Source organism: Paenibacillus sp. J31R30 (assembly GCF_059692115.1).
Genome location: NZ_JCAUAV010000001.1, coordinates 922,745 through 1,384,117, shown reverse-complemented (window position 1 = coordinate 1,384,117; position 461,373 = coordinate 922,745). Strand labels below are relative to the sequence as shown.

Genomic DNA, 461,373 nt, shown 5'->3' with positions numbered 1-461,373 from the left:
CGTAATGACGGTGAACGATCCTCTGTGCATCGCGAAGTGGATGTCAGCGATACCTCTACCCGTATCCGGGTAGGTGTAGCTGAGCCCGTTCACTTCCAAGCGCTCCAGCGGTGGCGCAACCACGTTGTCATTCGCTTGATCTGGGGCTTTATCTTCCTTCCGATCAACTGAATCAACCTTCCTCACCCGCTCCTTCTTCAAATACAACGGCTTCACCATCGTCAATACCTTCGCCGACGCGCCTTGCAGCAAGAAGGTCAACCGCTCCAGTGAAACACTCATCTGCTTAAAGTACGTGATAAACTTCCCTACATTCGTAATAAACTGTGTCACGAAAGTCAAATAGTAAACGAACAACGCTAGATCACCAACGGTGAACGTTCCGGCTCTCATTTTCGTCCCAGCTAGAAGAAGCAATAATCCTGTTCCCAAATTGACTGAATTCGAGAATACGGAGTCAAGTAATTCACTCATTAGGCGATCTTTGAGCATGGCTTTTCGACGAGCATCACCGAAGCTGCGGAACCGTTCGATCACTCGCTTTTCAGCGCCAGCCACTTGAATGGCCTGCACGTTGCCGAACATTTCGCTGATTTCACCGGTTACTTTCGAGGTAGATTCCCGGCTCGCTGCACGATATTTCTGCAAACGTACGGTTGCGAGCTGAGCCGCTGTAATCACGATCACGATGGGCATGAACACAAGCAATGTCATTTGTGCATCAATACGAATCAATATGTACCCTGACACGAGGGCAAAACATGTCATCCCAAACACATCAACCGACCAGCTCGCCGCTTCTTCCGATTGATCTACATCGTCACGGAAATGGCTAATCGCTTCCCCTGGCGAGACAGGAATCGCTTGTGCACCTGGTTGCTTGAGAACATGCTCTAGTAAATTACGGCGAAGCAGCATCCCCATGCGAAAGCGGAAATGCACATCCGTTATGAATCCAAAGACGATCAGCAGGATTCGTCCTAAAGCCGCTCCTATCAGCAATGCGATTAAGCCCCACACGCCAAAGCTTAGCTTGGCATTCCCTGTCAGCGTGTCGAAAAATTCTTTTGTAATGAGACCCGGTGCGATCGGCGCCAAATAAATGACCGTCCATGCAAAGGCATTAATGAAATACCGGAAAGGCTTATACATAATAAGTCCTTTTAAATATTGAAACGTCGTCATGCCAACACCTCCTCTAACCCTGTCGCGAGTAATTGGCTGAATCGGGAATTCGGGTCAGCGGCAAGAACCTCTCTGCGACCTGATTCCAGCACACGCCCTCCATCCAAAATGACGATATGATCCGCACGCTGAACGGTAGCTAATCGATGGGCGATCATGATGCAGGAGCGATCATTTAACAATCTGGATACAGCCTTCTCCATCCGCTGCTCTGTGAGTGGATCCAATCGCGATGAGGCTTCATCCATAATGACCAGTCCCGGATTCGTTAAGAACACACGTGCGAAAGCCAACAATTGCGCCTCTCCCGCAGACAAACTGCTTCCGCCCGAAGCAAGCCCTGTATCCAGTCCCTCTGGCATCGCTTCATACCAAGCGCCTAAGCCAAGCTCATGAAGTACCTCAATAATCTGTTCATCCCGAATCTTCGCATTATAAAAGGTTAAATTATCACGAATGGTCCCTTGAATGATTTCAATGTTTTGTGTCACGAGAGCGACACGCTTCCGCAGCTCTGCTAACTTACAATCGCGAATATCAGTTCCGCTGAGAGCAATCACACCACTTTGCGGATCATAGAAACGCAATAATAACCTAGCAATCGTTGACTTCCCACTCCCGGTGCGACCTAGTAAACCTAGCACCTCGCCAGGCTTCAGCGTCATCGTCAAGTGATCAATCGTCGGCTGATCCTCGTCATAGCTAAATACAACATCTTTGAAATCAACCCCAAGCGGTCCTTCCGGGAGCTGAGCCCCTGGTCCATCTTGGATCTTGGACTGAATCGCGAATAGCTCTCGAATTCGGGAAATACTTGCGTCTGCTTTTTGCAAATCTTCCATTTGCGTCCGGATCTTTTCTATGGGTTTAGCCAGTAATTCCGTATAGAAGAATATTAAATACACGGTTCCTAGCGTAATGTGATGGCCATGCCATAAGTAGGCACTGATCCCGAATGCCATCGCATTGCCTAACGCGAACACGAAGATAGACATGTTCCACATCGCACAGAAGCCGAGGAATGCTTTCACGCGCAGTGGCAGCATTTTTCGGAGCATCGTATAGAAACGATTCATCACGAAGCTCACGGCACCATTGGCGCGAATGTCCTCCGTCCCTTCCAAATGCTCACCGATAAAACCATAAAACTCCGCATTCGCCTGCCGCCACCCCGCCCAAACGGGCACAGCAAATTGACGAATCCACCCAATCATATAAATCGCAACAACAACGAAAACTGCCATTCCAACGCCAATTAACCAATTTTCACAGAATAAGAGCACAAGAATTCCTGCCATCAACAGCACATTGCCAAATAAATGAATGATCATGCTGGAGAAGAAATTAGCAAGCGCATTCACATCGCCATCCACTCGCTCAATCAACGAGCCGGATGTATGGCTTTTATGAAAAGACATATCCAATGACAGACAATGTGCGGCTAAATCAACGCGCAGCTTATTCGTTGTTTTCCAACCGACATTTTCACTAAAATAAGTCGCAATAACGGATACAAGCTGCTGGACCAACGCAAAGCCAATAAATAGGAGCGCAGCTGTAAAAAGAGGCTGCATCGACCCCTGCGACTGCGCGGTATCAATAAAATAGCGGATAATTTGCGGATTGATCAGCTGCAGTCCAATGGATGCGAACAATAGCAAGGTCAGTCCAATCAGCGTCCCCTTCTGAGGAAACAAATAGCGGCCTAGCAGCTCGCGATATTGCCCCATGGAGTTACTGTTTTTGCGGTTTTTCTTCATTGTAATAGAGTCCTCCGTATTCCTCTTGACGTACACTCCATCATACTAAATTGATGGGATCACGACAACGGACTCTTTGGCTATAATGAAAAAAACCGCCGTAGCGGCGGTTGGCGTTATTCCGAATTGCCATTAACCTGAGGGGGCAAATGCTGTAACGGTGTTTTCACCCTTACAGCAATCCTCCCCCTCAGCCACGCTCAAAAATACCGCGAAGTCATCATCTTCTTCTTCGTGTAAAATTCGACCCCGTCCTTGCCATTGGCATGCAGATCGCCATAGAACGAATCCTTCCAGCCTGAGAAGGGGAAGAAGGCCATCGGCGCGGGTACGCCAACATTAACACCCAGCATCCCCGCTTCTACCTCCTCGCGGAATTGACGCACAGCCTTCGCATTCTCTGTGTAAATAACCGCTGAATTCCCGAAGCGTGATTGATTCACTAACTCCAATGCGCTGCTCAGATCCGCCGCACGAAATAACGATAGCACAGGCCCGAAAATCTCCTCTCTGGCAATCGTCATCTCAGGCTTCACATGATCAAAGATCGTCGCCCCGAGGAAAAACCCCTCGCCTTCACACGCGTCCACCTTTCTCCCATCGATCAGCAGCTTGGCGCCTTCTGCGATGCCTTTCTCAATATAGCCCGCAATTCGCGTCCGCTGCTCTTCTCGAATAATCGGTGTCAGCGTCACCTGCTCCTCCATTCCACTGCCCAGCACCAACTGTGCAGCAGCCTCCTGCAGACCCCTCACAAATGACTCACCATCCCCCACAACCACGACAGCTGAACACGCCATACAGCGTTCACCCGCAGAGCCGAACGACGACATGACGATATTCTCAATTGTTTTCTCCTGATGCGCATCAGGCATGACGATGTGATAATTTTTAGCGCCTGCTAAGGCTTGCACTCTTTTACCCGCAGCTGATGCTCTTTCATATACATACTTGGCCACAGGCTGCGAGCCAACGAAGGATACGGCTTTGACAGCAGGTAACGTCGTCAACGCATTGACTACATCATGCGCCCCATGCACGACATTGAGCACACCATCAGGGAGTCCCGCCTCTTGCATCAACGAAGCTAATTTCATGGCTGTCAGCGGGGTGCGTTCCGATGGCTTCAGCACAAAGGTGTTCCCACAGGCAATCGCAAGGGGAAACATCCAACATGGCACCATCATCGGGAAATTAAACGGAGTAATACCCCCTACAACACCAAGCGGCACACGAAATAACTCGGAATCCATTTCCGCAGAAATGTTTGCGAGCGTAGCTCCCATCATATGTGATGGTGCACCGGCAGCAAATTCTACACATTCGATGCCGCGCAGAACTTCACCTAAAGCCTCCTTGTAACTCTTCCCGTTCTCTTTCGTGATCAACTCAGCGAGCTCTTGCTCATGAGACTGCAGTAGCTGCCAATAATGAAACAAGACTCGTGCACGTTTTGGAACAGGTGTTCTACTCCATGCTTCATAGGCATGTTGAGCAGCGTCCACAGCATGCTCCACATCCTCTGCCGTCGATAATGGCACGCGCGCGATCACTTTACCTGTTGCAGGATTGATGACATCACTCATTTCACCGCTTACTGAATCCACCCAAACGCCATTGATCAAATTTTGCAGGTTCGTCATCGTCGTTCATCTCCTGGGGCTAGAAATTTTCACCACAAGTCATTGGACACATTGTATAATAAAGTTCATTCCTTCATTGTGCATGAATACGTCAACTTACCTTCCATGGAAGTGGTGATTCGGTTTGGTACAGACACTTTTACAATTAACTGTGCATGATATTTTGCAGCGTCCACTCTTTCATAAGGCTGAGGCTATTGCAACAGAGGAAGCTTTAGCCCGTAAAGTTCGCTGGGTTCACATCATGGAAGTTACGCAAGTTGGTCACCTTTTGAATGGGAATGAACTTATACTAAGCACGGGGATTGGTTGGCAGGACAATGAGGAAACGAGTCTTTCCTTCCTACAGCAATTGATTGACAGCGGAGCTTCAGGACTTTGTATCGAGTTGGGTACCTATACAAAGCAGCCGCTTGAGAGTATGAAGACGCTTGCCCTTCAAGCCAATTTTCCGCTCATTTTTTTCCACGAGGAAGTTCGTTATATTGATATCACGCAGGATTTACATACGCATTTCATTCATCAGCATCACAAAATGGTCTCCGATCTAGAATCGCTTTCCACAAAGCTGAATCAACTGCTTTTATCAGGCAAAGGCTTACAGCCGCTGCTCAAGCTGCTGCAAGAAACGACACACGCGCAGGTAGCCTTCTTCCCTTTCGATACAGAGGCGGTTTTCGTCCCTTCACTTCCGAAAGATGAGGGTGCTGCTTTTTATGAGAAATGGATTTTTGGCGAAATTTTTCACTTATCCGATGTCAAAAACAAGCTAGCCCATCGCCCTATTCTCGCGTTAGAACATTTGTTCGCCGACCTGCTTTTATATGCCGAACAGGAGCTCAGTGAGTTTCAAATACTCGCATTGGATCGCTGTGCGACCGCTATTGCGCAAGAAATGATGCGCACCACTTATATCGAGGAGAAAACTCGCTACAAACAGGACCTCTGGGTGACCGATTGGTTAAGCGGTAAACATTCTCTACAAGATATTCGTGAGTATGTCATGTCCGTCAAGCCTGCGGTGAAACTGGGTCCAATCATCGTTTGCGTATTCGATAAGGCAGCAGGAACCGAGAGCTTCAAATCGCAAGAAACGCTTCTTTTTCAGAAACAAATGATCGCCCGCTCCCTGTTTGAAAGAGAAGGCTTATATTTGTTGCCTACGGTGTATGATCAGCGTATCGTCTTCATCCTTTTAGATCAAACGCCGTCTACTACAAGTCATGAGAGAATCCTGCGAACGATCCAGCGCTTGCAAAAAACGCAAGAATCCCAACTATTTCCGATACTATTAGGCATTGGCAAGGCAGTCAGTGACCCGCTTCACATTCACAACAGCTATGAATCCGCCTTAGAGACGGTAGAGATCCAGAAGGATATCGGCGTGCTTCCGAAGCCCTTCTATCACGAACTCCACGTCTACAAGGTGATCTTGCTTATGAAGCAAGCCGATCAACTGACCGCGTTCATTGAAGCGTATCTTGGTGGTATTGTAGCGTATGACTGCGAGAAAAATGGTCAGCTTCTGAAAACGTTGCACATGTATCTAACGCTGTCCGGCTCGAAACAAGAAACAGCGAAGGAGCTGTTCATTGTTCGGCAAACGTTATACCATCGGCTGGACAAAATCGCCGCGATTCTTGGCGACGATTTCATGCAGCCACAGAAGCGAATCGCGTTGGAGCTCGCCTTGCATGGGTATGAATATCTGAACGGAGCTATCCGTTAAGCTTTGGATTTGCCTTGCGACAACAACACGTTGACGTAATACTTTCTGGCATTGGCCGTCGTCAAATGCAGCCTAGCCGTTTCCCCGCCGGGGTGCTCGAGATCCAGCCATGCCCCTTCCAGATCTTCGAGCACGCCGACTATTTTGTATTTCTGTGCGACAAAGCCGTCAAGTTTTTGCTTTTCTGCTTGATAGAGCTCAAATTCAGACATTGGGGGCACCTCCCTGGACCGTTTCTTTCTTCACTGCGTTTACCGCTGACGATGACGAAACATACGTTCCCCTCTTGATGTATTGACCATTTCCTGCCTCTCCAACGAATTGTTTATCCTGAATGACGAACTCGCCACGAGAGAGAACCGTCACTGGCTCCCCTGTGATTTCAAGCCCTTCAAACGGATTATAATCCACATTCATGTGGTGGGTTTCGGCGGAAATCGTGCGCTTCGCAATCGGATCAAAAATAACAATATCCGCGTCACCGCCCACCGCAATCGTCCCCTTTTTCGGAAACAAGCCAAATAACTTCGCACTTCGCGTAGACACAATATCTACGAACTGATTCAATGTGATCCGCCCTTTCCCTACCCCTTCAGAGAACAGAATAGAGAAGCGGTCCTCAATGCAAGGCCCACCGTTGGGAATTTTACTAAAGTCCCCGAGCCCTAAGTCCTTTTGACCGTTAAAATTGAACGAACATTGGTCCGAGCCTAATGTCTGCAGCTGGCCCGTTTTCAGCGCATTCCACAGCACGTCTTGGTGAAACTTTGGCCGAAGCGGCGGGGACCAGACATATTTCGCGCCTTCAAAATCAGGCTTTTCCAGGTATGTTTGATCGAGCATCAAATATTGCGGACATGTTTCGCCCCAAATATCGACCCCGCGATTACGTGCTTCCGTAATTTGCTGGACAGCTTCTTCACACGTGACATGAACCACATAGAGCTGAGAGTTAGCTAACGCCGTGAGCTTGGCTGCGCGCCCCGTAGCTTCTCCTTCAATCAGGGATGGCCGAGTCAGCGCATGATAAATCGGATCCGTATGTCCGGCTTCGAGCGCTTCTTTGATTAAATACTCAATCACATCGCCATTCTCCGCATGTACCATAACGAGTGCGCCGTGCTTTTTCGCTTCCAGTAAAGTCCGATACAGTGTGCCGTCGTCCGCTTGGAAGACGTTCTTATACGCCATGAAAACCTTCAGTGAAGTGATGCCTTCGTCATGAATCATGCTCGGCAGCTCAGCAAGCACCTCATCGTTGATTTCGGCAATCATCAAATGGAAACCATAATCAATGACGGCTTTGCCTTTCGCTTTCTGATGCCATGTCTGAACAGACTGACTTAGCGGTTTCCCTTTATTCGTCAAACAAAAATCAATTACCGTGGTCGTTCCTCCGAATGCCGCTGCCATCGTGCCTGTCTCGAAATCATCCGCTGTCACCGTCCCGCCAAAAGGCATATCCAGATGGGTGTGCGGATCAATTCCGCCAGGAAATACATATTTTCCCGTGGCGTCCACAATCTCGGCGTCTTTTCGCGTGAGGTTAAGACCGATCCCAGTAATGATGCCGTTCTCTATGAGAATATCCCCTCGATACTGATCCGTTGCAGTGACAATTGTTCCATTCTTAATGAGCTTGGCCATGGCTACACAGCCTCCTTCTTATCGGCATCTTTTCCCGCTGACAGCTTGGCAACGGCCTCTTGACGCTCGTTCCACGTCATTGGCTCCTCTGTCCCTTTCACCTCAACCATGGAGATCACGCCATCTACCGGACACACAATCGCACATAAATTACACCCTACACAATCCTCTTCCCGCACCTGCAAAAAGGATTTCCCTTGATCGTCAGTATGTCTCTCAATACACTGATGCGAGGTATCCTCGCAGGCAATATGGCACTTATTGCAGTTAATACATGTTTCCGTGTCGATCTTGGCAACTACTGCATAATTCAAATCCAAGTTCCCCCAATCGGAGTAGCGAGGAACGGACTTTCCAATAAGCTCGGAGACGCTGGCAAGGCCTTTCTCATCCAAATAGTTATTCAATCCGTCGATCATATCTTCCACGATTCGGAAGCCATGATGCATGGCGGCTGTACACACCTGTACACCTGTTGCACCCATTAGCATAAATTCAACCGCATCGCGCCAATTGGAAATGCCGCCAATGCCAGAAATCGGGATATTCACCCCTGGATTGCGCGCACAATCCGCGACCATGTGAAGCGCGATTGGCTTCACTGCAGGACCACAATAGCCGCCATGCGAGCCTTTGCCGCCGACATGTGGAATAGTGTTCCACGAGTCTATGTCTACACCAGCTAGCGAATTAATCGTGTTGATGAGCGAAATCGCATCCGCTCCGCCTCGAACCGCCGCTAAAGCGGTGCTCGTGATATCCGTGATGTTCGGCGTCAGTTTCACAATTACAGGTGTCTGTGCGGCTTCTTTCGCCCACATGGTCTGCGCCTCGACGAGGTCTGGCTGTTGGCCAGAAGCCGAGCCCATGCCACGCTCAGCCATCCCGTGCGGACAGCCGAAGTTCAGTTCAAGTCCGTCTACGCCGACGGCTTCGACTTTTTTGACGATCTCGTGCCATTTCTCCCGTTTAGGCTCAACCATCAGGGACACGACCAACGCATGATTAGGGAAGCGCTTCTTCGTTTCATAGATTTCCTTGAGATTAACTTCTAGAGGACGATCGGTGATCAGCTCGATATTGTTGAAGCCCGCCACACGCTGCCCGTTGAAATGAACAGCTGCGAAACGCGAGGATGTGTTAATAATCGGATCGCCGAGCGTCTTCCACACTGCGCCACCCCACCCCGCCTCAAAAGCCCGCTGAACCTGATATCCCGTGTTCGTAGGTGGAGCTGATGCCAACCAGAAAGGGTTGGGTGACGAAATTCCAGCTAGATTCGTTCGTAAATCAGCCATGCTGAATCCCTCCTGATTCTGTAGTATTCCTACCTCAAGCCGACGCCTCTTGCCCCTTTACTAGCTGCTTATAAATGGCATATGCCGTCATCTTCCCTTGCTGGGCTGCCGATACGACCATCGCTTCGCCCTGTCCATCGCCGAAGATAACATCGCCTGCCGCGTAGATCTTTGGATTCGAAGTCATCCCGCTGCCCGCATCCAGCAAGGTCACAGTCCCCCTTGAATGCGCGAGTCCGAACTGTTCGATCAGCGAGATATGCTTTGTCTGGCCGATGGCTTTGATCACGGCATCCACTTCGATGACAAATTCGGAATCTGCTACGGGTATCGGACGTTTGCGCCCCCCATCAGCATCCACTAACTCCATTCGTACACATTCGATGCCAACGACGTTCCCTTGCTCATCACCTAGGATCCGCTGTGGAGCAGTAAGCCACTGAAACGCAACGCCATCGAGCTTAGCAAACTCGTATTCAAAATCATACGCTGTCATTTCCTCTTGTGTACGGCGGTATACGATTTGTACATGTTCTGCGCCTAGCCTTACGGAACACGTAGCCGCATCAATCGCGGTATTCCCCGCGCCAATCACGGCTACCCGCTTTCCAACGAGGGACCCATCAAGATCAGGAGCGATTTTCGTCGATTCTACGAAATCAATGGCGTCATAGACACCCGTCAATTCTTCCCCATCAATGCCTAGCATTGGCACCTTAGACATCCCAACGGCTAATACAACAGCATCGTAATCGTTTAATAGCTCCGTAGGGGCTACCTCAACCCCTACACGTGTGTTCATACGAAACTCGACACCGAGCTGCCGCACTTGCTCAACCTCCCATAGTGAAACTTCCTGTGGTAGTCGAAACGATACGATGCCGAAGGTATCCAGGCCACCTGCCTGCTCCTTCGCTTCGAACACTGTCACCTTAAAACCAAAGCGGGCAAGCTCGCGAGCTGCCGAAAGTCCCGCAGGACCGCCTCCAACAATCGCCACTGATTTACCGTTACTAGCACCCGCTTTAAATAAAATCTGTTCATTCTTGATTGCCCAATCCGTCGCGTATCGCTGTAATTGACCGATCAGAATAGGCTTGGACGAATGATTGAGTACGCAAGCCCCTTCGCATAATTCTTCTGTGGGACATACCCTCGAACAGGATGCGCCAACCGGATTGGCCTCCATAATCGTTCTGGCGGAGCCTTTTAGATTGCCCGAGGCAATCTTTTTAATAAAAGAAGGGATATCAATGCCTGTTGGACAGGCGTGCTGGCAAGGAGCGTCATAACAGAACAAGCAGCGGTTGGATTCTTCGATCGCCTCTTTGGGCTTCATACCTGCCTTCACTTCGGCAAAATTACGCCTCAAATCCGTTAAAGAAATAAATGTCGTACTCATCTTCGCTCCTCCTCCCTCATTTACAATTGCGTGATTTGATCATAGGTTTCAGGTCTGCGATCTCGATAAAACTGCCAAACATTGCGTACCTCACGAATCAACGATTTATCCATATCCCCAATAATGACCTCGTCTTGATCCCGGTTACCTATAGCCACGATAGATCCACGCGGATCCACCAAGTACGACTGTCCGTAAAATTCCCCCATGTTCCACGGCGCTTCCACCCCGACGCGATTAATAGCAGCAACATAATACCCATTGGCTACTGCATGCGCTGGCTGTTCCAGCTTCCATAGATATTCTGACGTACCTGCAACGGTTGCGGAGGGATTAAACACAATTTCTGCACCGCCGAGCCCCAATGCTCTAGCTCCTTCCGGAAAGTGACGATCATAGCAAATGTAGACACCTACCTTGGCAAAAACGGTATCAAATACGGGATATCCGAGATTGCCCGGTTTAAAATAATACTTTTCCCAGAACCCGCATGACCCGCCACCTGCTGCAACGTGTGGAATGTGATGCTTCCGGTATTTGCCTAAATAAGCACCATCAGCATCGATGACTGCCGCTGTGTTGTAGTAGGAGGCAATTCCATCACGCTCGTAGATCGGTAGAATGATCACAATGCCTAGTTCCCTCGCCACATCTTGAAAAAGCTTCGTCGTCGGTCCATTCGGAATTTCTTCAGCTGCATCGTACCATTTCGTTGTTTGCTCAGCGCAGAAATAAGGACCGTAGAAGATTTCTTGCAAGCAGACGATTTGCGCTCCCTGCGCAGCCGCACTGCGCACCAAGCCGAGATGCTTCTGGATGGCGAGCTCCTTATGCTTTGCGATCGGTTCATCTCCATGCACGTCATGTGAAGCTTGGATCAAACCGATTCTGACAAGACTCATGCTTGGAAGCCCCCTTTGTCTACAACAATCTGGTGGGCCGTACGATAGAGTAGCTCCGTTCCCAGTGCAATATCCTCAGGACTAGCATATTCTTTCGGATTGTGACTAATGCCCTCGAGGCAGCGCACGAAAATCATGCCGTAGTCGCACACGTAGGACATCGTCAGCGAATCATGGAATGGGCCGCTCATCAGCTCCGGCGGCTTCATCCCCATCAACCCCGCTTCCTTGTGAAGCGTATGCTTGATCCAATTCGCACAGTAGCGAGGCTCACTGTTCGTATCCTCTCGAATCGTATAGGTGAGGCCATGCTCACAGGCTACGTTCTCGATGACACTAAGCAGCTCAGCTTCAAGCGCGTTTCGGCGACAAATATCAATGTCACGTAGATCAATCGTGAAGCTGACTTTCTCTGGAATGATGTTCCTGGAATCCGGAAACACCGAGAGCGAGCCAACCGTCCCGACTGTAGGTGCACCTGGTTCTCGGCATACAAGTTCGTTCAGTGCGACGATGATTTTGGCACTGCCGAGCATTGCATCGTGACGCATCGACATGGGAACGGAGCCAGCATGGCCAGCGAAGCCAGTCATTTCCACTGTGAGCCATAATGGACCGGAGATGCCACTTACGATACCAATCGGCTCATTCATGGACTCCAGCACCGGTCCTTGCTCGATATGAAGTTCCAGAAAAGCCCCGATACGGCCCTCTTGGAACGTATATCCTTCGAAATTCGCTGGATCACAGCCGAATTCCAATAACGCTTCACGGCGGGTGACGCCGTTTTTGTCCGTCCGTTCCAACTCATCCGCTTCGAGCTTACCGGTCATTCCCCTAACTCCGAACAACCCTTTATTGAAGCGGCTTCCTTCTTCGTCACAGAAAGCGACAACTTCGATATTACAAGCGGGTTTCACGCCTTCCTCCACCATCGTTTGCACCGCTTCTATTGCGCCAAGCACGCCGATTGCACCATCGAACCGCCCTCCATAGGGCTGCGAATCGACATGTGAACCGAGCATAAGAACAGGTGCCTGCGTATCGCTCCCGTGCCACACGCCGATCAGATTAGCGAAGGGGTCGATATACGTTTCCATCCCTGCTTCCTCCATCCAGGATTTCACCAGCTCCACGCCTGCTCGATCTTCCTTGGAAAGCGCGAGTCTGCAAACGCCTGTTTCGCCTATTTTCCCAATTTGCGCGAGATCATGAATGTGCTGACCAAGACGTTCTGCGTTGATTTGGATAAGTGGCATTGTCGACAAGTCCGATCATCCTTTCTCTTTCTCTTGCTCGATTCCAAACACGGCTAGTAAGGTTTCAATAATAAAATCCACATCTTCGTCTGTTGAGGATAATGGAGGACTAAGTGTCACAATATTGGCGTAACCAGGAACAGTGTCCCCATTCTTACCGACGAGCAGTCCTTTGCTTTTGCAGGCTAGGATGATACTCGTTACCCTTTCGACTGAAGCGGGAATCTTCGATTCTCGGTCCTCTACCAGCTCAATGCCCATCGCCGAGCCGAAAATACGAATATCACCGACGTGCGGATGCTGCTGTAATGGCTCCAATCTCGCTCTGAAGGCTTTCCCTATGTCAGCTGAACGTTCAACCAATCCTTCCCTCTCGATAATCTCGAGATTCGTCAATGCGACCTTACAGGAAACGGGATTCCCGCCAAACGTATTGATATGTCTAAAATGGCTCGTCGCCTCTTTCTCTTTGAAAGAGTCGTATAGCTCAGCTGAAACAGCCGTCGCTGAAAGCGGTGAATAGGCGCTTGTTAACCCTTTGGCCATCGTGACGATGTCGGGTCTCACCTCATAATTCATATGACCGAAGGGCTTGCCCGACCGTCCAAATCCGCAAATGACTTCATCTACGATCAGCAAAACATCATGCTTATCACAAATGCTTCTAACCATCGGTAAATAATCATCAGGTGGAACGATCATACCGCCGCCAGTAATCGTTGGCTCCAGGATCACACCTGCAACGGAATCCGCGCCTTCCCAAACGATGGCATTTTCGATTGCTTTCGCACACTGTAAGCTGCAGGTCTCTTTCGTCTGTCCAAAAGGACACCGATAACAATAAGGCGGCGGTACATGCTGGAAACCGACACCAAGCGGCTCGTATTTCAACTTCCGCTGAGCTTGGCCCGTTGCGCCCAAGGCGCCCATGGAATTCCCATGATAGGCACGATGACGCGAAATGAATTTATGCTTGCTTGGCTTTCCATTTTGATGATGATATTGTCTGGCAATTTTGAACGCAACTTCATTGGCATCTGACCCTGAATTTGAGTAAAAAATGCGATACTCTCCATCGAGCCACTCATTCAATTTTTCCGCTAACTCAATAGCCGGAATGTGGGACTGTACCAGCGTGGCATAAGCGATCTTCATCATTTGCTCAGCGGCTGCTTCAGCAATTTCCTTTCTGCCATGACCAACATTCACGCACCATAACCCGGACATGCCATCCAAATAGCGATTGCCATCGATATCTGTCACCCAACTGCCCTCGCCAGAGGCAATGATCATCGGATTCTCATTATGCGCCGTCATATGATGCCACACATATTTGCGATCTTTCTCGAGCAGCTCCTCTTTTACCAATAATGGATCAACATCGCCCTGAGCACGCATAAGCAGTCCCCTCCTGTTGTTAAAGCAAGGTTCACAAAACCAGATATCATCTACGATCCACGGATATACCTGTTCGTCTTATATCTGTTGTCTCTTACTATATTTCTATGTCTGAAAAGAGGTTGTCATCCCTAGCTTTTACTATTATTTTCATCTGGTAGAGTTACTCTGAGGGTTCATTACCCTCGTAAACACACTTTTGAACAGCAACGGTTAATTCATGAAATAGTGGGGACTCACGCGTTTGCAAAGTACGATCACCTAATGGGACTTGGTGGATGGCATGCACACGACCTGGATTTGCGGATAATACGATGATCCGATTAGAGAGGAATACGGCTTCTGTAATGCTGCGGGTGACGTAAACGATGGTTTTGTTCATCTTTTTCTTAATGTCTAGTAAATCAAGCTGCAGTTTGTCTTTTGTAAATGTATCTAATGCTGAGAAGGGTTCATCCAAGAAGAGAATGGGAGGATCGAGGGATAACGCACGAGCCATGGCTACTCTCATCTGCATACCGCCACTGAGCTGCCACGGGTAATAATCTTTGAACTTTGCTAAGCCAACGGTGTCAAGCAGCTGGTCCACACGTTCCTGAAAGGAATTGCGATTCAGCCCCATAACTTCAAGTGGTAACTCGATATTCTCTCGTACCGTCCGCCATTCAAACAGGTTGGGTGTCCGAAAAATAATGCCGAATTTTCTACGCAACCGTACCTCTTGGGGGTGTTCCTTCTGAATCGTAATCTGACCGCAGGAGGGCTGAAGCAGATCAGCCATCAGTCGAAGTAGCGTTGATTTGCCACAGCCTGAAGGCCCTAGTATGGAGACGAGTTCATTCTGACCGACATCGAAGGTGATTTCCTGAAGAACAGTCACTTGCCTCCCTTTCTTACCGAACACCATACCGACGCCTTCTAAGGAAATTTCCACTTTCTGACGGGAAAAGTCTGAATACATCGGGTTCCTCCTTATTTACGCTTGCGAGTGCGTTACGTATCTGTGAGTATAAATAACCCTATATGTTATATTATATAACGAATTTTTGAATTTTCATTATACATTGTGTTCCTGAATTAGAATTGTCATTTGACACAGTGTAAAATCGGAGGTCGATCGTGCGATCGTGCGACTTTACAAACGTTTTGAGTGTTACATAACTAATATTATGTAAACAAATTATTCCCATTAGTTTCGATATCCATATTTTGCTCATATTCTCTATTTCTTCAATTTGATAGAATGTGAAAGTAAACACATTAGACATCTAGGAGGAACACGATGAGAAAGCTCATTCTTACAACCGTAGTCGCCACAAGTCTTATGTTCGGGGGAATCGCGAATGCCGCACCTGCCAATTCATACGTCGCTACTGATTCTGACACTTTCTGGTCCATTTCACAGAAGTTTAATGTGCCACTTAACGAACTAATCGCTAGCAATCCGAAAGTTAATGCGAATAATATTTATGAAGGCGTTATCATTACGATTCCTGTAAAGACTGTTCAAAAAGCAAGCTGGGAACTAAAAGCAGATGCCATCATAGCAACAGGGATGAAGCAGCTTGGCGTCCCTTATGTCTTTGGCGGGAGCACACCTAATGTTGCTTTTGATTGTTCAGGCTTTGTGCAATATGCGTTTAACCAACATGGTTTTAATCTTCTTCATTCCGCAGCTTTGCAAAGTCAATTAGGAACGCCTGTAGAGAAGAGTAATCTTCGTAAGGGGGACCTAGTTTTTCTACAAGGAACCTATACCACGGGTGTTTCCCATGTTGGGATCTATTTAGGCAATAACCAAATTCTTCAAGCAGGCACAATGGGAACGAGAGAAGTTAAAATAAGCACTCTTTTCGGAACTCCCTACTACGATGAGCATTATTGGGGAGCACGTCGTTTAATAAACTAGAATAAAAATAGCCGCGGTTACAGCCGACGGCTATTTCTTTTTTTGGGTTAAACTTACGTATGCTGCACTAGCTTGAAACAGTTGGCTCAACTACAGTAAGTCTATTCGAATACGTATCGAGGTCGACCATAGCTCCGATGGGAATCGCAGCTTTATATAAGCCATGAGCTGTGCTCAAATTGGTCAGCAGTGGCTTTCCTAATGGTGCAATCAGCCCGACAATTAGGTCATTGTACGTGGTAAAGTACGAATTGGAACAATTCGTACATTGCCCCATCACGATCCCAGCGCAATCACGGAACTTCCCCGCCATAATCAATTGCGTCAGATACCGATAAATCGTATTTGTTGGCTCATGCGTCTCTTCAATGAGGATTATTTTCCCCTTCGTATTCACTTCGAATGACGTTCCAAGTGTACCAACAAATGAAGTAAGGTTACCGCCTACCATGGCTCCTCTTACATTCCCTTTTACAAGGCTGCTCAGTTGCATGCCGGGTGGATTCTGAATCGTTCTTGGACTCACCAGTGTTGATGTTGCAGCATAGAATTGATCGAAGTTATAAGATGGTGTATGCGAATCAAAATCAATTAACAAAAGACTTTGAAATGTAATTAGATTGGCAAATTGGTAGAGGATATTTAATAAAATCGTAATATCACTGTATCCCGTTACGATCTTAGGATGGCTGTTAATAATCCTATAATCCAGAAGGGGCAGAATATCCTTGACCCCTGTTCCACCTCTTGTGGGCAGTATCATTTTCACATTCGGATTTAAAAACATATTCATGAGATCCTCTGCTCGCTGCTGAGCGGTGGCTGCCACGATCCCCCCGTATGCATACGCATATTTACCCACGACGACATTAAATCCCATATTCTCAAGTGTCTGAATCCTTGCATCAATTGTGCTTGCATCAAGTGGACTTCCTAACGTAACAATACCTACCGTATCTCCACTTTGTAATATGGGGGGCCGTATTGCCATCATTCTGCCTCCTACCCAAGACATCATAGTGAACTAGATACTCTCTGTTGCCTTATATGCAGAAAATTTACATATTAGTACACTTAGAATCCCATGCCAGTAGGAATAAACGCTGAAACGCGATTCATCGCATCTTGCTTTTGTTTATCTCCTACATGTGTATAAATTTGCGTTGTTTGAATGCTCGCATGACCAAGCAACTCTTGCAGCGTCCGGATATCCGTGCCAGCAAGCACCTGCATCGTAGCGAACGTATGCCGCAGCTTATGGCTGGAAAACGACTTGCCTTGCAGCTCGATGTACTTACCTTTCAAATGACCGAAATGCTTCTCGGCAATCGTTTGAATCATTCGGATGCTTATCCGCCGACCGAATTGGGAGACAAAGAATGGCTGCTCCGCACCACTTCTCGCTTCCATGCGCTCTTCAAGCGCGCGTTCAAGCACTTGAACGATTTCGCCCGGAAGCGGGATCACACGCCACTTGCGGCCTTTGCCGAGGACCATCAAAGAATTCGTACCCCGATTGAAATCGGAGATGTTCAATCGGTGAAGCTCACTGACGCGCAAGCCGGCATAGCTCATCAATAGAAACATCGCCACATTGCGAATCTGGTATTTCCCCTCAATGGATTGCAAAAAAACAGAGAGCAGCTCCTCACTCAGAAAGGTTGGAACTGGATTCTTCTCCACCTTCGATTTTTTGACAGTGATCGAAGGATTATGTACAACAATCTGCAGCTCCACGAGCGCTGCAAAAAAAGTGCGGATCGACGAGAGATACCGATTCCTCGCCGCATCCCCTGCCCCACTTTGACGCATCCTCGTCAAGAATCGCATAATATCAATCGCCTCGATTGTAGGCAAAGCTTTCTCTCCCAGGCTCGCTAGAAATAAACGAACATCGCCTAGGTAGGCTTGCTGTGTTCGTTTCGTGAACCCCTGGTCCTTCATCCAGGAGTCAAAAAGCTCCAAATACTCGTCATCATACGCTAAACTAGTGTCCATGCTGTTAATCTCCGTCCGTTAAAAGCTAAATTGCGTTAAATATAGATTTAGTGCAATTTTAAATTATAAATAATTGCTTATACTACTTCGAAAACTACCTAATACTAAAATTTCTCCTCATAATCCAGGTCTTCTTCAACTTGTTCGTATCTTATCCAACTCATTGCATTTATCCCTAAAATTTCTTTAAATTCATCTACAATATTAAAGATATTATCATGGTGTCTGAAATAGTTCGAGTTCAGAACTACACGTAATTTGTCGATTTGATTATCTGTTACATGAAATTGCTTAAAAGCTGCAACATTGCATTTTTCAAATAATTCATTATACGCCTTTTCCTTCAATCCATTCTCTTTAATATATGTATTAATTTCTTTATGATAGTCAGTGGTAAATAGTTCAATGATTTCACGATCAGGATAACGTTCTTCAAAAATCTTCATTGTAAGTTCTTCATCGAACTCATATGAAATTCTAAAACTAGCAATTTCATTTCCCTCTGAAAAAACTCGATAGCCCCAATAGTGATCTCCACAATTACAAAAATAAAGCACTGGAGCGTCCACTGATAATTGAGTTATATACGCTGGAGCTTCACTAAAATTAATACAAAAATCTTTACGGGTTAAATAAGCGACCCACTTTTCATCAATTACCTTAAGTAACGAATTTGGAATGGCATGTTTTCTAATTGCTTCTTTATGTGAGGCCAATAATAAAAGTCCTGAAGTAAATTCACTCATTGTATCTCTTCCTTTAATTTGAATTGGTTTTGGTTTTCAATGATAACACCTTTTCATTCTATCACTTGTTCAAAATATTGGAAATTAAAAAAAGAAAGGTTGCAAAGTCTCTATGACCTTACAACCTCCCAATTTTTGGTGTAACTAAGTTATTTCATTTCCATGCACACATCTTAATCCCGCGGATACTCCACCTTCATAATATCCATAAAAGGCACCTTTTCCAGCTCACCTTTACAATCCATATGTACTCTGCCCGTACGTGAATCCATCGTCGCGATCGTGCCGCGCACCGTTGCTTCACGTCCCCAAACGGTCAGCACAATCTCGGAATTTTCCATCTTCGCCTCCGACAACTGGTTCCCGATTTCTTCGAGTACGAATTCATCTCGCGTAGGCCGTTTCGCTACTTTTGTTTTTGCCATCCTCTATTCCCCTCCATGATCCGTCAGTTGGACGGCGTTATAATTTCCTTCACGCGGCCTACCTGGCCATCCGTGAGTCTTACTTTTATACCATGGGGATGTGTAGGTGAATTCGTCAATAAATCCTTCACGATCCCGCGTGTAAGTTTCCCGCTTCGCTGGTCTTGCTTCAACACGATGTTCACTTCTTTGCCGGGCACAACATCTTTCCGATTTTGTCCATTCATGCTGCGTATGTCGCCTGCTTTCATGCCATAGTGTGATTTATTATACCATAGTTTCCCCATCTACCCCATCTCAAGAGATATTTTATCCACGAAAATATAATTATTGTCATTAATTATTTATTATATTAATTAAATTCTCACGCATATAAAAAAACGGGAATCCTAAGATTCCACGCCATTTATAACAGTCTTCTCAGCAGAGTCATCGCTCTTTTTCGAAAAATATGGGATTAACAACGCGCTTGAGAAACTAAAGATCATCACAGCCTTGAATACGAAACCATCGAAGTCATGTATACCGAGGATTAACGCCAACAAGAACATTCGTGAAATAACAAGGATGAGTTCCCGCCAAACCAGCACTCTGGTTTGATGAATGGGTTCTAATTGATAGGTCGCAAGGAATTGTCTCGAGCTCCAAATCGTAGCGAAGAAAAACAATCCGATCGTCGTTAATATGTTGGATAGAATGAGAATCAAAGGTGTAGGGAATAACGCTAACAAGAACCCTGCTGCCGCGGCCCCCATGCCAAAGGTTAACCATCTGTTATCACTAATCTGACGAGTACGACTAAAGCGGCGATAGATGAATACACACGCAATCGTGAACGATGTGTACATGATTTGCAGCAAAGCAATGTTGAGCTTATCTTGTGTTACCGAAAAGGTAAAGATCAGCGAGAAAATACCCTGAAACTGAATGAAAAATCCACCAGCAACAAGCGAAGGAATCATCCATTTCAATTGTGGTGTTGAGAATACTTGACCCAAGCGGAACTTGCGAAACACGGGTTCATTTGCTTCTTTTAATGAGATGGGTGGAACGAAATACGATGTAAAAATCATAAGTGCGATGAAGATGAACATAATGAAGAAGGATGCTGTAAACCCCAGCCACTTAATAATAGCCGCGAAAAGCAAAGGATTAAGGAAAGAAATCAACTGACCAATCACACTAATAGCGGAGAAGAAAGCGGTAAACTCCTTCCCTTTTCCGAAAAGAGAGATCCCCATATTTTGCGCAGAACCATATAGACCATTCGTAAGCCCAACTGGGACAGCGATCAAAGTAATATACAAGATTTTAGGCTCAAAATGCACCCAAGAAAGAAGGACGAAGGTGATCCCTGCACCTATCGCAGCGACCCGCATGACAGAGCCAATCGTGTACTTGGATAAGAGATTCGCACCGAACATAAAAGCTAAGCCCCATACTAGAAACATGATCAGGTTGAACCATGCGATGTCAAAGATTGAATTTCCCTTCTCCCATATGAAAAGGTTAATGAAAATACCCATATAGTTAAAAATAATGCCAGAACTCACACTCATCAGTAATAATCGTTTTAGGGCGGTTGTCATGTTGTTCTCACTTTCTGAACGAAATTTTGGTAAACTGGGTTACGAAGGCATGGAATCTCATTTATAATGAAAACACACGAAAGTTAATGCGTTTTAACTTTCAATATCATATCACGGAGTAAGCTCGGAAGGAATGTATGTTATGCCTAGGTTCATGGACGATACGATAAGTCCCTATCCACTTCGAATCATTACTTTACCCATCGATGCCAGTAAATTAAAACTGCAATCCTTACGTATTCTCTATGTTGGACATTTGCCTGGTCGGATTATGTTCCGGAGCCATGCCAAGTTCGATAGCTTCGCTATTGTATATATCGCAGGAGGACAAGGCACCTTCCAAGTAAATGATGGACCTGTACAAAAGGTTGAAAGCGGCAGCCTCTTCTTCTTCCTTCCGAATAATGTGTACTCCTATGGTCCTGATCCAAGCGGATTCTGGGACGAGTACTATTTCACCCTCGAAGGCAGCCGCGTGAAGGAATGGCAGAATAGCTGGCTCACGGAACTAGATCAAGTGAAACAGGTTGGGTATGAAGATGCTGCACAGCACAATCGGATTGAACGCATTTTCATTGGGATGGAAAGTGGCATTCCCGCCAATATTGATCGGGCAGCGTTGCTCGTGGAGTCATTACTTTTTGAATTTATTCAACGGGCAGAAGCCACAATTGAAACGACGAAGACACAGCAATATATTAATCTCATCGATGAACTCAGCGATTCGTTATATCAGCCATTTGATGCGCAAAGTATCGCCAAACGCCATCATATCTCACTTTCTACCCTTCGCAGAATCGTCAGCGAATATTCCGGATATCCATTAAATACGTACATGCATAGAATGAAAATGGCCGAAGCCAAAAATATTTTACTGAACACGACGAATTCCGTGAAAGAAATCGCCGATTCACTAGGATATAAGGATGTGTTTTACTTTTCACGTATTTTCAAGAAATATGTAGGTGTGTCCCCTCTCATTTTTCGAAACACGATGCATACCTAACCGCAAAAATTTCCGACTACTTAGCACGACTTGTCACATTGCTGCATATGATAGATTGAAAGCAAATCATCGTATGTGGAGGTGAATCAGACATGGCACTTACACTATCGGGTTTAATGCTTTATGCAATGTGGCTTGTCTTAGGGGTCATGGGTCTTAGCTTTGTAGTAGATTTGTTCAAATCGTTTGCAGCAGGAACTTTCTCCGGCTCTACGGTTACATCTTACTTGAAAGACCTTTTGTACTTTGTTTTCCCTTTATTCTTAATTTCCAACATGATGCCGCTAGATCATACCGATTTCATTCTAAAAATCGCGTACTATCTCGGTGCACTTGGTGTAGTCTACCATTATGTCGGAGGCTATTTTAAAAAATAATGTGCAAACGCATTCAAAGCTGCTGAGTCCACTCAGCAGCTTTTTTTAATGCCGAAAAAGCTGCTTACCCCAAAACATAGGTAAGCAGCTTATAAGCCAAACCAGTTAAAACCGTGGTAAATTCGATAGATTATTGCTCGGATCTCCATCGGGATACGAACGCAAGGTTTTCTCCCCTTTTCGATTCACACCCGTATTCGCATCTTCGATTAAATCAGCTTCCGTCATCTCAATTGCAGTCTGAACATCCACCACTTGCCCATTTTGAAATTGAACAGCTTGGATACTTCCGTCTTCATAATGCACCGATTGGATCATCGCTTTATTCGGATCAATGGTATGTGGTCCACTTTTACGTCGCGGCATAAAGATTTCCTCCATTTCTATTGCGCATTAGAATAACCCCACGAATGTGGGGCTCAGCTCTATGACTGCGTAGACTCACTCTGCGTTTTCATTTCTTGTTTGAGATCTTCCGTCTTCTGCTGCGCTTGCTTGATTTGAGTTTGTAGATCCTCCAACTGCTGCTCAGCCTCAGTGAGAGCGGCAGCCGTAGCTTGCGAATAGATTTGCTGTGCAACTTGCAGCGTCTGTTCTGCTGCTTGCTCTGCCTTTTGGGCAACATCCTTAATTTGCGCTAAGCCAAGTTCCTTTTGTTGCGGCATGGTAATACCCCCAGCTGATGTTTTGCATACCCAATTAATGTAGGCAACAATGTCCCATTTTATTCGGGGGAAAGATAAGCATGCGTACTTAACAGCTCATTTAGGAGGTTAGTCGGTATGATGAACTCAGGTCCACCCATATAACCAGGCGTAACCTCATATTTCTGAAACACGATAACAAGCTTGCCATCCTTATTAATGTAGAAGCTTTGATCTTTTTTGATCATTTTAAACGCAAAATTCACCTCATTCGCTACCCCTTCCACCCAATAAACCTTTGAAGGGTCGTCTTTCATCCGTTGTTTCATTTGTTCCTTAATATTGTTACTGATGACTTGCATATATCCCTCATCCTTAAACAAGCTTGGCAATGTGATGAGCAGTTGATTCTTTTTATCAATCGTATCGTATTGGAAAGTTGTCGACGAAGAACCCACTGTATTGACCACATACCTGCCTATAGAGAAAATCTTATCATTGTCCGTTTTGACGATATAGCCACTATCAACACCCAGATGTCCCTCTAAGCCACTTGCTTTCATTTCCTCAACATCCACCATGAAGTCTGTGTAGAGCTTTTTACTTTCCTCCAAATACTTCGCATTTAGGGATTCCTCTAACGCTTTATTTTCCATATTTGTAATGATAGGGACCTCTATTTGTGCTTCACGCGCGCCATCATCATATTTAAACTCTCGAAAAGTCAGGACTTTCATCCATTTGCCGACGACTGGCATCTCAGATAAGGTTTGGGCCAACGCTGGGCTCGTATTCAGACCCGCAACCAGGACAATTGCTGCTGCCGCGACAGCAGTCATCCACTTCAGATTAGTTCTCGGCTTTTTTCTATGTTGTTTAATGGCTTGATTAACAATGAAATCGAGTTCCGCAGGGATTGGAATGTCCATATAATTTTGTTTCATTTGCTCTAATTTCTCGTCCATGGTTAGTTTACCTCCACTAGCTTATCATCGTTCATTTTTATCCGTAAAAGCTTAAGTGCTTGGTAGAGCCGCGTCTTGATCGTACTCGTATTTTCCTTCAAGACCTCAGCGATTTCATCGATCTTCAAGTCTTCAAAATACCGAAGCGTAATGACACTGCGATACATCATCGGCAAGTCATCCAGCGCTCTTTCTAAATCAATATTCGGATAGGCATCTTCACTGCCAGGCGTGATTGCCTCCATCGTTACATCATCCATTACAGTAAGCTTCTTATGCTTTCGAAGGAAATCCAAGGAGGTGTTAACGACAATTCGGTAAAACCAGCTTTTGATCGATGCATTGTTTTTCAAGGAGTCTGATGCTGCAAAAGCCTTCTGAATCGCCTCTTGCACAATGTCGAGTGCATCCTCCTGATTTTTCACATAACTGTACGCAAGTCGATATACGTTCTCTTTGTGCTCCGTTATGCAGGTAATTAACTCAGTTTCTAGCTTTCTATTCATACTCATGTGGGTGATGACGCTCCTTTTACCGCGCGGTTTTGAGAACTAATTCTTGTTGTAGCTAAGACGTATCAAGGCGCTGAATAGTTTGATGGGCATGCCTACCAATTTCGTAATTCCACTGGTATACTAACAGCAAGACGCTTATGAGGTGAACTGCTATGAATATTATTAAAGTCAAAGATCGTCATGAGTTAGATCGACGCGTTCCTTCCATGCCGTGGTATATTGAGAAATTTATTAATTATAAGCTCCCAGACCTCTCACCGTCATCGCTTCTTGAATATGTACGTGATTATGAGATCTTCTTGTCTTGGCTGCTCGCAGAGGGCTTAAGTACAGCGAATGTCATGAATCAGGTTCCTCTTGAAGATTTAGAGAAGCTGCATATGGACAGCATTAATAATTTTCGCATGTTCCTTGCCACCCGTAAAGTACAAGCAAATGGTAAAACAACGATTAATCGTAAGCTTTCCGCGCTTCGTTCCTTATTTCATTATTTGAGTCAAATTGCTGAAGATGATAACTTCTACCCGCTCCTGAAGCGCAATGTGATGGCTAAAGTGGAAATTAAGCGATCACACAAGGCCAAGGACAGCGCGGCGAAACTCGAAGGGAAGCTGCTGCAAGAGGAAGAAATCGTGGAGTTTATTGCTTATGTGAAGGAAGGCTATGAGCATGATGTTGCGAAGAATAAACAGGCGCTCTACGCCTACGAGTTAAATAAGGTTAGGGACGCTTGCATCGTTACACTCATCCTTAATTCAGGGTTGCGTGTTTCCGAGGTGTTCAACCTGAATGTCGATGATATTGATTTGAAAATGAAGCTCGCCCATGTGTATCGAAAAGGTAAAAACGACGATACGTTCAAAACGCCGGTATATTTTCGTCTCGATGCCATCCAAGCCCTCACGGACTACCTGGCTATTCGCTCCTCGCGATACAAGCCAGCCAAAAAAGAAAAAGCCCTCTTCATTGCCATGGCTAATGGCAAAAAAGAAGGCGAACGAATGACGAAAAGAGCAATACAAGAACTTGTGATCAAATATGCCAAACGCTTTGGCAAGCCGTACCTATCCGTACATAAACTGCGACATTCCTTCGCCACCGATTATTACTTGCAGAACGACTTGTACAAAACACAAGAACAGCTCGGCCATGCCTCACCGGAGACGACGCAAATCTATGCGCATCTTACGGATCGAACGATGTCCGAGGCCATTGATAAGCGTCTGGAATCCTGATGCTAAACGAGTTTGGCTGGTTCAAATGTTTTGACGACTTCGTTCATAGCGGGTTCAAACGTAGCAATCGTCATGGCTTCCTGTAGATACGGAAGAGGATTAGGGTCTTTTCGCATTGCCTAATAATCTTCCGCACTTCTCCAATGCGCACACATGGTAACTTTTGTGCTATCTAGACTTCGATGGAGACTACAAGAAATAGTACACGACAACTTTATTTACCATTAATGAATGATTAATTAGCCATATTATTGATAGAATCTACCGTATCAAAGACAGAAATATGATCTACTCTTCCAGTGGATTTAGGTATAATAAATTTAAGTTGAAATACTTGTGAGGCTTGATAGATATAAATCGTATCATCACCATTTACTTTGGTGTCAGACGGTTTGCCTAAGGCTTGTTCAATCTGACTTAACGTCAACGCATGCAACTGTGGATCATTGGAGCGAATATCGATGATTTGACTTCCCTTGTTAAAGCCAATAACCGCATTTTTCTTCGTGTACGTAGCGTAAATGCCACTACCCGCTGATTCTTTCTTATCTGCCTTCCCCCACAATTTCTCGACGTCATCGATAAGCCCTGTCTTTGCTGCAAACGCAATGCCGCTGACTTTACCTGATTTGGCAAGTTCCAGCATATCTTTAATTTGCTTCGATACCGTACTAGCATTAGTAGATGACGATGGCGCGGGTGTTGTAGGCTTCACAGAAGGACTCGCAGATGGAACTGCAGATGGACTCGTTGTAGGAGTTGCCGATGGGATCGGTGAGATACTCGGACTTGGAGTCGACGTATTCGGTGACTGTTCTTGTGTTGAAGAACAAGCCGTTACCAAGAACATAGTCGACAAAAGCAAGGTAAATATCGTTGTTTTTCTATTATTTTTTTTCATGTCAGTCACCTCAATCTATTTTAGTTACAGTTTACTAACGATGCATTCACAAGAAATGTTGCTGCTCACTTACGTGACTTTTGTTGATCTAAATAAAACAAACCATAAGGGAATAATCCTCCATGGTTTATTTGGCTTCTCACAATTCAATTATCTCACTAATTTGTTCCAAACATACATAACATACCTAGGAATCCTAAATATTACTTCAGGATTTTTCCGATTGCAGCTAGCTCTTCCGGAGCAAACTCGAGGTTTTTCAATGCGGCCACGTTTTCCTCGATTTGCGAAACTCGGCTTGCACCAATTAAAGCGGATGTTACGCGTTCGCCGCGAAGCACCCAAGCAAGTGACATTTGCGCTAAGCTTTGACCACGGGAACTAGCCAACTCGTTCAGTTGAATAATTTGGTTCAATTTTTCTTCCGTAATGTCTTTTTCTTTCAAGAATTGGCTTTTACCACCTGCTCTTGAATCTGCCGGAATGCCGTTCAAGTATTTATTCGTTAACAAGCCTTGCGCAAGCGGACAGAACGCGATACTGCCTGCGCCGAAATCATCCAGTACATCCTGCAATCCTTCCTCGATCCACCGATTCATCATGCTGTAGGCTGGTTGGTGAATAAGTAACGGCGTACCTAAGCCTTTGAGAATCGAAGCCGCTTCTTTCGTTTGCTCAGCTGTGTAGTTGGAAAGTCCAACGTAGAGAGCTTTACCTTGACGAACGATTAGATCCAAAGTCGCCATTGTTTCTTCGAACGGTGTGTTCGGATCTGGTCTGTGGGAGTAGAAAATATCAACATAATCTAGACCCATTCTTTTTAAGCTTTGATCTAAGCTGGACACCATGTTTTTCTTGGAGCCCCACTCGCCGTAAGGACCTTCCCACATATGGTAGCCCGATTTTGTCGAGATGATAAGCTCATCGCGATAAGCACCTAGGTCACTCTTGAGTACACGCCCCATCAATTCCTCTGCGGAGCCCGGTGGCGGTCCATAGTTGTTAGCTAAATCAAAGTGCGTAATCCCTAAATCAAAGGAACGAAGAAGCATGGCTCTACCGTTCTCATGTAGATCCAGACCTCCGAAATTGTGCCACATGCCTAACGATATCGCTGGGAGCTTAAGCCCCGATTTCCCTGTACGATTATATTTCATTTCTGCATAGCGAGTTGAACTTGCTTGATAGACCATGATTGTCCTCCTTCATATTTCCAAGAAAATCTTTTTAGGAAAGTCACTTATGTATTCACTAAAGTTTTCACAAGTATCTTGTATCCTATGTACTAGTATAGTGTAAGCCCAGCAACAAAAAAAGAACTGAAAAAAACGTGTCTTACTTACCAAAAGGTTAGTAGGACACGTTAAATGGACTAAATGTGTTCAAAACGAAGCCATGCATTGTGCTCTTGCAGCCATTTCGTTTTCTCATAGGTATTACGAATAATGTCTACCAGTACGCCTTGAGGATCCACACCATCTAAGTAACGGCCAAGAAAATGAATAAAGACATCTAATCGGCGCAGCTCGATCAACAACGGTAAAATATTAATTTCTTCCTCTGACAATCGAACAAACTGACGATACCCTTCATAAAATGCTCTGCTTTTCGCATTGAGTTTCTCTACCGCTACGGTTGGGTCAACTAAATCCGACAAACAGACGGCGATCTCCATGACACGCGCATCCATCGTTACAAATTCAAAATCGAGAATAGCTGCTATACGCCCTTCGTCATCCACCAGCATATTGGAGCCATTAATATCGCCATGAACGAGCTGATGCGGCAGCTGCCTTATCGTTGGAATCGCGGCATATATGGCCATATAGCGATTAAATATATAGGCAAGTTCATCCTGTTGAGCCATGAAGGGTTCCGGCGGCTGCAGTGCAAACATGCGAATCGCTTCCGGATTACAGCTAGGATGAATATGTTCAATTTCATAATAAGGAGCATATTGCGGCTTATCTCCAATCGTAATCTTAGCTAAGCTCGCAGATAATTGTCCTACCGCTTTCCCCATGTCTTGCAGCTGAAGATAACCTAATTCAATTGGATTATGACCCTCCGTATACGTAAATAAGGCCGCAAGCTTGCCACTATCATCCCCCAGCATCACCATCGTTCCTCCAGTTGGCAGCTCTAGAGGCATAGGTATTTCGAAAGGAAGCTCCTCTTTCATTTCAGCTATCCGAAGCAAGACGTTATGCTCAAAACTTATTTTGTTCCGGTCACGATGCGTTTCATATAAGCGTAGAACATAAGTACGATCCTCTACTTCAACGAATCGTGTTGTATTATTCATCCCACCTGCACCAACACGAAGCGTCCACGTTTGAGAAGGAAACCAATTGGCGGGAAGTAACGCTAATTGTTCCTCTTGTTCAATGACTCGCATAATGCCTTGACTCAGCTCCTCATCTTATACTTGATTATCGCCTTCTACCGCGAACTCAAAATCCTCCACATCGAATGCTTCAACGGGTATTGAAAACTCCACTAATCGCTCAATAAAATCAAACTGATCTGTTAGTAAAACGGATTGCTCCTTGATCGCAGTCAATATTAACTCCGTTTCGATCGGGTCAAATTGATCCCCATAGGCCTCATTATCAATCGCATACACGATCTTCAGCGTCACATGCTCATTAATCGGTAATGGAGGGCTTTTACCCCATGGTATGGACAATGCTTTTTCTATTTTTTTCTTATTAAAAGATTCCTCAAAGAACGCAATGAGCTCACCAATCATTTGTTTGACAAAACCATCATCCTCATGCTCTAACATAATGGGTTCAGGGCTGCTGTGAAGTTCATATAGCTCTTGTATAGTCGTATAAGGAATAATATAAGTCACAGGCTTTGATGGCAGCATGAGCTGGCCATGCACGGCTAACATCACGGCTTCGATAATAAACGTTTTGCTCATGGAATTCCCCCCTTATGCTACAATCATCATTCAGCAATACTTCGCTAGAAAGATCGGAAATCCTTTTTTCGAGGAAGGTATGTATAATAACACGCCAATTTAAAATAAAACCGTTAGCTCCCTAGATCTCTTGACCAGTCGAGCTAACGGTTCTTTATGATGCTTATAAACTGCCATCCAACACCTCGTTGTCCTCGTACAGGGGTCGAAATGGCTTCTTGGAGTAGCGATTCGCATACGCGGATGCGACATAACAATCAGGTTTAATAACCGGAACCATTCCGACTGATTCGACTCGTCGTACCATCTCCTGGACGAATTTTGCCGTCCGATTTCTATTCTCGTCATCTCCCGCATCAATATGAATGAACATATCGAAAGTGGCTCCTTGATACAGATGAGGAAGAACAATATTTTCCATATCTAATCGCTTGTTTTCGTCAAAATACATCGCTATCTCTTCACTTAATGAGGTTTCCATGGAAAGTTTTTCTTTGATTGAGTGAAGGGCTCTTGGTACGATCACTTGACGATAACATGCCCACGCTCCTTTCCCTAGCCGCTGGATCACTACGCCGGTAATGAATTTCGTATGACCTGTGTGCACCTGACAATCCGTACCTATTATGAATTTATAGGTGGCCACAGGATCAAGACGCATGAAATGAAGAATACGCTCGTGCACGGTATCCAGGTTAAGTCCTCTTTCCGATGTGTTCCTAAATTCCAGTGGTTGGTTCGTCGTCGAAGGTTTCAAAGATAAGGCTCTCCCTTTCTCCATAATCTATAGAAAAAGGCGGATGCTCAAGGCAGCACCCGCCTCTTCTATAGTATATGGCAAACCTTGCCTGTTCGAACCATCAACTTATTTTATAACTGGTCCTCCGTACAAAAATCGATTCTCCCACTGCTTGCCATCAATGGTATCCACACGAACGCCGCCTGATTCAATGGAATACGTATGCAGCATTTGACCGTTGCCTAAGTATAAACCAACATGAGTAATCGGTTCTGTTAATACGTTGATACCATCATAATCAGAAGGTTTGGAACCTTTATAACTGCTGAAAAATAGTAGATCCCCGCGCTTCAACTTCGTCCAATCCTTCACAATCGGTCCTAAGGATCTCACATAGCTGCCTTGAGCAGCTGAATCACTTGGCAGTGAAAGGCGTAGTGCATCCCAGTACATCGTTTGTACAAAGTCAGAGCAATCGAATGTGGAAGGATCGTTACGTACGGAACCAAATTCGTAGGGAGTCCCGAGGTACTTTTCTCCCGCGTCAATCACCGCTTCGATCTCATCTGCTACGGGCATGCTAGGCTTGATCACGGAGAAATCCGCTGTTATGTATTTACTGCTGCTGCTCATATATCCACTAACGCCATTAGCATCTTTCACTTTATACCAGCTATCATTTACTTTATCGGTGACAAGAACTTCTTCCCCTTTGCTCAGAATCCGAATCACCTTCGAACCTGAACTTGCCTCTGATGACGGCAGTGTACGGAAGTTAACGCCATAATTGATTTGAGCATTACTGACAATCGTTATGTATTTACTGTTTGTTGAAACGTATCCGTTCACACCTTGCGCATCCTTAATTTGAAACCAATTCACAGTTGTATAGTCTGTCACGGTTACAAGTTCATTCGCTTTCAGCATGCGAAGTACTTTACTTGAGGTTGTTGGTTGATCTCGAAAGCTTACACCAGCAACGATCTCCGCTTTTGTCGTGACTTCTTCTTCAGCTTGCGTTTGTTTGGGTAGTATAGTTGTCAATGCCACCATCATTACCGCAATAACCATTGTCCACTTTCTCATTGTCTTTCCACCCACCCATTTGATGTTAAATTCTTCAATCGTATCCTTATTATAGATTGAGGGGGTCGAGCACGAATATAGGTGAATGGTAGGGTTTATTGCCAAATGGTGTATGGCGATTAGCCTATTGACGCCATGGTTTAAATTTCCAATTTGCGAGCTTCAGCCTTTCTTGTTAGTACAGACCAAAATAACTGCATATAAGAGGCATTCTTAAGCTTAACATTCCCTATTTTCATCTCATTTTCTTCCAGTTCGATAATGACCCATTCGCTTGGATGACTTACTGACTGTGATTCCAAAAAAAGCAATGCCTGCTCATTCGCTTCATCTAGCTCTAGCCAAAACTTCACGCCATAATAGGCGAGACCATAGTGATTAACTAGCGTACACGTATAGATTTGTTCGGTTTCTTTGTTCTGCAGAACATAGGGCATTTCCCTCTACCTCCAATGCGAAAGGCACATTCACCACGAGGGGGAATGTGCCTTCGTTTGTTATGCGTGCTGGCTCTACTTACAAATACGCATTCTCATGTTTGGCTTTCAGCATATTCCAACGACGTTCCACTTCCGTCTCGAAAGATTTCAGCGATCCCTCATATTCTGGTTTCGTGAGATGCTTCGTTTTACCCATCGTTTTCAGCCAGTCGGATAACGGAATCTTCTTACTCTTATCCTCCGGATTGTATGTGATCGTCGTGACACCATGCTCTACCTCATAGAGAGGGAAGAAACAAGAATCAACCGCAGCCCCAACAATGTTAGAACCCTCTTGATCATCAGACAGCCAGTTCAATGGACAAGCAATGAGGATTTTGCCGTAAACTAACCCCTCATGCTGCGCATACCACTGTGCTTTTGCCGCTTTCTTCACCAGATCCTGCGGGTACGCTTCTGAACCGGTAAATACATACGGAATATGAGTCGCAGCCATAATTTGCGCTGTATCCTTGTGATGGAATACTTTACCACCTTGATGCTTCCCAACATTGGACGTGGATGTCCGATGTCCCATCGGCGTTGAATAAGACAATTGAGCGCCTGTGTTCATGTAACCTTCGTTATCGTACTCAAGAATAATCATTTTATGATTCCGCAAGGCAGCCCCAATGGCAGGACCCATCCCGATATCCATACCGCCATCGCCCGTAATCATGACGAAAGTGAAATCATCTTTCAATCCCAGATGATCAAGTTCCCCGCGACGCTTACGCTCCCAGAACATCTCTACAACGCCTGACAGCGTTGCTGCGCCGTTCTGGAATAGATTATGGATATACGTCGCTTTATGCGCTGAATACGGATACCCCGTCGTTACAACCATCGCACAGCCTGTGTGGAAGATCGAAACAATGTCGCCTTCTATCCCCTTGAAGAACAGCTCAAGCCCAGAGAAAATACCGCAGCCAGGGCAAGCGCCATGTCCCGGAGCAATCCGCTTTGGCTTCTTCGTTAAGGAACGGAGTGGCGGAATGCGTACATTCAGCTTCCCTGTATTCTCGTCCGGTGTGACCGTGATAAGCCCCGTATTCAAATCCTCATACTTCATCGGTGTCAGAACCCGCTTCGGTGCTTTCGAAGGATCCCCCGGCGTGTGGCCGTAGTAATCGAAAGGCACGTCTACCTTGCCGCTCTCCATCGCGTCAATGGCGAATTGGAACAGATTATGCCCATCCTCGGCATAAAAGTCTTTGCCACCTAAGCCATAGATCCGGCTTATGACAAGCGTATCTCTGTTCCCGTTCGTGAACAGCGCCGCTTTAATTTCGTTGACCATGTTGCCGCCATGCCCGCCATAGGAATCTGCGCGATCGCCTACGGTGATCGCTTTGACATTCTTCAGCGCCTCTGCAATTTGCTTCGCTGGGAAAGGACGGATCAGGTTCGGCGCGATCGAGCCTGCCTTAATGCCCTTCGCGCGGAGCTGGTCGACGACATCCTTGATGATTTCGGAAGCCGAATTCATCAGGAATACCGCGACTTCCGCGTCCTCCATCCGATATAGCTCAAGAATCGGATAGTCTCGGCCCGTCAAATCGGCATATTCCTGCCGAATGCGATCATACACACCCTCAGCGTTATACATGGCTACTGACTGCTGATAGCAGTTATTAATATAATCCGGTTCATTCATATACGGTCCAACCGTTATCGGATTATTGCGATCTAAGGTGTCTGGGAAGCCCTGTGGCTTCTCACCTACGAATGCTTGCACATCAGCCCGATGTGCGAAGGTTTGCACTCTACGCTTTTGGTGAGAGGTGAAATAGCCATCTGAAGCGACCATCACTGGCAAACGCACCTCAGGATCCTCGGCTAATTTGAGCGCCATAATATTCATATCGTACACGGCTTGCGGATCACGACACATCACAATCGGCCATCCGGTATTCAAAGCATAGTATAAATCCGAGTGATCGCCGTGAATATTGAGCGGTCCGGATACGGAACGACAAACCAAGTTCATAACCATAGGGAAACGCGTTCCGGATTGTACCGGCATTTGTTCCAACATGTACAAATAACCGTTGGCGCTCGTCGCGTTAAATACGCGGCCGCCAGCAGTTGAAGCGCCATAGCATATACCTGCTGATCCATGTTCACCGTCGGCAGGGATTAAAACAATGTCATGTTGTCCATTGGACTTCATGAGATCTAGAAACTGAGCTACCTCCGTTGATGGTGATATCGGAAAGTATCCCATGATATGATAATTAATTTGATGCGCCGCATAAGCTGCCATCTCATTCCCTGATTCATACACGATGCGCTGTTCGACTTTGGCTTGGCCTAATTCCTGCTTGATATCAATGGACATGCGTGTAGTTCCACCCTTCTCCCATAAATACTCTCTAAGAGTTTATAGCTAGATTGAATCGATGCGGCATGCGATTTAGATCTGCATAACCATCTTCTTCACGCTCACTGGAGAGCGCATCGGTTGGACAAGCCTGTACACATTTAAGACAACCTTTACAGTACTGATAGTCTATGCCTTGCAGGAACATTTGGGGACGGCCTTTTTTGTCAGGGAGCTCATCCCATACAAAACAAAAGTCAGGACATACATTATCGCAAGAAGCGCAGTGAATACATTTATCTTCATGAAAATGCGGCATCATCCCTGCTCGGGAAATGCTCAAATCTTTGAGAATACTATTGCCGGGATTCGTGACGACACCCCCTATTGGCTGCGTAGCAAAGCCCAGAACAGGTGTATCATACCGTACGAAATCTGGCATGGATTCCCCTTCTGGAAGCGCATACGTTTGGAAAACAACTTCGTTATAGCCGCGATCAAATGTACGTAACGCTGGGGCAACAGCAAGCGGGTACTTCTTCTCTAACGATTTCCGAATGACACCTCGCATGACATCTGGATCCAGAAAATCACACAATCGGAACATCGCTCCAAGCATCGCCATATTCACGCGATTCTTCTCTTCGAGTGAAATACCGATGGCATCAATAACTGCGATCGTTCCCCCTCTGAGCTTCATCTTCTCCTTCAGCTCATCAGGCGTTTTCGTTGAATTTACTAACACTGTACTATCCTCGTAGATGCCACTGATAACGTTTACAGTTTTGGAAAGCGATTCATGAAAAACACCAACAACATGCGGTCGTTCAACGGGCGATGTATCCCGAATCTTCGTATCCATGTCACAAAATCGAATATGTGCTTTTACTGCTGATCCTTTCTTCTCAGACCCATAGGAAGAGAAACTGACACCGTTCAAACCAACGCCAACGACTCCTGCTTCTGCCAGCATCTTACCTGCTAGATTCGCGCCTAGACCGCCGATGGATTCCAGTCTTATCTCGAAAAAGCCGAGATCGTTCAATTTAGGTAAAGTTACCATGCTTGGTCTCCTTTCAAAAATGAACTGCATAAAGAGTGAATAGCGTGAATAGTAAATCTACTATTATTGTAACAAGAAATGGCTGGTAATCAACCTTTTTTTGAATCAGCCATTTAAAGCAAATAATCAATGATTAGACCGCACTTCCCCAGATAAAAACATAAAGATTCTGGTTCGGCTTCAACATCCCTCTTCCATGCCTCACAATCCTCACACACGTCTACATAAACGTCTTCAATCGGATTAAACACTACACCGCAAACCTGTGAGCACGTCCGCATTCACATCTCTCCTCGGCTTCAAATCCCCCAAAATTGTAAACGTTTGCAAATCATGTTTTCTTTATTATACAGTGGTTTATATGCTTATGACCATAAGTCTTTATGAAATCTTTAGCATTCGAATAAGCCTATTTCTCTTGATTCAAATCGCTTTTGTGAGATAATGTAGAAATAATTACCAAATTGTCGATTTATGGAAAGGATGCTTAGGATTGCTTCATTTCATCATTGCCAATGAGCTGCATAATCTTTTCTACATTATGAGTGCTTCCTTGCTTCACCTTATTATTGCTCCGCATTTCATGCATAAAGCTCAGCATTTGAATCTCTTATTCTCCATGATTTTAGGTGTCTTCTTACTCTTTTACTGGAACTTTGCGGACATCGACCCTTTGATTTACTCGCTTCAATTAGTTCCTGTCTGTTTACTATTCGTGACCTTATGCATTGGCATTGTGCCATCCATCCTGACTTGGCTTATTTTCAATTTCGGTTGTATGTTCGTTCTGAACTATTACTGGGAACCAGCCCTGCTAAGCAGCACTTTATTGCTTATCCTCGGCTTTCTAATTCGAAATCGCGTAACTCTAGCTCCTCTGGTGATAAAACTTGCTTATGCAACCGGCATACTCATCGTATATGAACTATTGTATGCGCCGCTTGCCCCTTATGTCTTATCACCAATTTCCCTATATACAGGGTACGTTGTAGGCTTTGCCTTCATTTCACTATGGATCATGATTTCCATACTTTATTTTATTAACAAATATGAAATACAGAGAACGCAAATTGCTCAATTAGAGAAAAATCATATGCTGGCTGAAATGTCGGCCACGATCTCACATGAGATCCGAAATCCGCTTACCACAACACGTGGTTTTCTACAATTACTGTTGAAATCCGATTTGTCGAGTTCGGATCGTAGACGATATGTTGATCTTGCCTTATCCGGTGTAGACCAATCAATAACGATGCTGACTGATTTCCTAAACTATGCGAAGCCATCATTGGACTTAAAAGAACAGCTTGATATTAAGGAGGAATTAGATCATACCGTTCGCTTTATTACTCCGTATGCCTTGGATTTTCAAGTTGAAATCGATATCTCACATGAAAGTGAAACTCCCCTCTATATTCTTGGCGAATCCCAAAAACTGCGCCAATGCTTACTAAATCTGATCAAAAATGCAATTGAATCTATGCCTAAAGGTGGAAAGTTATCCTTACGCACCTGGAAGCATCCTAGTGCGGTTCAGATCTCGATTACGGACACAGGTGTAGGAATGACGAATAAACAGCTGAATGCCTTGGGTAAACCCTTCTATACAACCAAAGAACATGGCACTGGGCTGGGACTTGTTGTTGTGATGAGCCTAATTAAGAAAATGAACGGCAAAATTACATTTTCAAGCAGTCTCAATCGCGGCACGCAATGCTCTATCCTTTTCCAACAAAAGTAAACATGACAAAAAAGCAAGCTAGACAAGAGACGACTCTTATCTAACTTGCTTTTTTCAATTTCAAACATCCTATGTAGCTAAATTTTCCTTCTCAACGATAAATGAGAGCAACCGGCTGCAGCTTTCCTCAACCATCTCAAACACTTCTTGAAACTTCCCCGTATAATACGGATCAGGCACGTCGGTATGCTCCTGATTACTTGAGAAATCCAACAATTTATGTATCGAGGCTCTCTTCTCATCTCCCGCTAATTCAGGAGCAAATGAGGCGAGATTCACAACATTACTTTCATCCATTGCAATGATATAAGTAAATTGCGTGAAATCATCGGGCTTTACTTGTCTGGCCTTTAGACCTTCATAGCTAATTTCATAAAGGTCCAGAATAGTCCTTGTACCTTGATGAGGTGGATGTCCGATATGCCAATCCCCAGTGCCTGCCGAATCAATGGCAATGACACCTTCGAGACCCGCTTCCTTGACTTGATGGCGAAATACAGCTTCCGCCATGGGCGAACGGCAAATATTACCTAAGCAGACGAATAAGACCCTAATCATATTTGACCAAAAACAAGCATTTTTTCGTTTAAAGTAAGCGGTCGAGCAGGAATATCCAATACGATTCGGCCTTCCGACACACCCCAAATGCGTGTTGCGAAACGCTCCGCTAGTTCAACCTTATGCAGCGTTGCAATGACACTCATATTGCGTTCTTTACACAAGGATTTCAAATCTTGCAGAATGTACTCAGTAGACTTAGGATCAAGGCCAGAAACAGGCTCATCTGCGACGAGTACCTTAGGTCCAAGAATCAATGCTTTGGCAATCGCGACACGTTGCTGTTCGCCACCGCTTAGCTGGCCAACCTTTTTATCTCCTTTATCCAAAAGGCCAACCTTTTCTAAAAAGTCCATGCTATCGATTTTCTCATTTCTCGACGACAAACCTGTAATCATTCGAAGTGGGGCTTGATACACCCTGCCCATCAACACGTTTTTGACAGCGCTTTTATTCCGATTTAGAAATGGCTTCTCTTCCAAGTATGCGAAATCTTTCCCTAGTTTAAAACGATCCCAGGGACCTGGCTTCGTAATATCATTCGAGTTATAAATGAGCTGACCGCTTGTCCATTTCTCTTGATGACTAATACACTTAAGCAGCGTAGTTTTCCCGCTTCCACTGCTGCCGATCACCGCGATAAACTCTCCTGCATCTACCTGAAAGCTAATTTGCGATAGAACCTGATTGTCTGGAGGAAATACTTTACTTAAATTTCGAACTGTCAGCATGACAACTCTCCTTCACGTAAGTCCATAGTAAATCATATATTTCGGAAAAAATCGCCGCTCAAATCAAGCCTACTCTGCTCGTTGAGGGCGATTTCCTTCTCTTTACAAGTTAAGCTTAATCGCAAGAAGTCGGTGCTTCTGCCGCGCCTGCTTCAACATTAATTTTTTCCGAAATCGTATCTCTGACTACCGACATCACTAGTTGCAGCAAATAGTTAATATCTTCTTGCGTTTGCTTGAACTCGTTAACGATCGGAATGCCATCTAATTCATCCTGAAGAACTTCGATTTCATTCTCAATTTTTTCCACCATTTTCTTGTTTTGGAACGTTTCAAAAGCAACAATCTCTTTTTGCTTTTTCTTAATTGCACTAATTAGAGTTTGAATATCGGGATTCGTTGCAATTTGTTTCTCAGCTTTTTGATAGAACTGAACTTCATTGGAAGTGGTTAGCAAATTAGCTAACTCCTTCGCTTTCGACAAAATATCTTCACGAACGATCATTTCTGTATTCGTAAATTCCTCTACTTTGAATGCATGAGGCTGGTTATCATCATGTGCATGATCACATTGGGACATTTCTTAACACGCTCCTATTTATTCTGTTCATCAATTATTTATACAGACATCTGAAGAGGCTTTTGGACGATCTCGCCTTTCAGAATCCACGTTTGCGCATGTGTGACTTTTACATGAACCATTTGGCCAATTAAGGATGAGTCTCCTGTGAAATGGATAAGTTTATTCGTCCGCGTACGGCCGGCAAGCACATCCGTATTGTTCTTACTTTCACCTTCAACCAACACTTCGACGGTTTGATGCAACAAGCGCTCATTGCTGTCCTTGCTAAGCTTATTAACCAGCTCATTCAGGCGATATAAACGTTGCTTCTTCACTTCCATCGGAACGTTATCTTCCATCTCCGCAGCAGGCGTACCTACTCTTGGTGAATAAATGAAGGTAAAAGCAAAATCAAATCCAACTTCTTCGTACAGCGTCATCGTATCCTCGAATTGCTCATCCGTCTCGCCTGGGAAACCAACGATAATATCCGTTGTCAACACCACGTCAGGCATTGTCGCCTTGATTTTACCCGCTAGCTGCAAGTAATGATCTCTAGAATACTTTCGGCTCATCCGTTTCAAGACTTCTGTATTACCTGCTTGCACAGGCAAATGAATGTGCTCAACGAGATTGCCACGTTTACCTAATACCTCGATCAAGCGGTCATCGAAATCTCGTGGATGCGAGGTTGTGAATCGAATACGAGGAACATCAATTTTACGTATGTCGTCCATCAAATCAGCGAACGTGTACGTTATATCTTCAAAGTCTTTGCCATAGGCATTGACATTCTGTCCAAGTAGCGTAATTTCCTGAAAGCCTTGACGAGCCAAATCTCTGACTTCAGCCAAAACGTCCTGCGGTCTACGGCTTCGCTCTTTCCCACGTGTATAAGGAACAATACAGTAGGTACAGAACTTATCGCAGCCGTACATAATATTAACCCAAGCACGGATACCTTCCCGTTTTTTGGGGAGATTTTCTACGATATCGCCTTCCTTTGACCATACCTCCACAACCATTTCTTTGTTGAAAAAGGCATCCTTCAAAAGGCTTGGCAAGCGGTGAATATTGTGCGTTCCGAAAATCATATCGACAAACGCATGCTTTTGCATAATACGATTGACAACGGACTCTTCCTGCGACATACATCCGCACACACCAAGAATAAGTCCTGGCTTTTGCGATTTCAAGGTTTTCAAATGACCCAGCTCACCGAACACTTTATCTTCGGCATTCTCACGGATTGCACACGTATTCAGCAAAATGACATCTGCGATCTGCTTGTCATCTGTGGCTGTATAGCCCATCTGCTCGAAAAGGCCCTTCATAACTTCGGTATCATGCTCGTTCATTTGACAACCATACGTTGTGATTAAATAATGTTTGTCCTTACCAAATTGCTGCATATCTTCAGGAATGGCAAAATCGTAATGAACCTGAATGTCCTCTTTACCACGTTGCTTTTCATCCTTATAGTTGGGTGCAGAATTGATTTGGATATTCCTACCTTTAATTCGATAAGTCGTTTTGCCCTCTTCTTGGCTTAACACTTTCGCATCCGAGAAGTCAAAGTATTTGGAGTAATCCTTAACCTTGTCGGATTTTAAGTCCGATGTATTTTGGTTCTCCTTCGACATGATGAATTCACTTCCCTTTATCTATAAATATAGCTCTAACTTGTATTAACCCAATATCAAATTATAGCACAAATGATACCTATATATCCATATTAGCTCTTCAACACCATGAAGACAAAAAAACCTTCTCCGTAGAGAAGGCTTAGAAATCACTATTAACCATACGTATATTGTCGTTTGATAAGACCCGTCATTTCTTTCGCAGGAATTGGGCGGCTAAACAAGTAGCCCTGTGCTTCATTACATTCCTTTTGTAATAAGAATTGAAGCTGTTCCTCCGTCTCCACGCCTTCTGCAATAACCTTCAAATCCAAATTATGTGCCATAGAAATAATCGTATGTACAAGTGCAGCATCCTTGGCATCCTCAAACATATTGCGAGTAAAAGATTGATCAATTTTCAGACTGTCGATAGGAAACAGCTTCAAATAATTCAAAGATGAGTAGCCTGTTCCAAAATCGTCGATCGATAAAAAGATACCCATCGTTTTGAGCAAATGCATCGTCTCAATCGCGTGCTTCGAATCTTGGATAATACTTTCCGTTAACTCAAGTTCAAGGTATTGAGGATCTAGTCCGGACTCATTTAATGCATGACTAACTGTTTCTAATAGATTGCTCTGCTTAAATTGTCTTGATGAAATATTAACTGCCATTCGCAAGGGCTCATAGCCTTGATTCTGCCATTCTTTATTTTGACGACATGCTTCATTCAGAACCCATTCACCAATAGGGATGATTAAGCCTGTTTCTTCGGCTAAAGGGATAAATTCAGCAGGTGGAATTTGCCCCCATTCAGGGTGATGCCAACGAATTAGTGCTTCTACTCCGATTACCTTACCTGAATTCACATCGATCTGCGGCTGATAGTAAACTTTAAATTCATCTCGTTCCAAAGCTTTACGCAGTCCAATTTCCATCTGCATCTTCTTGGTTACCGCTTCGTTCATCTCTGGTGTATAAAACTGAAAGTTATTCTTGCCATGTTCTTTCACACGATACATCGCTGTGTCGGCATTCTTAATTAATGTCTCAATATCTCCACCGTCGGATGGATAAAGACTGATTCCAATCGAAGGTGTCACGAATAGCTCGTGCTCCAGAATGATAAATGACTGTGAGAATATACGAACAATTTTTTGAGCGTTTTTTATCATTTCATCTGCGTTGGTATGCGTCCATATTACAATAAACTCATCGCCGCCTTGCCGAGAAACTGTGTCGCCTTTTCCGATGCTAGCTTCGAATCGACTCGCAACTTCTATTAATAGCTTATCGCCCATCGCATGACCAAGCGTGTCATTAATATATTTAAAACGATCCAGATCAATAAACATGATACCGATGCTCTGTTGGTTTTCACGGGCTTGATCAAGTGCGAGTTCGAGACGATCATTTAATAACAGCCTATTCGGTAAACCTGTTAACGGATCACGATACACCATCTGATTGATTTTTTCTTCAGCCCGCTTACGATCTGAGATATCCCGTATGATGCAGCTAAAATATGTGCTTCCCTCTTCTTTCCAAACAGCGATCGAAAGCTCGACAGGTACTTCGGTTTGATCTTTTCTTAAGGCTTGTAATTCAACCGTTTTGCCTAGTTCATTCGTTTCCTCAGTAGAAAGAAGTACCTCCAATCGCTCTTGATGCGTTGCTATATAGCGATCCGGGAAAATAATACGTAATTTTTCACCAATCAACTCTTGTTCTTCATATCCAAAAATAAGCTGAGCACCTTTATTCCAAGTGATGATAGTCCCTTTGTTATCAGCCAAAATAATGGCATCATGTGCTGATTCGACGACGGATCGAAATCTTTTCTCTGACATCAACATTTGCGTTTCAAAACGTCTATCGATAAACGTACTGATGAAGGCTAATCCTAAAATGAATAACACACCAAAACCTATCAAGTATCCTAATAACGAGGTGTCAAATGTATGATCTGAAACCATGTTTACGTGATCATGCTTAAAGGTTGCTGCTACCATCCCCGTATAATGCATCCCACAGATGGCAACTCCCATAATCAACGAGCTGACTAGTTTCCTCAACAAAATGCGAGGGGAAGTTGCATTCTGTTTTATCGAGAATAACAGCAGGAGTGCTACCAAAGAAACAACATAGGCAATAATGGCAGAAAGAGCCCATAGAAAAGGGTTATAGACAATTGTTGCCCCCATCACCATCGCTTCCATCCCGATGTAGTGCATGGAAACAATCCCAGTGGCAATAAATGTAGCTCCAATAAATACATGCGGCTTCTTCATAACAGGTCGACTGATAATATGTAAGGCTAACCACGATGCCAGCAACGCTGGAATTATTGAGTAGAACACTGTAGACAATTGGTAAGTTACGGATATGTTTAAGTGAAAGGCCAGCATAGCGACAAAGTGCATCGACCAGATGCCCATCCCCATGGCAAATGCGCCACCACCTAACCAAGCTTGCCTAGCTGATCCTTTAGCCTTATGAATACGAATACCAAGATCCAATGCTGCAAAGGAAGCAATGATGGCAATGAGGATTGAAAATCCGACGAGTGGGAGGTGATAAGAACTTGAGATAGTTTCCACAATGATGTCTCCTAACTTTAGGCATTGATAGTTACAAACCAAAGGAGTCACTGGTTTAGATATTTGCCTATCCATACATGTAAATATGTATCTATTGAGAACTATCTTACCATGATTTACATGTAGCCTCTATATGTTTATGTCGAATGTACTCGAAAATTTGCAAAAGTTACATCTTCACGTAATTTTCATGCAAAAGATGCAAATAAAAACATCCTTTACATGTCCGAGTAAAGGATGTTTTTATTTGTGCAATTAGCCAGTTAAATAATTAATGGCATTAACTTTATAACAGGACTTCCGCTTCGTCTCCCGTTTTAACACCTGCTGCATTGCCTTCATCCGTATCAATATGCATATCCAATGCATATTGATCGGATACTCGCGCAATCACATCTTCAAAAATTAATGGGCGTTCCCCACGTAATTGCACGCGAAGCCGTTGTTTATCTTGTATCCCCCATTGATTTGCATCCGTGGTATGGAAATGAATATGTCTTGCTGCAACGATTACGCCTTTTACTAAGGCAACTTCCCCTTTAGGGCCAATTACACGTAATCCAGGAGTATCTTGAATTTGACCTGATTCACGTACGGGTGGATGGATCCCTAATGAAAAGGCATCTGTGCGCGAAACCTCAATTTGTGTTTGTGGTCGTACCGGACCTAAAATCCGTACTTTTTCAAATTGACCTTTAGGCCCAACTATGGCAACAGTCTCCTGTGCCGCGAATTGACCTGGCTGTGATAGGTCTTTGAAGATCGAAAGCACATATCCTTCACCGAATAAAGCTACCAGATCAGACTGGGAAAGGTGGATATGTCTTGCTGAAACACCGATTGGAACCATGGGCATGGTGGAAATCTTCCTCTCATATAGATCATAATTGTCAGTATTACCGCTCATGAAAAAAGGCATACGGAATTTCACCGTATGCCTTCGAAGGAAATTGTTTATTTAAACTCTGTAAGCAATTTGCTGAAGTCAGCCTCGGAAAGCTTAAGATCTTGCTTAGTAAGACCTTCTTTAGCAAAGCTAGGAATGGAATCTTCATAGCTCTTTTTATCTTTGTTTTGGTAGATGATACCCGTCAACATGGAATTTGTTTCCATGATCTTCGTCATCGCCATCACACGGTTTGTGTAATCGTAGTCTGGAATTTCATCCAAATCTACGATATTCTCTTTGAACCAGTCATATGTGTTTACTTTATTGAAAGTTACACATGGGCTGAATACGTTGATTAAGGAGAAGCCTTTGTGGTTCAAACCAGCTTCAATGACAGCTGTTAACTGTTTCAAGTTACTGGAGAAGGATTGTGCTACGAAAGAAGCGCCAGCAGCCATAGCAATTTCTAATGGTGAAATCGCGGACTCAATTGTTCCTGATGGAACGCTTTTCGTCTTGAAGCCTTCCGCACTACGTGGGGATGCTTGACCTTTTGTCAAACCGTAGATTTGGTTATCCATTACAATGTAAGTAACATCAATGTTACGACGAATAGCATGAACAGTGTGCCCCATACCAATTGCAAAGCCGTCTCCGTCTCCGCCAGAAGCGATAACTGTCAAATCGCGGTTAGCCATTTTCACGCCTTGTGCGATTGGCAAGGATCTTCCGTGAATACCGTGGAACCCGTATGCATTGATGTATCCGGAGATACGACCAGAACATCCAATACCTGAAACGATAGCTAAGTTTTCAGGTTCCAATCCAACGTTAGCTGAAGCGCGTTGAATCGCTGCTTGTACGGAGAAATCTCCGCATCCTGGACACCAGTTAGGCTTTACATTGTTACGAAAGTCTTTTAATGTTGCCATGCTAAAGTCAACTCCTTACATTTTTGTTCGATTTCTGCAGGTAAGAACGGGTTACCGTTGTATTTAAGTACATTTTTGATTTTGTCTGCATGACCAACATGAAGCTTGATTTGATCTGCTAATTGACCAGTTGCGTTGTTTTCAACAACGATAACTGTTTTCGCTTTTTCAACAAGCGGTCTTAGTTGATCTGCTGGGAACGGATGAATCAAACGAACGGTAGCATGGTTCGTTTTGATGCCTTCCAATTCAACACGACGTCTAGCTTCGTCAATTGTTCCACCCGTTGAACCCATACCGATAATAAGAAGGTCTGGATTTTCGTGAGGAGAATCGAATTTGATTGCATCTGTCACTTGAATGTGTTTCAACTTCTCAAGACGTTTATCCATCATGCGTTGACGGTTTTCAGTGCTTTCCGAAGGACGACCCGTTTGGTCATGCTCTACACCAGTTACATGGTGAATACCATGCTTAACGCCTGGAATAACACGTGGTGAAACACCGTTTTCAGTGAACTCATAACGTTTGAACAATTGATTAGCTTCTTGTTCAGGAGCTTCTGAAACGAGTGCGCCGCGGTCAATCACGATACGGTTGTAATCCAACATTTCTGCGGATTGTTTACCAAGGGAAAGCTGAAGATCTGTCATAAGAATGACTGGTACTTGATATTTCTCAGCAAGGTTGAAAGCTTCAATTGTATCGTAGAAGCACTCTTCAATCGTGCTTGGGGATAGTACGATTTTCGGGATTTCACCGTGAGTTCCGTAAACCATTGCGTTCAAATCGGATTGCTCTTGCTTCGTTGGAAGTCCTGTACTTGGACCACCACGTTGCGTATCAACGATAACAACTGGCGTCTCAGTCATACCTGCAAGACCGATTGCTTCCATCATCAAGGACAAACCAGGACCTGCAGAAGCTGTAAGAGCACGAGCACCAGCGTAGTTAGCGCCGATTGCCATTGTACATGCTGCAATTTCATCTTCCGTTTGAATAACAGTTCCACCCATTTTAGGAAGTACTTTTTGCAAATATTCCATAACTTCAGATGCTGGTGTAATTGGATAAGCAGGCATGAAGCGGCAACCTGCAGCAACAGCTCCAAGAGCGATTGCATCATTACCGATCATGAACAACTTTTGTTGTCCGTCTGCAGGCTCAAGTTGGAAGTCAGCGATAGGTCCACCAGCTAGCTCAAGTACGGACTCCGCACCTTTACGAACTGCTTCAATGTTCTTCTCAACGACTGCTGCGCCTTTACGACCAAATTCTTCTTCAACAGCTTTATTAAACACGTCAATAGGCAGGCCAAGTAGAGCCCATGAAGCACCTGACGCGGCCATGTTCTTAAATAGGGAAGTTCCTAATTCCTCAGCGATCGCAGTGATCGGTACTGGGAATAATCTAGCTTTAATGCCTTCTGGTAAAACAGGGTTAAATTTAGCATCCGCAACGATAACACCATTGTCGCGAAGTTCGTGTGCGTTGAAATCGATACTTTCTTGGTCAAAAGCAACAAGAATATCTAAGTCGTCTGAAATTGCGCGAATCGGCTTGGTGCTGATGCGAATCTTGTTATTTGTATGCCCCCCCTTAATCCGTGAAGAGAAATGACGGTACCCATACAAATAGTAACCGAGACGGTTCAATGCAGTAGAGAAAATGCGGTCTGTACTTTCGACCCCTTCACCCTGCTGACCTCCGATTTTCCAAGATAACTGACTAATCACCGTACGTCCACTCCTTTTGATTGTAGCTGCATGAAGAAAATTTGAAAAGCATATTGTTTAGTAATTAAGATGATGCAATAAAAAAAATCTTTCACTTGTCATCCAAATTCTATGCCTTTACAGAGTAAATTGCAAGTGGTTTCACCGTTTCTAAAAGATAGAGTTTTTAGATTGTATCCATATCAATATTAGATTGATTCCTTTCTATCATTGCGGAAGGTTAGCCAACATGAAATTGCGCCAGTTCCCATACAAAAAAGCCTCTACTTGCGACTCCGTATAGTTTTTACACAAAGCTTCTATAATATTTCCGTATTGTCCAACATGTCTTAAATCTTTCACCCAATGCTCGATCCCATCAAAATCCGAACCAAAACCAATATGAGACTCTCCACCTAATGCACAGATATGATCTATGTGTTTCAAGATCGATGAAATCTGAACCGTTGTATTAGAGTTATCTAGAAAGTAAGGAACAAAAGTAATTCCCATCAATCCATTACATCGTATGATAGCTTTAATTTGATCGTCTGATAAATTTCTTGGATGGGGACAGATGTGATATGCATTAGAGTGCGATGCTATGAATGGTTTATTGTAAACTTCAACGAGTTCCCAGAAGGCTGCTACGGAAAGATGGGACACATCGACTATTATACCCATAGTTTCGATTTCTTTTACCATCAGCTTCCCTTTTTTTGTAAACCCGCCTTTTCTGGGCTCCATAACGCCGTCAGCAGCCCAATTCGCGTAATTCCAAGTCAGTCCAGCACAGCGTACACCTAAATGTTCGAGAATCCGTAAATGTGTTAAATTTCCCGCAAGCGCATCCAAGCCTTCTAACGTCAAAACAGCCCCAACCTGTTGAGTCTGCTCCAAAGCTAGCCAGTCTGAAGCCGTTTGAATAAATCTCATTTGTGGATGACTTGTTATTTTCCGATGAAACACATCAACCATTTGCAAAATATGATCAAAGCTTGGATTAGAAATGGAATCAGAAAGATAGATCGCAAAATATTGTACCTTAACCCCTGCTTGCCGAAGTTTAGGAAAGCTTACATCGAGTTCTGACACGTCCTGATTGAAATCCAATTTATCATTCAAATACAGTTTTGTTAAAGCGTCACAATGACCGTCTACAATTTTCATCTCATAACCGCCTCTCGACATCGAATTTAGGTGTCTAAACAGCACAAAAACCTCTATACAGAGGTTTCTTAGGCAATGTGATAACATTTCGTTTTAGTTTACCGACAGTTGTGAAAGTCAACGCTTATACTTTGCTTTGTCTTGCCTTTCTACCGAGGCTCGACAATCAATTTAATAGCTGTCCGGTCCTCCCCATCAATAACGATATCCGTGAAGGCTGGTACACATATTAAGTCGACTCCACTAGGCGCCACAAATCCTCTTGCGATAGCTACTGCTTTGATGGCTTGGTTCAACGCACCTGCACCTATCGCTTGAAGCTCAGCGGCTCCACGCTCACGCAATACGCCTGCCAATGCACCTGCTACGGAGTTTGGATTGGATTTTGCTGAAACTTTTAACACATCCATGAATAGTACCTCCTCGGAAATGATGGATAGCTTCCAATACCCATCATATTCACATGGTTGACTAAACATGCTTACTCATCCCATTATTACTGATTACTCCAGTTTTATCACATCTAATCCATGAATACCTGATCTTCATCATACCTAATCAAGTTAATGCCCTTAGCGAAGCCTGTCTGATCATTTAACTCAATGACAACCGCATGGAAATGCCATTTGCCCTCATCCGTAATGAAACGAACTGGAAGCTGTGTTTTGAACTTCTGAAGCACGGCGTTACGTTCTACCCCTAGTATGCCGTCACGAGGCCCTACCATGCCTACATCTGTCACATACGCTGTCCCTTGAGGCAATACGCGGTTATCATTCGTTTGTACATGTGTATGTGTGCCAACCACAGCAGAGACCCTGCCATCCAAATGCCAACCCATCGCGATTTTCTCTGAAGTTGCTTCCGCGTGAAAATCGACAAAAACAAATTTATGTTTTTTCTTATCACCTTCCAAAATTTCATCCACTTTACGGAATGGACAATCAATCGGCGGCAAGAATGTTCTTCCCTGCAAATTAATGATTAGAAGTTCTTGATCCTTCACTTTAATAACGGTATGGCCTCTTCCAGGAGTCCCTGGCGGGAAGTTCGCGGGACGTACCATTTTATCATCACGATCAATGAAATCGAAGATTTCCTTCTGATCCCATGTGTGATTTCCCATCGTAATCGCCTGAACGCCCATTTCATAAATTTCTTTCGCGATGGCTGATGTAATCCCCTTGCCTGCCGCCGCGTTCTCTCCATTAGCAATGAACACAGCATGTGGATGCAATTGCTTTAGTCTAGGCATGATATTCTTCAATGCTTTTCTTCCTACAGAACCTACGATGTCACCGATAAATACAATTTTCATAACGTAAAACTAGCTCCTTTATGACCGAAATTCTAGTTAGTAGCACTTGTAGTTTGCATTCGGCCTTGAAAATAAGGAAAAGTGGCTATGATAGCCACTTTTCGCAATTGGTTCTTATTTAGCGTATTCAACTGCTCTTGTTTCACGAATGACCGTAACCTTAATATGTCCTGGATAATCGAGTTCTCCCTCGATTTTCTTCGTAATATCACGGGCTAAACGGAACGCTTCAGTGTCATCCACTTTCTCTGGCTGCACCATAACGCGAACTTCACGACCGGCTTGAATGGCGTATGATTTCTCAACACCTTCAAACGACTCTGAAATCTCTTCCAGTTTCTCAAGACGTTTGATATACGTTTCTAGCGTTTCTCTACGAGCACCTGGTCTCGCTGCTGACAATGCGTCTGCAGCACCGACTAGCATAGCAATAACAGAAGTTGCTTCCACGTCACCGTGATGTGAAGCAATACTATTAATAACGATTGGATGCTCTTTGTATTTCTTACCTATCTCAACACCGATTTCAACGTGAGACCCTTCAACTTCATGGTCTAACGCTTTACCAATGTCATGAAGCAGCCCGGCACGTTTCGCCAAAGTTACGTCTACCCCGAGCTCCCCGGCCATTAAACCAGCCAGATACGCTACTTCCATGGAATGTTTCAACACGTTTTGTCCGTAACTTGTTCTGAACTTTAGGCGCCCCAAAATTTTGATCAAGTCAGGATGCAATCCGTGTACCCCAACTTCAAACGTCGCTTGCTCCCCATATTCGCGGATACGTTCGTCCACTTCTTTGCGGGACTTCTCAACCATCTCTTCGATACGTGCGGGATGAATACGTCCATCCGCCACAAGTTTCTCAAGTGATGTGCGAGCAATTTCACGACGGATTGGGTCAAAACCTGATAAGATTACTGCTTCAGGCGTATCATCAATAATGAGGTCAATACCTGTCAATGTTTCCAATGCACGGATATTTCTACCTTCACGACCAATAATGCGGCCCTTCATTTCTTCATTTGGCAACGAGACAACTGAAACCGTGGTCTCAGCTACGTGATCTGCCGCACATCGCTGAATAGCAAGTGTGATGATCTCACGCGCTTTCTTATCGCCTTCTTCTTTGGCTTGTTGTTCAATCTCTTTAATAAGCTGCGCAGTTTCATGGCGAACTTCTTGTTCTACATTAGTAAGGATGATGCTCTTAGCTTCTTCCATAGTAAGACCAGAAATTCGTTCCAATTCGGAAACTTGGCTCTTATAAAGCTGATCAATCTGTGTTTGTGTATCTTCGATACGCTTCTCTTTGTTGGCTACTAACTCTTCTTTACGCTCGAGAGACTCTAATTTTTTATCCAGCGATTCCTCTTTTTGCAACAATCGTCTTTCTTGTCGTTGAATTTCATTCCGACGCTCACGAATGTCTTTTTCAGCTTCGGACCTCAGCTTGTGCACTTCGTCCTTTGCTTCCAGAACCGTTTCTTTTTTCAGTGCTTCTGCTTCCTTTTTGGCAGATTCTCTTATCTGCTCAGCGGCTGTTTCAGCACTGGAAATCTTCGCTTCTGCAAGAGATTTACGGATAAAATAACCAATCCCTAAGCATGCAGCTCCAACAACGAGAATGATCGCGATCCAGATGGCAGTCATCTTGTTCACCTCCTCGTTGGTTTCTCCAAGGTGTTAGCCTGGGGTACCTTCGGTTTTTTAATCCGATTTAATTGTTTGACTAGTCATACATACCCTCAACAATGTAGAGTATGGCTTTTAAATGAATGCGCACAGTGCGTTAGGGCACTATAGTGCTAATAATCCATAATCAACAGCGTAAAAATTGGCGGTTTTTACATCTGCCCTCTCAAAATCAAAGAAATTAGTATGATTTTGAATACATTATGAAAATATACACTGTTATTTTATCTTTTGTCGAAGAAGCTTGTCAAGCGAATGTCCAAGAGATGATTAATAAGGCCCAATAATTACTAGAATATAATTAATGTCATTAAGTAATATTGAGATTAATTAATGGCATTAAATATCATCGAATCCATCTTCAATAAATTCCATTTCCTCATCATCGGTTTCATTGCTGACCAACCCCAAGACCTTAGTAACAGTGGCTCCCGTATAACCTCTTCGCATTAGAAATGCCGCAGTCTTGCGCTTTCTATCCATCAGCTTTCCTGACGTTTGCTTCCATTTCGTTCTCGCTATTTTTAGCGCTCCCGTATACTCATCTTCAGGATCAATGGATTCCATGGTACTTTTAACCACATCTTGATGAATCCCTTTTTGTTGAAGTTCCTGTCGAATGAGATTGCGACCTTTGCGTTGAGAATTCACTCGATTGTCCGACCACATCTTCGCGAATTCTTCATCATTGATGTACTTGTTTTCAATCAGCTTTTCACTCACCCAATCTATGATTGGGGCTTCAAATCCCTTCTCTTTCAGTTTACGTTTCACCTCTGATAGAGAGTGGGGACGTCTTCCAACCATATGCAGTGCTTTCACATAGGCCAAATTCCTCTCTTCATCCAAGATGATTGCTTCAATCGCTTGTTGATATAAAGATTCCCCTTTGTTTAGGCGATGCTTGATCAGAATATCCTCATGTACAGAAAAAGCATACTCCTCGTTTAGATAAATGTTATAGCGATGTCTGCCTTGTTTTTGTTTTTCAACCTTGGTTATTACCTGTAACTGTTCCTCTTCGTGATTCATTCCTACAAACCCCCAATAATGGAGAAAAAGCACCCCAACACAAGGTTAAGGTGCTTCTTTCATCCTATCTTACAAGCCTATTCGAAAGCTGTTTCCAACTCATCTTCCTCATCATCCGTGTTTGGACCAACAACTTTAATTAAATTGCTGTTTTCTCTAATTCTCAATTCAATCGTTTCCGAGATCGCTTTGTTATCTTTCAAGAATTGTTTTGCGTTCTCACGACCTTGACCAAGACGTTCACCTTCATAGGAATACCAAGCGCCGCTCTTATTTACGATATCCAGCTCAGTTCCGATATCAATAATGCTACCTTCACGTGAGATACCTTCACCATACATAATATCGACTTCAGCCTGTTTAAATGGAGGTGCTACTTTATTCTTAACGACCTTAATTCTCGTACGGTTACCAACCATGTCATTGCCTTGTTTGATGGTTTCAATACGACGAACATCCAAACGAACAGAGGAGTAGAATTTCAATGCACGACCACCCGGAGTTGTCTCTGGATTACCGAACATAACGCCAACTTTTTCACGCAATTGGTTAATGAAAATTGCGATAACTTTGGATTTGTTAATTGCACCAGAAAGCTTACGAAGAGCCTGTGACATCAAACGTGCTTGAAGACCTACGTGAGAATCCCCCATGTCGCCTTCAATTTCCGCTTTAGGTACTAGGGCTGCAACGGAGTCAATTACAATAATATCTACCGCGCCACTACGAACAAGTGCTTCCGCGATCTCAAGCGCTTGCTCCCCTGTATCTGGTTGGGAAAGTAGTAATTCATCTATATTAATACCAAGCTTACTTGCATAGGAAGGATCCAATGCATGTTCTGCATCGATAAAGGCTGCTTGTCCACCTACTTTTTGTACTTCAGCAATTGCGTGTAGTGCTACAGTTGTTTTACCTGATGACTCTGGTCCGTATACTTCAATAATTCTTCCGCGTGGGAATCCGCCTATTCCAAGTGCGATATCTAGGGCAAGAGCACCCGAAGAGATCGTTTCAACTTGCATATGTGTAGATTCTCCCAGCTTCATTATGGAGCCTTTTCCGAACTGTTTCTCAATTTGACGTAATGCGTTATCAAGTGCGGCACGACGATCTGACAAAACGACCACTTCCTTCTATCATTATAGGTATATGATAACTTGTTTTGGCATGTTTGCCAAGCATTTTTTCGAACATACATTCGTTTTTCTGCGAACAAACAAAAAACCGTAACAAAGTTATCGCTTTGCTACGGTTCTTCCGTTAACTAATTCTGATTATAGAGGATATCTAGTTTTCTTTCAACTGTTTCCACAATTGATAGAGTGCACGCTTAGCGGCTCTTTGTTTGATAAACTCTCTATTGCCTGATAGCTGGAGAGTAAATACCTCTGTATTCGCATGCTTTTGTGCCAATCCAACATAGACAAGCCCCACAGGCTTCCCTTCAGACGGGCTTGGACCCGCCACTCCGGTCACCGAGATGCCAAAGTCACTACCAGTCCTTACTAGCAGCTGTTCAGCTAAAATGACGGCTGTTTCGCTGCTTACAGCACCTGGGGCCCCTTCTCCCTCTAAAACGTCCATCGGAACGCCGAGAAGTTTATGTTTTAAAGCGTTGGAGTACACGATAATCCCGCCAAGGAAAGATGCTGAACTGCCTGGCACTGCTGTTATTAAATCACTGAGCAAGCCCCCTGTACAGCTCTCAGCCACAGTAAGTGTCTTCTTGCTGGCTGCAAGCAACTGCAAAACGATCGTCTCAATGGGGACGTCTCGATCGGCGTAGAGATACTCCCCTAACCGGTTCGAAATTTCAGTTTCCGTAGCTAGTAACTTCTGTTCGCCTTCAAAAGCCGAATGTGCACGCGTAGTTAAACGAATGGTTACTTCACCTTCATTTGCGTATGGGGCAATTGTCGGGTCAGACTGCGTTTGGATCAAATCCAGCAATTGATGCTCCAAATTGGACTCTCCAATGCCCGCAAACTTCAGCATTTTTGAATAGAGCGGCACTTCTGTTGTCATTAATGATTTAAGCCAAGGCACAGCATAATTGGTGAACATCGGCTTCATTTCCTTCGGGGGACCTGGTAAAAGAACGAAATGTGTTCCCTCGTATGTAAGTGCATTACCGACTGCCAAACCAGTATCATTCTGCAACGGATCGCTACCTTCAAGCATGAGAGCTTGCCGTCGATTGCTTTCCACCATATGAATCCCTCTTGAAGCAAACAATGATGTAATAGCCTCCATAGAAGGCTCGTGGAGTACCAATTGTCGGCCCGTAAACGCCGCTAATACATCTTTGGTCAAATCATCTTGTGTGGGCCCTAGCCCTCCTGTACAAATGATAACATCAGCTCGTGATGCAGCTAATTTAAGGCTGTCTAACAGGCGCTGCTCGTTATCTCCGACCACGGTCTGAAAGTAAATATCAATTCCATGTGCAGCACATTCCCTCGATAAAAATTGCGCATTCGTATTCACTATCTGACCAAGCAACAATTCTGTTCCTACAGCGATGATTTCAGCTTTCATCTACTAACCCCTCCTTAAATGAGAAAACCTCTAACGTGATCGCTCAATGATGATCGACCGCGTTTAGAGGTAGGTTGCACCTTATTAAGATTTTTCCGAAAAATCGATGACATGCTTATTTTTGACGAAATACTCCACACCTGAATAAACAGTGATAATTGCTGCTGCCCAACTAGCTATTACATCAAAGGGAAAGTCTAGAAACGTAAATGGAAAATTATTAATTAACAGTGCAATGATGGCTGTAATCTGAGCCGCCGTCTTCGCTTTACCCCATTTGCTGGCCGCCATAACCGTACCCTCTAAGAGAGCAATTTGACGAAGTCCAGTAACTGCCCACTCTCTGCTAATAATGACAATAACGATCCATGCATCAACTTTATCCATTTCTACTAGTGAAACAAGTACAGCGGTAACAAGCAGCTTGTCTGCCAAAGGATCCAATAACTTGCCCAAATTCGTGACAAGATTACGTTTCCTTGCAATGTAACCATCTAAGCTATCTGTACTCGCAGCAATAATAAAAATTAAAGCAGCAATAATTTGATTATACGTTATGCTAAACTCCTCTATCCGTATTTGAGGAAATTTTACCTTAATCAACAAAAAGAACATGATGATAGGTACTAATAAAATTCTCGCTACGGTGATGCGGTTAGCTAAGTTCATGCAATTACCTCCCCGGATAAGTCAAACTCATAGGAGTGGGTAATACGAACTTTGGCTAGCTCTCCAATATTCAATTTCGCATTCGAAACGAACACTTCACCATCAATTTCAGGTGCGTCGAATTGGGAACGACCGATATAAACATCGCTTCTGCCATCGTATCTTTCAATAAGCACGTCAATTTCTTGTCCAATACGGCGACCACCGCGGATGTTCGAAATTTCACGTTGAATTTCCATAATGGCATTCGCGCGGTATTCTTTGACATCATCTGGCACTTGGTCCGGCAATCTTGCTGCTGGCGTATCATCTTCCTTGGAATATGCAAATACACCAAGACGATCAAATTGAACATCTCGTACAAATTGTTTCAAATTCTCAAAATCTTGTTCAGTTTCACCTGGGAAACCAACAATAAGTGACGTACGAAGGGCAACATCCGGAATGGATTCGCGAATTTTACGAACGAGCTCGCGGGTATCCTTTTGGCGTCCTGGTCTACGCATACGTTTAAGAATAGAATCTTCACTATGCTGCAACGGCATATCAATGTACTTGCACACTTTAGGATTCGTTGCCATCACTTCAATCAGTTCATCGCTGAAGAAGCCTGGGTAGGCATAGTGCAGACGCACCCACTCAATGCCTTCAACTTCACTTACTTTGTTCAACAAAGTAGGTAGCATGAAGCTGTCATAGAGATCCGTACCGTAGTTCGTAGAATCCTGCGCGATTAAGCTGATTTCTTTAACCCCTTGTGCAGCAAGGTTGGCTACTTCCGCTACAATAGATTCAATACTTCTACTTTTGAAGCTGCCGCGCATAATTGGAATCGAGCAGAATGTACATGCGTTATCACAGCCTTCAGCAATTTTCACATAGGCCGTGTAACGGGGTGTTGTCATCAATCTAGGCAAGTCTGCGTCATAGTTAAATACCGGATTCCCTACTAGGACCGGTTTCTTTCCTCTGAGCGCTTCATCAACAATATGATTAATTTTATCAAAATCGCCCGTACCGACAATGCCATCAATCTCTGGCATTTCATCCATCAACTGCTTCTTGTATCGTTGTGTTAAACAGCCCGAAACGATAAGCGCCTTGAGATTCGCCGTCTGCTTCAGCTCTGCCATATCCAAAATTGTATTTACGGATTCTTCTTTTGCAGCATCAATGAACCCGCAAGTGTTCACGATAATGACTGTGGCATCTTCCTTGTTCTCTACAAGTTGAAAACCACGGCCATGAATTAAGCCTGACATAATCTCGGAATCGACCAAATTCTTCTCACATCCGAGAGTAACTACTTTAACCTTTTCTGTCATGAACGAAACAACCTCCAATAGTCCTAAAAAACACTCCCTACCAGTATAATACAAGCCTAATGGGGTGTCAAAATGTAAAAACCCCCTGCTTCCAGGGGGTTTTCCTTACTGTAACCTTATTTTCCTGATTATTTCATATTAACAAACTGTAAATCCAATGGAATATCTGCTTTCCGAAGCAGAGCAATAACGGCTTGTAAATCGTCACGACTCTTCCCAGTTACACGAATTTGATCCCCTTGAATTTGTGTTTTTACCTTCAGCTTTGAGTCACGAATCAATATATTAATTTTCTTGGAATTGTCTTGATCGACGCCTTGCTTCATACTAATTTTCTGTCTAACCGTGGAACCAGCGGCTGGCTCTACTTTGGAATATTCGAGATTCTTAATCGAGATTCCGCGCTTCGTCATTTTGGCATGCATAATATCAAGGACATTTTGAAGCTTAAACTCATCATCCGAAGTGACAACGAGTTGATCCTTATCCAATTTAATGCTGCTTTTACTTCCTTTAAAATCAAAACGGGTCAAAATTTCTTTCTCCGCTTGTTGAATCGCATTATTTAGTTCCTGCATATCCACTTTAGATACAATATCAAATGAACTCTCTGTACTCATCTACATCCCAACATCCCTTCCATCAAATTACATTAGCATTATAGCAAGAACGCCAAAAAAAAGAAATATCCTACCCCCAAAGGGCTTCGAATATTTCCTAATAAGCTATTTTTAATTACCCGGGAAAGCGCAGGAACTGCCAAATTGCTAGCTTTTCTGCAAATTGAGTTGTACCCGCTTCGGATTCGGCGTATCTCCAACAGGAACGAGTGTGCCATTGACCATGAGCTGCAATGCACTAGCTGCGCCAACATTCAAGAATGCTGAGGTTGCTAGATCAAACGTATCCGTTTCACCGGCATTATACAATTTCTGTCTTAGCAATGCTCCCTTGTCACCCTCTGGAGTTAAAGCATTCACAGCAATCCAACAAGAACCGGTTATTTTGAATTGAATATTTAAATTCGCAGTTCCTGTAATGATGTAATTGTCTACACCTTTTTCATTGGAGCTGAATTTAACCTGAACCGCTGGCGGCGTTGGTGTCGGAGCTGGTGTAGGGGTCGGCGTTGCAAGAGCTGTAGCTTTACCATCCCCCGTAGCATTAACAGATGAGCTAGGTGACGGATTCGTGGAATCCGTGATCCGCGGCGATTGCGTTTGCGTTGGCTTCTCATCTGCAGGCGTTCCCTTATAATTCTTATATGTATAGTAGTATACGATCCCAAATATAAGCAAAATAAAACAGACAAACATAAGGCTGGATGCCCAGCGGCTCATCTTTTCTGTGTTGCGAACACTTGATCTATTCTTGCGAATCGCTTCAACAACAGGCTTCTCTATCGTTGGGGCAGGAAGCGTTGACTGATACATATTCAGAACTTCATTCGGATCAAGCCCCAAGGCTTCCGCATAACTTTTAATAAAAGCCCTCACGTAGAAACTTCCCGGCAGAACCTTGTAGTTTCCTTCTTCAATGGCTTCTAGATAGCGCTTGCGAATCTTTGTTACTTCCTGAAGATCATCCAGCGATATCTTTTTTTCCTGTCGTGTTTTGCGCAAAATATAGCCTAAGTCAGACATATGGTCACCTCCCCGAAGGAATTATGAATCCTGTTATTGACGTTTGAAATCTCAAAAAGGTTCGGACGTATACGTAAATGAATCATAATTAATTTCTTCATCCGGGCTGTTCCGAAGCTCAATGATATAATCAAAGTGATTATAGGTGTATTCCGATTCACGAATAAAAATGTCTGGATGCTCGATAACCTTTGTTGAAGGCAGTCCCATAATATCTTGTAACAAGCTGTAATGCTTCTCATTGGAACGTATGGTAGAAACAATTCCGTCAATGATGTAGACATTGTTTGGAGCCATTTCATCCTCGGAAAGCTGGCTGCGAACCGTTTGTCTCAATAAAGTTGAAGAAACGAAAGTCCAACGTTTATTCGCACATACGCTGCCGGCGATGATTGACTCTGTTTTACCAACTCGCGGCATACCCCGTAGTCCAACGACTTGATTTCCCTCTCGCTTGAAAATTTCACCAAGAAAATCAACTAACAAGCCTAGCTCGTCTCGCGTAAAACGAAATGTTTTGCGATCGTCAGAATCACGTTCAATATACCTGCCGTGACGAACAGCCAGAATATCAACTAATTTAGGGGGTCTCAAAGCAGTAATAGTAATATTATCTACTTTTCTCAACATTTTACCCATTAAATCAATTTTTTCTTCATCATTCGTTTGAAGCAGCATACCGCGGGTACGATCTTCAACCCCATTAATCGTCACGATGTTAATATCCAGCATCCCCATCAAAGAAGCTATATCACCTAATAAACCGGGACGGTTCTTGTGAATTTTGTATTCCATATACCATTCTTTAACGTCCAATTCTTCCACCTCATCATCATCTCTGTCACACATGTCTGTAAATGAACTAGAATGTTCATGTCCATTTAATTAATTTCTACAAATTCCGCCATTTTCCTTCTCTAAAACCAAGTCCAACTGACATTATTTCATCTTTAGTTCTTTTAGCTCTTGCGGATTGTAATTTTGAATCCCTTTTTGCCAAGCATGCGTTTTCATCATGGCTAACCGGTTATCAAAAATTTGTGTCCAATTGAGATCAGCGGTTAATGCACCCGTAAAGTCCATGACTGACACACCTAACGATTTCACTTTCTGAAGTTGTGCTTCTTCCACAGGACTATAGAAAATTACCCATGCTGCGTGATGTTGATGGATTTGAAATGTCAGCTGCTGAAGCCACTGGCTATTGTTCAGCAAGACAATGTGATCAGCTTCTTCTGAAGGTGCCCAAGCGGAGGGAATTGGTCGATCGCTTTGAGTAACCCATTCAATGATCGCATTTTGAAATAAAAGATCCTGAACCGCTTTGGTTCTCATGGTTTCCATCTGTTGCGTATCCAATTGGAGCAAGGCTGCTTGTTCATTAACAGCAACTGAACCGCCCTCTGCGAAAGGCTGGCTTTGTAAAAATGTCCATTTACCTGATGAAAGTCCTAACGCAATCGTCTCATTGGCTGAAGCGAACAGTTCATTGCCGACAACGTATATGTAATCATATGATTTCGTTTTCAGTTTCGAAACCACGTTCTCATCCAATGCATGTAAATCTTTAACCCAGTCGTATGCAATCGAGTTTCCATTGCGCCAACCTTTTAGTGTTTGTTCTAGCGCTTCTTTCGCTGATGCCGTTAATCCCGCACTCGAGATCATCAAAACAGACATTTTCTGATTAAGAACTTCTTGTTTAATGACAGGAATTCCACGATTTTCACAGCCAGCAAGTAAAGATATTAATAGGATTAAAATAAGTAATAATCGATTCTTTTGCATACAATTATAATTCCTTTCCAGCTTATAAAGCATGCAAAAGCCTCCGAAAGAGGAGGCTTTCACATCATACCCTATTGAATTGTAAAACGGTTATTAGCCTTTGTCTACTAATTTTACCATCAGGCGGGCAAGTGTATGCTTTTCCTGATCATTGCCAGCGTCCCACAACTCTTTGAGTACTCTTTCTTGCTCATTTTGAGGATCGACTTTGTCTGCCAAAAACTCCCCAATTTGAAAAGCGAGCTTGGAGATGGTTTCATCATTCATCCCTGCTTGTCCCGCCTGACTCACGCGTTCAGCCAAAAACTCTTTCCATTTGTCGAACACCTTAAGTACAGTAGCCATTGTAAGAAGCCTCCTTCGAGTTATGAGAAATGGTCACTACATACGTAATATGCGCTTCCCAAAACAGAATTATGCGTGGGCTTCATTGCCAAGAGGACTGTCCTACGTTAACCAGCCGCCATTCGGTGAAATGATTTGACCCGTAATGTAGCCAGATTCAGGCAATGCGAGAAAATAGACAAGTGATGCAACCTCGTGTGGAGACGCTAGTCGACCAACAGGTATTTCGTTCGTAATGGCGTCGATTTCTTCTGACTGAAAACCAGCCATCATATCGGTCTGAACGGCTCCAGGTGCCACGGCATTCACCGTAACACCTGAAGGCGCTAGTTCTTTGGCCAAGGCTTTCGTAAAGGCATTTAAGCCACCTTTGGCCGTTGAATATAAAACTTCACAAGAAGCACCGGATATCCCCCAAATTGAGGATACGTTGATAATACGCCCATATTTTTGCCTAACCATGGCCGACATGAATGCTTGTGTACAGAGGAAAGAGCCCTTCAGATTGACATTCATGACACGATCCCAATCTTCTTCCGTCACATCAGAAAGCATCCCATAGTGTGAGATACCTGCATTATTAACGACGATATCTGGGATCATATTCATCTGCTCCAGCTTTTCGCGCATTTTGAGAATCTGCTCGTGGGATTGAATATCTGCAGATACCGTCAAAACCGTCGCCCCTTGCTTCATGCAAGAACGGGCTATTTCATTAGCTGCTTCATGTGAATCGCGATAATGAATCACAATCTGCATCCCTACCGCGGCGAATCGTTGTGCGATGGCAGCTCCAATTCCTCTGCTAGCTCCCGTAATAAGCACGGTCTGATCTTTAAATGGCTTTACATCATTCACGACTTCTCACGACTCTGTACGATGGAAACAGCGAGCTTACTCCAATCAAAGTGCTCACGGAATCGACGATTAACATCTTCTAGAGTCAACTGTTCATACACGGGCAAAATATCGAAGAGATCAATCCCTTTGAAACGATATTTCGTATATTCATTGGCAATCGACTCAGGTGAATTCATCATTCGAAGGAAGCTTCCGATCTTCTTCTTCCGGCTGCGTTCGAATGTAACCTCATCGAGTCCATTCTCTTTTCTTTTTTCAACCTCTTCACGAATCCTTGCAATCAATTGGTCCGGATCCTTGGTATCCCCTCCAACAATGGAGAAGGCATAGCCGTCACTGCAATTATATTCATGACCGAAATTATCAGAGATCAGCTGATCGTCATAAAGTGTTTGATAAATATCCGAGCTCGAGCTAAACAAGATATCTAACATTAATTTGGTCGTCAATTCTCTAACTAATAAGGGTTTGCCTGTAATAGCAGGTGCTGTTTCCTTGAAGCCCATTAAACATTTCGGCAACGAAACTGGAAGTAAAATTAGCCTGCGCGCTTCCTTGACATCAACGGGCTCATCAGGGAAAAACCTTTGGATTTCCCCTTGCGGTGGAAAGGTTTTGGCTGCTTGATTTTCTTTGACTAGAGAAATAACCTCTTGCGGATTCACGCCGCCAACAACGAATAAGCTCATGTTGCTCGGATGATAAAAAGTGTTGTAACACTCGTACAACGTCTCTTTGGTAATTTCCGCAATAGACGCTACAGTCCCTGCAATATCAATATGAATCGGATGTTTCGCATATAGAGATTCGATCAAACCATAATAACTGCGCCAGTCTGCGTTATCCTCGTACATTTTAATTTCTTGCCCAATAATCCCTTTTTCCTTTTCTACATTCTCATCTGTAAAATAAGGATTTTGCACGAAATTAATTAATGTCGTTAAGTTTTCCAAGTACCGATCGGTTGATGAAAATAAATAAGCCGTTCGATCAAAGCTTGTAAAGGCATTTGCCGATGCACCATTCGTAGCAAACGTCGCGAAGATGTCACCTTCCGGTTCCTCGAACATTTTGTGCTCTAAGAAATGCGCAATACCATCCGGTACTCGCACAGCTTCTTTTCCTTGAACCTGGAAATAGTTATCGATGGAGCCATATTGGGTTGTAAAGGTGGCATACGTTTTCTGGAAACCTTCTTTGGGTAACACAAACACATGCAGCCCATTATCAAGCTTTTCATGATAAATGGTTTCACCGAGATGTGGATATGGAATACTCTGCATGGTCTACTCCCCCTTCTGATCCCGTAAAAAGTATATCGTGTCCAATTGAACCTTTTTCGCTGCTTCGGCGATGGCTGGAATATCCACTTGCTCAACAGATGAAATCAAGCCCGCAACTGTCCGCTCTTTCCCTGACAAAATGGCATTAAAATCAAAGGAAATCAACTCAAAGGCAGAGTCCTGGATTTCTCGTAACTGATTGGAAATCATAGCTCTTGTTTGACTCCATTCAATATCCGTAATTTCACCTTGTTCCATCGCTTTCAGTTGTTTACGAATGATATCAACGGCTTTCTCATAGTTGGCCATCTCAATACCAGACTGTATCGTTAGAATGCCTTTATGTCCATCAAAACGAGAAGAGGCATAGTACGCTAGACTCGCTTTCTCCCGAACATTGGTAAATAATTTGGAATGCGGATATCCGCCTAGTACGCCATTGTACATGAGTGCAACCGGGTATTGATCATCGCTATACGAAATATTCGTACGGAGACCCATATTCAACTTGCCTTGGTTAACATCCAACCGTTCTACGATCGTTTTCACATCGCCTGTTACACCACGCGGCGCCGAAGTGACATAGCTTACGTCAGCATTACGCTCGATAGCGAACGATTGCTTCACGATTTCTTCTACCTCACTAAGTGTTGTGTTGCCTACGACATAAATGTCCATTGGTGAAGTTTGGAGCCATTCTTTATACTGTTCGTAAAGCTTCTCCGCATTCATTCCGTCGAGATCTTCTATTTTACCTAAAGGATGAAGTCGGTAAGGTTCCCCGCTGCACATCTCTTCCATACAGCGCTCTGCCGCATAGCGGATTTTATCATTGATGACGGATTCAATTCGTTTACGAAGTGTTTGCTTTTCTGCATCCACATATTTCGTGCGGAAGTGCTGATCTTCTAGCGCTGGTCGAGTTAACGTTTCACCTACAAATTCAAGGCCCTGCTTCAGTAAGGAGTCCGCTGATTTCACGAAACGATCATTAATAATGTCCATTCGTAACTGAACGATTTGGTAGTCGCCGCGCTTATAAATATCGAACCCAAACCCAGCCCCGTATAAATCATCTAAATACTCACGGAACTGCTTGGTCTCAGGCCGCAACTCTGTACCTCTACGGAGAATAAATGGTGTTACCGCGGTGCTTGTGACCGTCTCCTCATCTAACTGACGGCCTATGTAGACGGAAATGGCAAAAGTTTTGAAACGATCTGTCGGCAGAACATGCATTCGGATATGCTTCCAGCTGCTGCGCTCAAATTGATTAGGCTTCAAAGGTCAGTCTCCCTTCTATGTCCGTGTAATAAATCCATTATATTCCTATACGAAGAGGAGAAGCAACCAATGCTGGTTCCTTCTCCTTGTCCATCTCTAAATTACACACAGAAAATGTGTTTACCGATTTTTTTAATCTGTTTTCTAGTCCAAATCCATTTGGACGTTGCCGTTTCGGGATTGAAGTAATAAATACAACCACCTGTTGGATCCAAACCATTCAAAGCATCCCGAACGGCTTTTTTGGATGATTCATTCGGTGTTAACCATATTTGACCATCGGCTACGGCTGTGAAAGCACCTGGTTGGAAAATAACACCGGAAACTGTATTCGGAAAACTCGGGGATTTTACTCGGTTAATGATGACTGCCGCTACAGCAACTTGTCCAATGAACGGCTCCCCGCGCGCTTCACCATTCACGGCATTCGCCATCAAATTGATATCTTGCTCTGAATAACCGAGATTGTTGGAAGGAGTTAAATTAGCAGGCTTAGAATCTGTTCCAGTACCTTTATTGGCAGCACCCTGATTATTAGATGCTGTTTCTGGCGCTGAAGGTTTCCAGCTTTTTGTAGCTTCCCAGAGCTTCAGCTTGGTTTTCGCGCCAACAATGCCGTCAACCTTCATGCCAAACTCACCTTGGAATCGCTTCACTGCTGTTAATGTCTTGTAGCCATAGTCGCCGTCTATGCCGCCGTTATAAAAGCCAATGAATTTCAATCTGCCCTGCAGCTCATACACATCGGAACCAGTGGCACCATATCGAACTTCATTTTTGCTAAACGTTTCTTCCGTCGGCGGGGTAAACCTTCCCTTCAATTGAAAAGAAACTACCAAGACAAAAACGATACAAAATGTAATGACAATTAGTCGTTTATTCATTCCCCTACTCAACCTCACTTTTCAAATTACAGCCTTTTCTTGCTTATTATGAGAAAGCGAGTCAATGATTATGCAAATAAAAACACTCTCCATTGGAGAGTGTTAATCTGACACGGATTAGGAACTAATCCGATTATGATGATATTGTTCAAGCGAGAGGAGTACTTCACGCGGCTTACTGCCTTCATAGGGGCCAACAACGCCTTTGGCCTCCATGGCGTCTACAAGTCTAGCTGCACGTGTGTAGCCGACTCTCATTCGCCGTTGAAGCAGTGAAACGGATGCTTGCTTCGCTTCCAACACAATTTGAACAGCTTGATCGTAGAGCTCGTCCTCAAATTCATTCTGCTGCTCTGGCATTTCCTCAACCTGTGGAACTAGCTCCTCGCGATAGTTGGCTTGTTCTTGCGTACGTACGAAGCCGACTACCTGCTCAACCTCACCATCGGAGAGGAATGCCCCTTGAACACGTACTGGTTTGGATGCACCTACAGGCAAATAAAGCATATCTCCACGACCTAACAGCTTCTCAGCTCCTACCATATCCAGAATGGTCCGGGAATCCACTTGTGACGATACACCAAATGCAATACGGGAAGGGATATTGGCCTTGATAACACCGGTAATAACATCAACAGATGGTCGTTGTGTGGCAATAATTAAGTGAATGCCGGCTGCCCGAGCCATCTGAGCAAGTCGACAGATCGAATCCTCGACATCATTAGCCGCAACCATCATAAGATCTGCCAACTCATCTACGATGACGACATAATAAGGCAGCGGCGCTGACGTACCGCTCTCCGTCAACAGGGCATTATAGCCTTCAATATTCCGTGTTCCGCTTTTGGAGAATAACTCATAGCGTTTCTCCATTTCGACAACGATTTTCTTCAGCGCTAAGGATGCACGCCGCGGATCCGTAACTACAGGTGCTAATAAATGTGGGATACCATTATACACGTTCAACTCAACCATCTTCGGATCGATCATTAAGAATTTCACTTCATTTGGTTTCGCTTTATACAAAATACTCGTAATAATCCCATTAATACAGACGGATTTACCTGATCCGGTAGCACCGGCAACAAGTAAATGCGGCATTCTTGCAAGATTGCCTACAATCGGTTGACCAGAAATATCTCGTCCAAGCACGACAGATAAACGTGAGCTAGACTCCTGAAAAGCGGAGGTTTCCATTACTTCACGCATCGTGACTATGGAAACTTCCAAATTTGGTACTTCGATACCAATCGCTGATTTTCCAGGGATCGGAGCTTCCATTCGGATATCCTTCGCTGCAAGAGCAAGCGCGATATCATCCGTCAACGAAACAATTCGACTGACTTTCACACCAACATCAGGTTGAATTTCATATCGTGTAACCGCAGGACCTCTAACTACCTCCAGGACCTTAGCTCGAACACCAAAGCTTTCTAGTGTCGCTTCTAGCTTTCTTGCATTCGCCTTATAATCCGCCATCTCACTACCCTTGCCTAAAGCAGGTCTTGCTAATAAATCAAGTGAAGGGATCTCATACGGACGTGACACAATAACGGGTGTATCCTGAAATTCAAGTGTGACAGGTTCATTCTCATTGTCATTTTCATTCCCAGTCGTAGCCGTTGTCGGTACATTCGTTGCCAATGGCGTAGGCACTGCTGAAGGTCTAACCACTTGCTGCGCTTCTTGGATAACCTGTTCTTGAAAATCACGAATAATGGGTGCACCAGGCTGATCACCTGAAGTATGTATAGATTCATCCGTTGTTACTACCGGACTCGAGTAAACGACTTCCTCTTGGACAACATCATCTTCAGCAGCTGACAGGTTGTCCTCGATATCATCTCGATCTCTAGCAGCTGACTTCTTGCGACTCTCCTTAATTGGACGAAGAAGCTCCATGAATAATGGAGATTTCTTTGCCCTCTTCACCGGCTGGAAAACCTCTTCATCGAACTCATCATCGACAGGTACATAAGCTGGCTTTTTCACTTTAGTCGTCGGTGCAGTCCCAGCTGAAGCAGTCTGCGGCCCACGACCTTCTCGATCCTGCAGCCATTCCTTCATTCTATCTTTGAAATTCTGTCCCACATTGCTGAAACGGCCCTTCACGATGTTACCAATATCCACATAGGAAACGCCTGTTGCTAGAATAAAACCCATCACAAAAAGCATATATTGGATTAATCTCGCACCAAGGTAATCAAACAAGAAATAGAGTATGCTGTATAAAAATGCACCTACCATTCCTCCGCCAATTCCGTGCTCTAGTGAAGCCTTACCAGCTTCTGTTGGGTGCAACCCCTCTAACATGGCTGACCAGGTCGAAGAAATCACTTTACCTGATGTAAAATCATTGTTTGGGTATAGCTGAGCGAATAAATCAATATGATTCTTGATTAATAATCCAAGAATGAATAACAAAATGCCCGCTTTCTTAGGAGTTACCATTTGCGGCCATGCTCGTTTGATCATCGCATACAGTGCCACATAAATGAATATGAGTGGTATGAGTGAATACCAAGTTCCCACGAAAAAACGAAACAAATAAATCAATGAATTCCCTACATGTCCTTGATGAGCAAGAGCAATGACAGAGAAAATCAAGATGAGGATTCCATACAACTCGAATAATAAGCTGGTTTTTACAGCCTTCGTCTTTTTCCTGCGTTTCGCCAAAATTGTCACCCCCAAGTCCACATTATACCATAATTGACTTGAGGGATGATAGCGAACACGACCTACCGCGATGAAATCGTTTCGATCTGAGGAGTGTAGGAAATAATGTTTCCTGGGGCATATTGTTCATTCAAATAGTCCTGTGGATTGCAGCTGTACAGCCTTACAATACGCGCCTGATAGCCGCTTAGAGGCTCAATTTGCATCATGAAGCCATCCTGCTCGATATCTACGTATTGAGGAGCAAATGAATCGAATCCTTCAAAAATGATTTCCATTGGAATCACTGAATAATGGATCATTGAACAAGCCCTCCTGAATTCGTCGCTTTCTTCGCTTCTATTCGGCTGTTCAGCTCCTTGATGGCATCTCCTATACCTCCAACTTGATTGATTAATCCATATTTAACTGCGTCGATACCGATTACCGTTGTGCCGATATCTCGCGTAAGTTCACCGGTTTTAAACATCAGCTCTTTAAACTTCTCTTCGGTAACGTTGGAATGCTTTGTTACAAAACGTACGACGCGCTCTTGCATTTTATCTAAATATTCAAAGGTTTGCGGCACGCCAATGACCAAACCATTCATACGAATCGGATGAATCGTCATCGTTGCTGTTTCCGCAATAATCGAATAGTCGGCTGAGACCGCAATCGGAACTCCAATGCTATGTCCTCCTCCTAGAACTAACGCAATTGTTGGTTTCGATAATGTAGCGATCATTTCTGCAATCGCAAGCCCTGCCTCCACATCGCCGCCAACTGTGTTTAATATAATCATAACCCCTTCAATCTTGGAATTCTGCTCAGCTGCGACGAGTTGTGGAATTAAGTGTTCATATTTGGTTGTTTTATTCTGAGGAGGCAGTACGATATGACCCTCTATCTGCCCGATTATCGTTAGACAAAAAATATTCGATTCGCCAGAAACTGTGTTGGTTTGGCCTAATTGTTGAATATTCTCTAGAACGGCATTTTTCTTGGTTTCCTCTGTTCCCTGTTCTTGTTCCTTCGAGCCTGGTTCTGATGCCACTCCAAAATCCCCTTTCAAATTATGCTACAAAGACAAAGGTGTTCAATATCTCCCATAGTATGAATAAAATTGGTTATTTTCATGCATACTTCACTTTGCAGCAACAAGAAAAAGCTCCCTCCAATAGGAGAGAGCTTTACTATTTGCATAGGCTCAAGTGACTTGTTCGAGTACCTAAACTTCCATAATGATAGGAAGAATCATTGGTCTTCTTCTGGTTTGTTCATATAAAAAGCGTCCGAGAACATCTTTCACATTTGTTTTTAAAGATGCCCATTCATTTACATTTTCATTCATAAGTTTAGTTAACGTATTTGTTACGATACGATTGGCTTCTTCAAGAAGTCCTTCGGATTCACGAACATAAACAAATCCGCGTGAAATAATATCTGGGCCTGACAAAATTTTGCCATCTTGTTTACTTAGTGTAACCACGACAACGAGAATTCCATCTTGCGACAGCAATTTACGGTCACGCAATACGATATTGCCTACATCCCCAACACCTAGTCCATCAATTAGGATGTTGCCGCTTTGAACTTTTGATCCTTTGCGAGCAGCACCATTTTGAATTTCAACCGTGTCCCCAATATCGCACATAAAAATATCTTCTTTAGGAATGCCGACAGACTCGGCAAGAATGGCATGTTGACGCAGCATACGGTATTCGCCATGAATCGGAATAAAGTATTTCGGCTTCATTAGGTTCAGCATCAGCTTTAATTCTTCCTGACTACCGTGACCTGAAACGTGAACACCTGTTACTGATCCTGGCCCGTAGATCACGTGGGCACCGATACGCATAAGCTCATCGACCGTTCTCCCTACGTAACGCTCATTTCCTGGAATCGGAGTTGCCGCAATAATGACCGTATCTCCTGGTAAAATATCAATTTTACGATGAGTGGAACGCGCCATTCTTGTAAGAGCAGACATCGGCTCGCCTTGGCTACCCGTGGAAAGAATAACTACACGATCGGCTGCAAGCTTATTAACTTCCTCTGGCTCAATCAACATGCCATCTGGAATGTGCAGGTAGCCTAATTCGCTAGCAATCGAAACAACGTTCACCATACTGCGACCAATAACCGTTACTTTGCGATTCGTTGCTGCCGCTGCATCAAACACCTGTTGAACACGGTGAATATTCGATGCAAAAGTAGCAATGACAACTCTTTGCTTCGCTTTACGGAACACTTCTTCAATCTCAATACCTACACCACGCTCTGATCCTGTGTAGCCTGGACGTTCTGCATTCGTACTGTCTGAAAGCAAGGCAAGAACGCCTTTCTTTCCGATCTCAGCCATACGATGCAAATCTGCATATTGTTCATTAACTGGAGTTTGATCAAACTTAAAGTCTCCCGTATGAACAACTACGCCTTCTGGCGTATCAAGAGCGACACCCACAGAATCCGGAATACTATGATTGGTTTTAAAGAATGTTGCCGTAAGTACGCCCAGGGGAAGAACAGATTCCGAATTGATTAGAATTCGGTTCGTCGTTCCGAGCAAGTTCGCTTCTTTCAACTTAGCTTCGATGAGTCCCATCGTTAACTTCGTTGCATAGAGGGGTACATTAAGGTGCTTCAGCACGTAAGGTAAGCCACCAATGTGATCTTCATGGCCGTGAGTAATGATAATTCCGCGTACTTTATCCCGATTCTCCGTTAGGTACCCAATATCTGGGATGACAATGTCAATTCCGAGCATGTCCTCCTCTGGAAATTTCAAACCACTGTCAATGACGATAATATCGTTCGCATACTGAACGCAATACATATTTTTTCCGATTTCGCCCACGCCGCCAAGAGCGAAGATCAAAAGTTTATCAATATTTTTTTTGGACAAGAATATACCTCCTTCATAGATTGGACGACGAATTTTAAATGAAAAAACCGAACTAGTCACTTGCAACCATTATACATGAAAAAAAACAGCAAATACAAGTTAATACTGAATACGTCTAGATTTCCCCAAAAAAGAAAACCGATGCCGGAAGCACCGATTCATTAGGCCTGATCATACAAAAAGTGATTGAATGAATTGTCCTTCTTGCTCGGATACACGAACTAATGGAAGTCGAACGCCGCCTGTTTCAATGCCCTTGAGAGCCAGAGCATGCTTAATTGGCGCAGGGCTCGGTGCACAAAAAATACCAGTGAATACAGGATGAAGCTTACGATGAAGCTCTGCAGCTTGCTGAATGTTGCCTTCTAAATAATACTTTATCATAGTTTGCATTTCTTTTCCAATCACATGACTCGCAACACTGATAATTCCTTCGCAACCAATAGCTAGAGCTGGCAATGTATTACTATCATCTCCACTATAGACGAGGAAATTAGGAGCAGCATGCGTCAAGATACGCGTCATCTGATCCGTATTCGAGCAATCTTTGGTTGCTACGATGTTCGGGATCTGAGAAAGACGAATCGTTGTGTCGGCATCCAAATTAACTCCTGCTCGACCTGGTACATTATAGAGCACTACTGGTACTTCAACAGCCTCAGCAATCGCTTTAAAATGCTGGTACAACCCTTCCTGTGAAGGACGATTGTAATAAGGTGCTACAAGCAGCAATGCGTCAACACCAAGTTGCTCAACTTTACGCGAAAATGCGATTGTATGAACAGTGTCATTACTTCCAGTACCTGCAATGATCTTGCAACGACCAGCCGCAACACGAACGGAAAGCTCAATAAGTCTCAGCTTTTCATCCTCTGATAATGTCGGCGACTCCCCTGTCGTCCCACAAATCACGAGACCGTCCGAATGCTGCTCTTCAATTAAATAATTAATTAGGGGCTCAACTTGATCCCAATTGACCTGTAACTGCTCGTCAAATGGTGTAACCATTGCTGTGACTACTCTTCCAAAACTCACTGGTACGCCTCCTGATTTACACATTTTTATTTATATAAATTGAATTTTCGATGAAGTGCTCGAACGGACTTGATCATATCCACACCTTGTACAAGCACCCAAATGGTTGTATTGGAATCCGCAGATTGCAGAATTCGAATATCTTCCACGGTCAACGCTTCCACAATGTGCGCCATAATACCAGGTACACCATTCATTCCGCCACCAATCACGGAAACCTTCGCACAGCCACTCGTGAACTTGGGCTCGTAGCCCTGCGCCTTGAGTAATTGAACTGCACGTTCTGCTTCATGATCAAAGACAGTATATACAACGCCTGAAGGGTTCACGTTAATAAAATCTACACTGATCTGATGTTGTGCCATCGTTTTGAAAACACGTAACTGAAGATCGAATTCTCCATCAACGGCAGCGACCTGGATCTGTGTAATATTCGTAAAATGAGCAATCCCTGTAACAAAGCGATCTTTAACATGGTTAACTTCTGAAAGCATGTTGTCGGAAGCCGTGACTAGTGTTCCTTCTTCTTTGGTGAAGGTTGACCTCACACGAATCGGGATATTCGCTTGCATGGCTACTTCGACAGCTCGTGGATGAATAACTTTGGCTCCGTTATGGGCCATATTGCATATCTCACTGAAACTCACACGCTGTAATGGTTTAGCGTCTTCAACGATTCTTGGATCCGCTGTCAAAATACCATTGACATCTGTGAAGATATCCACTATTTCTGCTTTGACTGCTGCGCCAAGGGCAGTTGCCGATGTATCGCTGCCACCGCGGCCCAGCGTTGTCAACTCATCAGAACTCGTTTTCCCTTGAAAACCTGTAACAATGACAACTTGGTCCTGTTCTAACAATTCAAGGATACGACCCGGCTTCATGGCAATGATCTGAGCATTACCATGATTCTCATTCGTGATCAGACCAGCTTGCCCACCCGTCAAAACTGTAGCTCGAATCCCTGATTTGTGAAGTAAACTGCACAAAAGTACTGCAGATATTAACTCTCCGCAGCCCATTAACATATCGAGTTCCCGCGCCGGCAGCCCTTCCCCGTTCTTACGAACTAGGTCGATAAGCGTGTCAGTCGCATAAGGTTCCCCTTTTCTTCCCATCGCAGATACGACAACAACTAGTTTATAATGTTGGATTAGTGCATCTTGGATATGTCCAATAACGTGTTCTCTAGCTTGTGCGGTGGAAAGCGAAGTACCTCCGAATTTTTGTACAAGAATTCGCATGAGTTTCCTCCATTTTCACTGCTACAAATAAGCAGTATGCTAATTATTGCTCTAAAGCAATATATTCAGCAATTTGCACTGCATTCCAAGCAGCACCTTTTAACAAATTATCTGAAACAATCCACATGTTAAGCGCTTTAGGGTTACTCAAATCGCGACGTACACGCCCAACGAATGTTTCGAGTTTACCTGCAGCATCTGTAGCAAGTGGGTACTGTTGTTCTGCCGGGTTATCAACAAGAACTATACCAGGCGCATTTGCAAGCAAAGTTTTCACTTCTTCGATTTCAAAATCTTCTTTCAATTCTACATAAACAGATTCCGAGTGTCCGTAAACAACAGGAATACGCACGCATGTAGCCGTAACTTCAATGGACTCATCGCCCATAATTTTCTTTGTTTCAAGAATCATTTTCATTTCTTCATTCGTAAATCCATTGTCAAGGAATTTATCGATTTGCGGAATCGCATTGAAAGCGATTTGGTGCTTAACTGGCAAGGAACCGACCGGTAGAATTTCCGGGTTCACCTCATTACCTGCTAGTACTTCTTTGGACTGTCTAAGCATTTCATTAATCGCTTTAGCGCCAGCACCCGAAACGGCCTGGTACGTTGAAACAATAATGCGTGAAATACCATAACGGTCATATAGCGGCTTAAGCGCTGCAACCATTTGAATCGTGGAACAGTTCGGGTTTGCGATAATCCCTTTATGTTCATTGATTTTCTCTACATTTACTTCTGGAACAACAAGTGGAGTTTCTGGGTCCATCCGATACGCACTTGTATTGTCAATACAAATTGCACCTGCTTCTACCGCATGCGGAGCCAATGCTTTCGTAACATCGCCACCAGCACTGAATAGAGCAATTTCAACTCCTTGAAAGCTTTCAGGAGTTGCTTCTTGCACGACAACTTCTTGACCTTTAAATGAAAGCTTAACACCTGCAGAGCGAGCGGAAGACAGTAATTTCAATTCCTTGATGGGGAAATTCCGTTCTTCTAGTAGACGGATGATTTGTTCGCCAACGGCGCCTGTAGCGCCTACAACTGCAACGTTAAATAGCTTCTGGTTGGACATATGCTGGTCTCTCCCCCTCAAGTTGTTATCTATACATTAGTATTGAAATCTCTCAATAATCATGGGCTGCAATTGTTTACCTTCAAGGGCAGCTTCACAAGCTTCCATAATCAAGTCCATCCGAGCCACCAACGAATTTGGTTTAGCTCCTGGCGCATCTTGACCATAGGGTACAAAATAAATATTTTTCGTTATTAACAGCTTTGCAATATTCATTGCGTTTAAGCCCAAACCGTCATTCGTTGAAATCGCTAATACAAGCGGTCTCAAGTTTCTCATTTGTGCTTTAGCTGCCATAAGTACGGGACTTTCCGTCATTGCATTTGCTAGTTTACTAGTTGTATTACCCGTACAAGGAGCAATAACCATCACATCCAATAGCTTCGATGGACCTAGCGGTTCTGCATCTACAATTGTAGAAATAATCTCATTTCCCGTAATATCCTTCAGCATTTGCTGCCAATCGGCTGACTTACCGAAACGTGTGTCGGTCGTCATAATTGTATTCGATACAATTGGAATAACCCGAGCACCCGCATCTACGAATCTCTTAATCTGAGGCATGACCTCTTCAAGTGTACAGTGAGAACCGGTTAATGCATAACCGACTGTTTTCCCTTGCCAATTCATTCCACATCGCTCCTGTCTTTGAAGTCTTCCTCGATCAGCTGACTTAACGTGTTAGCCATAATTCGGCCAGCTGTTTTGGGGGCGACGATTCCAGGTAAACCGGGCGCTAGCATCGCTTTTATGCCTCTCTTCTCGGCAAATCGAAAGTCTGTTCCGCCGGGTTTCGAAGCTAAATCGATAATAAGCGCGCGATGTGGGATATTGGTAATAACTTGCGCTGTGACTATCATAGTCGGAATTGTGTTAAAAAGCAAGTCAATATTCCCCACTTCCGGGTACAGATCCTTCGTATAAAAAGGCTGAAAACCCATCTCCCACGCCCTTGCATAATGCTCCGGTTTCCTGACGCCAACCTTGACGGTTGCCCCTAATCCTTGTAAGGTTTTAGCCATTGTAAACCCTGTTCGGCCAAAACCCAAAACCATACAAACGGATCCATGAATTGTAATATCGGTGTTCTGGATGGCCATCATAAGCGCACCCTCTGCAGTTGGAATCGAATTATAAATGGCAATATCATCACGATCTAGCAGCTCTACAAGCTCAATCCCATGTGCCAAAACGAGCTTCTTCAAATAGCTTTTGGCCATACCGGTATATACCTTGGCATGCTTCGGCAATGAAGATATGTGCTCATCCGTCAGAATCATTTCTTCGCTTGAGAAAATCGATTCCACTTGTCCTGTCTCATCCGTACCTACAACTGGCAAAATAAGTGCATCCACATGTTGAAACAATTCCGGTTCTAGCTTCACATTCGTTACACCGTGAAATTGCCTCCCGAGATTGTCAAATCCGAGTAATATAACGGTAGCGTCTAGCTCAGTAAATTTCTGAATTACTTCAAGTTGCCGGGCGTCTCCCCCCATAATAGCAACCGAAATCCCAGTAAGCATTCTTGCTTACACCCCTTCCTCGGTCCGTTTCGATACGTTATACTATGCGTTCGCCTAAGGATGGGTGACTTCCGACTTTGCATCCTCGAAAACAAGAAAGAACCCCTTCCTAAGAAGAGGCTCTTTCTTGTAACTGCTATATTACCGTCAGACTTACCGTCCTGTATGACCAAAACCACCAGATCCACGCACAGTTTCTGACAGCTCACTAACTACGTTCAATTGTATCTGTGGAACACGTTGGAAAACCATCTGAGCGATCCGTTCATTACGCTGAATGACGAATGGCTCTTGACCGTGATTAATCAATAATACTTTAACCTCTCCGCGGTAATCAGCATCGATGGTTCCTGGTGAATTAAGCGTTGTGATGCCATGTTTATAAGCCAGCCCGCTTCTTGGGCGAATCTGTGCTTCAAGTTCAGGCGGCATGCTAAGCGCAAAGCCTGTAGGAATCAATTGACGCTCACCAGGCGCGAGCACAATTGGTTCATTTACTGCAGCATGCAAATCATACCCGCTAGCTGCTTCGGACATTTTCTGCGGTAAAAGGATGTCTTCCTGACCCGCCATTCGTTTCATTTGAACTTCAAAATCAAAGCGAGACAAGCTGATCCCTCCTGAAGCCGCTAATCACATCATCCGCGTTTCCAACCATAGACAAAGCAAAAGGTGTCGAGAACAACGTTTTGGTCAATTGCCGAATATGATCCATGTTCACACTTTCAATGCGTGCGATCATTTCGTCCAGACTATAATGCTTACCAGTCATCAATTCATTTTTCCCAAAACGGTTCATCCGGCTGCTTGTGCTTTCTAAACTAAGAATAAGGCTGCCTTTCAGCTGCTCTTTCCCCTTCTTAAGTTCATTATCTGTCATGCCATTAACTGCAATGTCATGAAGCAGCTCCATCGTCACTTTCAGCACTTCTTCCGTCTGTTTAGGTGCTGTTCCCGTGTAGATCGTAAACATCCCGCTATCAATATGAGAAGAATGATAGGAGTAAACCGAATAGGCTAATCCGCGCTTCTCCCGAATCTCTTGGAACAGTCTAGAACTCATGCCTCCACCAATAGCATTATTCAACAAGACCATCGGGTACAAATTCTCTTCTTGAAGCGACAACCCAGGCAACGACAAACAAATATGATTTTGCTCTGTTTTCTTTGCATGGAAAATCAACTCGCTAAGGAAATCTGGCGCATCGTAGCTTGTTTCAACACCGGACTGTGAAAACTCGCCGAAATGTTTTTCAATCAATTCTTTCACACTATCATCAATATTCCCAGCAATACTAAGTACAGTATTCTCTGTATTATAATTTTGCTTCAAGTAAGAACGTAGATCATCGGATTTCATTTTGGACAAATTATCTTGCGTTCCTAGAATCGTGTACCCCAGTGCATGAGTGCCATAAGATGCTTTCGCTAATAAGTCATGAACAAGATCATCTGGCGTATCTTCATACATTGAAATTTCTTCGTAAATGACGTTCTTCTCTTTTTCTAACTCACCTTCATCAAAGGTCGAATTGAAGAACATATCCGATAATACATCCATCGCTAAAGGCAAATGCTCATCGAGCACTTTCGCGTAATAGCAGGTGTATTCTTTCGAAGTGAAGGCATTTACATTCCCGCCAATACCATCAAAAATTTCTGCAATATCTTTCGCTGAATGACGCTCTGTGCCTTTGAACAACATATGCTCAATGAAATGTGAAATACCATTATCCGTCTGCGACTCATTACGCGAGCCTGTTTTTACCCAAATCCCGAATGTTACCGATCGAAATGTGGGGATTTGTTCCATGACGACTCTCAAGCCATTATGTAAGCGATATTTGATCACCAAGGTTCCTCCTCGAAATGGTACACCTAAAAGTCCAATTCTCCTATTATACTTACTCAGTCTAACAAAAATGTGCCTAGGACTCAAATTGGCGGCAGAAATTCATGACTAATTCGTGATTTTCCCCTGCCCAGTGACTCTTTTAGAGGAAAGAAGGTCGGAAACGGTGCCAAGCACGAGACCTTTTTTCTTTATCAGACTGATCATCCCTGGCAGCGCATCACGAGACGAAACCGTTGGATGCATTAAGATGAGAGTACCGGGTTCAACATTGCTTGATAAGCGTTCAAGAATACGACTTGCGCCTGGATTTTTCCAATCGATCGTATCAAATGTCCACAGCACCGTTTGCAACTTGAATTCCGAGGCCACCTGAATCGTTTCTTGATTGAAATAACCTGAAGGAGGCGCGAACAATGTATTTTTTACACCAAGTAGTTTAAGTAAATCCTCAGTTTTCGAAATTTCCTCAACTGCTTTGCTCCGCGAAATACTTCGCATGTCTTTATGCGAGTACGCGTGGTTCGATATTTCGTGACCTTCGCTCTGAATTTGTTTGGCCATATCCGTATTTTTCTTCAACCAAGAGCCATCAAAGAAGAATGTAGCATGGACATTCTCTTTACGAAGCGTTTCTAACATACTAGGCAAAAATTCATTGCCCCATGCGACATTAATCATAAAAGAAACCATTGGCTTCTTTGGATTGCCTTTATATACAGGATTAGGTCCAAGATCATTTAATTGAATACTTGGCTCTACTTCCTTCATCACATAATTAATTTTGTTAGGTGTTAATTGGTGCTCTGCTAGCTTCAACGTCTCCTCAATATCTACCTCTAATCCATTGTAGCCAGGGATCGCTTTCCAAACAGAATCTACTTTGGCATTAATAGGTGCTATCTTACGTTTCTCTGCTTCTTTGGTTATCGTCTCTAATAGTATAGATTGCTTAGCAGACGCAAAAACAGGACGAGCCTCTTCCCTTGTCCAATCTTTCTCATCGACGAATAGAGCATGATCGTATTTCACACTTTGTATATAGGTTTCTATACTTGGGATCGAGTTCACTGTTAGTAGAACCATAGCAAAAAAACTCCCAAACAGAATCCATTTTTTATGGCGCATACACAGGTCCCCTTTCTTTATCTCCTGATTTTATGAAAGTTGGGACAAGAGTAGAACCTGTGCATGTCCTTACATGCTGAGAATAGCAAAAAAGAGACAGATAGATCTGACTCTTTATCCTAAAACTATGAATGAAACGACTTCACGAATTGAATCTCTAGCCTTGGGAAGAGACTTGTGAAGTTAACGTTGCTTTGCGTGAAAGATTAACTCTTCCTTGTTGATCAATTTCCGTAACTTTAACTGTAATCTGATCGCCAACGTTCACAACATCTTCTACTTTTGCTACACGCTCTGTAGAAATTTGTGAAATATGAACGAGACCTTCTTTACCAGGTAAAATTTCAACAAATGCGCCAAATTTCTCAACGCGTTTAACTGTACCAAGGTAAGTTTCACCTACGATAACTTCACGCACGATGCCTTCAATAATGGAACGAGCTTTCTCGTTCATTTCTTGATTCGACGATGCAATGAATACGCGGCCGTCTTGCTCGATGTCGATCTTCACGCCAGTTTCCTCAATGATTTTATTGATAATTTTACCGCCTGCACCAATAACATCACGGATTTTGTCCGGATTGATGTTCATCGTAAGAATCTTAGGCGCATATTGCGATAGATTTTTGTTTGGTGTGGAAATACGGGATACCATTTTGCTCAAAATGTGCAAACGGCCTTCTTTGGCTTGCTGCAAAGATTGCTGCAAGATACTGCGATCGATACCATCAATTTTGATATCCATTTGTAAAGCCGTGATCCCCTCAGCTGTACCAGCAACCTTGAAATCCATATCACCAAGGTGATCTTCCATACCTTGAATATCTGACAGGATGGAGAAATGATCGCCGTCTTTGATAAGACCCATTGCAATACCTGCAACTGGAGCTTTAATGGGTACACCAGCATCCATAAGCGCTAGAATACTTGCACATATACTTGCTTGGGATGTTGAACCGTTCGATTCCAACACTTCAGACACAAGACGAATTGTGTAAGGGAACTCAACTTCGTTCGGGATGATCGGCTCAATCGCTCGCTCACCTAACGCACCATGTCCAATCTCACGACGGCCTGGTGGACGCAATGGTCTTGCTTCCCCAACACTGAACGGCGGGAAGTTATAGTGATGCATGAAACGTTTAGTTTCCGTCAGATCTAATCCATCCAAGATTTGAACATCACCCAACGCACCTAACGTACAAATGCTTAGTGCTTGTGTTTGTCCACGTGTGAATAAGCCAGAGCCGTGTGTACGCGGCAACAAGTTGACATCACATTCAATCGGGCGAATTTCATCAGGTTTACGTCCGTCTGGTCTTACTTTATCATGTGTGATCAAGCGACGAACTTCTTCTTTCACGATATCATAAAGCGTTTCTTTCACGTCACCTAGAAGGCCTGGAGTTTCTACGTACAACGTAGTGAAATGTGCTACAGCATCTGCATTCACAACATCGATTGCTTCTTGTCTTGCATGCTTTTCAGGGATTTTAATTGCATCAACTAATCTAGCTTGAGCAAATTCACGAACCGCGCTATTTACTTCAGCATCAACCGCATGGAGTTTTACTTCCATTTTCGGCTTACCAACCTGCTCAACCAGTTCTTCAATTGTTGCAACGATCTTACGAATTTCATCATGACCGAACATGATCGCTTCAAGGACAACTTCCTCAGAAACTTCTTTCGCGCCAGCTTCAACCATCATAATCGCGTCTTTGGTACCAGCAACTGTCAGATGAAGGTCACTCTTCTCCGCTACTTCACCAGTTGGGTTAATGACGAATTGACCATCTACACGACCAACAATTACGCCACCTACAGGTCCGTTAAAAGGAACATCAGAAATCGCAAGTGCCGCGGACGTACCGATCATTGCTGCCATTTCTGGCGGACATTCTTGGTCTACGCTCATGACGATAGACACAATTTGAACATCATTCCGGAAGCCTTCTGGAAAAAGCGGACGAATCGGACGATCCGTTAAACGGCTCGCAAGGATCGCTTTCTCACTTGGACGTCCTTCACGTTTAATAAATCCACCAGGGATTTTACCAACTGCATATAATCTTTCTTCGTAGTTCACTGTTAACGGAAAGAAATCTAAATCTTTCGGTCCGCTGGAAGCCGTTACTGTGCTAAGCACAACCGTGTCGCCATAACGAACAGTTACTGCTGCATTGGCTTGTTTGGCTAGTCGGCCTGTTTCAAGAATGAACGGCTTACCGCCAAGTTCCATTTGTACCCTTGTCTCCATAAAATCCTCCTAAGGCATGGTTTGAATTTCAAAATATGTGTTTGATTAACATGTACAGAAATCAAATGATCCAGAGACCAATCCGAATCTACTCCGTATGTATGCAAAAAGGGCTAGCTGTGGAGTTATCCTCTATTTCTGCGTTATGTCTAGTATTTCCTTCTTTTCCCGTTTTAAAAATACAAGAAAAAGCAACCTTTTGCTGCTCTCTGCCAGAGCTTTATCAAGCCTAGCAAAGGAGCAACAGGTTGCTTCTCATTGTCGGTTTTATCGACGCAAACCAAGCTTTGCAATCAAAGCACTATAGCGGCTTACATCTTTGTTTTTAACATATGCTAGCAACTTACGACGTTGTCCAACCATTTTAAGCAAACCACGACGGGAGTGGTGATCTTTCTTGTGCGTACGAAGGTGGTCTGTAAGGTTAACAATGTTTTCTGTAAGGATTGCTACTTGTACCTCAGGTGAACCTGTGTCGGTATCGTGTACCTTGTGAGTTTGAATCAGTTGTGTTTTGCGCTCTTGCGTAATTGCCATAATCGTTCATCTCCTAAATTCTATTAGTATCCCCGCTAGCCTAGAAAGCGCCGATGAAAACGTCAATCCAAGCTAAGGTTCATGTCAAACGAACAAGTCCATTTGACAACGTTATTCAGTATATCACAAATGACTAGTAGAAGTAAATGTATGATTACGACTCTAGGTTCAATTTATGCTTAGCTTCTTCTGAGTCACGCTTAATTTGAGTAACTAATTCATCTAACGAAGAAAATTTACGCTCTGGTCGAAGGAAAGAAATAAGTTCAACCATCACGGTTTCTCCATAAATTTGCTCAGAAAATTCGAATAAATGCGCTTCAAACGAAGGTTTTAATTCCCCTGTCTCGAACGTTGGCTTCACACCAATATTCATGACACCTTGATAAACTTCCCCGCGAACTGTTGCTTTAATCGCATAAACACCGTTAGTTGGACTGACATAAGGCTCGTCCAATTGGAGATTTGCGGTAGGAAAACCAAGCGTTCTACCTCGCTTCGCACCATCAACCACTGTGCCGCTTAAGCTGTAAGGACGTCCTAGCAGCCTAGTCACAGTTTCCACTTCACCTTGCAGCAAAGCTTCTCGAATTCGCGTACTACTTACTTTTTCACCATTCATATGAAAAGGTCTCACCACTTCAACAGAGAATTTCCCGTGACTCAACTCGCAGAGAGAATCCGGAGTACCTTTACCTTGAAAGCCAAAGGTAAAATCAAAACCGCAAATGACGCTATCAACGCCAAGTCGATCAAGGACTTGATCCACGAATTGTTCAGGAGATAATCGCATTAGTGAAGCATCAAACGTTACAATGTACGTATGATTCACACCCATGCTCTCAAAAATCTCCATCTTCTTCTTCGTTGGCGTCAGAAGATCCACGTATTTATCTTGCCCCATTACTGCCCTAGGATGTGGATAGAAGGTCATAATGGCCGACTTCAGACCAAGCGACTTAGCCGTATGCAAGGCCCGCCCAATAACCTCTTGGTGTCCTAAATGAACGCCATCAAAGTCACCAATGGCCACCACTTGTTTGCCAACAAACTGGGCTAGCTGATCCAGATCCATCGGATATGATATTGGTATTATTTTCATATAAGTTCGTTCACCTACCCATTTCAACCCGTCCCGCGACGTTATGATTAAAGGAAAACTTTGGCCGGGACCAAGACGTGGCTAGTGCTTTTCCATTCAAACAGACCAAGAAATCGTTCATCAGGTGCATAGGCCCGAAATATGGTTTGTGAAGCATCTGCATGAGCCACCCGATTCGCAGCTAGAGCTATTTTCTTACCTTGTAATGAATGTACAGCTTCTTGATCAGTTAGTGATATTGAAGGAATATGCGAGATGGCAATGTCCATAGGAATCATATGTTGCTCTAGTGTACCTGCTTCTTTCATTTGAACAATTTGCTCAAACGTTAAACATTGCTCTTCGCGAATATTCCCTGTTGACGTACGAATCAAACTTACCATGACGGCAGGATATCCAAGTGCTTTCCCAATATCTACACATAATGTTCTGATATAGGTACCCTTCGAGCATTTCGCACGGAAACGAATTTCGGGATGTTTCTGATCCAAGTTCAGCTCGAGAATTTCTAGTTCAAAGATCGTTGCTTTCCGTGATTTCCGCTCAACCTCTTTACCTTCTCTAGCCAATTCATAAAGACGTCTGCCATCTATTTTGACAGCTGAGAACATAGGAGGAATCTGCTCGATGTCCCCGATGAAAGATGCAAGAACTTCACGCACTTGACCTTCCTCGAGTGAAACATGCGACACTTCGTCCAAAACGGTCCCCGTCATATCTTCGGTATCCGTCGATAAGCCAATTCGCAGAACAGCTTCATATTCCTTCGGAAGTTCTTGAATGTATTCAACCATCCGAGTTGCCCGACCGATGCAAAGTGGCAGAACGCCTGTCACTTGCGGATCTAGTGTACCGGTATGACCAATTCTTTTAATACTCAAAATCCTTCTAACTTTGGCGACAACATCATGTGATGTAAAGCCCGCTGGTTTCCAAACAGGCAAAATGCCTTCTAGCGTCATTTCAGCTTGTCCCCTACTTCCTTAACCATTCTAGCAATAGCTTCTTCTAGCGTACCATGGATTGTACATCCTGACGCCCGAACATGCCCTCCACCGCCTAGCGATTGAGCAATAGCAGCAACATCAACTAGTCCAGAGGAGCGAAGACTTACCTTAATGATACCAGCTGCCTTCTCCTTAATCAGCATCCCCACTTCGACACCTTCAACATTGCGCGGATAATTGACCAGTCCATCCAAATCATCACTCGACGCACCTGTTATCTCTAAGTCAGCTAATGAGACAGCTAGCCAAGCCAGCCTTCGGTCATATGCAAAGGACAGTGTGGATAGCGCTTTTTGGAGAAGTACGATTTGCGAGTACGTCATTCGTTCAAGAACGTGTTCCGCGATTTCGGCACCTTTGACACCTAACTCCAACATCGAAGCGCCGATTTTCATGACCTCTGATGTAGTATTCGAGTATCGAAAGCCGCCTGTATCCGTCAGCAATCCGGTATAAATACATTCACCAAACGTAATGTCGGGCTGCAGCTTCATATGTATCGCCAAATCGAACAAAATTTGAACCGTTGCCGCGGCGTCATGCTTAATTAAATGGCAGGAACCAAAATGATCATTCGTTGGATGATGGTCAATATTGAGTAACCGTGCCTGCTCATCAAAAAGAGTGCTGATCCTACCCATTCTGGAGAAATCAGCACAATCTACACTTATGATGGTTTGGTAAAGTCGATTCGGTGCCGATTCACTATAATCAATGGTTTGTTTACTTCCTTCTAAATAGGAAAATTTAGAGGGCATAGCGCCCTCATTGATCATGGTGAACGACTTTCCAAGTTGACTTAGAATCCAACCCGTTGCATACGTTGAACTGGCTGCATCTCCATCCGGTTGGATGTGAGATACGACCAGGAAATCATCATGCTGCTCGATAAATGCAGCTGCTGCTGCCAGCTGCTGACAGTATTCGGTGGCATGGATCATTCCGTTATTCATACGTTTGTATTTCCTTCCTGATTGAGCTTATACAACAATTGGTCGATATGAGACCCATAGTCGATCGAAGCATCAAATTTAAACTGAAGCTCTGGAATTTTGCGCAAACGAATTCGTTTGCCTAACTCTGAGCGAATATATCCTGAAGCAACAGAAAGCGCCTTAAGGGTGGCAGCTTTCTCTTCTTCAGTTCCCATTACACTTAGATACACACGAGCCAGGGATAAATCATTCGTCACTTCGACTCCTGTAACGGTCATGAAACCAATACGAGGATCTTTTAGCTCAGCTTGAATAATTTGACTTAACTCTTTCTTAATTTGTTCACCAACTCGACCTACACGAACTCTAGCCATTTATAATCACCTCTCAACGGACTCCATGATAAAGGCTTCGATGATGTCGCCCTCTTTAATATCATGATAACGCTCAAGAGATATACCACATTCGTAGCCTTGTGCAACTTCTTTTTGATCATCCTTGAATCGTTTCAAGGAATCAATTTTGCCTTCATGAACAACGATTCCGCTACGAACTAAGCGGGTTTGCGCATTACGAGCAATTTTGCCTGAAGTTACATAACAACCAGCAATCGTTCCTGAACCCGTAATTTTGAAAACGTTACGAACTTCAGCTTGACCAAGAACAACTTCTTTGAAGATTGGATCCAGCATGCCTTTCATCGCTTGCTCGATTTCTTCAATGACATTGTAAATGATGTTATGCAGGCGGATATCAACTTTCTCTTGATCAGCTGTTGCTTTCGCAGCAGGCTCAGGACGAACGTTAAATCCAATAATAATCGCATTTGATGCAGAAGCCAGAATAATATCAGACTCTGTTACTGCGCCAACGCCATTGTGAAGAATTTTAACGCGAACACCCTCAACTTCAATCTTCTCAAGAGAGCTTTTCAGTGCTTCAACAGAACCTTGAACGTCACCTTTGATAATAACATTCAGATCTTTCACTTCGCCATCTTTAATATGTTTAAAGAGGTCTTCAAGTGTAACACGTGAATTAGCTGTCATCTCGGATTGACGAAGTGCAATCGCACGGCGGTCAGCAATATCTCTTGCTTTACGCTCATCTTCATATGCCAAGAACGGATCCCCTGCTTGTGGAACCTCGGTTAGACCAGTGATTTCAACTGGTGTTGAAGGACCTGCTTCTTTCAATCGTTTACCTTTATCGTTCACGATCGCACGAACACGACCGAAGCATACGCCGGCAACGAAGCTATCTCCTACTTTCAAAGTACCATGCTGGATAAGGATTCTAGCCACTGGGCCTCTTCCTTTATCCAATTCAGCTTCAATGACAGTCGCTCTAGCACGCTTGTTCGGATTAGCTTTGTACTCTTGTACTTCAGCTACTAGCAAGATCATTTCAAGCAAGTTTTCGAGACCAATCCGTTGTTTAGCGGAAATTTCGCAGAAAATCGTATCGCCGCCCCACTCTTCCGGAACTAACTCGTAAGCCGTAAGAGCTTGCTTGATTTGATCAGGATTAGCGCCTTCTTTATCAATCTTGTTCACAGCTACAATGATTGGTACACCAGCCGCTTTAGCATGACTAATCGCTTCTACAGTTTGTGGCATTACGCCGTCATCGGCTGCTACAACGATAATTGTAATATCCGTAACTTGAGCACCGCGGGCACGCATTGTTGTAAACGCTTCGTGACCTGGTGTATCCAAGAACGTAATTTTCTTATGATTAACTTCGACTTGATAAGCACCGATGTGCTGCGTGATTCCACCTGCTTCGCCTTCTGTTACACTCGTTTTACGAATGGCATCAAGCAAGGTTGTTTTACCATGATCGACGTGACCCATGATCGTAACAACTGGTGGACGCTCGAGCAAATCAGCCTCGTCATCGATCTCTTCGAAAGTTTCGAAGTTATCTTCTTCGACTTTGATCTTAATTTCAACTTCAACGCCAAATTCAGTCGCAATCAATTGAATGGTTTCCAAATCTAGCTCTTGGTTGATAGTTGCCATTGTTCCTAGGAACAAGAGCTTTTTAATCACTTCAGAAGCATCTTTGTGAAGCAATTTCGCTGTTTCACCAACAGTCATATTGCCACGAACAATGATTTTCTTAGGTGTGTTATCCACTTTTTCTTTCTTAACCATATCTTGTTGGTAACGACCTCTGTTGTTGCCGCGTTGGTTGCCTCTGTTGTTGCCGCCAGGACCGCGATTGCCGCCAGATCTGTTATCATCAAAACGTTTTGGCGTTGGCTTGGATTTCTTCGTTGTGATAATACCAGCTTTTGCTGCTGCATCGTCCAACTCAGCTGCTGTTGCACCAACATGGAATTGTGGTTTCGCTTCTTGAACAACCGGTCTTCCGCTTTGGTTATTGTTACGATTTTCAAATGGCTTGGACTGACGGTTAGGACCAGCACTACGGTTCGGACTGGATTGAGGACGTCCGCTATTCGCGCTTTGACCACTACCACCTGCTCCAGGGCCTCCAGTACCTTGACTAGGACGAGAACCAGCATAGTTACTGTTCGTGCGTGGCGCTCCGCCTTGTCCTTGCCCTTGACTTTGGCTATAGCCTTGACTAGCTGGACGGCTGCTGTTGTAGCCACCACTGCTTCCGCCTGCTGGACGTTGTCCACCTGGGTTGGAACCTTGGTAACCTGTACGTTGTCCACCTTGGCTGGATCCTTGACCTGCTGGACGTTGTCCACCCGGATTGGAACCTTGGTAACCTGTACGTTGTCCGCCTTGGCTGGATCCTTGACCACTAGGACGACCATTCGGATTGGAACCTTGATAGCCCGTACGTTGTCCGCCTTGGCTACTAGGACGATTACCGCCTTGATAATTGCTGCTTTGACCACTTGGACGTGACTGTGGTGGGCGACTTGATGTGTTTTGTGTTGATTGACTTGGCTGAGGAGTTACTGCACCCGTTGTTGGTTGCGTAGTCGATTGTTCTGTAACTGCTGACGGCTTAGCCGCAGGAGTTACTGCACCTTTATTCTCTTGTGCTGGAGCCTGCGATGCAGGATTCTGATTCGTCGTAGATGAACTCACATTTCCTCCGTCCGTAGCTGCTCGTTTGGCAGCCGCATTAGCTTTAATATCTCTAAAAAACTTTTCCACACTGCTAACCGCGTCATTCTCCATTACACTCATATGGTTGTTAACAGGTATATTTAATCGTTTGAGAATGGTAATAATTTCTTTGCTGCTCATATTGAGCTGCTTCGCGTATTCGTACACGCGTGTCTTATCTTTATTATCTTGTTTATTGGTCAATATGTTTCACCTCCGCAGGATTTTCTTGACTCTTCTGCAGCATCTGCGCGAAGCCTCCGTCCAATACACCTATGGTGACACGCATCTCTTTCCCAATGCTGCGGCCCAATTCATACTTCGTACCGATTTCCATGAGCTTAACCCCATAAAATTGGCATTTATCTTGAAATTTCTTACGTGTATTAGCTGAAGCGTCCTCCGCCATGATAACAAGCTTGGCTTCACCCGCGCGAATTGCTTTGAAAACACCTTCATCACCCGTTACAAGCTTTCCGGCTCTCATTGCCAATCCTAATTGATTAAAAAATTTAGGATTCATCTTCCGATTCCTCCTCTTTCGAAGAAAGGAATTCATCTTCCACACGAATGAAATCTTGTTCCAGTTGGTCATAAATATCTGCGCCTACGGCATGCTTCAGAGCTCTATCCAGGGCTTTGCTTTTCTTTGCCAATTTAAAACAAGAAACTTTACCGCACAGGTAGGCACCGCGCCCAGACTTCTTCCCCTTGAGATCAATGAGAATGTCATCCTCAGGCGTTTTGACGACGCGGATCAAGTCCCTCTTCGGCATCATTTCCTGGCAGGCAACGCATTTTCTCAGAGGGATTTTTCTCTGCTTCATTCCGATCACCCCTTGTTCCTAACAAAAACTTAATCGATGCTAATCGAATCCTGATGCATCTCTTCCGAATAAGTTTTTACTCTTCCATATTCTTGTTCTGCTTGTGTTTCACTCTTGATATCAATCTTCCAGCCAGTTAACTTGGCAGCTAACCGTGCATTCTGACCTTTAATCCCAATTGCCAAAGAAAGCTGATAATCAGGCACAATGACGCGCGCCATTTTTTCATTTTCATGAATCTGAACTTCAAGCACTTTAGAAGGGCTAAGGGCATTCGCCACGTACTCTTCCACGCTCTCCATCCAGCGAACGATATCAATTTTCTCACCGCGCAGCTCAGTAACGATCGTTTGAACACGCAATCCTTTAGGACCTACACAAGAACCTACTGGATCAACCTCTGGGTTGCGAGAATGAACAGCAATCTTTGAACGGAAGCCTGCTTCACGTGCAACGGAACGAATCTCAACTACGCCATCAAAAATCTCAGGCACTTCAAGCTCAAATAGACGCTTTAACAAACCTGGATGTGTTCTTGATAAAATAATTTGAGGACCCTTGGTCGTATTCTCGACTTTCGTGATATACGCTTTAATACGATCTCCCTGTTTGAACTTATCCGTAGGCATTAGCTCCGTAAGAGGAAGAACAGCTTCTACTTTACCTAGGTCAACATAAATATTACGTTGATCTTGGCGCTGCAGGATACCAGTTACAATATCTTCTTCTTTATCGATAAAAGCATTATAAATTAAGCCACGCTCGGCTTCGCGGATTCGTTGCGTTACGACCTGTTTAGCGGTTTGTGCTGCAATACGTCCAAAATCACGAGGCGTCACTTCAATTTCAACAATATCATCCAATTGGTAATTTGGATTAATTTCACGCGAAGCATGCACAGAAATTTCCAATCTCGGATCCAATACTTCCTCTGTAACGGTCTTTCGTGCATATACCTTGATAAGACCCGTATGTCGATTGATATCCACACGCACGTTCTGTGCCGTGTTGAAATTACGTTTATAACTTGAAATCATCGCCGCTTCAATAGCATCAATGAGTAGCTCCTTGGAGATACCCTTCTCTCGTTCAATTTCCGACAGCGCTTCAATAAAATCCGTGTTCATTTGAACTGAGTCCCCCCCTTCAATAAGTAACGATCACTAAAATACGATAGCAAGACGTGCGCTTGCGATTTTAGCCACCGATATGCTAATTTTCTTTTTACCAATCTCAATCACGAGAACTTCCTCGTCATAAGACAGCAACAATCCTTCAAATTCCTTAGAACCATCGATCGGCTCATACGTGGTAACAAATACGTGACTGTTCACGGCTTTATAAAAATCTTGTGTTTTCTTGAGCGGACGTTCTGCCCCTGGTGAAGAAACTTCCAAGAAATAAGCATCAGTAATCGGATCTTTCTCATCCAATTGAACACTTAAGTATTCACTGATGCGGCCGCAATCATCTATATCAATTCCGCCTTCTTTGTCAGCATAGACACGAAGGAACCAATTGCTGCCCTCTTTGACATATTCAATATCAACGATTTCAAACCCATTTTGTTCAACAAAATCCTTCAGCATGTCCGCAATGATGGATTTGATTTGCTCTTGTGTAGCCACGGATATGTGTACCTCCTAAATTGACTTCTCCTCGTCGTAGCCGAAAAAGTCCTATATCAAAATGTAAAGAGTGGGTTTCCCCACTCTTTAATCACAAGATGATATCCTCATTATTGCCAATAAAAATTATACCATAACCATTCTTTGCATTACAATAGCAAACTTGTTAATCATTTTCACTTGACAGCTAAAAGTTTTTCGTAGAAAAACTGGCTTCGGAAGCAATTCCCTACTAGAACAATGAGAGTTGATTGGATTCTGGCAAGCCGCGGAAGCAGCCCATTTGACTTAACAATTCAATCACCGTCTTGGACGCTTTGGAACGATTCTGGAAATCCTCAATCGATAAGAAATCCCCGTCATCCTTCGCAGCTGCAATATTTTTCGCAGCACTTTCACCTATCCCCGACATCGCAGCAAAAGGAGGAATTAAAGAGGTGCCATCGATGATAAACTTCGTTGCGTCAGAACGATAAATATCAATTGGCTTGAAGCTAAACCCGCGTGATGTCATTTCTAATGACATTTCAAGAATGGAAACCATCGCTTTCTCTTTCGGAAGCGCTTGGAATCCTTTCGCTTCAATCTCAACTAATTGTCTGAGAATCGCTTCATACCCCTGACATAAAAGTTCAAGATCAAAGTCCGCTGCACGAACACTAAAGTAAGTAGCATAGTAAGCGATTGGGTGATATACCTTGAAGTAGGCCGTTCGAACAGCAGAGATAACGTAAGCAGCAGCATGAGCTTTTGGAAACATATACTCAATCCGTTCACAGGATTCAATATACCACGCAGGGACATTACAGCGTTTCATCTCATCTTTCCACTCGTCGGTTAAACCCTTGCCTTTACGAACGCTCTCCGTGATTTTAAAAGCAAGACCTGCATCCATGCCCGCTTTATAGATCAAATAGAGCATGATATCATCCCGACAGCCGATAACTGTTTTAATGTTACATATTCCTTTTTTAATGAGTTCTTGTGCGTTCCCTAACCAAACACCTGTTCCATGAGACAATCCTGAAATTTGCAATAAATCGGCAAAAGAGGATGGTTGTGTCTCCTGAAGCATTTGACGAACGAATTTGGTACCCATTTCAGGAACACCGTACGTTGCCACAGGGGAACGAATCTGATCAGGTCTTACTCCAAGAGCATCCGTAGAATTGAAAATACTCATGGCTTTCGCATCATTCATCGGAATGGTAGTTGGATCGATACCAGTCAAATCCTGAAGCATCCTCATCATCGTCGGATCGTCGTGTCCAAGAATATCTAATTTAAGCAAGTTCGCATCGAAGGCATGATAGTCAAAATGAGTCGTCATCCACTCCGAGTTTTTGTCATCGGCTGGAAATTGAACCGGCGTAATATCATCGACCTCAATATAATCCGGAACTACAACAATCCCGCCTGGATGCTGCCCTGTGCTTCTTTTTACCCCTGTACAACCTGAGGCCAATCGAGCAATTTCCGCTCCGCGCCATTTCTGGCCTTGTTCTTCCTCATACTTCTTAACGAATCCGAACGCGGTTTTCTCAGCGACAGTACCAATAGTCCCGGCTCGGAATACATTCTTAGGTCCAAAAATCTCCTTCGTGAAGTTATGAGCAACGGGCTGATAAACACCGGAGAAGTTCAAATCGATATCGGGAACTTTATCCCCTTTAAAGCCTAGGAACGTTTCGAAAGGAATGTCATGACCATCCCCTTTTAAATTCCCGCCGCACGAAGGACAGACTTTATTAGGTAAGTCGAAACCACTCGGAACGCTACCGTCTAAGAACCACTCACTATGCCTGCAAGTAAGACAAATATAGTGTGGAGGCAATGGATTAACCTCGGAAATGCCCAACATCATCGCAACGACAGAAGATCCAACAGATCCCCGGGAACCTACGAGATATCCGTCCGCATTCGATTTTTTCACTAGTCGTTCCGAAATCAAATAGTTGGCAGAGAATCCAAATTTAATAATCGGTACAAGCTCTTTCTCTAATCGAGCAATAATCACTTCTGGCAGTTCTTCGCCATACATGCTTTTCGCAGTATTATAGCAAGTCGAACGAATCTCTTCGTCAGCACCTTCGATAATAGGAGTGAAGAGCTTGTCCGGGAAGAGTTCGATGGATTCAAAACGATCTGCAAGATCATTCGTACTTCGAATGACGACCTCAATGGCCTTCTCTTGACCTAAAAACTTGAACTCTTCCAGCATCTCCTTGGTAGTGCGGAAATGCGCATCCGGCTTCTTCATCGCTTTCAATGGACTAAAACCTGTTATCCCATTAATCGTGATGTCACGGCATACTTTTTCCCGCGGATTGAGATAATGAACATTACCTGTCGCAATGACGGGTTTCCCGGTTTTATAACCAATTTCACATACGCGACGAACGGCATTCTCAAGATCTTCGACAGAACCTACAAGACCCTTTTCAACGAGATGCATGTTATAACTGACTGGTTGAATTTCTAAGATGTCATAAAACTCCGAAACTTGCTCGGCTTCTTCAATTGATTTATTAAGTACAGCTTCGAAAAACTCCCCTTTTTCACAACCAGAGGTAATCAAGAGTCCCTCTCTATGCTCAACTAAGACACTCTTCGGAATCGTAGCAGCTCGCTGCAGGTAAGTAGTATGAGACAATGAGATCAGTTTAAAGAGATTTTTCTTCCCTACCGGGTTCAAAGCATAAATACAGCAATGGAATGGTCGTTGATTCGACAAATCTTTACCTACATAGTCATTTAGTTTCGCTAGACTCGTAATCTGTCGATCATTAGCCTCATTAATTAAATGATAAAGCACATAACCAAGCGCAATCGAGTCATCAATCGCTCGGTGATGATTATCTAGACCTACCTTGAATTTATCAGACAACGTGTTTAAGCGATGATTCTTCATGGATGGGAAAAGAAATCTCGCAAGCTCCAGCGTATCAAGAACCGGATTCGTAACCTCCGGCAAGTTCATTCGCTTTAAATTCGACTGGAGAAAGCCCATATCAAATCGGGCATTATGCGCAACGAGCACGCAATCCCCAATAAACTCAACAAACTTAGGAAGCTCGTCCTCAATATCCGGAGCATCCTTTACCATATCATCATTGATATTCGTTAATTGCTGGATGTTATAAGGGATTTTCTCATGTGGATTAATGAATGTGGCGAACCGATCGATTTCTTTGCCATCCTGCATTTTCACACCGGCTAGCTCAATGATGCGATTATTGGTTACCGAAAGACCCGTCGTCTCCACGTCGAAAATTACATAAGTCGCTTGTTTCAAATCGATATCTCGACCATTCATAACAATCGGTACGGAATCATTAACAACATTTGCTTCAACACCATAAATCACTTTGATGCCATGCTTTTTGGCCGCTTTACCCGCATCAGGAAAACATTGAATATTACTATGATCTGTCACTGCGATCGCTTTATGTCCCCATTTGGCCGCCATCTTCACATAGTGATCTATCGGTGTCAACGCGTCCATCGTACTCATCGTCGTGTGCAAATGGAACTCAACACGCTTCTCCGCAGCATCATCCATACGATCCCTTGGCGCCATTACTTCGTAGAGATCATTCGGGATCATCACAAGCTCAGGAATAGGCATGAAACGATCGTACTCGACTTTCCCTCTAGCTCGAATCCAAGTGCCATTAGCAAGAAGGCTCATGATTTTCACGTCATCTTTGGTCTTGGCAAAAACCTTCATCGCAAGTGAATCGCTGAAATCCGTAATGTTAAACGTAAATAGCGTGTTTCCATTTCGTAATTCCTTCACATCTAATCCAAATACGGTACCTTGTACCGCAATTTTCTTCTCTTCTTCTTGAATATCCTTCAGCGGAGTTGGAACTTCCTTTATATCAATACCCATAACAAGTTTCAAATCGCCCTCTGGCAAAGAGGACTCTTCTTCCTCCATGTCGATGGACATCATGATTTCTTGGGTGTATGATTTTTCACCTTGCTCACGTTGCTTCGCAAATTTCTCATACTCCGCAACGATTTCAGTCGAATCACTCATTGCATATTTGACGGATAATTCCGTTTGGAAAAAATTATGGAAAAAGTTCCGAATAAACATATCGATATTTTTTTTCTTCGCAAGCTCAAGTCCAATGGCATCCAACATAACCAACGAAAGTGCATGCCCCTGCACCTCGAACTTTGCTTTCGACATCCAGCCATTCACAGAGGGTACTTCCCGCTGCAACCATTCCATAAATAAACTCCAGTACTCTTCAACAAGCTCGGCCGGTTCAGCCTGCTCGTACTTCCATATAAAGCGGATTTTCGCGATTTGCGCGAATTTCTCTTGAATCATTTTACAAAATGAACGATAAATGTTCAGAGGCACAAGGTCATTTTTAACCAAATAGAACGTCCAGTCGCGATTTTTTCGACTAATTTCTACTTGATCTATGTACCCTTCTGCAAAATATGACCGTACAACATCGGCTGGAATCTCGGCTTGCTGCATCAAAAGCTCAAAGCGATTCCGTTTATCAGCCAAATTACTCATGAACAGCCTCCCCATAAACATACCAAGGGCAATGGAGTTAGACCTCCATATGCCCTTGATTGTAATTAATAGCTTCGACCAAAGACCACCGTATGCTTAGCAGCGTCGCCGCAAACAACACAAGTCGATTTGGTTTCGGATGGTGTGAACGGGATATTACGGCTTGTTGCTCCTGTTTCTTCCTTCACTTGCGCTTCGCAAGCATCAGATCCACACCAGCCAGCCAAGGCAAATCCGCGTTTCGTCTCCAAAAATGTTTTAAATTCATCGATCGTATCTACCGCAATGTAATGCTCGTCACGGAATTGCTTCGCTTTATCATACATCTGCTGATGAATCTCAGCAAGTAAATTTTGAACTTCTTGCACGAAGTCAGCTTGTTGAACAATTTTCTTCTCTCCGCTTACGCGAGAAACAAGTACAACCACGCCATTTTCCATGTCACGAGGACCGAGTTCTACACGAATTGGAACGCCGCGCATCTCATACTCGTTGAATTTCCAACCAGGACTTTGATCTGATCGATCATCGACTTTGACACGAACGCCAGCTTTTTTCAACTCGGCATACAGCTCGTCAACGCGTCCAATAACCTGTTCACGAGTCTTAGGAGGTCCGATTGGAATCATGATGACTTGTGTAGGCGCAACCTTCGGTGGCAGAACTAAACCGCGATCATCACCGTGAACCATGATAAGAGCACCGATTAATCGCGTACTAACTCCCCATGATGTTGTATGCGCAAATTGATGCTGATTTTCACGATCCAAGAATTTGATATCGAAAGCAACAGCGAATTTGGTACCTAGATAATGGGAAGTTCCTGCTTGAACGGCTTTACCGTCTTTCATCATAGCTTCAATAGAGAATGTATCAATCGCACCAGCAAATCTCTCAGATGGTGTCTTTTGACCGACGATAACTGGAATAGCAAGGAAATCCTCTGCAAATTGGCGATACACATCCAGCATTTGCATCGTTTCGCGGCGAGCGTCCTGCTCGTCCTCATGAGCCGTATGCCCTTCCTGCCATAAGAACTCAGTTGTCCGAAGGAAAGGCAGTGTCCGCTTCTCCCAACGAACGACGTTCGCCCATTGGTTGATGAGTAACGGAAGATCGCGATAGGAATTAATCCACTCGGCATACATGTGACCGATCATCGTTTCGGAGGTTGGACGAATAGCCAAACGCTCTTCTAACTTCTCTCCACCTGCTTCAGTTACCCAAGGCAGCTCTGGATTAAAGCCCTCGACGTGCTCTTTTTCCTTTTGGAAAAAGCTCTCCGGGATAAATAACGGGAAGTACGCATTGCGATGTCCCGTTTCTTTGAACTTGCTATCCAGCTCACGCTGAATATTTTCCCAAATCTCATAACCATCCGGTTTAAATACGATACAACCACGTACCGGAGAATAACTCATCAAATCTGCTTTTTTAATAACATCTATGTACCAGCGGGAGAAATCTTCTCCTTGTGGTGTAATTTCTTTGACAAATTGCTTATCGTTTGACATAAACCCTCCCACAGATTAGGACTAACCCTTAATCAATCGTAAAATATCATTGTACGTAACAGCTACCATTAGCAGCATAAGCAATGCAAACCCGACAAAGTGAACCATACTCTCTCGATTCGGATCAATCGGTTTACCTCTTAATGCTTCTAAGCCCATAAAGAGCAGACGACTTCCGTCTAGCGCTGGGATTGGCAATAAATTGAAAATTCCAAGATACAAGCTTAATGTAGCTGCCCAAGAAATTAAGTAGGTCAGTCCCATTTTGGCAAATTCAGCGGATACTTGAGCTGTTCGAACAGGACCGCCGAGATCATCAAGTTTGAACTGCAGCATGACTAGCTTTTGCAAGCCCGTTACAATGCCTATGGTTGTACCTACAACTTGGTCATACGTCCCTGTAAATACTTCACCAAGCGTTGCACTTCTGCGGTCGCCGCTAATGACAACGCCAAGCTTGCCTGCTCCTGCTTCCATCTCAGGTGTTACTTGGAGAGTAATTGGATTGCCAGCACGATCAATGACCCATGTCATGGGCTTCCCTGCAGAGGATTGTATCGCAGTAACGAGTTTCTCGCGATCATCCCCGATAGGCTGCTTATCAATAGACATGATAACGTCGCCCTTCTGCAGACCAGACTTCTCACCTGCTTTGCCAGCAAGTACGGAATCCAGCTTTACATTCGTGAAAACGCCTGACATAATCACAACAATGAAAAACAGGACGATAGCCAATATAAAGTTCATCACAGGTCCCATGACGATTGCTATCGCACGTTTCCCTACCGATTTGGAGCCAAATTGACGATCGTAAGGCGCGATTTGCGTTTCGGTACCTTTCGTAACCATCATCGCTTGCGGATCAATCGGGTAGGTCACTTTCTCACCGTCGACATCAAGGGATAAGCGAAGTGCTCTCTCTAAATCAATTTGTTCCACAACGCCAATGATGACATTCGAACGTCGATCTAATTGATCCAGATATAAGAACGTGACTTGATTAAGTTTATTTAATTTAATAGCAACCGTCTGTCCAGGATTTACTTGAACAATTTCCGGGTCTTCTCCCGCCATACGAACAAAGCCACCAATCGGTAAGATTCGCAACGTATATCGGGTCTCCCCTTTTTTATATGAAAAAATTTTGGGACCGAAGCCAATTGCAAATTCACGAACCAAAATACCTGCCCGTTTTGCAAAGTAAAAATGACCCCATTCATGAATCGTAACAAGAACGAAAAACAACAAAATAACCTTTAACCCAACTTCAATGGCCGACAAGTCGTATTTCCTCCTTCGGGTTTTCTTCAGAAAACTATCCTATGTACCAATGACCAGATGCTTTCAGTTAAAACTAACTTCTAAACATCAACTTAAGATCAGCTGTTCTTGTTCTTAGATTACCACTATTGAACTGCTGAATACAAGCTATGCCCGCTCAGGTCAGTATACGATATCAGAGAAATAATTAGACTTCACTTACCCGCCTAGGTGTGGAAAATTGAAAAAAGAGCTGAGCCACGTAACTGACCTTAGCTCTTACTAGCAATTAGAAGCGAATTGATGCAGCAAATGATCGAGCCCATTGATCTTGCTCGTGAATGAACTCAAGTGTAGGATTCGCAAAGAACTCATGTTTTTGTAACGCTGCTTCAATAATATCTTCAATTTGTAAAAAGGAAATATCTCCATTAAGAAAACGAGCCACCGCAATCTCATTGGCAGCATTATAAATAGTAGGTGTTATTCCACCCTGTTTACCACTCTCAAATGCCATACGCAAGCAAGGGAAACGCGCATAATCCATTTCACGGAAATGAAGTTTACCGATCGTTGCAAGGTCCAGTTTTGAGGTTGGCGTGGGAAACCGATCCGGATAGGTTAAAGCATATTGAATCGGAACCCTCATATCAGGATTACCTAACTGTGCAATGACACTATTATCCACAAATTCAACATAAGAATGAATGACGCTTTCTGGATGAAGGATGACCTTGATATCTCCATACGACAACCCGAAAAGCCAATGTGCTTCGATTACTTCAAGCCCTTTGTTTACCATCGTAGCGGAATCAATTGTAATTTTGGCACCCATAGACCAGTTCGGATGTTTAAGCGCAGCATCCACCGTTACTCCCACTAATTGTTCCCGAGTACGATCTCGGAAAGAGCCGCCAGACGCTGTGATGGTAATCTGAGCGATTTGGGAACGTTTTTCACCATTTAAACACTGAAAAATAGCAGAATGCTCACTATCAATGGGCAGCAAAGCAACACCTTTACGAGCCACCGCTTCTGTTACGATATGACCTGCACTTACTAATGTCTCTTTGTTGGCAAGTCCAATATCTTTACCTGCTTCAATCGCGGCTAACGTAGGTTTCAAACCTTGACTACCAACGAGTGCACTCACAAGCATATCTGCATCTGTTGACGCAGCGACTTCTAATAGTCCTTCTTCACCATAAAGAACCTTGATACCCGAAGGTAGTTGACTTGCAACATCATCTGCCAATTCCTTTGTAGCAACTGACACAAGTTTGGGACGAAATTGTTTGGCCTGCTCAATAACGAGATCACGGTTATAACCAGCTGATATCGCTTCGACTTGAAACTTTTCAGGCGAATGTTGCACAATATCTAAGGTTTGAGTCCCAATGGATCCTGTCGAACCCAAGATGGAAATTTTCTTCATTTGTTTCAACCCCGCTCATAAGAATTAGTTAGGAATCAAGTTGAGCAGATAAATAAAAGGAAATACGATTAGCCAGCTATCCATCCGGTCAAGTACACCACCATGTCCTGGCAGTAGAGTTCCCGTGTCTTTAATTCCTTTAACCCGCTTATAAGCAGATTGAATTAAATCACCAACTTGTCCTACAACCGCAATGACAAATCCTAGCAAAAGAGCTTTCCCAACACTCAGAAGATCAGGCGAGTACCAGGCGAACCCTACTGCCAAAATCATCGCGATGACGACACCGCCAAGTGCACCTTCAATAGACTTCTTAGGGCTAATTTGAGGCCACAGAGGGTGCTTACCAATCTTGGAACCGACAAAATACGCACCAGCATCTGATGCCCAAATACAAACGAATACCATAATCGTCCAAAATAAGCCATTTTCCGCCAATCGCGCCTCAATCATATAGTTAAAACCAAATCCAATGTAAACGACACCAAGTAAAATCACAGATACTTGATCAATCGTAATTTTGTTTTTGGAGGCAACCGTGATAAAGAGGAGTAAAAACATGGCAAACCATAGAACTGCGGTAAACGAAAATGTAAAGGTAATGCCTAACAAACCCCATGGGATCGTTAAACATAGCAGTGCTAAGAGCCCCACAACAGCAGTAAGTTTATACGGCATATACCCATTCATTTGTAGATACTCGCGATATCCAATAATCGAAACCAGTACAATTAATCCTGCATACCACAAATCGCCGAGCACTAGAAGTGTAATAAATGCAAGACCGGCAATAACGCCTGTGATGATCCTTTGTTTCAAGTTGAATCCCCCTAGATGAACAACGTTTATCTCTAAGTCATCCTTTTTTAGTGACAAAACGATTACACAATCAGATGTTAAATACCACCGTATCTTCTCCCGCGGCGCTGATATTCAGCAATGGCTTGCATAAATAAGTCCTCTGTGAATTCTGGCCAATAGGCATCAGTGAACCATAATTCCGAATAAGCTAATTGCCACAACAAAAAATTACTTAAACGCAATTCCCCACTCGTTCTAATTAACAAATCTGGGTCTGGTAAATCCGACGTTAACATGTAGGAAGAAAAGAGTTCTTCGTCCAATTCATCCGGCTTCAAGTTTCCGCTTTGCAGGTCTTTCATCATATCCTGAACACCTGCCATGATTTCCTTACGTCCGCCATAATTTAAAGCAAAATTCAAAATGAGACCCGTGTTATCCTTCGTCCGCTCGATCGCACCTTCTATCGCTTTCAACGTATAGTCAGGTAAACCTTCCTTCCAGCCGGTCATCCGAATACGCACATTATTCTGAATTAACTCTTCTATTTCCAATGGGAAAAATTCTTGTGGCAGCTTCATCAGAAACTCTACTTCATCTTTCGGTCGCTTCCAATTTTCCGTGGAGAACGCATACATCGTCAATACTTTGACACCAATGTCATTGGCTGCCATCGTAATTTTCTTTACATTTTTCATACCCGAATGATGACCAGCAACGCGAGGCAAACCACGCTGTTTGGCCCATCGACCATTACCATCCATAATAATTGCAACATGTGCCGGCACTTTGTCCAACTCTATCTCAAGAGCTGCCGCAGTTACAGGCTTACGCGTTTGTTTTAACCATTTCTTAAATAGCTTGAGCACATTCGTTCCTCCCAACTAGGGAAAGATGAAAAACCCCCAGCGAATGAATACCCGGGGGCATATCTATCTTATACTTCCATGATTTCTTTTTCTTTAGCAGCCAAAACTTTCTCAACTTCAGCTACGAATTTATCAGTAAATTTCTGAATATCCTCTTGATGCTTACGAGATTCATCTTCAGAAATACCTGCTTTCTCAAGCTTTTTAATTTCGTCGTTCGCGTCACGGCGAATGTTACGAATAGCAATTTTGGCTTCTTCGCCAAACTTCTTCGTCATTTTTACCAAGTCATTACGACGTTCTTCTGTTAAAGCAGGAATAACAATACGAATAACGATACCGTCATTCGATGGTGTTAAACCTAGGTCAGACTTCATAATTGCCTTCTCGATCGAAGACATTGAGCTTTTATCCCATGGCTGAATGAGAAGTGTACGTGAATCTGGTGTAGTCAAATTAGCTAGTTGATTAACAGGCGTCATCGCACCATAGTATTCCACTTGAATGCGATCCAATAATGATGGCGTAGCACGTCCCGCACGAAGGGAAGTTAAATCTCTTCTAAGCGCTCCAATCGCTTTGTCCATCCGATCTTCTGCGTTCTTCTTCACTGATTGCGGCATGGTTTATACACTCCCTTTAACTGTAGTCCCAATTTTATCGCCAAGGACCACTCGTTTGATATTCCCTTTTTCCGTGATGTTAAACACAACCAACGGAATGTTGTTATCCATACAAAGGGAAGAAGCGGTGGAGTCCATGACACCAAGGTTGTTACTAATAACTTCCATATAGGTTAACGTTTCGAATTTCTTCGCTGTTGGATCTTTGAATGGATCAGCTGAATAGACGCCATCCACTTTATTCTTGGCCATAAGAATGACTTCAGCTTCAATCTCTGCAGCTCTTAAGGCAGCTGTTGTATCCGTGGAGAAGTAAGGGTTACCCGTTCCCGCGGCAAAAATAACAACTCTACCCTTTTCAAGATGGCGCATAGCTCTCCTGCGTATGTAAGGTTCAGCAACTTGTTGCATAGTAATGGAGGACTGGACTCTTGTGGGTACCTCAATGTTTTCCAACGCATCCTGCAAAGCCAGTGAATTCATGACAGTTGCAAGCATCCCCATGTAATCCGCTGTTGCACGATCCATTCCTTTCTCACTACCTGCGATTCCGCGCCAAATATTCCCGCCGCCAACAACGATAGCAACCTCAACGTTTAATTCTACAACGTCTTTGACTTGTTGAGCAATGGAGGTGATTACTTCTGAATCAATGCCATAACCCTGCTGTCCTGCTAAAGCTTCGCCGCTCAATTTAAGCACTATTCTTTTATAAAAAGGTTGACCCAACTTGTATGACCTCCGTTTCCATGCATAACTCCATGTCTTTAAGGGCTAAAAAAGAAGGAACACCAAGTGTTCCATCTTTTTGAATACCTATTATAGTTTAACTTGGGACATAACTTCTTCCGCAAAGTTCTCTTGTTTTTTCTCAAGACCTTCACCAAGACCGAAACGAACGAAACGACGGATCGAGATGTTCTCGCCGATAGCAGCGATTTTCTCATTCAACAATTGGTCGATTGTTTTGTCTGGATCTTTAACGAATTGTTGCTCCATCAAGCAGAACTCTTCGTAGTATTTACCAATACGGCCTTCAACCATTTTGTCGATGATTTTCTCTGGTTTGCCTTCATTCAAAGCTTGGTTACGAAGAATTTCTTTTTCTTTTTCCAAAGCTTCTGTTGGTACTTCTTCACGACGAACGTAAGTTGGGTTTGCTGCTGCAATGTGCATAGCAATATCTTTACAGAACGTTCTGAATTGCTCTGTTTTACCAACGAAGTCAGTTTCACAGTTGATTTCTACAAGAACGCCCACTTTACCGCCAGCGTGGATGTAAGATTCAACAGCGCCTTCAGTAGCAATACGTCCAGCTTTATTAGCTGCTGCAGAAAGACCTTTCTCACGAAGAATCTCACCAGCTTTGGTGATATCGCCGTTTGCTTCTTCAAGTGCTTTCTTGCAATCTAACATACCTGCACCTGTTTTTTCACGTAATTCTTTTACTTGTGCTGCTGTAACTGCCATTGTAAGAAACCTCCTGTTAAATTGTTATTGTCTATATGTAACACCAGTGTATTCTCTAAAAAAAGGGTGGTGACAGGCTGTTACACCTTCCAACCACCCTTTTCACATTACTATAATTTAAGCTGTTGTTTGCTCGCCTTGGTGTGCTTCGATAACTGCATCAGCAATTTTCGCTGTTAACAATTTAACTGCGCGGATTGCATCATCGTTACCTGGAATCACGTAATCGATTTCGTCTGGATCGCAGTTTGTATCTACGATACCAACGATTGGAATACCCAATTTACGAGCTTCTGCTACAGCAATACGCTCTTTACGAGGATCGATAATGAATAGTGCACTTGGCAAACCTTTCATGTTCTTGATTCCGCCTAGGAATTTCTCAAGACGCTCTTTCTCTTTGCGAAGAATGATAACTTCTTTCTTCGGAAGAACTTCGAAAGTGCCGTCCTCTTCCCATCTTTCAAGAGTTTTCAAGCGATCGATACGTTTTTGAATCGTTTGGAAGTTAGTCAATGTACCACCCAACCAACGTTGGTTGATGAAGTACATGCCACAACGTTCTGCTTCTTCAGCAACGGAATCTTGGGCTTGTTTTTTAGTTCCTACGAAAAGAATTGTACCATTGTCTTCAGATACGGATTTAACAAAGTTGTAAGCTTCTTCAACTTTTTTAACCGTTTTTTGAAGATCGATGATGTAAATACCGTTTCTTTCAGTAAAGATATACTTGTCCATTTTCGGGTTCCAACGACGTGTTTGGTGACCGAAATGTACGCCAGCTTCTAAAAGCTGTTTCATGGAGATAACTGCCATCCCCAATCCCTCCTCTAAGTGGTTTATTTGGTATCCGCCGCCCCTCGCATCTTTGCATAAAACCTACCGAAGTAAGCACCATTATGCAAATTGACGGGCGTGAGTTTTTAACACCGTGAATAAATATACCACAACTGAAAACAAGGCGCAACCTTTTATCCTGAATGTCATTCTGCCCATGAATTGGATTGTTTATGTATATGGAAACAAAAAAAGATCTCTGTAAAGAAGATCCTTTTGGTCGACGAACTATTGATTTTTAATCAAATTCGCTACAATGGTTTGCACATCCATATTACCAACAAACTCATGATAGCCAACTTGAATTTTGGTGTTACCACCCTGTTTGTCAAGCTCAGTAACGAATGCTTTCCGATCTGTAATCACTCCTGAATTAACAAGGAGTTCCGCAACAGTCGTTGCATCAAGGTTTGGCTGCACATAAATAACGATCTTTGTTGGCGCCGCTGGCGAAGTCGCTTTTGGTTGATCTTGTGGCTTAGTCGCTGTTAACTTATCTGCTTCCTCTTTAAGCTTCTTCTGGACGGCAGCATCTAATTCCGCTTGTGTATATACCTTTACATTTTTCTCTAAAACCTGATAGTACTTTGATGCTTCTACTTTTAGCTTCTGTGGATCCATTTCTTCTAACGATATACCTGATGGAGTCGGAGTAGTAGGTCGAATAAGCATCACTTGTAGTAGGATTGCACCCACAATTATTCCTATACCAATACCCAAAACTAAAGCTCTATTTTTAAACACGCGTCCGTTCCTCCTGTCTTGAAAGCTGAAGGATCAAACTGACCTCGCCTTTATTCATACTGAGCTTTTTGGCAATAGCCTCGACACTTTTCCCTTGATCGTGCAACGCAAATAATTCGGTATATCTGCTTTTCATACTTAAGCCTACATAGACCGGCTCCTCTACTACTGGTTCAGGAACAATCGGATCTACAAGTGTAGACGTAAGAATTGCTTGTTGATTCTGCAAATGCAAAGCACTAGCTATCTCGCTTAAGGGGGTGGTTGGATGCTGGTTGACATGAATGGTCGTGAGTTCTTTTGAAAGCTCATGCTTTTGTCTCTCCAAGGTCTCCAAACGTCCAGCTAACTTGGCGAGCTCCACTTCATAATCTTGCTTAGTTTTTGAAAATAGATCAAGCATCGCTTGATTTTGTTCATCCATTTCAGCTGCGAAGTGTTCAATCGTATCTTCGATTTCTTGCACAACTGTAGCTTTAGCGGATGAAGCCGTCGTTAGATCCTTCGGTATAAATCTTGCATAGACTATCAATACAAGACCAAGCAGGATGACGTATAACACCGGCTGCATAACCATGTGGTTCACCTTTTTCTATAGCAAGTTAGAGAGATAAGTCGATATGATGACCTTTATAGGGATGTTCCGGCTGGTGTTCAGTGTCCGTTGAAGCACTCTCTCCTGGCCCTATAGTCTTACTTTTCCCTAATTGCGATTTCTTCTGTTCACGACGATCTAAGATATCTGCACGCCCACTCTCTTCGAGTTTGCTAGTCCGTCCCCGATCTCGCTCCGTTGATTGAGTGGCTTGATTTTCTAAAATGATGCCATCCTGCCGCGGTTTCTGCATCAACTGATTTTGCTTAATACCCGCCTCATCGTTCTTGTGTACAGCGAATTGTAAATCGATGGCTTTGAAACTCATCGTTTACTTCCTCCTCACTTACACGTTTGCACTCATAATAATATCGCCGTCACTTAACCGGAAGGTCATACGGTTCGTTGGATCTTTGATGAATTTCGTGTAACGGCCAATAACAATTTTCGTTCCACCATAGATCGTAGAAACAACTTGAACCTTGGCATTCTCCGAATCTTCCAGAGATTTCTCGATTTCCAGAATACGTTCCTTAATCGAGACTTGTTCGTCTATATTTTGTTTCTTGGTATTATTGAGTTTAATACGCATAGCGAGCTTATCAGGACTTAACTGACCCGTGGCAGCCAATTGATCTAATAAAGAAAGCGCTTTACTCGACTTCTCCATATTCTCTATCAGTGACTTTAGATGATTACGAAGTTGAATCATTTCATTACGCAGCTCAGGCAGCACGCCTACTTCAATAACCGTTGTCGTTGACATCGAATTTCCAATGGTTCTAGCCGTAACACGTTCTCCAGCTTGAATAGTCCCACCTACGATTAGTCCTTTTGCCCCTACACAATTGACATTTTTACCTGCTCTTACTGTAGAGTGCATGATACTTTGTGAAACGGTAAGTTCACTTGCAGCCTCAATCGTTGCATCTTGAATAAAGGAGCTCTTCACATTTTTACCTGCTTTTATGAAAGCTTTGTTCTGTCCTACAATACCAGCAGATATTTCAATCGAACCCTCAGCCTCAAGCTCCGCGGCTTCTACGCCGCCTGTTACACGAATGTCACCAGCTGCTTTAATTTTGAAACCTGGGAGAACATTGCCTCTAATGACAACCGTTCCGATAAAATCAATATTCCCTACATTATAATCAACATCTCCATTTATCTCATAAACGGGGAATACATTGATTTTGTCTCGATCCGTTCGAACCACCATGCCATCAATGGTAGCATATAGCCCCATTTGCTCAGCATCCGTAACGACATTTTTACCTAATTTGAATCTAGCTTCCTTGCCTGCTTTTGTAAAAAGCGTCTCACCAGTAACTGCACGACCTGGAGTACCAGCTGTAGCTAAAAATCGTTGGCCGATTAATTGCCCTTTTCTAACGTTATGAAGTGATACGACTTCTTTATAATTGACCCGGCCGTCTTCCAGCTCCAAAGGTTTTTTTTCATTATCATCAAAGTCAAAAGATAATTTGATATACCCATTTTGACCTTCTACCGATTTAGTTCCCGTCGCAATTACTGTCTTTTTCAGAGAAAAAGATCTTGGGTTTGCTGCTATTTCTGCAAGAACAACTTGATTTACACCATGAATAATCCGGTTTTTTTGGACCAAATCCATTAATTGCCCAATTGAGACTTTAAACGTATCATCTGTATTACTAATCAGTAAATGAGCAGATAATTTGTCATCTGACACAGTAATACTAATGAAGTAATCCAAAGGCATGTTCCCCTCACTCACGGACATACCACCTTTCCATACTTTCAGAATAAGTTTAATTATCTTGAAAAAGTTGATTTTTAAAGCGTCCGAGTACACCTTTTAGTCGTAAGATCGCTTTGGAATGAAGCTGTGAAATGCGTGATGGAGATAAACACATGACTTCTGCAATTTCACTTAAGGATAATTCTTCGAAATAAAATAAGGAAACAACCGTTCGCTCTTTTTCAGTCAATCGGTCTATCGCTTTCGCTAACGATTCTTTGAGATAAAATTCATTCACTTGCGCTTCTGGATTTTTGGCTTTCTCATCTACAATAAGTGAAAGTCTTGTTTCTGATTCTTCTTCTCGAATTGGATCATCAATCGAACATATCGTTGTTATAGAAATATCTTGTAGCATATGCTGAAAATCCTGCTCACTGATTTGCAGATAAGAACTGATCTCTATATCCGTCACAGATCGAAGATGTTGCTGTTCCAGCTTTTGATAGGCTTCTTCTACCTTTTTGGCTTTTTCCCTCACGGATCTTGGTACCCAATCCCCTTGGCGTAAGCCATCAATAATGGCGCCGCGAATTCTCCATGAAGCATAAGTTTCAAATTGTAAGCCACGTGCATAATCAAACTTCTCGATGGCATCAATTAATCCCATGACCCCAAAGCTCGATAAGTCGTCTTTAGAAACACTTTTGGGGAGTCCAATAGCTAATCTACCTGAGACATACTCCACTAATGGCAAATAGTTCTCGATTAGTGTTTGTCTAGCTGCAATTATGCCCTGTTCCTTCCATTGTTTCCACAAATCAATATTCGCAAGTTGAACTTGCTTTTGATCAATCATGATTTAAGATTCACCATCCTTAATCTTCAGACATTCGCCTCAAGGCACCCGCCAGTTGTTCAGGGTCCAAATTATTCTTGGTGACTAGCTTAGGTGGATTCAATGGTGAAAATTGCATTTCGTTTGAATGTGCATCTTTCGTATTATACGTATGGTTCGTTTTCATCATTTCCCGCGTTACTTCATCCTCATCGGGCGTGCTCAAATCTAGGTTCTGACCAACCGCGGATGAGGAATTCTCTTGTGGTGAATCCTCTAATGAAGTAACAGGTCCAATTAATAATCCTAATACCCATCTAAAACCAAATGTGATTACGAAAATAATGAGAAAGCTGTATCCACTTTTGATGCAGGATGATAAGAATAAATTATTACCAATTGACAATGCAAATGTGAAGATACCTGCTAATAGAGCAACGATGAGATTTATTCGTATAGTTCCAATCATCATTAAATTTCCTTTACTCCCAATTGAACACTACGGATCAGTAAGATTCCTGTCGCACTATAAAATTCAATCGTACGACCATAATTAGCTCCTGTATCCTCAGCTAGAATTGGAATCTTGTAACGATTCAACATTTCCTTACAAGATTCTACATTCCTCGGTCCGATTCTCATCGTATCATTATTTCCTGCAAATGCAAACATTTGAGCACCGCCAGCAAGCTTAGCTTCTAATCTGCTAATACTTGCTCCTAGCTTTTCCATTCTGGAAATAAGTTCAGGAATCGCCGTATCTGCATACTTGGCTATGTTCAAAGAGCCTTCACGAGCTATTTCAGATGAAGGCAGCATGACATGTGCCATTCCAGCTACTTTTGACCGGCTATCGTAGAGCGTAACCCCTACACATGAGCCCAATCCTGTTGTCTTCAATACACCGACTTGATGAGCAACATTTAAGTCAGCCATACCTACTTTAATTAAGTTTTCTTGCGTCATGGAGAGACTACCCCTAATGCCGAAAAGATTTTACCAAACGATTCCGGATCAGGGATTAGGAAAAAGTGACCTTGCACCTCGTTCTCCCCTTCCAAAAATTTAGTATCGATGAGGAGAGCCTGATCTCCCATCTGACCAAATTGCAATAAACCATAGCTTAAAATTGCACCAGCCATGTCGATCGCTAGCGCTGGAACCGTCGGCTGCATATTTAAATTCGTGAAATCAGCGAGTGAGGATAAATAAGACCCGGCAAGTATATTGCCAATTTCATTCAGTGCAGATAATTCAAGCTCTGAATATTCTTCTTGATCAGGAAGTGATAAACCAACCAAATCACGAAGCATATTTTTGGCTGCATCCAAGTCAAGGATGAAAAACATATTCCCTGGCGCATCCCCATCTACCCGCAAGAAGATGGCCAAGACCACTGTCTCAGCACCGCCAACACTTTCGCAAATTTCTTCGAAAGGCAGCATTCTTACTTTTGGCACAAGCATATCAATTGGCTTGTCCAGTAAGGTAGAAAGCGCAGTTGCAGCATGCCCCGCGCCAATGTTCCCTACTTCTTTTAGTACATCTAATTGAAAATCCTCTAATTGACTAAAAACGTCCACAGCTATTCCTCGAATCTTTCAAGTTGCTGAATTTCACTACGATTCAAGACTTGCTCTAGGTTAAGCAGTACCAACAATCGATTGTCGCCGACACGCGCAATACCGTCCAAGTACTTGGCTTTAATGCCACCAACAACTTCAGGCGGAGTATTAATATTATCCGTATCGACATCAATAACATCATTAGCAGAATCAACAATCAGACCTACTTCAAAATCAGCAGCAGAAACAATAATAATACGAGTCGCATCTGTGCTTGTTACTTCTTCAAGACCAAATCTAGCACGTAGATCAATAATTGGAATAACAACACCACGCAAATTAATAACACCTTTAATAAATTCCGGCGCTTTTGGCACACGTGTCATTGGCTGCATTCTTTCAATCGTTCTAACCTTTTCTACCTCAACACCATACTCTTCCGATCCAAGTGCGAAGACAATTACTTTTTTTTCTTCTCCCATTTTGAAATCCTCCTTAATGAATATGGTTTTATTTAATCAATGCGTTCGGGTCAATGATCAAAGCAACTTGTCCATCCCCGAGAATGGTGGCTCCTGAAATTGCGAAAATGCCTGTTAAGTATTTGCCTAACGTTTTTAACACGATTTCTTGCTGACCAATAAATTCATCCACCATGAGCGCTACTTGTTTATCGCCTTTGCGAACGACAACGATTTCTGTTTCTTCTTCCAAATCCTCATTGAAATCAGGAACCTGGAATAGGGTACTAACAGAAACTAACGGGATGACTGTTTTCCGATAATCAATCATTTTCGTTCCTTGGATGTTACGGATCTGAGACTTCTGAATAGCAGATGTTTCAACAATTGAAGACAAAGGAATCGCATATTTCTCACTACCCAGACGCACTAGCATTGCAGAAATAATTGAGAGAGTCAGCGGTAACTGTACAGAAAATTTACTTCCGAAGCCAGGTTTCGAATCAACTTGTACATGTCCACCTAACATTTGAATCTTCGTCTTAACTACGTCTAATCCAACTCCGCGACCTGAAATGTCAGAAATCTTCTCAGCCGTACTAAAACCTGAAGCAAATAGCAAGTTGTAAACTTCGTGATCTGTTAATTTTGCAGCTTGCTCGGCCGTCACAAGTCCATTCTTCAAAGCAGTTTTCAAAACCTTCTCACGGTAGATACCTTTGCCATCTTCCTCAATCTCAATAAAGACATGGTTTCCACTGTGGAAAGCACGAAGCTGAATTGTTCCTTGCTCTGGTTTGCCTACTGCCACACGCTCACTGATCGACTCAATTCCGTGATCAACCGCATTTCGTAATAAATGGACTAGCGGATCACCGATTTCATCAATTACCGTACGGTCTAACTCCGTATCAGCGCCTGTGATCACAAGATCTACTTTCTTGTCCAAGGATTTCGCTAAGTCTCTGATCATCCGAGGGAATCTATTGAATACCGAATCTACTGGAACCATGCGAAGCTTCAAAACGATATTTTGCAGATCGCTGCTAACACGCGACATGTGTTCAACGGTTTCCGTCAAATCATTGCGTTTCACTTCACTTGCTAATTGCTCTAACCGAACGCGATCAATCAATAGCTCGCTGAATAAATTCATAAGCGTGTCTAAACGCTCAATATCTACACGAATGGTGCGACTCGCAACTGGTGCTCCGCCTGCAGCTGGTTTAGCCGCAGAGACTACTGCATCGGCAGCTTTGGATACTTCTACATCAGGAGTCATCACAGGTGCCGCAACAGCCGCTGCAACTTCTTTGCGTGCTGTTTCAATCTCTGTATTTGGTCGTGATAATTCTGCAAGAGATTCTGTATCTACGGTAATAATAACAGCTGATGCAATCTCCGAAACATTTAAAATCTCTTTCTCCAATGTTGCTTGATCTACTTTTGAAATAAAGTATAGTGAGAACGAACGGTCAAATTTCTCTTGCTCAATTTCTTGGACAGAAGGCGTAGACTTAATGATCTCGCCCATTCGTTCCATGGCATCGAACACCATGTAAGCACGTGCAGCTTTCAACACACAGTTTTCATTGACACTGACTTCGATATAGAAAACAAGAAATCCTGAATCGATTGATTGCTGAAGAATGGAGTACTGAAACTCATCGACTTCAATGCCTTTAGCTGGTTCAGTTATAGCAATAGCAGAGGTAGGGGCCTGTGTCTTTTTATAGTCACCTGTCACGATGGATCTCAGTGATGTGACAATCGGACTAACGTCAGCTTTACCTGTACCGCCTTGAATAATATCTTCTACCATGGATTCTAAGGAATCCAAACTTTTGAATATACAATCGAATATGTAGGAGTCCATCTCAATTTTACTATTACGTACAAGGTCAAGCACATTTTCCATATCATGGGTAAGTGCAGCGATGTCTTCAAATCCCATCGTCGCGGACATCCCTTTTAACGTATGAGCTGAACGAAAAATATTATGTACAATACTTATGTCTTTAGGATTACTTTCTAAATTAAGAAGATTTTCATTCAATGATTGCAAGTGCTCTTTTGATTCATCGATAAACATCGACAGATATTGACTAAGTTCCACTACCACACACCTCCAATAGAATCATCCAGTCCTAAGTTTGCTTCAGTTCACTTCGTTCACGACACACCTAGATAATCGAACTGCAATATCCTGTTGGGGTAAAACATGCATCGCAGCTTGGTTTTCTACAGCGGCTCTTGGCATCCCATATACGACACAGGTTTCTTCCGCCTCGGCAATAGTTGTAGTTGCACCTGATTGCCTAAGAGAAAGCATTCCTTTGGCTCCATCACTTCCCATTCCAGTCATCAAAACGACATGTCGCTTCAATTCATTCATGCCCAGTAAGGAGTCAAACATCACATCAACAGATGGCCGATGACCAGAAACAGGTTCATCTTTGGTTAGTCGAATTTTGTACGTACGGTTCGGATCTTTGTAGATAACCATATGCCATCCTCCAGGAGCCACATATGCTGTAGCTGTTTGAAGGACTTCGCCATCCGCCGCTTCAACAACCCTAATTTGAGAAATATCATTCAAACGCTGGGCTAGTGATTTGGTAAAATTGGGTGGCATATGCTGCACAATTAAGATTGGTGCTGGAAAACCTGCAGGAATATTGGAAATAACCTGATGTAAAGCTCGTGGACCACCGGTAGATGTACCAATCGCAACTACATGATTAAAATTTGTAGTAGCTTGGGTAACCGGAACATTCGCGTCAGAGTGTTTCAGTGTTTCTTTCATCATCTTTGATCGTAATGATAATGGATTAACTTTCGGCATTGGTGTTGGAACGCGGGAAGGTTGAATTACATTCATTTTCGAACGAACTGCCATTAGCAGTTTCTCATGCAGTAATAGTTTAACTTTAAACAGATCCAGAGAGATGGAACCCGAAGGCTTTCGAATAAAGTCTACTGCTCCCAACTCCAACGCTCTAATCGTCTCAGCAGCTCCCTCCTGAGTTAGAGAGCTAAGCATGATGACAGGGGTTGGTTGCTCATCCATGATGTGTTTAAGCGCATCCAATCCATTCATGACAGGCATTTCGATATCCATCGTAACAGCATCTGGTCGAAGCAGCTTAACTAGTTCAACTGCTTCTTGGCCATTTTTGGCAGTGCCAACAACCTTGAATTGTTGATTTTCAGAAATTAAATCACTAACTATTTTTCGCATAAAGACGGAGTCATCTACGACAAGAATGTTATATATTGCCAAGCTGCTTCCCTCCTCTATCTGCTTATTCGACACAATTTTCAAAAATCCTATTTCAAAAGCTTCAACATTTTATTTAAAAAGCTCTTGACACCTGTAGAAGGTGTTTCAATAACTCGATATCCTTTTATATAATTATCCGTAAGCGTTTTGATGCTCTTCGTTGCTGTGGAATATGGAAATGCGATAGAGAAAGGAATTTGCCTCTTCACTGCTTTCGAAACAACCGGATCATCATCAACAAACCCTAAGGTTGGGATATGAATATCCAAGAATTGTTTGGCTACTAACGATATTTTGTCAGCCGTCTGCTTTCCTTCTCTTGCATCTGTTACGCGATTAATAACTAGTTTAAAGGATACATCGTGACCCATTGAATTCACCATCTTGATAATCGCATAAGCATCAGTAATCGATGTTGGTTCAGGGGTTGTAACGACAATCGCCTCTTCAGCTGCGAGAATGAACTTTAACGTCTCCTTGGATAAGCCTGCTCCTGTATCGAAAATGATAAAATCCACATATCCGTTAAGTTGCATTACTTGTTCCGCAAAATAATCTAACTCTTCTTCGCTTAATCGTAGTAAGTCATTAAAACCAGAACCACCAGCGATAAACTCTAAATCATTGGATCCCTTTTGGATGATTTCCCAGATCGTTTTGTCCTTCTTTAACAGATGATAAAGACTGTAGGTCGACGATACGCCCATTAAAACGTCAATGTTCGCTAGCCCAATATCTGCATCAAAGACAAGTACCTTATAACCGAGAGCCTGCAGTGATAAAGCGAAGTTTAGCGTAAAATTGGATTTACCTACCCCACCTTTTCCACTGGTCACGGTAATGATCCTGGTTGTTCTTGTGCCTTTATCACCCTGCGTCTGAACCAGATTCCGTAACCCTTCTGCTTGATCCTTCATGTTCTAGGCTCCTCCAATAACAAATCAATGATTTGCCACTCGTTCATTTCCGCAATATCATCGGGGACACTCTGCCCAGTTGTCACATATGAAAGTTTGAGAGAAAACTCATGAACAACATTCAAAATGGCGCCATAAGAATCTGTTTCATCCATTTTGGTAAAGAGTACTTTATCCAGCTTGAATTTGCTAAAGTTATTCGTTATCGCCCGTAAATCACGATATTTGGTCGTTAAGCTTAGTACGAGAATTGTTTCACTGTTTCCTTGGGTCTTCAACAATGAGTTCAATTCTGACACATACATTTCGTTCCTGAAATTACGCCCAGCTGTATCCATGAAAATGATGTCGCATTCTGCTAAATTCTGAAATGCTTTCGTCAAATCTTGCGGAGAAAACACGACTTCGAGCGGTACATTTAAAATAGTGGCATACGTTTTTAACTGCTCAATTGCAGCAATTCGATAGGTGTCCGAGGTAATAAAACCAACTTTACGGTGATATTTCAATACTTGCTCCGCAGCTAGCTTGGCAATCGTTGTCGTTTTACCAACTCCGGTTGGACCAACAAAATGAACTACACGAGTTTGTGTAGAAATATGTTTACTATGATCCGTTTGAAAAATTTGACCAAGCTTTGAACGAACAAGTTGGTGAGCTGACTCCTCGGTAACGGGTTCATCCGCAAGTTGAAAATCCGCCATGACCTCATCCATGATTTGACGAACGAGTGTAGGATTTACTTCTTGGTCGTATAGTCGCTGTTCCAGCTTTTGCAAAGCTTCAGGAAGCTTCCCCTCATCAGTCACTTGTGTAAGCTTCTTCATCATTTCTTTCATTTGTTTGAGTTCTTCCATTAATTGGTCATCTTTAACTGAAGACTTAGTTGATGTTTGAACAGATGAAGGTGCATAAGCTTGATGCTGTGCCGAATTCATGATGATCTTTTCAGATGATGGAACAGTAGTTGACGCAACCGGCTCGCTCTTCCTTGCCGCAGGTAAGATTACATCAGGCACATCAGGAAAGTCAGATTGGTGATTGTTATTCTTAAGCTGAGTAACCGGGCTGCTAATTTTGGGCTGAGGCGCCAGTTGCGCGGATACCCGTTGCGGTGTTGGAGCTGGTTTTGAATTTGCACCATCAATCGCTGCAATGACTTCAATCTTTTTCTTCCCAAACATGCCAAGAAAACCGCCTGTGCGAATTTCCTTTGTATTCAGGATCACAGCATCCTTGCCAAGATCCGAACGAATTTTTTGCAAAGCGTCAGGCATGGAATCAACAACATATCTTTTTACTCTCATAAATTGACTACCCCCATGCTTTGGATTTCAACGCTAGGCTCTAATTCACTGTATGATAGGACGGGGATATCTTGAAGCGTTCTCTCTAATAGCTGTCTAACATACATCCGAATCGTTGGTGATGTTAATATGACGGGTTGTTGCCCGGATTGAATTAATTTAGTTACTTGTTCAGTTACACGATGATAAATAATTTGTGAAGATGAAGGATCCAGCGCCAGATAGCTTCCTTGATCTGATTGTTGCACGGAATCTGCAATTTTCTTCTCTACTGACGGGCCTACTGTAATTACTTTCAGCGAATCACCTTGAGAAGTAAATTGCTGTGTGATTTGTCGAGATAATGACTGTCTCACGTACTCTGTTAAGATCTCAGGATCCTTCGTATAAGTGCCATAATCAGCTAATGTTTCTAAAATTGTGACCAGGTCACGAACAGATATTTTTTCGCGTAGAAGTTTGGATAGAACTTTCTGAATATCTCCAACAGCTAATACGGAAGGGATTAAATCATCAACAAGCGCAGGATACGATTCCCTTACATTTTCGATAAGCGCCTTTGTTTCTTGACGACCCAGCAGCTCATGAATATGTTTCTTAATAATTTCAGTTAAATGCGTCGCGACAACAGATGGTGGATCTACAACAGTATAACCAGATAGCTCTGCTCGCTCTTTGTTCATTTCATCGATCCAAATAGCTGGTAACCCGAAAGCAGGTTCTGTTGTCTCAATTCCTGATATTGAATCATCATCAAATCCAGGACTCATTGCCAGATAATGATTAAGGAGTAGTTCGCCGCGCGCAACTGTATTGCCTTTAATTTTAATGATATACTCATTCGGTCTTAATTGGATATTGTCTCGGATACGTATGACGGGCACTACAACACCGAGCTCCAAAGCACATTGACGTCTGATCAAAATAATACGATCTAATAAATCGCCGCCTTGCTGTGTATCCGCTAGAGGGATAAGCCCATAACCAAATTCGAATTCAATCGGGTCCACTTGTAGTAAGGAAATAACACTTTCAGGGCTTCGTACTTCTTCAATCTGTTTCTCTTCAACCAATTGCTCTTCTTTAATCGCTTCGCGGTCCAAATTCTTTTGCATTTTAAAAGCAGCATATACTAAAAGACCAGCGATCGGATAAGTTGTAAACCAGTGGATCGGTGTAAACGTGCCTAAAACAACTAACGTTCCTGCAACGATGTATAACAACTTAGGTTGAGCCGTTAATTGTTTTGTTATATCATTACCTAAATTACCTTCAGACGAAGCTCGAGTTACGATGATACCGGCTGCAGTTGAAATTAGTAGTGCAGGGATTTGGCTTACCAAACCATCACCGATTGTTAGGATCGAGAAGGTTTGTAATGCCTCTTGAAAATCCATCCCTTTCATTGTCATCCCAATAATAAATCCGCCGATTAAATTGATAACTAGGATGATAATCCCGGCAATCGCATCACCTTTTACAAACTTACTGGCACCATCCATGGCACCATAGAAATCAGCTTCACGTTCAATCTTTTGTCTTCGTTCTCTTGCTTGAATCTCATTGATCAAACCCGCATTCAAATCAGCGTCAATACTCATTTGCTTACCTGGCATCGCGTCCAAAGTAAATCTAGCTGCAACTTCGGCAACGCGCTCAGAACCTTTGGTAATAACAATAAACTGAACCAAGACAAGGATGAGAAACACGACGAATCCCACAACGATATTGCCTTGCGCTACGAATGAACCAAAAGTTCTGACCACGTCGCCTGCTTCAGCATGCGCTAAAATATTACGAGTTGTCGATACGTTTAAAGCTAATCGAAAGAGCGTGGTAATCAGTAGCAAGGAAGGAAAAATTGAAAATTGGAGTGCTTCTTGCGTATTCATTGCAACCAAGATAATCATTAAGGCTATCGAAATATTAATAATTAGTAAAAAGTCCAGCAAAGGGATAGGAATAGGTACAATCATCATCAACACGATGCCAATAATACCGACTAGAACTAATAAATCTTTGATTTTCATCAGATTGCACCTCCCTCTACGTTAATTCGTCTTACCCTTCATTTTATATACATACGCTAGTACTTCTGCCACAGCCTGGAATAGGTCCGCTGGTATCGCTTCACCAATTTCCACCTGCGCAAAAATCGCTCGAGCAAGCGGCTTATTTTCCATGGTCATAACGCCATTTTGTTTGGCGACTTCTTTAATTTTTAAGGCTACATAGTCTGCCCCTTTTGCTATTACAGTAGGAGCCTGCATATTTTTCGAATCATATTTAAGTGCAACTGCAAAGTGAGTTGGGTTTGTAATGATGACATCGGCCTTAGGAACTTCCTGCATCATACGTTGCATGGCCATTTGGCGTTGTTTGGCACGGATCTTCCCTTTAATAAGAGGATCGCCTTCGCTTTTCTTATACTCATCTTTGATATCCTGTTTGGACATCTTAAGGCTTTTCTCGTGTTCATACTTTTGATAAATGTAATCAAAAATGGCTAAAACAATTAAAATTGCACCTATTTTAATCCCTAAGTTCAATGTAACCGAAGCAATAAACGAAAATGTATTCTCTAAGGGGGCGTGTCCTAACCCAAGAAGTCTGTCCTTCTGCGCAATTAAAGTCGTATATACGGCATAACCGATAATCAACATTTTCATAGTTGACTTTAAAAAGTCCATCACTGTTCGCATGGAAAAGATTTTCTTGAAACCAGCAATTGGATTAATCTTGTCAAACTTCATCATTAACGGTTCACCGATAAACATAAAACCAATTTGTGCGTAATTGGCGATAAAGGCGATGAGGACGACCAAAAGAAAGATTGGCGCCATAATAATTAACCCTTGTTGAGTTAAATCCATGAATAACACTTGCACATTCCCTATTGTAATGTCCATTCCCAGTTGATTTTCGTATACATTACGAAAGATATGAATGAGCTTACCTTTCATGAAGGAACCAAACATTAGAAAAGCTACGAACGAAAAAAGTAAAATGGAAGCCGCGGGCAAGTCCATACTTTTTGCAACTTGACCCTTTTTCCTGGCATCCTGTCTTTTCTTCGCTGTAGCAGGCTCCGTCTTCTCCCCAGCAAACCATTGTAAATCTAGCTGTATACGAAGTTGTTGGGACACGGTAATCCTCCTACTTAGGTGAAGTCTGTGGTGCTCCAGCAATCAATTGAAGCATTTTCTCCATGTACTCAAAAATGATACCGAATAATTGTTGGAATTGTGAGATTAACTCTGGGAATACGATAACAAGTAGAAAAAAACCAAGAATCATTTTAAGCGGGGCACCTATTACAAAAATATTGAATTGCGGTGCAACCCTTGTCAAAAGGCCTAAACCTAAATCTGTTAAAAATAACGCTGCTACGATCGGTGCTGCCAGTTGGAAGGACAGATAAAACATTTTGGAAAGCGAACGAAATAAAAAATCTGATATTTGTCCGTCATAAATGCGGCTAAATAAATCGTTATCGATCGGCACCCATTTGTAACTTTCAATAATTGCCCTAAGCAAGTAATGATGTCCGTCAAAAGACAGAAATAACAAAACAGCAATCATATATTTCAGATTTCCTAGCATCGGCGTTGAAGCACCAGTTAAGGGATCAATGACACTCGCCATACTAAATCCAATTTGCATATCCATAAATGAACCAGCTGTTTGAACAACTGTGAAAAATAAATATGCGAGAAATCCTAATAATACACCGATTAGCATTTCACGAATAATCAAAAGAACGTAAACGCCATCAATCGCTATGGACTTCTCCATGCCCATCGTAGCGAAAATGATTAAAGAAATAAAAACGGAAAGTCCCACCTTGAACATCATGGGAATATTTCTGGAAGAAAGTATAGGAACCACGACAAAAAATGATGTAATTCGACAAAAAATAAGCAGAAAGATAGGGATCGCTTGAATAAATATTGGCATTTCACTCACTACCTAACCAACGAATTTGTAAAGATTGTTGAGTAGATTAAAGGTAAAATCAACCAAAGTATTCATAATCCACGAACCGAAAATGAGGATGGAAAGCAGAACAGCAACAATTTTCGGAACAAAGGCTAATGTTTGCTCTTGAATCTGAGTGGTTGCTTGAAAAATACTTATGGCAAGACCAACGATTAACCCTATAAGAAGCATTGGCGCACTAGCTTTAAGAACGGTGTAAACAGCTTCGCCAGCAATTCGTATTACAAATTCCGAACCCATCTAGATTCCCTCCGATATCTTGGTCATTAACCGTAGCTTAAGAGTAACGATCTCACCACAAGATACCAACCATCTACAAGAATAAAAAGAAGGATTTTAAATGGGAGTGAAATCATTACGGGCGGGAGCATCATCATTCCCATAGCCATCAACGTACTGGATACAACCATATCTATTACCAAAAACGGAATAAATATCATGAATCCCATTTGAAATGCTGATTTTAATTCACTGATCGCATAGGCAGGCACTAATGAAGTAATTGGTATGTCTTCAACTCCAGTAGGCGCTTTAGCTTTGGAATAGTCAAGAAACAGCTTCAAATCCTTCTGGCGCGTGTGCTTAAACATAAACTTCTTCATGGGTAGTGACGCAGTCTGAAAGGCCTGCGTTTGGTTGATTTCACCCTTCAAATATGGCTGAAGTGCTGTTTGATTAACTTCCCCTAAAGTTGGAGACATAATAAAAAAGGTTAAAAACAGAGCGAGTCCGATTAGAACCTGGTTAGGTGGCATTTGTTGTGTTCCTAATGACGTTCGAACAAAACCAAGCACAATAACAATTCTTGTGAAGCTTGTCATTAAAATTAGAAACGAAGGAGCTAAACTTAACACAGTAAGCAATAAAAGGAGAGTTACTGTATTCGATGATCCCCCTGTTGCCGTACTCGTACCGATATTGACATTCAAACCTGGAATCGGATTCGTAACATCCGTTTCGGCTGCAGAAGCAGTTAAAGATAATAGGAAAATGGATATCACGACAAGCAGCAGTACACCAACTAGTTTATTTCTTTTCATTCTTCATTCAACCGATCTGTTTGTTTTTGATCAGACAACCATTCTTCTACATTCTTATTGCGATCCGTTACTCGCCGTAATTTATCATGGAACACTTGTTGAAAAGAAGTTGTCAGTTCTACTTCCTCTTCCACGTCATTCTTTTTGAGAGGAAGCTTATTGAACCATTTGCGAATTGTACTGAACCCCATTCGATCATCTTGAGACGAGTTTAGAAGTTCTGTGATATAGGCTACTTCATCGGCGTCAATGATTTTATCCAATAATTGAATGTTCTCACCAACGCCAACTACGAAGAGCGAATGCCCAATTTCTACAATCTGAATCGATTTGTTTTGTCCAAGGGGAACTCCACCTAAAGATCGAATCGAGTTCCCAAACAATGTACCTTTATTTTTCTTCGCCACATACCTCATCAATACATAAAAGAGAATAATAATGAATATAAGGACTAAAATAACCTTCGCAACCATAAACAATGAGTCTGATGAGCCCATTGAACCCGGATAGTCTGAGATTGGAATCTCTTGATTCGGTTCAGTTTCAGCATATACAGCATGGCTTGTAAATAACAAAGCGATCAAACTAACGAGATATAAGTAGGCTTTATTCGATTGACGTCTTTTCATAAGAACAACCCTTTCGGTTTATGTAAGACTCAACCGAATTCGAACGGTTTAACCTAGAGTCTTTTTGATAGCTTCGATAACGCGGTCAGCTTGGAATGGTTTAACGATGAAGTCTTTCGCCCCAGCTTGAATCGCATCAATAACCATGGCTTGTTGTCCCATTGCAGAACACATAATAACTTTCGCGTTTGGTTCAATCTTCTTGATTTCTTTAAGAGCTTGAATCCCATCCATTTCAGGCATTGTGATATCCATAGTAATGAGATCGGGCTTTAACTCTTTATATTTTTCGATAGCTTGCGCTCCATCATTCGCCTCGCCACATACTTCATACCCATTTTTAGATAAAATATCACGAATCATCATTCTCATAAAAGCTGCATCATCCACAATTAGAATACGGTTAGCCATTGAAAATATCCCCCTAAAATTAAATTATTGTAATTTTTGAATTCGTTCCCATTGATTAACAATGTCAGTTACACGAACCCCAAAATTCTCATCGATGACTACAACTTCACCTTTGGCAATCAACTTATTATTCACCAATATGTCTACTGGTTCACCAGCAAGCTTGTCTAATTCAATGATTGAACCCTGAGACAGCTCTAAGATGTCTTTGATCACCTTGTTTGTTCTGCCCAACTCTACGGTTACCTTAAGAGGTATATCGAGAAGTAAATTCAGATTCGTATCATCCGCTTGCGCATATGCACCTGATTGCAAATTACCAAACTGTACAGGCTGAACATTCACATTACGATTAGGCATGCCACCAAACGCAGCTGGAGGTTGCTGATACATCGGCTGCTGCGGTGGATACATCGGTTGTTGTGGCGGATACATCGGCTGCCCCATCGGAGGCTGTTGATACATCGGCTGTTCATACATCGGTTGTTGGTATACAGGCTGCTCATACACTGGTGTTGGCTGCGGTTTAGGAGTTTCTTGCACTGGCGCAGCAGCTACTGGTGGTGCTTGCGCAGCCGGTGCAGCTTCCATTGCTGATTCAGTATCACCACCACCCATAAGAATCGATACCATTTCTTTGGCGAAAGGAACAGGCAATAACTGCATGATGTTGGAATCAATAAGATCGCCAATGGCAAGTCGGAACGATATCTTTATAAATACGTCCTCGTCAGGCAGTTTTCCTTCTCCTTTCGACAAATTTAATATGTCGATTCCTGGTGGAGAGATATTGACAAATCGATTAAATATGGTAGACATGGATGTTGCGGATGAACCCATCATCTGATTCATCGCTTCTTGCACCGCGCTGATATGTATTTCGCTTAGATTTTCATCACCGCCAGTACCGTCACCACCCATCATAAGATCAGCGATTACTTGTGCATCCCGCGTTTGAATGACTAGCAAGTTAATGCCATCAAAGCCATCAACATAATTAACATGAACAGCAACATGAGGTCTTGGAAACTGTTCTTCCAATTCTTCTTTGCCAATCACGGACACCTTAGGAGTCGTAATATCAACTTTCTTGCCTAACAGTGTCGATAACGCTGTCGCCGCGCTTCCGAACGTAATATTGCCAATTTCCCCTAATGCATCCTGTTCGAGCGGGGATAAAAAATCTTCAACTTGCGGAGGCCCATGAAAAGAAGACACAGAGCTTTCTTCAGATGATTGTCTCAATAAAGCATCGATCTCTTCCTGCGACAAATAATCTCTGTTATTCATCATATTCTTCTTCTCCTTCATTCACGATTTCTGTAATTTGTACAGCCATCTTCCCTTTTACGGTACCAGGGCTTCCGAGATATTTCAGCTTCTCGCCCACTTTGACTTGAAGCGAATCTTCGACGGATTTATGCAGCGGGATTACATCGCCTATAGTTAATCCTAAGAAATCTCGGATTGAAATTTCAGACGAACCCAACTCTGCAATGAGAGGTAACTTGGTTTTCTCCAAGCGGGATTGAAGTGCTTCCACTTCTTCAGGAGCTCTCGTCTTCTTCTGGGAAACAAACCAGTGATGTACAGAAAGTCGAGGCATAATTGGTTCAATAACAACATGAGGAATACATAAGTTGATCATTCCTGTTGTGTCCCCGATTTTGGTGCTCAACGATATTAATGCAATCGTTTCATTGGGAGAAACAATTTGCATAAACTGCGGATTCGTTTCTAACGCCTCTAAGCGAGGTTGTATATCGATTACGGTCTTCCATGCTTCCTGCAAGCTATCGAATGCTCTGCTGAAAATTCGTTCCATAACAATTGTTTCAATCTCAGTTAATGCATTAATTTTGGTTGGCGTTGTACCTGCTCCGCCAAGTAGTCGATCCAACATGGCAAAAGCAACATTGGGATGAACCTCAAGCACCATCCGACCCTCTAAAGGCTCTGCTTCAAAGATGTTCAAAATGGTCATTTTCGGGATCGAACGAATAAATTCATCATAAGGCAATTGTTCAACCTGGACTACACTAATTTGAACGAACGTACGCAGCTGAGCTGAGAAATAAGTCGTCAAAAATCGCGCAAAATTTTCATGAATCCGGGTTAAGCTACGAATATGATCTTTAGAGAAACGCACTGCTCTCTTAAAATCATAAGCCCTTACCTTCTTCTGAGTATCCTCCTTCTTAAGCTCATCTGCATCCATTTCGCCAGAAGACAAAGCAGCCAATAAGGCATCGATCTCATTTTGCGATAAAACATCAACCATTCGAGTCACCTCCTTTAAGCAAAATCATTGTCGAGTTACTGCAGTACTTTATCAGTTATCCATATTTGTTTGATTTTACCTTCGTGCAGCAATGGGTTTAGTTTGTTCATTATTGTTGAAGTTAAACTATCTGAACCTTTGCTTCCTTCGATTTGTTCCTTCGTCATATCCCCTAAAATCTGGACAATCGTTCCTTTTACAGCAGAATCAAGTAAACTATCAAATTCAGCCTTTGCTTTTGAGTTTTCCATTTCAAATGCGAAGCTGATTTTAATGAAATTCTGGCTACCTGATAGATTTGTTAAAATATCCTTAATGATCGATGTGTTTGCCTTAACCGTTTCAGCTGATGGCGCTTTCGTCGGTTTCACGCTTGCTACAGCATCCTGAGCCTGTACAGCAGGATCTTTGGATTGATTGTTTTTCTCCATAAAATTCCACAACACAAACGCTGCAGTGAGTATGAGTGTGATTGCAATAAGTATGGAAACAATGAGTATAAATATCTTGTTCTTAAACACTTACGAACCCTCCGTATCCCTGGACTGTATTGTCGCTCGTACGGATCCAATGTCTTGCATGTAGGTCCGAACTAAGCTTACCACAACCTCTGCCTTTTCGAGAACTGTGATTTTCTTGCCTGTCGTCAACGTAATCATCGTATCCGGAGTTTCTTCGATAAGCTCAATCAGAATTGCATTCAAGATAAGCGGTTTACCATTTAAACGAGTGAGAGAAATCATCTTTCTCCTCCTGAATCAGGGTAAGGGGAGCTGAGCCCCCCTTCTTATCATTCAATTACTTATTATTGCTTAAGATTTACAACCTCTTGAAGGATTTGATCTGAAGTTGTAATAATTCTGGAGTTCGCTTGGAATCCACGTTGCGCGATAATCATTTCTGTGAATTCTCCAGTTAAGTCTACATTAGACATTTCCAATTGGCCGGAGATAATGGTACCAGTTCCTGCTTCTGGATCACCAGCGAAGCCAACTTCAATTCCTTCTCCCACTGGATTAGCATTGGCGGTCATTTGATACAAATTTCCACCGATTTTCTCAAGACCCGCTGGGTTCGTAACTTTCACAATACCAACTTTTTGTCCTGTATTGATCGTCTCACCATCGGCATTAACGCCAATGATGTCACCATTTTGAGCGATGGAGAAAGAAACAATATCTTCTGGAATCACGATTGGACCTGCTCCCTCAGCGCCCATGACATGAAGCCCTTCCGAATTAACAAGATTTCGATTGGCATCTACTGTAAAGTTACCCGCTCTTGTCAAAAATGGAGCATCCAATTGCTCAGCTGTTCCAACTGCGAAGAATCCATCACCATTCACGCGCAAATCGGTTACAACATTCGTCGTCATCGCACTACCAGCCGTGTGAACGGTATCAATAGCAGCGATACTAACACCTAAACCAACTTGCTGTGCATTCACACCACCGCGGTTATCATCGGCAGCACTCACACCAGACACAGTCTGGCTAAGAATGTCTTTAAACATAACACGACCACCTTTAAAACCGATCGTATTAACGTTCGCAATATTATTACCAATAACATCTAACTTCGTTTGAAAGCCACGCATACCTGAAACACCTGAGTACAAAGATCTTAACATGAAATTGGCCTCCTAAATCGGATGTAAGTAGTAAAAAATTGAGTTGCTTCATTCGTTCCACAACTCCAAGGCTTCCTAATCGGTCGAGCCCTATACTTATGAAATTATCATTGCGCTATCGATCTGAGTAAACACATGCTCATTCATAGCCTGGCCATCAAGCGCTGTCACAACGGTTCGGTTAGGTACATTCACGATATACCCATTCCCTGCTAAAATCAGCAACGTATCCTTGGCACCTTTAGAAGCTGCTTTATCAATGGCTTTGTTCATCTTCTCAATTTGTTCAGGTTTTAGCTGAATGCCACGCTCTTTTAACCTTACCTCAGCATGATGACTAAACCGAACGAATTGATCTTGAAAAATTTTCTGAAAGGTAGGATTTCCTGCAGACGATACTTGCTGCTGCTGCGATGTTGTTCGTTTTGCTGGACTAGGAGAAACCGCGCTAGGATAAAGTTGACCTATGGATATTCTCTCTGTCATTGTTTTTCTCCAACATTCTCAATTTTCTTTAATTTATCGAGTGCAACTTCCACACCATTCACACTGGCAAATTGATTTCCTTCTTTAAAGGTTATGGAATCTACGACACCAGACATATCTGTTGGAACACCTGCGGAATCGGTACCTGTCCATGAGATAGATTTGCCAATCAATCCTGACACGAAGCCAAGTGACTGCCTCATGAGTTTCATTTCACCCGCCATATTCGTCAATTGCTCAACGGAGGTAAATTGTGCCATTTGTGCAATAAACTCTTTATCTTGCAAAGGCTGCGTTGGATCTTGATTCTGAAGCTGTGTTATCAAGATTTTCAGGAAATCATCTTTACCTAGAGTAGCACTCTCTTTTTCCTTCGTTTTCGCTTTGGTCCCTGCGTTGATCAGATCAGAAACATTACCTACAATGGGGTTTGTAGCCATACTTTCACCTCCAACAACTTCATTCATTAAACAATTTAGGCTGTTACATCAAAGGAATTACCATTTGACTTGTTGCGAATCTCTGCCATCTGATCCATGTCTTCTTTAAAATCAAGCGCATCCACTTCAATCTCATTGGATTGATTCTTAGGTTGACGATTTGATTGATTAAAGCTTTGCGGTTGACGTTGTTCTTGGAACATGCTCGATGACATATTTTGACTTTGTGTAACCTCTAGCTTCTCAACTTGAAAGCCTTGTGTAAGCAAAGCTTGACGTAATTGTGGAAGCTGGCTCTCCAGCATTTGCTTGCCTGCTAAAGAATCCGCTGCGAATTGTGCGAATAGTTGACCTTCGTGCATTGAGATTTTCACGTCTACATGTCCTAAATTCTTTGGAAACAAAGAAAGCTTAGCCTCAGAGAAGCCTTCGGACATCGTAATCTTCATGTTCTTCAATACATGAGAAGTCATCTCATCAGCGAAATTAGCCGCCGATAACACTGGCGCTGGTGCCTTCTCAGCCGGAATCGTTACTTGCTGCGCTTTCTGTAAATCACCAATAGTTACAATCGGGCTCGAACTCGCATTGGCCTCAATTGGAAGATCAACAAGCGGTCGAGTTGGTGTTTCAGAAATGCTAGTAGATTGTTCAATAACTGCTGCCGGAATATGCTTAACAGCAAATTTTTCTTGTTTTGGCTGAACCTTTTGTAGTTGATCAGAAAGACTGTTCACTACGTATTGGTCAGTTTCCCCATTATTTATGTACTTACTTGAAGAGATTCGCCCAGTAGATGTCGTTAGATCCTTCGCTCCAATAGTAGGCACATTTGTCAACTTACTAACGTTGGATAATCCATTGAGAATCTCTGGAAGTATCGGTTGAATCGTACTCGTGAGTTCTGAGTTCAAGTAGTTGAGAATCGGATTGTCAGGCTGTTGCTTAGTTAAAGCTGACAACGTTAACAACGTGTTCTGCGCTTTCAAACTCATAGATTCACTGGTTGGCTGCTGCCAAGAAACAAGTAGTCCAGCAGTTGTCGCGCTTGGTGTGTTACTAAGAGCATCTAGCATTGCATCAGCGTTTTCGAACCACTTTTTCACTTTAGGATCTTGCAATAATTGGTCAGCAAGAGCAAAATTCGTATTCATCGCTTCTAGAAGTAATTCTGGAAGTGTATGATCTTCCGAACTCACATTCGCTTCTAGATTTACTGTTGTTTGAATCGGCATTACCAAGGTTTGTAGCATTTGAAGCATCATGTTCATTGAAAGCTCAGTCTCAGACGGTTCATCAACCATAGGTACATTCTCTTGAGCGGTTTGATCCGAGAGTACTGCTGAGAAGGTATCCGTTGAAGCAGTTCCTTTGGTCGTCCCTTTTCCTGCAACTGTTGAATTTACTGTTCCTGATTGCGACACTGGTGCTGAAGTCATTTGTACGTCCATTTTTTTCACCTCCCTTCATAGAATCAAAGTTTATTACGGTACAAGTTTTGCAGTAATGGAAGCTGCGATTTCTTTATTGGCATCCGAGAGAGCGGACATCACCTTAGAGCGAGAAGCATTATCCATTCCGCTTAAAATATTTAAAACCTTTATCTGATTTGTTTTATTCATCTCAAGCAAAACATTAGCGGCACTTTTTGGGGTCATATTCGCAAATGTTTGACCAAGATCCGAGGAACTAACTGTGCTTGTTGCCGCTTTAGCATCCTTCGTGTTATTCGTTGCTAATCGTTCTTGCAACGCAGCAATTTCTTTATCTCGAACAGGTACGAGATCTTTCAACCCCATAGATGCAGCAGCTGCCTTGGCAGCGTCCATTTTTTCAAGTATGGCTCCTCGGTTATCTGGTTTCATCTTAGAAAATACAAGGACCATTTCATTTGGAGTCAATGCCTCAATAATTGGTGCAACTTTACTTGGCGTCATTTTGGCGTACATATTTGCAAGTTGTGTGATTTGATTCGTGTACTCTTCTTCCGATTGTGTTTTATCTTTCAACTTCTCCTCAAGTTCAGCAACTTTCGCTACAGCTTCCTTTAGAGAATGATCTTTCTGCTCTGTCGTCGAGTCTGCCTTTTGAAGCGCTGTTGTTAGCTCATTTACTTTGGCATTCAGCTTCGCAATCTCATCCTCTTTCAATTTAACACTTTGCTCGGAAGTAGTTGCTTTACCCTCAGCTGTCACCGGAGCACTTTCTTTGGGTGCTGGAACAATTAATCCAATGACAGGTGTATTGTGCAATGCTTTTTGTATACTGCTTTTGATATCATAATCAAAAATTGAAAGCAGCACGAAGAGTAGAACCGCCGTAAACACAAAGGGGATGACAAACCAAATTAAAAATCGCTCCAGTGCACTATAAGATGCACCCTCTACGCTTGTATCGGCCATCTCTTCGTCCCTCCTTTTCTACCTTAATACGAAAGTCGCTTGAAACGATTCGTTGCCATTTCATCAAGAGCATCCTGCTCTTTTTTGGCGACCATGATTCGGAATTGGTTATGCGCTTTCTCTCTAGCCTTCGTCCAAACCTTTTCATCGATCATTTTCTCTGATAAATGTTCCTGCTTCTCAGTCACGATATGTCTAGCATGTTTCACGTCTTGATGCTTACGAGCAATTTGTTTATCCACATGATTCATGTAACTTTGCATCATGAGCATGTTTGAAATCGTAACGGAATGGCTACTCGCTTGTACCATTTCATTATGTAAGCTTTCTTTTTTCTCAAACAATCCATGTAAGCTCGTTTCTTCATTCCTTAATTGACCCATTGCCTCAGATAAAATCCATTCTGCTTGCGTTCGTTCATTATTTTTCAAGTCGACAATTTGCTGGAAAGAATATCGAAAACTCATCTAGGACCCTCATCCCTTATAAAATTCTTGGATTAAACGTGCTTGAGCTTCTTCATATGTTAGTTTTTCACTTGTTTTTTGTTTCGTAAAATCCCAAATGGCTTCAATATTTTCCATCGCAATATCAATATTTGGATTTGAGCCTTTCTGGTACGCCCCTATATTAATAAGGTCTTCCGAATCTTTATATATAGAGAGAAGACGCTTGAGTTGATCGGCAGCTTCCATATGTTCTGAAGGAACAATTTCTTTCATAACGCGACTTACACTGGATAATACATCAATTGCTGGATAGTGACCTTTGTTCGCAATATTACGATTAAGGACGATATGACCATCCAAGATTCCCCTTACGGCATCAGCAATTGGCTCATTCATATCATCACCGTCAACTAGCACAGTGTAAAATGCAGTTATTGAGCCCTTCGCTCCGGTACCCGAGCGCTCCAAAAGCCTTGGCAGCATGGCAAATACAGATGGTGTATAACCACGTGTAGCTGGCGGCTCACCTACAGCTAGTCCAACCTCACGCTGTGCCATGGCGAACCGCGTGACTGAATCCATCATCATCATGACATTTAAGCCGCGATCTCTAAAATATTCAGCAATACTCGTTGCTATCATAGCGCCTTTAATCCGAATCAGCGCAGGTTGGTCAGATGTTGCCACAATGACAACAGATCTCGCCAAACCCTCTGGTCCCAAATCTCGCTCAATGAAATCCAGTACCTCTCTGCCACGCTCACCAATGAGTGCAATGACATTGACATCGGCCGATGTATTTCGAGCAATCATACCCATTAATGTACTTTTCCCAACACCGGAGCCTGCGAAAATACCAACGCGTTGACCCTTGCCAATTGTTAATAATCCATCAATACAACGAACTCCAACTGAAATGGGGTTGAGAACACGCGGACGTGTCAAAGGATTACTGGGTGCATTATTTGTGGAATACTGTGCCATCCTAGACGGTAGAAATGAACCATCTAACGGCTGACCCAGCCCATCAAGAACCTTGCCTAGTAATTCATGCCCAACTTGGACTGTTAACGGCTTACCCGTGCCTACAACATCACAGCCAGGCCCAATCGAGTCGAGATCACCTAGCGGCATCAAAATAACTTTATTGCTTCGGAAACCAACCACTTCAGCTTTTAAAGGTTTGTTCGACTTATGCGGATAGATGTAGCAAAGATCACCAATACTGACATCGGGGCCCTCGGACTCCACAGTAAGTCCTATTACTTGAGTTACTTTTCCATTCACCCTAATCGGATCAATGGTTTGTAATACTTCTTTGTACTTATCCGCCTTCGGTATGGATGTCCGTGTCATTAGGATTCCTCGCTTTGTATAGCCAATTGCTGTAGCGCTGATTTGATTTCTTTCAGCTGTGTATCAATTCTGGCATCAATACTTCCGTATGAGGATCGAATCACACATCCTTGATCCTGTACGGATGAGTCAGGGATTATTTCAAGTTCTGCCTGTGAATCAATTGAAGTAATTAATTCTTCTCTCGCATCCTGGATATACGCAAATTGGGATGGTGCCACACATAATGTGATAATTCCCTTTTCACGTCTACGTGCGAGAACTTTTTGAATGAGTTCTATTACCCAGCCCGGTTCCAAAGATAATTGTCTTACAACAATTTTCTCTGCGATGGACGTGCTTAATTCAATGAGAAAAGGCTCCGATTCTTGAATGATTTGCTGCTTCAACTTGTATGATTGTTCGAGAATGGAACTAGCTTCGGCAAGCATATCATTATATTCTTTGCGAAGTGTATTCTCCGCTTGGGTAACACCTTGTCGATAGCCTTCCTCGAAACCTGCTTGCTTAGATTGGTTGACAAGCCCTTCATCCTCAGCTCGCCTGCTTTCCCACCAACTCGCAATATCTGCTTCCGTTTGTTGGCGGATTAGCGCACATTCTCGCTTAGCTTGTTCAATCTGATCACTGGCGAAAGCTTCAGCATCTTCTATTATTTGGTTCTTTAAAGTAGTAGCATCATTGATCTCAATTCGCATTTCCTCTGTGAGACCATCATCAGGAGCAGCATCAGGTTGCAAATCCACTACTGCCTCGGTACTAGGTGATAGCTTATCAATAATTTTTTTGGCTTCAAGGGGATAATAAGCGAATGATTTAATGACATTAGACAATAATATCATCTCCTCCACCACGTGCGATGATGATTTCACCCGACTCTTCTAAACGACGAATTGTTGCAACGATGCGAGTTTGAGCTTCTTCCACATCACGTAAACGAACTGGCCCCATAAATTCCATTTCTTCTTTGAAAGTCTCCGCCATACGCTTGGACATGTTCTTGAACAACACATCGCGGACTTCTTCACTGGCAACTTTGAGAGCCAATTGTAAATCAGCATTTTCAATGTCACGAATAATTCGTTGAATGGAACGATTATCAATATTAACAATATCCTCAAATACGAACATCCGTTTCTTGATTTCTTCAGCCAGTTCCGGATCTTGTATTTCTAAGGAATCGAGAATTGTACGTTCAGTACCACGGTCAACACCATTCAAAATTTGAACGATAGATGCGATACCACCTGCATTTGTATAATCCTGTGTAACGGTTGAGGAAAGCTTCTGTTCTAGTACGCGTTCAACCTGTGAAATAACCTCAGGAGACGTACTATCCATAAGTGCAATCCGCTTTGCAACATCAGCTTGTTTCTCCTGTGGGAGTGATGACAAAATGATGGATGCTTGTTCAGCTTGCAAATAGGACAAAACGAGAGCTATCGTCTGAGAATTCTCATTTTGAATGAAGTTGAGAATTTGTGCTGGATCTGCTTTTCTAGCAAAGTCAAACGGTCTAACCTGTAGTGTGGCAGTCAGTCGATTAATAATATCAAGCGCTTTTTGAGAACCAAGTGCCTTCTCCAAAATATCTTTGGCGTACGCAATACCACCTTGAGAAATAAATTCCTGTGCTAAACAGATCTGATGGAATTCTGCTAGTATGGAATCCTTTTCAAGCGTATCGACTTTTCGCACATTCGCAATCTCAAGTGTTAATTGTTCAATTTCTTCTTCGCGTAAATGTTTGAAAATTTGTGCAGAAACCTCAGGGCCTAAACTGATCAAAAGAATGGCTGCCTTTTGTCGTCCGGTCAACCCTTGTAGAGCGGCTCTGGCCATACAAGTGCACCTCTATTCATCTACTAACCAAGTACGCAGCAGGTTGACGAATTCTTCTGGCCGCTTTCTAGCGAGCGTTTCGAGCTGCTTACGTACTTGATTGTCATTCGTTACATTTTCGATATCGATCGTTGGAAGCTCTGCCTTCTGAGATGCAATGTTCATTTCTTGATCAATTAGTTGTTGTGAAGCTGCTTTCTTGCGTCTTCTGATTGCCAAACCAATAAATGCTCCGATGGCTAGTGCCGCCAGCGCTAATGCTCCGTAAGTCAAGTACGTTGACGTCTTAGTTGCATTGGCATCCGATGATCTAGCAAAAGAATGGGCAAAAACTGTAACTTTTTTCTGTAATTCATCGTCAGTATAAGTAGTTTTATTATCAGCAAGTGCCGTTCTAACAATATTCACCAAAGCGTTCTGAATAGCTGTTTTCGTTTCTGCCGTTAACGAGTTCGGATCATCTCTAACAGGTGGCTCAATGCCGACATTAATACTTACATCCTTTACTACAAAAGGTGTTGAGATAATATCATTTGTTATACGATCCACTTCATAATTGACGGTTTTGCTGTTTTTCTCAGATGTGGAATTCCCCGAGTTGGATGCTCCCGGATAACCAGGAACGTCCGTTTCGCCTGTACCAGGCACACCGCCATTATCCGTCCCTTTATTTTGGTAGGATTCATTGGCTTCCTGCAAGGAGATTTCGATCCCTTTTTGATCCGCTTGATTTGGTGCTCGGACAAGCTGCTCCTTGGTTTTCTTTTGATCAAAATTCATTGTTGTAAACACGCTAACACTAACTTTATCACGTCCAAACATCGTGCCCAGCATAGAGTTAATATTCTTCTGTAAATCATTACGGAACTTAGTATTGATATCGTCATTCCCCAGCCGTGCGTTTGCAGAACCGTCATTAAACTTATACGAAACTAAGTTTTGATCCGAAATGGTGATATTCTCAATCGGGAGATTCTTTATGCTATGTGAGACTAAATTGTAAATCGTATCCACTTTGGGTTGATCCAACGAATAACCCTGCTTGATTTGCAGAACAACAGATGCCGTCGCTTTCTCAGCCTGTTGCTGTAAGAAAGGACCTTCTTCTGGAAGAGAGATGTTAACCTTGGAACTTGAAATGGCTTGGTTCGAATTAATAAGTTGTTGAAGCTCTCCTTGAATGGCACTCAAGTATTTCACTTTGAATTCATTATCTGTGATCCCGAATGAACTGCTGCCACTAAAAACTTCAAAGCCTAAGGAACCGTTCTTATTCAATCCTTGTGACTCTACAGCAAGCTTCACATTAGCGACTTCAGTTGTCGGTACTTCTATACTTTTGCCGTCCGCACTCAAATGATAAGGTATTTTTGCAGTATCAAGATATGATTTTATATTTGCAGCATCACTTGGCTGTAGTTCTGTGTACGCCAATGAATAGTCTGTCTTCGACAAATTAACACTTATAATTGCAGCAGTTAGAATTAGTAAGAATACGGTTGCTATAAAAATAATTTTCGTCGTTCGATTATAACGATTCCAGTATTGCTTCACCTTTTCCCAGTACTGGAGCAGGTTCTCGTTCACTCTGTCACCTCATTGACCCAAATTTAGCAGCATCTCTATACTTACAGCTGCATTCTCATAACTTCTTGGTATGCCTCGATCACTTTATTTCTGACTTGAACAGTAAGTTGAAGTCCTAATGAAGCTTTCTCAGAGGCAATTGTCAATTGATGGACATCGGAAAGTTCCCCTTTAATGAAGCTTTCGTTCAACTGATCAACTTGCTTTTGTTGTGCGCTCAAATTATTCATTGCATCATTGAGGAAAGAACCGAATTTCTTGCCAAGATCATCAGCTCCCTCTCCCGAGTTATCCTTAGGTTGAATGGAACTCATTATATTTGTCGGATTGTAGCTAATTTTGTCGATCATCCCGCAACCTCCTATATTTTCTATCTACCAATTTCCAAGGCTTTTGTAATCAACGCTTTGCTAGCATTTAAAGCGGTCACATTGGCTTCATATGATCTAGTTGCTGAAATCATATCTACCATTTCTTTGGTAATATCAACGTTCGGCATATAAACAAACCCATTAGAATCTGCATCTGGATGAGATGGATTATATACTTGCTTCAAAGGAGACTTATCTTCGAATATTTTGTTTACTCGTACGCCCTCGCCAGTTCCATCAGCCATCGCTGTGTTCAGCGATTGTGCGAAGCTTGGTTGTGACTTCGTTTCGAATGAAACCAATTTTCGCGTGTAGGGCATCCATTTTCCGTCAACAAATTTTGCTCTTGTCGTATCCGCATTGGCAATGTTAGAGGAAACAACATCCATACGTAGTCTTTGTGCAGTTAATGCCGAGGAACTGATGTCAAATCCATTAGTAAGTCTCATTATGTATTACCTACCCTCTATGACAGTCCGCATTTTTTTGAAATCGCTGTTCATTTGTTGAATCATTGTATTGTATTTAAGTTGGTTTTTGGCCATTAATGACATTTCGTAGTCCATATCTACATTGTTCAAGTTACTGTTAATTGCTGTCGAATTATCTAATTTAACTTCAGAATTGGGCAGCTTAGTAGACTTACCAATCACAAAGTGCCTTGGGTCTGTTCGAAAGCCATCTATGGAAGGTGTATTCGCATTCAATTGTCCTTGTAAAAGCTCTTCAAATGCAACTTCGGAACGTTTAAAGTTAGGAGTATCCACATTGGCAATGTTATTCGCTACCACTTTCTGTCTTAGCGTCGATGCGTCCAGCGATCGCTCCATCATATTCCAACTAGGTTTGTCTATTAAAGACATAAACGATTCCCCTTCACTCCAATTAATATTCTACTACTACTTCAACATCGGGATAATTGATTCCTTCTTGTTTCGACATTATTCTCGATTTCCGATACGAATTAGTTCTATATGTAGAATTATGTAAACCTTTGACTTATACTCTTTATCATCTAAGATATTACGTTAAGTTACAATAAGAAAAAAGCCCTATCTTTTTACCAGATAGGGCTTTACCATTTAATAGTTACAATTTCGACTTCATCTGCTCAATGCTCTGCATTAATTGTTCGTTTAATATACGGATATAAGTGCCTTTCATACCTAGAGACCGAGTTTCAATCACACCAGCACTTTCCAGTTTACGTAGGGCATTTACAATCACTGAACGTGTTATGCCCACACGATCAGCAATTTTACTCGCGACAAGCAATCCTTCTTTGCCATCCAGCTCCTCAAAAATATGTTCGACAGCTTCCATCTCACTGAATGATAAAGAGCCTATTGCTACTTGAACGACTGCTTTGCTGCGGGCTTCCTCTTCAATTTCTTCCGCACGTTCTCTTAATATTTCCATCGCGATTACGGTCGAACCATATTCCGCAAGAACCAAATCATCATCGATAAAGTGACCTTCACTTCGACTTAGGATCAAGGTTCCGAGACGATCACCACCGCCAATAATTGGCACTAGAGTCGTATGCGTTGAAGGAAACATATCTTTCATTTGATCCGTGTAATAAAAATACGGACTGTCTGGCTCCGATGTTGACGAAGTTTCCTCAATTTTTAACAGTAAATTATTTGACTCAATAGGGAACCTGCGTTCAATGAGAATGGTTTGATTCATTTCAGGCGATACAGGATCATTCGTAACCGCATAGCCTAAAATCTTACCTTTACGGCTGACTACATAAATATTAGCGATTACAACATCTCTCAGTACTTCTGCCATATCCATAAAGCTAACCGCATTACCCGCTTCTTTTTGGAGTAACCGATTCAGCCTTCTTGTTTTATTTAATAAACTCATGTAACTGCCTCCTACTAACTGCAACCTGCATGTTTCTTATAAGATATACTGACTTAAATCTCGATTTTGAACAATACTGCTAAGCTTCTCGCGTACATAAGCTGGGTTAATCACAATAGACTCTAAAGTGATTTCTGGCGCTTCATATGATAAATCTTCCAGCAATTTTTCTAAAATCGTATGTAAACGACGAGCTCCGATATTTTCCGTTTGTTGATTGACTTCAACTGCAATGCGAGCAATTTCATGAATAGCTTCCTCCGCAAACTCAACAGTTATACCTTCTGTTTGCAATAAGGCTGTATATTGTTTGGTCAAAGCATTCTTGGGTTCTGTTAAAATGGATACAAAATCCTCTAATGTTAAATCACTTAATTCAACGCGAATCGGAAATCGGCCCTGCAGCTCTGGAATGAGATCAGATGGCTTGGCAATATGGAATGCCCCAGCCCCAATGAATAGCACATAATCCGTTTTAACTGGTCCGTACTTGGTCACAACCGTCGAACCCTCAACAATAGGCAGAATATCTCTTTGTACACCTTCGCGCGAAATATCCGGTCCGCTGCCGCCGCGGTTACTACTTGCTATTTTATCAATTTCATCTATAAAAATAATGCCGCTTTGCTCCGCACGGTTAATCGATTCCTGAATAACATCATCCATATCAATTAATTTCTGTGCTTCTTCCTGTGTTAGAACTTTCCTTGCTTCTTTCACAAGCAATTTCCGTTTTTTCGTCTTTTTCGGCAGGAGACTCCCAAACATTTCTTGCATATTCATTCCGGCTTGCTCATTGCCTTGGCCACCAAGCATATCCAGCATAGAAGGCGCCGTGTCTTCTACCTCAATTTCAACGTGATCATTCTCTAATTTACCATTGGATAATTGTTCAGCAACTTGAATTCGCTTCGAAGCCAGATTAGGATCGGGCGTCGCCTCTTCTTGCTCATCTTTATTTTGCCCGCCAAACAGCATCTCGAGCGGGTTACGCTGTGTTTTGGCACGCGTAGGACTCGGTGCAAGCAAAGAGACTAATCGCTCATTAGCAAGCTTCTCTGCGCGATCCTTGACCTTTTCCATGCGCTCTGCTTTGACCATGCGTACAGCAGTCTCGACCAAGTCACGCACCATAGATTCCACGTCACGGCCAACATAACCGACTTCTGTGAATTTGGTGGCTTCTACTTTAATAAAAGGTGCGCCAACCAACTTCGCTAGTCTACGCGCAATCTCCGTTTTCCCTACTCCTGTAGGTCCAATCATGAGAATGTTTTTCGGCACAATCTCATCTCTCATGCTTTCATCGACAAGATTTCTACGATATCGATTCCGCAGAGCGATGGCAACGGATTTCTTAGCTTTTTTCTGTCCCACAATGTATCGGTCAAGTTCATGCACGATTTGTTTAGGCGTAAGAGAGCTGTTTGTCATATGTGATACCCTCCTTAAATTTAGGCTAAAGCCAATTGATCAATTGAGAGCGTGTGCGATTGGGATTACAGAAACATACGTTCTAGACTATTCAATCTCTTCAACAATAATATTATGGTTGGTAAACACACATATTTCAGCTGCAGTCGTCAACGCCGCGTGAGCGATTTCCTTTGCACTAAGCTGAGGCGCATGTCGATGAAGCGCTCTGCCCGCCGAAAGCGCGAAGCTCCCGCCAGAACCGATTGCCAATATGCCATCATCCGGCTCAATGACTTCCCCATTCCCTGAGAGCAACAGAAGACCCGAGGCATCCATCACAATCATCATGGCTTCCAGTCTGCGTAGCACACGATCTTGGCGCCAATCCTTTGTTAGCTCAACCGCTGCACGCTGAAGGTTGCCATGGTGTTCTTCCAGCTTCCCTTCAAACTTCTCAAAGAGCGTTATCGCATCAGCGACAGAACCGGCGAAACCAGCAATGACTTTACCTCTATGTAAACGCCGTACTTTTTTGGCCGTGCTTTTCATGATCATACTGTTGCCAAATGTCACTTGACCATCGCCAGCAATAGCTCCTTTGCCTTGGTGACGGATCGCAAAAATCGTTGTCGCATGAAACGTTGCTTGATTGGGTTCCATTTCGATTCACCCCTCTATAAGAATCATATCCGTTAAAGAGATCTCACTTTGCATATGAGTCGCAAAAATGAGAGAAACCTCTAGCGAGGTCCTTAAAGTTGAGAAGACCGCATCTAGAGGTAAATGTATGATCAAACGAATGAAAAATGCAATAAAACATTAATTTATAGTAACACAGTGGATCATCCTATGACAACTTATTCAGCAACTGTTTTCACAAAATTCTGAATACTCTCTAGTGCGCGGTTAGCCAGCTTTTCATATTTTTCTTTTTTGTTACGAATACGCTCTGGCAGCGCTGGCAGAAGACCAAAATTGGCATTCATCGGTTGGAAATGCTTGAAGTCTGCTGTCGTTATGTATTGTGCCATACTGCCCAATGTAGTTTCAGCGGGTAAAACCACGCATTCTTGGCCTTTCGCCATACGACCTGCATTAAGACCAGCAATCAACCCTGAAGCGGCAGATTCGACATATCCCTCAACGCCAGTCATTTGACCTGCAAAGAATAGATTCTCGCGGCGCTTGTATTGATAAGTAGGCTCAAGCAATTTAGGTGAGTTGATAAACGTATTGCGATGCATAACGCCATAACGGACGAATTCCGCTTGCTCAAGCCCAGGAATTAGCTGCAGTACGCGCTTCTGCTCTCCCCATTTCAAATGCGTTTGGAACCCTACTAAATTGTACAAAGTACCTGCGGCATTATCTTGACGAAGCTGTACGACTGCATGTGGCATTTTACCGGTATGTGGATTAATTAAGCCAACAGGCTTCATAGGTCCGAATAACACCGTTTGTTTACCACGCTTAGCCATAACTTCAAGCGGCATACAGCCTTCAAAATAAATTTCTTTCTCGAATTCCTTTAATTCGGCTACCTCAGCTGTAATGAGCGCCTCATAGAATACGTTAAACTCTTCTTCTGTCATCGGACAATTCAGGTAAGCCGCCTCACCCTTATCGTAACGTGAAGCTAAGTAAACCTTGTTCATATCGATGGAGTCTTTCTCAACAATTGGCGCAGCCGCATCGTAGAAATATAGATATTCTTCGCCCATCAAAGATTTTAACTCCGCTGCTAGATCTGGTGAAGTTAAAGGACCAGTAGCAACTACAACAATTCCCTCTGGCAGCTGCTGAATCTCTTCATTCCGCACCTCGATTAACGGGTGATTCCGCAGCGTATTCGTCACCGCTTGAGAGAATCCGTCGCGGTCAACCGCCAAAGCTCCTCCAGCAGGTACAGCATGCTCGTCAGCGCAAGAAAGGATAAGTGAGTCCATGCGTCTCATCTCTTCTTTCAGTACACCAACGGCATTCATGAGACCATTGGAACGTAGCGAATTGCTACATACAAGTTCAGCGAACTGGTCCGTTATATGGGCAGGAGTTTTCCTTACATTACGCATTTCATATAAAGTAACAGGAACGCCTTGACGGGCAATTTGCCACGCGGCTTCACTACCTGCCAATCCTGCGCCGATGACTGTTACTCTTTGATTTTCTGGCAAAATCAGACACCTCTAATCTTTCATATCATTCTGTGTTTTCGGAATCATCAACTGCTTCTTCCTTAAAATCACATTGTGTACACTGTATCATTACGCCATTTTTGCTGCGTTTCTCAATCATCATCGAGCTGCAAGCTGGGCATGGCTTATTGACTGGTTTATCCCATGAGACGAAATCACAGGTTGGATATTGATCACATCCATAGAAGACACGACCTTTTTTACTTCTGCGTTCTACAATTTTACCCGCATGACAAGTCGGACACGTCACACCAATATCCTTGATAATTGGTTTCGTATTCCGGCAGTCTGGGAAACCTGAGCACGCTAGGAACTTACCGAAACGCCCCATTTTGTAGACCAGATGCTTCCCGCACTTCTCACAGATCTCATCCGAAACTTCATCTTGGATCTCAATTTCTTTCATTTCCTCTTCAGCAAACTCTAAGCGCTTTTCAAAGGAAGTATAGAAGGTATCCAGTACTCGGACCCAATCCTCTTTCCCCTCTTCGACAAAGTCCAACTCTTCTTCCATATGAGCTGTAAACTCGATGTCCAGAATTTCCGGGAAAAATTCTTGCATTAATTGGATGACCAGCTCGCCTAGCTCCGTTGGCACGAACTTCTTCTCTTCAATGGCCACATAGCCACGCTTCTGAATCGTTTCTAATGTAGGGGCATACGTACTTGGTCGCCCAATCCCCATCTCCTCAAGCGCACGGACTAAACGTGCTTCTGTGTATCGTGGAGGCGGTTGCGTAAAATGCTGCTTCGGTTCGACACTCTGCTTAGGCAATGAATCGCCCTTCGATAGAGGCGGCAGTAACTTATCCTCTTCTGTCGTGCCGTCATCATTACTTTCAACATACACCTTCATAAATCCAGCAAACTTCATTTTAGAGCCATTTGCTCTAAAAATCGTTTCACCTGCATGTAAATCAATCGTCATTGTGTCAAGGATGGCAGATGCCATTTGACTCGCAATAAATCGATCCCAAATCAGCTTGTACAACCGGAACTGATCTTTACTTAGGAATTCCTTCATTTGATCCGGTTCACGAAGGACAGAAGTAGGTCTGATCCCTTCATGCGCATCCTGTGCATTCGCATTCTTCTTCAGATACTGACGTGGCGTCTCCGGATAGAAGGTCGGGCCGTATTTCGTCATAATTAACTCTCTTGCTTCTTCTTGGGCAATAGGAGAAATCCGCGTAGAGTCCGTACGCATATACGTAATTAAACCGACGGTACCTTCTTTTCCTAAATCGATACCTTCATATAATTGCTGCGCCACAGACATAGTTTTGGATGCACGGAAATTTAACTTTCTCGCTGCTTCCTGTTGCAAGGAGCTTGTAATAAAAGGAGGGGAAGGATTACGTTGACGCTCTTTCTCTTTCACTTCTTTCACAATAAACGCTTCGTTACCCATTGCAGCAAGAATCAAATCGACATCTTCTTGTGAATGCAGTTCTTTTTTCTCACCATTGTGGCTATGATACTTGGCTTCAAATACAGTTTTACCCGCATCAAGAACGGCAGTAATGGACCAGTACTCTTCTGGTTCAAACGCTTTAATCTCATTTTCACGATCTTGTATTAATTTCACCGCAACGGATTGAACGCGGCCTGCTGATAGCCCTTTCTTCACTTTTTTCCAAAGCAAAGGACTAATTTTGTAACCAACAAGTCGATCCAAAATCCTACGCGCCTGTTGTGCATTCACTAAATCTTGATTGATGCGCCGGGGCGTCTTAAAAGCATCCTTAACCGCTTCTTTCGTAATCTCGTTAAAGACTACACGACAAAGCTCTTCAGGACCTACAGCCAAATAGTGAGCTAAATGCCAGGCGATTGCTTCACCTTCACGATCCGGATCCGCCGCCAGATATATTTTTTTCACTTTTTTGCTTGCGTCTTTGAGTTCTTTAAGGATAGAACCCTTTCCACGAATCGTTATGTATTTAGGCTCAAAGTTATTATCGACTTCTACGCCAATTTGGCTTTTCGGAAGGTCGCGAATATGACCCATCGAAGCTTTTACGATGTATTTACTGCCTAAATATTTGCCGATGGTTTTGGCTTTTGCTGGTGACTCAACAATGACTAACGAATCTGCCATGGTTCGTCCTTCCTCCCCTCTTGGTTTCAAGGTAAGTTTACTTGGCGAGAAGCAAAACTTCGTGATTAGCCTATGCTCGAATGTAAGTTGAACCCGGAAGCTGTTTAATCGCCTTTTTCAATACCAAAGATAACAGAACTGCATGCAAATGTCCAAACGTAAATTGACTGTCTTCTAATATAGTATCTATAGAGATCGGTGTATCTGACATCTTTCGAACAATTTCGACCTCATCTTCAGTAAGTGAATAAGACGGTTCGCGCTTTAAAGCAAGTCGCATTTCATCCATATTAATGATGTGTTTATAATCTTCGACAATTTCCTCGACGCTGGTGACTAATTTCGCACCATCCTTCAACAGCTTGTGAACACCGCTGCTTTGGCGAGAGTTAATTGGACCCGGAACAGCGAATACATCACGCGAGGCGTCTAGAGCAAACTCAACAGTGATGAGTGATCCACTATCGTCCGCTGCCTCCACAACCGTAACACCTAAAGATAATCCAGCAATGATTCGATTCCTCTGCGGAAACATACCAGGGTGCATGCGAGTGCCAATCGGGTATTCTGAAACAATGACGCCTTCTTGTTCAATGTTTCGATATAACAGGGCATTCTCGCGTGGATAGATCGAGTTGATCGCACATCCAAGCACAGCCGCTGTCTTCGCCTTCCCTTGCAGTGCTCCAATATGAGCTTTGCTATCTATCCCTCTTGCCAGCCCGCTGACAATCCCAAACCCTGCTCGAGAAAGCGCAGCCGCCCACTCTTCAGCAATTTTCTTTCCGTATAGCGTTGGAGTTCGCGTGCCTACGATGCCAAGTAAGTGCCCTTTTAGAAACAAAGGATCACCTTTCACATACAGCACCCACGGAGGCTGCGCGATTTCCTTCAGAATTGCTGGATAACCCTCGTCGAGCCGAGTCAAAATCTGAATGCTGTGTCTTCTATATAGTTGTAATTTCTGCTCAATGAAAGCAGGGGTAAATCGTGTAGCTATTGTCTCTGCAATGGATGCTCGAATTCCACAAGAGGCGATCTCACCTGCTGTCAAATCCATTAAAACGCTCAGCTCAGGGAAACGGCTTATCAGCTGATATATCGTTTTCCATCCTACACCCTCAAGTTCATGCAGCCCAATTAAACAATAACGATTATCCATTAGTATATACACTCCTTTCGTGAATGACAAATTTATGCATCAATAAGAATAAAAAAAACCTCCCAAATCCCAATTAAGGGAAATGGAAGGTTGCTTACCTTCGTGAAACGAAGCTTATTTTTTTGTGATAACTTTATCTAGCATACCTTTTTCTTCAAGTACGCTAACGAGTGTTGAACCCATTTCGGATGGTGTAGCCGCGACACGGATACCGCATCTTTCCATCGTTGCAACTTTCTCAGCAGCTGTACCTTTACCACCAGAAATAATGGCACCAGCATGGCCCATACGTTTTCCTGGAGGCGCTGTTTTACCGCCGATGAAGCCAACGACAGGTTTCGTCATGTTTGCCGCAACCCACTCTGCTGCTTCTTCTTCAGCCGTTCCGCCGATTTCACCGATCATGATAACAGCGTACGTATCTGGATCTTCGTTAAAACGTTTAAGGATGTCGATAAACTCGGATCCTTTAACTGGGTCTCCACCGATACCAACTGCGGAGGATTGTCCAATTCCACGAGTTGTTAATTGGTGTACAGCCTCGTAAGTCAATGTTCCGGAACGCGAAACAACACCTACATGACCTGGTGTATGAATGTATCCTGGCATAATACCGATTTTACACTCGCCTGGTGTAATCACACCTGGGCAGTTTGGTCCGATAAGAACGGTATTTTTACCTTCTAGGTAACGCTTAACGCGTACCATGTCAAGAACAGGAATACCTTCAGTAATACAGATAACCAATTCAAGTTCTGCTTCAATCGCTTCGATGATGGATTCTGCTGCGAATGCTGGTGGTACATAAATAACGGATGCTGTTGCACCTGTTGCATTTTTAGCTTCTACAACGGAGTTGAAAACTGGCAGCTTAACAAGCTCACCATTCTCTAAAGTAATATCTACTGTCGTGCCGCCTTTACCAGGAGTTACGCCACCCACCATTTGCGTGCCATAATCCAGACCGCCTTTGGTATGAAACAAACCCGTAGCGCCGGTAATCCCTTGAGTAATGACTTTAGTATCTTTATTGACCAAAATACTCATGATCGATTGTTCACATCCCTTATATATTTTTCAAACCGCTCAGGTTTGATTACTTAACAAGTGCAACGATTTTTTGTGCGCCATCCGCCATGGAATCAGCAGCAACAATGTTCAATCCGGATTCGTTAAGAAGCTTTTTACCAAGCTCCACGTTAGTTCCTTCAAGACGAACTACGAGTGGACGGGAAAGTCCTAGCTCTCTAGCAGCAGCTACAACACCTTCAGCGATGACATCACAACGCATGATACCACCGAAAATGTTAACGAAAATCCCTTTAACTTGCTCATCAGACAAGATGATTTTGAAAGCTTCAGTAACTTTCTCTTTTGTAGCGCCGCCCCCTACGTCTAGGAAGTTAGCAGGGTCTCCGCCGTAGTGCTTGATAATGTCCATAGTGGCCATAGCAAGTCCAGCGCCGTTAACCATACAACCGATGTTTCCATCAAGTGCGATGTAGCTAAGGTCATATTTGGAAGCTTGGATTTCTTTCGCATCTTCTTCTTCAAGGTCACGAAGCTCAACGATGTCTTTGTGACGGAAAAGAGCGTTAGAATCGAAGTTTAATTTCGCATCAAGTGCCATAACATCGCCAGAACCAGTTACAACCAATGGGTTGATTTCAGCAATGGAAGCGTCTTTCTCAACGAATGCTTTGTACAATGCAAGCATAAATTTAACGGCTTTGTTAACAAGCTCGTTAGGAATGTTGATTGCATAAGCAAGTCTACGTGCTTGGAAGGATTGAAGACCGATTGCTGGGTCAACAACTTCTTTGAAAATTTTCTCAGGAGAGTGCTCAGCTACTTCTTCAATCTCCGTACCGCCCTCTTCAGAAGCCATCAAAACGACGCTGCCTGTCGCACGGTCAACAACAACACCTACGTAATATTCTTTCTTAATGTCACAGCCCTCTTCGATCAAAAGGCGTTTAACTTCTTTACCTTCTGGACCTGTTTGGTGAGTGACAAGTACTTTACCTAGAATTTCGCTAGCATATGTACGAACTTCCTCGAGGCTTTTAGCTACTTTAACGCCGCCTGCTTTACCGCGACCACCGGCATGAATTTGTGCCTTTACTACAACAACGGATGTTCCAAGTTCTTTTGCTGCTTCAACTGCCTCATCAACAGTAAAAGCAACCTTTCCGTTAGGAACGCTGACTCCGTACTGTCTCAGGACTTCTTTGCCTTGATACTCATGGATATTCATTTCCTAAATCCTCCTATCAGTATGGACTTTCTATACGTGCTATACAGGGAAAAGTGTAATTTCCAATTGACGTTGTGCACGAGAAACTATCTTGCTACCGGAATTAGTATCACACTTCTTCGCAAGCCCTAACCATTGTATCACATTATTTTCGACAGTTTCTTTATTTTTTTCGTGAATCCATTCAATTTTTCCTTTCACACTGAAAAAATTTAACTATCACGTCACAAATAAAAAAACGTATTTCTCATGTACTGAAAAATACGTCGTGCTTCAACTTGATTAAAAGAACGAAGTTGGTGTTGAATTTACCCGAGGTTCGCGCTCTGCTTGCTTAATAAAGCGCATTTCATTCGCTGAAAAGTTACAGATCAAGCACTGAATCGTGGGCTCAGGCTCGGGAATGACGCCAGGATCATGGAATTCGGTAATATTCCCGGAAAGCGCATCCTTTAGAAAAGACTGCGAATAGCTCGTGATTACATTAAATTTAATACGATTTGAACGACAATTGGGACAAAAATATGGTTTTTCCTGCATATCATCACCTCATCTTCCAGTATGTGCATGTCGCACATTTTTAAAACCTGAAAGTTCATCGACAATATTTGCGTAATTTTACCAATTGCGATTATAATTAAAATCATATATCGGATCAATAAGGAAGCACCTTTTATCCAATTCGAACTCAGTTCTAGTAACTGTGAATTCTATGGAGAAGAAGGTGTTTTTTATGTATGGCAAAGTCATGAGTGCCTGTTTACAAGGAATTGAAGGGCGACCCATTGAAGTAGAGGTCGATATTTCGAGCGGGTTACCTCAAATAAATCTGGTTGGACTCCCAGACTCAGCGATTCGAGAATCCGTTGAACGCGTTCGTTCATCGATTAAAAACGGTGGTTTCACATTCCCTATGGACCGTATTACGGTTAATCTTGCTCCTGCTGATTTGCGGAAGGAAGGCTCATCATTCGATCTCGCCATTGCCGTTGGCATTCTCATTACCACAGGTCAGGTGCATGTAGAAGGGTTCGCCACCACATTATTTCTTGGAGAACTTGCATTAGACGGATCTCTACGTCCCATCCCAGGGGTACTGTCGATGGTCCACGCCGCCAAAAAGATGGGTATTAAACGAGTTTGCTTATCAACAGCTAACGCGCCTGAAGCCGCATTAATCGAAGGTGTTGAAGTATATGTAATTTCGAATCTTGCCGACCTCAAGAAATGGAACAAAAGTTCGTATCGTGAATTTATGTATCAGATTGCTGATCGAGAACGAAACGAGCCCTCCACTACACTAAATCAACATGCTAGTTATGCGGAAGATTACGCCGATGTTAATGGGCAGCATCAGGTTAAACGCGCCATGATGATTGCAGCCGCTGGCATGCATAATTTACTCCTCCTTGGTCCTCCAGGAACTGGAAAAACGATGCTAATTAAGCGTCTGTCTTCCATCCTTCCACCTTTGACAGACCGCGAAGCACTAGAGGTTACGAAGATATATAGTGCTTCAGGAAAGCTGAGTGATCGGTCCACACTGATGCGCGCAAGAACGTTTCGTGCCCCGCATCACTCTATTTCAGCTGCTGGTCTCGTCGGTGGAGGAACCATCCCCAAGCCTGGTGAAGTCAGTCTATCTCATCGAGGTATTCTTTTCCTAGACGAACTGCCGGAATTCACACGCAATGCACTTGAAGTACTCAGGCAGCCTCTTGAGGATCGATATGTGATGATTGCCAGAGCAAGAGCTGTGTACACATTCCCTTCTCATTTTATTTTAGCTGCTGCTATGAATCCATGTCCCTGCGGCTATTACGGTGCTGAAACGGAGGCTAACGCTTGCATCTGCAGTCCGGCAAAAATTGTTCAATATCGCTCCAAAATTTCAGGTCCTCTTCTCGACCGAATCGATCTTCATGTAGAAGTCCCTAAACCAAGCTATGCCCAATTAAAAGACACTGCTACTAACCTATCTTCCAATGAAATGAGAGCCAAGGTCATGCAAGCCCATTTGCGACAACAGAAACGTTACGCCGGGACAGACATTCAGCATAATAATGAATTAAGTGGAAGATTAATTAGGGAAATTTGCCAGTTAACGCCCGAAGGTGATCAACTTTTGCGGATTTCTTTCGAGGCATTGGGATTAAGTGCGCGTGCGCATGATCGGATTTTACGGCTAGCACTCACAATTGCGGACCTAGACGGTTATGATTCTATTCTTCCCTCTCATCTAGCGGAAGCCATTCAATATCGGAATCTGGATAAAAACCAACGTGTGGAAGAGATTGAGATTTAACCAAATATCAATGATGGGGTCATGCTTGAAAATAAAAGCCTTCTGACTCGTCATTAGGATAAATGACTGTCAAAAGGCTCCCTGTATATGTACAATCTTCGGTTCTGCGTTAAGGTCGGTCATTTCAACTGCTATGACATCGAATTGTATGGATTGCTCGTATTTCTGATAGCGATGCATATAAAATTGTGCAATATCCCGTACCTTCGCCTGTTTGCGATAATCTACGGATTCTTTGGCAGTACCAAATCGGCTGGAAGGACGTCTCGTTCGAACTTCAACGAAAATAAGTTTATCGGCTTTCCCAGCTATGATATCGATTTCACCTGAACGACATCGCCAGTTTCGCTCGATTATCTGGTACTCTTGATCAACAAGGTATGCGAACGCCAGCTCTTCCCCTTGTCTTCCCAACAGTTTACGATCATCTTTTGGCAGTTTATTCATCTAATCGTGCCTCGAAGTTCTCATCCGCCCATCGGACCGATATATAAAACTAAGTACCTCAGCTACCAATTGATAAAGCTCCGGAGGAATTTCTTGATCCAGGTCAAGTTTAGATAATACCTCAACTAACGATTTATCTTCTTGAATGGGAATGCCATTTTCCTTCGCTTTTTGTAAAATCGCTTCAGCCATATGCCCTTTCCCTTTGGCAATGAGGGTTGGGGCTTTCTGTACTTCTGGTGAATAGCGAAGAGCTACCGCCTTCTTAATCGGGGTTAGCTGCGATTCTTCAGGTGCTTTTTTGGAAGGACTCATGCGCGAACATCAACCCCTTTATAGGTTCTAGGTCGATAAAGTTCACTTAAATCTACCCTTCCATCCAACGATCCTATTTTACCAGCCTCTTCCTTCCCTTCCTGAACTTCAAGCGGCTTCGGATATGGCGAACATTTTAATGAAATGAACTGATAGCCGACACTGTTCATGGCAGCTACAATTTCTTCTTTAGAAGATTCCATCAATCCCGCTAAAGCTGGATGATCATTATGAATGTTTAACGAAACAATTTTGTTAACGACTTGAACATCTAGCAATGTATTGCCCATGACTTTCATTTGAAGATCAAACAAAAGCCGACAGTTGCTGGCATCTACCTCGCCACGGCTACCTTTGCGGGATTGTATATGAATAGCTGCCGTTTGCTGTCCGGAACTGTCCAAGAATGGGACAAACATCGTCATTTGAGTAAACATCGCATTCTTGTCATTCGTTAGCATGAGCTGCTGCCCCGTAATTTGGCTGACAGCTTGCTGCGCGGCTTCTTTTAGTGGGGCTGGAGTATCCTCTGACGCTGTGAGCTGAAGCAGTAGACTCTTAAGCGTTTCCGTTACTGCTGGCTTCACGGTATCGCCTTGTTGATTTTCCGAAGCGTTGGTGCTAAAAAGCGAAAATGAGTTATCTGTCGCTTGTTGGCGCACCGGCGTTGAATTGCCGCGCTCGTCCAGCTTTGCGGCGACACTTACTGCAACATGGGATTCGTGCTCAACGCCGACGGCTTTGAGCATCTTGCTGATCCAGTTGGTTTCTGGATCAGCCTGCGGCTCGATCGGAGGCGCTGCGCTGGCTCGCGCCTCTCTGGTTGCAAGAGCCCCCTCCTGCTTCGCAAGGGGCTCTTGCGCGGGCAAGGGCGCTAGCGAACCCGCTTGCAGCGGTTCGCCTTGCCGCACAGGCTCAGCGCTGCGCGCCTGAGCCTGGTCGGCCGCCGGCTTCGCCGTGGCGGCCAGCGATGCCGCGCCAGCTGCCGGCGCGGGAGGTGCTTCGCCCGCTGCTGGCACGGCGGGCGGGGCTGTACCGGCAGCGGCCGCAGGCTCGCTGCCACGCGGCGCAGCCGCGGTACTGCCACCAGCCTGCGCAGCAGCTGGTACTGATGACCCTGCCTGCGGCGGCACAGCCGCAGGCTCGTCCGCGGCGGAGGCTGGCGCAGCCGGCTCCGCAGGACGCACAGCTGCGGCCGTCGCGCGCAGCTCCTTCAGCAGCGACACAACCTGCTTGGCGGTATCCGCCGCAGGATGTGTCGGGTCTTGCTCAAGCAGCGCGACCGCCTGCTGCTCGAGCTGTTCTAACACCCGGCCCGCCGAAGGGCCGGTCGTCACTTGCTTTAAAGCTTCCACAGTCGTAGGTGTAAGCGGCAATCCCTTCTTCGAGGCTAGCACAGCCGCTTGCAGCCATTCCTCTTTATTAGCTCCCTGTGGCATCTCTCGCATGACAGACTCGAATGCCTTCACATTATCCTTGGACACAGGAACGCCTTGCTGCTGCAATTGCTGAACCATTTGACGATTGCCTGCCGTATCCTTGACTTCAAAAGCTTTGAGAAGCTCACCGAGCGAGTCATCCGCAATCTGCACATCCGAAGCGACAAGCGGCTTTAATAGAATTTGACCGCCCTTGGATTCAGGTTGAACCTGCAGCATGGTCACATCACCTTGCTTTAGAGGCGTTTCCAGCTTTGCACGAACTAACGTACCACCTATATTCACTAGTGCTTCCTGTTCACTTAGGAGTTGAAGCACAACGCCTTTGACGATTTGTCCTACCTTTAATTCGAGCGTCTTCGGATCAGCCGCTGTTAAATCCCCAACCAGGTTACGAATTAAACTACTAATATTCATAAAGCTCACCTCGAATCTGATTCCACGTATGTATATTATCGGTGTCTGATGCCATTTTCGTTACACTAGATTGATTTAGATGAAATCAAATAAGAGCTGTTCGCTTTTCACTTCGTTCTCTAGCTTTTCATTCTCTTGGGCTTCGAGCTGCGCCATAATATTGCGAATAAATAATTTCCGGTGTAAAGGCGTAGGACCATACCTAAGCAACATCTCTCTATGGTGTTTCGTTGCATAACCCTTATGTACTGCAATTCCGTACTCTGGATACTGCTCGTCCCACTCCGCACACATGCGATCTCTCGTCACTTTGGCGATGATGGAAGCAGCTGCGATGGATTGACTTAATGCATCCCCATGTATAATCGCTGATTGAGGCAGGTCAATTTCTACCTTTTCAGCATCAACAAGTAAATAGTCCGGTACAATATGTAGCTTCTCTACAGCTTGTTTCATAGCTAATCTGGATGCTTGCTTGATATTCAATGCCTCTATACCCTCGACATCTACTATGCCAATGCCTACTGAAATGGCCTCATCCATGATCTGATCAAAAAGCAGCTCGCGTTTCTTTTCCGAAAGCTTTTTGGAATCATTGACCCCTTCAAGCACATATCCCTTTGGAAGAATAACTGCTGCAGCCACAACATCCCCAAACAAACACCCGCGACCAACCTCATCAATTCCAGCAATTGCCGTGAAGCCTTGTTCCCATATCTCTATCTCATGTTCTAGCACACTATCCGCCCCTTTCCATCATTTCATTATAAAGGAACGGCGCTTCGTCAAGCCAGACCCATTTTTTTCTACGTCCTCTCGGTACAAAAAGAAAAACCCAAGGCTTGCGCCCCAGGTTCTTCCTGTTTCGTTCATTAAAATGGTCTTTCCAAGGAAATACGGCCCATTTTCCCTGCTCTAAGATCACGAATAATAATGAGAGAAGCTTTGTCCAAATCGACCTTGCCCCCGCTCACAATAGCGCCGCGCTTACGCCCGATCGCCTCCATGACCTTCACCATCTCCTGAATATTATCCATATCCTCTGGCAACTCCTGAACCCCGAAGCGCTCTTGGATACCAGCTCCATAATGCTGAACCATATATTTAATGGTAAACAATGCTACGTCATCTAAATGCAGCAGTTCTTCCTTGATGGCCCCTGTTGCAGCCAACCGCATGCCAACCATCTGGTCTTCGAATTTAGGCCACAAAATCCCCGGTGTATCCAACAGATCCATTTCAGTACCGACTTTGATCCATTGCTGCCCTTTGGTCACACCTGGCTTATCTCCGGTTGCAGCAATTTTCTTACCTGCTAACTGATTAATCAGTGTGGACTTACCGACATTCGGAATCCCAACAATGAGCGCTCTAATCGCACGAGGATTAATCCCTTTGCGCAGCATCGTCTCAATTTTGTGGGCCCAAAGCTGTTTGACTCTAGGCAAAATCTCCTTGACATGCGTTCCGTTCGCAGCGTCAATCGGCAAGGCAGGTAAGCCTTGGTCCGCAAAGTATTTCACCCATTCGGCCGTCACTTGCGGGTCGGCAAGGTCATTCTTGTTAAGCAATACGAGACGGGGCTTGCCTTTTAAAATCTCATCAACCATCGGGTTCCGGCTGGAAAGCGGGATGCGGGCATCCAAGAGCTCAATCACGACGTCAATCAGTTTAAGCTTTTCCTCGATCTGTCTGCGAGCCTTGGTCATGTGACCGGGAAACCATTGAATGGTCATTTCTCTTCACCTCAAAAATGTATGAAACTTATTTTGTTCACCGGCCAGAAAATCACTTCTGCGCGGCCTACGATTTTATTGTAAGGCACAAACCCAACACTTTTGGTTCTGCTATCCTTGGAATTCGGTCTGTTATCACCCATAGCGAAGATCTCGCCTTCAGGAACTTTCGTTTCAGGGAAATCCAGTAACGTATTATACGGATGTCCTTCTTTCACTGCTTGATCAATCGCTTCCTGAATATAAGGTTGAGCGAGCTCTTGACCGTTAATGTACACCTTGTCCCCTGTTACTTTGACGGTCTCTCCAGGGAGTGCGATGACACGCTTGATATAATCTTTGCCTTCAGGTGCATGGAAGACGATGACTTCGCCGCGCTTCGGATCACGAATATCGTACACTATTTTATTGACGATCAATCGCTCACCCGTAAAGAAATTCGGATGCATCGAATCTCCATCAACAATAAATGGGGAGAAGAGGAACCAACGAATAATAATAACAAGTACTCCTGCAATTACTAGCGCTTTAATCCATTCCCACGTTTCACTTTTTGTTTGCACGGTCTTTGCTGGTGTAGCACTGATCGGCTGATTAGGTTGCATTTGATCGTTATGTTCCATCACTGACGGCCTCTCTTCCAGTTTTGGTATGATCTCTATTATGTCCTATTATGTACAGAAAAAATGAAAAGGAGACTTGACTGAACAAGCCCCCCATTTTACTATCGAATTTCTTTAATTCTTGCTGCTTTACCACGAAGACCACGCAGATAATAAAGTTTCGCACGACGAACTTTACCACGGCGAGCCACTTCAATCTTGTCAATCTTCGGAGAATGGAATGGGAAAGTTCTTTCCACACCCACACCGTAAGAAATTTTACGAACTGTAAACGTTTCGCTGATTCCACCGCCGTGGCGTTTAATAACAACACCTTCGAACAGCTGAATACGCTCACGTGTACCCTCGATAACTTTTACGTGTACTTTAAGTGTGTCTCCTGGACGGAAATTAGGAATATCCGTACGGAGTTGCTCTTTCGTAATCTCTTGAATAAGATTCATAGTTGACTCCCTCCTTCCACACAGGTGTTCATTCCGCTAATAGTTAGTACATCTAAGTTGTTATGCGTAGAGGACCACCAGACTCGAACTGTTGAAAAAATCACAACAGAATATATAATATCATAGTCCAAGGATAAATTCAATAGAGAAGATTCCGAGGACTTATATATCTTGCGCTTGCTCCTGCTTCTGTTTTTTCCATTCGGCTACCCAAATCTTCTCTTCTTTGGACAAAGCTCGACCCTCAAGTAAATCTGGCCGACGCTCCAACGTACGGATGAGTGATTCTTTAAGCCGCCATTTTTTCACATTGGCATGGTGACCTGATAACAGCATCTCTGGAACTTCCCAGTCTCTGAACTTCGCAGGTCTCGTATAATGAGGATACTCCAGAAGTCCTGTCGAGAAGGAATCCGTCACAGCGGACATTTCATTACCGAGCACCCCGGGTAATAGCCTCACTACGCTGTCTATAATGACCATAGCGGGTATTTCACCACCGGTTAGTACATAATCACCGACTGACAGCTCGTCCGTCACCAGATACTGTCTGATCCGTTCGTCATACCCCTCATAGTGACCGCAAATAAATACAAGATGCTCCTCACCGGCTAGTTCTTCCGCTTTCTTCTGCGTGAAGGTCTCACCTTGCGGACATAACAGGATGACCCGCGGCTTTACCTCTTCTCCCTCAGCTGTCCGATGTGTTGGCAAATCTTCGACGGCTCCAAAGATCGGCTCTGGCTTTAGCACCATGCCTCCACCTCCGCCGTAGGGATAATCATCGACCGTATTATGCTTGTTCGTTGAATAATCCCGGAAATTAACCGTGTCGAGCGAAACGATCCCCTTATCACGTGCTTTCCCCAAAATACTAGAAGAAAACACGCCCTCAAACATTTCCGGGAACAAGGTTAAGACATCAACTCTCATTCCATTAACCCTTCCATCAAGTGAATCCGAATCGTTTTGTTCGGAATATCCACGTTAAGGATGACATCATCGATGACTGGCAGCAACAGCTGCTTTCCTTTTGGCAAAGAAACAACCCACACATCATTCGCACCCGGTGTGAGCACTTCAGAAATAAGACCTAATTCTTGCTCTTCTTCCGTAACGACTTTACAGCCGATGATTTCGTGGTAATAATATTCTCCCTCTTCCAGCGGCTTTTGATCCTTCGCCTCAATTTTCAGCAGGGAGCCTTTGAACTTCTCAACATCATTGATGTTAGAGAATTGGCTAAACAACACGATAAATACGTTTTTATGTAAGCGGGACGTTTTCACTGTCACCGGCGTTTGCTTATTTTGAGAGTCTACAATGATCAAAGAATTTCCCACATCAAATCGTTCAGGAAAATCCGTTTCTGGTACTATTTTTAGTTCTCCACGAATCCCATGGCTATTTACAACTTTACCAACCGTCACTAGTTTTTCCGTCATATGCGCTTGCCCAACCTCCACATTAAATTACCTACTTGTCCATATGCGAAAAAAGGCTAGGAATTAAATCCTAACCTCATTTCTTATGAAACGATTTCAACGGCTACCCGTTTCGTTTCTTTCACAGCTGCCGACGTGACTACCGTGCGGAGCGATTTCGCAATCTTGCCTTGCTTGCCAATCACTTTTCCGACATCGTCGGGATGAACAGAAAGCCTGTACTCGATCTTGTCCTCTTTCTCCACCACAGCGACACGTACCTCTTCCGGATGATCGACAAGAGCCTTAGCAATTACGGTGATAAGATCCTTCATGAACCCACCCTCCGAAAGATAACAGATTACTTCTGTAATTTCAGCTCGTGAAACTTAGTCATCAAACCTGCTTTTGAGAACAGGCTGCGAACTGTATCGGACGGTTGAGCGCCAGTTTGAAGCCATTTAAGCGCTTTTTCCTCATCAAGAACCACAGCTGCTGGTTCAGCAATTGGATTATAAGTACCGATTTCTTCGATAAAACGACCATCACGCGGGGAACGGGAATCCGAAACCACGACACGGTAGAAAGGAGCTTTATGAGCGCCTACACGTTTAAGACGAATACGTACTGCCATTGAAAAATCACCTCCTACTTAGAATAAACAACCTTATTTAAAAGGGGAATTTAAATCCCTTACCTAACTTTTTCATGCCTTTGGCGCCTTTCGGGCCCATCATGCCTGAGAACTGCTTCATCATTTTACGCATATCATCGAATTGCTTAATGAAGCGATTGACTTCCTGCACCGAATTTCCGCTTCCCGCTGCAATCCGCTTGCGACGATTCGCATTCAGAAGCTCCGGTTTACGTTTTTCTTCGGTTGTCATGGATTTCACAATGGCTTCAACGCGAGCCATTTGCTTCTCGTCAACCTTCATATCTTTCATGCCTTTAATCTTGTTCGCACCAGGCAGCATTTCAAGAATTTGGTCAAGAGGCCCCATCTTCTTCACTTGCTCCATCTGCTCAATGAAATCCTCGAAGGTGAATTCGGCGTTGCGCATTTTGCGCTCCATCTCTTTCGCCTTGTCCATATCGATACCGGCTTGCGCCTTCTCGATTAAGGAGAGCATATCGCCCATTCCGAGAATTCTTGAGGCCATACGGTCAGGGTAAAATGGCTCTAACGCATCCATTTTCTCGCCGCTGGCTACGAACTTAATCGGACAACCTGTCACCGCTTTGACGGAAAGCGCAGCACCACCGCGTGTATCTCCATCTAGTTTGGTTAACACAACGCCTGATAATTCAAGCTGTTGGTGGAAGCTTTCTGCAACATTGACAGCGTCCTGCCCCGTCATCGCGTCGACAACTAGCAAAATCTCATCAGGACTCGTTGCTTCACGGACATTTTTGAGCTCGTCCATGAGGTTCTCATCAATGTGCAAGCGACCTGCAGTATCGATAATCACATAGTCATTGCCGTTATCCTTCGCGTGTTGAAGTCCTGCTTTCGCAATCTCGACAGGGTTCACTTTATCACCTAAGGAGAAAACCGGCACCTTCAGCTGTTCGCCAAGCACCTCCAACTGCTTGATCGCCGCGGGACGATAAATGTCACACGCGACAAGAAGCGGTCTGTGATTCTGTTTCAACAACATTTTAGCTAATTTGCCTGAGGTCGTTGTTTTACCTGCCCCTTGCAAACCCGCCATCATAATAACCGTCGGTGGTCGATTCGAACGTGCAAGCTTACTCTGTGTCCCACCCATAAGGGCCGTAAGTTCTTTGTTCACGATATCGATAACAACCATGCCTGGCGTGAAAGATTTCAGAACTTCTTGTCCGATAGCTTGCTCTTTCACCTTCGCAATAAAATCTTTGACGACTTTAAAGTTAACGTCCGCTTCAAGCAGTGCCAATCGTACCTCGCGAAGCGCTTCGCCTACATCTTCTTCCGTCAGCTTACCTTTGCTTCTCAGCTTGCCGAACACATTCTGCAATCGGTTTGCTAATCCTTCAAATGCCATGCGCTTCACCTCCTGCTTCTACCAATGGTTTCAACCCATGCCTACTATTGTATCAAAAAGCTCAGTCACTTTCCTCTTTAGCACCGGATCACAATCATGCAACCCAATATCTAAGTCTTGACGCAGCTTCATGCGTTGTTCGTGTTTATGTAACAGCTGTAACTTACTCTCATATTCATGAAGTGTCACTTCGGCACGCTTAATATGTTCATACACCGCTTGGCGGCTAATTGTGAAGTTCTCCGCAATCTCCCCGAGGGAGTAATCATCATGGAAATACAGTTCAAGGAATGTTCGCTGCTTATCGGTCAACAATGGCTCATAGAAATCAAACAGCAGGTTAATGCGATTCGTTTTCTCCAACATAGGATCGACAGTCATAATCTACCTCCGTAAAGGTTGCACACTTGACAGCAGCACAACAGAACCTATCATACTGAATTCCAAGATGATTGTCAAGCATTATACCTTGTCAGTATTTTCGCCTATCCATTTGCCAAAAAGCGCATGTACAAACTGCTCGGAATCGAACGGCTGCAGATCATCCATTTTCTCACCAAGGCCTACAAATTTAACCGGTAGAGAGAGTTCTTGACGGATCGCTACGACGATTCCACCTTTAGCTGTACCATCCAATTTGGATAATACCAAGCCCGTAAGACCTGCTTTTTCCCCGAAAAGTTTCGCTTGGCTAAGCGCGTTTTGTCCTGTTGTTGCATCTAAAACGAGAATAACCTCATGGGGAGCATCCGGAACTTCACGTTGAATAACGCGATAGATTTTGTTAAGCTCCTCCATCAAATTCACTTTATTCTGCAATCGGCCCGCTGTATCGCATAAAAGGATATCCACGTTACGCGTTTTGGCTGCTTGCACAGCATCGTACATGACCGCGGCAGGATCTGCGCCGGACTGTTGTTTAATCACATCGACACCAACGCGCTCTCCCCAAGTTTCGAGCTGTTCAATGGCGCCAGCACGGAACGTATCCCCAGCGGCCATCAACACCTTTTTACCTTGAGATTTGAACATATGAGCCATTTTACCGATTGTCGTCGTCTTGCCTACGCCGTTCACTCCAACGAACAAGATAACTGTTAGGCCATTGGGATTGATATTCAATCCCGCGCCTGCATCACCTTTAAGCAACTCAATCAATTTCTCTGAAAGGATCGGCTGAAGCTCAGCAGGATCTTCGATTTTACGCTTTTTAACCTCAGCGCGAAGTTCATCAATTAATTTCAGCACTGTATTTACGCCGACGTCCGCGCCAATTAGGATTTCTTCAAGTTCTTCGTAAAAATCCTCGTCTATTTTCTTACGACGGCTAAATAAATCATCGACACGGTTCACGAACGCATCGCGCGTTTTCGTTAAACCCTCTTTAAATTTATTCGTTACCGCTTCGGCCTTACCTGAAATACTTTCTTTCAATCGTTTAAAAAAACTCATAGTTCCTCCTAAAATATATCCTTTAATTTCACTTTAAGATGCTGTCATCGTCGCTTCCTCATCCTCTAAACGGACAGATACGAGCTTAGAAACGCCGCCTTCTTGCATCGTAACGCCATATAAAACGTCAGCCTCTTCCATCGTCCCTTTACGATGTGTAACGACGATAAATTGTGTCATTTCCGAAAACTCTCGCAAATACTCGGCAAATCGAGATACGTTCGCCTCATCCAGTGCGGCTTCTACCTCATCCAGTACGCAGAACGGCACTGGTTTCACGCGAATAATGGAGAACAAAAGGGCAATCGCAGTCAGCGCGCGTTCTCCACCAGAAAGTAATTGAAGATTCTGCAGCTTTTTACCAGGCGGTTGGGCCACAATCTCAATACCTGTATCCAGCATATTCTCTGGCTCGGACAGAATCAAATCTGCGCGGCCGCCTCCGAACAACTTAGCAAATACGACGCCAAAATGGGAGCGAATCGCATCGAATGTTGTTTTAAATCGTTTGGACATTTCTTGATCCATTTCGCGAATGACCTGATACAAGGTTGTTTTTGCTTCGATCAAATCATCCTTTTGCGAGCTCAAGAACTCGAAGCGTTCTGACACGCGCGCATACTCCTCAATTGCACCTAGGTTCACATCACCTAGTGAAGCAATTTCACGTTTCAGCTCACGCACCTTACTTTGCGTACCTTGAATATCTTCAGGGACAGGGTAACGCATTTTGGCCAGCTCATAGCTAAGTTCATATTCTTCAGCAAGTTTTTTGAGCAGATTCTCAAGCTCCACATCCAGGCGCGTCACGCGCACTTCGGTTTGATGGAGATTTTCTTCAACCTGCTTCAGCTGAATCCGCTGCGTACGTGTCTCATTTTCACCTTGTTCTAGCTTTTGCAGCCAGTCAGCACGTTCAGCGCGTTTGAACTCTATACTTTCGGAGCATTGCTGCTTCTTAAGCTTCAAGTCATTTAACAGCTCGATCTGCTGCACGGTTTCCTGTTCAAGTGTTGCCATATCGCTGTCCAATTGCGCTAGCAGGTTGCGATTGACTTCAATCTCACGTTCCACTTCACTTAAATCCTGCTGCAAGCGCCTTTGTTGATCTTGAAGGGAATGCTTTTCTTGCGATGTTGATGCCACCATCACCTTCAAATCCGTCAATTGACTTTGCAGTTCTTCTTTCTCAGATTCGCTTGCCTTACGAGAGCTCTCGGCATCTCGAATCGCTTGTTGAAGTGAGGCTTCCTCTTCTTGCAGCTGAGCGAGCGCACCTTCGCTCTCGACTTTTTTGCGGCTAAATTCAGTCCGCTCTTCCAGCAGAGCACCTCTGTCTTGACTATCCAGAGTTAGCTGCTCTTCCACCGTGCGACTCTCTGATTCCAGCGGATTCAGTTCCGCGCGAATTTGTTGCTCCGTAATACGCTGCTGCTCACCCAGTTGTCGAAGCTGTTCAACTTTCAACATTTCATCAGTGATCTCACGCTTCAAGGAACTGGATTGGCTGCGCAAGCCACTAAGCTGCCCCTCTGAAGTCGCGATCTCGGCATCCAGCTCTTCGATTTGACGTTGGCGTCCCAATAAGTTCGTCGACTTCTTCTGCAAGCTCCCGCCTGTCATGGAACCGCCTGGATTGACAACATCGCCTTCCAGCGTTACAACGCGATAGCGATATTGGGCTTTCGCTGCGATATGATTGGCATCTTCTAAACTCTCTGCTATAACAACGTTCCCTAATAAGCTAGAGAAAATATTATGATAGGTAGATTCAAAGGAAACAAGATCAACGGCAATCCCGACAAAGCCCTTCGAGGCTTTCAACGTCTGACTCTCATGGTCTGAGATCGAACGCCCGCGAATAACGTTCATTGGCAGGAAAGTAGCCCGTCCCATTTGACGACGCTTCAAGAAAGCAATCGCTTCACGGCCGTCTGCTTCGGTTTCGACGACGATATTTTGTAGAGCGCCGCCTAATGCTGTTTCAATTGCCACTTCCACATTGGCAGGAACTTTGACAAGCTCTGCGACCGCACCGCGAATTCCGCGCAAATCCTTACGCGTTTTTGCTTTAAGTACTTCCTTAACCCCTTGCTGGAAGCCATCATAATCATTGGCCATTTCCTTCATCGTGTCGCGGCGGGAAATTAAAGCATCGAGCTTCTGCTCCCACTTACGTACCATAGCCTGCGCTTCATCCAACAGTCCTTGCTTACTCTTCAGTGCTTGCGTTAATTGGACATATTCTTGTCTAGCACGCTCAATATCTCCAACCGTTTCTGCCAATTTCGTTGAAAGCTCTTGCTTACGGCGCGTAATGCTTTCACGTTGATCCGCCCATTTTTGACGCTCTTCATCGAGTCTGTCCAAACGACGGCCAATGCTTTCGATTTGCTGCTCGGCGTACCGAATTTCATTGCGAGACTGCGCCATACGATTGAGCGTTTCCAGCAACTCACCTTTTAGCTGATCCTCAGGCGAAGAACTAATCCCACCGCTTACCCCTTGTAAGCGCTGCTCTTCTGCAGTCAGCTTGGCTTGGAACTCGAATAACTGCGCGCCAATCTGAATGATTTTCTCCCGTTGCTCGCTCAAGTCAGCTTCTTTATCTAATTTACGCTGCTCTTGCATAGCGATTGTTGTACTTAGCTGTTGATGATTCGTCACATAGTTCTTTTTCCGTTCTTTGAGAACCTCACCGTGACCCTCACATTTCTCAAACTCTTCACTTAGACCTAGCAAGCTTTCTTGCAGCTTCTCTAGTTCTTCTTCTAGTCTACGCGTTTCCCAACGATGCTTCTCCAAATGCGCATCATGCTGGCTCACAATCGTAGAGAGCTCCGTTTGCTCTTTCGTTAGCTTCTCTAACAGCTGTGTGGCGTCATTCCAAGCGACATAGATCTGATCGATCTGATGAACATACATGGAAATCTCACTGCTCTTGAGTGTTTCCTTCAGCTCTTTGAACCGAATCGCCTTCTCCGCCTGATCACGCAGCGGTTCAACTTGATCCTCAAGCTCAGAGACTAAATCGTGGATCCGCAGCAAATTTTGCTCGGTATCATTCAATTTCTTCTCCGCTTCGCGCTTACGCGATTTATATTTAACAATCCCCGAAGCTTCTTCAAAGATACCTCGACGATCTTCCGATTTCGTACTCAAAATTTCCTCAATACGACCTTGTCCAATAATGGAATAAGCTTCTTTCCCGATACCCGTGTCCATAAACAACTCCGTGATATCCTTCAAGCGGCAAGGCTGTTTGTTAATCAAATACTCACTATCGCCATTGCGATGAACTCTTCGTGTCACTGTAACTTCATTAAAGTCCAGTGGAAGCGATTGCGATGAATTATCTAATGTTAATGAGACTTCACCATAATTCACTGCACGACGTGCATCGCTGCCAGCAAAAATGACATCCTCCATTTTACCGCCACGCAAGGACTTCGCGCTTTGTTCCCCTAATACCCAACGGATCCCGTCGGAGATATTACTCTTTCCACTCCCGTTAGGACCTACAACCGCGGTAATGCCTCGCACAAATTCGAGTTCCGTCCGGTCCGCGAATGATTTAAATCCGGATAATTCGATCCGTTTCAAAAACAATGGTCTCACCTCAAAAATTATTGTAACATATCGCATGTCAAAATAAGAGAAAAATGCAAAAAAGGCAGCAGCTGCCGCCTCTTCTGGTTTGTCACTATCGTTGTACCGTTACGTTTAATTTGGACAGCGCACCAGCAGCAGCCTGCTGTTCCGCCTCTTTCTTAGAACGACCTGCACCCGTTCCCAATAGCTCGCTATCCATATGCACTTCAGCAACGAACTCTCGCTCATGTGCAGGACCCCGTTCGTTCACAATCCGGTATTCCAAGGATCCCATATTGTGATGCTGGGTATGCTCTTGTAATTGCGTCTTGTAATCAATCACGAGCAGCTTGCCCTCACTGGAAATTTTGGCGAATACATGCTTCTGAAGAAAAGCTTTAACGGTGTCCAAGCCTTGGTCTAAGTATAAAGCGCCGACAAAGGATTCAAACACATCTGCCAACAAGGCTGGTCGTGAACGTCCTCCCGTTAACTCTTCCCCTTTACCAAGTAAGACAAAGGCACCGAAATCCAAGTCTTCGGCAAAAGTCACGAGCGAGGGCTCACAAACAATGGAGGCCCTCAGCTTCGTTAATTCACCTTCAGAACGCCCAGGATAAGATTCATATAAAAATTCCGAAACTGTTAATTCAAGTACGGCATCTCCAAGAAACTCAAGCCGTTCGTTATCTTTATGTCCAGCAATACGGTGTTCATTCACATAGGACGAATGTGTAAAAGCTTGCTTCAGCAGCTCCGTTTTGCGAAACGAGACACCTATCTGCTTCTGTAAATCTTTAATATCACGGTTCACGCCTTACTTCACCACCCGGAGAGAATGATATTCCGTTATCTTTCGTCGCAGGCATGGTAATTATGCTTCAAACTTTTTCATGATGATCGTTGCATTATGTCCGCCGAAGCCGAAGGAGTTCGACATTGCAATTCCTACGTTTGCTTCACGAGCCTTATTAGGCACATAATCCAAATCACACTCAGGATCTTGATTGTCCAAGTTGATCGTTGGTGCAATGAGGCTATTTGCGATGGTTAATCCACAAATAACAGCTTCCACACCGCCAGCAGCGCCAAGTAAATGACCTGTCATGGATTTCGTCGAGCTGACAGCAACCTTGTAAGCATGCTCGCCTAGCGCTTTCTTGATCGCAATCGTCTCCGACTTATCTCCGACAGGTGTCGATGTACCATGAGCGTTGATGTATGAAATCGCCTCAGGCTCAATCTTGGCATCCTTAATCGCTTTCACCATACAACGTGCAGCGCCATCCGGATCTGGATCTGTCATGTGATATGCATCGCCGCTCATGCCGTAGCCGATAACCTCAGCATAGATGCGTGCGCCACGCTTCTGAGCATGCTCTAGGGACTCCAGAATAAGTACACCAGCGCCTTCACCCATAACAAAGCCATCACGACCTGTATCAAAAGGACGACTTGCCAAATGCGGCTCTTCATTGCGAGTTGACATCGCGCGTAGTGCGCAGAAACCAGCTACACCAATTGGAGTAATCGTCGCCTCAGCACCGCCGCAAATCATCACGTCAGCATCGCCACGTTGAATCATTTTGAAAGAGTCACCGATGGAATGCGTACCTGTTGCACAAGCCGTTACGGCTGTGGAGTTCGGCCCCTTCGCACCCGTGACCATCGATACGTGACCAGAAGCCATATTCGCAATCATCATCGGGATGAAGAAAGGTGAAACCCGTTTAGGTCCTTTTTCCAACAAAATGCGATGCTGCTCTTCCCATGTGTTCAAACCGCCGATACCTGATCCTACTGAAACGCCTACGCGCTCTGGATCAGCATCTTCCTTCACGTTCAAGTTCGCATCCTTGAGCGCATTGATAGCGCCTGCAACCGCGAATTGAACGAAACGGTCCATACGACGAGACTCTTTGCGATCCACATAGTCCTCAATGTTGAAATCTTTGATCTCAGCCGCAATTCGTGTCGGGTATTCGCTTACATCAAAATTCTCGATCATACCCACACCGGATTTACCAGAAGTCAGGTTACCCCAGAATGTTTCCAAATCTTGACCAAGGGCAGTAACTACGCCCATACCTGTAATTACAACTCTGTTCATTTGTACCACCTTCTATGTAGTGTTTCATATTTTTTATTGGTGAGAATGGAGAGAAGTCCCGTCTTTATTAGAAACGGGACTCTGTAGACTATTACGTATGAGATTTTATGTAATTCGTAACTTCTCCTACTGTCGTAATCTTCTCAGCATCTTCATCTGAAATTTCTAAATCGAACTCATCTTCTAATTCCATTACTAATTCAACTACATCGAGAGAATCAGCACCTAGATCTTCTTTGAAAGATGCTTCGAGGGTGACTTCAGCTTCATCAACCCCTAGACGATCGACTACAATTCGTTTAACACGATCCAATACGTCGGACATCCGGTTCACCTCCTCATTTGGTATTATACGAGAATCTTTGACAGATTGCCAGTAGTCAATTTTGAGATTCTCAATTTTCCAGAAACTTACATGTACATTCCGCCATCTACATGGAGCGTTTGCCCTGTCATGTAGGAGGCATCGTCAGAAGCCAAGAAGCGAACAACCTTCGCAATTTCCTCTGGCTGCCCAAGGCGCTCCAGCGGGATTTGCTTCAGCATTTGTTCACGCATCTCAGCAGACAATTTGTCTGTCATATCGGTTTCAATAAAGCCTGGCGCAACGGCATTCACGGTGATGCCACGCGAGGATAATTCTCTCGCAGTCGCCTTCGTTAGACCGATTACACCCGCTTTTGCTGCTACATAGTTGGCTTGTCCTGGGTTACCAAGTACGCCAACTACAGAAGATATATTGATAATTCGACCGAAGCGCTGCTTCATCATCGGACGCGTAACCGCTTTGACACAATTGAACACGCCTTTGAGATTCGTAGCGATAACTTGATCGAATTCTTCTTCTTTCATTCGCATGATTAAATTGTCTCTTGTTATGCCCGCATTATTCACGAGAATATCAATTTTACCAAAAACTTCTAACGTTTGCTTCACCAAATCGTCAGATTCTTGATAGCTGCTTACGTCTGCACGCAATTTAATCGCTTTGCGGCCCATGGCTTCAATCGCTGCCACAACCTCACTAGCAGCCGCTTCGCTGCCTGCGTAGTTCACAACAACATCTGCCCCGTGCTCAGCCAAATGCAACGCAATCGCACGGCCAATGCCGCGTGAAGCTCCTGTGACAAGCGCCACTTTACCCGTTAACATGATTGTGCACCTCCTGCGTGAACTTTTCCAGTGCTTCCAGGCTGCCAATCGACACGGTTTTCACCGTTTTGTCGACTTTTTTGATCAAGCCGACAAGCACCGTTCCCGAGCCCAGCTCGATGAACGTATCCACGCCTTGGCTGATCAGGTATGTGATGGTGTCTTCCCACAGTACAGGGGAATACACTTGCTCCACCAGCAAGCCGCGAATATCGCTCGGCTGGGTCACAGGACGAGCCGTTACGTTGGCGACAACGGGTACGGCTGCATCCCTCATCTCGATGGACGCGAGCACCTCTGCGAGGCGCTCCGAGGCTGGCTTCATGAGGGAAGAGTGAAACGGCCCGCTCACTTCAAGCGGGATGGCACGCTTCGCGCCAGCCTCCTTGCAGCGTTCGACAACCGCTGCAACGCCTTCCTTACTGCCCGAGACGACAATCTGTCCCGGGCAGTTCACATTGGCGAGCTCCACGACGGAGCCGCCGCTGGTGATGGCCGCGCAAAGCTCCGCCAGCGCTTCGCGCTCGGCTCCCAGCACGGCTGCCATGGCACCCAGGCCGCCTGGGACGGCCTGCTCCATGAACTCGCCGCGGGCCCGCACGGTGCGGACCGCGTCTTCGAACGCGAGCACGCCCGCTGCGACGAGCGCGCTGTACTCGCCCAGACTATGTCCTGCGACATAGTCTGGCGTGATGCCAACAGCCTTGAACGCCTCGAGACAAGCGATGCTTGTCGTGAGCAGCGCGGGCTGCGTGTGGTACGTGATCTTCAATTGGTCCTCTGGACCTTGGAAGATCAGATCAGACAAGGAAAAGCCCAGCGCAGCGTCTGCACGGTCGAAATACGCCTTAGCTGCTGGCTGCGATGCATATAGGTCTTGTCCCATACCTACGGACTGTGAACCTTGTCCAGGAAATACAAATGCTATTTTACCCATACGAGAAAAGGATCCCCTTCCACGGTATATTCAGTCATTATTTCTCAAAAATAAGTCCATCTATCGAATTACCAAACTAATGCTGTCGCACCCCAAGTGAGTCCGCCGCCAAAGCCAACTAAGACAAGGCGATCACCTTCGCTTAATCTGCCTTGCTCGGAAGCTTCTGCTAGTGCTACTGGAATCGAGGCAGCCGACATATTGCCATACTTGTCCAAGTTAATCATACATTTATCTTCGGACAACTCCAAGCGATTCAGTGAGGATTGAATAATCCGCATATTGGCTTGGTGTGGAACAAGCAGATCGATGTCTGTTTTCTCCCAGCCCGCTTTACGCAAAGCTTCATCTGCAGCATTCCCCATAATGCGAACTGCGAACTTGAAGACCTCAGCACCGGCCATGTAGATGTAATGCAAACGCTGGTCAAGCGAGTTCTGGGAAGCTGGATTTCGGGAACCGCCGCCTTCTATTTTCAGAAGAGGACCTCCAGTACCATCTGCACCTAGTTCAAAGGACTTAAATCCTCGTTCTTCAGGCACCTCGCCAATAACAACAGCACCTGCCCCATCACCAAACAGAATGCATGTGTTGCGATCTGTGTAATCCGTGATTTTGGACAGACAATCTGCGCCGATGACGAGTGCGTATTTATATGTACCTGTAGCAATAAAATTGGCTGCATTCGCAAGTCCATACACGAACCCTGAGCAAGCCGCTGATAAGTCGAATGCTGCAGCTTTCTTCGCTCCCAATTTCTCTTGAAGAATACAGGCCGTAGACGGAAATGACATATCCGGTGTGATCGTAGCTACGATAATTAAATCAAGTTGATCCGCTGTAATGCCAGCGTTAGATAAGGCAACCAAAGAAGCTTCATAGCAAAGATCGGACGTAGCTTGTCCTTCTGCTGCTATTCTTCTTTCGCGAATGCCGGTTCGAGTTACAATCCACTCGTCATTCGTTTCAACCATTGTTTCTAGCTCTTGATTCGTTAAAATACGTTCTGGTACATATTTACCCGTTCCGAGTACCCCAACCGGTATTAAGTTCATGTTGTTATATCTCGCTTCCCGCGGCTAATTTCGGCAGATATGGTGCCAACCAAATCATTTTGTAACGCTATTCTTGCTTGACGAACGGCATTCTTAATGGCATTTGCATCTGAGGAGCCATGACTTTTGAGTACCAATCCATCGATACCCAGGAATGGGGCTGCCCCATGTTCATTATAGTCCAATTTCTTGCGGAATTGCGTCAACCCTGGCTTCAAAACGGCTGCTGCAAGTTTCGAGAAGATGGATTTCGTGAATTCTTGCTTCAATGCTGAGAAAATGGCGGACGCTGCGCCCTCCAGTGATTTCAACATAATATTTCCAGCAAAGCCGTCGCAGACGATCACATCGCATTTCGCGCGAAGCACCTGTGATGACTCCACATTGCCAACAAAATGAATCGGAGCTTGTTCCATTAAAGGATATGCTGTTTTGGTTAATTCATTCCCTTTGGTCGATTCCGTCCCTACATTCAACAAACCCACGCGAGGCTTAGTAATACCATGCACTTTGGAACGATAAATACTGCCCATAATTGCGTATTGGATCAATTGCTCTGGGGTTGCATCCATGTTCGCTCCTAAATCTAAGGCAAGTACACCATGACCGTCCATAGTAGGAATCATCGGTGCTAATGCTGGACGTTCAATACCGGGAATTCTTCCTACGATTAGCAATCCAGTCGTCATTAAGGCTCCTGTGTTGCCTGCAGAAATCATGGCTTCGGCTTCCTTCTCCCGCACCAGTCTTCCTGCCACTACCATAGAAGCGTCTTTCTTGCGACGAACTGCTTTGACAGGCTCATCCTCGGCTTCAATGACTTCTTCCGCATGACGGATCGTTAGGTTATCCGGCCTCTCTGTGAGGTGAGCTTCTATCGCGGCGCTGTTGCCGACTAGAATGATATGTACGTCCTTCCACTCTTTGGCCGCTGCGAGAGCACCCTCAACTACGATCTTAGGCGCATGATCTCCGCCCATTGCATCAATCGCGATCCGCATGGAGCTTGTCCTCCCTATCTAGATGTTGCTCTTTCTTCGAATGAAAGATGACAAAGTTGCCTCGAAACACCGTTTCTTCTCCCACATAAGTGAACACCTCAACACGTGCTTTCCCTTTGGAAACAGATCGCACATAGGCTTTGGCGACACACTTCTCTCCCAGCTTCACTGATCGTACAAATCGAATATCTGCCGAAGCTGTTAATGCGATCGGATCGTCGATGACAGCAACAGCCAACGAGTTGGCTTGTGAGAAAATATGATGGCCTCTGGCAATTTTGGTTCTGGAAAAAATATGGTCTTCTTTGATTTCAAAAATCGAAATACCGCTCTGATCCAACTGCAAATCAATGACTTCTCCAATTACTTCATCTATTGGAAGTGAACGCACAGGATCATACGTTTTGACGGCCATATGCTTCATGCGTTCCCGCAGTTCAGGAATACCGAGCTCTAATCGATCCAAGCGGACAGTTTGGATACTAACCCCAAACGTTCGCATCAATTCCTCATCCGTCATAAAAGGGTTCGCTTCAATGGCTTGCAACAGCTGCTGCTGCCTTTGTCGTTTAGGAAGGCGTTCGATGGTAAGCACCACCTTATCTCGTGAGATCTCATCTTATTACCAGATACTAAACTGTAGTATATTAAATTTACAACTAAAAAGAAAGCAAAAAAAATAGCACCTCACCTAGGATGAAGTACTATGCCCTATCTTATGCTTTTACGATCTCTCTGCTTTTGTATGTTCCGCAAGATTTACAAACGTGATGCGCAAGCTTAAGCTCAGCACATTGTTCACATTTCACCATGCCTGGAACTTCCAATTTGAAGTGAGTACGACGTTTGTCACGACGAGTTTTGGACGTTCTTCGTTGAGGTACTGCCATTTCAAAACACCTCCTTATTCGAATTTCAGCGTTGCCTTATTCTTTGTTAAAAAAGTCCGCGAGACCTGCAAGTCTAGGATCAATTCGATCCTGCTTACAGCCGCAATCACGTTCATTGCGATTCTCCCCACACACCGGACAGAGACCTTTGCACGCTTCGTCACAAAGTGGTATGTACGGTAAACCGACCACTACATTCTCTACAACGTAAGGCTCTAAATCGACTTTATCCCCAACAACCAGATGAATATCCTCGTCAAGCTCTGGATCTTCTTCTTCCGGCTTTTGCATGAAAACTTCCTTAAATGGAAGCTTAATTGTTTGGTTAGTGTGCGTTAAGCATCGAGAACAACTTAACTCCAAGTCTAGCGTTAAATTACCGTTAACTTTGACTACCCCATCTTCATATCTTGCATGAAGATCAACATTGACTGGCCCATGACCAAGAATGTCTTGACGACCCTCAAAAGGTTCCGTCAAATTCATAACTTCGCTCATGTGTACAGACTGCGATTGAAGAGATAGTTCTCTAAAACGAATTTGCATGATATATATCACCCCAAACAAACAAAGATTATTATATCCACTTTGCCTACCTCTTGTCAATTTAAAAAAATTTACTATCGCTAGATATGACTTATTTCGGAGGCAATGCTGCTAGATATTTTAGTGCATCTTCCATGGTGCCAATTTCGACGATTTTCATCTTCGTCTTGATTTGATTCGCTCTTTTGACCGCATCAGAATAATTCTCAATCTTGGTCCCGTCTTTGTAGGTTATATTTTTGGGCGCAAAGAAAATCTCGGCTTTTTCCCGATCCGCAGCAATAATCTTGTGTTGAATACCGCCAATCGGACCTACGGTGCCATTAGCTTCTATGGTTCCTGTCCCAGCAATCCGATAGCCCTTCGTAATATCCTCGGGTACAAGCTGATTGAATATCTCCAACGAGAACATCAAGCCTGCTGAAGGCCCCCCAATATCGCCAGCTTTAATCGACACTTGTTGATCTTCCTGATCGGCTTTCACCGACTGCATACCTGCTGGCACGACACCAATCCCTGCCCGCGGCACCGTTTCCCCTTCTTGAAGCGGCAGTGCCCCTAGGGTCAATGTCGTCTGCAACTCGGTCTTTTTTCTCGCATACGTAATTGAGATGGTTTCTCCTGCTTTCTTACCTGCGAGGGAGTCTAGTAGATCCTGTGCAACCCTCACTTCTTTATCCCCAGCCTTCAAAAGAACATCACCAGGTTTAAGCACTTTCTCAGCTGACAAACCAGGTACAGTTTGCAGGACCATGACACCCTCATGCTCGATATGAAAAGGAACCTTGGCCGCGGTATAGGCGGCTTGAATCGCACTTGCTTGAGAGGTTAGCATGACATATTCCTGACGCTGTGTGTATTCTTGCTCAGACTCTCCTTTTTTGAGAACTGCCGTTTTGGGCTGTATTTCTTCATAGGGATGAACGAGTCCTACCAAATAATTCACCACATTGGCATCTGCTACCCGCACAGTTGTTAGCATGAGTGTCCCTTTTTCTGTCCCGGTGCTTTTGGAAATCGACACCATCGGTTTGATCTCTTCCGCGGTACCCGGCATAAAAATAAAAAAGGGCAATCGCACAAAAAACAGCAGATATACAATGATAATACCTACTAGTGCAGATATTAGGTAGCGTCTCGTCGCTGAGCTTCTGGGATAACGATACGAATCATTCGACCACGTACGTATCGTGCTCTCTTCTTCCTTATCCATACAGGCTCCCCTTTCCTGTTGTTATCTCTTGATGTTATTGGCTAACAGTCTCATCGAAAGGCTTGGTCTAATCACCTTCCTTCTTGCGTACAATGAAGCATGTTCGAAGGACGAGGTGATGCTATGCAGCCTATGAATCATACAAGATTCCATGCTAAATTCACAACACTGGTGCTGGGAGCTTTGGCTGGGCTGGTCGTTATATCTGTCATTTTATTTCCAGATAAAGCTTTCCAGTCTTCCCTTGAGGGGTTGACTATCTGGTGGAAGCTCGTCTTTCCTGCTTTGATGCCATTCCTCATTATGACCGAGCTGTTGATCGGCTTTGGTGTCATCCAAGGGACAGGCGTGCTCTTGGAGCCGCTGATGCGCGTTATTTTCCGTCTCCCTGGTGTGAGCGGTTGGGCACTGGCCTCAGGCTTTGTTGTAGGATTTCCTGCAGGCGCTAAAATTACTGCATCCCTGCGTGAAAAAAACCTCCTCACACGTACGGAAACAGAGCGTTTAACGGCCCTCTCCCACTTGTGCAGCCCTTTATTCCTAATTATGGTTATCGGTATCGGTTTCCTTCACAATGCCAAACTAGGGATCTTACTTGCGATTATTCATTATATTTCCGCGATCGCAACAGGCTTCTTGATGCGTCATAGTAAGCAACCTGTTGTTGAGGCGCAATCTCTGACACTTCGACCAAAGGAAATGCAGCATGCTTCCATTTGGAAATCAGCCCTTATGACCATGCGCCAAGCCTATTGGGAGGATGGGCGTGCTTTCGGCAAGTTGCTTGGCGATGCCGTATCCTCCGCTGTGCAGACGCTGATGTTGATTGGCGGCTATATGATGATATTTTCCGTGTTAATCAACGTCATCTCCATCACTCATTTTGCTGATATGCTCCGCCCCATTATTCAATTTCTACTAAGCTTCATGGGTGTTTTCACGGATACAACGCCACAATGGATCAAAGGATTGATGGAAATTCACCTTGGTGCGTATGCTTTTAGCCAACAAGCTAAGGATCTCCCGCTTCTGCCACAAATGGCGCTGCTTAGCGCCTTCCTCGGCTGGGGGGGCTTGTCCGCCCATGCACAGGTCGCTGGCTTCCATCAGAAAACCGATGCGCGTTACATGTTCTTTTTGCAGTCGCGTGCTCTGCATGCCGTGCTTGCCTTATTCACAACCATTTTGCTATGGAAACCATTGCAGTTGCTTCTGTTAGATACAGAACCTAGCTTTCTTAGGTTAGATCTCGCTGATAATACGGCTGCCTCGGCACCGTTTCCTTTGAACGGCGAAACGGCATGGGGCCTGTGGGGACCAATGCTGTCGCAATTCCTTTTTCTTTTTACCTTGATGCTGCTGGTTTCGGTTGGCTTGCGCCTCTTTCATAGAAAAACAATGGATTAACTTGAAATTCCTTTAGATCTCGTTATTTGGTCTGAGGGAATTTTTTGCGTAACTCTTCTTCCACTTCCGCTGGTACGAGATCTTCGACAGGCCCATGGAATTTGGCAATCTCTTTTACAATGCTAGAGCTCAAATACGAAAACTGCGGCTTCGACGTCATAAAGAACGTTTCCACATCCGGATTCAGCTTATGATTCGTCGATGCCATTTGCAATTCATACTCAAAATCCGAAACGGCCCGAAGTCCACGAACGATTAACCTGACATTACGAGCTTTCATATAATTGACCATCAAATCCCGGAAACCGTCAATCTCCACATTAGGCAGATCCGCGGTTACTCTCCGAAGCAGTTCCATCCGTTCTTCCAGAGTGAATAACGCATTTTTGGATGTGTTATTCAGCACAGCTACAATTAGCTTATCAAATACTTTTGCTGCTCTATGTATAATATCAAGATGTCCGTAAGTAACCGGGTCAAAACTCCCTGGATATACCGCGACTGTAATTCCGTGTTCTTGCTTCATCGTGCTGTTCATCTCCTCTTGTGCTGTCTTATGTGGACGCTATTTCGCGTTTAAATATGGTAACAGCTGTATCTCCATAGTCCGCTCTGCGTAATTGCTTGAATCCACCTATGGCTTCTGACAGGATATCCTTTGCGTCGTGCTCGACGACAACCGTGGCGTCAGCTCCTACAATAGCTTGTTCCTCCATCGTCGTCATTAGCTCAGCGATCCCTTTCATCCTATACGGAGGATCCAGAAAGACCAGTTGGAATTGCTCTGCCCGCTTCGCCAATACCTTCAACGCTCTTGTCGCATCCGTGCGGTAAATTTCCACCTGATCCTTCACTCTGGCCACTTCAACATTATGTTGAATCGTGTCGATGCTTTTCTTCTCGATATCAATAAATACTGCCTTATCCATCCCACGGCTGAGCGCCTCAATCCCAAGCCCGCCAGTGCCGGCGAACAGATCAAGCACCTGCCCTCCGTCGAAATAAGGTCCGATCATACTGAAGATCGCTTCTTTCACTTTATCTGTTGTTGGTCGTGTGCTTGTACCTGGTACAGCCTTTAACGACCGGCCTTTGGCCGTGCCTGAAATCACTCTCATCGTACTTTATTCCCTTCTTGCTGGTTCATTCTTTTGCTATCGTACCACAAGCACTAATCTGACACAAAAATTTTATCCCTCTGATGTATAAATTTACCGTAAAACGGTCATGCTTGAACTATCGACATCAGAGAATGTCGTAGACAACCGCGGAGAAGGCTTACGTTTCCCCATAAGCTCTTCATCCGGTTTCTCCTCTCCCATGAGGCGGCTGCGCAAGCAGTCGCCGTTATTATTTTATAGGACAGTTTTCTGGAACCCTTATTATATAAGGGTTTATTTGACTATAACAGCAATTAAACTACATGTAGTACAGTTAGTACAATTTAATCTTGGGGACGGTTTGGGGACGAAAATTTTCAAAGTTAAAAATACTGTGATCTATTTAAACCAATTTCGCCTACCTCAGCTTTCCTGCCAGGGAACTCCCACTTACCAGCAAGTTTATCAGTTCACAGCTGAGCAATTAGAAATTCTTTTCTTTCATTAATAAAGCCGCGGCGTATCTTCTAATAAAACATCCTACTAGTCCCTGGGAATTTACCCTTGGGCTATTTAAAGTTTTTGAAGTTTAATACTTACCTATAACTCCTCAAGGAGCGCTGCCAGAAGCTCCTCGTTGGTCCGGCCACGTAAATGGCTCAGGCTTATCGTTAAGAGCTTGGCTTCCTCATCTGTTGACTCCACGATTACACAGATAAGTTCAGTTAGTCCGGCTTCTTGGGCAGCTCTCCAACGCCTCTCCCCTATAATGATTGTCATTTCACTACTGACCAAGATCGGCTGCACCACGCCATATTTTCGAATACTTCCCACCAATGACCTATAAATATGATCGTCCATTTCGTTTGGGTTCCAACCGTCTGGTTTTACATGTTCAATCTGTATAGTCTCGATTCTCAAACTAGTTCCCCCTTATATTATGTTGGATTTAGACAAAAGAAAAAAGCACCGGTTGGGTGCTTCCACAATTAATGATCTTTTCACTAATAGGTGGCTTTGGTATGACAAAATACAAATGCTTTCTGTTAAATAAAGTCCTCGATTACTTCGCTGAAAGCAAACATTTTGAGAATGTTATAATTTTTCTGAGAGATGTTAATTCCATATTCTGGTTTGCTTGTTTGCCCCGGTTTTCCATAATCTCTATCAACAAACACATCATTTTGTGATTTCCATACTTCAGACGGAATTAAAAAAATATCTGGCATACGATCTTGTTCAAAAATAAGTAAAGTTAGATATAAGTTTCGATTTTCAATACTAAATTTACTTTTCGGAACAAATACATACCCTTTCCCTCTTAAGGATTTAACCTGTATCTCGGAATACTTTCCTTGCTTATCTTTGACAATAAAATCAATTCCTCTATCATCGACTTCTGATGAAAATACCTCAAGTCCGTACGAAGCAAACTCCATCTTTGCAAAGTATTCAGCGTACTTCCCAAGCTGTAGCGGATTAAGTTTTGACCAATCTGTATTTGGCATTTAGATCCCACCCTATTTAGGAGTATTTAGATATTCTTTGTCCAGTCAACCATCTCGCGATGAACTATCTATATCTACTAAATGTTGAAATAACTTGATCAAAAGCATCTTTATTTTCATCACTGTATTTACTTTTTTCAACAAATACTTTAACCGTGAAGTATTCCTTAGAATTATTACTTTCTAAGTAAACCACCTTGGTTCGGGAATCCGGTTCTTCAAAATCAATATAAATTCCTTTTAAATCTCCTACATTCATCTCTTTAGTTGCAATAATCTTCGAATATTTCTTGATTTCTTGAGTTTTCATCGAAATAATATCCTTGAAATTTTTATCATCAATTGGTGTAGTCTCCAATAAAACACCCATATACCAGTTACTATAAATCTTCTTAACCTCTGTAATATAAGATGGTTTCCATAGCCCATCTACACTAATGCTAACTCCGCTTGTAGCTGTTAAATTAGCAAGCACAAAGGAATCCTTTTCTAGCGTTGCTGTTCTTGACTCCTCTTCCCACTTTACTTTCATCCCTGTCGCTTCTGCCACTGATCGTATTGGTAGATATGTGCTTCCATTATAGTTTATTGCCTCTAATTTATTTCCTTCTGAATCCTTTAATGCAAAGTCTGTTCCGTACAATTTTATTTTGATGCCGTGATCAAGATATGCAGAAATTGACTCTAAAACTGAGTCTGCCTTAACTCCAAGTGAACCACCTAGAATAAATGCTAATGTAATCGAGGATATGATAGTAATTTTTTTGATTTTCAAATTAATCTTCCTGTTCTAGTTTGAATTTTTAGTCCTATAATTTCCTTAATCCTTTTAGCTTCTGTCTAAATTCCTGATTTACTTTATTATTATTGTCCTTAAGATTTAGCGGAGGATTATATTGGTCTATTAATTTTTTCTCAATTTCATCTGGGATTCTCTGGAGTACAAAAATGTAAGTATAAATTTTCCTTCATCCATAAAGACAGCTTATCCTCGTCAGACTTATTAAATTTATATTTATTGTCGTCTTTTTCTTCTCTCATTTTTGTTAATAACATCAGTGAGCCTAAACTCTTTCTTAAGGTGGATCCACGTGCATTCCCGTTAAAATGATTCCGAAAATCTCTAGCTCTAAGACTCTTGTTTGTGATTCCAATATAGATAATTGGTCTGCTGCACAAATAATTAAATTCTAGTGCTTTCATGTTTTCTGGAAGACTTTCTAAGGAATTTACTGTTATTAAATACAGTCCTTTAGTGTTAGGTAATAGCTTGGGTTCATCAACTTGGGGATTGAATATGTTAAATGTTAGATCATTTATAGTATTTTGTAACATTTGGTTTTCACACTTTTCTTTTTGATGAACACTCTATTATCGTACCACATAATGGTAACTTGTTTGATTAAATTTACACAAAATACCTATCCCACGATGAATAGGCTATTCTACAAAATATCAGATTTTATTAATTTGTAAATATAACCCACCTTCTATTTTGGTGTGGCTTTTTAACTATTATTTCTCGTCGTTAGAAAATCAGTTACCGAGTCTATTTGTTTCGTCCATGCAGTGAAAGTTTGTACACATATAATATATGGAATTAGAAAAAGTTTCCATTTAAAGATGAGAGTTTGTGCACGTACGAAAAATAAGGAGGTGTTGGATTTTTGAGTAAACTTGCTCAGTTAATGAATCTGATTGAAATCGTAGGTATTTCAAATATCAAAAAAATTGAGATCAAATATTTTAATGAAACTGAATTCAAATTGAAATTTGAATTAGGCGATGGCCCCATTCAAAGAACGTCTGAACTTAATAATTTTTTAGCTCTCATTGATTGGATTCAGGTCAAGGAAATTGAAGTTGAAATGTATGATGGTGGAGAAATGAAACTCGAATTTCCTTTTATTGATCCAACTGGTCCCACGGGTGCGACGGGAGCTACTGGACCGACTGGTGCTACTGGCGTTACGGGTGCTACTGGCGCTACCGGCACGACTGGTGAAGCTGGAGTAACTGGTGCTACAGGCCCGACAGGAACTACGGGTCCAATTGGACCAACCGGTGCCACAGGAGCTACTGGAGCTACTGGAACGACGGGCGCCACTGGCATAACTGGGCCGACTGGTGCTACGGGTGCAGTTGGAGCAACAGGTGGTACAGGTCTAATTGGTCCAACGGGACCAACTGGCGCTACGGGAGAAACAGGAGCAACAGGTGTTACTGGCCCTACTGGATCTATGGGTTCTGATGGGGCTACTGGACCGACAGGTGCAGCCGGTGCGACGGGCACTACGGGCTCTGATGGAGCTACAGGCGCAACAGGAGTTACAGGACTACAAGGTGTAACAGGGAGCACGGGGGCTACCGGTGCAATGGGAGCTACAGGTGAAACAGGTGCTACAGGCAATACAGGTTCAACGGGCGCTACTGGCGTGACTGGTCCAACAGGCGCGACTGGAACAACTGGTGCTACTGGAGCTGTCGGAGCTGTTGGAGCGACTGGCGTGACTGGTCCAACAGGCGAAACTGGTGCTACTGGAACAACAGGCGCCACTGGCCATACTGGATCAACGGGTTCTGATGGCGCTACTGGAGCGACAGGTGCAACCGGTTCAGCTGGAGCCACTGGGGTAACTGGGGTAACCGGTCCTACGGGAACTCAAGGAAATCAGGGTCTTCAAGGAGCAACTGGGGTGACGGGCGCAACAGGAATAGCAGGTCCAACAGGAGCTACGGGAGCCACAGGTGAAATTGGATCAATAGGACCTACTGGAGCCACAGGAGGTACAGGCGCTGCAGGTGTGACTGGTGCTACTGGTGCGACGGGAGCGACGGGCTCTGATGGAGCTACTGGCACTACCGGTGCTACAGGAGCTACAGGAGTAACAGGTGCGACAGGTTCTACAGGAGCTACAGGTCCAGCAGGTGCTACTGGTGCTACTGGTGCTACTGGTCCAAGTTTAGTACTAGCTTATGGATCTATGTATAGTGACGGCACAACTAGAGCTGCAGTAGTTGGGAACTTTGTTGATTTTGATACTGCTGGAGTACCTGTTCAAAACACAGTTCCAGATCTAGTAAACAATCAAATATTAATTCAATTAACTGGTGATTATTTAATCACCGCTGCAGCAACTGCTTTACTTGATCCATTAGAGTCTGTGTCTTTTGGTATACACAATGGATTCGTTCCTATAGGAGGAGTATTTGAAGCTTTTAACAATTCACAAGCTCAAATATATTTTGTAACAGTTGGTAGAACTGTTCAAATTAGGCTAATTGCCGGCCAAGTTGTTAGAGTATTCATTACTGGAGCTATAGGTAACCCTTCCTATAACTCTTCTTCTTTAACAGTTAATCGAATCGGGTAAAATTTCCAGGGATCGGACCGTTAATTGCTGGTCTGCTCCCTTTAAAAAGAGAAGAGTTTGTGTATCTAGTTATTGTACTAGAATTTAAATAATAAGGAGGTGTGAGGCTTTTTGAGTAAACTAGCTCAGTTAATGAATCTAATTGCAATAGTGGGAATTATGAATATCAAAAAAATTGAAATTGAGTATTTTAATGAAACTGAATTCAAATTAAAGTTCAATAAAGGCGATGGCCCCATCCAAAGAATGTCCGAACTTAATGATTTTTTAGCAGCTATTGATTGGATTCAGGTCAAGGAAATTGAGATTGAACTGTACAATGGAGGAGAAATGAAGATCGAATTTCCTTATTTAGGTCCGACGGGCGCAACAGGATCCACTGGTGCAACTGGAGTTACGGGAGCTACTGGCGCAACAGGAGTAACCGGAGCTACGGGGGCTACGGGGGCTACGGGGGCAACCGGAGCTACAGGTGCTACTGGCGCAACAGGAACACCAGGAGTTACAGGGGCAACTGGCGTATCTGGTGCTACAGGAGCTACAGGTAATACTGGTGCTACTGGTGCAACAGGAGCTACAGGTGCTACTGGCGCAACTGGAGTAACCGGAGCTACTGGTGAAACTGGTGCTACTGGTGCTACTGGTGCTACTGGTGCTGCTGGCGCTACTGGAGCTACGGGTGCTACAGGTCCAACAGGCGATACAGGGGCTACTGGGGCTACTGGGGCTACTGGTGCTACTGGCGCTACTGGCGCTACTGGCGCTACAGGAGCTACAGGAGCTACAGGAGCTACTGGTGCTATAGGTGAAACTGGCGCTACTGGTGCTACTGGCGTTACTGGCGTTACTGGCGCTACGGGTGTTACTGGAGTAACAGGAGCTACGGGTGCAACTGGAGATACAGGCGCAACGGGTACAACTGGCGCAACCGGAGCTACAGGTGAAACTGGGGCAACTGGCGCAACCGGAGCTACAGGTGAAACTGGGGCAACTGGCGCAACCGGAGCTACAGGTGAAACTGGGGCAACTGGCGCAATCGGAGCTACAGGTGAAACTGGGGCAACTGGAATAACCGGAGCTACAGGTGCTACTGGAGTAACAGGTGCAACAGGCGATACTGGAGTAACAGGTGCGACAGGTCCAACTGGCGATACAGGCGCAACAGGTGCTACGGGAGCTACCGGTGAAACAGGTCCGACTGGAGCTACTGGAGCTACTGGAGCTACTGGCGCTTCTGGAGCTACTGGCGCTACAGGTGCCACAGGCCCAACTGGAGCTACTGGAGTAACAGGAGTAACAGGAGCGACAGGAGTAACAGGAGTAACAGGAGCGACAGGTCCAACTGGCGATACAGGCGCAACAGGTGCTACTGGAGCAACTGGGGCAACTGGGGCAACAGGCGCGCAAGGACCGGTTCCAGTATCAGCATTTAGGGCTAATAAGGATACCCAGCAAACTTTAACGGGAACCAGGATTGTGATAACCTTTGAAACTCAAGAATTTGATTTAAACAACGAATATAACCCCTTAACGTCAACGTTTACTCCTGCTCAAAATGGTATATATTTGATTATTGGATCGATATTCTTTGTAGGTCCTACAACAAACGGTTTCGTTGGAGAAATACAGATTGAAAGAAATGGTGTTATTGTTGCCGAGGACTGGGAAGGCATATCCTATCCTACTTTCACTAGAAATGCAGCTTACGTGGATGTTTCAGCTATACTAGAATTAAGTGTCGGTGATCAAATTCGCATAACGGCTTCAACGAATGCACCTGGTGTGGTAGCGCAAGGTGCCATTGGCCAACCAGAACGAAGCAATTTTCAAGCAGCAAGATTCCCCTCACCAACATAGAAAAAGATCACCAGAGCAATGGGTTTATGATGGATAGCTAAATAGAACGTTGTTGGCTTACGGAACGGTCAGAGAAAGGTGATAAGCTAGTACCGTATCCAGAACGTTGCGCGACTTGCAGGCTATGATTCAATTCAGACGACAATGCGTCATCTTATACTGTCCATGCAAGAAATAGGATATATAAGTATTCTGGCGCTACCTTTGTGGTAGCGCTTTTTGTTGTGCCACTGCTCGTCGCACAATATAAACCTATCCCACAAGGAATAGGCTTTTCTGCAAATCATCTGATATTTTCTTCTGAGCTCGCGTCACGTAAACCTCCACATTTCCTTAACACACCCCAAGCATCCCAGCAATCTCACTAAACGAAAAGCACTCACCATGCGCCAACACATAACACTCGCGTTCTCGATCGCTAAGTCTGGACAAAGCATCTTCAATCTGAAAACTCTGCCAGTCAGAAAGGTTAGCGGAACTCCCTGCTGAGCTCTGTGTGACGTATGCCTGCATACGGACCGGAACCATTAACTTCTCTCGCTGGTAGGCTGATCGACGCTCAATCCCCCGTTTATTCCCGGGGCGGCGCCCACTGTCCAGCCATTCAATCGTCCAGTCACAATCAGCAATCATCTCATTAATAATCCGCCGGTCTGCTTGCAGAACTGAAAGCTCATCAGGTTTACCAAGAATACTTTCCAAACATTTATCATTTTCTTGCTGCTCAATTTCTTTGATCTTACTACTTTTATCTGCAGCCATCTTTCTCAACATAGACGCTGTTTGCTTGTATCCATCAGATAAATCGTGGTTTCCCATTCCCTCACACCCCCGCAGTGTGTTAATATAGGTTTTGTGAACATATGTTTGATCCCCCGTGGTCTTGCTAGGAGCCGGGGGATCTTTCTATTTCTATATAGCGACTTTTAGAATTTTAGATTTCAACTCATTGTAAGTGTCAATTAGTTGTGGCTCACCACGTTCTAACAAATCGTCTTCATCTGAAGCACCGTACAAGTGGTACAACAACATAACTGCTTCTTCTGCTTGCTGCAATGCGGGTCTAATAATTTGAATAAGTTCGAAATAGCGATTAAGCGAAGCGAATATTGCAAATTTTTCAGTTGAAGTGTTTACCAATCCAACTTCGTCTTCATCCTCAAACTGGTCGGCCGGCACACCTGGAGGTCGCTCTTCTTCAATGCGTAGTGCCACACCTTGATTGTTTCGCTTAACCCACAAAAGCTTGCTTCCATTTCATATACTGTCCCTCCTTATTTTATGCAACTCCGTTCTCTACGCCTTCTATCTCACCGTATTCGTTCAAAAACAACGAATCCAGTCCTAGTCGAAGGATCAATACCTTCATACCTAGTCATGTATCGTCCTGCCTTCCTGCAACTAACGCCTCTGCGTGTTTTCTTGAGCTTAGCGATACAGTGCTCATTGTTTATAACACCTCCCCAAGTTCTTCGTTATTCAACGAAAGTTCATTGATTCGATCTGTTTAATTGCCGCCAGTATCGGATAAATCTGATACGGAACAACCGTATTTCCAAGTGCCTTTATTCGATGTCTGACCCCCCTTCGGGAAACCCCATCATCTGCTCCCAAAAAACCGGATTGCTTCGCCCTTTCCTTCCAATCAACATCATCAAATAGTTTGGGAGTTGTCCGCAGTGCGCTCTCTCTCCATTTTGCAATCTCTTTAGCGTCTTGTTGTAATCGTTCAAGCCCCTTGTATCCGATGCCGCAGAAGTTGGAAATAGTTCCGACAATATAGACTCTGTCTCTTCGGTGGGGTGCGTTGACGGCAACAGCCGGAACAACAAACGTTTCCCAGGTGTATCCTGCACCCTCCAAATCAGATAACACTTCGTCGAGGCCCAATGTGATGTGGTTAGCAACATTCTCACTAATAAACCATTTAGGCTTGATTTCTTGTAGTAATCTGCATATTTCCGGCCAGAGGTAACGGTCATCTTCCGCGCCTCTTTTTCCCCCGGCAATACTAAAAGGTTGGCAAGGGTATCCTCCGTGAATAATGTCAATTGAGCTGATTCCATCTGTTTTTAACCTCTCTTTCGTAAGCGTACATACATCATCATAGATTGGAACGTTCGGCCAATGCTTCCGAATCACCTTTTGGGGGAACGGCTCTCGTTCGCAGAAGACCAATGTTTCAATGCCGAACCATTCGCATGCCAAATCTATGCCGCCGATTCCGCTGAATAAACTAAGTGCCTTCACAGGTGAAAACCTCCTACTACTTTGTCAATAATGTCCTGGTTGATTCCGATGACCCTTAGCCTGATCCTCGACGCACCGTGGTTAAATTCTCCCTTAAATCTGGATTCTAAATATGCTCATATTCCTTTCTTATACCGCCTTTTCTTCCGTTCAACATTTAATTTAGCAGTCAACTCAAATTCAGTTATGCCAGCGTTAATCTCATCCTTTATAAGCAACCCCCCAAATTTTGCTAGGCAATCATCTTCAGTTGGCACTTTACCCGCGAACATAAATGTTGTTTAATCCATTCATAAATGCTCCATCTATTCACGCCGTTCCCCTCTTCCAAGAATTTTGGTTTTTCTTTTTATCTGGAAGTATGGAGACAGGTACCCTTTCTTCCTCTACTATCGTTTATAATTATCGGGTTCTTCGAAGTATCTTCATTAAAGCGATGGATTGGAAAGTCATTAAAGAAAACCCCATCAAAGGGGTAACCAAGCCTTAGGAGAAGTCCAAGGAAATGGAAGTTTACAATGATGACGAGGTTAGATTCGTTATAGGTGCTTTGTCTTCTGAGAAACAACTCTTCCGGACCTTAATTCTTCTTGCAATTACAACCGGCCTCCGCGTCGGTGAACTTCTTGGCCTTGAATGGAAACACATTGATTTAGAAAATGAATTTATTGAAGTAAAACAATGCATACCTATGTTCAAAGATGGACAATCCATAATAAAAGAACCTAAAACAAAAAACTCCATAAGAAAAGTTTCTGTCCCACAAATCGTTTATTGATGAACTTAGAGCTTTTCAACTACAGTGTAAGAAAGACAGACTGAAGCTTGAAGAGAAATGGGAAGGTGGAGAACGTTTTTTTGTTTTTTGCAATTGGAACGGTAAGCCCTTCTATACCAAAACGCCTGGCGATATGTGGCGACGCTTTATTAGAAAGTATCCGCAGATGAAATACATTCGATTCCACGACCTACGACACACTTCAGCTACCCTTCTCATTAACCAGGGTGTTCATGCCAAAATTATCTCCAATCGATTAGGACATTCCAATATAGGGACTACAATGAATGTTTACGGCCATGCTATAGAATCTGCAGATAAAGCCGCGGCAAGCAAATTCGACTCATTCTTTGAAGTAAAACAGCAAAAACCAGTTTAATTAAACAGGGACCAGTACAGTTTTCACGTGGTCACCAATTGGTGACCAGTTGGTGACCAACTGCTTCAAAATGCATCTGATTGACTCATTCCCTTTCCGAATAACGATGAAAAAAGCCAGTAAAATCAAGGATTTTTCAGACTATAACAGTTTATAAAAAGAGGCTTTGGTCTCTTCTCCCATGAGGCGGCTGCGCAAGCAGTCGCCGTTATATTATTTTATAGAACAGTTTCCTTAAACCCTTATTATATATGGGTTTTATTTGACTATAACAGAGCTTCAAAATTGTATAATAGCGTCGTTACCTCATTTTACGCTGGTGCAACTCAACTATGGTTTGAAAGTTCTCTTTTGCTGCGATATTAGACAAATGAAAAAGCACCGGTTAGGGTGCTTTATACTTAATTTCACTAATATTTTCCTCAAACTGTTCAACTTCTCTTAATTTAGAATAGGTTGCTTTTACGATTGGTCTAGAATTTTCATAAGATTTAAGCAAGATCGCTCTCTTGTTTTGATTAACTTCTTCTTTTAGTCTGTTCAAAACATATTGTACCTGGTCAATATCGCCCATTTCGTGGGCTCGAAAAAATGACGTATAATCAACAGTAAATAGAACTTCGCCATTAATTTCTGTATACCCATACTCTATTACAATACTATCCATAGTATCACCTCCCATCTCACACTTCGACAAAAGGTAACATTTACCCGCTATTAAATTCGACGTATTCATCCATTCACTTATTAGACTGAATGACAAAAAACAACTACTTTTCTGCGACTCTTTGGCAATTAAATTATATAATATCTAACTCAAATCTAAGGTCATCCAATCAAAATCATGAATCTTGTTTTTGAAGTCCCCAAACTCTTCTTCTGGGTTAAATAGAATCTTTACTGGAGGATCACCATATAAGCCGATAAAAGGAGGATTTGCCGTAATATCTCTTACTCCAACACATCTACTCACACTGTTTGAATTCAGTTTTATATAGTGGTGTATTGTTATTTAACAAATAGTCTCTTTAAAAGAGTTTTCTTTTCCTCTCTTATTTCTTCAATTGTTATATATTTTTGTCCATAAGTGTTTTGTATACTATGTATTCCTATCTCTAGCGACTGTAATAATACAATAGCCTCTCGACTTCCATTATTATCTTGAAGCTTAGGTAAAATGCATTTAGTGAAATTACGTTTCACGTCAGAATCTACTTGATCGTTGGTTAGGTGTTGAACTGAGTGTACAGTATTTATTACTAAGGAGGAAACTCCAGCTGCGATTATATCGAGACCATATTGAGTAAAACCAGTTTCACCTCTTGCTACAAAACCGTACAAAATATTTTTACTGTTATAGTAAAATGTCACCACAAATGGATTATATTCCTCAGTCTCATAATCAATTATAGATCTTTGAATTTCAATTTCGTTAGAAAACGCCATTCTTTCATCCCTCTTCATAATCTATCTATATTTTCCAAATGTTTATATAACTTGATACAAGGCATCTTTATTCGCATCACTGTTCTATTCCAAATATTACAAACTTGCAATTTAAAGCTATTTAGAAACTCTGATGACTCTTGTTACACTTTAATATCGTAACATATAATGGAAATAAATATGATCAAATATTAACAAAGAACCTATAACACAAAAAAAGCCCACAAACCTTGTGGGCTCTTTTGCTTTTTTCAGTTATGTTTTGGACATCGTTTTAGCATTGGAAGATTTGTCTTGCAAGAGTTCATTCTTAAGCTGTAATTGATGAATGATAGCATTCGTATTGTTCAAGTTTTTTTGTGCCATACGTGTTGCGTTAAGCAGGCTGATGCTAAATTGCTTCTCAAAGTCAGGCAATACATTTCCTGTAAGTTTAAAAGATAGTAGGTTCTTTGTTTGTTGAACAGTGTTAAATGCATCACTCTCATTCTTAATAATGGATTTCAGATCATCTGCATTACTCACTGTCTCTATAAGCTTCTGTGCCATCTGGATGGCTTCATAGTATTGTTTTGTTAAATCTTCAAAATCCACATTTAGTTGAGTCGCATACTCACTACCATTAGTTAAATTGGCATACTGCTGAAGTTGTTGCGAAAATGTCAATAAAACTGTATCTGTATCCTTTAGCCATTGGTATGCACTTTGCAAGCGTTCTAATTCTTGTTTTGCAGGATCTAAATTTGTTGTTGCCAGGGGAGATTGGGGCATAGTCACATTAACACTGTATGTGTTGGGATTCCATGTTACCAGAACCCCGAGTTGTCGCAACATGGACAAGGGAACTACTGTGTGATCTTTATAAATCATTGCGGGTAATTCATCGACTTTTAAAATTTGTCCATCAGCTGTTACATTTACAATGGGATTCCCTTCGAAATCTCCATTAATAGTTGCCGCGCCAGCTGCTCCCACGGGAATTGAGAGTACTAGTAAAAATAGAAGAAACTTTTTCATTGTTCACCTCGTTAGAAAGTTGACCACTCATTTGTTTGGCTACTGTTACATTCCACATTTACAGCGCACTCTCCTTCTGCTGGGCTTGATCCCCCCTTCCATTTTATGCTATAATCAAAACAAGAACATACATTCTCTTTATTTCACATCATCCTACAGTCAGAAAAGAAGGTCAGCCATGAAAGATCAACCTGTATTTGAGAATCTGCGTGACAAGTATGCTGATGAAGACCGCGCCAAGCTTGTGATGTTGCAGTTACGAACGTTAATGGGACAGAAGCAGAAGAAGAAATGGTATCAGAAATGGAAAACCCCAACAAAGACGAAGCCGACGAATTGGAACGACTAGCATGTCAGTCTAAGCTTATGTGCCTCTGAAAATAAAATAAAGGCTCCCCCTCGTAGATGGACTACTTGGAGAGCCTCTTCCTTTTTATCGGTTTCTTTTGCGCGAATAATATAAAACCCCTAAGTAATGCGCCCCTGTAAACAAGGTTAGTATCCCGAAGAATAACAAGAATCCGCCGTTCCGGTCACGGAAGAACAATTGCACAACGAACAACGCAAGGGAGATTTCGCTCCAGAGAAGCGTTCTTTTCTTGAGCTGAGTGAGATCAGCTGTGGATTTGCTTATTTTGCGAAGATTCATGTAAGTCAGTCCAGCGAGTACGATGACTCCAATGACGATCACGAGAATATAACTTGAATTGCCTGACATGTGACTCCCCCTAATTCTAGTAGATATTATATTTAAGATACATGGATTAGGGCGGAATGTCTATTTGAAAATGTCATTTCAAAGAGGTCTATGGCAATTGCTGTGGAACATATAGTGAAAATTGTTTCTAAACTCAGTGAGGTGCCCACATCATGTCTACCCTAACATTCAAACCATTAGAGTTGTCCGACATTCCTTTTCTAATGGATATTTACAATCATTTCGTTGTCCATACGACCTATTCTTTCCACACGGAACCTGTTGCATTACCCGAATTCACAGAAAGTGTGATCCATTCTAACCCCCGCTATCAGACTTACGTGATTCTGCTAGATGAGAAGCCGCAAGGCTATGTTCAAGTGATGCCCCATAAAAAGAAACAAGCCTATGATACGACCGGTGAGGTGACGATCTACCTTCATCCAGATTGCGTCGGCAAAGGCCTCGGCTCTGCCTCAATTCAATACGTAGAAGCGATCGCCAAAGAACGCGGCTTCCATTCCCTAATTGCGACTGTTTGTGCAGATAATGCAGCTAGCATTCACATGTTCACTCGGAATGACTACAAGCAATGCGCCCATTATCGCGAGGTCGGCTTCAAATGGGGTCAATTCCTAGATATTGTTACGTTTCAGAAAATCATTTCATGATTGGTTCACATCTTACGTGATCCTCTTACAAAGACAAATCTGTTTCCGTTATTTTCACTGGATAAGATCTCCCTCCCTAACAAAACCTAGAGCATAGTCATAATGCTCGGAGGGGATTGCCATGAACAAGCGGCTTTGGTCCTTTAGCATCGTTTGTCTGCTTGTAACCAGCTGCGGTGCGCCTTTTTCAAAGCCTTTTCAAGATCAGAGCTCAGCCCAACATGCCCATCCAGATGTCACCCAGACATCTACGGAGGCTAGTAAGGACTTCGAGGAGTCCCATATCGTTATAGATGATACAGGTTCTAAGAAGCGAATTCGTATGGTGGCACCTACGAGCACACCCTCATCTTCTGTGCAGCCACCAGTCACACGTGCACCAAGACCTGCTTTAACACCAAGTCCTTCGTTAACGCCTAGCTTGAAGCCTAAGATGAGCCCTAAAAAATCAGCTGCACAGCCGGAATCATCGAAGCGGCCTTCCTTGCCCGTCCAAAAAAATCAAGGCCAAATCCGAATTTCTCAGAAAAAGCTCACGCTCTCACAGCTAGTGGTTAAATACCCCGATACGTTCAAGCTGCGCGGCTCCAGTCAAGAGAAGAAAGTCGCGTTAACCTTTGACGACGGACCCGATACGCGATTTACGCCAAAAGTGCTGGATGCTTTGAAAGCGAATCAAGTGAAGGCTACCTTTTTTGTACTTGGTTCAATGGCTAGCACACATCCCGACATCATACGGCGAATCGTGAATGAGGGCCATGTGATTGGCAACCACTCCTACAGTCATGAGAATCTACCTAAACTCTCTGTGGATAAATTTCAAAACCAAATTCAAAGTACTGAAAGTGTGCTGCAAGGCCTTATTGGCTATGCCCCTAGGTTAATCCGCCCCCCCTATGGTGCAATTAATGAAGAACAGGTCAAATGGATCGCTAATCATCACTATTTAATTGTGAACTGGAATGTCGATTCCCTTGATTGGAAATCACTGAATTCTGATCAAGTCCTTCAGAACATCATGCAGCAGACAAAGCCTGGCTCCATTATTCTTCAGCACTCTGGAGGTGCAGACAGCCAAGATTTATCAGGAACTGTGCAAGCAATCGGACCGTTAATCAATAAGCTTAGAGCCGCTGGCTACACATTCGTCACAGTTCCTGAGCTGCTTCACGTAACCAAAGGTAAATAGCTCCGCTCACGCAAAAAAGCAGCCTAGCCAGGTTCATTCCTAGCAGACTGCTCTCTTTTTTCGTGGCGCCTGTAACAACAAGCTATTCTCCTGCTTGAGCGGTAGGGATAGCTGTTTTACAATCCGCACAATAGCCAAATATTTCAAACCGATGGCTTTGAATCTCAAAGCTCTCCGGCAAATCCTGCACAAGCTTCATCGGACAGAACTCGAACGTAACGGTCTTCTCACAGCTGACGCAGATCATGTGATGATGATGGTGTGACAAGCAGCTTGCTTTGAACTTCAAGCCATCCGCCAAATGAAATTGCTCCAGAACACCCATCTCGCTCAACAATCGGAGATTACGATACACAGTTTCGAAGCTTATGCCTGGATATTTCATTTTCATATGTTCATAAACATCCTTCGGCGATAAGTAACTCCCCGACTCTGCAAATAAGGCCGCTAAACTTCTGCGCTGCTCTGTAATACGCCAGCCCTTCTGCGACATCGCTTTTAGCATCTCGTCGATCGTATCCGTATGCGTACTCACTTGCATTACCCCTCTGTGTTGAAATGTTCTCTTATTATAGTGCAGCAAATGGACCGCTTGCGTCAAGTGTAGAACGATGACGGAATTTGCAAAGCACGGAAACAAGCAGCACTTGTGGACTTATAGAAAAAATCCTCAACCTGTGTTGAGGATTAACACTTTCCGATTAGCCGCTAGCCGATTCATCGGACATAGCTTCTAACCTTAGCAATTCTGCACGTATGACCTCTTTGTCGAAGTTCTCCCCGATAAAGACGGCAACGTCAGGCACATCGCCTTTTGGCGTTATTTTCACAAAATCCATTTCTCTGTACGCATATTGAAATAAGAACCGACTCGATGTATCCGAGAAGCTGAGAATCCCTTTGGCACGATACACTTCCTGAGGGAGTTTACTTACGAATTCCTCAAACGCGTTGCTGTCTACGGCCTGCTCAAAAAAGTGCGTATACGCCATCACATGGCGATGGGAATGGTGATGATCCCCATCCTCATGAGGATGTTCATGGCTATGCGACTGCTTCTCATCGTTCGATTGGGACTGCTCATACGCTCTGCCAGAAACTTCTGTATGAATGTCTTCGATCAGCCTGATATCGATCTGACTGAACACGGTATAATGCAATTCCGCATATGGGTTCCATTCACGTACGAGATCATGCACTTCTTGAAGCGCCGTCTCCTGCAGCAGGTCAGTCTTGTTCAGCAGGAGCAAGTTGGCACAGCGGATTTGATCCCGCATAAGCCGGTAGGTTTTGCCGCGACTTGTTCGATTTAACTCGAGCAACTGCGGTGCATCCACCACGGTGATCATGGCTGAAAGCTCTATCGGAAGTATGAGCGAAGCATCAGTTACTTCATCAATAATCTCCATCGGATTTGCAATCCCCGTCGATTCAACGAATATCAAGTCCGGCTGCTCCCCCGTCACTAAGTCGTTCAAGGCTGTGGCGAGATCACCACGACTAGAACAGCAAATACATCCGCCGAGCAGCTCAGACATCGGTACTTCATTTGCTATTAACTGTCCATCCAAATTCACTTCACCAATTTCATTCATGATCACGGCAGGCTTGCGTCCCGCTTCAGTGAAATAATCAATGGCCTTGGTGAGTAAGGTCGTTTTACCGCTCCCCAGGAATCCAGATAACACATAAACGTGAATTCGTTTGTTTGCCATTCGTGCTGCTACCTCCGTCCTCGGGCTGCTAACACCCTCTGTTACTCTGGCTTAACTTCAAATTTCGTGGCCAAGATCGGCCATTTCCCAACGATACCAGCTAAAAAAGGAAATAACTTTGCCCATAGCAAGCTCGTGGCTGGATCTGCTGGCTTCAGTGGAAGCTCTATGCGCTCGTACAGGATTTTCGCTGCTTCTTGAACAAGCTCAAATGCCAAATCAGCAGGCATCGTCTCGGCTACAGCCTGTAACCGCGGGAGATAGTTCTGTGCGATCGATTCCGATAAGTGATGCTCCGCTAAGTTCTCTGAAGCCATCACCTTGCCCATAGCCAAGCTAACTAACCGTGCTGTTTCTTCCTCAAAAGCGTGCGGAATACAATAAATTTCCAGCGCCAAAGCCGCTACATAAATATCTCTTAGCAGTTCATCTTCTTTGGCCATCGTTAAGACAGGTTGCGGTAAATAGGCGATTATAGCGGGTTTCAACGTGTCCCAACTATTCTCTATGCTCTTCATCGTAAACTGCATCATCGCTGCTGCCAGCTCTACAGGGGTAATTTGTTTCTTCTCTAGCTCTTGCATATGGGTTAATCCTCTTTTCTTTCGTTACTTGTAAAATGGATGATCAGCTCAATAATTTCGGATTGACTGCCTAAACGGATCGGCGGTCCCCATGTTCCGAAACCTGAGGACACAATCGCATGTAGGTTACCTTTGCGTAAATAACCCCAATCCAGCTCGAAAATCCGTCTGGTGAACAGATGATTTGGCGCTATTTGACCACGGTGTGTATGACCTGATAACATCACATCGGCGCCTGCAGCTGCCGCTACATCTAGCTGGTACGGTTGATGGTCCATGACGATAACCGGCTGTGCAAGGTCAATGCCCTCCATCAAGGACACTAGCGGTTTACGTCCTCCAGCGGAATGTTCCGCTGATTTATCTTTACGCCCCACGAGATATAAGCGTTCTTGGACATGAACGACTTCATCCATCAGCACGCGAATGCCGATTTGTTCCATTTGTTCCACGAAGGCTGGAATATGTCCACCATAATATTCATGGTTGCCAAGCACGGCATAAATGCCTAACGGAGCCTGTAGTTCTCGCATGGTTTGTCCCATTTGATAACGAATAAAAGGTTTAATATCATCGTCTATGACATCACCAGGCAGCAGAATCAGATCAGGCTTCATCCCATTCACATGCTTGACAAGCTTGCGCAAATGGCGGTTACCGACGACTGCTCCTAAATGAATGTCCGAGGCGACGGCTACTCGAAGTTGTTCCCAGTCCCCTGCTCGTTTGGGAATCGTAATCTCATACTTGCGGATGATCGGCGTCCGTGCTAGATACGAACCTAGTGCAAGTAGAGCTAGTAAAACAGCTGCATCAATCCAACCCAGAATCGGCACATAGGTCTCTGGCGAGATGGATGCAAAGTGGAGCACAGCGATCATTACGTCGGTCAATGGCAGAAGGAGCACGCCAAATTGGATGAGAGCAAACCAGTAGGAACCGATGATTTTAAAAAGCCGCGATACACTTGAAGGCAGCACGCGCGATCCAAACCATGCTATTAAATAAGATAAAGCAACGACCCAAAACACAGGCCAATACAACCCTGGATAAAATGAATCACCAAGTAGATGTGATAGAAAAACCTTCAGGTGCCAGCCTATATAGGCGTTAATGCCCATTACAATGGCGAGCATAAGCGTGATCCTAATTACCATACCATTTCTCATGTTTCTTGACGCTCCCATTCTCTATTACCCTCTACCTGTTACAGCAAAAGACTTATCGGCTCTATGCATAGCTCATCATCATTCCGCACATTCCCCACTCGACTAGATACAGGGTATGCCATCATTAACTCCGAGGGATATGGTCGTAAAAACGGCTTTAGTTGCTCCGCATCTTTGATGCTTCGATCTAACCACAACGCTTCCCTTTCACGTGGCAAAATGACTGGCATTCGCTCATGAATATCCTTCATCATTTCGTTCGATTCCGTCGTAATGACGGTACATGTTGAGATACGTACGCCTTCCGGGGACGTCCACGTGTCGTACAGTCCCGCCATGCTGAATAGTTCCTTACTGCGCAGCATGATGCGCATCGGCTGCTTCTGCTTGCCCGTTCCTTTCCAGTCATAGAAAGAATCTGCGGGGATCAGGCAGCGTTTGCGTTCAAAGGGTTTGCGGAAAGCAGGCTTGTCCGCTAAAGTTTCGGAGCGCGCATTGAGCATTTGATAGCCAATTTTCTCATCCTTGGCCCATTCTGGAATCAGTCCCCAACGCAGCTCACCCAGCTTATTTCGCTGCCCGTCATGAACGATCGCCATCACCTGCTGTCCTGGCGCTACATTATATTTGGGACTGTATCTCGGCATATAGGTATCGTACATATCATAACGCAGCATCAATTCCTCTAACGTTACGGTAATCGTGTAGCGTCCGCACATAGGTCAACATCCTTCTCCTTCACACGGTTATCCACTTCCCTCTCTCCATTATGGAAAAAAGATAGCCTTACGTCAATTCGTACAGCCCGAAGAAGCCTTCTTCTTCAGGCTGAGTGCGAATCGGCGCTTCGTGATATTTTGCGGCAGATTCATGATTTCTTCTTCGTTTCCGTCTCTAACACACTCACACGCGGATCCGTACCGTAAATGGTTGTGACCAGACTGTCGGCATATCGGCCGATTCTCGCGCCAATTTCAGCACGCATGTAGTCTCTCGTCATCGTAAACCGATCTTCGTGCTCTCGGCACCTATACCGGTAACGAATCATGTGATCGTCTTTCTCCTCTTCGGCAACGTGCATGTCATTCTCCAGCATATGGCGCTTTACTTTGGCTAAGTCGGCGTGCATATTTTTGGCCAGCACCTGGGCCACCTTCGAATAAAGTGTGCGCAGCATCTCGGAGGAACGCTCCACTTCGCGCGCCCTACGCAAAATAATCGTATGCATGTGCGGCAGCAGAACAGATTCTCGTATAATGCTAATGTCGTCCGCTGTCGGGCGCTTCGTAGGAACCGGTTTGTCATGACGTTGACTTTGAACGGCTTCTCGGTGCTGGGGCAGCATCATTCGGCTAGATTCCCATAAACCGTTATTCTGCAGTTTTTTGCTCATTTATAGTGGCCTCCAATTTTGAGCGAGCGCGTCTGTGCTTGACCCGCTGCCGTCAGGGAGGACGCACGAACAATTGCCGCATTGCCGAACCGATCCTTAATGCGATCCGTCACCTTCTCCAGTTCTCGCGCCTTCACTTGATCCTCAAAAAGGGTGAGCTGGTACGTCTCGTCGTCTACGAACTGACTCAGCATCACACCGGCCCGGCGAACGGGCATCGTATCCCAGAACTTATAGAAAAGCTGCTTCACAGCTTGAAAAACGGTACCTGTATGATTCGTGGGATCCGGCATCTTCATCTGACGCGAAAAGCCCGTCGGCGCATCAAACGGACTGCACATGCAACTAACCGTCACAATGGAGGCCATATAGCCTTTTCGCCGGCAGTCCCGGCACACTTCCTCGGTCAGCTCCATGAGGATCGTGTTCACTTCCGATGATTCCGCGTAATCCCTTGGCAGCGTCATCATATGGCCGATGGACTTTGGAGGCGTATCGAACGTGCCCGGCGTAACGGGGCTGTCATCCAGCCCGTTCGCGGTTCGCCACATCACCTCTGCGTGAATATCCGACTGTTTGCCGAAGCGCGCGCGGAATTTCTGCTTCAGCTGCGGCAGCGGTGTTCGTGCCACATGACCAATGGTATACATACCCAACTTGGCAAAATGGGCCGTCATCCGCGAGCCCACCCCAAACATTTTGCTGACGGGCTGCTCCCACAGGTGTTCCTCAATCGCAGAGGGGAGCAGCGTGAAAATGCCGCTCGCATTCTTTTTAGCCCAGATATCCGTCGCGATTTTCGCTAAAATTTTATTCGAGCTAATGCCTACGCGCACTTTTACACCTGTTTGTTTGAGCACCTTATACTGCAAACTCATCGCTACCTTCTCCGCATCTCCAAAGAGCGGCAAACTCCCTGTAACGTCCAGAAACTGCTCATCAATACTAAAAATTTCAACAAGATCCGTAAATTCCTTATAAATATCGGTAATCATCAACGAAACATCAATATAATGCTGCATCCGTGGCCGCATGACGATCAGCTCGGGACACTTCTTCAACGCTTCACCCAACCGTTCGGCTGTCGACACACCGTATCCTTTGGCAACAGGGCAGGCGGCTAAAATAATACCTGACCTTAACGCAGGGTCTCCTGCTACGGCAACCGGCTTATTCTCTAGACCTGGATGATCGGCCTTCTCTACACTTGCGTAGAAGCTCTGACAATCTGCCAGGAAGATCGTTCGTTCCCCACCCTTGTTCCCCTTACTCATCGCAATTCCCCCCGCATATTCATCAGCGTAGTCATAAGCTCAGCCTTGACCAAACTACGAAGCATCGTGAAATGATGGATGTAACCTCGAACTTTGTACTCTACTTGAATGCCTAGAGCATTCATTTCCGTGTGGATCACCTTAATATCTCGCTGCTTCATCTTACTTTTCAAACGTTGTAACTCTGGATAAATAGCCATCTCAACCTCTCTGAGGTAAAAAAGAATGTGATTATAAACAATTTTATCTTTATAAACCTTAAGCTCCTCCATATCTCTTGCCAGCATATCAAGCAAAATCGGCAACAGCGTGTATTCCTTAATCATTTGAACATCCTCTTCTGTCTCAACTTTGGAAGCACCACTCAATGTTCTCACCACCATATGCGAACATATATTCGTTTTTCCATATTATATACCGAACACGTATTCGTTATGCAAGTGGTTTTTTGGATATTTTTTTGCTAATAACAGGAATCATTGAAGTTAATTTCTATTAATTTTCCTATTTTCACCTATTTTTTTGAAAAAAGTGCGAATCATTATACCGTTAGTTCCTAGTCTTCATACGAAAAAAGCCACATACAGAGCATCTCTCGCTCTGCATGTGGCTTTTCAGCGTACACCTATCGAAACATGGACCATAATCGAATCAAGTGAAACGTGTTATTCGGATCAATTTTTTGCGAGAGGATGAACGTTAAAATCTGATGCGTTTGGTTCCCGCTAAGCTTCTCACCGAAAATCCCCGCGGCAAGACCGATCAATCGCGTAACCTTCGCCGTGTTTTGTAAATCTGCCTTCGTGACGCCTTGCAGGAGCATTTTGATGCGTTCCTTTACCTCAGGGTTTTTCATCTTGAACTTCACACGCTCCACGAGCGCAGGATCGATGCCATATTGCTGATAACTCATACCCGCACCTCCGATACCCGTCATGCTCCTATCCTATGAATGAAAGTAGGCAAACTTGACTGAGGTGGCCGTATATAAGAAAAACCTATATGGATGACCCTGAAGTTGGACAAAACCTTTGCAGCAGAATGACCGGTCTTGCGGGTAAAGGAGGGTTCAAGGTTCGGGGTTCGAGCTCTGTCAACAAAAAAACAGCCACCGTTTCCGGCAGCTGTCCCTTCACTCTACATATACACGGTGACTAAGATGACGCAGATGCAATTTAGCGCAATGAGCAGCGGAAAGCCAACAACAAAAGAAGTATGCTTCGTCTTATGGCGCCACAATCGCATGCCAAGCCAGCCGCCAATTCCACCGCCTAGAGCAGCGAGTAAGAATAGGCGTTTTTCCGGTACACGGCGTCCGCCTTTTTTGGCTTGCCCTTTGTCATGCCCCATCTCAATGAACGTAATGATATTCATCAGCAATAAATAAACAAGAAAATAAGTCACGGCGGTACACCTTCGTTTCCATAAAATAGTGCTACTCCTATCTTAAGAGGGAACACGCTAGGGGTCAACCTGTCTCGTAAGCTATCTACTAATCTAGCACTTCACTGTCAAAAATATGAGCCCGCTCCAAATACGCCCTCAGCGGCATAAAAGAAGCCCCCGTCCAGAAAGACGAGTCGCCTACAAGCTCGGCCGCATCATCTCGCGCCTGCTCCATGATTTCGAAATCCGCCATCATATCGGCGATGCGGAACTCCGGCAGCCCGCTCTGCTTCGTGCCGAAGAAATCCCCCGGCCCGCGCAGCTCCAGATCGCGCCGCGCAATTTCGAAGCCGTCGGTGGTCTCCGTCATCGCCTTCATGCGCTCCTTGCCGACCTCCGTCTTCGGGTCGGCGATGAGCACACAGAAGGACTGGTGCTCGCCCCGCCCGACCCTGCCACGCAGCTGATGCAGCTGCGACAGGCCGAAGCGGTCGGCGTCGTAGATCACCATCAGCGTGGCGTTCGGCACGTCCACGCCCACCTCGATCACCGTGGTCGACACCAGCGCCTCCACGGTGCCTTCCTTAAAAGCACGCATGATCGCTTCCTTCTCCTGCGCACTCATACGACCGTGCAGCAGGCCGATCCGCATCTGCGGAAAATGCTGTTGCAGTTGAATGTGGACGTCGATCGCATTCTGCACGTCCAGCTTGTCCGACTCCTCGATGAGCGGACAAATCACATACGCCTGCCGGCCTGCGGCCACCTCGCGCTGAATGAAGCCGAGCACGCGCTCAAGCATCGCATGCTGCACCGCGTACGTCTTAATCGGCTTCCGCCCCTTCGGCAGCTCACGCAGCGTCGACACGTCCATGTCGCCGAACGCTGTAATGGCCAGCGTGCGCGGGATCGGCGTCGCCGTCATCGTCAGCACGTCGGGATTCATCCCCTTGCGCCGCAGGATGCTGCGTTGGTTCACCCCGAAGCGATGCTGCTCGTCCGTTACAACCAAACCTAACTGACGGAAATACACATCCTCTTGTATAAGCGCATGCGTCCCGACCAACACGTGGATCAACCCCATCTGCAAAGAGGCCAGCAGATCCCTTCGCTGGCGGTCTGTGGAGCTTCCGGTCAGCAAAGCGACCTGCAGCCCATAAGGCTCAAACAAACTGCTGAGCGAGCGATTATGCTGCTCAGCGAGAATCTCCGTCGGCACCATCAGCGCGCCTTGGTAACCTGCCTTCACCGTCGCGTACAGCCCGATAGCCGCGACGATCGTTTTCCCCGCACCAACATCGCCTTGCAGCAGTCGGTTCATTGCGTAGGGCTCCTGCATGTCGTGCAGGAGCTCGCCAACAACCTTCTTCTGCGACTCCGTCAGCTGGAAGGGGAGCGCGCGCACGAAGGCGCGTACAGCAGGCAGATCGACCTGCTGCTTCAAACCATCCGTGCGGCTGCGCGTCACAGCCCGGTAAGCCTGGAGCTTGAGCTGGAAGAGGAACAGCTCCTCATACACCATGCGCCTGCGCGCCTGCTTGCCCTCCTCCACGCCGCTCGGCGTGTGGATGACAGCCAGCGCCTTGCTGCGCGGCATGAACCCGTACCTGCCGGTAATGCTCGCCGGCAGCACTTCACTGATCAAGGCGCTGTACTGCGTCAGCGCCTGCCCTATCACCTTACGCATCCACTTCTGCGTAATCGAGCCCGCAACCGAATAGACCGGCTGGATCGTGCCGGTATTCGAATCCCCCTGTCCGGGAAATTCCGAATCGGACACACTCATTTGGCGCCGCTTGGCGTCCCATTTGCCAGTAAGAATAATCTCCTGCTGCGGCCGCAAGCGATCCTTCAGGAAATGGCGGTTAAACCACACCGCCGTCAACAAGAAATCATCGACCATCACCTTGCAGGATAGCCGCGATTTGCCGCTGTAGCGCTGCAAGACCGGCTCCCCGATGATATAGCCCTTCACGGTGACACGGTCCCCGTCCTTAACGCTGGCTAGATCGCGAACGGTATAATCCTCATACCGGAACGGAACATATTCCAGTAAATCCATAACCGTAAAAACGCCCATGGCGTTTAGCTCAAGTGCTTTTTGAGCGCCAACTCCATGGACTTCACGTACTTCAACTTGATTTAAATCCATCTCTTACACCGTACTCACGAAGGCTGCGATGGTACCTGGTCCCGCATGTGCGCCAATAACAGGGCCTAGGGTAATATAATCCACGTGCTCCACGGCAAAACGCTGCACGATGGCCTCCCGCAGCTGCTCCGCGCCTTCCAAATTATTCGCATGAGCAATGTGCAGCGTGCGTACCGCCTTGTCAGACACATCCGCCGCTAACAGTTCAAGAATGCGTGCAATCGCTTTTTTGTTACCGCGAACCTTATCCACAACGGTCACTTCGCCCGCACTATCCAACGTAAGAATAGGCTTAATATTTAATAGGGAACCGAGCAGCGCCGACGCCTTGCCGATTCTACCGCCCTTTTGAAGAAACTCCAGTGTATCTACAAGGAAATAAATATAAAAGTTCGCTCTCATCGTCTGAACAAGCGCTACGATCTCATCGACGTTTTTACCCGCCTGAGCAGCCTCAGCAGCAGCCACAACGAGCGCCCCGATGCCATAAGAAGCCGAACAGGAATCAACAAGGTGAACCTTGCCAACATGATCGCCCTCTAACAGCGTAGAAGCCAGCTCAGCCGTCCTGTACGTTCCACTCAACACAGAAGACAGGTGAATAGAGATAACCTCCGTACCGGGATCCTCCAGCAATCCCTGGTATACCTCCAGAAACTCACCTGGTGACGGCGTTGACGTTGTTGGAAAATGGGCAGATGACGTCAGCTTCCGATAAAACTCCTCCGACTGAAGCGTCACCGTATCCAGATACTGTTCTTCGCCAAAATTAATTTTGAGCGGCACCATTTCAATGTTCAACGCTTCTCTGACAGCCAAAGGAATATCAGCCGTACTATCCGTTACAATACGAATATTTGTCACAGTGCTCACTCCCATCACGAATTTGCAATACCTGCTTGTACGCTCTTATTCAACCGAGAATAGGTACGCATACAAGGGTTGTCCACCAGGGTGAAGCTCAACTTCCATATCCGGATACATCGTCTGAATAAAAGCTTCCAGCTCGTCCGTGCCTTCCTCTGTCGCATCTTCACCCGTCAAGATCGTCACAATTTCGCTGCCTTCATCGATCATTTCCTCAAGCAGCTTCTTGCACGCGTCCATCAAGCTTGGCTGTGAAGAGACAATGCGGCCATCTTGAATTCCGATAAAATGACCCTGCTTAATGTCCATACCATCCATGTTCGTATCGCGTACCGCATACGTAACTTGTCCGGATTTGACACGACGAAGCGATTCACTCATCGCGTCTGTATTCGTCTGTGCATCCGCCTTCTCTTGGAAAGCCAGAATGGCTGCAAGTCCCTGCGGGATGGATTTCGACGGGATCACGATCAGTTTTTTGTTATCGACCAGATCAACCGCTTGCTGCGCGGCCAAAATAATGTTCGAGTTATTCGGAAGCACATAAATCGTGTCTGCGTCAATGCTGTTCACGGCGTTCACGATATCTTCCGTACTTGGGTTCATCGTTTGTCCGCCTGATAGCACGACATCGACGCCTACACTGGATAAAATATCTGTAATCCCGTCGCCAAGCGCGACAGCAACGAATCCGTACGGCTTATTAGGAGCAGCAACAGAAGTAGCAGCAGGAATGACTGCAGGAGCCTCATACCCATGCGTCGCATCTTCCAAAATGTGTGAATGTTGATCACGCATATTTTCGATTTTGATACGGCTCAATGCGCCGTAATTCATCGCATGATTCATAACCTCGCCTGGGTATTCCGCATGAATATGCACTTTCACGAGTTCTTCGTCAGCAACAACAAGGAGCGAATCTCCTAACTTGCTAAGTTGATCACGGAATGTACCTTCATCGAATGTGAAGCCCTTAACCTTGCCAGGAGCAATCGTCAGCATGAATTCCGTACAGTAGCCGTACTCGATATCTTCGGTAGCTAAATGGGCTTGTGCAGGCAGATGTGCGTGCACTTCTTTCGCCAAATTCATACCAGGAAGAAGCGAAACCTCACCCGAAAGATTCGTATCCATCGTAGCAAAGTCCTCATCCACTTGTACCAATCCGCCGCTTAACGCCGCAACGAACCCTTCATACACGCATACAAGACCTTGGCCCCCTGCGTCAACAACGCCAACCTGTTTCAGAATGGCAAGTTGATCCGGAGTCTTGGCTAGTGCTTCCTTCGCTCTGCCCAGAACCTCGTTCATCAGATCCAACAAATCGCTGCTGCGGCGATATTGCACAGCAAACTTAGCGGCTTCCTTGGATACTGTCAAAATGGTGCCCTCCACGGGTTTCACAACAGCCTTATAGGCTGTTTCGACACCTTGCTGCAAAGCAGCGGCGAATTGCTGGCCATTCACTTTTTCCAAATCATGCACATGCTTCGCGAACCCGCGGAACAATTGCGATAAAATCACACCAGAATTGCCTCTTGCGCCCATCAGTAGCCCTTTGGACAATGCATCAGCTGCTTTCCCAATATGAGAAGATGGCTTCTTCTTCAGTTCCTCACAGCCTGCCGTGAGTGTTAAATTCATGTTGGTGCCAGTATCTCCGTCGGGTACAGGGAAAACGTTCAATCCATTAACCTTATCTACATTCCTGCGAAGGTTATCCGCACCCGCCAAGACCATGGCAGTGAAGTCATTTCCATTTATTGAAATAAAGCGCTTACTCAAAGTGATTCCCCTTCCTGATTTTCGGGCTATTATTTGGCTACTCGAACGCCTTGAACAAAGATGTTCACATCGTCCACCTGCAGCCCTACAACGTCATTTAAGATATATTTGACTTTTGTTTGGACATTCCCTGCCACTACGGATATTTTGGTTCCATAGCTGACAATAATATAAAGATCAATTTCAAGTCGCCCGTTCTCTCTACGAACTTCTACACCGCGGCTTAAATTGTCTCGACCCAGCAGTTCAGCTATACCATCCTTCAATTGCTTTCTTGTTGCCATGCCTACAAGTCCATAGCAATCTAATGCAGCAGATCCGGCCAGAGTTGAAATCACTTCATTGGTAATATACACTTTTCCATACTCGGTTGTGAGTTCAATCGGCATTATGTAACAACTCCTTCAAGTTTCGCTTTAGCAAGACTAATCTTCATTGTACTATAACATACTTCATAAATAAACGGCAAAAATGCAGGCAATTCGTTGACTCGACTCCTTTTGCTATGCTATTATGTTTAAGTGTGTTTTTGCTGGATGCAATACGTATCACAAGATTTAATTTGAGGAATACTGTCATGTCAAGCTTAGGCTTGCCACCCAGGCTTCTTTGTATACTGCCGAAGGAGGTGTCAAACATGTCCCGCAAATGTTTCATTACAGGTAAAAGTCCTAGTTCAGGAAATCACGTGTCCCACGCTAACAATAAAAACAAGCGTACTTGGGGAGTTAACGTTCAAAAGGTTCGCATCCTCGTTGATGGTAAACCGAAACGGGTTTACGTAAGTACTCGTGCGTTGAAATCCGGAAAAGTGGCTCGCGTTTAATTCGCAGCTGTGGATACTTAACTTACTTATGTGAATGACAAAAAGCACCTTAATCGGTGCTTTTTTTGCATTCCTGGGGAGAATGACGTAAGTATGGGCAATCCTTAGTTTTTACTAAACGTATTAAGTACAGCTTTTACGAATCCTCCCAAAAATCTCGGCAGTTTGATTGTGTAGAATTTCATTCTCTACCCCTCCTTAGAGTTTTCGCCAGAAAACTAGCTTCGTAACGATCGCCAGCTCCTGACTTCTTGAGCAAACGCTTCGCGGGCGTGCATGACTGCTCCTTAACATCATTACAACAGTGTATGCCCAGAGCGGAGAAAAAGTGACATCTATTTTTACTTCCTCCCACAATTCAGTTGCTTCCAGAAAGCAAAAAAAGCTACAAGAGCGCATCACTCTTGTAACTATATGTATGCGGCTATGGAGCAGTTATGCCCACCTGTGTGTACAGCGCAACAATTAAACTGAAAATGAAATAGAAGATGACCGATATGACGATAAACCATACGCGAAAGCTAATTTGTTCAAATCGACGGAAGAACCGCATCCCTACGTAGAGAGCGCCAAGTGAGAAAATATACTTCACAAAATCGTCTATGGTTGAAAAACACGTCAATAATACCGCGCAAAGCAGACTGTACATCAGTAACCAGAGAAATCTCATTGTCCTTTGTCCCCTTTTAGCCGCGTATTCGTCTAATGGCCTCAGCACGGTCCTGTTGCCCGAATACGGCATTGCCGGCTACTAAGACATCAGCCCCCGCCTCTATAACCTGACGAGCTGTTACCTCATTAATACCGCCGTCTACTTCGATATGAAGACCCGTGAGCCCCTTCGCATTCGCTTGCTCACGCAGCGCACGAATTTTACTCAGCATCCCAGGGATGAACGCCTGCCCACCAAAGCCTGGATTCACCGTCATAATCAGTACGAGATCCAAGTGCTCATCAAGCACATGCTCAATGAGCGAAATGGGTGTAGCAGGATTCAACACAACGCCAGTCTTAATACCGCTTTGTTTAATAAGGTCGAGCGTCCGGTGCAGATGCGTACAGGCTTCTACATGCACAGATATCAGATCCGCACCTGCCTTCACAAAATCAGGAATATAACGGTCTGGCTTTTCGATCATCAAATGAACATCCAGGGGAAGCTTGGTGACTGGACGAATCGCGTCAACAACAAGGGGACCAATTGTAATATTGGGCACAAAATGGCCATCCATAACGTCGACATGAATCCAGTCCGCTCCGCCCTGCTCCACTGCCTTAATCTCATCGCCAAGCTTGGCAAAATCGGCAGATAAAATAGAAGGTGCTACATATACCATTACGCCTAATACCTCCTCTTCCGATCCTTGATTTCAGTTAAAAATAACAAGTAATGATCATAACGAGAAGCGGCGATCGTACCACTGGCTACACCATCCCGCACTTTGCAGTCCGGTTCATGCAGATGCAAGCAGCCTCTGAAGCGACAGCCCTCAGCAACAGCCGCGAACTCTCTGAAGCAGCTGCTCAGTCCTTCGGCATCGACCTCCATGAAGTCCAGCTGACTGAAGCCCGGTGTATCGGCAACAAGACCCCCATTAGCAAGAGGCAGCAGCTCCACATGACGCGTAGTATGCTTTCCTCTTCCTAATCTTTGCGAGATCGCATTCGTTTCCAGATCAAGACCGCTAATCATTTTATTCAATAAAGAGGACTTGCCAACACCGGATTGTCCAGCAAACACACTCACTTTGCCATCCAAATGCTGTAGAATCGCCTCTACGCCCTCTTCTAGTCGAGAACTGGTTGTAACGAATGGATAACCGATTCCCTCATAAAGGGTCGTTATCCGTTCAAATTCCGATGCTGTCATTTCTTTGGCATGAGCGACACTGTCATCCGTCTCCGTCAGCAAATCGCTTTTGGTGAAGCATAACAGCACATCAATACCCGTATTTTCGATATGCACCAGAAACTTATCCAACAACTGCGTATTCAGAACAGGCTCCGTCACCGAAAAAACGAGCACAACGATGTCCACATTCGCAATCGGCGGTCGAATAAGCTCCGAAGAGCGAGGAAGGATTTCCGTAACGGTTCCCTCCCCGTTCTCCGTGGCTTCGTACACAACACGATCTCCAACAAGCGGCGTAATATTTCTATTTTTGAACACGCCTCTTCCACGACAGGTCACCGTATTGCCTTCCAGAAGTGCAATCCCTTCAGGCAATACATAATAATAACCGCTAAGCGCTTTGACAATGAGTCCTTGCGGCATTAATTAGCGCCTCCAGCAGGTGGTTTCGAAGCTGTTCCACCGGTTTGTCCTTGGCCATTACCACCAACAGGTATAGCAGGACCGGTATTTTGCTGCTTCGGAGTTGGGGAGGGACTCGGAGATGTGGTCGTTTTCCCATTTTTTTGATCCAAATAATCTTGATAGGTACGTGTGATTGAGTTAACCAAGCTGTCTCCTTCTTTGATCAAGATTACGGCTTTTTTGTCCGGTGAAACAATAACTTTGACATCCAAATTTTGCGGCTTCGAGACTTTTTCCGTCAAGTATTCGAAGTTCTCATATTGGGCGTCGCTCACAATGATTTTGAACACAGAGTCCTTGCCTTCTGCCACCGGCTTCACAGGTACGCTAACCGTAAGTTGTCCAGCATCCTCTGGCAATCCATCACTAATCACTAACGACGAAATTTCAGATCCTACAGAGACATCGGCATTTTTTTCATAAGGAAATTGGGCAATAACCCGTCCTTTAGCGACCTTGTAGCTCTTCTCACGTGTAATACCATTGACAGCTAGCTTCAATCCCGCCTTGGTGATTTGAGCCTTCGCTTCTGCTTCCGTCAAGCCAACCAGATCCGGCATTTTGAACGTTTCCTTCGCTTTACTCACCGTAAAGGCAATGGCCGCCTTCTCCAATTCGAACTCTTCTCCTGCGAGCGGCAATTGCTGCAAAATCATATCTGGTGCATTCTCAGATGTCTCTTGGGTAATCGTAATTTGCTCATCCTTAATCCCGAGAGCTTTCAACCTTAATCTGACATCCTTAAGAGGCTGCCCCACGAAATTGTCCATTTTGACTTTGGGTATGCCTTTACTCACATAAAGTGTTACCTTCGTGCCGACATTCAGTCTCATCCCGCTAGGATCTTGACGAATGACCGTATCTTTGGGCAGCTTGCTCTCTGCGTCGTATTCAACCGTAGACCCTAATCTAGCGACCGTCAACTCCGCTTGAGCTTGTGTCAGTGTCTTGTTCACCACATTCGGGACCTCCACGGTCTCAATGGCGAACATCCCTTTCACATAGCCAACCAAATACCACATAGCGCCTAGCACGATTAATAAAACAGCAATCCAGATCAACGGCTTAATCCAGCCTTTACCTTTGGAAGGAGCAGGCTCGTCCCGCCAAGCAGGCTTATCTGGTTTGTCGGGTTCATCATCATCTTCATCGAATTGCGCAAGCTGATCAGCACGAATGGCTGGCATGACTAGCGTACGCTCTTCATCCATGCCATAGGCGTCCCAGAAAGCAATCTTGGCTTCATTCCGGCGATCCGGAGCCAAGCAAGTGTCGAGATCCGCCATCATCAGCTTCGCAGATTGATAACGCTCTTCTGGCTTTTTGCGCATCGCCTTGAGAATAATGTTCTCAACGCTCTGGGGAATCAACGGATTCACCTTACGCGGTTCTTCCACATCCTCCTGCAAATGCTTTAGCGCGACAGAAATCGGACTTTCCCCCAGAAAAGGAAGTCGCCCTGTCAGCATCTGATACATCACGATACCGAGCGAATACAAGTCCGATTTCTCCCCCGTATTCGTACCTTTCGCATGCTCAGGCGAGAAATAGTGAACGGAACCGACGACGGATCCGGTTTGCGTAATCGTGGATGATGTCGCGGCTCTAGCGATACCGAAATCGGTCACCTTCACACGGCCGTTTTTGCCGATAAGGATATTATGCGGTTTAATATCGCGGTGAATAATCTCGTTATGATGAGCGTGATCAAGGGCATCTGCAATTTGACTCGCATAATGAACCGCATCTTCCACCTGAAGCGGCGCCTTTTCCTTAATTAAATCGTTCAGCGTCTTGCCTTCGATATACTCCATCACGATGTAATGGACATCTTCTTCTTGCCCCACGTCATAAATACTGACAACATTAGGGTGAGATAGGGAAGCGGCTGCTTGAGCTTCTCTGCGGAAACGACGAATGAATTCTTCATCGTGCACATACTGCTGACGCAGTACTTTAACAGCCACTTTGCGATTCAAAAGCAAATCATGCCCTTTGTAGACCAAAGCCATGCCGCCTCCGCCAATACGTTCTAAGATCTCATAGCGGCCTCCAAGCTTTCTACCGATCAATTCCCATCACCCCTCTTTTCGTCCGAATCCTGATCATGTGCAAATAAAAGGACCGTTACATTATCATCTCCGCCTTCGCGAAGCGCGCTCTGGATTAATTCCTCTGCCGCATCTTCCAATCGTTCGCTTGCACGAACAATTCTCAGAATATCAGCATCGTCGACCAACCCGCTCAAACCATCCGAACAGATGAGAATAACATCGTCTGGACGCCATGTGTACTCATAGAGATCCACTTCCACACTAGGCTCTGTGCCCAATGCGCGTGTAATCCAATTACGTCTTGGGTGATGATCAGCTTCTTCCATCGTCAGCTGCCCATTCTTAACAAGTTCGTAAACTAAGGAATGATCCTCCGTTAATTGTTGGATCGATTCCCCTGCCAGCTTATACGCACGGCTATCCCCGATATGCCCGATAATTAGAAGCTCCTGTGAAGCAATAATGGCAACGACCGTCGTTCCCATCCCGTGGTACTTTTCTTGATCCGACGCAAAAGCATAAATCTCCTCATTCGCCTTCTCAATCGCTTCCCTCAGTAATTGCTTACAGGCTTCCACCGACATTCCCCAATGGATGGATTGCAATTGCGCTCCAATCGTGTCAATGGCCATTTGACTGGCGATATCACCAGCCTGATGCCCTCCCATTCCATCCGCAACAATAGCCAAAGATAGACCATTCAGCTGATGGTGGATAGCGGCTCGGTCCTCATTGACTTGACGGACTTTCCCTATATCGGTACGACTTACCATCTTCATCCGGCTCTCACCTCATTTACTGCTCTCCATATGCTTCGCTCGCAGTTGTCCACAGGCAGCTGCAATATCACTACCTTGTTCACGGCGTATGGTGGCATTAATTTTGCCCTTCTCCAGAATACGTTGGAAGGTAAAAATATCATCTCTGGGTGTACGTTTGAAATCACGTTCAGCAACAAAGTTGACAGGAATCAGATTCACATGGCTGAGCGGCATATCTTTCAAGACAAGCGCCAGCTCTTCCGCATGCTCAGGCTGGTCATTCACTTCGCCCATAAGGGCATATTCAAACGTAATCCGTCTGCCCGTTTTCGCGATGTAATACTTGCAAGCTTCGATTAAGTCCACGAAAGGGAATCTGCGGTTAACTGGCATCAACTTCGATCTGAGCGCATCATTCGGCGCATGAATCGAAATGGCCAAATTCACTTGCAAATTCTCATCAGCGAACTTATAAATGTTCGGTACGATGCCACTAGTGGATACCGTAATGTGACGCTGCCCGATGTTCAAGCCTTTCGGGTGAATCATGACACGCAGGAAATTCATGGTCGCTTCATAATTTTCGAAAGGCTCACCAATCCCCATGATCACGATCGAGGAAATACGCTCTCCCGTCTCATCCAGCAGTTTCTGCGCTTTCACAACCTGGGCGACAATCTCGCCAGGTCTTAGATCCCGCTTCAGACCGCCTAAAGTGGACGCACAGAACGTACAGCCAACTCGGCATCCGACTTGAGTCGTCACGCAAATGCTGTTGCCGTAATTATGCTTCATTACGACGGTTTCAATCGCGTTCTTATCTTCAAGCTCGAACAAGAACTTGACCGTGCCATCCTGAGATTGATATTTCGTAATCTCGGACAGGGTAACGAATTCAAACTGATCCTTCAGCTTGTCACGAAGTGTTTTCGGCAAATTCGACATCTCATCGAAGCTGAAAACGCGTTTAATATACAACCAGTCAAAAATTTGACCGGCACGAAACGCAGACTCTCCGTTTTCTTTTACCCAGCTTTGCCACTCATCCCAATTCAAATCATATACAAATGGTTTCTCTTTCAAATACGGCTTTATACCCACTTTTATCACAACCTGTTGTTATTTCGTCTATTTGTAAATTATTTTAACACAAAGCAAGAACGAACACACGTCCCTGTCCGTTACACGTCACGTTTACGCAGCCGAGCAATAAAAAAACCGTCCGAGTGGAACTGCTGCGGGAGGATTTGTACCATACCCGTTATCGTAGTCTCCGGGTCAATACCCGTGAAAACCTCCGTTGGCAGCGGAGCTAGCTCAAACTCGCTGTGTTCCGCAAGGAAACGCGCGACCATGCCCTCATTCTCCACTTGCTCGATCGTGCAGGTGCTGTACACCAGCACACCGCCTGGCTTGAGCAGTCGGTGTACACGACTCAGAATCGCATATTGCGTTTCGCTGATCGCTTCGATCTCAGCCTCCTGCTTCGCCCACTTGAGATCAGGTTTGCGGCGAATAACACCAAGGCCTGAGCAAGGCGCATCGAGCAGAATGCGATCGAAGGACTCCGCCGCAAAATGCTCGTCCAGCTTCGCAGCATCCATCACGAGCGTCTGAATCGACGATAGTCCCAGACGCTCCGCTTGATCTGCAATCAGCTTCTGCTTGTGCTCATGCAGATCACAAGCCCAGATCTGACCCACATCGTCCATCTTCTCGGCGATGTGGGCGGTCTTGCCGCCAGGGGCGGCGCAGCAGTCCAGCACCTTCATGCCTGGACGCGGATCAAGAGCCTCGGCGACGAGCATCGAGCTCTCGTCTTGAATCGAGAAGTCCCCTTGCTGGAAGCCAGGGACTAACGCCATGTTCCCGGCCCCCTGCACAAGGATGCCGGCCGGGGCCAGCTCTGACGCTTCCGCGCTGAGGCCGCTAGCTTGGAGCTGCTCCAGCAGCTCCAAGCGGCTGCGCCGCCTCGCGTTCGCGCGGATGCTCACGTGCGGCGGCTCGTTGTTCGCCGCACAGATCTGTTCCGTCAGCTCAGGGCCGAGCTGACGGATCCACCGGCGCACGAGCCATTCCGGATGGGAATGGCTCAGTGCGATGCGCTTCACGTCGCCGAGCGCAGCCGGCAGCGTGAGCTCGTCCTTGCTGCGGATGATCGCGCGCAGCACGCCGTTGACCATGCCCGAGATGCCTTGGTGGCCTCGGCGCTTCGCGATATTGACCGCTTCGCTCACGACAGCATGGTCAGGGATGCGGTCCAAATAATGCAGCTGATAGAAGCTCAGCCGCAGCAAGCAGCGCACCCAGGGCTCCAGCTTCGCGAGCCCTTTGCTGACAAAGCGCTCTAAGAAGAAGTCGATCGTATTCTGACGCCCGATCGTGCCATACACGAGCTCGGTAGCAAGACCAGCATCAGCCCGCTCCAGCGCGTGCTTTTGCAGCACTTGATTCAACAATAGATTGCTGTATGACTGATTCTCTTCAACTCGGATAAGCACATCCAGTGCCGCATCACGGGCAGAACGCTTAACAGCGCTGCTTTTCGCAGCGCCCGAGGATGATTTTGGCGCAGAGGGCTTGCCTGATCTCTGCGAATTCGTATGTCCATGTTGCGGACGATTGGGTTTAGTCGTAGACAAAATCAAATACCTCATTTTTTTCGTGGCATTGTGAATTGATTTCCATTAGTCTCAAAAATCCTTCTTAAATGAGCCAAGTCGGCCCAAAAGTGCACAATAGTTCGATTTTACCGGATTAATTGGTTAAGTTTCGAGGCAGCAGCTTGTTTAGTCCACTATAAGTGGGTGAAATCGAGCTATTGGCGTTAATCTACTCTCAACATCGGAAATAAGCAGGTAAAATCGAACTACAGCACCTTCAAGCTAGACGGTTTACTCATTACACGTTCCCGAGTAACGTTCCCGCAGGAATCTGCACCCCGCGAATGAACTCGGATACCGGCATCGCTTTCTTACCAGCGGGTTGAATCTCGGTTAGCCACAATGTGCCTGCACCTGTCAACACTTCAATTCCCTGCTCATTACAGCGAAGAACAGTCCCTGGAACACCTGTATGACCGCTAGGCTCTATGGTCTGCGGCTTCAAGCTCGCCCATACCTTCATGACTTCCCCATTCCAATATGTATACGCACCAGGAAAAGGGTTTAAGCCCCTAATATGATTCCACAGCTCGAGCGCTGAACGCGACCAGTCCAAAAGCTCATCTTCTCTACGAATATTAGGTGAATAGATCGCATCCGCCTCGTTTTGAGGGACAGCCTCAATCCGGCCTGCCAATAAATCGGGTAACGTACGCTTCAGCAAATCAGCACCAGCGATGCTCAACTTCTCAAACAACATCCCCGTTGTATCCGTATCCTCAATCGGCAGTTCAACACGCGAGATCATGTCGCCCGTATCCAGTCCAACCGCCATATACATGATGGTAACGCCCGTTTCGGCCTCACCTCGCATGACAGCATGATGAATCGGCGCTCCCCCCCGATATTTCGGAAGCAGCGATGCGTGGATATTAATACAGCCATACTTAGGCAAATCTAACACCGATTTCGGTAAAATTTGACCATAAGCCGCGGTTACGATTAAATCTGGCGCAAGCTGGCGGATCTGCTCAACGGAATCTGCTTCACGCAGCTTCACGGGTTGAAGCACCGGGATGCCATGCTTCTCCGCCTCAACCTTCACTGGCGTCGGTGTAAGGACGCGTTTGCGTCCCTTCGGTCGATCCGGCTGTGTAACTACCGTAGTCACGTTATAGCCTTCCTCCAAGAGTGCCCGCAAGGAGGGTACTGCAAAATCCGGTGTACCCATGAAAATGATGTTCACTCTTCTTCTTCCTCTTCATCGGCTGTATAGGTTTTGACCGCAAGATCCGTAAACAATACGCCATTCAAGTGGTCGATCTCGTGGAAAATACAACGTGCCAATAACTCAGTGCCAGTTACTTCAATCGGGTTTCCATTACGATCTTGTCCTTTGGCCGTTACGTTCAGCGCACGAAGGACATCACCACGAAGACCAGGAATACTCAAACAGCCTTCTGGCCCCATTTGCTCACCGCTGGAAGTCACGATCTCTGGATTGATCATTTCGATCAGACCGCCATGCTCTTCACCGCAGTCCATCACAATTACACGCTTCAGAATACCGATTTGAGGAGCAGCAAGGCCAACGCCTTCCGCTTCATACATCGTATCTGCCATATCATCAAGCAATTTATGCAGATTGGAATTAAATTTCGTAACTGTGATCGCTTTCTCGCGCAGCACAGGATCTGGATCTTTAACAATAATACGAATAGCCATGAATGTGCACCTACCTTTAAGTCGTCTCGATTAGGGGTTCTTACATCAAATATTGCGGGTCAACATCCACGCTTATAAGCAGCTTTTCTTTGGCTGAGCGCTCCTCAAACCAAGCTACTGTCTTCCCAACGATCTCTGCAGCTAATTCTTCCCCCCGATATTTTACCACGCATTGGAATCGATATCTATCTTTGATTCGGGAAATAGGCGATGCAACAGGTCCTAACACGTCAAAATGAAAGGATGAATCCATCGGTACAGCTTCCGAAAACAAATCTACCTGTTGTCTCGTGTAAGGGAGGGCAATCTCTTTCAGCCTTGTCACAAAGGCTTCCGCCATCCGCACCAGCAGCGGTACTTGTTCGTGTGAAAAGGTAATTAATATTAATCTTTGATACGGAGGATAACCTAAATTAGCACGAATATCCATCTCATGGTTGGCAAAAGCGATATAGTCATGATGACTCGCATATTGCACACTGTAATGCTCAGGCGTGTACGTCTGCACGAATACTTCCCCTTGCTTCTCGTGCCGACCTGCCCGACCTGCAACTTGTGTTAAGAGCTGGAACGTCCTCTCAGCGGAGCGAAAATCAGGAATATTCAGCACGGTATCCGCCGCGATCACCCCAACGAGGGTAACATCGGGAAAATCAAGTCCTTTTGCCACCATTTGTGTGCCAAGCAAGACATCTGCCTGCTTCTCGCGAAACATCGTTAGCCATTTTTCATGAGAACCCTTTTCTGTCGTCGTATCGACATCCATACGGATGACCCTTATACCCGGAAAAATCTTACTAAGCTCTTCCTCCACGCGCTGAGTCCCCGTGCCAAAATGACGAATATGCTCCGACTGACAGCTCGGACACTCTGTTACTTCGCGCTCTGCATAGCCGCAATAATGACAGCGAAGCATGCGCGAGCTTTGATGATACGTCAGTGAAATGTCGCAATGCGGACACTGTGAAACGAACCCGCACGTACGGCACATCACAAACGTCGCGTAACCCCTCCGATTCAGCAGCAATACCGTCTGTTCCTTCTTTTGTAACCGATCTTCGATCGCTTTATACAAGGATCTGCTAAACATCGACCGATTACCGGTTTTTAGCTCCTCACGCATATCCACAATCGTAACAGGCGGCATCGGTCTGCTCGCAACGCGCTCCTTCATGGTCAGTAACGTGAACGGAGGTTTAGACCGATCTCTCCTGCGTCTCGTTTTCTCCATACTCTCTAAGGATGGCGTAGCAGAACCCAGCACGACAACCGCATCCTGCTGCTTAGCTCTTTGAACAGCCACATCACGGGTATGATATTTCGGACTCTCTTCTTGCTTATAGGAGGATTCATGCTCTTCATCTATAATAATCAGGCCAATATTGGTAAAAGGGGCAAAAATCGCCGACCGCGCGCCGATCACGACCTTCACTTGCTTGCGCGTAATTTTGCGCCACTCATCGTAGCGCTCGCCATTGGACAATCGGCTATGAAGCACCGCCACCAGATCGCCGAACCGTCCTTTGAACCGCTCCACCATTTGCGGTGTCAGGGAAATTTCCGGCACAAGCACAATAGCTTCTTTATCCATATCCAAGCATTGCTGGATGGATTGAAGGTATACCTCGGTTTTCCCACTGCCGGTAACACCGTGCAAAAGAAACACTTCATGTCGATCCTCAGCCACCGCATCGCGAATAGGGGCAAACACGCCGCTCTGCTCCTCCGTCAGAGTAAGCGGCTTCGTCCGCGCAAAAGCACGACCCATATACGGGTCACGCATCACTTCGACCTCACGCAGCTCGATCCAGCCGCGATCCGCCAAGCTTTTAACCGTGCTCGCTCCGACCTCAATCGTTTCCATCAGCTCCGTCAATCGAACGGCATGCGGATGCTCGATCAAATAGCGCAGCACGTCTTTCTGCTTGTTCGCTCTGGCAGGAAGCTCGACCAGCGCCTCTTCCAAGCCATGACCGCCTGCAGGTGGAAATACCGTTAATGCCTTTTTGGTATTCATCCGGTCTTTCACTAACTGCACTTCTGCAAGTCTACCCGTTGACAACAATTCTTTGATAAGAGCGCCTTCCTTCGAAAAACGCTCCAACAACACGTCCATGGAAACGGACTCCTTGCTCCTCACAAAGCTAATAATCGCTTCGATATCAGGCATATCCAGAAAGGAGTGATCCTCAGATTCCTCTCCTACGATAATCACTCGTTCATATTTCGCTTTGAGTGCCGCAGGCAGCATCGCTTGCAGCGCAGTCACTTCATGACACATATACATACGACTGATCCACCGTCCAAGAATGACAAGTTCGCTCGTCAAGGGCGGTACGAGATCCAGCACATTTTGAATGAGTTTGATGCGCTTCGCGTCAACTTCCGTTTGGTCGTGCAGTTCAACCACAAAGCCTTGCAGAACACGAGGTCCAAAAGGTACCCCTACTCGGCTGCCGACTTCGACCCACTTGCTCAGAGATGCCGGCACTTCATAGTCGAACGCCCGATTCGTTTGCTTGGCTGGGACATCGACAATGACTTTGGCGTACATCAAGATTCCCCCGCCGTGGCTGCCATTCGTTCTGCAGCAAGCTCAAGCAGCTTACGTGCAACGTCACATTTGCTTTGTATCGGCAAGGCTTGTACAAGCCCATTACGATCATAGAATCGAACGACGTTCGTATCGCCGCCAAAGCCTGCGCCTTCCTGTGATACATCGTTCCCCACGATGAGATCACAATTTTTGCGTTTCAGCTTGTCCATCGCATGCTCGTCTAGGCGCTCCGTTTCCGCAGCAAACCCGATAACGAACTGATCCGCTGTTTTCAGCGCTCCGATTTCCTGCAAAATATCAGGATTTTTAATCAACTCCAGTGTTAGCGAATCGGATTTCTTCTTGATCTTCTGCTCGGCCACAACAGCAGGACGATAATCGGCCACTGCCGCAGCTTTAATAATGAGTTGGCTTTCCCCAAGCCTAGCTAATACCGCTTCGCGCATATCTAGCGCAGACTGCACAGGAACGAGCTGGACGCCTTCAGGTACGGTAAGGACCGAAGGCCCTGATACCAATGTTACCTTCGCCCCCATGCGGACCGCCTCTTCCGCGATGGCATAACCCATTTTACCTGACGAGTCATTGGTCAAATATCGCACTGGATCCAGACGTTCCACGGTGCCTCCGGCCGTCACTAGCACGCGCTTGCCCATTAAGCGCCCTGCCTCCCCTTGAAAATGCCGCTCAACCGCGGCAAAAATTTCCTCCGGCTCAGCAAGACGGCCCTTGCCCACATACCCGCAGGCTAGTTGCCCTTCGCCAGGTTCAATGAAACGTACGCCGCGACGGCGCAACGTCTCCATATTGGTCTGCACAGCTGGATTCGCGTACATATGCACGTTCATCGCAGGCGCTACCCAGATTGGTGCCATGGTTGCAAGAAGTGTGGTGCTTAGCATGTCATCGCCAAGCCCTAATGCCAGCTTGCCAATCGTATTCGCCGTAGCTGGGGCAATTAGCACGAGATCTGCGCTGTCCGCCAAATTAATATGAGAAACGACTGCGGGATCCTTCTCATCGAACGTATCGACAAAAACATGATGCCGCGACAAGGTTTGAAACGTTAACGGCGCAACGAATTGCACCGCGGAGCGTGTCATAATCACCCGCACAACAGCCCCAGCTTGTGTTAATTTACTCGTTAACGCCGCAGCTTTATAAGCCGCAATGCCTCCACAGACACCGAGCACAATCGTTTTGCCTTGCAATACACCCATGGTAATCCCCTTTCGAAATGCCAAATGAGAAAAAAATAACAACCACGAGGGTTGTTGGGTAAGGCAGTTTATTTCTTCGCGTATTTCTCGCTCTCGTTTGTGTTGATTTTCTCATAACCGATGTAATTACCGTATAGTTCTTCTAACGCAACACCAACATGTTTATGGGCCTTCTGGCCTTTCAAATCGGATTTTGCACCATCACGCAGGGATCTAGCTCTTTTGGAAGCTGCAACAACCAAGGAGTACTTGCTGTCCACGATATCAAGCAGTTTATCAATTGAAGGGTATAACATTCAATTCACCTCATCCATCCATTGTACGATTTTTGGAAACATACGATCTTTTCTGCAATGCTCAGCCGCTAGAATCGCTTGTATTTTCGCGCATGCGGTATCTACATGATCATTCACGATCGCATAATCATAGTGCTCCATCAGACGAATTTCATCGATGGCGACTGACATGCGGCTGCGAATGACTTCATCCGTTTCCGTGCCACGTGTAACAATACGATTCTCAAGTTCATCTAGAGATGGCGGCAGCAAGAAAATAAATACACCTTCGTCAAACTTTTGTTTGACCTGCAGTGCGCCTTGAACCTCAATTTCTAAGATCACATCATGTCCTGAACGCAGCGTCTCCTCTACAAAACGTCTTGGAGTTCCATAGAAGTTGCCCACGTATTCAGCCCATTCCAGCACTTCATCCGTTTCAATCAACTGTTGAAACTGCTCGCGGGTTTTGAAAAAATAATTAACACCGTCTACTTCACCTTGTCTAGGCGAACGTGTTGTCGCCGATACCGAGTAGACAATATCCGGAGCAACCTTGCGCAGCGCCGCACAAACGGTGCCTTTGCCGACACCAGACGGACCGGATAAAACAATCAGAATACCTCTCTCACGCTCAAGAGTGTTCGTATTACTCGTCATGATCATCGTCCTTATTCGAAAGTCTATGCGCTACCGTCTCTGGTTGTACTGCCGACAAAATCACATGATCGCTGTCCGTGATAATAACGGCACGGGTTCTTCTACCATATGTAGCGTCAATCAGCATGTGACGATCACGCGCTTCTTGAATGATTCTCTTGATCGGAGCCGATTCTGGACTCACAATCGAGATAATGCGGTTCGCCGATACGATGTTGCCGAACCCGATATTGATTAATTTGATAGCCATCTAGGACTTCCTCCTCGCGAAGCACATGCAAGCTTCACTCGATATTCTGTATTTGTTCCCGCATTTTCTCAAGCTCTGCTTTCATCGCAATCACTCTCGCCGTTGGCTCGGAATGATTCGACTTGGATCCGATCGTGTTGACTTCTCGATTCATTTCTTGAATCAAGAAATCCAGCTTTCGGCCAACAGGCTCTTTGTCTGAAAGCAATGCTTCACATTGCCCAAAATGACTCTTCAGACGAGTCAATTCCTCATCCACATTGGAACGATCTGCGAATAGAGCAATCTCAGTAGCAAGGCGCTGCTCATCCACAGGGATCCCATCGAGTACAAGGGACTGAATACGACTCGTCATCTTCGCCGCATTCTCCTGAACCACTTGTGGAGCTAGCGCTTCTAACTCGATATGAATTCGCTTCATCTCGGCTAGCCGTTCACGAATATCCTGCTCTAAAAATTCACCTTCGCGGTGTCTCATCGCGGATAGCTGAGCGACAGCCTCCTGTAAACAGGTACAAAGCTCTTGTTCAATCTCGTTATCCGGCTCTTGACGTACATCCTTCATTTGAATCAGCTCAGGAAGTCTCAATAAATCTTGGAGCTCCACCTGACCCGTGATCCCATACCGCTGCTTCAACTGTTCAGCTGCTTCCAGATAAGCATCTGCCAAAGCAAAATTAACCGTTATGTTCTTCGGGGAAGCCGATTCACGTTCCGCTGTAATAAAGACGTCTACACGCCCTCGCTTCACAGCTTGCAATACCGTTTTCTTCAAAGCGTCTTCGAAAGCCGCCCATTCCTTAGGCAAACGAATCGACACTTCACTATACCTATGATTGACCGATTTCACATCGATAAACACGTTGTATCCCGCAAAAGAACGATTCGCTTGTCCGAACCCGGTCATACTGCAAATCATTCTAATCACATCCATTATCCTATTTTAATTCATTTTGAAAGTGGGTACAAGTGGAAATCATGCCTTTTCGACTTTTCCCACACATAGTTCGTCAGATCAACGCACATTTCATACGCCAGAAAAGGGGTCATCAGATAGATCCCGTTAAAATATTGCATCGCGGTATCCAGCAGTTCTTTGGCAATTTCTACACCCATTGCACGGCCTTCTGGACCCTTCAACCCATCCATCCGCGCCCTAACTTCATCCGACAAGCGAATGCCGGGAACCTCATTGTGCAGATATTCGGCATTTCCACCGCTAGCCAGCGGAGCGATACCAATGAAAATAGGAATTTGCAAATGCTTGGTCGCTTCGTGAATTTGTTCAATCAGCTTGGCATCGTACACAGGCTGCGTCATGATATAATCCGCACCTGCCTCGATTTTGCGCTCCAAGCGCTGAACGGCTTTATCTAAATGCTTCACATTTGGATTGAATGCCGCACCTACAACGAAATTAGCCTTCTGCTTCAAAGGTTTACCTGAGAAGGCGATGCCTTGGTTGAGCTGTTTAATCATCCGAATAATTTCGAATGAGGTGAGATCGTACACGGAGCTGGACCCCGGGAGATCGCCAAACTTGGCGGGATCGCCGGTCACGGCCAGCACGTGGTCTATCCCCAACGCGTGCAAGCCCATGAGATGGGACTGCGTCCCGATCATGTTGCGGTCACGACACGCGATGTGAATGAGCGGACGCGCGCCCAGACGCTCCTGCACGAGGTAGCCGAGGGCCAGGTTGCTCATGCGCGTCACGGCCAGGGAATTGTCGGCCATCGTAATGGCGTCGACATGCGCCTCCTGCAGGGCCTTCGACCCCTGCATGAACTTCTCGATGTCGAGATCCTTCGGAGGATCAAGCTCGACAATGACGGTTTTGCGCTGCTTTACGATGTCCAGCAGCGAAGGAATGCCCGCCGGAGGCGCAGGCTTCGCCGGTGCGGGCTCGATCACGATCGCAGCGGCTCCCGCTGGGGCTGCGCCTGGCGCAGCCGGCACGTAGCCCTGCAGCGCCTTCGCTACAGCAGCGATGTGCTCCGGCGTCGTGCCGCAGCAGCCGCCGATGATACGCGCGCCAAGATCGGCAAAGCGCAGCGCGCTTTCGGCGAAGTACTGAGGCGTCGCCGCGTACGTATAGTGCCCGTCTACGTAGTCGGGCAACCCTGCGTTCGGAAACGCCGAGAACGGGACGCCAGGGATCGGCGCGATTTTCTCCATCGAACGCAGAATGCCGTTCGGGCCTACGCGGCAGTTAAAGCCGATCACATCGGCGCCCTCGTCACGCAGCCGCAGGAACGCTTCTTGCAGTGGAACACCGTCTTGCGTGCTGCCCGTGCCTTCGTTCGCGAACTGGCAAATTACTGGAAGCTGGCTCATGCTGCGAATAATGCGCAAAGCAAGCTGCAGCTCTTCCAAATCATAGAAGGTCTCCAGCAGCAACCCGTCCACAGGTGAGTCTAACAGTACGCTGATTTGTTCCCGAAGGGACTCTTCCACATCGGATGTCCGTACATTTTTACGCTTACCAGCACGAATAGAGCCAATTGCGCCTACAACATACGCATCTTCGCCAACGACTTTCCGTGCCAGCTCAACACCCGCACGGTTAATAGCTTCAACGTCGCCTTCTAGACCGTACTTCGACAACTTCTCCCGATTCGCCGAAAACGTATTCGTTTCAATAAGACGAGCACCAGCCTCGAAGTAACGGCGGTGCACGTCAGCGACCGTTTCCGGCCTGAGCAAATTCAATTCTTCATAAGAAATGCCGACGGGAAATCCCATCTGATATAAGTATGTCCCCATAGCGCCGTCACCGGTCAAAATTTCCCGCTGCAGCGCTGCACGAAGATCCAATTTCATGCATCATTTCCCCTATCTACCCGACTTATCGTATGCCATATATATATATTCTTATAGTTTGCCTGTGAACACTTCTTCCGCTGGTCCCGTCATATACACGTGGTTATCCGCTTCCAGCCACTCGATGAACAAATCTCCACCTTTGAGTGAAACGGTCGCTTCGCGATCGGATAAATCATTAAGTACAGAGGAGACTAGAGTAGCGCAAGCACCTGTTCCGCACGCAAGCGTAGGTCCAGCGCCTCGCTCCCAAACCCGCATATCCGTATAAGCGCGGTCGCGGACGGTTGCGAATTCGACATTTATTTTGCGTGGAAACATAGGATGCGCTTCAAGCTTAGGCCCCCACGTTGCGAGGTCAAAATTCACAGCATCCTCCACATAAATGACACAATGCGGGTTCCCCATGGAAACCGCTGTGAAACGAAACGATCTGCCGTCTACTTCAATCGGGTAATCAATTACCTCATTGGCATCAACGGTAGTTGGTACCTGAAGTCCTTGCAGAATGGGCTCTCCCATATCCACACGAGCGGTCACAACTTTGCCATCCTGCACATGTACTTGAACCTTTTGCACACCAGCACCAATGGTCTCAATCGTAATCTCTGTGGCATCGATCAACTTATGGTCGTACACATATTTGGAAACACAGCGGATCGCATTGCCGCATTGCTCGGCCTCAGATCCATCCGAGTTGATAATGCGCATTTGAAAATCAGCCTTCTCTGAAGGAAGAATAAAAACAACGCCGTCGGCACCGATGCTAAAAAATCGATTACACAGCTTAGTAGCCAGCTGATCAGCCCCGGCAGGAAGCTCTTTCTCCCCGGCTACGACGATAAAGTCATTGCCAAGTCCATGCATTTTCGTAAAATTCATTTCAAGCACCCCTATGTGCGGTTTAGCCATTATCATAGCGTAAAATCGTCGGTATGCATAGCCCTGCGCCTCCGCAGCACGTCATAGTCTATGAATCGCCTTAACCGATACGATCTTCTTCACAGCGTATTCTATTGACGCTATCCCCACTGCTCATTTACTTAGAAACTACACGAATTACTATTCAAAACTTCATTCATACTTTTATTTTAACAGCAAACTTTCGTTGATTCAAGAACGTATGTTTGGTATAATAAAATGAGAACAAATGTTCCTTCGAGGAGTGAACCACATTGGAGATTACTTTTCGTTTTCCAACTACACTAGAACAGTTCCAACAGCAGTTTCCCACTGAAGATTCTTGTATTGATTACTTAACTTCTTCAAAATGGCCTAACGGCTTTTCTTGCCCTCTTTGTGGTCATTCTCACGCTTATTTAACTACTACAAGAAGACTCCCACTGTACGAATGCCTCCAATGCCACCACCAAACATCTCCTATTGCTGGGACAATCATGTCAGGTAGTCGTACCTCTTTGATGAAATGGTTCACTGCCATTTTTCTAATTTCACAGCCAGAGCATGGAATTAACGCCGTTGCCCTCTCCCGGGTCATTAATGTCACCTACAATATCCGTCATACCTGTAGTTTGTTTGATCATATGTCACCTCTTTCCGGTGTCGTCCAAGTAAATTCGGCCAAATACGGAAAACCTTTCAATCCTTATTACCGAAACCACCCCCAAGAACACTACCTTCTTGCAGGAGCTTCTCTTAACCACCTCGAAGAGCCATCTTATTTCAAACCGAAACTTGTCCCCAGAATACATATCATAGATCGACTTTTTCAACGTTCAGCAACAACAGATTTCTCACAACATCATATTGATCCAAATGTTACTAGCACGGCGTTCATTATCGGGCGTTTTAATCGTAAAAGATTCAGCCCTCTCCTTGGTTTGGCTGCTAACGCTAAAAAATTCATCAACGACACCTTCCATGGCATTGGACCCAAATATCTCCAAAGTTATCTGGACGAGTTTTGCTATAAAGCCAATCTCACCTTGAAAGGGGTACCTGTCTTTCAGCATTTGATCCAAACATGCACCTCATCGCGCCCTACACCTACCAGTTCCAACACTCAACAATCCTCTTTGCGCCTAGATTACAAAACGGTTCTTTTTTCGCTTGTCCACTATGTCACTTCACATTTTTCAAAACTTTAAATTGCTTGTTTCTGCTTGTATTTTTCAAGCTAGATCTACTCATGCCTCTACGCTAGTTCTGGTTACTCTGGTTATTGCAATAATCTTTTCATTCCAGTTCGCTAACTGAGCCGAGGGAATAGCGCTTATAAGGTTTGCCTTGTTGGTATCACCACAATCCTTCCATGAGCCAACGGAATAATGGTAATAGGCTTCGCGCTGCACAATAGAAAAAGCCGCCTCACGGCAGCTCTTTCCACTTCCCTTATCTAAAACTAGGTTTTGACGATTTATTATACACAGAGGCGCTGGAACCTCTCGAACCTCTTGAACCTTTGGTGCGTTTTGGCGACAGCACGCTGCCTAATCCCATGAAGAATGTCGGAATGCCAGCGGCAATGAGAACGAGAATCCAGTCCTTCCAGCCTAACGGAACGGTTTTGAATATCGGTTGAAGCGCATCGACATACATAACGCCGAGCATCAGAATCAGCGATGATAAAACAGCCAGAACTAAGTACTTATTTTGCAAAGGATTCCGGTGGAAAATCGAACGTGAACTGCGACAATCGAATACATGAATGAGTTGGGCCATAACTAAGGTCGCAAATGCGACACTTTGCGCTTTCAATAATGTCTCCGCATCTGAAGGATTCACGCGTAAAATGAGCCAGAAGGCACCCAAAGTACACACCCCGATGAGCATACCGCGTGAAATAATTTTCCAACCTAACCGTCTAGCAAAAATACTTTCCTTCGCCGAACGCGGCTTATGCTGCATCAAGTCTTTCTCAGCCTGATCGACACCAAGTGCCATCGCTGGCAGTCCATCCGTGACCAAATTCACCCATAGAATTTGTATAGGCACGAGCGGCAGCGGAAGTCCCGCCATCATGGCGATGAACATCGTCATAATTTCGCCAACGTTAGAGGCAAGCAGGTAGCGAATGAACTTACGGATATTTTCATAAATACTGCGCCCCTCTTCAATCGCCGCAACGATCGTTGAGAAATTGTCATCACTAAGAATTAAAGATGATGCCTCTTTGGATACATCGGTTCCCGTAATTCCCATCGCAATGCCGATATCTGCGGCCTTAATCGCTGGTGCATCATTGACACCGTCCCCAGTCATGGCAACAACGTGTCCATTGCGTTGCAATGATTTCACAATACGCAGCTTATGTTCAGGGGATACCCTTGCATAGACGTATGTATCATTAACTTTCGCGTCGAGCTCGTCATCGGAGAGCTGACCGATTTGCTGACCGCTCATACTGACGCCATTGGCTGGAATCATGCCAAGCTGCTTCGCAATCGCTTCTGCAGTCGTTTGGTGATCCCCAGTAATCATAACAGTCTTGATGCCAGCTTTACGGCATTTGGAGATCGCTTCACGCACTTCTTTGCGCGGAGGATCGATCATTCCTGTTAAACCTACAAAGACCAACCCATTTTCAACATCCTCATAGTCATCATACCGATCACTAGCTTTAATTTCTTTATAGGCAATACCCAACACACGTAGCGCCGACTTGGCCATGCCTTCATTCGCTGAGATCACCTTTTGTTTCAGGGTTGCGGTGAATGGAATGACTTTACCGTCCCACAAAATGTAACTGCAATGCTGCAGCAATACATCAGGTGCTCCTTTGGTACAAGCCATGCGGCCATTCTCGGAGGATACCAGTACAGACATTCTTTTACGCTCCGAGTCGAAGGGGAATTCAGCGATTCTTTTATATTTTTCACTCAGCGATTCTTGCGTAATCCCGCTTTTGGCACTAAGTACAACTAAAGCCCCTTCCGTTGGATCCCCTTTAATATTCCAAATCGAGGCAGATCCCTCTGTGCCATCTTTGCCTTTCTTTCGCTTCGCTTCTTGTTTTTCTTCAACTAACGTTGCGTTATTACAGAGGGCTGACACATGGAGCAGCTTGGTAAGAGACGGATGCTTATGCACATCCGTATGTTGACCGCTTAGAAGAATATTGCCCACCGGCGCATAGCCATCACCTGTTACCTCCAGCACATCGCCGCCAACCCATAAATGGGTCACCGTCATTTTGTTCTGCGTCAGTGTTCCTGTTTTATCTGAGCATATCACGGAGGCGCACCCTAATGTCTCAACCGAAGGCAGCTTTCTAACGATGGCTTTCCGTTTAATCATCCGTTGTACACCGAGAGCTAAAGCGATCGTGACAATCGCTGGGAGCCCTTCTGGGATCGCAGCAACGGCTAAGCTGACACCTGCCAAGAACATCGCATATGGTGGTTGTCCATGCATAATACCTGCTACAACAACCAGAATTGTTAAAGCAATGGCAACGATAATTAAAATTTTACCTAACTGCTCCAACCGGTGCTGCAGCGGTGTTTCCATGGATTCTGTATTTTGAATCAGATCCGCGATTTTGCCCATTTCTGTGCCCATCCCGATCCGAACAACAACCGCCTTCGCTGTGCCACGAGAAACCATCGTACCCATGAAGCCCAAATTGCGTTGATCCCCAAGCGGCACTTCATCATGTGGAATTGAGGCTGTCGTTTTACTGACGGCAATCGACTCCCCAGTAAGCGCAGACTCCTCGATATAAACGCCATTCGTTTCCAGAAACCGAACATCCGCAGGGACTCTGTCTCCGCTTTCCAGAATGATGATATCACCTGGCACCAAATCACGAGCAGGAATTTGATGAATGGCTCCTTCTCTCCACACATTGGCATTAGGCGCAGACAGCTCTTTCAGTGCACGTAATGAACGTTCCGCTCGAAATTCTTGGGTAAAGCCCAAAATCCCATTCATCACAATGATGATGACGATAGTAATCGCATCTAAATATTCACCTAGTAAGCCGGATATCAGAGTCGCCCCCAATAGGACCAGCACCATGAAATCTTTAAATTGATTCAACAGCAGTGTGATTGGCGATACACGCTGCCCCTCTGAGAGCTCGTTTCGCCCTACCTCAGCCTGACGTTTCCAAGCTTCTTCCCAGGGCAATCCTTGCTGCATATTCACCTGCTGCAACTGCAAGACATCCTCCGAGTTCAACTGGTACCACTTATTCTGACTCATCCGCCCTTCTCCCTCCTACATCCACTTGATCTTGTCTCACACTTATACGTATTTGTATTCAGACAAGCAGGAAAATATCCCTGAAATCATCTTTCCTGCCCAGAGCCCCTTAAGTTTTTGTGAAAAGTATGGCATCATAGAGATTAGCAAAGCTGTCAGCTAAGGAACTGGTTGCAAAATCAAGACGCAAATGACAGCTAGCCCCAAAGAATGGAGTTGTATGCATCATGGCTTTAGACGGACTCGTCCTTCATGCAATTGTTCACGAGCTTCAAATGTATGTGGGAGGCCGAATTAATAAAATTCATCAACCAAGCGAAAATGACATTGTGCTCCAGATTCGCACCCAAAGACAGAATGTGAAGCTACTGCTTTCCGCTAACCCTACTTATCCTCGGGTTCAAACGACAGAACAAGTTACCATGAATCCCATGGATGCTCCTATGTTCTGTATGCTGCTTCGCAAGTATTGCGAGAGCGGTGTCATAGAAGCTGTGGAACAAATCGGCATGGAACGGGTGATTCGCTTCCAAATTCGTCATCGTGACGAACTAGGCGATGTCTCCCTCAAGCATATTATTGTGGAAATTATGGGACGGCACAGCAATATCATTCTTCTCGACCCTGCAACAGATACGATTCTGGATGGCATTCATCATGTCACGCCAGCGATTAGCTCCTATCGTGTCGTCATGCCAGGAAGCAAATATGTGACACCGCCCGAGCAGGATAAGCAAAATCCACTGGAAGTTGATGCTGACGCATTCATGCGAGCGCTAGAGAGCACGACTTTGTCGGATGCCGACACCGAAACTGTAACTCAGATCAAACCGGAGCAACAGTTGGTTGCTGCATTCAGCGGACTTAGCCCACTGATCGCCAAGGAAATTGTGTACCGCAGCATGCAAGGAAAAACGGAAGTCGATCCCTCATCGCTTTGGCAAGCGTTCAGCGAAGTCATGACTGCCATGCGCGAGGATCGCTATGAACCGGTTATTGTGGAACAAGAAACGACCGGCAAGCTATTCTTCGCGATGACGCCGCTAACGCATATCATCGGCACATCGAAGTTTTATCCTACGCCGAGCGCATGCTTGGAACAGTTCTATGGCGATAAAGCTGAGAGAGATACGGTCAAGCAACGTGTATCCGATTTATTAAAATTTTTACAAAATGAAGTAAACAAGAATGTAAAAAAACTGGAAAAACTCCAAGATACAGTCGAAGACTCCAAGGACGCGGATAAATTTCGCATTCTCGGAGAGCTGCTGACGGCTTCCCTGCATACAATTAAAAAAGGCGACAAGGAAGTCCAAGCCATCAATTACTACGATGAAGATCAGGCGATGATCACGATCAATCTGGACCCGCTGCTCGGACCCGCGGAAAACGCACAGCGCTATTTTAAAAAGTACAGCAAATTAAAAAACAGCACAGCGATCGTCGAGGAGCAAATAGCTCAAACGCATCAAGAAATCACCTACCTCACGACCCTGCTCCAGCAGTTGAGTGTGGCCTCCCTGCCCGATATTGAAGAGATTCGCGACGAGCTCATGGAGCAAGGCTATGTGCGTGACCGCAACAAGAAGCAGCGCAAGAAAAAGAAAAAAGATAAGCCTGCACTCGCCTGTTACGAGTCCACCGAAGGCGTTCCAATCTATGTTGGGAAAAATAATACACAAAACGAATATCTAACGAATCGACTTGCATCTTCCATGGATACCTGGCTGCACACGAAGGATATTCCTGGCTCCCACGTTGTCATACGCGGTGAATACAGTGACACGACTTTACTTGAAGCCGCACAGCTAGCTGCTTATTTCAGTCAAGCCAAGAATTCGAGTCAAGTCCCTGTTGATTACACGACAATAAAGCATGTCCATAAGCCGAACGGCTCGAAGCCCGGATTTGTGATTTATGTGAATCAGAAGACACTTTATGTAACGCCGGAAGAGGACGAGATTAAACAAATGAAAGTGACCATCAAATGAATATGCAAAAAAACCTATCGGGATTAGATCTCGATAGGTTTTTCATTTTTATAGGCTATTGCTTGTCCCATTGCTTAATTAATGAAAGTAAATAGGCCTTTACTTGGTCTTGCAAGTCTGGGCGTTGTAAAGCCAGCTCAATCGTAGCTTCAATGTACCCCATCTTGTCCCCGACATCATACCGCTTCGCCTGCATCAGGTAAGCAGCCATCTGCTGTTCCTTATTCAGGACGCGCAATGCGTCCGTTAATTGAATCTCACCGCCGCGCCCAGGCTCTTGACGCTCTAGAATACGGAAAATTTCTGGCATGATGATGTAACGCCCGATAACAGCCAAATTAGATGGAGCCTGATCCCGATCCGGCTTTTCCACCAAATCCTCAATCAACCGATAATTATTGCAGCTAGCCGCTGGAGAAATGATACCGTATTTGCTTACATCGACCCAAGGAACCTCTTGAACTGCAATAACGGAGGTCTCCGTTTGCTCATAAACATCCATCATCTGCTTAAGCCCAGGTGGAGAAGATTGGAGAATGTCATCGCCTAGTAGAACAGCGAAAGGCTCATCCCCAATGAATTTGCGCGCGCAGAGAATGGCGTGACCTAGACCAAGCGGCTGCTTCTGGCGTATATAATGAACATCCGCCAAATTAGAAACAGACTTCACAATCTCAAGGAGCTGCGTGCTCCCTTTTTCCTCAAGCATCATCTCCAGCTCAACGGATTTATCGAAATGATCCTCGATCGCCCGCTTGTTACGCCCTGTAACAATGATGATATCTTCAATCCCCGACTCAATCGCTTCTTCCACAATATACTGAATAGCTGGTTTATCAACGATGGGCAGCATTTCCTTCGGCTGCGCTTTGGTTGCGGGCAAGAAACGAGTGCCTAGTCCCGCCGCGGGGATAATGGCTTTACGAATTTTCTTCATGAATGCTCCTCCTCCATTGACTGTAAGTGCACAAGTACATCCATACCAATACGTCTCGAGCCAATAGCTGCATGGAAAGCGACGCCATCTCGGACGCCATGAAAATCAGAGCCTGCCGTCATCAGAAGACCTGTGCGCTGTGCCAGCAGCCTGTATCTCGCTTCATCTTCTGGCGAATGATCGGCATGATACACTTCAATGCCATCTAGTCCTTGTGAGGTAATGGCCTCAACCAGCGTGTCATCGTGATAAATGCCAGGGTGTGCAAGCACCGCTTTGCCTCCAGCCTCATGAATCCACGTAATCGCCGTAGCAGGCTCAATCCGTGGTGGATTGGCATACGCGGCCGCTCCTGTTGCCAAATAGCGATCGAACGCTTCCGTGATCGTGCTCACATAACCCTTATTTAAGAGCACTGCAGCAATGTGAGGCCGCCCTACTGTATCCCCTTTTCGCTTCACGTTCGCTACTTCTTTGAGAACTTCCTCCATCGTAATTGCAATGCCAAGCTCCTGTAAGCGCGCAATGATCATCTCATTACGGGTATCCCTCGTTGCACGCAGGGACGCCAAGCGCTGTAGAAATTGTTCATCTTCTATGTTGATGAAATAGCCAAGAATGTGGATGTCTTGTCCATTCGCGACCGTCGAAATTTCAACCCCAGGTACGACCATGATACCCAGCTCAGCACCCGCTTCAAGTGCTTCAGCTACCCCAGAAATGGTATCGTGATCCGTAATCGCAATAGCACCCAAGCCGGCGTCCAAAGCCATCTGTACGTTTGCTCTTGGCGATTGTGTCCCGTCTGAGGCCGTTGTATGTGAATGCAAATCAGCTTCCATTCGATCTCCCATCGTTGCCTCCAATTGGCGTAGACGAAACTCAATGAACGTATTGTTCACGGAGCAGTCCATCATATCCCTTTTCATAGAAAACGGCTTAAATCCTCTTGTCTCAAGAAAGTCATAAAACTAACTGCCGAAATTGGCAGCAAGGTCGAGTTTAAGTAAATCGCATAGAAGCTGCGCTCAAACACGATATTCTCGATTTTTTTCACTTTAAAAAGACCCAATGTTACCTCATGCTTCACCGATGATTGTGAAAGAATTGAAATACCCAGCCCCGCTTCAACAGCTGATTTAATGGCCCCTGTGCTTCCAAGCTCCATCACAATCTTCATCGTGGAACAATCCATGTTGCAGCGAGCGAACTCTTCCTCCATGACCCTCCTCGTACCAGAACCTTGCTCACGCAGTACAAAAGGGTACTTCAACATCTCCTCCAATTGCACAACTTCAACATCTGCAAGTGGATGATCCGATGGTACAATCAAACGCAGCTCATCGCTGAGAATCGGTTCGGTATGAACATCAGGGTGATGAATCGGCGCTTCAACTAGACCGAAATTGAGTTGATGACTGAGCACCTCGTCTAAAATCTGAGCGGTGTTCATCACCTTCATCGATACGGAAATATTGGGGTAATCCTTGCTGAATGGGCCTAGGAGACGAGGTAAAATATATTCCCCCATCGTTAAGCTGGCCCCAAGTTGGAGCCGTCCTTCAATCATCATCGTAAATTTCGACATGGCGACATCGGTGTCACGAATGAGCTCAATGCTATTCTTAGCAAAAGGCAGCAGCGCTCGCCCAGCCTCGGACAATTCAATCTTCTTGGTGCTGCGATGAAAGAGCTTCACACCAAAGTAATCCTCAAGCGACTGTACCTGCATCGTCACAGCAGGCTGTGTCATATGTAAGGCACCGGCTGCATGGGAGAAACTGCCTTTTTCCGCAACGGTATAGAAAATGTGGAGTTGATGAAAATTAAGTGCCATCGTATAGTATACCGCCTCTCTTTGCTTCCATTATATGAAATCGAACTCGCACAGTCCATCAACACGTCAAAAAAGAGTATGTCTGCCCCAGACATACTCTGATCAATTGCATGATTAGCGACGCTTGCGACTATTCTTAATCAATGTCATACGACGAGAATGCCTCAACCAGGAATAGTACGACTTCAAATCGCGCAGCTCCATGGTCTCTGACATTTTACCAAGAAAGGTAACGATAATCATTTTGTGCAGAGGATTGCCTACAAGATCTGTCTCATGCTCTAAATGTGAAAATTCGGCCACAACCACCAAATCATCGTCAATGAGATAAACATCTTCTTCGTTCCGGTAGTAAGGGACCATGCTATCATTTTTAAGCTTCTCCCAAAGGAAAGCGCAAATTTCCTCGAGCGAATTGTTATTGCTTGAAATACGATCGCTCCATCTCAGCTTAGCATGATTCGTGATCACGATATCCGCCACTTTCTTATCGCCTAGCTGTACGAAGAATGGTTCGTAAGTACTCCATCTCCCCATTACCTTATCTTTCATGATCACATCCCCTTTCCTATTTAAATGGGACCTATTACCTACTCCCTGATGTTCTGTAAGTTATATTTTACTGTATTATAACTTTTTTTCCCATGGAAGAATATATAAAATTATTAATAAGTATTTATGAAGACAAAAAACTATGCCTAATTTTCGGAAAATTGAGAAAACTTCTATCGAGCCCATTCAATTATGAGCTGACAACGGTCTAATGTGGACAAAAAAACAAAAAAGCTTCTTACGAAGCTTTCATTTTGCACTACAGCCTCAAAGCGTGTAAAATCTAGTTTTGTCAGGCACGTCACTACTATATTCCGTTTTAATTTCATTACGGTATGATTTCTCTACTTTTTTGACGTAAGGCAACTTAAGTAGGCTGCGTGTCGTCTCTTCCAATTTGCTGGCATGTATATAAAGAACAGCATAATTCATTTTCTTGGATATGTAATGAAGGGAACCGAACCGCTCCAAATTTCTGGCGGCTTTGATATCGTTTACCCAAATGATTAATCCGCTACGCTCAATCATCATGATTGCAACCTCTTTTCAATAATCCTAGTATGGAGTGATCTCACAACATGAAGCCATCGAAACTAATTGTCCGCGTATCTCGTGGAAACATTACTGAAAGTATACATCGTGTCCACCTTGCTGTCGTGGACACCCAAGGAACGCTCCTGCACGGTGCAGGCGATCCGCACCTGCTCACCTTCGCCCGTTCGACGGCGAAGCTGATTCAAGTGCTGCCGGTCATTGAATCCGGCGCCGCTGATCATTTCGGCCTGACAGAAGCCGAAATTGCCTTATGCTGCGCTTCCCACAATGGGGAAGCTGAGCATGTGAGCACTGCTCGCGGCATACTGGGCAAGCTTGGCTATCATGCCAAACACCTGCAATGCGGTGCGCACGAGCCCTTCCATGCGCCTACCGCACAGGCCATGCGCGAACGCGGGGAGTCCCCCTCAACCTTGCACAACAATTGCTCGGGCAAACACTCGGGTATGCTATCCCTAAGCAGCCATCTAGGCGCTTCGCCTGATACCTACATGAGCCTAGATCATCCTGTTCAACAATTAATGTTGGATGCCGTAAGCGCCATGTCAGATGTTCCTAAGGAGCAGATGGAGCTCGGTATCGACGGCTGTGGCGTTCCTGTCTTCGGAATGCCCATCGACCGCCTTGCTCTCGCTTTCGCCCGTTTGGGGAGCCCTACAGGGCTATCAGATGAGCGTGCAAACGCTTGCCAGAGAATTGTCGATTCTGTGCGAAAATATCCTCAATTCCTCGCAGGAAGCGATCGCTTCGATACGCGATTAATCGAGGTAACAAAGGGCCGAATCATAGGTAAAATGGGCGCTGAAGGCATCTTCGCCATTTCTATACCAGAACAAGCCACCGGCATCGTCTTAAGTGTAGAAGACGGCAATCTTCGTGCCTTGTATCCCGCGGTAACGGAAGCGCTGATGAAGCTTGGCTATCTCTCGGAAGATGAAGTTCGCGAACTTGCCGCTTTCCATACGCCCGTCGTTCAGAACTGGCAAGGAACCGAGGTCGGACGTATCCGCCCCGAATTCTGCCTATAGATCAACTTAACCGCAATTCCCGCTGCAGCTTCCACCGGAGCTGCAGCCTTTGCCGGTTGGCAAGGGATTATTACTTGGCACTTTAATTGAATCAGACACCGCGTGAGCAATCGTCGTTGAGACGGTGAACAACAAGTCGTCTAAGCGATCCTCAGCTTCTTTATACTTGCGAACTGCCTCGACTGCCAGCAGCTTCTCTTGCACTTCATTCACAGCTGCTAGCGCATCATGATAGCTTGGATGGTAGTGCCCAAAACGCTCGCATTCCTCGAAGGCATCTTTCTTCCTAGCAAACACAGCTTGCAAATCTTTAACTTCCTTGCTGCTCTCAACCGCTGTTTTCCAATATAAATAATCTGCAACTTCCGCAGAAGAATTAATCATGTCACCCATGTCGTAGGCCTGCATAAGGATAGCCGACATATCCAGTGTTTCAGTTTCCATAGTTTGTAACATTACGACAACCCCATCCTTCCTCTCGAAAAAGTCTATAACACTTCTATCATATCACAGTTCGCCAAGAGTTTCTTCCTTTTCTCTTACACCCCCATCGTTGATTCCTGGTAAAATGAGCTTCATCTCCTTCCAATCCTCGCTTGGCCATGAAATCTCCTGATATTCTTCCCAACCTTCCAGAATCCAACCTGTCCGATCCTCTCGCAGCATCCGCGGAATAATCAAACAGTCGCGCCCTTCTTTTCGCAGCTGTAGGACACTTTTCCATTCGATCGCTTTACGAATCATATCTTTGCGTGTGGAGGCATGATAGTCTCGGAATTCCTTAATCCAACTCAAAGGGATTTGTTGCATATCTGGATATAAATCGGTCCGCTGTGGAAGATGCGGATCAATTTCATAGAGCTGAATCGTATCTCTGGAGTAACAAAGGCCAATAACAGCCTCATTCCTGTGTTCCTTTTCCTCCTCCACAGGAGTGTTCGAGAGGAGACTGTGATTGGGATGGAAGCCCATCGTTTCCAAGCATTTCGTCAAATGTTTCACATGATCGCGAGAAATAATAAAATTGGTTTCACCAATGCGATCCCCGAGCAAGCTGCGGCACTTGTCATTTCGAAGCAGAGCTTCGGCAACATCTACGGATTGACAGCGAAGCAATGTTACATCCTCTAGATAGAGCTTGTCCTTCTGACTCTCCCATTGCTGTAAGGTAATAACCACTTGTTCTGGAACTTCATAATAAGCATTCGCTTGCAGAAGCTGAATTACGTCTGCGCTCTTCAGATCACGATCTAACGCGCGTTGAAAGCTTTCCTTGGTCAGACGATAGGTTCTAACGAGATCAGCGTTCTGGAGGCTTGCAAACGCCGCAATATGCCATTCAAGCAGAAGCGTGGCATCAGGAGGAAGCAGCAACTCGAAATCTGGCTGGACGTAGAGTGAAGGCGTGATATCGGGCCGCTCATGATGTGAGTCCTGCCTTCCGTCCATATTATGCTGAGGATTGATTAGCCATTTGAACCAGAGCTGATCCTCTAGATCTGTGGCTAACTCAAGGAAACGAAACGCGGTCAACGGCTTTATCCATGCTTTGATCAATTCGTTTCGAAGATCTGACGCATCCATCGATTTATTGGCGATTGAGCAGCTGGAACGGATCGCTTGGGTCAACTCGTGCAGGTTATACCAATGAGAAACAGCGCCCCGCTCCATGAAGGAGATGCCGTGTTCTAACCAAACTGGCGCTGGAAGTAAAGCTTGTCGCCAAATGCGGTAAAGCTGTATTTGCTGGTGTTCATAGGAGCTTTGAAGCCATTCATGAAAGTGCCGCTGATTCATTAGGAACCTGTTCCCTGCTTCATTTTTATATAAAAAACCCATCCGTAAGGCCATTTCAAGCATTAAAGCGGCAGGTTCATCATACACGTCGGTAAAAGCGTAAGTAAGTCCTGACATCGTAATAATTCTTCTTGGCAGGCTCACATGTTCTGTAAGCTTCTGTAGTTGCTTTTTATGTAAAGTTCCTTTATTCGTAAGGGAAAGCGCTGGCTGCCGCGAGCAGTTGACCATGAAATGAAACAATTGCTGCGCTAATCCTCTAGGATTCACTTGTACGTCTTCATCCCCATCGAAGTGGCGCTCACCAATGTCCACTGTACCCACTAATTCGAGTTGGTTTTCAGGATCCCTTATGGGGGTCAGTTCGAACGTAAATAATAAGTTCTGCCAGCTGGCAAAAGCGTCTTCAGGCATGACGAATAACTGTTCCCCCCATGATTTACGGAAAGCAACAATGATGCCATATCGACGCAATCCCCATAAACCCAAGCTTACCTGAGCACCAGCCATTTGGAGCGTCGCTTCCTTCTCCAACCGCTCGCTAGTAAAAGAAAGACAGCCAAATGTTGACATTACTAGTCGTAAAGTACGCCTCTCATCAGAAGAAAGCTCCTTGTAGAGTTCGATTAGGTGATGAGGTTGCGTGAGCACCTCTCCTAAAGACTCGCCAGTCGTACGAAATGCTGCGCACCAGGGTTGTCTTAGAATAAGCTCTTTTAACGAAAGCGGCATTTTCCTTTCCACCTGTTCGTACTTCATACCCAATCTCCCTTCATCTTACCGCTTGATTCCAGCTCGTAATCTCATACTGATAGCCTTGTTCAACGAGAAATAATTGCCTCTTCATCGCAAAATCCTGTTCCTTCGTGTCTGAGCTAACGAGTGAATAAAAGACGGCTACGTTCTCGCCATTTCTCTTCGGACGGAGGATACGCCCGAGTCGCTGCGCTTCTTCTTGCCTGGAACCATAGCTGCCCGAAACCTGGATGGCGATAGCTGCATCCGGGAGATCCACGGCAAAGTTCGCCACTTTAGACACGATAAGCAGCGGCAGCTGCCCCTTTTTGAACCGCTCATAGAGCTCCTCACGACGTTCATGTGGGATGCTGCCGCATATCATAGGTGCACCAGTATGGGCTGCAATTTGTTCCAGCTGATCGATATACTGGCCAATAATTAGGGTTGGCTCGTCCGAATGAAGCTTCAGTAAATGATCAATAACCTCCAGCTTCGCGGCATTCTCTCCTGCAATGCGGAATTGATGCCTAACACTTGAAGCACTGTAACGATCACGATCCTGTATAGACAGAGGAACGCGCACTTCTTGGCAAGTAACCTTGGCGAGCCACCCCATCGTTTCAAGTTGCTTCCACGCCATGTCATATTTCTTAGGCCCAACTAAGGAAAATACATCGCCTTCTAGTCCATCTTCTCTGATCAGCGTAGCCGTTAAACCCAATCTGCGAGTCGCTTGTATCTCAGCCGTCGCACGGAAAACAGGTGCAGGCAGCAGGTGAACCTCATCATAAATGATGAGGCCCCATTCCCTCTCGCTAAATATCCGTAAATGCGAGAAATCGGCATCCTTGCTCCCTCGGTGAGTTAGAATTTGATACGTGGCAATGGTAATGGGCCTGATCTCCTTCGTGGTGCCATTATACTCACCTACCTGATCGCTCGTCAGGCCCGTTTTGGTCAGTATTTCACGCTTCCACTGCTTCACTGAGGTAACATTGGAAGTAAGGATCAGCGTCGCACAGCTTGCTTTGGCCATGGCCGCAATTCCTACTACCGTCTTACCCGCTCCGCAAGGAAGCACGAGTACACCGCTCCCTCCGTGCCCTACCTGCTGAAAAGCATCTACCGCTTGCTTCTGATAATCACGCAGTTGGAACGGTTCTTCCGACTCGTCGTCCTCTCGCCATGGAATCTTCAGAAATTCGCCGCTGCGGTACGATGCCAAATCCTCTACTGGATAGCCCAGCTTCATCAGTTCTTGCTTTAGGATCCCGCGGTAACTCGGTGATATAGCAATAGCCCGTTCACCACGGGTGTCCTTGAGATATTTTTGTAAGGATTCATAAGCACAAATTTCTTTGAATACAACGGTATCCTCGCTGACCAAGAAGAGCTCGCTCCCCACATGCACCATGCGCAGGAGTCCGTAGCGTTTCGTATATTTTCGAATCGTGCTAAGAACGGTAGAAGGAACGCCAAATTTGGCATTTTGATGTAAGCAAGTTGTCATTTCTTCCAACCCCATCCCAGCTGCAGCTGCATTCCACAAGGACAACGGTGTAACCCGATACGTATGAAGATGCTCCGGGCTTTTAACTAGATCTGCAAAACGAGCCAGCTTGCCCTGGAGCTGTTCAAATTCAGGATGCTTCGTTTCGAGGAGGATAGATAAATCGTTCTGAATGATCAGAGGTCTTGAAGGATCCATAGTCATCGCGTATATTCCCTCCTTTTTCCTTAGTATGAAGGGAAAGTACTCGATTTAAACATCGACACCATGCTAACGTATCTTAAAAGAGTTCACGTAGTGTCACATAACCGACGACTAACACGACGCCGAGCGGCAGCCAGCGCACAATTCTGGCAGGACGCAACCGTTTTTCTTCCTCATTCATGTACCAATGTGCTTTCCTTGAGCGCTCTTCCATATCTTTCGCATGAGCTTCCATTTTTTTCTCTATCTCGTATAAGTTCCACATGGTAATTCCCCCCATCCTTTGGTTGGAATTGATTTTAACATGGCAAGAAGTATCAGAGTTATCTATAATAATTGATTGGTTCAATCGAAAATAGTGATGATTGAGGAGTATGAGATCAATATCTATGAGACGATAAAAAAATTTGCCATAAGCGGACTTGGCCTTTGCTTACTGCCGAGAACAAGAGTGCCGGCGGAAATACAAAAAGGGCAGCTAGCGATTTTACCGCTAACTACCCCAATTTTAAATTGTATGTGCAATTGGACTATCATGCCAAACGGCAATATCCGTTCCATTGAAAAACGTCATCCAACGTCTGTGTGAAGCTACTCAACACGAACGGCTTTCGCTTGGGCAAGTAAACACAATTCAGCCGCTTTGAACGTATGCGCTTGTGTCATTGCATTTTCTGTACGATGAATACAATCCAAGATCAACTGACCAAAGAATGGAAAGCCTACTTGTCCATGTAGACTGTAGTGCTTTTCTCCTTGTTGGTTGACCAGATAAAGTTGATCCCCTTGCGGATCGCGAGCAATATCAATATATTTACGCAGCTCGATATACCCCTCGGTTCCAAGAATCAGCGTACGCCCATCTCCCCATGTCCCCAAGCCGTTTGGTGTCAGCCAGTCTACACGGAAATAGTTCGTTGCCCCATTGTCCCCAATAAGTGTTGCATCGCCGAAATCCTCAAGTTCCGGATAATCCTTCGCATGATAATTTGCTACTTTACTGCTTACGACCGTCGCATCCTTACAGCCCGCATAGAAGAGGAACTGTTCAATCTGATGACTGCCGATGTCTGTTAGAATACCGCCGTATTTATCCTTCTCAAAAAACCAATCTGGACGGCTTGACGCATTCAAGCGGTGAGGTCCTAGACCAATCACTTGAACAACGCGACCAATTGCGCCTTCTTCGATCAATTGACCTGCGAAAACAGCGCTTTCCACATGTAGTCGTTCACTGTAGTACACAGCATATTTACGTCCAGTTGCGTTGACCGCAGCCTTCGCATCAGCAAGCTGTTCTAAGGAAGTGAACGGAGTTTTATCTGTAAAATAGTCTTTGCCATGCTCCATGGCACGGATGCCTAATGGACCACGCTCAGAAGGTACAGCAGCGGCAGCAATTAACTTCACTTCTGGGTCCTGAAAGATCTCTTCTTCAGAAGCAGCTACCTGTGCTTGAGGAAACTTTTCTACAAATGCCGCTACTTTCGCAGGATCTTTATCGTACACCCATTTCAGCTCAGCGCCTGCTTCCAGAAGTCCATTACTCATGCCATAAATATGGCCATGATCCAGGGCTATGACCGCGAAGGTAAACTCCCCTTTTTGAACAACAAGGTTCGGTTTGCCTTTTGGCGCATAATTCATGCCATCATTCTTTTGCATGTCGAATTTCCCCCATCATCTTCTTAAACATCAAGTGTTTTAAAGGAGCCTGCCTCTTTATTCGTTTTGGAGTTTTTAATTTTCTCTTGCAAATGGTGCTCAAACAAATCCTCATCAATCGGCAAATCTACCCAGTTGTCTGTGAATGTTGAGAGCATAATCGCATTGGAAATCATCAAACCTTTAATACCTTCTGCTCCCGGAGCGATCAAAGGTGTACCATGCAGGATCGCATCAACAAAGTTCTGCGTGATCCCCATGTGGCCTGTTTCTGTACCTTCAACCGGAATTTCACATTTCCAACATTCTGGTTGACCGAAACCGCCTTTGTACGTTTCATTGAATTCTCTTTCCGATACACGTAAACGCCAGAACGTCAATTTACCGTCTTCAATGACAATCTTGCCGCGGTCGCCTGACAATTCGAAACGGTTCGTTCCTGGAGCTTCGCCTGTCGTAGTCACGAACAGACCTGTCGCGCCATTTTCATACTCAACAAATGCCGTTACATCATCTTCGACCTCGATATTGCGGTGTTTACCGAAATAACAGAAAGCGCGAACACGCTTCGGCATCATATCGATCGTCCACTGCCATAGGTCTAATTGATGCGGATCCTGATTGATAAGCACGCCGCCGCCTTCACCAGCCCATGTTGCACGCCAGCCGCCTGAATCGTAATAGCTTTGGGATCTATACCAATTTGTAATAATCCAGTTGGTTCTGCGAATTTCACCTAACTCGCCAGAAGAAACTAGATCCTTTAATTTCTTATATAAAGGATTTGTACGTTGGTTGTACATCATACTGAATACTTTACCTGAAGCTGCTGCCGCTTCGTTCATTTGACGCACTTGCTTGGTATACACACCTGCCGGCTTCTCACAAATAACATGTAAGCCTGCTTGGAATGCACGTACAGCTGTTTCAGGGTGATCATAGTGAGGCGTTGCGATCAAAACCCCATCAATCAATCCAGAAGCCAGAAAATCGTCAAGATTGTCAAATAATTGGACACCTTCACCTAGATTTTCTTTTGCCCACTCTAGACGATCTGCTCGTGGTTCACAAATAGCGGTAAGTACGCCGCCCTTCACTTCATTTTTCACCAAATATTTGGCATGTCCGGTTCCCATGTTCCCCAGACCAACGATACCAATCCTTACTTTCTCCACTGTACGTCACCTTTTTCTTGTCAGATTCACAATTATTAAGCACGCTTTCACTTTAGCATATTTATGAAGAGGCATCTTGTCGCAGATTGACTACCTTATTGCGAACTTTGACAGTTACACGACATTGGGACAAGTTTACTGAACATAAGCTGGTAATTGTATGTTTACATTTGTTCCGACTCCAAGCTTACTTTGATAGCGGATGGAACCATGATGTTCCTCAATGATCGTAAAACTGACCATCATGCCGAGGCCTGTCCCTTTTTCCTTCGTCGTGTAGAAAGGCTCGCCAATTCGCGGCAATCGATCCTCCGATATGCCCTGCCCCTGATCGACGAACTCTAATACGACGTCATTCCCTTGCACGTATGCTGTAATGATCAATGAGCCGCCAGAAGGCATGGCTTCGATTGCATTTTTGATGACATTCACGAAAACTTGCTTTATTTGATTTCGCTCACACTTAACCGCTGGAAGAATCGATTTGGTATGTAGCATAATCTCAACATTATTCATGATCGCTTCCGTGTTTAATAATTGAATCACTTCTTCAAGAATCGTTAATGGATCGTGAGGCATGTAGGCAACAGCTTGCGGCTTCGCGAGGATTAGAAGCTCGCCTAGAATCAGCTCAATGCGATTAAACTCCTCCTGCATAATGTGATAATAGCGCAGTTTACTCTCTTCGTTCGCATGGCACATCAGCTTCACAAAGCCTTTCAGCGCTGTCAGCGGATTGCGTATCTCATGTGCAATGCCTGCCGCCAATTGGCCAGCAACATGTAATTTCTCCGTTTTACGGAGCAGCTCCTCCGTCTGTTTCTGGACCGTGATATCCTGGACTGTTCCGAATAAACACAGGGCTCTTCCCCACTCGTCATACGTTGTTCTTGCTAACGTATGCAAAATTCGCACACCATCACTAAGCACGACTCTATAGACCAGATCCAATGTTCCTTCATGAAGAGCATTTTTGACAGCCGTCTTCGTTTTAGGCAGGTCATCGGGGTGAATACTTTCAAGAAGGGCTTCTATAGGTAACTGTTGAACAGGATCTGTGCAACCAAACAATGCCGTCAATTCGTCCGATAAATACACCACATTATGGATTACGTCCCACTCATAATGTCCTAGGCCAGCTATTTCTTGCGCGATTTCCAGTTTCGCTTTACTTTGAATGAGCTCATGTTCAATTCGCTTGTGAACGGTAATATCATGAACAAGTCCACGAACTGCCATTCGACCGCCTTCTAAAATGACACGTTCGGTTTGGGAACGTAAATGACGGACTTCCCCATCATGACGTCTGATTCTGTATACTATATCTGACATGCCACACATGACAGCCTGTTTAATGGCAAGAGCTACTTTCTCACGATCGTCAAGAAGGATAAAATCAATCAGTTCACTCAAATTAATGCTAAAACCCGGTTTCAAACCAAAAATTCGGAACATTTCATCCGACCATTTGATCGAATCTTCGTCCAGATTTCGTTCAAAGCTGCCGAATTGGCCTAAGCGCTGTGCCTGTATGAATCGTTCTTCTACCATCTTGCGTTCTGAGATATCTCGCCAAATCCCGATATTCTGACTACGTTTCCCCCGTTCGTCCAACAACCACTTGAAATTGTTCTCGAACCAAACGTACCACCCCTTCTTGTGAAGGAAGCGGCAGGTTATTGTTCCTTGTTCATTCATAACATTCTCATTTTCTATCTTGAAAACTTTCTTCAATCCATCGATATCCTCGGGATGGCAAAAAGCCAACACATTAGCACCGTACATATCTTCTAATTCATATCCTAGTAGGCTATTAATCGAAGGCGAAACATAAAGTAGAGTGCCATCCTCAGATGTTAATGTAATGAGATCTTGTACATAATTTGTATATTTTTTATATAGATCATTTTCAATGGCGAAATGATTCGTAATCATCTCTGTTTTACGGATAATAATATGTAAGTTGTCTCCAACAGGATAGGCATTTACATGAATCCATTGATTGGACGGCTTCACATATTCTTTGAAAGCAATTTCTTTCCCATTTCTCCGAGCTTCATGAAAATGACTGTAAGTGGCATGCCTAATTGCAGCGGGAAACTCGGTCCACGCCATTTTACCAAGAAGTTCTTCAGGTGACCGATTTAATACACTTGCGCCATAATCGTTTGCGTATATAAAATGCCAGTTTGAATCTAGAATGATAAAACCAATGGAAGCGTTGTCTTCAAACATGTTCATCTTTTCTATACGGACCCCCTTCACCCATTTCGTTTCTTATTATCGCTTACTTGGATGTACCTCGTAAAGAGAAATTAGCGAAAAAAAGCAGCCTTCCCTCAGATTTGGGAAAAGCTGCTAAATGAATTGGATAAGTTTGGTTAATGACTTCCCACAAGCGTACGCTCTTGCGAAATTCGGCTTAATGCTTCGCCAGCCTCGTCTTCAAAACTGCCTCTAACGGCCAAATCGCCAATAGCTACAATACCAACAAGCTCGCCATTTTCGAGAACCGGTAACCGCCTAATTTGATTTTGTGCCATGATTCTCGCAGCTTCTTCAACAGACGTATTAGGATCAACAGTGACCATATCTTTCGTCATGACTGTTTCCACAGCCGTTGAACCTGAATGTTTCTCCGCATAGCCTCGAACAACTAAATCTCGGTCTGTCACTCCGCCAATGAACTTGTTCCCGTCAACAACTCCAACAAAACCAATATCGTGCTGCTTCATTTTCAAAGCAATCTCGAACACGTTATCCAGCAGGGTAACCGTCACGCAATCTTTACTCATGATTTCTTTTACTTGCTTGTCTGGCAATTTCATCATCCTCCTTGATGTCATGTAGTGCAACAAATTATTGCTACATTAGCATTCACCAAAGTTCCGAGGGCATTCATGCCATATAATCCAAGGCCATAGACAGAAGTAAATTCGCCGCGTTTAACATGGACTTTTCATCAATGTCGAACTTCGGATGATGATGAGGATGTACGATACCAGCTTCAACATTACCAGCACCTACAAACATGAAGCATCCTGGCTTCTCTTGCAAATAATAGGAAAAGTCTTCTCCGGCCATAATAAGTGGAGATTCATGCACGTTCTCTTCACCAAACAAGGTTGTCCCTACTTGGAAGAAACGGGCTGCTTCATGGGCATCATTGATAACGGTTGGATAACCAAGCTTATATTCTAGCTCATACGTTGCTTGAGACATCTCGCATGTCGCCTGCACAATTCTCTCAATCCGTGCTCTCACATCTTGTCTTAGCTCAGGATTAAAGGTACGCACGGTTCCATTGAGGACGCTTGTTTCCGCTATGACATTGAAGCTAGTGCCGCCATGGAATGAGCCAATACTAACAACGCAAGGTTCTACAGGGTCTACTTGCCTACTTACAATGGATTGCATGTTAACAACTAATTGTGAGGACACATAGACACTATCAATTGTTTGGTGAGGTAAACCGCCGTGACCGCCTTTTCCTTGAACCTTGATGGTAAACTCATCTGGCGCGGCCATGAAAGCCCCTGATCGCGTGTAGACATGTCCAACTGGGAACGGCGTCCATAAGTGAACGCCGAATACTGCGTCTACGCCATCCAGCGCTCCAGCTTTAATCATCGAGTCAGCGCCGCCAGGAGAAATTTCTTCTGCATGCTGAAACAGAAAGACCAAATTCCCTTTCAGTTCTGCCCGATGCTGGCTGGCTACCTTGGCTATTCCGAGCAAAGTTGATGTATGTGCATCATGTCCACAGGCATGCATAATCCCGTTCTTCGTTGATGTATAGTCACAGTTCTTCTCATCCTGAATCGGAAGTGCGTCCATGTCCGCACGAAGGGCAACTGTCGGTCCCTCACCGCTGCCGCGAAGCAAACCGACAACACCGTTCCCGCCTACGCCTGTACGTACTTCAATGTCCCAGCTCAGTAGATGTTGAGTTACAAACTCTGCTGTCTGGTACTCATGGTAGGAAAGCTCAGGATTCCGATGCAAATAACGTCTCCAGCCCACCATTTCTTCATATATCGCTTGGAGTTCTTCCTGAAATTGATTCATAAGATACATCCACCTCCCGTTCTCAATCACTTACTTTTATCTAAAAATGTTCACTTAAAACCTATTCTATCAAATATCAATCATGGTTTCATCTTTAAAGTGCCATCAAATATTAGAATTTACACACGGCAATCGACTTGCAGAACCCTTAGAAACATACTATCATGAGAAAAGAATGCATACGTACAATATGGAGGCGTTAAAATTGATTATTGAAGCAACTGGCTTAAAAGGCCTAAAAAGCGATTTGGCTCACTTGGACGAAGTAACAACTAAACTTGGTTTTGTTCGCTGGCAATGGGAATACACTCGTGCTACTTACGACTTCAAAATGGAAGATAAAGCAAGTAAAGCTGTCTACTTCTTGCGTGTAAACGCACGTGTAGAAACTGGCAAGTTAGAATCTCCTTATGCTGTATTATATCTAGAAGAAGCTTACATAGGCAAAGAAACGTTCCCACATGGTTTGGACTACAATTCACCAATCCCAGAAAACGTGCTCAAAATCTCCAAACAAAAATTAGACCAACTGCAACAATTATTAGCAGACTAGGCGAGGAATCAGCATGAATCCCCCTCGAAGAGGAACACCGGATTTTCTGCTGCTCTTATTAACCTTTGTATTAGTTTGTTTCGGTCTAGTCATGGTGTTTAGCGCAAGCTCAATGACAAGTGCCTATCGATGGGATGACCCTTGGTTCTTCACAAGAAAGCAAATATTCGCGGTTGGCATCGGGACGATTGGCATGTTATTTTGCATGAACATTCATTACACCAAACTAAAGAAGCTCGTCATCCCTGCTTTCTTCTTCGTTTTACTCGGGTTAGTTTTCGTTGTCTTCACGAGTAAAGCGAATGGTGCGAGCAGTTGGTACTCACTGGGCAAATACGGAATACAACCAACCGAGTTTGCCAAGTTGATTGTCATTCTCTATCTAGCCTCTCTGATCAGTAATAAAGAAGAGAAATTTAGGAGTTTTCAAAAGGGATTGCTCCCAGCTATCCTGATCGTTGGTTTCGTGTGCGGTTTGATCCTCTTACAGCCTGATTTCGGGTCCTGTATGATTCTCTTGACGTGTTCTGCCATTGTCATCATGGTTGGAGGCTCCAACCTCAAACATATTTTTTATCTAGGTACTATTCTGACGGTAGTCCTTGGGATAGCTGTTCTATTGTACTTAGTACTGGGCAATACGGACTCTAACTTTAGGGTCGATCGGATCACTTCGTTTATGGATCCTTTTGCTGATCCGCAAGGATCAGGCTTGCAAGTTGTGCAATCCTTGTATGCCTTCGGACACGGCGGATTAACAGGCGCCGGATTCGGACAAGGTATTCAGAAGCTTCACTATTTACCGGAAGCACATAACGATTTCATCTTTGCTATTATCGGTGAAGAGCTCGGATTCATTGGCAGCTCTTTATTCCTTCTCGTCTATCTCGTCTTCATTTGGCGCGGTATTCTCATTGCAGTCCGCTGCCCAGACTTGTTTGGGATGTTAGCCGGTGTTGGCATTATGGTTATGTTCGCTATTCAAGCCTTTATTAATATCGGCGGCGTTACCAATACCATTCCGCTTACAGGTGTAACACTACCCTTCATCTCAGCGGGAGGCTCCTCCATGATGGTTTCCCTGATCAGTATGGGGGTCATCCTTGGGATATCTCGGGAACAAACGTTCAAAGAAATTCCAGCTGCGCAAAAATCGCAGAAAACACATAAAAAAAGACCCTTATCGACATGATATAACGTCGATCGGGTCTTTTTTTTATGGCGCTTATTTGACACGGAGCTGATCTTCCGTTTCTTCTTCTGTAAATGCCACACCTTCCACTTTCACATTCACTTCAACAACATTTAACCCTGTCATATTTTCAACAGCTTCCCGAACGTTCTCCTGGAGATCTCTGCATACATCCTGGATTCGGGAGCCGTATTTCACGATCACTCGCAAATCGATCGCAGCTTCAACTTGCCCTACTTCAACAGAAACGCCGCGTTGTACGTTTTTACCGCTTAGACGCTTCGCTAAGCCTTCAGAGATTCCACCAGACATGCCCGCTATGCCTGCTGTTTCCAGGGCTGCAAGTCCTGCAATTGTCGATACTACATCATCAGAAATTCGAATTAAGCCAGTTTGATTGTCTTCGGACATACGGATCACTCCCTAAACTTGGTATAAATCTATTGTAATAAGAACAAATGCTTAAAGCAAGAACTGCCTGCTCGTATCCATTTTAATTTACTTTGGTAAACAAAGTCGGTATATTATAAGAAGTTAAAAAGTTCCAATATTTTTAGAGTCGGAGGGTTCCCATTGAAAGGTAAATTATTCTACATTGGGTTGCTCGTTTCTTTCGTAGCAGCCGGTATCGCACATTACATGCACCTTGATACAACGTTACAATTCGTAATTGCTTGTGTCGCCATTGTTTTCGTGGCTGGGTTCTTAGGAAAAGCTACTGAAAGCGTAGCGCATTATGCAGGAGACCGCATGGGAGGCTTTCTAAACGCCACATTTGGTAATGCAGCAGAGCTTATCATTGCTTTCTTCTTAGTCCGAGACGGACTGTTTGAAGTAGTCAAAGCCAGTCTTACTGGTGCCATCATCGGGAATTTGTTACTCGTTCTTGGTCTGAGCTTGTTCGCAGGTGGGTTAAAGTTCAAAGAACAATCCTTTAATGTCAAAATGGCATCGCACAATTCTTCCTTAATGATTCTTGGTGTAGTCGCACTATTTATTCCAGCGATCTTTGCAGGTGGTTTGACAACCAAAGAAACATCATCCATGAGTATGATCGTGGCTATTATCCTGATTGTTGCTTATTTACTTTGGCTGATATTCTCGATGATTACCCACAAAAGTATTCTTTCCGATGAAGCAATCGAACACGGTGAGGCAGCTTGGTCTAAAGGCCTTTCCATTGTCTTCCTCGTCGTTGCAACGGCCATGGTTGGCTTTACGAGTGAATGGTTAGTCGGTACGCTGGAAGAGGTTACACACAAATTCGGGTTATCTGACCTGTTTGTCGGTGCTTTCCTCATTGCCATTATCGGTAATGCCGCTGAGCATAGTGCCGCGGTCATGATGGCCTTGAAAAATAAAATGGGTGCAGCCGTTGAAATTGCAATCGGAAGCTCCTTGCAAATCGCGCTATTCGTCGCCCCAGTGCTTATCCTGCTGAGTTTCTTCGTAAGTGGTACGCCAATGAACATTGTCTTTACTACCTATGAAATCGCGGCCATTGGTGTCGCCGTGTTCATAACGAAGTCCATCACACAGGATGGATCCACGAACTGGTATGAAGGACTCCTTCTCCTGTTCGTATACATCATACTTGGTGTCGTATTCTTCCTCGTTTAATTGCATGCTTATAACAAAAAAAGTAACCCCTCGGGGTTACTTTTTATTGTTCAACGCTTCATAAAGCTGCGCAAGATTACGTTCAAGCTTATTTAGAATTTGTTTGCCTGGCAATTCGGAGATCAGTCCCGCTCGAATGGCAAAATCAATTTCCCGCGAAAGTCCGTACATTTGCGTATCTAATACCTCTTCGTATAGTGGACATTGACGCGTCGTCAAATTTTCCATCTGTACTTCGATCAGCTTTTCGATTTTATCTGCATCTTCTTGAAGAAGATTAAGCGCCTTTTGATTCATATCCAGCAATAAATCAGATGAAGACATTCCCAACTTCCCCCTATACGCAAAGTCATCCGTTCTTATATGATCTATATTAAGCGAAATTGCCGTAATATACAAGAGAAGGTACCCTCAGAGATTCTGAGAATACCTTCTCTTGTTACAATTTTAATCTTGAACGACGTTTACGCCCAAACTGTGCTTTGCGAATACTTCAGCCATAGCTGCTTTCGCTTCTTCAGCATCTGGACCATGAACATGCAAATCGTAGTTGCTGGAGCTAAGTAGTGTAGTAAACAAACCAAGAATACTTTTTACATCGATATACTTATTGTCGTATTGAAGAACGATAGATGATCTGAATTTATTCGCTGTTTGGGAAATCTCAACAATTGCTGCATTATTAGCACTTGGCATATTTCATTCCTCCATTATAGTCGCATATGAGTTGGTCAACTTACTTCCTCTATGATAACTTGGAACAGGAAGGGAAAGCAACTACAAAATTTCCTGCATTCTCCATGTAAGCCCTTTATTTCGTCTTCGGCGCAAGCGCTCGCTTCACACTATTTCCAAGAAACAAAAGGAGTACTAATATACCAAGCAATAAGAGCAATCTGCCCTTATATTTCTGAAAATGAAATAGATCATGAGCGATCATGGATTCCAAGAAAACGATTGGAAATTTCCCCAGCAACGTGCCCCATAGGAAATGACGAAATTTCATACGTGTCAGACCCGCAGAGAAGTTGATGCCAGAAGACGGAAGAATGGGTATTAAACGTCCAATTAATACGTAGAAGAAGCCGTGCCTCTCCATCCGCTTACTAAATTGCGTAACCAAAGGAAAGCGTTCGAGTTTCTTTTCTACCCAAGCATGTCCATAATAACGTGCAAAATAAAAGGAAGCAATGGCTCCTAAGCACGACATGACGTAGTTCACAAGAAATCCCATTTTTATCCCAAATATTGCAACATTAGTACCTGCTACAAGGACGAACGGAATAAACGGAAAGAATGTTTGGAAGAAAATCAAACTCATCCCAATTATTTTACCAGGCCAGCCAATGTCTCTTAAATGACCAGACAACTGCCGCATGTTACTATGTGCAAGTTTAATACCTACAGGATTATAGAAGAAGAAATAAAGCAAGCCAAGGATCACGATAATAATACAAATGAGCAGAACTGTACGTTTACTTTTTAATGCCGACAAAATTCGACCATCCTCCCTTAGACCAAATCATTGTAACATGTTACAAGAGGTTCAGGAAGAGCAAACAAGTGATCGTTATCCCCTTCGATTGCTCATCGAACATTAAATAAGTTCAACCTGATACAACCTTCCTTCCCCCGCTTACCACATGCTTATGAATGAAAAAAGCGCTTGTCCGAAGACAAGCACCTATAAGCGTCAACCGATTTGAATTTGATTACGGCCATTATGTTTGGCTTGATAGAGAGCCATATCTGCTCGGTAGAAGAGTGATTCCACGCTGATTTTATCTTCTTCCCAATTCCAATCGGACACACCGCACGAAACTGAAACTTGTGGTTGCGTCTCTTCCATGACACGCCTGCGAATACGCTCACCAATCCGAATCGCCTGATCCTTGGACACTTGAGGTAAATACACCGCAAGCTCTTCTCCGCCCCATCTAGCCGCGATATCCATTTCTCTAATACTGGACTTGATGATCTGGCTCACATGGATTAGAATTTTATCTCCAATTTGATGGCCGTGCGTGTCATTTACCTTCTTGAAATTATCAATATCTACAACAATTAGAGAACCACAGAAATCTTTCTTCTGCATCAGATTCGCTTGTTCATCCAAATAATGCCGAGCATAGAGCCCCGTCAAATTATCCGTAATGACCATTCGCTTCACTTCCGCATGTAAAGAGGCATTCGTCATGGCCAGTCCAATATGGCTTGAAAGCACTTGTAGAAGCTTGTAATTATCATATGAAAAGAAGTTCGGCAAACGATGCACGATGAGGATGACGCCCTCTACTTGGCCATTCACAAGGATAGGTGAGCCAATCAGGGATCGGGAGTTCGTTCGTTGCATTAAGCTTGAGTTTACTTTATCATTACTCCAATAATCGGAAATAATGATCGGCTCCTTGGACGAATAAATCAGACCTGAAAAGCCTTGATCAAGTGTAAATGTCTCATGAAACATGGCAGGTAAGTTGGTCGCCTGAACAATTAACTGATCACTATCTTTGGAGTTCTGAAGAATACAGCTATAATCAGCCCCAAAAATACTTAAAATTTCACTAGATGCTGAATTGAAAATTTCATTTAGACGTAAACTTTGATTAAGCTGTTTTGTAATTTCATTAATGAGCCGCAGTTCGTTAATCATAAGATTGGATTGTTCGTATAGTTTCGCATTTTCAAATGCCGTGCCCGCCGAGTCTGCTAACAGCTCAATGAATTGCAAATCCGATGCGTCGATCAGTTCGTCCGTAAACTCCATGTACAGAACACCGTACACGCCCTGCTTCCCTGATAAAGGTGCCGCGATATTTCCTGAGCTCGAAACGCTGCCTGTTGTAGTTGGCTCAAAGATCACTCGGCCTTCCATGAAAGCGCGAGTTCGAATATCCGACTCTGTACGCTGGAAGTTCAAAGGCTTCACGGATATATTCGTAGAATCATTATCTTGCGACAGCAATAAATCAACTCGTGTGTTGGGATATACACGCCCCAAACACTCAATAACCTCTGTCAACACAGAATGAACATCAATCTTCGCAAGCAGTTTCTTGGAAGCTTCGAAAAGAATAACATGCTTCTTAGCTTCCATTTCCTTCTGATGATGAAGGTTATTGAGGCGATCATATTTCCTGCGTTCTTCAACATGGAGAATGGAGCTTTGAAATGAAAGAGCAAGACTATATAGTAATTGTGCTAAATTTTCCATATTTATGTTCGATTGGGTAAAAAGTCCTAAATAAAATTGGACCTCACCTTGCATATCCATAACTGGCGAAACCGCAACTTGATACGATGCAAACTCTCGCACCTGCCATTCGGAGCCATTAATCAGCAGGATATGACCTACACTTTCACAGCGGGCAAACGGATTATCACCACGATCTGTGGCTTTCCACGAGACCCCTGGTTGCATGAAGTTATCAATCGAAGGCGTGTCATTCGAACACGATTCGATCACGCACAGATGCTCATTTACGCACAGCAGAGCCGTTTGTGAAGGCAGCATATAAGCACCGAATTGTTGATTCCAGTTCTCAAAGGCATGGTGTAAAATGGGGGTTACCTGCAAACCCTCGTAAGAAAAGTTGCCAGAAAGTATAAAGCCTTGCCGAAGAAACACGTCATAGTGTTCTGAACGACTATGCTTTTGTATACTGCGAAGTTCACTCATAGGCTCTCCTTCACTCACTAACAATAGTTCTTAAGCACCAATTTAATCTACTTTCTTCTATCATACTATTTTTTATCTGCTATTGCACGATATTTTCCTCTCATTGGGGCCGAGAGAGACTTGACACTTGCCCCTGTTTTTAATAAAATTAGAAGTCGAGTAACACCATGATTTCGGTGAATGCCATTTGTGATCACCCTCACTGCTTTTGCTCCTGACAAGACAGCGGCTGAACTACTCTTGACAGGGAATCACTTTATGATTCGTTAGCAAAATCGGGCACTTGTCTTCACCCTGACATCTAGATGCTATTTACTAAACTAATTGTCATGAGAAGGAGTTTTCCCTAAATGTCACGTTATACAGGACCTAAATTCAAATTAAGCCGCCGAGTTGGTATTTCCTTGAGTGGTAACGGTAAAGACTTGAAACGCCCATTCCCTCCAGGTCAACATGGCCCAGGACAACGCAAAAAAATGAGCGGTTACGGCGTACAATTGAATGAGAAGCAAAAGCTTCGTCACATGTACGGTTTGAACGAAAAACAATTCCGCAACTTGTTCGACAAAGCTTCCAAGCTTAAAGGTATTGCCGGTGAAAACTTCATGGTATTGCTTGAAAGCCGCCTAGACAACTTGGTTTACCGTCTTGGTCTTTCCAACTCCCGTGCAGGTGCTCGTCAACTCGTTGCTCATGGTCACGTAACTGTGAACGGCAAAAAAGTTGATATCGCTTCTTACATCGTATCCACTGGTGATGTGATTTCACTTCGTGAAAGAAGCAAAGGCCTTTCCACTGTGAAAGAAGCTCTTGCTAACCGTAACTACCTTCCAACTTACCTTGAGTTTAACGACGCAAGCGTAGAAGGTAAATACATCCGTTTACCAGAACGTTCCGAGCTTCCACAAGAAATTGACGAGAAACAAATCGTCGAGTTCTACAGCCGTTAATAAAAGAAACCCCCTTAGGGATTACCCTAAGGGGGTTATTTTGTTGCGTAAAATTAGGCGAATTTGACAAGGAAGTAATTCTTTTTGCCGCGGCGAATGATGAGATAGGCATCACCAAGACGGCCCAATTTACTCGTCGTTACTTCAAGATCTGTCACCTTAACACCATTTACGGTAACAGCTCCACTTTCAATGTCTTGACGCGCCTGACGTTTGGACGGGGCAGCACCTACAGAAATAAGCAGATCAATTAAAGCAACGTCATCTTGCTCCAATGTAGTCGATGGTACATCTTTGAATGCCTCTTCAATTTCAGTACGTGACAATGACTGAATATCTCCACTGAACAGAGCAGCTGTTATGTTAAGTGCACTTTCTAACGCTTCTCCCCCGTGAACAAGCTTCGTTACTTCCCGCGCTAGCACTTTCTGAGCTTCTCTTTTACCCGGCTCATTCTGCACTTCAACTTCCAAACGCCCAATTTCCTCATGGGATTCAAATGTGAAATATTTCAGGAAGCGAATGACATCATTATCCGCTGTTCCTAACCAGAATTGGTAAAACTGGTACGGAGAAGTTTTGTTTGCATCCAGCCAAATAGCTCCGCCTTCTGTTTTACCGAACTTCTGACCATCACTCTTCGTAACAAGCGGCAGCGTTACACCGAATGCGCGTCGATCCGTTGATTTGCCAATCAACTCTAGTCCTGCGGTAATATTCCCCCATTGATCGCTGCCGCCAATTTGTACGGAACAGTTCTTCGTTTCATTTAACTTCAAGAAATCATACGATTGAAGGATCATGTAGCTGAATTCTGTGAACGAAATCCCTTTCGTTATCCGAGAATCCACAGAATCTTTTGCCAACATGTAGTTCACTGTAAAGTTTTTGCCCACATCACGTAAGAACTCAATCACATTCAGAGAGCCTAACCAATCGTAATTGTTTACAAGCTCGGCACTATTTTCAATTTCTGTGGAGAAATCAAGAAAACGAGAAAGTTGATTTTTAATACTTTGTGACCAGGCTTCTACAACCTCTGGCCCGTTCAATGTGCGTTCGTTCGCTTTACCACTCGGATCGCCAATAAGCCCCGTCCCACCGCCAACTAATGCTAATGGAATATGACCAGCAAGCTGGAATCTTCTCAAGGTTAAAATAGGAAGCAGACTGCCGATATGCAAGCTATCCGCTGTCGGATCAAAGCCACAATAAAGAACAACGCGTTCTTCGCTCAACTTTTTGTCCAGACCTTCTCTATCCGTAATTTGATGCAGCAATCCACGAAACTCTAAATCCTTCAGAATACTCATGTTCAACCATCCTTTATTGTAAAATGAGAAACAAAAAAAGCCTTCTTATCCCAAAGGGACGAGAAGACTTGACTCGCGGTACCACCCTAATTAAAACAGCAGTTACGTACATCTATAACGAAAGTCGTAGGCACGGCGTGCTATTTTCACTCAAGAACCGATAACGAGGTTTAATCGGTAAATACTACTTGTGCAGGCACATTCCTGCAGGTTCCCATTTACTGCTCAAGACCGTAATTCACTAACCTGCAGGTACCGGTTCGCACCCTCCACCGGCTCTCTGAAAGCATCCACAAGCTACCTACTGCTGATCCATCAACGCATTTGTTCTTGTTATAACACAGGATTCCGATGCTTGTCAAACAATAAACCGAACCTTTCTCCCATCAGCATTACCGCAAAAGGTGCAATTATGATATACTATATGGGTTCATGTAAGGAGGATATTGGAACTTATGCGCAATTTTTTCGCGAAATGGAATCGCCCCTGGGTTAGAACAACACTTAAAGTAACTGGGATTACCTTAAAATGGGCCATCATCTGCGTCTTTTTAGCTGGCCTACTTGGTGGATCCGCCGCTTTCGGATATGTCAGTGCACTTGTTAAGAAAGATCCGATCCGCAGCGAAGAAGCGATTCGCCAGCAAATGCAAGAGAATGCGATCACGGGCTTTGCCTATTTCAATGATGATGCGGTCATTGGACAATTACGTACAGAAGAAGATCGACGTCTTGCACAGCTTGAAGACATCCCGCAAAATTTGTTAGACGCGGTCCTATCCATTGAGGACAAGGATTTCTACAATCATCGCGGTATCGATTTTCGCGGTCTCTACCGTGCGGTTACACAGAAGCTTCTTAATGAAGATGTGCAAACCGGCGGCAGTACAATCACACAGCAGCTAGCTAGGCGCGTTTTCCTAACACTAGATCGTGATGACGGCCGAAAAGCAAGAGAACTGCTGCTTGCACTTCGCATGGAACGTATCATGTCGAAGGATGAAATTCTGCTCGCTTACTTAAACAAAATCCCTTATGGCAATGGGGCAACTGGCTATAATCTGTATGGCATTAAAGCCGCTGCCAAAGGCTTGTTCAACATCGACGACTTGGACAAATTGAACATTGCGCAAGCTGCTTATTTAGCTGGATTGCCACAATCCCCTTCGCAATACTCGGCATTTACGAGTAAGCCCGCATTCGATGAGGATGGCTACAAAAAAGCGGTAACACGTCAGCAATTAGTACTGAAGCGAATGATGGAAGAGAACAAAATTACCAGCGATCAATATCAAGAAGCTCTCAAATTCGATCTCAAAGCATCGATGCCTGCAGCGGCACAAAAAGCGTACACAACGTACCCTTATCTGATGATCGAAACCGAACAAGAAGCTGCAGAAATTTTATTGAAGATTCAGAATCCTACATTGGATCCGAAAACGAACCCAACCGCTTATAATGATGCGCTCAAAAACATACATACACAGCTATTACGCGGCGGGTATCAAATTTACACGACCATTGATAAAACAATTTATGATTCGATGCATGAGATTTCGAGCAATGACAAGAATTTCGCACCAACGGATGAGAAAAAAGGCGGTATCGAGCAAGTAGGCGCCATCATGATTGATTCCAAAACAGGAGCGATCAAGGGCATGATTGAAGGCCGTGACTTCTTCGACGAGCAGCTCAATCACGCGACCCAAGCTTACAGACAGCCTGGATCAACGATGAAGCCAATTGCCGCTTACATCCCTGCCCTCGAAAAAGGAGTCTTGCAACCAGCAAGTATTGTGGATGATATTCCAATCATTCTCAAAGACGGCGTTAAAGGCTTCCATCTACCAGAAAACTGGGATCATAAGTTCCATGGCTTGATGACAGCACGTAGAGCTTTAAATCAGTCCTATAACATCCCTGCTATCGATGTGTTTCTCAATAAAGTCGGCATCACGCAAGCTTGGGATTTTGCTAAGAAACTAGGCATTACCTCTCTTACCAAAGAAGACAATGCAGCGCAGACAGGTGTTATTGGCGGTTTAAGCCGCGGAACCTCTGTCAAGGAATTGGCAGGTGCTTATGCTTCCATTCCGAATAAGGGCGTATTCAATGCACCGTACTTAATACGCGAGATTAAAGATTCGAATGGCAAAACGATTTATGCCCATGAGCAGAAGCCGCAAACGGTGTACTCACCGCAAAGTGCTTACCTCATTACGGATATGATGAAAACCGTCATTAGTAACGCTAGCCAAGGTACGGCTGCTGATCTCATGAAGAAATTCAAATCATACGGCAAAATCGAAATCTCTGGGAAAACAGGTTCCACACAGGATGATGCTGATGCTTGGTTCATGGGCTTTACCCCTGATATTACAGTAGGTGTGTGGATTGGTTATGATCAGCCGATTAATAAACTGTCGTCCAAAACTGGCCAAACCAACCATGCCAAAGATGTCTGGGCTCTCATTATGAACAAAACTATCGAGCAAAAACCGAATCTTTTCCCGACCAAGACATTTGCTAAACCAGACGGAATTGTTTCAGCTACTGTGTCCAGTCTATCCGGCATGCTGCCGAGTGAATTGACGACAGGTTCGGATCATACGGTAACTGATATTTTCAACAAAAAGTATTTGCCTACACAAACAGATAATGTCATGGTTAAAATGAAAATCAGCTCGCTCAATGGGCTCAATTATGTAGCTCAAGAGAGTACGCCAGCTGACTTCGTGCAAGAGAAGGTCGTTATTAAACGACAAAAATCAATCACCCAATTGTTAAAAGAAATCGATGAAGCGATGCAGAAGCTTCCTGAGAAAAGCAGAAAGCCTATCGATTTCTATAAGCCGGAAGATTATGATGTAGATGCACCTGCTGAGATGGATCCGAGGGCAGATGATGGCAAAGTACCACCAGCGCCAGCCAACGTCGTAACAGTCAAATCAGGTGATACAGCGACAATTACTTTCCAACCGAACACAGATGCTGATATTGTTGGTTATCGCATTTACCGTTCGGATAATCAAGGCAAGTTCCAGCTGATGGGTGGCAAAGTTGTGCTTGCAGGCGCCGAAGCGAAGTTTGTTGATCAGCTTCAAACCGCTGCAATAACAGGCTACTATGTTACCGCAGTGGATGTTGCGGGCAAAGAATCTGTTCCAAGTCGATCCTCTTATACGGACGGAAGCAGCTTAGATTCCTTACTCATTCCAGGTGTCGACAGCAATGGCAATCCATTGCCAGATCTGACACTACCTTCACCGGGAACGAATGGTGGAACAGGTACTCCGAATGGCAAACCAGTCTCGAAGGATGCACCCGCTGCCCCAACCGGCATTAAAGCGAAAGCTGAGGTCGCGTCTCTCGTCCTGACCTGGAAAGCCAATGATGCCAAAGACAAGGTTAAACAGTATGTGGTGTACTTTAGCGACAAAGAAAAGGGCACATATATGAAGTTAGGCACCGTTGAGAATGGTACGGAGTTCCACTACTTTGCGGCTGCTTACAATGGTTATTACAAAATCACAGCCATTAATGATGCCGGCGAGTCCAAATTCTCTGCCACAATTGCATATAACAAATAGGAAAAGAGGAAGAACCTGGCCGCGGCCAGGTTCTTCCTCTTTTCCTATTATGTATCACACAAAACACAAAAAAAGCTTCCTCTGCACCATGCAGGGTGCGGAGAAAGCTTTATATTTAGAGCTAATTAATCTTCAATCGTTGACAAGTCACCAGTCGGAAGGTTTAACTCCCAGGCTTTAAGTACACGGCGCATGATCTTCCCACTGCGTGTCTTAGGCAGTTTGTCTTTGAATTCAATTTCACGTGGTGCCGCATGGGCAGAGAGCCCTTCCTTCACGAATTTCGAAATCTCAGCTTTCAGTTCGTCCGAAGCTACGTAGCCTTCACGCAACGCGATAAACGCTTTGATGATTTCCCCACGCATAGGGTCTGGTTTCCCGATCACCCCTGCTTCTGCAACAGCAGGATGCTCAACAAGCTTGCTCTCTACTTCAAATGGGCCAACTCGCTCGCCTGCAGTGTTAATAACGTCATCAACACGACCTTGGAACCAGAAGTAGCCATCCTCGTCTTGATAAGCGGAATCCCCAGAAACGTACCAGCCCGTCAGACGGAAGTACTCTTCATATTTGGATGGATTATTCCAAATTTTACGCATCATCGATGGCCAAGGTGTTTTGATCGCAAGGTTCCCCATCCGATTCGGAGGCAGAACGTTTCCAGCATCATCAATAATAGCAGCTTCAACACCCGGAATCGGGCGACCCATTGAGCCTGGTTTAATCGTCATCGATGGATAGTTGCAAATCAATTGTCCGCCTGTCTCCGTCATCCACCATGTATCGTGAATACGTTGGTTATAGACCTTCATTCCCCATCTAACAACTTCTGGATTCAACGGCTCTCCCACACTCAATACATGACGAAGTGCTGACAAATCGTACCCAGTTGAAACATCGTCACCAGCACCCATCAACATGCGGAAAGCAGTTGGGGCACTGTACCATACAGTAACTTTATATTTCTGAAGTGTATTGTACCAATCTTGTGGACTGAAACGCCCTCCGCGGATCACATTCGTCGCGCCATTCAACCATGGAGCGAAGATCCCATAGGAAGTCCCTGTTACCCAACCTGGATCGGCTGTACACCAGTAGATGTCATCTTCTTTTAGATCAAGAACAATTTGTCCCGTATAATAGTGCTGCAGCATCGCATTTTGAACGTGGAATACACCTTTCGGCTTCCCAGTTGAACCCGATGTGTAATGGATAATTAATCCATCCTCACGATCCAACCATTCGATATCCAGCTCCGTGGAAGCGCTCGCCATTTCTTTATGGTAATCAACTTGCCCTTCACCTAATTCAATGTTCTCTCCAACGAGAATCACATGCTTCAAGTGTGGAAGTTCATTATAAGGTACACGCGAAAGCTGACTAGGTGTCGTAATAATCGCTACAGCTTCACTATCGGCCAAACGGTCTCTAACCGCTGTTTCCATAAAAGCTTCAAAAAGAGGGCCAACAACCGCGCCTACTTTAAGTGATCCAAGTAAAGAATAATACAACTCAGGTGTCCGCGGCATGAAAATGAAAACTCTCTCGCCTTTGCCAATGCCTAGACCTCTAAGGACATTCCCGAACTGATTGGATCTTTCTTTCATTTGTCCAAATGTAATCGCTTCATCCCGTGTGCTGTCACTGTAGTATAAAGCAATTTTATCCTTCTTCGCGCCTTCCGCATGGCGGTCAATGGCTTCATATGCCATATTTACTTTGCCTGTTTCGTACCAGGAAAAGCTTTTCTCGATCTCTTTCCAATCAAATGTCGCATGTGTTTGTTCGTAATTTTCCATGTTAGGATTAAGGGATACTGATTTAATGAGTTCATCTTTGATTTGATCCATAAACGTAAAACCCTCCTCACGAGATAAACCGCTTTCACTTTACTGATGAATTCGAGCAAAATGTGATCGATTTTTGACATGTTCTATTATAACACACTCAGAATATTTCGCCTATGTTTAAGTTTTGCTATGATTTCGCACAAAATTTTGGTATATAAATACTATGAATCCAAAATAAACGACTACTCCGTTCTTCTTGGACGGGAGCGTTTATGGAGAAATATAGCCAACTAATTATGTGAAACATATAAATTCTTATATTTTTCGTAAAGGAAATGCCCATCATGCTGTTTTTTAGAAGGAGAGCCAAGGTTATGCAGCATATCAAAATCTATCACTCACAAAGCTTGCGCAGTGCTCCCGATCAACCTGAAATTATAATTGAGGGCCCCGTTCCACCTGAAAAACTGCAGGATCTCACGATGCACACGAAACTCGATGCCTTTCGTAGACCCAAAGAACAGCATGAAGCCCTTATTGAGATTGCAGGTTTACCTGAAGGGCGAATCATTCTTGCTAGGGATGGATCCACCATTGTCGGTTACGTCACTTTCCACTATGCAGACGAAATCGAGCGCTGGTCCCAGGGAAATATGAAAGATTTAATCGAGCTCGGCGCTATAGAGGTCGCAGATGATTACAGATCGATGGGTTTAGGCAAAAAGATGATCCAGCTCGCCTTTGAAAGCGATCAAATGGAAAATGTCATTTGCTTCACCACGGAATATTATTGGCATTGGGATTTGGAAACCAGTAAATTAACAGTTTGGGAATATCGTCAGATGATGGAGAAGCTGATGAAAAGCGTCGATATGATCTGGTTTGCGACGGATGATCCTGAAATATGCTCACATCCCGCCAACTGTCTTATGGTGAGAACCGGGAAGCAGGTCCCCATCTCATCGATCGAGCAGTTCGATCGTGTACGGTTTCAACAGCGCTTTATGTATTAGCTCTAGGTGTTGAAGATTTTCACATAACTTCAAACGAAATTGTTAGCCAATTCGGGGGAATTTGGAATATGAACAAGAAGTTAACGCAACCTGTGTTTATCTATGATGATCAAGAAATTCAATATAAGTTTAATGATAACCATCCCTTCAATCAGGATCGTCTTATCATGACTGTAGATCTGCTGCGCAAGTCTGGCGCACTCCCCGACAGCGCTCTGATCACGGCAAATTCGGCGACTGATGTGGATCTGCTCCGCGTGCATGCAGCCCCTTATATCGAGGCTGTGAAAGCACTAAGTGCGCCCGTGCCTGATGAACGATGGGTGCGCGAGGCAAACCGATTCGGACTAGACACGGACGATACCCCCTACTTCCCTGAGATGCATGACATCACAGCGAAGGTTGTAGGCGGCTCCATCCGTGCCGTAGACCTCGTGATGTCGGGTCAAGTTCCGCATGCCTTGCATTTAGGCGGCGGGCTCCACCACGCCCTGCAGAGCAAGGGTGCGGGCTTCTGCGTCTACAATGACGCATCTGCAGCCATCGCCTATGCCAAAGAAAAGTACAACGCCAAAGTGTTGTACATCGACACCGATGTGCATCACGGGGATGGCGTGCAGTGGAGTTTCTACACCGACCCGCAGGTCGGCACGCTCTCCATTCACGAGACGGGGAAATATTTATTCCCCGGCACTGGCGCTGTGAATGAACGCGGAGAAGGCGACGCGTTCGGCACTTGCGTGAACATCCCGGTGGAGCCTTACACCGAGGATGATTCCTGGCTGGAATGCTTCAGCGAGGTGCTGACCGAGATGATCGCCCGTTTCCAGCCGGACGTCATTATCTCACAGCATGGGTGCGACGCCCATGCCTTCGACCCGCTCGCGCATGTGCATTGCTCCATGCGCGTGTACAAAGCTATGCCCGAGCTTATCCATCGACTTGCGCACCAATGGTGCGAAGGTCGGTGGGTCGCGCTCGGGGGCGGCGGGTACGACATCTGGCGTGTCGTACCGCGGGCTTGGAGCCTGCTCTGGCTCGTGATGAGCGAGCAGGACATATTGAGTCAGCTGGAGGCGGATCCCCAGCTGAGGCTGCCCCAGGCGTGGCTGGACGCCTGGCAGGGCAAGAGCCCCGTCCCACTCGTGGAGACGTGGCTCGACCCGGCCCACGCATGGGCGCCGATTCCTAGGCGCCAAGCGATAACCGAGAAGAATCGGCAAACGAAAGAACTCGCCATGATGTATTTGAAATAATACTCATTTCAAAGAAAAAAGCTCAGATCCCGCCTGTTTGGCGATGTACTGAGCTTTTTTTCATTAAACTTACAGCGATTTAACCATCTCTTCAACCATTTTATACGAATTCTCCGAAGCAATCACCGTAAACTCCGCGAAATTCACATGTGCAGAACCATCCGCTTTATCGGACATGGAGCGCAGAACAACGTATGGAATGCCATTCATCGCACAAACCTGCGCAACCGAAGATCCTTCCATCTCAACACATACACCGTTCAACTCTTGATGGAGGCTAGCCACCACTTCCCTGCTCGCAATAAACTGATCGCCAGAAAGTACTCTGCCCTTCTTCACTTTACCTGCGAACAATTTCTCACCGGAAGCTACGGCTAAATCAACAAGCTTACTGTCCGCAACATACACGGAGCTATCCGCGTAAGGAATCACGCCACGAGGAAATCCAAGTGCAGTTACATCCATATCATGTTGTACGCATTCTGTTGAAATAACAAGATCGCCGATCTGCAACTCAGGATCCAACGCCCCTGCGACACCAGTGAAAATAACGGCCTCAACACCGAACTGATCAATTAGAATTTGCGTAGTAACCGCAGCATTCACTTTCCCTACGCCTGTACGGCAAACGACGACATTTCTTCCAAAGTAAGTTCCTTCTCGGAATGTAATTCCCGCTTTTACAGACTCACGCACATCTGTCATATGAGCTACGAGCAGCTCGATTTCTTCATTCATCGCACCGATAAGGGCTAGTTTATTCCACGTCATCATTTTGTCCTCTCTCTCTTCCTACATGAGAAAACCTCCACCGCGCCTCTTCCAGAATGGAATGACACGATTAGAGGTTTATTTGGTTTATTTTTCACTTAAACTTAAGCTTTAACCGAATGACGGTTAATGATTTCATGCGGTAAAATAACTTGCATATTATCCGTTGATTCTTTATTCATCAGCTTCGTTAGAAGTCTCATCGACACAGCGCCGATATCATACATCGGTTGAGCTACAGTCGTTAGCGTCGGTCTAACCATCGATGCCATGCGGATGTTGTCCACACTGATCACGGCGATATCTTCAGGAACACGAAGACCATTATCTTGAATCGTATGGATTGCGCCAATCGCCATTTCATCTGTTGCTGAGAAAATCGCAGATGGTTTAGGGGAAAGCTCCAAGAAATAATTGACTGCATCCACACTTGATTCGTATCGATAGTTACCAATTCGCACATACTCATCACGTAGTGGTATTCCAGCCGTTTCAAGTGCACGCTTGTAACCTTGATATCTTGCAAATCCATTCGCTGGATCCTGCAGCGTTCCTGAGATCATAGCAATGTCGCGATGACCTGCTTCGATAAGAACGTTCACAGCATCAAAGGCAGCCATTTCATGATCGATATCAACGGATGCCATTGCTTGGTTCTCATCCTTCGTTCCGCACAGTACGACTGGCACGGAGGAAGTACGGAAAGCTTGGATATGTTCTTCGGTTACAACACCACCCATGAAAAGCAGCCCGTCCACTTGTTTCTCAAGCAACGTGTTAATAACGCGAATTTCTTTCTCTTTCTTCTTGTCCGCATTACACAAAATAATATTGTAATGATACATATTCGCAATATCCTCAATCCCACGCGCTACTTCAGCAAAAATGGAATTGGAGATATCGGGAATGACTACACCGACAGTTGTTGTCTTCTTACTTGCTAAACCTCTTGCTACCGCATTTGGACGGTAACCTAATCGTTCAATGGCTTCAAAAACCTTCTTACGGGTTTGCGGCTTCACGTTCGGGTTGTTGTTGACGACCCGAGAAACGGTTGCCATGGAAACGCCAGCTTCTCTCGCTACATCATAAATGGTTACGGTCACGGTTGCTCTCTCCACTTCACAAAGTATTCTGCGAACCTAGTATATTATCGTTATGATACGACAAATTAATCCATCTTGCAATGCAAAATGAAAATGCTTTGAAAAAAATTTCATTTTATTTTCAAAAGGTTGACAAAAAGAATAAAAGCCAACCTCTTAACGAGGCTGGCCGTCCATATTTAAGTTGAAATTGCGCTTTGAGTGATTTGTGATAACCGTTTGCGAATTTCCTCAGCCCAAGGCTCATCCCCTAGCGATTGTGCTAGCAATAAGATGTCCAACAGCTCATTAATTCGTTCTTCCACAATTTTCTCCATGGAATCATTCATACGCTCTTTTTCTGTTACTTTCAATAATAGAAAGGCAACCTCGGAAACTTCATGGAAGAAAAATTGCTGCTTCTCTGGTTTACTTCCCAACCTACCGATCAGACCGGTAAGCTCAGGCTTTACATGAGGAACAACCTCACTTCGTCCACAGGCCTCACAGGAATAAATAGGGACATTCTCAATATCTACTTTGCTTTGATAAATAACCGTGCGCAGACGAAGGTTCATCGTGCGTCCGCACTTACAATACTTTTGCATTCTAACACTCCTTCACTGACAGGCGGCATGTACATGAGTTGCTTGTACTATGTTATTCTACGATGTCGTCAGATTTCCTTCTGAAATAAGCATAGTAGTTTTTGCCACCTTTGGAAGCGAAGTGTTACTTTTCCTGTTGTTTGCTGAATGCGATAACCTCATCCACAAATCGTTTGGAAAACGCAGGTAGATCTGGCGGTCTACGCCCAGAAATGATGTTGCGGTCAACGACCACTTCTTCATCGACCCAAGTTGCCCCAGCATTTTCGATATCATCACGAATACCTGGCGTGGACGTCATCGTGTAGCCATCTACGATTTTTGCTGAAATCAGAACCCAGCCTGCATGACAAATTTGCGCGATCGGCTTCACATCCGCATGAAACTCCTTCGTGAGTCTAAGAACGTCTGCATAGCGACGTAGTTTGTCAGGTGCCCAGCCGCCAGGTACGTATAGACCAATATAGTCCGACGACTTTACCTCATCGAAAGCATAATCTGTCGTAATAGGAACGCCATATTTCCCGTGGTATACCGTTTTGGCTTTCGGTCCTACGATATCTACAACCGCACCTGCTTCACGTAAACGGTATACAGGGTACCACATTTCTAAATCCTCAAACTCCTCATCAACAAAGGCAAGTACCTTCAATCCCGCTAATTCCAAATTAATTACCTCCTACAATGGATTCCGTTTGTTCGGTTTGAGCTAGCAGTTCCAAGATTTCATCACTGGTTTTGCAAGTTAAAATGCGATCTACTAATGCTTTGCATGTCGCGGCATCACTGCTAAGCAAGCGGTGCTTAACCTGCAAGAGCGTCTGAACAGATATGCTTAGCTCCTCTATGCCTAGTCCTAGCCAGATTGGCAGAGCCCGAATATCTCCCGCCATTTCTCCGCATACGCCCACTGGAATGCCAACACGCTTACCTGCGTCGATCACGAGCTTGAGCAATCGAATAACGGCCGGATGATAGGGATTATATAAGTGCGCGATATTCTCGTTCATTCGATCCACAGCTAATACATATTGGACGAGATCATTCGTACCAATACTCATGAAATTCACTTCGCTGGCAAGTACATCAGCAATTATGGCAGCAGCTGGAACCTCTATCGTAAGTCCAACCTCAATATTGGCATTAAAAGGTACTCCAAGGCTGCTAAGCTCCATCTTCGCTCTTTCCAAATGCGCTTTCGCTTGACGCACCTCATCAACAGAGGTCACCATGGGATACATAATCTTCACATTACCATAATAACTAGCTCTTAAGATCGCTCTTAGCTGCGTCATAAAAAGATCCGTACGATCCAGAGAAATACGAATCGCCCGATATCCTAGGAATGGATTATCTTCTTTGGCAAGCGGCATGTAATCGAGTTTCTTATCACCGCCAATATCCAAGGTGCGGATTACAATCGGGCGCCCTTTGAGCTGCATCGCCGCGTGGCGATAGACCTCGAATTGTTCATCTTCACTAGGTAAGGAATCACGATCCATGTACAGGTATTCCGTACGGAACAGCCCTACACCGGATGCGCCATTTCGCAGCACTTGATCAATTTCCATGACAGAATTAATATTCGCATGCAAATTCACGAAGCTCTTATCTAATGTTAATGGAGCTACATCCGCAATTTCTTGCAGACTTTCTTTGAACTCCAACCAATTTTTCTTGCGAGCCTGGTAGCGCTCAATTGTCGTCTTGTCCGGGTTAATATACAAGGTACCTTCTTGCCCATCGATAATCAAGAAATCGCCATTTTGGATGGGACGCAGCAGCTTCCCTTCTAGACCGAGCACATAAGGAACAGACATAGCTCTGGCCATGATCGAAACGTGCGAGTGCGTGCCTCCCAGAATGGTCAGAAGTCCCAAAACATTCGTAGGGTCCAAATGAGCAAGCTGTGATGGCGTTAGCTCCTTAGCAACAAGAATGTATGGATGGTCAATAGGAGGTACAGTCGTGCTTGTATCCCCTAATAAATGCTTCAGGAGGCGATTACCGACATCTTTGATGTCCAGCGCACGTTCTTTCATGTATTCATCATCAATTAAATTAAACATGCCTACAAATTTATCAATAACTTCTTTCACCGCTACTTCTGCGGCTTTGTATTGCAGCTCAATAATTCCTTGAATCTCATTCATGAAAATGGGATCTTCCAAAATCGCCAAATGCGCATCGAATATATACGCTTGTTCTTGTCCAACGACTTCTTTGATCTCTTGCTTGATGAGCTCTAGCTCATCCTTAGAATGCCGAATGCCATCATATAATCGTTCGAATTCATATGCTAAATCCGTCACATCAATCATTTTCTCCGGGAAATCCCATTCCCATGTGGGGATCACAAAAGCCTGCCCCATGGCAATTCCCGCAGATGCACCAACACCTCTAATCATCCGTTCGTCCCCCCCTCGGATTTAGTTGGCTTAAGGACTACGGACATAACAGAGCCTTGGCCTTTCTTTACTGGTTTAAACGGAGCGAAGCTCCATGATTTCACAATATCAGGATTCGTAATAATCATTGGTGTTGCCAAGGATGAAGCGAATTTTTTCACTTTATTATAATTAAATTTCACTAGCAGTTGGCCTGCTTCCACACGATCGCCTTCCTTCACCACCGCATTAAAGCACTTACCTGGTAAGCTGGACGTATCAATTCCAATGTGCAGTAGAACTTCAAGGCCTTCATCCGTCAAAATCCCAAGCGCATGCATGGTTGGGTAAATGTGCATAATTGTACCTGTAACGGGTGAAACCAATTCCCCTTTATCAGGAATAAAAGCAACACCATTACCGACTAGACGCGATGCAAAGATACGATCAGGCACTTCCTCGATCGGAATCATTCGCCCCTGCATAGGAGAAGTAAACAAAACGACATGAATATCCTTGCGTAAAACCTTCATGATTTCTTCACGTATAAGCTCTGAAAATGTTCCAAACACGACTTGAACATTGCCTCCTCCAAGACGTATGACGCCTGCTGCTCCTAAGTGTCGTAATGCCGTGATGTCCATCAAACGATCATTGACAAGTGTAAGTCGCAATCGGGTAATACAGGCCTCAATCTTCTTAATATTGTCTTTCCCACCAAGTGCCTGCAAAATTAACGGAGAACGATAAGGAATGTCTCCAGCCCATTCTTCTAAAGATGAGCCTTCTTCCCTGCCAGGTGTAGGAATTCGAAACTTCTGAATCGCCCATCGGAATAAGAAATAATAAAGTAAACCATAGACAAGCCCAATGGGTATCAACAATAAGCCATTGTGCGACAAGTGCAAATTAATAATGTAGTCAATAGCCCCAGCTGAATAGGAGAAGCCATGGTGGATATTTAACTCATAAGCTATCCACATCGCAACGCCCGAGAGGATCGCATGGATAACAAACAAATAGGGAGCCACAAACAGAAATGCAAATTCAATCGGTTCTGTCACACCCGTTAAAAAAGAAGCCAATGCAGCCGTTAAGAAAGTAGCCTTGATCTTCGGCTTCAAATCTTCCCTTGCTTCTCCGATGATCGCGAAAGCAATGGCTGGCAAAGCAAACATCATAATCGGGTACAAGCCAGACATATACATGCCTGCTGTAGGATCTCCTGCGAAAAATCGGGGTAAATCGCCGTAAGCGTATTGTCCAGACGGTGTCTCGTAAGCCCCAACTTGAAACCAAAAGAAGTTATTTAAAATATGATGCAAACCAGAAGGAACCAGAAGGCGATGCGCAATACCATAAATGAAAGCACCAAAGCCGCCTAATCCCAGTAAACCACTTGAAATTTTACTCATTACCGTCTCTAAATAAGGACCAATCGCGATCATGATATACGATACGATAAGCGTTGAAAGTCCCATGACAAGCGGCACCATCCGAGGGCCGCCGAAAAATTGTATGTACTCTGGGAGCTTAATCTCCTTACAGCGATGATAGATAATCGCGGCCAGTAAGCCAATCAAGATCCCGCCAGATACGCCTAATTGAAATTGCGGGCCCAGCCCATGCTCAATAAGTCGGGTAAACATAAAATACCCTAACATCGCAGATAAACCTGCTATGCCAGCACTTTCTGTTAAGCCCAATGCCACACCGACAGCGAAGATAATTGGTATGTAATCAAAGATTGTATTTCCAGCCAATGACAGCATATCTCCAAAACTTGAAGCATGTATGACATCCCAAGGTAAATCCCCTAGACAAAGCAGCACAGCAGCAATAGGAAGCGCAATGGTAGGCAGCATTAAGGAGCGGCCAAGCTGTTGTAAGTTCCCCATCCAGTTCAAACGAACGCTACCTCCTTAGCAAATTCGAAGAGTATCTCCCTCTTAATCATAAGATTCTCTTAGTAAATCGTAAAGCTTGTTCGTCCTTTTGTCAAAAAAAATACGCAGAAGGCCTATCCTATATAGGTTTCACAACATAGTAAATGCGAAAGTTGACTAAGTTACTAAAAAACTGTCATACTAAACTTGTACCCCATCCCATGATCCTAGGAGGAATATTATTATGTCTTATGATGTTATCATTATTGGTGCAGGACCTACCGGCGCAAGTGCAGCACTTTTCACATCAAAAGCTGGTAAGAAGACGCTTGTGATCGACAATGAACAAAGTGTTACGAAACGTGCTTGGATCGAGAACCATTATGGTGTTGATGCCATTGGCGGGCCTGATTTAGTTGAAATCGGTAAAAAGCAAGCCGCTAAATTTGGAACGGAATTCGTCCAAGGCAAAGCAACTCAGCTTGTCAAAAGTGAGGATAGCTTTCAAGTAACCACAGAACAAGGTACATATGAAGGGAAACATGTCATACTCGCAACTGGCTTGTCCGTTGAGCTTGCTGAAGCAGCCGGCATCACGACAAAAGCGGGAACCGAGCCGCGTATCAAAGCAATTGTTGATTGCGACGCACAAGGCAATACGAGCCTGAAGGGTGTATGGGCAGCCGGCACAACTGCTGGTGTCAGCATGCATACGATTATTACGGCTGGCGATGGCGCCAAAGTTGCGATCAATGTCATCAGTGAGCTCAATGGTGCTCGCTATGTCGATCACGATGTACTGAAAGCTTAGATTCCAACTTATTAGAAAACCGCTAATCGATCTCCTTCAGAGGCTATCGACTAGCGGTTTTATTTGATTTACGCTTATGCGTCCTGCATTAATTGTTACGCGGGTTCAGTATCGCATCTTCCACCTTGATACAACGGTCCATAATGACCTCTAAGCCTGCATCACTTGCAATACGTCCAGCTTCTTCATTCACGATCTCTAATTGCAGCCAGAATACTTTTGCACCAATCTTGACAGCTTCTTCAGCCACAGGCACAACTGTCTCAGCACGACGAAACACGTTTACGATATCAACAGGCTCAGGGATATCCGATAAAGAGGCATAGCATTTCTCGCCTAGAATTTCATCGGCATTCGGATTAACAGGAATGATACGATATCCTCGGCTTTGCATGGCTGCTGCAACCATGTATGAGGTACGATCCGGTTTATCCGATAAGCCGACTACTGCAATATTCCCTGCTTGAGCAAGCAGCTCCTTAATGTGTTCTCTGGACGGATTTTCAAATGTCATATTGATCGCTCTCCTATTTATTCAAGTAGGTTAGACCTTGTTTCCCCATAGCTGTCCAACTGTCAATAAACTGGGCTTTGCTCACTAGCACTTGCTTCTTCCCACTTAATGGGTCATTTAAGTACACATTGGTTTCATCAAAGCCAACAAGTACTACGGCATGCTCTGAATACGTCGTCTTTAGTGGTCCGATGGGTGTATCCCAGGATACCCATTTGTAAGGTTGATTATAATCAATCGTCGTCCACACAATGACAGGAATACCATGCGCGACTTGCTGCTCGTAAAGTTCAAAAGCTTCGCCTGTAATATCAATCGCTTGAGGGATATAGTCCTTCAGAAGAGGAAACAATCCAGCCGAATAGATACCGAATCCTCTTTGCTTCCGGAAAACATCACCCACAAATCCCGAATTCGGATTGCCCCAATACCCGATAGATCCGTCTGCGTTAAGCGTTGCTGGTGTACGATCTCTGGGCATTTCTGCGACGAGCTCCATCTTCGTCTTGTTCACTCCGTAGAATTGCAGCAGCATCGTGAGACTTGTAATCTCACAGCCTGCAGGCAATTCAGGCAGCTGTTCGAAGATGGGGACATCCAACATCGCTGATTTGATTGGTGCATGCGTAGGCGAAGGGGTCGGCTTCATAGTGACCTTCGTCGTTGCGGCGGGTTTATCAACTGCTAAGACTACTGGACCAGACGCGAATAAAGCTGGCTCTTTTCCCGTCGCCTTCGCATAAAGCAAGACAGCAAACACGCTGCTTGCAAATGTAAGACCGGCTACGAGAAATAATCCAAACGTCACCTTCAATCCTTGCCAAATAATCCTCATGCTGACTCACCCATTCATTGTAATTGAGATTCTAAGACTCGCTCACAAGCTCAACCTGTGCACCGATCGAGCGCAAGTGGTCGAAATATTGTGGATAAGACTTGGCCACATGATGGGCATCTCGAATCGTTAAACCCTTCTCAGAGCGTAATCCAACCACAGTTAATGCCATAATTACGCGATGATCGAAGTGAGCATTAATTTCAACGCCGCCTTCAACACCTTGTGGCTTACCATGTACGATAATTTCACTCTGACGTTCTTCAACATCAGCTCCAGCTTTACGAAGCTCATTCAAATAATCTGTGATACGATCACACTCTTTATACCGCAGGTTCTCAACATTGTAGAACCGCGAAGTCCCTTCGGCAAACACAGCTGCTGCAACCATCGCGAGTACTGCATCTGTAAAATGATCGCCATCAAATTCCCCAGCAACTAGACGTTGATTCCCACGAACATGAACCACACCATTGTCATGCGTTAAATTAACACCCATGGCTTTCAAAACATCCACACAAGCCTTCTCACCCTGCTTGCTGTTCTCTTCTAAGCGAAGCACACGCACATCCGAGTTTGTAACTGCAGCGGCAGCTAGAATAGCTGCAGAGCCCGGGTAGTCGCCTTGGATCACATATTTTTTGGCTTCGTAAGATTGTCTGCCAGGAATACGGTAGTGCATTAAATCTTCACTGGCGTGAACGACGATACCTGCCTGCGCCAATACTTCCAGCGTTTGACCAACAATAATTTTGGATTTCAAATCATGCAGAACTTCAATTTCACTGTCTTCCTCAAGTAAAGGCGTCATAAACAACAGAGAACTCAAGAACTGGGAGCTCACATTACCCGAAACGGAAATTTTACCGCCTCTTGGTTGTCCCCCTTTAATCGTTATCGGCAAACGGCCGTTATTATGTTGTACTTCCACACCCATTTGCTGCAAAGTATCAATTAAATCATCATGAGGACGTTTACCCAGGGATTCTGGATATGTATTAACGAAAGTCACTTCTGGACAGAACGCAGCCGTGGACATCAAAAAGCGAAGAACAGCGCCGGCATTGCCAACGTTCAATTCAGACACATGCTTAGGATTCTTACCGAAGCCTGTAATCACAATTTTCTCATCATCTTCTTCTATAATGGCACCTAGATCTCGCACACAGCGTCTCATAGCATCACTATCTTCACTATGAGCTGGATAATAGATTGTGCTTGTCCCATTCGCTAGCGCACCGATTAGCAAGTAGCGAGTTGTGTAATTCTTGGAGGATAACGCATTAATTTCCCCTTGAAGATGGGAGGTTGGTTTTACGATGGCTTTCATGTCGTTTGATAACTCCTTCGCAAGTAGTTTATATGTATATCCGGCATTGATGAACGTCAAAAAACAAACATCAGTGGGATGATAGAGATCCTAAGATTTATTGACAGTGTACCATACCAAATCTAACTTGGAAACCTACTTCCCTTGCAGCTAATCCGAGAAAAAGCTTGATAAAGCAACACTTCGTTTGACATCCATGCGTTATATTTCTATCATACTAAGTAAGGAGACTTCTTCCGATATCACAACTAGGGAGGCCCAAGTATGGATACAATTCTACCATCCGAGATCAAAGCAAGACTCGCCCAAGGCGAGAAATTGACGCTTATCGACGTTCGCGAAGATGAGGAAGTAGCTGAAGGCATGATTCAAGGCGCCATACATATTCCGTTAGGCCAATTGCCTGAGCGTCTAAGTGAGATCCCTCAAGTCGACGAGGTCATTCTGGTTTGTCGCAGTGGAAATCGCAGCGGACGTGCACTAGGCTATTTAGAAGCTAATGGCTATAAAGGGCTTAAAAACATGATCGGCGGTATGCTCGAGTGGGAGGACTAAGCTGCAAAGCTTGTCTTCTCGTACTAGTGGCGACCAGCCTGCTGAATAATGCGATCTACAATGTGATCTTCTGATAGTTCCGTCGTATCTATAGAAAGATGCGCAAAATCATATGCATGCTTCCGTTGTTCCATAAGCGTATGTACGCGTTCTTCCAAATTACCTTGCAGCAAAGGCCGATTAGTGTCTGCACTGACACGCTGAATAATCGTTTCGGCTGTTGCACTCAAAGCGACAACAAAGCCATTCTGCAGCATGCACGCGCGATTAGGCGCAGCGAGTACCGCACCGCCTCCTGTTGCGACAACTTGTCCTTCACTCTCTAAAATGCGTGCCAATGTCTCTGTTTCCAACGCGCGAAAGTGAGCTTCCCCATGATTCCGAAATAGCTCGGAAATACTTGTCTGTTGAACGTCTTCCAGCACGGCGTCTGAGTCACAGAAATGCCATCCTAAACGCTCTGCAAGCTTTCTGCCTACAGTCGATTTCCCAGTTCCCATGAAACCTACAAGCACTATATTTCTTACTGTCACACTAATCCCCTTTTCCCATATGCTAGTCATACAAACTTTCCCAACATCATACCATAGCCCTTCCAACATGAATACAATTCACCCAAAAATCATATAGTAGTGTGAATAAATTCTAGCACAAACAGTTAAGATTTTAGAGAGACCATGCCGACAAGGAGAGATGGAGCTTTGAACCCTACTGTTTTAAACCAAACTGTCGCCTTTACGAATCGCACACAACGCAAATTGGAGCAGATTTTGCACCCAAGCTATACGCTATGCAAAGAGGATGTCGTCTGGATTCTAGAATTTATTAAGAAAAAAGTGGCTGAAGAAGACCCGATGATGCAAGGTCTCACTCAACCACGATTATTAAGAAATTTCCGTTATTTTGCTGAGGTCTCCCTGATGCTCATCCACAAACGTAATGGCTTCGATCAAGAGGCTGACCGCCTGAAAATGTGGCTTCGAGAAGCCGCCTACGGCTTACAAGAAGAGGCTTAATACCTATTCCTACTCGTTACTCATCCAGTTGTAGTGGAAGGATCCTTCTTTGTCCACACGTTGGAACGTATGAGCGCCGAAGTAATCACGTTGTGCTTGCAACAGGTTAGCCGGCAATCTTTCTGTACGGTAGCTGTCATAGTAAGCAAGTGCAGATGCGAAGGAAGGTACCGCGATACCGCGAGTAACTGCTTCTGCGATCACTTGTCTCCATGATTGTTGGTAGTTATCTACTACGCCTGTGAAGTAGGAATCAAGCAACAGGTTTTTCAATTCTGGATTGCGATCGTACGCATCCTTGATATTTTGAAGGAATCTAGCACGAATGATACAGCCGCCGCGGAAAATCATCGCGATGCTGCCGTATTTCAGATCCCATTTATATTCTTCAGAAGCTGCTCTCATTTGAGCAAAACCTTGTGCATACGAACAAATTTTGCTTGCATAAAGAGCTTGACGAACAGCCTCGATAAACGCTTTGCGATCCCCTGTAAATGCTGGAGCATCAGGTCCTTTGAGTACTTTGCTCGCTGCTACGCGTTCTTCCTTCATCGCAGAGATGAAACGGGAGAATACGGACTCCGTGATGATGGAAAGCGGCACGCCAAGGTCCAGAGCACTTTGACTGGTCCATTTTCCTGTTCCCTTTTGTCCTGCGGAATCCAGAATTACGTCAACCATTGGTTTACCAGTTTCAGCATCATATTTCGTGAAAATATCACGCGTGATTTCGATGAGGTAGCTGTCCAGCTCCCCGTTATTCCACTCTGTGAAGATCTCATGAAGCTCTTCTGTGCTTACATTCAAAACATCCTTCAACAATTGGTAAGCTTCGCAAATCAATTGCATATCTCCGTACTCAATGCCGTTGTGCACCATTTTTACATAGTGGCCCGCGCCGTCTGGTCCGATATACGTACAACAAGCATCTTCGCCAACTTTAGCAGAGATTGCCGTTAGAATAGGCTCTACCAATTTATAAGCGTCTTCTTGGCCTCCTGGCATGATCGCAGGTCCTTTAAGCGCGCCCTCTTCACCGCCGGAAACACCCGTTCCAACGAAACGAATACCATGAGCTTCAAGCTCTTTGTTGCGACGTTGTGTGTCAGGGAAGAATGCATTTCCGCCATCGATCAAAATATCGCCTTTATCCAAATGCGGAAGCAATTGGTTGATTGTATCGTCTGTAGGTCCGCCTGCTTTGACCATGATCAAAATTTTGCGCGGCACTTCCAGGGATTGAACGAACTCTTCAACCGTGTATGTACCAACGAGTTGTTTACCAGCCGCTTCTTGAAGAAGCTCCTTCGTTTTCTCAGCAGAACGGTTGAATACGGATACCGTAAAGCCTCTGCTTTCAATGTTTAATGCTAAGTTTTTCCCCATTACCGCTAAACCTACAACACCTATTTGTTGCTTAGACATGTCTCTCATACACCCTTCCGATATATAAATAGTTAAATCGTCATCGCGCCAAAACCGCCATCTACTCTCAAAACCGTTCCTGTCACAAAGCTCGAAGCTTTCTCTGAAGCCAGGTACACTGCAGCACCTTGAAGCTCGGCAGCTTCACCAAATCGATTCATTGGCGTATGACGCATAATGGATTCGATTCGTTCAGGCGACAAAATCTTACGATTCTGCTCTGCTGGGAAGAAGCCAGGAATAATTGCGTTCACACGTACGCGACTCGGAGCGAATTCACGAGCAAGGTTCTGTGTGATATTATTCACAGCTGCTTTGGAAGCGGAGTAAGTGAATACACGAGAAAGTGGCGGATCAGAGGAAACGGATGAAATATTAATAATGCTTCCGCCTTCACCTCGTTCAACCATGTATTTCCCGAACACTTGGCAGGCTAACACGACACTTTTCAAATTTACCTCCATAATAGAATCCCATTCTTCCATGGAAATGTCAAAGAAAGGCGTCGCACTATTTTTACCTGGACAATTCATAAGAATATCCGCACTGCCCGACCAAGCGATAACATCCTGGAGAACTTGCTCTAAATCCTCACGTTTGGTTGCATCTGCTTGGAAAGTCTGTGCTTCGCCGCCGATTGCTGCAATGCTTTCGCGAACCAGCTCGCTTTTCTCTTGATTACGTCCAACGATGGCTACTTTAGCGCCATGTCCAGCCAAGGCTAATGCCATGGATCCACCAAGTGTACTATTACCGCCAATAATAACTGCTGTTTTCCCAGAAAGATCGAATAAGTTCATTGTCGTCATCCTCTCGATTAATGTTGCTTGGCAAGCATTGAATTATGATTGAGGACTCCGTAGGTGCTGACCTTGAAAAGCAGTGATCGCGTCGAATTGATCTTTTAACTGATGATATACGCTCGTATAAATAGATGTCAATTGTTGATAAACGCGATAATTATTTTCATTCACCTCGTGAGCCTTGCCTACTCCTATCCATTTGTGTGCATGGGATAAGTCTTCAATCTCTCCCATCGCGAGTAAACCAAGCAATGCTGCGCCAATTCCTGAGCTCTCAATGGAGTCTGGAACCGTAACTGCCGTACCGAGCATATCGGTCATCATTTGACGCCAGAACTCGGAACGAGCGAAGCCGCCGGATGCGCGAATGACCGTTGCAGGTCCCATCATCCGTTCCAACGATGTGGCAACGGCTTGAATGGAGAACATGACGCCCTCTAAGGCGGCACGAATCATATGCTTTTTCTGATGACTGAGCGAAAGCCCGAAGTACACACCGCGCGCATTGGCATTCCAATAGGGTGCTCGTTCACCGGATAGTAAAGGCAGGAAGAGCAATCCATCAGAGCCTGCTCCCACTTCAGCCGCAAGTGCCGTCAAATGATCATAAGGATCCATGCCCATGCGGCGTGCTTCCTCAGCTTCTGCAGTCGCAATCTGATCTCTCACCCAACGGAATACGATGCCTCCGTTATTGATCGGTCCACCCACAACCCAGAACCCCTCTGCCAATGCATAACAGAATAATTTCCCTTCGGGGTCCGTTTGCGGCTTGTTCACGACGCTGCGAACTGCGCCGCTCGTGCCGATGGTGACTGCGACGACGCCTGGCTCGAAGGCACCTACGCCGAGATTAGCAAGGACGCCATCGGAAGCGCCGACAATAAACGGCGTGTCAGAGGACAAGCCCATCGCAGCCACATAGGCGGCGCTTAACCCTTCAACACGATGTGTCGTTGGGACAAGCGTCGATAGCTGCTTAGGTGTTACACCGGCATAGTCGAGTGCGCCTGCGTCCCAATCCAATTGCTCCAGATTGAATAATCCGGTCGCGCTCGCCAGTGAATGGTCGATCAGATATTGACCAAATAACTTGGCAAATACATATTCTTTAATCCCAATAAATTTATGAGTATTTCGAACAAGCTCGGGTTCGTGCTCGCCGAACCACTTCAGCTTCAGAAGTGGCGACATGGGATGAATCGGCGTGCCTGTTCTCGCATAAATCTGTTGTCCAAGACCGTTAAGCTTCAAATCCTCCGCATACTTGCTGCTGCGATTATCCGCCCATGTAATACATTGCGTTAGCGGCTTATTGTGCTCATCTACGGCAATTAAGCTGTGCATCGCGGAGCTGAAGGACACGCATAACACTTGTTCAGACGTGATGCCTTGCTTGCGAACGACTGCGCCAATTCCCTGCACGACTGCATCAAATATTTGCTCCGGATCTTGCTCAGCTCGATCTGCGGCAGGTGTGAATAACGGATACTCAATGAAATGGGATGCGAGCACGCGTCCATCGCGATCAATGACTAGTGTTTTGGTGCTTGTTGTACCAATATCGGCTGCTATGATATATGGCTTCTGACTTTGCGTCATTTGCTAATATTCCCCTCTGCATCGAATGATAGCTCATAAGGCTCTGATAAAATCTCAATATCCGGATGCTGACGAGCAGCTTCAAGAAGGTTCACTGAAATTTCAATTTCACCAAGGTGAAGTGTGTCTTGAATGCGTACAAGCTTACAGGTCGTGTAATCTAAGATATTGCAAGTCTTCACGGCCGCTTTGATGGCATAGAAATCATTCTCTAACGTAGTAGCGATTTTCGTAGGTGCACACACAGTTGACGTTAATCCGTTGGCATACGTGAATTCTAGGTTTGTCTTATCAACAAGTCGTTGGGTCGTAAAATCTGCCGTACCTACACCATTGGCGTTGCCTTTGGTTTCATGTGTCAAATCAAGGACAACCATCTTCGACACTTCTGGCCCGCCATGCGCGTACGGAGTAGGATATCGTCCCGTTACGTTGGGATCCATGCCGTCACCGCTAATATTTTTACCGATATAATCAATCACAAGCACATCGATTTCATCGAATAAAATTTTCGGCAAACGTGACTTGGCTTCAACGAGAAGAAGCTCCTCACGCGCTTCAATTTCGGCTGCTGGCAGTACCTCAACCTGACAGGTCTCGTCGTAGGCATTCTCAACAAGTGCAACTCCGAAGACAATTGGCAGCTTCTCAATCATCAAATTCGCCATCGCAGGGACATTCTCTGCCATGTATTTAAAGCCAAGTTGATGACAGGCTTCTGCACCTTTTTGCTTGCCAAGACCAATCGCGATCATCTTCATGATGCCGCTCTCAATGCGCCCGCGGAATGCTGTATGCGGCTTAACGCGGTTGATCACGACAATGGCATCCGCTTCTGACGCGATGCGATCCACATAAACAGGCAACCCATTCGGCAGTTGATCGATTTTTACCACGTCCATCGAAGAACGGATCGGCGCTCCCATGGTTTCTTCTGTAATGCCAAAGTGTTGCAGCACCTCCGTTTGTCCTTCTGCCGTTGCCCCGCCATGGCTGCCCATGCAAGGAACGATAAACGGATGTGCCCCTCTTGCCTTGATTGCATCTAAGGTTGTTTTCGTGAAGCCTGCGATATTCGCAATCCCCCTGCTTCCTACCGCAACAGCAACTTGCTGTCCTGGAAGGATGCTTGGCATAACGCCGCTGCTTTCGAGCTTATCTGCAAGCTCCTGCAGGGGATTTTCCAAGATCGAACGATCAAACTTCTGACGAATTTTGACCATTTGCGGAATCGGAATATCATTTAACAACTCTCTTAGAATACTCATCGACTTCTCCCACTTTCCTTATGCTTGTAATGGTTGCACAGATTCCCGAATAATGAGCTCTGTTCGCAAGAGCAATTGCTCGGTTTCATTCAATTTATTTTCTATATTACCTAGGAGACGCAGAGCGCCTTCTTTGCTAATTTGTTCAATCGGCCGTCGTACGGTCGTTAAGGCTGGAGTTACATACGCAGCGAAAACGGTATCATCGAAGCCAACCACAGAAATGTCTTTTGGGACTTGTAAACCAGCTTCAAACACGGCCTTAATAGCTCCCAATGCCATCTCATCGTTGCAGCAAAAAACAGCTGTAGGTCTCTCCGAGAGCTTCAGGAAGCTCTGCATCGCCTTATGCCCGCTTTCTAAATCATACAATCCAGGCATACGATAGGCAGCTGGAACTGTGATTCCGTAATGCCCCATGGCTCGTTCAAAGCCATCCTTCCGATTTTGCGCGGATTTGAAGCCTTTGCGGCCTTCGATAAGCGCAATTTTCTTATGCCCTTGATTAACCAAGAAGGCGCCTGCATGAAAAGCACCCTGCTCTTCATCAGAAAGCACATTCAGAACACCAGCGGTATCCACGGGCCGATTCAAGACGACTAGCGGAATCCCTTTGTTCGCAATGTGCTCAATGATCGGCCCATCATCGTCACTTTGGCTGACAATGATGATGCCATCAAAGCTTTTCTTCGTGATGGAATGAAAGCTTGTATAATCATCAATGCCTTTAACAATTAACTGGTAACGATCTCGAATCACCGAGTTGACCCCACGAATAGCTTCGTAAAAGAAGCCCGCGGAAGTTCCATTGCTTAGTGTGGTAAAGAATAGCCCCAAGTTATACGAACGATCCAGCACTAAACTCTTCGCATTATAATTCGGCGTGTAATCCAGCTGTTCAGCGATGATGCGAATGCGCTCCTTGGTCTCCTCTTGGATGAGCGGACTGTTGTTCAACGCTCTGGAAACTGTCGTGTGGGATACACCCGCGAGCTTCGCAATATCCTTAATGGTTGCGCTCATACCTTCACCTCTATCTGAAGCATATCACATCTATGCACACGTTAACAATAGTCTTTTTGCAGCACAAAAAAACTCCCCTCTCAGGGAGTCCTTCATGTATTATTCTTTGAAAAAGGCCGGTAAATAGGGACGATTCTGCTCCAGCATCTCATCCATTAATATCTTGGCTACCGAAACAGAAGGCACTAAAGGATGATGAACAAGTGCCTGAAGAACAAGGTCACGACTTCCCGTGACAGCCGCTTCAATCGTCAAACGCTCGTAGGTTTTGACCGCGTGAATTAGTCCCTTCACATGTTCTGGCACCTTGGTTAATCCCATGGGTACAGGACCTTGACCAGTGACGACGCAGTTAACCTCGATGCAGGCATCATTGGGCAGGAAATCAAGGATCCCATTGTTACTCACATTCAGCGTTTGAATATCTCGGCGATCATTATAAAGCGAAATCATCAAATTCACTGCTGCTTCCGAATAATAAGCACCGCCGCGCTTCTCTAATTGCTTCGGCTTCTCCTGTAAATCTGGATCCTGATACAGCTTGAACAGCTCGTCTTCCACGCGTTTGACAACCTCTGCTCGCGTACCGTTTTCTTTCAACGAAGCCAATTGTTCTTCGAGCATCACATCTGTCATATAGAAGTACTTCAAATAATAGGATGGCAGTGCGTGCAGTGAGCGCAGGAAATCGACATCCCACTCGCTAGCCGGTACGTTCTTGCCGCTGTATTCTTCTCTTTTATCCAATAGTTCAGTTAATTTATCCTCACCATCAATCTCAGCTCGGGTCACCCAATGAAGATGATTTAATCCCACGAACTCGGTATAAATCTGTTTCTGCTCAACGTTATATTTGTTCATCAACCATTTGTGCAAACCTATTGGCGCGTTACATAGGCCGATGCTTTTCACCTTCGAATGCTTATGAATCGCCTCGGTTACCATACCCGCTGGATTCGTAAAATTCAAAAGCCAAGCATTCGGACTTAATTCCTCAATGTCCTTGCAAATGTCCAGGAGCACAGGAATCGTCCGGAGCGCTTTCATCATCCCGCCTGGCCCCGTCGTTTCTTGGCCAATTACACCGTATTTATTCGGGATATGCTCATCCCATTTGCGAGCCTCGAGTAAGCCCACACGCATTTGGGTACTAACAAAGTCCGCATCTTTAATCGCCTCTCGGCGATCTAAGGTTAGATACACATCGATTGGCAAGCCTGATTTCTCGATCATTCTTTTCGCCAGATTACCGACGATTTCCAGCTTATGTTTACCCGCTTCTACATCAACAAACCAAAGCTCTTTGACAGGAAGCTGCTCATAACTTTTAATAAAACCTTCTACGATTTCCGGTGTATAGGATGAACCTCCACCAATAATGGCAATTTTCAGGGCACCTTTCATTCCATTCACGTCCAATCTCTAGTTTGTAGGTATGTCCTCATAATTTGAAACTGTTTTAAGATTATCGTAGGCTTCTTGACTTAGGGCATTTCCCTCTGCTTCCATCGCACACCATACAGCACCTACAACTGGTTCTACACTTAATTTGACAACAGCTGCCTTAGGCGCAATCTGATGGACAGCTTGTTCAATGTATTTATGCACATAAGAGCCTTCACCTCTCGTGACCACACTGCCCGCAAGGACAACATCGAATTGTTCATCCTGCATGCTAAGCCGATTAATAACCGCTACAGCAGACTTGCCGAGCTCTTCCCCTTGGATTTGCAAAATACGGCATGCCACTTCATCGTCTTGCTTCGCGGCTTCAAACAAGAGCTTCGTCAAATGAAGCGGAATGGGCTTCTCGTGATCCATAAAGTCATTAAACATATCATCTACTGTTGTATAGCCAAGTTCCCTCAGCACCAAATCGGTCAATAACGTCTGACGCTCTCTTCCATCCCATGCTCGAATGACAGAACGAAACGCCTCGACCGCCAAGGTCCCGCCACCGCCAAAGTCGCCGAATTGATAAGTAAAGCCTCCGCATTGATAAAAGCTTCCTTGCCGATTCTTCCCTGCACTATTCGTTCCACTTCCGCAAATGAGAACTACGCCGAACGGCTGTGAGGTGCCCGCCCGAAGCGCAATCATCGTGTCGCAGTCAATCTCGTACTTACTAAATCCAAGCTCCTTAATTAGCGGACGAAGAATATCATAATCAATCGGCCGATCCGCACCGGCTAGTCCAAAAAAGGCAAACGTAATATCCTCGCGCGTTAAGCCCGCAGCTTGCAATGCCATTTCTACAGAGCTAGTAATGTTGCTTCGTGCACGATCAACACCTAACTGGTGATTGCCATTTCCACTATGTCCTTTGCCAATAACACGGCCTGTGGCATCGGTGATAAGGGTATATGTTTTACTGCCGCCTGCGTCTACGCCTAAATAGTACGTCATTTCTGCTGTCTCCTTGCTGTAGTTTCTCTAATAATTAACTCCGGGGTTAACTGAATCGTTTGATGTGCTTCGGTTTCACCGTCAATCCAGCGCATTAATTCTTCAACGGCGGAACGTCCAAGTTCGGTAGCTGGTTGACGTACCGTTGTTAAATGCGGACGGAATTCCGAGGCAAAAATTTGATCATCAAATCCCACGATCGAGATATCTTTAGGTATTTGGTATCCTACTGTTTTGCAAGCATCCATTATGCCAAGAGCAATGAAATCGTCCGCAGCGAACACCGCAGTAGGCAGCTTTTCTTTACGAATCCAACTATCTGCAATCTCATAACCCGATGTTATGCTAAATTCACCTTGTTGAATCCACAATTTGTTTAAGCCCGCTTCTTGCATTGCGTGAATGTATCCACGTTCCCGTTCAGCACTACTTAAAAAAGGTTTAGATCCTCGAATATGGGCGATTTCCGTATGTCCAAGTTCAATTAAATGCTTGGTTGCCTCGTAGCCGCCTTTGAAATTATCGACAATGATAGATGAAACGGATTCATGCGTTTGCTGATTATCTAGGAGAACAAAAGGAATTTTCTTTTTACGCAACTCAGAAACATAAGCTTCTTCATTCGTTGGAGATACTACTATAAGTCCATCCACTCGATCCTCTTGAAACAATGAATTCTCGAAGGATGTAAACACGTCGGTTGAGATCGATAACGCCAAAAAATAGCCTCGCTCTGCCAGTCGGTCGTTCATTTCCTTGACTACAGCATCAAAGAATGAATCATTCAGATTGGAGATCGCTACGCCGATTATGCCGGTCTTTCCTCTTGCTAAGCTGCGAGCCGCAGCATTGGGCTGATATTCAAGCTCCTTCATAGCTTGCAGCACTTTCTGCCGATTCCCTTCGCGCACCGTACCTGCTTGATTAATAACGCGGGAGACCGTGACCACAGAAAGTCCACTCTTCTTCGCTACATCAAAAATACTGACTTTCATGGCTCCATCTCCTTTAAATAATCCGAAAGTTTAAGCGCTTTAACTTTTATAAAATTATTATAAACGAAGCTTGATGAATGCACAAGTCTCCATCCTAACCCCCATATAAACACACAAAAGAGAGTCCCGTATACCATGCATACAGGCTCTCTTTCATCCCAAGACACTATTCATTATCACATCTCCAGTAGAAGCATTTCTTGTCTCAACTCAATTAATTTGACTTTACTTTCCATCACGGCTTTGGAATCCCCGGAAGATAGCGCATCTTGCAGCGTAGCTAATTCATAATCAAGCTCCATACGCAAAATAGGGATTCGTTCATCCGTCCGCTTCGATCTTAGTGCTTGCATGACTTCTTCTACGGTCACAGCAGGCTCCTTCTGATACAGCACCTTATGCTCGATTCCGCTGATTTCCACCATGCGGATGATTTCTCCGAACATAATATTCTCGATGAGAATTTGCCGATCCTTGAATCTTTTAACCACAGCATGACCGCGTGTATCCCCGATCAGCTTCTCCATCATTTCAGCGAGCTTCTCATCCTTAAATGAATAATTGCCAACGATCTTATACTTCTCGCCAATTCGTTCGAATTTCAGCTTAATCAGCTTGCGTCCAGTCCGAATAGAAATGATAAACTGAAGTTCACTTTCATTCCAGTACAGCGAGTAGCCTTCTTGAATGAGTGCTTTAATGAAGTTCCGGATTAGCCGGCGATCAAATCGTAACTCTAGGTTGCAATACTCCACTTCATGACTCTTACTCACGGCAATCCCCTCCATAATTGGCGCATATTCATTTGTTTAAATATTCAGACAACTTGTGTTCTTACAGTTATCTTATTATGAATTCTATGTTTTAGCAACTTGGATTATGGATATTTTTTTAAAAGAAAGCGTACAAAAAAGCCGATGCCTGTTTGCCATCAGCTACAGCCCATGTTTAGTCCAACCTATGTTTAATGCCAGCCCCAGAAAAAACCATCACGTTCCCAAGCCGCTTTACCGCCATGCAATTTCTTGAAGATTTTCTTGACTTCTTTGGAAATCGATTGATTTCCATTGTCATTGACGTAAATAAAGGATTCCCCAAAATGCTTAAGAATATAGTCAACCGCATCCTTTTGATACAAAATTCCCGCGGATTTCAATTCAGTCAGCATCCACTCTGCCACATCGTTCGCTGTCATGCTCTAACCATTCTCCCTTCACTGTCCATTCGAGCATTATATCACATATCCTTGCAAAATCCGCACCTGACTAGGGACACCAGCACAATCACTTCAGATATCGCTTTAAGCCCATTCCATCCCGCGGATAGATCCATATGCTATTTCGAAAGTCCTTAAACAGGTCTTAAGAAAGAGAGGGTGAATCATATGGGTTATGGCGTAGCAGGTGTTGGCGGCGTTGGCTGTGGTGGCGGTTATGGATCTTCAGCAGCAATCTTAGTTCTTTTCATCTTGTTGGTTATTATCACTAGCGCATTCGTTATTTAATAGTTATCCGATACGAAAGGGCAGCCCCTTCCTTTAGGGCTGCCCTTTTAGTTGAATTAAGCGTTACTTCCCAGCCTCGATGTCTTCACTTGAAGTGCTTGCAACAAGATAATCAATCGTATTATCTGACCGCAATGTTTCAGTCAATACGATTGTTGTTCGGAAATAGTGGCCTTTACTCATTAGCAAGTAGCTATATGTGTTTTCCCCAGTAGTCAATTTATCAATGATGACAGGATTCCACGAATAAGCCACATCTCCAATTTGAAAATACCGGTATCCATCCACATACTCCTTCAAGCGCTTTAGTTTGGTTGGGTCCTTCTCCCCCGACACGACGAGTGATTCATAATTCGAATAGGACATTCGGGGAGGCTCGTTCCCCCAAACTTTTCTCAATTCCAGCTCACTCACATAAAGTTGACCCGTAAATTTCTCTTTCGCCTTGCGCAAGCCATCTGTGCGAATTCCCATCCGCTCAACATCCGTTAACCGGTAATACGCTTGATCCGTATTATTGATTAACACGGGATAAGTAGCTCCCCGATAATCCAAATATTGTGCGTATGGATAATGCAGCACTATTTCGGCATAATCCGTTACATTGCCCTCGGTAGGCTGATTCGAATAAATCCGCGGATTGACATAGATGGTTTTGGTGCTTTCCTGCCAATTCACAACGGCACCCAAATAGCCAGCTAATTCCTTCACAGGCAAATAACTCGAATTATTATAAATTAACGGCGGATTCGCTAGCTGAACGGCTTGACCATTCACAACTACCTTATAATCACTTCGCAGATACGCATCAACTCGTTGAAGCACATCCTGTGCGTATACACCTGCCCCAAAGCATGTTCCCATTAAGGTTCCTATGATGGCAACTTTTGACCATTTCGGCATCTTCTTCATTCGTATTCCTCCTGTACCATTCCTTCGCTTGTTGTCAATAGGATTCGACAAATTCCTGAATTTCCCTGCTTGATTCGACAATATCGGTCTAATGACCTATAGAGCCTGTACGAAACTCCCCCATGCATTGCGGGAAGCGTCAAATTGCTTTAGAATTGTTGAAAACCATGAATGTGAAATGAGGACCTCCAAAGATGAGTTTTACAGGATTTACACAACACGATTTCAATACCTTCATGATTGAAGGCTTAGACGGACGTATGGCTGCCATTCGCGAGCGAATTCAACCTAAGTTTAAAGCGCTTGGCGATGTGCTGGCCGCAGAACTATCCGTACAATCTGGCACCGAAATGTTTCTTCATATTGCGAAGCATTTACGCCGTAAAATCAATCCACCTGTCGACACTTGGATGGCTATATGTCCTAACAAACGAGGCTACAAGCAGGTGCCTCACTTCCAAGTAGGCCTATTCGATGATCGTGTTTTCATTTGGCTAGCACTCATTTATGAACTTCCAAACAAGGGTAATATCGCGAAGACGTATATGAACCATCTAAAACAGATTCAAAAAGAAATTCCTGCGGATTTCCTGCTCTCTTTCGATCATATGAAAAAAGATACAACACCTGTGTCCAAGCTTGACACTAAGGGTTGGAACGAAGCCCTTACACGTTTCCGCGATGTCAAAAAAGCCGAGCTGCTCATAGGTAAAAACATCAGCTTCGATGACCCTGTGTTAGCTAAACCCGCTGAATTAGAGCATTTGATTGAACAAACCTTCGAAAAGCTTCTTCCATTGTACAAGCTTGCCGTAGACACGCCATCACTCTAAATTCATTAAAAATTTATGTTATCTTAAGGTTACATTCAACTAAAACGAGGCTTTCCTGCGCAGACTATATCCTGTAATTCCCAGTAAACAGGAAAGGAGGCCTCGCATACATTGGAAAACAACAAAATGAGAAAGCTGCTTATCAGCTCGATCGCTCTCACCTGTATCTTGGGTGGAAGCCTTACGGCTGTCGCACAAAACCCTGATTCTGACGAGCAGCCAACCGTGCAATGGCAACAAGCTGACGAGAAAGGTCAAGGTGGACATCACAAACGAAAATGGCCGATTATTGAAGAATCAGCCACCGTTATCGGTGTCGACAAAGAAGTCCTCTTCAAATCACTGAAGAGCGGGAAAAGCATTGTTGAAGTCGCTGCCGAAAAAGGAATTTCAGAAGCTGATTTAACTGCCAAGCTCCAGCAGATGCGGACAACGAAAATTGAAGCCGCTGTGAAAGATGGCAAGCTAACCGCCGATCAAGGCGATCACATGAAGCAAAAGCTCGGCGAGCACCTAAAGTTCATTCTCAACGAGAAGAACCTGTTAGCTCACCATCCTGGACATGGCAAGCATAAGTTCGGGTTAAAGCCTGACACAGAGAAGCTTGCCCAATCGCTTGGCATGACGAAAGACGAGCTCCGTACGCAGCTTAAAGCGGGCAAGTCTTTAACAGAGATTGCGCAAGCGAAGGGTATCTCCAAAGACAAGCTAGTGGTATCCATCAAAGATCAACTTACACCATCCATCGAGAAATGGGTTGATCACAAAATGGAACCAAAAGCGAAAAAGTAACTTTTTGTATGAGACGAGGGGCATTCTGCGGAATGCCTCTTTGCTTGCATGCCTTTTTAGGAAAAATGAGTGATTACTCACTTCTCAATCGCATACATTTGTCGTATGATTAGTTTAGCTTTATTAGTGAGTGATTACTCACTTTACTATTTTCCGAAAGAGGTGCAGGCTTATGACATCATCCACATCGATACAAGTGCAAGGGGTCAGCAAGCAATTTGGAGAGAAAATGGTACTGAAGGACATTACACTTGCAGTACCGACTGCGCAGATTTTTGGACTCCTAGGCCCTTCTGGGTCGGGTAAAACAACACTCGTGCGCATGATCGCAGGCATTGACGCCCCCACATCCGGTCAGGTGCACGTGCTCGGTCAAAAGATGCCACAGCTAGCCATGCTCTCACAGATCGGCTATATGGCACAATCAGATGCCTTATACACCGAATTAACAGCGCAGGAGAACCTGGCATTTTTTGCAGCCTTGTATGGACTCAAAGGCGCCAAATGTAAGCAGCGCATACAAGCGGTTATGGAGCTAGTTGATTTGAGTGACCATTTGAAGAAGCAAGTCAGCAATTATTCTGGGGGCATGAAGCGACGATTATCACTCGCTATTTCCTTACTTCATGAGCCTAGCATTCTCATTCTTGACGAGCCAACAGTAGGGATTGACCCTGTCTTGCGTAAATCAATTTGGCAGGAGTTAACGAATCTTAGCCTGAAGGGAACGACCATTCTCTTGACCACACATGTCATGGATGAAGCAGACAAATGTCATCAACTTGGCATGATTCGTGACGGCAGCCTCACCGCTATAGGTACGCCGGAGGAATTAAAAACAGCTACCTCCTCCTCCTCAATTGAAGAAGCATTCTTAGTATATGGAGGTGCTGGAGCATGAGAATTCGCGCTATTGTCATTCGCATTCTTCGCCAATTTTTCCACGATAAACGAACACTCATGATGATGCTTGTTGCCCCTATGCTGATCTTATTCATGATGTCTTTAGTGTTTAATGGCAACACCTACGTACCTAAACTTGGAGCCGTGAATGTCCCTGCCCCACTCATTCAGAAGCTGCAGGATTTGAATGCGGAAGTCACGGTATATACTGCAGATGAAGCTCAAAAGGAGCTGGACAATGTCAACTTAGACGCGGTGCTCAGCATGATTGGAACAACACCGCAACTGACACTCGAAGGCAGTGATCCGAGCAAGAATAAAGCTGTGCTCTTTTTACTGCAAAAAGCTCTTCAGAACGCCGCTCCCGCTGGCACCGCTGCAGCTCTCGCGCCTACGATTATCTATTTACATGGCGCCGCTGACATGGCTGCATTTGATAATTTCGGACCGGTACTCATTGGCTTTTTCGTTTTCTTTTTCGTCTTCCTGCTTTCCGGTGTGTCTTTCCTGAGAGAACGTACGGGCGGAACCTTGGAGCGATTGCTCGCCACACCATTGCGCAGATGGGAGATTGTCGTCGGGTATATCCTTGGCTTCGGGATCTTCACAACCTTGCAAGCTACACTCATAGCTTGGTTTGCAACTACCGTGCTAGGCCTCATGTTGGTAGGCTCCTTCTGGTATGTCCTGCTCATTACCCTGCTGCTTGCTCTAGCGGCGCTCTCATTAGGAACATTGATTTCAGCCTTTGCCAACAATGAATTCCAAATGATTCAGTTCATTCCGCTCATCATTGTGCCTCAGGTATTCTTCTCCGGCTTGTTCAGCTTGGATACGATGTCGGTTTACCTTCGCTGGATCGGTCATTTGATGCCGTTATATTACGGAGCTGACGCCCTGCGGAATATTATGATTCGCGGCGCTGGCTGGGATCACATCTGGCTAGACGTGCTCGTGCTCGCGTCATTTACGCTCGTATTTATGGTCTTGAACATTGTAGCATTGAAGAAGCATCGTAAGATATAATGGATGGATGTCTAGCAATTAGTATAAGAGGTGAATGCAATGTCCGAAATCGAGCCATGGTTAACTGAACTGCTGCGTCTGAACGACGAAGAAGAGAAAATGACCGAGAAACAGATTAAGATTGTTCAAGCGGCCGTGGAGATTTTCTCTGAGAAAGGTTTTGCAGGCTCCTCGACGAGCGAGATTGCTCAGAAGGCTGGTGTAGCGGAAGGTACGATCTTTCGTCACTACAAAACGAAAAAAGAACTCCTCCTCTCGATCGTAGCGCCTATGATGACCAAGCTTATAGCGCCGTTCGCGATCAAAGATTTTACGAAAGTCCTAGAGGCAGAATATCCGAGTGTTGAGCAATTTTTACGTGCTATCATCGTGAATCGGCTAGAATTTGCTCGTAAGCATTTTCCTGTGATCAAAATTTTCATGCATGAAATTCCATTCCACAATGAGCTTCGTGAGCAATTTAAAGAGAAGGTTGCCGATCTTGTACTGGAAAAAGCCTATAAAGCGATTCGACATTTCCAGGGGCAAGGTCAAATCATTGACCTTCCAGCACCCACGACGATGCGGCTGATTGTCTCCACCATTATGGGCTTTCTCATAGCCCGTTTTCTGCTTATTCCCGATGCGGATTGGGAGGAAGAGAAAGAAATCGACTATACCATTAAGTTTATTATGTACGGGTTGTCGCCTCGATAGTGAGAGTCGGCGTGGGAATGAGATTGAAAGTGGTTTATCTGCGCTAACAAAAAAGCTGCACATCCTCTCCTTATGGTGAGATGGATGTGCAGCTTTTTAACACATTAGAAAGTATAAGTGTTTGGGGGAAGCGAAGTTTCCGCTTTTGTATGTTTGGTTTATCGGTGGCAAAAAAGCAAAAGAGCATCCTTTTCAGGGAAATTCACTGCTAGGTGTTAAATAAATGCAAAAAGGTATCTTTGGGGCCTAAAATGTTTAATCAGAGCTGAAAATGCAGAAATTGATGCCTATTTGCATCAATTTTAGCTGAAATCGATTATTTGATAGAGAAAGGTTGCATTCTTGCATTTCTGGAGTATTAGTTCGATTTCACCAGCTTAAGCGGCCTCAAAGTAGGCGGCACACTAAAGACCGGCTGAATAGTTCGGCTAAACGTGAAAATCCCGCCCTAGCCACAGGCTGAGGCGGGATTTATTTAAAGGTCTTTGGAGGGCGGCGTAGCCGTTTTTCTCATGACACCGCTCGCTGCTGTGCAGAAGTCTGGCGGTCAACCAAAATGAAGCGCTGCAGCAGCAAGATTGCAGCTAAGCAGAGCACGCCGCCGATGATGAAAGGCAGCGAATGCGCGATCGCGAACACCGCTCCGCCAAGGAGTGGGCCTGCGATGCGGCCCAGGCTGTCCATGGAGGAGCTGAGGCCTGTCGCGACGCCTTGTCCAACCTTCGTCCGCTGCGTAATCAGCGACGTCACGCACGGTCTGATCAGCGCGTTCCCGGCGCCGAAGACCGATAAGTAAATCGCAGCGGTTACGACGCTGCTGGAGTACAGCAGCAGGAAGAAGCCTGCTGCTGAGAGCAATAACCCGATGCCGATGACGAACTGCTCGGCACCCTGCTTCACTAGGCGGCGTACGACGCCGCCTTGGATCAAGGCACCGACGATGCCGCTCGCGAGGAACATCATCCCAATGTCAAACGGCGTTGCGCCGATTTTGTCCATTTGATAATACTGAAGCGTTGCTTCCAGTCCTGCCAAAGTGAACGAAACGAAAAACGATAACACATACAAATACTTCGATGCACCATCAAATGCGGTCCAGCGCGATGGCGCTTTTTCCTTCGACGATCTACGCTTGTCCACCGTCAAGGATTCTTTTAGAATCGCAGCTGCAAACAAGAATGAAGCAAAAGACAGGGCTGCAGCTACGAAGAATGGTGTGTACGTTCCCCATTTGCTAACAATCCCGCCAACCGCAGGTCCGAAGATAAAGCCTAAGCCAATCGACATTCCTACCATGCCCATCCCCTTCGTGCGATTCTCTACCGTAGTAATATCCGCTACATAAGCTACAGCACAAGCCGTTGCCGCGCCTGAGAATAAGCCGCCTAGAATACGGGATACATACATAATCCAAAGTTCATCATTCGCAAAGCCGAAAATTAAGAAGCTTAAACTAAAGCCAAGCAATCCGATTAAGATAATCGGTCTACGGCCAATACGATCCGATAAGCCTCCCCATATAGGAGACATTAAGAATGAAGCTGCCGAGTACACCGATAAAAGTAATGCGTTATGAAACTTCGCGCCTGCGCCATTCACGACCTCAGGCAGCACAGGAATGATAATTCCGAATCCGATAAAGATCGTCATCAGCAACAACATGATGATTCCAATCTGTTTATTCATGATGCGTTAAGCCTCCAAACCAATTCTTTTCCCTTATCGTACCATACCTTTTTTGGGGATGGAAATGAACATTTGAAGAACAAGCAGCCCGATAAGCACAAATCCACTTGTCAAGAATGGCGCGTGATACCCATAGACGTCCCAGAGCTTCCCAGAAACGATAGGGCCAACGATCATCCCGAGCCCTTCAATCGTAAGGAAAAATCCCCAGACTGCTCCTCTTTTCTCAGGTGGAATTGCAGAAGCAATCAAAGCATTCCACGATGGAATGATGAATGCATAACCCACACCGAGCACAGCGACCAAGACGTACAGCAAGCTCATCGATTTCACGTAAGTAAACAGCAGCAGTGCTGACGCACTTAGCGAAAACCCGATGAGTAAAAAAGGACGAATCCCCATACGGTCAACCATTTTGCCCATTGGTATTAGAAAAATGACGGTTACCGCACCTCCAGCAATCAAAAACATACTGTATTGAAAGGAAGAAAGCTGCAGAACTTCTTTGGCGTACAGCGTTAGAATCGGTGTTAAAATCCCTAAAGCAAACGTCTGAGCAAACATGGCGGGAAACATCAGCGGGCTGACCGACATCGATTTACGAACTTCGCTCAAATAAGTAGACACCTTATGAATCCAGCTAAGCCCTTTTTCTTGTTGCGATTTTGTAACAGCCTTCTCCTCTGCTCTACCAGCATTCGTAGTTTGCTTTCGTGGGAGCATGAGCGCGACAAGGACGACCAGCGTCATACAGCCTATAAGCAGCTTGAATGCAAAGGCATAGTCATTTTCACCGACGAAGAAATTAATCGCCACAGGACCTAGCCCTACACCCGACAGCCACGCCATATAAACCACGCTCATGATGGTTGCTTTGCCTTCATCCCCTGCTACCTCCGTTGTCCCCGTAATCACACAGGGCCATAAAGGTGCTGTTCCGAACCCAAGCAGCGCACAGCCGATAATCATCCATATATATTGGGTGGTGATTGCCATCAAAATAACCGATAGGAAAGTCAACAAAACGCCTGTAAGCATCGTAAATCGATAACCAAGGCGATCAATGATCCAACCAACTGGCGTACGTAACACATTATCACCAATATATTGGGCGGCAAGTGTCCATCCAATAATAAATGCAGAAGCGCCGAGAGACGTTTTCATATAGACTGGTAAAATGGTTAAAAGCAAGGCACCCTTTACAAATTCGACAACAAACATAATAATTAACAATTCCATCACAAATGGGGAAAACAACCGATTTTTCCGCCATTTTTGCATCCAAACCATGCGATTTCTCCTTTTTCGCGCCAATTTGCACTTCTCTCTGTTAGTTTGACCCCATTTTGCACAAACTATTTGAAAAAATTAACTTGCATGAAATCTCTAGTTTGATATACTCATTTTGTTTGTTGCGTTCTTGAGGACAAGCAATCCACGATAGAAGGGAAGCGATAATCAGGTGGATCATACCCGTACACCCCTGTTCTCTGCATTGCTTGCGCATGCGGAAAGAAATCCTATTCAGTTTCACATTCCTGGCCATAAAAAAGGAGTCGGCATGGACCCGGAGTTTCGTGCTTTCATAGGCGACAACGCCTTGTCCATCGACCTCATCAATATAGCACCGCTAGATGATCTCCACCAACCGATGGGTGTCATTGAAGAAGCTCAAAAGCTGGCTGCGCATGCGTTTGGCGCGGATCACACCTTCTTTTCTGTTCAAGGCACGAGTGGCGCGATCATGACCATGATTATGACCGTTTGTTCGGAAGGCGATAAAATTATCGTACCGCGAAATGTTCATAAATCCGTACTAGCCGCGATCATTTTCGTTGGAGCTAAGCCCGTCTTTATTCAGCCTGCTCGCGATAAAAATCTAGGAATTGATCACGGTATTCCAACCCGCTCCGTTCGCCGTGCACTCGAGAAGCATCCGGATGCGAAAGCCGTGCTTGTCATCAATCCGACGTATTATGGTGTTTGTACAAACCTCAAAGAAATTGTTGATCTAGTTCACAGCTATAACATGCCCGTTCTTGTTGATGAAGCCCATGGTGTATTGATTCATTTCCATGACAAACTGCCGATGTCCGCCATGGAAGCGGGAGCAGATATGGCTGCTACGAGTGTACATAAGCTTGGCGGTTCCATGACACAAAGCTCCGTTCTTAACGTCAAAGGGAATCGCGTGAATCCGAAACGCATTCAAACGATTATCTCGATGCTAACGACAACATCAACGTCATATATTTTGCTCGCTTCATTAGATACGTCTCGTCGCCATCTGGCTCTCAATGGGCGCGATATGGCTGAACGCACCATTGAACTTGCTCACTATGCGAGAAAGCAAATCAACGAGATTCCTAACCTCTATTGCTTTGGTGAAGAAGTTCTTGGTGAGGAAGCCACGTATGCATATGATCCTACTAAAATCTGTGTCCACGTTCGCAAGCTTGGTGTCACTGGCTTTGAAGTTGAGAACTGGCTGCGCGATCACTACAATATCGAAGTCGAGATGAGTGACATGTACAACATCCTCTGCCTCTTCACACCAGGAGATACCCAAGAGAATGTCGACATCCTTTTAACGGCTTTGCGAGAATTATCCCACATCAATGATGATGTTGTTGAGGTCAAAGAAGTTGTGATCAAGGTGCCAGCGATCCCGCAGTTGACTTTGACTCCACGAGATGCATTCTACGGTGAAACCGAAATTCTGCCATTCAAAGATTCGGCTGATCGTATCATCGCTGAGTTCATTTATGTCTACCCGCCTGGTATCCCGATACTGCTGCCTGGTGAAGTTATTACACAAGAGTTGATCGACTATATTATTGAGCATGTGGAAGTCGGTTTGCCTGTCAAAGGGCCTGAGGATCGCAGTGTGCAACAGGTGAAAGTTATCGTGGAAACACAAGCCATTTTCTAAAAATGTAAAATTATATCGGTTTCACTTGATCATTCGTGATAATTTTGAGATAAACGGCTCCGCTATCCTTAATAGGACGGCGGAGCCGTTTATGCAACTCTCTCCCTCAAGGGATATATTGTAAAACCGTTTACATGATGCTATGATATGGGTGATGTTTTGCGAATGAGGTGATCAAGGAATGGCTCAAAGCGCTTATATTAAATTCGTAACAGGATCCGCAGTCGCCGCACTTACCTTAGATGAAATCAAGGAAAAGTTGCTGCATTACCGGGATCAACTCAGTCTGACAGCCAAACAGCTTGGTTGGGAGTATGACGACGCCGGATTCCCTTATACGATTGAGACGAAACCGGAAGGCGAAGGCAAATGGTTTTATCTGAAAGGCATCAATCCCTTATATCATACGATTGTGGTTGGGGTCGGTTCTGAACAGAACCAGGAGCAAGAGCGCCAGTTCGTGCAATTCGTATTACCCGACAATGCCACACATGGCGACAAAAGCAAGGGCAATGAATTCTGCAAATATCTGGGTAAACTTCTGAAAGCTGAACTTCATCTTTTTAACGGTAGAATCATGTATTTCAATCCTAGAAAATGAATAATTACAAACAGAAACCCCCTAACAGATCACTCTGCTAGGGGGTTCTTATGTATAGCTCTTATTCTTCGCCTTCTTGAGCCACGATTTCATTGTAAATCGTTACTACACGTTCCCACTCTTCTTCATCTTCAATGTTGACTAGGAAAGCATCTTCATCCTCTTCTTCAACACGGAAAATCACGCCATCTGCTTCAGGATCATTACGATCGAGTAAAACAGCATACGCTTGCTCCTGAGATTGGAAGGTATATACCATGACCATTTCATGTTCTACCCCGTTCTCGTCCGTTACGATAAAAACATCTTCCCCTTGCTCGTCGTGATCGTGGTCACAGTCCGGGCCGTGCACATGATCATGCTTCTCATCGCTCACAGGCAGAACCTCATTTCATTAAATAATAAGTTACTTAAATATCCTAACATTTTCATATTACGAGGTCAAACCAGTTATGCATGGCTTCGCTTACTCGGATTGAATTTGCTTTTCCGAAACGACAGAATAATCGCTGCTTCCGCTTTGCTGCATAGCAAATTTAACAACATACGTGCCCGCTTCATCAAATGAAACGCCATATAAGGGAACCTTCAACCAAAAAGACTCTTTGGAATCCGAAATTGATTTCTCAACCGGGGAAATCACATTGCTGCCACTAGGTGAAACAATCGATACGCGAACAGAATTAATGCTCGTTTTCAAATTATCAACCTGAGCGAATACGATAAAGTCCGCTTGTTTCCCGCGTTCAACAACGCCGAAAGGGACAATGGCCGAATCTTTACGAACTTCTGTTGTAAAGAACATATGTACATTCGGTTTAAACAAGTAGGCCGTTTTACTTGAATCCTCCCACTTTAACAACGCTTGTAATGCATCGCTTATTGCGCGTAATGGCAGAACCGTCTTGCCATCCACAATAAGAGGTGGAACTTCAGAATCTGCGAATTCCTTCGTTTGATTGTTTACGACTAATCTAGCGATATTATATCCTTTATATTCCCCCCATATCGATGAGGCTACCACCGCAGCCGTACTTAAAACAAAGAACACAACCATCAACGTAAAAATGCGCTGAACTTTCATCTCATTTTAACCTCCAACCTCGTTAGTCATCTGTCTGTCTGCATCTTTATACTCCGATGGTTATGAAGAGTTGCGATGAATTTATAATTTTGCAATAAAATTCAAAACGCGTTTAATATATGCTTCTGATTCCAATTGAAAGGAGCCTACGTGCCCTGCTTTTTCTGTGATCCATAGTTCAAATTCAGCGGGATGACGGTTATACATCTCTACACTGTTTGTAAAAGGAATAGCCGAATCGTCCTTGCTATGTATGAACAAAATTGGCCTTGGCGCAATACGATCAACGGCAGCTAAGGCATCTACCGCATGTGGGTTTACACCGATTAGTTTAGGTAGAATAAATAGAATCAGCGGTGTAAATGGGTATCGCGGCAGCTTCGACCACACAGGCAGATTCTCCTTTAAATAAGGACTCAATTGACTAAACGCACTGTCTGTGATTACACCTGCAACGGTTTTCTCGTCCGCGGCGGCTAGTATGGACGAGGTACCTCCCATTGAAAAACCGAGTAAAGTGATTTTCGTTGACGGGCTGGCGTGCGTATTCACCCATTCGATTGCTCCGAGGATATCTTCCTTTTCTAGTAAGCCTATCGTTGTTGTATTTCCCTCAGAAAGTCCTGAATTTCGAAAATCAAACATGAGAACATGATGGCCTGCACGCACGAGCGCTTGAGCTAATGACAAGGCGGGCAGCCCCTTCTCAAGTCGTGTTCCTGCATAACCATGTGACATGATGACCGTCATGGTATTAGGAGCAGATGGTGCATAGGGAGACTCCAAATACCAGCCATCTAACAGTTCACCTGTTCGACTAGGAAATTTGACATCCACGCGATGCAATCCATAATTCTCTGGAGCATCATCTACCAGCTTCCGTGTTGGATGTGTTAACTGCCAACCAACGTAAGTTGAAAGTCCAACTAAACCAAGCAGGATGATTACTAAAATAAGGAAAATAAGAGTCCAATTCATTTTGAAATCAACACCTTCTATTCGAATACTTTAACCTAATGGTTTCTCTAATCCACATATATAGGTTGAAACTCAGCAACTTCCCATGTTACATTAGAAAAAGATGGATTTTTGTCGAAAAATGGAGGCGGCTGAATGAGTTTGCAAATTCAAATGTTGGGAACCGGCAGTGCCTTTTCTAAAAAGTACTATAATACTAGTGCATTAATCCGATCAACGAATGGTACTCTTCTCATAGATTGTGGAGCAACTACCCCCAAATCACTTTTCGAACTTGGTTTAGAGCTAGACCAAATAGACGGAATTCTCATTACACATATTCACGCTGATCATATAGGCGGACTTGAAGAAGTAGCCTTCCGTTTATACTATTCGTATAACCGTAAACGAGTGAAGCTTTACATAACAGAGACATTAGCAGATATACTGTGGGAGAATTCCCTCAAAGGCGGTCTTTATAATCCGGATGAAAGCTTCAACCAACTCCAAGATTATTTCGAACTTGTTTTTCTGCAAGAGAACGTCCCCTTTGAAATCTCGCCTGAGCTTACCATTGAAATCATCCCTACGCTTCATATTGCCCAGAAGCTTAATTATTCGATCTTTATCAATCATCGGACATTCTATAGTGCTGATATGCAATTTAATAAGGAATTCCTTATTGATGTCATTCATACAAGAAATTGTCACACCATTTTTCACGATTGTCAATTAAAAGGAAAGGGATTTGTTCACGCAACATTAAACGAACTTCTTACCCTCCCAGAAGACATACAGAAACTCGTCTATCTGATGCATTATGACGATCACATGCCAGAATTCATCGGCCAAACGGGTCACATGACTTTTATTCACCAACATGAGATCATCAACCTCGTCGACTAATCACCATTTTCAACCTAAGCTCTGAGAATATGTGTTCTCAGGGCTTTTTTCGATAAATCCCGCTTTTTTTCTCATTTTTTTTCGAAATATAGCAGGGATTTTATGACAAGTATAGAATTTGTCACAAGAGTCTATGAACGGTGGAAATTTCCAATCGGGAGATGATGCGGTGATTATCAATGGGGTTTATTATGCTTATGTCATTCTATATGGCCTATATTCTATCTATCTGCATACCGTACTGAACATCCCTTTGTTTCTTCTAGCTGTTTTTTTCTATATCTTGTCTGTTCGGTTTCGATCTTCTCATCCTAACATGTCATGGATTCAAATGCTTATCATCGGGTCCATTCATGTGATTGGTCAATCTGAACTCATTTATCCCCTATATTTATTAACGCTGTCACGTCATATTTACAAAGAAGAAAGCCAATCGAAAGCATGGTTTCTCGCTGTAGGTTTTACGACTATTTATTTAACGACGGTAAATTTCATTACGCAAACTGCAACTAGAGAATACATGTTTGGACTTCCTAGTATCATAGACTTCACAGCGGTAACCCTACTAACAAGAACCGTTTATTTACGAAGTGGAAAATTGGATCGTTTACGAAATGAAAGTCAATTGTTAGCGCAAAAAGACTCCTTAACCGGTCTTTATAACTATGAAGAGTGCCACAGGAGACTTGAACAGCAAATTAAACATCATCAGCCACTCGTGCTGTTTCTCATCGATTGCACCGATTTGAAGGCAATGAATACATCTGGAGGCTTTCAAGCGGGCAATTTTGTGCTCAAACAAATGGCTGATCTTCTGCAAATATTATTCAAAGAGGCGCTCTTTATTGCACGATATGGAGGAGATGAATTCGCAGTCGTTATGCCGCTTCAAAAGGATTTTCTAACAACAGCTTCTTATCAACAGAAGTTGGATTCAGAGCTTCCGAAGCTTACGGGCATTCAAAATACATATGGGATTGCCATCTTTCCGCAGGATGCCTTGACGAAAGATGATCTTATTTTGCAAGCTGAGCATAATCTATTTATGAAGAAACGTGAATCTTGGTTAAAGCGTGAAGAACAAATGCAACGGTCAGAAAAACTGCGTGTCGTCGGAGAGCTTGCTTCAGGAATGGCTCATGAGATTCGGAACCCCCTGACAACGGTCAAAGGTTTTTTGCAATTATCAAAAGCAAGCGATTACAATATTGAAAATTGGTACAGTTTAATCATGGATGAGATCGATCGGATGAGTGATTTGACCGGCGAGTTCCTGCAATTTTCTAAGCCGCACCAAACTGTCTTTGAAACCCATTCATTGAATGAATGTGTCCTTAAAGTTATAGCACTCATAGAATCCGAAGCCACCAGTTCTGGACATGAAATACATTTTCATGAAGCGACCTATTCTGTTCTCATGCTTATGGATCAAGATAAAATGTTACAGCTATTACTAAACATGATGAAGAATGCATGCGAAGCTATGGAAGCAAATGGCTCTATCCACATGAAATTAAGCCGCGATCAGAAGAACGCGACTTTAATCATTGCGGATAATGGTCCAGGTATTCCGAGTGATCAGCTAGAGAAAATTTTCCATCCCTTCTTCACCACCAAAGAAACAGGAACTGGACTTGGACTATCCATTTGCTATAAAATCGTACAGGATCATCAAGGCACTTTGGAAGTGGAAAGCGAACTGGGGATTGGCACCCGATTTATTCTTACCTTCCCACTTGCCGTTAGCATGACTTCTGGAAATGATAGTGCAGCTGTAAGTTAAAGTGTTTTCTTCATTCTAACATGCAGGATGCCAGCATCATAAAAAGGCTCTTCCGAAATCACTTTGTAACCCAACTGGCTGTAGAAGCCTTCTGCTTGGCATTGCGCATCAAGAATCGCATATTTGCACCCTAGCTCGAGAGCTTGTTGCTCCATTGCAGAGATGAGTTGTTTCCCAAGATATCGTCCTCTATAGTCTTTTAAGACGGCAACACGCTGTAATTTGGCTGTTGCTTCTTGATATTCATACCATCTAGATGTGGCGATTGGGATTTCTCCATCCTGAATAAGTAAATGATGGCAGGCTTCCGGAGACTCATCCTTCTCATCCATCTCAAGGTGAGCGGGTACTTGTTGCTCATCAACAAATACGTTAAAACGAACAGCAAAACAAGCTTTCAGTTGATCCATTGTCGTTACACGAATAGTTTCCATGTGGCTATCTTCCTCTCTAAGATCGTTTCTTGATCTTATCCCATTCCGGAAAAGTTGTCCACATGTACAGTAGTCATGTCATTTATTTTCGATCCAATAAATAGCTGCAAGCACCTATGGCAAACCCTAATAGGGCACCAACTGCTACCTCTCGAGGTAAATGACCTAATCGTTCTTTCAAGGCTTTGCGTCTTCTGGCATGATACAACCCGGGGTGCTGGCGAGCTATTCGTTCAACCTGCTCATCTAGATCATTTACTTCTACCGCAATCTCACCAGCCGATCTACGGATGCCCATGGCATCATACATGACAACAGCTCCGAACACGGAGCACACCGCAAAATCAATGGCAGAGAAGCCTCTTTTTAGCCCAATATATGTCGCCAATGCCGTAACACCTGATGAATGAGAGCTTGGCATGCCGCCTGTTTGAACTACTTGTGACCAATCCCATTTTTTACTGAACACATACGTTAAAGGTACTTTGATGGCTTGAGCGGCACCAATACCGATTACAGCCGTAGTCAATGCTCGATTCATTTCCGTTCACCTCACTACTAGCATCCATCACAGGTTTAGATTCTATGCGCAAAGTTTGTTATACTAGACACATTGATTCTTTGTAAGGAGTGTTACTGATGAATATCGCTTTTTTCCTATTACCTAAATCCGAAGTCATTACCGCGACTCCACAAGCAACCCTTCGACAAACGTTGGAGCGCATGGAGTATCATCGATATACCGCTGTTCCGATTCTTTCCGATGAGGGGCATTATGTGGGAACTGTTACCGAAGGGGATTTGCTTTGGTTTCTTAAAAATTCAGAGCATATCGGCTTTGAGAATGCCCACCGTCATGTGCTCGAAGAGGTTCCTCTGCGAGTTAAAAATAAACCCGTTCATATTCATGCAGATATGGTGGATCTCATTGATTTGGCGAAAGTACAAAACTTTGTACCTGTCGTAGATGATTCCGATAAATTTATCGGGATTGTTCGACGGAGCGAAATTATTGAATATTGCGCGAAGCAAATGAACTTTAGAACCAAAGCTGTACAGTCCTAATTGATTACTTATTGAAAAAGGAACAAGGCTGAGTTGATCTCAGCCTTGTTCCTTTTTTTATCAAACATGCCATTATTGCAGCTGGCCATTAGAGGTAGCTTTGGAGGATACAAATTCACTTGCCCAGTCGACCATCCCATTCATTAGGGTTAGGATGAGATTAACGGCATCTTTCTCGGTTAACGAGCCATTAGACTGACTGCTCACGTACTGCGACGTCTTTTGCTCGAGTTTAACAACTAAATCTTTTATTTTCAAAAGTTCATTCGCTAAATCCGTTACTTGTTGATTCTTCGGATCGCCTTGGCCTGATTGCATATTCTGACCTTGGCTTTTATCTTTTCCTTGATCTTTACTTTGGTCCTGGCTCTGATCTTGGCTTTGATTTTGAGAGGCATTCTTCGCTGACTCATCTTGCGCGGCATCGCCGCTTCCTGAGGAACTCTGTTGCGCTTGGTTGTCTTGTGAGCCTTGTGAGCCCTGTGAACCTTGAGAGCCTTGCGCACTTGAGATTAACATCTTTTTGACTTGCTCTAATTCAATCAAAACCATATCATTTTGTTTTGTCAATTCATCCATTTGAAGCTTGAGATCCTGTGTTTTGATCATGTTGTCGAAACCCTTCCTTCCCTTATTTCACAGCACCGCAAGCAATCCGCTTACCTGAGTTGCCGGATGGATCCGTTTTCAGATCATCAGCCTTCTCGTGAACAACCAAACTAGACCCTTCCGGTCTAAAAAGCGAATTCGGCTTGTCCTTATCTAATACGACCGCCTTCGTAACAGCGCTGAACTTCCCATTTCCTTGTGCATCCACAATGAGATTCGGAAGATCTCCCGCATGCGCCCCTTTGGGATTCAAGAAGCCATGTTCTTTTTTATGAGGATTCAAATGCGCTCCAGCCGAATCAAACGTCGGCGCTTCACAACTCCCCTTCTCATGAATGTGGAAGCCATGTACACCAGGAGATAGTCCGCTGACTTGTACATCCAGCTGTACACCCTCCTTCACGGCCGTTAATTGCGCTGTTCCTACCGATTGGTTGTTGGCTCCAATAAGCGTAATACTGATCGTTTCTGGAGGCGAAGTGGCCTCTGCTACTAAGGTGCTTCTAGCTGCTTGACAACCTGTCAACATCAGAAGACCCAAGCTAGCCGTCACCATTAATTGAACTGATTTCATCGTGTACAATCCTCCTGTAAAACCACACATTGGTATATTCTACCCTTAGGATGCACAACTGGCTTTCACGGTAACCATATTTTAACGAACAAATTTTCAAAATCTTCCGTAAGCACAACAAAAAACCTGCCATCTTTCGATCGCAGGCCTTTCTTCTTTGTTACTCTTGGATATGATTATAATATGGTCATGAGCTTGGCGATGATTTGAAGATTTTCTAATTTCCTTTTATAAAAGTGGAACTCAACCTTCGTATGTTCAACCGCATCTTCCATTTGTAGTACCTGCTTCTGTAAGTCTTTCGTGTACGGCCATAATTCTGCTTGTCGTTGAAGTTCATTCTTCCCGGTTACAAGACCTTCACCAATCACTTCATACTCTTTGGATAGAAGCATATGCTTCGCCCAATTCAATTCAGATACAGCATCGACATAAATGGCTTCTGCTTGTTTTAATAATTCAGGTACAAGTTGTAGCTCTAAAATTACATCCGACCGATTCATTCGGATTCCTCCTAAAGAGTTTTCATAGAAACTCAGCATAGTAAATCATGAAATTTGCTTCTTAGCCTCATTTATATTCATAGAAAAACAAAACATGCACAATCGCTGAAAGCCGCGAGAATAGCGGATTTTGTTTGCTTTTCCGACTTATTCCGCAGCTATTTCGCCACAAAAAATGACAAACCAATTAAGATTGCATTAAATCTGTTCAAGAGGCTTCCAACCTACTTGTATAACCTAGTAAAGCTGTTACAATGTTACTATACGTATCAGAGGAGGTGACAAAAATGAGCCAAGAGGAAGAAGTAGTACAACAAAATGAAGAAGAAATCTCTGCTGAATCCACTGAAGAAGTGGTGAGTCAAGAGGCTGAAGAAGAGATCGCTGAAGCGATTGAAGAAGCAGCAGCTGCAGAGGAAGAAAGCGAACAATCCGACGAAGAATAATGAAAACGCTATCTTAATAGTTTAAAATATCCCCCTCAACTTAACCGTTGGGGGTTTATTGATTTTATAATAAATTTTTTTGAAACTCGCGTATAAATATTCTGAACATTCAAATAATACTGGTGTACCAAAAAAAAGGAGATGATTTTGAATGGCTAGATCTAACACTTTAGTCGTACAACAAGCAAAGGCAGCACTTGACCAAATGAAGTTTGAAGTCGCTCAGGAAATTGGTGTCCCTCTCTCCCCTTCTGGTTACAACGGTAATTTAGCAACACGTGATGCTGGCTCAATCGGTGGCAACATCACAAAAAGATTAGTGCAAATGGCTGAACAATCTCTCGGCGGCTACAAACGCTAATCCTTTGATGTAGGAGCAAGCTCAAAAAAGACTGAATCACTCGATCCTCCTTAGAGTGACCTTCAGTCTTTTTTCTATTTCCTTCGAATTCCTCCGATTTTCCTTCAATTTCCTCACCAGTTTCCTCAACCATCTATAATTGATCTTCTAGTTTTAGTATGATTACCTTGCCCCTCTACCCGAAAAAGGAGTGTTGAAACGATGACCACGCAATATGAAATCTTCCGTGATCCCTTCCGCATGTTAATTTTATTAGCCACCTTAGTAAGTGAAAAGCTGAACGAACCTGCCCTCCAATTTGACAACGTACCTTTTTTCGAAAATGAGACCTTCCTTATTCAGCACGACAAGTTTGTGTACAAAAAAGACCTTACTGAAATCACCTGGTTTCAATTTTTAGGAAGAGACATCGCTTGTAGCAAAGACTTGTCCCGCGAAGATTATAATAAAATGTTTGTTGCTTGCCTCGCGTCCTTATATCACATTACATAAAAAGGAAGGAGCAGATCAATTAAGATCGGCTCCTTCGATTCATTTATTACTTCTTTTTTACTTCTTCAACAAAAACATCACTTGCATCACGTGTGCTTCCAAGCTCAAGAATCGTATATTTTTTCTCGCCGATCATGATCACATCTTCCACTTCTGGTAGTGGATCACCCAAATACACAGTACCTAAATACACATTACTACTCTTCAAACGCAAATTCCAACGATGTTGTTGTTTCGTCATATCCTTTTTCCTCCCAAACTCTAATGATCTCAAGTTACCATAAATTCGAGCAAGATGAAAGCAATACTAGGAAACATCGCATGGATATGGTACATTTGATTCACAATCATTACCAGAGAGGCTGGCAACTAGATATGACATCACCTGGTGTTACAGAAGATGAGCTTTCACTTTTGCTTGCGAAACCTTCGCATACAGAGATAGAAACAGACTCGCCTACTACCTTTCTCCCACGTTCCAAAAAGAAGCGAAAGCCTTACTCCGCGCTAGTTACATTGCTCTTTTACAGGAAAAAGTAAGCGCTCCACAATTGACAATCTCTTGAATACTTGGTATATTACTAACTGTATCCATTAACGACTTGTTAGCTCAGCTGGGAGAGCACTATCTTGACAGGGTAGGGGTCAGTGGTTCGAGCCCACTACAGGTCATACGTTAAACCCCTTGTTATTCAAGGGGTTTTTGCTTGTCCATTTTTATATGTAGGTATCTAAAATGCCTTTTGGAGCGAATGCTTATTACTTATTGGGCAACCTTTTGGCTATAAAACATCTTGCTAAAGGTGTCTGCTGTATCCCTCTGCATATTTGGTAATACGTGTGCGTAGCGGTCCATCATATTCACGTTCGCCCAACCAAGACGTCCAGCTACAATTTTTGGATTGATGTTCTCCTTTAATAACATGGTTGCGTGACTATGGCGTAGATCATGGAAGCGGATCTGACTTACTTCAGCTTTGGCGGTAAGCCGGTAAAATGTACGCATTAGATTTCTAGGCGTTACTGGCGTACCAAGCGTTGTACAAATGACCAGATCATTGTCCGTATACATCGATGAATCTGTTTGACGCTTTTCAAGTCTTGTGTGGTTCACTAAAATCTCCAATGCCTTGACGGTGTTTAAGCATAATCCTAGCCCCTACAATCTCAGCAAACAGGATCCACGCCATTCCTGTAAGACACTTCAACTGGATCCGTCTTTCTAGCTGATCCACCTCCACTAATTTCATCATCGTTGCTAAATGGATTGAATGTCAGAAGCGTTATGGGTCGCTGTGCTTGCAGGGATTCACTAACGGTTATTGATAGTCTTCAATGGTTTGGGAGTCTAAGTCTATTGTAATACAAGACTTACAAAATGTGCTAACAACACAGCGTTATAGCCCCTTCGCTTTCTGCTAATTTTCATATGATATTAGTAGTTTAGTCCCTGGAAATTATTTGAAAATTTGGGACTAATCAATAGAATATAGAGGTGGAGATTCCATGGGAGACGACGATTACAAGAAGAAGTACAAGGAATACAAGGAGAAATATGAAATCCTTGTAAACAACCAGAAACAAAAACAACAGCAAGGACAAGCCCAAGGGCAATTACAAGGACAGACCGACACTGACACTGACACGGTATCCAATGTGGGGAACCCTGTCGTTAATGTGAATGTGTCCGCTGGTGCGGGAAGTACCACTGCACTAACAGGTAACGCGTTTGCAGCGTTTACGTTGACACCTTCTAATACAGCAGGTGCAGTCTCAATTCCCATCGCCGTTACTCCAGCAGAAACGACACTGGCAACAATTCAATTAACTCCCAATGCGAACACTGCTGTCTGGTTAAATGCAACGGTTGGCGTTAATTCGCAACCAAGTAGTCGTATACTCATCTATAAATTTTACAGAAATGCTGTCGTGGCTGGAACAGAGATCTTCTCTGCTAGCTACGAAATTGAAGGTGGCTCCTTTGAAAATGATGTTTTCAACCACTTTTCACATGTTGACCATCCGCTAGTTCTGGGAACTGTATCGTATATCTTAACCGTGCAGACTTCTTTAATTGGACCGACTGTTGTTGGACCTATCACTTTTACAGCAGCAGAAGTCTAAAGTATCTGGAAATGAGAAAGCAAATTGGGCGTTCGAATCACTTTCGAGCGTCTTTTTATTTTTCCATTGGTTTCCTTGGAAGTTTAATTTTTGTTGCACATTTTTCCGAGGCACTTGCTGTGGCTGAAAGGGGGTATGGCAGGGGTGGTGGTTGGGGTCTAAAGAAGAAGCCCAATGGGGCCCGAACCTTGTAAAGCACGGTCTACCACAGCCTGCATGATGTCAGGAAGAACTTCCCCAACTAGTGCCAAATTTCTTTATTGGACGTACCGTTGGAACTGTGGTTCTGTACGCCACCTACGCATCTGTTTGGGTGATATGCCAACCTCGGAAGCAATTTCCTCGTAGGTCATTCCTGAACGTCCAGGAACGCACAAGAATTCAGCAGCCTGAAGCTGTTCTGCCGTGAGCTCACCTTACTTTAGAAGTTTGGTCATAGCAGACTCCTCCTTCTTCTACTATCCTCACCATAGACTTCGCGACGTATCAGATGTGGGATCAGTGCATAGCAGCGTTCTTCCGTTACGTCACCCAAAGTAAAATTTACCTTTGACCGTTCAGCTATTGCCGGGGTAAGCCTACGGTTGCCCCTTTCAATTTCTGACACGTAACTGCCTGGAATCCCAAGGTGAACACCGTAAACATCTCGGGACATTTCATGGAAATGCCTAGTACGTGTGTGTAATAGTTTCACAAGTTTGCAAACTAGGTGTCACAACTTATTTTTGACGCGTTATTATTCCCCATCGAATTCAAAAAGGGGCGATTTATAATGCAATTTCCTAACATCCTAGAAGTGAAAGACATCCAGTGGATACATTCTAAAGAAGGCGGGGTTCGCTAAGAGAACACGCAAAAAGAACCCCTCACAGGGTTCTTTTTCAATCAACATTACACCTTAAATCGTTCAACAACTTCTTGCAAGCTTGTCATCTGATCATGAAGCTCGATGGATTCTTTATGTACACGATCGAACATTTGTCCCAGCGTCTCTACGTTGGCCAAAACTTCCTCGGAACTAGCTGCCGTTTCTTCGGAACTCGCGGAGGAAAGCTCGATAAAGCCTACAATTTTGTTTTTATGGTTATCGACATGCGCCATATCTCCAGTAATCTTTTCGATAGATTCATGGATTTGCTGCAACGAGGTATGAATGAAATCAAATGTATCCGATGTCTGTCCTGCGTTCTCTTCTTGCGAGCCAACGATATGAAGAGACTGCTCCATCGCTGCTGATGTTTGCTGTGCAGAATGCAAAACGTTCTCAATCAAGGTCTGAATATGTTCCGATGCCTCGCCTGCTTGAACAGAAAGAGTCCTCACCTCAGCAGCCACTACGGCGAATCCGCGGCCATGTTCTCCAGCCCTCGCTGCCTCAATCGAAGCGTTAAGCGCTAGTAAATTCGTTTGTCTCGAGATGATGTGAATTGTGGTGACCATTTCTTTGATAGCGTCAATATCATGCATAAGTTGGCTTACGCTGGACTCTACATCTTTGGTCACGGTGACGTTATTGCGGATCAACTCGATCATCGCTCGCATCGTTTCAGCGCCTTGCGCTTCCTTCTCGCGAATAATCGCACTATGATTATGTAGAAGTTGAACGTGTTCCTTCGTATCGTCTATCAATTCCGCTAGTTCATGTACGCCCCTCAACCCATCCTCTACGACTTCTGCCTGACTCGAAGCGGCTGTTGCCAATTCGTGGATCGTTGTATTAATTTCATATGAAATCGTATTTGTTTGTTTCATAGAATCTTTGATATGATCGGCATTGCCTTTACTCCAACTTGCAGATTGTTTAACATCCTTGACGATCACATGAATTTTCTCGATAAATTGATTTGTCGCAGTCGACAGTCTGCCGATTTCATCCATCGATGAATCAGGAAGCCTTCTCGTTAAATCTCCATCCCCTTGAGCGATCGCAACCATGGCTGATTGCAGTCTCTCCAGCCTTTTGAACTGGCGACTAACAATGTAAAACAATACCGCCCATGCAATCAGTAAGCCTGCCACTGTGGCAATACATATCGTATAAAAGAAGTTTGTTAAGACTTGCTCCGACAGTGCCAGTACAAGCACTTGACCCGTCGACAACGCTCTAAAGTAATACTTGGCTTTCGTACCATTGTGCGACATCGTCAAGTACGCTTTGTGGTCCCCTGTGAGACTCACGTTAAGAGAGTCCAGCAGCTTCGCGTCTAACTGCGTAATAGCATCATCGGATGAGGCAACGAGTTTACCCGTGGAATCAACGACTCCCGCGAATAGCACATCTCCGCCAAGCTCCGATTTTAATTGTGTCAGCACCGGCTTCGCTCCTATTTTACCATCGAGTTCAGTTAACGTGGCTCCGTCTCTTCCCGTTTGTACAATCCGTGGAGATGACCAACCGGTCACACCGACGTACTTATACACCTTAGGATCAACACTTCGCTGTTGGGCCGGTTGTGTTACTATTTTTTGCTTACCGGAAATTAAATCCATAAACTCAAAGGCTTGATTTTTAGGATCAGCACCAAAGTTGAAATCAATCTTTTCGCCTGCATTCGTCAGGACCAACTGTCCTTGTGCATTGGTAATCCAAAACTCATCAATACCGGAACGCTCAGCTATTTCGACAGCTTGCTTATAGTTCATCGGAATCTTTTCGTACATATACGACAGAAGGGCTGCTTGTCCAACCATCTCCTTCTCCATTACACTTTCTGTTGTCTTTCTCGCAATTATAGCGTTTTCGATGCCAATTCTAGCTGTTTCTAGTGTCGTAAAACCTTTTTCATGAAGACTTTCAGCCGTCTGCTGATACGTAATTGTCGCTGTCCCTACGGACACGCCAAACAACACGACCATTAAGGGCCAAATAATTTTGTGCTTGATCGATTTGAATGCCATCTTGCTCTCCCTTTTCTGTAGATTCATTGATCCTAAATGTTCCACTTCGCTGTCTTCCAACAAATTCCTGCAAAAAAACGTTATCGTTCGACACTTTGTTAGAAGTTGTCAGTCAATCACACTAAAAAAGCTTTCCAGAAGTAGAATGATCTACTCCCAGAAAGCCAATAACTCGACACTTTCACAAATTCAGCATGCTTTGTATCGCTCGTTTCGTTTCAATAATTGCCTCTCTCAAAGGCTCTGTCTCACCCTGGAACGGATGAACACTACCAAAGGTATGGTTCCCCTCTGGAATTCTCACCCATTGAATAGCTGAATTGGCAGCAACCAATTTCTCAGAGCCTCTAATGCCCCGTTCCCCATCCGCTGTCCCTTGTATAAGTGTTATCGGAAAAGTAGCCTCACTCACTCGACTGACAATATCAAATCTCTCTTGATTTCGTTCCATATCTTCAAGAATCTCTAGATCAAGCGGCATCATCTGCTTCGTTCGTCCATTTAAGATGTAGGAGCGGCCTGTGGACCTCATCTCCGCCTTATTCTCAGGTGTTAGCAAATCCACATGGGCGATGCCATTCCAGCTGATAACGCCGGCTATCTCCTCAGGATGATCTAACGCGTAGATCAAGCTCACACCAGCCCCTCTGCTATGCCCTAGCAATAGGATGGGTTTCGTACTAGCACTTTGATTGTGAACATCAGCAATGATAGCCTGTAAGTCCTCAAGATCCCTTGAATAGGTAGCACGAGCGAACTTTTCAAGCTCCGTAAAATCCATTAAGTTTTCGCCAACCCCGTTATTGGAGAAATTCAATGCAACGACATCCACGACTTCTGCTAATTCTTTAGCCACATGAGGAAACATCCCCCAGTTCTTGAAGCCTTTATAACCGTGACACAGAAGTAATGTACCTTTACTTGGTTGGGTTTTGGCTTTGTAGATATCGCCTCGCACAACACGTTGGTCAGAAATATGTAATTCAAAAGGTATGCCCTTAGATTCTTCCATCTTAGATCCCTTCCTTTCGTTCCAAATCGATCTTTCATTCGTATACTTTTGTTATTTTATCACAATCTAACTGGAGTATGGGAGGTACAGTGCGTACTACAACCAGCTTTATAAAATCATGCAAATTAGTAAACACTTAGCTATGGCCATATACCTAGAAGAATAAGGAGGAAGCCCTCACGCACATGTTTTCAAAGCGATCTCAGATCAGGCAGCGACAATTACTTGTCACTTTCCTTCTTGTCCTCCTTTGGAGTCAATGGATTGGTACAAGTACTCAGGCCGAGAGCATCATCCCACATCATCAGAAAGTATCCACGGATTCCGATACGATTCAATTGCTCGTTAAATCATCTTCTCGAGCTAACTATCAAACAGAGGCGTCTTTTGTAGATAAAACCTTGCATCGAGCGTTGGAAGCCGGCATAGCTGGAAATCCTTATCTAGAACCACTGTTGCCGGACACCACACTCCGCTATGTCAAAAACGGTGAATCCGTACTGTTAGGCGTGACGCCAACTGCTGAGATTATCGATTTGGCTGGAAAGCAAATCATCCAGCTATCAAGCAAAGCGCAGGAGACGCTTCGCACACAAGTTCAAGCTCTCCGCGCTAAGCATTACGGCGAGCTGCTGACCTGGGAGGAAGCAAGTCTTGTGCTTCCCAAGTATAGTTCCTTTACCGTCCTCGATGTAGAGAGCGGCCTTAGCTTCGAAGGGCAGCGTCGCGCGGGCTCCCATCATGCGGATGTGCAGCCGCTCACCAAAACCGACTCCGCGACGCTCAAGAGCATTTATGGCGGCAAGTGGAGTTGGGACCGCAGAGCGGTCCTAGTGAAGCTCAATGGCCGCACGCTCGCCGCCTCCATGCACGGCATGCCGCATGGCGGTGATGGTATACCCGGAAATGACTTCAACGGTCATTTCTGTATTCACTTCCTCGGGAGCGTGACCCACGGCTCCCGCTCCATGGACCCGGCGCACCAAGTCATGGTGCACCGAGCGGCAGGCTTGCTGCTGGACTACGTCAGCAAGCTCTCGCCCTGGGCGCTGATCGACGTATGGATCAGCGCCGCACATCAAGGTGACCTGCAGCTGCTGCAGGTCACCACAGGGCAAGAACAGGCGATGCACGTGCGAAGCATGCGCCGCCTGTCCAAGTTCAAGGAGCAGGATGTGTCCCAGCTCCTTCAGCTCGATACCGCTGTCGACGTGACGATGACAGCCGCTAGAGCTAACGCGGTGTCGAGTCGCCGCGTGCTGTTTCATCTTGAACGTGCCTCACTGCAGAATCGGTGGTACATCCGCAGCGCGGATATCCAATAAATAAAGCCTGGCCACTTTGGATTCATCCAGAGCAGCCGGGCTTTATTTTTTATTTTACCGTGATTTTGCCTGTCATGAAATCCTTATGTGGTTCACAGAAATACGTATACACACCAGGGTTTGAAAGTGTAATACTTTCAGATTCCCCCGTACCGAGCAGTGATGTTTTGAAGCTGCCATCATCAGCGACAGCATTATGCTTAACCTTGTCTTTATTCGTAAATACAATCGTGGATCCCGCTTCAACCTTCAAATCACTATCGCTATACGCGAATCCTTCGATATTTATGTAGTAGGTTTTGCCAACTTTCTGTCCGGAATCTCCCGTAATTAAGTTCACAGATCTGGTTGCAGGATCATATTGCACCACGACTCCGAATACTTCAGCCAGAAACCGAGAATGAACAAAAGTAGAACTGTTAATTAACTGCGCTGGACCAACCATCGTCACTTTTGATCCATCTACTTCAGCTTCAGGAGATCCAATCATGAGTTTGACGGTTTTGGCACCTTTTTTCACGGTAACCATTTGGCTACTCGCATCATAACCGACTTCCCCACCAATTCCTTCTGCAAAAGCACGATATGGGACAAACAAAGAATTATCAATCAAGTATGATTCATCTAGTGCCATTGCTTTACCATCCAGTGTGATCTTCATATCCGATTTCGTTGGTTGTTCATAGGCCACTGTTCCCATCGGCATGACCATCCCATGATCCTGTGCAGTAGCGGGAACAATTCCGGTTAGAAGCAAACCCAAACTGACCACTAATGCACCTATACTTTTTTTCATAACCAAAATCCTCCTTCAGTCTAGTTCTTCTACTCATAGAGTATACGTACCGAAAGAGGATTCGGTTTACTTTACTTCTCAATTATTGCAAAGGTTGACCCGATGCCTTACGCAATTCATTCGCAAGACGATGGAACTCTTCTTGTGCTGGTACCGAGGATGTTGCCATATAGCCAGCAGACAAAAATGGAATAATCGCATTAGCATCATTCACACTTAGCGGATAGCTAGGCGGTTCTGGCAGAACAAGTGTATTCCACCACCCTTCATTCCCATAAGATTCATCATGATCAATCGCAATACTATTCACAACCACATCATTTAAATATTGATAAATCTGAATGAACGTCGATTTCTTCCCTGCGCTCCACGCATAGGTTTGCCAGAAATGGGAGCAAGCACCTGCAGCTTTCACAGCCTCCATCACAGCGTAAGAGCCGTACACCCCTGTTGTAAACGCTGGAGTAGCCTCACTGGCAGCTTTAATATAAGCTATGACCGTTGGCATTTGAGCAGCTGAAACATCAAAATCAACAGCAAAATAAATACAGCTGCCTTCCGGCTGACCTACTCTCGCTGCAACTTGTAAGGCCGTGGCCCCGTCAGCCAAGCCGGCATTCCTTCCGCCAAGCGCACGACTCGCTGTTGTCTCAAACACAGAAACCAGCTGTAAGCCAGCACCACTAATTGCGTCTGCCTCTGATTTCGTTAATGACTTTGCACCACTTGGCACCAAATATCTGGCGACAAATGTATATCCTTGTCCGACGAAAGCAGCCGCTTTTTGTGCCGTTAGCGGTGTTGAACAATCAAACCCTTTCGTCACTTGCAATCACCTACTTTCCATTTAGTAGTCATAGTTTATGCAAATAGAGTACCATCCGACACCAACGGGCAACTAGAGGCTTGTTTTCGGGCACGTAAAAAGGCTTCTCTCCGGAGAGAAAAGCCCTTTCCTTAAGCTTCTTTCGTACCAAAGCGGATCGCATTCCGTTCTTTCGCTCGCTGCGCTTCGACCTCACGATTGCGGGGCTCAGCATGAGTTACCAAGGAATCCAATAGCTTTTGAGCGGCCACAGCAACATCTTGAACAGCCTGCTGGAATGCAGCTTCATTCGCTTTGGAAGGCTCCGTAAACCCAGAGATCTTGCGAACAAACTGCAGGGACGCCGCTCGAACTTCATCTTCCGTCACTGTCGGTTCATAGTTGAAAAGCGGTTTTATATTTCGGCACATAGTGTACTCCTTCGGACTTTTTATCCAATATAATAGATGTAAGGTGTTTTTACAAGATTGCGCACATTACCAATTCGTTGATTTTCCAAAAGTATTAATCATAAGAATTATATGGAAATCGTGACCCCTCAGGTTTATGATAGAAGAGTAGTAGAATGATAATAACTAGATACGGGTGAGGTAAATTGTTTATATTTGACTACATTGTTAATCTCTCCATTTTTTCACTCTTTGTTAGTACACCTTTAGTAATCCGATCGTACATTAACCAACAACCGCTTAAGAAATTGCACCTTTGGGTGGGTATTTACGGCGGGCTTGTTTCAATTCTCCTCGTCTTTTTATCTGTTAAACAGCAAGGATTTTCTTACGACATCCGATATGCCCCTGTCATTCTAGTTTTTGCCTATCTAGGTCCGGTGGCCGGATTGATTACTGGTTTTTTCTCCTTACTTGCAAGGCTATATTCAGGTGGGAATTGGCCGCCAGCTATAGTGGGCTGGGCATTAATCATGATTGTATTCTCTGTCTTACAGGCGTATATCTCCTATCTCAAACCACTAAAAAGAAGCCTTGCCCTATTTGGTGCCTACATTTCACTCTATGTGGTCACCGTATTTTCTTTTCATATTTTATTAGATAAGCCACTTTTTCACCTGCAGTATATATTGTTTGTGATGTTAGGTGTCATCTTGGGGGGCTTGCTCATTGAATCCAATGAGAGACTGCGTAGAACCATCACAGAAAAAAAGCACATCGAGAAGACACTTGAAGCAAGTGAGTCCAAATATCGGCTAATCGCTGAGAATACCTCTGACCTGATCATGGTTATGGATAAAGATCATTCGCTCAGTTACTTTTCTCCTTCCAATGAGGTCGTACTGGGGTATCAAGGCTCCCAATTGGAAGCAACTGAATTATGTAAGTTCGTTCATCCAGATGATTTGGACATGTTTAGATCTACCATAAATAGAATGTTTGAGAATATGGAATCGCACGCCTTGGAATTTCGGTTAAAACACAAAGAAGGCCGTTGGATCGAATTTGAATCCCACTGTATGCCGGTTAAGGGAGATGGAGGTACTATTGATCATATCGTTATTATCAGTCGAGATATCTCCGAACGCAAAAAAGCAGAAGAATTCCTTTTGCAGTCAGAGAAGCTCTCCATTGTCGGGGAGATGGCGGCAGGCGTGGCACATGAAATTCGCAATCCCCTCACAACCATCAAAGGATTTCTTCAGATTTACAAAAGGGAGAATCCATCGATCAAGTATAATGATCTGCTCCTAAGTGAGCTGGAACGTATTGAGACCATTACGAGCGAACTTCTTTCTTTGGCCAAACCCCAAGCTGTTCAACTTATCCATACGGATATTAAAGATTTGATTGTTTATACCGTAGAGTTTCTCTCACCACAGGCACTTTTGCGTAATATTGAATTTAAACTGTTTTGCGTGGAGCCAACTTTACCAATCACCTGTGAAAAAAATCAATTAAAGCAGGTCTTTCTCAATATTTTGAAGAACGCCATAGAGTCCATGCCTAATGGCGGGGAGATTCATATTAGCTTACACAAAGAAACGGAAAATGAGTGTATCGTTTTAGTAAAAGATCAAGGTTGCGGGATACCCGAGGAGCTGCTACCTCGTTTGGGTCAGCCTTTTTATACCTTGAAAGAAAAGGGCACAGGGCTCGGTCTCATGATCAGTCACAAGATTATTAAACAACACCATGGCAGTATTACATATCGAAGTAAGGTAAATGAAGGAACCTCGATTGAGATTAGGTTACCGTTGACAAGCTGAGGATTTGGCTCAATTATTGAACCCAAATAAAGCCCGAGGGAGAACATCCCTGGGCTTATACTTCTTTACACCTTAAACCATAAATCTATACCCGGATCCCCAAACCGTACCAATGTACTGGGGCTTAGATGGGATTTCCTCGATTTTCTCTCTGATTCTGGCAATATGAACCGTCACTGTAGACGCGTCGCTCATCGCATCCATCCCCCAGATCCGCTCAAAAAGCTCTTCCTTGCCGAATACGCGATTAGGATGCTGTAAAAGGAACAGAAGCAAGTCAAATTCCTTTTGAGCTAGGACAACTTCATTTCCGTTCATAAACACTCTTCTTGCATCCTTTTGAATCTCAAGGCCCCTAATTTGAATCGTGCTTCCTTCATTGCCCTTCCCAAACCGTTCTTTCATCCGCTCGAACTTTTTCAGATGGGCACCAACCCGTGCTACCAGCTCACCCGAGCTGAAAGGCTTAGTTATATAATCGTCCGCACCGAGGCCTAAACCATTTATTTTATAAATTTCCTCTGCTCTCGCTGATACCAAAAGCACTGGAATATCATCCTGTTCACGTACCGTTCTCAACACTTCAAACCCATCCATATCCGGCAGCATGATATCTAAGATCACAAGTTGAAATCCGTCCTCTTTCAGCGCTCTCAAACCCTCTATGCCGCTGTTCACGATTTTAACCGAGTATCCGCTCAACTCCAGATAATCCTTCTGCAGATTGGCAATACTTTGGTCATCTTCAACAATCAAAATTCTACTCATCATAACCTCCAGACATGTTAGAACTTCTTAAGAGATATCATGATCCCAGTTCCCTCACCTACAACGCTTTTAGCCCATATTTTCCCTTCGTGCCCTTCAATGATTTGCTTAGCGATAGCAAGACCTAATCCACTGCCGCTCTTTCTTGAAGGGTCTACCTGATAAAATCGTTCAAATATAAAGGGAAGCTTGTCCTCAGGTATTCCTTGTCCATTGTCTTTAATTTCAATTATAGCAGATGTTCTAGTTTCTCTTAGGATAATCTCAATCTTTCCAGATGCCTTGTCTGCATGCGTGATCGCATTTTCAAGCGTATTTTGCACGACTCTCTTTAATCTTTCACGATCAATTAATACTTTGACAGGCTCCATTAATTCATTGATTAATGCTATCGATACATTTGCTTTTTCACACTCATATTTATGATCCGTGACGCAATCCTCGAAATAACTCGCCAAATCACTCTTTTCAAAATGGTAAGGCAGCTGGTTCAAATCGAGTTTAGAATATAAGAGAAGATCATCAATCATCGCATTTACCAAAATAGCCTTGGATCGGGCAGTTTCCAGATACTCTTCCATTTTCTCAGGCGTCTTCGCTACCCCATCGATAATTCCTTCGATATAACCTTTTATAGAAGTCACAGGTGTCTTTAAGTCATGCGAAATACTTGAAACTAAAAACTTCCTGTTATCATCATATTTTTGCTGCAAATAGACAGACTCCTTCAACTTGATCCGCATCAATTCCAAGGTTCTGCCTAATTCTTGAATTTCGCCTTCGCCTTCCTCGGAAATCTCGCCGCTTAGATCACCTTCCCTAATTTTTACCGCGGCATCCTTTAATCGGGAGATCGGTCTGATAATGCTGCGTGAGAACTTATATGAAATCCAAGTATTCATTAGCAAAAAAACAACCGTGAAAAAACTGAACGTAAAAATGCCAAGTATCACATATAAGCTTGTTTTTACCTTAATTGGCGCAAGCAACAACAGAATTCCCGTATCACCAGACGAAAGTTTGTAATCCGCCCGGTTAAACATATATGTTTTGCTATCAAGCTCTATCTCATCGGAATTAGACCTTTCACCGGACAGCATTAGGATCTTCTCGATATCCATCTTATTGAAATTTTGAGAAGCGTACATTACCTCTCTATTGACTAAAATGATCGCACTTGCATTCAAAACGTTCACGCGATCTGAGAGCTCTTGTTGATATTTCTTATCCAACAGCTGCTCGAACCCCAAGGTCTGCGCCCCTCTTTTGATCTCACTGATCGCTGCCCTGACCTCGAATGCATGTTGAAACTCCTTCACACCCGCTTCGCGGCCAAAAACTTTTGTATAAGTGGCAACAAAAATAGTGACAGCCAGGATCGTCAAACCAATGGAAAGCAGCACAGCCAACATATTCATCGTGAAAAATCGTTTCGTTAAGCGCATGTAGATTCCTTTCTATATATCCTTGCTGTCAAACAAGTAATAACCAGTAGTAAATAACATGATACCACAACCGGACATGATAAGAATCTGGCGGAAAATTTTAAAGACATTGATCGATTCAGAAATCCAAAGGTTATACCAGTCAAACATCGACGTAATAAAAAAACTCGAATAGGATGAGAACACAATACCGAGAAAATTAAAACCAATAAACACAAGAATGGAGAGGAAAAATACGGCTAGTCCTCCTTGTATTACATTGGCTAACAGCACGACGATCAGTGCAAACACGAATACTGGAAAAAATGTTAAGCCATATGACAGAACGACCTTTACGATTCCAATCAGGCTGGCAGATGACGGGTTAAATATAAAACCAGCGAGTAGGGAAAGCAGCATGACAAACAAAAGATTTCCCGCAATAAATAGAGCTAAATTCAAAACCTTCGCACTAAAAACACTGAATCTGGACACCGGTCTTAACAGAGTTATTTTCATCGTATTCGATGACGATTCCCCGTTAAACATATCAATCGCGACAAAGATAGCAAATAACGGTAAAAGCGTATAAGTAATAAACGAAAGAACCGCAATGGGAAATTCAACACTCCCTACAATTCTTAATCCAAGGCCATGCTTTATCGTAGTTACGGCAATTTGACCGATCATGACGGCAAGAATGGACAAAATCGCGGCTGCCATCATTTTTTTCTTTTTCAGCAACTTCACGGCTTCATTAATAAATGCAGCTTTAAACCCTGCCATTCCTGTCCACCTCACTAACAAAATAATTCTCAAGCGACGAATAATACGACAGGATATGTTGGGTATATTCTACGTTGACCAACTTACCTCCGTAAATAATCCCGATTCTTGTGCATGTTAATTCCACATCGTGAATCAAGTGACTGGAAATAAAAAAAGTCGTACCTTCCTGAGATAGTTGCTTGATCAACTTCCTCATCTCCAGCATTCCCTCTACATCCAGGCCGTTAAGAGGCTCGTCCAAAATTAACAATTTCGGTCTCGATAGAATTGCTGCCGCTATTCCTAGTCGTTGTTTCATTCCGAGCGAAAATTTTTGTGATTTTTCGTTTTTATATTTCAACATCCCCGTAATTTCAAGACATTCATCGATTCTTCGCTGATCAACTTCAGGGTAGAATCTCGCGAATAGTTTCAAATTTTCGTTTGCCGTCATATAGGGGTACGATTCTGCGGTTTCAATCAAACAGCCGACATGCTTCATCGCATTGACATAGTCCTCTGAAACACTGGAACCGAAAATTTTCACATCGCCGCGATCCGGTTTCATAAGCCCTGTTATCATCTTCATAGCAGTTGTCTTACCTGCACCATTTGGTCCTAGAAACCCGAAAATATCCCCTTGATCAACATCTAGGTTCAACTCGCTGATTCCCCGGCCATTCTTAAATGACTTGGTTAAGTCCTTGATCTCCATCGCCTTGACTGTCAATTCATCATCTCCCTAAAAATGCTCAGGAAGCCGCGATCCGCAGCCTCCTGAACAACATTTCTATTCAAACACGCGTCTAAATTCTCCATCATAGTATGGTTTCATACTAGATTTGTACGTGTTTTTATCCATAACACCTATATTCATTTCGAAGTAAATCTTACCAGCAGAATTCGGATGAATCATGCCATTCTTCTGCTCACCCTTCGCATCGGTGTAAGTGAACGTTGGAGCTGTCATCGGATTGTATTCAAAACTAAATGCATCCTTGCTAGGATACTCGCTCTCAAAACCAGGAGAAACGGTTTCTGAATACTTTCCTACCACTTTAACTCCATCTACATTTGTGATTTCTACCGTTCTCTCACCAATCTTCACGAATTTACCGTCTTTGTCCATAATGATATCATTTTTATAGGTACCTACATATTTACTGCTGAATCCGCCTGCATAATTAACCTTCTCAACATTTTTGCCTGATAGGTCAGGCATAACAATCTTCGTATTGCCAATCTCTGAAAGCTTGACAATCACATTTAAGTTTAAGTCATGCTGAACGCCATTTTTATCTTTTCCTGACAGTGTGATATCACCTGTCACATTTTCTAAATAACCTGCTTTATTTTCAACAGCCGTCCCTACAACCTTTTTCACAAAAATATCGCTCTCTATTTCAGGTAAATCCCGCTCACTGCCAAGCATCTGCTTGATTCCATAGGAAGTGACAGCATTCACAAGAGCAGGTACTTGTGTCTCGGACAAGCTTCCCGAATACTCTTTCCCGCCATCAGTACCTTCCTCAACTTGCACATAATCTTTCAGAGAGCCAACCACAGCATCAACGATTTTTTCAATCTCCGATGCTCCTTTTTCATCAAAAGGGTTTCTGAACTCAGCTTGATTTCCACGGTTCATATGAGCCGGATATTCCGATATGTAATATGTATTATCCATACCGTTTTTATTAATGGATTGCTTCTTATCGGAATACGAATAATTGGTGGTTGTTTCACCCTTGGCGTTTTTACTCGTCTCGGTGTCCTCAGATACCTGGTTGACCGTATCCAATTTCTTGAACGAGGAAGATTGAAGCAAGGTTTGATTATTATCCTTCAATGAATACAACGTCTCGACCGTGTAGTTTTTCATATCCTTTTCCATAAGTGTTGCCGTGTTTTTAACTGAATCTTTTAACCGGTCATATCCAGATCCAAGCAGCGCATCAGCGAAAGCGGTAGATACAAATAAACAAGCTCCAATCGTAAATGAAAGTACAGTAACTGATTTTTTGCTAAGTTTCATCTCTCTTCTCCTTTAAAAATAATTTGCGGGAAACGTTTCCTTACTAGTTATTTTATTATACGCTTATTGAATCCATCTAAATGGATTATTAACAAAGTATTAACTCTTTCCCGGGACTGCGAAAATCACAAAATTTAATTGTTAGGAGACTGATTACTGATGAATGATTTTATTAAACTGTCTAAAGCTGCTGTCTTTGGTGCTGCCAATGGCGTCATGTTCATGACTTTTTTTGGCGCGCTTTGGGCTTCCATTGGTATTGTTGGTTCCAATGAACTTGGAGCACCGTGGCCACTTGTTCTTTCAGCTATTGTGACAATCATCTTGCTGTTCGGGGCTATTTCGTTATTTAGTAAATCTCGCAGCATGAACGATGCTCGTACACCGGAAGAAAAGGTACATTGGAAACGGACAAATCGAAAATTTGGTATGATCTTTGGTCTAGAAGGACTTGCGATCTTCGTTGCAAGTATGATTTGTAATTCACTCGATCATTTTGAAGTCTTTTTCCCAATCATGGCGATCATTGTTGGTATTCACTTTATCCCTTTAGCTCAATTGTTTCGAGCAAAATTTTATTATGGTACGGGTGCAGTGCTCTGTATATTAGGCATCATATCTTTATTTTTACCACTCAACGCCACAATCGGCAATGTATCATTGATTCCGAGATCTATATTTATTGGCTTTGGCTCATCTTTAACGTTATGGGTGACAGGTTTGAGAATCTGGGTTGTTATACTTAGACAATTGAAACAATAATAAAAAAGTAGTATGCACAAACGAACACAAGCCCCTCATTTCCATCAACACTGATGAGAATGAGGGGCTTGTTATGTCCTTAAAATAAATAAAAACCCTTATCTACCAAGGGTTTCCGTGCTATGGGCCCAGAGGGACTCGAACCCCCGACCAATCGGTTATGAGCCGACCGCTCTAACCAACTGAGCTATAGGCCCTAATGAAATTTGGTTGCGGGGGCAGGATTTGAACCTGCGGCCTTCGGGTTATGAGCCCGACGAGCTACCGAGCTGCTCCACCCCGCGTCATGAGTACCGCTCAACAGCGACAAAAATAAATATACACTAACGGCGCAGGCTTAGTCAAGCGTTAATTTATACATATTCAGCTAATCTACGTGTTATACCTGACGCCAAAGCGCCCTTTTTTCGATTTATAAACCTCAACTTCCTGCGGGCACTCATACCCATAGATCCACCAATCTTCTTCCATTCGTTTCGCTAAACAGCCTGCTTGAAACTTGGAATCGTATAATTTCGCCCAATAGATCCAGTTCATCATTATCACTCCAATATAGTCTGATCGTTACCTCTAGCTTATCCATAATTAGGTTCACTTATTAGCAACATTCGTTCATCCTTAACCGACTAATCGAAAGAACAAATCTTTTTTGACCATATGACAAATAAAATGTGACGGTTTACAGGAATAGCAGGAATTTCCCTGTTTTTGGGGAAGTTAAGTGATGTAGACTATTTGGCAGCAGAAAAAAGGAGAATACAACCATGATTGAAACAATCAAAAGCTATCTACAAACGCACAGGGATGAACACATAGAGGAACTCTTGGCGTTTTTGCGAATTCCAAGCATTAGTGCCGTAGCCCAGCACCAACCGGATATGATCAGATGCGCTGAATGGACCGCTCAGTCTTTGAAACAGGCCGGACTCGAAAATATTGAAATTATGCCAACGAAAGGTCACCCCGTGGTTTACGCAGACTGGTTACATGCGCCAGGCAAACCGACGGTTCTGATATATGGTCATTATGATGTGCAGCCCGCTGAGCCATTAGAGCTGTGGGAAACGCCTCCTTTTGAGCCGATTATTCGTGATAACAAGCTGTTCGGTCGTGGCAGTACGGATGACAAGGGCCAGTTATTGCTGTATGTAAAAGTTGTTGAAGCCTTCCTCCAAACACACGGGTCACTTCCCGTTAATGTGAAATTCTGCATCGAAGGTGAAGAAGAAATTGCGAGTAAAAACCTCCCTGCTTTTGTTGAAGCTCATGCAGCTAAATTGCAGGCCGATTCCATCGTACTATCTGACACGCAAATGCACGGTCCTGGCAAGCCAGCACTTATGTATGGACTTCGTGGCTTAGCTGGATTCGAAATCACCATCGATGGCGCTAATAGTGATCTCCATTCGGGACTTTTCGGCGGTGCGGTGCAGAACCCGATTCACGCGTTGTCCAAGCTGCTAAGCTCCTTTCATGATGAAGAGGGTCGCGTAGCGGTAAAAGGCTTTTATGACCGTGTCATTGCCCTTTCGGACAAAGAGCGAGAAGCGTTTAAAAAGGTTGAACCCGACGAGAACAAAGTTCGCACGAATTTGAACGTTACGGATCTATACGGAGAGAAAGGCTTCTCCTTCTATGAGCAAACGACTTCCCGACCTACACTCGAAATCACATCAGTAAGCGGCGGCTTTCAAGGCGAGGGGATCAAACCGATCATTCCGAATCGTGCTATAGCGAAAATTGCCTGTCGCCTAGTCGCTGCACAGATCCCTGAGGAAATCATGGATTTGGTCGAAGCCCATATTCATGCACAGTCACTTCCAGGCGTGTCCATTGCGTTGGACCGACAATTGCGAGGCAATCCTTTTATCACGCCGATTGATGAGCCTGTTATGGTTGCGGCAGCGGAAGCTTACGAGGAAACGTTCGGTGAATGGCCGGTATACACGCGCAGCGGTGGGTCTATTCCGATTGTTGAAGTATTAGGTCGTGTGTTGGATGCACCTGTGGTGCTAATGGGCTTTGGATTACCAGGGGAGAACCTTCACGCACCGAATGAGCATTTCCATTTGATGAATTGGGATAATGGTACAGAGACCATCAGCCGATATTGGTTGAAGCTTGCTGCGCTATCTGAGCGTAAAACAGAATCTAACTAACCTAGAGCAAAAGGAGTTATTTCTATGGGGAAGCACTTACATATCCGCGACGCGCAATTGGCAGATTTGGCTGAAATCGTACGCATCTACAACTCAACAATCGCAGGACGCATGGTTACTGCTGATACGGAACCCGTCACAACTGAATCACGTGAGCGCTGGTTTCATGAACATTCGGCCGATTTCCGCCCACTATGGGTACTTGAGAATGAGAGCGGCATCTGTGGTTGGCTAAGCTTCCAGTCCTTCTACGGGCGGCCTGCCTATAACGCAACTGCCGAAGTCAGTATTTACGTGGATGAAGCTTATCGCGGTCAAGGCATTGGACGCTACTTGATGGAACAAGCTATTGCCGCTAGTCCAGGGCTTGGTCTGAAGTCGTTGTTAGGCTTTATTTTCGGCCACAACGAGCCGAGTCTGCAGCTATTCCGCAAATTTGGCTTCACCAATTGGGCGCATCTGCCTGGCGTAGCCGAGTTGGACGGCGTTGAGCGTGATTTGATTATTTTGGGCAAACGCGTAAGCTAATTGTTGACTGCAGCTAACGGACTCAGATGATCTGATAGCTGAAAAAAAAGACCTGCATAATCGTCTAACGGACACAGAGACCGCTATTGGCTCAAAAAGAGGAGATTCGATTCCCCTAATGAGGCAATAGTGACTCTAGTGTCCGTTAGATTTCTACATAGACGATTACAGCCAGTATAGTGACGCGTATGTCCGTTAGACGTTAATCGTAAACTATCCTGTAATCACAGCCTCAACCTCGATCTCAATCAGCAATTGCGGGTCAATCAGCGCCTTTACCTCAACCATCGTCGCCACAGGCTGCACATCTCGGAAATACTCCCCATGCGCCCGACCAAACTCTTCCCACAATGAAATATCAGTCACATACATGCGGGTTCGAATTACATCACCTATCTGAGAACCAAGTTCTTGAAGCGCCTGCTCAATCGTTTGAAGAATGAATCGAGCTTGTTCGTAGGCATCGCCTACTCCAACAACCTCGCCATCCTTCATCGCCGTCGTTCCCGCTACCTCGATGCAATCACCGACACGAATGGCTCGGCAATAACCGACCACCGGCTCCCAAGGTGAGCCTGTAAACACTCTCGTTCGATTCATTACACGCGACAACTCCTTTTATAAATAAGCTGCTAATTTCGCTTGTAAGCCTTCCGTCACTGGTAGAAGCGGCAAACGCAATGCACCAGAAGCAATGACGCCTTGTTGATGAAGCAGCCATTTGATCGGAGCTGGATTCGGCTCTTCAAAAAGCAAACGAACAAGCGGTAACAGCTCCTCAAATTCTTCACGGCTTTGCTGATAAGCCCCATCAAAGTAACTCCGGATAAACGCTACAAAACGCTCCGTCTCCACATTCGCTGAAGCACTCATCACACCTTTGGCCCCTGCCTGCAACGCTGCATACAGCAACGTGTCTTCACCGCAGAGAACAGGTTTTGAGCCAAGTCGCGTCAACTCCGTCACCAGCCTCGTGTTCGGAGTGCTGTCTTTCATGCCAATGATACCGTCGATGTCGAGAATCGTACGCACCGTATCGAGCGTAAGCGTCATGCCTGTACGATGCGGGACATCATACAATATCACGGGTACCCCGACTCGCGCTACACGGCGGAAATGTTCGATTATCCCTTGCTGGCTTGGCCGGTTGTAATATGGAACTACAACAAGCGCAGCCTCTGCTCCCAGCTCTCCTGCTTGCTCAGTTTTCCTAACCGTCGATAAGGTATCATTAGTCCCTGTTCCTACAATCAACGGAACCTGAACATGCGCTGCGTCTCGAGCGGCTTGTGCTGCAGCGAATAAGACCCCTAGCTCGTCTTTCGTAATGGTTGGCGATTCCCCTGTTGTCCCATTGACAACCAACCCATCTATTTCATCTTGAAACAAGTTATAAGCTTGATTATAAAAGGATGCTGCATCCACTTCAAATTCCTCATCAAAAGGGGTAATAATCGGTACATAAATCCCCTGTAGGTCTTGTTCTTTTAGCAAAATGACCATCTCCCTGCCTCGTTTGTTTGTACATTTACTTTAGCATGGAACTTATCATCACAGTTAGCTATAATAAATGATAGAACTCATCAAATAAATTGATATTAAAGCGAGGCTACATATGGATCTGACGTATTTCCGCACCTTTCGAGAAGTTGCCCGCAGGAAAAGCTTCACACGTGCCGCTGAGGAATTGGGCTATGCCCAATCAAGTATAACCATGCAGATTCAAAAGCTGGAACGTGAGTACGGTGTTCCCCTTTTCGAACGGTACGGGCGACAGTTACGTCTTACGCCACCTGGAGAAAGCTTGCTTGTATTAACGCAGCAAATGTTGGAGCTGTATGATCAATCCAAAGAAATGATCGCCCATCAAGTAAGCGGTACCTTGACAATCGGTACAATTAACTCCTTGGCAGCCTACTATTTACCCCCTTTTCTCCATGAATTAAAGCAACTATATCCTGGGCTTAATATCCAACTTTTCCCTGATAGTGAAACCTCCATCCTTAACAAGGTAAAAGAAGGTGATTATGATATTGGACTTCTATTGGATCAATATCCAGCAGATCCCACACTCGCATGTACACGTGTAAGAGAAGAACAACTTGTCTTCATAGCACCACTGAACCACCCATTAGCTCAGCAAAGCCATATTCAGCTCGCCGACTTAGGAAACACGGAATTCATCGTTACGGAGGAAGGCTGTATCTATCGCGGGAAGTTTGAAAGGCTGCTGAAGGACAATGCCGTCGCCTTACAAATCGGCTTCGAGTTGGGCAATGTAGAAACGATTAAACATTGTGTAATGAGCGGTTTAGGCATCGCTTTGCTGCCTCGTATTACAGTAGCTAGCGAAATCGCTCAAGGTAAACTCGTACAGCTCCCATTTACACATACACAGCTTTCTATAGACTTACAGCTGGTGCTTCATCCGAAAAAGTGGATGTCCCAACCGCTCCAAACTTTCATTCAATTGCTCACCAAGCAACAACCGGTGAATTGAAAAAAAAGAAGCTCACCTTTGTGAAAAGGTAGAGCTTCTTCTTATTTTAGACGCGAATATCAAGATTAGCACCCAAATGCGGCGCCGCTGGAGCGGTAACCTGCGCTTGGTTCTTCGCGAAATCTTGTATCAATGTAGTAGCTAAGCTTGCTTGCAGGATGAACCAAGTACTCTTTTAGTATAGAGGAATCCTACACATTTCGTCAATTATCGCCAATCTGAACTGGCAGCCAATTATACGCCGTATGCAGAAGGATTGACTCTCCATGAACGCAAGAGTTCCATATCCGCCTGTTGGATCTTCCCTTTTTCCAACGCAACCTCAAGCAAGGTCGAGTAGTTAGAAAGGGTGTGCAGTGGCATTTCTGCCGCCGCGAATGCATCTGTTGCTTTATCCAGCTGATAGGAGAAAATCGCTAGTACGCCTAGTGCTTCAGCTCCCGCATCTTTAACGGCTACTGCCGCTTTCAGCGAGCTTCCACCTGTGGAAATCAAGTCTTCGATGACGATGACTTTTTGACCTGGTTTCACAGAACCTTCAATCAGGTTCTCTTTGCCATGTCCTTTCGCTTTATCGCGAATGTAGATCATTGGAAGCCCTAGCTTCTGAGCAACCCAAGCTGCGTGAGGAATACCTGCCGTAGCTGTTCCTGCTACAACTTCAGTTTCAGGGAATTTCTCCTTGATCAATGCAACGAAGCCATCGGCAATCGCTTCACGGATCGCAGGGTGTGACATCGTCAAACGATTATCACAATAAATTGGTGATTTCAGTCCGGATGTCCATGTAAAAGGTTGCTGTGGTCGAAGAGCCACCGCTTCAATATCTAGTAACGACGCTGCAATATGCTGCGCGATTGTTTCGAGCTTACTCATACCTCACCGTTCCTTTCAAAGTTAAATCGAACAGCCCCAGATCCCAAATCTACACGATTGAATCGATAATCGCTTCAATCGCAGCTCTTGGGTCCGCTGCGCCTGTGATCGGACGCCCGATCACGACGTAGTCCGTCCCCTGCGCGAACGCCTCAGCCGGCGTCATGATGCGCGACTGGTCGCCCACGTCGGCCCCCGCCGGGCGGATGCCTGGCGTCACGGTGACGAAGCCGTCACCGCACGCCGCCTTAATCGCCGTCACCTCAAGCGGTGACGCGACGACCCCGTTAAGCCCCGCGGCTTGCGCCAAGCGGGCATACCGAATGACGGCCTGCTCGGTTGTACCGGCAAGGCCGATCTCGTCATTCATCACCTGCTGTGAGGTGCTGGTTAACTGCGTCACGCCGATCACGATCGGACGTGCTGCCCCAACAGCTAGCCCCTTGTCGATACCCTCCAAGGCGGCTTCCATCATGTGCTTACCTCCGGCTGCATGCACATTGAACACATCAACGCCTAGGCGCGTCACGCTCTCCGCGCCGCCCTTCACCGTGTTCGGAATGTCATGCATCTTCACGTCGAGGAACACCTTATAGCCGCGATCCTTCAGACTCGCGACAAAGGTAGGACCTGCAGCATAAAACAGCTGCATTCCTACCTTCACATAACAGGGAATGCCTTCGAGCTGCTTGAGCAGCCCTTCAGCACTTTCTGCATTCGCGTAATCTAAGGCGACCATAATGCGTCCGGTAACATCTACTCGTGTTAACGTACTCAAATGTGGCACCATCCTTTAGGCATGTATTGGCATTGCACGTGAGGAGAAGTTAATCGCTTCAAGCATATTCACTAGCGCTCTTACCGTATCCAAGGATGTCATACACACGACACCGTTCTCTACAGCTTCACGACGAATACGGAAGCCGTCTCGCTCAGGCGTTTTACCCTTAGTCAATGTGTTCACAACAAACTGTGCATCTCCGCTGCGGATCAGGTCAAGAATGTTTGGTGAACCTTCGCTAAGCTTATTCACAGTTGTAACTGGAAGACCTGCTTGGGCAATCGCTTCGGCAGTTCCGCCTGTTGCAATGATTTTGTAGCCAAGACGATAGAATCCTTTCAAGATTTCAATCGCTTCTTCTTTATCTTTATCCGCTACGGTTACCACGACGGAACCTGCAGCAGGAATCTTCATACCAGCACCGATGAGACCTTTGTATAGGGCTTTGGCAAAATTAACATCGCGACCCATTACCTCACCTGTGGACTTCATTTCAGGTCCGAGTGTTGTATCTACACGGCGCAGCTTCGCGAAGGAGAATACCGGTACTTTGACAGATACGTATTTATCTTCTGGCCATAGTCCGCCTTGGTAGCCCATATCAGCAAGGGATTGCCCCATGATCACGCGTGTTGCCACGTTCGCCATTGGAATGTTCGTCACTTTGCTTAGAAATGGAACCGTTCTGGAGGAACGCGGGTTAACCTCGATAACATACACTTGATCGTTAGAGATAACGAACTGGATGTTCACAAGACCAACAACGTTAAGTTCTAGACCAATTTTCGTCGTGATTTCGATAATTTGCTGCTTGATCTCATCGGAGATCGATTGTGGCGGATAGACGGCGATGGAGTCACCGGAGTGAACCCCTGCGCGTTCTACGTGTTCCATGATCCCTGGGATCAGAACCGTTTCTCTATCGCAAATGGCGTCAACCTCTACCTCTTTGCCCAGCATGTAACGGTCGATAAGGACCGGATGTTCTGGGTTAATTTTCACCGCATATTCCATGTAGCTCAAGAGCTCTTCATCGGAGTATACGATTTCCATAGCGCGTCCACCTAGTACGTAGGAAGGACGAACGATTACCGGATAGCCGAACTTCGCTGCTGTACCAACCGCTTGATCGACAGATGTTACTGTGCCGCCCGGAGGTTGTGCAACCGAAATTTTGCTAAGCAGAGCTTCGAATTTCTTACGATCTTCGGCTGTATCGATACTTTCTAGGTCTGAACCTAGGATGCGTACGCCAGCTTTGTGCAAAGGTGCAGCCAAGTTAATCGCTGTTTGTCCACCGAACTGAACAATAACTCCGATTGGTTGCTCACGCTCAATAACGTTCATTACGTCTTCGAAGAATAATGGCTCGAAGTACAAGCGATCCGACGTATTAAAGTCAGTTGATACAGTTTCAGGGTTGTTATTGATGATTACCGCTTCATAGCCAGCCGCTTGGATCGCCCATACCGCATGAACTGTGGAGTAATCGAACTCGATCCCTTGACCGATACGAATTGGACCCGATCCTAGAACGACAACTTTCTCTTTCGTTGTTTCCGTTACTTCATCTTCTTGCTCATATGTTGAGTAGTAATAAGGCGTTGAAGCTTCGAACTCCGCTGCACATGTATCTACCATTTTGTAAACAGGCTTGATGTTATTTTGCAAACGGAACGTTCTTACGTCTGCTTCTTTCGTGAAGGTCGAGCAGCCTGCCAATGTACGAATTTCCGCAACAGCACGGTCTGTGAAGCCTTTACGTTTGATTTCGAAAATAAGCTCAGTTGTCAAATCCTTAGCTGCAATTTCCTTTTCATACGCGATAAGTGCACTTAATTTGTTCAGGAACCACCAGTCAATTTTCGTCAAATTTTGCAGGTGTTCCACGGTGTAGCCTCTACGGAACGCTTCTGCTAGTAAGAACAGTCGCTCATCGTCTGGTTTTACCAAACGTAGTTCTAATGTTTCTTTATCTAGTAAATCCGTTTCTTTCAGGAACAAGCGGTGAACACCGATTTCAAGGGAGCGAATCGCTTTATGAATGGACTCTTCGAACGTACGGCCAATCGCCATAACTTCGCCAGTCGCTTTCATTTGTGTTCCTAGCTTACGGTTAGCTGCAGTAAATTTATCGAACGGCCAGCGAGGAATTTTGGAAACGATGTAATCAAGTGCTGGCTCGAAGCATGCATAGGTTTGACCCGTTACTGGGTTAACTAGCTCATCAAGTGTGTAGCCAATCGCAATTTTTGCTGCCATTTTCGCAATTGGATAGCCAGTTGCTTTGGAAGCAAGTGCTGAAGAGCGACTTACACGCGGGTTAACTTCGATTACATAATATTGGAAGCTATGTGGATCTAGTGCGTATTGAACGTTACATCCGCCTTCGATGTTCAGGGCACGAATGATTTTCAAAGATGCGGAACGCAGCATTTGATACTCACGGTCCGACAATGTTTGGCTAGGTGCTACAACGATGCTGTCGCCTGTATGTACGCCTACTGGATCAAAGTTCTCCATGTTACATACCACGATACAGTTGTCGTTCGCATCACGCATAACTTCGTACTCGACTTCTTTCATACCCGCGATACTGCGCTCTACGAGACACTGACCGATTGGGCTGTAACGAATTCCGGAAGCAACAATTTCCGTTAGCTCTTCCATCGTGTTACAAATACCGCCGCCTGTTCCACCAAGAGTGTAGGCAGGACGAATGATGATTGGGAAGCCAATTTCATTTGCAAAATCAACAGCTTGAGCCACAGTCGTCACGATAACGCTATCCGGTACTGGTTGCTCTAGTTCTCTCATCAAGTCTCTGAAAAGGTCACGATCTTCCGCTTTCTCAATCGCAGTAAGCTGTGTTCCTAGAAGCTTAACGTTCTCGCTCTCTAGAACGCCTGCACGAGCAAGTTCAACCGCCATGTTCAGACCCGTTTGTCCGCCTAGTGTTGGCAGCAACCCGTCTGGACGTTCTTGACGAATGATTTGTGTCACGAACTCAAGTGTAATTGGCTCGATGTATACTTTGTCAGCCATGTTCGTATCTGTCATGATCGTAGCTGGGTTGCTGTTGATCAGGATAACTTCCATGCCTTCTTCTTTCAATGCTTGGCAAGCTTGTGTACCGGCATAATCGAACTCCGCCGCTTGACCAATTACAATCGGACCGGAACCGATAACGAGAATCTTTTTGAGTGTATTATTTTTTGGCATATTGCAGTTCCTCCTTCACAGATGTCGATGCCGTGGAAGCATTCCACTGAGCAAGCATTTGCGCTTGGCGCGGCTGCTGTGGGTTATCTAGTTTGTGCTGACGAATCAGCGAGATGAAATCATCGAACAGGTAGCTGGAGTCAAAAGGTCCAGGTGCTGCCTCTGGGTGGTATTGCACGGAGAACGCTGGGTATTGCTTATGGCGTAAACCTTCGATCGTGCGATCGTTATTGTTAATGTGCGTCACTTCAAGGTTCGTTCCTTGGATGGAATCTTCCTTAACCGTGTAGCCATGGTTTTGTGATGTAATGTAGCAACGTCCGGAGACCAAGTCCTTAACCGGGTGGTTACCGCCGCGATGACCGAACTTCAATTTATCTGTATCAGCGCCGCAAGCAAGTGCGAACAATTGGTGACCCAAGCAAATTCCGAATAATGGAATGTCGCCAAGCAAGCCTTTGATCATTTCAACTGCGTGAGGAACATCCTTCGGATCCCCAGGGCCATTGGAAAGCAACACGCCATCTGGTGCAAGGCGGCGAATTTGTTCAGCAGTAGCATTATGAGGAACTACCACAACATCGCAATCACGCTTGCTAAGATCGCGGATGATTCCGCTTTTTGCACCGAAGTCGACTAGTACAACACGCTCTTTGTGTCCAGGAGCACCGAACACGCTTTTCGTAGAAACGCGGGAAACTTGATCCGTCATAAGCGGCGTATTTTTAAGAGTTGCCATCAATTCTTCAACGGATTTATTGGAAGTTGTAAGGATACTTTTCATTACGCCATAATGACGAAGTTTACGAGTCAACATGCGTGTGTCGATCCCGCTGATGCCCACGATGCCGTATTCTTTCAGAAGGCTGCCAAGTGTGTATTGCGCTCTCCAGTTACTTGGAATTTCTTCATGCTCACGCACAACGAAGCCATGGATAAAAGGACGTACGGACTCGAAATCATCACGAATCACGCCGTAGTTCCCGATCAATGGGTAAGTCATTGTAACGATTTGTCCACAGTATGAAGGGTCCGAAAGTACCTCTTGATAACCTGTAATCCCTGTATTGAATACAACCTCGCCGACGGATTCACCTTCACTACCGAACGATTTTCCTGTAAAAAGAGTGCCGTCTTCCAGCAACAATCTTGCCTGCATGTTCTTTCAACTCCTTCGCTATTGTCAGGCGGCTCTCACGAACCGCAGATGTCATGCTTACGATGTAACGCTTCACGGACTTGCATAAAAATAAATCTTCTTGTATAAATATACACGATTTTTCATTCATCGTATAGATGCTTATCGTGATTTAGGCTTTAAAATTAAGGCTATTTTATGACCAAACGACTTTACCCGAAGCAATCGTCAAAACCGGCCAGCCTTGCAGCTCCCAACCGATGAAAGGGGTGTTCTTGCTGCGCGATACGATCTCTTCTTTAAGAACAGCTCTCGTCGTCTCTAGGTCAACGATCGTAATGTCTGCCGCGCTGCCTACTTCTAATGTTCCGTATGGAAGACCGAATACGTCGGCTGGCTTTTTGGTCATGCGGTCTACTAGGAAGCCAAGTGTCCATTTGCCTGTAAGAACAAATTTCGTATACAACAAGGAGAAAGCTGTTTCGAAACCGAGGATTCCGAAAGGCGCGAGCATCATGCCCTTCGCTTTCTCTTCTTCCGTATGAGGCGCATGGTCTGTCACAATGATGTCGATGGTGCCATCTTCAAGTCCTTCGATGACAGCCTGTACATCGCGCGGCGTACGAAGCGGCGGGTTCATCTTCCAGTTCGCGTCCATCCCTGGGATGTCTTCTTCGGAGAGAAGAAGATGATGCGGGCATACCTCAGCAGTAACCTTGATGCCGAACTGTTTCGCATGACGGATCAAGCGAACCGACTGTTCTGTGCTGACGTGACATACGTGGTAGTGTACCCCAGTTGCTTCGGCTAGCAATACGTCGCGGCCTACATGAATCGCTTCGGATTCGTTCGGGATGCCTTTCAAGCCATGCTTCGTCGCGAAAGTCCCTTCGTTTACCGGCGCTCCCACAACCAAAGTATCATCTTCACAGTGTGCGATGATCGGCATGCCGAGTGATGCAGCCAGTGCCATCGCATCCTTCATCATTTGCGCACTTTGTACGCCAACGCCGTCGTCTGTATATCCGATAACGCCCGCTTCTTTCAAAGCTGCGAAATCTGTGAGCTCACGGCCTAGCTCGTTCTTCGTGATCGTTCCGTAAGGAATAACGCGCACAACGCCTTCTGTTGCAGCTTTATCTAATATGTAATTTACCGTATCAACGGTATCAATAACCGGTCTTGTATTTGGCATGCAGGCAATCGTTGTAAATCCGCCTCTTGCTGCTGAACGTGTTCCTGTTGCAATGTTCTCTTTATGTTCAAAGCCAGGCTCTCTCAAATGAACGTGCATATCAATAAAGCCAGGTGATACAAGCTTGCCGGCAGCGTCAATAACTTCATGACCACCTGTTTGCGGGGTCTCACCGTTCGAAGCATCTACAACCTGTGCGATCTTATCATTCTCTACCAAAATGTGTTTCTTCGTTTGAACATTATGAACATCCACGGTAAGTCCGTTTAGAATCCAAATTCCCATTGTGATATTGTCCTCCTAGTATTCGTTTGGGGCCCCCGCAAAGTAATCGGAATCAACTTCAGAGCTTAGCTTCACTTTGTGGGGTATTTTTATGATAAAGCTCGTTCGATGACTGCCATGCGAATTGGCACGCCGTGAGCGATTTGCGTGAAAATCTTGGACTTCTCATGCTCAACCAGTTCATCATCCAGCTCAACGTTGCGATTGACTGGAGCCGGGTGCATGATGATCGCATGAGGCGCCATGCGGCTTGCGCGCTCTACCGTTAATCCGAATTGCTCGCGGTATTCTTCAGCAGATTTGATGAGCCCTGTATCGTGGCGTTCCAGCTGCACACGAAGCATCATGACTACGTCCGCTTTCAAAGCTTCTTCGAAGCTGACATAAGGTGCGAACTGTGCTAACTCCGGTGCTTGCATACTAGGTGGAGCACAGAACTGCACTTTCGCTCCTAGGGCGATCAGGCCCCAGAGGTTGGAGCGCGCAACACGGCTGTGCAGAATGTCTCCGATGATGGAGACCGTTAAGCCTTTGATAGCGCCGAATTGCTTGCGCATCGTATAGAAATCAAGCAGCGCTTGCGTTGGGTGCTCGTTATTGCCGTCCCCCGCGTTGATGAGCGGGATTTTGATTTTCTCAGCCAATTCTTGAAGCACACCATTAGGCTTCAGTCGAATGACACCAGCATCGATGCCCATCGATTCAAGCGTCCGAACCGTATCGTAGATGGACTCTCCTTTTTGTACGCTGGACTCCGCTGCCGAGAAGTTCAGGACATCCGCGCCAAGACGCTTTTGCGCTAGCTCAAAAGAGAACCGAGTTCTTGTACTATTTTCAAAAAATAAGTTAGAAACGAATTTTCCATGAAATTGGTTTGTTACTTTGTTGGGGTTGTTTTCCCAATAGGCTGCACGATCCAGTAGGCTTGTGATCTCCTCTGCGCTGACGCCTTTCAGTCCCAAGAAATGTCTAGTTGTTGTTGTGCTCATGCTACTCACTCCTGTTTCCCCCTTAGAATAATCACTTCATCTTTATCATCAATTTCCGTTAACATGACTTCAATACTTTCACTCTTGGAGGTTGGTACGTTCTTCCCAACATAATCAGGTCGAATCGGCAATTCCCGATGTCCTCGATCCACAAGTACAGCCAGCTGAATCATTTGCGGTCTTCCCAAATCAATCAGCGCATCCATTGCCGCTCTCACCGTTCTTCCCGTGTAGAGCACATCATCGAAAAGGATGATTTTGCGATCCTGGATCTGCAGCTTGCCGCCTTCTTGTACATTTTCTACCGATTTCACCTTCACACGATCATCACGATAGGATGTGATGTCAATCTCGCCTACAGGAATCGGTATGCCTTCGATTTCTAGAATCCGTTCTGCTACTCGCTTCGCTAAGTAAATGCCTCGGGTCCGAATCCCAATCAAGGTACAATCCTCTACACCTTTATTCTTTTCCAGTATCTCGTGTGCAATCCGCGTAAGTGCTCTACGAATTCCCATTTCATCAATAATGGTGTGTTCGGCGGTCTCATTCATTGTTTTCGCCTCCTGGCAAAACGTTCTTAGTCAGCATTCACTTGCTTTTCTTGGCCGGAAAACCAAAAAACTCCTTGCCCAATTCATGGCAAGGAGTTACGAGTGCATAAAGAGATAGAGCGGGGCTGCAGGATGCGCACATCCTCAAGCTACTGAATCATCGACTCAGATTTACCCGACTTTTCTTATCGTTTTACCTTGCCAGCCTCTCTGGACTGTTTTTAAAGGCACATATGTAATTAAAAGGATTATGCCACTTTCGACATGATAAGTCAATATTTTTTTCATCCTGCTATAATCATTCTTTCCTTGGGCAAGATTTGTGCCATGTGTTATTATTTACATATAAATTCACTTTCTACACCTAATTAATCCCAGTTTTATGCAGTCAAAATGTTAAGGAGGAAACTATGTTCAAATTGTTTCGATTTTTGAAGCCTTACAAAGCCTCGGTGATTGCCGTCATTACATTAATGCTCTTGCAATCGCTTGCTCAGCTGTATCTGCCAACACTCCTCTCTGACATCGTGGATGTCGGTGTTGTGAAAGGAGATGTGGGTTACATTCTGCGATATGGGGCTTATATGCTGCTAGTCGCTATGGGAGGTATGGCTTGTGTCATGGTTGCAAGTTACTTGCTTGCGAAGGCCGCAACTGGCTTTGGGAGAGATTTGCGACGCAACATCTTCACCCATGTCGAGAGTTTTTCTTTGCATGAGTTTGACAAACTAGGTACATCTTCACTTATCACAAGAACGACGAATGATATCGCACAGGTACAGCAATTAGTTGTGATGATGCGAATGTTCATCGGGGTGCCTACCATGCTCATTGGCGGTGTCATTATGGCTTCCTATAAGGATACTAATCTCGCGATTGTACTTTACGCTGTTATCCCCATTCTAGTTCTTGTTATTGCAGTTATTATGCGAAAAAGTCTACCTTTATTCAAAGCTTTGCAAGTGAGAATTGATGGAATCAATCTTGTTCTGCGTGAACATTTAACGGGTATTCGTGTGATTCGTGCTTTTAATCGTTCCAACCATGAGAAATTGAAATTCGAACGTGCAAATCAAGATTTCACCCAAATTGCGATCAAAGTCAATACGATTATGGCTACGATGATGCCCATCATGATGCTCGTATTCAACCTTGGCATTGTCGTCATTCTTTGGTATGGCGGAATTCGAATTGACGGCAACCAAATGCAAATCGGTGACTTGATGGCCTTCATCCAGTATGCGATGCAAATTATGTTCAGCATGTTCATGATGACCATGATATTCATGATGATTCCACGCGCATCCGCTTCTGCTGTACGAATTAATGAGGTCCTTGCCATTCAATCCAACATACATAGTGCAGATAACGCACAGACACTCCAAGACGACCAAACCGTCGTTGAATTTAATCACGTAACATTTAGTTATCCTGGAGCTGAGCAGCCAGCGATTCAAGATATTTCTTTCTGTGCGAAACCCGGAGAAGTTACAGCTATTATAGGTGGAACGGGTTCAGGCAAAACGACACTCATTAATTTGTTGCTCCGCTTTTATGATGTTGAGTCCGGCTCTATAGCGTTGAATGGTAAGCCGCTCCCTTCTCTCTCCTTAGAGAGTGTTCGGAATCAAATTGGATATGTGCCGCAGAAAGCCGTACTTTTCTCAGGCACGGTTGCAGATAATCTTCGATTCGGGAATGATCAAGCGACAAATGAGGAGCTAGCTTCTGCTGCTACAACAGCCCAGGCAGCTGATTTCATCAGCGGCATGAAAGACACCTTCCAAGCTACACTTGCCCAAGGCGGAACCAATCTATCGGGTGGTCAGAAACAACGTCTTGCCATTGGAAGGGCACTCGCTCGCAAACCGAACATTTATGTGTTTGACGACAGCTTCTCTGCACTTGATTTCAAAACAGATGCCAAGCTTCGCGCTGCACTTAAATCTGAAACATCACGTGCAACCATGATAATTGTCGCGCAGCGTGTCAGCACCATTATGGATGCGAACCAAATTATCGTTTTGGATGAAGGACGAATCGCAGGGATCGGTACCCATAGTGAGCTAATGACAACCTGTGAGGTTTATCAAGAAATTGTTGCTTCTCAGCTATCAGAGGAGGAAAGTGCATGAGTGAGAAACCAAAAGAACCGCAGCGTCCAGCAGCCGGCATGAATCCAGGTTTTATTGGACGTGGCGGAATGGCTGGCATGGGGATGCCTGTTCAGAAGGCGAAGGATTTTAAGGGTACATTAAAAAGACTCATGACATACATGCAGCCATTTCGTGTCTCCATTTCCTTTGTACTCCTTGCAGCTATATTAAGCACGTTATTTAGTATCATTAGCCCAAAATTGATGGGCAACGCAGTTACCAAGTTGTCTGAAGGCGCTATCGGCAAGCTCAAAGGCATCGCAGGTGCCAAAATCGATTTCGATGCGATCCTGCAGATCGTACTTATCCTAGCTGCTCTATACGTGTTCAGCGCCATTTTAATGTATATCCAGCAACTAATCATGGTAAAAGTTACGCAGCGCATCGTATTTAATTTACGACGAGATATCAGTGAGAAGCTAACGCGTGTTCCGCTCTCCTTCTTTGATGCAAGAAGCCATGGCGACACCATGAGCCGTGCTACGAATGATGTGGACACGATCAGTTCCACCATGCAGCAAAGCTTGACGCAGCTCATTACGTCTCTCGTCACTTTAATCGGAATCATTATCATGATGCTGACAATCAGTCCGCTACTCACATTAGCGACAATTATTACCTTGCCGCTCAGCATTTTGGGAACCAAAATGATTGCTACCCGCTCCCAACAATATTTTAAAGGTCAACAACGCACACTGGGTGAACTGAACGGCCATGTCGAAGAAATGTATACTGGACATACGATCGTGAAAGCTTTTGGCAGAGAAAAGCAATCTATTGAGAAATTCAATGAAATTAATGATCGCTTGTATCATTCCGGCTGGAAGGCACAGTTTATTTCAGGGCTTATTTTTCCGTTGATGTCTTTTATCGGGAATATTGGTTATGTCCTCGTGAGTGTCATCGGTGGTGTCATGGTTACCCATAACGCGATTAAAATCGGTGACGTTCTCGCCTTCATTCAATACTCTGGTCAATTTGGCATGCCGATCACACAAGTGGCGAATATCGCGAACGTGATCCAGTCTACGATTGCAGCGGCAGAGCGCATTTTTGAATTATTGGATGAGCCAGAGGAAGTCCTGGAGAAAAAAGAAGCACAGAACGTGAAAGAAGTACATGGTCATGTACAGTTCGAAGATGTCAATTTCTCTTATAAATCGGATACGACGTTAATTACCAATATGAATATCGATGTAAAACCGGGTCAAACCGTTGCCATCGTTGGACCTACGGGAGCCGGTAAAACGACTATCGTTAATCTCCTTATGCGCTTCTATGAATTACATAACGGCCGTATTTCCATCGATGGTATTGATTCGCGCAATATAACACGAAGTGACCTCCGGGGACTGTTCGGTATGGTATTGCAGGATACATGGCTGTTCAATGGCACAATCCGCGATAATATTGCTTATGGACGACAAGGTGCCACAGAGGAAGATATCATTGAAGCAGCACGCGCGGCTTACGCAGATCATTTCATACGAACGCTGCCGGATGGGTATGATACGATTTTGAATGAAGAAGCGTCCAATCTATCCCATGGTCAAAAGCAGCTGCTAACCATTGCACGTGCGATCCTAGCCGATCCAGCTATCTTGATTCTCGATGAAGCAACGAGCAGCGTCGATACGCGGACGGAAGTTTCCATTCAACGGGCTATGAATAATTTGATGGCGAATCGCACGAGCTTTGTGATTGCTCATCGATTATCAACTATCCGAGAAGCGGACCTCATTCTTGTGATGAATCAAGGAACCGTCATTGAACAGGGCACGCATAGTGAGCTTCTCGAACAGCAAGGCTTCTATGCCGAGCTCTATCAAAGTCAATTTGCACAAAAAGCTGTATGAAACAGATTGGCTCAAACGCCTCCTTTCTGCTAATATAGGAGAGTCAATCATAAATTTGAAGGAGATGTCACCATGACCGAAATGAATACCCTAGAAATTATCCAGTTTATTAAAGAAAGCAAAAAGAAAACTCCGGTGAAAGTATATGTAAAAGGAAACCTTGAAGGCCTTGAGTTCGGCGAAGGCAGCCAAGCCTTCATTACAGGCGGAAGCGGTGTCGTTTTCGGTGAGTGGAGCGTGCTTCAACCGATTCTAGAAGCTAACAAAGATAAAGTTGTTGATTTCGTAGTTGAAAATGATCGTCGTAACTCTGCTATTCCTACGCTAGATTTGAAGCACATCAACGCTCGTATCGAGCCAGGTGCGGTAATTCGCGATAAAGTACATATTGGCGATAACGCGATTATCATGATGGGCGCACTCATCAACATCGGAGCTTCTGTTGGTGATGGTACGATGATCGACATGAACGCTGTTCTTGGCGGACGTGCACAAGTAGGCAAAATGTGTCACATCGGCGCAGGCGCAGTTGTCGCTGGCGTTATCGAGCCACCTTCCGCACAACCTTGTGTGATCGAAGATGACGTACTTGTTGGCGCTAACGCGGTTATTCTAGAAGGCGTACGCATCGGTAAAGGTTCCGTTGTAGCTGCTGGCGCAATCGTAACCCAAGACGTTGAAGAGTACACAGTCGTTGCAGGCGCACCTGCACGTGTTATCAAAAAAGTAGACGATAAAACAAAGTCCAAAACCGAAATTCTAGCAGACCTACGTACCCTATAAGGTGATCTAGATCTGGAGGAAATCGTTATGCTTAGCCCTTTCGTAGAGCTGCGACGTCAGCTTCATCAAATCCCGGAACCGGGGTTCCAAGAGTTCAAAACGCAGCAGCTTCTGCTTGACCAGTTGGCCAAGCTGCCGCAGGATCGGCTCACGATCCGCACATGGCGAACGGGCATTCTGGTCTATATTAAAGGATTAAACCCGAGCAAGCGGTTCGGTTATCGCGCAGATATGGACGGTCTTCCGATCACGGAAGAAACCACGCTCCCCTTCCCTTCACAGCATCCAGGCTTTATGCATGCATGCGGGCATGATTTTCATATGTCCATTGGGATCGGGGTTGTGACACACTTCGTGACGGCTCCGATGCAGGATGATCTCGTCGTGTTGTTTCAACCCGCTGAAGAAGGTCCAGGCGGTGCGTTACCTATGCTTGCTGCTGAGGAATTGCAGGACTGGATGCCTGACCAGATGGTCGCGCTCCATATTGCGCCGGAGTATCCGGTCGGCACCATCGCTGTCAGACCTGAAATCTTGTTCGCCAACACATCTGAGCTGTTCATAGATTTGCTTGGCAAAGGCGGGCATGCAGCCTATCCGCATCAAGCAAACGATATGATCATCGCGGCAACGCAGATGGTTGGGCAGCTTCAAACGATCGTGTCACGGAATGTGAATCCACTGGATTCCGCTGTGATCACGATTGGCAAAATGGAAGCTGGAACGAAGCAGAATATTATCGCGGAGAAGGCTCGCTTAGAGGGCACGATTCGCACGCTATCTGCTGCATCTATGGACAAGATCAAAGGACGCATTGAAGCGGTTGCCGCGGGCATTGAAGCTTCTTTCGAATGCCAAGTCACCATTGACTGGGGCTCGAATTATCGCCAAGTGTACAATGACCCTGCCTTGACTGTCGAGTTCATGGACTGGCTTCGCGGACGCGATAACGTTACATTGTTCGAATGCACGGAAGCCATGACTGGCGAAGACTTTGGTTACTTCTTAGAGAAAATTCCTGGCTTTATGTTCTGGTTAGGGGTGGATACACCTCACGGCCTACATAATGCCAAGCTTGATCCCGATGAGCGTGCAATCGATGTAGCCATCGATACGATTACAGCTTATCTGCGATATAAGTCTAGCTAGATTGAAAAAGCCTCCCGATCTACTCCACTTCTGGTGGATGATTGGGAGGCTTTTTGGTTTACCTCTCTTTGCAAAAAAGGGACCACCGCTGATACAGCGATGGTCCTTTTTCTTTTAAAGCTTACCTACAAACCGCTGAAGTCGATCCAGCGATTGCTCTAGCACGTCCTGTGCGTAGGCGTATGAAATGCGGATATACCCTTCCCCATAGGAAGTAAAAGCATCACCTGGCACAACTGCGACATGCTCTTCCTGCAGCAGCCTCATCGCAAACTCTTGCGAGGATAAGCCGAACTTCGCAATGGAAGGGAACAAATAGAAGGCGCCGTCTGGCTTTTCAAGCTCGATGCCCATAGCGAGTAATCGCTCGTAGACGTAGTCCCTGCGTTCAACATAAGCCTCACGCATTGGAAGCGCATCGTCGATCCCTACCGTCAACGCTTCCAAGGCGGCATACTGGCTTACTGAACTAGCACAGGTCACGTTATACTGATGGACTTTCACCATGTGCTCTGTGAGGTATGCAGGAGCCATTGTAAAGCCAATACGCCAGCCTGTCATTGCATGGGATTTGGACAAGCCATTGATCACGATTGTTTTTTCCCGCAGCTTGCCAACTGTAGCAATCGAATGGTGACGAACCCCATACACCAACTCGCTGTAAATTTCATCGGATAAAATAAACAACTCCCGATCTGTCAATAATGCAGCCAAATCAGCAATTTCCTTCTCGGTAAGCACCTGACCTGTCGGATTCGACGGGTAGCATAGGATCACGCAGCGCGTCTTTTCTGTGAGATACGGAGCCAACAGCTCAGCTGTTAATTTCAAGCCATTTTCTCTCGTATCCACATAGACAGGCACGCCACCAGCTAACCGAATTAAAGGCTCATACCCGGGATAAATCGGAGCCGGAATGATAACCTCAGCACCTGGTGTCAAAATCGTCCGCAGCGTAATATCCACAGCCTGGCTCGCGCCCGCTGTTACGATAATTTCATCCGCAGCGCGATAAGTCTGTCCATACTTGACCTTTACGAAGTTAGACACAGCCTCACGAAGCTCTAGCAGACCAGGGTTTTGCGTGTAGACAGTTTTGTTCTGATCCAAAGCCCTTTGACCCGCCTCGATAATATGCCGCGGCGTCGGGAAGTCAGGCTGACCAATGGTTAATGTCAATGCACCAGGAATCGTGCTGACTAGATTTGAAATTTTGCGAATACCGGAAATTTGAATATCTTTCACTTGCGGGTTAATCAAATGCTCCAACACATGCAGCTCTCCTCTCTCCATTGAACAAGAACTAGGTTGTCCGTATCGTTGATATTAAGTTCTCCATATCAGGTGGGATCGGCGCTTCAAATTGAAGCCATTCCCCTGACCTTGGATGTTTAAAGCCTAGAATCGCAGCATGCAGCGCTTGACCTTCCATCAACATGCCTTTGCTCTTGCCATACATCGGGTCTCCAACTAGCGGATGGCCGATGAACTTCATGTGAACGCGAATTTGGTGCGTTCTGCCGGTTTCCAGCTTCAACTCGACCAATGTGAAGTCACCAAAACGTTCCATGACAACAAAGTGTGTCACTGCCGTTTTGCTGTTTTTCTCCGTAACGGTATACATCTTACGATCATGAGAATCGCGTCCAATTGGCGCATCGATGGTACCTTGATCATGTTGAATATATCCATGCACCAGGGCAATATACTTACGGTTTACGGTATGCGCCTTCAGTTGCTCCGCGAGGCTCGCATGAGCCTTATCATTTTTGGCTGACATAATTAAGCCTGATGTATCCTTGTCAATCCGATGCACAATACCTGGACGCAGCTCGCCATTAATGCCGGACAAATCCTGGCAGTGGTACATTAACGCATTCACTAAGGTGCCCGAATAATGCCCTGGCGCTGGATGAACAACGAGACCTCGCTGCTTGTTGATTACGATCACATCGCTGTCCTCATACACAACATTCAGAGGAATGTTTTCGGCGAGCAGTTCCACACCTTGAGGCTCTGGAATCACTAACGCTATTACATCATGAACGGATAATTTGTAATTGGGCTTTACCGCTTTCCCATTCACCTTAACGTGACCGTCTTTGACCCATTGTTGGACAAGTGTGCGAGAAATATCTTCTTCCAACGCTTCCGTAATAAATTTATCGATCCGTTCGTTGGCAAACTGATTTTCAACTGTCCACTCAATCGGTTCTTGGGACACGGACTCAGGTGAGGTCTGGTTTGTGTTCATGTGTTGCTCCTTTTTTCTCTTTTCGTGCTGCTAGCAGCGACTCGATAAATATCAGGATAACCCCGACCACGATGCAAGAATCCGCTACATTGAAAATCGGGAAAATATAATCGACTTCTTTGCCGAAAAAGTTAAAATCAAATGTAAATTGAAAGAAATCCACAACTTCTGCGAATAAGGCACGGTCGACGAAATTGCCGAGTGCTCCTCCTAATAGTAAACACAATGCGAAGGGTAAGAATACCTTACCTTCTCGAATAGTACGCTGCATGTACCAAATAATACCGCACAGCACGACAATAGTTACAACGATGAAAAACCAACGTTGATTTTGTAAAATGCCGAAGGCTGCGCCGCGATTACGATGGGATGTAATCATGAAAAACTCTCCAATGACAGAGCGTTCATCGCCGAGCGGAACCTTTTTCACAATGATCCATTTCGTAACTTGATCTAGAATGAATGCAAGAAGTGCATACAAGTAATATTTCAAATATTTCATCTTCGTGTACCTCCTACAATGTTAAAGCTTGTTCATTCCTATTTTTCAAGGAATTACCTCACTAAAAAAAGCGGTCTATCGGCATCATAAACGGTATGAATGAGCTGTTAGAAGGGAGCTGTATGACCTATGAGCCATTTAACCGATGAGCAATTAAAAACGTTATATGTACAACTGTTGGAGGAAAAGGTTGCACTTGAGAAGCATTTTGCCACGAATGATCACTTTGGACTCGCTAATTCTTTCTCTGATTCCATAGGCGAGCTCTCCATGTATGATAATCATCCTGCTGATGTCGGATCCGAAGTTTTTGAACGAGCCAAAGATATATCGCTCAATGAACACGCGGAGATGCATTTGCAGCAAGTTAATGAGGCCTTAGCTCGTATGGAAAGTGGCCAATACGGTGTTTGTGTATTTAGCCACCAACCTATTCCATATGAACGCCTACAAGCCATTCCCACAACTTTATACAGCATAGAACATGTACCAGATCCCGACCAATCCTTCCGTCGCCCAGTTGAAGAGCAAGTGCTATACCCGCCTTTCGGTCGAACGAGCTTCGATGAACGAAACGATGAAACTGAATTTGATGGTGAAGATGCCTGGCAAATTGTAGAAAGTTGGGGAACCTCAAACTCACCTGCTTTCGCTGAAAGCAATCAAGTCGAAAGCTACAACGACATGTACATCGAAGCCGATGAGCTGGAAGGCTATGTAGAATCTTTCGAAAGCTTTGTAGCCACAGATCTATATGGTGAGCATGTCACAATCGTACGTAGTAAAGCTTATAACGAATATATGCATAGTGATGAAGGCGATCCATTCCTTGAACCCGAAAGATCTGCCAATCTGGACGACGAATGAGAGCCTGATTAAAAACAGGACAAACGAGCTTCGCAATTTGCGCAAGCTCGTTTGCTTCCTCTACTCGTGATAATGAGCAGTTACAACATCGTTACATCTGACACAGAGTGTTGGATGCTCTTTACTGTGCCCAACCTCAGGCGTCACTATCCAGCAGCGTTCACATTTTTCACCGTCTGCAACAGCGATTGCAATGGCTACATCTTTGGACTGAAGTGCACCTTCAGGTACTGATGTACCTACTGGGTGTAAGTTAACAGCCGATACAATGAACAACTGATCCAATTGCTCGAATTGTGTTAACAAGGCAAACATCGCTTCATTCGGATACAATTGAACAGCTGCACCTAAGGAATTACCAATGACTTTCTCCTTACGCGCCTCTTCTAACGCCTTAAGAACGTCATCGCGTACTTCCAAGAAGGAATTCCATTTATTTTCCAATTCCTCGTCGTAAATATTCGTGTCTACTTCTGGCAGCTCCGCAAGCTGAACACTACTTAATCCAACCCCAGGGATGTACTTCCAAACCTCATCCGCAGTATGTGGAAGAATCGGTGCGATCAGTTTCGTAATCGCGGTTAGCGCCGCATACAGCACGGTTTGCGAGGCTTTACGTGCAGGATCCTCAGCCGCATTCGCGTATAAACGATCCTTGATGATATCCAAATAGAAGGAGCTCATCTCAACAGCACAGAAATGGTGGATCGTTTGATACACAACATGGAACTCATAAGCTTCATAAGCTTTGATAACCTTCTCAACCATACGGTTCAAACGAATCAATGCATAGCGATCAAGCTCGGATAAACTTGTATAAGCCACACGATCAGTCGCTGGATTAAATTGACTTAAATTCCCTAACAAGAATCGCATCGTGTTGCGGATTTTACGATAAACCTCAGTCGTTTGGTTCAAAATATTGTCCGAAATCCGGTGATCGGATTGATAATCCACGGATGAAACCCATAGACGAAGAATATCAGCGCCTAATTTACCGCATACCACATTCGGGTCAATCGTGTTACCAATGGATTTGGACATTTTGCGCCCTTCTCCATCCAGCGTAAAGCCATGACTTAGAATGCCTTTGTACGGCGATTTCTCTCTTGTAGCTACACCTGTGATCAGGGATGAATTGAACCAACCACGGTATTGGTCGGAACCTTCGAGATACAGATCCGCAGGCCATTGTAGCTCTGGACGAGACTCAAGAACAGCAACGTGACTGGAGCCCGAGTCAAACCATACGTCCATGATATCTGTTTCTTTACGGAACTCGCCATGACCACATTTGGTACACGTTGTACCGTGCGGCAGTAGATCCTTCTCTTCCTTGATAAACCAAGCATTGGAGCCTTCTTGCTCGAATAATTGGGCAACATGTTCAATCGTTTGCTCGTTGACAAGCGGCTCATTACAGCTGCGGCAATAGAAAATCGGGATTGGAACGCCCCATGCCCGCTGTCTAGAAATACACCAGTCTCCACGATCAGCGATCATGTTGTGTAGACGAACTTCGCCCCACTCTGGCGTCCATTTCACTTGCTTAATTTCATCCAGCATCTCTTGTCTGAACTTATCAATCGAAGCGAACCATTGCTCTGTCGCACGATAAATGACAGGCTTCTTCGTTCGCCAATCGTGTGCATACTGATGCTGAATGTCCGCAGCTTTAAGCAAAAGACCAGACTCTTGCAGCTTCTCGATGATCAGCTTGCCGCCTTTTTCATAGAACAAGCCTTCGTATCCAGGCGCTTCAGCCGTAAAATGACCTTGATCGTCCACAGGACACAATACGCCGATGTTATAGCGTTGTCCGATAGCGAAGTCGTCTTCCCCGTGTCCAGGAGCTGTGTGAACACAACCTGTACCCGCTTCTAGGGTCACGTGCTCGCCAACCATGACAAGGGATTCACGATCGTAGAACGGATGTTGGCACGTAACAAACTCCAACTCACTGCCTTTTACCGTCGATAATACTTCGTATTCGGTCCAACCGATTTCTTTGGCCGCTGCTGCAAGAAGTCCTTGTGCCAGCACATATTTCTTACCACCCGCTTGAACAACCGCATACTCGAATTCTGGGTGTACGGAAATACCCAAGTTCGCAGGAAGCGTCCAAGCTGTCGTTGTCCAGATAACGATAGCCGCATCCTCTGGAAGCTTGCCTTTTCCATCTTTCACTGGGAAAGCCACGTAAAGTGACGTAGATGTTTTCTCTTTGTACTCGATTTCCGCTTCAGCTAATGCGCTCTCTGAGGACGGGGACCAGTAAACAGGCTTCAAACCTTTATAAACGAAGCCCTTCTGCACCATCGTGCCGAATACACGAATTTGCTGTGCTTCATAGCCCGGTTGCAGCGTGATGTACGGGTTCTTCCAATCACCGCGAATACCTAGACGTTGGAATTGACTCTTTTGCTTCTCAACGGATTGCAGCGCATATTCCTTGCAATATTCACGGAACTCAGGAACCGTCATTTTCTTGCGGTCGACTTTACCGCTGTTCGTGATCACTTGCTCGATCGGTAAGCCATGCGTATCCCAGCCTGGTACGTAAGGCGCGTCGAAGCCTTGTAGTGTTTTAAAACGCACGATAATATCTTTCAGCACTTTGTTTAGTGCGTGACCGATATGAATATCTCCATTCGCATAGGGAGGCCCATCGTGTAAAATGAACTTTGTTCTACCCTTACGACTTTCTTGTACTTTGGCATAAATGTCTTCTGCTTCCCAATGTTCTTGCATTTTCGGTTCCGCTTGAGGCAAATTACCTCTCATCGGAAATTCAGTTTGTAATAGATTTAATGTTTTACCATAATCCATGCTTTCCACTCCATCCCTACTTCAATCTAAAAAACAAAAAAAGCCTCTCATCCCAAAAAGGGACGAGAAACTCAACTCGCGGTACCACCCTCGTTAAAAAGCATCATGAACATGCGCCTTTAGGCGAATCGAACAGAGCTTCTTCACTCGATCATGTGTAACGGCATGACCCGTTTCTCTCTACTCATTTCAAGAGACGCTCCTGGGGGATATTCGGTACGCTGCAGAGATTAGGCTCACACCAAAACCCTAATTCGCTGACACTGCTCATAACGCCCTACTCGTTCCAGTCATAGCTTTATTGCGATACATTTAACAGGAGTATACCCAATCTAGCAAGCATAGTCAATAAGAGAGAACTGCCCTAATCCTTATTACTTCTCTTCTGCAGTTTCAAACTGCATGCTTTGCCAGCCTTCTGTGTTCAATAATTCAAGTTGAGCTTCAAGCAACGTCCGGAAACGAGTGCGGTAAATGGAAGCTTGTTTCTTAAGTTCTTCAATCTCAAGTGCTACTTTACGAGAGCGAGTCAAGGATTCGTTAATAATCCGATCCGCATTTTTCTCCGCTTCTTTCAGAATCAATTGCGCTTCCTTCTTCGAATTGCTTCGGACTTCATCGGCAGCTTCTTGAGCTACGATGATCGTCTTACTCAGCGACTCCTCAATGTGCGTGAAATGATCTAAACGCTCTTGCAAGCCCAACGTTTGATTCTGCAAATCCTTATTCTCACGAATGAGTGCTTCATAATCCTTGATGACTTGATCTAGGAACTCATTAACTTGATCTTCGTCATAACCACGAAACGAACGTGAAAACTCCTTATTATGTATATCTAGCGGTGTTAATGGCATCAGTGCCCCTCCTTAGCGTTTTGCGCAGCAAAACTGACTTCGTAAGTATAAGCTGAGCTTGTCTGAAAGCTAGCCTACACCCATGTCTATACAGTTCAGTTCGACAGAAAATTAGCAATTCCTGCAAAGTTCGTGGATAAATTATCCACGATCATGCAAACTTGCCAATCCTCACACGAATTCGACCTTTTTTCGATACGCCTTCCACTTCAAGCACTTTAAATCTGCCAAAGCCTTGCAAGGAGATCATGTCTCCTTCCTTCAAAGGCTTACTCGGATCTTCTTCCAGCTTCCAGTTCACGCGGCAACGGCCTGCTTGGATCGGTTGCAGCACTTTGGCTCGGCTAAGCCGGAATACGTCGCTTACAATACCGTCCATCCGCATGGAGGCTACGGATAAATGCAGTTCATCCAACTGAACTTGTGCTAGCTCAAGTTTGTCCAAAGAAAGTAATTCCGTTTGAACATGCACTCTATGTACTTGGGACAAATTCAAATGCAAATAATCGGCTGCGTCCTGGGTCACCAGACAATGGCAGCCACCCTCTATAACATGAATATCGCCAATCTTGTCTCGCTTCATGCCGAGTCCAAGAATGGCGCCCATGTAATCTCCGTGTTCTAAGGTTAGAAATTTGCCATCCCCCGAGGAAACCGCCAACACAGCCATCGCCATGTCTTCACCTTCCAAAGTCCGATAATCAGGGGCAATCAAGGCTCGTCTACGTTCTGCTGCCTCATAACCGCCATCGAAACAGCAATGCACATCCGGGTGTCGGTTCACGAGCGAGTTCAAGATAAACGCTTGTCTGGGATCGAGGAAATCGGTTAATTTCACAGCATGCTGTTCAGCAGCTCTTTCAACCCAATCCCAGGCCTTGTCGACAAAATGGTGCTCGTCTGGGTGAAAATGTCCATAGATATCCTTCGTCAAGACTAGAAAATCCCCACGATGAAATCAAGGACCGCGAAGATTCCCATGACGACGAATTTCAATGCGATCAATGCCACGATTGGCGAAAGATCAATGAAACCGATGCTTGGGATGATTTTGCGGAATGGAGCCAAATACGGTTCAACCAGCTTCGAGAGCAGTCCACCGACAAAACTGCCACGTGCATTTGGAAACCAGGATAAGATCAAATAACCAATAATCATGAAATAATAAATTTCTGTAACAACGTTTAAAAAAGCGTAAACGGTACTCACGTAGTTTTCCACCTCTGTCTCTGTGTTTGGGGATATGCGTCTATTCCTCGCCCATCATCTCGGAGATGTGGCCATGAATATCTACTGAATCTGGTGTACAGAGAAAGATATTCGGTCCAAGCTTAGAGATAGACCCATTCAATGCGTAAACCGTACCACTCAAGAAATCTACGATTCGGATGGCTTGATCACCTCGAACTCGCTGTAAATTAACAACAACGGCTCTACGAGCACGTAGATGGTCCGCAATGTCCTGTGTTTCCTCATAAGTGCGAGGCTCGCTGAGGACAACGCGAGAATTTTTCTGTGAATGTATACTAACGACATTCGCCTTATTTTTATTACGTAATTCGTAAGGATTGGTTTCAGGTTCTTCCGTTGCTTCTACAATCCGTTCACGCTCCACAATTTCTTCCTCTTCCTGGAGACCCAGAAAATTCATAAATCGGTTATACACACCCATCGTGGTTCCCTCCTGACAACATCATAAATCGGACTCAAAGTTTCTACCGCTAGCCTTCTTTGCCTACCAATACAGTACCTAGGCGCACCCAAGTTGCACCTTCTTCGATCGCCACATCAAAGTCGCCTGACATGCCCATCGATAACTCTTTCACTTCATAAGGAAACAATTTCCGCTCGTTCAATTGATCCCGCAGTTCTCGTAAACCGCGAAATACAGGTCTCGTTTCTTCGGATTCCAGCTCATAGGGAGCCATGGTCATCAATCCACATACACGAATATGCGCTAGTTTACTTACTTCTTCAGCAAATTGAAAAAACTCATGGGGCGATACACCATACTTCGTGGCTTCACCGGATATATTCACTTGCAAGAAACAATTCACTTCTATCCCTAATGCGGCAGCCTGCTTGTCCAACTCTTTTGCAAGCGACATCCGATCTAGGGAATGAATATAGGCAAATTTCCCAATGACATCCTTCACCTTGTTCGTCTGCAGATGACCTAGAAAGTGCCATGTTCCACGCTCGTGCAAGGCTTCCCACTTCGGCTTCACATCTTGCCAACGATTTTCACCAATATGTAGTAGACCCGTGTTCAATACTTGTTCAGTCGTTTCTAAAGATACATATTTGGTAACGGCGATGATCTTAATTTCATTTTCTTCACGGCCAGACTGCTGACATACAGCTGCAATCCGAGCTTCAACCTCTTGTTTGCGTTCTAATACGCTCATTTTATCCTACACCTCAATTCAACACACCTTACCGGTTCCTTACGGACGCAGACCGATCCAAGCTATCATTCGACCTGTGGAACCCCCTTCTTTTCGATGTGAAAAGAAGAGATCTGTTCGGCAACTCGTACATAACTGAGTTACTTCGATATGGGACGACAAAATTCCTGCTTGCTCGATCAATTTTCGATTCAATTGTTGCAAATTCAACATATACTTATCATTGCCTTTATCGGTGATAACAGCTTGTTGTTCATCATATGACATCTGTGTCTCATCCATGACTTGCCTAACGCGCGATGCTACCGTCTCATCAACCTCATAGCAGCAGACTCCAATCGAAGGACCAATAGCTGCACGGATATCAGAGGGCTGACTACCAAAAGTATGTGTCATTAAGGATATTGTAGCCATGGAAATGTTTAACACAGTACCTTTCCAACCCGCGTGTGCAAGGCCTACTACTTGCTGCACTGGATCATAGAAATACAACGGAACACAATCCGCAAATTGCGCGCAGAGAACGATCCCCTTCTCCTTTGTAATAAAGCCATCCTTCGATTGTAGGGCTGATTCCCTGCTATCTCGCCCCATTCCTTGCTCTTTTAGACTGACGATAGCGATGTCTTTCCCATGTACCTGCTCAGCATACGTAAAAGACGTAAATGACTGTCCTAAGGCATCAGCAATGCGCTCACGATTACGTACAACATCAGCTCGGTTATCGTTCACATGGAGTCCGCAATTCAGAGAGGCAAAGGGTGCCTGGCTTACTCCCCCTAAGCGAGAGGTGAAGCCCGCCGTTAATTCAGGGAATGAAGCTAGCCATGCAGCTATGTTTAAAAGGACCGGTTGATCCTCGGTAGTTTCTTTGGATTGTACGACAAATGGTTCCAATGCCATTCTCCTCCATTCTGTCTTGTATATCTCTACTTTAGCACAAAATAAAAAGACACACGATGGCTGATCAGCTGTTCATATTACTGAACTGCTTCACATCGTGTGCCAACCGTCAGTTTCGAAACTGACGATTAAACTCATATACCCCTTCGGTGTCATCCGTTTGACGGTACGGCCGTACGTCTTCCAGCTTCACGAGCACAACATCAGCACCAATTTTCACGATATGCTTCCAAGGAATAATGACATCGGTCCCGGTCCCGAACAATCCGAAGAAACGGGTTTGATTCGGTACAACAATAGACTCGATTCGTCCTTGGCGCAGGTCAAGCTCCAAATCACTGATTTGTCCAAGCTTTTTACCGTCCACAATATTTATTACGTCCTTCGTCTGGAAATCAGATATTTTCATGAGGCCTATCACCACATATCTCATTAGAATTTGTACCGATTTTTTATTAGTATATGTCTGTACTGGGCAAAATGTCCTGAAACACGAAAAAAGACCTTCACGGCTTGTCTACCAAGGCCGTTCCAGTCTTTGTTAATTGCACTTAGGATTTTACATGCTTCTGCATCTGACAAATGGCTGATTTCTCTAACCTTGAGACCTGCGCTTGAGAAATGCCAATCTCATCTGCTACTTCCATCTGGGTCTTCCCTTCAAAGAAACGCATGGAAAGGATCATCTTCTCTCTGGCGTTTAGCTTATGCATGGCTTCGCGCAAGGCAATACCCTCGATCCATGACATGTCCTTATTGCGCTCATCGCTTATTTGATCCATCACATAAATGGGATCTCCCCCATCATGATAAATGGGCTCAAATAAGGATACCGGATCTTGAATAGCATCAAGTGCGAACACGACATCTTCTTTGGGTACATTCAGCGCTTCAGAGATTTCGTAAATGGAAGGCTCGCGAGAGTTTTGATTCGTCAGACTGTCTCTAACTTGTAAAGCTTTGTAAGCAATATCTCTCAAGGAACGAGAAACGCGAATCGGGTTATTATCTCGTAAGTAGCGGCGTATCTCACCTATAATCATCGGTACAGCATAGGTCGAGAATTTGACATTTTGACTTAAATCAAAGTTATCAATGGCTTTCATCAAACCAATACAGCCAACTTGGAAGAGATCGTCCACATACTCTCCACGATTGTTGAACCGTTGAATCACACTCAGTACCAACCTTAAGTTGCCATTGACCAATTTCTCTCTTGCAGTTCGTTCTTGTTTAGTTTGCAGGTCAGTGAACAACTCACGCATCTCTGCATTGGTCAGCACAGGCAGTTTGGCGGTGTCAACTCCACATATCTCAACTTTATTTCGGGTCACCGTGATTACCTCCCAAGGAGAAACATTACTGTTAATTATCCCCGTGAGCGGTCGATTTATTCCTGCCCTTTCCCCTTGCCAGCCACTTGACAAAAGGGTACTGATTCGCTCCCTCCCGTGACTGCTGAACAATTTCGACATTTCCTGCCAAAAAAAATTTTCAGACCATCTTGTTAAACTCTTTACGCAGCCTCTTTATGATCCGTTTTTCTAATCTTGAGATATAGGATTGCGAAATACCCAACAGGTCGGCAACGTCTTTTTGCGTCTTTTCTTCCCCATCCTGCAGCCCAAAGCGGAGCTCCATAATAATTCGCTCACGTTCACTCAGCTTATCCAGCGCTTTATGCAAAAGCTTCCGGTCCACTTGTTCCTCGATATTCCGATAAATCGTATCATTCTCAGTTCCTAATACATCGGACAAGAGCAGCTCATTGCCGTCCCAGTCAATATTCAACGGCTCATCGAACGAAACTTCCGTTCGAATTTTACTATTCCTGCGCAAGTACATCAGAATTTCGTTCTCAATACAACGAGAAGCGTAAGTAGCCAGCTTAATCTTCTTCTCAGGATCGAATGTATTGACGGCTTTGATCAGACCGATAGCTCCAATCGAAACCAAATCCTCGATATTAATGCCCGTATTCTCGAATTTCCTCGCTATATAGACAACCAATCTCAGGTTTCGCTCAATCAACATAGCGCGAATAGCTGCATCCCCAGATGGTAACTTTTCCAATAGGTATTCTTCTTCTTCACGAGTAAGCGGTGGTGGCAAAGCTTCACTACCACCTATGTAATAGATTTCCTCACCTTTGAGACCAAGCAGCATCAAAATTCGATAATACGCTAGTTGAAAAAGCAGTTTCCACTTCAAGAACATGTTAGTTTCCTCCTAAGAGTTTTGCTGTGGCAAAACTTTCTTCGTAAGCGTGAGAAAACCTCTATCGAGGCCATTCAAAGATGAGCGACCGCGTTAAGAGGAAAGTTTTATCGACAAATAGAAAGATATTTTCGGGTTCCGAAAATTTACGCTTTCTATTGTGGTAAACTGAGTTTTGCCCTGGCAAAACTTTCATCGTGAGCATTAGCTGCTTTATCCAGCTGAGATCAATGCTGGGTGGATAATTGCTTGATAGGAGCCATCGCTGCACAGCTTTCCTCCGTCGAGTCCGATAAGCACCTTCGTTGCCTCCATTTGCGAATCATTATGAGTGATCACCACCTTATCGGGTTTAATAGCCAGCATGAATTGAGTATTTCGATTAACACCACGATAGGGAACTAGACGCAAACGATCTTGCCAAATAAACTCCTCTACACCAATCCCACTAATGATTTGATCCACATCGGCTGAGCGTATCCGTTGCAGCCACTGCTCAGGAAGTGCATCTCCCCACTCAGCAACCTCCATGACCATAACCGGTGTGCGTGTTAATGGGTCATACAATTGATTCCCCGTATCAATAAGGCCCTTACAGGTGGCAATGTAGTCACCCACATAAATAGTGACTTCTGCCAAATAGGATGTCATAACCTCGCGTTGCTTTGTACTTTGGAACACCGTTCGAAACCACCAAATGAGGGGAAGCAGCAGGAGGAGCACGAACAGGATACTTCCAATTTGAAATTGAAAGACGGCCACGCCAGATTGTGTGAATACAATTCCCTTCATCACATCGGAGGAAGACGCGAGCACATAATGAATGCCGAACAGTCCACCGGCAACAGCGAAATTAATGAGAAGGAACGTGCCCATATTCCGCAATAAATTTTGTAAGGAACCATAAGCAAAAGCGGTTATAATCATACCTGTACAAAACATACATTTCACAGAAAATGTAAAAAATAAGGTTGGAACTGGTAAAAACATCATGACAACATAGGATGCTCCTAAAGCAGCTGATAGCGTGATTCTCCACCATTTGAACGCTATTTTTCGCGTTTTTGCGGTGACAATAAGTAAGGCCGCATCCACCAGAAAGTTCAGCAGGAAAATGAGATCCGCATAGACGACCATACCATGCCTCACCTCCAAGACGGACACTTTCTAGCAAATTCGTGACGAAACTTTAAGGTTCTAAATCAGTATATTGGATTCCAAGTTCAAAGTCTGTCTAAACTTGCTAGTAGGAACCTACTTTTTTTGTCAGTTGGCGCGGGCTTGTCCACCCGAGAAAAGCTTATAGAACAACAAAAAACCGAAGCATCTACATCAAGTAGGGCTTCGGTCTCTAGACAGTTATTGTGTAATTATTTGTCAGTATTCCGCCCGCGGTTACGCAGGAAAGTCGGAATATCTAATTGATCATTGGATGGCTGTGCGCCAAATGGTTTGAGATTGTTCAGCCGATTGTCAGGCGCTGCCGTTTCTGGCTGGCTTGATGTAACTGGACGTTTGATAGACTGATGAATGGGAGCCGCTTTATGTTCGAATCCAGTTGCAATAACAGTAACTAGAATCTCATCTTTAAGCTTCTCATCAATAACAGCACCGAAAATCATATTAACCTCGATATCCGAAGCAGATGCCACGATATCCGCAGCCTCATTCACTTCGTACAAGCTAAGGTTCATACCGCCTGTGATGTTCATCAGAACACCGCGTGCGCCTTCGATTGAAGTTTCCAGCAATGGACTTGAAATTGCTTTCTTCGCTGCTTCCGCCGCACGATTTTCACCCGTAGCTACGCCGATCCCCATAAGGGCCGAACCACGTTCTGTCATAATCGTTTTGACATCTGCAAAGTCCAAATTGATAAGTCCTGGTACTGCGATCAAATCGGAAATCCCTTGTACCCCTTGACGAAGAACATTATCCGCTTCGCGGAACGCTTCCAGCATCGGAGTCTTTTTGTCAACGATCTCAAGAAGACGATCGTTCGGGATAATAATCAGCGTATCTACTTTCTCTTTCAAAGCTGCAATCCCTTGCTCTGCTTGCAAAGAACGCTTACGTCCTTCGAAAGTAAACGGTCGCGTTACTACACCAACCGTAAGTGCGCCTACCTCTTTCGCGATTTCCGCAATGACTGGAGCAGCGCCTGTACCTGTACCGCCGCCCATTCCTGCTGTTACGAAAACCATATCAGCGCCGCGAAGCGTATTCAGAATCGTCTCCCTTGACTCTTCTGCTGCTTTCTTCCCGACTTCAGGATTCGCTCCTGCGCCTAGACCGCGGGTCAATTTATCGCCAATTTGTAGTTTATGTACGGACTTGGCCAAATGAAGAGCCTGTGCATCCGTATTCACGGTAATAAATTCTACACCTTTAACACCGTTTTCAATCATGCGATTAACTGCATTGCTACCGCCGCCACCAACACCAATGACTTTAATCTGAGCCAATTGGTCTAAATCCATATCAAATTCAAACATATGAGCCATATCCCCCTAACTTAACGTTCACTAAATGAATTCACTGAAGAAATTTTTAACTCGTTCAACCCAACCTGGCTTTTGACTATCGGAGGATTTTTTGGTAGTCTTGGTTGCCAGTTTCTTGGCGAAACCTGAATTACGATTCTTCATGTATTTGGAGACGAATTGAATAATACCAACACCACTCGTGTAGGATGGATCACGTACCCCGATGAAATCAGGCACTGCTATACGAACGGATGTGGCTAGTTCGGATTGTGCAATCGCCAGAATACCTGGCATACAAACGGTACCGCCTGTGAGTACATAGCCACCTGCAAGATTACCATATCCTAAACGATGAACTTCGGCTCGAATTAATTGGAAAATCTCTTCGACACGAGGCTCAACGATATTCGCAAGATCAACTTGAGAGAACTCTTTTTCAACATTCGAGCCCATTCTCGTCACTTTAAACACTTGATCAGGTGCGGAATCTTCTACAGAAGCACAGCCGTATTTCAGCTTAATTTTCTCCGCAATTTCCAGCTGTGTATGCAGTCCAATAGAAATGTCATTGCTGACGAATTCTCCGCCGATTTGAATCGTAGAGGTCGCTACTAAATTACCTTCGTCAAACACAGCAATTGTTGTTGCACCAGCACCAATATCAACCAACACGGTTCCTACAGCCTTCTCATCTTTGGAAAGAGCCAAATTACCAGATGCGAGGGACATTAATATGAGTCCAGAAACCTTCAGTTCGGATTTTTCCACAACACGGATTAAATTATGTATGCCCGTCTTCGCTCCAGTAATAATCGTCGCTTCTACTTCCAAACGAACACCGATCATACCGCGTGGATCATTAATACCTTCTTGTCCATCAACCAAATATTGCTTAGGTACAACTCCAACAATTTCACGTTCGGGAGGTAATGCGATGACTCTTGCCGCTTGAATGACGCGATCAATATCTTCTTCTCCGATTTCCCGGTCTTCATTAGATACAGCAACAACACCGTGACTCGATTGAAGAGAAATATGATTTCCAGAAATTCCAACGTAAACCTCGGAAATTTGTATACCGACCATTCGTTCTGCATGATCAATGGCACTGCGAATAGAATGCACAGTTTGATCAATGTCAACGATTGCGCCTTTACGAATACCCTCTGACTCGGCAGATCCCACTCCTATTATATTAATGGTTCCGTTAACAACTTCCCCAATAATAGCTCGAACTTTGGATGTACCGATGTCTAAACTAACAATGATATCATTGTTGCTCAAGCCCCTGGCACCTCCTGTAACTTAGGTAAAATTGCAAAATCTTCACAAATACATTTATACGTATTCCACACAACCGCCATATTCCCTCTTTTTTCTACATTTTTTTTGCATTTAATAACCAGTTTCAAATTCTCATCTTATTGTTGTGAAATGCAAACGTTCTCGTCTAGTAATACAAGAAAAAATAGAGTAAGCAGATAGAGCCTATTTAACCATAAAACTAATTTTAACATTATTTTCAGAGATTGAGTAGTCTCATCTGTGTTTTTTTGTTTGTAACCCTGCCTCTTAACCGTTTTTAAGGTTTTGGCGTTGATTTTGGCGCACTCTTGGGATCTGATTTGGAATCGGCTGCTTTGGTTTCTCCACTAGTTGCAAATGGGGTGTGATATTCTGCTTCCAGCATCGTGATAACCCCATTCGTAATGTGGTCCTCTACTAAACTAGCAATATAACCAGGCAAATTATCAATCTTATCTGGCAAATAGGCAATCGTTGTGTGGATCTCGAATTGGGACCGCGTGTAGATTTTAATCTTGTCAGGATAAGATTCGGAAGGATCCGGTTTAATCTCAGAAACATCAGACAACGCACTTTGTGGGATTTGGCCAAGCACTTTGCATAGTGCCGCTTTGTTAGGATCCTTATCGTCCCACCCCGTTAGAATCGGCATATCGAGAGGAACACCGCTTCCAGCCGGCAATTGAATCACACCGCCATCGGCGAGCACCGCTTGTTTCTTCCCGTCAGGCGCAATTTGGAATGCCACTTTAGGGAATTCTTCTACCTGGATATGAATCACACCTGGAAATGTCTTCTTGACTGAGGCACTTTTGATCATAGGAACCTTAGCTATGCGTTGCTCAATCGTCTTGGAGCTCACTGCAAAAAAGCGATCCCCAACTGTAACTAGACTAGCTTGTCCAATTATATCCGGGGCTAATAACACATTTCCCTCTACTTCTACACGGCTAATACGACTTAGTGATGATTGGAAAAACAAAATGATGAGTACGGTTATGAAAAAAATGATCAAAAATGAGAGCAGCTTCCGATTCGTACGCGTTCGCGGCTTAGGTACAGGCAGCGTTGGTACTTTGTTATCTTCGGACAAGAGGGGCACCACCTATTTATAGTTACTGTAAGAGTGAAAACCGTGAATCCCCTCCTGCTCGCAGGAAGGGATACGCGATTGCCACGCAAGCTATTACTCACTTGGAACCGGAGCTTGACGAAGTACAGAGGCTCCAAGTCTGACTAGCATATGTTCTATCCTATCATAGCCTCTATCAATGTGATGAATTTGTTCAACGATCGTTGTGCCATGCGCAGCTAGACCGGCGATAACAAGAGCAGCACCAGCCCGCAAATCAGTTGCTTCAACCGTAGCCCCGTATAACCTAGGTACCCCACGGATAAAGGCTGAATTCAGATCTACACGAATATCCGCACCCATCCGTGACAGTTCATCCACGTGCTTAAATCTACCTTCAAATATCGTTTCTTTCATCACACTAAGTCCATCTGCTAGAGATAAAAGCACCATGACTTGTGATTGTAAATCCGTCGGGAAAGATGGATGAGGCGAAGTCACGATACGTTCAACTGCCTTAGGTCTTGCCTTGCAGCTTACATGTATTATATCACCGTCTGCGATGATTTGAACACCTGCACGCTTAAGCACATGGATAACCGAAGTTAAATGAGCAGGGTTCACTCTTTCCAACGTAATATTCCCTCTGGTCGCCGCAGCAGCGACTAGGAATGTGCCAGCCACAATGCGGTCGGGAATAATTCGATACGTGCAAGGAGTAAGGACTGTTACTCCACGAATGGTGATCGTGTCCGTTCCAGCTCCTATAATGTCGGCGCCCATTGCATTTAAGAAATTTTGTAAATCCTGTATCTCAGGTTCACGCGCAGCATTATAAATCGTTGTGATACCCTCCGCTTTCACGGCAGCCATCATAATATTCTCGGTTGCCCCTACACTTGGAAAGTCCAGGAAGATTTCGTTCCCCTGCAAGGACTCTGCGGTACAGACAATTTTGTTGGCGAATTCTTCAATATCGGCTCCAAGAGCCTGTAAGCCTTTGAGGTGCAAATCGATTTTACGTTCGCCGATCGCGCAGCCACCTGGTTGATACACGGTGACACTGCCGAATCTAGCGATTAGTGGACCCATAAGAAAGATGGAAGAGCGCATCTGACCCATCAATTCTTCGGGGATGTGGGAGGAATGAACTGTGGATGTTGTGATGGATACCGTATCTCCTTGCTGCTCGGCACGACAACCCAGTGAACGAAGAATGCTCAGCATGGTGTCGATATCGAGCAGATTAGGAACATTGTGTAGCGTATGCGTGCCGCTAGCAAGTAGGCAGGCAGCTAATATTGGTAATGCGGCGTTTTTCGCGCCGTGTATCTGGATGGCTCCCGTAAGAGGTCTTCCACCTTCGATAACGAGCTTCTCCAAAATTCCACCTCCGATTTACCTCTCACCCATTACCAGAACCTCAGGTACTAGCTTGATTCCGTAGGTTTGCTCTACGATCAGCTGTACTTCGTTGATAAGAGTGAGAACGTCCTCGGCTGTAGCTTCTCCAGTGTTAACAATGAAATTGGCGTGAAGCATTGAGATTTCTGCTCCACCGACACGTTTGCCTTTCAGGCCTGCTTCTTCGATGAGCTTAGCTGCGAATCCCCCTTCGGGGTTACGGAATACGCTTCCTGCGCAAGCTAATTGGAGCGGTTGCGTGCGGAGTCGCCGATCTCGGTATGCGGCCATAGCCCCTGCGATCTCGTTGCGGTCTCCAGCCTGTAATTCAAAGACAGCCTCTGTTACAATGCCAGGCAATGTGTGCAAAATAGAATGTCGATAAGCATATTTTAAATCATCTGCCTGCATGACGACCAATTCCCCTGTATCCAGGATGACTTCAGCCTGCTTGAGTATGCGTGACACATCGGACCCGTGAGCCCCTGCATTCATGTAGACGGCGCCTCCCACAGAACCGGGGATCCCTGAAGCAAACTCCAGTCCGGTTAAACCTTCTCTGGCTGCGAGTACGGACAATTTAATGAACGAATAGGAGCCTCCAGCGTAGACCATCGCACCCTCAAAGCGAAGGGTATCTAGCGCCTGACCTAGCTTAATAACGACGCCACGAATTCCTTTATCTCGAATAAGCAAGTTAGAGCCCCGGCCAATAATGGTCCAAGGTTCGCCACGCTCATGGAGAAACTTGATGGCAGCAGCAACCTGCTCTTTGGAGTGAGGAATAATCAAGCAATCAGCCGGACCGCCGATTTTCCAAGTGGTGTAGGGAGCTAGTCGTTCATTCGTTCTTATCTCGCCAATATTTGATGCCTGTAAGTCGGCTATTAACTTCTGCATGGGAAAACCTCCTTCACAGAACGTAGGGCGAAATGCAAGGACTAACAGAAAAGAAGTTCCAACATTTCATTCATATGGAGCTGGACGAAGTTGGCCGGTCTTCGTTCATGCTCTTTTATGAAGCCTTAGGTGTCTGTCACGGTTATAGTGTAGTTTATGTAAAATCGGATAGAGTGTGACAATCGCCTATATGCTTTAACAAAATCAAAACGATTTGCTATGCGCTTCAATCAATTTCACGATGGCAGCAACAGCGTCGCTTTCATTCCGTGATTGCATCGCTGCCTTATACGTCTCACGGTTCGCATATAGCGCTTCTACATGTTCAGCAAGTCCATCGGCAGTTAAATCCTCTTCTTGAATCACATCGGCATAGCCAGCCTTCTGAAAGGATGCTGCGTTTAGGATTTGGTCCCCACGGCTTGCTTGACGGGAAAGCGGGATTAACAGCATTGGCTTTTCCAAGCCCAAAAATTCAAAAATAGAGGTTGCCCCTGCCCGGGAAATGACGAGCTCCGTCATCGCCAAGACATCTGGGAGTTCTTCATTCAAATATTCGAATTGTTTGTACCCCCGGGTAGTGAGATGCTCAGTTGATACATTTCCTTTGCCGCAAAGGTGCACGATTTGAAATTGTGGAAGTAAACGCCCAAGGTTAGCACGAACTGCCTGATTAAGCACTTGGGATCCCAAGCTTCCACCCATGACTAGAATCACTGGCTTCTGCGAATGAAAATCACAAAGCTGCAAGGCGCGTGATGCTTTCCCGCTATTGATATGTTCACGGATCGGCAAACCAGTTAGAACAGACTTACCGCCTTTAATATGCGAAAGGGATTCTGGAAACGTAACACAAACCTTCGTTGCAAATGGGATGGAAATTTTATTCGCCAATCCTGGCGTCATATCCGATTCATGAATAATGACTGGAATGTTATTCATCCGACTCCCGAGAACGACTGGAACGGAAACGAACCCGCCTTTCGAAAAGACAATGGCGGGCTTCAAACGTTTAAGTAACCGATACGATTCATAAACACCTTTCATTACTTTGAAGGGATCTTTTATATTTTTAAGATCAAAATAGCGTCGCAATTTCCCTGATGAGATCGGATAAAAGGGAACCCCTTCTCGATCAATAATATCTTTTTCAATACCAGTAGCCGAGCCTATGTATTTAATCTCCCAACCTAGCTGCTTAAGCTTATGCATCAGCGCTAAATTAGGGGTCACGTGGCCTGCAGAGCCACCTCCGGTAAAAACAATTGTCTTCATTCCCCTGTCACCTCGAATAGCGGGATATATTAAGCAGGATGCCGACAGATGTCAACATAAGCGTCAATGAAGACCCTCCTGCACTTATGAATGGCAGCGTAATGCCGGTTACTGGAAACATCCCAATAACGACGCCAATATTAATAATGACTTGCACGGCGATCATGCCGATAATACCTACAGCAATTAAGCTGGCAAATGTATCTGGTGCTGTGATAGCTGCGCGCATTCCCCGCCATACTAAGATGGTGAAGAGCAGCAGAACCAACGTGCCACCAATAAAACCAAGTTCTTCTGCGATGATGGAAAAAATAAAATCAGTTTGCGGCTCAGGCAGGTAACTATACTTTTGTCTACTCATCCCTAATCCAAGGCCCACAAGACCACCAGGACCGATCGCATACAAAGATTGAATAGATTGATAGCCTGCGCCAAGCGGATCCTGCCACGGGTCTAGAAAGGCTGTAATCCGTTTAAGGCGATAGGGTGCGGCGATAACGAGCCCTATAAAACCAGCAATCCCTATCATACCTAGATAAGAGAGATGAAGCAATCTCGCACCTGCCGTATAAATGATCAATAGGGAAGCGCCCACGAGAACAACCCCAGTTCCCAAGTCAGGCTGAAGCATAATAAAGCCGAACGCCAATCCCATAATGCCTAATGGCGGCATCAGTCCTTTGGTCAGGAGTGTGATCTTGGATTGATTTTCAGAAAGCATTTTGGAAAGAAAGAGAATCATCCCGATTTTCATAAACTCAGAAGGTTGAATCCCGAATGCTCCAATACCTAGCCAGCTTCTGGCACCGCCGCGAATGACCCCGATTCCAGGAATCAATACAATAATCAGCATGCCAAAGCAAATAAACAGCGCTAGTTTAGCAAATCGTTTCCACACCAAATAATCGACATTCATTGTGAAGAACATGGCAACAATTCCTAGTACAGCGAAAATGAGTTGCCTTTTTAAATAATAAAAGGAATCACCAAACTCACGAAACGCAAGTACACTACTTGCGCTGTAGACCATAATAACGCCGATTGTCAAAAGCATCAAGGTCGGAATAATAATCCAAATGTCAGGAGCGGAGCGTGCTTTACCCATTACAGACACCTCTTTGTCAGTTGTGGGCCCCCTTCTGCTGACTAGTTAACAGACACCTGTCAGTTAAACTACTAGTCCTATAGCGTGGATAAGCCCTACTTAAAGGTTATGCACGGACTCACTAAACATGCGTCCCCTGTCCTCAAAGGATGGAAACATATCCCAACTTGCGCAAGCAGGTGATAGTAGCACAATGTCTCCTTGCGCACTCATTTGCCAGGCAAGCTGAACGGCTTGTTCAACCGCGTCCGCTGCATCCTTAGCAGTATCGACGGTTTGTACCATGCTAATCCCTGCCAATTCGGCAATATGCTTGATTTTTTCTTTCGTTTGCCCTAATGTGACTACCCCTTTGATCCGCTCACGGAAAATAGGCAGCAATTCCATATAATCCGAACCACGATCCAAGCCGCCGGCAATGAGGATAACCGGTTGATCGAAAACTTCTATCGACTTGATACAAGCCGCGGCATTCGTAGCTTTAGAGTTGTTATAAAAGGTCACGCCATCCAGCTTCCTCACAAGCTCCAGACGGTGCTCTACGCCTTGAAAGCTTCTCAACACATCAGCAATCGTAGTCAGCTTTACACCAGCTGTAATAGCCGCTGCAGCAGCTGCTAACGCGTTCTCCACATTAAAGCTGCCTGGTATGCCCATTTCAGTAGCAGGAAGAATCGTTTGAAGCGTTCCTTGACCATTGGCATAGACCAAATAGTTCGTTGCCGCATCCAAATAAACGCCAAATACCAGCTTTTCCTTCATCGAAAAAGGGAACTGCTTCGCCTTCAAGCTTGGCATAAGACGTCGGCATACTTCGTCGTCCCAATTCAAGATCGCCGTATCTGATTCCGTTTGATTATCGAATAGTTTGGCCTTGGAAGCGATATAGTCCTCCATGGAACCATGATAATCCAAATGCGTCTCGTATAAATTCAACAGCAAGCCAATTGTTGGACGGAAAGACGTCGTTCCTTTTAATTGAAAAGAGCTTAATTCCACAACCATCCAATTCTCCGCCGTCACCTCGGGTGCCGCTTCCGTTAACGCACGACCGATATTCCCAGCTACCACAGGCTTCAAGCCTGCCGCATCCAACATCAAGCCGATTAGCGTAGTTGTTGTCGTTTTCCCATTGGAGCCTGTGATCCCGATGATTGGCGCTTCACAAAATTGATACGCCACCTCAACCTCTGTCACTACTTCAATACCCAGCTCCTCTGCTTTGCGAATTGGCTCTACCGAGTATGGAATTCCAGGATTCTTAACTACCAACGCTACCCCTTCATGAACGAGGGAGTCCGGATGAAACCCGCATACAACAGAAATACCCAGAGCCTCCAATTCGTCGGCTTCAGGGCACGCACTTCGTTCCTTTTTGTCATTGACAGTGACGAGAGCTCCTTTTTGATGAAAAAGCTTAGCTGCAGCGACACCGCTGCGAGCCAAGCCGAGTACGATCACTTCAAGTCCACGATAATCCCGCGGATGCTTCATGTTCTACAACACCTCATTCATATATAATCCGAGCACGGCAAGCACGAGACCTACAACCCAGAACGTAATGACAACTCGCCATTCGGACCAACCAACCAATTCAAAGTGATGATGAATCGGACTCATTTTGAATACACGTTTCTTTCTTGTTTTGAAGGAAACCACTTGAATGACAACGGATAGGATTTCAATTAAGAATACGCCGCCAATAATGGCAAGCAACAATTCTGCTTTCGTTAGAATAGCTACGGCAACAAGTCCGCCGCCAATCCCCAGTGAGCCTGTGTCTCCCATGAAAACTTTGGCCGGGTGCGCATTGAACACAAGAAATCCAAGCACCGCGCCGACCATAGCCGCTGAGAAAATCGCCGCTTCCGGCTGTGTATTATTCATCGCAATGATCGTGTAAGCACCAAAAGCAATTGCACTTGTCCCCGCTAACAAGCCGTCCAAGCCGTCTGTAAAGTTAACCGCATTGGAAGCACCCAACATCAGGATTGCCATAAGCGGGAAATACAACCATCCTGCATTGATGTGGTAGGATACGAACGGTACATATATATCCGTGCTATGACCTTGCATAATTAGTAAATAACAGACAATGGCAGAAATCAATAATTGACCAAAAAGTTTTTGCTTAGCTGTAAGTCCTAGAGAACGCTTAAAAATAATTTTAATATAGTCGTCGAGGAAGCCAACAAGTCCATATCCTAATGAGGCTAGTAAAAGAATGAGTAAATCTGTATTTTTATCCGCAAAACGAAGCGTAGCCAGAGATAGAGCGAGTAAAATAATGACGCCGCCCATCGTTGGTGTGCCTTGTTTTTTGAGATGTCCCTGCGGACCATCCTCACGGATTTGTTGCCCAAATTTCATCCGTCGTAAAATAGGTATACATAACGGCCCCATGATTAGCGCAAGCACAAATGCCACACCCATTGTTAATAATACTGCGTTTTCCACGTTGGTTCCCCCTGCTCATTTCCGTCACTCTTTCCTGAAATAACGATGTCCTTCTAAGGGACAGCGTTATGGAAGCCTCGAAATTGGCGCAGCCAATTTGAGGGTCTTTCTATAAAGCTAATAAGCTTTGTACAACCTGCTCAAGCCGCATGCCGCGCGAGCCCTTCACGAGCACGAGATCCTCGGCGCGTGCTAAGGCAGCGAGCTCCTCCGCGAGCTGCGCCTTGTCGTCGTAGGCGCGCACCTGCGCCTCCGGGAAGTTCTTAGCCGCTTCATCCGCGATGAAGCGGCCAAGGCGGCCGAACGTGAAGACGTAGTCTACACGTTCCGGAGACAGCATCGCGCCAATGCCGCGATGGAACTGCTCTTCGTGCTCGCCAAGCTCCAGCATGTCGCCGAGCACGAGGAACTTCCGACCGAAGCCGCTCAGCTGCTCGGTCAAGGCAATCGCCGCCCGCATCGAGGCGGGGCTGGCGTTATACGCATCGTTAAGCACGGTCAGCCCAGAGGCTGCCGTGAGCTTCTCGATGCGCATGCTTGTCATCTGCAGCCCGCGAAGCCCCGCTGCAATGGCACTTGGCGAGGCGCCGAAGGTCTCGCCGACGGAGATGGCCGCCAGAGCATTTACGACGTTATGCGTGCCGAGCAGCGGTATGAACAATTCCGGATATCCCGGTGAATTGATGGCAAAGTAAGCTCCGTCAGCATCCATGCGGATGCCTGTCGGGTATCGGTCATTTCCTTGGCCATGACCGAAGCGAATGCGCTGGAGACCTGTCGGCAGTTCCAGCTCGCTGAGTGCTTGTTCAATTAACGGCTCATCCCCGTTATAGATAATCAAGCTTTCGCTCGGCATCCCTGTCACAATCTCCGCTTTGGCCCGGGCAATCTCTTCCCTTGAACCCAACTGAAGCATATGCGACTCACCAATCATGGTGATAATGGCGACATCTGGTTCAGCAATCTCGGACAATAAGGCAATTTCGCCGCGTCCGCTCATGCCCATTTCCACAACAGCAAATTGTGTTGTTTCTTCAAGCAGCAATAACGTTTGCGGTAATCCGATATGATTATTCAGGTTTCCCTTTGTTTTATGAACCTCATAAGTGCTCCCGAGCACTGCCGCTACCAAATCTTTGGTAGTTGTCTTCCCATTACTTCCTGTAATGCCAATGATGCGTACAGGAAGCTCTTTGCGGTAGGCCTTGGCCAAGCGCTGAAGCGCCGTGAGCGTATCATCGACTAGGATGTAAGGAATGCCGTTAGGCACCGCGCCGTGATCCTCTTGCCAGAGAACGGCCACAGCCCCTTTCTGATACGCATCTTCCACATACTGGTGACCATCGAAATTTTCACCGATAAGCGGGATAAACAGACTACCAGCCTGAATCGATCGTGTATCCGTAGAAACCCCTTTAATCGAAATATCGCCATGAACACCTGATACCTCGCTATGGAGCATCGTTGCTATATGACCTAATGTACGCTGAATCACTGTATTCTCCCCCTAATCGCAGCCCTAGCCACCAAACGATCATCGAAATCATGCTTTACACCCATGATATCCTGATACGTTTCGTGGCCTTTTCCCGCTATCAATATTACATCTTTAGGGCCTGCCCCTTCAATAGCCTTTTGTATCGCTTTTTTACGATCTGCCAACAAAATGTACTGATTTTCCGGGTAATTAACTTCTTTGAGCCCCGGCTCAATATCTGCCAGAATCGCATCCGGATCTTCCGTGCGCGGATTATCAGAGGTCACATATAGAAAATCGCTATAGTGCGCAGCCACTTTTCCCATGAGAGGACGCTTCGTTTTGTCCCGATCCCCGCCACAGCCAAATACGGTAATGATCTTTCCTTCGGCAAATTCGCTTACCGTGGAGAGGGCATTCTCTAATCCATCTGGTGTATGCGCATAGTCAACCAAAACCAAATAATCTTGCCCTTCGTTCACAACTTCCATTCTGCCTTCTACAACGGAGATTGCCTCTAGGCTGCTTCGAATCGCTTCCAAAGAAAACCCTTCTGCTAAGCCTGCGGCAATAGCACCCAACGCATTGTATACATTGAATTTACCTACCAATTGCATGCGAAAGAAAGCTTCTCCAGCAAAAGAGTGCAGCTGAAATTCCGTACCTTTAGATGTCATCCGGATGTCTGAAGCCCGCACATCACACTCATTCTCAATACCGAAAGTAATAACTTGCGCTGCTGTCAACCTCTGAAAGGTCTGAGAAGCCTCATCATCGGCGTTTAGAATCGCATATTGGCGAGCATCCGAATCCGCGGAGAAGCCGTTCCCTAGACGGGAGAACAACAATCCTTTTGCAGCTGCATAAGCTTCCATCGTTTTATGATAATCCAAATGGTCCTGTGTCAAATTCGTGAAAATACCCGAACGGAATTGAATCCCCTTCACTCTACCCATGTCTAGACCATGAGAAGAGACCTCCATAATACAGTAATCAGTACCTGCGTCTGCCATTTTTCTTAAAATACGTTGAAGCTCCAGTGCCTCCTGCGTATTCGTCGCTTTATTTTCTATATATTCATCTCGAATTTTGATATGGATATTGCCCATTAATCCTGTCACATAGCCGTGATCCGCGATAATTTTTTCCAACAAGTATTTGGAAGTCGTTTTACCATTTGTCCCTGTAATCCCGATAACCTTCATCTCTTTGCTTGGATAACCAAAGAAATGAGCAGAAAGAGCCGCCATCGCATATCTGGCATCTTTCACTACAATCTGCGGGATAGGCAGGTCAAGCACTCGTTCTGTTACAAGCGCAGAAGCCCCGAGCGCAATCGCTTTGGGGGCGTAGTTGTGACCATCTACTGTCAAGCCAGGGATACAGAAAAACAAATCACCTTGTTTTATTTTACGAGAGTCTGCCTCAATTCCCGTGATCTCCGTGTCTTTATCGCCATGTATATGGGTAATGAGCAGTGCAGAAGCAAGCTCATGCAGTTTCATAAGCAACCCTCTCTTCCTTGATTTCCCTATCTATTATGGACAATTTTATGCGAGTAGAAAAGCTAAACATGTCTTATTCGTAAATGTTTTTTTAAAATTGTGTGAATGGCAGCTACTTCTCAGGATCAACATCCGACAAGAAAATACGTATCGTTGAGCCCTGATCCACGCGCGAACCTGCTTTAGGCGCTTGTGAGATGACATACTTCCCATTCCCTGACTTTGCTAACCTAAAATTCATGTTCAGGTCTTCTAATATATCATCAACTGACGCGCCAACCAAGTCCGGAACTTCAACTACAGGAATTTCACCGTACCGGTACTCTTTGTCAAGTTGATTTTTGTCTGGCTCTACCTTCATGTAACGCAGGGCATCTGCCATGATATCTCTTACTAACGGCGCTGCAATTAGACCCCCGAATTGAATCCCTTTCGGATCATCAACTGCGGCATAGACAACAATTTTGGGATTATCCGCTGGTGCAAAGCCAATGAAGGAAACGATATGCTCATCCGGCGAATAACGGCCATTGATGACCTTCTGTGCCGTTCCTGTTTTCCCGCCAACACGGTAACCATCAATAAACGCATTGCGACCCGTTCCTTTGGCTACGACGCTCTCCAGCGCTTCACGAACTTGTCGCGAGGTATCTTCCGAGATTACATTCCGCACCAGCTCTGGCTCGACAACATCAACAACTTCACCTGTGTCTGGATTAGAAAATGATTTTGCCAGATATGGCTTAAACAACTTGCCTCCATTGATCGCAGCGGAAACGGCAGTAATTTGTTGAATCGGAGTAACCGAGACCCCTTGACCAAAAGCTGTTGTTGCAAGTTCCACAGGACCTACTTGCGACGGTTTGAACATAATCCCGTTCTCTTCCCCGCCAAGATCAATTCCTGTCTTCTTCCCAAAACCAAATCGGGAGATATAGTCAAATAATTTCTCTTTACCTAAACGTTGACCCATGACGACAAAGCCTGGGTTACACGAGTTTTGAACAACCTGAAGCATGGTTTCGCTGCCATGCCCACCGCGTTTCCAACAGCGCAGCCTAGCGCCGCCAACCTCAATGGAGCCAGGATCATAGAACTGCTCATTCTTTAGATCTACTTTCTTTTCTTCCAGCGCTGCGGCTAGTGTAATAATCTTAAATGTAGACCCAGGCTCATACGTTTTCCAAATCGGTAAATTCCGGTTATAGATTTCGGCAGGTGACTCCAAATATTTAGCAGGATCATAGGTCGGACGACTCCCCATTGACAAAATCTCACCGGTATTCGGATCCATCATGATAGCAATGACATTCTGCGCTTGATATTGCACCATTGCCTGATCTAACGCACGTTCCATTACCGATTGCAAATGGCTGTCAATTGTCAGCTTCACATTCAGCCCATCTTTGGGCGGTGTATAGGTATCTGTTGTGCCAGCTAATTTCCGGCCAGCTGCATCTGTCATATAGGCAATATTCCCTGCGATGCCTGTTAATTGCGAGTTATATTTCGACTCAATCCCCGTTAGTCCTTTATCAATCCCTGCGAAGCCAAGAATATGCGCAGCAAGCGAACCATAAGGATAGTAGCGCTTATTATCCTCCGCTACCACGATCCCAGGCAGCTGTAGATCACGCACTTCTTGCGCTTTTTCGATCGTAATTTTACGACCCGAAGGCTTTATATAGTTTTGCATGGCTTTCTTCGTAATTTGCTTGTAAATGTCATCTTCATTACCATCCAACACCTCTGCCAGCTTAGCAGCTGTGGCGTGGGCATCTTTAATCTGTACAGGAATAGCCACCAATGTGGGGGTACTCATACTATACGTAAGCGTCAAGCCATTACGGTCTTGAATTTCGCCTCTTTTTGGTGCAAAACCAATCTCTCTTCGCCAACTGTTCTCGGCCAACTTCGCAAGGTCTTGTCCAATCACAAGCTGGACATAGGCTAAGCGGATGATAAGTGCTGTAAAGATGACAGTTCCGATGATTAACGCAGTAAACAATCTGCGACGAACGGTAACGTTAGAAACCCGCATGAACGTTCAGTCTCCCTTCCCACTATGGACATGTTCATTCCTAACATGACTATTCGGGACAAACAGGGGTTAGAACAAGCTGTTCACGATCAAGGTTTATTTGAAGCTGTTCGTTGCGTCTCCGTTTTGGAATTTGGCGTAGGCGTTGGTTTGGGCGTTGACTTTGGTGTCGGTGGCGGCGAACCCGATGGTGTCGTAACAGGCGTTGATCCGGCTGTCACTGATGACGACTTATCACCTAACGGTTTAAGCTGCAGCGTAACCTCTCGGCCTTCACCAGCAGCCGATTGCTCTGACACATAGCCTTCTCCGGTGGTTTGACATTCGACCTTGAAGAAGGAGCACGTCTCAACAGCATCTCGAAGCGATCTGCCTACTAGATTCGGCAGTGGCATTTCCTCGACAGGCTGCATGGCAACATAAATGCGCTGCGTTGATAATATTTGAGTGCCTGCCTTCGGGAATTGATCAACTACCTTATCGCCTTTGCCGAATACTTCGAGCGATAATCCGATATCTTTAGCCGTCCCTTTGGCGTTGGTTGCAGAAACATCGGCAAAATTCGGTACATTCAGCCTATTCGCTTCTTTTGTCACCGTTTTGGGCTTCTTACTAGAAGCCACACCCATGTACTGCAGAGACTCGCCTACAATTTCTTTAAAAGCAGGTGCAAGCACTTGACCACCTAGATGGTAGTTTCCGCCAAGATCAGGCTGATCTGCAATTAGCGTAATGAGGATTCGCGGATCTTCTACAGGCGCATAGCCAATAAACGAGATTACCCACGTATCGGATGAATATGTTTTTTCACCAGGAAGTACGACATTGGCCGTTCCCGTTTTCCCCGCAACACGATAATCCTCCATAAAGGCAAGCTTACCTGTCCCAACTTCTTGGTCGGATACGACTTGCTCTAAATAGCTGCTCACTTGCGCTGCCGTTTGCGGGCTGACAACTTGTCTCACCACTTGGGGTTCAACAGCTGAAATGACTTTGCCCGTTTTGGGATCGATAATATCTTTCACTATATGCGGCCACATCAATTTACCGCCATTTGCAATCGCTGCATACGCTGCTGTTTGCTGGATTGCCGTAACAACGACTTTACCTTGCCCATAGGTTGCTGTTGCGTACTCAGAAGGATATTTCATATCCACAAGCCCCGAAACTTCGCCTAGCATATCAATATTTGTTTTCTGTTCAAACCCAAATTTCTCAATATACTCGCTAAGTTTAGGTGGTGTTAGCTTCTCAATACCTAGCTTCACAAAGGCAACGTTACTAGACCGTTTAAGTCCTTCTAAGAACGTTATTTTCCCCCAACCGACGAGATTATGGTCATGAAGTATGCGGTCAGAGACTTTAATTGCACCGGATTGATAGGTTTCCGTCGGATTAAATAATCCCTCTTCCACAGTTCCGGCTAGGGTAACTAGCTTAAATGTAGAGCCCGGCTCATAACGTGAGGCAATCGCGCCATTTCTAAAGTCACTTTGATCTTTGATCGTCCAATACGAATTTGGATTAAAGGTAGGTGTATTCGCCATCCCTAGAATTTCCATTGTTTTGGGATCAACCGCGATAGCCGTTAAGCTCTTCGGGTGCCATTTGTCATTCACTTTCGCTAAAGCGCTCTCTAAATAAAATTGAATATTTTTGTCGATCGTCAGTCTGACATTATTTCCGTCTTCTGCAGGCTTAAAGTTGACTTTGGCATCAGGAAGCTCGACACCCTTGCCATCCTTTTCATAGCTTAGCATGCCTGGAACACCCTTCAGCGTATCGTTTAATTTGAGCTCAAGCCCGAGTGCTGCTTCGCCCTCTTTATTCGTATACCCCAAAATATGCGAGGCCAAGGTTTCACCAGGATAGTATCTTTTCTTATCTTCAAGAATTGAAATCCCTACATTTGCTTTGGCGCTTAACTTCAGCTTCGTCTGCAGATTGGTGATGAGTGTACGGACCTGATCCGCCTTCTCCTTCTCAATCTTCCAGCCTTCGTTCCTCACTTCGACGTTCGCAGCGAAGTCTGTGCCATCTAAATTCTTCTTTGTTGCTCTTTCGCGAATCTTATTCACTAGTTCCGCACGGGACGCTTCGGATTCTTTCAAGATATCCGCTAATCCTTGCGTCACATCCTCTGCAATGTGCAAAGCATCGATGACTTTCGGATTTAAAGCGATCGTATACGCAGTAGCCTCAACAGCAAGCACCTTATCGTTCCGATCGAGAATAGAGCCACGCACAGGGGTTAAGACCTTATCTGTTTCCCATCTTTTCTCGGCCTTCTCTAGCAACCAGGATGCTTCTACGACTTGAATCCAATAGACTTTCACCATGAGGACAACAAAAAGAAGGGTGAAAAACCCTCCGATTAGCAAAGAACGCAGCTTAATTTTTTTAGTCATATGAGTACCTGCCTGTTACGGTTTAGAAGCTGATTTCGTACCTTTGCTACTCGTTGTAGCAGTCGTTGCACTAGATTTCGATTTCGTAGTAGTCGTCGCTTGAGCCACGGCATTACCTTGCTTCTCATCTTGTAAATTAAACCCGAGGCGCACGGCTTCCTCTTTTAAACGATCAGGACTTTGCAGCTTCTCTACTTCTTGCTTGAGCGCGCTGTTCTGTGCTTGAATCTCTCGAATCTCGCCTTGCATTTTCAAAATATTCGCATTCATCTGATAGATAGCAGCGAACCGCCAAATGATAACCCCCGCAACAATAACGCAAAGAACTACCGTGAATAAGTAAAGCATTTTTTCTTGGGCCGGTAAAGAGGAATTACGATATACCACTTTGGTCGTTTCTTTTATCTTTACACGTTGCCCAGGATTCGCTTTACGCTTCGGATCAAGTGCCAAATTGCCTTGAATATATGATGACATCGTTTATTCCTCCCTTGGTTCAAAGCTTTTCTGCTATTCGCAGCTTCGCGGATCTGGCTCGTTGATTCACTTCCAGCTCATGTTCACTTGGTAGAATTGGCTTGCGGGTAACCAGCTTCAAATCTCCCGATTTGGTGCACACGCACATAGGGAAAGCCGGCGGACACGTACATTTCTCCACATTTTTCACAAAAAATTGTTTGCAAATGCGATCTTCCAAGGAGTGGAACGTGATGACCGCAATGCGACCTTGAGGTGCTAGACAGTTCAGCGACTGTTGCAGCGCTTCTTCAAATGCGCCTAGCTCGTCATTCACGGCGATCCGTAACGCTTGGAAGCTGCGCTTAGCTGGGTGACCACCAGTCCGCCTAGCGGCTGCTGGAATCCCCTCTTTGATCAACTCAACAAGTTCACCCGTTGTTTCAATCGGTTTCTTCTCTCTGGCTTCTACAATGACACCAGCAATTCGTCTCGAGAACTTTTCTTCCCCATATTCGAATAAAATTTTTGCAATTTTGTCAGCAGGCCACTCATTTACGATCGTCTTAGCGGTTAAAGTTGTATCGCGATCCATTCTCATATCGAGCTCTGCATCCTGATTGTAGCTAAATCCACGATCACCATCATCCAACTGAGGTGAAGACACGCCGAGATCGAACAAAATGCCATCGACCTGAGGTTTACCATCTTTCATCGCTTTGGGTACACCTTTAAGAACATGCACCATGTCTCTAAAGTTGCTTTTAATAATCGCTACACGATCTAGATAGGGTGCAAGTACGGTTTGAGCATTTGCTAGCGCAATATCATCTTGATCTAGGGCAATGAGCAACCCTTCTGGACCTAGTTTGGATGCGATTAAAGAGCTATGTCCTGCTCCTCCCATCGTGCAATCCACGTAAACGCCATCTGGTTTTATATGTAAACCTTCTACAGATTCTTCTTTAAGTACAGTCACATGATGAAACACTTGTTGTCCTCCTAAAAGTTTTGCCTTGGCAAAACTGACTTCGTAAGCATATTCTTTAACACTAAATTTCTATAAGTCAAAATTAAAATCGACCAGCTTCTCTGCTATTTCATTGAATGACTGTTCAGACTCATTGGCATAGCTTTCCCAAACTTGCTTGCTCCAAATCTCCACACGATTAGAAACACCGATAACGACACAATCCTTCTCCAATTTGGCATGGGTGGCGAGATTACTGGGAATGTTGGCTCTACCCTGCTTATCAAGCTCACACTCTGTTGCACCAGAGAAGAAAAACCGGGTAAAGGCACGTGCATCTGACTTCATTAATGGCAATGCTTTCAGCTTCTGTTCGAGTATTAACCATTCTGATTGCGGGTATACGAATAAACATTGATCCAATCCACGGGTGATGACAAAAGCTTCGCCAAGGGCTTCACGAAATTTAGCCGGAATAATCATTCGGCCTTTCTCGTCAATGCTATGTTGATATTCGCCCATAAACATAGCATCGGGTCCCCTTTCCCTCCACTTTCTACCACTTTCCACCACATTTGAATCAATATTCGCTAAAAATAAAAGAAATCCTGCTTAGTTAGCAGGATTAATTAAATTTATTTCATATTTTAGGTCTATTCTGTGCCTTTTGTTCCTTGCTCTGACTCTCGGGGTTCGTTTTCAGATGTATTTTGCTCTTTCAACTGTAATCGCAGTTCCTTCAATTGTGAGTTCCGTTTGCGTCTGTATACCCAGAATGGGATAGCTATTAGGAGTAAAAGCACCAAAACTGGCACCGCGGCTGCCAGAAAAACAAGGACTCCTTGCAGAACTGCGGCCAATACATTCAGGCTTGAGCCCCATGCTTTTTCAACACGCTCTGCTAAAGTTAGTTCATTCGGGTCAGAAAGCAGCGGCTTTTTTCCCGTTTGCTGATACATGCGCAGCTCGATCGTGGAGTACGAAACATTTTGATCCAAGTACCGCATTCTGCCTTTAATTTGCTCTATAGCCTCTTGCACCTTAGCCAACTCACTCGAAAATGCAAGGAGATCGTCGGTCTTAGACGCCTTCTCCATAAAGCTAAGCAGTCTGGTTTCCACGAGCTGTTTGGCCGTTAATCGTGAACTTAGATCTACATATTCTTCGGTCACGTCCTGCCCCTGCACATTGCGTTGTAAGGACGGACTGATCTTCTCTAGTCCGTCTAGCATAGAAACAAACCCGTTTGCTGCCACTTTAATGGTGTAGGTGCCGCCCTTTTCACCAGTACTGGCATTCTCAGAGAACTGTAAAATGTATGCGCCGCTTAGTGCAACGAGATCCCGAAGTGCGGTTTGGGCCTTCGCGTAGTCTTCGACAGGCATAACCAGATTAGCTCGATAAATGAGCTTACGATTAAAGCCGGCCTCTTGATCATTCCCGCTTGCAGCAATTGCGACGTTAGGCACGGTTTTACCGATGGAAGTGCTGGGAGATATAGCCGCAACTTCAGCTTTGGCCGCTGGAGCAGCATTACTCGAATTCATATCTTTGCCAGTTGCAAATTGATCCGAAGACGCACCCGCTGACTGCGTTTGCAGCATTTCACCTTTTGACGCTGAGGTGGACGATTCCTGTTTGCTCTGCGAAGAGGAGGAACTGCAACCTGCAAGTACACCTGACACTAAAAAACACAGCATAATTAACAATGTTAAATTTGTTCTAGTCTTACCCCCCATTTGCACCATGCCCCATTTCCATTTTTAGGTTATTACACCCTTCAAACGGAGTGGATGATTTGAAAGTTGCATGGAATTTACGATCAACTTAAATATTGTAAATAATTTGGGACGTAGGGGCTCTTTTAAATACAAAAAAACACCCTCCAGTCCAAAAAAAACGGACCGAAGGGCATTATTTATATCCTAGTGCTCATCCCAGCTATCGAGGTAAGCTTTTTGCTCATCTGACAGAGCATCAACACTTGTACCCAGTGACTCAAGCTTGAAGCGAGCAACTTGCTCATCAAGAACATAAGGAACATTAACAACTGTTTTGCCTAACGATTGATATGAATCATTCACATGCTTCAATGACATTGCTTGAAGTGCAAATGTCATATCCATGATTTCAGCCGGGTGACCATCACCAGCAGCTAAGTTAACCAATCGGCCTTCAGCAAGAATGTACACTTTGCGACCATCGTGCAATTGGTATTCTTCGATATTACGACGTACCGTACGTTTGGAGGAAGACAAAGCCTCAAGCTCAGGTTTGTTCACTTCAACGTCAAAGTGGCCAGCGTTGGAAAGAATCGCGCCATCTTTCATGACTTTGTAGTGTTCACCACGGATAACATCACGGTTACCAGTAACGGTTACGAAGAAATCACCCAATTTCGCTGCTTCGATCATCGGCATTACAGCGAAACCGTCCATATAAGCCTCTACGCCTTTAATTGCATCGATTTCAGTAACGATGACATTAGCGCCTAAGCCTTTAGCACGCATGGCCACACCTTTACCACACCAGCCATAACCTACAACAACAACTGTTTTACCTGCAACAACTAGGTTAGTCGTACGGTTGATGCCATCCCAAACGGATTGACCTGTTCCGTAACGGTTATCAAACAAGTATTTACAGAACGCGTCATTAACAGCAACCATCGGGAAAGCAAGCTTTCCTTCTTTTTCCATCGCTTTCAAGCGTAGAATACCTGTTGTTGTTTCTTCTGCGCCACCGCGTACGTTGACAGCCAAATCTTTACGTTCCGAATGAAGAAGTGAGACCAAGTCGCCACCGTCATCAATGATTAGATCTGGTTTGGACTCCAAGGATTTGATAAGAAGTTCTTTGTACTCTTCAGGAGTTGGGTTGTATTTTGCAAATACAGTAATCCCATCTTCAACAAGCGCAGCACAGACATCATCTTGTGTAGATAGCGGGTTGCTTCCCGTGATTGTAACTTCGGCGCCACCAGCTTTAACTACTTTAGCCAGGTATGCCGTTTTCGCTTCTAAATGCAAGGAGATCGTTACTTTCAAACCTTTGAAAGGCTGCTCTTTCTCAAATTGCTCACGAATACGATTCAAAACAGGCATATGCGCCTGAACCCAATCAATTTTCAAATGACCATCAGGCGCTAGCGCCATATCAGTTACAATACTGTTTGTTGCAGTTGTCATTATCGTTCCTCCTACAAATAATAAATACGATGCAAGCCATCTACGGGTATCGGTGTCTCAATTAATGTATGTAGCCAAGCATTACCATAACGGTTCAGATAGGCACACCCATTATACACTCTTTCTTGTGGCTTGGCCAATGGAAATATCGTGAGTCGAACACGGTCCAATTGGCGAATCGCCGCATCGAATTGCGTATGAGACGCTTCACTTGCTTTATGATGCAAATAATCGATCTGTTCTACTATTTTCGCAAGATTCGTATCTCCTAGCTTTTTGACGCCAGGGTTAATCATATGAAGAGATTCGACAAGCGGTGCATAACTGCTGAGGAATGCTTCCTTCACAGCCTCAAATCGGTCATTCAGCTGCAAAGTATCTTGCGCATCCAACCAAGCTTGCTTCTTCTCATCAAAATGCTCCAGCACGTCGGTGAAGGTAAGCTCGTATTTATCCATTTGTTTCTTGATCGTGCCTTCAATTAACGTAAACTCCATCCGTGGCACCACGATCGGCATACGCATATGGAAATGCTCAAAGGCTTTCTTCGTTAACGCCCAGTATGCTATTTCTCCAGGACCTAGCACCGTCGCTAGAACCGGAAACAAATATTCCTGCATAAGCGGCCGAGACATAACATTATTGCTCAACTGATCAGGTGACGTCATCGCTTTATCGCGAAGCTCGGCCTTCGTAAATGTAATCGTATTTTTCTTATCTGTAAAATGTTCACCCTCACGGTGCAGCAGCAAACGCTGACCTTCAGCAAAAACGAATAAATTTGCCGCGTCCTCATGAATCTCTGCTTGAATTCCATAACCAGCTTGACTAACTTCCGCTTGGCTTTGCAGTAAGGCCGTTGCAAAATCAGCATTCTGCTCAATAATTCCCTCGAACATCGAGGATTCCAGAGAACGCAGAGCAGGATCATCAGCATCCACAAGCACAAGACCATATTCGCCGAACAACATCGCCATCCAACGCGCAAAAGCCTCCGAGAGCGTCGTCGTACCATGATTCGTAGCTGATCGCATTTTATCCAGTAAAGAAGCTTTAAATTCTGTGTCCATCAACGACTGATCCAGTTTATTCAAGGCCTCTTCCCACGCTTCTGGTGACAATGGGAGCCGACTTACTGATGTGCGCAGCCCTGTCGGGTGCTCTACCTTCAACTTCTCAATCTGCTGCGCATTGGAGAGGACATGCACGTGATTTACTTCATCGAAATCATGATCCTCGCCCGCAATCCAGAAAATAGGGACAACGGCACGCTGCAATTTCGCCCTCCATTCACGCGCTAACTGAATGATGGTTATTGCCTTATAGAGAATCATCAACTGACCGCCAAACAAACCTGCTTGTTGTCCACCTACGACTGCAAGAGTTTCCTTACTGCCTAAAGCTGCAACATGCTCCAAAGCCGCCCCTGTATTCCCTATACGCTTATTGTAGGCCTCCAGCACACCTACCAGGCTCTCACGTTGGACATGAGGAGCATTACTTGCTTCATCCAACCAACGGACCCGAGATTGCCAATCGGACTCGTTACTAAAATGGGTTGGAAATAACGATTTCGCATTGCCTGATCTTGCTATATAATCTTCCGCCAATTTCTGATTTTTCTTCCAATGAAAAGTTTCCATTTGCATATGCGACTAGTGTCTCCTCTTCATAACAAATAAAACAACTATCCTTTAATTGTACACGTAAGGCATGAAATCGTCAAAACTGTATTTTTTCTAATTACAATTATGTAGTGAATACATAACAACGAAAAGCCGCCCCTCTCGGGACGGCTGCGTTTTTAGTATAAATGACAAGCAACAAAGTGATTCGGTTCCACTTCTTTGCTAGGCGGCATGGAATCTGCGCACTTCGCCATGGCTTGTGGACAACGCGTACGGAACGGGCAACCACTTGGCGGGTTGAGCGGACTTGGTACATCGCCTTGAAGAATGATACGTTCACGCGTACGTTCAACTTCTGGATCCGGGATCGGAATCGCGGAAAGTAGTGATTGTGTATACGGGTGTAACGGTTTGGCATAAAGAGCGTCGGATGTAGTAACCTCTACAAGGTTCCCCAAATACATAACCCCGATACGGTCGGAGATGTGCTTAACCATCGCCAAATCATGCGCGATAAACAAATAAGTTAGGCCCATTTCTTTTTGCAATCTTTTGAAAAGGTTAACGACTTGAGCTTGTACGGAAACGTCCAATGCAGAAATCGGTTCATCGGCGATGATGAATTTCGGTTCAATCGCAAGCGCACGGGCAATCCCAATACGTTGACGTTGTCCACCGGAGAATTCATGAGGGAAACGACTAGCATGCTCATCGTTCAAACCAACAGCACGAAGTAGTTCCATAACGCGCTCTTTACGTTTCGCACCTGTGTATAGACCATGAATATCAATACCTTCGGCAATGATATTCCCTACCGTCATACGCGGGTTCAAGGATGCGTAAGGATCTTGGAATACCATTTGCATATTCCGGTTAAATTCCTTGAGCTTTTTCCCACTTAGCTTATGAACATCTTCACCGTCGAAAATAACTTCGCCTTCTGTAGCGTCATAAAGCTTAATAATGGTTCTCCCTGCAGTGGATTTCCCACAACCTGATTCCCCAACGAGACCAAACGTTTCGCCACGTTTAATTTCTATAGAAAAATTGTCTACGGCTTTCAAAATCTTGCCGTTTCCAAGATTGAAATGCTTCTTCATATTGCGAATTTGCAAAATGGGTTGTTCTGACTTCGACAATGTTTTAGACATGCCCCTTACCTCCCACTCCTACAGGACGTTCAACTTTCGGCGCGTCAGGGTGAAGCAACCAGCAAGCTGCAGAATGTGTTTCAGACAACACAGAGTGAGCTGGATCTTCTTCCAGACAGTGATTCATCGCATATGGACATCTAGCTGCGAATGCACACCCTTTTGGCGGAGCGAACAAATCTGGCGGCGTACCTGGAATTGGTACTAACTCCTCGTTCGCGTTCGTATCCAACCGCGGCACCGAACGAAGCAAGCCCCATGTATATGGATGCTGCGGCTCATAGAAAATTTCATCTACTGTGCCTTGTTCAATGATTTTTCCTGCGTACATAACGACAACACGATTAGCCATATCAGCTACAACACCAAGATCATGCGTAATTAAGATAATGGAAGAATCCGTTTTTTCCGAGATCGTCTTCATTAAATCAATAATTTGTGCTTGAATCGTTACGTCTAGCGCTGTTGTAGGCTCATCTGCAATAAGCAGCTTAGGCGAACAAGCTAGTGCAATAGCGATCATGACACGTTGACGCATACCGCCTGAGAGTTCGTGCGGATATTGATGAATACGACCTTCAGGGGAGTTGATGCCAACAAGCTTGAGAATTTCGATAGCTTTCTCTGTTGCTGCTTTCTTGCTCAAACCTTCGTGTTTGATCAAACCTTCCGTGATTTGATCGCCGACTTTCATCGTAGGATTCAACGAAGTCATTGGATCCTGGAAAATCATTCCCATTTCGGAGCCACGAATTTTCTCCATCTGTCTGTTGGAAAGCTTCGTAATATCCACTTTCCCGTCAAACATGATAGAACCGCTTTTTATATAGCTAGGCGGAGTAGGAATTAAACGCATGAGCGTTTGTGCCGTTACGGATTTACCGCAGCCAGATTCACCTACAATCGCCAACACTTCACCTTTTTTCAAAGAAAAAGATACGCCGCGAACAGCTTGAACTTCACCCGCATACGTTTGGAATGAAACTCGTAGATCTTTCACTTCAAGTAAATTGTTTTTGGTGCTCATCATTATTCACCCCTTCTTACTTGCGCATTTTTGGATCTAGCGCATCACGAAGCCCATCGCCGAGAAGATTGAAGCTCAACAAGATCAAGCTGAAAATAATCGTCGGGAAAATTAGGCGATGCGGATATAACCGAATATAGTTAGCTCCGTCTGACAGCAAGTTACCTAGCGAGGCCAGAGGAGGCTTAACACCAAGACCAATAAAGCTCAAAAACGCTTCAGTAAAGATCGCAGAAGGTACAACGAATGTAATCTGCACAATAATTATACCAAGAGCATTCGGGATCAAGCTACGCATAATTATTCTCATGGGAGAAGCCCCCAATGTGCGTGAAGCCAGAACGAATTCTTGTTCTTTAAGCGTGAGCATTTGCCCACGAACGAGCCGCGCCATAGGCACCCAGCCTGTAATACTGTAGGCGATAATGATGGAGGAAACCCCCGAGCCGATAACCATGATCAAAAGAATGGCAATCAACAAGAAAGGAATGGCATAAACGATCTCAATAGAACGTTGCATGATCTCATCGACTTTTCCACCGTAATAAGCAGAAATACCGCCATAAATAACCCCAATAACCAAATCAATTAAAGCCGCGGTAATACCGATAAACAGGGAAATACGAGTTCCCCACCACACACGAGTCCAAACATCACGACCAAAGTCATCTGTTCCGAAGAAGTGAGAACCACTTGGAGCTGCATTTTTAAGTTTTAAGTTTTGTGTCTGATAATCGTAGCTTGAAACAAATGGTACGATAATCGATAGTACGATTAAAGCAACCAATATAATTAAGCCAGCCATAGCCAGTCTATTTTTCTTAAGTCGTCTCCATGCGTCCTGCCAATAATTGAGCGAAGGTCTAACAATCACTTCACCAGTTAAAGATTTATTTGAAACGGGAGCAAACTTGTAGTTAGTCTCTGTTGATTCATTTGGAGTTTGCATGAGTTATTTCCCGCCTTTCCCAAGACGAATTCTAGGGTCTACTAAACCGTACACAACGTCAGTAATAAAGATAACGACGATCAATATACTTGAGTAAAAAATGGTTAATCCAGATATCATTGTATAGTCATTTGAATACACTGATGATACGAAATGTTTACCCAAACCTGGTACACTAAAAATTTGCTCAACTACTAACGTACCTGTGATGACGTTTACAAATATTGGACCGATAATTGTGATAACCGGTAATATCGCATTACGAATCGTATGCTTAACGACAACTGTCAAATTTGACAAACCTTTAGATTTCGCTGTTTTAATATAATCTTGATTCAATACGTCTAACATGGACGTACGCATTAAACGCGCCAAAATGGCAATGGTACCAAAGGACAAAGCAATTGCTGGTAAAACTTTGTATTCTGGACCTTTCCACAAACCTGCAGGAAGAATTCCCCACTTAACACCAACGTAATAAGAAAGCATTGGACCGAGCACGAATGACGGGATGGAAACACCCAAAATCGCAATGAACATAGCTGTATAGTCGCCAGCTTTATTATGTTTCAAGGCTGCAATGATCCCTAAAGTCAAACCAACAATAATCGCAATCGCAATTGAAATCAATCCAAGCTCCAAAGATGATGGGAAAGCTTGTTTAATAATATCTGTTACTTTGTGAGCAGGGAATTGAAAGGAAGCTCCTAGATCGCCGTGGATGATATTGTTCATGAATGTCAAGTACTGTTGCCACAATGGCTTATCCAGACCATATTGCTTCATTAACATATCTCTCGTTGCTTTCGGAATCTTCTCAGCGCCTTCTCCTAGTGGATTACCTGGCAAGTTTTTCATCAAGACGAAAGTGAATGTTGCAATTAGCCATAACGTAATAAGCGCATATAGGAAACGGCGAAGAATGAACTTAATCATATTGCTCCTCCTTTATTAAAATATAAAACAAGAAAGTTAGAAGAGGCCGCTCCCACGAGGTGCGAACGGCCCCTTCTGCTAATAACTACTTTTGAATTACTTAATTGTAGTCCATTTCAATTCCCACTCTTGACCAAACGAAGGAAGAATCAAACCGTTAACTGTTGGTTTTTTCAAGTAAGCACGAGTACGGAAGTACAATGGAGCTACACCTTGATCGTCCATAAGGATTTTCTCAGCATCAACTAATGCTTTCGCACGTTTTGTAACGTCTGTTTCTGTTTGAGCACCTTTTACAAGCTTATCGTATTCTGCGTTGCTGTAATCACCTTCATCAAACTCGCCGCCAGTTACCCACATATCCAAGAACGTCATTGGATCGTTGTAATCTGCGCCCCATAGGGAAAGAACGATTTCGAAATCTTTCTTGGAGGAAAGCTCAATACGCAATGCGTGAGGAACTGGGTTCGCTTCAGCAACATAATTAAGGTTTTGTTTCCATTGTGCAAGGATAAACTCAAGTGATTTTTTCGCAGTTTCAGTATCATCCGCGTTCACTTTCATTTTTGGAAGTTCTTTCAAACCAAGCTCAGCTAGACCTTCAGCAAGCAATTGCTTTGCTTTAGCAGCGTCGAACTTAGGTTGTGTATCTCCAGCTGTTTTACGGAAGTCGCCGCCAGCACCGTCAGAAGTACCACCTGGTACTAGACCAGTGGAAGCTACGGAACCGTTAGCAAGTACTGTATCTACGTAAGCTTGACGATCGATTGCCATACCAAGAGCTTGACGGATCTTTTTGTTACCCAAAGCTGGAACTTTTTTCGTTTGGTACATGAGGTATGAGTTAGTCAACTCTGGTTTAGGCAGGTTGTCCGGTTTACCTTTGTACAAAGTCAATTGGTCACGGTTGATTTCAGTCAAATCAGCCGCGTTTGTTTCATATAGGTTAAGTCCTGTATTTGTGTCTTTTACGATATTGATTGTTGCTTTTGTTAATTTCACATTAGCAGCATCCCAATATTTTTCGTTTTTAACAAGCTCAAGTGTTTGACCATGATCCCATTTGCTCAAGATGAATGGACCAGCACCGATAACTTTGTCAGCTTCTGCGCCGTATTTGTCGCCAGCTTTAGTTACGAAATCTTCACGTTGTGGCAAGAAAGTTCCGAAAGCAAGCATTTGTGTAAAGAATGCAATCGGCTTTTCAAGTGTAATTTGAAGTTGCTTGTCGCCAAGAACTTTAACGCCTAGAGCGTCTTGAGCTTTTTTCACATCTTCAGGAGTTTTAGCTTTAGTTACAGCTTCTCCACCTTTAATCCATGCTACTACGAAGCTGTATTGACCTTTTGTAGCTGGATCCAAAGTACGTTTGAAGGAATAAGCAAAGTCTTGAGCTTTAACTGGTGTACCATCTGACCAGTTCGCGTTGTCACGAATATCAATCGTGTACGTTAGACCATCAGCGGAAATTTTAGGGAAATCTTTTGCAAGACCAGGAGTTGCTTTGCCATCTTTATCTGTACGATATAGACCTTCGTTAAATGCGCTAATGAAAGTAAAAGCAGCATTTGCTGTTGCTTTGGAGCTATCCATAACAGGTGGCTCTGCTGAGAAATTGATTTTAATTTCTTGCGGCTTGTTGGAAGCTGGAGCTGTAGTACCTGTTGCCCCACCAGTTGGTGATGTCGTTGGTGTTGTTTCCTCGTTCTTACCACAACCAACTGCTACGCTACCCATGAGCGTTAGTGCTACTGCTGTAGAAACCCATTTTGTCGTTTTCATAAAACTCCTCCTTTAAAATATGTATGTCTAGACATCTATGGTTAGGTGTTTTGTTAGCTTTATTTACATAAACCTTACACCTTTAACCCGGAGATCAATGAAACCGCTTCTTTAATGTTATGTTACATTACTTAGATCTCTGGTAAAAAAAATTACTAGAGTCTACGCAAGGAATTATAACATATACAATGAGTTTGTCCACAAATAATTTACCTTTGACTAATTCACTGGTAAAAAAATTTACTCTCACGGTTTTTAATTATACAACCAACGGTCAATAAAATCTAGACGATTTTGTTTGTTATTTTCTACAAATCTCAAATAAATATTACAAACATCCACTAAATTATTGCCCAAATCAACCAAAATTAGGTAATTTCATTACCGTCTATGTTGAAAAAAGGTAGTTTTTCCCGATATGAATGAAAAACAATAGGATATATAGCGTAGATAAGCCCACAAAGCTAAGACGCCATACAAGCCTGCCTACTTTAATTAAATTAGTTTGCCCTTTCAAATGGTTTTGATAACCCCCAATAATACCAAATGCAATCAATAACATTAGTACAATCAGCCAGAAACCAAACTGGGTATGAAAGAGTTTGTTCCACATCAAAGATACGGATCCTAATAGAAACAAAGTTGTGACATCCATAGTAAACCTTGTAGTCATCTTCTTATCCTTCAGAAATAGATAGATGAGAAACCAAAAAAGCACAAACGTAATAAATGGCGCTACGGCCAGCATGGCATATAAAGTAGATAATAGACTAACGAAACCACTCAGCAAGAAGAGTCACCTCTTATTTTTCTATCGCTTTAATCATTCTATACACCATACGATGCGCGGGAAGCTCTAGCCCCATTTCATTACCCATTTCAACTAAGCGGCCATTCAAATAATCAACTTCGGTGTGCCGCGATGCTTCAATGTCCTGCAGCATGGAGGAATGATTCGCACTCGTTGCCTGACACACTTCAATAATAGTAGACCACAGATCATCCGGAAGCTTGATGCCTTTGGCCACGGCCAGGCGGAGCACTTCTTGATAGAGATCTTGCATGAGCGAACGTGTCCACTCGGAACGAAGTAATTCACCATTTTGCACGCGTAAAATCGCTGTTAGCGGGTTAATGACCACATTAATCACTAACTTACTCCAGATTCTGACTTCCATATTTTTCGACAAAACCGCATGAAATCCTGCTAGTTCCAACAACTGCACGAAAAAAATATGTTGGTTATCTTCCGTAAGCTTCTTATCCGTTTCCATATCCCCAAAATAGGTGATTCCATGACCTGTATGGCTGACTGAAGTCGAGCTGTTTCGCTTCGCCCCCTCCGTCGTAACCGCGAATAAAAGCTTAGCTCCCTCGATAGCTTGGCTTAATTTCAATTCATGACCTACCCCGTTTTGAAAGCAGACTAGATAGGTGTGATTCGACATTATACTTTTAAGATAATTGATAAGTTTTGGAGAAATCGCTGTTTGTTTCACCATGAGGAGAATATAGTCTACTGGCTGCGCTCTCGCAGCGACTTCTCCCCTCACTTCATCGGCATAGCTGCAGAAAACGATTGGTTGCCCATTCTTAGCCTCTTGTGAAGATATCCCATCAATCGTTATTCCTTGCTGATCCAATGCCTTTGCTTGTTCATCCGATCTTGTCACTACCGTTAATTGTGTGCAAAAAGGGGCAAGCTTCGAGGCGAAAAGCAGTCCTAAAGAGCCCGCTCCAATGATCATGATATGCATGCCATTCAACCACCCTTATTTCATATAACCACTATTATATAAAACAACAACAAAGTTGTCCTCTTAAGATACAGCAAAAAAGTCACAGACCAAGGCTCTCCTTGATCTGTGACTCCTGCTTGCATCTTGACAATCGCTCAATCTACTCTTTCCAAATTACCATTGGCATCCATTTTGAAACGAGGCTTCTCTTCTTCCTCTTCCTCAACCAGGAAAGCCATCTTCCTAGCACGATCCATAATTTGAATAAGCGCTTTATAATCATCATTGACAACACGATAATCAGTTTCAACTTCATTTACTTGCTTATTCAACTTGTTATTTTCTCTGCCAAGTCTATCGAGTTCGTCCTCTTTCTCCTGCAGTTCTTTTTCCAACGTTTTGATATGACGATTCATATCCTGATAGGTGTTGCGCCACTGCCTTAAGAAACGAATGACAGCATCTATCGAAAGCGTCTCTTCTGTAAATACTTCATTTTTGCCTGCTGGCACCTCTGGGCTATCAAGCAAACCAATCGAAGATGAGCCCGAAATCGAAACGGGTGCATGCTTTTTCAATTGCGTCCGTTTCTGACGCTGTGCTTTGGCAATTTGAATCGCTGCCTCATACTTCTTCCGAACAAAACTGTTCCAACGAAACCCACACGCGGCCGCTGTTCGTCCAATGCGCTCTCCAACTTCTTCAAACGCAGATAATTGTGTGCTTCCTTCCCGGATATGACGCAATGTCAATTCCGCTAAAATTAAGTCGTCTTCATCGCTCCAAGCATCTTGTCTAATTGCCGACATAAGGCCAAACCTCCTAACAAATTATAGGGATCTTTGGTCGGAGAGCAAAGTCTCTCCTTTTCGGGAGCTTCGATTCCTGATCAAATTCTCTCCTATTGCAGATGCATCATAAAGAAGAATCAATTAGTCAGACAGGTATCAATTGATTCGTTGCCATTATTACTATTTCTATGCCCGTACTAGAGTTCATAGAATCTATTTGATACTAAATGGTATTGCCAAATTTTTTGACCCTCATACATGGGATTCGTATAAAAAGACATACTACGTCTATATGATGAAATGTTTTCAATTTCGTCACCGTTTGACGGTTTACACCACTTGGATCAAACGGTATAATGTGTTGTAGTTATTGTGCAACGTGGTACGAGAGGGGGATGTAACGAGAATGGATCGCATGTTTCGGGTTCTAGGTTTTTGGACACTTGTTATCGCACTAATGAGCTTAGCTGGCGATATGATACCTATGTCTCTGATTTTCTTTTTTCAAACTGCCGTATTCGTCATTCTAGGCTATATGCGCTTGTCAGAACGTACTTACATATTGTTGTTCTGGGGATATATGATTATCTCCTTCAGCGGATTTACGTATTGGTCATTTTTCAAAATGTCCGTCTAACGCAGATGACAAACAAAAAGGTGAATCGGCAATTATGCCGGTTCACCTTTTTTCATAGCAATAAACACCTTAAACAATTCGCTCATCCCGTCACTAAGCAGCAATTGCCTGATCGAACGATTCCTCTTTGATACTTCACTGAAGGGATTCGGATCAAAATGGTTTTGCAGCTTCTCCAAAATGCCCTGCTCTACTAAGAACTGACGCTGTGTTGTCAGCTGACAAGACTCGAATCCACTTGCTGCCGCGGCCTTCTGACACAGACTAAAATTGACATGCGCGGTTATGTCCTGATCGCCTTGATGAATAAAGGGATTATCATGCGCTTCATGCCTGCGGTAGCACATTAATGTCCCGTTCTGTCGATGCGATGCAAAGAGTTCAGCTTCTACATCCCCATAATCAATAGCGATAACACAACCACTAAGAATCCGTTGTGAGAGTCGTTCATACCAAGCGCCTGCCTCTAAATTAATTTCCATCACCTGTCCATCCAACCATTGAACTTCCATTGCGGATAGATAGTCTACTATACGTTGAGATTGCAGAGGTAACCAGATCTCTTGGAGATGAGGCTCCCGTTCTTGCCAAATGACATGAGATTCTTGAAACATTTGATCCTGATAACGAATGCGATGAATCGGGAAAGCATCCAATAGTTCATTCGCTACTACATAGACATGTTCACTAGGAGCCTCTAGCAACCAAGTTGTTTCATCCAAGAAACGAATATGATCCTCATGTGCAGCGAGCGCAGCCTTTTGGAGCTGACGATGGTAAGGACTTGATTCAATAAGTGTATACGTTAAACGAACATAGATGTCAGGAGCAGCCCGCTTCATTTCATCAAGCAACTGAAGGGCCAACCGTCCATTCCCTCCGCCCCATTCAACCAGTTCAATGTATATCGGCAGATTGGATTGACTCTGAAGTTGTTTATATATAAATGCAGCCACCATCTCACCCATAACGGTTCCAATGGAAGAACTCGTATAGAAATCGCCTTGCTTGCCTATCTTGACTTGGTCCTTGCAATAATACCCACCCGGATTGTGATACAAGCATATTTCCATATAATCACGAAAAGAAATTCTTTGCTTCTCAGCCGAAAGAATTCTTTCTTTCAATGCTTGTATCACACTATTGTTTCCTAGTTGATTCACGATTGTAAAACCCCCAGTTCTTTACTTACAGACAAATGAATATGAAACCCTTATAATGATAAAGGATTATGGAAGGAGAGACAGCCCAGCATGACAAAGAAGTGGATTACCCTAACAGCGATAACGGCGATTGGCCTAGTCTCGCTGACAGCTTGTACAGACAACACGAAAGTTAAAGAAGCATTTCAACAATCCGTAAACAAACAATCAGAAATGAAGTCGTACACCTTCGATGGCAGCACGACACTCGCGATCAGTGATGGTTTAATGAAATCAGCTAACCCTCTTACAAATGGGTTGTTATCTTTGATCAGAGAAAGCACGATTACCTGGAAGGGTGTTAGCAATCTGGATCCCCTTCAGTTCCAAACAGACTTGCGAATAACGCCTAAGGGATCTACATCCCCCATCGATATACCAATTCTCATTAAAGATAGCAAATTGTATTTTAATATGCCAGCCTTAAATAAGACGGCAGATGAGTATTACGCGATTGATTTACAGAAAATGAGCGGGACAGCTGCAAGTCCTTTAACCGCTGATACCTTGAAGAACACTCCTCAAGTTTCTACGGCACTTAGTAAAGTGATTTTCGAAGGTATCGATGCCAAATGGTTCAAGGAAGCCAAGGATCCGGTTAAGCTGACGGACGGAACAACAGCGAAATCGATTCAGGTTGATCTGACGACTAAAAACGTGAAAGAAATCAACACACAATTCCAAGCCAAATTGCCAGAGTTTATTAGTTCCTTGCAGACGAATGGCTTCTTGTCCGCTGACAAAGCGGATGCACTTAAGAAAAACAGCCTTTCCTCTCTAACGCTGAAAGCACCTGGCAATATGAAAATTGCTATTGACGACAAAGGCTTTATTCGCGACCAATCCCTTGATATCACGTTCAGTGTGACGATGGATGGCAAAGCCTATGACAACCATATCGTACTGCATCAAAGCTACGATGCTATTAACCAAGGCACCACGTTGACGAAGGAAGTTCCTGCGAAGGTGAAGAGTTTTGATGACATTCTGAAGCTGTTAACACCAGCGGCTAAAAAATAGAACGAGGTCAAATACTTACCTTTCCCCAAAGGTAAGTATTTTTTTGTGCTTCATTTAATAGAAATATGATAATCTATTCATAGGGGGAGAATACCATCAATGAATTCTAAAAAACTCACAGCGCTGCTGTTATCCATTGTTTTGCTAACGCAACTCATATTACCTTACGGAGGCGTTTGGGCTGAAGAAACGCAGACTGCGCAAGATGAAGCCAAAGAGCTGGTCCAAAAAGGGCTTACTATTTTCGAAATCGATAAAGAGGTTGCTCGTTTAAACGAACAGGATGCCAAAATCGGTGAACAAATCAAACAGAATGAACAAGATATTGTGAAGCAAAATGGCAATGTTGAGACAACTCGTAAGCATGCCGGTAAAGTATTGCGAGCCTATTATACAGGAGATCGCGATTCGATTTGGATGCTGCTATTTGCGGCCAACTCCTTCACGGATGTCTTGAAAATGTTTGAATACTTACAGATGATTATTACCAATGACCATCGTTCGCTTGCTACGTTCACCGACTCTTATCAAAAGCTCAAAAACTTACAAATCGAGTTAGCCAATTCTCGAACTGAGCTGCAGACAACCAAAACTAAATTCCTCGAGCAGCGTGAGCGACTCGTTAAGCTTCAAGAAGAGCTGGACAAACAGCTGGCTGTCAGTGCGCAAGCTCAGGTCATTGCAACCCAAATCAAAAGCTTAAATGATCAATGGAAACAAGAAGGCTTGCCATTGGCGAGAGATTATCTGGACAATTTATCTTTGGCTTTCCGCGAACTTCCACAATTTCTTATGTCGGACAGTAAGTATATTAGCATCACATCCACAACACCTGTTGTCAATCTTACGGACGTAGATTTCAATTCGTATCTTCACTCCAAGAGCGAGCTTCTGAAAACGTTAAATTTTGAATTCAAAGATGGAGCAATGGTCGCCACAGGCAAAAAAGGCGAGTTGCAGATAGCCATACAAGGGAACTTCGTCCTTCTCAAGAACACAGATAACTTGAATGAAGTCCGCTTTGTCGTTGATAATCTTGAATTTAACAGCTTCAAGCTGCCGGATACGACCATCGCAGACTTTACGAAGGAATTTTCTTTAGGTTTTGTACCGAAAAAAGTCGTGAGCTACCTCGATGTGATCAGTGTCGAGACCAAAAAAGGCGTGGCAGTTGTGAAACTCAAATTATCTCTGTAAACTAGTAGGGATAATGCATGGAAAAGTGAGGAACAACGATGGAATTCAAAATTGGTCTAATGATGGATCTGCCTGATGGCAAAATACCCGGCTTCTATGCCCAAATCGTCAAAGCACTTGCCGGCAAAGTCGAGTTATTCGATCGCGATAAAGAAATGCTGATTGTCAGTAATGAAGAGCAGCAACGCGCAGCACTTGAGGTTATGGCCCATTTTAACATCGAGACTACGATCATGGATCTTCGTTTGCTGGACAACGAGGCTGAATTGACGGATTTGTTCTCGGATTACGGGTTCACAAGCCGCGCCGAACATAACTATGTGTACGATAAAATCGTCATTCCTTTCCGTTTCACTTCGAGCAGTCCCGCAGTCGAGGTAGATCAAGCAGCCCTACAGGTTGAAGAGCACCTCATTGCCCAATACAAAGACGCCGCGAATCACGATGTGTATGTTGTCGATCGGCAGCTCGAAGAGCTCATGCACGGAATTGCCAAAGCGTATCGCTGCAGCATCGAAATCGTACGCTAAATACAGCAAAAAGCCCACATCAGCTGATGTGGGCTTTTCTCTTTTTAGAGCAAATCTGCTGCCAATTGAGCTAGATGCGAGCGTTCGCCGCGCTCCAATGTGATATGTCCGCTTATACCTTCCTGTTTAAACCGCTCTACCACATACGTAAGCCCATTGCTTGATGCATCCAGGTATGGATGGTCAATTTGATCCGGATCACCCAGGAGAACGATTTTACTGCCTTCTCCAACGCGAGATACAATCGTTTTCACTTCGTGTTTGGATAGGTTCTGCGCTTCATCAATAATAATAAATTGACCAGGAATAGACCGCCCACGAATATACGTTAGCGCCTCTACTTGAATACTACCTAGACCAGCAAGTATTTTTTCAATATCACCTGGTTTTTTGGTATCGAATAAATATTCCAAATTATCGTAGATCGGCTGCATCCAGGGACGCAACTTTTCATCTTTTTCACCAGGCAGGTATCCAATATCCTTGCCCATCGGGACGACCGGACGAGCAATCAGCAGTTTCTTGTATTTACGATCATCCTCAATTTTCATGAGCCCCGCAGCTAACGTAAGCAGCGTTTTACCTGTACCCGCTTTCCCAGTCAGGGTGACGAGCGGGATTTCGTCATTGAGCAGAAGCTCAAGAGCCATTCGCTGCTGCGCATTGCGCGCGGCAATTCCCCAGATGGGATCGTTACTCATGTAAAGCGGCTCAAGTTTTTTGGCATCCGGTGTAACTTTGAGCAATGCAGATTTGGAAGAGCCTAGCTCATCACGCAATATCACGAACTCATGAGGATGCAGCATGTAGCTCAAATTCAATGAAGTAACGGTCAAGAAGCGATACGAGTAAAACTCATCAATGATGGATGGATGAACGAAAAGCGTAATATAGCCTGTATACATATCGGTTTGAGCTACGATTCGATCGGTTAGATAATCCTGTGCTGGAATCCCCAATACATCCGCTTTAATTCGAACCAAAGTATCTTTACTGACGATTACGACGGGCCTAGCCACATCATTTTCTTGCTCTTCTAAATGGTAGTTTAGGGCAACCGCGAGAATGCGATTGTCATTCGTTAATTCAGCAAAGGTATCTTGCAGCTTCGCAAAGCTGCGGTGGTTAAGCTCCACTTTAATGCTGCCACCATGCTCAAGGGTAATCCCATCGGATAAATTACCTTTGGCTCTTAATCCGTCTAGTAATCTTGAGACATGTCTAGCATTGCGACCGATTTCATCCGCATTGCGTTTCTTAGAATCGATTTCCTCCAACACCACGGCGGGTATGACCACTTCATTATCTTCAAATGCAAATAAAGCATTAGGGTCCTGAAGCAGTACATTGGTATCTAACACGTAAATTTTTTTCATTGGTGTGTCCCCTCCCAGATTTGGCGTTAGATCAGTGGTTATATTCATACATACAACCTAACCGTACAGGACAAACTAAACGCGAGATTCAAGGAAAGAAGGGAACGATTCTGGTGAGACTAATATACGTATGTGGACTGATTCTGATCCTCGCGGTAGGCTGCAGTCAAGCGCCGAAAAGTGGTGCCCCCTCTCAAGATACGAATAATAGACAAGTAAAAGTTCAACAAATTGCTCCGCAAAAGCTTGAGATCAAAGATTCTAAGGCGGTTGCAGCGCATTTGGAAAACCTAGCATTGAGTATCCCTCAGGTGGAGAGCGCACATTGCGTTGTCTTCGGCAATACAGCTGTCGTCGGCATCAACATTAAGAAGGAGCTTGATCGTGCCAGAGTAGGTACCGTGAAGTATTCGGTAGCTGAAGCACTCAAGAAGGATCCTTATGGCGTGAATGCGATCGTGACGGCTGATATGGATCTTGATCAACGCTTACGCAACATTCGGGATAACATTCAAGCTGGAAGACCCATCACAGGCTTTGCCGAGCAAATGGCTGATATCGTAGGTCGTGTTATGCCACAATTGCCCCGTGATATTCGCAATGACCCTGATATCGATAACGCAAGCCCTGACGGTACGAGCCCACAGGTTCCAGCCCGATAAACCGCTGAAGATGACAAAAAGCCTGACTGCATACGCAGATCTAGGCTTTTTTTATCGCATCAAAAACTTGGCCGAGTGAAATAATCGCATCTCGGCTCTCACAAGCTTTCGCATATTCAGCTATATTCATCATGTGGGCGCTATCTATCCATTGCATCGGTGCAGCTGTTAGGTGTTCAGCCATGTCGTTTGCGCCTCCTACTAGGTTGTTGAAAACGCTCCTTACACTTACAGTATAGCATAGCGGGTGCCAAGCGTTCCACCATTATGTATCTATTTTCAATTCAACTAGGCACACCTTTAGCCCAGATATACTTTAGTGTACGTCGATTTGGTAAAGTTATGTCCTTAATTCACAGCGTTAAACCGCTATTGATTGTTATAAATAGGGTTTGAGTTAATATCATCAAGCAGCTTCTCCGCACTATCGCGATCGAAACAATGCTTATGATACTCCCCCTCATGATTATAGCCGATCCAAATTTTCATTGGATCCTCTACAGGTAGAACCTCAAGATTACTGACTTTGTGATCTTCAACTAAAATAAGTGCAAAAAAGTCCAACGTCTCTTTAGCCGCTTCATCTTCTGGTCGAGCCTGTGAAACAATATGCATCTGCAGCCAATTGAAAAAGGCATCACCTAACTTCATCTCAGCGTCCATCCTCTCTTAGTAGAACCATGTCATAACCAGCTTCTAACCATTGCAACCATTGTTTCGTCCAACGGTCTATCATCTCATCACTTGCTTCCCTTCGTTCCTCCAACACTAACTTCAAGCCCATTACCATAGCTTTCGCCTCCTGGCGATTCAGCAAACGGTCCAGAAAGGCTTCTGCACAGTGCGAAAGATGAAAAGGCTTACCATCAAACACAATATCTCCTTCAAGCGTTAAATCTAATTCTACGAGGTCTGATCCACACACGTCTTCCTCATCACTCAGCAGCAGACTCGATTTGAACATCGCTAGCAAACGAGGATGCTGATGAGCAGCCAGTTGGCGGAAAGCTTCAAAATCGGCATCAGGCAGGCAGCTCAAGCGCTCTGCGCCAAGCACAAGCGGGGAATAACCCAGGATCGGCGTCAACCAGTATCGGGGCATATGGCATGGACTCCTTACTATTTAAGTCGGCCTCTTGCCGCTTCTTTTCTCAATAAAATAACGAATTCTCACCATCAGCATCAAGGAGATCGCAACTGCCAAACAAAGTACAATAGGCAGTCCTACAATTTGAAATACGAGCAGCATCACGGAACCGATTCCTAGCAGCACATAGATAATCGCTGTTTTGAGCACCGGTAATTTGCGCGTACGGAATACTTTATTGTACACATAGGACATGAAAACGAAGATTAGTAGATACGTGATGAAGAGGTGATTGGCAAACCATTCATTCAAGGCAGTCAACAAACATACACTCCATTTCATTAATAAGTTAAGTCTTAACGTTGTTGTAACATTCCTCATTATCCCTTAAATCTACAAATAAATAAAGGGAAATGCGGCTGGATAGCCGACATTTCCCTAAATTCGTACATACTTGTGAATTAAGCGTTAGCTTCCGCCATTTTGCGGTTTTTCTCAGCACGCTCGCGCTCGCTCTTGTTCAAAATCTTTTTACGGATACGAACCGATTTCGGTGTAATTTCACAATACTCATCATCATTCAAATACTCAAGTGCTTGCTCCAAAGAGTACATACGAGGAGTTTTCATTTTGACCGTTTCTTCTTTGTTCGCGGAACGAATGTTGTTTACCGCTTTTTCTTTACAGATGTTAACGATGATATCATTGTCACGTGTATGCTCACCAACAACCATACCTTCGTAAACTTCAGTTTGCGGATGTACGAACAAGATACCGCGATCTTCAACGGAAAGAATTCCGTAAAGTGTGGAAACGCCGGATTCGCTGGATACTAGTACGCCTTCGTGACGTCCGCCAACCCCTGCTCCTTGGTATGGACCGTAGCTGTCAAACGCATGGTTCATAATTCCGTAACCGCGAGTCAATGTCAAGAAGTTCGTTCTGTAACCGATCAATCCACGAGCTGGGATCAAGAACTCAAGACGAACGTTACCGCTGCCGTTGTTGATCATGTTAACCATCTCAGCTTTACGTGAACCTAAGCTCTCCATTACGGAACCCATGCTATCTTCTGGAACGTCGATGATCAAACGCTCAATCGGCTCCATTTTTTGTCCGTCGATTTGACGAATGATAACTTCTGGTTTGGAAACTTGCAATTCAAAGCCTTCACGACGCATGTTCTCGATCAAAATACCTAAGTGAAGCTCACCGCGGCCTGATACGATGAAAGCATCCGGGCTATCTGTATCTTCTACACGTAAGCTAACGTCTGTTTCAAGCTCTTTGTATAGACGCTCACGGATTTTACGGGAAGTAACCCATTTACCTTCACGACCCGCGAATGGCGAGTTGTTAACGATAAATGTCATTTGAAGCGTTGGCTCATCAATTTTCAATACTGGCAATGCTTCTGGGTTCGCTGGATCAGCTACCGTTTCACCAATGTTGATATCTTTGATACCTGCAATGGCAATGATGTCCCCTGCAGCTGCTTCTTCAATCTCAATACGTTTCAACCCTGTGAAACCGAAAAGCTTCTCGATTCTAGCTTGCTTTTGTCCGCCTTCACGCGTCATAACTGTAACGGTTTGGCCTTGACGAATTTTACCACGGTTCACACGGCCTACGCCGATACGACCCAAGTACTCATTGTAATCCATCAATGTAACTAGGAATTGAAGCGGTTGTTCAACATCTTCCGTTGGAGATGGGATGTGTTGAACAACTGTTTCATAAATAGCTTCCATGTTATCATCTTGCTTCTCTGGATCAAGGCTTGATGTTCCTTGCAATGCGGATGCATATACAACGTGGAAATCAAGTTGCTCATCAGTAGCACCAAGTTCAATAAACAAATCAAGTACTTCGTCAACAACTTCTTGAGGACGAGCGTTTGGACGGTCAATTTTGTTAACAACTACTACCGGAGATAGGTTGCTTTCAAGAGCTTTACGCAGAACGAACTTCGTTTGTGGCATTGTGCCTTCGAAAGCATCAACAACCAACAATACGCCGTCTACCATTTTCATGATCCGTTCAACTTCGCCGCCGAAGTCAGCATGTCCTGGTGTATCTACAATGTTAATCAAGTAGTCTTTATAGTTAATCGCCGTATTTTTGGCAAGGATGGTAATACCGCGTTCTCTCTCTAGATCGTTGGAGTCCATCGCTCTTTCTTGAATAGCCTCGTTATCGCGGAATGTTCCGGATTGCTGAAGCAATTTATCTACGAGTGTTGTTTTACCGTGGTCAACGTGTGCGATAATAGCAATGTTGCGAATCTTGTCTCTTGCATGCATGAATGTCAAACCCTCTCTACCCTATAATTTTCGTCTCTGTTCATAAAACAAGCGTCGGACATAAGCGCCGACGCTTGACATTTACCCTTAGTATACGCAGTTTCTCGACATTATGCAAGACAAAAGGCACACTTAACAAAACTTTTAACTGGAAAGAATCAAGTTCACCATAATCTTCGCTTTCGGAAAATCATGGAAAGTCCAGCAACCACAAGGATCAAAGCGATTACATAAATCCCTAATTTGAAAAGTATCGTTAAGCCAAAAAGCGCCGCCGATATGATTCCCAACACGATGGCTGCGATCCAAATGCTGCGATCACTCCCGCGTTCAAACAAATGAAGCTCATATAAACCAATCGCTATTCCTAAAATGAAACCCGGCCAAATATAGCTCATGGAACCCCAGCCGAATAAATTGCAAAAGAAAAACATGAGGGCATACGTGGTTAAAATACCACCAGGAACGAGCACGCCAGCCGGTAATCTGCGGTTGAAATACAAGTAATGCAAGAGCAGTCCAGGCACAAGTAAAAGAAGCGGCCAAAAGAAGGAAAGAAGAAGCTGGAACACCCCTAATTTGCCTAGCAACAAGACCACAGCCAAGCCGATAAATAAAATGCCAATGGAGTAGCTATTTCTAGCGATACGAATCCCTCCTAAAATGTGCAAATGGTGAACGGGCCCAAATCGTTATAAAATCGACACCCTTCTACAAATATTTTATCTCACATGACAGGAAATTGCTAGGTGTTTATCATGGTTCAGCATTGCGTTCAATTCCATTTGTCTGGGTATACTAAGGCACACGCAGAACCCCTTTGCCTAAGGTCTCTGCTGTTCAAATGGGGAGGTAGCATGGAACAATCAATAACTAGGAACAAGCAGAAACGAAAACCGTTATGGACCAAAGCCTTCTTGATAACTGCCCTGGCTAATTTACTGCTTTTTTTCAGCTTTCAAATGCTCATTCCAACTATTCCTACTCATCTATCTCAATTAGGCGGAGACAACATGCAAGTCGGACTAGTTATTGGGATATTCACCATTTCCTCGCTTCTTACGCGACCATTCGCCGGCAGAGCACTAGACTCACTCGGTAGAAAACATGTCCTTCTCGTTGGGTTAGCGATTTGCGCATTTACGATTGCCGGCTATTCATATATCGCTGCGGTGACACTCATTTTAGCCGCACGCTTTGTTCATGGTATCGGCTGGGGGTTGTCAACAACCTCTCTGGGCACGGTGATCGCCGATATTATCCCGCCAGAACGCCGCGGAGAAGGAATGGGCTACTACGGATTATCGAATACTTTCGCTATGGCCGTCGGTCCACTCACAGGACTATGGGTCATGCAAGCATTCGGATTCTCGTATGTCCTTTTGATATCAACGATTCTTGCGATATTGTCTTTGTTCAGCTCGCTATTCATCACCTATCCGAAGCCGATTATACCCACGAAACCAGCACAACGACTTCGGTTCACAGATCGATTATGGGAGCGAACAGCACTGCTTCCCTCTGTTCTTCTGCTATGCACCGCCATCTGTTACGGTGGAATCGTGACCTTTATTACTTTATTCGCCATCGAAGCAGGCATTGCAAAAGTAGGCCTATTCTTCCTATGCAACGCCAGCATGGTATTACTCGTACGCCCTATTACTGGCGTTCTCTTTGACCGCAAAGGACCCGAATGGGTACTCCTTCCCGGCGCGATCTTCACAATTGCAGGGCTTTTGCTGCTGTCCTATGCTCACTCCAATATGAGCTTGGCGATTGCCGCCCTATGTTACGGCGTAGGCTTCGGCTCCATCCAACCGGCCCTCCAGGCATGGACGATAGCACGTTCTTCCCCAGAGCGGCGCGGCGCAGCCAATGGCACCTTCTTTTCTGCGAATGACCTCGGCATTGGATTAGGCGCAATGGTGTTAGGGGCTCTCGCCAACTGGAGCGGCAGCTACGCCTTGATGTACAGGTACTCCACTACACTCATCTTCGTATTTCTACTGATCTATGGATGGTCCTTCTGGGCGCTAACTTTGCATAAAAAAACAGCACACTGACCTAATCGTCAGCGTGCTTATTTGTCATTCATTTCTTGTCTTGAATTGAAATAACCGCACCCATTTGGCAATTCCACCTGTAGCAATGACGATCGCAGTGGTCATAACTGGAATCCAAACATGCAAAAATTCAAAATCATGCAGCAGCCAATCAATCATCTTCTCATCTTTTACAAACATTTCACCAGCTGTATATCCAAGGATTCCCGCGCCTAAATAGACTAAAATCGGATACTTCTGCAATAAATTCATCACGAGTGTGCTTCCCCAAATAATGATTGGAATACTGAGCCCGATACCTAGAATAATGACCGTATTATTTCCATTTCCTTTGGCCGCAATTGCTAAGACATTGTCCAAGCTCATAACGAAATCAGCGACAATGATCGTCCATATCGCCTTGCCAAGTGTGGCGGCTTCCTTAATATTCGAGTGTCCGTCTTCGTCCGTAAGCAGCTTAATAGCAATCCATAACAGCAAGATCGAACCGCCTGCTTGTATAAAAGGGATCGTCAGCAAACTTACTGCTACGAGAGTAAGAATCAATCGCAATGCAATGGCTCCAAAGGCCCCCCACCAAATGGCAAGCTTTCTCTGCTCTATGGGGAGATTTTTGCTAGCTAGCGCGATTACAACCGCATTATCACCGCTGAGCACAATATTAATCAACATAATTTGTAAGAATAAAAAGAGCGCATCAATCATGCTTCTGGGCCTCCTGGCGGACATGGAGAGCAAATGATTGGAAAAGTTGCTATCATAGCTGCAGATAGGAGTTAGAATAAATGGGCGTTAGATTCCTTTTTCAGTTGTCCATGCACGATTTCAATGGTTTCTGTTTCTAAGACTGCTTTGTCGATGAGCTCATTTAGAAATGCCATGCTATCTTCCAGCTTCTCCACCAGGCGCAAGTTAGGATTCGTACTTGGGGATGGCGGGAGAAATAACGAACAGCAGTCCTCATAGGGTAAAATAGAGATAGGAAATGTTCCTATCGATTCGGCTAAGCCAATAATCTCTTGCTTGTCCATCATCATCAACGGTTGTAAAAGCGGCAGCGTGACCACCCGACCAATGGCGTGTAAACTCGGCAGGGTTTGACTGGCGACTTGCCCCAAGCTCTCGCCTGTAACTAAAGCGCCTAGACCTTCACGCTCTGCGATCCGTTCTGCAATTCGGTACATCGCCCTTCGTATGAGGGTGACGAGCAGATTGTCTTGATAGGCACGGTGAATGGAGGTTTGAACCTCCGTGAAGGACACCATGTGAAGCTTTAAGGAGTCTGTGTAGCCAGCCAATTGATGCGCAAGCTCAATGACTTTATCCTTCGCACGTTCACTAGTGTAAGGGTAACTATGGAAATGAATAGCCTCCATCGTCAATCCCTTGCGCATCGCCAACCAGCCTGCTACCGGACTATCAATGCCTCCTGAGAGCATCAACAGCGCTTTACCGCTCGTTCCTGAGGGGAAACCGCCAGCACCTTCAATAACTTCGACATACAAGAGCACCTGATCCTCGCGAATTTCTACACGCAGCTCAACCTCAGGCTTGCGAACATCTACTTGTAACCCTGGGATCGCTTGAAGAACATAGCCCCCAACCAAATAATTCATCTGCTGAGAGTCATGAGGAAATGATTTATTGACCCTGCGCACAGTAACCTTAAAGGTCGCTGGTTGTTTCGGAAGTGCCTGCATCATCCGCAGCGCTGTCTCTTGAATCGACTCAAGCTCTAACGGCGCATGATAAGCCGGACTGAAAGACGCAAGTCCAAATACACGCTGCAAAGCGGCAGAAGCCTGTTCATAAGCGGCACCCCCTAGCTCCACATATACGCGTCCATATTCCGGAATATACCTAACGTCAGGAAAAGAACTTAAAACTTTACGAATTTGTATCATAACACTTCGCTCGAAGCGCTTACGATTTTTACCTTTCAGCATCATTTCGCCAAAACGCAATATTAAACAATCCGGTTTCATCTTCGCTTCCCCCTTTGAATGACAGATGGGTTTCTCATGGGAGCAAGCTCCTTGACCACCTCTTGTAATGAGCGTAGAAAACGCTCGATATCCTGCTCTTGATGTTCATCAGAAAAGCTTACTCGTAATCCGCTTACGGCTAGATCTCGATGACAGCCCAAAGCCAACATGACTTCACTAGGCTCTGACTCCCCAGACGTACAAGCAGATCTTGTTGAGATGTATACACCCTTCTGTTCCAGGGCATGCACCACAACCTCTGCTTTCATCCCGGCAAAAGCAAAGTGAACGATATGCGGTGCCATTTGCTGCTCTTCCGCAACGCCAGTAATCACTAATTCTGGCATGGCCGTGATCCCTGCCAATAATTGCTTTCTAAGCCGATATTTATGAGCCATTTTCACAGCTTGATTGTCCATACTTATGCGCAAAGCCTTTGCCATACCTACGATTAAAGGGACGTTTTCGGTTCCAGATCGGACACCAAATTCCTGGCCTCCTCCTGCAAGCAAGGGTTTGAGTTGTACGCCGGCTCTTCGATAGAGAAAGCCAACCCCTTTGGGCCCTCGAAATTTATGGGCTGATGCACTGCAGAGATCGATCCCCCATGTATTGGGCAGTAAAGGCAGCTTAGCAAGTCCTTGAACAGCGTCCACATGAAAAATAATTTTAGGATACTCGGCGAGAAATTTACCTATTTCTTCAATTGGCTGAATCGTACCTATTTCGTTATTTACATACATGACGCTAACGAGGATTGTATCCTCACAAATGGCAGCTTGAAGATCTTCCAGCCTGACGCTCCCCGCATGAGTAACAGGTAAATAGGTGACTCGAAAGCCTTCCTGCTCCAATTGAGCGAATACTTCCTTAACGGAAGCATGCTCGATTTGCGTGGTAATGATATGCTTTCCTCGCTGTTGATAGCTGTAGGCTGCGCCCTTAATCGCTAAGTTATTACTTTCCGTACCGCCAGATGTACAAATGATGTCACTCGGCAATACATCAATGGCAGAAGCAATGACTCCCTTCGCACTCTGCAAAAGCTTCTCAGCTTCTACACCCAATCGATGGATGGAAGAAGGATTCCCATAGTGAGATTTCATCACCTCTGCAATTGTTTCAATGACTTCTTCATAAATCGGCGACGTAGCCGCATAATCCAAATAAAGCATGGTCCGTTTCTTCCCTTTCATAACCAATAACTCATCTTCCCTGACGCTTTGGATACCTTCCACTATTAAAGCCTATAAACATCTAGAACTCAAGTTAGCCGGCCACAATGCGAAAAGCCGATCTCCGCATAGCACATGCGAAAATCAGCTCATGGTTACATGATTTATTGAGCAAAATTCTGACGATGATCGAGCACTTTCGAAACGTAAGCTTGTGTCTCTTTTGGCAAAAATTGAAGCCGATTAGCCAGATCCTCGTCTGTCTTAATACCTAAGCGGTCGACACGTCCAGGCCCAGCATTATAAGCAGCTAGAGCTACGCCTTCGTTCCCCTTATATTTCTTAAGCAAGCCGCTTAGGAACTGTGTACCTGCGTCAATATTCTGTTTGGGATCAAATGGGTTCGTTACCCCATAACCGCTTCCCGTCCCGTCCATGAGCTGCATCAACCCTTTGGCACCGGCTGAGGAAACGGCAAGATGGTTAAAAGCTGATTCTTGTTGGATAACAGCTTTAACCAACGAAGTGTCCACTCCGTATTTTTGACTAGCTTGTCCAATCAATCCTTCAAACTGAGCTGCAGAGGTTGCGTGAGAGATCGACTGCAAAGGTGTATATGATTTATTCAAAGCGCCTAATGCGCTTGGTAGATTGCTTAACGATTGTTGCAATGTTGACGTGTCCAGAATGTCAGTCCCTGTCCCCGTACCTGCACCTTGTCCCATAAGCGCATTTAAAAGCTCACTAAAATCACTCGAATCCTCGGAAGTTGAAGCTGAAGCGTCATTCGAGAATAGACTTAATTTGCTCAACGTCTGAAGCTGTAGCAGCTCCTTTAATACTCTAGGGTCAATACTTTGCGTATTGGTATTCGTGATGCTGCTCATCGCCCAGACCTCGCTTTATCATGTTCAATGTACTTATTGTACACGGTTTGAGCCCTGACGACTATACTTTTATTCTAAAAAGAATGAAAAAAAGACAGTCGCTAGACTGTCCCTCTTGCCTTTCAAGAAATATTCTGCTGAAGCATTTCATTGTCATTCATGGATCTTCTCACGGTGACACGTGAAATTCGCAAATGATCGGTTTCTTCTACAATGAACATAAATTCATTATTGTAGCTTACTTGTTGATTACGGCTAGGCGGAATTTCGGTTTGGGAATAAATCCAACCTCCGATTGTATCGTAGTCATCCGACTCGATCTCTAGCCCGAAGTACTCGTTTACCTCGTCAATTAACAGTAACCCATCAATCGAGAACGTATTCTCATCCTTCATTTCAATCGTTGGGCGCTCCTCGTCAAACTCATCTTGGATTTCACCAACGATCTCTTCCATAATGTCTTCCAGTGTTACTAACCCTGAAGTACCGCCGTATTCATCAATCAGCAAAGCCATTTGGCTCTTGCGTTTCTGCATCATTTTCAACAGATCACTGATATGAATGGAATCAGGCACCGTTGTTATTGGCCGAATGATTTTTTTAATGCCTTTCAAATTGGCATCTGGCTTCAGCAAATCCTTGATGTGAACGAAACCTATGATGTTATCCTTATCTGGATCACACACGGGGTATCTCGTTCGCATTTCTTTGATGGCGATAGCTAAATTCTCTGCATAAGAAAGTCCTGCGTATAAGCATTCCATTTCTGTACGTGGAATCATAATTTCTCGTGCTGTCGTCTCTGCGAATCCGAATATATTATCAACAAGCGTGAGCTCTGTATTATCGATTAGTCCGTTTTTGTGACTTTCCTGCATCAGGACTCGAATTTCATCCTGGGTATGCGAGGATTCGTGTTCCGTTGTTGGCTCAATCCCTGCGCGGCGAAGCATCCAGTTGGAGATCCCATTAAGTGTCCAAATGAATGGATACATAAGTTTATAGAATAATACCATTGGGCCTGCAGAAAGCAACGTAACTTGTTCTGCTTTACGAATCGCATACGTCTTAGGAAACTGTTCACCTAACGTAATATGAAGAGTAGTCATTAAAGAGAAAGCAATAATAAATGTTATTGTGTGAAAAACACTGTCCGGCAATCCCAGTGGAGCGAATAAAGGCTCTAGAATCTTGGCAAACGTCGGTTCACCCACATAACCTAGACCTAATGAGGTAAGCGTAATTCCTAATTGACAAGCTCCCAAGTAAGCATCGAGATTATTCATAATACCTTGAGCAAACTTCGCATTTCGGCGACCTTCACCGACAAGCGATTCAATTCGACTACCTCGTACTTTCACCATGGCAAATTCTGCTGCGACAAAAAAACCGTTTAACAACACTAGTCCAAACATTAACAGAAAACTGATTAACGTTTCGGGCAAAGGATCTTCCAATACCTTACCTATCCCCTAATAAGTGCAAAAGCCGCACCCAGGAGAGTAGGTACACCTCCCTTAATTTTCGATTTTAATTTTTATTAAATATCACTACTCATTATATAATAATACTGTAATCATTCAAAGGTGCGAATATGACACTTGAAGCCAAATAGTACGAGCAAATGGGCGTAAACACATTAAAATGAGCCTTTCTTGCGCTATTACACATGAATAATGGCCTACTTACGCTCTTTTTCACGTTTTTTTTATAAAAAAATAAAAACAAGCCGATTTCTCGGCTTGCTTTTTCTGATTTTTAAAAGTAAGGAACCAATAAAAAATAGGCGGCTACGGCAATAATACCAAGTGCAACGGACCAAGAGCCGATGCTCTTATTTCCCATTACAAAAGCAATAACACCGAGAATAATGCCCGAAATCCCAAGTAATACTGGCCAAACAAATAAAGAGGCCAGCGCAACGAACAGCGCTACATAACCCACAGCTTTATTGCGAGTTACAGCTTCTACTAGCTCAGCTACTTCCTCATCAGAAACGTTCGAGGTAGACTCATTGCCTCGATTCATTCTAGTCTGAGGTACAGCGATCTCAGCTGCATATTCTTCTTGGGCATGGAGTCCGCTTTCGATTCGAAGCTGACTCTTCTGGAATCGCTCCTTGGTGGCATTGTCTAAAGAACTGTCCTCTTTATTCATGCTACCTCCGCGTTACACATACCTAATGTTTGGTCGCAGCTTTAAACGTGTGGCAACACGTATTAGCCGCTTTAGTTGCAGTATCATGATGAGTAGTATCAAAAGATTCCTCTGAAGCAAATTCTTCATTGTAGCTGGCATTTGCGTGCTGATCAATCTCAATCATGATCGTGTCTGCATGACAGTTGTTGCCTTGCGTCCAATATTCACAATTGGATACTGCGCATTTGACTGCTGGCATCATCATCACCCCCAGTAACAATTTGCCCGCCTTAGGAGTGATCTATCCTTACTGGAGTCTGTCAGATAAGACCAAGAACATCGCATGCGACCAAAGAAGTGGGAGTGCAGGATCCCCATGTTTCGCTATCCATTCTGCATAAACAGCGGGCTCGCGAAGGTGATCATCTACTTGCTCTGGGAAACGTCCAAGCTCATCTGCCTTACTCGCTATCCAATCTAAACAGCGCTTCGCCTCATCTTTATTCCCGAGCTCCATCTGCATCCAACCGTACCAAGCGGTCAACAACAGCCACTCACCACCGCCATAATAGCGATCTTCTATGTAGCGCCCAATCCCTCCATGTTTAAGATCAGCCTCGATTGCTTGCACAGTTTTGAGCATCAAAGGATCACTAGGCTCACACACGCCAAATGGCAAGGCCAGCCAAAGCAAGCTTGCATCCACACCGCTCAGAGCAGGCTGCCAGACTTCATTCACACAATGTATAGACTTCACGAATCGTCCATCTTGAACAGCATGTTTATGTATAAAATGTTGGATCAGTTCAGCTTTCTCTATCAGATCCGAGCGCGATTCTAGTTCACCCAGCGCCTTCAGTCCCCCATATAAGCAAGCCAGTGTTGCTGGATGAACATAATCCGGATATTCTTCCCAACAATCAAAATTCGGATAATGCCAGAACGTCATCACGTAGTCTACGGTCATCTCAATGCTCTCTCTAAACTCTTCCAAGAGGGATGTGTGACCCGTTATGCGAATATGCTCTACCAGCCCCCATAACCATGCACCATAGCCATCCAGCTGAAAATGACCCCACTCCGAATGGTCGTCACGACCATCCAAATGATATCGTGTCCCAAGAAACTCGGAACGATCAATCCACTCTCGATTCTCATGTTTTCGAAGCAGCTCAGTAAGCCGCGGACGCTTGTCCTTCAGAACACGATGAACCCAGCGGTAAAATTGTTCGCTACTTGCCGTTTCTCCGACACGATCCATGGCATTTGCAATAAAAGTACCATCTCGTAACCAGCTATAGCTATAAGGAGGGAAAAGAGGAGATGCCACATAGCCTCCGCTCGGATGTTGATTCAGCTTAATAATTGCTTTACTCGTGCTGACTAATTGTTCTATCTCCATCGATATTCTCCCCTTGTTATAAGAAAATGTTATAAGAAAAGGGATGCGCTGGTCGCATCCCTTTTTTTCGATTAATATTAAACTTTTTCGCCTTGCATACGGCGTTGTGTAATATAGTCTGTTTCATAATAAGCAAGGTCTTCTCTAAGCTCTTCAAATACCTTGGACAATTCGATCGTTAAGTCACGTACTTCACGTGAAGGTTTCTTGCGGAAACGAATCGCATCTTGTCCTGTATAAGCATAGCGACCGTCCTCGGAATAGCACTCGTTCTTAGGATAGAAAAAGGTATTAACACATGTATGATATACCTCATAGAGCACTTTTTCCGAAAAATCAACATTAAAAGTAGGACGTCTCAAGCTAACGCCCAATTTCTCATAAGCCACTTCACAAAAAACTAGAAGATGACGAGTGTCCTGCAAATACCCGCGGTAAAATTCATCCATTGCCGGATCATTTTCCACATTTAACAGTGAGAGCGAATGTTGATTAAGAAACAGTTCCATTTTGGCCGTCGTTTCTTTGAGTTTAGTACGCGTGGAATCACAAATATTTTTCACATTAAAAACAGCCATGTAAGAAGACCTCCTATAATTGCGCTATTTCTATCCTACCATAAATGTTCCCGAAGTGGTATATGTAAAACACCACATAACATGCATAAAACGGTCTCGCTCTCCTAACTCTATATCCTAGTTGATGTAAAAAAGGAGTGCTTGCTTATGTGGCGTTATCTCACAACCCTAGCTTTGGCATTAGGATTAGGACTCCTACTCTTCACTAATTCACCAAGCCAACACAATACGCCAGGACCCGAAGTCTATAGTGCCAAGTATGAAACTACGTCTAAGTTAGCCCTTTTGGAACAAGATGTCAAACTTACGGATGAGCTTTGCAGAGACCAATGCGCTCTCGATTACCAAACAATGCTGGGGCAAATCGAAGGCGGCGAGCCTGTTACGAATGTGCTGACAGACATGCGAAAGCATCATGAGAAGATGGAAATGCTCATCTGGTCCAAGCGCGGTCAAAATTGGGAGCAAGGTATCAAATCAGGAGACCTGCCCACTTCGTACAAAGATCAAGCTGCCACCTATTTAAAAGAAGCTAAATCTGCCGTCGATGGGGGTAAGCATTACCAATCACCTAAATTCGGAGCAGGGCATCAGGTCTATTTCATCCAAGGTACCCCTTCAAACCATGGTGAAGATTCACTTATTGGCGTTGTTCATCAAGATGTGCTGGCGCAAGTAACTGATCATCAAATGAAAAACTTGAGACTTGAACCCTATCCAAACGAAAATCGTTGGAAAGTTAAAGCCGTTGAGACCAATACGTTAAAAGAGAAGATCGTGGATCATCCAGAGGACAATCAAGGTACCAGCCATTATCAACAGAATGAAGTCGTTGTTCGTTTCAAAACGGATCCAACAGAAGCTCAGCTTAATCAAATAAGGGCCGAAATCAAGGCGATTTCAGCACAAAAGCTAGGTTATACGTACGTTTTCCGAACGGAAGGTATGGACGCCAAAGCATTAATAGCCTATTTCAGCAAATGGAATGTTGCTTACGTTGAACCGCATTTCCTTTATATGACGAATGATTATTATGATGATCAAGATCGAGAGGATTCAAACCCGTCTAGCACCAATTCGGATACGAATCAAACCCCGGTTTCATCGAATTTCATGCCAAATGATAATTTATATCAGCGATATCAATGGAATCTGCCGCTCATTGAGACCGTACAAGGCTGGCAATTGAACCGCGGAGCGAATGATGTCATTGTTGCCGTTGTTGATACGGGGGTAGATATGAAGCATCCAGATTTACAGGGACAATTATTGCCTGGCTATAACGTCATTAGCGGGAATGATAATCCACAAGATGATGTTGGACACGGTACGCATGTAACTGGCGTGATTTCAGCCCTGGTAAACAATAATTTGGGCGTTGCGGGAATGACTTGGTTTAATAAAGTATTGCCTGTAAAAGTTCTGGATCAAACGGGTGCAGGCAGCACATATTCTGTTGCGCAGGGGATCATATGGGCTACTGATCACGGGGCAAAAGTCATGAATCTAAGTCTCGGCAATTACGCCGATTCTGGCTTTCTCCATGACGCCATTCAATATGCTTATGATAAAGACGTTGCACTCATCGCGGCAAGCGGGAACGATAATACGGAGCAACCAGGATTTCCTGCCGCTTACCCTGAGGTTTTTGCTGTAGCTGCCAGTGATTCGCACAATGAGAAAGCGCCATTCTCCAATTACGGCGATTATATCGATGTCACTGCACCTGGTGTCACCATTGCCAGTACGTATCCAAATAACCAATATGCCGCACTCTCCGGCACTTCCATGGCAAGCCCGCATGTGACAGCACTTGCTGCGTTGATTCGATCTGCTAATCCTAATCTGAAAAATACAGACGTCTACGAGATCATGCGCAAATCTGCTCAGGATCTTGGTAACAAAGGCCATGATAAATACTTTGGCTATGGCTTAATTGATGTTGTCAAAGCCATCGAGATGGCGAAGCAAGAGACGTCACCACTATCCTATTGGCCGCAGGATTTGGCACGTCAATTGCATTTGGTACCGAAAAAGTATGCGGGTAGTTTAGAGAAATAGATAGAATATAGCGTATTGCAAAATGCTAAAAAAACCTTCAATCCCACGTTTGTTTGGGGTTGAAGGTTTTTATTTATCCCACATAATTGAAATACCCGCACAGCCGAAGCCATGCGGGTAACCGACAGTATGGAAAGTTTGCCGTAAGCCGGGTTCTGTACTTCCAGTGGTCATAACGGGCGTCTGCTCCCCTGCCACTATTGAAGCGACAATCATCTATCTAGGCCATGCATTGCTACACAGCTCAAGCGACCAACCCGAACGCGTCTCAGGCGAAGACTGCTGCCTCGAAAGCAGCTAGCGTTCCATTAGGTCTTGCTCCAAGTGGGGTTTACCAGGATCTATGTCACCATAGAACCTCGTGGTCTCTTACACCACGGTTCCACCCTTGCCTGTGCTATATTTCAAGCCATCGGCGGTCCATTTCTGTGGCCCTATCCTTCAACTCGCGTTGACTGGACGTTATCCAGCACCCTGCCTTATGGAGCCCGGACTTTCCTCTCGCTATGGCTTACCCATAGCCAGCGATTGTCTGTCAAACTTCCCTTTGCATAGGCTAGTATACTAGGAATGCCTTCGAATTACAACACATGATCGTTTCCTCGATTACCAGCCTTTCTAAGCATCCTAGACAAATTGGAACGGCTCGGTGTTAATCGCGGATGCGATGACCTGTGTATCCGTCTTCGCGAGCTGCGCGGCAAGGTAATCCGCGACGCCGCGCTTCATGATCTTCTCGACGTTGTGACCAACGTCGAGGAGCGCTAACCCCGCCGCTAACGCATCGTGAGCGGTGTGGTAGTCGATGTCGCCGGTGACCAGCACATCGGCGCCGGCAAACATGGCGTGCCGCATGTAGCGGCCGCCAGAGCCCCCCAGCACGGCCACCTTGCGGATGGGCCGTGACAGATCGCCGACGACGCGCACCGTCGGCACGTCGAACACAGCCTTCGCGTGCTCCGTGAGCTCGCGAAGCGTCATCGCCGCGGGCAGCTTGCCCACGCGGCCTAGACCGAACACTCTACCCTTGAGGTCCATCGGGTAGAGGTCATAGGCCACCTCCTCGTAGGGGTGGGCCTTCAACATCGCTGTAACCGCTTTGCGCTGCACGCTTGCGGTTACAATCGTCTCTACGCGTACCTCTTGTACGCGTTCTAGCTTGCCCACTTCCCCGATAAACGGAGTCGCCCCTTCCTGCGGCAGGAACGTCCCCGTCCCGGGGATATTGAAGCTGCAGGAGCTGTACTGCCCTATGCCGCCTGCTCCGGCTTTGAACAGGGCATCAAGCACTACCTGATGATGTGTCTCAGGTACGAAAACGACGAGCTTCTGGAGCTTCTCTGTATGGACATCTTCAAGGTGAGTCATATCCGTTAAGCCAAGCTGCTCCGACAACAAATCATTAACGCCGCCTTCTGCCACATCCAGGTTCGTATGGGCAATATACACAGCGATATCATTCTTTATTAATTTTTCATATAAACGACCCGCTGGTGATTCAGTCTGAAGATGAGCCAGCGGTCTAAAAATAATCGCATGATGGGCAATAATGAGGTTCGCACCCGCTTCGATCGCTTCGTCCACAACCGCATCCGTCACATCAAGTGCAACAAGCACTTTTCTGATGTCTTTCTGGAGTGTGCCGAGCTGCAGACCAATCTTATCATCTGCCATCGCGTAATGCTTAGGGGCCAGCTGTTCAAATAGCTGGATTACGGTTTGACCTTTTGCAAGCACGCGAGTACCTCCTTAATTTCACGCATTTCTTGGCTAACTTGCTCTGCTTTCGCAATGGAGGCCTCAGCTGTTGACAGCTTCAATTGATCCACAATCATCGCCAGTTTTTTCAATTCGCTCTCCCACTTCACAAACCACACTTCAGGAGCTTCGTTGATCAAATAAGGTCCCATCTGCTGCAAGCGTTCCTTCGATACAGTGACACCGCCTGGAAGAACACGATCCTCGTAAAGCGCTTCTAGTGCTCCACGCTCCTCTGAATCTGCAGTCACAGCCGTTAAAATTTCATAGATCTTGCCATCTTCCTCGAGAATAGCTTCTGATTCTAACTTCCAACCATTGTCCAACAGCCAACGTCTCACATGATCTTCACCAACATTCGGCTGCAGAATCAACTGTTGAACACCAGGAAGCTTTGATTTGCCCGCCTCCAAAATACTCGCCATTAAGCTTCCGCCCATACCAGCGATTGTAATGACATTGACCTCTCCGGCCTCGATAACAGCAAGCCCATCTCCGGATCTTACTTGAATGATTTTAGATAAGCCACAGTCGAGTACCTGTCTTTGCGCCGCCTCAAATGGCCCAGGATTTACTTCTCCCGCCACGGCTGCAACAATAATTCCCTGCTGTGCCAAATACGTTGGTAATAAGGCATGATCGGAGCCAATATCTGCGACCTTGGAACCTCTAAGTACACGATCAGCAATCATTTGAAGTCTTTTCGATAATTTAACCATATGCTACATTACCCACTCTACCCATTTTTTTCGCAACAAAAATAACGCTGCGCCTACTGAAACTAATTTTGCTGTAAACGAAATTTGAATGATTCGTGCGCTCATCTCAATATCCACTAGGAAGGTCATGGCTTCAGGAATAAACCAAACCAGGCCTCCTACTAGCATGAGCACGCTAGCCGCTTGTTTATTCGTGTGATGCGCAAGCCAAGCCATCCATATGAGAACTACACTCACAGGAATCCAGCTTAATTCAAGTGAAAACCATGAAGGGTGCTCTAATTTTTGCATTAATAACCAACTATAGGTCCCAACCAAACCAAGCCATCCACATATTTGGAAAATAGCCATACGACCGATCAAGCCGTTAAATAACCAAATACAACTGCAAAACGCTAAATAGCCAATATACGTGGTCCCGGCATCTACGCCCGATAAATTCATAATGTGTATGCCTAATAGCAACATCGCTATTGAAGCTAAGCCGCACAAGGCATATGAAATGAGAGGCGTCCGACTAAATTGTCTATATGCGACCGCATAACAAATGATGACAAAAAGTGTGGAAATACCAATTTGCATTGGTAATCCAAAAGAGTTAAAATTAAGAGCAGATAAGGCAAGAGCGGCAATTACCGCTAATGCGCCCAACCATATTTTCCAGTTACTGTTTGTTACAGCCGTTGCCGAAACACCCAAAAGTGAAGCTGGTTTAGGCGTCAAATCATCCACATACAAATTCATTAGAAAATCGCAATAATGCTCAGGAAGCAATTTGCTCCGGCGCCAATGATCGATTTCTCTTACTATCACTTTTCTTCTCTCAGCATCCATCTATTCGCTCACCTTCCTAGCTACTTTATCGGTGATTCAATGCTCAGATTTTAGTTTTTCTTAAGAAAAACTACAAAAAAAAGACCCCGCCGAATCTGGCAGGGCCCACTCATAGCGATTTTATTCCAAAAAGTCCTTCAAACGTTTACTACGGCTTGGATGTCTTAGTTTGCGCAAAGCTTTTGCTTCAATTTGACGAATCCGTTCCCGCGTAACACCGAATACTTTTCCTACTTCTTCTAATGTTCTTGTACGTCCATCATCAAGTCCAAAACGTAACCGAAGTACATTTTCTTCTCTTTCTGTTAACGTATCAAGCACGTCTTCAAGCTGTTCCTTCAGAAGCTCATACGCAGCTGCATCAGCAGGTGCCAATGCCTCTTGATCCTCGATAAAATCCCCTAAATGCGAATCATCTTCTTCACCAATCGGCGTTTCTAAGGAAACAGGCTCTTGCGCGATTTTCATGATTTCACGAACTTTATCCGTGCTTAAATCCATCTCTTTAGCAATTTCTTCTGGCGTAGGTTCGCGCCCCAATTCTTGCAGCAATTGACGAGAAACACGAATCAATTTGTTAATTGTTTCAACCATATGTACCGGAATACGAATCGTTCTCGCCTGGTCGGCAATCGCACGAGTAATCGCTTGACGAATCCACCAAGTCGCATAGGTACTGAATTTGTAGCCTTTGGTATGGTCAAACTTCTCAACAGCCTTAATAAGACCCATATTACCTTCTTGAATCAAATCAAGGAAAAGCATGCCGCGACCTACATAGCGTTTGGCAATACTTACAACAAGTCGAAGGTTAGCTTCAGCAAGACGACGCTTCGCTTCCTCATCCCCATTTTCAATACGCTTGGCAAGTCCGACTTCGTCTTCCGCAGAAAGAAGCGGTACGCGACCAATTTCTTTCAAATACATCCGAACTGGATCATTAATTTTAATCCCCGGCGGTAAAGCCAGATCATCATCGAAGTTAAATTCGTCGCGCTCATTCTCTTCAGGATTCATCGAATCTTCATCCGATTCATTCCCCACATCAATACCTTGCTCGGAAAGCTGTTCAAAGAACTCATCGATTTGCTCAGGATCCTGATCGAAGGGAGCTAATTTCTCCATGATATCCTTGTAAGTTAGTGAGGACCGTTTTTTCCCCTGCTCTATAAGTTGGTCTTTCACCTGGTCCAGGGTCAATTCTGTCTCTAATTCTGTACGCTGATCATTCGCCATGGTACGGACTCCCTCCTCCCTAGTCATGTCAGTTTAGCTAAGATGACTTCAACCGTTTTTCTAGGGCAATAATTTCAATTGCAATTTGCGCAGCTCTAAGATGGTCGCCCTCGCGTACTGCGCGAGCTTGTTCTTCTTTCTTACGTTCAACTTCTTCTTGCATTGGAACTTTGCGAATTTGGCGAATATAGTCGTCAATCACTTGTTCGTTCATTCCATGACCTGCTCCCATCATAACAATGGAGCTAGCCAAGCTCTCCAGCTGTTCGTCTTGCAGCATGGCAATGTATCGGCTTGCATCGGGCTCTAAATACTGAGCGTAGTAAGCATATAAATAAGCAGCTAAGACTGCGTGAGCTTCAACATTAAACTGGTCACCTAATTGCGCTTCAACACGTTCGCATACGTCTCGATCATGCATCATAACGGCTAAAATCAATCGCTCTGCATTATGATACGCAGGTAGTAACGAAGGTGATTTCTTCTTTGTTCGTTCCGCTGGTCTCCCATTATTCATAACATTATTCCACAGAATTGGTTTATTATCCCCATCTGGTCGGTTTTTTTCCGATTGCAATAAGATTTCGTGGAGATCTAACTTCATGGCTTCATAGGACGAATCCGGAAACTCTGAAGCTAACTGTTTGAGATAATGTTCGCGTTCCATAGGAGATTGCAGCTGACTAATTAACTTCACAGCTGATTGCAGATAACGTAGTCGGTCACCGTCCTCATGCAATTTAAAATTTTTGCGAATATATAAGAGCTTATATTTCATCGATGGCACGGAAGCTCCAATAATCTCCCGGGCGAATCGGTCAAACCCATATTGACGAACATAATCGTCAGGATCCTTGCCATCTGGCAGCATCGCAACCGTAACGCGACTTCCTGTGTCTTCCAACAACGGAATGCTCTTGAAAGCAGCAGATTGTCCTGCATTGTCACCGTCATAGCAAATGACGATTTCATCCGCGTTGCGGTTCAATAAGACAGCATGCTCTTTCGTTAAGGCCGTCCCCATCGTCGCAACACCATTCGTGATGCCAGCTTCCCAAGCTTTAATCAAATCCACATAACCTTCAAAAATAACGGCTTGCTGCAGCTTACGCATATTCGGCCGAGCTAGATGAAGATTATACAAAGTCCTGCTTTTATTAAAAAGGATGGATTCGGGACTGTTCAAATATTTGGGCTGTGCATCTCCCATGGATCTTCCAGCGAATGCAATGACTTTGCCAGTTGAGTCGCAAATAGGGAACATGATACGTTCACGGAATTTGTCCACGTAACCATGACCTTCATGTTTAGCGGAAATAAGTCCGCCCTTCTCCATAAGTGCTAAATCAAACCCGCGTTTGTCCAATTGCTGAACGAGCGTGTCCCACATTAATGGAGCATAACCAATCTGAAACGTGTCAATCAGCTTATCGGAGATACCTCTTGAAGTCAGATATCCTTTGGCCGCTTTGCCTTGATCGGTATTACCTACAATATAATGATAGAACTTCGCTGCAAATTCATATGCCTTTAATAATGTCGCTTTTTCTTGTTGCTGTTCATTCTGCTCCTCTGATACTTCCTCCCACGTTATGGGGATGTCTGCATCTTCAGCAAGCTTCGTGATTGCTTCCGCAAAACTCAAGCCCTCGATCTCCATGATGAAACGAATTAAGTTCCCACCTGCTTGGCACCCAAAGCAACGATAAATCTGTTTCTCCGGTGTGACCGTAAACGACGGACTCTTCTCCGAGTGAAATGGACAGAGGCCCTTCATATAATGCCCTTGTTTGCTCAAATGTACGTGCCTGCCGATGACATCGACGATATCATGGCGCTTCAGTACAGCCTCAATTACCTCTTCAGGTATGCGTCCGTACCTCATTTCAATCCACCTACAATTCAGGTCGCTTTTCCGACTAATTACTATTCGCTACTTTTTTTCGATTTCCTGCAATTTTTCTAAAAGATTTGTCAAACCATGTAGAAAATTTTTACGATCCGTCTCTGTAAAGGGTTTTGGCCCTTTGGTATGCTTACCATTTCTTCGCATTTTGGCGGAGGCATGGCGGCGTTCCAACAGATAATCAATCGAACTATCGGTATATTCCTGCCCCCGATTCGTCAAGCAGATCGAACCCTTCGCAAGCCCTAATGCGGCGAGTCCAAAATCTTGTGTTACCAAAATATCACCTGACCGAATCTGATTGGCAATATATAAATCGACAGATTGATCGGAACGATCTACTTGAACTACCTTCACACCAGGATTTTCCTTCATCTTATGATCGAAAGAAGCAACTAGAACAACTTGTACGCCAAACTGTCTACCTGCCTGCTCGATTTCCGACTTCACAGGACAAGCATCGGCATCAACAATAATACATCTTGCACTCAAGTGTCAGCCCCTGCCTTTAAATGAAATCTCACCGTACTATTATATACGATGGACTTACAAAAAATCCTGCAAGCCAGAACATAAAAGCTTACTAGATATGTTCAATGTGGTCCATAATTAAACTGGCTGTTTCTTCTACAGCGCGATTGGATACATCAAAGATAACGCATCCGATCTTGCTCATAATTTTATCAGCAAAATCCAGTTCTATTTTAATACGTTCAACATTCGCATAGGTTGCATTTTCTGCAAGTCCGAGTGTACGAAGTCGTTCTTGACGTATCACGTTTAACTTAGCCGGGTCAATGCGCAAGCCAATAATCTTCTCCTTAGGAATGGTATAAATCGCAGCAGGAGGCTGCATTTCCGGCACTAACGGAACGTTGGCCACTTTCAACCTTTTGTGTGCCAAATACATCGATAACGGTGTCTTAGACGTGCGGGATACACCCAATAGGATAATGTCAGCCTTCTGGATGCCGCTAAAATCTCGACCATCATCATATTTGACAGCAAACTCGACGGCTTCGACCTTTTTGAAATAATCCTCATCCAGCGGATGAATCATCCCCGGTTGTCTGCGAGGCTCTTGACGCAGCGCGTTCCCTAGCGTGGTAACAACAGGCCCTAGTAAATCAATATAGGGAATATCATATTGTTTCGCTTTGGCAATCAGGTCATCCCGCAATTCTGGAATAACTAGTGTGAATACAACAATTCCGCCATGCGTACGAATCCCATTAATCACTTTATCTATACCCTCGAAATCATGAATAAACGGAGCTCGTAATATTTCAACAGGCACAGGATGAAACTGCATCGCGGCTGCCCGAACAACAGATTCTCCTGTTTCCCCTACAGAATCCGAAACAACATAAACACGAGTAGGATGTGGATGATCCATTTTCCTAACCCCTTTCAGCAGGGACAAGACCCTACACTAGCATTTGTATGTAAATAACTTCAGAACAGAACGATAGCATGAGAAAAACCTCACCGATATGCGTAAGAGCACAAGGGCGAGGTGATTTCCACCACATCATATCAAAGGGAGAAACACATGTCAAATGAGGCCGAAAAAGTTTAAATATTGTATTTTTCCATCTGTTCAATGAATCCTCTTGATTTCCATTGCACTCCAATATGTACGTCCATATAGGCACGCATGCATTGCTTCAACTGCTCTTTCGTTTCCTCTTTCACTTGAACGGAGCCCAATCTGCGCATATCCATTCTGGGAAAAAGTCTAAGCAGTTTATAGGCACCTTCACCGATAGCAATCGCAGAAGTGTCCTTAAAGCGACATCTCCTACATAAGGTTCCGCCCATGTTAGGGCTGAATGTTGTAATATCAGCTGTTTCACCACAAGCAACACAGGCATCCGTAACCGGTAAATAGCCGGCTAAATCAAACATTTTCATTTCATATAAGTGTGTAACAATTTGCATATCTTTGTTCTCTTCGATCGCCATTAAGCCGGCCTTGAGTTGTTCAAATATGTAGTTATTGCCTTCTTCATCACCTAGCATGCGATCCGTCATCTCGGCTAAATAAGAGGCATAGGCCGACTTATGCAAGTCTTCGCGTAGTGCGTGGTGGGCTTCTATGATTTCGGCCCCGTTGAGAGATCCCATCTGACCTCTTTGTTTGTAAAAAACAAAATCGCCGTACGTAAACAGCTGCGTAACGGCGCCATGCTTGCTTTTCAGTTTCTTCGCACCGCGAGCCATTACACCGACTTTCCCCAGCTCGGGGGTGAATAAACGAATAATTTTGTTGCCTTCTCCGTAGTCCATGCTACGAATGACAATTCCTTGAACGCTATGCAGCAAATAGCTTCCCCCATGAAGGCCGCTCTGAACACACGAATCCTTGCTGTCACATATTCAGACCATCGAGCGGCTCTTCGTTACTTTGATCTTCTTCTTGCACTTCCGCATCCATGCCAGGTTCTCCCGTTACTTGTTTGTACAGCAGATAGGCGTCCACATCACCGGTCTTTGAAAAATACGTCCACGAAAAATCTTTCATGTTCAGCATCCTCCCCATCGAACGTGATGTTCATAGGATGTGCAGTAGACTCTTCACTATACGAAGTAAAAACTGGTACTCTTAGGGAATTATGAATTATTCGTGACGAAAACCAAGATCACGAAGGACTCTGTCTTGATTTCTCCAGTCTTTCTTGACCTTCACCCATAGCTCTAGGAAGGTTTTGGATCCCAGGAGCGTTTCAATATCGCGGCGTGCTTGTCTGCCAATTTCCTTAAGCAGTGCACCTTGTTTACCAATAACGATCCCTTTTTGCGATTCACGTTCTACAAAAATGACAGCCGAAATATGTACGACCCCATTCGGTTCGACACGCATATCCTCAATTTGCACCGCAATCGAATGCGGAATTTCTTCCCGGGTCATATGCAAGATTTTCTCGCGTACGAGCTCCGCGCATACGAACTGCTCCGGATGATCTGTTATTTGATCCGCAGGGTAATACTGAGGACCTTCTGGCAAATAACGAATAATTTGCTCGAGAAGTGTCGTGACATTATTCCCTTTCAACGCGGATACTGGCACGATTTCAGCGAAATTGTACAAATCTTTATAATTCGTAATAATCGCTAGCAGCGCTTCTGGCTGGACGAGGTCAATTTTGTTCAAAACCAAAATAACCGGCGTTTCAATATGCTTCAGCTGCTCGATAATATAACGGTCTCCCCCGCCAATACCGTCAGCCACATCAACCAAGAATAATACAGCATCTACTTCGCCAAGTGTGCCATGAGCAACTTTACTCATGTAATCACCTAGCTTCGATGTCGGTTTATGGATACCTGGCGTATCAAGAAAAACAATCTGTCCATTATCGGACGTATATACGCCATGGATCTTATTTCTTGTCGTTTGCGGCTTATCGGACATGATCGCAATCTTTTGTCCAATAATTTGGTTCATTAGCGTTGATTTACCGACATTCGGTCGTCCGATAATCGCGACAAACCCTGATTTAAATTCTTTTTTGGCCACTTCTACTTATCCTCCATTTATGTGCAAATCTTTCGTTGTAAAAGCGCCTGGCAATAATGCAGCCACCGTTGTTTGAACGAAAGCTCCTTTGATATTACTCAAATATACAGGCATTTCCGGTTCGCACAATTCAATTAATACTTGTCGACACACGCCACATGGCGAAATCGGCCCTTCCGTATCTCCAGTTACCGCGATTGCTTGGAAGGATCCCCGCGGATGCCCATCTGCAATTGCACGGAATAACGCAGTTCTCTCGGCACAGTTTGTTGGTCCATAGGCAGCGTTTTCGACATTGCATCCTAAATGTACTTGTCCATTAGCGTCCAACAACGCGGCACCGACTTGAAAGTGGGAATAAGGCGTATAGGCTCGCTTCATCGCTTCCTTAGCGAATTCAATGAGTTCTTGCGGATTCATAGCCATCCACCCTTTATGAGTAATAGTAAGTAATAGTTAAGTTATAGCATGTTTAAGCAGGAAAAAGCGAGGAGCGTCACGACAATGCCAATCATTGCGCCCAAAAAGAGTGCTGGGAACGGCCTTGTTTTTTTGTCATACAAGACTATAAGGATAATAATTGAGAGCGTGTACGCGAGTAAGGCGGCGATCGTTTCAGTGACAATGACCAAAATGACGGTAGCAATAGCAAAAGCGATTGCTGTTAATAAACTCGGTCGCACTAACTTACCTTTGTCCGAGAATCGCGTTTCAATCACAATCACTGTAAGCATGACTAGTGCGATTAAAATCCAAATCGCACCTGAAGACAATGGCGCTTCTTGCAGTCTAGCGTGCCGTAACAGTTGATCAATCGGTTCGTAGAAAACAACTAACCCCACAACAACGGCAAACATAGCAGACACCAATACGGACGCCGCGGCGACGTCCTTCGCAATTTTGGCTAACGGATGACGGTCTGGCATAGCTAGATCCACCGTTTTCTCGACAGCCGTATTAATTAATTCCGTCACAATCATAAGTGTTACCGCTAACAAGATAAATAAAATATCTGTTTTGGATAAATGAATGAATAATGCTGCAAATAACACAAGAAACGCAACGGAAAAATGAAATTTCATATTACGCTGCGTATCTAGTGCATATTTGATTCCTTCATAGGCGTACCGAAAACTTCTGCGCCATTTACGGAAGCCGCCCGACATTATCGCGTCAAGCCTGCTTTCTGTAAGATGTCCTCCTGTTTAGCGAACATCACTTTCTCTTCTTCTTCACTCTGGTGGTCATAACCAATCAGGTGAAGGAAACCATGGACGAATAAGAAGCCAAGCTCTCGTTCAACGGAATGACCATACTCTTCGGCTTGCGCAATCGCCCGCGGCACCGAAATAATGATATCGCCAAGCGGCTCGATGAATGCTTCCGATACGGTCTCCCCTTCTTCAAGCTCTCCCTCTGAATCGTCGCCATCATCCTCGTAATTAATCTGAATCTCGTCATCACCAAATTCGCTCATCGCAAAGGATAGCACATCCGTTGGCTTATCTAAATTGCGGTACTGTTTATTCAAGTCCTGAATCGTCTCATCATCTACGAATGTGAGCGCAACTTCACCTTCCGTAACGCCTTCAAGCTCTCCTGCAAGCTTTAAGAGCTCTTCCAGCTTCTCAATAAAGGCAGGTGAGATTTCTTTCTCTTCCTGCTCACTGCTCCATGCTAACGTTAAATCTACACTTGCCATATTCAATAGTCCTCCTTCTTATGCTCCTGGCTTCTTAGCCGTTAATTCACTCGGATATTCAATGCGAGAATGAAAGATACCTAACAAGGTTTCATTCAGTGTCTTAGCTATTTTATCCAGTTCCTTGAGGGTGAGGTCACATTCGTTGAATTGACCATCATCCAAGCGTGATTTGATAATTTTGGTTACCATGGAGTCGATTTGTTCGAGAGTTGGATTACGCAATGAACGTACCGCCGCCTCTACACTATCTGCAATCCCCACAATAGCCGCTTCTTTCGATTGCGCTTTCGGGCCTGGATAACGGAAGTCTTCTTCGCGTATCCCTTTGTCACTATTCTCTTCTTCAGCTTGCTTCTTCGCTTTATGATAGAAAAAGTGCAGCAACGTTGTCCCATGATGCTGTTCAGCGATATCTCGAATCGGCTTAGGCATCTTATAATCCTTCAACATATCTACCCCATCACGCGGGTGGGCGATAATAATGGACTTACTTAAATTCGGATCGATGCGATCATGCGGATTCTCAATATTCGTTTGATTTTCAATAAAATAGCTAGGTCGCTTGGTTTTGCCAATATCATGATAATACGATCCTACGCGACACAATAGCCCGTCTGCGCCAATGGATTCGGCAGCTGCTTCAGAAAGGTTACCTACCATCACACTGTGATGATAGGTTCCTGGAGTTTCTGTAAGCAACTTACGCAGCAATGGATGATTCGGATTGGATAACTCCACAAGCTTCAGCGGTGAAAGGATCCCGAAGGAAGCTTCAAAAAATGGGAGCAATCCGATGACAAAGACCACCGTTACTAAACCGCCTGCCGTCGCAAATGACAATGACATCAAGGCTTCTCTTTGATGAAAATGATCTTCCATCAACAGCATCGCCGTTATCGTCAACATGGAGAAAAAGGCGATCATAAGCCCTGCTTTCAAAATCGTTGCACGTTGGCTCGCACGTTGTATCGTAAACACACCGCTAAAGCAGATAACTAAGCTAACTAACCCAAACCGGAAATCGAATAGCGCATCGTGCTCTGTATTGAAAATAATACTTGCCATTATGGAGAATAAAACCGAGGAAATAAAGGCAAGCGGCGCGTCCAGCAAGATCGTAATCAAGATACTCCCGAGAGCTGTAGGTGCGAGATACCCGATAAACGGATAATCAAAATTCTGAAGCAGTGAAATAATTTTCATTCCAGCAATGTTCATTACGAAAATCAATACAAACATGACGAGCTGTGAATTATTGTACTTAACCTGAAAGTTGCTCTGTCTAACAAACATAAAAATCACAAAAGACAAGAGTGCACAAAGAATACCAAGACCCAGCTGGGGCAAATGATTCGCTTTATCTTTTAACAGCTTCAGCTTCTCTAACCGCGTATATATTTCCTCTGTAATGACATCGCCAGCCTTCACTAGGACATCATTCTTGTTAATATAGACCGTCTTCATATTGCTCCTAGCTTGTCCTTTAGCATCATCTGTACCCTTCTGATCAAAAAATTTATTCGGGGTAATTAATGCTCTTGCAATTTCGGTTACCATCTCACGAGAAGTATTCTTCGCTAAGTTAGACGTATTCACAACTTCTGCTACCTTTGCTCGCGCAGTCTGTGCATCAAGGATTTGGTCATTCATCAATTTCGTCACGATTTCTTTCGTCACCGGACGCATCTCCGCAAGGTCTTCCTTGGTCAGCCGCGGCAGTTTAAAAAACACTTCCTCTGGCAGCGGATATTTCTGATCCGATAGACCGAGTTGAATTTGTTCAAGCAATAAATCATTGTATTGCCCACTATTACGCAGTGTTTTGATGGCATCATTCGTCAGGTCACTAATGAGCTGCGGGATGACGCGGCGATAAATGCTAACCTTATCATCGAATTTGACTTCTTCATCGGCATTGATCTGAGATAATTTATCAAAAATAGCATCACTAATGACTTCATTCTTGAGATTAACGATCCGGTAAACAGGCGGGACACGCTTCGCGGCATCTTCCTTGGCTTGCTCTGTCGCGACAGCGTTCTCAATCTGCTCTGGCGCATAGATCGTCTTCTCACTCTTCATTCCTAGCGTAATATCAAAAACTTGTGGTACTAACTTCGAATACAAAGTGGTATAGAATATCAATCCCAATATGAGAAACAAGAGAATTCTTAAGCCTGTATTGTATTTCCATCCGCTCAGCCGGTAATGAAATTTGCCTTTCATTTGCACTTCATTTTTCATTACGGAGGTCATTCCTCTCTATCTATCCAACCTAGCTTCTTACTTATTCATTTCAGCATTGTATGCAACAATTATTTTCTGAACAAGTGAATGACGAACAACGTCACCTTCATCAAAATGAATAAAGCCGAGTTCTTCAATACCGCTCAGAATGCGTGAAGCTTCAACCAGACCAGAGGACTTTCCACGCGGTAAATCAATCTGAGTTACATCGCCTGTGATGACCATTTTCGAGCCAAAACCTAATCGTGTAAGAAACATCTTCATTTGCTCAGGAGTCGTGTTCTGTGCTTCATCCAAGATAATAAATGAATCGTCTAATGTACGCCCTCTCATATAGGCTAATGGCGCAATTTCAATGAGTCCGCGCTCCAATGACTTAGCAACTTGTTCAGGCCCGAGGACGTCATTAAGAGCATCATACAATGGGCGCAAATAAGGGTCAACTTTTTCCTGTAAGTCCCCCGGAAGGAACCCTAAGCTTTCACCAGCTTCAACAGCAGGACGTGTCAATACGATACGTTTGACTGCCCCTTCTTTCAATCGAGTGACGGCAAGAACAACAGCTAAATATGTCTTTCCAGTCCCTGCTGGACCTATTCCAAAGACGATATCCTTTTTCTTAATTGTATCTACATACTTCTTCTGGCCAATGGTTTTGACACGAATAGGCTTCCCTTTGTGTGTAGATGTGATCTCACCTTTGAACAGATCCAGCAATTGCTCGGCCTTCATCTGTTTCGCCAGTTCAATCGCATACAGGACATCACGCTCAGTTACTGTGTAGTTATTGCGGATTAGCTGTAAAAGAACTTCAAAGAGCTGCTGAAGTGAGTTCACTTCCGCAGCTCTGCCTTGTATTGTTATTTCGGCTTCGCGCGTAAAGATTTGAGCATCAATTTCCCGTTCAACGATATGTAAGAATTTATCCTGCGGCCCAAATAAAGCAAGTCCTTCAGCCGGGTTTTTCAATGTGATTTTTACAGATTGCGCATTTTCAATCAACAGGCCTCATTCTCCTTGTGTCACAATTGGTTGTTCTTCGGCAATATTTTCTTCGACCTCAAAATGAACGTCTATATAAATTTTACCATTCTCTGTTTTTTCATGCAAAATTTTTTCTCCGACAATCCTCGCATCCTCGCCTGCAGCGGCTAATAACTTGGCTTTTGCCTGCTCAATGCCTACCTTTTTCGCATTCGCCGCTTCCACTGGCTCCTCCACCAGATGAACCTCCATCACTTTCTCATGAAGCCATCCAAGTCCAAGAGAAAACGAACGCCAAGCAAGTGTTTTACGATCAGGGATCGTTTCAAAATGTTCAAATTTAGATTTGCCATAGCCGGTAAGCTGGAGAGCTCTTGTCCCAAATACGAGGTAGCTGCGATGCACAGTTTCACCAGTATATACTTTATACTGTTTCGTAAGCGGTGCTTCAATTCGGGAGGTATACCAGACAACTCCTCTTATCTTACCATCTGCAACGACCACTTGACTATTTTGCTCATCACCAATGGTACCTGAGATCAAAACGGTCCCTTTACGAACATATGTATTCGGTTTGACCATCGGCTTTCCTTTTACCGATTGAATTTCGGTCACGAGCGCACTTTTGGAAGCCACAATATTACGAGGATTTTTCAATGGATCTTTTCGAGGAATGGTCGCCTCAACAACCTTAATCGTGATGTGCGTTCCGCGAATTTCTACACCAACCCACGCCGCACTCGGCAACTCTTGCTGAATGGCGCGAGAAAGTTCCTCCGTCTTATCCAGCTTAAATTTCCACTGAAACTTATGTATGCCTTGCTTTGAGGCTGCCCGTAGAATTTCCGATGCTTCTATGCGGTCATTGCCATCCACCGAAACTTGCCAAACCAGTGAGGTCAGCACGTATAGACTGATGATGAAAGCCGCCAAGCCGCCAAACAACACTTTTCTCCGCCCTATTTTATCCATGAAAAAAGGAAGACCGAATCGTTCCATCACGTGCACTCTACAGCCTGTCCGTTTCAAGAGCGGACGAAGTCGAAAGAAATCCTTGATGAGGATATACATCTCCAACCTACCATCTTTTCCAGCTTGAATATCCCATATGGAGAAGCCTCCCTCCACCATGGGATGAATCAACCTTTCGCAGTCCTTGCCGCGAATTTGTATGCGTACATAGCCTCGCAGACGGGCTATGAATAAGGATTGTTTCATGATTCAGCCTCCAGTTCTCATTCGCACTACCCAATTAAGGCATATATTTCACATGATCAATGATGCCTTCAATGAACACCTCTTCGGAAAGGATGGCTCGAATGACCAATTTCTGGCCGCAAACCTCAAGCGTTCCTTTCGTTAACTCCAGCTTCAGAATTTCACTGGAGAAAAACAGTACGCCCCGGTGATTCTCTACATATAGCTGTACGTTGCCGATCATCGTGATTCGCGGCAAATCCTGTACAACATCTTGGGGAAGATCAAGGATCTTGGCCGTGAACTGGTTCCATTTGCGGGTCAAGCGACGCATAGCTGGGCAGTACCCCCTCTAACTAGAAGATCAAAAATGCAGAAAAGGCGCATAGACTTTCTACCAAATTATGCGACAGAAGCCGCTTTTATGAAGAAGAAGCATAAAAAAAACGCCCCCTCGCATAGGCAAGAGGACGTTCCTGTATTGATTCATCTACGATAAGGCTTCTTTGCACGCGGCGGGCCTAGTATCTCTGCCCACACAACACCTTGCAGTACTTGATCGCGATTCGGTTGGTCTGGAAATGGACTCGAAGATGATATCTCCTCTGAATAAATAGGGGAGCCAACCGAAGTTCCACTTTTAGTTGAAGGTGAACTAAAAGGAGATGCCTTCTGCTTCTGCGCTGGGGGCGTCGGTTTGCCTATGTTAGACTGATTAAACTCGTCTCTCACGCGTTCTGAGCGACCCGAGGCAGCAGGCTGACCTGGTTGACCACGCTTCGCTTCAGCAGGCCTCCTAGCTTCTCCTGGACCATTCCCAAAGGTCGGCATCCCTGCTCTTGTTGTGCCTGTGCCTCGCTCAGGTCGTTGTCGTCTGCCTTGCAATTTATAGAAGAAGGCCAGCGCGATAATGACCAGATACCAGTTCTTAAATAAGAATACGATAAGCTGTTCCATCCGATCACCTCGTACCCTTATTCTTTCTCATTTTTCCCGTCGTTTACTTTACCTAAGGAGGAACGCATTTGTGTATCGGATTCAATGTTTTTGAGATTCATATAATCCATTACACCTAATTGACCATTCCGTAACGCTTCTGCCATCGCAAGCGGAACCTGAGACTCCGATTCAACAACTTTAGCACGCATCTCTACAACTCGCGCTTTCATCTCCTGCTCAGCTGCAACAGCCATTGCGCGGCGTTCTTCTGCTTTTGCTTGCGCGATTCGTTTGTCTGCTTCTGCTTGCTCCGTTTGTAAATGTGCGCCGATGTTCTTACCTACATCCACATCTGCAATATCAATGGACAGTATTTCAAATGCAGTGCCCGCATCCAAGCCTTTACCCAGTACAGTCCTAGAGATCATATCCGGATTCTCTAAGACGTCTTTGTGAGATTCACTGGAACCTACGGTTGTAACGATACCCTCACCGACACGGGCAATAATCGTTTCTTCCCCGGCACCACCGACTAGTCGGTCAATATTAGCACGAACTGTTACTCTTGCGATAACCTTTACCTCAATACCGTTCTTCGCTACAGCCGAAACATTAGGCGTTTCGATCACACGTGGATTTACACTCATTTGAACAGCTAACAATACATCGCGACCCGCCAAATCAATGGCCGCCGCGCGCTCAAATTCCAAATGAATTTTTGCTCGATGTGCAGCAATTAGTGCATTCACAACACGGTCAACATTACCGCCTGCAAGATAGTGACTTTCCAGTTGATTCACACTAAGATCTATACCCGCTTTCGTAGCCTTAATCATCGGATTCACAATACGACTTGGCGTAACCCGACGAAGTCTCATCGCGATCAAGGTAATGATACTAATTTTCACACCTGAAGCCAATGCAGATATCCACAGCATAACTGGAACGACACTCAGAAGAACCGATAACACGATAATAATAATGGCTGCAAGCAGCACCAAATATAAGCCTGGTTCAATCGTCATTTGTTTATTTCCTCCTCAATGTTATGTTGCTTATCCAGTTCTTTTACAACAACACGAACTCCTTCAACATCCACAACAACGATTGATTGGTTGACTGAGATGAAGCTGCCTAGCGAAACGACATCGACACGTTCCCCTTGAATCATCGCCGTACCTGCAGGCCGCAGAGGTGTGATCGCTTCACCTGTTTGGCCAATTAAATAGGATCTGTCTGGATTCGATGTAAAACCCTTACTTGTCGTTAGCTGTTCCCTCAGAATAAAACGGTTCCAAACACCCCGGTGCTTAAACGTTCTAATCGCTGCAATGACAGCCACAATGGCCACTAGCAGAGCAATAATCAACATAAACGCTGCTTCTTTGGGATCAGAAGACGCCATCAGGACGCCGCCGAAGAGACAAATGGCTCCCAATACACTGAGAATACCAAAGCTAGGCACGACCAATTCTAAAATAAGCAGAATTACGCCTAATCCTAAGACAGCTAAATCACCGAAGCTTGCAAAGCCTGCTAAATAGAAACCCAGAAAATATAAACCAAAGCCAGCAACCCCTGCCAAGGCCAACAATCCACTACTGAAAAAAAGCAGTTCAAGCGCGATGCCAATAATGCCAACCATTAATAAAACGGTAGCTGTTACAGGGTGAGTCAGAAACGCGGACAAGTTATCTAGAAACATCGTCGTTCACTCCTTCCCCTTATACTTCCTTCTCATTAGGTATGTACGTATTAATGTATGAACTGTTTCGGAAATTATTAGAAAATGTGAGAAAGCCTTCTGAAATGGAAAAAAGACCAAGCGGAACGAATCCACTCGGTCTTCACAAAACATATTTGGTATTAACCTAATAGTTGTTGAACTAACTGATTGATAATCTTACCATCAGCGCGTCCTTTAACCTGAGGCATCAATGCCGTCATCACTTTGCCCATATCCGCTTTGGAAGAAGCACCAATTTGCTGGATGGTCTGCTGTACAATGGCTTTCACTTCTTCCTCAGAAAGCTGTTGCGGCATGTACTCAGCTAAAATAACAAGTTCCGCACTCAGGTTGTCGGCTAGATCTTCACGACCTGCCTTGGTAAATTCTTGGAGGGAATCCTTACGCTGTTTGATCTCACGAGTTAGAACATCAAGCACTTCATTGTCGTCTAAGGGTCTTTTCAGATCAATCTCAGAATTCTTAATCGTTGAACGCACCATTCGAATTACAGAGAGCTTAAACTTGTCCTGACTCTTCATCGCTTGCTTCATATCTTCGTTCAATCGATCGCTTAAGCTCATGTTGCCTCCTAGAACTTTCTTTTACGAGCAGCCTCTGATTTAAGCTTACGCTTAACGCTAGGCTTGTCATAATGCTTACGTTTCTTAACTTCTGCAAGAACGCCATCCTTAGCGATGGAACGCTTAAAGCGACGAAGTGCAGCATCTATAGTTTCGTTCTTACGAACTCGAGTTTCTGACAACAGTTTTCCCTCCCTCCGAACAGACCATCTAAGACAAAACGGTTCATCAAATCTCATTATAGGTGATAGTAATTAGGGTGTCAATCGCTAAACTGATGTTTCCTGCTAGGAAAGATTAGTTATGCACACCAAGCGGTGCCAATCTAGCACCTGCCATCAGATGATAATGCAAATGGTGAACAATTTGACCCGCGTTGGCACCAATGTTCGTAATCACACGATAACCGGATTCTTCTACCTCTAGCTCTCTAGCAATTTGTGCTGCAACACGCTGCATTTGCCCTACGACAGCCCAATCTTCCGTCTCTCCAGCAGCTAAAGAAGCAAAGTGTTTCTTCGGAATGATAAGGACATGAATCGGTGCGGCAGGCTGAATATCATGAAAAGCTAGAATCTGATCATCCTCATAGACTTTCTTAGAGGGAAGCTCCCCTGCAATGATTTTACAAAAAACACAATCACTCATTGATCCATTCGTCCTCCCGACATTGTTATCCTACTTACCTATAAGTTTATCGGAAAGCCATCAAAAAATCCAATCCAAATAATATCGGAATTAGCGATGAGGTTGGCTTTTGAGCGATTGATGGATCTTCTTCCATTTCGCTTTTTCCGCAGCTTGAAGACCTTTGTCCTCTTTGCGAGCTAGATAGGCAAGCTCCTTTTGCAATTTCACATAACTTTGGAAGCGATCTGCAGCTAAAGCTCCCGAATCTAGCGCGGCTTTAACCGCACACTTCGGTTCATTCTCGTGTTTGCAATCTTGGAAGAAGCATTGCTCTGCAAATTCCTCAACATCCTGAAAGGACGTGCTGAGCCCCTCTGAGGCGCTCCAAAGCTGCAACTCTCTCATACCCGGGGTATCGATTAAAATGCCGCCATCAGGCAGCAGAATCATTTCACGATGCGTTGTTGTATGCTTCCCTTTATCATCACCAGATCGGATATCTCCTGTGTTCAAAATATCTCGTCCGTAGATGCGATTCACTAAGGTCGATTTACCAACTCCTGACGATCCAAGTAACGCAACAGTTTGCCCGCGAGTCATGTAGGCAGCAAGTTCTTCTAAACCACGATTTTCTGCAGAGCTAATAATGTGGATGGGAACCCCTATAGCAACAGCCGCGACTTCGTCGGCAAGCTCCTCTGGATTTTCGCACAGATCAGACTTACTCAATACAATGACGGGATTCGCTCCGCTCTCCCACGCTAAAACCAAATATCTTTCAATTCGACGAACGTTGAAATCTTGATTCAAGGCATTTACCAGAAATACGGTATCTACATTGGTTGCAACAATTTGCTCTTCCGTGACTTGACCAGCCACTTTACGGGAAAACTTACTTCGACGAGGAAGCACGGCATGGATTACAGCCCGCTGCTCCCCTTCCCGTAGGGATAAGACGACCCAATCCCCTACGGCAGGATAATCCTCGCGCCGCAGCGCTTGGTGACGCATTTTGCCAGAAACCTCTGCCAGCATTTCGCCAGCTTCCGTCTGAACGCGATACATATGCTTATGTTCTAAGGAGACGCGGCCTGCGACAAATCCTTCTTCGTTTAGATACGGTTCGAATGCTTTTTCAAAAAATACATGCCATCCTAAATCTGCTTTATTCAAGTCAATGACTCATCCTCTCAAGGTGTTCTAATGTGAAGTATATACCTAACTTATTCGGCTCACACGGGAAAGAATGATTTAGATTGTTTAATCCGAAGCCCGTATTTGACACCGGTCAATTCACTTGTAGACTAATAGTCTACTTTTGCATATAATAAGGGTAAACTGATCGCCTGAATGGAGTGAGCGGATGAGTCAATTCATGAGAGCCTCGACCCGCAAAAAGCGCGATGTGATGATGGAAGTCGCCTTAGCGATGTTCATGGAGAAAGGCTACGAGAACGTCTCTGTCGATGATATTATCGCAGCTACCAGTACATCCAAAGGAACCTTTTATCATTATTTCAAAAGTAAGGATGCCATCATTTCAGCGTTATACACGAAACAAATTCAGTTGATTCAAGACTGGGTCAAGCAACCCCCTTCCAAGGTGCAATCATTAGAAGGACATATTAATCGGCTATTTTTAGACTTAGCGTCCAATATTCAGTTCTCACCAAGACTAATTCGCAGCTTGCAGGCACTTTCCTTGCAAAATGATACGGTTAAATTGGAAGAGCTCCAGCAATTGAACGTTTTAACAGAAAGCTTGCTGCACTGGCTCCCGGAGCCAAAAAAGATTGAATTGCTCGTGTGCATGTATGCAGGCACGATCCGAACATGGTGCACGCAAGATGATGCCGACCTGCTCTCCATGATGAAAAACAACTTAGCCTGGCTTTGGGTAGGTCTTCGTTCCGTAGAACCTAACGCATCCCTGCAGGTAGAACCAGTCCCCAAGGAGGAAAAACGAATGAAAGTAGCCATTATCGGTGGAGGTCTTGCTGGTTTAACAGCAGCCGCATATTTATCTGAAAACCCACATGTGGAAGGGATTCTATTTGAGCGTAGTCCACAGCTCGGAGGCCGCGCATTTACGTATGAGAAAGCTGGTTTCACACTCAACTACGGCGCACACGCGATCTATGGGATCGATCGTCATACGTTGACTACGATGGAACGCGAACTTGGACTATCGTTTTCCTCCAAGCAAGTTGATAAGCGCAAAGTCGTCTACGCGAAGCATAATCAGCTTACAACTGCACCACTCGATGCCATTAACCTGTTAAAAACGGATCTACTGAACACGATTCAAAAAGTCCGCTTCGTTGGTGAAATTGCCGCAATTATAGCTAATATTCACAATATTAAAAACTATGCAACATTAGCCGACTACCTTGCTGAGTCTAACGCCGATGAAGATGTGAAAGAGCTATGGGAGCATTTGGTATGCTCTAACTTCTTCATTACACCAGAAGATGCTCGAAATGTATCCGGTGCTGTTATTAGCGAGTATTATCACAACTTGTTCCTATCCAGTAAACCTGTCAATTATGTCTTGGGCAGCTGGGCAGTTATTACGAATCAGTTGAAACAGAAAATGACCGCCTCCGGCAAATGGGAAATCGCCCTGCAGGAAGGTGTGGACGGACTTCGTTATGAGGACCGCAAGTTTGTTTTAAAAACGAAGACACGTGAAATGGCGTTTGATAAAGTGATTTTCGCGATGCCCGTACAACAAGTTGTCAAGCTGTTGAAAGGTACGGCATGGGAGCCATTCCTCTCACCGTATGAGTCCAATACAGCAACTGAGGTTATGGTTTACGACATCGGTTTAAGCCGCGTCGTCGCTAGACCGTTTAGTTACATCAGCGATATGGACAATAAGCTCTTCATTAGCGATGTTTCGGCAACAGACCATACGTTAGTGCCTGAAGGCGGGCAGTTACTTCAAGGTATCGCGTACTTAAGCGACAACTTCGATAGTGATGAGGAACGTAAAGCCTATTTGGACAATAAAACCTCACAAATGGAAGCCCTTTTCGATCAACACTATCCAGGCTGGCGTGATGTCACTGCGGTTAAGCGTGTTTCTAAGAAAGCCATGGTTTCCAGCGTGAAGAACATTGCGACCAACCGACTTTTACCAACTCGTGTGGAAAATATTCCTTTCTACTTCTGCGGAGACGGCTGTACAGGTAAAGGAGAGCTCGCTGAACGTGCATTCTCGAGTGCTCGAACTGCAGCGTTATCGATCGTACAAGAGGTGCAGCAAGCGCTGCAGAACGTATAGAGCTAAGATATATTCATTAATTGCAGCCAGCACTTCCTAAATTGGGAGTGCTGTTTTTCTATATCACCCGTTACTGGAAAATTTTATCGCTTATCATGCAACTTCAGCCTGCGCAGATCGTCTACATAGACAATGAATACCAAGTAGGAGGCATTTGTATGTCGAAAGAAAGAAGCTTGATGATTGTCGGAGGATTGTTGCTCTCCATCGCAATACTGATCTTGCTTGTGAAAATTCTTGTTCCAGCACCCCAAACCACTTTACATGCAGAAGTAACCAAGCAACCCGAGATAACGGCACTGCCTAGAACAACTATAGAACCGAGTCCGCAGGTACTACCTAACGAAACCAAGCAGTCAAGTACCGCGCGCTGGTATGATCCTGCGCTTCTCAGAATCGGCGATGGGGTTGCTGGATGGAAAGTACTTGATCGTCAACTGGAGACCTATGGGAAAGGCTCTAAGGTCTTCATCATGGAAGGAGAAGCGCAAATCTCCGGTACTTTTACCATTAACTATGAAGAGGACACCTATAATAGCAGCCAGATCATCATGTTAGCGGACGAAGCCTCCTCGGAACTATTGCCGCAGCCGCTGGCTTTCAAAGGAACCCCCACGCGCCTGATTCTGCAAGTAAGTAATCCAGATGCCCACAAACAATTTGGCCCGCCAGGATCCAAAGGTCGTGTTACCGTTACCATTCGTCGCTATCAAACCGTATATGCGGATATTCTTGAAGGCGTCTCCGATACAGCTGTAGTAACTCAACTAAACCAAGTCGAAACTACACCGCCGCCACTGTCGGAGGTCACTCAAAGTGAACTCACTCAAGCTCTTAGCGCCTATCCTCTGGCTCCATTTACGATGAAGGATAATCATGACCTCACAGCGCCAGCCACCTATACGCTTATGCAGGATTGGTTTCAACAAATCAATCAACAATATATCAATGGGTTAAGTCCAATTGCGCTCAAACGAATTAGTCCCGATCAGAAAGAGCAGATTCAAACATGGCTGCAGCAGGTATTTACTGAAAATAAAGCCAAAGAATTAGCCAACACCTATCTACAGAAATCGGGAATTCATCACATTGTCGAAGGCGGTGTGTTACCACTCAGACCCCCTGGTGAAGTCAAGGAGATCAAACAACAATCTATACAATCAGAAGATTCCAACACACTGCGTTATACGGGCATTTATATACTATCAGGCACCCATGATGCTCATTTCACTTATATTTTGAGGAAAATGGACGGTGTTTGGAAAATCGACCAGATGGAAATGAAGCTCATATAATTTGTAAAATAAACAAAGCTGCTCCCGCCCTGACATGTTGTCAGAAGTGAAAGCAGCTTTTTTATTGGTATGTTAATTCGTTGAAATGGTTACCGTGCGGCTAGTTCCATCCCAATTGACGATGCCGCCAAAGGTTTCTCCTACGAATCTAGCAGGTGCAAGTGTATACCCATTCACGAGTCTGGCTGGTTCTTCCAGTTGAATCGCCTTACCATTTACATACACGGTGCTTTGATCAAGTGTCAGCTTCACGGTTGTGCTTCCTTTTGTTGCTGTGACTGATCTAGTAGCCGCTTCATAATCTACTTTGGCCCCCATAGCTTCGAAAATGGCACGAAGCGGCGTAAATGTCGAGCCATTCACAATGACAGGGGGTTGTTCAAATTTTTGTTCGATCCCATTGATATTCACGGAAACCTGTGATGAAATACCAAACGTTCGCAGTGCAACTTGTTGTCCGGTTTTGTTCAGGATACGTAATTGTAAAACCGAGCCTTCTGGCACATCTCCAGCTTTGAGATCCAGTCCATAAGGCAGACTCGTTTGGGAGGCAATAACCCGCCCATTCAATAAATAATCAACCTTGCCAATGTAAACCTCCGGAATTTTGATAAAAGGAATGACCCGAGTTTGCTTAGTGAAGGCTTGATGATCCGCATTAATAGGCACATAACCAACTTGATCGGCAGGTTTCGCTGCGTCCTTAACTTCAGAAAGCAGATATGGATTAGCAATCAACTTGCTGTAGTAGCTTTGGATTTCAGAAGAAGTCGATAGTGAATAATCGTTTTTGGCGTTACTCATTTGCTGATCCACATTAAAGTACGTGATCGCTTTCAGTCTTGGATATTTGTACGGCATAATTTCATACAACCGCTGGAGATTAAGCTTAGCCCACTCCGTGTAATCTTCGCTTGCAGAATGCGAGTAATGCGGAACCCCCGTCTCACTAAGCATCAATGGCTTGCGATCTGCATACGTGTTGTACAATCTCGTCAATCTTTCTACGTTACTTGTTGCTAGCATAGAAGGAAGTGAGGGATCCCCATTTTCATAAGGCTCAATATACAAACTTACGCCAACCCAGTCTACATACGCATCTCCTGGATAGTACGGATCGATATCATTCGCAGGCACATCCCCCGGACTCCATACCATAGCCACGTTCGGCGCTTCAGCCGCAAATACATCATGGAGCATTCTAAACTTCGCAATATACTGCGCAGGATTTCCGTGCCATTTCACCCAAGCGCCATTCATCTCACCTGCAAAACGTAAAAAGATTGGAATCCCAGCAGCTTTCGCTTCCTTAGCCCAGTTGCGCAGATACGTGCCATCGGTAACAGGGTCCAACCCGTCTAGCGGTTCCCAAGCAATTTGTAAAGCTCCGCCGGCATCTTTCGCTCGTTTTACATAGGAGGAGGGAAAGCTTTTTCCCCAAGAGGTATAAGCTAAGTAAATCGCATGCTTCTTGCCATAGACGGATTGCGTTTTCGTGAACATATTACCGACTTTCGGATCTTGCTCGGAGTACATCCCTAAATATGTACCATAAACGGGTTCAAACTTAGCAAGTTGTGAGCCAACAGGTTCCGAGAGCTGCTGAACAACACTCTCATTATTTTCTTTCCTATACAACTCAACGGTTGTCCGAATTTGATCAGCACGCTGCAATTTCACAGCCCCCCAATCCTTGCCCGCATTCACCCAGTATTGATTTTCCTGCTCATAATAATGAATCGCTTGGTCATAATCTCCGATCTCATCAAAATACGCATCTAATTTCCCACTGAATAGCGCCGCATTCTCCCAATCCCCTTTGCTTGCGTAATAATCAGAGAGATATTGCCAATGAGGAACGGCAGCTTTGGAATTTCCAGACGCTTGCAACGACTCCGCTTGTGTCCAATGATCCCAGACGACGTCAGCACGTGCAGGTGCTGGTGTTTGTGCGATTCCCGCAGCAAGAATACCAACGGCTAGTGATAAAATACCTATTCGTTTATTCATTTTCAATATAAACAGACTCCCTTTCATGGTGTTTTCAACTATTCGCCTGTACTAGATACGTAATGAATCGTCGAAAAGTAGCACAATATTCAAAGAAACTACAAAATAATCCCTCTAAGTTGACAAAATTGAGCAAAATTTCATCGTTTCTACACGACAGTTCGATGCCTTCTGCAAATTGCAATTGTTAAAATATAGAAAAATGCATTAACGGAAGGGTTTTCACCATATGAAAAATATAGGCCCTGTTTTCCTCGTTGCAGCTTGTCTGAGTTCGTTACTCGTCAGTTGCGAGACCATGCTTGATCCATCTTCCGTTGATAAATTGACTATTTCCATAGAAACAAGCACGACTCAACCCATAGAACAGACAAACACTACGCAAGAGTCGGCCCCTCTTCCATCGGCGATGGTTACAGGATCAAATGAAGATCATTCTAAACCTGTGATAAGTACAATAGCAGAAGAAAAGGCTCCAAGTGTCGTATATGTACAACCATCTCCTGCAAAACTAGAGTTGCAAGAGCCGCTACATATTCTTTATGCCGGTGACGCCATGTTCGACTGGTCAGTTAAGGAGGCGATCAACCGGTATGGGCCTGATTATCCATTTCAACATATTCAATCCGAAATCGAACGCGCTGATTTTTCCTTCGTCAATCTCGAAACCGCTGTTACCCTCGAGAACGAGAAGGATACCAATCAGATTTATAATTTCAAATCCAATCCCGAGTCACTTCGTGGTTTGAAAAATGCCGGTTTTGACATGGTTTCCGTCGCAAACAATCATTCTATGGATTTCTTACAGAAAGGGTTTCTCGACACGCTAACCCATTTGGATAAGTCCGGCCTACTTTATGTAGGCGGTGGTCTGAATGCGCAAGAAGCCTATCGAGCGAAGAGCGTTACTTTGAAGGGGAAAAAGGTGAAATTCCTCGCTTTTTCTCGGTTTATCCCTACGGGTGACTGGTTTGCAGGCCCGAACAAACCCGGCATTGCCCAGGCTTATGATCACAAGCCCGTACTTGATGCCATTGCTCGAGAACGTGAGGATGCAGACTTCGTCCTCGTTTACTTACACTGGGGAGTTGAGATGAACAATCGCCCTGAACCCTGGCAGCGAGAATTTGCCAAGCAAATGATAGATGCAGGCGCAGATGCCATTATTGGCAGCCACGTACACGTACTTCAAGGCTTTGAATATTACAAAGGGAAGCCCATTGCCTACTCGATCGGTAATTTCCTCTTCCCTGACTATGTATCGGGTCCAAAAGCAGACACAGGTCTACTCCATTTAAACCTCTCAGAGGACCAAATCGAGATGTCTTTCCAACCTTTTTACATTGAGAAAAATCAAATCGTCTCCAAAGGTGAAGCTTATGCTGAAAAGCAATTGGCTTATTTACAATCGATTTCATATGGAGTGGCACTCGACGGTCAGGTTATTCGGTCGAATATAGGGATTGCTAGTCGTTGAGGAGGAGTTGAAAATTGAAGGAAATGTGAAAGGGAAAACAGGACGTACTCATTGTGGAAATAAGAAGATATGAGACGATCATAGTATGTAAGGGAATTACATATGATGCTCCAAAAAAACAAGGTCATTATCTCATTTTTTTGTGAAGACCCCATGTAATTCAGCCCTTCAAACATTTATTACCTGTTTACTTATGTGACTTCACTAAAATCGCTCTAGTTCGTTTACGTTGACTTTCTGTCAATGGCTGCACATAAGAGGCGTCGCCACGCGGTGCCATTCCATGTATTTTACCCGCCGTAAAAGTACCGCCTGCTGCAGGAATTGCCGTACGCACGCCATAGGTAGTCATGACCACACCGATAGGGTTGCATATGGAGCGTAATCCATCCGCTGGCCCTGCAAAGTTGAGCGCTACCGCATAGCGGTCACTTGAACGGAGCCAAACCGACCCAGAATCACCTGGGAGTGAAACAGGACCCGAATCCCCAACAACCACAGTTTGATTGCGAAATAGTAAGGTACCAAGGCTTCCCCCATACGATACACGCACATCTACATTATTAGACTCCACGGTTCCTCTAACAAAACCTGAAGTACGTCCAGATTTAAACACTTTTAGACCGACTGGATAGGTTAATAGATGTCCTGGGACTGTAATTAGTTGGCCTGATGCACTGCGCAAATACCGTGGATTTAATATGCTGTTAGAGGTCGGGAGAGCTATTGACGAATCTTGAAAATTAACTTCACCTGGACGTAATGGAACAAATTGATAGGCTCTTCCTACACGATCCGTCCCAGACATCCCGCCATCAGCAGGCCCTGGTTGTACCGTTTCCGAGAATGCAGATGAGTTATTTCTGATCAGTACGTGGTTATTACTTAGAATGTAAAGCTGATTATTTTTGATCACAACCAAACCTGCTGTCCCCGTGGAAAAGGGATTGGTTTTGCCAATACTTACTCCGCCAGGAACTGGACGCTGTCTACTTTGAAATGTAGCTGCCTTATAAGCTCTCGGTTTGGCAGCAGTCAGCACATGCGCTTTAAATGACTTAGATGAAAGAAAGCGCACCGGCACGGATGACCCTAATTTTGCGGCAACACTTTTGAGGTTATTCAATCCGGAAGGCACTATCTTTTGATTGGTGTATACGATGACACTTGCCCCCGCAGTTGGTTTTTGGGGATCTGCATATCCAACCCCGACCGCCATAACCTCCGCCCTTTTCAATAAAACAGGTGAGAGACGATTCTTATGCTTCAGTGCTTCATGAAATGTTGCCATGCACATTCCCCTTTTCGTCATGTTGGTGCAGTGTATGCCAACTTGTACGAAACGGATTGATACCTTTACCTAGGGAGTATTCAGGAAATAAAAAAAGGCTAATGACGAATAATGCGTCATTAGCCTTACTTATTTGTGTTAAGCAATCTTTTGAAAAGAGATCACTTTAAGTTAGCTCAAAGTTCTTCGACTGAAATGCGACTCCCGCGACCAGATGGTTCTGCGGGATGTACAATTAATTTGCGAACGAGTCGAGCACGCAGCTCAGGTACATGAGAGATGACGCCTACAGCTAAACGATCTGTATGCAGCTTCTCTAAAGCACCTATAACCATGTCCAGCAATTCTTGGTCAAGTGTACCGAAGCCCTCATCCAGGAAGAAAAACTCTAACGGATATTCGCCCTTCAACTGAATCTGAGCAGATAATGCTAAGGCCAATGCTAACGAGGTAAGGAAGGTTTCCCCACCGGATAGCGTCCCAACCGGACGCTTCACCCCGCCATTCGCATCGTCACGAATGACGAAGCCACCGCCAGAGTCGACTTCAATCCCGTAACGTCGACGCGTCAACTCACCAAGTCGCTCGGATGCCGCGCGACTTACCTGCATTAACTGCTCTTCGGCCAGGTACTCGACGAAGGCATTGGCTTTGAGCACGGCTTGCAGCTTGCCAAGCCGCTCCAGCTGCGTCGCCTGCTCTGCACGCTGCGCCTCGAGCTCGCACCAGCGCAAGTGCCGCGCAGCGAGCTCGCTTGCGCCCTGCGCCGCCTTGGCCCGCGCCTCCAGCGCGGCTTCGGCGCCAGCCTTCGCGTCGCTCAGCTGCGCCTGCGACTGCGCCCACTCGGCCGCGCTCAGCACGCGGCCCTGCAGCTTCGCTGCCAGCTGCGCCAGCTGGGCGCGCAGCGCCTGCTCCCGCTCGCGGTGCTCCGCCGCGAGCTGAGCCCACTGGCGGCGCTGCTCAGGCGCCAGCGCCGCGGCCTCTGCGGCTTCGCGCGACGCGAAGCCTCCTTTTTCGAGCGCGCTGGCAAGCGCGCGCTCGGTCTGCGCCTGCTGCCGCGCGGCGGCGGCAGCGGCTTCGGCGGCGGCGCTGTAGCGCTGCGCCGCTAGGGACTGCTCGCGCTGCGCCGCCGCGTGCGCGAGCTTGGTCTGCTGCGCGAGCTGACGCAGCTGCGCTAGCGCGGAGGTCGCCTCCGCGATGAGCTGCGGCACCGCCGCGCCAGGCGCGCGCAGAGCGAGCTGCCGCGACTTGTCGGCGGCGAGCTGCGCGAGCCCTTGCAGCCGCTCATGGAGCTGCAAGGCTGTACGATCTTGCTCTTGCGCAGCAAGCTGAAGGCTTTCGAGGCCCGCGAGAAGCTCCTCGAGAAAAGGAATGCTTTTCTCAATACGACCGCGCAGTTCATCGGCTAGACGCTCATGTTCAAGGAGCTGATGGAGTTGGTCATCCACCAGATCCCAAGTCAGCGTTGTAAAATCCGTATGCCACTGCCGAGTCTGCTCTTCAACAGATTTGCTTACACTTGTTAATTTAGTTTCTGACTCAGCAAGCAAACTAGCCGCAGCCTGCCATTGTGCATGTAAGACAAGACCTTGTTGAGTAAGTTGGGCATGTTCTTTGTATATGTCCTGAAGTACCCTCTCACACTCTTCTACTTGAGACATACGAGATTGAAAGTCTGACTCCAAAATCTGCCATTGCTCCTGCCAATCCTCGAGTTTCATTTCTAAAGAAATGCTTCTCAGATCTACCTGTGTTCCTTCTTCTTGAGCTACAGCAGCTTCCTGTAGTGCATGTTCTATGCCCGCACGGCCTTCTTGCCGCTCCCCCTTAACCTCAGCTGGAAATTCCAATTCAACGGCTTGCTTATAGAGCTCCGACATTCGTCGAGCAACTTGCGAGCCTTGAAACTGTCGTTCTTTCATTTCTTGTAACAATAGCTCGATTTGCTGCAATAAACCTTCGGATATACTTGTTTTCTCTGCATTCATCGCGGACTCGTTGTTATTTTGAAGAGCCGGATGCTCCATCGCTCCACAGACAGGACAAGGCTCACCCATCTCCAGTTCTGCAGCTAATACAGCAGCCAAAGCATGACGCTCTTGATGCTTTAACTGCCTGCGTTGCTCATCCATCCACCCTTGCAAGCCTGTAAACAATTTTCCAAAAAAAACATCGTGTCTCTGTAAGTGTCCCTTACACGCAGCATACGCTGTAAACCAACCGCTTAGCTTAGCCTGAAGAACTCCTTGTTTCTCTACAATTAAGCTTTGCGAATGTTCGACCGCAGCATATGCATGTGCTTTATCAGATTTACTATTCTTCGCTTCCAGCTCTTGAGACTGAAGAAGGAGAATCCCTTTTTTCGCTTGCACGGCGTTTTGAAGTAATTGTCTCTGCGTGGCATCCGTTTCTACCAGCTTTAATTGCGCTTTCAGCTCCGATTGTTTCGCCACTGCCTTTTGCTTCGTTTCATTGGATTTAGAAATGTCCGCTTGCAGACGTAATAACGTTGATTTCACTTCAGCTTCTTGCGTTTGTGTCGTTTGAATGTGAGACTGTACCTGTTCAAGCTCCTGTCCAATGACAAGCGCTTGTTCCAACTGATCCAAGCGCAGCATTAACGGCCCTTCCTGCAAGACCAGTTCTTGTTCCGCTTTGTCAAACGCTAATGTTGCTTGCTGAAAAGCAGTGTCCGCAATCGCTTGCGAAGTTACAGCTGCATCAAGGTGAGATTTGCTAGATAACACATCACTCGCAGCCAACTTATGCTGTTCCAAGTAAGGAATAACTCGCTCCGCTTGTTCACCAAGCTTCAGCAGCTGTTCTTTTTCAGCAATGAGCCCGTCTTGCTCTCGATGCTTTTGCTGCTCTTGCTCAAGTCCCTCAGATTCCTTCATCCATTGGTAAACTTGTTTATGCTCTTCATAGAGCTTCTCCTGCTGCTCCAAATGGTCCCGGCTACGAACCGCTTCTTGTTCCGCTTCATGAAGCCTGTTATTCGCTTCTTCCAAAGCCATTGAGGACGCATCCCCTAGCCCCTGCTGCTCGGCAGCAAGCTGTTTAACAGCGCTGTCCGTTTCCTTTACTTTAGAGCTGACCTTCGCACTCAAATGGTCCCCGTAGGTTTCAAGATGGAAAAGCCGCTGCAGCATTTGCCTTCGATCCTTACCTGTCAAGGTCAGAAACTCAGCAAACTTCCCTTGCGGCAGCACGACCGCTCTCGTAAAGTCCTGCATCGACAGCCCCAAAATGTTCTGAACTTGTTGATTGACTTCGCCCGCCTTATCCGCCAGCACGATCGTTTCGTTATCACGAATATGTAAGAACCGAGAAATGGTTCCATTGATGGACATCTCAGCACCACGCTTGAATTGCCGCTCTACCCGATATCGCTCTGTACTCGTTGCATTGGTCAGTTCAAATGTAAAAGAAACGAACAGTGTCTGCTCGGCATGATTCATAATCGCTTGGGTGCCGCCGCTTGCTCGTTCTACTTTGCCATACAATGAGAGGGTTATCGCATCTAAAATCGATGATTTTCCACTTCCCGTTGGCCCAAATATTCCAAACACTCCAGCATCTACGAGCTGGCTGAAATCGATTGTCTGCAGCTCTCGATAGCTTTGCAGGCCTGACATCTGTAATTGTACTGGACGCATCTTACTTCCTCCTTTCACTTACATCACAAAAGTTATCCACAAGCACTTGTTGGGGAAAACATTTTTCCCCACACGCACGAATCTCAATTCATTTGCGCTTACTCGCCGCCAGAAGTATCACCAAGCTCTTTCTCCTGCAGCAACTCCAAAAATAATTGAACTAACGCAGGCTCTGGTTGTGCGCCTCCCGTTTGACGCGCATAGAAGCGTGTAAAATGCTCCTCCATTGAAAAAGCTGCTTTCGGCATCGATGTACGAACAGCTTCCATTTCTGGATAGATGGGACGAATATGAATGAAGCCTTCGTACGCTTTACGCAGCGATTGTATTTGTTCAATGGACATGGCGGAAGTCATCGTGATCTCCAAATCAATCCATGCCGTGCTATCTCTTTGTTCATCTAGCCATTGGTGTACCTGTCCTATGCCTTCTTTCGCTTTCCAGCTTACCAACGGGCGTCCTGAGGTCAAGAAAATTTCCTGAGGCTCAGCCACCTGCCCTGGCGCAAGATCAAGAATTGTCACGGATTTGGCTTGTCCCGCTTCCGAAAAGCTATAAGCTATAGGTGAACCGCTATATCGAATGGGAGAAGCAGCCTTCACATTTTGCGGACGATGCAAGTGGCCAAGCGCTACATATTGCGCCCCAGCAGTCAGAGCGGTAGTGTCCACGGTGTACGCACCGCCAACTTGAATTGGACGTTCCGACTCCGTTTCATGCCCGCCTAGTACATATAAGTGACTCATGATCAAATTCACTGTATTTGGTTCGAAAGACGCAGCCTGTTTACGAATCAAAGCTCCAACCCGCTCCGAATATTTGCTGCGCAGCACTTCTTCCTCAGCAACTTCGGAAAGCAACTCCTTTAAGCGAGATTCCGAAGGATACGGCAAAGCGATTAATCGAGCAAGCTCACCTGTTCGAGCAATTCCAATAGATTGAATTTCCTGAATCGGTAATCCAATAAGGGTTATGCCTTGTGACGCTGCCAGCGGACCCGAAGCCGCCAGACGATCCGGATGATCATGGTTACCCGAAATAATCGCAACTTGCCTTTTACCGCCATCTGCAAGCCTAGATATGCCTTCATAAAATAACTGCTCCGCTGCAGCAGGAGGGTTGACGCTGTCGTAAATATCTCCAGCAATCAACACTAGATCTATCGCTTGATCCTCCACAATGCGCACAAGCTCATCCATGAAAGCGATCTGCTCTTCCATCCGGCTGCGCCCCTCCAAAGCTCGTCCAAAATGCCAATCGGCCGTGTGTAAAATTCGCATGTCTCATCTCCTTTCTGACCTTAGCAAGTCGTCTCTCGTTATTAATGTCTCTCTACATTTCTACTAGTTTGGCACCATCAAAGAAATAGAGGAACTTGCCATGTACCGGACGTTTCCAAATGTGTTCCACAGCGCGAGCATATAAGCTTATTTGCTTCTCATAACGTTGTTGAAGCTCAACTTCCGTGCTTCCTCTAACCGCATCCGTCTTATAATCTACGAGAACGAGTCCTAGCTCATCTTCAAAAAGACAATCTATAACCCCTTGAATGAGCACAGTCTCTCCAAGTGTTGATGGGTCCGCCTCAGAGTAAACCTCACCTGCAGGCAGTCCATAACTAAATGGAACCTCTCGCTGCACATTGTGCGATTGGATCATCCGTTTCCCAACCTGTGTTTCGAAAAATTTCAAAATAACAGGGATATCTACCACATCACGCTGATCTTGCGTCATCGTTTGCTTGTCCAACATCTCTTGGAGTGTTGACTGTATAATTGCTTCTGTTGGCATTTCTGCTAGGGACATATTTTGCATTACGGCATGAACAACAGTCCCTTTCTCAGCTGCCGTTAGCTTTTTCTCTTCCATGAATCTCGGTCTTCGCCAAATCGTAGCCGCTGGTTTACTTGCCGTTGGCATAGTTCCCTCTCCGGATGAGATTTCCACAGCGATTGGCGACTCGAACTCATCCACGATCCGGTTGAGCTCAGATAGCCGTTTCATTTCCGAAACCGTCGTTTTAGCAAAATGCTTCGGCGCATCAGGGAATGTGTATGTCCAAGATAGTCGATCCTCTAAAGCTTCTTTCCAGTTTCCAGACGTAGTAACAGTCTCACGCTGCTGAATCGCCTTGAATCGATCACTTTCCGGCTCGACAACCACATCTTCTAAGACATCCTGTACCTGCAAGCTTTCTGGCGTAATCACGGAGAGCTTCCATTGCGATGAATCATGCAGCAAACGTATATCCGAAGCAATATCACGAATTCCAAGCCGTTCACGCCACATGGCGGCATCCGGATGACGAAGCAAAGCAGGCCCTACCCAGTCCAGATAGCTCTTCGCTTTCGCTAACTCAAAATCAGGCAAATACCATGCCTCCCTTGATAAATGACGAGCCCAACCACGCAGCAGCTTATCGAGCGATTTCACAGTACCAAGTAAGTACAATTTCTCGCGCGCTCTGGTGAGGGCTACATAGAGAACGCGCATTTCCTCAGCTAGAAGTTCGAGCTTCAGCCTCTTTTTAATCGCAAGAGAGGGTAACGTCGGGTAACTGACACGCAGCGTTGTATCTACAAATCGCGGTCCGAAGCCAAGCTCTTTATGCAATAAGAACGCATCATTCAAATCGCGTTGATTAAACATCTTCGCCATGCCAGCCACAAAAACAACCGGAAATTCCAAGCCCTTGCTCTTATGAATGGACATAATCCGAACAACATCTTCCTGCTCACCAAGCGCACGTGCGGTTCCAAGATCGCCTCCGCTTTCTTTCATCCGTTCGATAAATCGTAAGAAGCGGAATAATCCACGCAGAGACGTACTCTCGTATTGTCTTGCTCTATCATATAAAGCTCTTAAGTTGGCTTGCCTTTGCATGCCGCCAGGCAATCCGCCAGCGAAATCATAATAGCCGGTTTGTCTAAAAATGCTCCAAATCAAGTCGGCTAGCGATCCTTGTCTAGCGTCATTACGCCATTGCTCCAATTGTTCAAGAAATAGCGTCAATTTGATTCCCAGCTTGTCATCCGCACTCTGTACACTTTGCCCAGCCGTACGCAAGACAGACTCATAGAAAGGTACGGATTTGTCCGCAGCTCGAATTTGCGCCAAATGCTCTGCTGACAGTCCAACCATCGGAGATCGCAATACAGCCGCCAAAGGTACGTCTTGATACGGATTGTCAATGACCTTCAATAAGGAAAGCATCGTTTCAACTTCTGTTGCCGAGAAGTAACCAGTACTGAGCTCAGCATAAGCTGGAATGCCTTGTTTCTTCAGCTCATCAATTAGAATTGGGGACCAGGCTTGGGTTGCTCGCAACAAAATTACAATATCCCTGTATGTTGCGGGACGGTCACCCCCCGTTCGTTTATCAAATACTTGAAATGACTCTTGACCACCTGCGCCTAACAACCCTTTGATTTGACGAGCAATTGTACGTGCTTCCAGCTGCGCAGTTTCCAGTTCTTCTGCTTCCAATGCGGGATCAATCGCACTTTCAGCACCCTCGGCGTTGATGTCCTCTCCACTTTCATCGGATTCTTCAGTGAACGCTTCGCTTTTGTCTGTTCCATCCTTACCACGATCAATGAGCAGCATCTCAACTGAGCAATCAGAGGCAGAGGGCGGGTAACCCGCTCCATACACTAGTTCCGCACGCTCATCGTAAGCAATTTCACCGACAGTTTCATTCATCATTTGTTTGAAAATAAAGTTAACCGCATCAACGACTTGAAGACGACTACGGAAATTTCTCGCTAAATCGATTCTTCCACCGTTCATCTCTCCGTCAGATGCTTCTTTGTTGGAACGATACGCTTTGTATTTTTCTAAGAATAGACCTGGCTCTGCCAGACGAAACCGATAAATACTTTGTTTCACATCACCAACCATAAACCGATTGCCCGGCTTTGAAGTTGAAATCAACTCCACAATCGCTTCTTGGACACGATTCGTATCCTGGTATTCATCCAGCAGCACTTCTGCAAATTGCTTCCGATACGATTGCGCCGCTTCTGAAGGATACAATTCACCGGGCATGGAACCTGGCGCACTTAGAATTTGTAAGCAATAATGCTCCAAATCGGCAAAGTCAATCAGTCCCTTCGCTGCTTTAGCCGCTTGATATCGCTGACCGAAATCAACGATAAGATCAACAAGGACGTGCAGCAACGGAGCCATGTCTGCAATTTCTTGATGAAACTGTTCTGGTGTTCGACCGAACAATTCTTCTTTTAATTTGTTAATTTGTTCCTTCGCCTTGTTTCGAAGCTCTTTAACTTCTTCTTGCAGTCCTTTGTCATAATCATCGCCCTTGCAGGCTTTGAGCTTACCGAACTCGACTGTTTGAAAACCAAGATACAAGACGGACCATGGATAAGTCGTCGTTTCCAATAAATTCTGAACGAGCAGCATATCATCTCGTAAATTTTCTATATACGGGGCAGGGCCTCCTGGAGATTCCGCGATGTGCAGCGCTTGTCCTAGCAAATCCGCTGCTCCTTCTAATTCCAGAGAAAGATCACGAACTAGACTTTGCTCCCACAGCGAATAATCCACTGGCGCTGAGGCCGCGGCAACATATGGCAGCGCTTCTTCAACTATCCCAGTCAGCTCATCCGCAATCGCTTGATCCGCTTGCCTTGAAGAAGGCGGGCCAAACATTGACGCAGTCCCTCTAAGCCAATGCTCCGGCCAAGGATGACTGCGAGATACATCGTAAAGCTTCTGAATAAGCATCATTATCGCGTTATCATTGCGCTCACCGCTAAAAGAATCCACCAAACGCCAGAATGCGCTGTCTTCATTACTCGCGGCATAATATTCTTCAAGCATCTCGCCTAGTAAGTCCTGACGGAGTAAATCCGCTTCCGTTTCATTCGCTATTCGAAAGCCAGGGTCTAATTTGATGAGACTGAAATAACGCTGAACAACCTCTAAACAAAAGGAGTGAAGGGTTGTAATCGATGCCTTCCCCATTAGCGCCAGCTGTTTACGCAAATGCTGTGAATGCGGCTGTTTCATCAGTTCTTTCTCAAGTGCCTCTCGAATTCGATGCTTCATTTCAGAAGCCGCTGCTTTCGTAAATGTTGCAACGAGTAATCGGTCTACATCGATCGGTTCCCATTCATTAGAGATCCTACGAATGATTCGTTCAACGAGTACGGCAGTTTTACCAGAGCCTGCGGCAGCGGCAACCAACATGTTTTGCCCCTTGAGGGTAATGGCATCCCATTGATCATCCGTCCATGTACTACCGAGGGGTTTAGGTTCTTGCTGTTGTGTCACCTTGTCCGCTCCTTTCTACCATCACGATTGACTTACCTGTTCAGCAAGCTCCGTCCACACTTGATCCTTCGCACGAGGTCGAAAGATTTGAATCTCATTCCCTTCAAATAAGGGATCTATTTGGCAAATCGCGGTATACGAACAATGCTGGCAGGCTGACTTTTTCCCTAAACGATAAGGAGCAATATCAACATGACCATCTGTAATGTTCGTCCCAATTTGTTTGACTTGTTTACGTACATAAGTTCGAAGCGTATTCCACTGCTCGTCCGTCGCTACCGATGAAGTCGAGTAGAAGCTTCCATCTTTCTTTAATGCGACTGGAATAAGCTGTGAATGCCCAGAGCTATGGATAAGCTCATCATCCATCATTCCGGCAACCTCAGCATCCGCTGTGATCAAGCCCTTCATTTTAAATCGTTTGCGAAGTTCTTTCTCAACGGAAGCAGGATCAAGCGCATTTTTCTGCTGCAGCATGGGGTTATGCACGTGGAAATAAAGCACGCCTGCCGGCTTTGCTTCCACACCAAGCCATGTCTCCGCATGTGTAAGAATTACGTCCAGATACGTTAACATCTGCAGGGATAATCCGTAGTACACTTCTGAAAGCTGCAAGGCCGTTTGACTGGATTTGTAGTCAATCACTCGTAAAAGCACACCCTGCTCACCATCAGCGCGATCCACACGGTCAATCCTGCCGATAATCTCCATCGTACAGCCGTTGTCCAGTTCAAATGTCAGCGAAGGCAAATCCTTGCCAGGTCCAAAATCAATTTCCAGCCCTAGTGGTTGAAATTGACCATGCTTAGCATGCTCACCGAGAATAACGGCTGCCCTGCCAACCACTTGCTTTAGCTTTCTAGCAATATACGCATAGCGACTTGAGCTCAGTAGAATCTCACCTTGAAGTCTCGGGGCAAGCTCGTCCACCACTTGTGCAGACCTCTCCATACATTGTTCGGCGGAAAGGGAACCCCAATCCAACTGATCATGCTGTAGTTTCTGTACGAATTGATTCAATGCAGCGTGGAACAATTGACCGATATCAGGTGCATCCAAGCGATACACACGACGCTCTTGCAGGCGTAATCCATGCGAAACGAAGTGAGAGAATGGACATGCCACATACTTCTCCATACGTGAAACACTTGCGCGCAAATGTTCACCGTATAACAGCTTGCTCGTTCTGGAAGAAAGTCCCTTCTCTTTGTTCGTATACTGCAATGCCTGCACAACTGACTGCAGTTTCATTTGCCAAGCGGGTTGCTCCGCGTACCAATTGTACGCATCCCACCATAGTTCTGACATACGTCCACCCAGCATCCAATGCTTCATGCGAACAGCCAAATAAGAGATCGCCTGAGTCGGATGGGCTAGATAAGCTGCTTGCTCAATTTCAGGCGACTCTACTGACGGTTCTGCCAAAAGCAGTGACTCTTCCGTACCTGGAAAAAGCTGTCTCATCTGCCTGATCAGTTCCGAAGGCAATAACGATTTCCCTTCTTCATCCGCTAAAGGATAACTCATCCAAAGACGCTTGCCCGGTACAGTCAACGATGTATAGACGATAAATTGCTCGTCCAACAGCTTACGGCGACTTCCATCCGCCATAGGCAATCCGGAGTCCATCAGAACACTTCGTTCTGCTTCAGTCAGCACGCCTTTTTCAGCCATCTGCGCTGGAATAACCCCGTCATTCACACCTAAAATATAGGCATACCGAATTCCGCTTGAACGAGTTCGATCCATACTTCCGATCAGCAATTGATCCATCGAAGGCGGGACTAAGCCTAGTTTCATGCTTTCCATCCCTGTTTCGATAAGGCTGTTAAAAAGCTCCAAGGATAGTTCATCATCGCCCATGGTTTCCACCAATTGATCCAGCATATCCATCACACTGTTCCACATTTGACCATGCTCGCGAGCCTTTTCCGGTTTTCCATCAAGTGTTGCTTGCTGTGTCCATGCCTCTAGCTTCTCCGGTGCCTGCACGGTAATCAATAGCTCATAAACAGCTTCAACTTGAGCCTTAACCGTACGCGCTTGTCCAAGACGATTAGCTAGTGCAAGTAATGGGCGCACGACCCACGACTTGCTCGTATTTAGTGCTTGAAGTTCGGCAGAATGTACATTTACCTGATCCTCCGCTTGCTCCAAATTGGCACGAAATTGATAGGTCCATGGCTTCCCATCCGTCCATCTATAGCCTTGAATCCCGAAAGCAAGTACATAATTCTCTAATTTATCAAGCTCAGTCCTTTGAGTAGTTGCATCCAGTGGCAGCAATAAATCCGTCTTGATACAACGGAATACAGCATCGTAATGCCAATTGTGCTGAATAACCTCTAGCGCGGACCGAATGAATTCCACGAGTGGATGATGAAGTACCGACCGCTTCTGATCGAAAAAGTGAGGAATTTCATAATCCGTAAGCACCATGTTTAATAGATCCTGATAGCCTTCCATATTCCTTACCATGATGGCCATTTCACGCCACCGCACACCCTGCTCTCGAACTAGCTGCAGCATGTCTCGCACAGCGCCCTCAACCTCCGCACGGCGATGAACAGCTTCTCTAATAACGAGCTGATCGGCTATTTTCTCTCCTGAGGAAGTCTGATATTTAGGAGCTCCACCGCCAATTCGACGATCGAAATTTTGCTCCAAATAGGCAAGCGCAGGACTATCTTCGTATCGAGGTGAACGATCAGGTGTAAGCAGTAGGACTTCAGCAGCACCTAGACCAAGCTGCCAAATCATCTCCTGCAAGCGAACCATTGTCGTAGCCGTAGGATGAAATAAATCCAACTCATCCGGCATATCTCCCGCCTGAAGTTCGCGATCCAGACATAATGTAATCGTCACTTGCTTACATACTGCAAATAAAGCACCAAGCACCTTAAATTCTTGCGGTGTAAAACCATGAAACCCATCAATCCATACCGAAGCTGAACGCAAATAACTGGACCTTGCTACCTGCTCTGCCAGCAGCGTCAAGTAATCCTCGCCATCCAAATACTGCTTGGCAAGCTCCGACTCAAACTGCTTGTAGACGAGTTGAATATCGTGCATCTTATCTCGCAGCAAACCGTGTTCACCAAGGTTGGTCACTCGTTTATTCTCATGTGTCTCTAGCTGTTCAGCCGTCACACAATAGCGTTTCATCTCCGTAAAAAGCTGGTTCAAACGGTCAACAAAGCCCATCTGCTCAGCCGAGTGACCGAAGAGGCGAAGTTTATCTTTGTATTTATGTAAAATGCTCGTTAACAGCAGTTTCTTTCCTGTATCATCAATAGGCAGCCTCGCCGTACCGCCTTCTTCTTGCATCACACGCCAAGCTAATCTGTGGAAGCTTAATACTTGTGCGCGAATCATTCCGCGAATATTAGGATCCGAAACTAGCGCGTGTTCAGCTTGAAATGTGGCTTGTTCAGGGACAAGCAAAATTAACGGATCTCCTTCAGGCGCTAATGCCAACTGCTCCTTCATTTCCGTCAGACAGCGTTCACTCTTGCCGCTTCCGGCTCTACCAATCACGAATCGAATGGACATTCATAGCCTCCTAACACTTTCCGTCGGAAAGCTTGCTTCGTAAGCAATTCTCATAGTCTATCTCTCTATTCTAGCATATTTGTGGTGCTTAGTCGGTGTGGTAGATGATGGAGGGGGGATCTGGGGGATTCATTTCAAACACGTTATGCGAACGTATATTCTATTATTGTAACATGGAAAATGAAATACGGAAAGACTTCTACGCCAGAAGTTGCATTAGTCCGATATCTCCGAACTAAACCCAAGATTTCTTTCTTAAAATGACAATTAGTCCGATTCTGCCGAATTAATTACCCATATTCCAGGCATAGCGGGTTGCTAATCGTGATTTAGTTCGGCTAATTCGGACTATCGAAGATGTAATGCCGCGGACAGTGAGATTAATTCGGCAATTTCGGACTAATGGAAAATGGGAACAACAGTAAACAGCAACACGACACAAAAAAACAAAGCCAGAATAATTCCAGCTTTGTTACCTTTTCAGAATTAGAAAACCACTATTTATTTGCTTCGAACTTCAAAAATTGCAAATTTTAAATAATGCCCCTCATCTACGCCGAGAATACGCGGGTGGTCCATCCCTGCTCCACGGAACTCAATTAGGCGCAGCAATTTACCCGCATCTGTTGCCGCTGCATGGATTGTTTCAAGGAACAGCTCCGGATGCATGTGATAGGAACAGCTTGCTGTGACCAGATAGCCACCTTCATTCACAAGCTTCATCCCGTGTAAATTGATATCCTTATAACCACGGCAAGCACCTTCAACTGCACTCTTCGTTTTGGCGAAAGCAGGCGGGTCTAGAATTACGACGTCCCACGTCCGACCACCTGTACCTACAGGCTTAGAGGTGTCTACCTTAGCTTGTCCTGAGGCACCTGCTGAAGAGCGAAGCTTACGCTCATCCAAGCCTTTTACTTGCGTACGCAAGTACTCGAAGGCATCAGCGACGACGAACTCGACGCGATCCTCGAATCCATTCAGAGCGACGTTCGTACGCGCGCTTTCGATGGCATGCTCGGAAATATCGAGACAGGTCACTTTTTTCGCCCCGAATTTACAAGCGTTTAACGTAAAGCTCCCTGTATGCGAGAAGCACTCCAGCACTGAAGCTCCGTCCCACAGAGGGAACGTGACTACTTTGCCATTGGCATTCACAGGCAGCAACTCCGTTACACCATTCTCTTCGACTTCCGTCAAATGAATGCCGCTGCGGTGACCCCAACCCGTCATCAATGGCGCAATCGCAGCGCGATTCTCACGTTGGTCGAAGAAATACCCCGTCTTCTGTCCCTCTTCAATATCCACGCGAATGCGAAGGCCATTCTCTAAGATATCAACATGCTTTGTGCAATCTCCATATAGGAGTCCCTTCGTCTGCTTCAGACCTTCTAACTCACGAATGGAAACGTCACTGCGCTCATAGATCCCTGCTGGCTTCATGACTTGAACCAATGCTTCTACGATATTGTCTCTACAGAGGTCCATCCCCAAGGTTAAAAGCTGAACTACAAGCGTGTTCTCGAATTTATCCACAATGAGTCCTGGAAGGAAATCAGCTTCCCCATAAACCAGACGATAAGACTGCGCTCCTTTCACAAAACGCTGACGATGAAGGAAACAACGTGTAAACCGTTCGACGAAAAACTCAGTCGTCATCGCCTCAATCGGACTATACGATACAATACGTACCGTTAGCTGCGAAGCTTCGTTGTAATAGCCGGTTGCTAGATATTTGCCTAGGTGGTTCTGAACGGATACAAGCTGTCCAGGCACAATGTCTCCATCCGTGCGCTCTATTTCACTCTTATACACCCATGGATGCCCTTGCTCCAAGCGGGGTTTGCGTTTCTTATGTAAAAATACTACTGCCATTGTTTTAGCCGTCCTTTGCGTGAAACCGTTCACCTACACCATCTGGCTTGTCATGCTTGTCTGTACGGTCACATATATTGGTTGAAAAAGTCATCCGCTCACGAAAAGGAGATCCTCTCATGATTCATGCTATTATTTTGCCTGTTGTCGCAGGCTTTATCTTATTTTTGTTTGGGATGAAGCTCATGGAAACCTCGCTTCAAACCTGGGCCGGCCCCCGCCTCCAGCTGTGGCTGGAGCGGTTCACCCGCACACCGGTGCGCGGCCTGCTCACCGGCACCGTACTGACAGCGGCGCTGCAGAGCAGCACCGCCATCACGGTCATCGCCATTGGCCTCGTCGGCGCTGGCGTCCTGTCCTTCCCGAGAACACTAGGCGTGATTCTCGGAACGAACATCGGCACGTGCCTCACCACTGAGCTGATCGGGCTCAGCTTGGGTGGCATCGGCGTGCCGATCCTGATCGCCAGCGCCAGCGTCTGGCTGGCGAGCTGGCTGGCCGGGCCGCTGCCGCAGGCCACCGGCCCCCGACACGCCGCCGCGCAAGCAGCCGCGGCACCATCCCTGACCGCCGAGAACGTCGGCGGTCGCCAATGGGTGCGCAGCGTCCGCTACGGATCGCTGGCGGTCTCTGGCTTCTCTCTCGTGCTGCTCGGCATCGAGATCATGCAAACCATCGGGCCTGCGCTGCAGTCCCGAGGTCTGTTCTCCTGGTTCGTGCACCAGGCGCAAGCAAGCCTGCTCTGGGGCATCCTCGCAGGCGCAGCCGTGACCGCGCTCGTGCATAGCAGCGCTGCCGTCATTGCGATGGCGATGAGCCTCGCCGCCACGGGAGCCATCCCCGTCGAGCTCGGGGTTGCGATTACGATCGGTGCCAACGTAGGCACCTGCGTCACCGCTCTAATCGCAGGCATGAGCAGCTCACGTGCCGGACGATATGTCGCCTGGTCGCATGTGCTGCTCAATGTCGGAGGCGCGATCCTCTTTTACCCTATTATCCATGTGCTCGTTAGTCTTTCAGCACTACTTGCTGATGACGCCGCTTCACAGATAGCCCGTTCTCAAACCATTTTCAACATCGTAGGTTCCCTAGTCGCTTTGCCACTCTGCTATCTTAATATGTGGAAGCGCCTTGAGTTCCGTTCACAATAGCTACGCCTGAGCTGGTACCTAATCTTGTCGCACCTGCTTCAATCATGGCAATTGCCGTCTCTACATCACGTACGCCGCCAGATGCTTTCACACCGATCGTGCTGGATACGTTTTGGCGCATCAAGCGAACATCTTCCAACGTAGCTCCACCAGGACCAAAACCAGTTGAGGTTTTCACGAAATGAGCACCAGCTTCTTCAGAAAGACGGCAAGCAGTAGCTTTCTGCTCATCATTTAGGAAACCTGTTTCCATGATCACTTTGACGATGGCTTTTCCTTTTACAGCATCTACAACTTGCTTAATATCGGAACGAACCGCATCGAGTTGTCCTTCCAACAGCAAACCGATTGGCAATACTGTATCAATTTCAGCTGCTCCATTTTCAACAGCTTTAGCTGCTTCGAAGGCTTTCACTTCACTCAAGCTTGCACCAAGAGGAAAACCAACTACCGCAGCAACCTTAACACCTGTTCCTTCTAAAGCTTTAGCCGCTGTTGCAACGAACTGTGAATTCACACACACACTGAAAAATTGATGCTGCGCAGCTTCCTCACACAACTTGTGAATCGCAGCAGTACTCGCATCTGCTTTCAATAAAGTATGGTCGATATAGCTTGCAATTTCTTTCGCGTTTAATGTCATTTTCAAAGCACCTCATCTGATTTAGTAGTTACACACTTCGATTTCGAACAAGCTCCCGTCTAATCGAGAAAACCTCTAACGCAGTCATTCAAAAGAACGACCACGAGTAGAGGTGGGGAATTACTTAAACTTACTTACAAATTCACTACGCCTTCAAGCACGCGAACGAGTTGTCCCTTGCTCTCATTGACACCGGCCTCCGTAACCTTCACGCGGCAGACTTGACCGATCATGTCTTCTGAACCTTCAAACACTAATTGTACATAGTTATCGGAATATCCACTGTACAAGCCGCTATCCGGTGCACCTTTGTAGGTACGCTCTGGAATAACTTCCAGCACTTGCCCAACGAACTTCTGAGCATAAGCCAACTGCATTTTCTCGGATAGATCAATGAGTTCATGAACACGTGCATTTTTGATTTCTTCATCCACCTGATCCTCCATCCGTGCAGCAGGGGTACCTGTCCGCTTCGAATAAGGGAAAACGTGCATTTCGGAGAATTTCATTTGCTCCATGAATTTGTAGCCATCGCGGAACATCTCTTCTGTCTCACCAGGGAAACCAACGATGACATCCGTTGTTATTGCAACATCTGGCATAATCTCGTGCAGACGCTCAATTTTACGTGCAAACTCAGCCGTTGTATATTTGCGGCGCATCCGCGCAAGCACCTGATCATCGCCCGCTTGCAACGGGATGTGCAGATGACGGCACATTTTGTCCGAAGATTTCAGAACTTCAATCACTTCATCAGTAATTTGGCTCGCTTCGATCGAAGAAATCCGAATGCGCTTCAAGCCTTCGACTTTATCCAGATCCTTGAGCAGCTTCGCCAAGCTGTAGTCCTCAATATCTTCACCATAGCCCCCAGTATGAATACCTGTGAGTACGATTTCCTGATAGCCTGCTGCTACGAGCTGTTCCGCTTGCGCAATAACGCTTTGCGGTTCACGACTACGCATCAATCCACGTGACCAAGGAATAATGCAGAAGGTGCAGAAGTTGTTGCATCCTTCTTGAATTTTCAGAAATGCCCGTGTACGATCCGCAAAATCAGGCACATCCAGTTCCTCGAACGAACGGGTTTTCATAATGTTTCGCACCGCATTAATCGGTTGACGATCTGACTCAAACTGTTTCACAAGCGGAATGATTTTCTCACGATCCTGCGTCCCGATCACCATGTCCACACCTGGAATTGCCATAATTTCCGCTGGCGATGTTTGTGCGTAACAACCTGTAACAGCCACAATTGCCTCCGGATTGCGACGAATCGCGCGACGAATCATCTGGCGACTCTTCTTATCCCCTGTGTTTGTTACTGTACATGTGTTAATTACATAGACATCTGCCGTATTCTCGAAATCAACTTGTTCATAGCCCTCATTTTTGAAAAGCTGCCAAATTGCTTCTGTATCATAAAAATTCACTTTACATCCGAGTGTATGAAACGCTACCGTTGCCATTTTCGCTTATCCTCCCATTTCTCCGGTTTCATAAAACAGACAGGTAAGACCCACCATCGCGGCCGTCTCTGTCCGTAAAATGCGATTCCCCAGCGAAACCGAGCGAAAGCCAGCCTCTTCAGCTTGCTTAATTTCTTGCTCTGTGAATCCACCTTCGGGGCCAACCGCAATCAACACTTGCTTGCCTGGTCCTATTCGGCCTTCCGCTAGCGCTGCCTGTATGGCAGGCTTCAGCTGCTGACCATCTTCCTTCTCATAGCAAATCCAAGCCACATCCGCTTCCTTTGCACGCTGCAGCAATTGCTTCCATGTGTAGACGGATTCAATCTGCGGCACACGGTTACGATGGGCTTGCTCTGCTGCTTCCTTCGCGATTTTCTGCCAGCGCTCTGTGCGCTTCGCTTCTTTCTTCGCATCGTACTGCACAATCGTTCGTTCCGATAAAAAAGGAAGAAACCGGGCTGCCCCGATCTCGGTCCCTTTTTGAATAATAAGCTCCATCTTATCGCCTTTAGGTAAGCTCTGCGCGATCCACACGTTAACAGCCGCTTCCGCGTCCATAGCGAGCTCCTCCACGATTTCCGCGGTAACTGCTCCCTTGTCTAACTGAGTGATACGAACGAGCACCTCGCGGTCCACACCATTGCTGCAGATGACTTTATCGCCTACTTCAGCGCGCATGACGCGACCCAGATGATGGGCGTCGTCCCCCTCAATGGTGACTGTTTGTGTAGAAGCATGGAACTGCTGGGGCGGGAGAAAATAACGCTGCATAGTCAAAGCCTCTCTATCTTCGTTCATTTGAACATCATTTGATCTTTATTCGAACACCGATGTCACGTGAAACTTCCACACACCATCATACCTCGTTTGAACCGGAAAATCCATATGGAACTCAATGGAGAGATTACATGCCCAAAATGCTAGTAATCACAATAGCAAATTGGTTGATGATGTCATCGCCTAAACGTAGGTAAGGATCTAGCGTTACTTGACGTAGAGGTCTGATAAAGACAACTAGTAAGAAAATCACAGATGCCCATTGTTCAAACTTTTGAAGCGTCTCCGTGTACCTGAGGTTAACTAAATCTTGAATAATCCGATATCCATCAAGAGGTGGAATTGGAATCAAGTTAAACAGAAACAATGTAATATTAATGTTTAACATCAACTTCAAGAACAGAACAATCGCATCCCCACTGCCCTTGGACATCCCATCTAGCCAACCATATTTCTGAAATAGCGCAAAAATAAATAACGTGATAAAGGCCATAATCAAGTTACTAATCGGCCCCGCCGCGGTCACAATAATCCCAAATAAGCGAGGACGCTTAAAATTACCCCGGTTTACTGGAACAGGCTTCGCCCAACCAAAACCTGCAATCAACAGCATAATCGTTCCGAAAAGGTCCAAATGGACCATCGGGTTCAACGAAACACGGCCAAACTGATACGCCGTAGAATCTCCTAATTTATAGGCGCTATACGCATGTGCCCATTCATGAATCGTAAACGAAAGCACGAGCACCAAAATCACAAACGGCAGCGTGTTCCAATCGTAAAATAATAAGCCTCCCATGAGCCAACACCTACAGCTTTCTAGCTACGATCACAACCCAATTCGAATCATAGTTTTTCTCTACGATCGTGAATTTAGCTGCAACCAGTGCTTTTTCTACATCCGCTTCTTTGTTCGTAATGATACCTGAAGTTATGTAATAACCGCCTTGCTGCAACACCTCGTACACGTCATCTACAAACATGACAATGACCTCAGCCAAAATGTTCGCTACAACGAGCTGAACCGGGATCGAAACACCTAACCCCGCGTCTCCTTCGGACTCGCTCTCTTTAAGTACGCCAAGAAGATCGCTAAGTTTCACCGTAATTTTATCTTCGAGTTGATTCTGCTTCGTATTATCCAATGCACTCGTAACTGCTACGGGATCTAGATCCACTGCAAGGACATGCTTCGCGCCAAGCTTAGCTGCTGCAATAGAGAGAATACCTGAGCCGGTTCCCACGTCAATCACATCGTCACCAGGTTGCAGTACCTTCTCCAACGTTTTCAAGCAAAGTGAAGTAGTTGCATGTGTACCTGTACCGAATGCCATGCCTGGGTCGAGTTCCAAGATCAATTCGTCTGGGGAAGCCGTATACTCTTCCCAAGTTGGTTTAATCGTCAAGCGATCGGATACGCGAATCGGTTTAAAATACGTTTTCCACGCGTGTGCCCAGTCTTCATCATCAACTTCAACCACTTCATACGTCGGGTTCCCCGTATCAATATCAAATTCTGTCAGTTGTTCAACAGATGCCTTCAAGTTCGCCAATATTGGCTCCATGTCAGTACCATGGTAGAAGTAACCTTTGATCACGGCTCTTCCCTCAGGGATATCGTTAAATGGTGTTTCGTATAATTGACCAAACGACGTATCTCTCTCTTTATTTAAGGTGCCGGATTCCTCGATGGATACACCTCCAGCTCCCAATTCATGAACAAAGTTGGTTATCATTTCAATCGCTTCTTCTGTCGTATGTACAGTTAATTCTTGCCAAAGCATCGGTATTGCTCCTCCTGTCGGTTATTCCCTATGTAAAATGAACCCAGATAGGTCTATTTTCACAAAGAGTATTGTACTACACTTCGCTTCTGGGGTAAAATGGAGCTATCAATGTAAGCGTTTTTTTATTTTTCTTAACACTGTTCTAACACTATGGTGCTACATTGAATAAGTCATCATTATTATCTATCGTAAGAACGGAGACATCTTATGCGCAAAACACTCATGGTTCTTCCTGTTTTCCTTGCAATGGCGCTTATCGCCCCTCTGACAACCAAAACCATGATGGCTGACAATTACAGTCAAGTTACCGCTCATCGTGGAAGCTCAGGGCATACGCCAGAGAATACGCTAGCTGCGATGCAACAAGCTATTACCGATCACGCTGGATATGCAGAGTTAGATGTGCAAGAAACAGCTGATGGCGTCGTCATGCTTATGCATGATGATAATGCATATAGGACGACGGGTATCAATAAAAATATGTGGGAAGTCACCTCCACTGAACTCAAACAAGCAGATGCAGGAAGTTGGTATCATAAAGATTTTAAAGATGAGCATGTCCCAACGCTGGATGAAGTTATTTCACTCGCTAAAGGTCATATGAAGTTGAATATCGAGTTGAAAAATAATGGTCATGTCGTAGAACTTGCCAAAAAAACAGTTGATATCATCCAATCCCATGATTTTGTAAAGGAATGTACCGTGACGTCTTTCGATGCGGAGCTATTGCATAAAGTGAAATCTTTGAACTCCTCCATTAAAACAGGCCTCATTATAGGACAAAACACGGAAGATCTCGATGAGCTCATGAAAAGCTCTGATTATGAAGTTATTTCTGCGGCCTATCCGCTTGTGAATGAATCTTTCATGAGGCAGGCCGAGAATCACCATAAAGAAGTCTATGTTTGGACAGTGAATGACACAAGGATGATGAGACGTATGCTCGCTCTCGGTGTATCCAGCATTATTACGAATTATCCAGATAAGCTTGTCAAATTGATGAGCGTTGAATAAATGTTGTCATGTAAAAAAGCACCTGTTCCATCGACCCGATACTTGAGGTCACTTGGAACAGGTGCTGTTTGTTTATACCGAGCCACCCGCTGTTTCAATCACACGAATGGCCTGTTCATAACATTGCTCGTCGATCACAGCAGCCAACACAATATCGAGTCCAACTGTGTCGACCTCGTGATCTTGACTTACCAGACTATCAGCCATCGCTGAATCTAAGCCGCTGCCGATATCATTATTGAACCGATCAACCTGCACATCCACAGCTCGTAAAGCTTTCAGCTTAGACGCGGCTCCTTCAGCTTGTTCTGGGGAATGAAAATAGGCAAGAATCCCTCTCTCCGCCATTACTGATCTTCCTGGCGGGCATCCGCTGCTTGCGCGCGTTCCGCAGCCTCAAAGTCATCCTTATCCGCTACTTCAGCTGAAAATTCAACATCTTCCTGTTTGGCAACTGGCAAATTGCTTTGAGCCTGATTATTCTTTTTTTGATTCATGTACCCATGCCTCCTATAAACCGTGAATTCTAGTTTGAACGACTAGTTTATCGTTTGCGATTGGACACATTTTTATGCAAAATCAAGCTCCATTTCATTCCTTTATTTTTTCAAACGAAGCATCATATAGACGAAACATCGTTTTGTAGCCCGATTCATCCAACTTAATCCCTACGTCTAGCTTTCCTGTAATCTGCAAGGGACCACTGGTGTATCTTAGCTTCATGGAATCCGGCACGTAAACTATCATGATTTTATTCCAATACGTCTCATCACCATTATCGAATGGACATTCTGCTCCTGGCTGTGGAATTAATAGAAACCAGTGTTTGTCGAAGGAGAGAACTTCTCCCATAAAGCCTTTGATCTGGACGGTCTTCCCGCTCATATCCCAAAACTTATTGGAAGGTGTGTCTTGCTTGTCGTTATCGAAAAACTCAGACCACGTAATTTCATTGGACAATTGGGATTGTTTCGGTTTCGGCGTTGAGATAGGCTCGGTCGGTTTGGCTTCAATCTTTGTATTTGCAGGTTGAACGGGCTCAGAAGGCTTGGGCGAGGCCGACACAGCTTGTTGCTTACCACTATCCACTTGTACCTGTGGGGAAGACATTGGTGAAACTGACGGTCCTGAAGTTGACGACGGAGCAGTCTCTTGAACAGTTGGGCTAGGGCTAGAGCTTGGTACAACAAGTGGAGTTGCGCTAAGTGTCTCCTTAGGGGAGACACTTATGCTCGGAGAATGAGAGGCAACAGCTTCCACATTCGTGCTGATACTTCCGAACGACTGTCCTGATGGTTCGGCCCCCTTTTGACCGCAGCCGGATATGATAACAAGCATGACAAACAAGCTTATCCCTATAATTCTATGATTATTTTTCATCCTAACATCACCTCACGACCGAAATAATTGCAAAGGATCAACTCGGTATGCTTGTATCGCAGGTCCGATGGACGCCGCAACAGCGATTAGCAAAGTGACCACGATTAGCAATGACTCGCCTGGCAAGAAAGATCCCGCCTGTATTTGAAGACCTGTGTTCGCAAAAACCACATCACGGCTAAGATAACCACCAATATGACCGAAGGCTATTCCTACGATTAGGCCAATTAAGGTTAGAATGACACCTTCACCCACCAATGAAGACCAGATAAATGACCTCGATTTCCCGATAAGACGAAGCAGCGCGACATCCCGTTTGCGTTCATGCACCGCTGCAATTAACGATAATAGAATGGATCCCGCCGCAAGCAAGATACAGATCACAGTAACGAACTTCACTCCTTGTGTCCCTTGATCAACGACATTTACAACATCAGCCACTGCTTTACTCGTATAAATAGCCTGCACATTATTGTATTGTGCGAACGTTGTTTTGATCGACTGTGCGCCCATGAGTGATTTCGGTTTAACGAGGATTGCTGTGATATCGTGCGCGCCAGATTGTTCACTTTCATGTACAGCCCACGCATAATCCAAAGTTGTAAATACCGCTCGGTCATCTGACGTGTGTAATGGCGGCAATATACCCACTACCGTATAAGTGAAAGAATGATGCTCTTCCTCCTCATCCTCGTCATCAGTCTCTAAACCATGAATAAGACCATGCGCACCATGAAAAGTGTCGCCCACATGAAGCCCAAGTGAGCTTGCCACATAGGAGCCAACGATGGTCTCCCCAAGCTTTCCGTACAGGTTGCCATGAGCCATTTGTTTAGCAGCGCCATAGCGTGTTAAGAAGTAGCCAGGTTCCATGCCGACAATCGGAAAACCGTTATAATTATCCCCAGTGGTCATGGCGTAGGCCGACTCAACGAATTCATTTTTGCGTACATCAGCTAAAATCGAACTAGGTATATTCCCCGTAGGTGCACCAATATGGTAATAGGTATTCAGAGCAAGCTGCGTAGCACTGCCTTTAGCACCAATGGTCACGTCGAAGGGACCGTAGCCTTTCTCAGCTCCTTGTTCAACACCTTGACTACATAGCAGAAGGAACACAACGAGAGCTGCTGTAACGGCTACTGAGCAGATGGTCACAAGTGACAAGGTTTTGCGATGCCATATTTGACTCCAAAGCAAGGAGATTACTTTCATACGGATACACTCCTAAGTAAATCGTTCAGCTCATGCATGTAGACACGTTTCGGAAACATTTCTGCGATGTGTTGATCATGCGTGACCGTCAGTAATGTCAACTGCTCAGTCTTGCAAATCTCTAGAAGCAGCGACATCATCTCGCTCGCCGTTTCCCAATCCAAGCTGCCTGTCGGTTCATCCGCTAGTAGGAGTGGGGGCTTAGTTATTAAAGCCCGGATAATAGCCGCTCTTTGCTGTTGACCTCGAGATAATTGAGCTGGTAGATGCTGACCGCGATCCTGCAAGCCTACGCGTTCTAACCACTCATCAAGCTTCTCCGCTCGCTCCCGCTTCTTCCATGCGCGCGGCATGACTAATTCGACGTTCTGCCTTACCGTTAGTGAAGATATCAGATGAAAATCCTGAAATATATAACCGATATTATCCGCGCGGAAGCGATCTCGTTTACTTTCAGTGAGAAGATGAACGGGTTGACTGGCCACCCATATCTCTCCTTGATCTGCCGTTAGAACACCGCTTAGCAGATGTAACAGCGTGCTCTTCCCACAACCGCTTGCACCCATTAGAGCTATTCGTTCACCTCGCTGAATCTGCCAATCCGCAACCTGCAGGATAGGCAAGCTTTGTCCATGCAGTTGGAAGGCTTTCGATATTCCCTGCAGTCTAATCATGCGAAATCCCCTCGCTTCCCTACGACTCCAAAAGAAAAGAGGACACGGGGAAGGAGCTCCCCATGTCCGTCTGCTCCTAATCTTAATTTTTTACGATACGCTCATTAAAGGAATCCCATGTAAAGCTTTTTCCAGTCAATTGGTTGAAGGCTTCTAGCGGCAAGTACAACTTACCGTTGTCTACATTGCCAACCCATGTGCTTGCTGCACCATTCACTGTTAAAGCTCCCGTAGTAACAAGAACTGAAATTTTCTGACTATCTTTTGTAAACGTAACTATTTTAGCTGCTTCATCCCATGCTACTTGGATATCTAATGATTCCGCCAAGGATCTCGCTGTGAATAAGGTTTTGTTATCTCGTGTTACTTTAAAGAGCGGATAACTATATTTGTCTTGAAGCTCTTTCGTAGCCGCTGCCAAATCAGCACCAATCACTTTCGCGCCGCTTTTAGCAATATCCGTGTTATCCACATCGCCTTTTACAAGATCAGCAATTGGACCGTATGCCCACACACCAACATCAACACCTGTATGACCATGCCCCGTCCAACCCACTGCAAGACGTTTCGACACGACTGCGTTATAACCGCCGCCACGACCGTAGGAGGATCCATCACCATTCAAAATCAACTGAACTTCTTCATCCGACAAATCCGTGAAGCCAATATTGTCTGCTACAATTTTACGGATATCATCCGCTGTTTGCGCTTTTTTCAAGCTAGCATCAATATACTCATAGGAATGCTTTTGTTTGTTAAACAAATCCACATTTAATTCATAGACATTGTCTCTTGCAAGGGACAAACCGCCTGTCTCATGATCCGCAGAAACAACGACTGAGGTATTTCCATCTTTTTTAGCAAAATCAACTAACGTCTTGAACGTAGCATCAAGCTCCAGCATTTCTTGAATGTTGGCAGGCAGATCGTTGGCGTGACCAGCGTGGTCAATACGGCCTTGCTCAACCAATAAAACGAAGCCATTTTTATTTTGGGCTAAGATTTCCAGTGCTTTTTGCGATAATTGCGGCAAACTCGGAACTGAATCCGTACGGTCAAGCACGTAAGGAATTTCTGCGTCTGCAAAAAGTCCAAGCGCTTTTCCTGCTGTGGCAGGGATAGCATCTAAGCCTTTTTTATCAAAAGCAGTTTGGTACCCTTTCGCTTGGAAATCAGGAATGATGTTTTTGTCAGTACGCTTCCCTTTGTCTTCTTTCGTTGTGAAATTGACCTTTCCACCACCGAAGATGACATCGACGCCACTGTTCAAATATTGCGATGCAATCGCATTCTGGTTGCCGCGTTGGCGAACGTGGGATGCCCATACGGCAGGAGTTGCCCCAGTAATGTTATCTGTTGATACTAGACCTGTTGCTTTGCCTTGCTTCATGGCAGCTTCAATAATGGAAGCGAAGGGCTTAGCTACATCGCCGTTGGATACACTGATCGCATTATTATACGTTTTGTTCCCTGTTGAGAAAGCAGTCGCAGCTGCGGCAGAATCAGTTACTGCGCCTGACTCTGTTGTATAAGGGCTTGGTTGGGAATATGTAC

At 44.9% G+C, this 461,373-nt stretch carries 447 protein-coding genes, 3 tRNA genes, 1 other RNA gene, 3 pseudogenes and 2 other annotated features (2 of these 456 only partly in view); of the genes and pseudogenes, 69 read left to right on the top strand and 385 right to left on the bottom strand.

Annotation, left to right across the window (positions count from 1 at the left end):
• The 3 genes from AC58QO_RS05510 to AC58QO_RS05500 all read right to left on the bottom strand — a co-directional run.
• Nucleotides 1-1,185, bottom strand: partial view of an ABC transporter ATP-binding protein gene (locus tag AC58QO_RS05510; RefSeq protein ID WP_497264238.1) — the 5' portion only. Its footprint begins 621 nt before the window's first position; only the first 1,185 of its 1,806 coding nucleotides appear in the window; it begins with the start codon at nt 1,183-1,185; its stop codon lies beyond the left edge, outside the window.
• Entirely contained in the window at nt 1,182-2,945 is a 1,764-nt protein-coding gene (locus AC58QO_RS05505) for an ABC transporter ATP-binding protein (RefSeq protein ID WP_497264237.1), read from the bottom strand. The genes AC58QO_RS05510 and AC58QO_RS05505 overlap by 4 nt, the downstream gene beginning before the upstream one ends.
• Nucleotides 2,946-3,145: 200 nt before the next feature.
• Nucleotides 3,146-4,588: a CoA-acylating methylmalonate-semialdehyde dehydrogenase gene (locus AC58QO_RS05500; RefSeq protein WP_497264236.1), complete on the bottom strand. Its 1,443-nt coding sequence runs from the start codon at nt 4,586-4,588 to the stop codon at nt 3,146-3,148.
• A gap of 124 nt (nt 4,589-4,712) precedes the next feature.
• Between AC58QO_RS05500 and AC58QO_RS05495 the strand changes: the two genes are divergently transcribed.
• Complete coding sequence (locus tag AC58QO_RS05495; RefSeq protein ID WP_497264235.1) at nt 4,713-6,317, top strand: PucR family transcriptional regulator; 1,605 nt, start codon at nt 4,713-4,715, stop codon at nt 6,315-6,317.
• Here the strand turns inward: AC58QO_RS05495 and AC58QO_RS05490 are convergent.
• The 8 genes from AC58QO_RS05490 to AC58QO_RS05455 form a co-directional block, all read right to left on the bottom strand.
• Complete coding sequence (locus AC58QO_RS05490) at nt 6,314-6,529, bottom strand: hypothetical protein (RefSeq protein WP_497264234.1); 216 nt, start codon at nt 6,527-6,529, stop codon at nt 6,314-6,316. The two genes, AC58QO_RS05495 and AC58QO_RS05490, sit on opposite strands and share 4 nt — an antisense overlap.
• Complete coding sequence (gene hydA / locus AC58QO_RS05485; protein ID WP_497264233.1) at nt 6,522-7,964, bottom strand: dihydropyrimidinase; 1,443 nt, start codon at nt 7,962-7,964, stop codon at nt 6,522-6,524. The genes AC58QO_RS05490 and hydA overlap by 8 nt, the downstream gene beginning before the upstream one ends.
• 2 nt (nt 7,965-7,966) lie before the next feature.
• Complete coding sequence (gene preA / locus AC58QO_RS05480) at nt 7,967-9,262, bottom strand: NAD-dependent dihydropyrimidine dehydrogenase subunit PreA (protein ID WP_497264232.1); 1,296 nt, start codon at nt 9,260-9,262, stop codon at nt 7,967-7,969.
• 34 nt (nt 9,263-9,296) lie between these two features.
• Nucleotides 9,297-10,664 (bottom strand): NAD(P)-dependent oxidoreductase, encoded by a 1,368-nt coding sequence (locus tag AC58QO_RS05475; RefSeq protein WP_497264230.1) that lies wholly within the window; start codon nt 10,662-10,664, stop codon nt 9,297-9,299.
• A 20-nt stretch (nt 10,665-10,684) separates the two neighbouring features.
• Nucleotides 10,685-11,566, bottom strand: coding sequence for a nitrilase-related carbon-nitrogen hydrolase (locus AC58QO_RS05470; RefSeq protein ID WP_497264229.1), 882 nt, complete (start codon nt 11,564-11,566; stop codon nt 10,685-10,687).
• A complete protein-coding gene (locus AC58QO_RS05465) occupies nt 11,563-12,825 on the bottom strand; it encodes a M20 family metallo-hydrolase (RefSeq protein ID WP_497264395.1) in 1,263 nt (420 codons plus the stop codon). Before AC58QO_RS05465 ends, AC58QO_RS05470 begins: the two co-directional genes overlap by 4 nt.
• Nucleotides 12,826-12,840: 15 nt before the next feature.
• The gene (locus tag AC58QO_RS05460; RefSeq protein ID WP_497264228.1) at nt 12,841-14,223 is read right to left on the bottom strand and encodes an aspartate aminotransferase family protein; all 1,383 of its coding nucleotides are present in this window, start codon (nt 14,221-14,223) and stop codon (nt 12,841-12,843) included.
• A 163-nt stretch (nt 14,224-14,386) separates the two neighbouring features.
• Complete coding sequence (locus tag AC58QO_RS05455; RefSeq protein ID WP_497264227.1) at nt 14,387-15,184, bottom strand: ABC transporter ATP-binding protein; 798 nt, start codon at nt 15,182-15,184, stop codon at nt 14,387-14,389.
• A gap of 321 nt (nt 15,185-15,505) precedes the next feature.
• On the opposite strand from AC58QO_RS05455, the gene AC58QO_RS05450 reads away from it, so the two are divergent.
• Nucleotides 15,506-16,132 (top strand): C40 family peptidase, encoded by a 627-nt coding sequence (locus AC58QO_RS05450; protein WP_497264226.1) that lies wholly within the window; start codon nt 15,506-15,508, stop codon nt 16,130-16,132.
• A gap of 67 nt (nt 16,133-16,199) precedes the next feature.
• Here the strand turns inward: AC58QO_RS05450 and AC58QO_RS05445 are convergent, their stop codons facing one another.
• The 6 genes from AC58QO_RS05445 to AC58QO_RS05420 form a co-directional block, all read right to left on the bottom strand.
• Nucleotides 16,200-17,123, bottom strand: coding sequence for a S66 peptidase family protein (locus AC58QO_RS05445; protein WP_497264225.1), 924 nt, complete (start codon nt 17,121-17,123; stop codon nt 16,200-16,202).
• An 83-nt stretch (nt 17,124-17,206) separates the two neighbouring features.
• Complete coding sequence (locus AC58QO_RS05440) at nt 17,207-18,130, bottom strand: tyrosine-type recombinase/integrase (protein WP_497264224.1); 924 nt, start codon at nt 18,128-18,130, stop codon at nt 17,207-17,209.
• Nucleotides 18,131-18,234: 104 nt separating this feature from the next.
• Complete coding sequence (locus AC58QO_RS05435) at nt 18,235-18,876, bottom strand: hypothetical protein (protein WP_497264223.1); 642 nt, start codon at nt 18,874-18,876, stop codon at nt 18,235-18,237.
• A 173-nt stretch (nt 18,877-19,049) separates the two neighbouring features.
• Complete coding sequence (locus AC58QO_RS05430) at nt 19,050-19,301, bottom strand: YolD-like family protein (protein WP_497264222.1); 252 nt, start codon at nt 19,299-19,301, stop codon at nt 19,050-19,052.
• A gap of 23 nt (nt 19,302-19,324) precedes the next feature.
• Nucleotides 19,325-19,528: a YwbE family protein gene (locus AC58QO_RS05425; protein ID WP_497255956.1), complete on the bottom strand. Its 204-nt coding sequence runs from the start codon at nt 19,526-19,528 to the stop codon at nt 19,325-19,327.
• A 162-nt stretch (nt 19,529-19,690) separates the two neighbouring features.
• Nucleotides 19,691-20,890 carry an MFS transporter gene (locus tag AC58QO_RS05420; RefSeq protein ID WP_497264221.1) on the bottom strand — a complete coding sequence of 400 codons (1,200 nt, stop codon included), beginning with the start codon at nt 20,888-20,890 and terminating at the stop codon, nt 19,691-19,693.
• Nucleotides 20,891-21,032: 142 nt separating this feature from the next.
• On the opposite strand from AC58QO_RS05420, the gene AC58QO_RS05415 reads away from it, so the two are divergent.
• Both AC58QO_RS05415 and AC58QO_RS05410 read left to right on the top strand, forming a co-directional pair.
• Entirely contained in the window at nt 21,033-21,896 is an 864-nt protein-coding gene (locus AC58QO_RS05415; RefSeq protein WP_497264220.1) for a helix-turn-helix domain-containing protein, read from the top strand.
• 92 nt (nt 21,897-21,988) lie between these two features.
• Nucleotides 21,989-22,273: a hypothetical protein gene (locus AC58QO_RS05410; RefSeq protein ID WP_497264219.1), complete on the top strand. Its 285-nt coding sequence runs from the start codon at nt 21,989-21,991 to the stop codon at nt 22,271-22,273.
• Between the two features lie 105 nt (nt 22,274-22,378).
• On the opposite strand, the gene AC58QO_RS05405 is transcribed toward AC58QO_RS05410, so the two are convergent.
• Genes AC58QO_RS05405 through sigV form a run of 4 tightly spaced genes read right to left on the bottom strand, consistent with a single transcriptional unit; the run spans nt 22,379 to nt 24,394 of the window.
• Complete coding sequence (locus tag AC58QO_RS05405; RefSeq protein WP_497264218.1) at nt 22,379-22,639, bottom strand: DUF3892 domain-containing protein; 261 nt, start codon at nt 22,637-22,639, stop codon at nt 22,379-22,381.
• 59 nt (nt 22,640-22,698) lie between these two features.
• The gene (locus AC58QO_RS05400; RefSeq protein ID WP_497264217.1) at nt 22,699-22,938 is read right to left on the bottom strand and encodes a hypothetical protein; all 240 of its coding nucleotides are present in this window, start codon (nt 22,936-22,938) and stop codon (nt 22,699-22,701) included.
• Between the two features lie 59 nt (nt 22,939-22,997).
• Nucleotides 22,998-23,882 (bottom strand): anti-sigma-V factor RsiV, encoded by an 885-nt coding sequence (rsiV, locus tag AC58QO_RS05395; RefSeq protein ID WP_497264216.1) that lies wholly within the window; start codon nt 23,880-23,882, stop codon nt 22,998-23,000.
• Between the two features lie 2 nt (nt 23,883-23,884).
• A complete protein-coding gene (sigV, locus tag AC58QO_RS05390) occupies nt 23,885-24,394 on the bottom strand; it encodes an RNA polymerase sigma factor SigV (protein ID WP_497264215.1) in 510 nt (169 codons plus the stop codon).
• A 155-nt stretch (nt 24,395-24,549) separates the two neighbouring features.
• Here sigV and xerS point away from each other — a divergent pair, with 155 nt between their 5' ends.
• On the top strand, nt 24,550-25,632 hold the full coding sequence (gene xerS, locus AC58QO_RS05385; protein WP_497264214.1) for a tyrosine recombinase XerS: 1,083 nt from the start codon (nt 24,550-24,552) through the stop codon (nt 25,630-25,632).
• 235 nt (nt 25,633-25,867) lie between these two features.
• On the opposite strand, the gene AC58QO_RS05380 is transcribed toward xerS, so the two are convergent.
• The 10 genes from AC58QO_RS05380 to AC58QO_RS05335 form a co-directional block, all read right to left on the bottom strand.
• On the bottom strand, nt 25,868-26,533 hold the full coding sequence (locus tag AC58QO_RS05380; RefSeq protein WP_497264213.1) for a YjgB family protein: 666 nt from the start codon (nt 26,531-26,533) through the stop codon (nt 25,868-25,870).
• A 203-nt stretch (nt 26,534-26,736) separates the two neighbouring features.
• On the bottom strand, nt 26,737-27,726 hold the full coding sequence (mgrA, locus tag AC58QO_RS05375) for an L-glyceraldehyde 3-phosphate reductase (RefSeq protein WP_497264212.1): 990 nt from the start codon (nt 27,724-27,726) through the stop codon (nt 26,737-26,739).
• A 179-nt stretch (nt 27,727-27,905) separates the two neighbouring features.
• On the bottom strand, nt 27,906-28,931 hold the full coding sequence (locus tag AC58QO_RS05370; protein WP_497264211.1) for a phosphotransferase: 1,026 nt from the start codon (nt 28,929-28,931) through the stop codon (nt 27,906-27,908).
• A 24-nt stretch (nt 28,932-28,955) separates the two neighbouring features.
• On the bottom strand, nt 28,956-29,462 hold the full coding sequence (locus AC58QO_RS05365) for an ADP-heptose synthase (RefSeq protein WP_497264210.1): 507 nt from the start codon (nt 29,460-29,462) through the stop codon (nt 28,956-28,958).
• Between the two features lie 163 nt (nt 29,463-29,625).
• Nucleotides 29,626-30,243, bottom strand: a complete 618-nt coding sequence (locus AC58QO_RS05360) for a ribonuclease H-like YkuK family protein (protein WP_497264209.1) — start codon at nt 30,241-30,243, stop codon at nt 29,626-29,628.
• 84 nt (nt 30,244-30,327) lie between these two features.
• On the bottom strand, nt 30,328-31,287 hold the full coding sequence (locus AC58QO_RS05355) for a C40 family peptidase (RefSeq protein ID WP_497264208.1): 960 nt from the start codon (nt 31,285-31,287) through the stop codon (nt 30,328-30,330).
• A gap of 140 nt (nt 31,288-31,427) precedes the next feature.
• Nucleotides 31,428-31,724 (bottom strand): hypothetical protein, encoded by a 297-nt coding sequence (locus tag AC58QO_RS05350; protein WP_497264207.1) that lies wholly within the window; start codon nt 31,722-31,724, stop codon nt 31,428-31,430.
• 79 nt (nt 31,725-31,803) lie between these two features.
• Entirely contained in the window at nt 31,804-34,107 is a 2,304-nt protein-coding gene (locus tag AC58QO_RS05345) for a thiamine pyrophosphate-dependent enzyme (RefSeq protein ID WP_497264206.1), read from the bottom strand.
• A gap of 34 nt (nt 34,108-34,141) precedes the next feature.
• Nucleotides 34,142-35,152, bottom strand: coding sequence for a 2-oxoacid:acceptor oxidoreductase family protein (locus AC58QO_RS05340; protein ID WP_497264205.1), 1,011 nt, complete (start codon nt 35,150-35,152; stop codon nt 34,142-34,144).
• Between the two features lie 113 nt (nt 35,153-35,265).
• Nucleotides 35,266-35,433 carry a hypothetical protein gene (locus AC58QO_RS05335; protein WP_497264204.1) on the bottom strand — a complete coding sequence of 56 codons (168 nt, stop codon included), beginning with the start codon at nt 35,431-35,433 and terminating at the stop codon, nt 35,266-35,268.
• Between the two features lie 212 nt (nt 35,434-35,645).
• Here AC58QO_RS05335 and AC58QO_RS05330 point away from each other — a divergent pair, with 212 nt between their 5' ends.
• The gene (locus tag AC58QO_RS05330) at nt 35,646-36,893 is read left to right on the top strand and encodes an ATP-binding protein (protein WP_497264203.1); all 1,248 of its coding nucleotides are present in this window, start codon (nt 35,646-35,648) and stop codon (nt 36,891-36,893) included.
• Between the two features lie 69 nt (nt 36,894-36,962).
• Here the strand turns inward: AC58QO_RS05330 and AC58QO_RS05325 are convergent, their stop codons facing one another.
• The 104 genes from AC58QO_RS05325 to sucC all read right to left on the bottom strand — a co-directional run bounded on the left by AC58QO_RS05325 (nt 36,963) and on the right by sucC (nt 143,874).
• A complete protein-coding gene (locus AC58QO_RS05325) occupies nt 36,963-37,451 on the bottom strand; it encodes a low molecular weight protein-tyrosine-phosphatase (protein ID WP_497264202.1) in 489 nt (162 codons plus the stop codon).
• Nucleotides 37,448-38,182: a phosphonate ABC transporter ATP-binding protein gene (locus AC58QO_RS05320; RefSeq protein ID WP_497242305.1), complete on the bottom strand. Its 735-nt coding sequence runs from the start codon at nt 38,180-38,182 to the stop codon at nt 37,448-37,450. The genes AC58QO_RS05325 and AC58QO_RS05320 overlap by 4 nt, the downstream gene beginning before the upstream one ends.
• A gap of 115 nt (nt 38,183-38,297) precedes the next feature.
• Nucleotides 38,298-38,762 (bottom strand): YlbF/YmcA family competence regulator, encoded by a 465-nt coding sequence (locus AC58QO_RS05315; protein ID WP_497264201.1) that lies wholly within the window; start codon nt 38,760-38,762, stop codon nt 38,298-38,300.
• A gap of 38 nt (nt 38,763-38,800) precedes the next feature.
• Nucleotides 38,801-40,387 carry a tRNA (N6-isopentenyl adenosine(37)-C2)-methylthiotransferase MiaB gene (miaB, locus tag AC58QO_RS05310; RefSeq protein WP_497264200.1) on the bottom strand — a complete coding sequence of 529 codons (1,587 nt, stop codon included), beginning with the start codon at nt 40,385-40,387 and terminating at the stop codon, nt 38,801-38,803.
• 155 nt (nt 40,388-40,542) lie between these two features.
• Nucleotides 40,543-42,969 (bottom strand): EAL domain-containing protein, encoded by a 2,427-nt coding sequence (locus AC58QO_RS05305; RefSeq protein ID WP_497264199.1) that lies wholly within the window; start codon nt 42,967-42,969, stop codon nt 40,543-40,545.
• A 286-nt stretch (nt 42,970-43,255) separates the two neighbouring features.
• Nucleotides 43,256-43,825: a phosphate propanoyltransferase gene (pduL, locus tag AC58QO_RS05300; protein WP_497264198.1), complete on the bottom strand. Its 570-nt coding sequence runs from the start codon at nt 43,823-43,825 to the stop codon at nt 43,256-43,258.
• Between the two features lie 98 nt (nt 43,826-43,923).
• Entirely contained in the window at nt 43,924-44,790 is an 867-nt protein-coding gene (locus AC58QO_RS05295) for a 2-oxoacid:ferredoxin oxidoreductase subunit beta (RefSeq protein WP_057315638.1), read from the bottom strand.
• Nucleotides 44,778-46,526, bottom strand: a complete 1,749-nt coding sequence (locus tag AC58QO_RS05290; protein ID WP_497264197.1) for a 2-oxoacid:acceptor oxidoreductase subunit alpha — start codon at nt 46,524-46,526, stop codon at nt 44,778-44,780. The genes AC58QO_RS05295 and AC58QO_RS05290 overlap by 13 nt, the downstream gene beginning before the upstream one ends.
• A gap of 207 nt (nt 46,527-46,733) precedes the next feature.
• Nucleotides 46,734-47,675 carry a dipeptidase gene (locus tag AC58QO_RS05285; RefSeq protein ID WP_497264196.1) on the bottom strand — a complete coding sequence of 314 codons (942 nt, stop codon included), beginning with the start codon at nt 47,673-47,675 and terminating at the stop codon, nt 46,734-46,736.
• A 149-nt stretch (nt 47,676-47,824) separates the two neighbouring features.
• On the bottom strand, nt 47,825-48,085 hold the full coding sequence (locus AC58QO_RS05280) for a stage V sporulation protein S (protein WP_028558349.1): 261 nt from the start codon (nt 48,083-48,085) through the stop codon (nt 47,825-47,827).
• Between the two features lie 113 nt (nt 48,086-48,198).
• A complete protein-coding gene (locus tag AC58QO_RS05275) occupies nt 48,199-48,993 on the bottom strand; it encodes a TIGR00282 family metallophosphoesterase (protein WP_497264195.1) in 795 nt (264 codons plus the stop codon).
• A gap of 114 nt (nt 48,994-49,107) precedes the next feature.
• A complete protein-coding gene (gene rny, locus AC58QO_RS05270) occupies nt 49,108-50,646 on the bottom strand; it encodes a ribonuclease Y (protein ID WP_028558347.1) in 1,539 nt (512 codons plus the stop codon).
• A gap of 381 nt (nt 50,647-51,027) precedes the next feature.
• Nucleotides 51,028-51,720 carry a regulatory protein RecX gene (locus tag AC58QO_RS05265; RefSeq protein WP_497264194.1) on the bottom strand — a complete coding sequence of 231 codons (693 nt, stop codon included), beginning with the start codon at nt 51,718-51,720 and terminating at the stop codon, nt 51,028-51,030.
• A 77-nt stretch (nt 51,721-51,797) separates the two neighbouring features.
• Nucleotides 51,798-52,841: a recombinase RecA gene (recA, locus tag AC58QO_RS05260; protein ID WP_497255681.1), complete on the bottom strand. Its 1,044-nt coding sequence runs from the start codon at nt 52,839-52,841 to the stop codon at nt 51,798-51,800.
• A gap of 169 nt (nt 52,842-53,010) precedes the next feature.
• Nucleotides 53,011-54,261: a competence/damage-inducible protein A gene (locus tag AC58QO_RS05255; protein WP_497264193.1), complete on the bottom strand. Its 1,251-nt coding sequence runs from the start codon at nt 54,259-54,261 to the stop codon at nt 53,011-53,013.
• An 84-nt stretch (nt 54,262-54,345) separates the two neighbouring features.
• Entirely contained in the window at nt 54,346-54,930 is a 585-nt protein-coding gene (pgsA, locus tag AC58QO_RS05250; RefSeq protein WP_056625118.1) for a CDP-diacylglycerol--glycerol-3-phosphate 3-phosphatidyltransferase, read from the bottom strand.
• The gene (gene rimO, locus AC58QO_RS05245) at nt 54,927-56,255 is read right to left on the bottom strand and encodes a 30S ribosomal protein S12 methylthiotransferase RimO (protein WP_497264192.1); all 1,329 of its coding nucleotides are present in this window, start codon (nt 56,253-56,255) and stop codon (nt 54,927-54,929) included. Before rimO ends, pgsA begins: the two co-directional genes overlap by 4 nt.
• A gap of 128 nt (nt 56,256-56,383) precedes the next feature.
• Complete coding sequence (locus AC58QO_RS05240) at nt 56,384-56,875, bottom strand: YajQ family cyclic di-GMP-binding protein (RefSeq protein ID WP_065853810.1); 492 nt, start codon at nt 56,873-56,875, stop codon at nt 56,384-56,386.
• 147 nt (nt 56,876-57,022) lie between these two features.
• A complete protein-coding gene (locus AC58QO_RS05235; protein ID WP_497264191.1) occupies nt 57,023-57,898 on the bottom strand; it encodes a helix-turn-helix domain-containing protein in 876 nt (291 codons plus the stop codon).
• A gap of 51 nt (nt 57,899-57,949) precedes the next feature.
• Nucleotides 57,950-58,747, bottom strand: coding sequence for a DUF3388 domain-containing protein (locus AC58QO_RS05230; RefSeq protein ID WP_436236112.1), 798 nt, complete (start codon nt 58,745-58,747; stop codon nt 57,950-57,952).
• A 90-nt stretch (nt 58,748-58,837) separates the two neighbouring features.
• The gene (locus tag AC58QO_RS05225) at nt 58,838-59,686 is read right to left on the bottom strand and encodes a hypothetical protein (RefSeq protein WP_497264190.1); all 849 of its coding nucleotides are present in this window, start codon (nt 59,684-59,686) and stop codon (nt 58,838-58,840) included.
• Nucleotides 59,687-59,779: 93 nt separating this feature from the next.
• Nucleotides 59,780-60,031, bottom strand: coding sequence for a DUF3243 domain-containing protein (locus AC58QO_RS05220; RefSeq protein ID WP_497264189.1), 252 nt, complete (start codon nt 60,029-60,031; stop codon nt 59,780-59,782).
• A 102-nt stretch (nt 60,032-60,133) separates the two neighbouring features.
• Complete coding sequence (gene ymfI / locus AC58QO_RS05215) at nt 60,134-60,889, bottom strand: elongation factor P 5-aminopentanone reductase (protein WP_497264188.1); 756 nt, start codon at nt 60,887-60,889, stop codon at nt 60,134-60,136.
• Nucleotides 60,886-62,175 carry an EF-P 5-aminopentanol modification-associated protein YfmH gene (gene yfmH, locus AC58QO_RS05210; RefSeq protein ID WP_497264187.1) on the bottom strand — a complete coding sequence of 430 codons (1,290 nt, stop codon included), beginning with the start codon at nt 62,173-62,175 and terminating at the stop codon, nt 60,886-60,888. The genes ymfI and yfmH overlap by 4 nt, the downstream gene beginning before the upstream one ends.
• A 3-nt stretch (nt 62,176-62,178) precedes the next feature.
• Nucleotides 62,179-63,459, bottom strand: a complete 1,281-nt coding sequence (gene yfmF, locus AC58QO_RS05205) for an EF-P 5-aminopentanol modification-associated protein YfmF (RefSeq protein ID WP_497264186.1) — start codon at nt 63,457-63,459, stop codon at nt 62,179-62,181.
• A gap of 101 nt (nt 63,460-63,560) precedes the next feature.
• Nucleotides 63,561-64,343, bottom strand: a complete 783-nt coding sequence (sleB, locus tag AC58QO_RS05200; protein WP_497264185.1) for a spore cortex-lytic enzyme — start codon at nt 64,341-64,343, stop codon at nt 63,561-63,563.
• 117 nt (nt 64,344-64,460) lie between these two features.
• Nucleotides 64,461-67,022: a DNA translocase FtsK gene (locus tag AC58QO_RS05195; RefSeq protein WP_497264184.1), complete on the bottom strand. Its 2,562-nt coding sequence runs from the start codon at nt 67,020-67,022 to the stop codon at nt 64,461-64,463.
• 62 nt (nt 67,023-67,084) lie between these two features.
• Nucleotides 67,085-67,324, bottom strand: coding sequence for a YlzJ-like family protein (locus AC58QO_RS05190; protein WP_497264183.1), 240 nt, complete (start codon nt 67,322-67,324; stop codon nt 67,085-67,087).
• Nucleotides 67,321-68,055: a ClpP family protease gene (locus tag AC58QO_RS05185; protein ID WP_497264182.1), complete on the bottom strand. Its 735-nt coding sequence runs from the start codon at nt 68,053-68,055 to the stop codon at nt 67,321-67,323. Before AC58QO_RS05185 ends, AC58QO_RS05190 begins: the two co-directional genes overlap by 4 nt.
• A gap of 174 nt (nt 68,056-68,229) precedes the next feature.
• Nucleotides 68,230-69,906: a ribonuclease J gene (locus tag AC58QO_RS05180; protein ID WP_310500268.1), complete on the bottom strand. Its 1,677-nt coding sequence runs from the start codon at nt 69,904-69,906 to the stop codon at nt 68,230-68,232.
• Between the two features lie 171 nt (nt 69,907-70,077).
• The gene (gene dapA, locus AC58QO_RS05175; protein ID WP_497264181.1) at nt 70,078-70,941 is read right to left on the bottom strand and encodes a 4-hydroxy-tetrahydrodipicolinate synthase; all 864 of its coding nucleotides are present in this window, start codon (nt 70,939-70,941) and stop codon (nt 70,078-70,080) included.
• Between the two features lie 26 nt (nt 70,942-70,967).
• Entirely contained in the window at nt 70,968-72,185 is a 1,218-nt protein-coding gene (gene dapG, locus AC58QO_RS05170; RefSeq protein WP_497264180.1) for an aspartate kinase, read from the bottom strand.
• Between the two features lie 43 nt (nt 72,186-72,228).
• A complete protein-coding gene (locus AC58QO_RS05165) occupies nt 72,229-73,266 on the bottom strand; it encodes an aspartate-semialdehyde dehydrogenase (RefSeq protein WP_497264179.1) in 1,038 nt (345 codons plus the stop codon).
• Between the two features lie 36 nt (nt 73,267-73,302).
• The gene (locus tag AC58QO_RS05160; protein ID WP_056625070.1) at nt 73,303-73,896 is read right to left on the bottom strand and encodes a dipicolinate synthase subunit B; all 594 of its coding nucleotides are present in this window, start codon (nt 73,894-73,896) and stop codon (nt 73,303-73,305) included.
• Entirely contained in the window at nt 73,893-74,792 is a 900-nt protein-coding gene (gene dpsA / locus AC58QO_RS05155) for a dipicolinate synthase subunit DpsA (RefSeq protein WP_497264178.1), read from the bottom strand. Before dpsA ends, AC58QO_RS05160 begins: the two co-directional genes overlap by 4 nt.
• A 153-nt stretch (nt 74,793-74,945) precedes the next feature.
• The gene (gene dut, locus AC58QO_RS05150) at nt 74,946-75,374 is read right to left on the bottom strand and encodes a dUTP diphosphatase (protein ID WP_497264394.1); all 429 of its coding nucleotides are present in this window, start codon (nt 75,372-75,374) and stop codon (nt 74,946-74,948) included.
• 13 nt (nt 75,375-75,387) lie between these two features.
• Nucleotides 75,388-76,644: a M16 family metallopeptidase gene (locus AC58QO_RS05145; protein ID WP_497264177.1), complete on the bottom strand. Its 1,257-nt coding sequence runs from the start codon at nt 76,642-76,644 to the stop codon at nt 75,388-75,390.
• Between the two features lie 108 nt (nt 76,645-76,752).
• Nucleotides 76,753-77,730, bottom strand: a complete 978-nt coding sequence (locus AC58QO_RS05140; protein WP_497264176.1) for a polysaccharide deacetylase family protein — start codon at nt 77,728-77,730, stop codon at nt 76,753-76,755.
• A gap of 199 nt (nt 77,731-77,929) precedes the next feature.
• The gene (locus tag AC58QO_RS05135) at nt 77,930-80,032 is read right to left on the bottom strand and encodes a polyribonucleotide nucleotidyltransferase (RefSeq protein WP_497264175.1); all 2,103 of its coding nucleotides are present in this window, start codon (nt 80,030-80,032) and stop codon (nt 77,930-77,932) included.
• A gap of 267 nt (nt 80,033-80,299) precedes the next feature.
• A complete protein-coding gene (rpsO, locus tag AC58QO_RS05130; protein WP_028558319.1) occupies nt 80,300-80,569 on the bottom strand; it encodes a 30S ribosomal protein S15 in 270 nt (89 codons plus the stop codon).
• 154 nt (nt 80,570-80,723) lie between these two features.
• Nucleotides 80,724-81,671 carry a bifunctional riboflavin kinase/FAD synthetase gene (locus AC58QO_RS05125; RefSeq protein ID WP_497264174.1) on the bottom strand — a complete coding sequence of 316 codons (948 nt, stop codon included), beginning with the start codon at nt 81,669-81,671 and terminating at the stop codon, nt 80,724-80,726.
• A 47-nt stretch (nt 81,672-81,718) separates the two neighbouring features.
• On the bottom strand, nt 81,719-82,633 hold the full coding sequence (truB, locus tag AC58QO_RS05120; protein WP_497264173.1) for a tRNA pseudouridine(55) synthase TruB: 915 nt from the start codon (nt 82,631-82,633) through the stop codon (nt 81,719-81,721).
• On the bottom strand, nt 82,630-83,631 hold the full coding sequence (locus AC58QO_RS05115) for a DHH family phosphoesterase (protein WP_497264172.1): 1,002 nt from the start codon (nt 83,629-83,631) through the stop codon (nt 82,630-82,632). Before AC58QO_RS05115 ends, truB begins: the two co-directional genes overlap by 4 nt.
• Nucleotides 83,628-83,987, bottom strand: coding sequence for a 30S ribosome-binding factor RbfA (rbfA, locus tag AC58QO_RS05110; RefSeq protein ID WP_056625044.1), 360 nt, complete (start codon nt 83,985-83,987; stop codon nt 83,628-83,630). Before rbfA ends, AC58QO_RS05115 begins: the two co-directional genes overlap by 4 nt.
• A gap of 6 nt (nt 83,988-83,993) precedes the next feature.
• On the bottom strand, nt 83,994-86,912 hold the full coding sequence (gene infB / locus AC58QO_RS05105) for a translation initiation factor IF-2 (RefSeq protein WP_497264171.1): 2,919 nt from the start codon (nt 86,910-86,912) through the stop codon (nt 83,994-83,996).
• On the bottom strand, nt 86,902-87,231 hold the full coding sequence (locus AC58QO_RS05100) for a L7Ae/L30e/S12e/Gadd45 family ribosomal protein (RefSeq protein ID WP_497264170.1): 330 nt from the start codon (nt 87,229-87,231) through the stop codon (nt 86,902-86,904). Before AC58QO_RS05100 ends, infB begins: the two co-directional genes overlap by 11 nt.
• Complete coding sequence (rnpM, locus tag AC58QO_RS05095; protein ID WP_065853834.1) at nt 87,221-87,535, bottom strand: RNase P modulator RnpM; 315 nt, start codon at nt 87,533-87,535, stop codon at nt 87,221-87,223. Before rnpM ends, AC58QO_RS05100 begins: the two co-directional genes overlap by 11 nt.
• A 29-nt stretch (nt 87,536-87,564) precedes the next feature.
• Nucleotides 87,565-88,662 carry a transcription termination factor NusA gene (nusA, locus tag AC58QO_RS05090; protein WP_497264169.1) on the bottom strand — a complete coding sequence of 366 codons (1,098 nt, stop codon included), beginning with the start codon at nt 88,660-88,662 and terminating at the stop codon, nt 87,565-87,567.
• Between the two features lie 36 nt (nt 88,663-88,698).
• Nucleotides 88,699-89,163, bottom strand: a complete 465-nt coding sequence (gene rimP / locus AC58QO_RS05085) for a ribosome maturation factor RimP (RefSeq protein WP_497264168.1) — start codon at nt 89,161-89,163, stop codon at nt 88,699-88,701.
• A gap of 232 nt (nt 89,164-89,395) precedes the next feature.
• Complete coding sequence (locus AC58QO_RS05080; protein WP_497264167.1) at nt 89,396-93,706, bottom strand: PolC-type DNA polymerase III; 4,311 nt, start codon at nt 93,704-93,706, stop codon at nt 89,396-89,398.
• A 65-nt stretch (nt 93,707-93,771) separates the two neighbouring features.
• A complete protein-coding gene (gene proS, locus AC58QO_RS05075) occupies nt 93,772-95,220 on the bottom strand; it encodes a proline--tRNA ligase (protein ID WP_497264166.1) in 1,449 nt (482 codons plus the stop codon).
• 21 nt (nt 95,221-95,241) lie between these two features.
• Nucleotides 95,242-96,501 carry an RIP metalloprotease RseP gene (rseP, locus tag AC58QO_RS05070; protein ID WP_497264165.1) on the bottom strand — a complete coding sequence of 420 codons (1,260 nt, stop codon included), beginning with the start codon at nt 96,499-96,501 and terminating at the stop codon, nt 95,242-95,244.
• Between the two features lie 268 nt (nt 96,502-96,769).
• Complete coding sequence (locus tag AC58QO_RS05065; RefSeq protein WP_497264164.1) at nt 96,770-97,915, bottom strand: 1-deoxy-D-xylulose-5-phosphate reductoisomerase; 1,146 nt, start codon at nt 97,913-97,915, stop codon at nt 96,770-96,772.
• A 24-nt stretch (nt 97,916-97,939) separates the two neighbouring features.
• On the bottom strand, nt 97,940-98,734 hold the full coding sequence (locus AC58QO_RS05060; protein WP_497264163.1) for a phosphatidate cytidylyltransferase: 795 nt from the start codon (nt 98,732-98,734) through the stop codon (nt 97,940-97,942).
• Between the two features lie 77 nt (nt 98,735-98,811).
• Nucleotides 98,812-99,585: an undecaprenyl pyrophosphate synthase gene (uppS, locus tag AC58QO_RS05055; RefSeq protein ID WP_497264162.1), complete on the bottom strand. Its 774-nt coding sequence runs from the start codon at nt 99,583-99,585 to the stop codon at nt 98,812-98,814.
• 68 nt (nt 99,586-99,653) lie between these two features.
• Entirely contained in the window at nt 99,654-100,208 is a 555-nt protein-coding gene (gene frr / locus AC58QO_RS05050) for a ribosome recycling factor (RefSeq protein WP_057315673.1), read from the bottom strand.
• 3 nt (nt 100,209-100,211) lie between these two features.
• Nucleotides 100,212-100,937 carry a UMP kinase gene (gene pyrH, locus AC58QO_RS05045; protein ID WP_310500292.1) on the bottom strand — a complete coding sequence of 242 codons (726 nt, stop codon included), beginning with the start codon at nt 100,935-100,937 and terminating at the stop codon, nt 100,212-100,214.
• 90 nt (nt 100,938-101,027) lie between these two features.
• Nucleotides 101,028-101,678: a translation elongation factor Ts gene (gene tsf / locus AC58QO_RS05040; RefSeq protein WP_497255608.1), complete on the bottom strand. Its 651-nt coding sequence runs from the start codon at nt 101,676-101,678 to the stop codon at nt 101,028-101,030.
• A 117-nt stretch (nt 101,679-101,795) separates the two neighbouring features.
• Nucleotides 101,796-102,494, bottom strand: coding sequence for a 30S ribosomal protein S2 (gene rpsB / locus AC58QO_RS05035; RefSeq protein ID WP_056625008.1), 699 nt, complete (start codon nt 102,492-102,494; stop codon nt 101,796-101,798).
• A 249-nt stretch (nt 102,495-102,743) separates the two neighbouring features.
• Nucleotides 102,744-103,259 carry a hypothetical protein gene (locus tag AC58QO_RS05030; RefSeq protein ID WP_497264161.1) on the bottom strand — a complete coding sequence of 172 codons (516 nt, stop codon included), beginning with the start codon at nt 103,257-103,259 and terminating at the stop codon, nt 102,744-102,746.
• Nucleotides 103,252-103,830 (bottom strand): hypothetical protein, encoded by a 579-nt coding sequence (locus tag AC58QO_RS05025; protein ID WP_497264160.1) that lies wholly within the window; start codon nt 103,828-103,830, stop codon nt 103,252-103,254. The genes AC58QO_RS05030 and AC58QO_RS05025 overlap by 8 nt, the downstream gene beginning before the upstream one ends.
• A 31-nt stretch (nt 103,831-103,861) precedes the next feature.
• Nucleotides 103,862-104,182, bottom strand: a complete 321-nt coding sequence (locus tag AC58QO_RS05020; RefSeq protein WP_497264159.1) for a hypothetical protein — start codon at nt 104,180-104,182, stop codon at nt 103,862-103,864.
• 18 nt (nt 104,183-104,200) lie between these two features.
• Nucleotides 104,201-105,610 carry a flagellar assembly protein A gene (locus tag AC58QO_RS05015; RefSeq protein ID WP_497264158.1) on the bottom strand — a complete coding sequence of 470 codons (1,410 nt, stop codon included), beginning with the start codon at nt 105,608-105,610 and terminating at the stop codon, nt 104,201-104,203.
• Nucleotides 105,611-105,644: 34 nt separating this feature from the next.
• Entirely contained in the window at nt 105,645-106,433 is a 789-nt protein-coding gene (locus AC58QO_RS05010) for a FliA/WhiG family RNA polymerase sigma factor (RefSeq protein WP_497264157.1), read from the bottom strand.
• A gap of 19 nt (nt 106,434-106,452) precedes the next feature.
• Complete coding sequence (locus AC58QO_RS05005) at nt 106,453-106,884, bottom strand: hypothetical protein (protein WP_497264156.1); 432 nt, start codon at nt 106,882-106,884, stop codon at nt 106,453-106,455.
• Nucleotides 106,884-107,378 carry a chemotaxis protein CheD gene (locus tag AC58QO_RS05000; RefSeq protein WP_497264155.1) on the bottom strand — a complete coding sequence of 165 codons (495 nt, stop codon included), beginning with the start codon at nt 107,376-107,378 and terminating at the stop codon, nt 106,884-106,886. The genes AC58QO_RS05005 and AC58QO_RS05000 overlap by 1 nt, the downstream gene beginning before the upstream one ends.
• Complete coding sequence (locus AC58QO_RS04995) at nt 107,375-107,995, bottom strand: chemotaxis protein CheC (RefSeq protein WP_497264154.1); 621 nt, start codon at nt 107,993-107,995, stop codon at nt 107,375-107,377. Before AC58QO_RS04995 ends, AC58QO_RS05000 begins: the two co-directional genes overlap by 4 nt.
• A gap of 2 nt (nt 107,996-107,997) precedes the next feature.
• Nucleotides 107,998-108,459: a chemotaxis protein CheW gene (locus AC58QO_RS04990; RefSeq protein ID WP_497264153.1), complete on the bottom strand. Its 462-nt coding sequence runs from the start codon at nt 108,457-108,459 to the stop codon at nt 107,998-108,000.
• Between the two features lie 28 nt (nt 108,460-108,487).
• Nucleotides 108,488-110,554, bottom strand: coding sequence for a chemotaxis protein CheW (locus tag AC58QO_RS04985; RefSeq protein ID WP_497264152.1), 2,067 nt, complete (start codon nt 110,552-110,554; stop codon nt 108,488-108,490).
• A 42-nt stretch (nt 110,555-110,596) separates the two neighbouring features.
• Nucleotides 110,597-111,721 carry a protein-glutamate methylesterase/protein-glutamine glutaminase gene (locus AC58QO_RS04980; RefSeq protein WP_497264151.1) on the bottom strand — a complete coding sequence of 375 codons (1,125 nt, stop codon included), beginning with the start codon at nt 111,719-111,721 and terminating at the stop codon, nt 110,597-110,599.
• Between the two features lie 47 nt (nt 111,722-111,768).
• Nucleotides 111,769-112,638, bottom strand: coding sequence for a MinD/ParA family protein (locus AC58QO_RS04975; RefSeq protein WP_497264150.1), 870 nt, complete (start codon nt 112,636-112,638; stop codon nt 111,769-111,771).
• Complete coding sequence (flhF, locus tag AC58QO_RS04970) at nt 112,635-113,945, bottom strand: flagellar biosynthesis GTPase FlhF (protein ID WP_497264149.1); 1,311 nt, start codon at nt 113,943-113,945, stop codon at nt 112,635-112,637. The genes AC58QO_RS04975 and flhF overlap by 4 nt, the downstream gene beginning before the upstream one ends.
• Nucleotides 113,942-115,975 (bottom strand): flagellar biosynthesis protein FlhA, encoded by a 2,034-nt coding sequence (gene flhA / locus AC58QO_RS04965; protein WP_497264148.1) that lies wholly within the window; start codon nt 115,973-115,975, stop codon nt 113,942-113,944. The genes flhF and flhA overlap by 4 nt, the downstream gene beginning before the upstream one ends.
• Nucleotides 115,976-115,996: 21 nt before the next feature.
• Nucleotides 115,997-117,091, bottom strand: a complete 1,095-nt coding sequence (gene flhB / locus AC58QO_RS04960) for a flagellar biosynthesis protein FlhB (RefSeq protein ID WP_497264147.1) — start codon at nt 117,089-117,091, stop codon at nt 115,997-115,999.
• Nucleotides 117,092-117,101: 10 nt separating this feature from the next.
• On the bottom strand, nt 117,102-117,902 hold the full coding sequence (gene fliR / locus AC58QO_RS04955; protein ID WP_497264146.1) for a flagellar biosynthetic protein FliR: 801 nt from the start codon (nt 117,900-117,902) through the stop codon (nt 117,102-117,104).
• Nucleotides 117,903-117,914: 12 nt separating this feature from the next.
• Nucleotides 117,915-118,184: a flagellar biosynthesis protein FliQ gene (gene fliQ, locus AC58QO_RS04950; protein ID WP_028558285.1), complete on the bottom strand. Its 270-nt coding sequence runs from the start codon at nt 118,182-118,184 to the stop codon at nt 117,915-117,917.
• A gap of 26 nt (nt 118,185-118,210) precedes the next feature.
• Complete coding sequence (gene fliP, locus AC58QO_RS04945) at nt 118,211-118,984, bottom strand: flagellar type III secretion system pore protein FliP (protein ID WP_497264145.1); 774 nt, start codon at nt 118,982-118,984, stop codon at nt 118,211-118,213.
• Entirely contained in the window at nt 118,981-119,613 is a 633-nt protein-coding gene (locus AC58QO_RS04940) for a flagellar biosynthetic protein FliO (protein WP_497264144.1), read from the bottom strand. The genes fliP and AC58QO_RS04940 overlap by 4 nt, the downstream gene beginning before the upstream one ends.
• A 48-nt stretch (nt 119,614-119,661) precedes the next feature.
• The gene (locus AC58QO_RS04935) at nt 119,662-120,024 is read right to left on the bottom strand and encodes a response regulator (protein ID WP_028558282.1); all 363 of its coding nucleotides are present in this window, start codon (nt 120,022-120,024) and stop codon (nt 119,662-119,664) included.
• Nucleotides 120,025-120,048: 24 nt separating this feature from the next.
• Nucleotides 120,049-121,314 (bottom strand): flagellar motor switch phosphatase FliY, encoded by a 1,266-nt coding sequence (fliY, locus tag AC58QO_RS04930; protein ID WP_497264393.1) that lies wholly within the window; start codon nt 121,312-121,314, stop codon nt 120,049-120,051.
• Nucleotides 121,307-122,305, bottom strand: a complete 999-nt coding sequence (gene fliM / locus AC58QO_RS04925) for a flagellar motor switch protein FliM (protein WP_057315694.1) — start codon at nt 122,303-122,305, stop codon at nt 121,307-121,309. Before fliM ends, fliY begins: the two co-directional genes overlap by 8 nt.
• 35 nt (nt 122,306-122,340) lie before the next feature.
• A complete protein-coding gene (locus AC58QO_RS04920) occupies nt 122,341-122,826 on the bottom strand; it encodes a flagellar basal body-associated FliL family protein (RefSeq protein ID WP_497264143.1) in 486 nt (161 codons plus the stop codon).
• Nucleotides 122,827-123,048: a flagellar FlbD family protein gene (locus AC58QO_RS04915; protein WP_314804889.1), complete on the bottom strand. Its 222-nt coding sequence runs from the start codon at nt 123,046-123,048 to the stop codon at nt 122,827-122,829.
• Nucleotides 123,049-123,110: 62 nt separating this feature from the next.
• Entirely contained in the window at nt 123,111-123,935 is an 825-nt protein-coding gene (flgG, locus tag AC58QO_RS04910) for a flagellar basal body rod protein FlgG (RefSeq protein WP_497264142.1), read from the bottom strand.
• A gap of 96 nt (nt 123,936-124,031) precedes the next feature.
• On the bottom strand, nt 124,032-124,421 hold the full coding sequence (locus tag AC58QO_RS04905) for a TIGR02530 family flagellar biosynthesis protein (protein ID WP_497264141.1): 390 nt from the start codon (nt 124,419-124,421) through the stop codon (nt 124,032-124,034).
• A complete protein-coding gene (locus tag AC58QO_RS04900; RefSeq protein ID WP_497264140.1) occupies nt 124,418-124,861 on the bottom strand; it encodes a flagellar hook capping FlgD N-terminal domain-containing protein in 444 nt (147 codons plus the stop codon). Before AC58QO_RS04900 ends, AC58QO_RS04905 begins: the two co-directional genes overlap by 4 nt.
• A 35-nt stretch (nt 124,862-124,896) precedes the next feature.
• On the bottom strand, nt 124,897-126,312 hold the full coding sequence (locus AC58QO_RS04895; RefSeq protein WP_497264139.1) for a flagellar hook-length control protein FliK: 1,416 nt from the start codon (nt 126,310-126,312) through the stop codon (nt 124,897-124,899).
• A gap of 33 nt (nt 126,313-126,345) precedes the next feature.
• On the bottom strand, nt 126,346-127,263 hold the full coding sequence (locus AC58QO_RS04890) for a MotE family protein (protein WP_497264138.1): 918 nt from the start codon (nt 127,261-127,263) through the stop codon (nt 126,346-126,348).
• Nucleotides 127,264-127,286: 23 nt separating this feature from the next.
• A complete protein-coding gene (fliJ, locus tag AC58QO_RS04885; protein WP_497264137.1) occupies nt 127,287-127,730 on the bottom strand; it encodes a flagellar export protein FliJ in 444 nt (147 codons plus the stop codon).
• Between the two features lie 9 nt (nt 127,731-127,739).
• Nucleotides 127,740-129,068 carry a flagellar protein export ATPase FliI gene (gene fliI / locus AC58QO_RS04880; RefSeq protein WP_497264136.1) on the bottom strand — a complete coding sequence of 443 codons (1,329 nt, stop codon included), beginning with the start codon at nt 129,066-129,068 and terminating at the stop codon, nt 127,740-127,742.
• Nucleotides 129,068-129,910, bottom strand: a complete 843-nt coding sequence (locus AC58QO_RS04875; protein ID WP_497264135.1) for a FliH/SctL family protein — start codon at nt 129,908-129,910, stop codon at nt 129,068-129,070. Before AC58QO_RS04875 ends, fliI begins: the two co-directional genes overlap by 1 nt.
• A complete protein-coding gene (gene fliG, locus AC58QO_RS04870; RefSeq protein ID WP_068662580.1) occupies nt 129,894-130,910 on the bottom strand; it encodes a flagellar motor switch protein FliG in 1,017 nt (338 codons plus the stop codon). The genes AC58QO_RS04875 and fliG overlap by 17 nt, the downstream gene beginning before the upstream one ends.
• A 12-nt stretch (nt 130,911-130,922) precedes the next feature.
• Entirely contained in the window at nt 130,923-132,497 is a 1,575-nt protein-coding gene (gene fliF, locus AC58QO_RS04865) for a flagellar basal-body MS-ring/collar protein FliF (protein ID WP_497264134.1), read from the bottom strand.
• A gap of 41 nt (nt 132,498-132,538) precedes the next feature.
• Entirely contained in the window at nt 132,539-132,847 is a 309-nt protein-coding gene (fliE, locus tag AC58QO_RS04860; RefSeq protein WP_497264133.1) for a flagellar hook-basal body complex protein FliE, read from the bottom strand.
• A 20-nt stretch (nt 132,848-132,867) separates the two neighbouring features.
• Nucleotides 132,868-133,317 (bottom strand): flagellar basal body rod protein FlgC, encoded by a 450-nt coding sequence (gene flgC, locus AC58QO_RS04855; protein ID WP_497264132.1) that lies wholly within the window; start codon nt 133,315-133,317, stop codon nt 132,868-132,870.
• 6 nt (nt 133,318-133,323) lie between these two features.
• A complete protein-coding gene (gene flgB, locus AC58QO_RS04850; protein WP_497264131.1) occupies nt 133,324-133,731 on the bottom strand; it encodes a flagellar basal body rod protein FlgB in 408 nt (135 codons plus the stop codon).
• Nucleotides 133,732-133,957: 226 nt separating this feature from the next.
• The gene (codY, locus tag AC58QO_RS04845; protein ID WP_477596325.1) at nt 133,958-134,743 is read right to left on the bottom strand and encodes a GTP-sensing pleiotropic transcriptional regulator CodY; all 786 of its coding nucleotides are present in this window, start codon (nt 134,741-134,743) and stop codon (nt 133,958-133,960) included.
• Nucleotides 134,744-134,779: 36 nt separating this feature from the next.
• Nucleotides 134,780-136,177 carry an ATP-dependent protease ATPase subunit HslU gene (gene hslU / locus AC58QO_RS04840; protein ID WP_497264130.1) on the bottom strand — a complete coding sequence of 466 codons (1,398 nt, stop codon included), beginning with the start codon at nt 136,175-136,177 and terminating at the stop codon, nt 134,780-134,782.
• Nucleotides 136,178-136,264: 87 nt separating this feature from the next.
• Nucleotides 136,265-136,819 carry an ATP-dependent protease subunit HslV gene (gene hslV / locus AC58QO_RS04835; protein ID WP_057315711.1) on the bottom strand — a complete coding sequence of 185 codons (555 nt, stop codon included), beginning with the start codon at nt 136,817-136,819 and terminating at the stop codon, nt 136,265-136,267.
• 197 nt (nt 136,820-137,016) lie between these two features.
• Nucleotides 137,017-138,333 (bottom strand): FADH(2)-oxidizing methylenetetrahydrofolate--tRNA-(uracil(54)-C(5))-methyltransferase TrmFO, encoded by a 1,317-nt coding sequence (trmFO, locus tag AC58QO_RS04830; RefSeq protein ID WP_497264129.1) that lies wholly within the window; start codon nt 138,331-138,333, stop codon nt 137,017-137,019.
• Between the two features lie 25 nt (nt 138,334-138,358).
• Nucleotides 138,359-140,455, bottom strand: coding sequence for a type I DNA topoisomerase (topA, locus tag AC58QO_RS04825; RefSeq protein ID WP_497264128.1), 2,097 nt, complete (start codon nt 140,453-140,455; stop codon nt 138,359-138,361).
• Nucleotides 140,456-140,525: 70 nt separating this feature from the next.
• Nucleotides 140,526-141,617: a DNA-processing protein DprA gene (gene dprA, locus AC58QO_RS04820; RefSeq protein WP_497264127.1), complete on the bottom strand. Its 1,092-nt coding sequence runs from the start codon at nt 141,615-141,617 to the stop codon at nt 140,526-140,528.
• Nucleotides 141,618-141,731: 114 nt separating this feature from the next.
• The gene (gene sucD, locus AC58QO_RS04815; protein ID WP_056624890.1) at nt 141,732-142,664 is read right to left on the bottom strand and encodes a succinate--CoA ligase subunit alpha; all 933 of its coding nucleotides are present in this window, start codon (nt 142,662-142,664) and stop codon (nt 141,732-141,734) included.
• Nucleotides 142,665-142,713: 49 nt separating this feature from the next.
• Nucleotides 142,714-143,874, bottom strand: coding sequence for an ADP-forming succinate--CoA ligase subunit beta (gene sucC, locus AC58QO_RS04810; RefSeq protein WP_497264126.1), 1,161 nt, complete (start codon nt 143,872-143,874; stop codon nt 142,714-142,716).
• A 733-nt stretch (nt 143,875-144,607) separates the two neighbouring features.
• On the opposite strand from sucC, the gene AC58QO_RS04805 reads away from it, so the two are divergent.
• The gene (locus AC58QO_RS04805) at nt 144,608-146,179 is read left to right on the top strand and encodes a YifB family Mg chelatase-like AAA ATPase (protein ID WP_497264125.1); all 1,572 of its coding nucleotides are present in this window, start codon (nt 144,608-144,610) and stop codon (nt 146,177-146,179) included.
• A 69-nt stretch (nt 146,180-146,248) separates the two neighbouring features.
• Here AC58QO_RS04805 and AC58QO_RS04800 read toward each other — a convergent pair whose 3' ends face one another.
• From AC58QO_RS04800 to AC58QO_RS04675, 26 genes are all read right to left on the bottom strand, one after another.
• The gene (locus AC58QO_RS04800) at nt 146,249-146,626 is read right to left on the bottom strand and encodes a YraN family protein (RefSeq protein ID WP_497264124.1); all 378 of its coding nucleotides are present in this window, start codon (nt 146,624-146,626) and stop codon (nt 146,249-146,251) included.
• A complete protein-coding gene (locus AC58QO_RS04795; protein ID WP_497264123.1) occupies nt 146,627-146,941 on the bottom strand; it encodes an EscU/YscU/HrcU family type III secretion system export apparatus switch protein in 315 nt (104 codons plus the stop codon). It abuts the gene before it with no gap.
• Complete coding sequence (locus tag AC58QO_RS04790; RefSeq protein ID WP_497264122.1) at nt 146,938-148,797, bottom strand: TP0910 N-terminal domain-containing protein; 1,860 nt, start codon at nt 148,795-148,797, stop codon at nt 146,938-146,940. The genes AC58QO_RS04795 and AC58QO_RS04790 overlap by 4 nt, the downstream gene beginning before the upstream one ends.
• 75 nt (nt 148,798-148,872) lie before the next feature.
• Nucleotides 148,873-149,535, bottom strand: coding sequence for a ribonuclease HII (rnhB, locus tag AC58QO_RS04785; protein ID WP_497264121.1), 663 nt, complete (start codon nt 149,533-149,535; stop codon nt 148,873-148,875).
• A 134-nt stretch (nt 149,536-149,669) separates the two neighbouring features.
• Nucleotides 149,670-150,533, bottom strand: coding sequence for a ribosome biogenesis GTPase YlqF (gene ylqF, locus AC58QO_RS04780; protein ID WP_056624869.1), 864 nt, complete (start codon nt 150,531-150,533; stop codon nt 149,670-149,672).
• Between the two features lie 11 nt (nt 150,534-150,544).
• Complete coding sequence (lepB, locus tag AC58QO_RS04775) at nt 150,545-151,156, bottom strand: signal peptidase I (RefSeq protein ID WP_497264120.1); 612 nt, start codon at nt 151,154-151,156, stop codon at nt 150,545-150,547.
• Nucleotides 151,157-151,257: 101 nt separating this feature from the next.
• Entirely contained in the window at nt 151,258-151,599 is a 342-nt protein-coding gene (gene rplS, locus AC58QO_RS04770; protein WP_028558249.1) for a 50S ribosomal protein L19, read from the bottom strand.
• A 162-nt stretch (nt 151,600-151,761) separates the two neighbouring features.
• Complete coding sequence (gene trmD, locus AC58QO_RS04765) at nt 151,762-152,532, bottom strand: tRNA (guanosine(37)-N1)-methyltransferase TrmD (protein WP_497264119.1); 771 nt, start codon at nt 152,530-152,532, stop codon at nt 151,762-151,764.
• Entirely contained in the window at nt 152,529-153,044 is a 516-nt protein-coding gene (gene rimM, locus AC58QO_RS04760; protein ID WP_497264118.1) for a ribosome maturation factor RimM, read from the bottom strand. Before rimM ends, trmD begins: the two co-directional genes overlap by 4 nt.
• 83 nt (nt 153,045-153,127) lie before the next feature.
• Nucleotides 153,128-153,358 carry a KH domain-containing protein gene (locus AC58QO_RS04755; protein ID WP_028558246.1) on the bottom strand — a complete coding sequence of 77 codons (231 nt, stop codon included), beginning with the start codon at nt 153,356-153,358 and terminating at the stop codon, nt 153,128-153,130.
• A gap of 26 nt (nt 153,359-153,384) precedes the next feature.
• Nucleotides 153,385-153,657 carry a 30S ribosomal protein S16 gene (gene rpsP / locus AC58QO_RS04750; RefSeq protein WP_028558245.1) on the bottom strand — a complete coding sequence of 91 codons (273 nt, stop codon included), beginning with the start codon at nt 153,655-153,657 and terminating at the stop codon, nt 153,385-153,387.
• A gap of 37 nt (nt 153,658-153,694) precedes the next feature.
• Nucleotides 153,695-155,053 (bottom strand): signal recognition particle protein, encoded by a 1,359-nt coding sequence (ffh, locus tag AC58QO_RS04745; RefSeq protein ID WP_497264117.1) that lies wholly within the window; start codon nt 155,051-155,053, stop codon nt 153,695-153,697.
• A gap of 30 nt (nt 155,054-155,083) precedes the next feature.
• Nucleotides 155,084-155,434 carry a putative DNA-binding protein gene (locus AC58QO_RS04740; protein ID WP_497264116.1) on the bottom strand — a complete coding sequence of 117 codons (351 nt, stop codon included), beginning with the start codon at nt 155,432-155,434 and terminating at the stop codon, nt 155,084-155,086.
• A gap of 81 nt (nt 155,435-155,515) precedes the next feature.
• Complete coding sequence (ftsY, locus tag AC58QO_RS04735) at nt 155,516-156,505, bottom strand: signal recognition particle-docking protein FtsY (protein ID WP_497264115.1); 990 nt, start codon at nt 156,503-156,505, stop codon at nt 155,516-155,518.
• 33 nt (nt 156,506-156,538) lie between these two features.
• A complete protein-coding gene (gene smc / locus AC58QO_RS04730; protein ID WP_497264114.1) occupies nt 156,539-160,114 on the bottom strand; it encodes a chromosome segregation protein SMC in 3,576 nt (1,191 codons plus the stop codon).
• 94 nt (nt 160,115-160,208) lie between these two features.
• Nucleotides 160,209-160,910 (bottom strand): ribonuclease III, encoded by a 702-nt coding sequence (gene rnc, locus AC58QO_RS04725; protein ID WP_497264113.1) that lies wholly within the window; start codon nt 160,908-160,910, stop codon nt 160,209-160,211.
• A gap of 60 nt (nt 160,911-160,970) precedes the next feature.
• On the bottom strand, nt 160,971-162,206 hold the full coding sequence (gene fabF / locus AC58QO_RS04720) for a beta-ketoacyl-ACP synthase II (RefSeq protein WP_497264112.1): 1,236 nt from the start codon (nt 162,204-162,206) through the stop codon (nt 160,971-160,973).
• Between the two features lie 91 nt (nt 162,207-162,297).
• On the bottom strand, nt 162,298-162,531 hold the full coding sequence (gene acpP, locus AC58QO_RS04715; RefSeq protein WP_028558238.1) for an acyl carrier protein: 234 nt from the start codon (nt 162,529-162,531) through the stop codon (nt 162,298-162,300).
• A gap of 86 nt (nt 162,532-162,617) precedes the next feature.
• Nucleotides 162,618-163,358, bottom strand: a complete 741-nt coding sequence (fabG, locus tag AC58QO_RS04710) for a 3-oxoacyl-[acyl-carrier-protein] reductase (RefSeq protein WP_497264111.1) — start codon at nt 163,356-163,358, stop codon at nt 162,618-162,620.
• Nucleotides 163,345-164,295: an ACP S-malonyltransferase gene (gene fabD, locus AC58QO_RS04705; RefSeq protein ID WP_497264110.1), complete on the bottom strand. Its 951-nt coding sequence runs from the start codon at nt 164,293-164,295 to the stop codon at nt 163,345-163,347. Before fabD ends, fabG begins: the two co-directional genes overlap by 14 nt.
• 68 nt (nt 164,296-164,363) lie before the next feature.
• Entirely contained in the window at nt 164,364-165,350 is a 987-nt protein-coding gene (locus tag AC58QO_RS04700) for a beta-ketoacyl-ACP synthase III (RefSeq protein ID WP_497264109.1), read from the bottom strand.
• On the bottom strand, nt 165,347-166,351 hold the full coding sequence (plsX, locus tag AC58QO_RS04695) for a phosphate acyltransferase PlsX (RefSeq protein WP_497264108.1): 1,005 nt from the start codon (nt 166,349-166,351) through the stop codon (nt 165,347-165,349). The genes AC58QO_RS04700 and plsX overlap by 4 nt, the downstream gene beginning before the upstream one ends.
• The gene (fapR, locus tag AC58QO_RS04690) at nt 166,335-166,949 is read right to left on the bottom strand and encodes a transcription factor FapR (protein WP_164483581.1); all 615 of its coding nucleotides are present in this window, start codon (nt 166,947-166,949) and stop codon (nt 166,335-166,337) included. Before fapR ends, plsX begins: the two co-directional genes overlap by 17 nt.
• A gap of 118 nt (nt 166,950-167,067) precedes the next feature.
• Nucleotides 167,068-167,241, bottom strand: coding sequence for a 50S ribosomal protein L32 (gene rpmF, locus AC58QO_RS04685; RefSeq protein WP_056624823.1), 174 nt, complete (start codon nt 167,239-167,241; stop codon nt 167,068-167,070).
• Nucleotides 167,242-167,277: 36 nt separating this feature from the next.
• Entirely contained in the window at nt 167,278-167,787 is a 510-nt protein-coding gene (locus AC58QO_RS04680) for a YceD family protein (RefSeq protein WP_497264107.1), read from the bottom strand.
• 91 nt (nt 167,788-167,878) lie between these two features.
• Nucleotides 167,879-169,000 carry a SepM family pheromone-processing serine protease gene (locus tag AC58QO_RS04675; RefSeq protein ID WP_497264106.1) on the bottom strand — a complete coding sequence of 374 codons (1,122 nt, stop codon included), beginning with the start codon at nt 168,998-169,000 and terminating at the stop codon, nt 167,879-167,881.
• A 123-nt stretch (nt 169,001-169,123) separates the two neighbouring features.
• On the opposite strand from AC58QO_RS04675, the gene AC58QO_RS04670 reads away from it, so the two are divergent.
• Nucleotides 169,124-170,407, top strand: a complete 1,284-nt coding sequence (locus AC58QO_RS04670) for a nucleoside recognition domain-containing protein (protein WP_497264105.1) — start codon at nt 169,124-169,126, stop codon at nt 170,405-170,407.
• Between the two features lie 22 nt (nt 170,408-170,429).
• Here the strand turns inward: AC58QO_RS04670 and coaD are convergent, their stop codons facing one another.
• From coaD to AC58QO_RS04640, 6 genes and pseudogenes are all read right to left on the bottom strand, one after another.
• Nucleotides 170,430-170,933: a pantetheine-phosphate adenylyltransferase gene (coaD, locus tag AC58QO_RS04665; protein ID WP_497264104.1), complete on the bottom strand. Its 504-nt coding sequence runs from the start codon at nt 170,931-170,933 to the stop codon at nt 170,430-170,432.
• Nucleotides 170,934-170,961: 28 nt separating this feature from the next.
• Nucleotides 170,962-171,525, bottom strand: coding sequence for a 16S rRNA (guanine(966)-N(2))-methyltransferase RsmD (gene rsmD, locus AC58QO_RS04660; protein ID WP_497264103.1), 564 nt, complete (start codon nt 171,523-171,525; stop codon nt 170,962-170,964).
• A gap of 582 nt (nt 171,526-172,107) precedes the next feature.
• The gene (locus tag AC58QO_RS04655; RefSeq protein WP_497264102.1) at nt 172,108-172,428 is read right to left on the bottom strand and encodes a ParB/RepB/Spo0J family partition protein; all 321 of its coding nucleotides are present in this window, start codon (nt 172,426-172,428) and stop codon (nt 172,108-172,110) included.
• A 125-nt stretch (nt 172,429-172,553) separates the two neighbouring features.
• Nucleotides 172,554-173,015 (bottom strand): DUF4365 domain-containing protein, encoded by a 462-nt coding sequence (locus AC58QO_RS04650; protein WP_497264101.1) that lies wholly within the window; start codon nt 173,013-173,015, stop codon nt 172,554-172,556.
• A 64-nt stretch (nt 173,016-173,079) separates the two neighbouring features.
• Entirely contained in the window at nt 173,080-173,790 is a 711-nt protein-coding gene (locus AC58QO_RS04645) for a stalk domain-containing protein (protein WP_497264100.1), read from the bottom strand.
• A gap of 34 nt (nt 173,791-173,824) precedes the next feature.
• Nucleotides 173,825-174,350 (bottom strand): annotated as a pseudogene (locus AC58QO_RS04640) (GIY-YIG nuclease family protein).
• 332 nt (nt 174,351-174,682) lie between these two features.
• On the opposite strand from AC58QO_RS04640, the gene AC58QO_RS04635 reads away from it, so the two are divergent.
• On the top strand, nt 174,683-176,389 hold the full coding sequence (locus AC58QO_RS04635; RefSeq protein ID WP_497264099.1) for a collagen-like triple helix repeat-containing protein: 1,707 nt from the start codon (nt 174,683-174,685) through the stop codon (nt 176,387-176,389).
• Nucleotides 176,390-176,500: 111 nt separating this feature from the next.
• Nucleotides 176,501-178,246, top strand: coding sequence for a hypothetical protein (locus AC58QO_RS04630; RefSeq protein ID WP_497264098.1), 1,746 nt, complete (start codon nt 176,501-176,503; stop codon nt 178,244-178,246).
• A 333-nt stretch (nt 178,247-178,579) separates the two neighbouring features.
• Here the strand turns inward: AC58QO_RS04630 and AC58QO_RS04625 are convergent, their stop codons facing one another.
• The 3 genes from AC58QO_RS04625 to AC58QO_RS04615 all read right to left on the bottom strand — a co-directional run bounded on the left by AC58QO_RS04625 (nt 178,580) and on the right by AC58QO_RS04615 (nt 180,496).
• Nucleotides 178,580-179,065, bottom strand: a complete 486-nt coding sequence (locus AC58QO_RS04625) for a sigma factor-like helix-turn-helix DNA-binding protein (RefSeq protein WP_497264097.1) — start codon at nt 179,063-179,065, stop codon at nt 178,580-178,582.
• A 93-nt stretch (nt 179,066-179,158) separates the two neighbouring features.
• A complete protein-coding gene (locus tag AC58QO_RS04620) occupies nt 179,159-179,488 on the bottom strand; it encodes a hypothetical protein (protein WP_497264096.1) in 330 nt (109 codons plus the stop codon).
• A 237-nt stretch (nt 179,489-179,725) separates the two neighbouring features.
• Nucleotides 179,726-180,496 (bottom strand): DNA cytosine methyltransferase, encoded by a 771-nt coding sequence (locus AC58QO_RS04615; protein ID WP_497264095.1) that lies wholly within the window; start codon nt 180,494-180,496, stop codon nt 179,726-179,728.
• A 505-nt stretch (nt 180,497-181,001) separates the two neighbouring features.
• On the opposite strand from AC58QO_RS04615, the gene AC58QO_RS04610 reads away from it, so the two are divergent.
• Complete coding sequence (locus AC58QO_RS04610; RefSeq protein WP_497264094.1) at nt 181,002-181,274, top strand: site-specific integrase; 273 nt, start codon at nt 181,002-181,004, stop codon at nt 181,272-181,274.
• Complete coding sequence (locus AC58QO_RS04605) at nt 181,252-181,653, top strand: tyrosine-type recombinase/integrase (RefSeq protein WP_497264392.1); 402 nt, start codon at nt 181,252-181,254, stop codon at nt 181,651-181,653. The genes AC58QO_RS04610 and AC58QO_RS04605 overlap by 23 nt, the downstream gene beginning before the upstream one ends.
• A 385-nt stretch (nt 181,654-182,038) precedes the next feature.
• Here the strand turns inward: AC58QO_RS04605 and AC58QO_RS04600 are convergent, their stop codons facing one another.
• The 3 genes from AC58QO_RS04600 to AC58QO_RS04590 all read right to left on the bottom strand — a co-directional run bounded on the left by AC58QO_RS04600 (nt 182,039) and on the right by AC58QO_RS04590 (nt 184,116).
• Entirely contained in the window at nt 182,039-182,320 is a 282-nt protein-coding gene (locus AC58QO_RS04600; protein ID WP_497264093.1) for a hypothetical protein, read from the bottom strand.
• A gap of 341 nt (nt 182,321-182,661) precedes the next feature.
• Nucleotides 182,662-183,099: a ribosomal-processing cysteine protease Prp gene (locus AC58QO_RS04595; RefSeq protein WP_497264092.1), complete on the bottom strand. Its 438-nt coding sequence runs from the start codon at nt 183,097-183,099 to the stop codon at nt 182,662-182,664.
• 255 nt (nt 183,100-183,354) lie between these two features.
• The gene (locus AC58QO_RS04590) at nt 183,355-184,116 is read right to left on the bottom strand and encodes a stalk domain-containing protein (RefSeq protein WP_497264091.1); all 762 of its coding nucleotides are present in this window, start codon (nt 184,114-184,116) and stop codon (nt 183,355-183,357) included.
• Nucleotides 184,117-184,294: 178 nt separating this feature from the next.
• Between AC58QO_RS04590 and AC58QO_RS04585 the strand changes: the two genes are divergently transcribed.
• Nucleotides 184,295-184,465 (top strand): hypothetical protein, encoded by a 171-nt coding sequence (locus tag AC58QO_RS04585; protein WP_157257142.1) that lies wholly within the window; start codon nt 184,295-184,297, stop codon nt 184,463-184,465.
• Between the two features lie 84 nt (nt 184,466-184,549).
• Here the strand turns inward: AC58QO_RS04585 and AC58QO_RS04580 are convergent, their stop codons facing one another.
• Complete coding sequence (locus AC58QO_RS04580; protein WP_056624777.1) at nt 184,550-184,834, bottom strand: hypothetical protein; 285 nt, start codon at nt 184,832-184,834, stop codon at nt 184,550-184,552.
• 152 nt (nt 184,835-184,986) lie between these two features.
• Between AC58QO_RS04580 and AC58QO_RS04575 the strand changes: the two genes are divergently transcribed.
• Together AC58QO_RS04575 and AC58QO_RS04570 are read left to right on the top strand one after the other, a co-directional pair.
• The gene (locus AC58QO_RS04575) at nt 184,987-185,484 is read left to right on the top strand and encodes a GNAT family N-acetyltransferase (protein WP_497264090.1); all 498 of its coding nucleotides are present in this window, start codon (nt 184,987-184,989) and stop codon (nt 185,482-185,484) included.
• A gap of 121 nt (nt 185,485-185,605) precedes the next feature.
• Complete coding sequence (locus tag AC58QO_RS04570; protein WP_497264089.1) at nt 185,606-186,673, top strand: polysaccharide deacetylase family protein; 1,068 nt, start codon at nt 185,606-185,608, stop codon at nt 186,671-186,673.
• 82 nt (nt 186,674-186,755) lie between these two features.
• On the opposite strand, the gene AC58QO_RS04565 is transcribed toward AC58QO_RS04570, so the two are convergent.
• The 14 genes from AC58QO_RS04565 to AC58QO_RS04500 form a co-directional block, all read right to left on the bottom strand.
• Nucleotides 186,756-187,214 carry a Fur family transcriptional regulator gene (locus AC58QO_RS04565; RefSeq protein WP_497264088.1) on the bottom strand — a complete coding sequence of 153 codons (459 nt, stop codon included), beginning with the start codon at nt 187,212-187,214 and terminating at the stop codon, nt 186,756-186,758.
• 160 nt (nt 187,215-187,374) lie between these two features.
• Nucleotides 187,375-188,388, bottom strand: coding sequence for a CobW family GTP-binding protein (locus AC58QO_RS04560; protein WP_497264086.1), 1,014 nt, complete (start codon nt 188,386-188,388; stop codon nt 187,375-187,377).
• Nucleotides 188,389-188,429: 41 nt separating this feature from the next.
• Entirely contained in the window at nt 188,430-188,972 is a 543-nt protein-coding gene (locus tag AC58QO_RS04555; protein WP_497264085.1) for a hypothetical protein, read from the bottom strand.
• 5 nt (nt 188,973-188,977) lie between these two features.
• A complete protein-coding gene (locus AC58QO_RS04550; RefSeq protein ID WP_497264084.1) occupies nt 188,978-190,141 on the bottom strand; it encodes a metallophosphoesterase in 1,164 nt (387 codons plus the stop codon).
• 38 nt (nt 190,142-190,179) lie between these two features.
• Complete coding sequence (locus tag AC58QO_RS04545) at nt 190,180-190,860, bottom strand: SOS response-associated peptidase (RefSeq protein ID WP_497264083.1); 681 nt, start codon at nt 190,858-190,860, stop codon at nt 190,180-190,182.
• A 149-nt stretch (nt 190,861-191,009) separates the two neighbouring features.
• Nucleotides 191,010-191,534 carry a YhjD family protein gene (locus AC58QO_RS04540; protein ID WP_497264082.1) on the bottom strand — a complete coding sequence of 175 codons (525 nt, stop codon included), beginning with the start codon at nt 191,532-191,534 and terminating at the stop codon, nt 191,010-191,012.
• Nucleotides 191,531-192,808 (bottom strand): DNA polymerase IV, encoded by a 1,278-nt coding sequence (locus AC58QO_RS04535; RefSeq protein WP_497264081.1) that lies wholly within the window; start codon nt 192,806-192,808, stop codon nt 191,531-191,533. The genes AC58QO_RS04540 and AC58QO_RS04535 overlap by 4 nt, the downstream gene beginning before the upstream one ends.
• Nucleotides 192,805-193,176 (bottom strand): YhjD family protein, encoded by a 372-nt coding sequence (locus AC58QO_RS04530; protein ID WP_497264080.1) that lies wholly within the window; start codon nt 193,174-193,176, stop codon nt 192,805-192,807. Before AC58QO_RS04530 ends, AC58QO_RS04535 begins: the two co-directional genes overlap by 4 nt.
• A gap of 257 nt (nt 193,177-193,433) precedes the next feature.
• Entirely contained in the window at nt 193,434-193,721 is a 288-nt protein-coding gene (locus AC58QO_RS04525; protein WP_497264079.1) for a stage VI sporulation protein F, read from the bottom strand.
• A gap of 224 nt (nt 193,722-193,945) precedes the next feature.
• Nucleotides 193,946-194,212 carry a DUF1294 domain-containing protein gene (locus tag AC58QO_RS04520; protein WP_497264078.1) on the bottom strand — a complete coding sequence of 89 codons (267 nt, stop codon included), beginning with the start codon at nt 194,210-194,212 and terminating at the stop codon, nt 193,946-193,948.
• Between the two features lie 88 nt (nt 194,213-194,300).
• Nucleotides 194,301-196,346: an ATP-dependent DNA helicase RecG gene (gene recG, locus AC58QO_RS04515; RefSeq protein WP_497264077.1), complete on the bottom strand. Its 2,046-nt coding sequence runs from the start codon at nt 196,344-196,346 to the stop codon at nt 194,301-194,303.
• Between the two features lie 3 nt (nt 196,347-196,349).
• Nucleotides 196,350-197,210: a DegV family protein gene (locus AC58QO_RS04510; protein WP_497264076.1), complete on the bottom strand. Its 861-nt coding sequence runs from the start codon at nt 197,208-197,210 to the stop codon at nt 196,350-196,352.
• A gap of 45 nt (nt 197,211-197,255) precedes the next feature.
• Nucleotides 197,256-198,998, bottom strand: a complete 1,743-nt coding sequence (locus AC58QO_RS04505) for a DAK2 domain-containing protein (protein ID WP_497264075.1) — start codon at nt 198,996-198,998, stop codon at nt 197,256-197,258.
• A gap of 29 nt (nt 198,999-199,027) precedes the next feature.
• Nucleotides 199,028-199,387, bottom strand: coding sequence for an Asp23/Gls24 family envelope stress response protein (locus tag AC58QO_RS04500; RefSeq protein WP_310499088.1), 360 nt, complete (start codon nt 199,385-199,387; stop codon nt 199,028-199,030).
• Nucleotides 199,388-199,635: 248 nt separating this feature from the next.
• Between AC58QO_RS04500 and rpmB the strand changes: the two genes are divergently transcribed.
• A complete protein-coding gene (gene rpmB / locus AC58QO_RS04495) occupies nt 199,636-199,824 on the top strand; it encodes a 50S ribosomal protein L28 (protein ID WP_029197753.1) in 189 nt (62 codons plus the stop codon).
• A gap of 104 nt (nt 199,825-199,928) precedes the next feature.
• Here the strand turns inward: rpmB and spoVM are convergent, their stop codons facing one another.
• From spoVM to dapF, 18 genes are all read right to left on the bottom strand, one after another.
• The gene (spoVM, locus tag AC58QO_RS04490) at nt 199,929-200,009 is read right to left on the bottom strand and encodes a stage V sporulation protein SpoVM (protein ID WP_036634233.1); all 81 of its coding nucleotides are present in this window, start codon (nt 200,007-200,009) and stop codon (nt 199,929-199,931) included.
• A gap of 239 nt (nt 200,010-200,248) precedes the next feature.
• On the bottom strand, nt 200,249-200,494 hold the full coding sequence (locus AC58QO_RS04485; protein WP_497264074.1) for a hypothetical protein: 246 nt from the start codon (nt 200,492-200,494) through the stop codon (nt 200,249-200,251).
• Between the two features lie 16 nt (nt 200,495-200,510).
• Nucleotides 200,511-201,161, bottom strand: a complete 651-nt coding sequence (gene rpe / locus AC58QO_RS04480; protein WP_497264073.1) for a ribulose-phosphate 3-epimerase — start codon at nt 201,159-201,161, stop codon at nt 200,511-200,513.
• 5 nt (nt 201,162-201,166) lie between these two features.
• Nucleotides 201,167-202,099: a ribosome small subunit-dependent GTPase A gene (gene rsgA, locus AC58QO_RS04475; RefSeq protein WP_497264072.1), complete on the bottom strand. Its 933-nt coding sequence runs from the start codon at nt 202,097-202,099 to the stop codon at nt 201,167-201,169.
• Entirely contained in the window at nt 202,099-204,213 is a 2,115-nt protein-coding gene (gene pknB, locus AC58QO_RS04470) for a Stk1 family PASTA domain-containing Ser/Thr kinase (protein WP_497264071.1), read from the bottom strand. Before pknB ends, rsgA (AC58QO_RS04475) begins: the two co-directional genes overlap by 1 nt.
• Nucleotides 204,210-204,974 (bottom strand): Stp1/IreP family PP2C-type Ser/Thr phosphatase, encoded by a 765-nt coding sequence (locus AC58QO_RS04465; RefSeq protein ID WP_497264070.1) that lies wholly within the window; start codon nt 204,972-204,974, stop codon nt 204,210-204,212. Before AC58QO_RS04465 ends, pknB begins: the two co-directional genes overlap by 4 nt.
• Before the next feature lie 12 nt (nt 204,975-204,986).
• On the bottom strand, nt 204,987-206,057 hold the full coding sequence (rlmN, locus tag AC58QO_RS04460; RefSeq protein ID WP_171635546.1) for a dual-specificity RNA methyltransferase RlmN: 1,071 nt from the start codon (nt 206,055-206,057) through the stop codon (nt 204,987-204,989).
• 80 nt (nt 206,058-206,137) lie between these two features.
• Nucleotides 206,138-207,598, bottom strand: a complete 1,461-nt coding sequence (gene rsmB, locus AC58QO_RS04455; protein ID WP_497264069.1) for a 16S rRNA (cytosine(967)-C(5))-methyltransferase RsmB — start codon at nt 207,596-207,598, stop codon at nt 206,138-206,140.
• 259 nt (nt 207,599-207,857) lie between these two features.
• The gene (gene fmt, locus AC58QO_RS04450; protein WP_497264068.1) at nt 207,858-208,805 is read right to left on the bottom strand and encodes a methionyl-tRNA formyltransferase; all 948 of its coding nucleotides are present in this window, start codon (nt 208,803-208,805) and stop codon (nt 207,858-207,860) included.
• Nucleotides 208,802-209,284, bottom strand: coding sequence for a peptide deformylase (def, locus tag AC58QO_RS04445; RefSeq protein ID WP_497264067.1), 483 nt, complete (start codon nt 209,282-209,284; stop codon nt 208,802-208,804). Before def ends, fmt begins: the two co-directional genes overlap by 4 nt.
• Before the next feature lie 40 nt (nt 209,285-209,324).
• Entirely contained in the window at nt 209,325-211,838 is a 2,514-nt protein-coding gene (gene priA / locus AC58QO_RS04440; protein ID WP_497264066.1) for a primosomal protein N', read from the bottom strand.
• The gene (gene coaBC / locus AC58QO_RS04435; RefSeq protein WP_497264065.1) at nt 211,838-213,061 is read right to left on the bottom strand and encodes a bifunctional phosphopantothenoylcysteine decarboxylase/phosphopantothenate--cysteine ligase CoaBC; all 1,224 of its coding nucleotides are present in this window, start codon (nt 213,059-213,061) and stop codon (nt 211,838-211,840) included. The genes priA and coaBC overlap by 1 nt, the downstream gene beginning before the upstream one ends.
• A 68-nt stretch (nt 213,062-213,129) precedes the next feature.
• Nucleotides 213,130-213,357 carry a DNA-directed RNA polymerase subunit omega gene (gene rpoZ, locus AC58QO_RS04430; protein WP_056612362.1) on the bottom strand — a complete coding sequence of 76 codons (228 nt, stop codon included), beginning with the start codon at nt 213,355-213,357 and terminating at the stop codon, nt 213,130-213,132.
• Nucleotides 213,358-213,996 (bottom strand): guanylate kinase, encoded by a 639-nt coding sequence (gmk, locus tag AC58QO_RS04425; RefSeq protein WP_497264064.1) that lies wholly within the window; start codon nt 213,994-213,996, stop codon nt 213,358-213,360.
• Nucleotides 213,986-214,246, bottom strand: a complete 261-nt coding sequence (gene remA / locus AC58QO_RS04420) for an extracellular matrix/biofilm regulator RemA (protein ID WP_009672664.1) — start codon at nt 214,244-214,246, stop codon at nt 213,986-213,988. The genes gmk and remA overlap by 11 nt, the downstream gene beginning before the upstream one ends.
• A 34-nt stretch (nt 214,247-214,280) precedes the next feature.
• Nucleotides 214,281-215,165 carry a YicC/YloC family endoribonuclease gene (locus AC58QO_RS04415; protein ID WP_497264391.1) on the bottom strand — a complete coding sequence of 295 codons (885 nt, stop codon included), beginning with the start codon at nt 215,163-215,165 and terminating at the stop codon, nt 214,281-214,283.
• A gap of 29 nt (nt 215,166-215,194) precedes the next feature.
• Nucleotides 215,195-217,069 (bottom strand): bifunctional homocysteine S-methyltransferase/methylenetetrahydrofolate reductase, encoded by a 1,875-nt coding sequence (locus tag AC58QO_RS04410; protein WP_497264063.1) that lies wholly within the window; start codon nt 217,067-217,069, stop codon nt 215,195-215,197.
• Nucleotides 217,070-217,120: 51 nt separating this feature from the next.
• Nucleotides 217,121-217,951 carry a diaminopimelate epimerase gene (gene dapF / locus AC58QO_RS04405; RefSeq protein WP_497264062.1) on the bottom strand — a complete coding sequence of 277 codons (831 nt, stop codon included), beginning with the start codon at nt 217,949-217,951 and terminating at the stop codon, nt 217,121-217,123.
• A 293-nt stretch (nt 217,952-218,244) separates the two neighbouring features.
• Here dapF and AC58QO_RS04400 point away from each other — a divergent pair, with 293 nt between their 5' ends.
• Nucleotides 218,245-219,177 (top strand): transposase, encoded by a 933-nt coding sequence (locus AC58QO_RS04400; protein WP_497264061.1) that lies wholly within the window; start codon nt 218,245-218,247, stop codon nt 219,175-219,177.
• 244 nt (nt 219,178-219,421) lie between these two features.
• Here AC58QO_RS04400 and AC58QO_RS04395 read toward each other — a convergent pair whose 3' ends face one another.
• The gene (locus AC58QO_RS04395; protein ID WP_497264060.1) at nt 219,422-222,235 is read right to left on the bottom strand and encodes a calcium-translocating P-type ATPase, SERCA-type; all 2,814 of its coding nucleotides are present in this window, start codon (nt 222,233-222,235) and stop codon (nt 219,422-219,424) included.
• A gap of 227 nt (nt 222,236-222,462) precedes the next feature.
• On the opposite strand from AC58QO_RS04395, the gene AC58QO_RS04390 reads away from it, so the two are divergent.
• The gene (locus AC58QO_RS04390) at nt 222,463-224,226 is read left to right on the top strand and encodes an Rqc2 family fibronectin-binding protein (protein ID WP_497264059.1); all 1,764 of its coding nucleotides are present in this window, start codon (nt 222,463-222,465) and stop codon (nt 224,224-224,226) included.
• 55 nt (nt 224,227-224,281) lie between these two features.
• Here the strand turns inward: AC58QO_RS04390 and galU are convergent, their stop codons facing one another.
• The 5 genes from galU to AC58QO_RS04365 form a co-directional block, all read right to left on the bottom strand.
• Nucleotides 224,282-225,163: a UTP--glucose-1-phosphate uridylyltransferase GalU gene (gene galU, locus AC58QO_RS04385; protein WP_497264058.1), complete on the bottom strand. Its 882-nt coding sequence runs from the start codon at nt 225,161-225,163 to the stop codon at nt 224,282-224,284.
• Nucleotides 225,160-226,017, bottom strand: a complete 858-nt coding sequence (locus AC58QO_RS04380) for a PHP domain-containing protein (protein WP_497264057.1) — start codon at nt 226,015-226,017, stop codon at nt 225,160-225,162. The genes galU and AC58QO_RS04380 overlap by 4 nt, the downstream gene beginning before the upstream one ends.
• 71 nt (nt 226,018-226,088) lie before the next feature.
• Nucleotides 226,089-227,000 carry a selenium metabolism-associated LysR family transcriptional regulator gene (locus tag AC58QO_RS04375; protein ID WP_497264056.1) on the bottom strand — a complete coding sequence of 304 codons (912 nt, stop codon included), beginning with the start codon at nt 226,998-227,000 and terminating at the stop codon, nt 226,089-226,091.
• Between the two features lie 114 nt (nt 227,001-227,114).
• Entirely contained in the window at nt 227,115-227,552 is a 438-nt protein-coding gene (locus tag AC58QO_RS04370) for a hypothetical protein (protein ID WP_497264055.1), read from the bottom strand.
• A gap of 267 nt (nt 227,553-227,819) precedes the next feature.
• A complete protein-coding gene (locus tag AC58QO_RS04365; protein WP_056612401.1) occupies nt 227,820-228,083 on the bottom strand; it encodes a YlbG family protein in 264 nt (87 codons plus the stop codon).
• A 47-nt stretch (nt 228,084-228,130) separates the two neighbouring features.
• Between AC58QO_RS04365 and AC58QO_RS04360 the strand changes: the two genes are divergently transcribed.
• Nucleotides 228,131-229,135: an asparaginase gene (locus tag AC58QO_RS04360; protein WP_497264054.1), complete on the top strand. Its 1,005-nt coding sequence runs from the start codon at nt 228,131-228,133 to the stop codon at nt 229,133-229,135.
• Nucleotides 229,136-229,141: 6 nt separating this feature from the next.
• Here the strand turns inward: AC58QO_RS04360 and AC58QO_RS04355 are convergent, their stop codons facing one another.
• The 4 genes from AC58QO_RS04355 to AC58QO_RS04340 form a co-directional block, all read right to left on the bottom strand.
• The gene (locus tag AC58QO_RS04355) at nt 229,142-229,591 is read right to left on the bottom strand and encodes a YlbF/YmcA family competence regulator (protein WP_497264053.1); all 450 of its coding nucleotides are present in this window, start codon (nt 229,589-229,591) and stop codon (nt 229,142-229,144) included.
• 51 nt (nt 229,592-229,642) lie between these two features.
• On the bottom strand, nt 229,643-231,691 hold the full coding sequence (locus tag AC58QO_RS04350) for a helicase-associated domain-containing protein (protein WP_497264052.1): 2,049 nt from the start codon (nt 231,689-231,691) through the stop codon (nt 229,643-229,645).
• A gap of 13 nt (nt 231,692-231,704) precedes the next feature.
• Nucleotides 231,705-233,384, bottom strand: coding sequence for a DNA repair helicase XPB (locus AC58QO_RS04345; protein ID WP_497264051.1), 1,680 nt, complete (start codon nt 233,382-233,384; stop codon nt 231,705-231,707).
• A 76-nt stretch (nt 233,385-233,460) separates the two neighbouring features.
• Nucleotides 233,461-233,649: a hypothetical protein gene (locus tag AC58QO_RS04340; RefSeq protein ID WP_497264050.1), complete on the bottom strand. Its 189-nt coding sequence runs from the start codon at nt 233,647-233,649 to the stop codon at nt 233,461-233,463.
• 96 nt (nt 233,650-233,745) lie between these two features.
• Here AC58QO_RS04340 and AC58QO_RS04335 point away from each other — a divergent pair, with 96 nt between their 5' ends.
• Complete coding sequence (locus AC58QO_RS04335; RefSeq protein WP_497264390.1) at nt 233,746-233,973, top strand: LysR substrate-binding domain-containing protein; 228 nt, start codon at nt 233,746-233,748, stop codon at nt 233,971-233,973.
• Between the two features lie 2 nt (nt 233,974-233,975).
• On the opposite strand, the gene AC58QO_RS04330 is transcribed toward AC58QO_RS04335, so the two are convergent.
• The 5 genes from AC58QO_RS04330 to AC58QO_RS04310 all read right to left on the bottom strand — a co-directional run bounded on the left by AC58QO_RS04330 (nt 233,976) and on the right by AC58QO_RS04310 (nt 240,292).
• Nucleotides 233,976-235,049 (bottom strand): Gfo/Idh/MocA family protein, encoded by a 1,074-nt coding sequence (locus AC58QO_RS04330; RefSeq protein ID WP_497264049.1) that lies wholly within the window; start codon nt 235,047-235,049, stop codon nt 233,976-233,978.
• 23 nt (nt 235,050-235,072) lie between these two features.
• Complete coding sequence (locus tag AC58QO_RS04325; protein ID WP_497264048.1) at nt 235,073-236,224, bottom strand: Gfo/Idh/MocA family protein; 1,152 nt, start codon at nt 236,222-236,224, stop codon at nt 235,073-235,075.
• A gap of 135 nt (nt 236,225-236,359) precedes the next feature.
• Nucleotides 236,360-238,465 carry a PAS domain-containing protein gene (locus AC58QO_RS04320; protein ID WP_497264047.1) on the bottom strand — a complete coding sequence of 702 codons (2,106 nt, stop codon included), beginning with the start codon at nt 238,463-238,465 and terminating at the stop codon, nt 236,360-236,362.
• A gap of 140 nt (nt 238,466-238,605) precedes the next feature.
• Nucleotides 238,606-239,055 carry a CBS domain-containing protein gene (locus tag AC58QO_RS04315; protein WP_497264046.1) on the bottom strand — a complete coding sequence of 150 codons (450 nt, stop codon included), beginning with the start codon at nt 239,053-239,055 and terminating at the stop codon, nt 238,606-238,608.
• A gap of 67 nt (nt 239,056-239,122) precedes the next feature.
• Nucleotides 239,123-240,292: a M20 family metallopeptidase gene (locus AC58QO_RS04310; protein WP_497264045.1), complete on the bottom strand. Its 1,170-nt coding sequence runs from the start codon at nt 240,290-240,292 to the stop codon at nt 239,123-239,125.
• Nucleotides 240,293-240,497: 205 nt separating this feature from the next.
• Here AC58QO_RS04310 and AC58QO_RS04305 point away from each other — a divergent pair, with 205 nt between their 5' ends.
• The gene (locus AC58QO_RS04305) at nt 240,498-240,845 is read left to right on the top strand and encodes a YugN family protein (protein ID WP_056612435.1); all 348 of its coding nucleotides are present in this window, start codon (nt 240,498-240,500) and stop codon (nt 240,843-240,845) included.
• Nucleotides 240,846-240,858: 13 nt separating this feature from the next.
• Nucleotides 240,859-242,037 (top strand): putative lipid II flippase FtsW, encoded by a 1,179-nt coding sequence (ftsW, locus tag AC58QO_RS04300; protein ID WP_497264044.1) that lies wholly within the window; start codon nt 240,859-240,861, stop codon nt 242,035-242,037.
• Between the two features lie 33 nt (nt 242,038-242,070).
• Here the strand turns inward: ftsW and AC58QO_RS04295 are convergent, their stop codons facing one another.
• Entirely contained in the window at nt 242,071-242,448 is a 378-nt protein-coding gene (locus AC58QO_RS04295; protein WP_057314793.1) for an Asp23/Gls24 family envelope stress response protein, read from the bottom strand.
• A 162-nt stretch (nt 242,449-242,610) separates the two neighbouring features.
• Between AC58QO_RS04295 and cax the strand changes: the two genes are divergently transcribed.
• The gene (cax, locus tag AC58QO_RS04290) at nt 242,611-243,657 is read left to right on the top strand and encodes a calcium/proton exchanger (RefSeq protein WP_497264043.1); all 1,047 of its coding nucleotides are present in this window, start codon (nt 242,611-242,613) and stop codon (nt 243,655-243,657) included.
• Between the two features lie 36 nt (nt 243,658-243,693).
• On the opposite strand, the gene AC58QO_RS04285 is transcribed toward cax, so the two are convergent.
• The 4 genes from AC58QO_RS04285 to AC58QO_RS04270 form a co-directional block, all read right to left on the bottom strand.
• The gene (locus AC58QO_RS04285) at nt 243,694-243,981 is read right to left on the bottom strand and encodes an Fpa/YlaN family protein (protein WP_056612445.1); all 288 of its coding nucleotides are present in this window, start codon (nt 243,979-243,981) and stop codon (nt 243,694-243,696) included.
• A gap of 123 nt (nt 243,982-244,104) precedes the next feature.
• Entirely contained in the window at nt 244,105-244,353 is a 249-nt protein-coding gene (locus AC58QO_RS04280; protein WP_497264041.1) for an HPr family phosphocarrier protein, read from the bottom strand.
• Between the two features lie 115 nt (nt 244,354-244,468).
• Nucleotides 244,469-245,152, bottom strand: a complete 684-nt coding sequence (locus tag AC58QO_RS04275; protein WP_497264040.1) for a TVP38/TMEM64 family protein — start codon at nt 245,150-245,152, stop codon at nt 244,469-244,471.
• 198 nt (nt 245,153-245,350) lie between these two features.
• Nucleotides 245,351-247,336 carry a diguanylate cyclase gene (locus tag AC58QO_RS04270; protein WP_497264039.1) on the bottom strand — a complete coding sequence of 662 codons (1,986 nt, stop codon included), beginning with the start codon at nt 247,334-247,336 and terminating at the stop codon, nt 245,351-245,353.
• Nucleotides 247,337-247,686: 350 nt separating this feature from the next.
• Between AC58QO_RS04270 and rpsD the strand changes: the two genes are divergently transcribed.
• The gene (rpsD, locus tag AC58QO_RS04265; protein WP_056612460.1) at nt 247,687-248,286 is read left to right on the top strand and encodes a 30S ribosomal protein S4; all 600 of its coding nucleotides are present in this window, start codon (nt 247,687-247,689) and stop codon (nt 248,284-248,286) included.
• A gap of 53 nt (nt 248,287-248,339) precedes the next feature.
• On the opposite strand, the gene tyrS is transcribed toward rpsD, so the two are convergent.
• Nucleotides 248,340-249,599, bottom strand: coding sequence for a tyrosine--tRNA ligase (tyrS, locus tag AC58QO_RS04260; RefSeq protein WP_497264038.1), 1,260 nt, complete (start codon nt 249,597-249,599; stop codon nt 248,340-248,342).
• A 51-nt stretch (nt 249,600-249,650) separates the two neighbouring features.
• Nucleotides 249,651-249,927: a binding site (T-box leader), on the bottom strand.
• Between the two features lie 127 nt (nt 249,928-250,054).
• On the opposite strand from tyrS, the gene AC58QO_RS04255 reads away from it, so the two are divergent.
• On the top strand, nt 250,055-253,189 hold the full coding sequence (locus AC58QO_RS04255; RefSeq protein WP_497264037.1) for a transglycosylase domain-containing protein: 3,135 nt from the start codon (nt 250,055-250,057) through the stop codon (nt 253,187-253,189).
• 125 nt (nt 253,190-253,314) lie between these two features.
• Here the strand turns inward: AC58QO_RS04255 and acsA are convergent, their stop codons facing one another.
• On the bottom strand, nt 253,315-255,039 hold the full coding sequence (gene acsA / locus AC58QO_RS04250) for an acetate--CoA ligase (RefSeq protein WP_497264036.1): 1,725 nt from the start codon (nt 255,037-255,039) through the stop codon (nt 253,315-253,317).
• A gap of 314 nt (nt 255,040-255,353) precedes the next feature.
• Between acsA and AC58QO_RS04245 the strand changes: the two genes are divergently transcribed.
• Together AC58QO_RS04245 and AC58QO_RS04240 are read left to right on the top strand one after the other, a co-directional pair.
• Nucleotides 255,354-255,992 carry a GNAT family N-acetyltransferase gene (locus tag AC58QO_RS04245; RefSeq protein ID WP_497264034.1) on the top strand — a complete coding sequence of 213 codons (639 nt, stop codon included), beginning with the start codon at nt 255,354-255,356 and terminating at the stop codon, nt 255,990-255,992.
• A 68-nt stretch (nt 255,993-256,060) separates the two neighbouring features.
• A complete protein-coding gene (locus tag AC58QO_RS04240; protein WP_497264033.1) occupies nt 256,061-257,248 on the top strand; it encodes an acetoin utilization protein AcuC in 1,188 nt (395 codons plus the stop codon).
• Between the two features lie 69 nt (nt 257,249-257,317).
• On the opposite strand, the gene AC58QO_RS04235 is transcribed toward AC58QO_RS04240, so the two are convergent.
• The 6 genes from AC58QO_RS04235 to AC58QO_RS04210 form a co-directional block, all read right to left on the bottom strand.
• On the bottom strand, nt 257,318-258,019 hold the full coding sequence (locus tag AC58QO_RS04235) for a 5'-methylthioadenosine/adenosylhomocysteine nucleosidase (RefSeq protein ID WP_497264389.1): 702 nt from the start codon (nt 258,017-258,019) through the stop codon (nt 257,318-257,320).
• 104 nt (nt 258,020-258,123) lie between these two features.
• The gene (gene ccpA / locus AC58QO_RS04230; protein WP_497264032.1) at nt 258,124-259,125 is read right to left on the bottom strand and encodes a catabolite control protein A; all 1,002 of its coding nucleotides are present in this window, start codon (nt 259,123-259,125) and stop codon (nt 258,124-258,126) included.
• Between the two features lie 179 nt (nt 259,126-259,304).
• Nucleotides 259,305-259,712, bottom strand: coding sequence for a hypothetical protein (locus AC58QO_RS04225; RefSeq protein ID WP_056612481.1), 408 nt, complete (start codon nt 259,710-259,712; stop codon nt 259,305-259,307).
• A 124-nt stretch (nt 259,713-259,836) separates the two neighbouring features.
• Complete coding sequence (locus AC58QO_RS04220) at nt 259,837-260,379, bottom strand: type 1 glutamine amidotransferase domain-containing protein (protein WP_497264031.1); 543 nt, start codon at nt 260,377-260,379, stop codon at nt 259,837-259,839.
• 1 nt (nt 260,380) lies between these two features.
• Entirely contained in the window at nt 260,381-262,120 is a 1,740-nt protein-coding gene (gene ptsP, locus AC58QO_RS04215) for a phosphoenolpyruvate--protein phosphotransferase (protein ID WP_497264030.1), read from the bottom strand.
• A complete protein-coding gene (locus AC58QO_RS04210) occupies nt 262,117-264,006 on the bottom strand; it encodes a glucose PTS transporter subunit IIA (protein ID WP_497264029.1) in 1,890 nt (629 codons plus the stop codon). Before AC58QO_RS04210 ends, ptsP begins: the two co-directional genes overlap by 4 nt.
• 223 nt (nt 264,007-264,229) lie before the next feature.
• On the opposite strand from AC58QO_RS04210, the gene AC58QO_RS04205 reads away from it, so the two are divergent.
• Nucleotides 264,230-264,796, top strand: coding sequence for an NAD(P)/FAD-dependent oxidoreductase (locus AC58QO_RS04205; RefSeq protein ID WP_497264028.1), 567 nt, complete (start codon nt 264,230-264,232; stop codon nt 264,794-264,796).
• Between the two features lie 88 nt (nt 264,797-264,884).
• On the opposite strand, the gene AC58QO_RS04200 is transcribed toward AC58QO_RS04205, so the two are convergent.
• From AC58QO_RS04200 to aroA, 3 genes are read right to left on the bottom strand one after another with little or no spacing between them, the layout of a single operon-like run.
• Entirely contained in the window at nt 264,885-265,310 is a 426-nt protein-coding gene (locus AC58QO_RS04200; RefSeq protein WP_497264027.1) for a CoA-binding protein, read from the bottom strand.
• 13 nt (nt 265,311-265,323) lie between these two features.
• On the bottom strand, nt 265,324-266,145 hold the full coding sequence (locus AC58QO_RS04195; protein ID WP_497264026.1) for a C39 family peptidase: 822 nt from the start codon (nt 266,143-266,145) through the stop codon (nt 265,324-265,326).
• A 31-nt stretch (nt 266,146-266,176) separates the two neighbouring features.
• On the bottom strand, nt 266,177-267,475 hold the full coding sequence (aroA, locus tag AC58QO_RS04190; protein ID WP_497264025.1) for a 3-phosphoshikimate 1-carboxyvinyltransferase: 1,299 nt from the start codon (nt 267,473-267,475) through the stop codon (nt 266,177-266,179).
• Between the two features lie 264 nt (nt 267,476-267,739).
• Here aroA and AC58QO_RS04185 point away from each other — a divergent pair, with 264 nt between their 5' ends.
• Nucleotides 267,740-268,030 (top strand): rhodanese-like domain-containing protein, encoded by a 291-nt coding sequence (locus AC58QO_RS04185; protein WP_497264024.1) that lies wholly within the window; start codon nt 267,740-267,742, stop codon nt 268,028-268,030.
• Nucleotides 268,031-268,053: 23 nt separating this feature from the next.
• Here the strand turns inward: AC58QO_RS04185 and AC58QO_RS04180 are convergent, their stop codons facing one another.
• A complete protein-coding gene (locus tag AC58QO_RS04180) occupies nt 268,054-268,593 on the bottom strand; it encodes a shikimate kinase (RefSeq protein WP_497264023.1) in 540 nt (179 codons plus the stop codon).
• 138 nt (nt 268,594-268,731) lie between these two features.
• Between AC58QO_RS04180 and AC58QO_RS04175 the strand changes: the two genes are divergently transcribed.
• The gene (locus tag AC58QO_RS04175) at nt 268,732-269,046 is read left to right on the top strand and encodes a hypothetical protein (RefSeq protein WP_497264022.1); all 315 of its coding nucleotides are present in this window, start codon (nt 268,732-268,734) and stop codon (nt 269,044-269,046) included.
• 9 nt (nt 269,047-269,055) lie between these two features.
• On the opposite strand, the gene gnd is transcribed toward AC58QO_RS04175, so the two are convergent.
• From gnd to AC58QO_RS04125, 10 genes are all read right to left on the bottom strand, one after another.
• Nucleotides 269,056-270,471 (bottom strand): NADP-dependent phosphogluconate dehydrogenase, encoded by a 1,416-nt coding sequence (gene gnd / locus AC58QO_RS04170; RefSeq protein WP_497264021.1) that lies wholly within the window; start codon nt 270,469-270,471, stop codon nt 269,056-269,058.
• A 32-nt stretch (nt 270,472-270,503) separates the two neighbouring features.
• Nucleotides 270,504-271,271: an SDR family oxidoreductase gene (locus tag AC58QO_RS04165; RefSeq protein WP_497264020.1), complete on the bottom strand. Its 768-nt coding sequence runs from the start codon at nt 271,269-271,271 to the stop codon at nt 270,504-270,506.
• Between the two features lie 42 nt (nt 271,272-271,313).
• Nucleotides 271,314-272,876 carry a gluconokinase gene (gene gntK, locus AC58QO_RS04160; protein WP_497264019.1) on the bottom strand — a complete coding sequence of 521 codons (1,563 nt, stop codon included), beginning with the start codon at nt 272,874-272,876 and terminating at the stop codon, nt 271,314-271,316.
• A complete protein-coding gene (locus tag AC58QO_RS04155) occupies nt 272,873-274,144 on the bottom strand; it encodes a nickel pincer cofactor-dependent isomerase, group 22 (RefSeq protein ID WP_497264018.1) in 1,272 nt (423 codons plus the stop codon). The genes gntK and AC58QO_RS04155 overlap by 4 nt, the downstream gene beginning before the upstream one ends.
• 18 nt (nt 274,145-274,162) lie before the next feature.
• Nucleotides 274,163-275,167: a LacI family DNA-binding transcriptional regulator gene (locus AC58QO_RS04150; RefSeq protein WP_497264017.1), complete on the bottom strand. Its 1,005-nt coding sequence runs from the start codon at nt 275,165-275,167 to the stop codon at nt 274,163-274,165.
• A 99-nt stretch (nt 275,168-275,266) separates the two neighbouring features.
• Nucleotides 275,267-276,571 (bottom strand): 6-phospho-beta-glucosidase, encoded by a 1,305-nt coding sequence (locus tag AC58QO_RS04145; RefSeq protein ID WP_497264388.1) that lies wholly within the window; start codon nt 276,569-276,571, stop codon nt 275,267-275,269.
• Nucleotides 276,572-276,589: 18 nt separating this feature from the next.
• A complete protein-coding gene (locus AC58QO_RS04140; protein ID WP_497264016.1) occupies nt 276,590-277,573 on the bottom strand; it encodes an N-acetylglucosamine kinase in 984 nt (327 codons plus the stop codon).
• Entirely contained in the window at nt 277,570-278,568 is a 999-nt protein-coding gene (locus AC58QO_RS04135) for a LacI family DNA-binding transcriptional regulator (protein ID WP_497264015.1), read from the bottom strand. The genes AC58QO_RS04140 and AC58QO_RS04135 overlap by 4 nt, the downstream gene beginning before the upstream one ends.
• A gap of 176 nt (nt 278,569-278,744) precedes the next feature.
• On the bottom strand, nt 278,745-279,341 hold the full coding sequence (locus AC58QO_RS04130; protein WP_497264014.1) for a YkzI domain-containing protein: 597 nt from the start codon (nt 279,339-279,341) through the stop codon (nt 278,745-278,747).
• Nucleotides 279,342-279,532: 191 nt separating this feature from the next.
• Nucleotides 279,533-279,763, bottom strand: a complete 231-nt coding sequence (locus tag AC58QO_RS04125; protein WP_497264013.1) for a DUF6953 family protein — start codon at nt 279,761-279,763, stop codon at nt 279,533-279,535.
• 189 nt (nt 279,764-279,952) lie between these two features.
• On the opposite strand from AC58QO_RS04125, the gene AC58QO_RS04120 reads away from it, so the two are divergent.
• Nucleotides 279,953-280,072 (top strand): YjcZ family sporulation protein, encoded by a 120-nt coding sequence (locus AC58QO_RS04120; protein ID WP_082595333.1) that lies wholly within the window; start codon nt 279,953-279,955, stop codon nt 280,070-280,072.
• Nucleotides 280,073-280,135: 63 nt separating this feature from the next.
• Here the strand turns inward: AC58QO_RS04120 and AC58QO_RS04115 are convergent, their stop codons facing one another.
• The gene (locus AC58QO_RS04115; RefSeq protein ID WP_497264012.1) at nt 280,136-280,984 is read right to left on the bottom strand and encodes a stalk domain-containing protein; all 849 of its coding nucleotides are present in this window, start codon (nt 280,982-280,984) and stop codon (nt 280,136-280,138) included.
• Between the two features lie 194 nt (nt 280,985-281,178).
• Between AC58QO_RS04115 and AC58QO_RS04110 the strand changes: the two genes are divergently transcribed.
• The 5 genes from AC58QO_RS04110 (at nt 281,179) to AC58QO_RS04090 (ending at nt 285,234) form a co-directional block, all read left to right on the top strand.
• Entirely contained in the window at nt 281,179-281,817 is a 639-nt protein-coding gene (locus tag AC58QO_RS04110; protein ID WP_497264011.1) for a DUF1054 domain-containing protein, read from the top strand.
• A gap of 111 nt (nt 281,818-281,928) precedes the next feature.
• Nucleotides 281,929-282,609 carry a hypothetical protein gene (locus AC58QO_RS04105; RefSeq protein ID WP_497264010.1) on the top strand — a complete coding sequence of 227 codons (681 nt, stop codon included), beginning with the start codon at nt 281,929-281,931 and terminating at the stop codon, nt 282,607-282,609.
• 172 nt (nt 282,610-282,781) lie between these two features.
• On the top strand, nt 282,782-283,510 hold the full coding sequence (locus AC58QO_RS04100; RefSeq protein WP_497264009.1) for an ABC transporter ATP-binding protein: 729 nt from the start codon (nt 282,782-282,784) through the stop codon (nt 283,508-283,510).
• On the top strand, nt 283,507-284,538 hold the full coding sequence (locus AC58QO_RS04095) for an ABC transporter permease (protein WP_497264008.1): 1,032 nt from the start codon (nt 283,507-283,509) through the stop codon (nt 284,536-284,538). Before AC58QO_RS04100 ends, AC58QO_RS04095 begins: the two co-directional genes overlap by 4 nt.
• A 39-nt stretch (nt 284,539-284,577) precedes the next feature.
• A complete protein-coding gene (locus tag AC58QO_RS04090; protein WP_497264007.1) occupies nt 284,578-285,234 on the top strand; it encodes a TetR/AcrR family transcriptional regulator in 657 nt (218 codons plus the stop codon).
• A 510-nt stretch (nt 285,235-285,744) separates the two neighbouring features.
• Here AC58QO_RS04090 and AC58QO_RS04085 read toward each other — a convergent pair.
• On the bottom strand, nt 285,745-286,920 hold the full coding sequence (locus tag AC58QO_RS04085; protein ID WP_497264006.1) for an MFS transporter: 1,176 nt from the start codon (nt 286,918-286,920) through the stop codon (nt 285,745-285,747).
• 33 nt (nt 286,921-286,953) lie between these two features.
• Nucleotides 286,954-288,279, bottom strand: a complete 1,326-nt coding sequence (locus AC58QO_RS04080) for an MFS transporter (RefSeq protein ID WP_497264387.1) — start codon at nt 288,277-288,279, stop codon at nt 286,954-286,956.
• A 103-nt stretch (nt 288,280-288,382) separates the two neighbouring features.
• Between AC58QO_RS04080 and AC58QO_RS04075 the strand changes: the two genes are divergently transcribed.
• Complete coding sequence (locus AC58QO_RS04075; RefSeq protein WP_497264005.1) at nt 288,383-289,852, top strand: aminotransferase class I/II-fold pyridoxal phosphate-dependent enzyme; 1,470 nt, start codon at nt 288,383-288,385, stop codon at nt 289,850-289,852.
• Between the two features lie 181 nt (nt 289,853-290,033).
• Nucleotides 290,034-290,453 carry a DUF1885 family protein gene (locus AC58QO_RS04070; RefSeq protein WP_497264004.1) on the top strand — a complete coding sequence of 140 codons (420 nt, stop codon included), beginning with the start codon at nt 290,034-290,036 and terminating at the stop codon, nt 290,451-290,453.
• 61 nt (nt 290,454-290,514) lie between these two features.
• Here AC58QO_RS04070 and AC58QO_RS04065 read toward each other — a convergent pair whose 3' ends face one another.
• The 3 genes from AC58QO_RS04065 to AC58QO_RS04055 all read right to left on the bottom strand — a co-directional run bounded on the left by AC58QO_RS04065 (nt 290,515) and on the right by AC58QO_RS04055 (nt 292,515).
• Nucleotides 290,515-290,829: a DUF1292 domain-containing protein gene (locus AC58QO_RS04065; RefSeq protein ID WP_056612546.1), complete on the bottom strand. Its 315-nt coding sequence runs from the start codon at nt 290,827-290,829 to the stop codon at nt 290,515-290,517.
• A 90-nt stretch (nt 290,830-290,919) separates the two neighbouring features.
• Complete coding sequence (locus tag AC58QO_RS04060; protein WP_497264003.1) at nt 290,920-291,537, bottom strand: stalk domain-containing protein; 618 nt, start codon at nt 291,535-291,537, stop codon at nt 290,920-290,922.
• 81 nt (nt 291,538-291,618) lie between these two features.
• Complete coding sequence (locus AC58QO_RS04055; RefSeq protein ID WP_497264002.1) at nt 291,619-292,515, bottom strand: alpha/beta hydrolase; 897 nt, start codon at nt 292,513-292,515, stop codon at nt 291,619-291,621.
• Between the two features lie 135 nt (nt 292,516-292,650).
• Here AC58QO_RS04055 and AC58QO_RS04050 point away from each other — a divergent pair, with 135 nt between their 5' ends.
• Both AC58QO_RS04050 and AC58QO_RS04045 read left to right on the top strand, forming a co-directional pair.
• On the top strand, nt 292,651-293,400 hold the full coding sequence (locus tag AC58QO_RS04050; protein WP_497264001.1) for an MBL fold metallo-hydrolase: 750 nt from the start codon (nt 292,651-292,653) through the stop codon (nt 293,398-293,400).
• Nucleotides 293,401-293,569: 169 nt separating this feature from the next.
• Nucleotides 293,570-295,183 carry a sensor histidine kinase gene (locus AC58QO_RS04045; RefSeq protein WP_497264000.1) on the top strand — a complete coding sequence of 538 codons (1,614 nt, stop codon included), beginning with the start codon at nt 293,570-293,572 and terminating at the stop codon, nt 295,181-295,183.
• Here the strand turns inward: AC58QO_RS04045 and AC58QO_RS04040 are convergent.
• On the bottom strand, nt 295,180-295,617 hold the full coding sequence (locus tag AC58QO_RS04040) for a GNAT family N-acetyltransferase (protein WP_497263999.1): 438 nt from the start codon (nt 295,615-295,617) through the stop codon (nt 295,180-295,182). The genes AC58QO_RS04045 and AC58QO_RS04040 overlap by 4 nt on opposite strands.
• 82 nt (nt 295,618-295,699) lie before the next feature.
• The gene (locus AC58QO_RS04035; RefSeq protein ID WP_497263998.1) at nt 295,700-296,158 is read right to left on the bottom strand and encodes a divergent PAP2 family protein; all 459 of its coding nucleotides are present in this window, start codon (nt 296,156-296,158) and stop codon (nt 295,700-295,702) included.
• Between the two features lie 98 nt (nt 296,159-296,256).
• Here AC58QO_RS04035 and AC58QO_RS04030 point away from each other — a divergent pair, with 98 nt between their 5' ends.
• Nucleotides 296,257-296,682, top strand: a complete 426-nt coding sequence (locus AC58QO_RS04030) for a CBS domain-containing protein (RefSeq protein ID WP_497263997.1) — start codon at nt 296,257-296,259, stop codon at nt 296,680-296,682.
• 72 nt (nt 296,683-296,754) lie between these two features.
• On the opposite strand, the gene AC58QO_RS04025 is transcribed toward AC58QO_RS04030, so the two are convergent.
• The 3 genes from AC58QO_RS04025 to AC58QO_RS04015 all read right to left on the bottom strand — a co-directional run bounded on the left by AC58QO_RS04025 (nt 296,755) and on the right by AC58QO_RS04015 (nt 298,368).
• The gene (locus AC58QO_RS04025) at nt 296,755-297,291 is read right to left on the bottom strand and encodes a hypothetical protein (RefSeq protein WP_497263996.1); all 537 of its coding nucleotides are present in this window, start codon (nt 297,289-297,291) and stop codon (nt 296,755-296,757) included.
• A gap of 22 nt (nt 297,292-297,313) precedes the next feature.
• Nucleotides 297,314-297,865, bottom strand: coding sequence for a superoxide dismutase family protein (locus tag AC58QO_RS04020; RefSeq protein ID WP_497263995.1), 552 nt, complete (start codon nt 297,863-297,865; stop codon nt 297,314-297,316).
• Between the two features lie 176 nt (nt 297,866-298,041).
• Nucleotides 298,042-298,368, bottom strand: coding sequence for a hypothetical protein (locus AC58QO_RS04015; protein ID WP_497263994.1), 327 nt, complete (start codon nt 298,366-298,368; stop codon nt 298,042-298,044).
• 287 nt (nt 298,369-298,655) lie between these two features.
• Between AC58QO_RS04015 and AC58QO_RS04010 the strand changes: the two genes are divergently transcribed.
• The 3 genes from AC58QO_RS04010 to AC58QO_RS04000 all read left to right on the top strand — a co-directional run bounded on the left by AC58QO_RS04010 (nt 298,656) and on the right by AC58QO_RS04000 (nt 299,667).
• Nucleotides 298,656-298,814 carry a hypothetical protein gene (locus AC58QO_RS04010; RefSeq protein ID WP_497263993.1) on the top strand — a complete coding sequence of 53 codons (159 nt, stop codon included), beginning with the start codon at nt 298,656-298,658 and terminating at the stop codon, nt 298,812-298,814.
• A 151-nt stretch (nt 298,815-298,965) separates the two neighbouring features.
• Complete coding sequence (locus AC58QO_RS04005) at nt 298,966-299,175, top strand: alpha/beta-type small acid-soluble spore protein (protein WP_497263992.1); 210 nt, start codon at nt 298,966-298,968, stop codon at nt 299,173-299,175.
• A gap of 201 nt (nt 299,176-299,376) precedes the next feature.
• Nucleotides 299,377-299,667 carry a hypothetical protein gene (locus AC58QO_RS04000; protein ID WP_497263991.1) on the top strand — a complete coding sequence of 97 codons (291 nt, stop codon included), beginning with the start codon at nt 299,377-299,379 and terminating at the stop codon, nt 299,665-299,667.
• A gap of 46 nt (nt 299,668-299,713) precedes the next feature.
• On the opposite strand, the gene AC58QO_RS03995 is transcribed toward AC58QO_RS04000, so the two are convergent.
• A complete protein-coding gene (locus tag AC58QO_RS03995) occupies nt 299,714-299,908 on the bottom strand; it encodes a hypothetical protein (RefSeq protein ID WP_028558119.1) in 195 nt (64 codons plus the stop codon).
• Between the two features lie 358 nt (nt 299,909-300,266).
• Between AC58QO_RS03995 and AC58QO_RS03990 the strand changes: the two genes are divergently transcribed.
• A tRNA-Val gene (locus AC58QO_RS03990) sits at nt 300,267-300,339 on the top strand.
• A 91-nt stretch (nt 300,340-300,430) separates the two neighbouring features.
• Here the strand turns inward: AC58QO_RS03990 and AC58QO_RS03985 are convergent.
• On the bottom strand, nt 300,431-300,781 hold the full coding sequence (locus tag AC58QO_RS03985) for a tyrosine-type recombinase/integrase (protein WP_497263990.1): 351 nt from the start codon (nt 300,779-300,781) through the stop codon (nt 300,431-300,433).
• 392 nt (nt 300,782-301,173) lie between these two features.
• On the opposite strand from AC58QO_RS03985, the gene AC58QO_RS03980 reads away from it, so the two are divergent.
• A complete protein-coding gene (locus AC58QO_RS03980) occupies nt 301,174-301,791 on the top strand; it encodes a hypothetical protein (protein ID WP_497263989.1) in 618 nt (205 codons plus the stop codon).
• A 257-nt stretch (nt 301,792-302,048) separates the two neighbouring features.
• Here AC58QO_RS03980 and AC58QO_RS03975 read toward each other — a convergent pair.
• The 3 genes and pseudogenes from AC58QO_RS03975 to AC58QO_RS03965 form a co-directional block, all read right to left on the bottom strand.
• Nucleotides 302,049-302,192 (bottom strand): annotated as a pseudogene (locus tag AC58QO_RS03975) (hypothetical protein); the annotation flags it as partial.
• Nucleotides 302,193-302,682: 490 nt separating this feature from the next.
• Nucleotides 302,683-304,689, bottom strand: a complete 2,007-nt coding sequence (locus tag AC58QO_RS03970) for a methyl-accepting chemotaxis protein (RefSeq protein ID WP_497263988.1) — start codon at nt 304,687-304,689, stop codon at nt 302,683-302,685.
• A gap of 181 nt (nt 304,690-304,870) precedes the next feature.
• The gene (locus AC58QO_RS03965) at nt 304,871-305,701 is read right to left on the bottom strand and encodes an alpha/beta hydrolase family protein (protein ID WP_497263987.1); all 831 of its coding nucleotides are present in this window, start codon (nt 305,699-305,701) and stop codon (nt 304,871-304,873) included.
• 185 nt (nt 305,702-305,886) lie between these two features.
• Between AC58QO_RS03965 and AC58QO_RS03960 the strand changes: the two genes are divergently transcribed.
• Nucleotides 305,887-307,026 carry a hypothetical protein gene (locus AC58QO_RS03960; RefSeq protein ID WP_497263986.1) on the top strand — a complete coding sequence of 380 codons (1,140 nt, stop codon included), beginning with the start codon at nt 305,887-305,889 and terminating at the stop codon, nt 307,024-307,026.
• A gap of 49 nt (nt 307,027-307,075) precedes the next feature.
• Here the strand turns inward: AC58QO_RS03960 and AC58QO_RS03955 are convergent, their stop codons facing one another.
• The 3 genes from AC58QO_RS03955 to AC58QO_RS03945 all read right to left on the bottom strand — a co-directional run bounded on the left by AC58QO_RS03955 (nt 307,076) and on the right by AC58QO_RS03945 (nt 309,058).
• Nucleotides 307,076-307,822 carry a stalk domain-containing protein gene (locus AC58QO_RS03955; RefSeq protein ID WP_497263985.1) on the bottom strand — a complete coding sequence of 249 codons (747 nt, stop codon included), beginning with the start codon at nt 307,820-307,822 and terminating at the stop codon, nt 307,076-307,078.
• A gap of 82 nt (nt 307,823-307,904) precedes the next feature.
• Nucleotides 307,905-308,648: a DUF1906 domain-containing protein gene (locus AC58QO_RS03950; RefSeq protein ID WP_497263984.1), complete on the bottom strand. Its 744-nt coding sequence runs from the start codon at nt 308,646-308,648 to the stop codon at nt 307,905-307,907.
• Between the two features lie 131 nt (nt 308,649-308,779).
• Nucleotides 308,780-309,058 carry a DUF2277 domain-containing protein gene (locus AC58QO_RS03945; RefSeq protein ID WP_497263983.1) on the bottom strand — a complete coding sequence of 93 codons (279 nt, stop codon included), beginning with the start codon at nt 309,056-309,058 and terminating at the stop codon, nt 308,780-308,782.
• Between the two features lie 185 nt (nt 309,059-309,243).
• Between AC58QO_RS03945 and AC58QO_RS03940 the strand changes: the two genes are divergently transcribed.
• Entirely contained in the window at nt 309,244-310,866 is a 1,623-nt protein-coding gene (locus AC58QO_RS03940; protein ID WP_497263982.1) for an ATP-binding protein, read from the top strand.
• A gap of 72 nt (nt 310,867-310,938) precedes the next feature.
• On the opposite strand, the gene AC58QO_RS03935 is transcribed toward AC58QO_RS03940, so the two are convergent.
• The 5 genes from AC58QO_RS03935 to AC58QO_RS03915 are packed head-to-tail and all read right to left on the bottom strand — an operon-like array spanning nt 310,939 to nt 315,858.
• On the bottom strand, nt 310,939-311,634 hold the full coding sequence (locus tag AC58QO_RS03935) for a response regulator transcription factor (protein WP_497263981.1): 696 nt from the start codon (nt 311,632-311,634) through the stop codon (nt 310,939-310,941).
• A 17-nt stretch (nt 311,635-311,651) separates the two neighbouring features.
• A complete protein-coding gene (locus tag AC58QO_RS03930) occupies nt 311,652-313,079 on the bottom strand; it encodes a sensor histidine kinase (protein WP_497263980.1) in 1,428 nt (475 codons plus the stop codon).
• Nucleotides 313,080-313,091: 12 nt separating this feature from the next.
• Nucleotides 313,092-313,844, bottom strand: coding sequence for an ABC transporter permease (locus AC58QO_RS03925; protein ID WP_497263979.1), 753 nt, complete (start codon nt 313,842-313,844; stop codon nt 313,092-313,094).
• Entirely contained in the window at nt 313,831-314,556 is a 726-nt protein-coding gene (locus AC58QO_RS03920; RefSeq protein ID WP_497263978.1) for an ABC transporter ATP-binding protein, read from the bottom strand. The genes AC58QO_RS03925 and AC58QO_RS03920 overlap by 14 nt, the downstream gene beginning before the upstream one ends.
• Before the next feature lie 60 nt (nt 314,557-314,616).
• A complete protein-coding gene (locus AC58QO_RS03915; protein WP_497263977.1) occupies nt 314,617-315,858 on the bottom strand; it encodes a hypothetical protein in 1,242 nt (413 codons plus the stop codon).
• A gap of 159 nt (nt 315,859-316,017) precedes the next feature.
• On the opposite strand from AC58QO_RS03915, the gene AC58QO_RS03910 reads away from it, so the two are divergent.
• Entirely contained in the window at nt 316,018-316,620 is a 603-nt protein-coding gene (locus tag AC58QO_RS03910; RefSeq protein ID WP_497263976.1) for a hypothetical protein, read from the top strand.
• A gap of 123 nt (nt 316,621-316,743) precedes the next feature.
• On the opposite strand, the gene AC58QO_RS03905 is transcribed toward AC58QO_RS03910, so the two are convergent.
• The 3 genes from AC58QO_RS03905 to AC58QO_RS03895 all read right to left on the bottom strand — a co-directional run bounded on the left by AC58QO_RS03905 (nt 316,744) and on the right by AC58QO_RS03895 (nt 317,160).
• Nucleotides 316,744-316,817: transfer RNA gene (locus tag AC58QO_RS03905), tRNA-Ile, on the bottom strand.
• 10 nt (nt 316,818-316,827) lie between these two features.
• Nucleotides 316,828-316,904 (bottom strand) — tRNA-Met (locus AC58QO_RS03900).
• Between the two features lie 88 nt (nt 316,905-316,992).
• Nucleotides 316,993-317,160 carry a hypothetical protein gene (locus AC58QO_RS03895; protein WP_497264404.1) on the bottom strand — a complete coding sequence of 56 codons (168 nt, stop codon included), beginning with the start codon at nt 317,158-317,160 and terminating at the stop codon, nt 316,993-316,995.
• 224 nt (nt 317,161-317,384) lie between these two features.
• Here AC58QO_RS03895 and AC58QO_RS03890 point away from each other — a divergent pair, with 224 nt between their 5' ends.
• Both AC58QO_RS03890 and AC58QO_RS03885 read left to right on the top strand, forming a co-directional pair.
• On the top strand, nt 317,385-318,779 hold the full coding sequence (locus AC58QO_RS03890) for a dipeptidase (RefSeq protein WP_497263975.1): 1,395 nt from the start codon (nt 317,385-317,387) through the stop codon (nt 318,777-318,779).
• Between the two features lie 24 nt (nt 318,780-318,803).
• A complete protein-coding gene (locus AC58QO_RS03885) occupies nt 318,804-319,307 on the top strand; it encodes a GNAT family N-acetyltransferase (protein WP_497263974.1) in 504 nt (167 codons plus the stop codon).
• A 213-nt stretch (nt 319,308-319,520) separates the two neighbouring features.
• Here the strand turns inward: AC58QO_RS03885 and AC58QO_RS03880 are convergent, their stop codons facing one another.
• Both AC58QO_RS03880 and dapA (AC58QO_RS03875) read right to left on the bottom strand, forming a co-directional pair.
• Nucleotides 319,521-319,907 (bottom strand): RidA family protein, encoded by a 387-nt coding sequence (locus AC58QO_RS03880; RefSeq protein WP_497263973.1) that lies wholly within the window; start codon nt 319,905-319,907, stop codon nt 319,521-319,523.
• 18 nt (nt 319,908-319,925) lie between these two features.
• The gene (gene dapA / locus AC58QO_RS03875; RefSeq protein WP_497263972.1) at nt 319,926-320,810 is read right to left on the bottom strand and encodes a 4-hydroxy-tetrahydrodipicolinate synthase; all 885 of its coding nucleotides are present in this window, start codon (nt 320,808-320,810) and stop codon (nt 319,926-319,928) included.
• 112 nt (nt 320,811-320,922) lie between these two features.
• Here dapA (AC58QO_RS03875) and AC58QO_RS03870 point away from each other — a divergent pair, with 112 nt between their 5' ends.
• Nucleotides 320,923-321,807 carry a LysR family transcriptional regulator gene (locus AC58QO_RS03870; protein WP_497263971.1) on the top strand — a complete coding sequence of 295 codons (885 nt, stop codon included), beginning with the start codon at nt 320,923-320,925 and terminating at the stop codon, nt 321,805-321,807.
• Nucleotides 321,808-322,041: 234 nt separating this feature from the next.
• Here the strand turns inward: AC58QO_RS03870 and pyrE are convergent, their stop codons facing one another.
• From pyrE to pyrR, 7 genes are all read right to left on the bottom strand, one after another.
• The gene (pyrE, locus tag AC58QO_RS03865; protein WP_497263970.1) at nt 322,042-322,683 is read right to left on the bottom strand and encodes an orotate phosphoribosyltransferase; all 642 of its coding nucleotides are present in this window, start codon (nt 322,681-322,683) and stop codon (nt 322,042-322,044) included.
• 49 nt (nt 322,684-322,732) lie between these two features.
• Nucleotides 322,733-323,422: an orotidine-5'-phosphate decarboxylase gene (gene pyrF, locus AC58QO_RS03860; protein WP_497264386.1), complete on the bottom strand. Its 690-nt coding sequence runs from the start codon at nt 323,420-323,422 to the stop codon at nt 322,733-322,735.
• Nucleotides 323,423-323,476: 54 nt separating this feature from the next.
• The gene (gene carB / locus AC58QO_RS03855) at nt 323,477-326,686 is read right to left on the bottom strand and encodes a carbamoyl-phosphate synthase large subunit (RefSeq protein ID WP_497263969.1); all 3,210 of its coding nucleotides are present in this window, start codon (nt 326,684-326,686) and stop codon (nt 323,477-323,479) included.
• A complete protein-coding gene (gene carA / locus AC58QO_RS03850; RefSeq protein WP_497263968.1) occupies nt 326,673-327,845 on the bottom strand; it encodes a glutamine-hydrolyzing carbamoyl-phosphate synthase small subunit in 1,173 nt (390 codons plus the stop codon). The genes carB and carA overlap by 14 nt, the downstream gene beginning before the upstream one ends.
• 175 nt (nt 327,846-328,020) lie before the next feature.
• Nucleotides 328,021-329,304: a dihydroorotase gene (gene pyrC, locus AC58QO_RS03845; RefSeq protein WP_497263967.1), complete on the bottom strand. Its 1,284-nt coding sequence runs from the start codon at nt 329,302-329,304 to the stop codon at nt 328,021-328,023.
• Between the two features lie 89 nt (nt 329,305-329,393).
• A complete protein-coding gene (locus tag AC58QO_RS03840) occupies nt 329,394-330,293 on the bottom strand; it encodes an aspartate carbamoyltransferase catalytic subunit (RefSeq protein ID WP_497263966.1) in 900 nt (299 codons plus the stop codon).
• A 5-nt stretch (nt 330,294-330,298) separates the two neighbouring features.
• Nucleotides 330,299-330,847: a bifunctional pyr operon transcriptional regulator/uracil phosphoribosyltransferase PyrR gene (gene pyrR / locus AC58QO_RS03835; protein WP_497263965.1), complete on the bottom strand. Its 549-nt coding sequence runs from the start codon at nt 330,845-330,847 to the stop codon at nt 330,299-330,301.
• A gap of 410 nt (nt 330,848-331,257) precedes the next feature.
• Here pyrR and AC58QO_RS03830 point away from each other — a divergent pair, with 410 nt between their 5' ends.
• From AC58QO_RS03830 to AC58QO_RS03815, 4 genes are all read left to right on the top strand, one after another.
• Complete coding sequence (locus AC58QO_RS03830; RefSeq protein WP_497263964.1) at nt 331,258-332,982, top strand: ABC transporter ATP-binding protein; 1,725 nt, start codon at nt 331,258-331,260, stop codon at nt 332,980-332,982.
• Nucleotides 332,979-334,859 (top strand): ABC transporter ATP-binding protein, encoded by a 1,881-nt coding sequence (locus AC58QO_RS03825; RefSeq protein ID WP_497263963.1) that lies wholly within the window; start codon nt 332,979-332,981, stop codon nt 334,857-334,859. Before AC58QO_RS03830 ends, AC58QO_RS03825 begins: the two co-directional genes overlap by 4 nt.
• A 72-nt stretch (nt 334,860-334,931) precedes the next feature.
• Nucleotides 334,932-335,642, top strand: coding sequence for a 2,3,4,5-tetrahydropyridine-2,6-dicarboxylate N-acetyltransferase (gene dapD, locus AC58QO_RS03820; RefSeq protein WP_497263962.1), 711 nt, complete (start codon nt 334,932-334,934; stop codon nt 335,640-335,642).
• A gap of 27 nt (nt 335,643-335,669) precedes the next feature.
• Nucleotides 335,670-336,791, top strand: coding sequence for an N-acetyldiaminopimelate deacetylase (locus tag AC58QO_RS03815; RefSeq protein ID WP_497263961.1), 1,122 nt, complete (start codon nt 335,670-335,672; stop codon nt 336,789-336,791).
• A 114-nt stretch (nt 336,792-336,905) separates the two neighbouring features.
• Here AC58QO_RS03815 and AC58QO_RS03810 read toward each other — a convergent pair whose 3' ends face one another.
• Genes AC58QO_RS03810 through lspA form a run of 3 tightly spaced genes read right to left on the bottom strand, consistent with a single transcriptional unit; the run spans nt 336,906 to nt 339,538 of the window.
• Entirely contained in the window at nt 336,906-338,060 is a 1,155-nt protein-coding gene (locus AC58QO_RS03810) for an aminotransferase A (RefSeq protein WP_497264385.1), read from the bottom strand.
• 34 nt (nt 338,061-338,094) lie between these two features.
• Nucleotides 338,095-339,045, bottom strand: coding sequence for an RluA family pseudouridine synthase (locus AC58QO_RS03805; protein ID WP_497263960.1), 951 nt, complete (start codon nt 339,043-339,045; stop codon nt 338,095-338,097).
• Entirely contained in the window at nt 339,020-339,538 is a 519-nt protein-coding gene (gene lspA, locus AC58QO_RS03800; RefSeq protein ID WP_497264384.1) for a signal peptidase II, read from the bottom strand. The genes AC58QO_RS03805 and lspA overlap by 26 nt, the downstream gene beginning before the upstream one ends.
• A 138-nt stretch (nt 339,539-339,676) precedes the next feature.
• Between lspA and AC58QO_RS03795 the strand changes: the two genes are divergently transcribed.
• Complete coding sequence (locus AC58QO_RS03795; protein ID WP_497263959.1) at nt 339,677-340,414, top strand: TraR/DksA C4-type zinc finger protein; 738 nt, start codon at nt 339,677-339,679, stop codon at nt 340,412-340,414.
• Between the two features lie 60 nt (nt 340,415-340,474).
• On the opposite strand, the gene ileS is transcribed toward AC58QO_RS03795, so the two are convergent.
• The 38 genes from ileS to AC58QO_RS03605 all read right to left on the bottom strand — a co-directional run bounded on the left by ileS (nt 340,475) and on the right by AC58QO_RS03605 (nt 383,695).
• Nucleotides 340,475-343,243 carry an isoleucine--tRNA ligase gene (gene ileS / locus AC58QO_RS03790; RefSeq protein ID WP_497263958.1) on the bottom strand — a complete coding sequence of 923 codons (2,769 nt, stop codon included), beginning with the start codon at nt 343,241-343,243 and terminating at the stop codon, nt 340,475-340,477.
• Between the two features lie 55 nt (nt 343,244-343,298).
• Nucleotides 343,299-343,546 (bottom strand) — a binding site (T-box leader).
• A 71-nt stretch (nt 343,547-343,617) separates the two neighbouring features.
• Nucleotides 343,618-344,097 carry a DivIVA domain-containing protein gene (locus AC58QO_RS03785; RefSeq protein WP_497263957.1) on the bottom strand — a complete coding sequence of 160 codons (480 nt, stop codon included), beginning with the start codon at nt 344,095-344,097 and terminating at the stop codon, nt 343,618-343,620.
• 151 nt (nt 344,098-344,248) lie between these two features.
• Nucleotides 344,249-345,031 (bottom strand): YlmH family RNA-binding protein, encoded by a 783-nt coding sequence (locus AC58QO_RS03780; protein ID WP_497263956.1) that lies wholly within the window; start codon nt 345,029-345,031, stop codon nt 344,249-344,251.
• A 2-nt stretch (nt 345,032-345,033) separates the two neighbouring features.
• Complete coding sequence (locus AC58QO_RS03775) at nt 345,034-345,306, bottom strand: YggT family protein (protein WP_497263955.1); 273 nt, start codon at nt 345,304-345,306, stop codon at nt 345,034-345,036.
• A gap of 40 nt (nt 345,307-345,346) precedes the next feature.
• Nucleotides 345,347-345,769, bottom strand: coding sequence for a cell division protein SepF (locus AC58QO_RS03770; RefSeq protein ID WP_056612633.1), 423 nt, complete (start codon nt 345,767-345,769; stop codon nt 345,347-345,349).
• Between the two features lie 49 nt (nt 345,770-345,818).
• Nucleotides 345,819-346,505, bottom strand: a complete 687-nt coding sequence (locus AC58QO_RS03765) for a YggS family pyridoxal phosphate-dependent enzyme (protein ID WP_497263954.1) — start codon at nt 346,503-346,505, stop codon at nt 345,819-345,821.
• 39 nt (nt 346,506-346,544) lie between these two features.
• Nucleotides 346,545-347,408: a peptidoglycan editing factor PgeF gene (pgeF, locus tag AC58QO_RS03760; RefSeq protein WP_497263953.1), complete on the bottom strand. Its 864-nt coding sequence runs from the start codon at nt 347,406-347,408 to the stop codon at nt 346,545-346,547.
• Nucleotides 347,409-347,517: 109 nt separating this feature from the next.
• Nucleotides 347,518-347,817, bottom strand: coding sequence for a YlmC/YmxH family sporulation protein (locus AC58QO_RS03755; RefSeq protein WP_497263952.1), 300 nt, complete (start codon nt 347,815-347,817; stop codon nt 347,518-347,520).
• A 142-nt stretch (nt 347,818-347,959) separates the two neighbouring features.
• Nucleotides 347,960-348,742, bottom strand: a complete 783-nt coding sequence (gene sigG / locus AC58QO_RS03750) for an RNA polymerase sporulation sigma factor SigG (RefSeq protein WP_056612640.1) — start codon at nt 348,740-348,742, stop codon at nt 347,960-347,962.
• Between the two features lie 160 nt (nt 348,743-348,902).
• Nucleotides 348,903-349,625, bottom strand: a complete 723-nt coding sequence (sigE, locus tag AC58QO_RS03745; protein ID WP_497241794.1) for an RNA polymerase sporulation sigma factor SigE — start codon at nt 349,623-349,625, stop codon at nt 348,903-348,905.
• Between the two features lie 213 nt (nt 349,626-349,838).
• On the bottom strand, nt 349,839-350,762 hold the full coding sequence (gene spoIIGA / locus AC58QO_RS03740; RefSeq protein WP_497263951.1) for a sigma-E processing peptidase SpoIIGA: 924 nt from the start codon (nt 350,760-350,762) through the stop codon (nt 349,839-349,841).
• Between the two features lie 233 nt (nt 350,763-350,995).
• Nucleotides 350,996-352,120 carry a cell division protein FtsZ gene (gene ftsZ / locus AC58QO_RS03735; protein WP_497263950.1) on the bottom strand — a complete coding sequence of 375 codons (1,125 nt, stop codon included), beginning with the start codon at nt 352,118-352,120 and terminating at the stop codon, nt 350,996-350,998.
• 30 nt (nt 352,121-352,150) lie between these two features.
• Entirely contained in the window at nt 352,151-353,395 is a 1,245-nt protein-coding gene (ftsA, locus tag AC58QO_RS03730) for a cell division protein FtsA (protein WP_497263949.1), read from the bottom strand.
• A 298-nt stretch (nt 353,396-353,693) separates the two neighbouring features.
• Complete coding sequence (locus tag AC58QO_RS03725; protein WP_497263948.1) at nt 353,694-354,509, bottom strand: cell division protein FtsQ/DivIB; 816 nt, start codon at nt 354,507-354,509, stop codon at nt 353,694-353,696.
• 93 nt (nt 354,510-354,602) lie between these two features.
• Complete coding sequence (gene murA, locus AC58QO_RS03720; RefSeq protein WP_497263947.1) at nt 354,603-355,871, bottom strand: UDP-N-acetylglucosamine 1-carboxyvinyltransferase; 1,269 nt, start codon at nt 355,869-355,871, stop codon at nt 354,603-354,605.
• Between the two features lie 15 nt (nt 355,872-355,886).
• Complete coding sequence (gene murB / locus AC58QO_RS03715) at nt 355,887-356,792, bottom strand: UDP-N-acetylmuramate dehydrogenase (RefSeq protein WP_497263946.1); 906 nt, start codon at nt 356,790-356,792, stop codon at nt 355,887-355,889.
• 204 nt (nt 356,793-356,996) lie between these two features.
• A complete protein-coding gene (gene murG, locus AC58QO_RS03710) occupies nt 356,997-358,067 on the bottom strand; it encodes an undecaprenyldiphospho-muramoylpentapeptide beta-N-acetylglucosaminyltransferase (protein WP_497263945.1) in 1,071 nt (356 codons plus the stop codon).
• Between the two features lie 7 nt (nt 358,068-358,074).
• Nucleotides 358,075-359,172, bottom strand: a complete 1,098-nt coding sequence (gene spoVE / locus AC58QO_RS03705) for a stage V sporulation protein E (protein WP_497263944.1) — start codon at nt 359,170-359,172, stop codon at nt 358,075-358,077.
• A 99-nt stretch (nt 359,173-359,271) separates the two neighbouring features.
• Entirely contained in the window at nt 359,272-360,666 is a 1,395-nt protein-coding gene (murD, locus tag AC58QO_RS03700) for a UDP-N-acetylmuramoyl-L-alanine--D-glutamate ligase (RefSeq protein ID WP_497263943.1), read from the bottom strand.
• Nucleotides 360,667-360,669: 3 nt separating this feature from the next.
• Nucleotides 360,670-361,605: a phospho-N-acetylmuramoyl-pentapeptide-transferase gene (mraY, locus tag AC58QO_RS03695; RefSeq protein WP_497264383.1), complete on the bottom strand. Its 936-nt coding sequence runs from the start codon at nt 361,603-361,605 to the stop codon at nt 360,670-360,672.
• Nucleotides 361,606-361,738: 133 nt separating this feature from the next.
• Entirely contained in the window at nt 361,739-363,124 is a 1,386-nt protein-coding gene (locus AC58QO_RS03690; RefSeq protein ID WP_497263942.1) for a UDP-N-acetylmuramoyl-tripeptide--D-alanyl-D-alanine ligase, read from the bottom strand.
• Nucleotides 363,121-364,611, bottom strand: a complete 1,491-nt coding sequence (locus AC58QO_RS03685; RefSeq protein ID WP_497263941.1) for a UDP-N-acetylmuramoyl-L-alanyl-D-glutamate--2,6-diaminopimelate ligase — start codon at nt 364,609-364,611, stop codon at nt 363,121-363,123. Before AC58QO_RS03685 ends, AC58QO_RS03690 begins: the two co-directional genes overlap by 4 nt.
• Nucleotides 364,612-364,723: 112 nt before the next feature.
• Complete coding sequence (locus AC58QO_RS03680; protein WP_497263940.1) at nt 364,724-366,652, bottom strand: stage V sporulation protein D; 1,929 nt, start codon at nt 366,650-366,652, stop codon at nt 364,724-364,726.
• Between the two features lie 89 nt (nt 366,653-366,741).
• Nucleotides 366,742-369,060: a penicillin-binding transpeptidase domain-containing protein gene (locus AC58QO_RS03675; protein ID WP_497263939.1), complete on the bottom strand. Its 2,319-nt coding sequence runs from the start codon at nt 369,058-369,060 to the stop codon at nt 366,742-366,744.
• Nucleotides 369,061-369,075: 15 nt separating this feature from the next.
• A complete protein-coding gene (locus tag AC58QO_RS03670) occupies nt 369,076-369,537 on the bottom strand; it encodes a septum formation initiator family protein (RefSeq protein WP_497263938.1) in 462 nt (153 codons plus the stop codon).
• A gap of 19 nt (nt 369,538-369,556) precedes the next feature.
• Entirely contained in the window at nt 369,557-370,507 is a 951-nt protein-coding gene (rsmH, locus tag AC58QO_RS03665) for a 16S rRNA (cytosine(1402)-N(4))-methyltransferase RsmH (protein ID WP_497263937.1), read from the bottom strand.
• 69 nt (nt 370,508-370,576) lie between these two features.
• The gene (gene mraZ, locus AC58QO_RS03660) at nt 370,577-371,014 is read right to left on the bottom strand and encodes a division/cell wall cluster transcriptional repressor MraZ (protein WP_497263936.1); all 438 of its coding nucleotides are present in this window, start codon (nt 371,012-371,014) and stop codon (nt 370,577-370,579) included.
• A 125-nt stretch (nt 371,015-371,139) separates the two neighbouring features.
• Nucleotides 371,140-372,225 (bottom strand): DUF4349 domain-containing protein, encoded by a 1,086-nt coding sequence (locus tag AC58QO_RS03655; RefSeq protein WP_497263935.1) that lies wholly within the window; start codon nt 372,223-372,225, stop codon nt 371,140-371,142.
• Between the two features lie 186 nt (nt 372,226-372,411).
• On the bottom strand, nt 372,412-373,674 hold the full coding sequence (locus AC58QO_RS03650; protein ID WP_497263934.1) for an adenosylhomocysteinase: 1,263 nt from the start codon (nt 373,672-373,674) through the stop codon (nt 372,412-372,414).
• A gap of 11 nt (nt 373,675-373,685) precedes the next feature.
• Nucleotides 373,686-375,323, bottom strand: a complete 1,638-nt coding sequence (bshC, locus tag AC58QO_RS03645) for a bacillithiol biosynthesis cysteine-adding enzyme BshC (RefSeq protein WP_497263933.1) — start codon at nt 375,321-375,323, stop codon at nt 373,686-373,688.
• Between the two features lie 155 nt (nt 375,324-375,478).
• Entirely contained in the window at nt 375,479-376,453 is a 975-nt protein-coding gene (locus AC58QO_RS03640) for an ABC transporter ATP-binding protein (RefSeq protein WP_497263932.1), read from the bottom strand.
• Nucleotides 376,446-377,483, bottom strand: coding sequence for an ABC transporter ATP-binding protein (locus tag AC58QO_RS03635; protein WP_497263931.1), 1,038 nt, complete (start codon nt 377,481-377,483; stop codon nt 376,446-376,448). The genes AC58QO_RS03640 and AC58QO_RS03635 overlap by 8 nt, the downstream gene beginning before the upstream one ends.
• A 13-nt stretch (nt 377,484-377,496) precedes the next feature.
• Nucleotides 377,497-378,429, bottom strand: coding sequence for an ABC transporter permease (locus tag AC58QO_RS03630; RefSeq protein WP_497263930.1), 933 nt, complete (start codon nt 378,427-378,429; stop codon nt 377,497-377,499).
• Between the two features lie 3 nt (nt 378,430-378,432).
• Nucleotides 378,433-379,365: an ABC transporter permease gene (locus tag AC58QO_RS03625; RefSeq protein ID WP_497263929.1), complete on the bottom strand. Its 933-nt coding sequence runs from the start codon at nt 379,363-379,365 to the stop codon at nt 378,433-378,435.
• A 96-nt stretch (nt 379,366-379,461) separates the two neighbouring features.
• Nucleotides 379,462-381,147 (bottom strand): peptide ABC transporter substrate-binding protein, encoded by a 1,686-nt coding sequence (locus AC58QO_RS03620; RefSeq protein ID WP_497263928.1) that lies wholly within the window; start codon nt 381,145-381,147, stop codon nt 379,462-379,464.
• A 388-nt stretch (nt 381,148-381,535) separates the two neighbouring features.
• Entirely contained in the window at nt 381,536-381,937 is a 402-nt protein-coding gene (locus AC58QO_RS03615; RefSeq protein ID WP_497263927.1) for a DUF3397 domain-containing protein, read from the bottom strand.
• A 13-nt stretch (nt 381,938-381,950) separates the two neighbouring features.
• Nucleotides 381,951-382,904, bottom strand: a complete 954-nt coding sequence (locus tag AC58QO_RS03610) for a ketopantoate reductase family protein (protein ID WP_497263926.1) — start codon at nt 382,902-382,904, stop codon at nt 381,951-381,953.
• A 137-nt stretch (nt 382,905-383,041) separates the two neighbouring features.
• Nucleotides 383,042-383,695 carry an RsfA family transcriptional regulator gene (locus AC58QO_RS03605; RefSeq protein WP_497263925.1) on the bottom strand — a complete coding sequence of 218 codons (654 nt, stop codon included), beginning with the start codon at nt 383,693-383,695 and terminating at the stop codon, nt 383,042-383,044.
• Nucleotides 383,696-384,083: 388 nt separating this feature from the next.
• On the opposite strand from AC58QO_RS03605, the gene AC58QO_RS03600 reads away from it, so the two are divergent.
• Complete coding sequence (locus tag AC58QO_RS03600; RefSeq protein WP_029196536.1) at nt 384,084-384,314, top strand: DUF2626 domain-containing protein; 231 nt, start codon at nt 384,084-384,086, stop codon at nt 384,312-384,314.
• A gap of 32 nt (nt 384,315-384,346) precedes the next feature.
• Here the strand turns inward: AC58QO_RS03600 and AC58QO_RS03595 are convergent, their stop codons facing one another.
• A complete protein-coding gene (locus tag AC58QO_RS03595) occupies nt 384,347-385,477 on the bottom strand; it encodes a class I SAM-dependent methyltransferase (RefSeq protein ID WP_497263924.1) in 1,131 nt (376 codons plus the stop codon).
• Between the two features lie 90 nt (nt 385,478-385,567).
• Between AC58QO_RS03595 and AC58QO_RS03590 the strand changes: the two genes are divergently transcribed.
• The 3 genes from AC58QO_RS03590 to AC58QO_RS03580 all read left to right on the top strand — a co-directional run bounded on the left by AC58QO_RS03590 (nt 385,568) and on the right by AC58QO_RS03580 (nt 388,263).
• A complete protein-coding gene (locus AC58QO_RS03590; RefSeq protein ID WP_497263923.1) occupies nt 385,568-386,536 on the top strand; it encodes a hypothetical protein in 969 nt (322 codons plus the stop codon).
• A gap of 99 nt (nt 386,537-386,635) precedes the next feature.
• Nucleotides 386,636-387,733 (top strand): coiled-coil domain-containing protein, encoded by a 1,098-nt coding sequence (locus tag AC58QO_RS03585; protein ID WP_497263922.1) that lies wholly within the window; start codon nt 386,636-386,638, stop codon nt 387,731-387,733.
• Between the two features lie 38 nt (nt 387,734-387,771).
• Entirely contained in the window at nt 387,772-388,263 is a 492-nt protein-coding gene (locus AC58QO_RS03580) for a hypothetical protein (RefSeq protein WP_497263921.1), read from the top strand.
• Nucleotides 388,264-388,307: 44 nt separating this feature from the next.
• Here the strand turns inward: AC58QO_RS03580 and AC58QO_RS03575 are convergent, their stop codons facing one another.
• Nucleotides 388,308-389,639 carry a PhoH family protein gene (locus tag AC58QO_RS03575; RefSeq protein ID WP_497263920.1) on the bottom strand — a complete coding sequence of 444 codons (1,332 nt, stop codon included), beginning with the start codon at nt 389,637-389,639 and terminating at the stop codon, nt 388,308-388,310.
• Between the two features lie 113 nt (nt 389,640-389,752).
• On the opposite strand from AC58QO_RS03575, the gene AC58QO_RS03570 reads away from it, so the two are divergent.
• Nucleotides 389,753-390,301 carry a YhcN/YlaJ family sporulation lipoprotein gene (locus tag AC58QO_RS03570; RefSeq protein WP_497263919.1) on the top strand — a complete coding sequence of 183 codons (549 nt, stop codon included), beginning with the start codon at nt 389,753-389,755 and terminating at the stop codon, nt 390,299-390,301.
• 40 nt (nt 390,302-390,341) lie between these two features.
• Here AC58QO_RS03570 and AC58QO_RS03565 read toward each other — a convergent pair whose 3' ends face one another.
• The 6 genes from AC58QO_RS03565 to AC58QO_RS03540 all read right to left on the bottom strand — a co-directional run bounded on the left by AC58QO_RS03565 (nt 390,342) and on the right by AC58QO_RS03540 (nt 394,362).
• Nucleotides 390,342-390,485, bottom strand: coding sequence for a hypothetical protein (locus tag AC58QO_RS03565; RefSeq protein ID WP_497263918.1), 144 nt, complete (start codon nt 390,483-390,485; stop codon nt 390,342-390,344).
• A gap of 185 nt (nt 390,486-390,670) precedes the next feature.
• Complete coding sequence (locus AC58QO_RS03560) at nt 390,671-390,952, bottom strand: hypothetical protein (protein ID WP_497263917.1); 282 nt, start codon at nt 390,950-390,952, stop codon at nt 390,671-390,673.
• A gap of 1 nt (nt 390,953) precedes the next feature.
• A complete protein-coding gene (locus AC58QO_RS03555; RefSeq protein WP_497263916.1) occupies nt 390,954-391,403 on the bottom strand; it encodes a hypothetical protein in 450 nt (149 codons plus the stop codon).
• Between the two features lie 21 nt (nt 391,404-391,424).
• The gene (locus tag AC58QO_RS03550) at nt 391,425-391,700 is read right to left on the bottom strand and encodes a YlaH-like family protein (protein WP_497264382.1); all 276 of its coding nucleotides are present in this window, start codon (nt 391,698-391,700) and stop codon (nt 391,425-391,427) included.
• 149 nt (nt 391,701-391,849) lie between these two features.
• Complete coding sequence (gene typA, locus AC58QO_RS03545) at nt 391,850-393,691, bottom strand: translational GTPase TypA (RefSeq protein WP_497263915.1); 1,842 nt, start codon at nt 393,689-393,691, stop codon at nt 391,850-391,852.
• A 164-nt stretch (nt 393,692-393,855) separates the two neighbouring features.
• Nucleotides 393,856-394,362 carry a hypothetical protein gene (locus AC58QO_RS03540; protein WP_497263914.1) on the bottom strand — a complete coding sequence of 169 codons (507 nt, stop codon included), beginning with the start codon at nt 394,360-394,362 and terminating at the stop codon, nt 393,856-393,858.
• 186 nt (nt 394,363-394,548) lie between these two features.
• Here AC58QO_RS03540 and AC58QO_RS03535 point away from each other — a divergent pair, with 186 nt between their 5' ends.
• On the top strand, nt 394,549-395,754 hold the full coding sequence (locus AC58QO_RS03535) for an MFS transporter (RefSeq protein ID WP_497263913.1): 1,206 nt from the start codon (nt 394,549-394,551) through the stop codon (nt 395,752-395,754).
• 24 nt (nt 395,755-395,778) lie between these two features.
• Here AC58QO_RS03535 and AC58QO_RS03530 read toward each other — a convergent pair whose 3' ends face one another.
• The 9 genes from AC58QO_RS03530 to AC58QO_RS03490 all read right to left on the bottom strand — a co-directional run bounded on the left by AC58QO_RS03530 (nt 395,779) and on the right by AC58QO_RS03490 (nt 403,920).
• On the bottom strand, nt 395,779-396,459 hold the full coding sequence (locus tag AC58QO_RS03530) for a TerC family protein (protein WP_497263912.1): 681 nt from the start codon (nt 396,457-396,459) through the stop codon (nt 395,779-395,781).
• Between the two features lie 71 nt (nt 396,460-396,530).
• A complete protein-coding gene (gene thiI, locus AC58QO_RS03525) occupies nt 396,531-397,739 on the bottom strand; it encodes a tRNA uracil 4-sulfurtransferase ThiI (RefSeq protein ID WP_497263911.1) in 1,209 nt (402 codons plus the stop codon).
• Nucleotides 397,736-398,914, bottom strand: a complete 1,179-nt coding sequence (locus AC58QO_RS03520; protein ID WP_497264381.1) for a cysteine desulfurase family protein — start codon at nt 398,912-398,914, stop codon at nt 397,736-397,738. The genes thiI and AC58QO_RS03520 overlap by 4 nt, the downstream gene beginning before the upstream one ends.
• A 164-nt stretch (nt 398,915-399,078) precedes the next feature.
• Nucleotides 399,079-399,801 (bottom strand): lytic transglycosylase domain-containing protein, encoded by a 723-nt coding sequence (locus AC58QO_RS03515; protein WP_497263910.1) that lies wholly within the window; start codon nt 399,799-399,801, stop codon nt 399,079-399,081.
• A 122-nt stretch (nt 399,802-399,923) separates the two neighbouring features.
• Complete coding sequence (locus AC58QO_RS03510) at nt 399,924-401,216, bottom strand: hemolysin family protein (protein ID WP_497264380.1); 1,293 nt, start codon at nt 401,214-401,216, stop codon at nt 399,924-399,926.
• Between the two features lie 343 nt (nt 401,217-401,559).
• A complete protein-coding gene (locus AC58QO_RS03505) occupies nt 401,560-401,958 on the bottom strand; it encodes a hypothetical protein (protein WP_497263909.1) in 399 nt (132 codons plus the stop codon).
• Between the two features lie 22 nt (nt 401,959-401,980).
• Nucleotides 401,981-402,199 carry a DUF1540 domain-containing protein gene (locus AC58QO_RS03500; protein ID WP_497263908.1) on the bottom strand — a complete coding sequence of 73 codons (219 nt, stop codon included), beginning with the start codon at nt 402,197-402,199 and terminating at the stop codon, nt 401,981-401,983.
• Nucleotides 402,200-402,247: 48 nt separating this feature from the next.
• Nucleotides 402,248-403,342 (bottom strand): glycoside hydrolase family 15 protein, encoded by a 1,095-nt coding sequence (locus AC58QO_RS03495; protein ID WP_497263907.1) that lies wholly within the window; start codon nt 403,340-403,342, stop codon nt 402,248-402,250.
• A 77-nt stretch (nt 403,343-403,419) separates the two neighbouring features.
• Nucleotides 403,420-403,920, bottom strand: a complete 501-nt coding sequence (locus AC58QO_RS03490; protein WP_090816021.1) for a YpuI family protein — start codon at nt 403,918-403,920, stop codon at nt 403,420-403,422.
• 147 nt (nt 403,921-404,067) lie between these two features.
• Here AC58QO_RS03490 and AC58QO_RS03485 point away from each other — a divergent pair, with 147 nt between their 5' ends.
• On the top strand, nt 404,068-405,981 hold the full coding sequence (locus AC58QO_RS03485) for a S8 family peptidase (RefSeq protein ID WP_497263906.1): 1,914 nt from the start codon (nt 404,068-404,070) through the stop codon (nt 405,979-405,981).
• A gap of 129 nt (nt 405,982-406,110) precedes the next feature.
• Here the strand turns inward: AC58QO_RS03485 and rnpB are convergent.
• From rnpB to rsgA (AC58QO_RS03360), 25 genes are all read right to left on the bottom strand, one after another.
• An RNA gene (rnpB, locus tag AC58QO_RS03480) (RNase P RNA component class A) lies at nt 406,111-406,525 on the bottom strand.
• 83 nt (nt 406,526-406,608) lie between these two features.
• A complete protein-coding gene (locus AC58QO_RS03475; protein WP_497263905.1) occupies nt 406,609-407,718 on the bottom strand; it encodes a Nif3-like dinuclear metal center hexameric protein in 1,110 nt (369 codons plus the stop codon).
• Nucleotides 407,694-408,458, bottom strand: coding sequence for a tRNA (adenine(22)-N(1))-methyltransferase (locus AC58QO_RS03470; protein ID WP_497263904.1), 765 nt, complete (start codon nt 408,456-408,458; stop codon nt 407,694-407,696). Before AC58QO_RS03470 ends, AC58QO_RS03475 begins: the two co-directional genes overlap by 25 nt.
• Before the next feature lie 3 nt (nt 408,459-408,461).
• Nucleotides 408,462-409,292 (bottom strand): hypothetical protein, encoded by an 831-nt coding sequence (locus AC58QO_RS03465; protein WP_497263903.1) that lies wholly within the window; start codon nt 409,290-409,292, stop codon nt 408,462-408,464.
• A 120-nt stretch (nt 409,293-409,412) separates the two neighbouring features.
• Entirely contained in the window at nt 409,413-410,528 is a 1,116-nt protein-coding gene (gene rpoD, locus AC58QO_RS03460) for an RNA polymerase sigma factor RpoD (protein ID WP_028558036.1), read from the bottom strand.
• A gap of 37 nt (nt 410,529-410,565) precedes the next feature.
• Nucleotides 410,566-412,413, bottom strand: coding sequence for a DNA primase (gene dnaG / locus AC58QO_RS03455; protein WP_497263902.1), 1,848 nt, complete (start codon nt 412,411-412,413; stop codon nt 410,566-410,568).
• Nucleotides 412,414-412,461: 48 nt separating this feature from the next.
• A complete protein-coding gene (locus tag AC58QO_RS03450) occupies nt 412,462-412,926 on the bottom strand; it encodes a YaiI/YqxD family protein (protein ID WP_497263901.1) in 465 nt (154 codons plus the stop codon).
• Nucleotides 412,927-413,017: 91 nt separating this feature from the next.
• Nucleotides 413,018-413,830, bottom strand: coding sequence for a pyruvate, water dikinase regulatory protein (locus tag AC58QO_RS03445; protein WP_497263900.1), 813 nt, complete (start codon nt 413,828-413,830; stop codon nt 413,018-413,020).
• A 179-nt stretch (nt 413,831-414,009) separates the two neighbouring features.
• Nucleotides 414,010-414,759, bottom strand: a complete 750-nt coding sequence (gene recO / locus AC58QO_RS03440; RefSeq protein ID WP_497263899.1) for a DNA repair protein RecO — start codon at nt 414,757-414,759, stop codon at nt 414,010-414,012.
• A gap of 46 nt (nt 414,760-414,805) precedes the next feature.
• Nucleotides 414,806-414,958, bottom strand: a complete 153-nt coding sequence (locus AC58QO_RS03435; RefSeq protein ID WP_497263898.1) for a YqzL family protein — start codon at nt 414,956-414,958, stop codon at nt 414,806-414,808.
• Nucleotides 414,959-415,054: 96 nt separating this feature from the next.
• Nucleotides 415,055-415,954 carry a GTPase Era gene (gene era, locus AC58QO_RS03430; RefSeq protein WP_497263897.1) on the bottom strand — a complete coding sequence of 300 codons (900 nt, stop codon included), beginning with the start codon at nt 415,952-415,954 and terminating at the stop codon, nt 415,055-415,057.
• 6 nt (nt 415,955-415,960) lie between these two features.
• Complete coding sequence (gene cdd / locus AC58QO_RS03425; protein ID WP_497263896.1) at nt 415,961-416,374, bottom strand: cytidine deaminase; 414 nt, start codon at nt 416,372-416,374, stop codon at nt 415,961-415,963.
• A 41-nt stretch (nt 416,375-416,415) separates the two neighbouring features.
• Nucleotides 416,416-417,120, bottom strand: a complete 705-nt coding sequence (locus AC58QO_RS03420; RefSeq protein WP_497263895.1) for a diacylglycerol kinase — start codon at nt 417,118-417,120, stop codon at nt 416,416-416,418.
• The gene (gene ybeY, locus AC58QO_RS03415; protein WP_497263894.1) at nt 417,120-417,656 is read right to left on the bottom strand and encodes an rRNA maturation RNase YbeY; all 537 of its coding nucleotides are present in this window, start codon (nt 417,654-417,656) and stop codon (nt 417,120-417,122) included. Before ybeY ends, AC58QO_RS03420 begins: the two co-directional genes overlap by 1 nt.
• A gap of 18 nt (nt 417,657-417,674) precedes the next feature.
• Nucleotides 417,675-419,903, bottom strand: a complete 2,229-nt coding sequence (locus AC58QO_RS03410; RefSeq protein ID WP_497263893.1) for an HD family phosphohydrolase — start codon at nt 419,901-419,903, stop codon at nt 417,675-417,677.
• Nucleotides 419,904-419,942: 39 nt separating this feature from the next.
• A complete protein-coding gene (locus tag AC58QO_RS03405) occupies nt 419,943-420,908 on the bottom strand; it encodes a PhoH family protein (RefSeq protein ID WP_497263892.1) in 966 nt (321 codons plus the stop codon).
• 6 nt (nt 420,909-420,914) lie between these two features.
• Complete coding sequence (yqfD, locus tag AC58QO_RS03400; protein WP_497263891.1) at nt 420,915-422,108, bottom strand: sporulation protein YqfD; 1,194 nt, start codon at nt 422,106-422,108, stop codon at nt 420,915-420,917.
• Between the two features lie 34 nt (nt 422,109-422,142).
• Nucleotides 422,143-422,421, bottom strand: coding sequence for a sporulation protein YqfC (gene yqfC / locus AC58QO_RS03395; protein ID WP_497263890.1), 279 nt, complete (start codon nt 422,419-422,421; stop codon nt 422,143-422,145).
• A gap of 152 nt (nt 422,422-422,573) precedes the next feature.
• On the bottom strand, nt 422,574-423,044 hold the full coding sequence (locus tag AC58QO_RS03390) for a YqfB family membrane protein (protein ID WP_497263889.1): 471 nt from the start codon (nt 423,042-423,044) through the stop codon (nt 422,574-422,576).
• Nucleotides 423,045-423,061: 17 nt separating this feature from the next.
• Nucleotides 423,062-424,051, bottom strand: coding sequence for a flotillin-like protein FloA (floA, locus tag AC58QO_RS03385; protein ID WP_497263888.1), 990 nt, complete (start codon nt 424,049-424,051; stop codon nt 423,062-423,064).
• Nucleotides 424,048-424,731: an NfeD family protein gene (locus tag AC58QO_RS03380; RefSeq protein WP_497263887.1), complete on the bottom strand. Its 684-nt coding sequence runs from the start codon at nt 424,729-424,731 to the stop codon at nt 424,048-424,050. Before AC58QO_RS03380 ends, floA begins: the two co-directional genes overlap by 4 nt.
• A gap of 161 nt (nt 424,732-424,892) precedes the next feature.
• The gene (locus AC58QO_RS03375; RefSeq protein WP_497263886.1) at nt 424,893-425,336 is read right to left on the bottom strand and encodes a GatB/YqeY domain-containing protein; all 444 of its coding nucleotides are present in this window, start codon (nt 425,334-425,336) and stop codon (nt 424,893-424,895) included.
• 8 nt (nt 425,337-425,344) lie between these two features.
• A complete protein-coding gene (gene rpsU, locus AC58QO_RS03370; RefSeq protein WP_028558020.1) occupies nt 425,345-425,518 on the bottom strand; it encodes a 30S ribosomal protein S21 in 174 nt (57 codons plus the stop codon).
• Nucleotides 425,519-425,633: 115 nt separating this feature from the next.
• Nucleotides 425,634-425,984, bottom strand: a complete 351-nt coding sequence (locus tag AC58QO_RS03365) for a histidine triad nucleotide-binding protein (protein WP_497263885.1) — start codon at nt 425,982-425,984, stop codon at nt 425,634-425,636.
• 90 nt (nt 425,985-426,074) lie between these two features.
• The gene (gene rsgA / locus AC58QO_RS03360; protein ID WP_497263884.1) at nt 426,075-427,139 is read right to left on the bottom strand and encodes a ribosome small subunit-dependent GTPase A; all 1,065 of its coding nucleotides are present in this window, start codon (nt 427,137-427,139) and stop codon (nt 426,075-426,077) included.
• Between the two features lie 190 nt (nt 427,140-427,329).
• Here rsgA (AC58QO_RS03360) and AC58QO_RS03355 point away from each other — a divergent pair, with 190 nt between their 5' ends.
• Together AC58QO_RS03355 and AC58QO_RS03350 are read left to right on the top strand one after the other, a co-directional pair.
• Complete coding sequence (locus AC58QO_RS03355; protein ID WP_497263883.1) at nt 427,330-429,252, top strand: FAD-dependent oxidoreductase; 1,923 nt, start codon at nt 427,330-427,332, stop codon at nt 429,250-429,252.
• 158 nt (nt 429,253-429,410) lie between these two features.
• Nucleotides 429,411-430,547 carry a hypothetical protein gene (locus AC58QO_RS03350; protein ID WP_497263882.1) on the top strand — a complete coding sequence of 379 codons (1,137 nt, stop codon included), beginning with the start codon at nt 429,411-429,413 and terminating at the stop codon, nt 430,545-430,547.
• Between the two features lie 72 nt (nt 430,548-430,619).
• Here AC58QO_RS03350 and AC58QO_RS03345 read toward each other — a convergent pair whose 3' ends face one another.
• Nucleotides 430,620-432,557: a stalk domain-containing protein gene (locus AC58QO_RS03345; protein WP_497264379.1), complete on the bottom strand. Its 1,938-nt coding sequence runs from the start codon at nt 432,555-432,557 to the stop codon at nt 430,620-430,622.
• Nucleotides 432,558-432,786: 229 nt separating this feature from the next.
• Between AC58QO_RS03345 and AC58QO_RS03340 the strand changes: the two genes are divergently transcribed.
• Complete coding sequence (locus AC58QO_RS03340; RefSeq protein ID WP_497263881.1) at nt 432,787-434,034, top strand: CapA family protein; 1,248 nt, start codon at nt 432,787-432,789, stop codon at nt 434,032-434,034.
• Nucleotides 434,035-434,221: 187 nt separating this feature from the next.
• Here AC58QO_RS03340 and AC58QO_RS03335 read toward each other — a convergent pair whose 3' ends face one another.
• The 6 genes from AC58QO_RS03335 to AC58QO_RS03310 form a co-directional block, all read right to left on the bottom strand.
• Nucleotides 434,222-435,325: a chymotrypsin family serine protease gene (locus AC58QO_RS03335; protein ID WP_497263880.1), complete on the bottom strand. Its 1,104-nt coding sequence runs from the start codon at nt 435,323-435,325 to the stop codon at nt 434,222-434,224.
• Between the two features lie 176 nt (nt 435,326-435,501).
• Nucleotides 435,502-438,984 (bottom strand): AAA family ATPase, encoded by a 3,483-nt coding sequence (locus AC58QO_RS03330; RefSeq protein ID WP_497263879.1) that lies wholly within the window; start codon nt 438,982-438,984, stop codon nt 435,502-435,504.
• 98 nt (nt 438,985-439,082) lie between these two features.
• On the bottom strand, nt 439,083-440,264 hold the full coding sequence (locus AC58QO_RS03325) for an exonuclease SbcCD subunit D (protein WP_497263878.1): 1,182 nt from the start codon (nt 440,262-440,264) through the stop codon (nt 439,083-439,085).
• A 52-nt stretch (nt 440,265-440,316) separates the two neighbouring features.
• Nucleotides 440,317-444,279: a helicase-exonuclease AddAB subunit AddA gene (gene addA, locus AC58QO_RS03320; protein WP_497263877.1), complete on the bottom strand. Its 3,963-nt coding sequence runs from the start codon at nt 444,277-444,279 to the stop codon at nt 440,317-440,319.
• A 21-nt stretch (nt 444,280-444,300) separates the two neighbouring features.
• Nucleotides 444,301-447,831: a helicase-exonuclease AddAB subunit AddB gene (addB, locus tag AC58QO_RS03315; RefSeq protein ID WP_497263876.1), complete on the bottom strand. Its 3,531-nt coding sequence runs from the start codon at nt 447,829-447,831 to the stop codon at nt 444,301-444,303.
• Nucleotides 447,832-448,332: 501 nt separating this feature from the next.
• Nucleotides 448,333-449,706: a class I SAM-dependent rRNA methyltransferase gene (locus AC58QO_RS03310; protein WP_497263875.1), complete on the bottom strand. Its 1,374-nt coding sequence runs from the start codon at nt 449,704-449,706 to the stop codon at nt 448,333-448,335.
• 119 nt (nt 449,707-449,825) lie between these two features.
• Here AC58QO_RS03310 and AC58QO_RS03305 point away from each other — a divergent pair, with 119 nt between their 5' ends.
• The gene (locus AC58QO_RS03305) at nt 449,826-450,857 is read left to right on the top strand and encodes a Na/Pi cotransporter family protein (RefSeq protein WP_497263874.1); all 1,032 of its coding nucleotides are present in this window, start codon (nt 449,826-449,828) and stop codon (nt 450,855-450,857) included.
• On the opposite strand, the gene deoC is transcribed toward AC58QO_RS03305, so the two are convergent.
• The 5 genes from deoC to prmA form a co-directional block, all read right to left on the bottom strand.
• Nucleotides 450,820-451,500 (bottom strand): deoxyribose-phosphate aldolase, encoded by a 681-nt coding sequence (gene deoC, locus AC58QO_RS03300; RefSeq protein WP_497263873.1) that lies wholly within the window; start codon nt 451,498-451,500, stop codon nt 450,820-450,822. The two genes, AC58QO_RS03305 and deoC, sit on opposite strands and share 38 nt — an antisense overlap.
• 134 nt (nt 451,501-451,634) lie before the next feature.
• Nucleotides 451,635-452,969 (bottom strand): tRNA (N(6)-L-threonylcarbamoyladenosine(37)-C(2))-methylthiotransferase MtaB, encoded by a 1,335-nt coding sequence (gene mtaB / locus AC58QO_RS03295; protein WP_497263872.1) that lies wholly within the window; start codon nt 452,967-452,969, stop codon nt 451,635-451,637.
• Nucleotides 452,970-452,975: 6 nt separating this feature from the next.
• Complete coding sequence (locus AC58QO_RS03290; protein ID WP_497263871.1) at nt 452,976-453,743, bottom strand: 16S rRNA (uracil(1498)-N(3))-methyltransferase; 768 nt, start codon at nt 453,741-453,743, stop codon at nt 452,976-452,978.
• 133 nt (nt 453,744-453,876) lie between these two features.
• Complete coding sequence (locus tag AC58QO_RS03285) at nt 453,877-454,548, bottom strand: site-2 protease family protein (RefSeq protein ID WP_497263870.1); 672 nt, start codon at nt 454,546-454,548, stop codon at nt 453,877-453,879.
• 10 nt (nt 454,549-454,558) lie between these two features.
• Nucleotides 454,559-455,533 carry a 50S ribosomal protein L11 methyltransferase gene (prmA, locus tag AC58QO_RS03280; protein ID WP_497263869.1) on the bottom strand — a complete coding sequence of 325 codons (975 nt, stop codon included), beginning with the start codon at nt 455,531-455,533 and terminating at the stop codon, nt 454,559-454,561.
• Between the two features lie 210 nt (nt 455,534-455,743).
• On the opposite strand from prmA, the gene AC58QO_RS03275 reads away from it, so the two are divergent.
• On the top strand, nt 455,744-456,550 hold the full coding sequence (locus AC58QO_RS03275) for a glycerophosphodiester phosphodiesterase (RefSeq protein WP_497263868.1): 807 nt from the start codon (nt 455,744-455,746) through the stop codon (nt 456,548-456,550).
• A gap of 72 nt (nt 456,551-456,622) precedes the next feature.
• On the opposite strand, the gene AC58QO_RS03270 is transcribed toward AC58QO_RS03275, so the two are convergent.
• From AC58QO_RS03270 to AC58QO_RS03245, 6 genes and pseudogenes are all read right to left on the bottom strand, one after another.
• Nucleotides 456,623-456,898, bottom strand: a complete 276-nt coding sequence (locus tag AC58QO_RS03270; RefSeq protein ID WP_497263867.1) for a hypothetical protein — start codon at nt 456,896-456,898, stop codon at nt 456,623-456,625.
• Nucleotides 456,898-457,050 (bottom strand): annotated as a pseudogene (locus AC58QO_RS03265) (YfhD family protein); the annotation flags it as partial. The gene AC58QO_RS03270 and the pseudogene AC58QO_RS03265, both read right to left, overlap by 1 nt.
• 91 nt (nt 457,051-457,141) lie before the next feature.
• On the bottom strand, nt 457,142-457,930 hold the full coding sequence (locus tag AC58QO_RS03260) for a hypothetical protein (RefSeq protein WP_497263866.1): 789 nt from the start codon (nt 457,928-457,930) through the stop codon (nt 457,142-457,144).
• 12 nt (nt 457,931-457,942) lie between these two features.
• The gene (locus AC58QO_RS03255) at nt 457,943-459,145 is read right to left on the bottom strand and encodes an ABC transporter permease (RefSeq protein ID WP_497263865.1); all 1,203 of its coding nucleotides are present in this window, start codon (nt 459,143-459,145) and stop codon (nt 457,943-457,945) included.
• Nucleotides 459,142-459,819, bottom strand: a complete 678-nt coding sequence (locus AC58QO_RS03250; protein WP_497263864.1) for an ABC transporter ATP-binding protein — start codon at nt 459,817-459,819, stop codon at nt 459,142-459,144. Before AC58QO_RS03250 ends, AC58QO_RS03255 begins: the two co-directional genes overlap by 4 nt.
• A gap of 82 nt (nt 459,820-459,901) precedes the next feature.
• On the bottom strand, nt 459,902-461,373 hold the 3' portion of the coding sequence (locus tag AC58QO_RS03245; RefSeq protein WP_497263863.1) for an alkaline phosphatase. Its footprint extends 247 nt past the window's final position; 1,472 of the gene's 1,719 nt are visible here — the last part of the coding sequence; its start codon lies off the right edge, out of view — the gene reads right to left on this strand; its stop codon occupies nt 459,902-459,904.

Bases quoted from the DNA above. Each gene is read 5' to 3' on its own strand.
- AC58QO_RS03930 (WP_497263980.1), bottom strand. From the start codon at position 313,079: ATGCGCTTAACGAAACGATTTTTCACGATGAATATGTTGGCTGTGCTG.
- fliI (WP_497264136.1), bottom strand. From the start codon at position 129,068: ATGACACGGACATCCATACCGAAGGCGGATAAGTACAAAGAAGTATTA.
- AC58QO_RS03925 (WP_497263979.1), bottom strand. From the start codon at position 313,844: ATGGCAGGGTTTAAAGCTGCATTTATTAATGAAGCCGTGAAGTTGCTG.
- codY (WP_477596325.1), bottom strand. From the start codon at position 134,743: ATGAGTTTATTAAATAAAACAAGAAGGCTGAATCGGTTACTCCAAAAA.
- yqfD (WP_497263891.1), bottom strand. From the start codon at position 422,108: ATGAAACAATCCTTATTCATAGCCCGTCTGCGAGGCTATGTACGCATA.
- AC58QO_RS05380 (WP_497264213.1), bottom strand. From the start codon at position 26,533: ATGAAAAAAAATAATAGAAAAACAACGATATTTACCTTGCTTTTGTCG.
- AC58QO_RS03275 (WP_497263868.1), top strand. From the start codon at position 455,744: ATGCGCAAAACACTCATGGTTCTTCCTGTTTTCCTTGCAATGGCGCTT.
- AC58QO_RS04125 (WP_497264013.1), bottom strand. From the start codon at position 279,763: ATGACAGCGAACGATGTGGCAGAGTGGATGCTGACTGAATTGAAATCC.
- AC58QO_RS04540 (WP_497264082.1), bottom strand. From the start codon at position 191,534: ATGAGCAAAAAACTGCAGAATAACGGTTTATGGGAATCTAGCCGAATG.
- rny (WP_028558347.1), bottom strand. From the start codon at position 50,646: ATGACTGCCATCTGGATCGCGATCATTCTCGTTGTTGGAGCTGCATGC.
- AC58QO_RS05340 (WP_497264205.1), bottom strand. From the start codon at position 35,152: ATGGTAACTTTACCTAAATTGAACGATCTCGGCTTTTTCGAGATAAGA.
- AC58QO_RS04525 (WP_497264079.1), bottom strand. From the start codon at position 193,721: ATGAGTTATCAGCAATATGGCATCGATCCTGCGCTCGTGGAGCGTGTG.
- AC58QO_RS05275 (WP_497264195.1), bottom strand. From the start codon at position 48,993: ATGAAAATTGTATTTATCGGTGACATCGTAGGTTCTGTAGGAAGAAAA.
- tyrS (WP_497264038.1), bottom strand. From the start codon at position 249,599: ATGAGTATTCTGAAGGATTTAGAGTTTCGTGGATTGCTGCATCAAATT.
- AC58QO_RS03785 (WP_497263957.1), bottom strand. From the start codon at position 344,097: ATGCCATTAACACCGCTAGATATACATAATAAGGAGTTTTCACGTTCG.
- AC58QO_RS05020 (WP_497264159.1), bottom strand. From the start codon at position 104,182: ATGAGTTTCAAAGCCATCGATTTACAATTCGCTGTACACAAGAACGAT.
- pduL (WP_497264198.1), bottom strand. From the start codon at position 43,825: ATGCCCATGGTTCCAATCGGTGTTTCAGCAAGACATATCCACCTTTCC.
- AC58QO_RS05220 (WP_497264189.1), bottom strand. From the start codon at position 60,031: ATGGCTACTGTACTTAAGGTGTTCGACAAATGGAAAGAGTTTTTGGCT.
- rbfA (WP_056625044.1), bottom strand. From the start codon at position 83,987: ATGGCTAGAGTTCGTGTAGGTCGAGTTGGTGAACAAATTAAGAAAGAG.
- fliR (WP_497264146.1), bottom strand. From the start codon at position 117,902: ATGCCAATATTTATTCAAGCGATCCCTATCTTTCTGCTTATTTTTTGT.
- AC58QO_RS04600 (WP_497264093.1), bottom strand. From the start codon at position 182,320: ATGGATAGTATTGTAATAGAGTATGGGTATACAGAAATTAATGGCGAA.
- ptsP (WP_497264030.1), bottom strand. From the start codon at position 262,120: ATGATTAGAGGTGTTGGTGCATCTGCGGGAATTGCCATGGGGCAGGCT.
- rimO (WP_497264192.1), bottom strand. From the start codon at position 56,255: ATGACAGAAAAGGTTAAAGTAGTTACTCTCGGATGTGAGAAGAATTTG.
- AC58QO_RS04090 (WP_497264007.1), top strand. From the start codon at position 284,578: ATGTCCGAAATCGAGCCATGGTTAACTGAACTGCTGCGTCTGAACGAC.
- AC58QO_RS05255 (WP_497264193.1), bottom strand. From the start codon at position 54,261: ATGAAAGCTGAAATCATCGCTGTAGGAACAGAATTGTTGCTTGGTCAG.
- AC58QO_RS03635 (WP_497263931.1), bottom strand. From the start codon at position 377,483: ATGATGAGCACCAAAAACAATTTACTTGAAGTGAAAGATCTACGAGTT.
- AC58QO_RS04935 (WP_028558282.1), bottom strand. From the start codon at position 120,024: ATGGCTAACCGTATTCTAATTGTGGATGATGCAGCTTTTATGAGAATG.
- AC58QO_RS03510 (WP_497264380.1), bottom strand. From the start codon at position 401,216: ATGTTTGGACTAGTGTTGTTAAACGGTTTTTTTGTCGCAGCAGAATTT.
- AC58QO_RS04240 (WP_497264033.1), top strand. From the start codon at position 256,061: ATGAACAAGAAGTTAACGCAACCTGTGTTTATCTATGATGATCAAGAA.
- gnd (WP_497264021.1), bottom strand. From the start codon at position 270,471: ATGTCTAAGCAACAAATAGGTGTTGTAGGTTTAGCGGTAATGGGGAAA.
- AC58QO_RS04990 (WP_497264153.1), bottom strand. From the start codon at position 108,459: ATGGGAGAAGAAAAAAAAGTAATTGTCTTCGCACTTGGATCGGAAGAG.
- AC58QO_RS03680 (WP_497263940.1), bottom strand. From the start codon at position 366,652: ATGCGGGTTTCTAACGTTACCGTTCGTCGCAGATTGTTTACTGCGTTA.
- nusA (WP_497264169.1), bottom strand. From the start codon at position 88,662: ATGAACACGGATTTTATTGAAGCGCTGTCGGAAATTGAACGAGAGAAG.
- pgsA (WP_056625118.1), bottom strand. From the start codon at position 54,930: ATGAACTTAGCTAACCGCATCACCGTAGCGAGAATTTTATTAGTACCT.
- AC58QO_RS04500 (WP_310499088.1), bottom strand. From the start codon at position 199,387: ATGCCGATTGAACTCACAACCGAGTATGGAAAAGTGTATATTACCAAT.
- AC58QO_RS03490 (WP_090816021.1), bottom strand. From the start codon at position 403,920: ATGGCTGTTTTTAATGTGAAAAATATTTGTGATTCCACGCGTACTAAA.
- AC58QO_RS03330 (WP_497263879.1), bottom strand. From the start codon at position 438,984: ATGCGTCCAGTACAATTACAGATGTCAGGCCTGCAAAGCTATCGAGAG.
- dprA (WP_497264127.1), bottom strand. From the start codon at position 141,617: ATGGATAATCGTTATTGTTTAATTGGGCTGCATGAACTTGAGGGTGTA.
- AC58QO_RS03960 (WP_497263986.1), top strand. From the start codon at position 305,887: ATGTTTTCAAAGCGATCTCAGATCAGGCAGCGACAATTACTTGTCACT.
- AC58QO_RS03325 (WP_497263878.1), bottom strand. From the start codon at position 440,264: ATGCGAATTTTACACACGGCCGATTGGCATTTTGGACGAGCTTTGGAG.
- AC58QO_RS04580 (WP_056624777.1), bottom strand. From the start codon at position 184,834: ATGTCAGGCAATTCAAGTTATATTCTCGTGATCGTCATTGGAGTCATC.
- AC58QO_RS04205 (WP_497264028.1), top strand. From the start codon at position 264,230: ATGTCTTATGATGTTATCATTATTGGTGCAGGACCTACCGGCGCAAGT.
- AC58QO_RS05285 (WP_497264196.1), bottom strand. From the start codon at position 47,675: ATGAAAATTGTAGACGGTCATTGTGACGCTTTAACAAAACTGTATTTG.
- AC58QO_RS04740 (WP_497264116.1), bottom strand. From the start codon at position 155,434: ATGACTGTCGATCCTATGTTGGAGAAAACGAATCGCATTAACCTGCTG.
- AC58QO_RS03825 (WP_497263963.1), top strand. From the start codon at position 332,979: ATGAGTGAGAAACCAAAAGAACCGCAGCGTCCAGCAGCCGGCATGAAT.
- prmA (WP_497263869.1), bottom strand. From the start codon at position 455,533: ATGCTTTGGCAAGAATTAACTGTACATACGACAGAAGAAGCGATTGAA.
- AC58QO_RS03420 (WP_497263895.1), bottom strand. From the start codon at position 417,120: ATGTCGGGCGGCTTCCGTAAATGGCGCAGAAGTTTTCGGTACGCCTAT.
- fliG (WP_068662580.1), bottom strand. From the start codon at position 130,910: ATGGCCAGAGCCGCTCTACAAGGGTTGACCGGACGACAAAAGGCAGCC.
- AC58QO_RS03650 (WP_497263934.1), bottom strand. From the start codon at position 373,674: ATGACAACTGCAACAAACAGTATTGTAACTGATATGGCGCTAGCGCCT.
- AC58QO_RS05135 (WP_497264175.1), bottom strand. From the start codon at position 80,032: ATGGAGACAAGGGTACAAATGGAACTTGGCGGTAAGCCGTTCATTCTT.
- AC58QO_RS05225 (WP_497264190.1), bottom strand. From the start codon at position 59,686: ATGCAAAAGAATCGATTATTACTTATTTTAATCCTATTAATATCTTTA.
- rpmF (WP_056624823.1), bottom strand. From the start codon at position 167,241: ATGGCAGTACCTCAACGAAGAACGTCCAAAACTCGTCGTGACAAACGT.
- AC58QO_RS05355 (WP_497264208.1), bottom strand. From the start codon at position 31,287: ATGAGAAAGTGGACAATGGTTATTGCGGTAATGATGGTGGCATTGACA.
- AC58QO_RS04795 (WP_497264123.1), bottom strand. From the start codon at position 146,941: ATGAGTCCTTCCAAAAAAGCACCTGAAGAATCGCAGCTAACCCCGATT.
- AC58QO_RS04310 (WP_497264045.1), bottom strand. From the start codon at position 240,292: ATGAATCAATTTCAGGAAGAACTCCAAGCGATATATGAAGAAATGGTG.
- AC58QO_RS04360 (WP_497264054.1), top strand. From the start codon at position 228,131: ATGAAGCCATCGAAACTAATTGTCCGCGTATCTCGTGGAAACATTACT.
- addB (WP_497263876.1), bottom strand. From the start codon at position 447,831: ATGTCCATTCGATTCGTGATTGGTAGAGCCGGAAGCGGCAAGAGTGAA.
- yfmH (WP_497264187.1), bottom strand. From the start codon at position 62,175: ATGCAGAGTATTCCATATCCACATCTCGGTGAAACCATTTATCATGAA.
- mgrA (WP_497264212.1), bottom strand. From the start codon at position 27,726: ATGGTCTATCAAGCAAGTTCAACTCGCTATGCAGAAATGAAATATAAT.
- murG (WP_497263945.1), bottom strand. From the start codon at position 358,067: ATGAAGACAATTGTTTTTACCGGAGGTGGCTCTGCAGGCCACGTGACC.
- carA (WP_497263968.1), bottom strand. From the start codon at position 327,845: ATGCAGGCAAGATTGTTGCTGGAAGACGGCACTCTTTTTACAGGAAAA.
- AC58QO_RS05365 (WP_497264210.1), bottom strand. From the start codon at position 29,462: ATGAGCAAAACGTTTATTATCGAAGCCGTGATGTTAGCCGTGCATGGC.
- dapA (WP_497263972.1), bottom strand. From the start codon at position 320,810: ATGGTCATTTTGCTAAAAGAACAAGACCTACAGGGGATTTATGTACCG.
- AC58QO_RS03345 (WP_497264379.1), bottom strand. From the start codon at position 432,557: ATGAATAAACGAATAGGTATTTTATCACTAGCCGTTGGTATTCTTGCT.
- deoC (WP_497263873.1), bottom strand. From the start codon at position 451,500: ATGACATTAAACGCGAAAGAAATTGCAAGCTATATCGACCATACTTTA.
- AC58QO_RS04375 (WP_497264056.1), bottom strand. From the start codon at position 227,000: ATGGCACTTAATTTTCATCAACTCCACATTTTCTATACCGTTGCGGAA.
- AC58QO_RS04415 (WP_497264391.1), bottom strand. From the start codon at position 215,165: ATGATTTGCAGTATGACCGGGTTCGGACAAGCGAATCGTTCTTTTGCG.
- plsX (WP_497264108.1), bottom strand. From the start codon at position 166,351: ATGCGGATCGCGATTGATGCAATGGGCGGAGATCATGCGCCTAAGATC.
- murB (WP_497263946.1), bottom strand. From the start codon at position 356,792: ATGCAGAAGTTAATAGCCGACTTACAGGCATCAAATATTGGCGAGATA.
- sigV (WP_497264215.1), bottom strand. From the start codon at position 24,394: ATGAGTATGAATAGAAAGCTAGAAACTGAGTTAATTACCTGCATAACG.
- AC58QO_RS05265 (WP_497264194.1), bottom strand. From the start codon at position 51,720: ATGAATCACGAAGAGGAACAGTTACAGGTAATAACCAAGGTTGAAAAA.
- AC58QO_RS04020 (WP_497263995.1), bottom strand. From the start codon at position 297,865: ATGAAATCAGTTCAATTAATGGTGACGGCTAGCTTGGGTCTTCTGATG.
- hydA (WP_497264233.1), bottom strand. From the start codon at position 7,964: ATGGCCAAGCTCATTAAGAATGGAACAATTGTCACTGCAACGGATCAG.
- ybeY (WP_497263894.1), bottom strand. From the start codon at position 417,656: ATGGCAAGTGTAGATTTAACGTTAGCATGGAGCAGTGAGCAGGAAGAG.
- AC58QO_RS04380 (WP_497264057.1), bottom strand. From the start codon at position 226,017: ATGGGAGATCGAATGGAAGCTGATTTGCATTCACATACAACGGCCTCA.
- proS (WP_497264166.1), bottom strand. From the start codon at position 95,220: ATGTCAAACGATAAGCAATTTGTCAAAGAAATTACACCACAAGGAGAA.
- AC58QO_RS03340 (WP_497263881.1), top strand. From the start codon at position 432,787: ATGAAAAATATAGGCCCTGTTTTCCTCGTTGCAGCTTGTCTGAGTTCG.
- AC58QO_RS04035 (WP_497263998.1), bottom strand. From the start codon at position 296,158: ATGAATCGAGCATTGACTACGGCTGTAATCGGTATTGGTGCCGCTCAA.
- AC58QO_RS05430 (WP_497264222.1), bottom strand. From the start codon at position 19,301: ATGGCAAAAACAAAAGTAGCGAAACGGCCTACGCGAGATGAATTCGTA.
- pgeF (WP_497263953.1), bottom strand. From the start codon at position 347,408: ATGGCATTGGAACCATTTGTCGTACAATCCAAAGAAACTACCGAGGAT.
- tsf (WP_497255608.1), bottom strand. From the start codon at position 101,678: ATGGCAGTTACAGCAGCACAAGTAAAAGAATTACGTGAAAAAACAGGT.
- AC58QO_RS04355 (WP_497264053.1), bottom strand. From the start codon at position 229,591: ATGTTACAAACTATGGAAACTGAAACACTGGATATGTCGGCTATCCTT.
- AC58QO_RS05405 (WP_497264218.1), bottom strand. From the start codon at position 22,639: ATGCCGCGACGTAAAAGTGGACCACATACCATTGATCCGAATAAAGCG.
- dapF (WP_497264062.1), bottom strand. From the start codon at position 217,951: ATGAATTTTACGAAAATGCATGGACTTGGCAATGACTTTATCGTCGTA.
- dpsA (WP_497264178.1), bottom strand. From the start codon at position 74,792: ATGCTTACTGGGATTTCGGTTGCTATTATGGGGGGAGACGCCCGGCAA.
- ffh (WP_497264117.1), bottom strand. From the start codon at position 155,053: ATGGCATTTGAAGGATTAGCAAACCGATTGCAGAATGTGTTCGGCAAG.
- AC58QO_RS04110 (WP_497264011.1), top strand. From the start codon at position 281,179: ATGAGTTTTACAGGATTTACACAACACGATTTCAATACCTTCATGATT.
- AC58QO_RS03620 (WP_497263928.1), bottom strand. From the start codon at position 381,147: ATGAAAACGACAAAATGGGTTTCTACAGCAGTAGCACTAACGCTCATG.
- AC58QO_RS03445 (WP_497263900.1), bottom strand. From the start codon at position 413,830: ATGGATCATCCACATCCTACTCGTGTTTATGTTGTTTCGGATTCTGTA.
- typA (WP_497263915.1), bottom strand. From the start codon at position 393,691: ATGCATGCAAGAGACAAGATTCGCAACATTGCTATTATCGCACACGTT.
- sleB (WP_497264185.1), bottom strand. From the start codon at position 64,343: ATGAATAAACGACTAATTGTCATTACATTTTGTATCGTTTTTGTCTTG.
- truB (WP_497264173.1), bottom strand. From the start codon at position 82,633: ATGACGCTAGAAGGCATTTTGCCTGTTTGGAAACCAGCGGGCTTTACA.
- ftsW (WP_497264044.1), top strand. From the start codon at position 240,859: ATGAATCCCCCTCGAAGAGGAACACCGGATTTTCTGCTGCTCTTATTA.
- dnaG (WP_497263902.1), bottom strand. From the start codon at position 412,413: ATGAGGTACGGACGCATACCTGAAGAGGTAATTGAGGCTGTACTGAAG.
- AC58QO_RS04800 (WP_497264124.1), bottom strand. From the start codon at position 146,626: ATGAATAAACTGCCAAAAGATGATCGTAAACTGTTGGGAAGACAAGGG.
- AC58QO_RS05165 (WP_497264179.1), bottom strand. From the start codon at position 73,266: ATGTCCAACCAGAAGCTATTTAACGTTGCAGTTGTAGGCGCTACAGGC.
- AC58QO_RS03965 (WP_497263987.1), bottom strand. From the start codon at position 305,701: ATGGAAGAATCTAAGGGCATACCTTTTGAATTACATATTTCTGACCAA.
- AC58QO_RS04700 (WP_497264109.1), bottom strand. From the start codon at position 165,350: ATGAACTTAATACCGGTTGGGGTACTCGGAACGGGTAAATATGTACCA.
- AC58QO_RS04150 (WP_497264017.1), bottom strand. From the start codon at position 275,167: ATGAGCGCAACCATTAAGGATATTGCGAAGCTCGCGGGTGTATCCCAC.
- sucC (WP_497264126.1), bottom strand. From the start codon at position 143,874: ATGAATATCCATGAGTATCAAGGCAAAGAAGTCCTGAGACAGTACGGA.
- AC58QO_RS05490 (WP_497264234.1), bottom strand. From the start codon at position 6,529: ATGTCTGAATTTGAGCTCTATCAAGCAGAAAAGCAAAAACTTGACGGC.
- AC58QO_RS03505 (WP_497263909.1), bottom strand. From the start codon at position 401,958: ATGAATAAAGAGGACAGTTCTTTAGACAATGCCACCAAGGAGCGATTC.
- AC58QO_RS03655 (WP_497263935.1), bottom strand. From the start codon at position 372,225: ATGGGGGGTAAGACTAGAACAAATTTAACATTGTTAATTATGCTGTGT.
- AC58QO_RS04545 (WP_497264083.1), bottom strand. From the start codon at position 190,860: ATGTGCGGACGCTACACGATTACCGTAACGTTAGAGGAATTGATGCTG.
- AC58QO_RS04410 (WP_497264063.1), bottom strand. From the start codon at position 217,069: ATGAAATTGGATCTTCGTGCAGCGCTGCAGCGGGAAATTTTGACCGGT.
- AC58QO_RS04550 (WP_497264084.1), bottom strand. From the start codon at position 190,141: ATGAGAAATGGTATGGTAATTAGGATCACGCTTATGCTCGCCATTGTA.
- AC58QO_RS04565 (WP_497264088.1), bottom strand. From the start codon at position 187,214: ATGCAAGTGAGTACGCATACGGATACGATCGACGAGATGCTAAAAGCG.
- AC58QO_RS04200 (WP_497264027.1), bottom strand. From the start codon at position 265,310: ATGACATTTGAAAATCCGTCCAGAGAACACATTAAGGAGCTGCTTGCT.
- AC58QO_RS04675 (WP_497264106.1), bottom strand. From the start codon at position 169,000: ATGGATAAGGAAGAAGAGAGCACGATACGTACGTGGTCGAATGATTCG.
- AC58QO_RS05335 (WP_497264204.1), bottom strand. From the start codon at position 35,433: ATGCGGACGTGCTCACAGGTTTGCGGTGTAGTGTTTAATCCGATTGAA.
- AC58QO_RS05350 (WP_497264207.1), bottom strand. From the start codon at position 31,724: ATGCCCTATGTTCTGCAGAACAAAGAAACCGAACAAATCTATACGTGT.
- AC58QO_RS05115 (WP_497264172.1), bottom strand. From the start codon at position 83,631: ATGAATAACGGAATGATCCATGCCACCGAATACTGTCAGCAGCTGGCA.
- AC58QO_RS04340 (WP_497264050.1), bottom strand. From the start codon at position 233,649: ATGTGGAACTTATACGAGATAGAGAAAAAAATGGAAGCTCATGCGAAA.
- fliM (WP_057315694.1), bottom strand. From the start codon at position 122,305: ATGGTTGATGTTTTATCGCAAAATGAGATCGATGCCTTATTGGCTGCT.
- AC58QO_RS03520 (WP_497264381.1), bottom strand. From the start codon at position 398,914: ATGCTTTATTTGGATTATGCGGCTACGTCGCCGATTTATGAAGAAGTC.
- topA (WP_497264128.1), bottom strand. From the start codon at position 140,455: ATGGCAGATTCGTTAGTCATTGTTGAGTCACCAGCAAAAGCCAAAACC.
- AC58QO_RS05415 (WP_497264220.1), top strand. From the start codon at position 21,033: ATGCCTAGGTTCATGGACGATACGATAAGTCCCTATCCACTTCGAATC.
- AC58QO_RS03270 (WP_497263867.1), bottom strand. From the start codon at position 456,898: ATGGCGGAGAGAGGGATTCTTGCCTATTTTCATTCCCCAGAACAAGCT.
- AC58QO_RS04285 (WP_056612445.1), bottom strand. From the start codon at position 243,981: ATGTCTTCATCTGATTTATTGCTGGATATGAATCAAAAGGCGCTTAAT.
- AC58QO_RS05005 (WP_497264156.1), bottom strand. From the start codon at position 106,884: ATGATGATTGGAACTATACGAATAAATCTCATCGTTGCTCTATTAGCA.
- AC58QO_RS03995 (WP_028558119.1), bottom strand. From the start codon at position 299,908: ATGACGAAACAACAACATCGTTGGAATTTGCGTTTGAAGAGTAGTAAT.
- AC58QO_RS04235 (WP_497264389.1), bottom strand. From the start codon at position 258,019: ATGACGTGGAATAAACTAGCCCTTATCGGTGCGATGAATGAAGAAATC.
- AC58QO_RS03795 (WP_497263959.1), top strand. From the start codon at position 339,677: ATGAGCCATTTAACCGATGAGCAATTAAAAACGTTATATGTACAACTG.
- AC58QO_RS04585 (WP_157257142.1), top strand. From the start codon at position 184,295: ATGAAAGATCAACCTGTATTTGAGAATCTGCGTGACAAGTATGCTGAT.
- AC58QO_RS04535 (WP_497264081.1), bottom strand. From the start codon at position 192,808: ATGAGTAAGGGGAACAAGGGTGGGGAACGAACGATCTTCCTGGCAGAT.
- AC58QO_RS03535 (WP_497263913.1), top strand. From the start codon at position 394,549: ATGGAACAATCAATAACTAGGAACAAGCAGAAACGAAAACCGTTATGG.
- AC58QO_RS05425 (WP_497255956.1), bottom strand. From the start codon at position 19,528: ATGAATGGACAAAATCGGAAAGATGTTGTGCCCGGCAAAGAAGTGAAC.
- AC58QO_RS03805 (WP_497263960.1), bottom strand. From the start codon at position 339,045: ATGAACACAAACCAGACCTCACCTGAGTCCGTGTCCCAAGAACCGATT.
- AC58QO_RS04140 (WP_497264016.1), bottom strand. From the start codon at position 277,573: ATGACGTACTATTTAGGCGTAGACGCAGGCGGCAGTAAAACATATACC.
- AC58QO_RS04000 (WP_497263991.1), top strand. From the start codon at position 299,377: ATGACCACGCAATATGAAATCTTCCGTGATCCCTTCCGCATGTTAATT.
- thiI (WP_497263911.1), bottom strand. From the start codon at position 397,739: ATGAAACCGGATTGTTTAATATTGCGTTTTGGCGAAATGATGCTGAAA.
- rpsD (WP_056612460.1), top strand. From the start codon at position 247,687: ATGTCACGTTATACAGGACCTAAATTCAAATTAAGCCGCCGAGTTGGT.
- rsiV (WP_497264216.1), bottom strand. From the start codon at position 23,882: ATGGACGAGAAATTAGAGCAAATGAAACAAAATTATATGGACATTCCA.
- AC58QO_RS04040 (WP_497263999.1), bottom strand. From the start codon at position 295,617: ATGGAAACTATTCGTGTAACGACAATGGATCAACTGAAAGCTTGTTTT.
- dut (WP_497264394.1), bottom strand. From the start codon at position 75,374: ATGAAACGAATGGCGGGTCAGGAAGACATCCTTTTACCGCAGAAAATG.
- AC58QO_RS05500 (WP_497264236.1), bottom strand. From the start codon at position 4,588: ATGACGAACCTGCAAAATTTGATCAATGGCGTTTGGGTGGATTCAGTA.
- AC58QO_RS04050 (WP_497264001.1), top strand. From the start codon at position 292,651: ATGAGTTTGCAAATTCAAATGTTGGGAACCGGCAGTGCCTTTTCTAAA.
- dapD (WP_497263962.1), top strand. From the start codon at position 334,932: ATGACCGAAATGAATACCCTAGAAATTATCCAGTTTATTAAAGAAAGC.
- AC58QO_RS04900 (WP_497264140.1), bottom strand. From the start codon at position 124,861: ATGGCTACAAACCCCATTGTAGGTAATGTTTCTGATCTGATCAACGCA.
- AC58QO_RS03355 (WP_497263883.1), top strand. From the start codon at position 427,330: ATGAGTCAATTCATGAGAGCCTCGACCCGCAAAAAGCGCGATGTGATG.
- AC58QO_RS03675 (WP_497263939.1), bottom strand. From the start codon at position 369,060: ATGACTAAAAAAATTAAGCTGCGTTCTTTGCTAATCGGAGGGTTTTTC.
- AC58QO_RS04890 (WP_497264138.1), bottom strand. From the start codon at position 127,263: ATGGCCGATACAAGCGTAGAGGGTGCATCTTATAGTGCACTGGAGCGA.
- AC58QO_RS05230 (WP_436236112.1), bottom strand. From the start codon at position 58,747: ATGTGTGACAGAGATGATGATGAGGTGGAAGAATTGGACGTTAAAGAA.
- pyrC (WP_497263967.1), bottom strand. From the start codon at position 329,304: ATGGGAATTTGGATTCTAAACGGACTTACCGTGGATGTTCATAATGTT.
- AC58QO_RS04370 (WP_497264055.1), bottom strand. From the start codon at position 227,552: ATGAAAGATAAGGTAATGGGGAGATGGAGTACTTACGAACCATTCTTC.
- AC58QO_RS03250 (WP_497263864.1), bottom strand. From the start codon at position 459,819: ATGATTAGACTGCAGGGAATATCGAAAGCCTTCCAACTGCATGGACAA.
- AC58QO_RS04060 (WP_497264003.1), bottom strand. From the start codon at position 291,537: ATGAAAGTTCAGCGCATTTTTACGTTGATGGTTGTGTTCTTTGTTTTA.
- AC58QO_RS03310 (WP_497263875.1), bottom strand. From the start codon at position 449,706: ATGGCAGTAGTATTTTTACATAAGAAACGCAAACCCCGCTTGGAGCAA.
- yqfC (WP_497263890.1), bottom strand. From the start codon at position 422,421: ATGCGTCGCTTGACCCGCAAATGGAACCAGTTCACGGCCAAGATCCTT.
- pyrR (WP_497263965.1), bottom strand. From the start codon at position 330,847: ATGAATGAGACCGCCGAACACACCATTATTGATGAAATGGGAATTCGT.
- flhA (WP_497264148.1), bottom strand. From the start codon at position 115,975: ATGAAAATCAAAGATTTATTAGTTCTAGTCGGTATTATTGGCATCGTG.
- AC58QO_RS04315 (WP_497264046.1), bottom strand. From the start codon at position 239,055: ATGATGAAATTGCCAGACAAGCAAGTAAAAGAAATCATGAGTAAAGAT.
- rpe (WP_497264073.1), bottom strand. From the start codon at position 201,161: ATGGTATATGTAGCACCTTCTATTTTATCTGCCGATTTTGCCAAGCTT.
- AC58QO_RS04345 (WP_497264051.1), bottom strand. From the start codon at position 233,384: ATGACTATGGATCCTTCAAGACCTCTGATCATTCAGAACGATTTATCT.
- AC58QO_RS03590 (WP_497263923.1), top strand. From the start codon at position 385,568: ATGACAAAGAAGTGGATTACCCTAACAGCGATAACGGCGATTGGCCTA.
- sucD (WP_056624890.1), bottom strand. From the start codon at position 142,664: ATGAGTATTTTGGTCAATAAAGATACTAAAGTCATTACTCAAGGGATT.
- AC58QO_RS04145 (WP_497264388.1), bottom strand. From the start codon at position 276,571: ATGAAAGGTGCCCTGAAAATTGCCATTATTGGTGGAGGTTCATCCTAT.
- AC58QO_RS03890 (WP_497263975.1), top strand. From the start codon at position 317,385: ATGATTGAAACAATCAAAAGCTATCTACAAACGCACAGGGATGAACAC.
- AC58QO_RS05400 (WP_497264217.1), bottom strand. From the start codon at position 22,938: ATGCCGCAACAAAAGGAACTTGGCTTAGCGCAAATTAAGGATGTTGCC.
- rpoZ (WP_056612362.1), bottom strand. From the start codon at position 213,357: ATGTTATACCCTTCAATTGATAAACTGCTTGATATCGTGGACAGCAAG.
- AC58QO_RS04280 (WP_497264041.1), bottom strand. From the start codon at position 244,353: ATGCCAAGTGCTAATAATGCAGCAATTGTTGAGATTTCCCAAACAGCG.
- AC58QO_RS04085 (WP_497264006.1), bottom strand. From the start codon at position 286,920: ATGAATAAACAGATTGGAATCATCATGTTGTTGCTGATGACGATCTTT.
- AC58QO_RS04330 (WP_497264049.1), bottom strand. From the start codon at position 235,049: ATGCAAAAGAATGATGGCATGAATTATGCGCCAAAAGGCAAACCGAAC.
- AC58QO_RS05440 (WP_497264224.1), bottom strand. From the start codon at position 18,130: ATGGACACTAGTTTAGCGTATGATGACGAGTATTTGGAGCTTTTTGAC.
- AC58QO_RS04790 (WP_497264122.1), bottom strand. From the start codon at position 148,797: ATGAATATTAGTAGTTTAATTCGTAACCTGGTTGGGGATTTAACAGCG.
- coaBC (WP_497264065.1), bottom strand. From the start codon at position 213,061: ATGGGTGTATTGCAAGGCAAAACGATTGTGCTCGGTGTCTGTGGAGGC.
- recG (WP_497264077.1), bottom strand. From the start codon at position 196,346: ATGGATTTAAATCAAGTTGAAGTACGTGAAGTCCATGGAGTTGGCGCT.
- aroA (WP_497264025.1), bottom strand. From the start codon at position 267,475: ATGAAAGCCATCGTAAAACCAACCTCCCATCTTCAAGGGGAAATTAAT.
- AC58QO_RS03685 (WP_497263941.1), bottom strand. From the start codon at position 364,611: ATGAAACTGCATGAGCTTGCTTCTGCACTGCTCATTACCCATATACAT.
- dapG (WP_497264180.1), bottom strand. From the start codon at position 72,185: ATGCGAATTCTTGTACAAAAATTCGGAGGTACTTCGCTTTCCACCGCA.
- acsA (WP_497264036.1), bottom strand. From the start codon at position 255,039: ATGGATCAAATCAAAGATGAACTCATTAAATCAGTATCCCTTAATCCT.
- AC58QO_RS03640 (WP_497263932.1), bottom strand. From the start codon at position 376,453: ATGTCTAAAACATTGTCGAAGTCAGAACAACCCATTTTGCAAATTCGC.
- AC58QO_RS03765 (WP_497263954.1), bottom strand. From the start codon at position 346,505: ATGAGCGTATTAGAACGCAAACAAGAGGTTGAAGCTCGGATTGCAGCT.
- AC58QO_RS05420 (WP_497264221.1), bottom strand. From the start codon at position 20,890: ATGACAACCGCCCTAAAACGATTATTACTGATGAGTGTGAGTTCTGGC.
- rsgA (WP_497264072.1), bottom strand. From the start codon at position 202,099: ATGCCGCAAGGACTCATTGTCAAAGCGCTTAGCGGTTATTATTATGTA.
- AC58QO_RS03305 (WP_497263874.1), top strand. From the start codon at position 449,826: ATGATTCATGCTATTATTTTGCCTGTTGTCGCAGGCTTTATCTTATTT.
- AC58QO_RS04100 (WP_497264009.1), top strand. From the start codon at position 282,782: ATGACATCATCCACATCGATACAAGTGCAAGGGGTCAGCAAGCAATTT.
- AC58QO_RS05460 (WP_497264228.1), bottom strand. From the start codon at position 14,223: ATGCGTGCTCAGGGCGATGTTGATCCATTATTGGTAAAAGAGGAGCTG.
- AC58QO_RS05345 (WP_497264206.1), bottom strand. From the start codon at position 34,107: ATGTCCATTGATATCAAGCAGGAATTAGGCCAAGCCAAAGTCGAACAG.
- rnpM (WP_065853834.1), bottom strand. From the start codon at position 87,535: ATGAAGCAGAGAAAAATCCCTCTGAGAAAATGCGTTGCCTGCCAGGAA.
- AC58QO_RS04595 (WP_497264092.1), bottom strand. From the start codon at position 183,099: ATGGCGTTTTCTAACGAAATTGAAATTCAAAGATCTATAATTGATTAT.
- AC58QO_RS03755 (WP_497263952.1), bottom strand. From the start codon at position 347,817: ATGAAAATATCTGATTTCCAGACGAAGGACGTAATAAATATTGTGGAC.
- spoVE (WP_497263944.1), bottom strand. From the start codon at position 359,172: ATGGGTAAAGCACGCTCCGCTCCTGACATTTGGATTATTATTCCGACC.
- AC58QO_RS04270 (WP_497264039.1), bottom strand. From the start codon at position 247,336: ATGAGTGAACTTCGCAGTATACAAAAGCATAGTCGTTCAGAACACTAT.
- mraZ (WP_497263936.1), bottom strand. From the start codon at position 371,014: ATGTTTATGGGCGAATATCAACATAGCATTGACGAGAAAGGCCGAATG.
- AC58QO_RS04465 (WP_497264070.1), bottom strand. From the start codon at position 204,974: ATGAAGATGGTAAGTCGTACCGATATAGGGAAAGTCCGTCAAGTCAAT.
- AC58QO_RS05470 (WP_497264229.1), bottom strand. From the start codon at position 11,566: ATGAGTCTTGTCAGAATCGGTTTGATCCAAGCTTCACATGACGTGCAT.
- flgG (WP_497264142.1), bottom strand. From the start codon at position 123,935: ATGTTAAGATCTTTGTACTCAGGTGTTTCAGGTATGCGTGGCTTTCAA.
- AC58QO_RS03970 (WP_497263988.1), bottom strand. From the start codon at position 304,689: ATGGCATTCAAATCGATCAAGCACAAAATTATTTGGCCCTTAATGGTC.
- spoIIGA (WP_497263951.1), bottom strand. From the start codon at position 350,762: ATGGTCGTCTATGCGGATCTCATTTTCCTGCTGAACTTTCTGGTGGAT.
- fliY (WP_497264393.1), bottom strand. From the start codon at position 121,314: ATGAATAACAGAGATTATTTGTCGCAGGAAGAGATCGATGCTTTATTG.
- AC58QO_RS04255 (WP_497264037.1), top strand. From the start codon at position 250,055: ATGCGCAATTTTTTCGCGAAATGGAATCGCCCCTGGGTTAGAACAACA.
- AC58QO_RS05280 (WP_028558349.1), bottom strand. From the start codon at position 48,085: ATGGATGTGTTAAAAGTTTCAGCAAAATCCAATCCAAACTCCGTAGCA.
- AC58QO_RS03255 (WP_497263865.1), bottom strand. From the start codon at position 459,145: ATGAAAGTAATCTCCTTGCTTTGGAGTCAAATATGGCATCGCAAAACC.
- rpsO (WP_028558319.1), bottom strand. From the start codon at position 80,569: ATGGCAATTACGCAAGAGCGCAAAACACAACTGATTCAAACTCACAAG.
- AC58QO_RS04395 (WP_497264060.1), bottom strand. From the start codon at position 222,235: ATGAGTCAGAATAAGTGGTACCAGTTGAACTCGGAGGATGTCTTGCAG.
- AC58QO_RS05445 (WP_497264225.1), bottom strand. From the start codon at position 17,123: ATGGCAATACGGCCCCCCATATTACAAAGTGGAGATACGGTAGGTATT.
- AC58QO_RS03495 (WP_497263907.1), bottom strand. From the start codon at position 403,342: ATGGAGATAGAACAATTAGTCAGCACGAGTAAAGCAATTATTAAGCTG.
- remA (WP_009672664.1), bottom strand. From the start codon at position 214,246: ATGGCTATCAAATTAATCAATATCGGGTTCGGCAACATCGTATCGGCG.
- AC58QO_RS04650 (WP_497264101.1), bottom strand. From the start codon at position 173,015: ATGCCAAATACAGATTGGTCAAAACTTAATCCGCTACAGCTTGGGAAG.
- AC58QO_RS03980 (WP_497263989.1), top strand. From the start codon at position 301,174: ATGGGAGACGACGATTACAAGAAGAAGTACAAGGAATACAAGGAGAAA.
- AC58QO_RS03260 (WP_497263866.1), bottom strand. From the start codon at position 457,930: ATGAAAAATAATCATAGAATTATAGGGATAAGCTTGTTTGTCATGCTT.
- AC58QO_RS05190 (WP_497264183.1), bottom strand. From the start codon at position 67,324: ATGATCCATTATTCAGTGATTCCAATGGAAATCATTTTTGAAGGATTC.
- rpsP (WP_028558245.1), bottom strand. From the start codon at position 153,657: ATGGCAGTACGTATTCGTCTTAAACGTGTAGGCGCTCATAAAGCTCCT.
- AC58QO_RS03770 (WP_056612633.1), bottom strand. From the start codon at position 345,769: ATGGGTGTGTATAACCGATTTATGAATTTTCTGGGTCTCCAGGAAGAG.
- fliP (WP_497264145.1), bottom strand. From the start codon at position 118,984: ATGAAAAGAAATAAACTAGTTGGTGTACTGCTGCTTGTCGTGATATCC.
- AC58QO_RS03410 (WP_497263893.1), bottom strand. From the start codon at position 419,903: ATGAAAAATGAAGTGCAAATGAAAGGCAAATTTCATTACCGGCTGAGC.
- AC58QO_RS05410 (WP_497264219.1), top strand. From the start codon at position 21,989: ATGGCACTTACACTATCGGGTTTAATGCTTTATGCAATGTGGCTTGTC.
- cdd (WP_497263896.1), bottom strand. From the start codon at position 416,374: ATGAATCCGCAAGAACTCATTGAATTCGCTAAGGAAGCGATGAAGCGA.
- AC58QO_RS04025 (WP_497263996.1), bottom strand. From the start codon at position 297,291: ATGATCAAAACACAGGATCTCAAGCTTCAAATGGATGAATTGACAAAA.
- AC58QO_RS03630 (WP_497263930.1), bottom strand. From the start codon at position 378,429: ATGCAAACTCCAAATGAATCAACAGAGACTAACTACAAGTTTGCTCCC.
- AC58QO_RS03375 (WP_497263886.1), bottom strand. From the start codon at position 425,336: ATGAGCTTAAGCGATCGATTGAACGAAGATATGAAGCAAGCGATGAAG.
- AC58QO_RS04590 (WP_497264091.1), bottom strand. From the start codon at position 184,116: ATGAAAAAGTTTCTTCTATTTTTACTAGTACTCTCAATTCCCGTGGGA.
- AC58QO_RS04390 (WP_497264059.1), top strand. From the start codon at position 222,463: ATGGCTTTAGACGGACTCGTCCTTCATGCAATTGTTCACGAGCTTCAA.
- rsmD (WP_497264103.1), bottom strand. From the start codon at position 171,525: ATGAGAGTGATTTCAGGCACGGCCAAAGGCCGGTCGTTAAAGGCTGTA.
- AC58QO_RS03530 (WP_497263912.1), bottom strand. From the start codon at position 396,459: ATGATTGATGCGCTCTTTTTATTCTTACAAATTATGTTGATTAATATT.
- trmD (WP_497264119.1), bottom strand. From the start codon at position 152,532: ATGAGAGTTGATGTCTTAACCTTGTTCCCGGAAATGTTTGAGGGCGTG.
- AC58QO_RS04805 (WP_497264125.1), top strand. From the start codon at position 144,608: ATGTATGGCAAAGTCATGAGTGCCTGTTTACAAGGAATTGAAGGGCGA.
- AC58QO_RS03500 (WP_497263908.1), bottom strand. From the start codon at position 402,199: ATGCCAGCAGTCAAATGCGCAGTATCCAATTGTGAATATTGGACGCAA.
- sigE (WP_497241794.1), bottom strand. From the start codon at position 349,625: ATGTTCTTGAAGTGGAAACTGCTTTTTCAACTAGCGTATTATCGAATT.
- AC58QO_RS03575 (WP_497263920.1), bottom strand. From the start codon at position 389,639: ATGAAAAAAATTTACGTGTTAGATACCAATGTACTGCTTCAGGACCCT.
- rpoD (WP_028558036.1), bottom strand. From the start codon at position 410,528: ATGGCGAATGATCAGCGTACAGAATTAGAGACAGAATTGACCCTGGAC.
- rpmB (WP_029197753.1), top strand. From the start codon at position 199,636: ATGTCCCGCAAATGTTTCATTACAGGTAAAAGTCCTAGTTCAGGAAAT.
- rpsB (WP_056625008.1), bottom strand. From the start codon at position 102,494: ATGGCAGTTATCTCCATGAAACAGCTTTTAGAAGCTGGCGTACATTTC.
- AC58QO_RS05370 (WP_497264211.1), bottom strand. From the start codon at position 28,931: ATGCGAGTCATTGAACAAGAGGAACAATTAGCGTTACTTCCCGCCAAT.
- AC58QO_RS05125 (WP_497264174.1), bottom strand. From the start codon at position 81,671: ATGAAAATAATACCAATATCATATCCGATGGATCTGGATCAGCTAGCC.
- AC58QO_RS05325 (WP_497264202.1), bottom strand. From the start codon at position 37,451: ATGATTAGGGTCTTATTCGTCTGCTTAGGTAATATTTGCCGTTCGCCC.
- AC58QO_RS04180 (WP_497264023.1), bottom strand. From the start codon at position 268,593: ATGACTAGCATATGGGAAAAGGGGATTAGTGTGACAGTAAGAAATATA.
- AC58QO_RS03580 (WP_497263921.1), top strand. From the start codon at position 387,772: ATGGAATTCAAAATTGGTCTAATGATGGATCTGCCTGATGGCAAAATA.
- AC58QO_RS04680 (WP_497264107.1), bottom strand. From the start codon at position 167,787: ATGCAAATTCGTTTTAGAGAACTATCTCTTCAATCGCAGTCTGTACAC.
- lepB (WP_497264120.1), bottom strand. From the start codon at position 151,156: ATGGAACATAACGATCAAATGCAACCTAATCAGCCGATCAGTGCTACA.
- AC58QO_RS03380 (WP_497263887.1), bottom strand. From the start codon at position 424,731: ATGTTTCTAGATAACTTGTCCGCGTTTCTGACTCACCCTGTAACAGCT.
- AC58QO_RS04005 (WP_497263992.1), top strand. From the start codon at position 298,966: ATGGCTAGATCTAACACTTTAGTCGTACAACAAGCAAAGGCAGCACTT.
- acpP (WP_028558238.1), bottom strand. From the start codon at position 162,531: ATGTCCGACGTATTGGATCGTGTTAAACGAATTGTAGTCGATCGTCTA.
- floA (WP_497263888.1), bottom strand. From the start codon at position 424,051: ATGACGATTGAACCAGGCTTATATTTGGTGCTGCTTGCAGCCATTATT.
- AC58QO_RS04905 (WP_497264141.1), bottom strand. From the start codon at position 124,421: ATGACAGAGAGAATATCCATAGGTCAACTTTATCCTAGCGCGGTTTCT.
- AC58QO_RS04875 (WP_497264135.1), bottom strand. From the start codon at position 129,910: ATGATATTATTGTCTAATGTCATTAAATCATTCGCTTATTATCCCCTT.
- AC58QO_RS05100 (WP_497264170.1), bottom strand. From the start codon at position 87,231: ATGAATCCTAAATTTTTTAATCAATTAGGATTGGCAATGAGAGCCGGA.
- AC58QO_RS03465 (WP_497263903.1), bottom strand. From the start codon at position 409,292: ATGGATGCTGAGAGAAGAAAAGTGATAGTAAGAGAAATCGATCATTGG.
- AC58QO_RS04245 (WP_497264034.1), top strand. From the start codon at position 255,354: ATGCAGCATATCAAAATCTATCACTCACAAAGCTTGCGCAGTGCTCCC.
- AC58QO_RS03335 (WP_497263880.1), bottom strand. From the start codon at position 435,325: ATGGCAACATTTCATGAAGCACTGAAGCATAAGAATCGTCTCTCACCT.
- AC58QO_RS04185 (WP_497264024.1), top strand. From the start codon at position 267,740: ATGGATACAATTCTACCATCCGAGATCAAAGCAAGACTCGCCCAAGGC.
- AC58QO_RS04915 (WP_314804889.1), bottom strand. From the start codon at position 123,048: ATGATTTCTCTCACTCGTTTAAATGGTAAACCGCTTATCTTGAATGCA.
- AC58QO_RS05295 (WP_057315638.1), bottom strand. From the start codon at position 44,790: ATGGCAACATTAAAAGACTTTCGTAACAATGTAAAGCCTAACTGGTGT.
- AC58QO_RS05240 (WP_065853810.1), bottom strand. From the start codon at position 56,875: ATGAGTACAGAGAGTTCATTTGATATTGTATCTAAAGTGGATATGCAG.
- AC58QO_RS05140 (WP_497264176.1), bottom strand. From the start codon at position 77,730: ATGGTTCTACTAACAGTGAACTCGATCCCAAGTATAGAAACCTATATA.
- AC58QO_RS04095 (WP_497264008.1), top strand. From the start codon at position 283,507: ATGAGAATTCGCGCTATTGTCATTCGCATTCTTCGCCAATTTTTCCAC.
- pyrF (WP_497264386.1), bottom strand. From the start codon at position 323,422: ATGGTCGCCTTAGATTACGCGAATGCAGAAAGTGCTGAAGGGCTGCTC.
- AC58QO_RS04555 (WP_497264085.1), bottom strand. From the start codon at position 188,972: ATGCAAGAGCTAGAGAAGAAACAAATTACCCCTGTAGAGCTGGCAGCA.
- AC58QO_RS03910 (WP_497263976.1), top strand. From the start codon at position 316,018: ATGAATGATTTTATTAAACTGTCTAAAGCTGCTGTCTTTGGTGCTGCC.
- AC58QO_RS03560 (WP_497263917.1), bottom strand. From the start codon at position 390,952: ATGAAGTTAGGTGATGCCTTTTTCAATTGGCTGCAGATGCATATTGTT.
- ileS (WP_497263958.1), bottom strand. From the start codon at position 343,243: ATGGATTATGGTAAAACATTAAATCTATTACAAACTGAATTTCCGATG.
- AC58QO_RS03365 (WP_497263885.1), bottom strand. From the start codon at position 425,984: ATGAGTGATTGTGTTTTTTGTAAAATCATTGCAGGGGAGCTTCCCTCT.
- AC58QO_RS04975 (WP_497264150.1), bottom strand. From the start codon at position 112,638: ATGAAGGATCAAGCAGAAGGGTTACGGAATCTGGTTCAGACGCAGGGT.
- galU (WP_497264058.1), bottom strand. From the start codon at position 225,163: ATGAAGAAAATTCGTAAAGCCATTATCCCCGCGGCGGGACTAGGCACT.
- AC58QO_RS04610 (WP_497264094.1), top strand. From the start codon at position 181,002: ATGGAAGTTTACAATGATGACGAGGTTAGATTCGTTATAGGTGCTTTG.
- carB (WP_497263969.1), bottom strand. From the start codon at position 326,686: ATGCCAAAAAATAATACACTCAAAAAGATTCTCGTTATCGGTTCCGGT.
- AC58QO_RS03625 (WP_497263929.1), bottom strand. From the start codon at position 379,365: ATGATTAAGTTCATTCTTCGCCGTTTCCTATATGCGCTTATTACGTTA.
- AC58QO_RS05465 (WP_497264395.1), bottom strand. From the start codon at position 12,825: ATGCCACTTATCCAAATCAACGCAGAACGTCTTGGTCAGCACATTCAT.
- AC58QO_RS03830 (WP_497263964.1), top strand. From the start codon at position 331,258: ATGTTCAAATTGTTTCGATTTTTGAAGCCTTACAAAGCCTCGGTGATT.
- AC58QO_RS03885 (WP_497263974.1), top strand. From the start codon at position 318,804: ATGGGGAAGCACTTACATATCCGCGACGCGCAATTGGCAGATTTGGCT.
- AC58QO_RS03895 (WP_497264404.1), bottom strand. From the start codon at position 317,160: ATGATGAACTGGATCTATTGGGCGAAATTATACGATTCCAAGTTTCAA.
- AC58QO_RS03870 (WP_497263971.1), top strand. From the start codon at position 320,923: ATGGATCTGACGTATTTCCGCACCTTTCGAGAAGTTGCCCGCAGGAAA.
- AC58QO_RS05435 (WP_497264223.1), bottom strand. From the start codon at position 18,876: ATGAGTGAATTTACTTCAGGACTTTTATTATTGGCCTCACATAAAGAA.
- AC58QO_RS04485 (WP_497264074.1), bottom strand. From the start codon at position 200,494: ATGAGATTTCTCTGGTTACTGATGTACAGTCTGCTTTGCGCGGTATTA.
- AC58QO_RS03880 (WP_497263973.1), bottom strand. From the start codon at position 319,907: ATGAATCGAACGAGAGTGTTTACAGGCTCACCTTGGGAGCCGGTGGTC.
- AC58QO_RS04070 (WP_497264004.1), top strand. From the start codon at position 290,034: ATGGCTCAAAGCGCTTATATTAAATTCGTAACAGGATCCGCAGTCGCC.
- fabF (WP_497264112.1), bottom strand. From the start codon at position 162,206: ATGAACAGAGTTGTAATTACAGGTATGGGCGTAGTTACTGCCCTTGGT.
- ylqF (WP_056624869.1), bottom strand. From the start codon at position 150,533: ATGACCATTCAATGGTTTCCCGGTCACATGACCAAGGCTCGCAGACAG.
- AC58QO_RS03470 (WP_497263904.1), bottom strand. From the start codon at position 408,458: ATGGTTAAATTATCGAAAAGACTTCAAATGATTGCTGATCGTGTACTT.
- AC58QO_RS04335 (WP_497264390.1), top strand. From the start codon at position 233,746: ATGATTGAGGAGTATGAGATCAATATCTATGAGACGATAAAAAAATTT.
- AC58QO_RS04575 (WP_497264090.1), top strand. From the start codon at position 184,987: ATGTCTACCCTAACATTCAAACCATTAGAGTTGTCCGACATTCCTTTT.
- AC58QO_RS05065 (WP_497264164.1), bottom strand. From the start codon at position 97,915: ATGAAGAAAATTTCCATCTTGGGTTCGACAGGATCCATTGGGACTCAA.
- flgB (WP_497264131.1), bottom strand. From the start codon at position 133,731: ATGTCTTTAATAGACAAACCTAGTTGGAATATGATGGAGCGATCGCTG.
- AC58QO_RS05455 (WP_497264227.1), bottom strand. From the start codon at position 15,184: ATGTATTCAGACTTTTCCCGTCAGAAAGTGGAAATTTCCTTAGAAGGC.
- AC58QO_RS03955 (WP_497263985.1), bottom strand. From the start codon at position 307,822: ATGAAAAAAAGTATAGGTGCATTAGTGGTCAGTTTGGGTTTGCTTCTA.
- AC58QO_RS04895 (WP_497264139.1), bottom strand. From the start codon at position 126,312: ATGGACGTACAAATGACTTCAGCACCAGTGTCGCAATCAGGAACAGTA.
- AC58QO_RS03585 (WP_497263922.1), top strand. From the start codon at position 386,636: ATGAATTCTAAAAAACTCACAGCGCTGCTGTTATCCATTGTTTTGCTA.
- AC58QO_RS05360 (WP_497264209.1), bottom strand. From the start codon at position 30,243: ATGGAGAAAGGGAGAGCCTTATCTTTGAAACCTTCGACGACGAACCAA.
- AC58QO_RS04570 (WP_497264089.1), top strand. From the start codon at position 185,606: ATGAACAAGCGGCTTTGGTCCTTTAGCATCGTTTGTCTGCTTGTAACC.
- AC58QO_RS03290 (WP_497263871.1), bottom strand. From the start codon at position 453,743: ATGCAGCGTTATTTTCTCCCGCCCCAGCAGTTCCATGCTTCTACACAA.
- ftsY (WP_497264115.1), bottom strand. From the start codon at position 156,505: ATGAGTTTTTTTAAACGATTGAAAGAAAGTATTTCAGGTAAGGCCGAA.
- fliQ (WP_028558285.1), bottom strand. From the start codon at position 118,184: ATGGGTTCGGAATTTGTAATACGAATTGCTGGCGAAGCTGTTTACACC.
- AC58QO_RS03435 (WP_497263898.1), bottom strand. From the start codon at position 414,958: ATGAAAGATTTTTCGTGGACGTATTTTTCAAAGACCGGTGATGTGGAC.
- AC58QO_RS03935 (WP_497263981.1), bottom strand. From the start codon at position 311,634: ATGAGTAGAATTTTGATTGTTGAAGATGACCAAAGTATTGCCAATCTG.
- AC58QO_RS03565 (WP_497263918.1), bottom strand. From the start codon at position 390,485: ATGGCTGAACACCTAACAGCTGCACCGATGCAATGGATAGATAGCGCC.
- AC58QO_RS03605 (WP_497263925.1), bottom strand. From the start codon at position 383,695: ATGTCGGCAATTAGACAAGATGCTTGGAGCGATGAAGACGACTTAATT.
- AC58QO_RS05450 (WP_497264226.1), top strand. From the start codon at position 15,506: ATGAGAAAGCTCATTCTTACAACCGTAGTCGCCACAAGTCTTATGTTC.
- AC58QO_RS04165 (WP_497264020.1), bottom strand. From the start codon at position 271,271: ATGAACTTATTCGATCTTTCTGGGAAAACAGCAGTTATTATTGGCGGT.
- AC58QO_RS04195 (WP_497264026.1), bottom strand. From the start codon at position 266,145: ATGAGGATTATTTGGCAAGGATTGAAGGTGACGTTTGGATTATTTCTC.
- rplS (WP_028558249.1), bottom strand. From the start codon at position 151,599: ATGAATCTTATTCAAGAGATTACGAAAGAGCAACTCCGTACGGATATT.
- AC58QO_RS03390 (WP_497263889.1), bottom strand. From the start codon at position 423,044: ATGGAACAGCTTATCGTATTCTTATTTAAGAACTGGTATCTGGTCATT.
- hslU (WP_497264130.1), bottom strand. From the start codon at position 136,177: ATGACAAACAGCTCTCTTACGCCTAAACAAATCGTGCATGAACTTGAC.
- AC58QO_RS03610 (WP_497263926.1), bottom strand. From the start codon at position 382,904: ATGCATATCATGATCATTGGAGCGGGCTCTTTAGGACTGCTTTTCGCC.
- preA (WP_497264232.1), bottom strand. From the start codon at position 9,262: ATGGCTGATTTACGAACGAATCTAGCTGGAATTTCGTCACCCAACCCT.
- mtaB (WP_497263872.1), bottom strand. From the start codon at position 452,969: ATGGCAACGGTAGCGTTTCATACACTCGGATGTAAAGTGAATTTTTAT.
- fabG (WP_497264111.1), bottom strand. From the start codon at position 163,358: ATGTTAACGGGTAAAGTGGCGCTTGTCACAGGAGCTTCACGCGGCATT.
- AC58QO_RS05080 (WP_497264167.1), bottom strand. From the start codon at position 93,706: ATGAGTAATTTGGCTGATAAACGGAATCGCTTTGAGCTTTTGATGCAG.
- AC58QO_RS03515 (WP_497263910.1), bottom strand. From the start codon at position 399,801: ATGAGCAGCATCACGAATACCAATACGCAAAGTATTGACCCTAGAGTA.
- AC58QO_RS04365 (WP_056612401.1), bottom strand. From the start codon at position 228,083: ATGATGATTGAGCGTAGCGGATTAATCATTTGGGTAAACGATATCAAA.
- AC58QO_RS03285 (WP_497263870.1), bottom strand. From the start codon at position 454,548: ATGGGAGGCTTATTATTTTACGATTGGAACACGCTGCCGTTTGTGATT.
- fabD (WP_497264110.1), bottom strand. From the start codon at position 164,295: ATGGGTAAAATAGCATTTGTATTTCCTGGACAAGGTTCACAGTCCGTA.
- AC58QO_RS04155 (WP_497264018.1), bottom strand. From the start codon at position 274,144: ATGAGTATTCTAAGAGAGTTGTTAAATGATATTCCGATTCCGCAAATG.
- AC58QO_RS03555 (WP_497263916.1), bottom strand. From the start codon at position 391,403: ATGCCCCGATACTGGTTGACGCCGATCCTGGGTTATTCCCCGCTTGTG.
- miaB (WP_497264200.1), bottom strand. From the start codon at position 40,387: ATGTCGAAGGAGAACCAAAATACATCGGACTTAAAATCCGACAAGGTT.
- pyrE (WP_497263970.1), bottom strand. From the start codon at position 322,683: ATGAGTAAGCTCGAAACAATCGCGCAGCATATTGCAGCGTCGTTACTA.
- AC58QO_RS05025 (WP_497264160.1), bottom strand. From the start codon at position 103,830: ATGCAGCCGGTGTTATACGTCATCCTGCTTGGTCTTGTATTGATAGTC.
- gntK (WP_497264019.1), bottom strand. From the start codon at position 272,876: ATGACGCAAAGTCAGAAGCCATATATCATAGCAGCCGATATTGGTACA.
- AC58QO_RS03945 (WP_497263983.1), bottom strand. From the start codon at position 309,058: ATGTGCCGAAATATAAAACCGCTTTTCAACTATGAACCGACAGTGACG.
- AC58QO_RS03815 (WP_497263961.1), top strand. From the start codon at position 335,670: ATGCTTAGCCCTTTCGTAGAGCTGCGACGTCAGCTTCATCAAATCCCG.
- AC58QO_RS05000 (WP_497264155.1), bottom strand. From the start codon at position 107,378: ATGACGCAAGAAAACTTAATTAAAGTAGGTATGGCTGACTTAAATGTT.
- spoVM (WP_036634233.1), bottom strand. From the start codon at position 200,009: ATGAAATTCTACACAATCAAACTGCCGAGATTTTTGGGAGGATTCGTA.
- ftsZ (WP_497263950.1), bottom strand. From the start codon at position 352,120: ATGTTTGAATTTGATATGGATTTAGACCAATTGGCTCAGATTAAAGTC.
- AC58QO_RS04135 (WP_497264015.1), bottom strand. From the start codon at position 278,568: ATGAAAGTCAGTATTTTTGATGTAGCGAAGAAGAGTGGACTTTCTGTG.
- AC58QO_RS04055 (WP_497264002.1), bottom strand. From the start codon at position 292,515: ATGAATTGGACTCTTATTTTCCTTATTTTAGTAATCATCCTGCTTGGT.
- mraY (WP_497264383.1), bottom strand. From the start codon at position 361,605: ATGGGTGTGGCATTTGTGCTTGCGCTAATCATGGGGCCGTTATGTATA.
- AC58QO_RS04120 (WP_082595333.1), top strand. From the start codon at position 279,953: ATGGGTTATGGCGTAGCAGGTGTTGGCGGCGTTGGCTGTGGTGGCGGT.
- AC58QO_RS04320 (WP_497264047.1), bottom strand. From the start codon at position 238,465: ATGAACATGTTTGAAGACAACGCTTCCATTGGTTTTATCATTCTAGAT.
- AC58QO_RS04010 (WP_497263993.1), top strand. From the start codon at position 298,656: ATGAGCCAAGAGGAAGAAGTAGTACAACAAAATGAAGAAGAAATCTCT.
- flhF (WP_497264149.1), bottom strand. From the start codon at position 113,945: ATGAGAGTAAAAAGATATGTTGTTGATTCCATGCCTGACGCTTTGCAA.
- AC58QO_RS04560 (WP_497264086.1), bottom strand. From the start codon at position 188,388: ATGGCAAACAAACGAATTCACGTTTATGTGTTATCTGGATTCCTGGGG.
- frr (WP_057315673.1), bottom strand. From the start codon at position 100,208: ATGCCGCAATCAGTGAAGAAGAACGCAGAAGATCGGATGGACAAAGCG.
- def (WP_497264067.1), bottom strand. From the start codon at position 209,284: ATGGCTATTCGTATTATTGTTAAAGATCCAGATCCTGTGCTGCGCGAG.
- AC58QO_RS04940 (WP_497264144.1), bottom strand. From the start codon at position 119,613: ATGAAAAGACGTCAATCGAATAAAGCCTACTTATATCTCGTTAGTTTG.
- hslV (WP_057315711.1), bottom strand. From the start codon at position 136,819: ATGGAACCCAATCAAGCAACGTTTCATGCGACAACGATTTTTGCGATC.
- AC58QO_RS04350 (WP_497264052.1), bottom strand. From the start codon at position 231,691: ATGAAGTACGAACAGGTGGAAAGGAAAATGCCGCTTTCGTTAAAAGAG.
- AC58QO_RS05320 (WP_497242305.1), bottom strand. From the start codon at position 38,182: ATGCTGACAGTTCGAAATTTAAGTAAAGTATTTCCTCCAGACAATCAG.
- AC58QO_RS03600 (WP_029196536.1), top strand. From the start codon at position 384,084: ATGGATCGCATGTTTCGGGTTCTAGGTTTTTGGACACTTGTTATCGCA.
- AC58QO_RS04670 (WP_497264105.1), top strand. From the start codon at position 169,124: ATGCAGCCTATGAATCATACAAGATTCCATGCTAAATTCACAACACTG.
- AC58QO_RS04115 (WP_497264012.1), bottom strand. From the start codon at position 280,984: ATGAAGAAGATGCCGAAATGGTCAAAAGTTGCCATCATAGGAACCTTA.
- AC58QO_RS03840 (WP_497263966.1), bottom strand. From the start codon at position 330,293: ATGAGCACAACAACAACTAGACATTTCTTGGGACTGAAAGGCGTCAGC.
- AC58QO_RS05505 (WP_497264237.1), bottom strand. From the start codon at position 2,945: ATGAAGAAAAACCGCAAAAACAGTAACTCCATGGGGCAATATCGCGAG.
- coaD (WP_497264104.1), bottom strand. From the start codon at position 170,933: ATGAAGCAAGAACACGGAATTACAGTCGCGGTATATCCAGGGAGTTTT.
- gmk (WP_497264064.1), bottom strand. From the start codon at position 213,996: ATGACGAGTAATACGAACACTCTTGAGCGTGAGAGAGGTATTCTGATT.
- AC58QO_RS04225 (WP_056612481.1), bottom strand. From the start codon at position 259,712: ATGCAAAAGTATTGTAAGTGCGGACGCACGATGAACCTTCGTCTGCGC.
- AC58QO_RS04625 (WP_497264097.1), bottom strand. From the start codon at position 179,065: ATGGGAAACCACGATTTATCTGATGGATACAAGCAAACAGCGTCTATG.
- AC58QO_RS04030 (WP_497263997.1), top strand. From the start codon at position 296,257: ATGAATATCGCTTTTTTCCTATTACCTAAATCCGAAGTCATTACCGCG.
- AC58QO_RS04015 (WP_497263994.1), bottom strand. From the start codon at position 298,368: ATGAATCGGTCGGATGTAATTTTAGAGCTACAACTTGTACCTGAATTA.
- AC58QO_RS03485 (WP_497263906.1), top strand. From the start codon at position 404,068: ATGTGGCGTTATCTCACAACCCTAGCTTTGGCATTAGGATTAGGACTC.
- rimM (WP_497264118.1), bottom strand. From the start codon at position 153,044: ATGACGGAAAAACTAGTGACGGTTGGTAAAGTTGTAAATAGCCATGGG.
- AC58QO_RS05235 (WP_497264191.1), bottom strand. From the start codon at position 57,898: ATGTCTGACTTAGGCTATATTTTGCGCAAAACACGACAGGAAAAAAAG.
- murD (WP_497263943.1), bottom strand. From the start codon at position 360,666: ATGAAGCATCCGCGGGATTATCGTGGACTTGAAGTGATCGTACTCGGC.
- AC58QO_RS05315 (WP_497264201.1), bottom strand. From the start codon at position 38,762: ATGTCCCAATGTGATCATGCACATGATGATAACCAGCCTCATGCATTC.
- fliJ (WP_497264137.1), bottom strand. From the start codon at position 127,730: ATGAGTTTTCGATATTCTTTCCAGCAAATTGTCGACTTGAAAAATAAT.
- AC58QO_RS05010 (WP_497264157.1), bottom strand. From the start codon at position 106,433: ATGATTGATCAAAAGCAAGTTCAACTTGCGAATATTGATTTGTGGAAA.
- AC58QO_RS03915 (WP_497263977.1), bottom strand. From the start codon at position 315,858: ATGAAACTTAGCAAAAAATCAGTTACTGTACTTTCATTTACGATTGGA.
- xerS (WP_497264214.1), top strand. From the start codon at position 24,550: ATGAATATTATTAAAGTCAAAGATCGTCATGAGTTAGATCGACGCGTT.
- priA (WP_497264066.1), bottom strand. From the start codon at position 211,838: ATGTACGCCAAAGTCATTGTCGATGTCCCAGCCAAGCAAACGAATCGG.
- AC58QO_RS03350 (WP_497263882.1), top strand. From the start codon at position 429,411: ATGTCGAAAGAAAGAAGCTTGATGATTGTCGGAGGATTGTTGCTCTCC.
- AC58QO_RS05475 (WP_497264230.1), bottom strand. From the start codon at position 10,664: ATGAGTACGACATTTATTTCTTTAACGGATTTGAGGCGTAATTTTGCC.
- AC58QO_RS04755 (WP_028558246.1), bottom strand. From the start codon at position 153,358: ATGAAGGATCTTATCACCGTAATTGCTAAGGCTCTTGTCGATCATCCG.
- AC58QO_RS05160 (WP_056625070.1), bottom strand. From the start codon at position 73,896: ATGAATTGGCAAGGGAAAACAGTCGGTTATGCATTAACCGGTTCTCAC.
- flgC (WP_497264132.1), bottom strand. From the start codon at position 133,317: ATGAGACTTACTAATGGATTTGACATCAGTTCCTCGGCATTAACTGCA.
- AC58QO_RS04295 (WP_057314793.1), bottom strand. From the start codon at position 242,448: ATGTCCGAAGACAATCAAACTGGCTTAATTCGAATTTCTGATGATGTA.
- fliE (WP_497264133.1), bottom strand. From the start codon at position 132,847: ATGATCGACAAAATTAGCTACAATCCGACAAATATAATGAGTTCCATT.
- bshC (WP_497263933.1), bottom strand. From the start codon at position 375,323: ATGCAAATGGAAACTTTTCATTGGAAGAAAAATCAGAAATTGGCGGAA.
- AC58QO_RS03670 (WP_497263938.1), bottom strand. From the start codon at position 369,537: ATGTCATCATATATTCAAGGCAATTTGGCACTTGATCCGAAGCGTAAA.